Origin of the sequence: Streptomyces sp. 3211.6 (genome assembly GCF_003634815.1) — a bacterium.
Classification (GTDB): Bacteria; Actinomycetota; Actinomycetes; order Streptomycetales; family Streptomycetaceae; genus Streptomyces; species Streptomyces katrae_A.
On record NZ_RBXC01000001.1, the window covers coordinates 3,333,276 to 3,788,108 of the forward strand.

Below are 454,833 nucleotides of genomic sequence, written 5' to 3' on the forward strand. Positions count from 1 at the left end.
TCCGGCATCTGCTTCTACCTGATCCGCCGCGAGGGCGCCCGCGTCGGCGAGCCCTGGATCCTGCTGGCCCTGTCCTGGCTGCTGATGCAGCGCTACATGACCGACATCCACGGCTGGAACACCCGCGCCGGCGACAAGCTGTCCTGGGCCGTGTGCGTCGCCGTGGTCACCTTCTTCTACCTCGTGATGGCCGCGGTCGCGCTGGGCCTGCTGGACCGGATCAACTGGCGCTGGCTGTCGGTGGCGGGCGCGATGTCCTACCCCCTGTACCTGCTGCACCAGCAGGTGGGTGTGACGCTGATGGAGCACTGGGCGGGCGACGTCCACCCCTACGTGCTCATCCTGTCGATGACCGGCTCGATGCTGCTGGCGTCCTGGCTGGTCGTGCGGTTCGTGGAACGGCCCGGCTCGGCGGCGCTCAAGCGCATGCTGGAACGGCGCCCCGCCAGGGCCTGAGGGCCGCCGGGCACGCGGAAGGGGCACCCCCGAGGGGGTGCCCCTTCTGCATGTCCTCGTGGCGGATCAGCGCCCGGCGCGGGCGCGGAGCTTCCACGGCATCGCGATGGACTCCAGCTGCACGGCCAGGTTCATCTTCGACTCGCCGACGGTACGGTCCTCGAAGTGGATCGGGACCTCCATCACCTGGAAACCGCGGCGCAGCGCCTTGTACTTCATCTCCACCTGGAAGCTGTAGCCGGCGCTGCCGATCGACGCGAGGTCGATGGCCTTCAGCGCGCCCGCGCTCCACAGGTTGAACCCGCCCGTGATGTCACGGACACGGGTGCCCAGGATGGTGCTCGCGTACGCGTTGGCCCAGCGGGAGAGCAGCTTGCGGTGCGCGCCCCAGGCGTCGGACAGGGTGCCGCCCGGCACGTAGCGGGAGCCCACGACCAGGCCGGCGCCGGTGGAGCGGGCCACGCCCAGCATCTCGGCGATCTTGCCGGCCGGGTGGGAGCCGTCCGCGTCCATCTGGAGCACGTACTCGGCGCCCTCCTCGACGGCCTTGGCCATGCCGGCCGCGTAGGCGCGGCCGAGGCCGTCCTTCGCGGTGCGGTGCAGGACCGACATGCGCGGCTTGCCCTCCTCGGTGAGGTAGCCCTCCGCGAGCTCGTCGGCGATCTTGCCGGTGCCGTCGGGCGAGGAGTCGTCGACGATCAGCAGGCGCAGGCCCGGCTGGTCGAGACCCATCAGCAGTTCCACCATGCCCGGGAGGTTGCCCGCCTCGTTGTAGGTCGGCATGACCACGGTGAGGGGGGTGTGCGCCCAGGTGTCGGGGAGCTTGGTGGTGGCAACGTCGGTCTTGCGGGGAGTCTGCTGCTCGCCTATCACAGGGTTATGCCTCACTGAGTTGGTCACCGGTCGGAGGAGAAACGGACGGCTGCGTCGGGCAGTTCCGCCTCGCACCACACCCGCACCCCTGCGCGAAGTTCGTTGTCGGCCCCCACGACGGCACCGTCACCGATGACGGCACCGGTCACGACCGTGCGCGAACCCACCGAGGCGCCGGCGCCGATGAGGCTGGCGTTCACCACCGTGTCCGCGCCGAGGACCGCGCCGTCCAGCACGATGGAACCCTGGACGACAGCGCCCGATTCGATCCGGGCGCCGGCACCCACCACGGTACCGCCCGTCAGCTTCGCGCCTTCCGACACCTGGGCACCGGGCAGGACGAGGGCCTCGCCGCGGGGGCCGGGGACGGCCGGGGAGGAGACGACCCCGCGCACGAGGTCGGCGGAAGCCTGGACGAAGGACTCCGGCTTGCCGAGGTCCAGCCAGTAGGTGTCCTCGGTCACGCCGTGCAGCTTGGCACCGGAGGCGAGGAGGCCGGGGAAGGTCTCGCGCTCGACGGATACCGGCCGGCCGGCCGGAATGGAGTCGATCACGCTGCGGCGGAAGACGTAGCAGCCGGCGTTGATCTGGTCCGTGATGATCTCTTCGGGGGTCTCGGGCTTCTCGGTGAAGGCCAGCACCCGGCCGTCGGGGTCGGTCGGGACCAGGCCGAAGGCGCGGGGGTCCTCGACGCGCACGAGGTGGAGGGAGACGTCGGCGTCGGCCGCCCGGTGGGACTCGACCAGGCCGGCGATGTCGAGGCCGGTCAGGATGTCGCCGTTGAAGACGAGCACGGGCGAGTCCGGGCCACCGGTCAGGCGCTGGGCGGCGTTGCGGATGGCACCGCCGGTGCCGAGGGGCTCGTCCTCGACGACGTACTCGAGGCTGATGCCGAAGTCGGATCCGTCGCCGAAGTAGGGCTCGAAGACCTCGGCGAGGTAGCAGGTGGCCATCACGATGTGCGTGACACCGGCGGCAGCGGCCCTGGCGATCTGGTGGGCGAGGAACGGGACGCCCGCTGCCGGAACCATCGGCTTGGGGGTGTTCACCGTCACGGGGCGCAGACGCGTCCCCTGCCCGCCGACCAGCAGGATCGCTTCCGTCATTTTGTTCTCTCCCCAACCGGTTCAGGCGTACGAAGCTTCAAAGTTAGCCCATCCGGCACAGTGCGACGCCCGGCGGAGGCCCGCCCGGGCCGCCTCCGGCAACGTTCCGGTTACGGCCGGTTCCGCACGCTGCGGCCGCCGGCGCCCCGGCCTGTCCCCTCTATAGGGGCGGCCCGCGCCACCCCCGGGGGGAGACCCCCTGCTCAGCCCCGGAACCCCGCCCACCACATCCGTCCGCACCCCGCAACCCCGGCACCCGCCGGCCCGTGGCCCCCAGCACCGGCACCGCACCGCCCACCAGCACGGACACCTCGGCCGGACCGGCCCGCTGGATCGGAATCGTTACAAAGGAACCCTTCGCATCCACCGCCCCGACGCCGTCGGGCCCGCGGACGGCGCAAGCGCGACAAGGCCCTCGGCTGGGTGCCGGGGCCTTGTCGTGTGCGGGAGCGGGTCGGTCCGCGCGACGCCTTACGGCAGGTTGCGCGCCATGACGATGCGCTGGACCTGGTTCGTGCCCTCGTAGATCTGCGTGATCTTCGCGTCGCGCATCATGCGCTCGACCGGGTAGTCGCGGGTGTAGCCGTAGCCGCCGAGGAGCTGGACGGCGTCGGTGGTGACCTCCATCGCGACGTCCGAGGCGAAGCACTTGGCCGCGGCGCCGAAGAACGTCAGGTCGCTGTCGACGCGTTCGGACTTGGCCGCCGCGGCGTAGGTCAGCTGGCGGGCGGCCTCGATCTTCATGGCCATGTCCGCGAGCATGAACTGGACGCCCTGGAAGTCGCCGATCGGCTTGCCGAACTGCTTGCGCTCCTGGACGTAGCCCTTCGCGTAGTCCAGGGCGCCCTGGGCGATGCCGAGGGCCTGGGCGGCGATGGTGATGCGGGTGTGGTCGAGGGTCTTCATCGCCGTGGCGAAGCCGGTGCCCTCGGCGCCGATCATGCGGTCGGCGGGGATGCGCACGTTGTCGAGGTAGACCTCGCGCGTCGGGGAGCCCTTGATGCCGAGCTTCTTCTCCGGGGCGCCGAAGGAGACGCCCTCGTCCGACTTCTCGACGACGAAGGCCGAGATGCCCTTGGAGCGCTTCTCGGGGTCGGTGACGGCCATGACCGTGTAGTAGTCGGAGACGCCCGCGTTGGTGATCCAGCGCTTGACGCCGTTGAGCACCCAGAAGTCGCCGTCGCGGACCGCGCGGGTCTTCATGCCGGCCGCGTCGGAGCCCGCGTCGGGCTCGGAGAGGCAGTAGGAGAACATCGCGTCGCCCTTGGCCAGCGGGCCGAGGTACTTGGCCTTGAGCTCCTCGGAGCCGGAGAGGATCACCGGGAGGGAGCCGAGCTTGTTCACGGCCGGGATCAGGGAGGAGGAGGCGCAGACGCGGGCCACCTCCTCGATCACGATGACCGTGGCGAGGGCGTCGGCGCCGGCGCCGCCGTAGGTCTCGGGCACGTGGACGGCGTGCAGGTCGTTGGCGACGAGGGCGTCGAGGGCCTCCTGCGGGAAGCGGGCCTCCTCGTCGACCGCGGCCGCGAACGGGAGGATCTTCGCCTCGCAGAGCGCGCGGACGGACTCGCGGAGCATGTCGTGCTCCTCGGCCGGGCGGTACAGGTCGAAGTCGGCAGAACCCGCCAAGATCAGTCACTCCCCAGGATGACGCGCCGTAGGGCGCTGACAGCCGTGTGTCGCTGGCAGGCGCGCGGCGCGGGATGCTAACTACCGTTAAGTAACCCAAATTCTAGTTCCCGGCGCCCGTGCAGCGATATGCAGCGCGTACGTGAGCTGCGTGACAGCCGGGTACTCCTGGGAACGTCCCCCGGGACCGGCCCGACTATGCTCGGGGGCCGCAAACGGCCCCGCACCTCTGGAGCATCCATGGCCCCCCTCAAGATCACCGTGATCGGCACCGGCTACTTGGGCGCCACGCACGCCGCGGCCATGGCGGAGCTCGGCTTCGAGGTGCTGGGGCTGGACGTGGTGCCGGAGAAGATCGAGATGCTGGCCTCGGGCCGGGTCCCCATGTACGAGCCCGGGCTGGAGGAGCTGCTGGCCCGGCACGTGGCCGGGCTGCCGGGGGCCACCGGGCGGCTGCGCTTCACGCAGTCGTGGGAGGAGGTCGGGGAGTTCGGCGACGTGCACTTCGTGTGCGTGAACACCCCGCAGAAGCACGGCGAGTACGCGTGCGACATGTCGTACGTGGACTCGGCCGTGGAGTCGCTGGCCCCGCACCTGACGCGGTCCGCGCTGGTGGTGGGGAAGTCCACCGTGCCCGTGGGGTCGGCCGAGCGGCTCGCCGCGAAGCTCGCCGCGCTGGCCCCGGCGGGCGCGGACGTGGAGCTGGCGTGGAACCCGGAGTTCCTGCGCGAGGGCTTCGCCGTGCAGGACACCCTGCACCCCGACCGGATCGTGATCGGCGTGCGGGGGGAGCGCGGGGAGAAGCTGCTGCGGGAGGTGTACGCGACGCCCATGGCGGAGGGCACCCCGCTGGTGGTGACCGACTTCCCGACGGCCGAGCTGGTCAAGACCGCCGCCAACTCCTTCCTCGCCACGAAGATCTCCTTCATCAACGCCATGGCCGAGGTCTGCGAGGCCGCCGGCGGTGACGTCGTCAAGCTCGCCGAGGCCATCGGTTACGACGAGCGGATCGGCGCCAAGTTCCTGCGCGCCGGCATCGGCTTCGGCGGCGGCTGTCTGCCCAAGGACATCCGCGCCTTCATGGCCCGGGCCGGCGAGCTCGGCGCCGACCAGGCGCTGACCTTCCTCAGGGAGGTCGACTCCATCAACATGCGACGCCGCGGCCACATGGTCGAGCTGGCGCGCGAGGCGGTGGGCGGGTCCTTCCTGGGCAAGCGGGTGGCGGTGCTCGGCGCCACGTTCAAGCCGGACTCGGACGACGTGCGCGACTCCCCCGCGCTGAACGTCGCCGGGCAGATCCACCTCCAGGGCGGCCAGGTCACGGTCTACGACCCCAAGGGCATGGACAACGCCCGCCGGGTCTTCCCCACCCTCGGCTACGCGGACTCGGCGCTGGCCGCCGCCCGCGGCGCGGAGGTCGTGCTGCACCTGACCGAGTGGCGCGAGTTCCGCGAGCTCGACCCCGCCGAGCTGGGGTCCGTCGTCACGGACCGGCTGATCCTCGACGGGCGCAACGCCCTCGACCCGCTGCGCTGGCGGGGCGCCGGGTGGACCTACCGGGCCATGGGACGCCCGCAGGCATAAGGGGCTTCCGGGCCCCCCGCGGGCCGGCCGGGGCGTACTTCGGTACCCACTTTTGAAGGTTCTCAGTCAAAGAAGCGGAATGAACGACTGGGTAGACTCGGGGCCGATGACCACGACCAGCAGCCCCGCAGTCCAGCCCACGGCGCCCTCGAAGACGGCGCCCGCCACGCGTGACCGGCGGGGATCCTTCGAAGCGGCCATGCGAGGACGCGGCGCCCTGCTGGGCATCGCGGTCTTCTGGCTGGCCACCAGGGCGGCGATGCTCTGGACGCTCGTCCACGACGTCGGGCACTCCACCAACACCCGGGTGGAGGTCTCCGTGACCTACCACAACTGGTACAACGTCCTGGTCCACTGGACGATGCCGCACAACGACGTCATGTGGCAGTACCCGCCGGCGGCCGCGGCGGTCTTCCTCTCCCCGGACCTGCTGCCGTTCCTCACCTACTTCCAGGCCTTCGTCGCCCTGACGGTGCTCTGCGACGCCGTCATCCTGCTCGGCCTCCTGAGGGCGGCGCGGCGCGACGACGGCAGCATGGCCGGTGCGGTGATGTGGCTGGTGGCGCTGCCGCTGATGATGGCGACCCCGTTCGCCCGTTACGACATCCACGTCACCCTGTTCGCGGTCTTCGCGCTGCTCTGCATGCGCAACCGGCCGCGGCTCGGCGGGGTCGTCGCCGGTATCGGGGCGATGGTCAAGGTGTGGCCGCTGCTGACGCTGCTCGGCGTCCCCCGCGGCAAGTCCACGCGTGACGCGATCGTCGCGGCGGCGCTGTCCTGCGCGGCGCTGCTGGGCGTGTTCGCGCTGCTGTTCAAGGACACGCTCGGGTTCCTGGGCAACCAGGGCAACCGCGGTGTGCAGGTCGAGTCGCTGGGCGGTTCGGCGCTGATGGCGGCGAAGCTGGTGCACCTGTGGCCCGGCAAGACCAACTTCCAGTTCGGGGCGTTCGAGTACGTCGGCCCGTACGTGTCGAGCGTCGCGCGGGCCTCGGTGGGCCTGACGGTGATCGGATTCCTGCTGCTCCTGCTGTGGCGGGTGAAGGCCAACCGCTGGTCGAGCGCGACGCCCTTCGACGCCGCGCTCTGCGCGATCCTGGTCTTCACGGTCACCAGCCGCGTGATCAGCCCGCAGTACATGATCTGGCTGCTGGGTCTCGGGGCGGTCTGCCTGACCTCGAAGCACAGCACCCAGCGGCCGGTCGCCTGGCTGCTGGTCGCCACCACCGCGCTGACCACCCTGGTCTTCCCCGTCTTCTACGACGCGGAGGTCCTGACCACCAGCACGCTGGGCACGGTCCTGCTCTGCTCCCGCAATGCCCTGCTGCTGTTCGCGACGGTGTGGTCCGGCGTCCGGCTGTGGAAGGCGACCGTCCTGCCGAAGGCGGAGCTCTAGCCGGGGGTGCCCTTGTGCTGGGCGGCGCGGGCGGTGAACTCCGCCTCGCGCAGCACCCGCTGGGCGTTGCCCCAGGTGAGCAGGGCGAGGTCGGCTTCCGACCAGCCGCGTTCCAGTAGTTCCGCGATCAGCCGCGGGTAGCCCGAGGGGTCGGTGAGTCCGGCCGGCCTCGGGCTTCCCTGTTCGGAGCCGAAGGCGGCGCCGAGGCCGACGCCGTCGGGGCCCGCGAGGGCGCGTACGTGTTCGACGTGGTCGGCCACGGCGTGCAGGGAGTCGCCGGTGCGTTCGGAGTCGAAGGTGACCATGGCCAGGCCGCCGGCCGCGCGCAGGGCGAGGAGGACCTCGTCGGTGGCGTTGTCCGGGTGCGGGTTGAGGGAGGCGGCGCCGGTGTTCGAGATGATCGCGGGTGCCTTGGAGGCGGCCGCGAGCTGGCAGGCGGCGGCGGGCGGGCAGCCCGTCAGGTCGATCAGCATCGCGAGCCGGTTCGCCTCCTTGACCACCTCGTGGCCGAAGGCCGTCAGGCCCTCGTCGGCCCAGGGGGCCCCGGCGGGCGCGAGCAGGCGTACGCCGAGGGCGTGGAAGGCGCGCAGGGCGCCGAGGGAGCCGGTGAGGGTGCTGCCGGGGACGGGGCCGAGGAACGAGGCGATCTGGCCGCGGTTGCGGGCGTCGGCCATGTCGTCGGCGGTCAGGGCGAGGTACAGGGTGTCGGCGTAGCGGCGCATCAGGGCGCGTGCGGCGTCGATCTGTTCGAGGGTCTCGCACACGGCCTGGGCGCAGGAGTCCGCGCGGGGCGGGCCGGGGGGTACGAGGAGGGTCCAGAACTGGGCGCCCACGCCCCCGGCGCGCAGCCGGGGGATGTCGGTGTCGACCTCGGTGTCCGGGGTGTCGATGTCGTGGTACGGGCTCTGGCGCAGGGTCCAGACGAGGGTGTTGCAGCCGTCGGCCACGGGATGGACGGCGAGCAGCGCGGCCGCGCGGTCCAGTGATCCGCCCGCCGCCAGGGGGGCGGTGACGGGGACGTCTTCGGCTCCGACACCCACGGAGTGGGGTTCATCCTGCAGGTCGGCCATGGCATTCGCTCCGGTCTCGGCGGCAGCAGGGAGATATGGGGCCACCGTGACATGCGGGGTGAGGGTGGCGCCCGGCGAATGCGGCGTTCGGGTGTACGGCGGTACGGGACAGGGCCGGGGCCGGGGTGTACGGCGGTACGGGACAGGGGCGGGGCCGGGTGTTCCCGGTCCCGCCCCTGTGCGCGGTCTCCCCTGCGGGTGCGGCTAGAGCACCGCGTTGGAGGGGCCGCGGGTGGCCGAGAGGTCCCGGGCGACCGCTTCGGCGTCGCGCAGCGCCCGTACGGCGTTGGACCAGGTCAGCTTGGCCAGGTCGGCCCGGGACCAGCCGCGGTGCAGGAGCTCCGCGATCAGGTTCGGGTAGCCGGAGACGTCGTCGAGCCCGGCCGGGGTGAAGGCCGTGCCGTCGAAGTCGCCGCCGATGCCGATGTGGTCGACGCCGGCGACCTCGCGCATGTGGTCGAGGTGGTCGGCGACGGTGGCGGCGGTGGCCACGGGGCGGGGGCGGCCGGCTTCGAAGGCCCGGTGGAGGGCCATCGCCTCGGGGGTGGTGTCGAGGTGGTGGAAGCCGTGGGCGCGCAGGTTCTCGTCCGCGGCGAGGGTCCACTCGACGGCGGCCGGGAGGATGAACTTCGGCACGAAGGTGGCCATCGCGACGCCGCCGTTGGCGGGCAGCTGGGCCAGCACGTCGTCGGGGACGTTGCGCGGGTGGTCGCAGACCGCCCGGGCCGAGGAGTGCGAGAAGATCACCGGCGCGGCCGAGACGGCGAGCGCGTCGCGCATGGTGGTGTCGGCGACGTGCGAGAGGTCGACGAGCATGCCGATGCGGTTCATCTCGCGCACCACCTCGCGGCCGAAGTCCGCGAGGCCGCCGTGGCGGGGTGCGTCGGTCGCCGAGTCCGCCCAGTCGATGGTGTCGTTGTGGGTGAGCGTCATGTACCGCACGCCCAGCCGGTGCAGGGCGCGCAGGGTGGCGAGCGAGTTGTTGATGGAGTGGCCGCCCTCGGCACCCGTCAGCGAGGCGATCCGGCCGTCGGCGCGGGCCGCCTCCATGTCGTCCGCCGTCAGGGCCCGCACCAGGTCCCCGGGGTAACGGGCGATCAGCTGCCCGACGGCGTCGATCTGCTCCAGGGTGGCGCTGACGGCCTCGTCGCCCGCGAAGTCGGAGCGGACGTAGACCGACCAGAACTGCGCGCCGACCCCGCCGGCGCGCAGCCGGGGGATGTCGGTGTGCAGGTGGGCCGACTGGTCGCCGGCGATGTCGCGCCGGGCGAGGTCGTAGCGCACCTGCTCGCGCAGGGCCCAGGGCAGGTCGTTGTGGCCGTCGACGACCGGGTGCTCGGCGAGGAGCTCCCGGGCCCGCGCGAGCAGGTCCGCCGCGCTCACTTGCCGAACCCGAAGGATTCCGCGCCCGCCACCTTGGCGCGCAGCCGCTTGCCCTTCTCTGTGGCCTGGTCGTTGAGCTCCTGCTGGAACTCCCGCATCCGGCCGAGCAGCTCGGGGTCGTGCGCGGCGAGCATGCGCACGGCGAGCAGGCCGGCGTTGCGGGCGCCGGCGACGGAGACGGTGGCGACGGGAACCCCGGCGGGCATCTGGACGATCGACAGGAGCGAGTCCATGCCGTCGAGGTACTTCAGCGGGACCGGCACGCCGATGACGGGCAGCGGGGTGACGGAGGCGAGCATGCCGGGCAGGTGGGCTGCCCCGCCCGCACCGGCGATGATCGCCTTCAGGCCCCGCTCGGCGGCGTGCTCGCCGTAGGCGACCATCTCGCGCGGCATCCGGTGGGCGGAGACGACGTCGACCTCGTAGGGGATCTCGAACTCGTCCAGCGCCTGGGCGGCGGCCTCCATGACCGGCCAGTCGGAGTCCGAGCCCATGACGATGCCCACGACGGGGGAAGTGCTCATTCGGTGATCGTTCCTCTGAGGTAGCCGGCTGCGTGGCGTGCGCGTTCCAGCACATCGTCCAGGTCGTCGCCGTAGGTGTTGACGTGGCCGACCTTGCGGCCGTGTTTCACGTCCTTGCCGTACATGTGGATCTTCACCTGCGGGTCGTGGGCCATGCAGTGCAGGTACGCCGCGTACATGTCGGGGTAGTCCCCGCCGAGGACGTTCGCCATCACGGTCCAGCGGGCCCGGGGGCGCGGGTCGCCCAGGGGGAGGTCCAGGACCGCGCGGACGTGGTTGGCGAACTGGGAGGTGACCGCGCCGTCCTGGGTCCAGTGGCCGCTGTTGTGCGGGCGCATGGCCAGTTCGTTGACGAGGATGCGGCCGTCGGTGGTCTCGAACAGCTCCACGGCCAGGTGGCCGGTGACGTCGAGTTCCTTGGCGATGCGCAGGGCCAGGGCCTGGGCCTCGCCCGCGAGGGCTTCGGAGAGGTTGGGGGCGGGGGCGATCACCGTGTCGCACACGCCGTCGACCTGGATGGACTCGACGACGGGGTAGGCCACGGCCTGGCCGTGCGGGGAGCGGACGATGTTGGCCGCGAGTTCGCGGACGTAGTCCACCTTCTCCTCCGCGAGGACCGGGACGCCCGCCTTGAACGGGGCCTCCGCGTCCTCGGGCGTGCGGACGAACCACACGCCCTTGCCGTCGTACCCGCCGCGCACCGTCTTGAGGATGACGGGGAAGCCGCCGACCTCTTCCGCGAAGGCCGCCGCGTCCGCCGGATCGCTCACGATCCGGTGGCGGGGGCTGGGCGCGCCGATCTCGTCGAGCCTGGCGCGCATCACCCCCTTGTCCTGGGCGTGCACCAACGCGTCGGGCCCCGGCCGGACGGGGATGCCGTCCGACTCCAGGGCCCGGAGGTGCTCGGTGGGTACGTGCTCGTGATCGAAGGTGATCACGTCGCAGCCGCGCGCGAAGGCGCGCAACGTGTCCAGGTCGCGATAGTCGCCGATGACGACGTCGTTCACGACCAGGGCCGCCGAGTCCTGGGGGGTGTCACTGAGGATCTTGAATCTGATGCCGAGGGGGATGCCCGCCTCGTGGGTCATGCGGGCGAGCTGACCGCCGCCGACCATGCCGACTACCGGGAACGTCACGCCTCCAGGGTATCCGCCGGTATTCCGCCATACGGACGCAGGCCTGGCGCGGACTCGCCGGTGGGGCCCGGAGGCCTTGTGTGCGTTGCGTCGCACGGGGTGCCGAGGCGCGGCGGGCCCCCCGGGGCGACACTTAACATGGTGGGGTTGACGAGATCGGGTGACACGCCCGGCGGGCGCTGACGGCCCACCCCGCGGACCCTCCCGCGGCCCACCCGGGACTCACACGACGACTGACAGGGACTGAACCATCACATGAGCACCCCGAACGCAGTACCGCTGTCCGAGCGCTTCCGAGGCCTGGCCCGGGAGGTCGTCAAGTTCGGCGCGGTCGGCGGCGCGGGCGTCCTGGTGAACTTCGGCGTCTTCAACCTGCTGCGCGCCACCACGGACCTGCAGACGGTCCGCGCGAACGTGATAGCCATCGTGGTCGCCATCATCACGAACTACGTGGGGTTCCGCTACTTCACCTACCGTGACCGCGACCTGGGCAGCCGGCGCCGCGAGATGATCCTCTTCGTGCTGTTCAGCGTGATCGGCATGGTCATCGAGAGCGGCGTGCTCTACGTCGCCACGTACGGCTTCGGGCTGGACAGCTCGCTGCAGAACAACGTCTCCAAGTTCTTCGGCATGGCGGTGGCGACGGTCTTCCGGTTCTGGTCGTACCGGACGTGGGTCTTCAAGGCCCTGCCGACGGACGCTGCGCCCTCGCTGGTCGTCGAGCAGCGTGACGGGCAGGAGCCGGCGCCCGTGGCCCCCCGCACCCCGGAGCCGGCGGGCAACCAGGGCTGAGGCCTACCTGACCGTCCGCTCCGGCTCCGCGCGCGGGGGCGCGGTGCGGCTGAGGAAGAGCGCGAACACCGGCGGCTGACTCTGGAGGAGCTCCAGGCGGCCGCCGTCCGCTTCCGCGAGGTCCCGGGCGACGGCGAGGCCGATGCCGGTGGAGTTGCGGCCGCTGATGGCCCGCTCGAAGATCCGGTTGCCGAGGTCGGGCGGGACGCCGGGGCCCTCGTCGGTGACCTCGATGACGGCCTGGTTGCCGGTGACGCGGGTGCGCAGGGCGACGGTGCCGCCGCCGTGCATGAGTGCGTTCTCCACGAGGGTGGCCAGGACCTGGGAGACCGCGCCGGGGGTGCCGACGGCCCGCATGCCGGTCTTGCCGGAGCGGACGATGGCCCGGCCGGCGCTGCGGTAGGCCGGGCGCCACTCCTCCAGCTGCTGCTTGACGACCTCGTCGAGGTCGAAGGGGACGGCGGAGCCGGTGCGGGGGTCGCGCGAGTTCGTCAGCAGCCGCTCCACCACGTCCGTGAGCCGTTCCACCTGGGTGAGGGCGATGCTCGCCTCCTCGCGGACGGTCTCCAGGTCGTCCGTGACGGTGATCTCCTCCAGCCGCATCGACAGGGCCGTCAGCGGGGTGCGCAGCTGGTGGGAGGCGTCGGCGGCGAGGCGGCGTTCGGCGGTGAGCATCCGGCCGATGCGCTCCGCGCTGGCGTCGAGGACGTCGGCCACCCGGTCGAGCTCGGGGACCCCGTAGCGCTTGTGGCGGGGCCGGGGGTCGCCGGAGCCGAGGCGCTCGGCGGTCTCGGCGAGGTCGGTCAGCGGGGAGGCGAGCCGGTTGGCCTGGCGGACGGCGAGGAGCACGGCGGCGACGACGGCCAGCAGGGCGACGGCGCCGACCACGGCCAGGGTGCGCCCGACCTCGCGGGTGACGGTGGAGCGGGACTCCTCCACGACGACGACCTCGCCCTGTTCGCCGCGTGCGGTGCCCCGGATGACGTTGTCCTCGATGCGGTCGCCGACTTCGACCGTCGGCTGACCGGGGACGGAGATGCGGGCGTACGTGCCCATGTCCAGCTGTTCGGACAGCGAGCCGGGGTCCACCCGCCGGTGCTCCAGGGCGTCGGCCTCGACCACGCCCAGCAGGCGCAGCGCCTCGGAGCCGATGCGGTCCTGAGCGCTGCTGGTGATGGTCCGGGTCTCCACGATGACGAGGGAGACCCCGAACACGGCGATCACGACGAGGACCACGGCGAGGGTGGAGTTGATCAGACGGCGGCGCATGCCGTAGAGCATGCCCTAACGGACGAGCGCGCCCCGCCCCTCCGCGGGCCCCCCGGGTCAGCTCTTCTCGAAGCGGAAGCCGACTCCCCGGACGGTGGCGATGTAGCGGGGGTTGGCGGCGTCGTCGCCCAGCTTCTTGCGGAGCCAGGAGATGTGCATGTCGAGGGTCTTGGTGGAGGACCACCAGGTGGTGTCCCAGACCTCGCGCATCAGCTGGTCGCGGGTGACGACGCGGCCGGCGTCGCGGACCAGGACGCGCAGCAGGTCGAACTCCTTGGCGGTGAGCTGGAGCTCCTCCTCCCCCATCCAGGCGCGGTGGGACTCGACGTCGATGCGCACGCCGTGGGTGGCGGGGGCCTGGGCGGCGTCGTTGGCGCCGCGCCGCAGCAGGGCCCGTACGCGGGCCAGCAGCTCGGCGAGGCGGAAGGGCTTGGTCACGTAGTCGTCGGCGCCGGCGTCCAGGCCGACCACCGTGTCGACCTCGTCGGCCCGGGCGGTCAGGACCAGGATCGGGAAGCCGTGGCCCTCGGCCCGCAGCCGCCGGGCCACTTCCAGGCCGTCCATTCCGGGCAGTCCCAGGTCGAGGACGACGAGATCGACGCCGCCCTGCAGTCCGGCCTCCAGGGCGGTGGGGCCGTCCTCCCGGACCTCGACCTCGTAGCCCTCCCGGCGCAGGGCGCGGGCCAGGGGTTCCGAGATGGATGCGTCGTCCTCGGCGAGCAGTACACGCGTCATGTGGGTGATGGTAGTCCGCGGCGGGTCGAAGGAGGCGCCTGCCTGCGTACCCCTCTGGAACTGGGGTTATTGACTACTATCGGCCTTCGAACTTGACGTATCGGTTCCCGTCTTCCCTGTGATCCATATCTCAAGCCCTTCCATATGCATCGGCGCCCTGTCGTATGGTGGCGGAACGCCCGATGCACTATCGAGGGGACATCTGCGCTCAAATCCGAGCCAAGAACCTCAAATTCTGCTCTGGTCGGTCTCGTCCGGCCCAGATGACAGTGAATGACCTATGGGCCGGGCCCTGCGCGCGAGGATGCGCGGAGGGCGTGGATCCCGGTTACGGCTGCTCCGTCACCCCGTCACAGCGGGGAACGACACCCCAGGGCGTGGGGTAGGGGCATCCGTCGCCGGTGCCGGCCACCCCCCACCGGGCGCTGAACAGCTCACGAAGCCAAGCGTCCCGAGCAAGCAAGGATCGACCATGGCTTCCAGCCTGACGAAGGCCTCGCCGAGCGCAGCTCACGAGAAGACCTTCCTCGGCCACCCCGTTGGCCTGGCCACGCTGTTCATGACCGAGATGTGGGAGCGCTTCTCCTACTACGGCATGCGTGCGCTTCTCGTTCTGTACTTGGTCTCCGGCGGCGCTGACGCCGCGACCGGCAGCCAGGGCGGGGGTCTCGCCTTCACGGCCGCGACGGCCACGGCGATCTACTCGGTGTACGTCGCCATGGTCTACCTCATGGCCATGCCCGGCGGCTGGTTCGGTGACCGCGTCTGGGGCGCCCGCAAGACCGTCGCCATCGCCGGCGGCGTGATCATGGCGGGCCACGTCGCGCTGGCCGTCCCCGGCACGATCGCCTTCTTCGTGGGTCTGCTGCTGGTCGCGTTCGGCTCCGGTCTGCTGAAGGCCAACATCTCCACGATGGTGGGCCACCTCTACAAGGGCCTGGACGACTCGCGCCGCGACAGCGGTTTCACGATCTTCTACATCGGCATCAACGTGGGTGCCTTCGCGGCCCCGCTGGTGATCGGCACCATCGGCGAGACCGTCAGCTGGCACCTCGGCTTCCTGCTCGCCGCCATCGGCATGGGCGTGGGCCTGGCGGTCTACCTGCTCGCGGCCCGCACCCTGAACCCCGAGAGCAGCGTCGTCCCGAACCCGCTGACCCCGGCCGAGCGCAAGGCCGTGATCGTCAAGGTCCTCGCGGTCCTGGCCGTCGTCGCCGTCTTCTACACCGCGGTGGGCATGGCGGGCATGTTCACGATCAAGTGGGCGCTGTACCCGATCACCATCATCGGTCTGGTCATACCGGTCGCCGTCCTCGTGCGCATCAAGCGCGACAAGGACCTGTCGGCCGGCGAGCAGTCCAAGATGAGCGCCTACATCTGGTTCTTCGTGGCCGCCGCCGTGTTCTGGATGATCTACGACCAGGGCGGTTCGACCCTCTCGCTGTTCGGTGACAAGAACTCCCAGCGCAGCCTGCTCGGCTGGGAAGTCCCCACCGTCATCTTCCAGGCGCTGAACCCGCTCTTCGTGGTGGCGCTCGCCCCGGTCTTCGCCACCCTGTGGGTGGTCCTGGCCCGCCGGAACCGCGAGCCCAGCACCATCGTGAAGTTCTCGGGTGCCCTGGCCCTGGTCGGCGCCTCGTTCTTCATCTTCGCGCTGCCGCTGAACCAGACCGCGGGCAACGACACCAAGGTCACCATGTGGTGGCTGGTGCTGATCTTCCTGGTGCAGACCGTCGCCGAGCTCTGCCTGTCCCCGGTCGGCCTGTCGGTCACCACCAAGATGGCGCCGCAGAAGTACGCCTCCCAGATGATGGGCGTCTGGTTCCTCGCCGTCACCGCCGGTGACTGCGTGACCGGTCTGCTGGGTCTGGCCGACGTGAAGCTGAACGGCGTCGGTGTGATCCTCTTCCAGGCGGCCGCCGCCGTGGTCGCCGGTCTGGCGATCTACATGTACCGCAAGAAGGTCGACGCCCTGATGGGCGAGCTGAACTGACCCACCGCCCCGAGGGGTGACTGAAGGCCCGGCACACCGGATGGTGTGCCGGGCCTTCTTGTGTCCGCCGGGCGGGTTACCGCGTGCCGCGCAGGCGGCGCCAGGGGGTGAAGGTGAAGACCGCGCCGCCGAGGAGGATGACCGTGCCCGCGACCAGGGCCAGGGCCTTGATCCCGCCGTCGTCCTGGGCGCCGGTCTCGGCGAGGCCGCCGGAGGCGGCGGCCGAGGAGCCGCCGGCGGAGGGGCCTGCGGTGGTGGAGCCGGCGGTGGTGGAGCCGGAGCCTCCGGGCTGGGCCGTGGTGTCCAGCTCCAGGGAGACCCCGCTGGCGGTGGCCTTGCAGGGCACGTTGATCGGAGTGGAGCCCGGGGCCATCGTGACGTCGATGGTCAGCTGGTCGGGGGTGAGGGTCACCTTGCCTGACTTGCCGGGCTTGTAGGTGCCCGTCATGTCGGTCAGGCTCACGGGCGCCCCGTTGGGGATCGGCTCGGCGTTGGCCGGGCCGGTGACCTTGACGGTGCCGCTGTCGGCGCCGCCGAGCTTGATGTCCATCGAGGGCTTGAGGGCTCCGGCCGGGAGCTGCATGGGGCTGGCCATCGCTCCCTTGGCGGTCTTGACGGTGAGGGCGTAGTCGCCGCCGTTCTTCTTCGCGCTGATGGTCACGGGCGTTTTGATGCCGCCCGGCACCACGGCGCCGCAGTCGTAGGTGACGTCCACCGCCTTGCCCGGGAAGTCGGTCTGGCCGCCGGAGCCGCCGGTGGTGGAGCCGCCGGCCGTCGATCCGCCGGTGGTGGAGCCGCCGGTGGTGGAGCCCCCGGTGGTGGAACCTCCGCTGGTCGAGCCGCCCGTCGTCGAGCCGCCGGTGGTCGTCGAGCCGGTCGTGGAGCCGCCCGTGGTACTGCCGCCGGTCGTGCTTCCGCCCGTGGTGCCGCCGGTGGTCGTCGAGCCCGTCGTGCCGCCCGTGGTGCCTCCGGGGGCGGTCACATCCAGTTCCAGGGAGGGCTTGGGGTTGTTGCCGGGGGTGCAGGTGGTGGTGGTCCCCATGGCCTTGATGGTGAGGACCCCGGCGGTGAAGGTGACCTTGCCGCTCTTCTTCGGGGTGTACGTGCCCGACAGGTCACTGATCTTGATCGGGGTGTTGGCGGGGATGGGCTCGGCGTTGGCCGGGCCCGTGACCGGTACGGACGTCTTCTCCGCGCCGTCGACGACGATGACGGCGCTGGGCGTCATCGCCCCCGCGCCGAGCTGGATGGGGCTGGAGGAGACGCCCTTCTGGAAGGACATCGTCAGCTTGTAGCCGTCCCCCTCCTTCACCCCCTTGATGTCGATGGGCGACACCGCCGACTTGTCCCCGATCGGGGTCTTGCAGTCGTACTGGACGTCGATCACGGCTGCTTGGGCGGTGCTCGGCGCCAGCAGCACGCCCGCGCCGCCGAGCAGCAGTGCGGCCGCGGCCGCACCAGCCCTCCGTTGGGTCTTCACGAATGTCCCTTCGTCGTCGGACGGTTCTCAGACGGTGCGGATGTCTGTGGGGGCCCCGCCTCCCGCGGCTCCGGCGTGAACCACGGCAGGGGTGGCGGCGGGGGCCCGGCAACCCCCGCGGGCGGGACCTTCGGCAGGCGGGCAGTCACCGCCGCGGCGCCCTCCGGGGCCGGCCCCGAGCCACGGTGGCGGCCGGGCGCCCCGGGGCGGGGGCGGAAGCGGTCCACGACGGCCATGCCCAGCCGGAACAGCGCCGTCGGGATCACCACCAGCAGCAGGGCCCAGAACAGCAGCACCCCGTACGGCCGGTCCACGCCCCACGGCTGGGTGGCGAGGACGGTCTCCCCGTACTTGAGCGAGACGGTGTAGTCCCCGTGGGCGCCCGCCGGGAGCTCCACGTCCAGGCCCACCTCCGCCTTCCCGCCCGGCGGGATGGTGCCCTTCCAGCGGGCCTCCTCCCACTGCGGGGCGAACACCCCGTGCCCGGTGCCCAGCTGGAAGACCGGGTCCTTGACCGGCGCCGAGCCGAGGTTGCCGATCGTCGCGGTGAACCTCCGCGACGGCGGCGCCCCGAACCAGGTCAGCACCCCGTCCCCGCCCTTGAGGCGGGCGCCCGTGAGCATCGCGAGCCGGGCGGACCCCGACTCGGCGGGCAGGTCGGCCACCGGATGGCCGGTGATCTTCAGCGGGACGGCGACGGTCGACTGGTCGCCGTTGACCGAGGCCACGTTCACCACGCACGGGCAGGGCTTGGGCGGCTCCGCGACCGGCAGCCGGGCCGTGAAGCGGCCGTCGTCGGCGACCGAGACGGCCACCCCGTCGGCGTTGGCGCAGCTGTTGGTGCCGCCGATCATGTTCTGGCCGCAGACCAGCAGCATGACCAGGGTCCTGGCGGGCCAGCCGGTCCCGGTGGCGGTGAGCTCGGCGCCCTTGGCCGCCTCCTGCTGCGAGAGCGCCACCGCCGGCTTCCCCTCGGCGGCGGGGGTGGGGGCCGCGGGCAGGAGGGCCAGGGCGAGGGCGGCCAGTGCCGCCGCGGCGCGGGATACGGCGCTCGGGCCGGGCGTGCGGCTCACCTGGACGCTCCCGTCAGCTCGGGTTCGGATCGCGGTGCCGGGGCCCGCGGGCGCACGGGTTCCCGGGACGGCTCCCCGGCCGGCCCGCGCCGCCGGGCCCGTACGAGGAGCAGCGCGGCGCCGCCGAGCGCGACGAGACCGGCCCCGGCCCAGGCCGCGCTCCCCGGGGGCAGGAACCAGGCCGTGGCGGTGGCGGTGGCCGGGGCGGCGCCGGGGGCGGTGGCGGTGAGCCTCAGGGAGACCCGGTCGAGGGCGGGCGCGCCGGGCCAGGGCTCGGTCAGGGCGACGCGCTGCCCCGGCAGCAGCTCCACCGGCAGGGCGTGGCCGCTGCGGGGTCCGCCGCAGGCCCCGCCGAGGCCGCATGCGGCGTGCAGGGCGAGCGCGGGGGTGAGGGCGACGTTGCCCCGGTTGACCAGGGTGTAGGCGACGGTGGTGGCCGCGCCGTGGCCGCGTACGGAGACGTCCTCGACGGTGAGGGCGGCCAGGGCCGGGCCGCCGACGCGCAGGTCGACCCGTACGCCCGCCTCGTGGCCGCCCTCGGCGGCGACGACCGCGGCGGGGTGGTCGCCGGGCGGGGAGGCGGGCGGGACGGTGACGGTGAAGGGGACCAGCGCGCGGGTGTGCGGCGGGAGGGTGACGGTGGCGGCGGAGCCGAAGCTGATCCAGGACCCGGCTCCCCGGGAGGCGGCGGCCGGGCGGACGGCGAAGGCGCCGCCCGGGGTGTTGTAGGCGTCGGCCCCGCGCAGGGTGACGACCCGCTGCCGGTCGCCGGTGTTGGTGAGGGCGAGGCGGTCCTCCAGCACGGTGCCGGCGGGGCCCGCGAGGTAGAAGGAGGGGCGTCGGGCGGTGGCGGTGTCCCCGGAGGCCGGTTCGGCGGTCCAGCCGGGCTCGCCACCGTCGGCGGCCGCCGCTGGGGTCCCGTGGAGGGCGGCGGCGGCCAGCAGGAGCAGCGCGGCGAGGCGCCGCAGGGCGCGGGGCGTGAGGGTGCGGAGCACGGGCGGCCGCTCCGTTCAGGACGGGGTGCGCTGGGCCCGCGGGCCGCGCCGGGTCAGCCATAGCAGGCCGGCGGCGCCGGAGAGGGCCACGGTGGCGCCGAGGGTGCCGAACGCCAGGGCGGAGTCGGCGGGGCCGGTCTGCGGGAGGGTGCCTTCGGGGGCGGCGGCGCCCACGGCCGCCGTCACGTCCAGTTCCAGGGAGGGCTTGGGGCTGTTGCCGGGGGTGCAGGTGGTGGTGGTCCCCATGGCCTTGATGGTGAGGACCCCGGCGGTGAAGGTGACCTTGCCGCTCTTCTTCGGGGTGTACGTGCCCGACAGGTCACTGATCTTGATCGGGGTGTTGGCGGGCGCGGCCTCGGCGTTCGGGGCCCCGGAGACCGGTACCGAGGCCTGTTCGGCGCCGCCGGTCATGATGACGGCGCTGGGGTTCATGGCGCCCTTGCCGAGTTCGATGGGGCTGGAGGAGACGCCCTTCTGGAAGGACATCGTCAGCTTGTAGCCGTCCCCCTCCTTGACGGCCTTGATGTCGATGGGCGAGACCGCCGACTTGTCCCCGATCGGGGTCTTGCAGTCGTACTGGACGTCGACCACGTCGGCGTGGGCCGCGGGGGCGGCGAGCAGTACGGCGGATCCGGCCAGCGCGGAGGCCAGCGCGAGCGCGGTGGAACGTTTCCGGTCGGACACCTTGGTCTTCCCCTCGGGCCACGGGACGGGTTACTGACGCCATGTCAGATTGGTGGCTCAAGGTACGCCCGGGACCTTACGGAGGGAAGACAAAGGACGGCCCGGCGTGAACGGCCCGGTGGACCGCCCCGCCGGGCCGTGGCGTACGGGTCAGGCCGCGCGCACCCCGCGGTTCCAGACGGCCGAGACGAGCGGGACGCCCGGCCGGTAGGCGAGGTGGACGTGGCTGGGGGCGTCGAGGAGGGCCAGATCGGCGCGGGCGCCCGGGACCAGGCGGCCGATGTCCGTACGGCGCAGGGCGCGGGCCCCGCCGGCGGTGGCCGACCACAGGGCCTCGTCGGGGGTCATGCGCATGTCCCGGACGGCGAGGGCGATGCAGAACGGCATGGAACTCGTGTACGAGGAGCCGGGGTTGCAGTCCGTGGACAGGGCCACGGTGGCGCCCGCGTCGATCAGCCGGCGCGCGTCGGGCCACTGGGCGCGGGTGGAGAACTCGGCGCCGGGCAGGAGCGTGGCGACGGTGGTGGCGGACGCCTGGGCGAGGGCGTCCACGTCGGCGTCCGTGAGGTGCGTGCAGTGGTCGGCGGAGGCGGCCTCCAGCTCCACGGCGAGCTGCACGCCCGGGCCGTAGGTGAGCTGGTTGGCGTGGACGCGCGGGATCAGCCCGGCGGCGGCGCCGGCGGTGAGGATCGCGCGCGCCTGGTCGCCGTCGAAGGCGCCCTTCTCGCAGAAGACGTCCACCCAGCGGGCGTACGGGGCGCAGGCCGCGAGCATCTCGCCGGTGACGAGGTCGACGTAGCCGGCCGGGTCCTCGGCGTAGTCGGGGGAGACGATGTGCGCGCCGAGGTAGGTGACTTCGTCGGTGTGGGCGGAGGCGATGCGCAGGGCGCGGGCCTCGTCGGCGACGGTGAGGCCGTAGCCGGACTTGGTCTCGAAGGTGGTGGTGCCCTGGCGGAGGGCCTCGTCGAGGTGGCGGACGAGGTTGGCCTCCAGCTCGGCGTCGGTGGCGGCGCGGGTGGCGGCGACGGTGGTGCGGATGCCGCCGGCGGAGTAGGCGCGGCCGGACATACGGGCGTTGAACTCGGCGGTGCGGTCGCCGGCGAAGACGAGGTGGGAGTGGGAGTCGACGAAGCCGGGGATGACGGCGCGGCCCTTCGCGTCGAAGGACGCGTCGGCTGCGGGGGCCGCGGCGGCCTCGCCGACCCAGGCGATGGTGTCGCCGTCGATGACGAGGGCGGCGTTCTCGATCAGGCCGAGGGGGGTTCCGTCGCCGAGGGAGGAGTCGTTGGTGACGAGGCTGCCGATGTTGGTGATGGCGGTGGTGGTCATGGTTCCTCTCGGAAAGTTCGTTTCCCGGCGTCAGCCCCGGACGGCGGCGATCGCTTCGGACAGGGCCCCCGCCACGTCGCCGACCAGGGTGTGGACGCCGTCGCGGACCACGTGGCGGCCGCCCACCACCGTGTGGCGGACGTCGGCGGCCGAGGCCGCGAAGACCGCCGTCTCCGCACCGAGCCTCGGCAGCGGCCCGGCCGTGCGGACGGTGTCCAGCGCGAGGGTCGTGAAGTCCGCGAGGGCCCCGGCCTCCAGCCGGCCCGCGTCCGGGCGGCCCAGCGCGGCGTGGCCGTCGGCGGTGGCGGCCGCCAGCAGGGCGTTCGCCGTCCAGTGCCCGCGTGTGCGGCTGCGCAGGCGCTCGTTCAGCTCCATCGCCCGCGCCTCCTCCAGCAGGTCGATCACCGCGTGGCTGTCGCTGCCCAGGGACAGCGGGCTGCCCGCCCGCTGGAGCCGGCCGGCCGGGCCGATGCCGTCGGCGAGGTCGCGTTCGGTGGTCGGGCACATGCAGGTGCCGGTGGTGGTGCCGCCGAGCAGGGCGATGTCCTCGTCCGTCAGGTGCGTGTTGTGGACGCCGGTGGTGTGCGGGCCCAGCACGCCGTGGTCGGCGAGCAGCTGCGTCGGGGTGCGGCCGTGCGCCGCGAGGCAGGCGTCGTTCTCCGCCGTCTGCTCGGACAGGTGCACGTGCAGCGGGGCCCGGCGCTCCTGCGCCCACGCCGCGACGGTGGCCAGCTGGCCGGCCGGGACGGCCCGGACGGAGTGGACGGCCGCGCCGATCAGCGCGTGCTCGCGGGGCTTGAGGGCGGACACCCGTTCGGCCCAGGCCTCGGCGGTGCCGTCGGAGAAGCGCCGCTGGTGCGCGTTGGGGGCCTCGCCGAAGCCGGCGGCGAGGTAGGCGGTGTCGAGGAGGGTGATGCGGATGCCGGCCGCCGCGGCCGCCTCGATCAGGGCCTCCCCCATCGCGTTGGGGTCGGCGTACGGGGTGCCGCCGGGGGCGTGGTGGACGTAGTGGAACTCGCCGACGTTGGTGATGCCGGCCAGCGCCATCTCCGCGTACACGGCCCGGGCGAGGTCGAAGTAGCTCTCGGGGGTGAGGTTCTGGGCGACGCCGTACATGACCTCGCGCCAGGTCCAGAACGTCCCCGAGCCGACCTGGACGGTGGAGCGCAGCGCCCGGTGGAAGGCGTGGGAGTGCGCGTTGGCCAGGCCCGGGAGGGTGAGGCCGCGCAGCACCTCCGCCCCCGGGGGCGGGGCAGCCGCCCCGGTGCGCACCTCGGCGATGCGTCCGTCGGCCGTCACGCCGAGGGCAACGCCCGGCTCGACCAGGTCGCCGAGCCAGGCGTGCTCCAGCCAGTACGTCTTCTGCACGGTCGGCACGGGCCCCTTCAACTGCATGCGAGACCTTCCAGTACGTCGGCGAGGGCGAGGACTCCGGCCACGCAGTCGTCCTCGGCGGCGAACTCCCGCGGTGAGTGGGAGACACCGGTGGGGTTGCGCACGAACAGCATCGCGGTCGGGACGGCGGCGGAGAGGATTCCGGCGTCGTGTCCCGCCCCGGTGCCGAGGACGGGGACGGCCCCGCCCAGGATCCGGTTCAGCTCGTCGCGCAGGGCGTGCTCGAACTCGACCACCGGGGTGAAGGACTCCCGGACCACGGCGAGGTCGATGCCGTCGCGCTCGGCCTGCTCGCGGGCGGCCTTCTCGACGGCGGTGACGACCGTGTCGAGGGTGGCCTGGTCGGCGGCCCGGGAGTCGAGCCAGCCGCGCACGAGGGAGGGGATGGCGTTGACCCCGTTGGGTTCGACGGCGATCTTCCCGAAGGTGGCGACGGCCCCGGCGAGGGCGGCCTCCTGACGGGCGGCCAGGACGGTCGCCGCGTAGGTGAGCATCGGGTCGCGGCGGTCGGCCAGGCGGGTGGTGCCGGCGTGGTTGGCCTCGCCGTGGAAGTCGAAGCGCCAGCGGCCGTGCGGCCAGATCGCGGAGGCGATGCCGACCCGGTCGCCGGACAGGTCGAGGGCGCGGCCCTGTTCCACGTGCAGTTCGACGAAGGCGCCGATGCGGGCGAGGCGCTCGGGGTCGGCGCCGATGGCCTCGGGGTCGTGGCCGGCGCGCTCCATCGCCTGCGGGAGGGTGGTCCCGTCGGCGTCACGGAGCTCGTACGCCTTCTCCTTCGTCAGCTGCCCGGCGGAGAGCCGGGACCCGACGCAGGCGAGGCCGAAGCGGGCGCCCTCCTCGTCGCCGAAGTTGGTGATGGCGAGAGGGCGGGTGAAGGCCGCGCCACGGGCGCGGAGCTCGTCCAGGGCGGCGAAGGAGGACACCACGCCGAGGGGGCCGTCGAAGGCCCCGCCGTCGGGGACGGAGTCCAGGTGGGAGCCGGTGACCACGGCGTCGCCGGCCAGGGGGTCGCCGAGCCAGGCCCACTGGTTGCCGTTGCGGTCGACCTCGTAGGCGAGGCCGCGCGACTGGGCCTGGGCCCGGAACCAGTCCCGGCAGTCGGCGTCGGCCCCGGTCCAGGCGAAGCGGCGGTAGCCGCCGCTGTCGTCGTGGCGGCCGATGGGCGCCAGCTCGTCCCACATGGCGTGGAACGAAGAGGTGGTGGGCAGTCGTTCCGCTGGGGCGAGGGGGGCACCCCCTGCCCGAGCGGAGCCGAGAGCTTGGGGGAGGGTGGGCACCACCGGACCCGCACCCGGCGACGGCGCGTTCGCACCCACCGGGCCGGCCCCGCCTCCAGCGGAACGATTGCCCGCACTCATCAGGCGTCGCCCTCCCGCATCGGGACGCGGACGCCGCGCTCGTCGGCGACGGACTCGGCGATGTCGTAGCCGGCGTCGACGTGGCGGATCACGCCCATGCCCGGGTCGTTCGTGAGGACGCGGCGGATCTTCTCGCCGGCCAGCGGGGTGCCGTCGGCGACGGTGACCTGGCCCGCGTGGATGGAACGGCCCATGCCGACGCCGCCGCCGTGGTGCAGGGAGACCCAGGAGGCGCCGGAGGCCACGTTCACCATGGCGTTGAGCAGCGGCCAGTCGGCGATCGCGTCGGAGCCGTCGAGCATCGCCTCGGTCTCGCGGTACGGGGAGGCCACCGAGCCGCAGTCGAGGTGGTCGCGGCCGATGGCCAGCGGGGCGGCGAGCTCGCCGCTCGCGACCATGTCGTTGAAGCGCTCGCCGGCCTTGTCGCGCTCGCCGTAGCCGAGCCAGCAGATGCGGGCGGGCAGGCCCTGGAAGTGGACGCGCTCGCCGGCCATCTTGATCCAGCGGTGCAGGGACTCGTTCTCCGGGAAGAGTTCCAGGATCGCCTTGTCGGTCTTGGCGATGTCCGAGGCCTCGCCGGACAGGGCCGCCCAGCGGAAGGGGCCCTTGCCCTCGCAGAACAGCGGGCGGATGTAGGCGGGGACGAAGCCGGGGAAGGCGAAGGCGCGGTCGTAGCCGGCCAGCTGGGCCTCGCCGCGGATGGAGTTGCCGTAGTCGAAGACCTCGGCGCCGGCGTCCATGAAGCCGACCATGGCCTCGACGTGCTTGGCCATGGACTCGCGGGCGCGGGTGGTGAAGCCGGCCGGGTCCTTGGCGGCGGCGTCGGCCATGTCCTCGAAGGCGATGCCGACGGGCAGGTAGGCGAGCGGGTCGTGGGCGGAGGTCTGGTCCGTCACGATGTCGATCGGCGCGCCCTCGGCCAGCATCTGCGGGAGCAGCTCGGCGGCGTTGCCGAGGAGGCCGATGGAGAGCGGGCGGCGGGCGTCGCGGGCCTCGACGGCCAGCTGGAGGGCGTGGGCCAGGTTGTCGGCCTTCACGTCGAGGTAGCGGTGCTCGATGCGGCGCTCGATGGCGCGCGGGTCGACGTCGATGCAGATGGCGACGCCGTCGTTCATCGTCACGGCCAGCGGCTGGGCGCCGCCCATGCCGCCGAGGCCGGCGGTGAGGGTGATGGTGCCGGCCAGGGTGCCGCCGAACTTCTTCGCGGCCACGGCGGCGAAGGTCTCGTAGGTGCCCTGGAGGATGCCCTGGGTGCCGATGTAGATCCAGGAACCGGCGGTCATCTGGCCGTACATGGTCAGGCCGAGCTGCTCCAGGCGGCGGAACTCCTCCCAGTTGGCCCAGTCGCCGACCAGGTTGGAGTTGGCGAGCAGGACGCGCGGCGCCCACTCGTGGGTCTGCATCACGCCGACCGGGCGGCCGGACTGGACGAGCATGGTCTCGTCCTGCTTGAGGGTCTGCAGGGTGCGGACCATCGCGTCGAACGAGCGCCAGTCGCGCGCCGCCTTGCCGGTGCCGCCGTAGACGACGAGCTTGTCGGGGTGCTCCGCGACCTCGGGGTCGAGGTTGTTCTGCAGCATCCGGAGGGCGGCCTCCTGCTGCCATCCCAGGGTGCTGAGCTCGGTGCCTCGCGCGGCCCGTACGGGGCGGGGTCCTGACATGGCGGGTGCCTCCTCCGAATGTTGAGCAATCTATTCACATCCTGGCGCCTTGAATAGATCCAGTCAACAGCTGCGCACGGGTCCACGGGATGATGGGATGGCGAGCATGGACGCCTTAGGGGAAGCAGCGGGGCGGGGAGACGGCGCCGGGCGGGAGGGCGCCGGGCGGGACACCTCCGCCCGCGAGCACGCCGAGCGGGACAGCGCCGGACGGGAGGCCGCCGCCGCGCGGGGCGGCTCCGCGCGGGGCGGCTCCGCGCGGGCGGACGCCGGATCGCGGGAAGCGGCCCGGCACGGGAACGCCGCCGGAGACGGCGTCGCCGAGGGCCGCGCCGCCGCCGCGCGGGACACCGCCGCCCGGGACGCCGTCCGGCGGCGGGATCTGGCCGTGCGGGCCGCCGTGGAGCAGGGGCTGCTGGACTCCGGGCCACTCGTCTGCCTGCTCGACACCGCCGGGATCCGCGCCTCCGCCGCCGCCCTCGCCGAAGCCTTCGACGCCGTCACCGCCCCCGGGACACCCGTCCTGCACGCCTTCGCCGCCAAGGCCGCCCCGCTGGTCCCCGTCCTGCGGCTGCTCGCCGACTGCGGCCTGGGCTGCGAGGTGGCCAGCCCCGGCGAGCTGGCACTGGCCCGGGCCGCCGGGATCCCGGCCGGGCGGATCGTGCTGGACTCCCCCGCCAAGACCACCGGCGAGCTGCGCGAGGCCCTGGCCCTGGGGATCGCCGTCAACGCCGACAACCACCAGGAACTGGAACGGCTCGACGCCCTGATCGCGGCGGCCCCCACCCGTTCGCCCGTCGGCGTACGGGTCAACCCCCAGACCGGCGCCGGCGCCATCGACGCCCTCTCCACCGCCACCGCCACCTCGAAGTTCGGCATCGGCCTGCGCGACCCCGGCGCCCGCGAACGGCTCGTACGGGCCTGCCTGGACCGGCCCTGGATCACCCGTCTGCACGCCCACTCGGGCTCCCAGGGCCTGCCCCTGCCCCTGATCGCACGGGGCGTACGGGAGCTGCACGCGCTCGCGGAGGAGATCAACGAGGCCGCCGGAACCCGCCGGATCGACACCCTCGACATCGGCGGGGGCCTGCCGGTGAACTTCACCTCGGACGAGCAGACCCCCACCTACGCGGAGTACGCAGCCGCCCTGCGCGAAGCCGTCCCCGCCCTGTTCGACGGCTCGTACGGGCTGGTCACGGAGTTCGGCCGGTCGCTGCTGGCCAAGCACGGCACGGTGCTCGCCCGCGTCGAGTACACCAAGTCCACCGGGGGCCGCCCCATCGCCCTCACCCACGCCGGGGTGCAGGTGGCCACCCGCACGGTCTACGCCCCGGCGGCCTGGCCCCTGCGGATCCTCCCCTACGACGCCAAGGGCACCCCGAAGACCGGCCCCGCCGTCGCCCAGGACATCGCGGGCCCCGCCTGCTTCGCCGGGGACCTCCTGGCCACCGCCCGCGAACTGCCCGAGCTGGCCCCCGGCGACCTGATCGCCGTACCCGACACCGGGGCGTACGCCTTCACCGCCCACTACGGCTACAACAGCCTGCCCCGCCCGGCCGTCCACGGCTTCACCGCCGACCCCTCCGGCACCGTCCGCTTCACCCTGGTCCGCCCGGCGCAGACGCCGACGGAACTGGTGGCGGAGGCGGGAGGGGCATACGGGGACGCCCTGCTGTAAGAGCGGCGGCGGGGGCGAGGGCGGCAGGACCCTCCGGCCGGGCCCGCGGCCCGGGTCGTCAGTCCACGAACAGCCCGCGCGCCGCGGCCCGGGCGTCGAAGGCCTCCAGTCGCGCCTGGGCGTCCGGCAGGGCGTCCGCCATGGCCTCCAGCAGCACCCGGCCCAGCAGCATCGGCGCGCACGCCGTGTCGAAGGCCAGCCCGGTGCCGACCGGCGCCGGGATCAGCAGGTCCGAGTAGCGGGCGACGGGCGCGAACGCCGAATCGGCCACCGTCACGGTGGTCAGCCCGGCCCCGCGCGCGTGCTCCAGGGCCTCCACCACCTCACGCGGGTGGCGGGGCAGCGCGAAGCACAGCAGCGCCGAGGCCCCGGCGCCGGCCGCCGCATCGATCCTGTCGGCGAGCATCGAGCCGCCCTCGTCGAGGATCCGCACGTCCGGATGCACCTTGGCGGCGAAGTACGCGAACCCGCGCGCCTGCGAGGACGCCGCGCGCAGCCCGAGCACCGGCAGCGGGGACGACCCGGCCAGCAGCCGGCCCGCCTCCTCCACCGGCGCCGGGTCCGCGAGCATCGTCGCCAGCCGCCGCAGGTTCTCGATCTCGCCCTCGACGGCCTGCTGGTACTCGTTGTACGACTCCTCGCGCGCGGCCCGCGGCGGCTCCGCCGGGGCCACCTCGCGCAGGTGCCGCCGCAGGGCGGGGTACCCGTCGAAGCCGAGGGCCACGGCGAACCGGGTCACCGACGGCTGGCTCACCCCGGCCAGCTCGGCGAGCTCCACGCTCGACAGGAAGGGCACCTCGGCCGCGCCGCGCACCATGCAGTGCGCGATCCGCCGCTGGGTCGGGGTCAGCCGGTGCCCCTCGAAGAGCTTCTGCAGCCGCGCGGCCGGGTTGTCGCTCATCGCGGGGCCCTCCGTCCGTCCGAGAAAAATATTCAGTCAGGGTGCACTCTGCATGCACTTATGCAGGACGGCAACCCGATGCCCACGATCCGGGCGCCCCCTGCACGGCCCGGGCCGCAGGCGGACCCTCACGCCGCCCAGCGCACCGGGGCCGGAGGCCCGGGGGTCTGGGGCGCAGCCCCGAGCCTTGAGCCCGGCCGGCGCTTCAGGCCGGGGGGTCTGGGGCGGAGCCCCGACTCTTGAGCCCCGCCGGCGTTCGAGGCGCGGGGGGCTGGGGGCGGAGTCCCCGGGAGCGGGGTGGGGGCGGAGCCCCTGGGGGTACCTCCCAGCGGTGGCCGGGGGAGGAACGGAGGAAGGGCGGGGCGGGGAGACGGCTCCGCCCAGCGGGACCCGGAGGGAGGGGCCGCCGTACCCCCGGGCCAGGCCCGGAGGGCGGGACGACGGCGGCCCCGCCGGGGACACGGGCCGGGTCAGGGCTGGCCGCGTCCTGAGGCGCCCCGCCCCTCCGGGAGCCGCTCCGGAGGCACGCTGACACCGCACATGGCGCCGACCGGACCACCCGGACCCCCGGACGGCCCCGCCGACAACACCACTGTGCCGGTGCCGTGTTAAGCGGGTGCTGCCGTCACGTGTCGGGACCGTACCGTTTGCGCCAAGGGCCGGGAACAGCCCCCGGCCCGGCACCGACGGCCACCGGCCCCGGCGGCGACGGCCCCGGCCTCCCCTGAGGACTACTTCGAGGTCTTCGCCAGGAACGCCAGCAGGTCCTGCCGGCTCACCACACCGGTCGGCTTGCCCTCGACCAGCACGATCGCCGCGTCGGCCTCACCGAGCACGGACATCAGCTCGGACACCGGCTCACCGGAACCCACCTGCGGCAGCGGCGCGCTCATGTGCTTCTCCAGCGGGTCGCCCAGCGAGGCCCGCTGCGCGAACAGCGCCGCCAGCAGCTCCTTCTCCACGACCGAGCCGATGACCTCGGCCGCCATCACGTCCGGGTGGCCCGCGCCCGGCTTGACGATCGGCATCTGCGAGACGCCGTACTCCCGCAGCACCTCGATCGCCTGACCGACCGTCTCCTCCGGGTGCATGTGGACGAGCGACGGGATGCCGCCCTCCTTGTCCGCGAGGACGGCGCCGATGCGCGCGGCCGGACCGGCCTCCTCCAGGAAGCCGTGACCGGCCATCCACTCGTCCGAGAAGATCTTGCTGAGGTAGCCGCGCCCGCTGTCCGGCAGCAGGACGACGACCACGTCGTCCGGCCCCAGACCCTCGGCGGCGCGCAGCGCGGCGACGACCGCCATGCCGCAGGAGCCGCCGACCAGCAGCCCCTCTTCCTTGGCGAGCCGGCGGGTCATCTGGAAGGAGTCCTTGTCGGACACCGCGATGATCTCGTCGGTCACGTTCGGGTCGTAGGCGGTGGGCCAGAAGTCCTCGCCGACACCCTCGACGAGGTACGGGCGGCCACTGCCGCCGGAGTAGACGGAGCCCTCCGGGTCGGCGCCGATGACCTTGACCTTCCCACCGGACACCTCCTTGAGGTAGTTGCCCGTGCCGGAGATCGTGCCGCCGGTGCCGACGCCCGCGACGAAGTGGGTGATCTTCCCCTCCGTCTGCTCCCACAGCTCCGGACCGGTGGTCTCGTAGTGCGAACGGGGGTTGTTCGGGTTGCTGTACTGGTCCGGCTTCCAGGCGCCCGGGGTCTCCCGGACCAGGCGGTCGGAAACGTTGTAGTACGAGTCCGGGTGCTCGGGGTCGACGGCGGTCGGGCAGACCACGACCTCGGCGCCGTACGCGCGCAGCACGTTGATCTTGTCGAGGGAGACCTTGTCAGGGCAGACGAAGATGCACTTGTAGCCCTTCTGCTGGGCCACGATCGCGAGTCCGACGCCCGTGTTGCCGCTGGTCGGCTCCACGATGGTGCCGCCCGGCTTGAGGGCACCGCTCTGCTCGGCGGCCTCGATCATCCGGACGGCGATCCGGTCCTTCACGGAACCGCCGGGATTGAAGTACTCGACCTTGGCAAGCACGGTGGCCTGCAGGCCTTCGGTCACGTGGTTGAGCTTCACCAGCGGGGTGTTGCCGACGAGGCTGATCATCGAGTCGTGGAATTGCACCATGTTCTCCAAGAAGGGGACTCCACGGGTTCTCCGGGAGGTCCGGCCAGAGTATGCGGAAAGGGATTGGCCGACCGGCAGTACGGGGCAGGAAGGTCAACACGACCGAGGAGGTGGCCTGAGAGGTGTCCAGAGCGAGAACGGCCCGCCGGATCGCGGCGGGGGCAGCGTACGGCGGGGGCGGGCTCGGGCTGGTCGGGGTGGCCGCGGTGGGGCTGGTGCTGGCGGAGGTGCAGTTCGCCAAGCGGACGGTGGGCACGGGCCTGCCGGACCCGCCGCGCGCGGACGGCCTGTACGGGAGCGAGTTCGGCGGGCCGGAGCTGAGCCCGGGGCCACTGCGGATGGCGATGCTGGGCGACTCGACGGCGGCCGGCCTGGGCGTACGGCGCGCCCGCCAGACGCCGGGGGCGCTGCTCGCCTCGGGGCTGGCGGCGGTGGCGGAGCGGCCGGTGGAGCTGCGGAACGTGGCGCTGTCGGGGGCGATGTCGGACGACCTGGACCGCCAGGTGTCACTGCTGCTGGACGGGGACGGACCGGCGCCGGACGTGTCCGTGGTGATCATCGGGGCGAACGACGTGACCCGGCGCATGCCGCTGACGCAGTCGGTGCGGCTGCTGACGGCCGCCGTACGGCGGCTGCGGCTGGCGGGGTCGGAGGTGGTGGTCGGCACCTGTCCCGACCTGGGCACGATCGAGCCGGTGTACCAGCCGCTGCGGTGGATGGCCCGGCGGGTGTCCCGCCAGCTGGCGGCCGCGCAGACCATCGGGGTGGTCGCGCTGGGCGCGCGGACGGTCTCGATGGGGGACATGCTGGGCCCGGAGTTCGCGGCGAACCCCCGGGAGATGTTCGGCCCGGACTCGTACCACCCCTCGGCGGAGGGCTACGCGACGGCGGCGATGGCCGTCCTGCCGACCCTGTGCGCGGCGCTGGGCGTGTGGCCGGAGTCGGACCGCCTGGACGTCTCCCGCAACGAGGACATGCTGCCGGTGGCCCAGGCCGCCTCGGCGGCGGCGGGCGAACCGGGCACGGAGGTCACGGCGGCCCGCGGCCCCTGGGCCATCCTCAAACACCGCCGCCGCCGACGCCTCCCCACGGAACCGGTCCCCGAACCGGCAACACCATCGGCCTCGTGAGCCTCGCGGGGGGCGGCGCGGGGGGCGCCTGGTCGCTGATGCCGCCGGATGTCCCATGAACGTCCGTCCCGTTCCTTTGGGGGTTTCCCGGCAGTCTTCGGCATTTCGCGGCGGGACGGTCTGTCAAGGGTCGCCGTAGACGATCGCGAAGCGACGCGACGAAGTAGAGCGCCCTTGACAGGGTGGCCCGACGCGGAAGGACGATGAGACTGAAGGGAAAGCCCCAACCCCTCCCTGAGACCGCCCGGCCGGGACCCCGGCCACCCCCACCCCCGGCCCGCCGGCATGTCCCGCCCCGCCCCGGCACCGCCGCCCCCGGCCCCTTGAGGGGGGCCGATGGCGGGCCGGAGCGACGGGCATCACATCACCGCCCCGGTGACCTCGACCGTACGGGGCGGTAACTTCGCTTGCGGTCCCGCAACGACGCACGCACACCCCTTGGAGTCCCGATGCCCGAAGCCGTCATCGTTTCCACCGCCCGCTCCCCCATCGGGCGCGCCGGCAAGGGGTCGCTGAAGGACGTCCGGCCGGACGACCTGACCGCCACGATCATCCAGGCCGCCCTCGCCAAGGTCCCCGAGCTGGACCCGCGCCAGATCGACGACCTGATGCTGGGCTGCGGTCTGCCCGGCGGGGAGCAGGGCCACAACCTGGCCCGTATCGTCGCCGTGCAGATGGGCATGGACTACCTGCCCGGCACCACGATCACCCGTTACTGCTCCTCCTCCCTGCAGACCTCCCGCATGGCGCTGCACGCCATCAAGGCCGGCGAGGGCGACGTCTTCATCTCCGCCGGTGTCGAGACGGTGTCCCGGTTCGTCAACGGCTCCTCCGACGGCATGCCCGGGACGCACAACCCGCTGTTCGCCGATGCCGAGGCCCGCACGGTCGCCGTCGCGCAGAGCGAGGGCAGCGACTGGCACGACCCGCGCGAGGACGGCCTGGTCCCGGACGCCTACATCGCCATGGGCCAGACCGCCGAGAACCTGGCCCGCCTCAAGGGCGTGACCCGCCGGGACATGGACGAGTTCGGCGTGCGCTCGCAGAACCTCGCCGAGGAGGCCATCAAGAACGGCTTCTGGGCCCGCGAGATCATCCCGGTCACCACCCCCGACGGCACGGTCGTCAGCAAGGACGACGGCCCGCGCGCCGGGGTCACCCTGGAGGGCGTGGAGGGCCTCAAGCCCGTCTTCCGTCCCGACGGCCTGGTCACGGCCGGCAACTGCTGCCCGCTGAACGACGGCGCCGCCGCGCTCGTCATCATGAGCGACACCAAGGCGCGGGAGCTGGGCCTGACCCCGCTGGCCCGGATCGTGTCCACGGGCGTGACCGCCCTGTCGCCCGAGATCATGGGCCTGGGTCCGGTCGAGGCGTCGAAGCAGGCGCTGAAGCGGGCCGGGCTGACGGTCGGCGACATCGACCTGTTCGAGATCAACGAGGCCTTCGCCGCGCAGGTCATCCCGTCCTACCGGGACCTGGAGATCCCCCTGGAGAAGCTGAACGTCAACGGCGGGGCCATCGCCGTCGGCCACCCGTTCGGGATGACCGGTGCCCGGATCACCGGCACCCTGATCAACAGCCTCCAGTTCCACGACAAGCAGTTCGGTCTGGAGACCATGTGCGTCGGCGGCGGCCAGGGCATGGCGATGGTGATCGAGCGCCTCAGCTGAGACGCGGGCCACAGCGCACAGAGTGAGGGGTCCGGTACCGCTCCAGCCGGGCCCCCAGCTCCCGCAAGGGATCCTCTAGATCCATACGGTGTACTGACATCAGGTCTAATCCCGTCGCGGCCGACCTGTGACCGAATCTCCCCCAGGATGTGACCTTTGTCCTGGGGGATCGGTATTTGCCCAGGTCAGACGCCATCCCCCTAGGGCCTCCAGGACGAAAGACCTGTCCATTTCATGACGTAATGCACTGCACGCCATTCCCAGCACAGGACAAGCTGATGTAGGAAGTCGGGGGATCGAACCAACCAGGAGTTAGTCAGTGAGCGCCATGTCTCTTGCCCTGCTGCTGACCACGGCCGCTGCCACGGCCGTGGGCGCTGCTGCGCTGCACGCCGTACACGGACTGCGCAAGCAGGTGTCGGCCCTTCGCGATGAGCTCGCCCTGCCGGCCAACGCCCGGGGCGCGAGCGTCCCGCACGCCCGCAGCGCCGTCGAGTCCCCCGCCGCCGAGATACGAGCCGCCGTGGCCGCCGCCCTCGCCGAGGAGCGCGAGCGCGAGCTGGCCGAGGCGCGGGCCTTCTGGGCCGCGCAGGAGGCGCGTGACGCCGCCGACGCCCCGTCCCTGCTGGGCGGGCTGCCGGGCCTGGGCGAGGAAGGCCCCGTCTTCCTGCCCCGGCAGGCGGACCTGGTCGGCCTGGAGCCGGTCCTGGGCGACGACCTCGCCGACGAGTACCCGGAGGACTCGGCCGAGCTGGCCGCGGCCCGCCGGCGCCACCCCTCCCACCCGGACTTCGTCCCGGTCCAGCCGCACCCCGGCGCCGACCACGAGCGCACGGTCAGCCGCCTGGAGGAGCTCGCGGAGGCCCGTACGGCCCTCGCGGACGTCCGTCCCGGCCCGCTGGGCACCCTCGACGTGTACGTCTTCACGGACGGCACCACCCTGTGCATGACCCCGGGCCACCGGGAGACCGCGGAGCGCCTCGCCGAGGCCCTGCGTTCGGGTACGGCCCCGGTCCTGCTGGGCGGCTCGGGCATCTCCGGCGCCTACGCGCTGACCTTCTCCTGCGGTGACACCGAGGACCCGGACAGCAACGTCTACATCCTCGCCGACCGCGTCATCGCATCGCTCTGACTTCCGCCCGCTCCACCAGCGCCACGGCCTCGTCCAGCAGTTCGGACGGGGCCTTCGCGCTGCCGGGGCCCGCGGCGCGCAGCGCCTCGGCCAGGTCCAGCCCGGCCACCGCCAGCTGGTCCCCGACGACGAAGACCCCCTCGTCGGGCATCACGCGCGCCGGAGCCGCCCCCGAGGGGTCCTCCAGCCGCTGCGCCCGCACGGCCAGCTCACGGGCCAGCTCCAGGGCCTCCGCGGCGGCGCCGCGCTGGAGCCGGCTCTGCGGGGCGGCCCGCAGCCGGTCGGCGAAGCGTTCCACGGCGGCGGTCAGGGGCGAGGTATCGAGCACCCGGCCGACCTTACGCGCCGCCCGGGCGCCATTGCCAACGGGCGAACTCTCCGGCACGGTGCAGTGAAGAGAACAGCACGGCGATACCCCCGGAGGCGCCCATGTCCGTTGAGTTCTCCGAGCAGACCCACCGCAACATGATCGACAGAATCCCCCAGACCACCGGTCGTGAGATCTCCGACTGGCTCCGGACCGTCGACGAGGGCCCGTCCCTCCTCCGGTTCGAGGAGAAGGTCAACTGGCTGCTCGGCGCGCACGACCTGTCGCACGGCCAGGCGAAGGCGATCGTCCACGAGTACGGGCTGCGCAGAGCGGCCCGCCGGTTCGGCTGAACCCAGGCCCCCTTGCCCGTACGCCCCCGAGATGCGGGAAGGCCCCGCGAGCGTCGCTCGCGGGGCCTTCCCCGTACTGCCGGACTACCGGTACGACTAGTCGTCGCCGGAGAGGATCTGGAACAGGCGCAGCAGCTCCAGGTAGATCCACGCCAGGGTCACGGTGAGGCCGAAGGCGGCCAGCCAGGCCTCCTCGCGGGGGGCGCCGTAGGTGACGCCGTCCTCGACCTGCTTGAAGTCCATGGCGAGGAAGCAGGCGCCGAGGACCACGCCGACGATGCCGAACACGATGCCGAGCGGGCCGCTGCGGAAGCCGAGGCCGTCACCGCCGCCGAACAGCATGAACAGCGAGTTGGCGACCATCAGCAGGACGAAGCCGAGGGCCGCGGCCATCACGAAGCCGGTGAAGCGGCGCGTGACGCGGATCCAGCGCATCTTGTAGGCCACCAGGACGGCGGCGAAGACGCACATGGTGCCGAGCACGGCCTGGATGACCACGCCGGGGCTGAGGTAGTAGCTGGTCGCCGCGGAGATGACGCCGAGGAAGAAGCCCTCAAACGCCGCGTAGGCCAGGATGATGCCCGGGGAAGGCTTGCGCTTGAAGCTCTGGACCATCGCGAGGACGAAGGCGACGAGCGCCGCGCCCAGACCGATCATGTACGACTTGCCGAGGTTCGCCGGGTCCACCGGAAGGGCGAGCCAGGCGACCGCCGCCGTGATGATCAGGGTGCCGAGCGTCATGGCCGTACGGCTCACGACGTCGTCGATGGTCATGGCGGCGCCGCGGGCCGGCGCGGCCGGCATGCCCGTGGTGGGGTCGATGGCGTAAGGATTCGTCGCGTACGGGTTGGTCGCGGTCCCGGCCTGCGCGTACTGCGCGTCGAAGCCCGCGTAGCCGCCGTTGTCGCGGCTGAACCCCCGTCGCGAGAAGACCGGGTTACTGCTCCTCATCTCACTCCTCCGTGGCCACGGTGCGCGGCCTTGCGTCAAGGGTAATGCGTTAGCAAAGAAAGCACCCTACTGCTGGAGGAGGATCTTAGGGCGTGTCTTCAAAGGGGTCTGAGCCAGAGGAACAGGGACGCGATGGTGACGGCTGCGTGGTAGGACTCGCGGGTTTTGTCGTAGCGAGTGGCGATCGCGCGGTACTGCTTGAGGCGGTTGAAGCAGCGTTCGACGACGTTGCGTTTCTTGTAGAGCTGTGTGTCGAAGGCAGGTGGTCTGCCTCCGTTGCGGCCTCTGCGGTAGCGGTTGGCCCGCTGGTCACGGCGCTCGGGGATGGTGTGGCCGATCCCGCGTTTACGCAGGTAGGCACGTATCCTGCGGGAGCTGTAGCCCTTGTCGCCCAGGACGTGGTCCGGGCGGGTTCGGGGCCGCCCGGGCCCGGCCCGGCGGACCTTGATGGTGTCCATGACCTCCTCGAAGCGGGTGCAGTCGGCGGCGTTGCCGCCGGTGAGGACGAAGCCCAGCGGCCGGCCGCGGCCGTCGCAGGCCAGGTGGATTTTCGTGGTCAGTCCGCCCCGGGATCGCCCGAGGGCGTGATCACATACTTCGTCCCCCTGCCCTGCCCCTTTTTACGGGCGCCCGCAGCATGCTGATGGGCCCGCGCGACCGTGGAGTCGACCGACACCAGCCAGTCGATGTCACCGGTCGCGTCCTTCTCCGCCTGGACCGCGGCCAGCATCCGCGTGAACGTCCCGTCCAGCGCCCACCTGCGAAAACGCGTGTACAGAGTCCGCCAGGGCCCGTACCGTGCCGGCACATCACGCCATGCCGACCCCGTCCGCAGTTTCCACACGATCCCGTTCAGCACCCGCCGGTCGTCCAACCGCGGCCGCCCCGAGGACGACCGCGGCAACAGCCCGGACAGCACTTCCCACTCCACATCCGTCAGCTCATGACGACGCACCATGCCGACATGATCCCCCATCAGAACCATTTGAAGACACGGCCTAGGAGAAGGCGCGGCGGATCGCCGGAGATGACGGAAGGGCCCCGGGAACGGTGTGCGGGGCCGTGGCGGGAGCGCGGAAGTGCCCGGAGCCGGACTTGAACCGGCACGGCCCGAGGGCCAGCGAGGTTTAAGCTCGCCGTGTCTGCATTCCACCATCCGGGCAGGGCGCAGCGGGCCCCGTGGCAAAAGCCTTGAACGCTGCGGTGAGCCTATCCGGAACACCCCGCCCGTCAGCGGCGCCTCTATCCGATGTTGTCTGATTTTATTGGCGATTGAGTGGGCGTCAGGACCGATAAGTCACGGTCGGCAGTGCTGAGGGAGACGCTCCGCACCTCCTCGCAAATGACGTGATTTCGCCGCCCCGCGCCACCCCGGGCCACCCCTCCGTACGGGCCCTCCTCGGGGCTCCCGTCATACCAGAGGAGGAGACGACCGCGCCCCCGGTCAGACTCGAGTGGGCCGTCGAACGGGCACCGCGGCTGATCCCCCCGCGGTAAGGCCGCGGTGAGGATGGAAGGGTCCCGCCACCGCGCAGCAGACCCCGCTCGACAGGAGCCCCCGTGACCGCCATGAACTACGCCCCGCAGCACACCGCCCAGGCCGTGGCCGCCCGTGCCACGCAGCTCTCCAAGGTGTACGGCCAGGGCGAGACCCAGGTGGTCGCGCTGGACAACGTCTCCGTGGACTTCGGCCGGGGCCAGTTCACCGCGATCATGGGCCCCTCCGGCTCCGGCAAGTCGACGCTGATGCACTGCGTCGCCGGCCTGGACACCTTCTCCGGCGGCTCGGTCCGCATCGGCGACACCGAGCTCGGCACCCTGAAGGACAAGCAGCTGACCCAGCTGCGCCGGGACAAGATCGGCTTCATCTTCCAGGCGTTCAACCTGCTGCCGACCCTGACCGCCCTGGAGAACATCACGCTCCCCATGGACATCGCCGGCCGCAAGGCCGACAAGCAGTGGCTGGACACCGTGGTGGACATGGTCGGCCTCTCCGGCCGCCTCTCCCACCGCCCCACGCAGCTCTCCGGCGGCCAGCAGCAGCGCGTGGCCGTGGCCCGCGCCCTGGCCGCCCGCCCCGAGATCATCTTCGGCGACGAGCCCACCGGGAACCTCGACTCCCGCTCCGGCGCCGAGGTCCTCGGCTTCCTGCGCAACTCGGTGCGCGAGCTCGGCCAGACCGTCGTGATGGTCACCCACGACGCGGTCGCCGCCTCCTACGCGGACCGGGTCATCTTCCTCGCCGACGGCCGCATCGTCGACGAGATGTACGCGCCCACCGCGGACGGCGTGTTCGACCGGATGAAGGCCTTCGACGCCAAGGGCCGCACCAGCTGATCGGTCACTGATCACCGAAGCCACGAACAGACTTCCAGCCCAGGACTGATAACCCCATGTTCCGTACCGCCCTGCGCAACATCCTCGCGCACAAGGCCAGACTGCTGATGACGGTCCTCGCCGTCACCCTCGGCGTCGCCTTCGTCTCCGGCACCCTCGTCTTCACCGACACCCTGAGCAAGGCCCTCTCCGGCCAGTCCGCCAAGAGCTACGACGGCATAGCCGTCTCCGTCACCTCGTGGGGCCCGTCCCGCAACGAGGACGGCCAGAAGGAGGGCGAGCCCGGCATCAGCCAGCAGACCCTGGACAAGGTCAAGGCCGTGCGCGGCGTCGACTCCGTCTCCGGCCGGGTCTCCGGCTTCGCCGGCGTCGGTGACGAGAACGGCAAGCTGATCGGCTCCGGCTGGGCCAACAAGGGCTCCAACTACGCCCCCGTCAAGGACGGCAAGGACCCCCGCTACGCCTTCACCGACGGCACCGGCCCCGCCAAGGACGACCAGATCGCCCTCGACAAGGCGTCCGCGGCCAAGGGCGGCTACAAGGTCGGCGACAAGGTCCGCGTCGCCACCAACGGCCCGGTCAAGGAGTTCGCCCTCACCGGCGTCTTCACCACCGAGGACGGCGCCGTCAACGCCGGCGGCAGCCTGGTCCTCTTCGACACCAAGGTCGCGCAGGAGCTCTACCTCCAGCCCGGCTTCTACGACGAGCTCGCCGTCGCCGCCAAGGCCGGCACCTCCGCCGACCAGCTGCTCTCCGACATCAAGCCGCTGCTCGACACCAAGCACGCCAAGGCCCAGACCGGCAAGGAACTCGCCGCCCAGCAGGCCAAGGACATCGAGAAGCAGATGAGCAGCTTCAGCACCATGCTGCTCGCCTTCGCCGGCATCTCCCTGTTCGTCGGCGTCTTCCTGATCTACAACACCTTCACCATGCTGGTCGCCCAGCGCACCAGGGAACTGGCCCTGCTGCGCGCCGTCGGCGCCAAGCGCGGCCAGGTGATGCGCTCGGTGCTCGCCGAGGCCCTGGTCATCGGCGCCACCTCCGCCGCGATCGGCCTGGTCGCCGGCATCGGCCTGGCGGCCGGCATGCGCTCCGTGATGGACTCCATCGGCGCCAAGATCCCCGACGGCGACCTCGTCATCGCCCCGGGCACGGTCATCGCCGCCCTGGTCATCGGCGTCGTCGTCACCACCCTCGCCGCCCTGCTGCCGGCCTGGCGCACCGGACGGATCGCCCCGGTCGCCGCCATGGGCAGCGCCCACCTCCCGGCCACCGCGAAGTCCCTGGTCGTGCGGAACGTCCTCGGCTCGCTCATCAGCCTCGCCGGCATCGGCATCGTCTTCCTCGGCGTGTCCATGGGCGGCGACGGCCGCATGGTCATCGGCGGCGGCGCCGGCCTGATGCTCATCGGCATGATCGTCCTGCTGCCGCTGCTGTCCCGGCCGGTCATCGGCGCCGTCCGCCCGCTCCTGCAGAAGGTGTTCGGCGTCCCCGGCAAGCTGGCCGCGCAGAACGCCGTGCGCAACCCGCGCCGCACCGCCGTGACGGCCGCCTCCCTGGCCATCGGCCTGACCCTGGTCACCACGCTGTCGGTCCTCGGCATCACCCTGGGCACCGCCGTCGACCGGATGAGCACCGACAAGCTGAAGGCCGACTACAAGGTCTCCATGGCCGGCGGCATCGGCGGCCTGGACAAGTCCGTGGCCGACACCCTGGCCAAAGCCCCCGGCATCAAGGCCGTCTCCCCGCAGGCCGACGGCTACTTCAAGATCGGCGACAGCTTCCGCTCGGCGTCCGGCGTCAACCCGGCCACCATCGGCGAACTGCTCAACATCGACGTCACGTCCGGCTCCCTTGCCTCCCTCGGCAAGGGCGAGGTCGCCGTCGCCGAGAGCACCGCGAAGAAGCAGAACCTCACCGTCGGCTCCACCCTCCAGGTCCAGTTCGAGGACGGCCAGAAGACCGCCCTGAAGATCGGCGCCGTCTACAAGGACCTGGAAGGCCTGCTGTCCCCGTACGTCGTCGACAACAAGGTCCTCGGCGCGCACACCGACCAGCAGTACGTCCGCGAGGTCTACGTCAACGCCACCGCCGGCGACTCCAAGGCCGGCCAGCAGGCCGTCATCGACGCCCTCGGCAAGAACCCGGCGATGACCGTCGCCACCCGGCAGGACATGCGCAACGAGATGGGCGGCATCATCAACACGATGCTGAACATCATGTACGGCCTGCTCGGCATGGCGCTGATCATCTCGGTGCTCGGCGTGGTCAACACCCTGGCGATGTCCGTCTTCGAGCGGACCCAGGAGATCGGCATGCTGCGGGCGATCGGCCTCGACCGCGCCCGGGTCAAGAACATGATCCGCCTGGAGTCCGTGGTGATCTCGCTCTTCGGCGCGGTCCTCGGCATGGGCATCGGCCTCTTCCTGGCCTGGGCCGTGGGCAGCACCCTCACCAAATCGGTGCCGAACTACGAGCTGATCCTCCCCTACGGCCGGCTCGGCGTCTTCCTCCTGCTGGCCGCCGTCGTCGGTGTCCTGGCCGCCATGTGGCCGGCCCGCAGCGCCGCCCGGCTGAACATGCTGACCGCCATCAAGACGGAGTAGCCCGGGGCGGGAGCAGGGACACGGAGGGCCCCGGGGCGAGCTGCCCCGGGGCCCTTGCGCGTTGTGGGCGTACGGGGCTACGCGCCGCCCCAGACCCGGGAGCGCAGCGGCATCCCCGAGGTCCCGCCGCCGCCCGGCTTCACGGCCAGGATCTGGTTGACCCCGAGGCGCGCGTGCTCGAAGCCCAGCGCCGAAGCCGCCATGTAGAGCAGCCAGACCCGGGCGCGGCCGGGCGAGGTGAGCCGTACGGCCTCGTCCCAGTGCTCCTCCAGCCGGGCCACCCAGGCCCGCAGGGTCAGCGCGTAGTGCTCGCGCAGCGCCTCCACGTCGCGGACCTCGAAGCCGGCCTTCTCCAGCTCGCCGACGGTGGAGCCGACCGGGGAGAGCTCCCCGTCGGGGAAGACGTAGGCGTCTATGAACTCGTCGATCTCGTACGCCGCTTCGTCGGGCTCCGGGGGCCGGCCGATCTGGTGGTTGAGCAGGCGGCCGCCCGGGGCCAGCAGTGCGTGCAGGATCCCGGCGTACTCGCGGTAGCGCACGGAGCCGACGTGCTCGGCCATGCCGATCGAGGAAATCGCATCGTACGGGCCGTCCTTGACGTCCCGGTAGTCCTGGACGCGGATCTCGATCCGGTCGGTCAGGCCCTCGTCGGCGATCCGCTTGCGGGCGTAGGCGGCCTGCTCGGTGGAGAGGGTGACACCGGTGACCTGCACCCCGTACTCGCGGGCGGCGTGCAGGGCCATCGAACCCCAGCCGCAGCCGACGTCCAGCAGCCGCTGGCCGGGCTTCAGGGCCAGCTTGCGGCAGACCAGGTCCAGCTTGTCGCGCTGGGCCTCCTCCAGGGTGCCGCCCTCGGTCCAGTAGGCGCAGGAGTACACCATCGAGGGGCCGAGGACGTGCTCGTAGAACTCGTTGCCCACGTCGTAGTGGTGGCTGATGGCGTGCCGGTCGCGGCTCTTGGAGTGGATGATCCCGCCCTGGCGGACGGCCTCCTCCGGCGGCGGGGCGGGCCGCGTCCACGGGCGGGCCAGGGCCACGAGCTCCCGTACGGCGGCGCGGGTCGCCGGGTCGCGCAGCAGGGCGGCCGTTCCGGCGGCGCCCGAGGCGCGCGCGGGCAGGTGCGGGCGCAGCGCGGCGAGCTTGGCCAGGCCGCTGCGGGGGCGGCGGGCGGGGACGGGCGCGGCCGCGTGGTCGCGCTCCCAGACGAGTCCGGCCACCTTGTCCAGCATCTCGAACAGGTCGCCGTCGACGGTCAGGTCACCGGCCACCCAGGCGCGGGCCAGGCCCAGTTCGCCCGGCTTCCACAGCATGTGGCGCAGGGCGCGCCGGTGGTTGAGCACCAGGGCGGGGCCGGCGGCGGGGCCGGCCTCGCTGCCGTCCCAGGCACGTATGCGGACGGGCAGGGGGGCGCCCAGCAGGGTTTCGGCAAGGGCTGCCAGCCGCGGCGCGGCGTCGGTCATCGAGGCACCTCCAAGGTGTTCAGACCAACCGGCTACCCACTCGCGCCGAAGGGCATTCGCCACCGAATCACACCTGGACCGCACCTTGAGCGCACCTTGACCATGCCGTGCGCCCGGGAGTCGCCGCGCGCCGGGGCCCGTGCGCCGGGGCCCGGGGCACGGGCCCGGGTGCGCGGGTACGCCGAAGGGGCCGCCCGCACCACGGATGGCGGGCGGCCCCTTCGGGGTCGTGCTCAGGGACCCGGCGTCAGCGCCGGGGTCAGGCCTTGGCCTTCTCGGCCGGGGCAGCGGCGGCGGCGGGGGCCGGCGCCGGCTTGGCGGCCTCGTAGAACTCCTCGCGCGGGGTTTCGAGGGCGCCGAGGGCGACGACCTCACGCTTGAGGAACATGCCGAGGGTCCAGTCCGCGAAGACGCGGATCTTGCGGTTCCAGGTCGGCATGGCCATGCCGTGGTAGCCACGGTGCATGTACCAGGCGAGACGGCCCTTGAGCTTGATCTTCATCTTGCCCATGACGATCATCGCCACGCCCTTGTGGAGGCCGAGGCCCGCCACCGCACCCTTGTTGGAGTGCTGGTACTCCTTCTGCGGGAAGCCCCGCATGCCGGAGACCACGTTGTCGCCGAGGACCTTGGCCTGGCGCAGCGCGTGCTGGGCGTTCGGCGGGCACCAGGCGTTCTCGACGCCGGCCTTGCGGGAGGCGACGTCCGGGACCTGGGCGTTGTCGCCGGCGGCCCAGATGTAGTCGGTGCCCTGGACCTGGAGGGTCGGGGCGGTGTCCACGTGGCCGCGCGGGCCGAGCGGCAGGCCGTAGCGGGCCAGCGCCGGGTTCGGCTTGACGCCCGCGGTCCACACGATGGTGTTGGAGTCGACCTCGAGGCCGTTCTTCAGCACCACGTGGCCGTCCACGCAGGAGTCCATGGAGGTGTTGAGGTAGATCTCGATGCCGCGGGACTCGAGGTGCTCCTTGCCCCAGGTGCCGAGCTTGGGCCCGACCTCGGGGAGGATCTTGTCGGCCGCGTCGACCAGGATGAAGCGCATGTCCTCGCGCTTGATCGTGGTGTAGTACTTCGCGGCGTCGCGGGCCATGTCCTCGACCTCGCCGATCGTCTCGGCGCCGGCGAAGCCGCCGCCGACGAAGACGAAGGTGAGCGCCTTGCGGCGGACGTTCTCGTCCGTCGTGGACTCGGCCTTGTCGAGCTGTTCGAGGACGTGGTTGCGCAGGCCGATGCCCTCTTCGACGCCCTTCATACCGATGCCCTGTTCGGCCAGGCCGGGGATCGGGAAGGTGCGTGAGACGGCGCCGAGCGCGATCACCAGGTAGTCGAAGGGCAGCTCGTACGCCTCGCCGACCAGCGGCGTGACGACGGCGACCTTGCGGTCCTGGTCGATGGTGGTGACCCGGCCGGTGAGAACCTCAGCCTTGGGCAGCACGCGTCGCAGCGGGACGACGACGTGCCGAGGCGAGATGCTGCCTGCGGCCACTTCGGGGAGGAAGGGCTGGTAGGTCATGTACGAGCGCGGGTCGACGACCGTGACGGTCGCCTCGCCGTAGCGCATCTTCTTCATGATGCGCTTGGCTGCGTACAGGCCTACGTACCCACCTCCTACAACGAGGATCCTGGGACGCTCCGTGGTGCTCATGAGATGAGTATCCAGCACCCCAAGGGGTGATGCTCGTGAGCCCCTTCACAAGGAGCGAGGAGAGCTCTGCTACACTGCGCGCCCCGCGTGACCCAGATCATGGCGCGCAACGGGAACCAGAGGGTATCGGGACTCGTTGTTCACCCGCCCTGAACTGGCCTCCAGGGCCTCGACCGGACTGGACCACCGGGTTTCGTCCTTACCTCCGATACGAAACCCGCAGCGCCCGCGCATCGCACAAACAGGTGCTGAAACGGCCCTGCGACCCTCAAGAACCCCTCGAACGACCCTCTTGTTGACCCGGGGGACGCTTTTTCCTTGTGAAGAACTTCACGAACTTGGTGCGCGGCAGCGCCTTTTCGGCCTCCCGGGAGCCCCGCACTGCCCCCGCACAGCCCTCGCACAGCCCCCGCCCCGGGCGTGCTCCCCCGCCCCACCAGCCACTCATCGGGTGGAACGCGATATTCGCGCCACAGCCCCGCACGACGGCCGCCGCAGGAACGTCCGCGAACGGCTCGAGGGGGCGCCCAGCGCGGAACGCCCCCTCGTCCACCCGCACGGGCGGACCGGTCAGGCCACGGACCAGGCGATGCCGTCCAGGATGTCGTGCTCGGAGACCACGACCTCGGCGGCGCCGGTGCGTTCCATGATCGCGAGCAGGACCAGGGCGCCGGTGCCGATCACGTCGACCCGCCCGGGATGCATCACCGGGATCGCCGAGCGCTCGGCGTGGGTGGCGGTCAGCATGCGCTCGCTGATCTCGCGGACCTGCTCGTAGGAGATGCGGGAGTGGTGGATGCGCTCGGAGCGGTACTCCGGCAGGTCCAGGGCGATCGCGGCGACCGTGGTCACCGAGCCGGCCAGGCCCACCAGGGTGCGGGCCTCCTCCAGCGGGACGGTCTCGGCGGCCAGGTCCAGGGCCGCCTCGATGTCGGCGCGCATGGCGGCGATCTGCGCCCCGGTCGGCGGGTCGGTGACCTCACCGTCCACCACCAGGTGGCGCTCGGTCATCCGGACGCAGCCCACGTCGACGGAGCGGGCCGCGCGCACGTGCTCTTCGCCGACGACGAACTCGGTCGAGCCTCCGCCGATGTCCACCACCAGGAAGGGCCGCTCCAGGGCCGTGTCACCGGTCAGCTCCCTGGTGGCGCCGGTGAAGGAGAACTCCGCCTCCTGGCCCCCGGAGATCACCTCGGGCTCCACGCCCAGGATGTCCAGGACGCCCCGGACGAAGTCCTCGCGGTTCTCGGCGTCGCGCGAGGCCGAGGTGGCCACGAAACGGATCCGCTCGGCGCCCAGCTCCTTGATCACCGCGGCGTACTCGCGGCAGGCCGCGAAGGTGCGCTGCAGCGCCTCCGGGGCCAGCCGGCCGGTCTTGTCCACGCCCTGGCCGAGCCGGACGATGGTCATCCGGCGGTCGAGCTCGACCAGCTCCCCGGTGGCCGGGTCGCAGTCGGCGACGAGGAGGCGGATGGAGTTGGTACCGCAGTCGATGCCGGCGACCCGGGTCATGCCGTCTCCCCTTCCTTCGCCTTCTCACCGCACGGGGTGACGCAGGCGCCCTTGGCCCACCACTCCGGCAGCATCGCCAGGGCCTCGTCGCCGAACGGGTTCACCCCGGGGCCGGCCGCCAGCGAGTGCCCGACCAGCACGTGCAGGCACTTCACCCGGTCCGGCATGCCGCCGGCGCTCGGGAAGCCCTGGAGCACTTCGATGGCGTCGCGCCGCTGGATGTAGTCCTCGTGCGCCTTGCGGTAGGCGGCGGCGAGCTCCGGGTCCTCGGCGAGGCGGGCCTGCATCTCCTTCATCACGCCGTTGGCCTCCAGCGTGCCGATCGCGGAGGCCGCGCGCGGACAGGTGAGGTAGTACAGCGTCGGGAAGGGGGTGCCGTCGGGGAGGCGCGGGGCGGTCTCGACGACGTCCGGCTGGCCGCAGGGGCAGCGGTGCGCGATGGCGCGCAGCCCGCGCGGGGGGCGGCCGAGCTGCTGCTCGAACGCCTCGATGTCGGCGGCGGTCGGCTCGGTCCGGTCGGTCTGGGGCGGGGGCGTCTGCATGCCTGGAGGAAGTCTCTTCGTTCGGTCGTACGGGGCGGCCGCCTGCGGTCGCCCGTACGTGACGGTCGTGATGGGTGGGTCAGTCGCCGGGGCGGTCGGCCTTGTCGACGCCGTCCCAGACGTTGGAGTACCAGGGGCGGTCGGATCCGCTCTGGCCGCCGCGGCGGTGCTCCGCGGCCGCGGCCCCGGGGTCGGTCATGATGTAGCCGATCTCCCCCGGGCGCAGGAAGTGCAGGTGCCTGCGCGCCTGCTGCTCCGCGTAGGCGGGGTCCTGCCAGCGCGCCTTCTCGTCGCGAAGCTGCTCCAGGCGCTTGCGCGCGGTGGCGGCGGCCCGCTGCTGGTCGGCGATCTCCGAGCGCTGGGACACGTACTGGCGCATCGGGTACGCCAGGGCGACGACCAGCGTACAGAGGACGAGCACCAGCAGGGCCGCCCGGCCGGTGAGCCGGCTGCGGCGCACGACCCGGCGGGACTGCGAGCGGTAGACGTGGGCCGCGGTCCGCTCGCCGAGCTGCCGGAGCCTGGTCGCCGTGGAGAAGGTGGAGAACCGATCCCGGTTCCCGGCCATGATCCGCCTCCCCTTGTGCGCGCGCTACGCAATACGTCCCCGCACACGGTACGGGACCGAGTGCGGGGACGTAGGGAGGCTAGGCGAGGACTCAGCCCTTGAAGCGCGGGAAGGCGCTGCGCCCGGCGTACACCGCGGCGTCGTCGAGGATCTCCTCGATGCGCAGCAGCTGGTTGTACTTGGCGACGCGGTCCGAGCGGGCCGGGGCGCCGGTCTTGATCTGGCCGCAGTTCACCGCGACGGCGAGGTCGGCGATGGTGACGTCCTCGGTCTCGCCGGAGCGGTGGGACATCATGCACTTGAAGCCGTTGCGCTGGGCCATCTCGACGGCGTCGAGGGTCTCGGTCAGCGAACCGATCTGGTTGACCTTGACGAGCAGGGCGTTCGCGGAGCCCTCCTCGATGCCGCGGGCGAGGCGCTCGGGGTTGGTGACGAAGAGGTCGTCGCCGACGATCTGGACCTTGGAGCCCAGGCGCTCGGTGACGGTCTTCCAGCCGGCCCAGTCGTCCTCGAACAGCGGGTCCTCGATGGAGACCAGCGGGTACGCGGAGACGAGCTCCTCGTAGTACTCGGTCATCTCGGCGGCCGAGCGGGACTGGCCCTCGAACTGGTACTTGCCGTCCTTGTAGAACTCGGACGCGGCGACGTCGAGCGCGAGCGCGATGTCCTTGCCCGGGACGTAGCCGGCCTGCTTGATGGCCTCGATGATGAGGTCGAGCGCGGCGCGGTTGGACTCCAGGTTCGGGGCGAAGCCGCCCTCGTCGCCCAGGCCGGTGGAGAGGCCCTTGGTGTGCAGGACCTTCTTGAGGGTGTGGTAGACCTCGGCACCCCAGCGAAGGGCCTCGGAGAAGGACTCCGCGCCGATCGGCGCGATCATGAACTCCTGGATGTCGACGTTGGAGTCCGCGTGCGACCCGCCGTTGAGGATGTTCATCATCGGAACGGGCAGCAGGTGCGCGTTCGGGCCGCCGAGGTAGCGGAAGAGCGGGAGGTCGGAGGCCTCGGACGCGGCGTGCGCGACGGCGAGGGAGACGCCGAGGATGGCGTTGGCGCCGAGGGAGCCCTTGTTCTCGGTGGCGTCCAGGTCGATCATCGCCTGGTCGATCAGGCGCTGCTCGGTGGCGTCGTAGCCGACCAGCTCCGGGCCGAGCTGCTCGATGACGGCGAGGACGGCCTTCTCGACGCCCTTGCCCAGGTAGCGGTTGGGGTCACCGTCGCGGAGCTCTACGGCTTCGAACGCTCCGGTGGAGGCACCGGACGGAACTGCAGCACGGCCGGTGCTGCCGTCGTCGAGGCCCACCTCGACCTCGACCGTGGGGTTGCCTCGGGAGTCCAGGATTTCCCGGGCTACGACGACGTCGATGGACGGCACGAGCATCTCCTTCTGGGATGTGACGCTGGGTGTGCGGTGGCGTGTGGCCTGGGACGGCCTCGCCGACTAGAGCCTAACCGGCTCCGGGCGGTCGGCCAGCCGACCGCCCGGGTCCTGGGACGAAAAAGGGTCCGAATACCCGCCTTCCGGGACATAGAGCCCCGGAAAACGGGCCGGACATGCGGCGGCGCGGCGCGGACGCGACGACGCCCGGCGCGCGAAGGATGCGCGCCGGGCGTCGATGCCGCGGTCCGTGCCGGGGTGCTGCTCGGGTGTTACGCGGGAATTCAGCCGAGGTTCAGCTTCTGACCCGGGAAGATCAGGTCGGCGTCCTGGACGGTGTCCTTGTTCAGGTCGAACAGCTTCTCCCAGCCGCCCTTGACGCCGTTGGCCTCGGCGATGGTGCCGAGGGTGTCGCCCTCCTGGACCGTGTACGAGCCGTTGCCGGTCGCCGGGGTCCCGGTCTTCGGGGCCGACGGCTTGGCCGGGGCGGGCTTGGACGGGGTCCAGTCGCCGGAGCCGGAGCCGGTGGACTTGGTCTCGGTGTCGGCCTTCGGGGTGGAGGGCTTCGCCGGGGCGGGCTTGGCCGGGGCCGGCTTGGTCTCCGGCTTCGGCTTGGCCGGGGTGGTGGTCGAGCCGCCGCCGTTGTAGGCGGAGTTGGACAGGCCGACGCCGCAGGACGGCCAGGCGCCCTTGCCCTGGCCCTTGAGGACCTTCTCGGCGATGGCTATCTGCTGCGACTTGGTGGCCTGGTTGGCCTGCGCGGCGTACGCCTTGCCGCCGTACGCGGCCCACGTGGAGGCGGAGAACTGGAGGCCGCCGTAGTAGCCGTTGCCGGTGTTGATGGACCAGTTGCCGCCGGACTCGCACGCGGCGACCTTGTCCCACTCCGAGACGGTGGCGGCGCTGGCGGAGCCGGCGGCCATCAGCGGCGCGGCGACGGCCACACCGGCGACACCGGCGAGCGTGACGATGCGGACGGCCTTGGAGCCGCGGCGGTGCTTGCCCTTGCCGGAAAGCAGCATGGAGTTTCTCCTCACCGACGCCTTCGAGGTGAGCTGTCGGGTTCGGGCGGATGAGTTGCCCGGTCGCGCAGTTGCGCGTCTTCACCCCAAGCCGGTACGCGGGCCGTCTCTCAACGGCCTTTCCCGGCACCTACCTTGGTTCCCCCGCTCCTGCCAACGGCGCTTGCGCGACGACTGTTCCCTCCGGCCGCCGGCAGGATTCGGCGATGCGGTCGAAGGAGCCCGCGGTGGCGGGCGACTCAGAAGGTAGACAGGTCTCTCCCCGATGTTCAACGTGTGATTTTGGGGAGAAACCGGCCTACTTGCGTTCCGGGAGAGCACGTTTGCGCAGGTCGGAGCCGGGTTTGCGGAAGTTCCGGAATGAGACACGCCAGTTGTCCGGAAGAGATGCATGTCTCACTTGCCGATAACGGACATTCAGCCCGTAATGGCTGCCCGAACTACCCCCTATTTCTTGGTTAGATCCAGGTTCTGGCCGGGCTTGATGAGGTCCGCGTCCTTGCCGATGACCTGCTCGTTGGCCTGGTAGAGGGCGGTCCAGCCGCCCTTGAGGCCGTTGGCGTCCGCGATGGCCGCCAGGCTGTCGCCCGGCTTCACCGTGTACACGGGCTCCGCGGCGGAGGCTGACGCCGCGCCAGGGGCCGCGGGCACCTCGACCGCGGCCGGGCCGCGGTGCTTGCCGCTGCCGTCGGAGGCGCCGGCGGAGGCCGAGGGAGAGGGCGTGGCGCCCGGGGTGGCCGGGGCCGTCGGGTCGACCGGGGCGGTCGGGGTGCCGGGGGCGGTCGGATTGGCTGGGTTGCCCTGGTTGTTGGAGTTGCCCTGGTTGCCCTGGCCGTTCTGATTGCCCGGGTTGCCCGGGTTCGCCGGGGTGGTGGGCGGGACGGTGGGGCCCGTGGTCGGGGTGGGCGGCAGGGAGTAGTCCGGCTCCGGCATGACGGGCAGTCCGCTGGTGGCGCCCAGCGGGTAGTCCGGGAGTACGCCCGGGCCCGGGGTGCCGGGAGCCGGGGTGGGCGCCCCGAAGTCCGTGGAGGGCTTGTCCCGGCCGGTGGAGGGCACCGAGAAGTCGGGCCGGACCGGGGTGGGGCCGACCGGGCCGGGGATCTTGGAGGTGCCGGTGTCCACGTCGGGCTTCGGCCCGTTCTTGGACAGCCCGGCCGAGGCGGAGCACAGCGGCCACGCCTCGGGGCCCTGGGATTCCAGCACCCGCTCAGCCACCGCTATCTGCTGCGACCGGCTCGCGAGGTCGGGGCGCTCCGCGTACTCGAGTCCGCCCGCGTTCTTCCACTGCTCCAGAGTGAACTGGAGGCCGCCGTAGGCCCCGCTGCCGAAGTTGGCGCTCCACGTGCCGCCGCTCTCGCAGTCGGCGACCTTGTCCCACGTCGCGGTGTCGGCCGCGTTCGCGCCCGTGGCGGCGAGCAGCGGCAGTGCCAGCGCTGAGCCGGTGACTCCGGCGGTGACGACGATGGCGGGGACCTGACGGGGTCGTCTGTGGCGGCCGTTCCCGGGAAGCATGAGCCTGCACCTTTCGTATAACGGCGGGGTAACGGCAGAACCTAGCCGCCTTCGAACGGATGTCACAAGTTCGGCCGAAGACTGAATTCCGGTCAGTTCCGCCGCCCCGGGGGCCGTTGCGGGCGCCCGGGTGCGCGCCTCAGACGTTCGGGACTGTGAAGCGGACGGGCAGGGTGCGCAGGCCCCGCATGATGAGTCCGCCGCGCCAGCGCAGGTCCGCAGGGGGAACGGCAAGTTCCAGATCCGGCAGACGCTTCAGCAAAGTCGCGAGCGCCGTCTGGCCCTCCAGGCGGGCGAGCGGGGCGCCGAGGCAGTAGTGGATCCCGTGGCCGTATCCGAGGTGCTGATTGTCACTCCGGGAGAGGTCGAGCGTGTCCGGATCGGCGAAGCGCGCGGGGTCGCGGTCGGCCGCCGCGAGGACCACCAGCACGGGGTCGCCGGCGGCGACGTCCTGGCCGCCGAGGGTCAGCGGGCGGGTGGCGAACCGCCAGGTGGCCAGCTCCACCGGGCCGTCGTAGCGCAGCAGCTCCTCGATCCCGGTCTCCAGCAGGGCGGTCTCGCCCGCGGCGAGGGAGTCCTGGAGGAGGGCGCGCTGGCCGGGGTTCATGAAGAGGGAGTGGACGCCGTTGCCGATGAGGTTCACGGTCGTCTCGAAGCCGGCGAACAGCAGGATGAAGGCCATGGCGGTGGCCTCGGCCTCCGTCAGGTGGTCGCCGTGGTCGCTCGCCCGGATCAGGTCGGAGATGAGGTCGTTGCCCAGATCGTCCCGCTTGCGGTGGATCAGTTCCCCGAGATAGGTGCGCATCCGCTTCACCGAGCGGGCCACCCCGCCGCGCGGACCGCCGCCGTGGCGGATCATCATCCCGGCCCAGTCGCGGAAGTCGTCCTGGTCCTCGCGCGGTACGCCGAGCATCTCGCAGATGGCGTAGATGGGGAGCGGGAAGGCGAACTCGTGGATGAGGTCCGCCTCCCCCTTCTGCTCGAACCCGTCGATGAGGCGGTCGGTCAGCTCCTGCACCCGGGGGGTGAACTCCGCGACGCGGCGCGGGGTGAACGCCTTCGACACCAGCCGGCGCAGCCGGGTGTGGTCCGGCGGGTCGATGTTGAGCAGGTGGGTCATCAGCTCCGCCTTGCGCTCCCCGGGGATCCCCGTCTTGCCCTTGGCGTGGGCGGGCTCCGCGTGGTGCGCCGGGTTCTTGCTCAGCCGCTGGTCGGCGAGGGCCTGGCGGGCGTCCGCGTACCGGGTCACCAGCCAGGCCTCGACCCCGCTGGGGAGCGTGGCCCGGTGCACGGGCGCGTGCTCGCGCAGCCAGGCGTAGGCGGGGTAGGGGTCGGTGGCGAACTCCCAGTCGAAGAGGGTCGGCGCCGCCGGGACGGCGGGGGCGGGCGGGGTGTCGGGGGTCTGCTCGTGCACCCGTCGACGGTATCCCGGCCCGCTACCGGTCATCCTTTATGGGCGGTTCGCCGCGGCTGTCCGTGGATCGCCCCTCACTTGACGGCGGCTTGTCGGACATTCCTACTTCGGTCCTGTGGACGTGAGGATCTTGAAGAGCAGTTTCGCGGTGGTGGAGAGACGGGCCGAGCACACGGTCAAGTTCTTCTACTCCCACCTGTTCTGGCACAACCCCGGGATCCGTCGGCTGTTCCCGGACTCCGCCGAGGACATGGAGCGCCAGCGCGACCGGCTCTTCGCCGCCCTCACCCATGTCGTCTCCCGCCTGGAGGACGACAGCCTCCTCCCCTATCTCCACGACCTCGGCCGCGACCACCGCAAGTTCCTGGTCGGACCCGAGCACTACGCCGCCGTCGGCGCCAGCCTGCTCGCCGCCCTCGCCGCGACCTCGGGCGCGGCCTGGACCCCGGACGCCGAGAAGGCCTGGGGCGAGGCCTACCAGCTGATGGCCGACGCGATGACGGCCGGCGCCGCCGCGAGCGAGGACCCGCCCTGGTGGGACGCCGAGGTCGTGCGCCACCTGCGCTACGGGCAGGACATCGCGGTCCTGACCCTGGCACCGCACGCCCCGCTGCCCTACCGGCCCGGCCAGTACGTCAGCGTGAGCAGCGGGCGGGTCCCGTCCGTCTGGCGCACGTACTCCCTCGCCAACGCACCCCGCGCCGACCACACCGTCGACCTGCACGTCAGCCGGATCGAGGGCGGCCGCCTCAGCACCGCCCTGGTCCGCGAGATCCGGCCCGGCGAGCCGCTGCGGCTCAGCGCCCCGGGCGGGAGGCTGACCCTGCGCCGCGCGGACCGGCCCGTCACCTTCATCGCCGCGGGCACCGGGTGGGCGCCCGTGCGGGCCATGCTGGAGGAGCTCGCGGACCACCCTCCCGATCGGGACGTACGGCTCTTCCTGGCCGCCCGGGACGCCGCGCACCTCTACGACCGGCCCTGGATCGACGCCTACGCCGCCGCCTTCCGCCGGCTCGGCGTCACCTACATCACCCCCGCCCCCGGGCAGCACCGCGACCAGGCCACCGCCCGGCTGGCGACCGCCCTCGGCCACCGCGCCCTGTGGCCCGAGCAGGACGTCTACCTGAGCGGGCCGCCCGTGTTCATGGAGGAGACCGCCCTCCTCCTGGAGGAGCTCGGCGCCCGCCCCGACCGCCTCTTCCACGACGCCGTCCCCGTCCCCGGCTCCGCCCGCGGCGGGCGCCCCCTGGGCTTCGGGGAGTGGTTCCTGCACCGCCCGGCCCCGCACTGGCACGACCCGTCGGCCCGCGCCCCGGGCGACTGACGCCCCCTGAGGGCTGAACTGCCCGGGCTAGCCGGCGACGCCCTCCGCCGCGCGGATGGCGTCGCGGTAGGCGCGGGCCGCCGCGCGCAGTGCCGTTTCGGGGTCGGTGCCCGCCGCCTCGGCGCGGGCCGCCAGTTCCAGCAGTTCGTAGCCGATGCCCTCGCCCCGGGGCAGCTCTACCGGGACCCCGCCCGCGCGGGCCCGGCCGGCCAGCTTCGCCGCGAGCGCGAGCCCGGGCTGGGCCAGGGGGATCCCGTCGGTGACCGACTCCCGCTGCTTCTCGACCGCCTTGGTGGCCTGCCAGTGGGCGCTGACGTCCTCCGGGGACTCGGCCGTGGCGTCCCCGAAGACATGGGGGTGGCGCCGGATCAGCTTGTCGACCAGGTCGCCGGCGACGTCGTCGATGGAGAACGCCTCCGCCTCCCCGGCGTCCTGCGCGCCCTCCTCGGCGATGCGCGCGTGGAAGACCACCTGGAGCAGGACGTCGCCGAGCTCCTCGCGCAGCGCGTCCCGGTCGCCGTCCTCGATCGCCTCGACCAGCTCGTACGCCTCCTCGATGGCGTACTTCACCAGCCCCTCGTGGGTCTGCCGCGACGTCCACGGGCACGCCCGGCGCACCCGGTCCATCACCTGCACCAGGTCGAGCAGCCGCGCGCCCGGCAGGTCGTACGACCCCGGCAGCAGCTCCAGGTCCGGCATGGCCACCCGGCCCGAGCCGGCCAGCCGCGCCAGTCCGTCCGTCAGCCGCTGGTCGCCCTCACCGGCCGGGATCACCACGATGGTGCGGCCCCCGGCGCAGGCATCGACGAGAGCGTGTGCGTCGGGGGCCTCGTGCGCCACGACCACCCCCGCTTCCCGCAGGTACGGGAGCTGCGGGTGGCCCGGGTCCGCGCACAGCACCCGGTCCGCGGCGTGCAGGACCTGCCAGGCCGGCCAGGACAGCAGCCCGGGGGCCACCCGGTGGCTGGCGGTCAGCAGGACGATCCGCCCGGCGTCCGCAGGGGAGGCGGGGGCGACGGCGGGAGCGGGGGCGACGGCGGAGGCGGGTTCGGCGGTGTGGTCGGTCACCCTCCGAACCTACCTCCGTCCCCGGGTGTCAGGCTCCGGCGGGGGCCGCCTGCTCGGGCATCGTCTTCTGCGTGATCCACGGGGTCTGCTGGTCACCGAGGAGGATCTGCTTCTCGTCCCAGCGCCCGTAGCGCGGGTTGACCTCGATGTGCAGCTCCTTCGCCGCCTCCCCGAGCTTCACGAGCGCCTTGTCCTGGCTGCCGTAGTGCGCGAACAGCTTGTCGCGCAGCAGCTTGAACCGGGTGTCGGCGTCGATCTGGTCCGGGGCCAGCTGCGCCTGCTCCAGAGCGGCCGCGGCCAGCGCCTTCTCCCCGCCGACCTGCTGGAGCTGCGCCTTGCGGACGTCCTCGATCTCCTTGGGGCTCACGCTCAGCCCGGCGTCGTCCGCCGCCCGCTCCAGGACGGCGGTCTGGATCATCTTGTTGAGCTTGAGCCGCTCGAGTCCGGCGGTGGCCCCGATCAGCCGCGCCCCCTGCTCGGACCGGTTCTGCGCGGTGCGCACGTCGTTGACCTGTGCCTGGAGCGCGGACGTGGTGATGCGCTCGCCGCCGACGACGGCCGCGGTACCGGGACGGGTCCCGCCCGAGCAGGCGGCCAGCAAGGGGGCCGCCGCGAGCAGGGCGACGGATACGGAGAGCGCTGTGCGACGGTGCAAAGGAGCCTCCAGGGCCGGGAGATTGTGCGTCGGTGCACAAGGCCGTGCGGTGATCGATGGTATGCAGTCGAAGTGGCCCGAGCCACCTGTTCGACCAACGATTCCCGGGGTGTCGAAGGTGCGAATTAACCCCCCGGCTACCGCGGAGCCGGACGTCCCTGCGAAGGTCGGCTCACCATGTCGACTTCGCAGCTCGCTCCGCACCACACCCCGGAGCGCCCCGCTCCGGCCCCCGTACACCGCTTCGGCCGCCGGCCCGCCCTGTCCGGCTCGGCGTTCGCCGCCCTGGTCACGGCCGTGGCCGTGTGCTCCGGGGACGCCGTCGCGCGGGTCTTCCCGTACGGGCCCCGGCACCGCAGTGTCAACGACCTCGGCAACCAGTTCGTGCCCTTCCACGCCCACCTGTGGGACCTGCTGCACGGCCGGGCGCACGGCGGACTGCTGTTCAACTGGCAGTCCGGGTACGGCACCAGCTTCCTGCCCGACCTCGGCACGTACCTGACGAGCCCCTTCGCCCTGCTGGTCGGGCTCTTCCCGCGGCACGACATCGACCTCGCCGTGTACGTGGTCACCGTCGTGAAGATGACCGCCGCGGCCGCCGCGATGGCCTGGCTGCTGCGCACCCAGCGGCCCGGGCCGTGGTGGGCGGCGGGGCTGCTGGGGGCCTCGTACGCGCTGTGCGGCTGGTCGGTGATCGAGGCCTCGTACAACCCGATGTGGCTGGACGGGCTGATCGCCTTCCCCCTGCTGTGCCTGACCGGCGAGTGGGCGCTGCGCGGGCGGCGGCCGCTGCTGGGGGTGCTGGTGGTGGCCGTCTCGTGGACGGCGAACTTCTACACCGCCTACATGGCCACGCTCGGCGCGGCGCTGGTGCTGGTGGTGCGGGTGGTGCTGACGCATGACGGGATGCGCGAGCGGGCCCGGGTGGTCGGGCGGGCGGCGGTGACGACCGTGCTGGGGATGGCCCTGACGGCGCCGCTGCTGGTGCCGCTGTTCCTGAGTTCGCAGCAGGCCTACCCGGGCTGGTCCAAGGAGTTCGCCCCGGTGCCCTGGCCGGACCTGCTCGCCCGGCTGATGCCGGCCACCTACTCCTTCGGCTCCCCCGCCCTGTTCGTCGGCACCGGGACCCTGCTGCTGGTGACGGCCCTGCCCTTCCACCGGGCGCTGCCCCTGCGCACCCGCCTGTGGTGGGCGGGGCTGGTGGCGGCGGTGCTGCTGTCCCTGCAGTGGGCGCCGACCCACCTGGCCTGGCACGTCTTCGCCACCCCGAACGGCAGCCCGTACCGGCAGACCTTCGTGCTGGCCGGGATCGTGGTCATCGCCGCCTGGACCGGGCTCGCGGCCGGGCTGCCCGGCGTACGGGCGCTGGCGGCCGGGGCCGGCGTCCTGGCGGCGGCCGCCGCGTGGGCGGCGGGCAGCGCGCTGGCCACGGGCTGGGGGTACGCCCTGTTCTGCGGCGGGCTGGCACTGACGGCGGGGGCCTGGTGGGGCCTGCGCCACCGGCGGCTGCTGCTGCCGGCGGCCGCCGTGCTGGCGGCGGCCCTGGTGGCGCAGGCCGCAGCGACGACGGCGTACGGGCACAAGGGCAAGCTGGGCGGGCTGGACGACTACCCCTCCTGGGGGCGGACCCACACCGTCCGCGAACGGGCCCTGGCGCAGGCCGACGGCTGGCCGGCGTACCGCACCGACGCGGGCCGGCCCGCGCTCTCGAACAACGACCCGCTGCTGCTGGGCGGCGAGGGCGGCTCGTACTACAGCAGCCACACCCCGGACGTCTTCACCCGCACGATGGCGGCGCTCGGGGCGGGCTGGACCTCGCGCGGGCGCAGCGTGCAGAGCCTGGACAACCCGGTGACGGACGCCCTGTTCTCGGTCGGCGCACGCCTCAAGACCGACGGGCGGGCCGTCCGGGCGGAGGCGCTGCCGCTGGTCACCGTCCGGCCCGCCGGTCCATCCCCGGAGTTCGGCGGGTCGCCGTTCGCCAACCAGGAGCTGCTGCTGGGGGCGAAGGTGTACGAGGACCCGGTCGCGCCCGGAACCTGCCGGGCGGGCACCGACGCCTTCCTGTGGGCCCCGCAGTACAGCGGAACGGCCCGCCTCGCGGACGGGCGCCCGGCCAGGCTCAACGGCACCCCGCCGAAGAACCGGGCGGCGCTCCAGCCCCTGGGGCGCTCGCACGGGGTCTCCTCGGCGCTGGTCTTCGACCGCCCGGCACCGGACCAGTGGGCGCTGTCCTGCCTGGACCGGTCGAAGCTCACCGCCGCGGTGGCGGCGCTGCGCGGCGCGGCCGCCACGGCGGTGCGGGCCGGCGACTCGGACCTGACCGCCACCCTGCCGCCCGGCAGCACGGGCACGGCGGTCGTCGCGGTGCCGGCCATCGCGGGCTGGAGCTGCGAGGGCCGCCCGGCCGGGTCCCGGCTGGGGCTGCTGGCGGTGCCCCTGGACGGCCGCACCAGCACCCTGCACTGCGCCTTCACCCCGCCCGGGCTGCTCCCCGGCGCGGGACTGGCGGGGGCGTCGGCGCTGGCCGTGGCCGCGCTGGCGGTGCTCAGGCGGCGCCCGGGGCTCCTGGCGGGGCCGCGGGTCCGGCGCGGGGGCGCGTGAGGACTGCGCCGCGCCCCCGGGCACGGCCCTGCGTCAGCGCACCTGGCCCAGCCACTGCAGGGTCCGGCGGATCTCCACCGGGAGGGGGTGCGCCGGGCCGTGCACCCGGTCCGCGTCGTACAGGAGCCGGACCAGGGTGTCGTGGGCGGCGGCGCGGTCGCCGAGGGAGAGCAGCAGGTGCGCTATCCGGCGGCGGACCTCCAGCGGCAGGCCCGGGTCCGGGTTGGCGTAGTGGTTCTCGAACAGCGGGAGCAGCGACCGGTACTCGGCCAGGGCCGCGGCCGGCTCGCCCAGCTGCTCCAGGCACTGCGCGGCGTCGTAGCGCAGCCGCAGGGCCTGCGGATCGCCGGCCGGGAACTCTTCCGCGAGGCGGCGCAGTTCGGGCAGGGCGCGGCGGTACTGGCCGTCGTCCATCAGCGTGGCGGCGTACTGCTTGCGCAGGCTGCGCACCACCGGCGACCGCTCCCCGTGCTCGGCGGCCGCGGCCGGGAGGATCCCGCCGAGGATGTCCACGGCCTGGGTGAGCCGCCCCTGGTCCAGCAGCCTGCGGGCCTCGTCCACCGCGCCGGGGATGTCCGGGCGGGGCGGGGCCGGGGCCGGGGCCACGGTGGGCATCGGCGGGACGCCGCCGGGCGCGTGGTCGGCCCGGTCCACGTGGTCCGGCCGGTCCGGCCAGGGTGCCTGCGGGCGCCGGAAGGGCCGGGTCGGGTCGAGGGCGCCGGCCACGGGGCGGCTGCCGGGGGCCGGGAGCAGCGGCGCGAGGGCCTCGTAGACCTCCTGCGCCGAACCGGGCCGGTCCTGCGGGTCCTTGGCGAGGAGGCGCATCAGCAGCGCCTCCAGCTCCTGCGGGATCTCGGGGCGCCGGGCGCGTACGGGGGCGGGGGGCTCGTAAAGGTGCCGGTGCAGCACGCCGAGGGCGGTGGACCCGGCGAAGGGGACGTTGCCGCTGAGGAGTTCGTACAGCAGCACACCGAGGGCGTACAGGTCGGTGTAGGGGCCCACCGCGCCGCTCATGGCCTGCTCGGGCGCCATGTAGGCGGGGCTGCCGATCGGGGTGCCGGTGCTGGTGAGGCGGGTGGTGTCGGTGTCCATCACGGAGGCGACGCCGAGGTCCAGGACGAGGACCGTTCCGTCCGGGCGGATCATCACATTGCGGGGCTTGAGGTCCCGGTGGACGATCGGCACGGCGTGCACGGCGGACAGCACCGCGCACAGCTGGGCGGCCACCGCGACCGCCCACGGCCAGGGGTAGGGGTCGTGTGCGGCGAGGTGGTCGGCCAGGTCGGAGCCCTCGACGTACCCCATGACGAGGTACAGCTCGTCGCCGTCGCTGCCCGCGTCGTGCACCGTGACCAGGCCCGGGTGGTCGACCTGCGCCGTGACCCGGCACTCGCGCACGAAGCGGCGGCGCAGTTCCTCGGCGACGGTGCCGGGGCCGGCCACCTTGTCGGGGCGCAGCAGTTTGACGGCGACGCGGCGGTCCAGCCGCTTGTCGTAGGCCGTCCACACCTGGCCCATGCCGCCCTGGCCGAGGATGGTGGCGAGCTCGTAGCGCTCGCCGACGAGCCGTTCGCCGCCGGTCACTGCTGCGGGTCCTGGACCGCCGTGCTGTTCGGGTCCTGGTAGGGGCCGCCGGGCTGCGGGGGACGGGGCGGGGTGTGCGGGGTCTGCTTGCGCAGGAGCTCGCTCAGCTCGTCGAGTTCGGCGCGGACCTGGCCGATGCGCGGGGGCTGGACCGGGGCGGGGGCCTGCTGCGGCGGGACGGGCGGGTAGCCGTAGGAGGGGCGGGTCTGGTGCGGGGGCTGCGGCTGAAGGTGCTGCGGCTGGTGCTGCTGCGGCTGGGCGTACGGGGACTGCTGCGCCGGGTACCAGGGCGCGGCCCCCACCGCGGGAGCGGCGGCGGCCTTCGCCTCGTGGTGCCTGATGTCGGCGACGAGGTAGTACACGCAGACGGCGAAACCGGTGAAGATCGAGCCACCGGCGCCGAGGTTGCCCTGCCAGCCGTTGGTCTCCTCCGTCGGGTCGAGCTCGATGAAGGTGATCCAGACGACCGAGAGCACCCCGCCCAGCACCAGCAGCACCCAGTCGCGGGTCTTACGGGTGAGCAGAGCGATCCGCAGCAGCGCACCCCAGGCGAAGAAACCACAGCTCAGGAGGGGCAGGGCGGTGAACAGCACGCGCAGCGTCATCGCCGCCCCGGACAAGGGCCGGTGGCCGTGGGGGCCTTGCTGCGGCGGGATGCCGGGGCCGTGCATCGCTGCTCCTGACGGGCCGTGCGGAAAGGGTGACGGCTGGAAGCGTATACAGCGTTTCCGGCCGCCGGTGAGGGGATGGGCGCAACCGTTGCAGGGTCGCAGCACGCCCGCCCGGGCCCCGGTCCCCATACGCCTCCAGCGGCCCTCCTGCCCCGTCGGCTAACCTCGCCGCTCCTGATCGATCCCGGGGGGGGAACCGTCATGCGCACCCGCACGCCCAGAACCACGACCGTGGCCGCGCTCACCTGCGCGGCCCTGCTGACCGCCGCCACCGCCTGCGGCCCGGCAGCCGGCGGCGCGGCGCCGTCGGCCCCGGCCTCCACGGCCCGGGACCCGCTCGCGGGCCGGGAACCGGCGGCGGTCCTGCGCGCCGCGTACGAGGAGACGGAGCGGGCCGCGTCGAAGACCGCGGTCATCTCGCGCCGCACGGGGACGCGGGAGATCACCGCGAAGCTGAGCTTCGAGGGCGACAGTTGCTGGGGCGAGGTGAAGGTCGGCAGGGCCGGGACGGGGGAGATCCTGGTGGACGACTCCAAGGTCTCCCTGAGGGGCGACGACGGCTTCCTGCGGGACCAGTTCGGGAGCGGTCCCGCCAAGTCCCCGGACACGGCGGACGGCTGGATCGACGTGAAGCCCGGCGACCCGGCGGTCGCCCACCTCGTCGCCCTGTGCCGGGACGGCTCCCCCGCACGCGCCTTCCCGGCGGACCGCACCGCCCTGCGCCGGGGCCCGGACGCCCGGCTGAACGGCAGGCCGGTCGCGGTGCTGGTGTCGAAGGGCCCCGGCGGCACCGACATCACCGACCACGTGGCCCTGGAGGGCACGCCGTACCTCCTCGGGCACGCGGAGACCGGGCCGGAGGGCGGGAGCGTCGAGTACCGGGACCTGACGGGCCCGGCCGCGTAACCGCCCCGCCCCGGCCGGCCTGTCAGAGGTGCCCCCTACCCTCGACGAGGAAGCCGCGAGCTCGGCATCACGTCGTCACCACGGGGGTCACCGCACATGCGCAGCCGTACGAAGTCCAGGGCGGCGTCGGCCGTCGCAGCCGCCGCGGCCCTGCTGGGCGCCCTGACGGCCTGCGGCCCGTCCGTCCACCGCCCCGCCGCCGCACAGCCCGCCACCCCAGCCCCCTCCACCCCCTCCCCCTCCCCGGCCTCGTCCCGCTCCGGTCAGGAGATCCTCACCGAGGCCTACGAGACCACCCGCAAGGCCGATTCGATGCGGGTGGCGGCCACGATCCAGCAGGACGGCAAGCCGATGAAGGTGGACCTCTCCCTCGACCGCAAGGGCAACTGCAGGGGCGAGATCCGGGTGGCGGGCCTGGGCCGGCTCGACGTCGTCAAGTCCTCGGAGTTCGTCCACTTCCGGGGTGACCGCGCCTACTGGCGGGGCACCGCGGAGCTGCAGCACACCCCGCAGAAGCGGACGGACCAGCTGGTGGCCATGCTCGCCGACCGCTGGGTCCGCATACCCGCCTCCGACCCCCGCGCCGCCCCGATGACGGGCAGCTGCGACCTGACCAAGCTGACCAGCGACCTCGACCGCCCCAGCCCCCTCGCCCGCAAGGGCGAGACGGCGACGGTCGACGGCAAGCCGGCCCTGGCGGTGACCTCCCCGGCGAAGCAGGGCACCCAGACCGACTACGTGGCCACGCAGGGCAAGCCGTACATCCTCAAGTCGACGGTCATGGGCGACACCACGGGCGAGGCCCTCTTCTCGGCCTTCGACGTCCCGGTGGACACGACCTCCCCGAAGGACCCCGACATCCTCGACCTCTCGAAACTGGACACCCCGCCGGGCGAATCGATCTGACGCTGCCGGCCTTCGGACTCAGCCGAGGAACGTCTTGCGCCACTCCAGCGGCGACATCGTCAGCGCCGCCTCGGCGAGGGCATGGGCGGATGCCGTCTTCAGACTGCCCAGAGAGGTGTCGATCCAGTCCTGGACGAGGGTGTTGCCCTGCGCCCGGTACTCGACGGCCTGGACGAGGCACTCCAGCTTGTCGGCGTCCTTGGCGACGACCGCCTCGGGGGTGTCGTTGGCCTCGTACTCCTCCACCACGCGCTGCACACCGGCCCTCACGGCCGGGTGCGCGGCCGAGACCTGGTCGGCGGTGACGGCCTGGTTGGGGGCGGCGTCGATGTAGCGGCGGCCGAAGATGAATCCGGCCGTCCCCTGCGCGTTCACCGTCTCGTCTGCCATCTGCTGACCTCCGGTCTCAAGTCCGATCAAGAAGAACGTAGTTCGTCAATCGCCGACCCGCACTCCAGGACGTGCTGCGCGTGGCACTCCTCTCCGGCCCTGCCGGCCACGCGGGGCTGCCGCTCGGTCGGGGGTCAGGGGTGGGTGAGGTGGTGGGTGTGGAGGTGGCCCGGGAGGGGGTGGGTCGGTGGGGTGGCGGGGAGGGTGGTGTGGGTGGGGTAGCCGGCCTTCCGGGCCACGCGGCAGGAGGCTTCGTTGTCCAGCTGGTGGAAGAGGTCGAGGCGTCGCAGGCCCGTGGGGGCGAAGGTCTTGGCGGCCCAGGCCGTGAGGGTGTCCAGGGCGCGGGTGGCGGTGCCCCGGCCGCGGGCGTGGGCGGCGGTCCAGTAGCCGACCTCGGCCGCGGGGGCGCCCGGCTTCGGCAGTTTGAGGACGGCGTTGCCCAGGAGGCGGCGCGGGGCGGGGGCGTCCTCCTCCAGGACCGCGAAGGCGAAGCGCACGCCCGAGGCCCAGCCCCGCCGCTGCTCCGCGAGCCAGCGCAGGCCCTCTGCCTCGTCGTCGGCGCGGTGGTGGATCCACTGCCGCATGGCGGGATCCGCGCACGCCTCCACCAGCGCGGGGACGTCCTCCTCCCGCCAGGGCCGCAGGAGCAGGGCGGGCCGGCCCGCCGCCGGGGCGGCGCGGAGGGTGACGGGAGGGGTCATCGGGCGATGGTACGGCCGCGCCCGGCCGCCGCCCGCGGGTGGGTGCGGGCGGCGGGGGCGCGGGGCGGGGGTCAGGATCCGAGGATGGTGGTCAGGAACTCGCCCGTCCAGGCCAGGAGTTCGCGGCCGACCAGCGGCTTGCCGCCGACGCGGGACGTCTTCGGCCGGGGGACCAGGACCTGGGAGGTGGCCGGCTTGAGGACCGTGCCGGGGTAGAGGCGCTTGAGGCGCAGTTCCTGCGACTCGCGCAGCTCTACCGGGCCGAAGCGGATGTTGGGGCCCTGGAGGGTGATGTCCCCGACCCCGCAGGCCCGGGCCAGCATCCGCAGGCCCGCCACCAGCAGCAGGTTCTCCACCGGCTCCGGCAGCTTGCCGTAGCGGTCGGTGAGTTCCTCCCGGACCGCCTTGATGTCGGCCTCCGAAGCCGCCGAGGCGATCGCCCGGTAGGCCTGCAGGCGCAGCCGCTCGCCGGGCGCGTAGTCGTGCGGGACGTGCGCGTCGACCGGCAGTTCGATCTTCACCTCCAGCGGCGGCTCCTCCTGCGCCCCGCCCTCCACGGCGGCCCGGTAGTCGGCGACGGCCTCGCCGACCATGCGGATGTAGAGGTCGAAGCCGACGCCCGCGATGTGGCCGGACTGCTCGCCGCCGAGCAGGTTGCCCGCGCCGCGGATCTCCAGGTCCTTCATCGCCACGTACATGCCGGCGCCCATCTCGGTGTGCTGGGCGATGGTGGCCAGCCGCTCGTGCGCAGTCTCCGTCAGCGGCTTCTCCGGCGGGTACAGGAAGTACGCGTAGCCGCGCTCGCGGCCCCGGCCGACACGGCCGCGCAGCTGGTGCAGCTGGGAGAGGCCGAAGTTGTCGCCGCGCTCCACGATCAGGGTGTTGGCGTTGGAGATGTCGATACCGGACTCGACGATCGTCGTGGAGACCAGGACGTCGAACTTCTTCTCCCAGAAGTCGACCACGACCTGTTCCAGGGCCTGTTCGGACATCTGGCCGTGGGCCGTGGCGATCCGCGCCTCGGGGACGATCTCCCGGAGCTTGGCGGCCGCCCGGTCGATGGACTCGACCCGGTTGTGGATGTAGAAGCACTGGCCCTCGCGCAGCAGCTCGCGCCGGATGGCCGCGCCGATCTGCTTCTCCTCGTAGGGGCCGACGAAGGTGAGGACCGGGTGGCGCTCCTCCGGCGGGGTGGTGATCGTCGACATCTCGCGGATGCCGGTGACCGCCATCTCCAGGGTGCGGGGGATGGGCGTGGCGGACATGGTGAGCACGTCGACGTTGGCGCGGAGCTTCTTCAGCTGCTCCTTGTGCTCGACGCCGAACCGCTGCTCCTCGTCGACGATGACCAGGCCCAGGTCCTTGAACTTCGTCTCCTGCGAGAACAGGCGGTGGGTGCCGATGACCACGTCGACCGAGCCCTCCTTGAGGCCCTCCAGGGTGGCCTTGGACTCGGTGTCGGACTGGAAGCGCGAGAGCGCCTTCACGTTGACGGGGAACTGGCTGTAGCGCTCGGAGAAGGTCCCGAAGTGCTGCTGCACCAGCAGGGTCGTCGGGACGAGGACCGCGACCTGCTTGCCGTCCTGGACCGCCTTGAACGCGGCCCGCACCGCGATCTCGGTCTTGCCGTAGCCGACGTCGCCGCAGACCAGGCGGTCCATGGGGACGGACTTCTCCATGTCCTCCTTGACCTCGGCGATGGTGGTGAGCTGGTCGGGGGTCTCCGCGTACGGGAAGGCGTCCTCCAGCTCGCGCTGCCAGGGGGTGTCGGGGCCGAAGGTGTGGCCGGGCGCCGCCATGCGGGCGCTGTACAGCTTGATCAGGTCGGCGGCGATCTCCTTGACGGCCTTCTTGGCCCGCGCCTTGGTCTTCGTCCAGTCGGCGCCGCCGAGCCGGTGCAGGGTCGGGGCCTCGCCGCCGACGTACTTGGTGACCTGCTCCAGCTGGTCGGTGGGGATGTACAGGCGGTCGCCGGGCTGGCCGCGCTTGGCCGGCGCGTACTCGACGAGGAGGTACTCGCGGGTGGCGCCCTGGACGGTGCGCTGCACCATCTCGACGTAGCGGCCCACGCCGTGCTGCTCGTGCACGATGTAGTCGCCGGCCTCCAGGGTGAGGGGGTCGATGGACTTGCGGCGGCGGGTGGGCATCCGGCCGAGGTCCTTGGTGGCGGTGCGCTGGCCCGTCAGGTCGGTCTCGGTGAGGACGGCCAGCTTGAGGGCCGGGTCGATGAAGCCGTTGTCGAGCGAGGCGCAGGAGACGTGGACGATCGAGGGCTCCAGGGCCCCGAGGTCGGCCTCCAGGCGGGCCGGGATGCCCTCGCCGCCGAGGACCTCGACGGTACGGGCGGCCGGGCCGTGGCCCTCGGTGAGGTAGACGGTGTGCCAGCCGTCGGCGATCCAGCCCTTGGTGTCGGCGAGGGCGCGGGCGGTGTCGCCCCGGTAGGCCTCGGGGGCGTGCATGCCGAGCTTGAGGGTGTCGGATCCCAGGCCGGGGTCGTCGGCCGCGAAGGGGGAGACCGACCACCACATCATGCCGAGCTCGCGGGCGTGCTCGCGGACGTCGGCGATCCCGCGCAGCGAGGCCGCGCCGACGTCGATGGGGGCCTGGCCGCCGCCGGCGGTGGCCGCCCAGGAGGCCATCAGGAACTCCTGGCTGGTCGCCACCAGGTCGGCGGCCCGGGTGCGGACCCGCTCGGGGTCGCAGACCACGGCCATGGAACCGGCCGGCAGGACGTCGAGGAGCAGTTCCATGTCGTCCACGAGGACCGGGGCGAGGGATTCCATGCCCTCCACGGCGATCCCCTCGGCGATCTTGCCCAGCAGTTCGCCGAGTTCCGGGTGCTGCTCGGCGAGGGCCGCCGCCCGCTCGCGCACCTCGCCGGTCAGCAGCAGCTCCCGGCAGGGCGGGGCCCACAGGCCGTGCTCGGCGATCTCCAGGGAGCGCTGGTCGGCGACCTTGAAGTAACGGATCTCCTCGACCTCGTCACCCCAGAACTCCACGCGCAGCGGGTGCTCCTCGGTGGGCGGGAACACGTCGAGGATGCCGCCGCGCACGGCGAACTCCCCGCGCTTCTCCACGAGCTCGACGCGCGCGTACGCGGCGGCCGCCAGGGCTTCGGTGACCGCGCCGAGGTCGGCGCTCTCGCCGTGGCGCAGGCTCACCGGCACCAGGTCGCCCAGCCCCTTGACCTGCGGCTGGAGCACGGAGCGGATGGGGGCGACGACCACCGAGACGGGGCCGGCGGCCGGGTCGTCCGCACGGGGGTGGGCAAGGCGGCGCAGGACGGCGATGCGCCGGCCGACGGTGTCGCTGCGCGGGCTGAGGCGCTCGTGCGGCAGGGTCTCCCAGGACGGGTAGTCCACGACCTCGTCGGGCGGCAGCAGCGAACGCAGCGCGGCGGCCAGGTCCTCCGCCTCCCGGCCGGTGGCGGTGACGGCGAGCACGGTCCGCCCGGTGCGGCGGGCCAGCGCGGCGATCGCGAAGGGCCGGGCGGCGGGCGGGCCGACGAGGTCCACGTGCATGCGGTTGCCGTCCCCGGCCGCGGTGACCGCCTCGGCCAGGGCGGGGTCCCGGGTGACGGCGTCGAGCAGTCCGTGCAGGCTCATGAAAGCGGCTTTCCATCCGGTGGAGGGGCGGGCGGGGGCAACGCGAAGCACCCGACACGTGAACGGGCCGGGGGTTCCCACCCTATGCCGCGGGTGTGCCGGCCGCGCGCGGGATTCGGGGCGCGTACGGGTTCGGGTGGATGCGGTACGGGTCCGGTACGGCTGCGTACGGCTCCGGTACGGCTCCGGGGGCGGAGGCAGTGCTTCCGCACCGGGATGACAATCTGTCCGGATGTCCCCCTCCGCACGCCCGCCCGACGGCACGACCGCGCCCCGCACGGCGCCGGCCGCATCCGCCGCGCCCGCCACCGCGCCCCCGGCGGAGCCGGCCGCGCCCACCGCCGGCGTGGCGCGCCCCGCCCGGAGTGCCCGGGCCGCCGCGTGGGCCCGGGCCGCCGCGTGGGCCCGGGCCCGGGCGCCGTACGTGCTGACCGCCGCGCTGTTCGCCGCGTACGCCACGCTCTCCGTGACCCGCCACCGGCGAATGGAGGACTCCTCCTACGACCTGGGCATCTTCGAGCAGGCCGTCCGGGCCTACGCCCACCTCCAGGCGCCCGTCGTGGACCTGAAGGGCCCGGGCACCCTCGTCCTCGGCGACCACTTCAGCCCCGTCATCGCCCTGATCGCCCCGCTCTACCGGGTCTTCCCCGGCCCGGTCACCCTCCTGGTGGTGCAGGCGGCGCTGTTCGCGCTGTCGGCCCTGCCCGTGACCCGGGCCTCGGCGCGGCTGCTGGGGCAGGCGCGGGGGCTCGCGCTCGGGGCGGCGTACGGGCTGTCCTGGGGGATCCAGCGGGCCGTCGAGTTCGACTTCCACGAGATCTGCTTCGCCGTACCGCTGATCGCCTTCGCCCTGGAGGCACTGCTGGCGGGCCGCTGGCGGGCGGCGGTGGCCTGGGGGCTGCCTCTGCTGCTGGTCAAGGAGGACCAGGGGCTCACCCTGGCGGCGCTGGCGCTCGTCGTCGCCTGGCGGGCCCGGCGCACCGACCGGAGGGCGGCCCGGCTGGCCCTCGGGGTGGCCGTGGCCGGGGCGGCGGCGGCCGCACTCGTGTTCACGGTGGTGATCCCCGCCTTCGCCGCCGACGGCTACACCTACTGGCAGAAGGCCGGCGGCCCCGGCGACGCTCTGCACGGCCTCGGCACGAAGCTCACCACCCTGGCCTGGGTGCTCGTCCCCACCAGCGGCCTGCTGGCCCTGCGCTCCCCGCTGCTGTGGGTGGCCCTGCCGACGCTGGGCTGGCGGTTCACCGCCGCCGACCCGAACTACTGGTCCACCGACTTCCATTACAGCGCCGTGCTGATGCCGGTGGTGACGCTGGCGCTGGCCGACTCCCTCGACACCGTCCGGCGCAGCCCCCGGCCGTGGCTGCGCTCGTACGCCCACCAGCTGCCCGGCGCCGTGCTGGCCGCCGCGCTCGCGCTGAGCGCGACCAGCCTGCCGCTGGCCCGGCTCGGGGAGCGGGCCGCGTACGAGAAGCCGAAGCGGGCCGTCGCGGTCGAGCGGCTGCTGGCGCGGATCCCGGACGGGGTGTCGGTGGAGGCCGACTACCCGGCGCTGACCCGGCTGACCTCGCGCTGCCGGGTCTTCTGGCTCGGCGGCACGCGCGGGGTGCGCCCGGCCTACCTGGTCTTCGACAACGCCTCCGGCTGGGCCGGGGACCCACTGGCGTACGCGGGGCGGCTGCACCCGGGGTCGCGGTTCGCCCTGGTGGGCGAGGCGGGCGGGATGGTCCTGCTGGAACGGCAGCTGTAGGGGCGAAACCCGGCCCCGACGCCGCCCGGAGGAGCCGCCGGGGAATGACCGTGACGTGGCGCGCGGACCCCGGCCCGGCCGGCCTGGCCGCGCACGGCGCCGGCCCCGGGCCGCCCTCGCGGACGCCCCGGGGCCGGCGTGTTCCCCCGTACTCCCCCGTGGGGCCCCGGTTTCCCCGTGGGCTCCCGTACCTCCCCCGAAGGGAGCCCGGGACCCCGTGGGGTCCCGGTGCCTCCCCCGTACGACCGCCGGCGGCTACTCGCTGGCGATCGCGTTCAGGACGTTCATCCGCCCCGCCCGGAACGCCGGGACCAGTGCGGCGAACAGGCCCACCAGCGCCGAGCCCGCGAAGACCGCGATGATCGTCGCCCACGGGATCTCCAGCACCTTCAGGCCCTGGAGGGCGAGGAGCTGCTGCGCGGTGGCGCCCCAGCCCATGCCCAGCCCCAGGCCCAGCAGGGCGCCGAAGAGCGCGATGACCACCGACTCCAGGCGGATCATCCGGCGCAGCTGGCGGCGCGAGAGGCCGATGGCGCGCATCAGGCCGATCTCCCGGGTCCGCTCGACCACCGAGAGGGCCAGCGTGTTCACGACGCCGAGCACCGCGACGACGATCGCCAGGGCGAGGAGGCCGTAGACCATGTTGAGCAGCTGCCCGACCTGGTCCTTGAGGTCCTTCTTGTAGTCGGTCTGGTTGAGCACCTTGTACTGCGGGTACTCGGCCATGGCCGCCTTGAGCGCCGTGTACGCGCTGTCGGCCTGCCCCTTGTGCGCCGTGGCCAGCAGCATGAACGGGCGCGGCAGCTGGTCGGCCGGCAGGTTGGCCTCGGCGGTGGCGGTGCTGATGTACTTCACGCCCTTGTCGAGGTTGCCCTCGTCCAGGGTGATCGCCGCGACCTTCAGCCTGACGGTCTTGCCGCCGTTGAAGGCCACGCCCAGTTCGTCGCCGACCTTCACGTGGTGCTTGACGGCGTACTCCGAGCCGACGGCCATCGAGCCGGGCGCGTACGCGTCCTGGTGCTGCCCGGCGCTCGTCTTGCGGCGGACGTCCTGGGCGTAGGAGGGGTCGGTGGCGCTGAGCCGGTCCTGGGCGGAGGTGCCGTCCGGGGCGGTGATCTTCGCCTCGACCTCGCGGTAGGCGGTGACGTGGTCCAGGCCCTTGACCCCGCGCATGGCCTGTTCGGCCTGCGGCATCAGCGGCTGGCCGCCCTGGGAGGCGACGATGTAGTCCGCGCCGACCGTGCGGTCGAGCTCGTCGGTGGCGGAGGCCACCATCGAGGAGCCGACGACCGACAGGCAGGCGACCAGCGCCAGTCCGATCATCAGCGCGGCGGCCGTGGCCCCCGTACGGCGCGGGTTGCGCAGGGCGTTGCGTTCGGCGAGCCGGCCGACGGAGCCGAAGGGCCGCAGGACGGGCGCGGCCAGCAGCCGGACCACGACGCCCGCCAGCAGCGGGCCGATCACGATGAAGCCGATCAGGCTGAACAGGACACCGACGGCCAGCCACAGCGAACCGGCGGAGGCCTTGTCGGCGGCCGCGGCGAGGAACAGGGCCGCGGCGCCGAGGCCGGTGAGGACCAGGCCGAGGACGGCGCGGACCGCGCCGGCCTTGCGGTCGCCGGGGGTGCCAGCGTCGCGCAGGGCGGCCATCGGGGAGACCTTGCCGGCCCGGCGGGCCGGGACGTAGGCGGCGACGACGGTGACGACGGTGCCCAGGACCAGGCCGGTGACCGGGGTGGTCCAGCGGACCGTCAGGTCGCCGGTGGACAGGTGCATGCCCATCTGGCCCATGAGCTTCATCAGGCCGACGGCCAGGCCGACGCCCGCCGCGACACCGGCGGCGGAGCCGACGACGCCCAGCAGCAGGGCCTCCAGCAGCACCGAGCGGTTGATCTGGCCCCGGTCGGAGCCGATGGCGCGCATCAGGCCGATCTCGCGGGTGCGCTGGGCGACCAGCATCGAGAAGGTGTTGAAGATCAGGAAGATGCCGACGAGGAAGGCGATGCCGGCGAACCCGAGCATCACGTACTTCATGACGTCGAGGAAGCCCATGTCCTTCTTGTTGGCGGCCGTGGCCTCCTTGGCCGTCTGCAGCTTGTAGGTGTCGGCGCCGAGGACCGAGGCCACGTTCTTCTTCAGCTGCTCGTCGCTGACGCCGTCCTTCGCGGTGACGTTGACGTGGGTGAAGGTGCCGGGCGCGCCGAGGAGCTTGTCCTGGGCGGTGGCGGTGTCGAAGTAGACGACGGCCGCGCCCGGGTTGGTGACCGTGAAGGAGGCGATGCCGCTGATCTTCGCGCGGACGTCACCGGTGATGGCGATGGTGCGCAGCTCGTCGCCGAGCTTCAGGTGGTGCTTGTCGGCGGTGTCGGCGTCGATCATCATCTCGGTCGGTCCGCGCGGGGCCCGGCCGGAGGTGATCTTCATGGACTTGAGCTCGCCATCGGTCCAGTTGCCGGCGATGGTCGGGGCGCCGGTGGTGGAGCCCATGTTCTCGTTCTTGGCGTTGACGACCGTGACGGCCGTCGAGACGACGCCGCCCTCGGCGGACTTCACGCCCTCGGCCCCGCGCACCTTCTCCACGGCCGACCCGGGCAGCACCTGCGGGCGGCCGCGGTTCGGGTTCTCCTCGCCCTCCGCGAGCTCCTTCGGGCTGACGGTGACGTCGGAGCTGGTGACGGCGAACAGCTTGTCGAAGGTGGTGTTCATGGTGTCGGTGAACACCAGGGTCCCGCAGACGAAGGCGACCGAGAGGAGCACGGCGACGGCGGACAGCGCCATGCGGCCCTTGTGCGCGAAGAAGTTGCGCCGCGCGGTCTTCATGACGGTCACGAGGTCCGCCCGCGCGCGTCGAAGTCCTTCATCCGGTCCAGGACCTGGTCGGCGGTGGGCCCGTACATCTCGTCGACGATGCGGCCGTCGGCGAGGAAGACGACGCGGTCGGCATAGGAGGCGGCGACCGGGTCGTGGGTGACCATCACGATGGTCTGGGCGAGCTCGTCCACCGACTGGCGCAGGAAGCCGAGGACTTCGGCCCCGGCCCGCGAGTCCAGGTTTCCGGTGGGCTCGTCCCCGAAGATGATCGCCGGGCGGGCGGCGAGGGCGCGGGCGACCGCCACGCGCTGCTGCTGGCCGCCGGACAGCTCGGTCGGACGGTGCTTGAGGCGCCCGGCGAGGCCGACGGTCTGCACCACGCGCTCCAGCCACTGCGGATCGGCCTTGCGGCCCGCGATGTCCATGGGGAGGGTGATGTTCTCCAGGGCGTTCAGCGTCGGCAGCAGGTTGAACGCCTGGAAGATGAAGCCGATCTTGTCGCGGCGCAGCTGGGTGAGCTTCTTGTCCTTGAGGCCGGTGATCTCGGTGTCCTCAAGGTGGATCTGCCCGCTGGTCACCGTGTCCAGGCCGGCCAGGCAGTGCATGAGGGTGGACTTGCCGGAGCCGGAGGGGCCCATGATCGCGGTGAACCGGCCGCGGTGGATGTCCACGTCCACGTGGTCGAGGGCGACGACGCGGGTCTCGCCGGAGCCGTACGCCTTGACGACCTGGCGCGCCCGTGCGGCCACGGAGCCGTGTCCCCCGCCGCTTCCGTGCCTGGTCTCGGTCATCGCCGTTGTCACTGCTTCTCCCCTGTTGGTGTGGTGCGTGCGTCCGTGCGTACCGCCGCGTGCGTAACTGCGTGCATGCGTCCGCGCGTCGCCTTCGTGAAGTCTGCTGAACGGGGGTGCCCGGCGCCCTGGTGCCCGTCGCCGTATCCGCCGGGGGTTAACCCCACCTCGCCCCCGCGGCCCCGCCCATGTGAACCAGTTAAAGACGTGCCGGGCCCTTCGGCCTCCTCCGCCGGGACGAAAGTCCCATGGGCCCAATTGCTGAGGGACCCCTAGGGGTCGTCCCCCCTGCGGTGGACGGGACGTAGGGGGCACCGCCCGGGTCACCCCGCGTGAGATGGGGATTCCGCCCGGCCCACCCCGGTGAGAGGGTGTGCACGCGCGGACGAAGGGAGAGGCCGGTGGGGACGGACGAGGGCGGGGACGGATCCCCTCGCGGAGGGGCGGCCGGCGCCGCCGGGGGAAAGGTTTCCGCCGGGGAGGCGGAGGCCGGCATACCCGTCCAGGGCCGGCCCCCGGCGAAGGTCGTCGCCTCGCTGATGCTGTGCATGGCCCTGGTCGCCCTCGACCTCACGATCGTCTCGACCGCCGTCCCCCAGATCGTCGGGGACATCGGCGGTTTCTCCGTCTTCTCCTGGCTGTTCTCCGGCTACCTCCTCGCCGTGACCGTCACCCTCCCCGTCTACGGCAAACTCAGCGACACCTTCGGCCGCAAACCGGTCCTGGTCTTCGGCACCGCCCTGTTCCTCGTCGGCTCGCTGCTGTGCGCGTCCGCCTGGAACATGGCCGCGCTGATCGCCTTCCGGATCGTCCAGGGGCTGGGCGGCGGCGCCCTGCAGAGCACCGTGCAAACCCTGGCCGCCGACCTCTACCCGCTGCGCGAGCGCCCGCGCATCCAGGCCCGGATGACCACCGTGTGGGCGAGCTCCGCGCTCATCGGCCCGGCCCTCGGCGGAGTGATCGCGGGGTACGCGGGGTGGCGCTGGACCTTCCTGATCAACGTGCCGATGGCCGGGCTGGCCCTGTGGCTGACCGTCCGCCACCTGACCGAACCCCGGCGCTCCCCGGGCCGGCGCGGGCCCGTCGACTGGGCGGGGGCGCTCGGGATCTTCGCGTGCGGCGGGCTGCTGCTGTTCGCGCTGGTCCAGGGCGGGGTGGCCTGGCCCTGGCTGTCCCCGCCGTCGCTGGGGCTGCTGGGCGCGAGCGCGGTGCTGGCGGCGGTCGTGGTGCGGGTGGAGCGCAGGGCCGCGGACCCGATCCTGCCCGGGTGGGTGTGGCGCCGGCGGACCATCGCCGCCGTCAACCTGGCCATGGGGGCGCTGGGGCTGCTGATGGTCGCCCCGATGGTGTTCATGCCGACCTACGCCCAGTCCGTGCTGGGGCTCGGGCCGGTCGGGGCGGGGCTGGTGACGGGCCTGATGACCCTGAGCTGGCCGCTGTCGGCCGCCGTCTGCCAGCACGTGTACCGGCGCATCGGCTTCCGTGACACCGCTGCCCTGGGGATGGGGCTGGCCGCGGCGGTGCTGTTCTCCTTCACCCTGCTTCCCTCCCCGGCGCGGCCCTGGCAGCCCGCGGTGATCATGCTGCTGCTGGGGGCGGCGCTGGGCCTGTTCCAGCTGCCGCTGATGGCCGGGGTGCAGTCCACCGTGGGCTGGGCCGAGCGCGGCACGACCACCGCCTCGGTGCTCTTCTGCCGCACCGTCGGGCAGGCCGTGGGGGCCGCGCTGATGGGGGCGGTGGCCAACGCGACCGTCGCCGCCCGGCTGGCACGGGAGCGCGAGCCGGGGCTGCCGCACCGGCTGGAGGACGTGTCACGCGCCCTGGCCGAGCCGGGCAGCCTCTCACGGGCCGCGTCGGAGCACCTGCGGGAGGCGGTGGCGGCCGCGGTGCACCACATCTTCCTCGGCGCGGCGTTCGCCGGGGTCGCGGCGGTGCTGGTGCTGCTGCTCGTGGCGCCCAGACGGTTCCCCGTCCTGCCGGAACACGAATGACAGCCGCTTGACAACTTGTCATGCCCGCCCTGCTCGGGTGACGCTCTCCCCACGACCACACCCCGGGGGGACGACATGGCATCCGCACTCTTCGCACTGGCGTTACTGGCCGCCCTGGCCGGACCCGTCACCCTGCGCCTGTACCGCAGGCCCGGCTTCGTCACCGGACGCGACGGCCGGCTCTCCACCTCGACCACCCTGGCCCTGGCCTGGACGGTGATCCTGGTCTGGCTGCTGCTCACGATCCTCGGCTACGGGCTGACGGCCGGCGGCGGAACCGGCTACTTCCGCGGCGAACACGGCCCGCTGTCCGCCCTGACCACCGTCTACCTCCCGCTGCTCGGCGGCCCGTACGTCGCCCTGATCGCGGCGAAGACGGTCGTCGGCATCCGGGTGGAGCACGGCACCCTGGCCAAGCCGGCCCCGAAGCCCACCGCCACCGGCCGCCGGCCGCTGCGGGAGCTCATCGCCAACGACAGCGGCCGCACCGACCTCGTGGACCTCCAGTACGTGGCCCTGAGCGCGGTGACGATGCTGTACGTCGTCCTGTTCTTCCTCTCCGACGTGGGCGGCGGCCTGCCGGAACTCCCGGCCGAGATCTGGGCCCTGACCGGCGCTCCGGCGGGGGCGTACCTGGTCAACAAGATGGCCACCCGCGGCAACCCCGTCATCACCCACGCCGCCGTCAGCCCCGACGGCGTCCTCACGGTCGAGGGCGGCGGCTTCACCGACCCCCGCCTCACGGTGGACGACACCCCCCTCCCGGCGGTCCAGGACCCGGCGACCGGCTCCCTCACGGCCACCCTCCCGCCCGACACCACACCCCCCTTCACGGTGGTGGTCACCTCCCGCGGCCTGCGCAGCGACCCCTACCGCCACACCCCCGCCCAGACCACCCCCGCCCGGCCGCCCGCCGGTTAGCGCGTGCCCGGGGTCCGGTCGGCAACGCGGCACACCGCGACCGGGCCCCGGGCAGCTACGTCCCGTCCCGCGTCCAGACCAGTACCGCCTGATCCCCTTCCGGCACCCCTCCGGCGCGACGGTACGTCGCCAGTGCCGCCGCGTTGTCCTCGTCCGTGACCGTCCACATGCCGTAGCAGTCGCGTTCGCGCGCCAGACCGGCGAGCGCGGCCACCAGGGCCCGGCCGACACCACGCCCGCGGAACGAGTCGTCCACTCCCAGCTCGTACAGGAACATCTCGGTCCCCTTGTCCGGATGCGTCATCTCGACACCGGTGACCATCCCTGCCGGGACGCCGTCCACGTAGGCGATCAGAAGGTGGTGACGCTCGTCGGCCAGGAACCGTGCGGTCGCCCCCGGTTGAGGGAACGCATCGAAAAGGTGCCCGGCGGCCCTGACGTCCTCGGCCTCAGTGACGCGACGGATCTCCATGCGGGGATCCTGACAGGTCCCGGCACACAGGGCACCGGCTTTCCCCCGGGCTGGGGCTACCCCTCCGCCGGCGCCCGTCCCGTCAGGGCCGCCAGGCTCGAGCGGACGTGGTTCATGTGCGCCCGCATCTCCTCCTGCGCCTCCGCGTGCTCCCGCAGGATCCGGTCCGTCTCCCGCACCACCCGCTCGGCCCGCACCCGCGCCTGCGCCACCAGCTCCGCCGCCCGCGCCTCCGCGTCCTCCTGCCCGTGCCGCGCCGACTCCTCCGCCTCCGCGAACCCCCGCCGCGCCTCCGCCAACCGCCCCTGCGCGTACCGCTCCATCTCCGCCAGCCGCGCCTCCAGCTCCGCCTCCCGCGCCGCCGCCTCCCGCCCCGCGGCGTCCCACCGCTCCACCTGCTCCTGCTCCCGCTCCGCGAGCAACGCCTGCGACCGCCGCCGCGCCTCCGCCAGCCCGGCCTGCGCCTCGGCCCGCCACCCCGCGGCGTCCTCGCGCGCCTTCGCCCGCGCCTCGTCCGCCTCCCGCTGCGCCCGCAACAGCCCCTGCCGCGCCCGCACCTCGGTCTGCTCCCGCACCGCCTCCGCGTCGTGCCGCGCCAGCTCCGCCACCCGCTCCGCGTGCGCCTCGGCCGCCCCCGCCGCCTCCGTCGCGTCCGCCCGCGCGTCCGCCCGCAGGACCTCCGCCTCCTCCTGGGCCAGCGACAGGATCCGCCGGGCGCGCTCGCTCAGCTCGTCGTACGTCTGCGGAGCCAGCGCCGCCACCGCCGCACGCAGCCGCTCCGCCTCCTCCTCCATCTGCCGCGCCAGGACGGTCAGCCGTGCCACCCGTTCCCAGGCCTCGTCCCGGCTGCCGGCCAGCCGGGCGACGTACCGGTCGACGTCCTCCGGCCGGTAGCCGCGGCCGCCGCGCACGGTCGAGAAACCCTGGGGTCCGTGAGGTGACATGGGTGCACTCATCCTGGAAGCGCCTCTCTCGCGGGGATTCCCGTCAAGGATGCGTCATTTGAGGCCAGAAGCCTGAATGGCCGGGCCGGGACCCCCGTCGAGGGTCCCGGCCCGGCCATCCGTCCGATCAACGGACCCGCCCGATCAGAGCAGTCCGTCCCACATCTGCTCCAGCAGCACCGACCACCAGCTCTCCGGCGACGCCAGCGCCGCACTGTCGAGCCCCGCCAGATTCGCCTGGAAATCGACCGTCCAGCGCCCGGCCTGTTCCGGCGTCAGATGCTGCCGCAGCCGCCACATCTGACCCAGCATCGCCAGCGACCGCGCGAACTGCGGCAGGCTCGAATTGACGAACTGCGGCGGCACGGGCGCCCCACCCGGACCACCCTCCACCGGCACCGCCACGATGTGGGCCGTCCCGTACTGCACGCACAGCGCCTTGCCGAAGTCACTGCCGATCACCAGGTACGAACCCGCGTCCGACGCCGGCTGCACCTGCCGCTGCGCCGCCAGCTCGGCCAGCGTCGGCACCGGCTGCCCCGGCACGGCCTGCGCCCAGAAGAACGGCCCGAAATCGACCGGCAGACCCGCCCACATCAGGGTCTGCGCCACGATCTCCGGCACACCCTGGCGCGACACCGCCCGCTGGTCGAACCGGAACACGCCCTGCGGCCCGAACGCCCCCGCGAGCTCCTGCGCGATGGCGTCCATCGGGATCGCCGGCTGGAGCGGCACCTGCGGCAGCGGCGCCCGCACCGGCGCCGGACGCGCCGGACCGTCCGCCACCTGGTGCAGCTCGCCCTGATGGGTGAGCAGGTGCCGCATGCCCTGCTGGCGTCCCGCGTGGTCGGTCCCGTACGGGGCCACGCTCGTGATCCGCACCTGCGGCCAGGTCTCCCGGATCATCCGCGCGCAGTAGCCGCCGGGCAGCTCACAGGAGGCCAGCTCGGTGTGCAGCTCCAGCACCTGCTGCGGCGGCACGTTCATCGCACGGAGCTCGTAGAGGATCTGCCACTCGGGGTGCGGGGTACCGGGCGCCGAGCGGCGGATGAGCTGCTGCTCGGAGCCGTCGGGCGCACGGTAGCGGAGCACGGCCTGGTAGCCCGGGCCGACCGTGGGCACGCCGGACGGGGCGGCCGGCGGCTGCCCCGCAGGCCCGCCGGGCGGCGCGGAGGGCGGCCCGGGCGGCGCAACGGTGCCGGGCCCGGCCAGCATCGTCGCGGCGTGCTGCATCCCACCCCCGGGCGCGCCGGGAGCCCCGGGCGCGCCGGGAGCCCCGGGCGCACCAGGAGCACCGGGCGGCCCCGGCGGGGCGGGCGGCTGCACGACGGCCGGACCGGCCAGCATCGTGGCGGCGTGGTCGAGCCCACCCCCGAGCGAACCACCGGCCCCGCCGGGCGCACCCGGAGCACCGGGAGGCGCGGGCGGAGCCACCGGCGCACCCGGAGGCCCGGGCGGCTGGGGCGGCTGCACGACGGCCGGACCCGCGAGCATCGTCGCGGCATGCTGAAGCCCGCCCCCGGGCGCACCCGGAGGCGCGGGCGCGGCGGGAGCACCGGGAGGCGCGGGCGGCGCACCGGGGGGCCCGGGCGGCTGCGGCGGCTGCACGACCGCGGGGCCGGCCAGCATCGTGGCGGCGTGGTCGAGCCCGCCCCCGAGCGAACCGGAACCAGGAGCAGCCGGAGCCCCCGGCGGCGCGGGAGGCGGCACCGGTGCACCGGGCGGCGCGGGAGGCCCGGGAGGCGGAACGGTCCCCGGCCCGGCCAGCATCGTCGCGGCGTACGCCCCACCCCCGGACGCACCGGGCGCGGAAGGCGCACCGGGCGCGGAAGGCGCACCAACGGGCGCAGGCGGAACGGACGGCCCGGACGGCGCCGAACCCCCAGCCGCACCAGGCCCACCCGGAGCATCCGGCACACCCGGAGCAGCCGGAGCACCCGGCACACCCGGAGCAGCCGGCACACCCGGAGCGCCCGGAGCGCCCGGAGCAGCCGGCACACCCGGCACACCCGGAGCACCAGCCGGAACCGGCGGGACCGCCGGAACCGGGCCGCCACCGCCCTGCGGCACCCCGCCCGCCGGGGCGTCGGCGATGTCCGCAACAGCCGCACCCGCGGCGGCCGCACCCAGCCCCAGCGCCGGAGCGATCGCGGTCTTCGGCAGCTGGCTCCCACCCGGCATCAGCGTGGTCCTGGCCTCCGCAGACGCCCCGGCGGACCCCGGGGCGTCATCCAGGTCGGAACCCGACAGCGCCGGCGCGAACACCGTCGCGGGCAGCGGTACGGAGCCGTCGTCGGCGCCCGGGTTCACATCGGTCCCGGCCCACGGCGTGGCCCCGGCCGGCACCCCGTCGTTCGCGGTCGGCTCGTGCGCAACCTCGCCCTCACGCCGCAACGGCACCACATCCGGCGCACCGGAACCGGCACCGAAGCCAGCGCCCTCCGAACCGGCACCGGCCCCGGAGGCACCCGAACCAGCCCCCGCAACCACCCCGGCCCCGGCCCCAGACCGAGACCCGGAACCGGCCCCCGCCCCGGCCCCCGCCGGCGGAATCCCCGCCCGGTCCGCGGCCTCCTGCAGCCACTCCGGCGGGCTCAGCATGAACGACGTCTGCTCCGAATCGATCCGCGGCGGCGGAACCGAAGCCTCCGCAGCCGCCGCGGCAGCCGCCCCGTACTCCTCCTCGTACCGCCGGATCACCTCACCCACCGGCAGCCCCGGCCACAGCGTCACCTCACCGCTGTCCCGCGCGATGACCAGCCGCTGCCGGCCACCACCCGACACCGGACCCCCGGCCCGGTCCTCCGCCCACACCACGAAGCCCAGCCCGAACTCCCGCACCCGCACCTCACGGTGCTGGTACCCGGGCACGTCCCCGTTGATCCACTCCTCGGCGCGCTCCTGCGCCTGCGCGAACGTCACCACGACGCGCTCACCCCTCACCCATGCCGGTGCCAGCCACCGGAACCGACCCCGACACTGCAACCGAGCGCGCGAATCCGCCGTCCACCATCAGACCGGCCACCGTCTCCAGCTCCGGCGGGTTCCCCGCCAACCGCTCCAGGAAGGCATCGAAATCGGCACCGCACGGCAGCAACAGCCGCTCCACGCGCTCCTGCACCGACCAGCCGTCCCGGTCGCGCGCGTCGTCGTACGGGGAGAACCAGACGGAACCGACCTGATCCCCCCGCACCTTCACCGCGAGCAGCCCGCCCTGCACGAAGGCCACGCACAGGTAGTCCTTCGTCAGGTGGTCCCGCAGACACTTGTTGATGTAGACGAGGTCGTTGACCGCCGCCTCCTCACGCACCGTGAAGAACGGCTGGTCCACCAGCATCCCCAGCTCCACGAACAGCCCCGCGCCCACCGGCGCGCACCCGCCCGCCGCCTTCAGGAACGAGCGGTACGCCTCCGGAAGCCGGTACCCCAGATCCTCCTCGACGCCCTGGACCTGCGACTCCGACACCGACACCAGGGTCTTCGGCAGCCCCAGGTGCACCGGCCGCACCTCCTGCAACGGCCGCCCGCCACGCTTCTCGTGGTCCACCGGAGCCGTCGCCAGACCCGCGTGATGCCGCAGCAGCGCCTTCACCTCGACCGGGACCAGCTCCATCCGCCGCGAACCCGCCACGTGGTGCCACGTCCAGCCGTGCGGCGTCGCCACCGGCCCGACCGTGTCCCACAGCGGATGGGCCGCCGCCCGCATCGCCGCGTTCGCGGACACGCAGTCCGTCAGCCGCAGCTCGTCCGCGCCGAACCCCTCCGGCGGCTCGGCGATCTCCACCGCCGCACGCGCGTACCGCGAGAAGTCGGGATGGCCGTCCCCGTCCATCCGCACGCCGTGGGGATGCCGAGCGGCCCGGACCGGGTCCGGGAAATGCACGACCTGCCCCGAGTACGCGGCGTTGGGTGGCACGGCCTGCTGCCCGAGCCGACCTGTCGTCATGGTGGTGGCCCCCTGCTGGATCTGGCTGGTTCACCACAGCCTATGTGCTCCGGCAAGACCCCTGGCCGCCCCCGACCCCAGCAGGGGCGCACGGGGCAGGAACATCCGAATTGATACGAATATTCGACCCCGCTTCCACGCGACAGCGGACATTTGACAGGCTGTCCCCGCAGCACGGGGGCGTGAGCGACAGCGGCCACCACCGCCGCCACGGGAGGGAAGAGGGACCATGCAGACAGCGACCACGCACACGGCGGGCACGGCGAGCACGCAGCACGCGGCACCCCGCACGGACCGCGGGCAGCACACCGACACCGGCCCCGCCGGCGACCCCCGCCTGCGCTGGAGCACCGCCGCGGGCCCCCACACCCCGCCCGTACTGCGCTTCCGCCGCGACGGCATCCTGCCCACCGTCGCCGCCGCCCTCTCCGTACGCGGCGAAACCCTCACCGGCACCGCCGGCAAGGGCGACCAGCCACCCGTACTGCACCCCCTCGTCCAGGACTTCCTCGACACCCTCACCAGCGGCCAGCGGGAACGCTTCACCGGCCGCTGTCCCGAGGCGATACTCCTCTCCCGCCACCTCACCACCGTCGAAGGCGCCCGCAGCAGACGCGCCTCCCGCAAACCCCTCACCGCGAGCGAAGCCCGCCGCGCCCTGAAACACTCCAAGATCACCGCCCGCCGCATCCGCGAGGACGGCGACCCCCTCCACGGCAGCTACGCACCCCCCTGCCGCTCCTGCGACGCGCTCCTCAACCACTTCGGCGTCCGACCCGTCGACCTCACCCAGCCCGAGTAGCCACCATGACCGCCTCCTCAGCCTCCTCAGCCACCTCGGCCGCACCGGCCGCACCGGCCTCCTCGCCCGCACCGGCCTCCTACGGCCGCTCCTCCGCCAACCGCTTCCCTGTCGGCGTCGACGCGGCCCTGCGCACCGCCGGCTGGGAACCCGGCCGCTGGGACATCAAGCAAGCCGAATACTGGGCCGACGCCCTCCGCGACCACACCACCCCCGCCGGCCACCGCCACACCGTCTTCCCCGCGGCCGTCGAAGCCTGGGCCGAGTTCGGCGGCCTCACCATCGCCGCCCCCGGACCCGGCCGCCAGATAGCCCCCACCCCGGTCCGCCTCGACCCCCTGACCGGCCTCCACCTCGCCCGCACCTTCGCCGACCTCGGACGGGCCCTGTCCACCGAGCTCTGCCCCCTCGGCTCCGACACCACCGGCGGCGCCCACCTCGCCATCGACCGCGAAGGCCGCACCTACCTCGTCGACCACACCGGCGACTGGTACCTCGGCGCCACCCTCGACGAGGCCCTCACCCTCCTCCTCACCGGCCTCCAGCCCGCCCGCCTCACCACCGAAGCCTGACCACACCCGGGGGCGGGACTACCGGAACGGCAACACCGCCGACACCTTGAACCCGCCCCCGTCCGTCGGCCCCGACACGAACACCCCGCCCAGCCCCAGCACCCGCTCCCGCATCCCCACCAGACCGTTCCCCCCACTGGGCAGATCGGCCCCCCGCGCCTCCCCCTCACACGGCCCGTTCTCCACCTGCATCGCCACCTCCCCCTCCCGGTGCGCCAGCCGGACGACGACCCGCGCACCCGGAGCGTGCTTGTGGCAGTTCGTCAACGCCTCCTGCACCACCCGGAACGCCGTCTGCTCCACCTCCGCCGGATACACCCCCCGCTCCCCCTGCACCACCACCTCCACGCTCATCCCCGCCGCCCGCGACTGCCCCACGAGCACCTCCAGCTCCGCCAGCGAAGGCCCCTCCTCGGCCACCGCCACCGACGCCGCCACGGCAGCCACCGCCCGCACCGGCTTCTCCGACGCCCGCAGCACCCCCAGCATCTCCCGCAGCTCCGTCAACGCCTGGCGCCCCATGTCACCCACCAGCGCCGCGTTCCGCACCGCCTTCTCCGGGTCCTTCCCCGCCACCGCCTGCAACGCCGCCGCATGCACCACCATCAGCGACACCCGGTGCGCCACCACGTCGTGCATCTCCCGCGCGATCCGCGTCCGCTCCTCCTGACGCGCCCACTCCGCCCGCTCCTCCGCCCGGTCCGCCAGCAGCGACAGCTCCCGCTCCAGCGAATCCGCCCGCTCCTGCAGGCTCTCCATCAACCGCCGCCGCGCCCCCACGTACAGCCCGAGCAGCACCGGCGGCACGGTCAGCGCCACCGCCATGAACGCGGACAGCACGAAGACCAGCGCGCCCTCCCCGTCCACGTCCCCCCGGGTCCGCACGTACGTGACGACGAACGTCCCCGCCAGGGCCATCGACGCCAGCGTGGCCGTGATCCGCCGCGGCACCTCACAGGCGGCCAGCGTGTACAGCCCCAGCACCCCGAGCAGGAACCCCATCGCCGCCGGCGTCACGGCGATCCCCACCAGCACCACGGCGACCGGCCACCGCCGCCGCAGCACCAGCACGGACCCCACGACCACCCCGAACACCACCCCGAGCAGCACCGGCACCCCGGCCTCGCGCGCGAACGGAACCCCCTCCACCGCACACTCCGCGGCCGAAACCACCCCCAGCCCCACATCGAGCACGGCCCCCCGCCGCCGCTCCCACCACCACGGCCCGTCCCGCCCGGCCCCGTCGCGCTCTTCCCCCGTACTGGTCATGCCGCCAGCGTACGCAGCGCCCCCAGCACGGGCGCGAACGGAATTCCGGCGAACGCGGGGTAATCGCACGCACGAATGAATCGCCCGCGATCCGAGACCTGAATCCCACATTCCGGACCAACCTGACCCCATGAGCAAATACGCCGACTTCGAGGGCCTCCGCACCCAGGCCGTGACCCTCCGCCGCGAAGGCCTCAGCCGCCGCCAGATCCGCGACCGGCTGCACGTCGACAACAACGACATCCTCAACCGCCTCCTGGAGGGCGAGCCGCCCCCGGAATGGACGAAGCGCCCCAACGCGAAGGACGACCTCCGCGACCGCGCCAGAGAACTCCGCCTCCAGGGCCTGACCTACGATCAGATCCAGCTCGAGCTGGGCTGCTCGAAGAGCTCGATTTCCCTCTGGGTCCGCGACCTGCCGAAGCCGGAGCGCCGGCGCTCCCCGGAGGAGGCATCCGCGATCGCCAGGCGCGGATGGGAGCGCACCCTCTCCCTGCGCGACGAAGAACGGCGCCGGGCAAAGCAGGAGGCCGCCGCCGAGATCGGCGCACTGTCGGACCGCGAGCTGTTCCTGCTGGGAGTGGGCCTGTACTGGTCGGAGGGCAGCAAGGACAAGCCCTACGAACGCCGGGAGCGGGCGACGTTCGTCAACAGCGACCCCGGCATGATCCGCGTGTACCTCTCGTGGCTGCGCCTCCTGGGCATCAAGGAAGAGCGGCTCCGGTTCACCCTCATGATCCACGAGACGGCCGACGTCGCCGGCGCGGAGCGCTTCTGGCTCGACTTCACAGGAGCGGACGCGTCGCACTTCCTCAAGACGGTCCTGAAGCGCCACAACCCCAAAACCACGCGGAAGAATTCGGGCGAGAACTACTACGGCTGCCTCGCGGTGCGCGTACTGCAAAGCGCGGGTCTGTACCGTCGCATCGAAGGCTGGTGGTACGGCATAGTAGGGGCTGCAACCGAATCCGATCAACAAAATCGGACATAGAGGGCGAACCATCCCGGATCGTCTAAGGGCAGGACAAATGGTTTTGGTCCATTGAATGAGGGTTCGAATCCTTCTCCGGGAGCTCACAGAGCACAACCACTCAGTTTCGGGTCCTGACCTCAAGGTCGGGACCCGGCCTCGTTTCCGACCCGTGACCCCCCGCTATCCTTCACGGGTCCACCCCCGAAGCCGAAGGGCACACCCGTGAGCGCAACCCGCCCGGCAGCCGTCGTCGTACTCGCAGCGGGTGAGGGCACCCGCATGAAGTCGGCCACTCCCAAGGTCCTGCACGAGATCTGCGGGCGCTCGCTCGTCGGTCACGTGGTCGCCGCCTCCCGCGAGCTCGACCCGGCCCACCTCGTCGTCGTCGTGGGCCACGCCCGCGAGCAGGTGACCGCGCACCTCGCCGGCATCGACGCCGGCGTCCGCACCGCCGTCCAGTACGAGCAGAACGGCACCGGCCACGCCGTCCGGATGGCCCTCGAAGAGCTCGGCGGCACGCTCACCGGCACCGTCATCGTCGTCTGCGGCGACACCCCGCTGCTCACCGGCGAGACCCTGCGCGCCCTCGCGGCCACCCACGAGGCCGACGGCAACGCCGTCACCGTCCTGACCGCCGAGGTCCCCGACTCCACCGGCTACGGCCGCATCGTCCGCGACGAGGCCACCGGCGCCGTCACGGCCATCGTCGAGCACAAGGACGCCACCGACGCCCAGCGCGCGATCCGCGAGATCAACTCCGGGGTCTTCGCCTTCGACGGCGCCCTCCTCGCCGACGCGCTCGGCAAGGTCCGCACCGACAACAGCCAGGGCGAGGAGTACCTCACCGACGTGCTCGGGATCCTGCGCGAGGCGGGTCACCGCGTCGGCGCGGCGGTCGGCAGCGACCACCGGGAGATCCTCGGGATCAACAACCGCGTGCAGCTCGCCGAGGCCCGCGCGCTGCTGAACGCGCGTCTGCTGGAGCGGGCCATGCTCGCGGGCGTGACCGTCGTGGACCCGGGCAGCGTGTTCGTCGACGTGACGGTCACCTTCGGGCAGGACGCCCTGATCCACCCCGGCACCCAGCTGCTGGGCGCCACGCACATCGGCGAGGGGGCCGAGGTCGGCCCGAACACCCGGCTGAAGGACACCCGCGTGGGCGCGGGCGCCCGGGTGGACAACACGGTGGCGGACGGGGCGGTCGTCGGCGACCAGGCCACGGTCGGCCCGTTCGCGTACCTGCGTCCGGGGACGAACCTGGGCCTGAAGGCGAAGGCCGGTACGTACGTCGAGATGAAGAACGCGACGATCGGCGAGGGCACGAAGGTCCCGCACCTGTCCTACGTCGGTGACGCGACGATCGGCGAGTACACGAACATCGGTGCGGCGAGCGTCTTCGTGAACTACGACGGCGAGCACAAGCACCACACGACCGTCGGCTCACATTGCAAGACGGGTTCGGACAACATGTTTGTGGCTCCGGTCACCATCGGGGACGGCGCCTACACGGCGGCCGGTTCGGTGATCACGAAGGACGTCCCGGCGGGTGCGCTGGCCGTGGCACGCGGTCAGCAGCGGAATATCGAGGGTTGGGTGGCCCGCAAGCGGCCCGGCAGCGCGGCCGCGACGGCCGCGCAGTCCTCGTCCGAGAAGGACTCCGGCCACCCCTGAGGTGAACTGACCGGAAACGAGTGCGCCCGGGACGGCGTACCGTGATAGGTGCACGCAATTCGGCTGGCTCACCGTGTGCGGGACGGACGTACACGGGGGCGAGCAGCTTTTCACACGTCTGAGGAGACAGTGCTGTGACCGGGATCAAGACGACCGGCGAGAAGAAGCTGATGCTCTTCTCCGGCCGCGCCCACCCCGAGCTGGCCGAGGAGGTCGCGCACCAGCTGGGGGTCAGCCTGGTGCCGACCAAGGCTTTCGACTTCGCGAACGGCGAGATCTACGTCCGCTTCCAGGAGTCGGCGCGTGGCGCGGACTGCTTCCTGATCCAGAGCCACACGGCTCCGATCAACAAGTGGATCATGGAGCAGCTGATCATGATCGACGCGCTGAAGCGCGCGTCGGCTCGTTCCATCACGGTGATCATCCCGTCGTACGGGTACGCCCGTCAGGACAAGAAGCACAAGGGCCGCGAGCCGATCTCGGCGCGTCTGGTGGCGGACCTGCTGAAGACGTCGGGTGCGGACCGGATCCTGACGGTGGACCTGCACACGGACCAGATCCAGGGCTTCTTCGACGGTCCGGTGGACCACCTGTCGGCCCTGAACGTCCTGGCGGACTACGTGGGCGCCAAGGTGGACCGCACGAAGCTGACGGTGGTGTCCCCGGACGCCGGCCGTGTGCGTGTGGCGGACCGCTGGTGCGACCGTCTGGACGCGCCGCTGGCGATCGTGCACAAGCGCCGCGACAAGGACGTCGCCAACCAGGTGACGGTCCACGAGGTGGTCGGTGAGGTCAAGGGCCGTGTCTGCGTCCTGGTCGACGACATGATCGACACGGGTGGCACGATCTGCGCCGCGGCCGACGCGCTGTTCGCGCACGGTGCGGAGGACGTGATCGTGACCGCGACGCACGGCATCCTGTCGGGTCCGGCTGCCGACCGTCTGAAGAACTCGAAGGTCAGCGAGTTCGTCTTCACGAACACGCTGCCGGACCCCTCGGACCTGGAGCTCGACAAGATCACGGTCCTGTCGATCGCCCCGATGATCGCCCGTGCGGTGCGCGAGGTGTTCGAGGACGGTTCGGTGACGAGCCTGTTCGAGGAGCAGCAGTAGGACCTGGGCCTGACGGCCTGCGCTAGATCCTTTTGGGGGCGGCCTCCCCGCCGGGTACACTCGATGAGTTGCTCGGCGAGGGAGGCCGTACCTGTTTTCGGGTGCGGGTGCTCCGTTATCGACGCGCTCTTCGTAGCAGGCCGTTCCGGCCGGGTGACTTCTGTCCGTTTCGTCACCCCACGAGGAGTGAACATGTCCGAGATCAAGCTTTCCGCGAAGCTCCGCGACACCTTCGGCAAGGGCTCTGCCCGCCAGTCCCGTCGTGACGCCCTGACCCCGGGTGTCATCTACGGTCACGGTGCCGACCCGAAGCACGTCGGCGTCGAGGCCCACGCGCTGATGATGGCCCTGAAGACCCCGAACGTGCTGCTGTCCCTGGACATCGAGGGCGACGGCACCGAGCTGGTCATCCCGAAGGCCGTTCAGCGTCACCCGCTGAAGCGCAACATCCTGCACGTCGACTTCCTGATCGTCCAGAAGGGCGAGAAGGTCACGGTCGAGGTTCCGGTCGTGACCGAGGGCGACCTGGCTGCGGGCGGCAACCTGCTGGAGACCCTGCTGACGACGATCACCGTCGAGGCCGAGGCCACCCACATCCCGACCGAGGTCACCGTTTCCATCGCGGGCCTGGAGGCCGGTGCCACGGTGCACGCCTCCGACCTGGTCCTGCCGGCCGGCACCACGCTGGCCGTCGACGGTGAGACCGCCGTTCTGCAGGTCGTCGCCCCGCAGGCCGAGGAGCCGGCCGCCGAGGCGGCCGAGGGCGACGAGGCCTGAGCCTCGCCCCTCCCCCTCAGCAGTTGCTGACCGACCGCCGTCCGGCTCCACTGGAGCGGGACGGCGGTCGTTCTCGTTCACGGGATTGAGGAGTTTGTGATGTCGGACGATACGGCGCCGTGGCTGATCGTCGGTCTCGGTAACCCGGGGGCGGAGTACGCCGGCAACCGCCACAACATCGGGTTCATGGTGGCCGACCTGCTGGCGGAGCGGATCGGCGGGAAGTTCAAGGCGCACAAGGCGCGGGCGCAGGTTCTCGAGGGGCGGATGGGTCCGCCCGGGCCGCTGAACCGGCGTGTGGTGATCGCGAAGCCGATGTCGTTCATGAACCTGTCGGGTGGTCCGGTGACGGCGCTGCGGGATTTCTACAAGGTGCCGGTGGAGCGGATCGTGGCGGTCCATGACGAGCTGGACATCGATTACGCGACGTTGCGGCTGAAGCTGGGTGGCGGGGACAACGGCCACAACGGGCTGAAGTCGATGACGAAGGCGATGGGTGCGGACTACCACCGGGTGCGGTGCGGGATCGGGCGGCCGCCGGGGCGGATGCAGGTGGCGGATTTCGTGCTGAAGGACTTCTCGTCGACGGAGCGCAAGGAGCTGGACTGGTTCGTGGACCGGTCGGCGGACGCGGTGGAGTGTCTGGTCCAGGAGGGTCTGGAGCGGGCGCAGTCCGCGTACAACGCGTAGGGCGGCCGGGATACGACGGAGCCCCCCGTACCGGATGGTGCGGGGGGCTCCGTCGTGTCCTGGTGGGGTCAGCCGGTGTTGCGGAGGCCGGCGGCGACGCCGTTGACGGTGAGGAGGAGGGCCCGGGCGAGGAGCGGGTCGGGGGTTTCGCCGCGGGCGGCGGCGGCGCGCTGGCGGGCGAGGAGGGAGACCTGGAGGTAGGAGATGGGGTCCAGGTAGGCGTCGCGGACGGCGAAGGTCTGCTGGAGGACGGGCTGGGAGTCGAGGAGCTTCTCGCCGCCGGTGATGCGCAGGACCTCGCGGACGGTGAGTTCGTGTTCGGCCTCGATGCGGGTGAAGACGTGCTTGAGGTCCTCGGGGACGAGGGTGTCGACGTAGTGGCGGGCGATGCGCAGGTCGGTCTTGGCGAGGGTCATCTCGACGTTGGACAGGAAGTTGCGGAAGAAGTGCCACTTCTGGCCCATCTCGCCGAGGGCGTCGTCCTGGCCGGATTCGCGCAGGGCCTTGAGGCCGGAGCCGACGCCGTACCAGCCGGGGACGATCTGGCGGGACTGGGTCCAGCCGAAGACCCAGGGGATGGCGCGCAGGCCGTCGAGGCCGGCGCCGGAGTCGGGGCGGCGGGAGGGCCGGGAGCCGAGGTGGAGGTCGGCGAGCTGGTCGACGGGGGTGGCGGCGAAGAAGTAGGCGGGCAGGTCGGGGTCTTCGACGAGTTCGCGGTAGGCGGCGTGGGCGGCGTCGGAGACGATGTCCATGGCCGCGTCCCAGCGGGTGAGGGCGTCGGGGGACTGGCGGGGTGCGGTGTGCAGGGCGGAGGCCTGGAGGGTGGCCGCGACGGTCAGTTCCAGGTTCTCGCGGGCCAGGGAGGGGACGAGGTACTTGTCGGAGATGACCTCGCCCTGTTCGGTGACCTTGATCTCGCCTTCGAGGGTGCCCCAGGGCTGGGCGAGGATGGCGTCGTGGGAGGGGCCGCCGCCGCGGCCGACGGTGCCGCCGCGGCCGTGGAAGAGGCGCAGGCGTACGCCGTGGCGGTGGGCGACGTCGCGCAGGCGGCGCTGGGCGCGGTGGATCTCCCACTGGCTGGTGGTGATGCCGCCGAACTTGCTGGAGTCGGAGTAGCCGAGCATGACCTCCTGGACGTCGCCGCGCAGGGAGACGAGGCGCCGGTAGGAGGGGTCGGCGAGCATGTCGTCGAGGATGACGTCGGCGGCGCGGAGCTCGTCGGTGGTTTCCAGGAGGGGGACGATGCCGATCTTGGCCCAGCCGGCGTGGAGGTCGAGGAGGCCGGCTTCGCGGGCGAGGACGGCGGCGGCGAAGACGTCGTCGGCGCCCTGGCACATCGAGATGATGTAGGACTCGATGACTTCGGGGCCGAACTTCTCGAAGGCGTCCTTGATGGCGGAGAAGACGCCGAGGGTCTTCTGGCCGGCCGGGTCGAGGGGTGCGGGGGTGGGGGCGAGGGGGCGGCGGGAGCGGAGTTCCTTGGCGAGGAGCTTCTGCCGGTAGTCGCGGGGCATGTCGGCGTAGCGCCAGGATTCCTCGCCGAGGCGGTCGAAGAGCTGGCCGAGGGCGTGGTGGTGGGCGTCGGCGTGTTCGCGGACGTCCATGGTGGCGAGCTGGAGGCCGAAGGCGGCCAGCGTGCGGATGGTGCGGTCCATGCGGCCGTCGGCGAAGAGGGCGCCGCGGTGTTCGCGCAGGGAGGTCTGGATGAGGGTGAGGTCGGTGAGGAGCTCGGCGGTGCCGAGGTAGTCGCGGCCTTCCTCGTGGGGGGTGTCCTTGGCGAGGCGTTCGCGGGTGTTGAGGAGCTTCTGGCGGATGCAGGTGGCCTTGAGGCGGTAGGGCTCTTCGGCGTTGAGGCGCTTGTAGCGGGGGCTGATCTCGGGGAGGCGTTCGAGGTCGGCCTGGAGGGAGGTGAGGAGTTCCTCGGTGGCGCCGGTGTAGCGGATGGAGTTGGAGAGCAGTCCGCGCAGGAAGTCGATGAGTTCGAGGGCGTCGGTGATGCCGTGTTCGTGCTGGAGGATCAGGACGTCCCGGGTGACTTCCGGGGTGACGTTGGGGTTGCCGTCGCGGTCGCCGCCGATCCAGGTGCCGAAGGTGAGGGGGCGGGTGCCGGCGGGGAGTTCGACGCCGACGCGCTGGAGTTCGGCGGCGAGGTCCTCGAGGACGTCGCCGACGGCGTCGGCGTGGAGTTCGTCGAGGTAGTAGATGGCGTTGCGGGCCTCGTCGGTGGGTTCGGGGCGCACGACGCGCAGTTCGTCGGTCTGCCAGACGAGGTCGATGTTCTCGGCGAGGCGCAGGTCGTGGCGGCGGCGGTCGCCGGCTCCGGTGACGGGCTCTTCGAGGAGGGCGGCGATGCGGCGGAGCTTGTTGAGGACGCTGCGGCGGGCGGCTTCGGTGGGGTGTGCGGTGAAGACGGGGCGGACGTTGAGGTTCTTGACCGTCTCGCGCAGGTGTTCGGGGTCGGCGTCCTTGAGCATGTCGGCGGTGCGGGCGAGGAGCCCGCCTTCGGCGGCGCGGTGGGCGCGCAGTTCCTTGCCGCGGTGGACCTGCTCGGTGATGTTCGCGAGGTGGAAGTAGGTGGAGAAGGCGCGCACGAGCTTGGCGGCGGTCTCCAGGTCGGTGTCGCCGAGCAGGGCGGCCGCGGCCTCGCCGTCGGTGCGGGTCAGTGCGCGGACGCGTTCGACGAGGTCGAGGAGGTCCTGGCCCTCCTGGCGGACGAGGGTCTCGCCGAGGAGGTCGCCGAGGCGGCGGATGTCGGCGCGCAGCTCCGCGTTGGCCGTCTGCGCGGCGTGCGTGCGGTCGGTCGGGGCGGCGGGCTGGGTGACGGGGGCCTGGGCGGCCTGGTCAGCACTGCTCACAGGTGCGGCTCCTTGCAGTGTTCGAGCGCTACTGGGCTGTGGGCTCCCGGGGTGCGCGTGCGGCGGTGCCGATGGGGTGCGCAGCCCGGGCTGCCCGTGCGGACCGCGCTGTCCGACGACACCAGGATAGGCGGCGCGCCCCTGTGCCCTGGCAGAGCGTGCCGGTGTGCTGGCGGAGCGGCGTGGTGCGGGGGGCCGTGGGGGGCTCGGGCGGGTGGTGAGGGCGGTGGTGAGGGCGTGCTCCTCTTGCCGGACGGGAGGGTTTTGCCATACTTACGTTGCCGTAGGTTACGGATCCGTAGGTCTGGGTCGTGACCGGGGCACCTGCCGGCTTCTCACCCCCCTAGGGGATCCTTGATGACCCTCAGTACCGATCTGATGGAGGGCGCTTCGGCGTCTTCCGGTAGTCCAGTGCCGTCCGCGACGCGCGGCGGCGAGCAGAAGCGTTCCGTGGAGCAGGTGGCGCTGCTCCTGTTCATCACCGTGCCGTTCCTGGCGTTGCTGGCGGCGGTGCCGCTGGCCTGGGGCTGGGGGGTGAGCTGGCTGGACCTCGGTCTGATGGTGTTCATGTACTTCCTGGCGTGCCATGGGATCACCATCGGTTTCCACCGCTATTTCACGCACGGTTCCTTCAAGGCGAAGCGGCCGCTGAGGGTCGCGCTGGCGGTGATGGGGTCGCTCGCGGTGGAGGGGCCGGTGGTGCGCTGGGTGGCGGACCACCGCAAGCACCACAAGTTCTCCGATCACGAGGGTGACCCGCATTCGCCGTGGCGGTTCGGGGAGAGCGTGCCGGCGCTGATGAAGGGCCTGTGGTGGGCGCATATCGGCTGGCTGTTCGACGAGGAGCAGACGGACCAGCAGAAGTACGCGCCGGATCTGATCCGGGATCCGGTGATCCGGCGGATCAGCCGTGACTTCATCCTCTGGACGGCGGTGTCGCTGGCGGTCCCGCCGCTGGTGGGGGGCCTGGTGACGATGTCGTGGTGGGGGGCGTTCACGGCGTTCTTCTGGGGTTCGCTGGTGCGGGTGGCGCTGCTGCACCATGTGACGTGGTCGATCAATTCGATCTGTCATGCGGTGGGCAAGCGGCCGTTCCGTTCGCGGGACCGCAGCGGCAACGTGTGGTGGCTGGCGGTGCTGTCGTGCGGGGAGTCCTGGCACAACCTGCACCACGCGGATCCGACGTCGGCGCGGCACGGTGTGCTGCGCGGGCAGGTGGACTCGAGTGCGCGGCTGATCAGGTGGTTCGAGCTGGCGGGCTGGGCCTCGGACGTGCGCTGGCCGTCGGGGGCGAGGATCGACGCCCGGCGCAGGGGCAAGAGCTCGAACGCGGCATGATGGGGGACGTGGCGATCGACGGCAGCAGTACCAGCAGCGACAAGCCCAGGCGGGGACGCCGGGTCCGGATGACGGGCGCCGAGCGGCGCCAGCAACTGCTGGACATCGGCCGCACCCTGTTCGCCGAGAAGGGGTTCGAGGGCACCTCGGTGGAGGAGATCGCGGCCAAGGCCGGGGTGTCCAAGCCGGTGGTGTACGAGCACTTCGGCGGCAAGGAGGGCCTGTACGCGGTCGTCGTGGACCGTGAGATGCGCCAGCTGCTGGACGGGGTGACGGGCGCGCTGACGGCCGGGCATCCGCGGGAGCTGCTGGAGCAGGCGGCGTTCGCGCTGCTGGACTACATCGAGAACTACACGGACGGGTTCCGGATCCTGGTGCGGGACTCTCCCGTGGCGCAGTCGACGGGCACGTTCGCTTCGCTGATCAGTGACATCGCCACGCAGGTGGAGGACATCCTGGGCCTGGAGTTCAAGGCGCGGGGTTTTGATCCGAAGCTGGCGCCGCTGTACGCGCAGGCGCTGGTGGGGATGGTGGCGCTGACGGGCCAGTGGTGGGTGGAGACGCGGCGGCCGAAGAAGGCGGAGGTGGCGGCGCACCTGGTGAACCTGGCCTGGCACGGGCTGGAGAACCTGGAGGCCCGGCCGCGGCTGGTGGGCCACCGCAAGAGCTGATCCCCGCGTGGTGCGGGCGGGGCGGCGCCCCGCCACCGGGTTTCCGGTGGCGGGGCGCCGTCGTGTGCGGGCCGCCCGGCTGGGGCGGGTGGTGCTCAGTGGCCGGGGAGGGGTTCGAGGAACTCCAGCCGGTTGCCGACGGGGTCGTGCGAGTAGAAGCGCCGGTGGCCCGGCAGGTTGTCGTCCCAGACGACGTCCGCTCCGCGTGCGCGGAGTCTGCCGGCGTACTCCTCGATGCCGGTGACGCGCAGTCCGGGGTGTGCCTTGCGGGCGGGCCGGAAGTCCTCTTCCACCCCCAGGTGCAGCTGTACCGCGCCCGCGGCGAACCAGCAGCCCCCGCGCGCGGCGAGGACGGGGGGTTTGGAGATCTCGGTCATGCCCAGGACGCCTTGGTAGTAGGCGCGGAGCCGGTCCTCCGATCCGGGGGGTGCGGCGAGCTGGGGTGGTCGACTGCGCTCAGCACGGTCATGCCTCCCTGCGTGCGATGGCGAAGATGCGGCGGAAGGGGAAGACGGTGCCCCTGGGGCCGCTGGGGTAGGCGAGGCGCAGGGCTTCGCGGTATTCGGCGAGGAACCGCTCGGCGGAGTCGCGGTCGTCGCCGAGGGCGGTGAGCACGGGGCGCAGGGCGGTTCCCTTGACCCAGTCCAGGACGGGGTCGGGGCCTTGCAACATCTGGTAGTAGGTGGTCTCCCAGACCTCGACCTCGCAGCCGAGTTCGGTGAACCGGGCGAGGTATTCGGCGGGTTCGAGGATGTGGATGTAGCGGGCTCCGTGGCCGGCGAGGCGTTCGCGCCAGCGGGGGGTGTCGCAGAGTTCGGCGAGGAGCCGGTGGCTGGGAGCGGTGAAGTTGGCAGGGATCTGGAAGGCGAAGGTTCCGCCGGGGCGCAGGCCGTTGATCCAGGCGGCGAAGGAGCCGGGGTGGCTGGGGACCCACTGGAGGGCGGCGTTGGAGACGATCAGGTCGTAGGTCTCCTCGGGCATCCAGGTGGTGATGTCGCCGGGGCGGAAGTCGAGGCGGCCGCCGCCGGGGGTGGGTCCGGCGTGTTCGGCCTCGGCGAGGCGGAGCATGTCGGGCGAGAGGTCGAAGCCGGTGATGTGGGCCCCGGGCCAGCGGTCGGCGAGGAGTGCGGTGACGTTGCCGGGGCCGCAGCCCAGGTCGGCGATGCGGGCGGCCGGGTCGGTGGGGAGCTCTGGTATGCGGGTCAGCAGGTCGAGGAAGGGGCGGGTTCGGTGGCCGGCGTGCCGGAGGTACTGGTGGGGGTCCCAGACGGGTGCCGAGGGGCTGGAGCCGTCCATGGCGTGGGGGCGCACGGCCGACGCGGTATCGGAATGCATGTTCGAGCCTCCCTACTGGTGGGGCGGATGGAAGCGGAAGCCGTTCCGGCCCCCTCCATGCCCATGCTCGGCGAAAATATATCTCGATGTCAAGATTCTCGATTTGAAGAGACTTCATGTCGACAGACCCCGTACACTGATCGGCATGGAGGACGAGGTCGACCGACTGGTCGCGGCATGGCGGCGAGAGCGCCCTGACCTCGACGTGGAACCGCTCGAAGTGCTCAGCCGCGTCAGCCGGCTCGCACGCCACCTCGACCGCGCCCGCAGGCTGGCCTTCTCCGAGCACGGCCTCGAACCGTGGGAGTTCGACGTCCTGACCTCGCTGCGGCGCGCCGGGGCCCCGTACCAGCTCTCCCCCGGGCAACTGCTCACCCAGACACTCGTCACCTCCGGCACCATGACCAACCGCATCGACCGGCTGGCCAAGAAGGGCCTCGTCGAGCGGCTGCCGGACCCCAGCGACCGCCGCGGGGTGCTGGTGCGGCTGACCCCCGAGGGGCGCGACCGCGCCGACCAGTCCCTGGCGGGGCTGCTGGCCCAGGAACGGGCGATCCTGGCCCAGCTCTCCACGGCCGAGCGCGTCGACCTCGCGGGCCTGCTACGCCAGTTGACCGCTCCGTTCGACAACATCCCCGGATAGCTCCGCGGGCCGCACGCCGGCCCGCCGGGCCAGGGCCACGGCCGCCAGGGTGGAGTGCACCCCGAGCTTGCCCAGCACGTTCTGCATGTGGGTGCGGACCGTGTGCGGGGACAGGAACAGCCGCGCCGCCACGTCCTTGCGGCCCAGCCCCGCCACCATGCAGCGCAGCACCTCGTGCTCGCGCGGGGTGAGGGACTCCACGAGCCGTTCGCTGTCGGTGCGGTGCTTGCGGGCGGCCGTCAGCTCCCGCAGCACCCCGGTGAGCAGTGCGGGCGCCAGGTGGGTCTCCTCGCGCAGCACCCCCCGGATCACGGCGAGCAGCCGCGACAGCGAGCAGTCCTTCGCCACCCACCCGGAGGCCCCGGCCTGCAGGGCGAGGGCGGCCCGGCGCGCGTCGTCCCGCTCGGCCAGGACCACCGTGCGGACGCCGGGATGGGCGGTGCGCACCCCGGCGACCAGCGCGATCCCGTCCGCCGGCGGCGGGGACGGGGCACCGGGCGCCCGCTGGCCGGGGACGGGCAGCACCGCGCCCGTACCGGCCCCGGCGGCCGTACCGGGCGGGCCGGGCGTCCCCGGCGGGCCCGGGACCGCCGGTGTGCCCGGGGCGGTGGGCGCGGCGGCCGCTCCGAGGTCGGCGTCGACCAGCAGCACGTCGAAGCGGCGGCCTTCGGCGGCCGCGCGCTCCAGGCAGCGCTGGGCCGCGGGGCCGCTGCCGGCCGCGGACACGTCCACGTCCGGTTCGGCCGCGAGCGCGGCCGCGAGAGATTCGGCGAAGATGCGGTGGTCGTCGACCACCAGGACCCGGATACGAACCACAAAACCCCCAAGGGTCGGGGAACGGACGACTACGGGTACGACGCCCGGCCGGGTGGCCCACGGGCCGCCGCGGCCGCCGCCGCGACTTCTGGTGCACCTACCCGGGACCGACGCCGTACCCGGCGTGTCTCGACCCCTGAATCAACACCGGCCCCCACCGGCGTCCTTCATCAGCGTAGGACGGGGGGCGTCCCGTGGTTGGCCGAATAGCAGAAGTTTTCCGAGCGATTTTCGGGTCGCGGGCTCCGCAACGGCTTCCGCGGTGGCCGGATTTCGACTGTCCGGAAGCCCGGGAACGGGATTCCCTCCAGATTCCCTCCAGATTGCCTACCCGGCGCGTGCCCCAGGCAGTTGCACGGCGTCCACTTCACCCGGCGTACGCACGCCGGGCGCCCGCGCAGGGCGCCCGTCCACCGCGCTCGCCGGATGTGCGTGCGCCCCCCGCACCGGACGGTGCGGGGGGCGCGGCGGGACGCCGGAGGACCGGCGCACGGGGGGCTCAGGGGGCGCGCGCCCCCCGGGCGGCCGGAGCGTCAGGAACGCTGTCTGCGGGCGAAGGCCCAGGCGTCCGCCACGATGTTCGTGAGGTCCGAGCGGGTCGGGGTCCAGCCGAGGCGTTCGTGCGCCGTGCGCGCGGAGGCGACCAGGACCGCGGGGTCGCCGACCCGGCGGGGGGCGACCACCTCGGGGATGTCGCGGCCGGTGACCTTGCGGACCGTCTCGATGACCTCGCGCACCGAGAAGCCGCTGCCGTTTCCGAGGTTGCAGATCAGGTGCTCGCCCCCGGCCGCGACCCGCAGCGCCGCGAGGTGGGCCTCGGCGAGGTCGGCGACGTGGATGTAGTCGCGCACGCAGGTGCCGTCGGGGGTCGGGTAGTCCTCCCCGAACACCGAGATGGCCTCGCGCTCCCCGAGGGCGACCTGGAGGACGAGCGGGATCAGGTGGGTCTCGGGGTCGTGGCGCTCGCCGAACTCCTTGTAGGCGCCTGCCACGTTGAAGTAGCGCAGGGAGACCGCCGCGAGGCCGTGCGCCGCGCACTCCCCCGCGATCATGTGGTCGACGGCCAGCTTGGAGGCGCCGTACGGGTTGGTGGGGGCGGTCGCGGAGCTCTCCGTGAGCGCGCCCTCGGTGGGCTCCCCGTAGGTGGCGGCGGTGGAGGAGAAGACGAGGGTGCGCACCCCGGCCTCGCGCATGGCGGTGAGCAGGGCGAGGGTGCCGCCGACGTTGTTGTCCCAGTACTTGCCGGGGTTCACGACGGACTCCCCGACCTGCGAGGAGGCCGCGAAGTGCAGCACGGCGTCGTAGGAGGGGTCCAGGTGGCGGGCGGCGTCCTGGATGCGGCCGTTGACGAGGGTGGCGCCGGCGGGGACGCCCTCGGCGAAGCCGGTGGAGAGGTCGTCGAGGACGGTGACCTCGTGTCCGGCCTCCAGGAGATGGGCGGTCACGACACTGCCGACGTATCCCGCACCACCGGTGACCAGGTACTTGCTCACTCGCACTCCTAACCTCTCGCGGAAGCACGCGACTGCGCGTGCCGGTGTCTGGCTTACCGGATTCCGAGCTTCCGGGGAAATCGCGGGCCCGGGCGGCTCAGCCCGCGGCGGGCTGCGGCCGGTCCTGCGGGCCCTGGAGCTCCCGTGGCAGCTCCCGGGGCGCGGGCAGCGGGGCCCGGTCGAGCAGTCCGGTACGGGCGGCCAGCGCGGCCGCCTCCAGCCGGGAGCCCACGCCCAGCTTCATCAGGACCCGCTGGACGTGGGTGCGTGCCGTGCTCGGTGCGATGTCCATGCCGGCGGCGATCAGCCGGGTGTCCTCGCCCTCGGCGACCCGCACCAGCACCTCCACCTCGCGCGGGGTCAGCAGCCGCAGCAGCCGGGTGCCCTCGTCGTCGGGCTGCGCGGCGGGGTTGAGGAGCTCGGCGAAGGCGCTCTGGAGCAGCTGCGGGGAGATGACGACCTCCCCGGCCCGGGCCTTGGCCAGGGCCCGCTCGACGCCTTCGATGCGCTCGTCCTGGCGCACGTAGCCCGAGGCGCCGGCGGCGAAGGCGGCGGCGATCCCGCGCGGGCTCGGCACCGGGCCGAGGACGACGACGGCGATCTGCGGGCGCTCGCGCTTGATCCGCACGACCGGCTCGAAGACCCCGGGCTCCGCGGGGGTGGCGGTGCCGAGCAGGCACACCTCCGGGGCGCGGCTGATGACCAGTTCCGCGGCTCCGGCCGCCGGCGCGGCCGCCGCGAGCACCCGGTGCCCGCGCAGTTTCAGGGCCGAGGCGAGCGCCTCGGCCAGCAGACGGTGCTCGTCGACCACCATGACGCGTACGCCCATCAAGGCTCCCACCCCAGATCCTTCTGACCCGGCAAGCTACACGCTTGTTCGACGGGGCGCGGTGGTTACCGCGCGAAAGCCCCCGATCGGCGGGCACCGGCCGGGGGCTTTCGCGGGCGTCCGCGCGCTCTTGGCGCGGCGCGGGTGTCAGTTCGCGGCGAAGGAGATGAACAGGTAGTCCTTCTCCTTGTCGGAGTACGGCTTGCTGGCCAGGCTCTCGGACATGAACAGGCGGCCGTTGTGGTAGCGCAGTTCGGAGCGGTCCGGGGAGAAGCCGGCCTCCTGGCTCCGGCTGGCGGCCGGGTTCTGCATCAGGACGGTCTCCTTCATCGTCTTGCCGTCGAGGCTGACGACCTGCCCGCCGTTGTCGTACGGGGGCACCTTGTAGGCGATGATGTTCGACCCGTCCATGCGCAGCGGGTACATGACGTACTTCTCGCCCGCGTCGGCGCGGTCGCTGGTGGCCTTGCCGGTGTCGAGGTCGAAGGAGACGATCTCGTTGGTGCGGCCGGTGGGCGAGGAGCCCTGGTGCTCGTACGTGGGCAGGTAGACCTTGCCGTTGCCGACGACCATGTTGGTGCACTGCTCGACCTCGGTGGCCGGGCAGCGGGGCGCGTAGCTGCCGGAGGAGAGGCCGATGCGGGCCTTGAGCTGGCCGGCGTCGTCGAGGACGAAGAGGTCGCTGACGTTGGTGGCGTTCTTCGCGGTGTTGCCGACGTTGGCGGCGATGACGAGGGGCTTGGTGGAGATGATGCCGGCCCACTCGATGCCCGCGGACAGCTTGTACGAGTACTTGGGCGCGCCGGTGGCCGGGTCGAGGGCCTGCGCGAAGAGGGTCTCGTCGGAGTTGCCGCCGCACTTGCGCAGGACGGCGAGGGCTTCGCCGCCCGCGTAGCCGAGGTCGTAGCAGCCCTGGGCGTCGGTCTTGGGGGTCCACAGGGGCTTGCCGTCGGCGAGGTTCCAGGCGGCGCCGCCGTACAGGCCGCCGGCGGCTACGGTCTGGCCGCTGATGGTGATCTCGCTGAAGGCCACCGGCTTGTCGCCGCCGGTGGCGGACTTGGCGGTGGCGGACCACACCAGCTTGCCGGTGTTCAGGTCGACGACGCCGGCCTGGGTGCACTGCGGGTACTTCTTGTCGGCGGTGGCCGGGCCCTCCTCGAAGAGGATGGCGGTCTTGTTGTCGCTGATGTGCTTGGTGGCTCCGCAGACGTTGGCGCCGAGCGGGAGTTCCCACTTCTTGCCGCCGTCGACGAGGTTGTAGCCGACGACCTTGCCCAGGTCGGACTTGACGTAGGTGGTGTCGGTCAGCCAGGAGCCGTCGACGCCGATCACGCTGTCGCCGGACACCTGGGTGGTCGCGCTGGCCAGCGGCTTCGACTTGGGGTTGGCCGGGGCCTTCTCGCTGCCGGCCAGGGCCGGGCCCTTGGGGTCGGGCGAGCCGCTCGCGGAGGCGGCGGGCGGCTTGTCGCCGCCCGCGTCGCCGGAGGTGTACCAGAAGCCGCCGCCGATGATGAGGGCCATCGCCAGGACGGCCGCGCCGACGATCAGCAGCTGGTTGCGCAGGTCGTTGGAGCCGCCTGCGGCGGGCTGCGCCGGGGCGGGGGCCTGGAGGGTGCCCGGCTGCGGGTAGCCGTAGCCGGGCTGCTGCTGCGGGTAGCCGTAGCCGGGCTGGCCGGCCGTCGGGGGCATGGCCGGCTGGGCGGGCTGGGTGGCGGACTGCGGAGGCTGCGCGGGCTGCGGGGGCTGCTGCGGCGGGGTGCCGGGGGCCTGCGGGGCGGCCGGGGGCTGCCCCGGCGGCGGGCCGGGCGGCGGCGGGGGACCGCCGAAACCGCCGGACGGCGGCTGGCTGGGGGGCGGCGGGGTGCTCATCTGCTGCTACTGCCTCTCGGTGGGCGGCTCGGTGGACTCGTTCACTTGCCGAATGCCATCAGGAACTTCTCGTCCGTGCTGTTGGCCATCAGGGTGGTCACGGACAGGAAGAAACGGCCGTCCTGGAAGGCCCTCTGGGAGAACATGAAGGAGCCTTCGATCTTCGCGGCCGGTCCCGAGGGCAGGCGCAGCAGCGTCGTGGGCGTGCCGCCGGCCACCGGGATCGAGATGATCTCGCCGGGCTGGTCGAGGGCGCCGGTGTGGTAGGCGATCAGCTGTCCGCCCGCGGCCTTGAGGGGGCTCAGGCTCCGCTTGTCGCCGGCGGCCCGGCGCCACTTGGGCTTTCCGGTGGCGAGGTCGAAGGCGACGATCTCGTTGTTGTCGCCGCCCTTGGTGTCGGTCATCAGGTAGAGGGTGTCGCCGTCGACGGCGGCGTCGCCGCAGCCCTGGAGGTCGTCGAGGGTGCTGCTGCCGCAGTTGACGGCGAAGGAGCCTTCGGCGGCCATGGCGGAGCGCTTCTTGCCGTCGGCGGTCAGGGCGATGACGGCGCGTTCCTTGGTGTCGCGGTTGCCGATGTCGAGGACGGCCGGGAAGACGGAGTAGACGCCGTTGACCTGCCAGCCCTTGGGGAGCCGGTAGGCCCAGCTCTTCTTGCCGGTGACCGGGTCGGCGTCCTGGACCTCGACGGTGCGGTCGGCGTCCATGCACAGGGCGATGCCGAGCACCTTGTCGCGGCCGGCGGCGTACTGGGTGGGCTGGCAGCCTTCGGGGACGTTGCCGGAGAAGAGCTTGTCGCCGGTGCTGACGCGGTAGGCGCTGGTGCCGCCGAGCCGGTTGACGACGACGGTGTCGCCGGTGAGGCTCAGGGTCGCGCTGGCGCCGCCGCCGAACAGGCTCTCCTTGACGACCTCCTTGGTCCACCCCTCCTTGCCGGCCTTGAGGTCGATCTGCTTCAGCTGGTTGCACTCGGCATTGGAGCCGGCGCCGTCCTTGACGATGACGACGGTCTTGCCGTCGGCGGTGGCCTGGGCGGCGATCCCGCAGATCTCCGCTCGGACGTCGATCTTCCACTTCTCTTTGCCGTCGGCCGTGCCGTAGCCGACGACGGTGTTGCCGATGGTCTTGGCGATGGTGTCGCCGACCACCCACTGGCCGCGGGTGGAGATGCCGCCCGAGCCGGAGCTCTGGAGTTTGACGGTCTTGAGCCAGAGCGCCTTGTCCTCGCCGGGCTTGCGGCCCGCGTTGAGGTCGGTCTGCTCGCCACTGCCGTTGCCGCTGCCGTCGCCCTTGTCCACGGACGCGGAGGGCTTGGGGTCGGCGGGGGTGGAGCCCTGTGCGACGGGCTGCTTGGGGCGCTCGTCGTCGCCGCCGAAGACGAACCAGGCGCCGGCGCCCAGGACGAGGACGCCCACGGCGGCCGCCGCGACGAGGACCGCGCCCTTGCGGCGGCCGCCGGGCGGCGGGCCGGCGGGCGCGCCGGGTCCGCCGGGCGGCGGCGGGAAGCCGTAGCCGCCGGGCTGGACCGGCGGCTGGGGAACGGTCGGCGGCTGCTGGGCGTACGGGTTGCCGCCGGGCGGCGGGTATCCGTATCCCGGCTGGGGCGGCCCGGGGAGGTGGCCGTAACCGGAAGGGGGCGGCGGCTGGTTCGGCGGCGGCTGGGGCGGCTCGGTCATCAGCGCATACCTTCGGCTTCAGGCGGTCGGTGAACCGGGCGGGACCCGGCGGAGATCGAAAAGAACCGACCCTTTCTATCACCCGTGGCCGGTACGCAACGGGCCGGTCGCACCCCTGTTCCCAAGGGCGGACCGGCCCGTGACGCGGCCGTTATCGGGCCTCCCGGGGTCCCGGGGCTCAGGCCTCCTCGGCCAGTTCCAGCCAGCGCATCTCCAATTCGTCCCGCTCGGAGATGAGTTCGCGCAGCTCCGCGTCGAGCTTGGCGACCTTGTCGTAGTCGGTGGAGTGCTCGGCGATCTGGGCGTGCAGGTTCGACTCGCGGTCGGACATCTTGTTGAGCTGCCGCTCGATCTTCTGGAGTTCCTTCTTCGCGGCGCGGGAGTCGCCGGAGGACGTCGACTTGGCCGCGGCCGCCGGGGCGGGCGCGGGGGCGGCCGCCTCGATCATCCGCCGGCGGCGCTCCAGGTACTCGTCCAGGCCGCGCGGCAGCATCCGCAGGCTCGCGTCGCCGAGCAGGGCCATCACCGTGTCGGTGGTGCGCTCGATGAAGAACCGGTCGTGCGAGATCACGATCATCGAGCCGGGCCAGCCGTCGAGGAGGTCCTCCAGCTGGGTGAGGGTCTCGATGTCGAGGTCGTTGGTGGGCTCGTCGAGGAAGAGGACGTTGGGCTCGTCCATCAGCAGGCGCAGGATCTGCAGCCGGCGGCGCTCACCGCCGGACAGGTCGCCGACGGGCGTCCACTGCTTCTCCTTGGTGAACCCGAACTGCTCGCACAGCTGACCGGCCGTCATCTCCCGGCCCTTGCCGAGGTCGACGCGGTCGCGGACGCGCTGGACGGCCTCCAGGACGCGCAGCGACGGGTCGAGCTCGCCGACCTCCTGGGAGAGGTAGGCCAGGCGGACGGTCTTGCCGACGGTGATCTCGCCGGACGCCGGCTGGACCTCGCCCTGGGTGCGGGCGGCCTCGGCGAGGGCCCGCAGCAGGGAGGTCTTGCCCGCGCCGTTGACGCCGACGAGGCCGACGCGGTCGCCGGGGCCCAGGTGCCAGGTGAGGTGCTTGAGGAGGGTCTTGGGTCCGGCCTGGACGGTGACGTTCTCCAGGTCGAAGACGGTCTTGCCGAGGCGGGCGTTGGCGAAGCGCATCAGCTCCGACTTGTCGCGCGGCTCCGGCACGTCGGCGATCAGCTCGTTGGCGGCCTCGATGCGGTAGCGGGGCTTGGAGGTCCGGGCGGGGGCGCCGCGGCGCAGCCAGGCCAGCTCCTTGCGCATCAGGTTCTGCCGCTTGGTCTCCTCGGTGGCGGCGATCCGCTCGCGTTCGGCGCGGGCGAAGACGTAGTCGCTGTAGCCGCCCTCGTACTCGTAGACGGAGCCGCGCTGGACGTCCCACATGCGGGTGCAGACCTGGTCGAGGAACCAGCGGTCGTGGGTGACGCAGACGAGGGCGCTGCGGCGGGTCTGGAGGTGGCCGGCCAGCCAGGAGATGCCCTCGACGTCGAGGTGGTTGGTGGGCTCGTCGAGGACGAGGAGGTCCTGCTCGGCGATGAGCAGCTTGGCGAGGGCGATGCGGCGGCGCTCGCCGCCGGAGAGCGGGCCGATGACGGTGTCCAGGCCCTGGCCGAAGCCGGGCAGGTCCAGGCCGCCGAAGAGGCCCGTGAGCACGTCGCGGACCTTGGCGTTGCCGGCCCACTCGTGGTCGGCCATGTCGCCGATGATCTCGTGGCGGATGGTGGCCGAGGGGTCGAGGGAGTCGTGCTGGGTGAGGACGCCCATCCGCGTGCCGCCGCTCTGGGTGACCCGGCCGCTGTCGGGCTCCTCCAGTTTGGCGAGCATCCGGATGAGGGTGGTCTTGCCGTCACCGTTGCGGCCGACCACGCCGATCCGGTCGCCCTCGGATACGCCGAGGGAGATGCCGTCGAGCAGGGTACGGGTGCCGTACACCTTGCTGACTGCCTCGACATTGACCAGGTTGACGGCCATCAGACGCGCTCCAGGGAAAGGGTGTGGATCAGCCCCTCAGCCTAACCCTCCGCGCCGACGCCGACCGTTCCACCAGCCAGGCGCCCGCCAGGGCCATGCCGATGGCGGCGGGCGCGGTGACCGGGAGGGCGATGAGGACGGCGGTGTGCCCCTCCAGGAGCCCGCCGAGGCCGGTCGTGGACAGGCCGAGGATCCCCAGCAGGCACAGGGTGGTGCCGAGGGCGGCGGCGGGGCCGGCAGCGGGGGCGGCGGGGCCGGCCGCGGCGGCGGGGGTGCGGGAGGGTGCCTCGAAGCGGCGGAAGCAGGCCACGAGGAGGGCGGTGAGCCCGGCGGCGAGGAGGATCCTGACCGGGACCTGCGCCCACCAGGCGGCGGTGGCCGGCTCGGGCAGGGCGAGGCCGAGGGCGAGCTGGGCGGCGTACACCCCGAGCATGGCGGTGAGGTGCCACAGGAACGCGGTCATGGCGACCCCGTTGGCGGCGACCACCCCGCGCCAGACGCGGGGCCGGGCGAGCAGGGCGGCGGCGGGGCGCGCGAGCAGCTGGACGGCGCCGACCAGCCACATGCCGTGGCAGAGCAGGGCGAGGGTGGGCGGGGCCATGTTGGACACCTTCTCGCCGGGCATCCCCACCATCGACAGCGGGTACGGCCCGGCGGCGACGAGGAGCACCGCCCCGGCGAGGCCGGCGCCGCCGAGGAGGGCGGGGCGGCGGATGCGGCCGTCGGCGCGCAGGAAGCCGAGCTGGTGGACGGCGAGCCAGACGAAGGCGAAGTTCAGGAACTCGGCGTACGGGACGTGCAGGGCGAAGCGCAGGACGTCGACCAGCGCGGCGGCGCCCGCCAGGGCGGCGAATGCGCCCCATCCCCAGCGGGCGTGGGCGCGCAGCAGGGGCGGGGTGAGGGCCACCATGGCGAGGTAGATCCCGATGAACCACAGCGGCTGGGTGACCATCCGCAGCGCGGCTGCGGCCAGCGGGCCGCGGTCGGCGCCGGCGAGCTGCACGGCCAGGGCGAGGACGGCCCACACCAGGACGAACACCAGGGTGGGCCGCAGCAGGCGGCGCAGCCGGGCGCGCAGGAAGACGGCGTACACGGGCCGGCCGGCGGCGCGGCGCTCCAGGGAGCGGTAGGAGAGGGCGTGGCTGAACCCGCCGACGAAGAAGAAGACGGGCATCACCTGGAGCCCCCAGGTGAGCAGCTGGAGCCGGGGCAGCAGGGCGAGCAGGTTCCCGATGCCGGCGGAGCTCACGGCGGCCATCAGCCAGTGGCCGAGGACGACGGTCCCGAGGGAGGCGACGCGGAGGAGGTCCACGTACCGGTCCCGCGAGGCGGGGGTGGCGTCGGCGAGTTCGCGTGCGCTGGCTGTCATGTCCCCTACGCTCGCGGCGCGGGGCGGGCGGGAACAGGGCGCGGCTACTCATCCGCGGCCTAGGTACCGGGGACTGGGCAGGGGTGCCGCTGCGCGGGGCGAGGTCCCCCACCCGCCCTTCGCCCGTTCCCCGGGGCAAGCCCCGGACCCCGTACGTGCGCTGCGCGCCCGTACGCTCAAACGCCGCGCGGGCTGGATTGCCCGCAGGGCAATTCCAGCCCCGCCGGCGTTTGAGGCGCTGGGAGCACCTCCCAGCGGGTAGCTGGGGGAGGGTCCGGGGGCGGAGCCCCCGGGAGACGGAGAAAGGGCGGGGCGGGGAGACGGCTCCGCGCAGCGGCACCACGCGCACCCCCCGGCGGGCCCGGCTACGCCAGGACCGTGGCCCCCGCCGCCGGCGAGGCGGTGACGCGGGTGGCCCGGCACGTGCCGGAGGCCTCCAGCTCCGCCGCCACCTTCACCGCCGCCTCGGCGTCCCGCACCAGGAACGCCGTCGTCGGCCCCGACCCCGACACCAGCCCGGCCAGGGCCCCGGCCCCCACCCCCGCCGCCAGCGTCTGCGCCAGCTCCGGCCGCAGCGACAGCGCCGCCGGCTGGAGCCCGTTGGACCGCGGCAGCACCGCCGCCAGCGCGTCCGGGTCACCCGACGCGAGGGCGGCCAGCAGTTCCGCCGAGGCCTGCGGCACGGGTACGGCCGTGCCCTCCGTGAGCCGGTCGAACTCGCGGAACACCGCCGGCGTCGACAGCCCGCCGTGCGCCACCGCGAACACCCAGTGGAACGTCCCCGCCGGCACGGGGGTCAGCAGCTCCCCGCGCCCGGTGCCCAGTGCCGCGCCGCCCACCAGGCTGAAGGGGACGTCGCTGCCGAGCTCCGCGCAGATGGCGAGGAGTTCCTCGCGCGGGGTTCCGAGCCCCCACAGCGCGTCGCACGCCAGCAGCGCCGCCGCGCCGTCCGCGCTGCCGCCGGCCATGCCGCCCGCGACGGGGATGTCCTTGGCGATGTGCAGGTGGACGGCGGGGGTGAGCCCGGCCCTCGCGGCGAGGATCTCGGCGGCCCGCGCCGCGAGGTTCGTCCGGTCCAGCGGCACCTGGTCGCTGTCGGGGCCCTCGCAGCTGACGGTGGGCCCGTCGCCGGTGGTGGCGGTCGCGGTCACCTCGTCGTAGAGGGAGACGGCGAGGAAGACGTTGGCCAGGTCGTGGAAGCCGTCGGGGCGGGCCGCGCCCACCGCCAGCTGCACGTTGACCTTCGCGGGAACCCGTACGGTGACCGGCCCGGCCACCGGCCCGCGGGGCGCGGCGCTCACAGCGCGGGCTTCTGTGCGTGGGCGGGCTTGTGCTCGGCGATCGCCGCGAACTCCTCGACGGTCAGGGACTCGCCGCGGGCCAGCGGGTTGATCCCGGCGGCGGTCAGCGCGGCCTCGGCGGCGGCCGCCGAGCCGGCCCAGCCGGCCAGGGCCGAGCGCAGGCCCTTGCGCCGCTGGGCGAACGCCGCGTCGACCACCGCGAAGACCTCGGCCTTGGAGGCGCTGGTCGCGATCGGCTCGGAGCGGCGGACGAGGGAGACGAGTCCGGAGTCCACGTTCGGGGCGGGCCAGAAGACGTTGCGGCCGATGGCCCCGGCGCGCTTGACGTCCGCGTACCAGTTCGCCTTGACGGAGGGGACCCCGTACACCTTGTTGCCGGGGCGGGCGGCGAGCCGGTCGGCGACCTCCGCCTGGACCATGACGAGGGTCCGCTCGATGCTGGGGAAGCGGTCGAGCATGGTCAGCAGCACCGGCACGGCCACGTTGTAGGGGAGGTTCGCGACGAGGGCGGTCGGCGCGGGGCCGGGCAGCTCGGTGACCAGCATCGCGTCGGAGTGGACGAGCGCGAACCGGTCCTTCTTGTGCGGCATCCGGGCGGCGATGGTGGCGGGCAGCGCGGCGGCCAGGATGTCGTCGATCTCGACGGCGACGACCCGGTCGGCGGCCTCCAGCAGGGCGAGCGTCAGCGAGCCGAGGCCCGGGCCGACCTCGACGACCACGTCGTCGGGGCGGACCCCGGCGGTGCGCACGATCCGGCGGACCGTGTTGGCGTCGATGACGAAGTTCTGGCCCTTCTGCTTCGTCGGGCGCACGCCGAGGGCGGCGGCCAGCTCTCGGATGTCGGCCGGGCCGAGGAGGGCGTCGGAAGGGGCCTCGGTGTTCCCGGGGGTCCCGTGGGGCTGCTGCTGCTCTGCGGTGCTCACCGGTAAAGCCTACGGCCGCAGTGCGGCCACGGACTCGCCCCCCGCTGCACGTAGAGCTTCTTCGCCCGGAACGTCTGCTCCCCGGCGGGGGCGTCCTGCGGGCGGCCGCTGCCGCCGAGGGCCTGCCAGGTGGCCACGTCGAACTGGTAGAGGCCTCCGTAGGTGCCGGAGGCGTCGGTGGCGGAGGGCCGGCCGCCGGACTCGCACTGGGCCAGCGCCCCCCAGTCGAGGTGGTCGGCGCCGGCGACGGAGGCCGGCAGCGGCTTCGTGCCGACCTTGACCAGCTGGCTGACGGGCTCGCGGACGACCTCCTCGGCGATCTTGCGGGGGGGCTGGCGGACCCCGTTGACGGTGCGCAGCCCGTACGTGACCCGGCGCGCGCCGGGGCGTCCGGCGCGCTCGACGACCTCGCTGCCGGCGAACAGGGTGTCGTCCTCGACGCGTTCGGTCTCGTACGGGATGCGCTCCTCACGGACCTCGCGGGTGCCGGTGATGCGCAGGACGGTGACGGTCTGGCCGTCGCGCGGGAAGGAGTCCGGGGGGACGGAGGTGGTGTCCTCGCCGCGCAGGGTGATGCCGGCCTGGTCGAGGGCCTCCTTGACGGTGGCGGCGTTGGTGCGGATGGTGCGTTCGCGGCCGTCGGCCATGAAGGTGACGCCGCGTTCGGTGCGCACGCTGAGGGTGAGTCCGGTGCGGGGGACGGGGGCGGTGCGGGGGGCGGAGAGGTAGGCGCCCTCGACGCGGACGCCGAGCTGGCGCAGGGCGGCGTCGACGGTGCGGGCGGTGGTCCACACGCGGCGGCTGGTGCCGTCGAGGGTGAGGCTCAGGGGGCGGCCGTAGCGGACGACGACCTCTTCGCCGTCCTCGAGGGAGGAGTCGCGGGCGGGGGCGACGAGGTCGTGGGGGCCGACGCCGAGGCCTTCGGCGGCCAGGAGGTCCTCGACGTTCCCGGCGAAGGTGTGGAGGGTGCGGGGTTCGCCGTCGACGGTGAGGTGGACGGACTTGTCGGCGGCGACGAAGGCGGTGGTGCCCCCGGCGAGGAAGGCCACGACGAGGGCCTGGGGGACGATGCGCCGCCAGCCGTCACGGACGGCGGCACCCTGCACGGCGCCGGTACGGGCACGGCGCCGCCGGCCGGGGGCGGCGGCGTCGGGTTCGGCTGCGTCCAGGGGGTGGGGGGCGGCACGGCGCCGGCCGGTGGGGGCGGCCAGGTCGGGTCCCGCGGGGGCGGGAACGCCGTCGAACGCCCTGCGGCGGCCGGCGGCTGCGCCCGCATCACCCCCGGCTTCGGCCGGGGCACCGGGGGCACGGCGGCGTCCGGTGGCCGGGGTGCGCCCGGGGCCGGCGTCCGGGGCGGGGGCGTCACCGTACGGGGAACCTGGCGCCCGGCGACGGCCGGGGCCGGCGTCCGGGGCGGGGGCGTCGCCGTACGGGGAGCCTGGCGCCCGGCGGCGGCCGGGGCCGGTGTCCGAAGCGGGGTCGTCACCGTAGGGGGAACCTGGCGCCCGGCGACGGCTGGAGCCGGTGTCCGAAGCGGGGCCGTCACCGTACGGGGAACCTGGGGCGCGGCGACGGCCGGGGCCGGCGTCCGAAGCGGGGCCGTCACCGTAGGGGGAACCTGGCGCCCGGCGACGGCTGGAGCCGGTGTCCGAAGCGGGGCCGTCACCGTACGGGGAACCTGGGGCGCGGCGACGGCCGGGGCCGGTGTCCGGGGCCGGGCCGTCACCGTAGGGGGAGCCTGGCACCCGGCGACGGCCGGGGCTGGCGTCCGGGGCGGGGTCGCCGCCATAGGGGGAGCCTGGGGCGCGGCGGCGACCGGTGGCCGTGGGGGCGTCAGGGGCGGCTCCGAGGCCGGGGGCCGCGCCGGGGCCGGGGGCCGCGCCGGCGCGGCGCCTGCCGGTGGGGCGGCGGCCTTCGGCGGGGGCCGCGCCCGGGATTCCGTCGGCCGGGGGTGGTGGTCCGGCCGGGGCGGCGGCCCTGCGGCGGCCACCCCCTCCGGCCCGGCGGGAGGGGGCCGGGGCGGGGTCGCCGGCGGCGGGCGGGGGCGGGCTGGGTGTGGGGCCGGGGGCGGGGCCTGCTCCGGCGCGGCGCCTGCCGGTGCCCTGGCCGGTCCGGCCGGCGGGCTGACCGGCGCCGCCCGGGCCCGCGCTCTGGGGGCCGCCGCCTGGGCCCGCTTCGGTCCGTTCCGCACCGGACGCCCTGCGCCGGGCTCCGCGCCGCCCTTCGGCCCGGGGGGCGGGGACCCCGGGCTCGGGGCCGGGGCCCTGGCGCTGGCCCAGGCCCGGGTCCAGATCCAGGGCCAGGTCCAGGTCCAGGTCCGGATCCGGAGCCGGGCCGGCGTCCGGCTCGGCCTCCGGCCAGGAGACACGGCGGTGACTGCCCTGCGTATCGCTCACGTCGCTCGCTCCACTGGTCCGGCCCCGGCTGGTTCGGGCACGGCACCCTAGCGGGAGCGACCGTCACGCACCAAAGCCGTTCGACTACCCAGCGTGTCGAACGAACGGGTGTACCGAAGGTGTTGCCACGGCCGTACCGAAATGTCGGCACATCACCATGTCGGCACACCCATATATCCCCATGTCGCCAATGCCACCTGCACGGCACACGACCCACACCGCACGCGACCCGCGTACGCGACCCGCGCACGCGTCAACCGCACGACACGCAACTCACACCAGCCGCGCACCACACACACCCGCAAGCACCCCGCGCGCACACCCCCCGCAGGCACCCGCAGCCGGGCGGCAACGCACGCGCCACCCGCCCGCGCCCCAGGGCCGCGCCCCACCGGCGCGGCGGCCGGTCAGTAGTCGAAGGCGCGGGCCGTGTTCGCCGCGAGGGCCGTGGCCATGGCGTCCTCGTCGATGCCGCGCACCGCCGCCATCGCCCGCACCGTCAGCGGGATCAGGTACGGCGCGTTGGGCCGCCCGCGGTAGGGCGCCGGCGTGAGGTACGGGGCGTCCGTCTCCACCAGCACCAGCTCCAGCGGGGCCACCGCCAGCGCCTCGCGCAGCGGCGCCGCGTTCTTGAAGGTGACCGTGCCGGCGAAGGACATGTAGTACCCGGCGGCAGCGCACTCCCGGGCCATCTCGGCGTCCCCCGAGTAGCAGTGGAAGACGGTCCGCTCGGGCGCGCCCTCCTCGCGGAGCACGCGCAGCACGTCGGCGTGGGCGTCGCGGTCGTGGATGACCAGCGCCTTCCCCTGCCGTTTGGCGATCTCGATGTGGGCCCGGAAGGAACGCTCCTGCGCGGCCATGCCCTCCGGTCCGGTGCGGAAGTAGTCCAGCCCGGTCTCGCCGACCGCCTTGACGTGGCCGAGGGCGGCCAGTGCCTCGATCTCGGCGAGTGCGTCGTCCAGCGCGCCCTCACCGCCGCCGGCCCGGGCGCCCTGCCGCGACCAGCCGTCGGGGTCCCCGAGGACGATGCGGGGGGCTTCGTTCGGGTGCAGTGCCACCGCCGCGTGGACGTTGGGGTGGGCCGCCGCGGTCTCGGCGGCCCACCGCGAGCCCTTCACGTCGCAGCCCACCTGCACGACCGTGGTCACCCCCACCGAGGCGGCCTTCGCCAGCCCCTCCTCGACCGTGCCGGACTGCATGTCGAGGTGGGTGTGGGAGTCGGCCACCGCCACCCGCAGCGGTTCGGGCAGCGGGGGCGGGGCGTCCTTGGCGGCGGAGGAGGAGGCGGAAGGGCTAGGGCTCATGGGCCGATCTTATGACCGGCGCAGCAGCCCCAGCAGGCGGGAGAGCAGGCCCCGGCGCCGGCCGCCGGGCTCGTTGACGGCCACCGGCCCCGGGGAGTCGTGCGAGGGCCTGCGCTGCCTGGGGGGCCGCGGCGGGTTCTCGCCGGCCGGCACCGGTCCGGCGATCCCGGGGGCGATGCGGTGGTGGTAGAGCCGGTCGATGGTGGCGTTCACCTGGGAGACGGTGCCGGCCCGCATGATCCGTACGACGTGCCCGCCGCAGTTCAGGCAGGTCGGGTTCGACAGCGGGGAGGGCACCCGCTCGGCGTTCACCTTGTACATGATGAACGGCTGGCCCTTGCCGTCGGTGTGGTGCTCAATCGCGTAGGACTGCTCCCAGCCGTACCCGCACTTCATGCACGCGAAGGAGTAGGCCTCGTGCACGGTCTGCACGTCGGGTGTGGAAACGGCGGCAGGACCTGCGGCGGGGACGGGTACCGGGGTGTCAGCGATCTCACTCATGCCAGCTCCTCTTGTTCCACTGGTGCCATTGCCAGTGGACGCCTCTTCGGGCGGGAGCGCATCAGGCCCTGTCCAGTGTTGGACTCTCTTTGGGCCAGTCATGTCTCAAAGCGGCCGGTGCGCGGTCTGAGCTTTGCTTTTCAGGTTAGCTCTTTACCGATCTACGGCATCTTTTGTGCCGCATTCTTTGCCGCGACCACCGCGTCGAAGACCTCGCGCTTGGGTACTCCGACCTCGGCGGCGACCGCCGCGATGGCCTCCTTGCGCCGCTCCCCCGCCTCCTCGCGCACCCGCACCCTGCGCACCAGCTCCTCGTCGTCCAGGTCGGCGGGCCCGGCGGCCGGCGCGCCCTCGACGACGATGGTGATCTCACCGCGCACCCCCTCGGCGGCCCACTCGGCCAGAGCGCCGAGCCCGCCGCGCTTGACCTCCTCGTAGGTCTTGGTGAGCTCCCGGCACACGGCGGCCCGCCGGTCGGCGCCGAAGACCTCGGCCATGGCCGCCAGGGTGTCGTCGAGCCGGTGCGGGGCCTCGAAGTAGACGAGGGTGCGCCGCTCGCCCTCGACCTCGCGGAGCCGGCCGAGGCGCTCGCCCGCCTTGCGCGGCAGGAACCCCTCGAAGCAGAAGCGGTCCACCGGGAGCCCGGACAGCGCGAGCGCGGTGAGGACGGCGGAGGGCCCGGGCACGGCCGTGACCTTGATGTCCTTCTCCACCGCGGCGGCGACCAGCCGGTAGCCGGGGTCGGAGACCGAGGGCATTCCGGCGTCGGTCACCAGCAGCACCCGACGGCCCTGTTCCAGGGCCTCGACCAGCTCGGGGGTGCGGGCGGACTCGTTGCCCTCGAAGTACGACAGGACGCGTCCGGTGGTGTGCACACCGAGCCCCTGGGTGAGGCGGCGCAGCCGCCGGGTGTCCTCGGCGGCGATCACGTCGGCCCGTTCCAGCTCGGCGGCGAGCCGGGGCGGGGCGTCGGCCAGGTCGCCGATCGGAGTCCCGGCGAGGACGAGTACACCGTCGGAGGAGGGGGCTTGGGCGCCGCGCGGCTGGTCTGCTGTCACCGCCACATCCTCTCATTGGGGCTCGTGGGGACTGGGGCTCGCACAGGGGCGTTCCCTACGATGACCCGGTGACCAGTACCGCGACGCCGCCGCCCAGCCCCGCGGGGGCCCCGCCCGTCCCGCCGGGCGGACGCGGCTCCGAGCACGAGCCGCCCGTGTGGCTGCGCCGCCTGCGGGGGTTCGGCTACCTGCCGGCCGCACCGGCGGCCGATGTCCGTACCCGCCTCGTGCCCCCGTACGCCAGGCCGTCCGCCCAGCTGTGGGCGGCGCTCGGGATCCCGGAGACGGCGCGGCACGTCTGGCAGCGGGTCATGGCGTGGGCGGGCCCGCTGCTGGTCACGCTCGTGGCGGGGGTGCTGCGGTTCACGCACCTGGGCAGCCCGAAGGCGGTGATATTCGACGAGACGTACTACGCCAAGGACGCGTGGGCCACCATCCGGCAGGGCTACGAAGCCAGCTGGCCCAAGGATGTCGACAAGTCGATCCTGCTGAATCCCGACGCGGTGCCGCTGCCGACCGACCCCGGCTACGTCGTGCACCCGCCGGTCGGCAAATGGGTGATCGGGCTCGGCGAGTGGATGTTCGGCTTCAACCCGTTCGGCTGGCGGTTCATGACCGCACTGCTCGGCACCCTGTCCGTCCTGATGCTCTGCCGCATCGGCCGGCGCCTCTTCCGCTCCACCTTCCTCGGCTGTCTCGCGGGCGCGCTGCTCGCGGTCGACGGCCTGCACCTGGTGATGAGCCGCACCGCCCTGCTCGACCTGGTGCTGATGTTCTTCATCCTGGCCGCCTTCGGAGCGCTGCTCATCGACCGCGACCGGGCACGGGCCCGCCTCGCGGCGGCGCTCCCGGTCGACGAGGAGGGCCGCACCCGCCCGGACGCGGCCGTCGCGGAGACCCTGCGGCTGGGCTGGCGTCCGTACCGGCTGCTGGCCGGGGTCTGCCTGGGCCTGGCGTTCGGCACCAAGTGGAACGGCCTGGTGGTGCTGGCCTTCTTCGGGGTCCTGACCGTGCTGTGGGACGCGGCCGCGCGCCGCACCGCCGGCGCGGGCGCCCCGTACGCGGCCATGCTGCGCCGCGACGCGCTGCCAGGCTTCCTGTCGACGGTGCCGGTGGCGATCGCCGTGTACCTGACCTCCTGGCTCGGCTGGATCCTGAGCCCGGACGACGGCAAGGGCGGCTATTTCCGCGACTGGGCGGCCAAGTACGACCAGAACAGCTCGCTGGCCTTCCTGCCGGAGTGGCTGCGCAGCCTGTGGCACTACGAGACGGAGGTCTACAAGTTCCACGTGGGCCTGACCTCGGGCCACACCTACCAGTCCAACCCGTGGAGCTGGCTGGTCCTGGGCCGGCCGGTGTCCTACTTCTACGAGTCCCCCTCGCCCGGCACCGACGGCTGCCCGGCGACCGAGGCGGGCAAGTGCGCCCGCGAGGCGCTGGCCCTGGGCACGCCGCTGCTGTGGTGGGCGGGCTGCGTCGCGCTGCTGTACGTGCTGTGGCGGTGGTTCTTCCGGCGCGACTGGCGGGCGGGTGCGATCGTGTGCGCGCTGGGCGCCGGCCTGCTGCCCTGGTTCAACTACCAGGAGCGGACCATCTTCTACTTCTACGCGGTGGTCTTCGTCCCCTACCTGTGCCTGGCGGTGGCGATGATGATCGGGGCCGTGCTGGGGCCGGCGGGCTCCTCTGAACGGCGGCGGGCGATCGGGGCGATCGGGGCCGGCGTGCTTGTGCTGCTGATCGTCTGGAACTTCATCTATTTCTGGCCGATCTACACCGGCCAGCCCCTGCCCATGGACTCGTGGCGTGGCCGGATGTGGCTGGATACGTGGATCTGACCCGTTAACCCCGCGTAAGGTGTCCGACACGGATCCTTTGAACACGTTCAGAGGGCTGGGGCTCCTGGGGAGGGGACGCAAGTGAACGGGGCGGCCAAGGGTGCCATCGTCGGCGGGGTGTTCCTCGCGATGGCCGGCGGTGCGGCGTACGGGGTGGTCACCCTCGTGGGTGACAGCGGCGACCACGGCGGTGACGGCAAGAACGGGTCGGGGGGCAACGGCGCGGTGACCGCGCAGAGGGCGAGCGGGCCCGTCACCGACCAGGAGACGGGCCAGATCGCCAAGGCGTTTCTGGCCGCGTGGGCGTCGGGCGACGCCCGGACGGCCGCGGACCTGACGAACAACGCGCAGGCGGCGCAGCCGGCGGTGGCCGATTTCACGTCCAAGGCGCTCGTCTCCAAGGCGGTCATCACGCCCGGCACCGCGAACGGCACCACCGTGCCCTTCAAGGTCGAGGCCGAGATCACCCACGAGGGGACGACCAAGCCCTTCGTCTACGACTCGCAGCTGACCGTCGTCCGCGGCGCCGGCAGCGGCAAACCGCTCGTCGACTGGCAGCCCTCGGTGATCCACCCGCAGCTGCAGAAAGACGAGCGGCTGCGCGCGGGCACCCCGGCCAGCCCGCCGGTCAAGGCCGTCGACCGCCACGGCAAGGAGCTGACGCCCGAACAGTTCCCGTCTCTGCGGCCGATTCTGGACGCGCTGCGCAAGGCGTACGGGGAGAAGGCCGGCGGCACCCCCGGCGTCGAGGTGTGGATCGAACCGGCCGGCGCCGACGCCCCCAAGCGGACCCTGACGACGCTGGTCGAGGGCAAGCCGGGGCAGTTGCAGACCGTCCTCGACGCCGACGTGCAGGCGGCGGCGGAGAAGGCGGTGGCGCAGTACGCCGAGGCCTCGGTCGTCGCGGTCCAGCCGAGCACGGGCGACGTCCTGGCGGTGGCCAACCACCGCCAGGACGGCTTCAACGCGGCGATGCTGGGCCGGCGCGCACCCGGTTCGACGATGAAGATCGTGACGGCGGCGATGCTGCTGGAGAAGGGCCTGGTGGCGGCCGACCGGCCGGCGGCGTGCCCGCCGAGCGCCACGTGGGACGGCAAGGTCTTCCGCAACCAGGACGGCTTCTCGCTCCAGGGCCAGCCCTTCTCGACCAGCTTCGCCCGGTCCTGCAACACCGCCTTCATCAGCCTGATCGACGACGTGAAGGACAACGGCGCGCTGCCGAGGGTGGCCAAGGAGGCCTTCGGCATCGGGCTGGACTGGAAGACGGGCATCCCCTCGCAGGACGGCAGCGTCCCGGTGACCTCGGGTTCGGCGGCCGCCGCCGAGTACATCGGCCAGGGCGCGATCCAGATGAACCCGCTGAACATGGCCTCCATCACGGCGACGGCCCGCACCGGGGTGTTCCGCCAGCCGGTGCTGGTCAAGGCCTCCCTGGACGGCCGCACCCTGGCGACGGCCCCGCGGTCGCTGGCGCCGGGGGTGTCGGCGCAGCTGGTGCGGATGATGCGGCAGACGGCGACGAGCGGCACGGCGGCGAAGGCGATGGCCGCGGTCGGCGGCTCCGACAAGGGCGCGAAGACCGGATCGGCGGAGGTCGACGGCGCGACGGCCCCGGACAGCTGGTTCACGGGCTTCAGCGGCGACGTGGCGGCGGCGGCCATGGTCGAGGGCGGCGGCCACGGCGCGGACGCGGCGGGCCCGATCGTGGCCCGGGTCCTCAACGCCTCCTGACACCGTTCCCCAGCACGCGGACCACTGGGCCGGGGCAGGCGCAAAACGCCTCGCCCCCGGCCCCGCACAGCGCTAGCGTCCCGGCATGACGACGAGCACCCCGCACCCCCTCTTCGCCCAGGCCCTCGCCGGACTCGGCCTCGACCTCGCCATCCGGACCTTCCCCGAAGGCACCCGCACGGCCGCCGACGCAGCCGCCGCGATCGGCTGCGAGCTCAGCCAGATCGTGAAGTCACTGATCTTCACGGCGGACGGCGTCCCGGTCCTGGTCCTCATGGACGGCGCCTCGCGCGTCGACGTAGAGGCGGTGCGGCGTCAACTGGACGCCGCGAAAGTCACCCGCGCCGACGCGGCACTCGTCCGCGAGACCACCGGCTACGCCATCGGCGGCGTCCCGCCCTTCGGCCACCGCACCCGCACCCGCGTCCTCGCGGACCGGTCCCTCCTGCGGCACGACGTCGTCTGGGCGGCGGCCGGCACCCCGCACGCCGTGTTCCCGATGCCCCCGCGCGAACTCGTCACCCACGCCGCCGCCGAGCTGGCCGACGTACGCGAGAGGAAGTGACCGCCGGCGCCGGCAAAACCGACGAAGCGACAAAGCGACAAATCGCTACAGGCAGCCGCGCAGCGCGCGCACCAGCGCCTGCGCGCGCGGATCGGCGGTCACCGACTTGGCGTGCGCGTTGGTGACGTAACCGAACCCGATGCCCGCCTCCGGGTCCGCGAAGGCCAGCGACCCGCCGCGGCCCGGATGGCCGAAGGAGGCCGGGGACAGGAGCGGGGACGCCGGCCCGTGCAGCATGTAGCCCGGCCCGAACCGGGTGCCGACGACCAGCACCCGGTCGGGGCCCGCGGCGAACTCCGTGCCGGCCAGCGCGGTGGTCGCGGGGGTGAAGATACGGGCCCCGTCCTCCACCACGCCGATCGTCGCGGCGTAGAAGCGGGCCAGAGCACGCGCCGTGCCGATTCCGGCCGAGCCCGGGAGCTCCGCGGCCTGGTAGACCGGGTCGTTCTCGTCGGGCTGCGGATCGATGGCGGCGAAAGCGCGGCGGGTCAGGGAATCCGGGTCGGCGTACGCCTCCGAAACGTTTCTCCTCGGCCGCGTCTTCAGCAGCCCCGCACTCGACGGAGGCTCGACCGGCGCCACCCGGCCCACCCGGTGCGCCTCGCCCTCCGGCAGGCCGATCCAGAAGTCCAGCCCCAGCGGCTCGGCCATCTCCTCGGCCAGGATCCCGCCGACGCTGCGCCCCGTGACCCGCAGCACCAGCTCGGACACCAGCCAGCTGAAGGTCTGCGCGTGGTAGCCGTGCGCGCTGCCGGGCTCCCAGAACGCCCGCTGCGCGGCGACGGCCCGCGCCCCGGACACCCCGTCCGCGGCCTCCGCCACCGTCAGCCCCCGGTCCAGCGCGGGCACGCCGGCCTGGTGCGCGAGCAGATGGCGGACCAGGGTCCGCTCTTTGCCGCCCGCCTTGAACTCCGGCCAGTACGAGCTCACGGGCGCGTCCAGGTCCAGCAGTCCGCGCTGGTGCAGCAGCAGGGGTACCGCCGCGGCCACCCCCTTGGTCGCCGACCGCACGATCGTCGCGGTGTCCTCGGCCCACGGCTCGGTGCCGTTCGCGTCCTTCGTGCCGCCCCACAGATCGACGATCTTGCGGCCGTCGCGGTACACGGTCACGGCCGCGCCCCGGTCGCCGAGGGCCTCGAAATTGCGCGCGAAGGCCTCGCGTACGGGCTCGAAGCCCTCGGTCACCACACCCTGGATGTTCACGAGCACACCAACAACAACGGCCCCGCCCTTATGCCGCGGCCACCGAACGCGGGTCGAACCCGAACGGCAGCTCCAGCCGGTGCGCCCCCATCAGCTCCTCGTCGCACAGCAGGTCCCGGGTGCGTCCGTCGGCCGCGATGACCCCCTCGCTGAGGATCACCGAGCGCGGGCAGAGCTCCAGGGCGTACGGCAGGTCGTGCGTCACCATCAGCACGGTGACGTCCAGCGAGCGCAGGATGTCGGCCAGCTCGCGCCGCGAGGCGGGGTCGAGGTTGGAGGAGGGCTCGTCCAGGACGAGGATCTCGGGCCGCATGGCCAGTACGGTCGCCACCGCCACCCGGCGGCGCTGTCCGAAGGACAGGTGGTGCGGCGGGCGGTCGGCGAAGCCGGCCATGCCGACCTGTTCGAGGGCCTCGCGGACCCGCGTCTCCAGTTCGGCGCCGCGCAGGCCCGCGGCCGCGGGGCCGAAGGCCACGTCCTCGCGCACGGTCGGCATGAACAGCTGGTCGTCGGGGTCCTGGAAGACGATCCCGACCCGCCGCCGGATCTCGGCGAGGTTGCGCTTCTCCACTGGCAGCCCTGCGACGGTGACGGAGCCGACGCCGCCGCCCAGGATGCCGTTGAGGTGCAGGACCAGGGTGGTCTTCCCGGCGCCGTTGGGTCCGAGCAGGGCGACGCGCTCGCCGCGCCCGACCGTGAGGTCGACACCGAAGAGCGCCTGGTGCCCGTCCGGGTAGGCGTATGCGACCCCGGACACCTCCAGCGAAGGCGCGTGAGCGATGTCAGCGGGCGCGGAAGAGGCAGGAGAGGCGGAGGGAGCGTTCACAGCGTCCATCCCATCAGACAGACGGCGAGCGCCGTCACCGGGAGCACGGCCGAGTACGCCCACTGGGCGCGGGTGGCCGTCACGTCGTCGATCACCGGCATGGAGCCGGCGTAGCCGCGGCTGACCATCGCGAGGTAGACCCGCTCGCCGCGCTCGTAGGAGCGGATGAAGAGGGCGCCCGCGGTCTTGGCGAGCACCCCCCAGTGCTGGATCCCGCGCGCCTCGAAGCCGCGCGAGCGCCGGGCGATGGACATCCGGCGCAGCTCGTCGGTGATGACGTCCCCGTACCGGATCATGAAGGAGGCGATCTGCACGAGCAGCGGCGGGAGCTTCAGCCGCTGCAGGCCCAGCAGCAGCGCGCGCAGTTCGGTGGTCGAGGCCAGCAGCACGGAGGCGGCGACGCCGAGAGTGCCCTTGGCGAGCACGTTCCAGGCGCCCCACAGCCCGGAGACGCTCAGCGACATGCCGAGCACCTCCACCCGCTCGCCCTGCGACACGAAGGGCATGAGCACGGCGAACAGCACGAACGGCACCTCGATCAGCAGCCGCCGCAGCAGGAACCCCGCGGGGATCCGGGCCGCGGCCGCGACCGCCGCGACGAGGACGGCGTACAGGGCGAAGGCCCACATCGCCTCGCGCGGTGTCGACACGACGACAATCACGAACGCGGCGGTAGCAGCGATCTTGCAGTGCGGCGGCAGCTCGTGCACGGGCGAGTGCCCGTGCCGGTAGAGCTTGTGTGCGTGACCGGCGCCCATGTCAGCTCGCCGACGGGGCGGCCGTCGAGGCCGCGGTCAGGTCCTGGGCGCGGCGCCGGCGTACGGCCCAGAAGATCCCGCTGCCCACGGCGACGGTCGCGCCGACGCCGATGACGCCGGCGAGGCCTCCGGACAGGCGGGCGTCGTCGACGTCCTTGACGCTGTAGTCGGCGAGCGGGGAGTCGGCGGCGGCGTGTGCGCGGGCCTTGGCGTCGATGCCCTTGTCGGCGGCGACCTTCTCGAGGCCGTCCGGGCTGCTGGAGGCGTAGAAGGAGACGAATCCGGCGAGCACGAGGGCGGTGGCCAGTCCGGTCAGCCAGAGCTTTCGGGTGGAGCGGGCGGCGGCCGGGACGGCGGCCGGGGCCGCGGCGGGCGCGTCGACGAGCTCGCCGCCGACGCGCAGCTTCAGCGGGGTGGCCAGTCCGCGCGCGCCGTGCACCAGGTCGGGCCGTACGGCGATCACGGCGCCGACGGTGGCGGCGGTGATCAGCGCTTCTCCGATGCCGATGAGGACGTGGACGCCGGCCATGGCGGTGAAGACCTTGCCGATCGGGACGTCCGTGGTGCCGCCGAGCGCGTAGAGGAGGGTGAACATGACGGCCGCGCCCGGGACCGAGAGCAGCGCTCCGGCGAAGGCGGCGACGGTGACCGAGCGCCGGCCGGACGGCAGGACCTTGAGCAGGAGGCGGAAGGCGGCGTAGGAGACGAGGACGGTCACCACGGCCATGTTCAGGATGTTGACGCCGAGCGCGGTCAGGCCGCCGTCGGCGAAGAGGATGCCCTGCATCAGCAGGACGACGGACACGCAGAGCACGCCGGTGCAGGGGCCGACGAGTATCGCCGCGAGCGCGCCGCCGAGGAGGTGGCCGCTGGTGCCGGCGGCGACGGGGAAGTTCAGCATCTGCACGGCGAAGATGAAGGCGGCGACGAGGCCGGCCAGCGGGGCGGTGCGTTCGTCGAGCTCGCGGCGGGCGCCGCGCAGGCTGACCGCGACAGCGGCGGTGGCCGCCACTCCTGCGGCCACCGAGACGGGTGCGTCGATGAATCCGTCGGGCACGTGCATGGAGCGGCTCCGCTTCCTCTTCCTCACATGAGTGTTGAACCGTTCAAGAGTAGTGCCCACTTGCAAATCGTTGGCAAGAGCTGGCGCCACACAAATACATACGTGCGGTTTCGTGGGAATGTGCGAGGCTGGACGGACAAACGGACGTGAATGTTCCGATTCGAGGAGTCCGGTCGATGTCAGCCACCGCCGAGAATCCACCAGCCACCGCCGCTGCCGTCGAGGAGCGCGTGAGCGCCCGCGTGATCAGCGACGACCCCCTCTACCGCGCGATCCCGGTCGCCTTGCGGTTCACCCCCGCCGAACCCCTGGCCGTCCGGATCGTCTTCCCCGCCGAGCTGTCCCCCGAGGGCACCGACAACGAGTGGGCCTTCCCCCGCGCCCTGCTGGAGGCCGGGCTGCACGCGCCGACCGGGACCGGGGACGTACGCGTATGGCCCTGCGGCCGGGTCCAGGCGGTGGTCGAGTTCCACTCCCCCGAGGGTGTCGCCGTCATCCAGTTCGACAGCGCCGTGCTGCGCCGCTTCCTGCGCCGCACGTACTCCGCCTCCACCGCCGGCGGCGCGAGACCCGGCGACGCCGGTGCGCGCACCGCGGCCACCCGTTCGGCGTAGCGCACGCGGCCGGCCCCGCACCCGGGGTTCCGGATGCGGGGCCGGCACTCGCCCGCCGCGCGCTCACCACCAGGCATCAGGCGGCGGACCGGCGGCCTGACGGGTCAGGCGTTGACCAGCTCGCGCTGCTTGTCGGGGTCCTCCGGGGACCCGGCGTGCGGCGCGCTCTCCCCGAGGTGCTTGCGCAGGCTCTCGCCCTCCACGTCCACGTTGGGCAGGATCCGGTCCAGCCAGCGCGGCAGCCACCAGGCCCTGTGGCCGAGCAGCGCCAGCACCGCCGGCACGATCGCCATGCGCACCACGAAGGCGTCGAACAGCACGGCGACGGCCAGGCCGAAGCCGATCATCTTGACCATCGCGTCGCTGGCGCCCAGGAAGCCGGAGAAGACGGCGATCATGATGACGGCGGCGGCGACGACCACGCGGGCGCTGAACTGGAAGCCCGTCACGACGGCCTGCCCCGGACGCTCGCCGTGGACGTACGCCTCCCTCATCCGGGTGACGAGGAAGACCTCGTAGTCCATCGCCAGGCCGAACACGACACCCACCATGAAGATCGGCATCATCGACATGATCGGACCGGTCTGCTCCACCCCGAAGAGGGATCCGAGCCAGCCCCACTGGAAGACCGCGACGACCGCGCCGAGGGCCGCGACGACCGACAGCAGGAAGCCGAGGGCCGCCTTGAGCGGCACCAGGACCGAGCGGAACACCAGCATCAGCAGCAGGAACGCCAGGCCGACCACCAGCGCCAGGTAGGGCAGGAGCGCGTCGTTCATCTTCTGCGAGAAGTCGATGTTCATCGCGGTCGCACCGGTGACGAACACGTCGTTCCCGTTGCCCTCACGGATCTTGTGGACCAGGTCCTCGGTCTGGGTCGAGGACGGACGCTCCTTCGGGATCACGCTGATGACCGCGGCGTCCTTGGCCTCGTTCTGGTGCGGCGGGGTCACCGCGACCACGCCCTCCAGCCCCTTGATCCGGTCGACGGTCTTGTCGGCGAGCGCCTTGTCACCGTCCACGACCACCATCAGCGGACCGTTGAAGCCCGGGCCGAAGCCCTCGGACAGCATGTCGTACGCCTTGCGCTGGCTGGTGGAGACCGGCTTGGAGCCGTCGTCCGGCAGGCCCATCTCCAGCTTGCTCGCCGGCACCGCGATGGCGCCGAGGCCGATCACACCGGCCAGCAGCACCACGACCGGGCGGCGCAGCACGAAGCGGGCCCAGCGGGTGCCGCCGTTCGGCTTGGCCTCCGCGCCGGCCGGGCGGCCCTTGCCGAAGAGCTTGCTCTTCTTGCCGGCGGGCAGCACCCTCTTGCCCGCGAAGCCGAGGATCGCCGGGACCAGCGTCAGGGCGACGAGCACCGCGATGACCACCGTGCCGGCGGCCGCGACACCCATCTTGGTCAGCATCGGGATGTTGACGACGGCCAGGCCCACCAGGGCGATGACCACGGTCAGACCGGCGAAGACCACCGCGGAACCAGCGGTTCCGGCAGCGCGGCCCGCCGCCTCGTCGCGCTCGCGGCCCTCGGCGAGCTCCACGCGGTAGCGGGAGACGATGAACAGCGCGTAGTCGATGCCGACCGCCAGGCCGATCATCATCGCCAGGGTGGAGGTGGTGGAGCCGAGGTCCAGCACGTTGGCGAGTGCGGTGATCGAGGACACGCCGATCCCGACGCCGATCAGCGCGGTCAGCAGCGGCAGCCCGGCCGCGACCAGCGAGCCGAAGGTGATGACCAGGACGATGCCGGCGATCAGGATGCCGACGGCCTCGCCGGAGCCCGTCTCGGGGGCCTCCATCAGCGCGTCGCCGCCGATCTCCACCTGGAGGCCGGCCTTCTGCGCGTCGTGCCCGGAGTCCTTCAGGGCGTCACGCGTGACGTCCTTCAGCTCCATACCGCTGACCTTGTACTTCACCGTGATGTAGGTGGTGGAGCCGTCCTGGCTCACCGCCTGCATCCGGTACGGGTCGTCGACGGTGGCGACCTGGGCTGCGCCCTCGCCCTGCTTGAGGCCGGAGATCAGCTTCTCGACCTCGGCCTTGGGGCCCTGGTCGGTGACCTTGGCACCGGTCGGCGCCTTGACGACGATCCGGGCGGTCGCGCCGTCGGCGGACATGCCCGGGAACTTCTTGTCCAGCAGGTCGAATGCCTTCTGGGCCTCGGTGCCGGGGATCGAGAACGAGCCGGAGGTCGGCGCTGCGGCCGTCGCCGCGCCGAAGCCGGCGGCGACCAGCAGCGCCACCCATATGAGGGCGACGAGGCCGCGGCGCCTGAAGGCACCGCGCCCGAGCCGGTAGAGGAAGGTGGCCACGTCGTGGTTCTCCCGTTTCAGGTCGTGGGATGGATCCTGCGCCCATACGGCCGTCGGCCATGGGCGGATCAGGGCGTGGAAAGCCGGCCCGACGACGAGAGCGGCGTGTCAGGAGCAGCAGACGGTTCTTGTGGGGATCAGACGCCGAGGGCGGGGAAGACCACGGCGTCGATGAACTCGGTGAGGAACGCCCGGTCGACGGACCGGTCCTCGATCAGCGGCAGTGCGATGAACGCCCCGATCAGCATGTGCGGCACGAAGTCCAGCGCCGGACAGTCCGGGCTGACCTCGCCCCGCTCCACCGCGCGCCGGAGCATGGCCTGGAGACCGTTGATCTCCGGGTCGACCAGCAGGTCGCGCAGCGCCCGGTGCAGCTCCGGGCTCTCGTGGACGGCGTGGGCCAGACCCCGCATCAGGGCGGTGTCCTTGGCCATCTGCGCGTCGTCGGAGTGCGCGACCATGAGGGCGAAGTCCCCGCGCAGGGTGCCCGTGTCGATCTCCCGCAGGGAGACCGGCTGGGCACACCGAAGGGCCTTCGCGACCAGTTCCGGCTTGCTCCCCCACTGGCGGTAGAGGGTGGCCTTGCTGGACTTCGTACGGGCGGCGACCGCGTCCATGGTCAGCGCCTCGTAGCCGACCTCGCGCAGGAGGTCGAGGACCGCCTCGTGGAGTTCGGCCTCCCGCTCGGGGGTGATCCGGCTGCGCCGCGCCGACATCGCGTCGGTGACCCGGCAGCTTCCCTTCATCACGACCACCCATCCGAACGAAACGGTTTCGTACACATGGAAGCCTACCGGGGCGCTTAACGAAACGAAACCGTTCCGTTTCGCTGCGGCCGTGGCGTCGGTCACACGGCGGTCACACGGCGGGCAACCCGGCGGAGCACCCATGGAGCACCTGTACGAGTTGCCGGGGTCCCCTGGCGCGGAAAGCATTGTGGGGTGAGTCACGACGTCGCGTACCTCCGCTTCCCGCACCTGCACGACGAACTGCTGTGCTTCGCCACCGAGGACGATCTGTGGGTCGCCCCCCTGGTCCCGGAGGGCCACACCCCGGGCCGGGCCTGGCGGATCACCGTCGACCGCACCCGGGTCGGCCACCCCCGCTTCTCCCCCGACGGACGGCACATCGCCTTCACCACCTGGCGCAGCCTCGACCCCGAGATCCACCTCGCTCCCGTGGACGGCGGCCCGGCCCGCCGGCTCAGCTACTGGGGGTCCACCGACACCCGCGTCTGCGGCTGGGACCCCGACGGCAACGTCCTCGCTGTCTCCTCCCACGGGCAGCCGTTCTCGTACTACTCCTGGGCCTACAAGCTGCCCACCGACGGCAGCCCCGGCGGCCGCCTGCCCTGGGGCCCGGTCTCCGACATCCAGGTCACCGACGTCGACGGCGAGCACCGCACCCTGCTGCTGACCGGCAAACCCCCGCACGAACCCGCCGCCTGGAAGCGCTACCGCGGCGGCGCCACCGGCCGGCTCTGGCTGCACGGCGTGCGCCTGCTGGAGGACATCGAGGGCCACATCGACGCACCCATGTTCGTCGGCGGCCGCATCGCCTTCCTCTCCGACCACGAGGGCATCGGCAACCTCTACTCCTGCCTGCCCGACGGCACCGGCCTGCGCCGCCACACCGACCACGACGAGTTCTACGCCCGCCACGCCTCCAGCGACGGGTCCCGCGTCGTCTACCAGTGCGCAGGCGACCTGTGGCTGGTCGACTCCCTCGACGAGGCCGCCTCCCCGCGCAAGCTCGACGTCCGGCTCGGCGGCCCGCGCGCGGGACGGCGTACGTACCAGGTGCCGGCCGCCAGCAACGTCGACTCGCTGTCGGTGGACACCACCGGCCGGGCCAGCGCCGTCGTCATCCGCGGCAGCCTGTACTGGCTCACCCACCGCGACGGGCCCGCCCGCACCATCGCCGACACCCCGGGCGTACGCGTCCGCCTCCCGGAGATGCTCGGCGGCGGCGGCCAGGTCGCGTACGTCACCGACGCCGAGGGCGAGGACGCCATCGAGATCGCCTACCTCCCCCGCGCCACCGGGGAGCGCGAGCCGCGCCGGCTCGCCTCGGGCGAGCTGGGCCGCGTCACCGAACTGCTGTCCGACCCGGCGGGCGAGCGGCTCGCCATCGCCTCCAACGACGGACGGCTGCTGCTCCTCGACGCGACGGAGGAGTCCAACGGGGAGGTCACCGAGCTGATCCGGTCCATCAACGGGCCCGTCACCGACCTCGCCTTCTCCCCCGACGGCTGCTGGCTGACCTGGTCGCACCCCGGCATCGGGCGCTCGCTGCGGCAGATCAAGATGGCGAAGATCTCCGGGCCGGGCGCGCGCGTCGTCGTCGACGTCACCAACGGCCGCTTCGAGGACGAGAACCCGGTCTTCACCCGGGACGGCCGCTACCTCGCGTTCCTGTCCTGGCGCGGCTTCGACCCGGTGTACGACGTCCACACCGGCGACCTGTCGTTCCCGCTGGGCTGCCGCCCGTACCTGGTGCCGCTGTCCTCCGCCACCCCCTCGCCGTTCGCCTTCTCCCCCGACGGCCGCCCGGCGGCGGGCGGGCTCGACCCCGTCGAGGGGGAGCCCGGCGAGGGCGACGGGACGGTGACCGTGGAGGTGGAGGGACTGGAGAGCCGGGTCACGCCGTTCCCCGTGGCCGCCTCGAAGTACTCGGCCCTGCATCCCGTGCACGGCGGCGGGCTGGTGTGGCTGCGCTGGCCCATCTCGGGCGCGCTCGGCGAGACCTTCGCCAACCCGGCCGACACCAGCGGCAAGCCGACGCTGGAGCACTTCGACATGACCAAGGCCCGCAAGACCGAACTGGCCTCCGGTCTGGACTGGTTCGCGGTCAGCGGCGACGGCACCCGGCTGGTCGTCAACGACGACGGTGACCTTCGCGCCGTGCCGGCCACCGAATCGGGTGACGGCGACTCCACCGTCTACCTCGACCTGCGGCGCATCCTGCACGAGGTGGACCCGGCCGCCGAGTGGCGCCAGGCGTACGAGGAGGCCGGCCGGCTCATCCGCGCGTACTTCTGGGAACCGAACATGTGCGGCATCGACTGGGACGCGGTGCTGCGCCAGTACCGGCCCCTGGTCGAACGGGTCGCCTCCCCCGACGAGTTCGCCGACCTGCTGCGCGAGGTGCTCGGCGAACTCGGCACCTCGCACGCGTACGTCTCACCCGCCCGCCGCAACGAGGGCCCGCCGCACTACCAGCGGGCCATCGGCCTGCTCGGCGCCAACCTGGTACGCCGGGAGGAGGGCTGGGTGGTCGCGCGGATCCTGCCCGGCGAGTCCTCCGACTCCAAGGCCCGCTCCCCGCTCGCCGGCACGGGGATCCGCGACGGCGCGGTGCTCACCCACGTCGACGGCCGGCCCGTGGACCCGGTCGCGGGCCCCTACCCGCTGCTCGCGGCGGCCGGGGGCACGACGGTGGAGCTGACGTTCACCCCGGCGGAGGGCGAGGGCCGCTCACGGCGCGTGGCGGTCGTGCCGCTCGTCGACGAACGGCCGCTGCGCTACCAGGACTGGGTGTCCAAGCGCCGCGCCGTGGTCCGCGAGGTCAGCGGCGGCCGCTGCGGCTACCTGCACATCCCCGACATGGGCGGCTCGGGCTGGGCGCAGTTCAACCGCGACCTGCGCATGGAGATGTCCCGGCCCGCCCTGATCGTCGACGTGCGCGGCAACGCCGGCGGGCACATCAGTGAACTCGTCGTCGAAAAACTCACCCGATCGATTCTGGGCTGGGACCTGACGCGCGACGCCCAACCGGTGAGTTACGCCTCCAACGCGCCGCGCGGACCGATCGTGGCGCTGGCCGACGAGGCGACCTCCTCCGACGGGGACATGATCACCGCCGCGTTCAAACTGCTCGGCCTGGGCCCGGTCGTCGGCCAGCGCACCTGGGGCGGTGTGGTCGGCATGACCGGCCGTCACACCCTCGGCGACGGCACGGTCATCACCGTGCCGATGAACGCCGCATGGTTCCCGGAGTACGGGTGGTCGGTGGAGAACCACGGCGTGGAGCCGGACCTGGAGATCATGCGCACCCCCCTCGACTGGGCGGAGGGCCGGCACGCTCAGCTGGACGACGCGGTCTACCTGGCACTGGAGTTGCTGGAGCAGGACCCGGCCGCGATCCCGCCCGGCTACACCGACGTCCCGGACGGACGCAGGCCGAAGCTGCCGCCGCGGCCGTAGTCCCGCGCCGCATTCCTGTACGACACGAGGGGCGCGACCCGTAGGAAGTACGGGTCGCGCCCCTCGGCGCTATGTGCGACGGGCCTGGTAGCAGTCAGACCCGGGAAGTTCCCACCAGGGCGGGATCAGTCCCAGCTGTCGTCAGCCTCGTCACGGATGTCGTCCATCTGCTGCTGCGTCTGCGACTTCTTCGCCTTGGCCTGCTGGGAACGCGAGGAGGCCTGCTCCTTCGCGCCCTGCTGGGTCTTCTGCGCCTTGTCCTTGAGTTCCTGCGCCTTGTCCTGGAACTGGTCCTTGATACCCATGCTTGCACTCCCTGGGGGGTGTTGGTGGTTGGGCCTCGACCAGACTGACACGCAGGAACAAAAGCCGCATTTTGATCACCAGGGCATCAGGGCACCGGGACACCGGAACCGGATCACCGGATCACCGGGAAACCCGACCGGGCCCCGCGTTCGTACCGTTCAGCGGCGGCGGCCCTGGGCGCGCTCCTGCTCGTCGGCGGCTCCACCCGCGCCCACCAGCCCCTTGGGGACTCCGGCCAGGCGGGGTTCGAACCGCTTCATCTCACGCTGCCCGCCGGCCGCGATGACCGCCGGCAGGTAGCCCCGAACGCCCTGCATCCCGCGCAGCCACCACTGCGCGTACACGTGCGCCGAGCGCCGTTCGATGCCCGCGACGATCCGGTCCACGGCCGGGCCCAGCGGGTAGGTCCGGTTCGCCGGCCAGGGCAGGCGCCCGCGCAGCTCGCGCATGACGTCGTGCTGGTCGGCGCCCCGGACCATGTCGGTGTCGGTCCAGGAGAGGTAACCGACGCCGACCTTGACCCCCTTGTAGCCGACCTCGGCGCGCAGGCAGTGCGCGAAGGCCTCGACCCCGGACTTGGAGGCACAGTACGCCGTCATCATCGGCGCGGGGGTGATCGCGGCGAGGGAGGCGATCTGGAGGAAGTAGCCGCGGCTCTCCATGAGGACGGGCAGGAAGGCGCGGGCGGTGACGGCGCCGCCGATCAGGTTGACCTCGATCACCCGCCGCCACGCGTCCGGGTCGGAGTCGGCGAACGGGCCGCCGGAGGCGACGCCCGCGTTGGCGACGACGATGTCCACCTTGCCGAAGCGCTGCTTGACCTCCTGCGCGACCCGGGCCATCGCCTCGTGGTCAGTGACGTCGGCGTACCAGTGGTCGCTGTCGGTGTGCAGCCGCTCGGAGACCTCCTTGAGCGCCTCCGGCTCCAGGCCGACCAGTGCGACCTTCGCGCCGCGTGCCGACAGCTTGCGGGCGAGCAGCTCGCCGACCCCACGGGCGGCGCCGGTGACGACGGCGACCTGGCCTTCCAGACTCCTGCGAGCACTCACGGCGTCTTCTCCTTCTCGGTCGTGGTCGTGGGGGTCGCCGCCGACGCGCTCAGGTACCGGGACGTCAACTCGCGCAGGGCGGAACTCACCGCTTCGGGTGCCTCAATGGGGGTCATATGCCCCATTCCGGTGAGCTCGGTCAGTCCCACGCAGTGCGGAAGCGCGGCCGCGAGCCCGCGGGCGTGCACGACGGGGGTCAGCCGGTCGTCGCGGCCCACGACGACGGCGGTGGGCACGGTCAGCCGCGCCACCCCGTCGTCCAGGTCGAGCCCGGCCAGTACCCGCGACCAGCCGCGGCGCACTCCGGCGGGGCAGGCGTGCACGATCCGGGCGCAGGCTTCCACCCGTTCGGGTGCGGAGCCGGGGCCCATGGTCGCGTACTTGAGCACCGCCCGGGTGGCGGGGGTGACGGGCCCGAGCGGGGCGGGCGAGCCCAGCAGCGCCCGCGTGATGCGGGTCCGCGCACGCCCGGGCCCGAGCGGCAGCACGGTCGCCTCCGCGATCAGCCGCGAGCTGCCGGTGCTGCACAGCAGGACGGCCGCGGCGTGCTCGGCGAACCGTGGCCGGCCGGCGGCGGCCATCACGGTCATGCCGCCCATGGAGTGCCCGGCGACGACGGCTCGCTCGCCCGGGACGAGGGTGGCCTCGAATACGGCGATCAGGTCGTCGGCCAGGGCGGTGGTGCTGTACGCGGCTGCGGCCGGGCTGCGGCCGTGGCCGCGCTGGTCGTAAGCGATGACCCGGTGGTCGCGGGCCAGCTCCCGTATCTGCGCCGCCCAGAAGGCCGTGGAGCAGGTCCAGCCGTGGGAGAGGACGACGGCCGGCGCGCCGTCGGGTCCGTGCACCTCGACGTGCAGCCGGGACCCGTCGGCCGAGACGGCGGTCAGTTCACGGCCGGCGACGGGCGGCGCGTACCGCCCGCCGGTCACGTACGGCGGCCGGCTCACGCCGCACCCTCCCCGGCGGGGGCCGGCTCGGCGGCAGCGGCGGGGGCGGAGGCGGCAGCAGCAGCGGCCGAGGCGGTGGCGGTGGCGGTGGCCGGGACCCGCTGGGCCGCCCCCTCGCGCCCCGGTACCCGTACGACCTCGTACTCGGCCAGGTCGACCGTCAACGTCGCGCGCCGGAACTCACCCGTCGTGCCCGGCCAGACGGTCGTGTTGCGGCCCTGCGCGTCCAGGTACCAGCTGGTGCAGCCGCCGGTGTTCCACACCGTCCGCTCCATCCGCGCCTGCACATGCCGGTTCCACTGGTTGACGGCGGAGGGGCGCACGGCGAGCGCGGTGCGCCCGCCGCGGCTGCCTCCGCCGAGGAGGGACAGCTGGCGCAGGTAGTCCGCCATGTAGTTCAGCTGTGACTCGATCATCAGGATCATCGAGCTGTTGCCGAGGCCGGTGTTCGGCCCGATGATCGTCATCCAGTTGGGGAAGCCGGCAGCCGTCGCCCCGCGCAGCGCCTGCATCCCGTCCTTCCACGCGTCCGCGAGCGTCTGCCCTTCCGCGCCGACCACCCGGTCGGCGATCGGCATGTCGGTGACGTGGAACCCGGTGCCGAAGATGATCGCGTCGACCTCGGTCTCGGTCCCGTCCGCGGCGACCAGCACCGAGCCCCTGACCTCCTTCAGCCCGGAGGCGACGAGGTCCACGTCGGGCCGGGCGAGCGCCGGGTAGTACTCGCTGGACAGCAGGATCCGCTTGCAGCCGATCCGGTACGAGGGCGTCAGCCTGGCCCGCAGCACCGGGTCCTTGATGGAGCGCGCCATATTGGCCTTGGCCAGCGATTCGATGAGCCCGAGCTGGTTCGGCCGCTTGGTGAAGGCGCTGACCTGCAGCTCCCGGATCCCCCACAGCAGTCCGCGCCGGGCGGCCTGGGTGAAGGGCAGCTGGCGGTGCAGCCGGCGCTCGAGGGAACTGATCGCCCGGTCGGTGCGCGGCATGACCCACGGCGGGGTGCGCTGGAAGAGGGTCAGGCGGGCCGTCTGCGGGGCGATGGCCGGCACGATCTGGATCGCGGAGGCGCCCGTGCCGATCACGGCGACGCGCTTGCCGCTCAGGTCGTAGTCGTGGTCCCAGCGTGCGGAGTGGAACACCTTGCCGGGGAACTCGTCGAGCCCCGGGATCTCCGGCATCTTCGGGTCGGACAGCGGGCCGGTAGCCGACACCACGACATCGGCGGTGAAGTCGCCCGCCGAGGTGTCGATCTCCCACCGCAGTTCCTCGGTGTCCCAGCGCATCATCAGGACCTCGTGGCCGAAGCGGATGTGCGGCCGCAGGCCGAAGGTGTCGGTGACGTGTTCCAGGTAGGCGCGTATGGCCGGCTGCCCGGAGAAGGTGCGGGGCCAGTCGGGGTTGGGGGCGAAGGAGAACGAGTACAGGTGCGAGGGGACGTCGCAGGCGCACCCGGGATAGCTGTTGTCGCGCCAGGTGCCGCCGACGGAGCCGGCCCGCTCCAGGACGACGAAGTCCGTGATCCCCTCGCGCCGCAGCCGCACGGCCGCGCCGAGCCCGCCGAACCCGGACCCGATCACCGCCACCCGTACGTGCTCGCGCCCGTGCCCGCCCCTGCCGTCTATGCCGCTCATTCCCGCCGCCTCCCGCTTCCGCAGTCCGTCCCAGCCACGTCAAGCCACGCCATCACACACTCGCACCGCAACACTGCCAGCAATCACTGGCACAATCGGGAGGGTAGAGCAGCTCCGTACCCATGGGTAGGGGTCGCGCCCGGAAAGTTACTGCGGGTACGCCCTAGGCTGCGCATGTGGAGACGCGGGGGACGTGGGAGGCGGAGGCGGCTGTGACGCGCGAGTACCGGACGCAGGAGCTGGCGGAGGCCGCCGGCATCCCGCTGCGCACCCTGCGCTTCTACCGCGAGCGCAAGCTGCTCCCGCCACCGCGCCGCGAGGGCCGGATCGCCTGGTACGACGACCAGCACCTGGCCCGGCTGCGCACGATCGCCGCCCTGCTGGAACGCGGCCACACCCTCGGCGGCATCGCGGAACTCACCGCCGCCTTCGAGAAGGGCCGCGACGTCGGCCAGCTCGGCGAGCTGCTCGGCATGGGGTGGACGGACGAGACCCCCGTCCGGCTGTCGCCGGAGGCACTGGCCGACTACTTCGAGGGCGAGGTCACCCCGGAGAACCTGGCGGCCGCCCTCGACCTCGGCTACCTCGCCCCTGACGGCGAGGAGATCGTGCACGTCAGCCGGCGCCTGCTCGACGTCTCCTCCGCCCTGGTCCGCGAGGGCGTGCCGCTGGCCGCGGTACTGGAGACGGGCCGCCGGGTGCGCGAGCACGCGGACGCGCTGGCGGCCCTGTTCACCGAGCTGATCTCCGCCCACATCGGGGAGGAGGCCGTCGGCAGGCTGCGCCCGCTGGCCAAGAGCGTGGTCGAGGCGGAACTCACGATGGCAATGGACCGCCTCCACCAGCACCGCGCCCCCGTAGCACCCCGGACCCCTCAGACTCCGAGCTGATAGACGACGGTCACCGGCGCATGGTCGGACCACCGCTCCGGATGCGTCTCGGCCCGCTCGACGAACGCCTTGACGGCCCTGGCCGCCAGCCCCGGCGTCGCGACCTGGAGGTCGATGCGCCAGCCGGCGTCGTTGTCGAAGGCCCGCCCGCGGTAGGACCACCAGGAGTACGGGCCCTCCGCGTCGGGGTGCAGCGCACGCACGACGTCCACGTACCCGGCCTCCGAGTACACCTTCCCGAGCCACTCGCGCTCCTCGGGCAGGAACCCGGCGTTCTTGCGGTTGGTCTTCCAGTTCTTGAGGTCGACCTCCTGGTGGCAGATGTTCCAGTCACCGCACACCACCACCTCCCGGCCGTCGGCGGCGGCCCGCACCCTCAGCGCCTCGAGGTAGGAGTGGAACTCCGCCATGAAGCGGTACTTCTCCTCCTGCTTCTCCGTTCCGGCCTCGCCGGAGGGCAGGTACAGGCTGGCCACGGTGACCCCGGGCAGATCGATCTCGATGTACCGCCCGCTCGCGTCGAACTCGTCGCTGCCGAAGCCCACCTGCACCCGTTCAGGTGAGTTCCGCGTATACAGGGCGACGCCGGCCCGGCCCTTCGCGGCGGCCGGCGCGAACACGGTGTGCCAGCCCTCGGGCTCCCGGGCCTCCACCGGAATCTGCGCGGCCTCCGCCCGGACCTCCTGCAGACACACGACATCGGCATCGGATCCGGCGAGCCACTCCACGAAGCCTTTCTTCGCGGCGGCGCGGATCCCATTCACATTCACGGAGGTCACGGTGAGCATCCCAGCACCATAACCGCAGCCTTCCGTACGATGTTCTGATGTCTCACGGGATACACCTGCGCGCCGTACCGTACGACCACCCGGACGCGCTGAAACTCGACGCCCAGGTCCAGCTCGAATACCAGGAGCGCTACGACGGCGAGGGCGACGCCACCTACCTCGACCCGGCGATGTTCCTCCCGCCGACCGGGCTCTACCTGCTCGCGTACGACGCCTCGGACGCCCCGGTGGCGAGCGGCGCCTGGCGTGCGCAGGATCACAACGACGAGGGCTACTCGGACGGCGACGCCGAGGTCAAGCGCATGTACGTCATCCCCGAGGCCCGCGGCAAGGGACTGGCTCGCCGCATCCTGGCCGAACTGGAGGCCGACGCGACGGCGGCCGGACGCCGGCGGATGGTCCTGGAGACGGGCGACCGGCAGCCGGAGGCGATAGCGCTGTACCTGTCGTCGGGGTACACGCTGTCGGAGAAGTTCGGCTACTACCGCGACTACGAGTCGAGCCGCTGCATGGCAAAGCTCCTCCCGTCACCGCACACACCCGCCTGAACCAGCGAGTCGAACCCCCGCGCCGACCGGCCCACGGCCCCCGCCACCCCCACATGCACAGCTCGGCCACCACGAACACCGCTGAACGGCATCTCAGCCACTGTCAGTGGGCGCGGTTACGGTCCGGTCATGCCGAACTCGTACACGACCCTGTGGACCAACCATCTGTGCCGCGAGCTTGAGCGGTCCGGTTACGCCGGCCGGCGGCTGACGATGCTGTTCGGCGGACCGCACCAGTCGCTCCCGAGCTTCCGCCGGGCGGGCGTACAGCCCGGCGACCGGATCTACCCCGTGCGGGTCCTGGGCGCCCAGCTGTACGTACTGGGCGCCCTGGAGGTGTCCCGGATCATCCCCCACGAGGACGCGGGCGCCGTGCTCCACGACGACGACTACGCGGAACTCCTGGACTGGCGTCCGCTGAAGGCCGGCTGTGTCACGGAGGTGGTGACCGGTCCGCCGGGCTCCGCGCTCTCGTTCGGCACGACCGTTCCGCCGGACCTGCTGGAACGGCTGACCTACACCTCGCGCCGCGGCGAACGGTCGCTGAAGCACGTCCAGGAGGGCAGGCTGATCCACTCAATCAGCGTCCAGGGCATCTACCGACTCGCGCCCGCCTCCGCGACGGAACTGCACCGGCTGGTCGGCAACGCGGATGCCCCCGCACGCACCCCGCAAACGCCGAGATCCCGCCCCGCCTTTCGGCGGAAACGGGATCTCGTGACGATTCCTGAGAGCTACTCAAGAACTGTCGTCTGTGGACCTGTGGGGATTTGAACCCCAGACCCCCTCGATGCGAACGAGGTGCGCTACCAGACTGCGCCACAGGCCCTTGCGACGTGTGAAACATTAGCATCCCCGCGCCGCTGCTCCAAAACGCGTTCCGGGCCCGCGGCCCGCCGGCCCCGCACCGCATCTCCGGCGGGGTCCGTGCAGGTCACCCGCCGGGGCGCGGGGCCGTCACTCGTTCGCGGCGCGCGGCCGCTCGTCGCTCTCGTACTGGTCGAAGAGCGGCGTGCGTCCGGCGTCGCGGCCGCGCGGGCGCGGGGTGGCCGGGTGGGGCTGCGGGTCCGCGTGCGCCGGCGCGGGGCCAGGCTGGGCGCGCAGGCGCGGGTTCGTGGGCTCGGCGGTGCTGGAACGGGTGGCGCTCCACCCGTCAGGGTTGACGGGGCCGGTGGCGCGCGGGGCGACCGGGGCGGTCACGTACGTGGGCAGCGGGACCGGTACGGGTTCCCAGCTGTCGCCGCGTGCCGGGCCGCGCTCGCGCTCGCGCTGCTGGTCGACCCACTCGGCGTGGTCGGTCTGCTCGACGAGCGCGCGGCGCCCGGCCTCCTGCGGGGACACCGGCGGCGCGGGGTCCGGTTCGGCGATGCCGGCGGGCTCGGGGCCCTGGTCGCGGCGGCGGGAGCGGCTTTCGCGCAGGGCGCGGGCGGCCGCCTCGGCGCGGCGCCGGTCCATGGTGAACTCGTAGCGCCTGCGTTCCTGGACGCGCAGGTGCACGATGTAGGCGCTCAGCAGCAGCGCCGGCACAGCGGGCGCCCACAGGTAGCGCAGCCCGCCGACGGCCGCGGCGATCGCGCCGCCGCTGAAGGCGAGGAAGAGCAGGGCCGTGGTGCGCCGGCGGCGCGCGAGGACCTGGAGGCGCTGCTGGCGCCGGACCCGTTCGACCCGTTCGACCTCGACCGATCTCGGCTCGGCCCTGGTCGGGGACACGCCGAAGGCCCGGGCGTCGGCGTCCACGGAATTCACCGTTTCCGTCGCCGCTTCCGGGTCCGCGTGGGGCTGGGCCTCCGCCTGGACTTCGCCGCGCTCACGCAGCCCCTTGGCGTAACGCCGCTCCATTCCCGCCCGGCCGGAAAGCAGCCGGATGGCAGTGGAGAAGCGTTCCGTCGGACGCGCTTCGTTCAGCTCGTCCTGCCTCCGGAGCCACATGGGCACCAAGTAGGCGGCCCAGGCCCCGACGATGACTGCGTAGATGAGGCCGCTGCTGCTCACACCCCACACCGTAGAGGGGTGCGGCCGAAGGGATCAGCCAATTGGGCCGGTGTGTCGCACGATCCGGCTGATATCACCGACTTTTTTTGTGATTCTTCGGATCGGCTTATGGGCGAATCGGGAAGCAATTCGAACGCTTTTGCGATTACCTGCTTTACGGTGCGTTCGCCGGTGGCGGGCTTTCCTTCTTCCGCACCCGGTTCCACCGCCGCAGCAGCCCCTCCGGAACCTCCTCCGCGGTGAGCGCGAAGACCAGGTGGTCGCGCCACGCTCCGTCGATATGCAGATAACGCGGCCGCAGCCCCTCCTCACGGAAGCCCAGCTTCTCCACCACCCGGCGGCTGGGGCCGTTCTCCGGCCGGATGCACACCTCGATGCGGTGCAGCCCGACCCTCAGGAAGCAGTGGTCCACCGCGAGCGCGACGGCCGTCGGCATCACCCCACGGCCCGCCACGTCCCGGTCCACCCAGTAGCCCACATGGGCGGCGCACATCGACCCCCAGGTGATCCCGGCGACCGTCAGCTGGCCGACCAGCCGCCCCTGGTACTCGATGACGAAGGGCAGCATCCGGCCCGCGTTCGCCTCCGCCCGCAGGTGGCGGACCATCTGCCGGTACGTCGGCCGGTGGATCGCCGGCCCCCACGGCGCCGGCGGCGGGATCGTGGCCTCCCACGGCCGCAGCCACTCGCGGTTGCGGCGGTTGACCTCGCGCCAGGCGCGCTGGTCGCGCAGTTTTATCGGCCGCAGCGTGACGTCGCCGTCCGCCAGCACCACCGGCCAGGACGGGCCGTTCAGCTCTGGCTCCCGGCTGCCGCGTCCGGTCTGGGGTGGTCTCCGCCGCGGATCTGGTCGACGGCGTGCGGCAGGACCCGCGCCAGCACCGCGAGGCCGTCCTTCACTCCGCCCGTGGAACCGGGCAGGTTCACGATCAGCGTGCGGCCCGCCACGCCCGCCATGCCCCGCGACAGCGCGGCGGTCGGCACCTTGGCGAGGCCCTCGGCGCGGATGGCCTGCGGGATGCCCGGGATCTCGTACTCGAGCACGCGAGCGGTCGCGTCGGGGGTCCGGTCGGTCGGCGAGATGCCGGTGCCGCCGGTGGTCAGGATGACGTCGTACCCGGCGGCCACGCCCTGGCGCAGCGCCTCCTCGACGGGGTCCCCGTCCGGGACGACGCGCGGGCCGTCCACCGTGAAGCCCAGCTTCTCCAGCGCCTCGGCCAGCAGCGGGCCGCCCTTGTCCGCGTACACGCCCTGCGAGGCGCGGTTGGAGGCGGTGACCACCAGGCCGCGGAGCTCCGGCGCCCCGGCAGCGGGCGGTGCGGCCTGCCCGGCCGCGGCGGCCACGGGCGGCACGTGGCTGTGGACCTCGCCGCCGCGCGGGGGCGTCACGAGCGGCTCCAGTCGCCGGACTTGCCGCCCGTCTTCTCCTCCACCCGGACGTCGGTGATGACCGCGCCCTTGTCGACGGCCTTCACCATGTCGATCACGGTGAGTCCGGCGACGGCGACCGCGGTCAGCGCCTCCATCTCGACGCCCGTGCGGTCGGTGGTCTTGACGGTGGCGAGGATCTCGACGGCGTCGTCGGCGACCTTCAGGTCCACCTTCACCCCGGAGACCGCCAGCGGGTGGCAGAGCGGGATCAGGTCGGGGGTCTTCTTGGCCCCCATGATTCCGGCGATCCGCGCGGTGGCGAGGGCGTCGCCCTTCGGCACTCCCTCGCCGCGCAGCAGCTCGATCACCCGGGACGAGACCAGGACGCGGCCGCTGGCGCGCGCCGTGCGGGTGGTGACGTCCTTTGTCGATACATCGACCATCCGGGCCGCGCCGGCCTCGTCGATGTGCGTCAGCCTGCTCTGCGTACTCATGTCTACGTGCCGCTCCCGCTCCGGGCCCCGAAACGCTGGGGCCTGTGTGGTGCAACACGCTACCCGCACCGGGCGGTACCCAGCCGGGCAGGACCACTGGCCGAACGGCGCCCCGGGCGAACTGCGCCACCGGACGAACGGCGCCACCGCGGCCGCCTGCGACGACCCGCCCGGACGGGACCGCCGGGCGGGCGGGGCGGAGACCCCCTGGCCGCCCCCTAGCCGAGCAGGACGACTTCCAGTTCGGTGCCCGGCTCCACCGAGGTGACGTCTTCCGGTACGACGATCAGAGAATCGGCGTGCGCCAGCGCGGCGATCAGGTGCGAGCCCGATCCGCCGACCGGGCTGACGGTGCCCGCGTCAGGGTCGTACTTCCCGCGCAGGAACTGCCGGCGGGCGGCCGGGGAGCCCAGCGGCTCGTCGGCCTTCAGCACGGCCCGCACGCTCGGCCGGCTGACCTGCGACGGAGGCAGCCCCATGAGCGCCCGGATGGCCGGGCGCACGAACAGCTCGAAGGACACATACGAGGACACCGGGTTGCCGGGCAGTGCCAGCAGCGGCGTGTGATCGGGCCCGACCGTGCCGAAGCCCTGCGGCTTGCCGGGCTGCATCGCGAGCTTGCGGAAGTCCACGCCGCCGGCCTGCGGCTCCTCGCCGTCGCCGGTGCCGGCCGCGGTCAGGGCCTCCTTGACCACGTCGTACGCACCGACGCTGACCCCGCCCGTGGTGACCAGCAGGTCGGCGCGGACCAGCTGGTCCTCGATGGCGGCGCGCAGCGTTTCGGCGTCGTCGGCGACCGCGCCGACGCGGTAGGCGATGGCGCCGGCGTCCCGGGCGGCGGCGGCCAGCGCGAAGCTGTTGGAGTCGTAGATCGTCCCGGCGGCCAGTGCCTCACCCGGCTGGACCAGCTCGCTGCCGGTGGACAGGACGACCACGCGCGGGCGCGGCCGGACCCGTACTGTGCCGCGGCCGATCGCCGCCAGCAGCGCGATCTGCGGCGGGCCGAGGACGGTGCCCGCGGCCAGCGCGAGGTCCCCGGCCTGCACGTCGCTGCCGCGGGCGCGGACGTGTGCCCGGGCCTCGGCCGCGCGGTGGACCCGTACCTCGCCGGCGCCGCCCTCGGGCGCGGCGCTGGCCGGGGTCATGCCGGAGGCGGCGCCGCCGCCCGTACCGCCGTCGGTCCACTCCACCGGTACGACGGCTTCCGCGCCGGGCGGCACAGGGGCGCCGGTCATGATGCGGGCGGCCTGGCCGGGGCCGACGGTGGGCAGCTCGCCGCTGCCGGCCGCCACGTCGCCGACGACCGTGAGCACCGCGGGGAACTCCTCGCTCGCGCCCTGGACGTCGGCCGTGCGGACGGCGTACCCGTCCATGGAGCTGTTGTCGAAGGGCGGGAGGGCGACGGGCACGGTGACGTCTTCGACCAGGACGCAGCCCTGGGCGTCGAGCAGCTGGAGCTCGATGGGCTCCAGCGGCCGGACGGCTGCGAGGACGTCCGCGAGGTGCTCGTCCACCGACCACAGGCGGTGGTGGCCGGTGTCCTGCGGTGCTCTGCTGCTCAAGGTGCTACATCTCCTCCGTGACGTAACGGTGAAGCCAGGTGCGGAACTCGGGGCCCAGGTCCTCACGCTCGCACGCGAGTCGGACGATGGCCCGCAGGTAGTCCCCCCGGTCCCCGGTGTCGTAGCGGCGGCCGCGGAAGACCACCCCGTGCACCGGGCCGCCCACGGTCTCGTCGGCGGCCAGCTTCTGCAGGGCGTCGGTGAGCTGGATCTCCCCACCGCGGCCCGGCTCGGTCTCCCGCAGTATGCCGAAGATCGCGGGGTCCAGGACGTAGCGTCCGATGACTGCGTAGTTGCTGGGCGCCTCGGCGGGCTCGGGCTTCTCGACGAGGCCGGTGATGCGGACGACGTCGTCCTCACCGGTCGCCTCGACGGCGGCGCAGCCGTAGAGGTGGACGTGCGCGGGGTCGACCTCCATCAGGGCGATGACGGTGCCGCCGGTCTTCTGGTGGACCTCGACCATGCGGCGCAGCAGGGGGTCGCGCGGGTCGATGAGGTCGTCGCCGAGGAGGACCGCGAAGGGCTCGTCGCCGACGTGCGGCTCGGCGCACAAGACGGCGTGGCCGAGGCCGCGCGGGTCGCCCTGGCGGACGTAGTGCATGGTGGCCAGGTCGCTGGACTCCTGGACCTTCTTCAGCCGGTCGTCGTCGCCCTTCGCGATCAGGGCCGACTCCAGCTCGTAGTTGCGGTCGAAGTGGTCCTCGAGAGCGCGCTTGTTACGTCCTGTGATCATGAGGACGTCGTCGAGGCCGGCCGAGACGGCCTCCTCGACCACGTACTGGATGGCCGGCTTGTCCACGACCGGGAGCATTTCCTTGGGGGTCGCCTTGGTGGCGGGGAGGAACCGGGTACCGAGGCCCGCAGCCGGAATGACGGCCTTCTTGATCACAGGGTGCGACTGAGTCATGGGCAGAACGATAGTGGGTCGTACCGAACACCCGGCCAGATTCCGGTAAATAGATCCAACTCTGTCCCGATAGAAAAGGAATTGTGACGCAACTGTGGTAGAGAGCCTGTCCGGAAACCTCCCCTTCCCTCCCGAGAAGGCCGCCCTCCGCCGGGAACTCCTCGCCGCCCGCCGGGCTTTGCCCCCCGAGGCCCGCCGCACGGCCGCCCGGGCGCTCGCGCGCTCCGCGCTGGCGCTGCCGGAGCTGGCCGGCGCGCACACGGTGGCCGCGTACGTCTCCGTCGGCGCGGAACCGGGCACCCGCGAGCTGATCGACGCGCTGCGGGACACCGGGAAGCGGGTGCTCCTGCCCCTGCTGCTGCCCGACAACGACCTCGACTGGGCGGCGTACGAGGGTCCGGGCAGCCTCGCCGAGGCGGTGCACCCGGGGAGGATGCGGCTGCTGGAGCCCTCCGGTCCGCCGCTGGGTCCGCAGGCCGTCACCGGGGCGGACGCGGTGCTGCTGCCCGGGCTGGCGGTGGACCGGCGCGGGATGCGGCTCGGGCGCGGCGGGGGGTCGTACGACCGGGTGCTGGCGCGGCTGGAACGGGCCGGCGCGCATCCGGCGCTGGTGGTGCTCCTCTACGACGAGGAGGTGGTCGCGCGGGTCCCGGAGGAACCGCACGACCACCCCGTCCAGGCGGTCGCCACCCCGTCGGGGGTGGTGCGCTTCACGGCCTGATCCTGCCGATCGCCGGTGAGTGCGGTCTGCTGATCACACCGGCCGGATCAGGGCGTGCGCGCCGGTCACGGCTTGAGCGTCAGCGTGTCCACTGTCGACTTGTCGACGGCGGCCTTCCCGAACGGCCAGTCCAGCAGTTCGCCCTTGGCCCACAGCGTCGTCTGGTCCGTGTAGTTGCTGTCGTACGCGTGACCCGAGGCGCCGGTCAGGTTGATCCAGCGGGACTTGTCGAGGTCGTTCAGGTTGACGACCATGCGCATCGACGGCACCCAGGTGACGTCGTAACCGCTGGAGGCGTTCCAGCCGGTGGCATTGACGGTGGCCTCGCCGCCGCCCAGGTTCCACGGGCCGCGGTTGAGGAGCCACTGCATGAAGCCCGGCCCCTCCTTGCCGATCGTCTGGTTCTTCAGCGTCAGCTGGTGCAGCCGGCCCCAGCTCCAGGTCGACTGGTCCTTGCCGAGCTTGGCGGTCAGCTCCCAGCGCGCGTCCTCCATCGCCCGGGCGAAGAGCTCGTCGCGGGTCTTGATGGGCTTGTCGTGGACGGTCTTCGGGGTGGCCGTCCACCACGGCGACTTCTCGTCCTTGACCAGGCGGCGGACGACCTCGAACCAGCGGTCGCCGCCGTCCGGCTGCGCGGAGTCGGCGCCGCGGGTGCCGCACTCGCGGACGGTCTTGGCGAGGTCGTCGTTCGGGCCGGTGCCCTCCTCGATGACGTTCATGCAGCTGTCCGTGACGCGCAGCTCCTTCGGCATCTTGTCGCCGAACGCCAGTTTGAGGATGTTGCGCCAGACCGCGTTGAAGTACGCGGCCGCCGCCGAGTCGTTCTCCTGGGTGTAGTTCCAGCCTTCCAGCAGCTTCTGCGCCGAACGCACGTCCGGGTCGGAGACCGGGATCTTGGCCAGCATCGGGGTCAGCAGCGCGGCGATCTCGCTGCTGTTGTCCATCTGCATGGTGCGCATGTCGTCGGTGGAGATCTTGCCGCTGTCCTTGATCTTCGCCTCGATGAGGTCGTTGATCCGCTGACTGCGGGCGCCGTAGCCCCAGTCGGTGGTCAGCACGTACGGGTACTTGCCCGCGCCGGTGCCGGACTCGGTGACGGCCTGGTTGGCGGTGACGATGTAGCCGCGCTGCGGGTTGAGCTCCCACGGCAGTTCGTTCTGCGGGATGTAGCCGGCGTTGCCGTCCCGGCCGCCCTTCCAGGCGTACTTGGGGTCCCAGCCCGGGGCCGGCATGCGGCCGTCGCCCTGGCCGCGGAGCGGGATGCGGCCCGGGGCCTGGTAGCCGATGTTGCCGTTGGGGCCCTTGTTGTCCGCGTAGATCAGGTTCTGGGACGGGGCCTCGAAGTCCGCGGCCGCCGCCCGGAAGCTCGCGAAGTCCTTGGCGCGGTCGAGCTTGAGGACGGCGTCCATCGACTTGCCCGGGTCCAGTGCGGTCCAGCGCAGGGCGACGGCGTAGCCGGTGCCGCGGTCGGGGGCCGAGCTCGGGACGGGGGCGCGGGAGCCGATGGTCTCGAGCTCGTCGCTGCGGTCGGAGATCAGCGGTCCGTTGTTGGTCGTGCGGACGGTGATCTTCTTGCTCTTGCCGCCCGCGACCTTGATCTCCTCTTCACGGATGGTGAAGGGGACGACCTTGTTGTCGTAGACGTAGCCCTCGGGACGGACCTGCTCCAGGTAGAGGTCGGTGACGTCGGCACCGAGGTTGGTCATGCCCCACGCGATGTCGGCGTTGTGGCCGATGACCACGCCCGGCATGCCGGAGAAGGTGAAGCCGGCGACGTCGTACTGGCACTTCGACGAGACGGCGCGGCAGTGCAGGCCCATCTGGTACCAGACCGAGGGCAGCTGCGGGGACAGGTGCGGGTCGTTCGCGAGGAGCGGCTTGCCGGTGGTCGTGTACTTGCCGGAGACGACCCAGGAGTTGGAGCCGATGCCGCTGCCGTTGGGGCCGAGGATGGCCGGGATGTCGTCCAGCGTCTTGGAGAGGGCGGTCAGCTGCGTGCGCAGGCCGACGGTCGCGCCCTGGGCGCTCGCGTTGTCGGCGAGGCCGGTGGCGGGGTTGGTTCCGCCGTTCGGGGTGGCCTGCGAGCCGGTGCCGGTGCCCGCGGTGGAACCCGTGCCCGCCCCGGCGGTGGAGCCGGTGCCGCTCGCGCCCGTGCCGGAGGTGCCCGTCGAGGAGGAGCCGGCGCCCGTCGCGGAGGAGCCCGCCGTGCCCTGGGGCGCGTACTTGCCGCCCGCGACGGCGCCGCCCTCGACGATCGGCTTGTTCCGGTCGAAGGGGTACGCCGGGTAGAGCTCGTCGATCTGCGCCTGCGTGAGCTTGTTCGACATCAGCGAGCGGTCGATCTCGTCCTGCATGTTGCCGCGCAGGTCCCAGGCCATCGCCTTGAGCCAGGCCACCGAGTCGACCGGGGTCCACTGCTCGGGCTTGTAGTCGCCGGTGAGCTTGAGGGCGGCGTGCTCGACGGAGAGGTCCTTGCCGGACTTGCCCTTCAGCCACGCGTTGACCCCGTCGGCGTAGGCCTGGAGGTTCTTCTTCGTCTCGGGCGAGAGCTTCTTGTCGTACTCCTCCTGCGCGACCTGGCGCCAGCCGAGGGTGCGCAGGAAGGCGTCGGTCTCGACCTGGCCGGAGCCGAACATCTCCGACAGGCGGCCGGAGGTCATGTGCCGGCGGACGTCCATCTCCCAGAACCGGTCCTGCGCCTGGACGAAGCCCTGCGCGCGGAAGAGGTCCTCGTCGCTGTCGGCGTAGAGCTGCGGGATCCCGTGCTCGTCGCGCTTGACTTCGACGGTCCCGGTCAGGCCGGGGACCTTGAGGGAGCCGGTGGTCTGCGGGAACGAAGCGCGCACGGTGTCCACGCTCCAGTACGCGCCGTAGCCGAGGCCCGCCAAGAGCGCCAGGACCAAGACGAGCACGAGCAGGCGTGCGCGTCGTCCCTTCTTCTTGACGGAAGGTCCGGATTCTTTGGCGGGCATCGCTGTCCTTCGAGGGGCAGGGTGGTCCTGGGAGTGCTGGGAGCAACCATAGGCGCAGGACCGCCTCCGTTGATCCGCCAGGGGTCAAGGTCCGTAGGACAGGGGCGAACTGCCGTTTCACAATGTGGGTATCACGTAAAGAGTCCGTCAAAGATTAGGTAAGGTAACGAAGCACTTGCCGAATACGCCGCCTGGTGGAACGTTCCGCCTGGCGCGCTTTGAGGAAAGGGCTGCCCACTGACTGTCCACACGCTCAATGAGCTTCTGCTGGTCTGCTCGCTCGTGCTGCTCGTCGCGGTAGCGGCGGTACGCATCTCTTCACGCAGCGGCCTGCCCAGCCTGCTCATCTACCTCGGCATAGGCATCGCGATAGGCCAGGACGGCATCGGCCACGTCGTATTCGACAACGCCGAGCTGACGCAGGTCATCGGTTACGCCGCGCTCGTCGTCATCCTCGCCGAGGGCGGTCTGGGCACGAAGTGGAAAGAGATCAAACCGGCCCTGCCGCAGGCGGTCGTCCTGTCGCTGGTCGGCGTCGCGGTCAGCGTCGGCGTCACCGCGGCCGGTGCGCACTACCTGGTCGGACTCGAATGGCGGCAGTCGCTGCTGATCGGTGCGGTCGTCTCCTCGACCGACGCGGCGGCGGTCTTCTCGGTACTGCGCAAGGTCCCGCTCCCCTCGCGCGTGACGGGCGTGCTGGAAGCCGAGTCGGGCTTCAACGACGCCCCCGTCGTCATCCTGGTGGTGGCCTTCGCGACGGTCGGGCCGGTGGACAGCTGGTACGTACTGGTCGGCAAGATCGCGCTGGAGCTGGCGATCGGCGCGGCGATAGGTCTGGCGGTGGGGTTCCTGGGGGCGTACGGGCTGCGGCACGTGGCCCTGCCGGCCTCCGGCCTGTACCCGATCGCGGTGATGGCGATCGCGGTGTCCGCGTACGCGGCCGGCGCGATGGCGCACGGCTCCGGCTTCCTCGCGGTGTACCTGGCGGCGATGGTGCTCGGCAACGCGAAGCTGCCGCACTGGCCGGCCACGCGGGGGTTCGCGGACGGGCTGGGCTGGATCGCGCAGATCGGCATGTTCGTGCTGCTCGGTCTGCTGGTGACGCCGCACGAGCTGGCCGGGGACTTCTGGCCCGCGGTGATCATCGGACTGGTGCTGACGATGGTGGCGCGGCCGCTGGAGGTGTTCGTCAGCCTGCTGCCGTTCCGGGTCGCGTGGCAGGAGCAGGTGCTGATGTCGTGGGCCGGGCTGCGCGGCGCCGTGCCGATCATCCTGGCGACGATCCCGATGGTGACCGGGATCGAGGGCAGCGACCGGGTCTTCAACATCGTCTTCGTGCTGGTCGTCGTCTACACGCTGGTGCAGGGGCCGACCCTGCCGTGGCTGGCGCGCAAGCTGAACCTGCGCGAGACCGGCGAGGCCGCCGCCGACCTGGGGATCGAGTCGGCGCCGCTGGAGAAGCTGCGTGGACACCTGTTGTCCTTCGCGATACCCGAGGCGTCGCGGATGCACGGCGTCGAGGTCGGCGAGCTGCGGCTGCCGGCCGGGGCGTCGGTGACGCTGGTGGTCCGGGACGCGAAGAGCTTCGTGCCGGCGCCGTCGACGGTGTTGCGCCGGGGGGACGAGCTGCTGGTGGTGGCCACGGATCCGGTGCGGGACGCGGCGGAGGCCCGGCTGCGGGCGGTGGCCCGCGGGGGCAAGCTCGCGGGGTGGCTGGGCACCGGTGGCGGACCGTCACTCTAGGTACCGGAGGGTGGCCGCAAAGGCCGTCCGAGCAGCGACTTTCCGTTAGAGCGCCATTCTAATTAGCCCATTTTCAGTGGCTTGCGACTGACCTTGCCCCCATTTCAGAGGGCCAGGAATGCGAAGTTCCAGTTAATCGCAGGTGAAGACATGGCTTGTCACCGTAATCACAGGGCGTGGTAGGCGATTCCCCTGTACGATGAAGGCACACCAGATCGAACCAACTCTGCCTGACGCAGAGCTGGCGCGACCGCAAAGCGGCCGTGGCACCCTCCCGCAGTGGGCGCCCAGGTATCACTCGGTTCTGCGCAAGAGGACAGCTCTCGGGGCTCCCACATGTACGGGTGCGGCCGCTCACAAAGCGGCCGGCCGTCCGCAGACGGGGACGCTCTACCAGGCAGCGGAAAGGCCAGGCCGTGACATCCGCGGTCACGACCGACAAGTCCGTCCGACCCGGCTACGGGCAGCTCCTGCGCACGCCCGGCGCCCTCTCCTTCGTCCTCCCCGGCTTCGCCGCCCGTCTGCCGTTCGGCATGCTGACCATCAGCATCCTGCTGCTCGTCCAGCACGCCACCGGCTCCTACGGCGACGCGGGCATCGTCTCCGCCGTCACCGGCGTCTCCATGGCCCTGTTCGCCCCGGTCATGGGCAAGCTCACCGACCGCCGCGGCCAGAGCGCCGTCCTCGTGCCGGTCGTCCTCACCCACGCCACCGCGGTCTCCGCTCTGACCTCGCTGGCCCTCCTCGGCGCCCCGCTGTGGGCGCTGGCGCTGGCCGCCGTCCCGGCCGGCGCCTCCGTCCCGCAGGTCGGGCCCATGGTCCGGACCCGCTGGGCGGCCAAGCTGGAGGGCTCCCCGCTGCTGCCGACGGCGGCCGCGTTCGAGTCCGTCACCGACGAGTTCACCTTCGTCGTCGGCCCGGTGCTGGCCACCGCGCTGTGCACCGGCGTCCACCCGGCGGCCGGCCTGGCCACCGAGGCGGCCCTGACCCTGCTCGGCGGCCTGTTCTTCGCCGCGCAGCGCTCCACCGAGCCGGAGACCACCGCGAACGCGACCCAGGGCGAGAAGCACGCCTCGGCCCTGTCCTTCGCCGGTCTGCGCGTCCTGATCGTCGCCTTCCTCGGCATCGGCGCCGTCTTCGGCGGCATGCAGGTGTCCCTCACCGCCTTCGCCGGCGAGATCGGCAACCCGGGCGCCAACGGTCTGCTGTACGGCGTCTTCGCGGCCGGCAACATGATCGCCGGCATCACCATGGGCGCCGTCGCCTGGAAGATCGGACCGCGCCGGCGCCTGATCCTGGGCTACATCGGCCTGACCGCCGCCGCCTCGGTCCTGTGGACCGTGAACTCGGTCGTGCTGATGGGCGCGGTCGGCCTGGTCGTCGGTCTGTGCATCGCCCCGGCGCTGATCACCGGCTACACGATGATCGAGCAGCTGGTCCCGGCCGCCTCGCGCACCGAGGCGTTCACCTGGCTGACCGGCGCGGTCGCCTTCGGGCAGGCCGTCGCGGTGATCGTGGCCGGCCGCCTGACGGACGCGCACGGGTCCTCGTACGGCTTCCTGGTGCCGCTGGCCGCCACCGCGCTGGCGCTGGCCACGCTGCTGGCCCTGCGCGCGAAGCTCGCGCCGAAGGCCCCGAGCCGCATCGTGAACTCCTCCGCTCCGGCCGCCGCCGCGGCGGACGCGGCCGGCCGGAAGCGCACGAACGGGCGTGGGATCGGTCACCGCACGCCCGTGACGGTGGACTGATCCGCCGGAATACGTCACCATGGAGCGTCGTTAGCACTCATTGAGTCAGAGTGCCAGGAGGAAATTCGTGCCGACCTACCAGTACCAGTGCACCGAGTGCGGTGAGGGCCTTGAGGCCGTGCAGAAGTTCACCGACGAAGCGCTGACCGTGTGCCCGAGCTGCGACGGACGCCTGAAGAAGGTGTTCTCCGCGGTCGGCATCGTGTTCAAGGGCTCCGGTTTCTACCGGAACGACAGCCGTGGCGCCTCGTCGAGCAGCACGCCCGCCTCGAAGTCTTCGTCCTCGTCGTCCACCACAACGTCGACGTCGACCGCTTCGGCCCCGGCGGCCGCGTCCTCCTCGGCCTCCTCGAGCACGGGCGGCAGCTCCAGCTCGGCCGCCTGACCTCTCTCACCTCTTGCGCAAGGCCCCGTTCGCCCTCCTGGGCGGCGGGGCCTTGTGCGTCCCCCGTTAGGGTGGCCGCATGGTGAACGCAGAGATCGGTGTAATCGGCGGCTCGGGCTTCTACTCCTTCCTGGAGGACGTCTCCGAGGTCCAGGTCGAGACCCCCTACGGGCCCCCGAGCGACTCCCTGTACCTGGGCGAGCTGGCCGGTCGGCAGGTGGCGTTCCTTCCGCGGCACGGACGCAGCCACACCGTGCCGCCACACAAGATCAACTACCGGGCCAACCTGTGGGCGCTGCGCTCGGTCGGCGTCCGGCAGGTGCTGGGACCGTGCGCGGTGGGCGGCCTGCGGGCGGAGTACGGGCCGGGCACGCTGCTGGTCCCGGACCAGCTGGTCGACCGGACGAAGTCCCGCGTGCAGACCTTCTTCGACGGCGAGCCGCTGCCCGACGGGAGCGTTCCGAACGTCGTGCACACCACCTTCGCCGACCCGTACTGCCCGGTGGGGCGCTCGGTGGCGCTGTCGGCGGCGCGCGGGCGGGAGTGGGAGCCGGTGGACGGCGGCACCATGGTCGTCGTCGAGGGCCCGCGGTTCTCGACGCGCGCGGAGTCGCAGTGGCACGCGGCGGCCGGCTGGTCGGTGGTCGGCATGACCGGCCACCCGGAGGCCGTGCTCGCCCGTGAGCTGGGGCTCTGCTACACGTCGATGGCGCTGGTGACAGACCTGGACGCGGGCGCCGAGACGGGTGAGGGGGTCTCGCACGCCGAGGTCCTGAAGGTGTTCGGCGAGAACGTCAGCCGGCTGCGCGAGGTCCTCTTCGACACCGTGGCGGCCCTGCCCGCGACCGCTGAGCGCGACTGCCTGTGCACCCACGCCCACGACGGCTGGGACCTGGGCATCGAACTGCCGTAGGCGCGCTACAGGCGGGCCGGAGCTGGGGTGGAGCCCTGGGGTCCGCGGCCCGGCTCCAGGCCCTCCGTGGGGCTCCGCGCGGGCGTCCTGGCCACCGGGTGAATCGATTCCTCGGACGGTGTCACGTTCCGCGGGGCTGTTCTGTCTCGCTGGTGACGGGGCCGAAAGGGCCCCCTCCCGGAAGAGGCCAGCCATGCCGCGCATCTCGCTCACCCCGCCCCGCACCCTCCTGATGCGCCTCGGCGCCTGGTACTCGCGCCGCACCTACGGCAAGGTGCTCGACCCCGGCCAGGCGTACGGGCACAACTCGCGCGTGCTGTTCACGTACGCCCGGATGGAGCAGCGGGCGGCCAAGTGGAACGAGCTCGACGCCGGGCTGAAGCACCTGGCCGTGATGGCCTGCGCCGCCCGGATCAACTGCTCGTGGTGCATGGACTTCGGCTACTGGGAGGGCCACGAGCTGGGCCTGTCGCCGGAGAAGATCGAGCGGGTGCCTCGGTGGCGCGAGGAACGGGAGGTGTTCACCGCGCTGGAGCTGCTGGTCATGGAGTACGCGGAGGCGATGACCGAGACCGTGCCTGCGGTCACCGACGAGATGGCGGCAGAGCTCATCTCGCGGCTGGGCGAGGCGGCGTTCGTCGAGCTCACCGCCGTGGTCGCGCTCGAGAACTGGCGCTCGCGGGTGAACAGCGCTTTCGGTCTGACCAGCCAGGGATTCTCCGAGACCTGCCGGGTGCCGGGCCGGTCCTGAGCGGCCGAGCGGCGGGGGCCTGCCCCTGCGGGTGAACGGGTTGTCCACAACCTGGGGATCGTCCACAGGCCGGGGCGGGGAGGGGCGGAGAGGCGGATCGTGGGAGGGTCCGGGCGCAGGGCCCGGGCACCGGATCTCGAACCCTTCGGCGGTGATCAGCATGTCCACGTCCTCTCCCGGCCGCCCGGAATCCCCGGCTTCCCCGGAATCCCCGGCTTCTGCCGCGTCCTCTTCCTCTGCCTCCTCCCCGTGTTCCTCCGCCTCCTCCACGTGCCGCCCGGCGCGCCCCGTACCCCCGTTCCCGCCGTTGCGCGTGGGCCGGGCCCGGGGGCGGCTGGGTCGTGCCGTACGCCGCAAGCGGCGGGCGGCCTCGGCCGGGCTGGCCGTGGTGGCGGCCGCCCTGGCCGTGGGCGGGACGGACGCGCAGGCCTCCCGGGGTGCGGCCCCGCCCGAGGTGAAGCCGTCGCCCGCGGCGGTGCGGATGGTGTCGGCTCCCGTGCGCATCGCGGACGCGGCCACGGTACGGCTGCTGCGGCCCGGGGACCGGGTCGACGTGGTGGCAGCGGAGCGCACCGGGCCGCCGAGGGTGGTGGCGTCGGGGGCCCGCGTGGCCGAAGTCCCGGCTCCGGACCAGGGGGTGGGGGACGGTGGGGCGCTGGTGGTGCTGTCGGTGCCCCGGGACACCGCGCGGGCCCTGGTGGGGGCCGGAGCGGTGGCACGGCTGGCGGTGGCGTTGTGCTGATTCGCACTGGCGCACAGTCAAGTCGCTCTGGGGTGGGCACCGATTGGACATGGCGTGCCATCACTGTCGTAGTTTTCGGAACCGTTGGCTCCGTGTACAGCAGTGACGAAGAGAGGCTCAGTCGTGAGCGAGAAGAAGAAGGAGAGCGTCCTGGCGGGCTTCAAGGCCTTCCTGATGCGCGGCAACGTGGTGGACCTGGCGGTGGCCGTGGTCATCGGCGCCGCGTTCACGAACATCGTGAACTCGATCGTGAAGGGCATCATCAGCCCGCTTGTGGGCGCCATCGGCACCAAAAGCCTGGATGTCTACACCTCGTGCCTGAAGGCACCTTGTGGGGTGGACGCCAAGGGCGAGCCGACCGGCGTCAACATCATGTGGGGCTCGGTCCTGAACGCAACGCTCAGCTTCCTGATCACCGCCGCGGTCGTCTACTTCCTGATGGTCCTGCCGATGGCGAAGTACCTGTCCAGGCAGGAAGCGCGCCGCAAGGCCAGGGAGGGCGTCAAGGAGACCATCGAGATCACCGAGCTGGAAGTCCTCAAGGAGATCCGGGACACCCTGGTCTCGCAGCGCAGCGGGAACGGCGAGAGCGCCAGGACACCGGGGGCGCGCGACGCGGTCTGACCGCCGCGGCGGATCAGATGTGGTGCGGGGGCTTCTCGTCGAGGAAGCGGGCGAGGTCGGCCGTGCTTCCGCCGGCGGGCGGCCGTTCGCCCCAGCCCCGGTCGGTGTCGTCCGAGGACTGCTGGTCCAGCGGGTCGTCGAAGACCAGCTTCGGCCTGGGCCTCGGGGTCGGGGTGGGCTCGGGCCTCGCCCCGGCTGCGGGCTCGGGGGACTGCGGGTCGGAGGTGGGGGCGGTGCTCATGCCTCAAGGGTACGGCCGCCCCGGCCTCGGGCCCCGGCCCGGAGCGGGGTCCCGGCTCGGGCCCCGGCCCCGGCCCGGGTCAGCTGGGGGCCTCCGCGCCCTTGCGGGCGTAGAACCACCAGCAGACCGCGAGGCAGGTCGCGTAGAAGCCGATGAACATCCACAGCGCGTTGGTGACGGCGGTGGCCTCGAACATGGCGGGGATGAAGAAGAAGCCGTAGGCGGCGATGGCGGACGAGAAGCCGGTGACGGCGCCCGCCTCCATCTCCGACTGCTTCAGCGCGGCCGCCTGCGCCTCGGGACCCTGGCCCTCGGGCCAGAAGGACGGATCCTCCGGCGTCCATTGCGTGATGGTGTGGCCCGGCCGGTACTGTGCCGGGTCGGCCAGTACCTCCGGCGCTTGCTGGGTTGCCGTGCTCGTGGCGTCGTCCTGACGGTCGAGAAGGGTCGTGACCCTTCCGGGCTCTGCTCGCGGGGGTGGCGTGCGGCAGGGGCGAACGTCGTGCGGACGGCGGGACAAGGTCCCGGCACGGGAGGTGCGTTGGTCTGTCCGCCGGTGCCCGCGTCCGCCCGGGGTACCCGCGGGACGCGGGCCGCGCGCCTCGGCTGCCGGGCGGGTGGGCCCTGGTGTGCTGGGCGGTATGACGTACGTGCCGATGACCGCCCGCAGCCGCGTCGAGGGCCACCGGACGGCGACCTCCCTGGAGCTGTTCTTCGACCTGTGCTTCGTCGTCGCGGTCGCACAGGCGGGCCAGCGGCTGGTGCACGCGCTGGCGGAGGGGCATCCGGGCAGCGGGCTGGTCGGCTACTTCTTCGTCTTCTTCGGCGTGTGGTGGGCGTGGATGAACTTCACGTGGTTCGCCTCCGCTTACGACTGCGACGACGTGCCGTACCGGATCGCCACGCTCGTGCAGATCGCGGGGGTCCTCGTCTACGCGGCGGGGGTGAGCCGGGCCTTCGACAGCAATGACTGGACGGTGGCCGTCGTCGGCTACCTGATCATGCGGGTGGCGCTGACGGCGCAGTGGCTGCGGGCCGCGGCCGGGGAGAGCGGGCCTGGCCGGTCCGCAGCGCTGAAGTACGCCGCCGGGCTGCTGCTGTGCCAGGCGGGTTGGGTGGGGCTGCTGTTTGCGCCGGACGACTGGAAGCGCCGGCTGTTCCTGGTGCTGCTGGTGGCCGAGCTGATGGTCCCGTTGGTGGCGGAGCGCGGGCACCAGACGCCGTGGCACGCCCACCACATCGTGGAGCGGTACGGCCTGTTCACCATCATCGTGCTGGGCGAGACGATCGCCGCGAGCACGGTGGCGGTGAAGTCGGCCCTCGACGAGCACGAGGCGCTGGGCGAGCTGCTGCCCATCGCGGCGGGTGGGCTGCTGATCGTCTTCGCCGCGTGGTGGATCTATTTCGCGGTCCCGATGCACGAGCGGCTGAACTCCAACCGGGAGGCGATCCCGTGGGGCTACGGCCACTTGGTGGTCTTCGGTTCGGGTGCGGCGATCGGCGCGGGCATCGAGGTGGCGGTGGAGCACGCGGTCGGCAAGGCGCACATCTCGCAGGTGGCGGCGAACGCGGCCGTGACCGTCCCTGCGTCGGTGTTCCTGCTGATGGTGTGGCTGCTGCACTCGCGGCACTTCAAGCGGGGGCTCGCCCAGCAGCTGGTGCTGCCGGTGGCCGCGGTCGCGATCCTCGCCTGTACCTGGGCGGGTTCCTACGCCGTGCTGTACGCGGGCCTGGTCTCGGCGGCCACGGTGGCGGCGGGAACGACCCTCTCGGTCCGCCCCGTACCGGCCACCGTCTGAGGCGGTGGCGCCCGGGACCGTCACCCCCATGGCGCCGCCGCCGTTCTCCATCGCAGGACGCCACGGCGACGGGCGACAGCAGAGAGGCACCTCGGATGACACTCCCCTCACAGAGACTCGCAACCGGCCCCGGCGGGGAACTGGCCGAGCCAGGCTTCTGGCAGCGGCCGCCCGCCGACCGCCTCGCGGCCTTCGCCCGCCTGCGCGCGCTGGACTCCCCCGTGTTCGTCCCGGAGGGCGGCGGCCGGGGCGGCCACTGGGCCCTCGTACGGCACGCGGACGTGCAGGAGGCCAGCCGGCTGCCCAAGGTGTTCGCGAGCGCCCCCGGGGTGACGACGCCGGAGCCGGCGCGGTGGGTGCGGGCCCTGTTCGGGGACTCCATGGTCAACCTGGACGGCCCGGACCACGCACAGCTGCGGAAGATCGTGCAGCGGGCGTTCACGCCCCGGCTGCTGGCGGCGGCGGAGGCGGACATCCACGCGGTCGCGGCCCGGATCGTGGACGACGTGCTGGAGCGGCGGCCCGAGGAGTTCGTCTCGGCGGTGTCCTCACGGCTGCCCCTGGAGGTCATCTGCAACATGATGGGGATCCCGGAGCGCTACCGGGCGGAGATCGCCGACCGGGTCAACCACGCCTCGGAGAACATCGGGGTGGAGCGGGGGCTGGCGTCGCGGCTGCGGATGCCGGGGCGGGGGCTGCGGGCGCTGGCGCGGATGCAGCGGATGGTGGCGGGCATCGGCCGGGAGCGGCGTCGCAACCCCTGCGACGACCTGATCTCGGCGCTGGTCTGCGCGAACGTGGACGGGCAGGCGCTCGGTGCCCGGCAGTTGGGGGCGTTCTTCAGCCTGCTGATGGTGGCGGGGGTGGAGACCACCCGCAACGCCATCACGCACGGGCTGACCCTGCTGACCGACTTCCCCGCCCAACGGGACCTGCTGCTGTCGGACTTCGAGAAGTACGCGGACGGGGCGGTGGACGAGATGATCCGGCACTCCACGCCGATCATCCAGTTCCGCCGGACGGTCACGGCGCAACACACGCTGGGCGGGCGCGCGTTCGAGCCCGGGGACAAGGTGGTGCTGTACTACGCCTCCGCCAACCGGGACGAGGCCGTCTTCCCCGACCCGGACGCCTTCGACATCACCCGCTCGCCCAACCCCCATCTGGGCTTCGGCGGCGGGGGCCCGCACTTCTGCCTGGGCGCGCATCTGGCCCGGGTGGAGATGAAGGCCCTCTTCCGTGAGCTGCTGACCCGGCCGGTGGGTCTGCGGGCGGTGGGTCTGCCCGATCTGGCGGGGTCCAACTTCGACAACCGCGTCCGTTCGCTGCGGTTCGCCTTCGACACCCCCTGATCCGGAGGGGGCCGCCGGAGACGGGGGCCGGCCACCGGAGAAAGGGGCCGGCCGCCGGGCAGGCTGGGAGCCCGGCGGCCGGAGCGCGGCGTCCGCCGCCGCGGCTACTTCTGCAGGGTCTGCACCGTGAGGACGCAGTGGGCGCTGCTGGTCAGCACCGCCTCGTCCCCGGCGAAGCCCTGGAGCAGCTCCGGCGACACCACCTGGCCGGGAACGGCCTCGGGCCAGGCGCGGGTGGCGAACAGGAAGTAGGCCTGCCCGCTCTCGTTGGCCGCGGCGACCCACTCGGGCGGCGCGGTGCAGGTGGCGTTGAGCCCGGGCATGGTCAGGGCGATCTGGTCGTCGGCCAGCAGGATCTGTACGGGGAAGGTGCGCGGGTTGCGCGTTCCGTCGATGACCACGTCGCCGATCTGCAGGCCGATCTCCTCCAGCAGCCCGCGGGCGGCCGCCTCGCCGCCCTCCCGGCCCTGCGGGCCGTCGCCGAGGGTGTAGGCGATGAGGTACGGGACGTCGTGGCCCTCCGAGGGGTCACCGATCCAGGCGAGGACGGAAAGGGTGCCGAGCAGGGAGCGGTCGGTTTCGGCTTGCGTTGAAGTCATGCGCCGCACCTTAGTGCTCTCCCGCCCGGGCCTTTCACGGCCTTTCACCCGGGCGGGTTACACGGCCCAGAATCCCCCTCCGGAATTCGGCCGCATGTTCGCGTCCTGGTACTGGAGCCGCACAATGCGCTGGTTTTCCGGAATTTCGAACACCACCCATCCTTCGGCCCGCTCGCCGACCGCCAGGGAATCGAAGACGAGCGGTTTGCCGGTGGTGAGTTCACCGGTGCGCACGACCGGGTAGCGCTTGCCCGCGCCGTCGTACGCCCACATGCGCCCGAGTGCCCCGTACGAGGCCCCGCCGACGTTGACGAAGGACATCGAGGCGGCCACCCAGCGCTTCCCGGCGGGCGGCGCGTAGTTCGGTTCGACGCTGACGGCGGGGTCCACGAACGCGCCGAGCACCGCCTGGAGGTGTCGACCCACCTCCCGCCCTTGCACCCGTACGGAGTCACCCACATGGGCATCCTTCGCGGCGCCCGCCGCGTCTGCCCGGTCCGGGGCGACGGGCTCCTCGTCGGTGCCGGGCGCCCCGTCGTCCACCGGGACGGCGGGCGCCGCGGCCGGGGCCGTGGCCGACCCCTCGGAGGCGCTCTGGCAGGCGGTGGCGGTCAGCAGCAGGGCGGGCAGGAGCGCGGTGGCGGCGAGTACGGAGGCGGTCTGACGCATACGGGGACCCCTTCGGGGTTCTGCGGATCCGGGGATCGGCGGAAGGGAAGGCGGCGGCGTTTGCCGACGATATCTTCCGGCCAGTCTCACGCGCCCGAGCGGGGAATTGCACACACCGACACGAGCGCACGGACCGGGTTGGCCGCCGACTGCCAGCACAATGCGTTGCGGCGGAATCCCGCCGCCCCACCCACCCGGAGGAAAAATGCGCATCCCCGCCCGCCGAATGACCCTGACCGCCTTCTCCGCCCTGGCCGCCACCGCCCTCTTCGCCACTCCCGCCCTGGCCACCGTTTTCCACCAGGGAATTTCCCTGCGGCCGGAAGCCCGCATCACCGCGGAGGGCTCGGTCGTCCTTTCCGGCACCTACCAGTGCGAACTCTCGCCGGCTTCGGCCGCGATCCAGATCAAGGCCACCGTCGTCCAGGACGCCACTCGCCTGAGCATCGGCGCCGGGGAGGTCTTCTGCGACGGCCGGGAGCACAGCTGGGAGGCGGTGAGCCCGATGACGGGCGGCCTGCACCCGGGTGCCGCGCGCGCCGTCGCGGAGCTCCAGGAGATCCACATGACCGGGCTGATGCCGCGTGCGCTCAGCACGGTCGCCGAGGACCGGCAGGACATCGAGGTGACCGTCGACCACCGGTAGCGGGACGACGGTCCGCGGGCGGGTTCCGGTAGCCGCCGCTACCGGCACTCCGGCGCGACGCCCGTCATCGACATGAACGCGACCGTCTGGCATCCGGGCTCGCTGTGCGGCCGCCCGGTCGTCCAGTCCACGACCGCATGCCCCCCGGCCGCCAGGAGCAGCACCAGGAGCGTTATCACGATGCCCGTGACCGTGCCCCTGCTCAGGCGGCGCACGGCTCGTTCCGACGGCCGCGCGGAAGACCACGCTTCGGTTTCATGGCCGAATCATGACTCCGCTCCCCGCACCTCACAACCCGGCGTGACCGTTCGGTCACGGAGCCTCACGGTCACGCCGTGCCGCGCGCGGCCGCGCCCGCGTCGAACTCGCACCACACCGCCTTGCCGTCGCCCCGGGACTCCACGCCCCAGTGCGTGGCCAGCGCGTCCACCAGCAGCAGCCCGCGCCCCGTGGTCGCCGCCTCGCCGGGGGTGCGCCGGCGCGGCCACACGCTGGAGCGGTCCTTGACCCACAGCCGGATCCGCCGCACCGGCTCCGGCAGCACCTCCATGGTCAGCACCGCCCCGCCGTCGGTGTGCAGCAGGGCGTTGACCAGCAGCTCCCCCGCCGCCAGCTCGACGTCGTCGGCCAGCTCGCCCATCCCCCAGTCCCGCAGGGCCTGCCGCAGGGCGTAGCGGGCCTCGGAGAGGCCCTCGGGGTCGGCCTGGTGGACGTACTGGTGGATGCGGGGGGCGCGGTGCGTGCCCGGGTCGGGGGCGCGCCGCAGGACGAGCAGGGCGACGTCGTCGCCGGAGCCCCAGCGCTCCCAGAGCCGGTCGGAGAGGTGGTCGGCGAGCTCCCCGGGGCCCTGGGGCCCGCTGCGCACGGCGTGGGCCAGCGCGTCCATGCCGGCGGTGATGGTGGAGCCGGGCTCCTCGACGAGGCCGTCGGTGCACAGGACGAGCGTCTCGCCGGGCACCAGGTCCAGCCGGGTCTCGGGGTAGTCCTCCTCCCCGAAGGCCGAGGCCAGCCCCAGGGGCAGGCCGCCGCGGACGTTGGGCCAGCCGGTGCGCCCGTCCGTGTGCCGGATCAGCGGGCCGAGGTGGCCCGCGCGGACCGCCCGGACGCCTCCGGTCTCCAGGTCCACCTGTGCGTACATGCAGGTGGCGAAGCGTTCGGTGTCGAGTTCGGCGAGGAAGCGGGAGGCCCGGGCCAGGACGGTGGACGGCGGGTGCCCCTCGCCCGCGTAGGCGCGCAGGGCGATGCGCAGCTGGCCCATGATGGCGGCGGCGTGCGTGTCGTGGCCCTGTACGTCGCCGACCACGATCCCGACGCGGTCGCGGGGCAGGGAGATGACGTCGTACCAGTCTCCGCCGACCTCCCGTCCGCTCCACGCGGAGTGGTAGCGGACGGCGATCTCCCCGCCGGTGATCTCGGGGATGCGGCGGGGGAGCATCGAGGCCTGCAGGCCGGTGGCGAACTCACGCTCCTGGTCGAAGAGCAGGGCCCGCTGGAGGGACTGGGCGACGATGCCCGCCAGGCCCAGGCACAGGTTCTGCTCCTCCGGGCTGAACTCGGTGCGCCGCCGGTAGAAGAGCACGAGCCCGCCGATGGCCCGGGCCTGGGCGATCAGCGGCAGGTAGGCGGCGGCGTCGAAGCGGATGCGGCGCAGGTAGTCGGCCAGCAGGGGGAACTCGTCGGCGAGGGCGGTGAGCGAGGTGACGAAGCGGGCCTTGCGGGTGACCACGGCCTGCGACAGGGGCAGGGAGCCGTCCAGCCGGGTGAACTTCCGTTCGTCGAGGATCTCCAGGGATTCCCCGCTCAACGCGATGATCTTGATGGCGCCGTTCTCCACGAGCCCCAGGGCCAGCCCGTCCGCGCCGAGCCGTTCGAGAGCGCCCGCGCCGGTGAGGGCGGCCGTCACGTCGTCGACGGTCACGGCCCGTGACAGGGCCTCGGTGGTGCGCTGGACGATGGCCGCCTGCTGGATGCGGGCGTTCTCCAGTTTCCGCAGCACCGTCGCGTGGGCCAGCTCGGCGGTGGCGTCGCGGACGATGCCGACGATCCGCAGGGCCCTGCCGTCGGCGTCGCGCAGCACCCGGCCCTGGGTGTGCGTCCACTGGTCGCGGCCGTCGCGCCGGCGGACGGTGAAGTACGAGCCGTACGTCTCCCCGCCGCCGCCGAGCACCCCGTCCACGGTGTCCTGGAGGCGGGCCGAGTCGTCGGCCGGGATGCGCAGGCCGAGGCCCCGGGGGGTGTGGTCGAACTCCTCGGGTTCCAGGTCGAACACGGACAGCCCGGCCTCGTCCAGGACGAGGGTGCCGCTGTCCAGGTCCCATTCGAAGCTGCCCATGCCGTTGAGCGCGAGCCGCTCCCCGGGGCCCGTCAGGGGCTGGGGCGCGCCCTGCCCCGCGCCGTCCCGCTCCGCCGCTGCCACCAGAGTCACACCACCTAACGGCCGGGCCAGCACGGCTGCGAGATCAGCCGCTCCCACTCCTCGTCAGGATGCCCCGGAAGGGTGCGCCCGGCCTCCCGCCAGCGTTGGACGAGGGAGAGGTAGATCTGCGCCGGGTCCCCGGCCCCCGCCCCGGCCGGCCCGTACGGGCCGGTCCCGCGGAAGGGGGTCGCGGCGTACGGGCCGGAGCCGTGCCGGCCTGGGCCGTACGTCCCGTGCTGCCCTCCCCCGTACGCTCCGTGCTGCCCCTGCCCGTACGGCTTGCCCGTGGCCGCCGGCGGGGGCTGTTCGCCCCGGCTGGCGGGAATGCGCACCCAGCCACGGCCGCCCTGTGCTCGCTCCGCGCTCATCGCGGACCCCTCTCAGGTGGATCTCAGCGTAGATACGTCTCCGGACGTCCGGCGGACGCCCGGACCGGCCGGACCCCGCCGGCCCGGCCCGGCAGGGGACCCCGCGCGCCGAGGCGTTTGCGGACTCCCTTCACCAGTCTCCCCGCCGTGAAGCCCGCGCCGTGCACGAATCGCATGGAAGGTCCGAATGAGGGAGCCGTCAGCAGCCCCGCGAAGAACAGTCCCGGCCAGGACGACTCGAAACCGGGGCTCAGCTCGGGGGTGTCCCCCTCGCCCACGGTCGCCAGCGCGGCCCGCAGGCCCGCGTCGAGGAGGTGCAGCCGGCCCAGCCGCGGGGTGAAGCCGGTGGCGGCGATGACGTGCGCGGTGTCCAGGACGACGGACTCCCCCGCGGCCGTGGTCAGCCCGAGCCGGGTCCGGCCGCCCACCGCCACCGCCCGGTGCAGCCGGTGCCCCATGAGCGCGGGCACCCTCCCCTCGAAGCGGTCCCGCAGCCACCACGCCCCGGCCGGCCCCAGGGCCGTGGCGGCGATCCGCTCCCGCGTCGGCGCGGGCAGCCCCCGCACGGCCCAGGGCAGCTCCGACCACACCCAGCTCCGCCAGCCGGTGCCGAGCCCGCTGTGCGGGTCGCGCAGGGCCCGCAGCACGGGCCGCCGGAGGGGCTGCGGGACGGGGTTCCAGTTCAGCCGGGACCGGCGGGCCACCAGGCAGGGCCGGGCCCCCGACTCGGCCAGCAGGGCGGCGGTCTCCAGCGCGGCCTGCCCGGCGCCGAGGACGGCGACCTCCTGCCCGGCGAACCGGGACAGGTCGCGGTGGCCGCTGCTGTGCGAGTAGTGGGCCGGGGGCAGGTCGCGCAGCGCCCGGGGGTAGTGGGTGAACGGCATCACCCCGACGGCCAGGGCCACCGTGCGGGCGAGCAGCGGCGGGCCCTCGGCGGTGCTGACGCGGAAGCCGTCGCCCTCGGGGGCGACCTCGGTGACGGTGACCTCCTCCACCTCGGGCAGGCCGGCGTGGCGGGCGAACCAGAGCCCGTAGGCGCTGAAGGTGCCGATCGGCAGCGGGCTGCCGTGCTCCGCGACGAGGCTCCGGGTGGCGCAGTACTCGGCGAGGGTGTAGCGGCCGCCGGGGGCGGAGAGGCTGGAGGACCAGGGCTCGGACTTGAGGTACATGCCCTCGGGCATGTGGTCCCGCCAGGAGGCCATGGGCCGGCCCAGCACCCGTACGCCGAGCCCGGCCGCCGCCGCGTGCGCGGCGATCGACAGCCCGTACGGGCCCGCGCCGACCACCACGAGATCGTCCATCCGCCTCACGGCCGCTCCTCTTCCTCCAGCACGACCACCGCCACGCCACCGCGTGACGGCCCGTCACCAGGTCACCGGGGCACCGTCACCCCGGCGTCACCACGCCACCCCGGAGCCCGCGCGGCCGGTCACCGGTCACCTGCCGCCCGGTCACCCGTCACCCGGTCACCCGGTCACCTGCCGCCCGGCCCGGTCACCAGTCACCAGTCACCAGTCGCCCCGGCCACCCGTCACCTGCCGCCCGTCGCCGGGCCACCCGTGGCCCGGTCACCGCGACACCAGCTCGTCCGGTTCCGCCGACGCCTCCGGGGAGCCCGGGGGTGCGGGCACCCCCGGCGCGCCCTGGCAGGTCACCGCCGGGCCGGCCTCCGCGAGGCCGTCCCCGCCCGCCCGCTCGCCGCCGCGCTGGCGCGGGGCCCGCACCGCCCGGACGGTGCGCCGCCCCTGCGCCGGGACCCCGCGCAGGAGGCGCGCCCCCTTGCCCAGGCCGCGCCCCAGGAAGGCGCAGAGCATCGCCAGGAACGGCCCGGGGTCGTCGGCGGCGAACCAGGCCGCCTCCACCCGCCCCCGCTCCCCGTCCTCCGCCACCCGTAGGGCCCCGGGCCCCGCGGAACCGGACGCCATACCGGCACCACCAGCACCAGCACCAGCAGCACCACCGGCACCACCGGCACCATCAGCACCCCAAGGACCCGAAGGTCCCGAGAGACCCGGACTCGAAGGACCCGACGGACCCGAAGGCCCCGGATCCGAAACACCGGAAAGCCCCGAAACACCCGGCCCCGGAACGACACCCGCCCCCGGGACACCCGAGCCGTCCGCACCGGAACCCCGAGCCCCGGCAGCCCCGGCAGCCCCCGCAGCCCCCGGACCACCACCCACCCCGCCGGCAGCGGCCCCGGACGCGCCCCCGGCACCACCGCCGCCCCGCAGCCGCAGCCGCGGCAGGGAGCGCCCGCGCACCGCCGCCAGCAGGGCGTAGTTCTCCGCCACGAAGACCCGCCCCGGACCACCCGCGGGCTCCGGCACCCGTTGCCCCGTCAGGTCCAGGTACATCGCCTGGACCACGTCCAGCCCCGCGTCGTCCGCGAACAGCCTGAACTGCGCCCCCGGCCTCGGGTTGAAGTCCACCAGCCGCACCGCACCCCGCTCGTCGCGGCGGAAGTCGAGGTCCAGGATCCCCTGGTAGCCGAGCCGTTCGGCGAGCCGCAGCCCCGACTCCTCCACCGCCGGGTCGGCCAGCCACCGCCCCACCGCCGTCAGCCCCGCCCGGACCGGCCACGCCAGTTCCTTGCGGCCCGACCCGGCCAGCAGCGGCCGCCCGCCCCGGCCGAAGGCCCCGTGGAAGAACCAGTCGGTGTCGGGCCCCGCGGGCAGGAAGCGCTGGAGCAGCAGCGGGCTCCCGGCCTCGGCGGAGCGCTCGTACAGCTCCCGCGCCCCGGCGGCGCTGTCCACCAGCGTGGTGCTGCGCAGCCCGCTCCCGGCGGGCAGCAGCCAGGGCCGGCTCCACTTGGCCACCACCGGCAGCCCCAGTGCCCACGCGGCCCCGGCCGCCTCGCCCCCGCTCTGCGGGATCACGGTCTCCGGGTGCGGGACGTCCCAGCGGGCGCACAGCCGCGACAGCTCCGCCTTGTCCGCCACCCGGGCGGGCAGGTCGTCCGGCTGATGGGGGATCCGGAAACGGCCCGTCAGCATCGGGGCCACGCGCGAGACCGCGATGGCGCTCAGGTCGTCCATGGCGACGAGCACGGCGGGCCGGCCGATCCGCTCCGAGACCCCGACGAGGCATTCCAGGAGCGCTTCGGGCGCCTCCGGGTCCACTCCGCCGGCCGGTCCGGGATGCGTGGCGCGCAGGTACCGCGAGCGGCTCACGGGACCTCCTCCGGCTTCGACGACGGCATGGACCTCCACGCCCTGGCGGCCGAGGGATCTGACGGCGCCGAGGGTTCCGTGGTGGAACGGATTGCGATCGAGTCTGAGCAGAACTGCGGGCACATGGCCGTCGAACGCGTACATACAAACGGACTTTCACCTAGTCGGACCAAGCGGGAGGGATGCGCAGCTGCGAATGGCCTAGGAAGCGGCCACCGGACAGGCCGTTCGTCAGATGTGATGTCTAACGTCTTGGGCAAGCACACCGGTTCGGCAGAGCTCGGGAGACGACATGGCCAGACCACACCACCGCCTGGTGAGCACCTGCGTCGGTACGGTCACGGCCGGGCTGCTCGCCACCGGCGCCGCGCTCGCGGCGCCGGACGACGATCCTGCCCAGGGTTCCGACACCGCCTTCGGCGCCTATCTCGACTACGGGCGAGCCGGCATCGCCCGCATCCCCTACCTGTCGCGCTGGCTGGGCGGCCGCGAGATCCGGGTCGGGCACACCTATCTGCCCGGCGACTCCTGGGCCGGCATCGAGGGCCGCGTCCCGTTCCTGGAGGACTGGGCGCAGTGGCGCCGGGCCGAGGACGACCGGATGTTCGTCCTCAACGTGCCCATGCAGGCGCGCAACGAGGGCCGGGTGCCCGACTGGCAGGTGACCCAGCTGATCCGGGCGGGCGCGCAGGGCGAGTACGACCGGCACTTCCGGAAGCTGGCCGAGCGGCTGGTGGAGCTGGGCGTCCCGGACACGGTGATCGTGCTCGGCTGGGAGATGAACGGCACCACGTACACCCACCGCTGCGGTCCCGACCCGGAACACTGGAAGGCGTACTGGAACCGCGTCGTCAACACGATGCGCTCCGTCCCCGGACAGCGGTTCAAGTTCGATTTCACCCCCAACCGGGGAACCGACGCGATCCCGTGGACCGCGTGCTACCCGGGCGACGACGTGGTCGACGTCATCGGCATGGATTCGTACGACCAGGGGCCCGGCCGGACCTTCGACGACCACGTCAAGCAGCCGTACGGGCTCCAGCAGCACGTCGACTTCGCGAAAGCACACGGCAAGCGGATCTCGTACCCGGAGTGGGGGCTGTTCCGCAACGGGGACAACCCGGAATACGTACGGCGCATGCTCCAGTGGATCGACCAGCACCACCCGCTCTACCACACCATCACCGACTACTGCCCGCACGGCGTCTGGCAGTGCAAGCAGAACCCGCAGTCCTCCAAGGTCTTCCGGGACGCCCTGACCGACCAGGGACCGGTGGTGGTCCCGACCCCGGTGGTCCCCACGCCCGTCGTCCCCACCCCGGTGATCCCGACCCCCGTCGTCCCCACCCCCGTCGTACCCACGCCGGTCGTCCCCACGCCGGTCGTCCCCACCCCGCAGATCCCCACCCCGCAGATCCCCACGCCCCAGATCCCGACCCCGCAGGTCCCGACCCCGCAGGTCCCCACTCCCCAGGTCCCCACGCCGCCCGCGCCCACACCGGACGCATCCGCTCCGGCCCCCGAGCCCACCCCCACTCCCACACCCACCCCGACCCCCGTACGCCCGGAACCCGAGGTCTCCGTCCCGCCCGTGGTCCCGCCGGTGCCCACCCCCGAGGCGTCCCCGACCCCGACCCCGACCCCCACCCCCACACCGACGCCGACCCCGGTCGCACCCGAGCCCCAGCCCCTGCCCACCCGGCCGGCTCCGTCCGCGTCCCAGCCCCCGAAGCCACTGCCCAAGCCGCAGCCCAAGCCCGAACCGAAGCCGCAGCCCCAGCAGCCCGTCAACAGCAAGCAGTGGTGCCTGCCGCTCGACTTCGGCGACTGGTTCTCGAAGCTGATGGGCAAGCGGTCGCTCTGCATCACCTTCGGCGGCTGGGGTGGGGACTCCGGGTTCTGGCCCTTCTAGCCGGGTCATCGCACCCGCAGTTCGTTCAGCCGCGCCCGCCAGTCCCGGGCGGCCGGCAGCGCCTCGCGCAGCGCCCCCACCGCCCGCTCGCGCCCCGTGACCTGCGACTCGTGCAGTCGCAGCAGGGGCGCGAGCGCGTGCGTGGCCATCAGCAGGCGCTGGTTGACGACCGTCTCCGGACGCCAGTGGTTCTTGTACGGCTCGTTGCCGCGCAGGAAGCTCACCACCGCCCGGCCCTCCTCCAGCGCCCGCCCGGCCTCGTAGCGCAGCAGCAGCGTCGCCACGTCCACCTTCCGCTCGCGCAGCCCCGGGTCCGCCCCGTACAGGTAGCCGCCGCTCAGCGCGGCGGACAGCAGGGTGACGTTGGCCGCCACCACGTTCCCGTCCAGCCGGAACTCCGTCAGCCGGCCCTCCCCCGCCCGCACCATCCGCCGGGTGGCCCGGGTCAGGTGCTCGGCGAAGCGGGGCCTGAGGTGCTCCGGGGTCACCCCGCGGCCGCGCCACTGCTTCTCGTGCAGCCGCAGCAGGGTCCGTACGGCCTGCGGCACCTCCTGCTCGGTGACCTCGTGTTCCTCGATCCCGGCGGCGTCGGTCTTGCGCAGCTTGGCCCGCACCCGCTGGGCGCCGGAGGCCGGCATCCGCTTGACGAGCTGGTCGAAGGGGAGGGCGGGCAGCTCCATGCAGGTGGAGTCGGTCAGCCTGCTGGACACCCCCGGCCAGACCTCGAACACGGCTTCGGCGGCGGCCCCGGGCCGTACCTCGCGCAGGTCGACCACGGCCCTGCGGGCGGCCCGGTGCAGCCCCTGCGCCAGGGCGGGCACGACCTGCCCGGCGTGCTCCCGCGACACGAGCACGTCGAAGTAGTCGGTGATCGGCCCGCCCAGCGGCACCAGCCGCGGCAGCGGCCGGTGTACGAGCATCAGCGCGGCCGCCCCGACCAGTTCCTCGCCCCGCCGCACGAGCAGGATCCGCAGCCGCCCGTCCTTGCCGTACGACAGCCACCACGAGTGCAGCCAGGCGTGGCTCTGGAAGGGGGTGGCGGTGGGACACGCCCGGACGAGCCGGTTCCAGGCCTCCTCCAGCGCCGCGAACTGCCGGGAGTCCCGGCACAGCGTCACCGTCAGAGCCCCGGTGGAGCCCTGCGTCATCGCACGGACTCCTTCTCCTTGGTCTCGGAGTGCCCGGAGTGCTCGCCCTGGGCGGGCAGGGAGGCGTACTCCTCCACCACCGGGTGCTCCGCCCCCTCCCGCTCCTCGGGCCGGCGGCGGGCGGGCCGGGCCAGCAGCCACAGCCCGCCGAGCAGCCCGCCCGCGCACAGTCCGACGGCGGCGCTGATCGCGGCGGACGGGGAGGAGGGCTCGGTCGGCGCGACGGCCTGGCTGAACAGCAGCAGTTGCACACCCGTGTTCTTGGCGGCCTGGTTGCTGCTCAGCGTGAGGGCGTCCGCGACGGCGTTGGCGATGTCGGCGGCCTCGGAAGCGCTCCTGGAGGTGCCGGTGATCGCGATCATCGGGGAGTCGGGGGAGGTCTCGGCCCGGACCTGCGTCCGCAGCTGCTGGGCGCCGATGCCCGCGCGGGGCTGGGCGTAGGCGAGGGTGGAGCTGCTGGTGGCGATGCGGCCGTAGGCCTGGGCGAAGCCCTGGGCGGTGGCCGGCTGGGTGGTCTCGTTCGGCACGGCGACGACGTAGCTGGTGGCCGCGTAGTCGGGTGCCTTGAGCACCCCGTACGCCCCGCCGGCGGCCAGTCCGAGCAGGGCGCAGGCGGGCAGCGGCCACCAGGCGGGCGGGGGCAGGAACCTGCGCTTCTTGCCGGAACGGTGGTCGGACTTCTTCTGGTCGGCGGTGTCGGTCATGAGGACGCTCGCTTCCTGGGTGGAGGGGTGGGAGGTGAAGAGACGAAGGGGTGATGAGGTGATCGGGTACGTACGCGGAAAGGAGGCGGGTCAGCCCTCCCCCGAGCCGTCCCGGACCGGCCCCGGCCCGGCAGGCCCGGGCGGCTCCGGCTCCGCCCCGCCCCGAGCCGAAGGCACGGGCATGGGCACGGGCACGGGCGCCGCGAGCGCGAGCCCGTAGACGTCCAGCAGCCGTTCCGCGCTCCGCGCGATGTCGTACCGCCGCACCACCGGCGGCGCCGGCAGCCGGCGCGCCCCCGCCTCCATGTGCCCGCGCAGCGCGGCGACCAGCTCCGCGGTGCCGGTGCCGATCCGTCGCGCGCCCGGCGCCTGCGCGGCGGGGAGGTCGTCGATGGCGGGGCAGGTGACGTGCAGCACGGGCAGCCCCGCGGCCAGCGCCTCGACCACGGCCAGCCCGAACGCCTCCTCCCGCGACGGGGACACGAACACGTCCATGGCGGCCAGCAGCGCGGGGATGCCGGGGGTGCGCCCGTCGGGGCTGTCGCCCAGCGGGTCCCGCTCCCCCAGCAGGTGGATCCGCGACTGCGCGCCCAGTTCGGCGGCCAGGCTGCGCAGCGCGGCCCGCTCGGGCCCGTCCCCGGCCAGCAGCAGGTGCGCCCCCGGGAGCGCGGCGACGGCCCGTACCAGGACGTCGAACCGCTTGCCCGGGACCAGCCGCCCGACCCCGCCGATCACGAAGGCCCGTTCGGGCAGCCCGGTGCGGGCGCGGGTGGCGCGGCGTACGCCCTCGTCGAAGCGGAAGCGGGCGGCCTCGATCCCGTTCGGGACCACGTGGACGCGGGCGGCCGGCACCCCCCAGTCCTCCAGCCGGGCGGCGACGGTGTCCGACACGGCGACGGTCGCCGCGCCGAGGCGTTCGCTGGCCAGGTAGAGGGAGCGGACCCCGCGGGACAGCGGGCGGCCCTCGATCTCGGCCTCGCCCAGGGAGTGTTCGGTGGCGACCGTCGCGCCGACGCCCGCGAGCCGGGCGGCGATGCGGCCGTAGACGCAGGCCCGGTACAGGTGGGTGTGGACGAGGTCGTAGCGGCCGCGGCGGATGAACCGGACGAGCTTGGGCAGCGCGCCCAGGTCGCGGTTGCCGCGCATGCCGAGGTGGACGACGCGGACCCCGTCGGCGCGCAGCCCTTCGGCGACCGGGCCGGGGTTGGTGAGGGTCAGGACGTCGCACTGCATCGGCATGTGGCGCAGCAGCAGGCGCAGTTGCTGTTCGGCGCCGCCGACGCCGAGCCCGGTGATGACGTGGAGGGCCTTCACCGCAGCACCGGCACCTTCCGCCGCAGCTCGCGCGCCCCGTGCCGCAGCTCCTTGATCCGCATCCGGGCGGCTCCGTCGGCCTGGCTGACGTGCGTACGGGGCAGGGCGTGGCGGCCGGCGAGGCGGCCGGGGGAGATCGCGCAGGCGTACCCGTACCCGGCGGCGCGGGTGGCGTCGACGACACGGGCGTCGAGGTGCCCGTAGGGGTAGCAGAAGCCCTCGGGGAGGGTGCCGGTGATTTCGCGCAGGAGCTCGCGGCTGCCGCGCAGTTCCTGCTGGAGGACGTCGTCGGGAGCGGCGGTGAGGTCCTGGTGGAGCAGCCCGTGGGAGCCGATCTCCTGGCCGGCGGCGGCGACCTCGCGGATCTGCTCGGCGGTGAGGAGGGACTTGCGGGGGCCGAGCGGGTCCCACACGTTGTCGACGCCGAGCCGGCCGGGCAGTACGAAGAGGGTGGCGGTGAACCCGTGGCGGCGCAGCAGGGGCAGGGCGCGGGTGAGGAAGTCGGTGTAGCCGTCGTCGAAGGTGAGGCCGACGAGGCCCTGGGCGCGGCCGGCCGCGCGGGCGCGCAGGAGTTCGCCGACGGACACCCCGCGCAGCCCGCGGGAGCGCAGCCACAGCAGCTGGGCCTCCAGGGCGCCGGGGGTGACGGTGATCCCGTACGGGTCTTCGGCCGGGTCGGTGAACTCGGCGACGGAGTGGTACATCAGGACCCACGGCGATGCGGTCCGGCGGGCGGCGGCCGTCACGGCGGCGGGTGCCGTGTCGGTGTCAGCGGGCATTGCGGAACCTCTGGGTGAGCTGGGTGATCTGGACGGCGGTCTGGGCGGCGAGCTGGGCGATCTGGCCGGGCAGGGCGGTGATCTCGATGGCTCTCATGGCCATGCCGGTGGCCCCGAACATGGCGGGGACGAGCAGGCAGCCGAGGGCGGCGCTGAGCAGCGGGTCGGGGATCATCGGGCCGGCGAGCCAGCCGGTGGCGCAGGCGGAGGCGGCCGCGACGGCGAGGCGGCCGATGCTGACGGCCACGCGGCGGGCCTGGATGGGGATGATGCGGGAGCCGATGCCGGTGAGGAGCAGGGCGGCGGCGGCGGTGATGCCGGCGGCGTTGGCGGCGGCGATGCCGTAGGTGCCCCACCAGCCGACGAAGAGGGCTCCGGCGGCGATGTTGACGAACAGCCCGGCACCCATCGCGAGCGCCGGGAACCAGGTGGGCCGGGCGGTCGAGAAGAAGGGCCGGGACAGGGCGCCGACGAGGCAGTGGCCGAGGAGGCCGAGGCCGTAGACGCGCATGACGGAGGCGGTGGTGAGGGTGTCCTGGTGGGTGAAGGCGCCGCGTTCGAAGAGGACTTCGATGATCTGCGGTGCGTAGCCGATGACCAGGGCCGTGCCGAGGAGGACGGCGAGGGAGGCGAGGGCGAGGTCCTGTTCGACGCGCCGGCGGGCCTTCTCGCGTTCGCCGCCGGCCATGGCCTGGGCGACGACGGGGAAGGTGACGGTGCAGATCATCAGGGAGAGCACCATCGGCATCTGCGCGACCTTCTGCGCGTAGTTGAGGTGCGAGATGGCGCCGGGGGGCAGGGAGGCGGCGAGGAAGCGTTCGACGAGGACCTGGGACTGGCGGAAGACGGCGAAGGAGATGACGGGGGCGATCATCCCGAAGGCGACGAGGGTGGGCCGGTCGCGGTCGCGCTGGCTGCGCGGGGTCCTCCTGGCACGGGGAGGGCCGAAGCCGACGTTGCGGATGAACGCGGGCAGCTGGACGAGCACCATCAGCAGTCCGCCGACGGCGACCCCGGCGGCGGCGGCACGGACGCCCCACAGGGTGTGGAGGGCGACCATGGTGCCGATGATGCCGACGTTGTACGAGACGTAGATCGCGGCGGGCGGCAGGAAGGACCGGTGGGCGCGCAGGCCGGCGCTGAAGTATCCGGCGATGCCGAAGGTCAGGACGGTCAGGGCGGTCATCCGGGTGCACTGGACGGCCAGTTCCGGGTCGGGCAGGCCGGGCGCCAGGATGTCGACGACCAGGGGTGCGGCGAGGACGAGCACGGAGGCGACGGCGGCGAGGAAGACCATCAGGCGCGGCAGGGTGGCCCCGACGAGCAGGCGTACGGGGTCGGCGGCGCGGGCTTCCCGGCGGGTGAGCCCGGCCCGGCTGGCGGCGCGCCGGGCGAGGGCGTGGCTGAAGGCGGGCACCATCAGCAGGGCCATGGCGTCCTCGATCAGCAGGGTCGAGGCCATCTCGGGGACGGTCCAGGAGATGAGGAAGGCGTCGCTGTCGTGTCCGGCGCCGAAGAGGTGCGCGATGGTCTGGTCGCGGACGAGGCCGAACAGGGCTCCGGCGGCGGTCAGTCCGGCGGTGACGGCGGCGGCCTTGGCGAGGAACCGCCCGAGCGGAGCCGCCTTCACTGCCCCGGCCCCCGCCCCGGCCCCCGCCCCGGCCCCGGCCGCAGCCCGGGCGCGGCCCGTGCCCCGCCCGGGCCGGGCGGCCCGTCCGGCGGGAACAGCGGCGGGGCCCGCGGCCGCGGCGACGTCGGTCGCCGGGGCCGCGGGCCTCCGCCAGGGTGTCGTGTCGGTCACCGGGCGGCCGGCCCGTCGGCGGGCCGGCCGCCCGCGAGGCCGGTGGAGGGCAGGGCCCACCAGGCCGCGAGCCCGATGATCACACCGGTCAGCACGGTGGAGGGGCCGCCGATGTCCGCGTACAGGAAGTCGGTCAGCTGCCAGACGAACAGGCCGGTGGCGATCAGCCCGCAGTCCCGCAGCGCCCGGTCCCGGGCGGCCGCGTACCGGCGCAGGCCCGCGACCAGGAGGGCGGCCCAGCCGCCCGCGAGCGCGAGCAGTCCGACGAGCCCCTGCTCGCCGAGGACCAGCAGGTACATGTTGTGCGGGGAGAGCAGGGGCTGCTTCACGAAGGCCTGGCCCGCCCCGGCGGTGTCGCTGCCGGAGGACAGCCCGAGCGAGGAGTGCCCGTCGCGCTGGGCGGGGAAGCCCTTGAGGCCCACCCCGACGGCGGGCCGCTCGCGCCACATCGACTCGGCGGCGGCCCACATCGTGTAGCGGTCGGTCACCGACTGGTCGGGGGCGCTGGAGACCTGGGTGATGGAGTTCAGCCGTTCGGCGACCATCTCGGAGCCCAGCCCGAGCCCGCCGACGAGGACCACCCCGAGGGCGGTCAGCGCCAGCAGCACCGCCAGCGCGCGGCGGATCCCGGCCAGGCACATCACCAGCAGCGCGGCCGCGGCGGTGGCGATCCACGCGCCCCGGCTGAAGGAGAGCACCAGCGGCACCACCAGGACCAGCGCGCAGCCCCCGGCGGTCCGCCGGACCTTCGCGGACAGTCCCGGGGCGAGGGCGGCGGCGGTGGCGACGATCAGCCCGTACGCGACGACGGTGGCCATGCCCATGACGTCGCCGGGGCCGAAGGTGCCCACGGCGCGGATGTCCTCGCCCTGGTAGGAGGCTCCGGTGTGGGTCGCGTACTGCACGACGCCCACGGCGCCCTGCACCAGCCCGAGCACGACGAAGCACCCGGCGGCCAGCCGGAACTCCAGGGCGTCGCGCACCAGCAGCACCACGGCCGCCGGGACCAGTACGAACACCTGGAGGTAGCGCACGAACCCGGGCAGGGCGGCGTACGGGTCCCCGGCGGTCATCGTGGCGACGGCGAGCCCGATCCCCGGCGCCCCGAGCACGAGCACGCCCAGCGGGTCGAGCCTGCGCACCCTCCCGCGCAGGGCCTGGACGGCGCAGACGAGGGCGAGCAGCAGCGAGGCGGCGTCGGCGGGGCCGACCTTCCCGGAGGCGGTGGCGTCACCGGCCGGGAGCGGGGCGAGGAGGAACAGGACGGTCGCGGCGAGCGGCAGCAGCGGCCAGTGCCGGCGCAGCGCGGCGGCCGCGCCGGGCGGGCGCACGGGTCCGGGGACGGCGAGGGTCATGGTTCAGCTCCCGCCCAGCCGGAACCGGAAGAAGGAGGCGGCGGTGCGGGCCAGGATCCACAGGTCCTGCCAGAGCGACCAGGTGTCGATGTAGTGGTTGTCGAAGCGGGCCCGGTCCTCGATGGACGTGTCCCCGCGCAGCCCGTTGATCTGGGCCAGGCCGGTGATGCCGGCCGGCATCCGGTGGCGGGCCTCGTAGCCGGGGTGGATGCTGCTGAACTTGGCGACGAAGAAGGGGCGTTCGGGGCGCGGGCCAACCAGGCTCATGTCGCCGCGGACCACGTTCCACAGCTGCGGCAGCTCGTCCAGCGAGGACTTGCGCAGGAAGGAGCCGACGAGGCTCATCCGGCAGTCGCCGGCCACGGTCCAGCGGGTGGCGGACTCGTGCGCGTCGGCGCGCAGGGTGCGGAACTTCAGCAGGGTGAAGGGGCGTCCGTAGAGGCCGACGCGTTCCTGACGGAAGATCACCCCGGGTCCGTCGGACAGCCGTACGGCCAGGGCGCAGGCCCCCATGACGGGGGCGGCGGCGAGCAGGGCGAGCGCGGCGAGCAGGGAGTCGATGACCCGCTTGGCGGACCGCTCCAGGGGCCGGGCGGGGCGGGGCAGCAGGGGCTGGACGGCGTGGCCCCACAGCTGGTCGGCGGGGTGGGCGAGCCGCATGCCGGTGACCTTGGCGGTGCCGGCGGGGTCGGCGAGCCAGAGCCGGCAGCCGTGGTCGTGGAAGAGGCGGACCAGTGCGGCGGTGCGCTCGTCGGCCTCGGGCGGGCGGGTGAAGACGGCGCAGCGCACGGAGTTCTGGATGACGGCGCGCCGGACGTCCTCGTGGGTGGCGAGTACGGGCAGCGGGCCGCCCTCCCCGTCGGCGGCCTCGGCGGGGTCGGCGATCCCGACGGGCCGCAGCCCGTACTCGGGGCGTCCGTGCAGCGCGGCGGCGACCGCGCCGGCGCCGTCCCCGGGGCCGACGACGAGCGTGGAGACGGGGCGGCGCACGGCCGATCGGCGCCACATCCGGTGGACGAGCCCGCGTCCCGCGCAGGCCAGGACGACGTGCAGGCAGACGGCGGTGAGCAGGGTGTTCCAGCCGAGGGCCCGCCCGGGTGCGGCGGCGGCGAGGACGGCGGCGGCCCCGCACCACAGCGCGGCGGCCCGCCCGGCCAGGGCGGGCAGTTCGAGCAGGGCGGAGGGCGCGAGGCGGGGCCGGTAGAGGCCGCCCTGCGCCTGGAGGGCGGCGTTGGCGGCGGCGAGCAGGACGGCGGCCGGTACCGCGGCCTGGGGCGGGAGCGGCGAGCCGGGCAGGGCGGTCGCGGTGACGGCGGCGGCCAGCGCGTCGGCGGCCAGGAGCGCGGCGGGACCCCGGCCGCGGCGGACCCGGTCCGGGCGGACGGCGGGGCGGGCCCGATCGGCGCGGGGGCCGCGCGGCGGGTGGATGGCGGTCACGGCACGGCGGGGCTTGGCGGGTGACACGGCGGGTGGGGCGGCCCGCGACACGGAGGCGAAGGCGCTGCCGCCGGCGTGCCCCGTGCCGCTCTGCCCTCCGGTGTGCCGGGCGGCTGCGCTGTCCATCGTCATCGGCTGATGCGCTCCTGGTTCAAGGGCTGGGGGTCCCCCCGGTGGAGCAAGGGGGCGGGCCTGCCCAGCAGTTCGTGGTACAGGCCGGTGACCGCGTCCGTGGTCCGCCGCACGTCGAACTCGCTCCGGGCGTGCTGCTGGGCCTGCTCCCCGAGTTCGGTGAGCAGCCGCGGTTCGGCGAGCAGCCGTCCCAGCGCCTTGGCCAGCGCCGTCGGGTCCTCCGGAGGTACCAGGCAGAGCCGTCCGTGGCCGGACGGCAGGCTCTCCCGCGCACCGCTGACGTCGGAGACCAGGACCGGTCGGCCGCAGGCCATGGCTTCGAGGGGGGCGAGCGCCATGCCTTCCCACCGCGACGGCAATACAACGAGATCGGCGGCCCGAAGCCACGGTCGGATGTCGGCGGCGGCTCCGGCGAAGTGGACTCCGGGGGGTGCGGCGCGGCGCAGCCGTTCGGCGTCGGGGCCGTCGCCGACCAGGGCGAGGCGGGCGCCGGGGACGGTGGCCGCCACCTCGGGCCAGGCGCGCAGCAGGACGTCCTGGCCCTTCTGGGGGCAGAGCCGGCCGACGCAGACGGCGAGGGGTCCGTCCTGGAGGGCGGCGGGCAGCGGGAGTCCGGCGCGGGCCTCGGCGCGGTCGCGGCCGGGGTCGGGGTGGCCGGGGCGGAAGTGGGTGAGGTCGACGCCGTTGCGGATCACCGTCCAGCGGGCGTCGATCCCCTCGGACTCGCCGGCCCGGCGCTCGGCCTCGCTGACGCAGAGCACCCGGTCGGCCCAGCGGGCGCCGGCCCGTTCCCAGCGCAGCGCGAGGGCGGCGGTGGTGCCGCCGACGGCGTCGAAGGACCAGGCGTGGGGCTGGAACACCGTGGGCAGGGAGCCCCGTACGGCGATCCGCCCGGCCAGGCCGGCCTTTGCGCTGTGGGCGTGCAGCAGGTCGGGGCGGACGCGGCGGACCAGTCGGGCGGCGGCGAGCACCTCGGCCGGCAGTCCCGGTCCGGGGGAGCGTCCGGCGCGCCAGGTCAGCACCTCGGCCCCGGCCGCGCGGGCGTCGCCGGCGAGGACGCCGCCGTCGGGGCAGCCGACGACGACGCGCAGCCCGGCGGCCGACTGGGCCCGTACGAGGTCGGTGACGACCCGTGCGACGCCGCCCTCGACGGGCTGGACGAGGTGCAGGACGGTAACGGACTGCGCGGCCGGGGAGCCGGCCGGCGAGGGGTGTTTCGGCACGTGGAGCGGTCTCCTGCGCTCAGCGGCGCGCGTCTGTCTGAACGAAGAGCACACCGAGGAATTGACCCTGGCTTTCGCCCGTGAACCTGAAGTCCAGGCTGTGGGCGCCACCGGACAGAGCGGGACTCAGATCAAACACGTCCGCGTCATATCCGAGATTATTAATATTTTCAGGCTGTCGTACGGATGCAGAACGCCCGAATTCCGTGATGGTGGAATTCATGACGTCGTTGAAGGGGTTCTCCGCGTCGCTGACGTTGATCCGGCGCCCGCTGTCCGCCGTCACCGTGAGTGAGTCCCCCAGGGCTCCGCGGTCCCCGTCGTACGCGACCACGCCGGCCTTGCCCGCGGCCCCCGGGGGCGCGTCCAGCCCGGCCACCTGCACCGTCTCCGCGGCGGCCTCGCCGGCCCCGGCGGCAAGGGACTCGAAGCCGTCCCACAGCGAGATCCGGCGCACCGGCTCCTGCGGGTGCTCGTAGGCGACCACCAGCGTCCAGCCGCCCCAGGCGCCCACCTCCGAGTGCCCCATGGCCACGTTGAGCTGGGCCACGGTCCACATCCCCGCACCGCCCTTGCGCACCAGCGGGGTGACGTCGGCCGAGGCCTGGTAGGCGTCGCTGCCCGCGTCGGTGCGGTGCCCGATCACCGTGTCGGCGATCACCGCCTTGTACGCGCCCCCGGGCTCGGCGACCAGCACGCGGCCGTTGTCCTCCGGCGGCTTCTGCTCCCCGACCCGCAGGTTCCCGCCCCAGTACAGCCGGGCGTACGAGACCTTCGCGCCCTGCGGGACCTTGAGCTCGGCCCGGGTGGAGTTGTAGGTGTCGGGGTCCTTGTCGACCTCGTCGTAGAACATCTCGAAGTCGCCGTTGGTCCCGGCCGCGCCCTTCTTGACCTCCGGGCACGGCTCGGCCTGCGGGGACTCCTCGCGGCGGCAGCTGATCGCCGAGTTCGAGGCGCGGACCAGTCCGCCGTGCTGCACCGACTGGTAACGCTGAGTGAAGGGGATCCGGGGCATTTCACGTGCCGCGGCGGGAACGGCGGCACCCGCCGAAGGGGCGTGCGCGGAAAGCACGAGGCCGGACAGCAGACCGAGTGCGCCGAGGATTCTGCGGGAGGAACCCATGACCCCGTCTCCATTTTCGATCAAGGGGACAAAACAGGAGTGAACTTTGTCAGAAATCGGGCTGGAAATCACGTCGGACTCGCTCGTACGGCCTTTCGGGCGATAGCGCGCACCCCGGCGGTGGGCGGGTCGTTATGCCGGTGCATCGTCGTTCGAGGTCCGAACCGAAAGGAATAGGGCGTCGCCGCGCAGTCCCCGGCGTGCCGAGCGGCAACCTCGTCAGGTCCCCGTCGGCGTGCCGGTGAACGTCTGCGGCGTCACCGCCCAGCTCATCGGGCTGCCGAACCCGGCCTTCGGCAACCACTGCGTGAACGCCTGAACGTCAACCGCGCCGCCCGAAACGGCGGCATCCGGGTGAAGGGACGCAACCCGAGCCCCAGCCGGGCCGTTGATCCGGGTGCTCCAGTACCGGGCAATCCTGCAAAAAAGGGATGGTAATGATCAAGAAGCTTGTCGCCGGCGCAGCGGTTGCCGCTTCCACCGTCGGCCTCGGCGCCGCCATGGCCCCGCAGGCGATGGCCATCGGCAACGACAACGGCATCAACACCGTCAACGGCAACAACTCCGCGCAGATCTACGGCAACCAGGCCACCTACGGCAACATGAGCCCGCAGATGGCGCTGATCCAGGGCTCCTTCAACAAGCCCTGCATCGCCCTGCCCGCCAAGGTCAACGCCCAGTCGATCCTGTCCGCGGTCAACGTCGGCGTCCAGGACATCCCGATCCTGTCCAGCCCGCAGAACCAGCAGTGCACCGAGAACTCCACCCAGGCCAAGGGCGACGAGGCCCTCTCGCACATCCTGGACAACATCCCGATCCTGTCCGGCAACGCCTCCGTCGGCAGCTGACCGAGGCCGCACCGCGAGGCCGCCGCACCCCCGGGGTCGCGGCGGCCTCGCCGCGTATCGGGCCCCCCAATTCCCCGCCCGATAAATGCGGACCAAAATTCCCCGAACGCACCGCCGGAGCATCGGAGTGAATTGACCGGCACCCCCCGGAAATACCGTGATTCTGCGGTTTCTTTTCTCCGGCCCACTCGTTGTTGTCTATGCAGCGGACAGACCTCTGCGGGAAGGATCGAATTCAGATGAAGTACAAGAAGGCAGTGGTGATGGCCGCCGGCGTTCTCGTCGCCGCCGGTGCCGCCTCCCCCGCCATCGCCGACTCGGTCGCCGACGGCAAGGCCGTCGGCTCCCCCGGCGTGGGCTCCGGGAACCTCGTGCAGGTCCCCGTCCACATCCCCGTGAACGTCTGCGGCAACACCGTCAACGTGATCGCGCTGCTGAACCCCGCGTTCGGCAACACCTGCGTCAACAACTGACGAAGCGCCTGCGCCCGCAAGGGCGAACCTCCTCGGGTGGCCTCGGAGTGCACGGCGGTGCACTCCGAGGCCACCTTCGATTCAGGACCGGCCCCCGCGCCGGTAGACAGGGAAGGACCCATGCGACAGGTACTGAGCCGACAGGTACTGGGCAAGGGGGTGCTCACGGCTGCGGCCGCCTCGAGTCTGCTGTCGATCGCGACCGGCGCGGCCTACGCGCATCCCGGGGCGATGGCGGAGGCCTCGCATTCACCGGGCGTGCTGTCCGGCAACAGCGTCTCGGTACCCATCACCTTGTCGCCGAACGTGTGCGGCAACAGCGTGGACGGGGGTGCCGCGCTCAACCCCGCGATGGGCAACAACTGCGCGACCTCGACCGGCTCCGAGGGCGGCCACCACGACTACGAGCGCTACCTGAGTCCCGAGAACGCCGAGGCCTTCCGGCACTACCTGGAGGAGCGCGAGAGCGGCCGGCCCGCGCTGCCCGCGCAGCGCGGCGAGGACGAGGGCGGCTACGGGGAGCGCGGCGACGAGGCACCCCGCGCCCACACCCCCCGGCACGCGGCCCCCCGGCACGAGGAGGCCAGCCCCGGGGCTCCCCGGCACGAGGCGCCCAAGCACGCGGCGCCCCGCCCCGAGGCACCCCGGCACGAGGCCCCGCGCCATGCGGCGCCCCGCCACGACGACAGCCGCCACAAGGACGCCTACGGCGGCTCCGGCGAGGAGGACCGCGGTCCGCGGGGCGGGCAGGAGGAGTGCGACGACCACCCGCCCGCCCCCCACGCGCAGCCCCCGGCCCCGCACCCGGCTCCCCCCGCGCCCGCGCCGCACCACCCGAAGCCCAAGCCCCGGCCGAAGCCCGCCCCCAAGCCCCGGCCCGCGCCCGCCCCGGCACCGCCCGCGGCCCCGCTCCCGGCCCCCGCACCGGCTCCGGCGCCCGCCCAGGCCCCCGTTCCCGCGCCGCCGGCCCCGCCCGCCGAGGCCCCCGTTCCGCAGGAGCACACCCAGACGCTCCCGGCCCCGGTCGAGGAGCAGCCGCACACCCTCCCCGCCCCGGTCGAGGAGCAGCCGCACACCCTCCCGGCGCCCGTGCCCGCCCCGGCCCCCGAGGCACAGCCGGTCCCCGCGCCGCCCGCGCAGGAGGTCCCGGCGCCCCGGCCCCCGCACGGCAGCCAGCCCCAGTGGCCGGCCCCGGCCCCCGCCCCGGTGGTCGCCCCGCCGGCCGACCAGCCCCCGGCCGCCCCGGCCGGCGACCTCCCGGTGCACCTGCCCCCGGCGCCCGCGCCCGCTCCGGCGCCCGCGCCCGTCACCGCCCCGCCGGTGACCCTGCCCGCGCCGGCCCCGGCGCCGGCGCCCGCCCACGCGGGGCCGCAGCTGGCGGCCACCGGCGCGGGTGAGCTGGGCGCCATGGCGGCCCTCGCCTCGGCGCTCGTCCTCGGCGGCGCGATTCTCTACCGGAGGTCCGCGGCCGCCTGACCGGGAATACCGGTAATCGGAAGAAATATCGGCCGGAGAATCCACCTCGGATTCTCCGGCCGCTGCCGCGCGTCCGCCGGCCGGCGTTTCCGGAACGGCCGGGAATCGTTACGCAGGGCGAAAGCGGCGAGCCGGTCGCCGCTGACGCCTCGGTCCACGAAAAGAAGAGGATTTCGACAATGAAGCTCTCACAGGTCGCCGCCGTCGTCGTCGGGTCCGTCGCCGCTCTCGGCGCCACGGCCCCCGCCTTCGCGGCCGACGCCCCCGCGATGCCCCCCATGAGCGCGACGGGCGGAGTGACCGAGGTGCTGAACGCCGTGAACCCCGTCTCCGAGGCCCTCCCCCAGACGGCGGGCAACGCGCTGGCCGAGCAGGGCGACACCGTCGGCAAGGTGGTCGGCACCGCGCAGAGCGTCAACAAGATCCGCAACGACGTTCCCGGCACGGCCCTGGGCCTGGCGAACGGTGCGACCAAGGTCTCCCCGCTGCTCGGCGGAGTGGAGCTCAACGGCGGCAAGTGACGCCGGGGGGCCTGCCGTCAAGGCTCCCGACACGACCGTGGGCGCCACCGGCGAGGCCGGTGGCGCCCACGGTCACGGGGTGCCGACTGCGACGTACGTCAGTCGTTGACGCAGATGTTGCCGAACGCCGGGTTCAGCGCGCCGATGACGTTCACGGAGTTGCCGCAGATGTTGACCGGGATGTGAACCGGCACCTGGACCAGGTTGCCCGAGAGGACACCCGGGGAGCCCACGGCCGCGCCCTCGGCCTGGGCGTCGGCGGAAGCGGCACCGGCGGCACCGGCCACGGCGAGACCAGCGGAGGCCAGGGCCACGGCGGCCTTCTTGGCAGCAGAGTTCATGGGAAGTGCACCTTCTCGTTCGAATGTCCTGCCCCGGTACCGGGGCTCACACCGAGCGAAACGGTCCACCTTCCCCAACGACACGGCCGAGGGCCAGATCTGACCTGTTCAGCCCAATAGTCGTAACCATCCTGCCCGCCCGGGTCCGCCGCGGCCGGCCGCTAGTTGCTGATCGGGATGTCGGGGATCTGGACGTCGGGGACGCTCGGAACGGCCGGGACGGCCGGTACCGCTCCGGGCACCGCCGGGACCGCCGGGACCGAGGGCACGGTCACCGGGAGGTCGGGCAGCTTGGGGACGGTGACCGGGAGGTCCGGCAGCTTGACGTCGGGGATCTTGATCTCGGGGAGCTTCGGCAGCTCGATCGGTGGGAGCTTGATCCCCCCGACCAGGCCCGTGAGCGAGGCCAGCAGGTCCGAGAGGGTCTTCGAGAGGCCGGCCAGGAGGTCGTCGATCGGGCCGGCCGCGACCCGCTCCCGGGATTCCGCCGCCTCCTCCAGCCGTTCGATCTGCTGCTGCACGGCCGCCGCCTTCCTCTCAACGGCGGCGGGGCCCTGGCCGTCCGCGGCGCCTGCGGGGGCGGCCGCGCCGGACAGTATGACGACGGCGAGGGCCGACGGGACGAGGACGCGGAGACGGGACGCCTTGGTGGAGTGCATGAGGAATCCTTACGGGGTGGTCGCGCAAGCGGACCGGAGTAGTCCACTTACTCACCCACCGTGCGAACACCCTCCACGGGGCGCAACCGGAACCCCGGGCGCCCCCGCGCGCATGGGGCTGCGTACGGGCTTCGCGCAGGTGTCCGCAGCGGCCTCACCCGCCCCGGGGAAAACCCGGGCCCGCACGAGCCGTTCGAGTGAAGCAGCGCAACCATGCCCCGCGGCGGCCGGTTGATCAGGGCGCTCCACTAGCGGGCACTCGTGCGACAAAAGGATCAATGATGCTCAAGAAGATCATGACCGCCGCCGCGGTCTCCGCCGTTGCCGTCGGCGCCGGCGCCGCGGTTGCCTCCCCCGCCATGGCCATCGGCAACGACAACGGGGTCAACACCGTCAACGGCAACGGTTCCCAGCAGATCTACGGCAACCAGAAGACCGCCGGCGACATGAGCCCCCAGCTCTCCGTGGTCCAGGGCACCCTCAACAAGCCCTGCATCGCCCTGCCGGCGAAGGTCAACGCCCAGTCCGTGGTCGCCCTCGTGGCCAACATCGGTGTCCAGGACATCAACATCCTGTCCAACCCGCAGAACCAGCAGTGCACCGAGAACTCCACCCAGGCCAAGGGCGACGAGCCGCTCTCGCACATCCTGGACAACATCCCGGTCCTGTCCGGCAACGTCTCCTCGGGCAGCTGACCCCAGCCCCACCCTTCCTGGTCCAGGGCCGCAGCCCGCGGAGCGAAGTGACGAGGGCCCCGGCGGCGTCCAGCCGCCGGGGCCCTCGTACGCGTGGGGCCACCCGGGCTACCCCGTCCAGAAGTCCCACCACCGGGTCAGGACCAGCATCCCGATCACCCCGAGGTGCAGGGCGGGCGGCGCCCAGGCGAAGTCGGTGAAGAACCCCCGCAGCGGGGTGGGCGCGGGCAGCCGGCCGGTGCGGACGTTGTGGGCCGTGACCGCCCAGAACATCAGCAGGGTCGCCGTCCAGGCCAGGCAGCACCACAGGCACAGGGCGTTGATCTCGTAGAGCGACTGAACCATCAGCCAGGCGCAGAAGCCGGTGCCGAAGGCCGTGCCGGCGTTCAGTCCCAGCCAGAACCAGCGCCGGTGGCGGGCCCCGGCGAGCAGTCCGGCGCCGACGCAGACCACGACCCCGTAGGCGGCCAGCCCGAGCATCGGGTTGGGGAAGCCGAAGACGGCCGCCTGGGCGCTCTTCATGACGCTGCCGCAGGAGACGACGGGGTTGAGGCTGCACGCGGGCTTGAAGTCCGGGTCCTCCAGCAGGAGGAACTTGTCGAGGGTGATCACCCACGAGGCCAGCAGTCCGGCGGCCCCGGTGACCACCAGCAGCCAGGCCAGGGACCTGGGGGCGTCCGGTTCGTCCTCGGAGCGGGTACGGGGGCGCCGCCGCTGGCGGGGGACGTCCACTGTGTTCGTTGCCATGCCGGCCATAGTCCCGCGCACCACCGCAAACCCTGACGAACGCGGGCCATTCCCGGGCAAGTTGACCTGAAGGTGTGGCGGGAACCCCTGATGCTTCCCGGACGTTTTACCGAATCCCGGACGTGATGTCAGAGCCAGGGGCTACGTTGTGCTTCCGCGAAGTGACAAGCTGCGATGGCCTGGAGCCCACCTTGAGCGATCCGTACGAGACAACCGAGGCGCACCTCGAGCGACTCCTCGGCCGCGCCCTCAACTCCTTCGACCTTCCCGACGCGTTGGTCGAGCGCCTCGGTACCGCGCTCGCCCACAGCTCCTCCCTCTACACGACGCACCACAGCCCGTCGGCGGGACTGTGGCGGGAGACCCACCGGCACACCTACCTGCTCTCCGATGGCGAGACGGCCTCCTTGTGGGAGCTGGCGTACCGGATGAGGGGTGACCGCAGCAGCCGGCACGAGGTGTTCGCCGGCCGGGACGAACTCGCCCTGGCGGGGGCCCGGCTGTTCGGCGAGGCCGCGGCGGAGCCGGTCCTGTCGCCCGCTCCCGGGCCGGACGGGGCCGAGGAGGAGGCGCAGGGCTGGGGCGCGGAGGTGGCGGAGGAGGATCTGGCGCTGCTGAGCGCCCTGTTCGCCGCCCCGGATCCGCGGGAGCGGCACCGCGAGTACACGGTGGAGGACTCCGCCGACCACGCCCGCCGGGTGCTGCGGCGCGCGGAGAACACCGACCGCCCCGGGCAGGAGCTGGCGGAGCTGCTGCAGTCGGCTTACGCGCACCAGATCACCCAGGCCTTCGGCGGCCGCCACTGCCTGGCCGACGGGCGGGACGCGGGCTTCAGTCTGTACGAGCACGCGTTCGTCCTGCTGGACGGGACCGAAGTCAGCCTGTGGGAGGTCGAGCACACGGCCACGCCGGACGGCCGGCACATGTGCGAGGTCTACGGGACCGAGGCCGCCGCGCGCGGGGCGATGGAACTGCGCACGCGGGTGCGGTAGCGCCGGCCGCGCGGGGTCAGGGGGACCAAGAAGAACGGACATGCCCGCCCACAGGGCGGACATGTCCGTGAGGGTACGGCCCGGGGGCTCAGGCCTGGGCGGCCTGTTCCACGGCGCCCTCGCGCTCTGCGAGGGGGACCTGCTTGCGCGGCAGGACGAACATCACCGCGAAGATCACGACGAGCACCGCCACGACCCACCACAGCGCGCCGCGGAAGGCCTCGACGTAGGGCGCGCCGAGGATCCGGTCGTCGTCGATCGACCCGAAGAAGACCACGGAGGTCAGGGCGAGGCCGAGGGCATTGCCCATCTGGCCGGTGGTGTTGATCAGGCCGGAGGCCGACCCGGCGTGCTCGCGCGGCACCTGGGACAGGATGGTGTCGTTCAGCGGGGCGACGATCAGGCCCATGCCGATGCCCATGACGACCAGCGGGGCGGCCATCTGCCAGGAGGCGATCTCCATGCCGTAGCGCTGGGACTCCCAGATGTAGAGGAGCAGGCCCGCGGCCATGACCAGCGCACCGGCCTGGAGCACCTTGCGGCCGAAGCGGGGGACGAGCTTCTCGACGGAGAGGCCGGCGGCGACGGAGACGGCGATGGAGAAGGGGATGCCGGTGCAGCCGGCGCGCAGCGGGGTCCAGCCGAGGCCCATCTGCATGTAGAGCGTCCAGACCAGGAAGAAGATGCCGGTCGCCAGGCCGAAGGCCAGCTGGACGGTGATGCCGCCGGCGAAGCTCTTGACCTGGAAGAGGGAGAGCTCGACGAGCGGGGAGCCATCCTTCTTGATCTTGTACTTCTCGTACGCGATGAAGACGGCGAAGACGACCGGCGACGCGATCATGCAGGCGAAGCCCCACAGCGGCCAGTCGTTCTCCCGGCCCTGGGTGAGCGGGTAGATCAGCAGGACCAGGGCGAGGGTCGCGAGGACGACGCCGATCAGGTCGAGGCGCAGGGCCTTGGGGGCCTTGGACTCGGAGATGAACTTGCGGCCGAGGATCACGGCGGCGATGCCGACGGGCAGGTTGATCAGGAAGATCGTGCGCCATTCGAGGCCGAAGAGGTTCCACTCGGTGAGCAGCGCGCCGAGCAGCGGGCCGGAGACCGCGCCGAGGCCGACGATCGCGCCGAACATGCCGAAGACCTTGCCGCGCTCGTGCGGCGGGAAGGTGACGTGGATGATCGCCAGGACCTGCGGGACCATCATCGCGGCCATGCCGCCCTGGAGGAGGCGGGAGGCGACGAGCATGCCCGGGTCGGGTGCGATGCCGCAGAGCAGCGAGGCGGCGGTGAAGCCGGCGACGCCGACGAGGAAGAGGCGCTTGCGGCCGTAGATGTCACCGAGACGGCCGCCGGTGATCAGGCCGGCGGCGAAGGCGAGCGCGTAGCCCGCCGTGATCCACTGGATCGCACTGGTCGTGGCGCCGAAGTCCTGGCGCATGCTGGGTATCGCGATGTTGACGATCGTGACGTCGACCAGGTCCATGAAGGACGCGGTCATCACGATGGCCAGCGCCAGCCAGCGCAGACGGTCGGCCGGTGCGTCGGGGGTGGCGGGTTCGGCGATGGTGTCGGGTGCCGCCGCGGCGGCCGCGTTCCCCTCTTCTCGTACGGGCCCGTTCTCTCTTTCGGGCGATGCTGTGGGCGTCTCGGTGCTCATGGGGAGAAACGTAGACCGCATCTAGGCCAGGCTGTGTCCTATTTACCTGGCAATCTTGAAACATGAACGACACCCCCGCCCGGCTGCTCACCCTGCTGTCCCTGCTCCAGACCCCGCGCGAGTGGCCGGGCAGCGAGCTGGCGGAGCGGCTGGGCGTGAGCGCGCGGACGATCCGGCGGGACATCGAGCGGCTGCGGGACCTGGGGTACCCGGTGGAGGCCACGCTGGGGGCGGTCGGCGGGTACCGCCTGGTGGCGGGCGCGGCCATGCCGCCGCTGCTGCTGGACGACGAGGAGGCCGTGGCCATCGCGGTGGGGCTGCGGGCGGGGGCCGGGCACGCGATCGAGGGGGTCGAGGAGGCCTCCGTGCGGGCGCTGGCGAAGCTGGAGCAGGTGCTGCCGGCCAGGCTGCGCCGCCGGGTGGGGGCGCTGCAGTCCGCCACGGTGGCAGTGACCCGGGGCGACGGGCCGAGCGTGGATCCGCGGACGCTGACGGCGATGGCCGCGGCGGTGGCGGGGCCGGAGCGGCTGCGGTTCGCGTACCGGGCGCGGGACGGGGTGGACTCGCGGCGGCTGGTGGAGCCGTACCGGCTGGTCAGCACGGGCAGCCGGTGGTACCTGGTGGCCTTCGACCTGGAGCGGGAGGACTGGCGCACGTTCCGGGTGGACCGGGTGAGCGAGCCGTTCCCGACGGGGGCGCGCTTCAGCCCGCGGCCGCTGCCGATGGAGGCGGCCGAGTTCGTGCGGCGCGGGCTGCGGGGCGCGGAGACCTACCCGGCGGACGTGTCCTTCGCGGCGCCGCCGCAGGAGCTGCCGGGGTGGCTGCGGGAGTGGGCGGTGGCCGAGGGGCCGGGGTCGCGGGTGCGCTTCGAGAGCGGCGACGGGCCGGAGTGGCTGGCGGCGCGGATGGCGCTGACGGGGCTGGAGTTCACGGTGAGGGGGCCGGAGTTCCTGGTCCGTGCGGCCGCGGCCCTGGCGACCCGGCTGGCCGGGGCGGCATCGGCGCCGTCCGGCGGTACGGGGCCGGCCGGGCCGGCGTAAGGGGGCGCGGGAGGTGCCGTGCGCGGCGCGGCGGCAGGGGGCCGGCGGCCGGGCCGGGGCAGGGGGGAGCCCCGGCACCCGGGGGGGGATGGGTGCCGGGGCTCGTCTCGGGGGCTTCGGCCGGGCGTCAGGCCGCGGGCCTCACGCGCCTCAGGCCACGGCGTCGAAACCGGTGTCGCGGGCCATCCGCTTCAGCTCCAGCAGGGCGTGCTTCTCGATCTGGCGGATCCGCTCGCGGGTCAGCCCGTGCTGCTTGCCGACCTCCGTCAGGGTCCGCTCGCGGCCGTCCTCGATGCCGTAACGCATCTTGATGATCGACGCGGTGCGCTGGTCGAGCTTGCCGAGCAGGTCCTCCAGTTCCTCGCTGCGCAGCAGCGCGAGCACGGACTGCTCGGGGGAGATCGCGCCGGTGTCCTCCAGCAGGTCGCCGAACTGGGTGTCGCCCTCGTCGTCCACGGACATGTTGAGGCTGACCGGGTCGCGCGCCCAGTCCAGCACGTCGCCGACGCGCTTCTCGGTGGAGTCGAGCTCGGCGGCGATCTCGGCGTGCTCCGGGTCGCGGCCGTTCTCGCGGTTGAACTCGCGCTGGATGCGGCGGATCCGGCCGAGCTCCTCCACCAGGTGGACGGGGAGGCGGATGGTGCGGGACTGGTCGGCGATGGAGCGGGTGATGGCCTGGCGGATCCACCACGTGGCGTACGTGGAGAACTTGAAGCCCTTGGTGTAGTCGAACTTCTCCACCGCGCGGACCAGGCCCGCGTTGCCCTCCTGGATCAGGTCGAGGAGGGGCAGTCCGCTGCGTGGGTAGCGCCGGGCGACGGCGACGACGAGGCGGAGGTTGGACCGGATGAAGACCTCCTTGGCGCGCTCCCCCTCGGCGGCCAGGACCTCCAGCTCCTCGCGCGCGGGGGTCTCCCCGTCGCGCTCGACCTCTCCGTCGAGGATCTGCCGGGCGTAGACGCCCGCCTCGATGATCTGCGAGAGCTCCACTTCCCGGGCGGCGTCGAGCAGCGGGGTGCGCGCGATCTCGTCCAGGTACATGCCGACCAGGTCGCGGTCGACGATTTCCCCGCCCGCGGCGCGGGCGCTGCTCGTGGACTGACGACGGGCGACGGCGCGGGTTGCCATGCGGTGCTCCCTTGCGATGCGATGAACGGTCGCGGTGCGTCTTCGGACACTCTCCCGAGTGCCCGCTTCCGAGGGAAACAACGACTGGAATCGGGACAGAATTCCCACACGCCTCCCTCTTTTCCGGGATCTTGCAGTATCCTGCCCCGCCGCCGCCCTGGCCGGGCGGTTCGGGCGGGCTGCCAGAACCAGAAGAGGTGCAGGTCAGACCCGCTCCGGGCACACCCGGGCGGTCCGCGCGGTCCCGGCACCGATGAGACGGCCGTCACACGCGGCACATCGGCCCCGGCACCGCTCACGGGCTGCACTCCCACCCCCCAAGACGGCCCGCGCGGGCTTCTGGTTGCCTGCCGGTCACCCGTTCGGGCGAGGCCTGGGCATATCCCTCCGGCACACCCCGGACCCGCCCTAGCGTCGTGGAGTCGCTTGTACCGCCCGGCCGACGACGCCCACACTGGAGGAGGAGGTGCTGCACCATGACCGCTCTGGCCCACGAGCCCACCGAGGCCGCCATGCCCCACTCAGAGCTGGACGAGGCCCTGTGGTCCGCATGGCGAGCCACGGTCGAGACACTCCCCGAGGGCTTCCACGCCGAGATCATCGAGGGGTCCATCGAGGTGTCGCCCACCGGTCGCTACTCACACGCCCGGGTGGCCAACCGCCTACGCCGCGCCCTGGACACATTCCTGGACGCCGGCGAACTCGCGGCCTACCAGGACATCAACGTCGTCCATGGGCGCAAGGTCTGGATCCCCGACGTCGTCGTAGCCCCCGAGGAGGCCGAGGAGCACGTCACCGAGGACGGCATCGGCCTCAAGGCCTCGGCCGTGGAAGTCGTCGTCGAGGTCGTCTCCCCGGGATACGACGGCACCGCACGCGACCGGGTGCGCAAGCGCCGGTCGTACGCCCGCGCCGGGATCCCCGTGTACGTCATCGTCGACGACTACGACGACGGGGGAAAGATCACCGTACTCACCTCACCCAACCCCCAGCGGGCCGACTACGCCGCAATGATCCGCGTCCCCTACGGCCGGGAGGCCACCATCCCGGACGGGCCGGCCAAGGGGTTCGTCATCGGAGAGGCGATCACCGGACCCGCCCGCGACGCCTCCTAGCCGAACTGCACCGACCGCTTCGACAGCCCCATCCAGAACCCGTCCACCGGGGTGGACTGGGCCGTGAGGTCGGAGCCGGCGGCGCCGAGGGTGACGAACAGCGGGGCGAAGTGTTCCGTGCGGGGGTGGGCCAGGCGGCCCGCCGGGGACTTGGCCTCGAAGTCGAGCAGGGCGTCCACGTCGTGGGCGGCCAGGGCCTCGCGGCCCCAGGCGTCGAACTCCGCCGACCAGCCGGGCACGCCGGGGCCGGTGTGCCGCAGGGCGGCCAGGTTGTGGGTGAAGAAGCCGCTGCCGACGATCAGCACGCCTTCGTCGCGCAGCGGTGCGAGCTTGCGGCCGATGTCCATCAGGCGGGCGGGGTCCAGGGTGGGCAGGGAGATCTGGAGGACCGGTATGTCGGCCTCGGGGTACATCTCGACGAGGGGGACGTACGCGCCGTGGTCGAGGCCGCGGTCCGGGACGTCCTGGACCGGGGTGCCGGGGGCCTTCAGCAGGGCGCGGACCGAGGCGGCGAGCTCCGGGGCGCCGGGGGCGCCGTAGCGGACGCGGTAGTAGTGCTCGGGAAAGCCCCAGAAGTCGTACACGAGGGGGGCCGGCTCGGTGGCGGCGAGGGCCAGGGGGGCCTCCTCCCAGTGGGCGGAGACCATCAGGATCGCGCGCGGCCGGGGCAGGCCCGCCGACCAGGCGGCGAGCTCGGAGGGCCACAGCGGGTCGTCGGCGAGCGGGGGCGCGCCGTGGCTGAGGTAGAGCGCCGGCATGCGGGCGGGGGCGGGGGCTGTGGTCATCGGGCGCTCCTCGGGCCGTCGGGCCGGTCGTACGGCGTACGTCGTCCGCGGGGAGGGCGTACTCGGTTCACCCGAAAAGACTAACCCCGCTTCGTTCAAATTTGAACGAAGCGGGGTTCTCAGTCATTCCCGCGCACGCGCCCCCGTCAGTGGGCGATCACCGGGACGAGGAGCTCGGCGTCCTCGGAGGCCGCGCCGGAGCCGGCGGCCACCGGGCCGCCCTGGCCCGGACGGCCGGTGTTGATCAGGGTGAACGCGATGGCCGCGCTGACCGCGAGGATGCCGACGGCCCACCAGATCGCCGAGGAGTAGCCCTCGACCATGGCCTGCGCCTGGACCAGCTGCCCCACGGCACCGCCCGCCGCGGCCTGGGCGGCGTGGTCGGTCAGGTAGGCGGTGGTCGCCGAGGCGGCGATGGTGTTCAGCAGGGCGGTGCCGATCGCGCCGCCGACCTGCTGGGAGGTGTTGACCATGGCCGAGGCCACACCGGCGTCGGCCGGGTTCACCCCGTACGTGGCCAGGGACATGGCCGGCATGAACGCGGTGCCCATGCCCAGACCCAGCAGCAGCTGCGCCGGCAGGATCAGCGCCGGGTAGGAGGATCCGACCTCCAGCTGGGTCAGCAGCAGCATGCCGGTGGCGGCGAGCAGGAAGCCCGGGCCCATCAGCAGCCGCGGCGCGACCCGGGTCATGAGGCGGGCGCCGATCTGGGTGGAGCCCGTGATCATGCCCGCGATCATCGGCAGGAAGGCGAAGCCGGTCTTGACGGGCGAGAAGCCCTTCACGACCTGGAGGTAGTAGGTCAGGAAGAGGAACAGGCCGAACATCGCAATGACGGCGAGGCCGAGCGAGAGGTAGACACCGCCGCGGTTGCGCTCCAGCAGGACGCGCAGCGGCAGCAGCGGGGACTTGACCTTGGACTCGACGCCCACGAAGGCCGCGAGCAGCACGACGGAGGCGATGAACAGGCCCACGGTGACCGGGTCCGTCCAGCCGGCGGACTCGGCGCGGGTGAACCCGTAGACGAGCGAGACCAGACCGAGGGTCGAGAGGACCACGCCGGGGATGTCGAGGCGGGCGCTGTTGCGGGAGCCGGCCGGCTCGCGGATGACCATCCACGCACCCGCGGCCGCGACGACCGCGAAGGGGATGTTGACGAAGAACGTCCAGCGCCAGTTGAGGTACTCGGTCAGGAAGCCGCCGAGGATCAGGCCGACGGCGCCGCCGCCGCCCGCGATCGCGCCGTAGATGCCGAAGGCCTTGGCGCGCTCCCTGGCGTCGGTGAAGGTGACCGCCAGCAGCGACAGCGCGGCCGGGGCGAGCAGCGCGCCGAAGGCGCCCTGGAGGGCGCGGGCCCCCAGCATCATCGCCTCGCCGTTCGCGGCGCCGCCGAGGGCGGAGGCCAGGGCGAAACCGGCGAGACCGGTGATGAAGGCGTTCTTGCGGCCCCACTTGTCGGCGATGCGGCCGCCGAAGAGGAGCAGACCGCCGAAGGCCAGCGCGTAGGCGGTGATGACCCACTGGCGGTTGCCGTCGGAGATGCCGAGGTCGGTCTGCGCGGAGGGCAGGGCGATGTTCACGATGGTCGCGTCGAGCACGACCATCAGCTGCGCCAGCGCGATGAAGACCAGGGCCTTCCAGCGACTGGGATCGGCGGCGGCAGCGGCAGCCGGCGAGGCGGACGCGGCTGTTTTGGACATGGGGGTACCCACTTCACTGTGCGTTCACTGTGCGGAACGAACGAACGGAATGACTGGAAAAGAAAGGAATGAAACGAAAAGAGGCAGTTTTCGAGACTACGGAAGGAGGAGGCTCCGCGTCACATGGTTTTCCGGCTGAGGTCCTGCAACGTGAGGGCCGTACCGGGGAGTTGGGAGCGGGCCGGGGGCCGCAGCCCGTCGAGGAAGAGCTGGAGGTGGCGGTGGACGAAGCCGCCCACCATCGTGCAGTCGGTCCCGGGGAGGGGACGGGCGAGCTGGGACAGGGCGAGCATCAGATCACCGGTGCCGATGTCGGCGCGGAGCAGGCCCGCGCTCTGGCCGGCGGCGACCAGGGCGTCCACGGCGGCCCCCAACGCCTCGCGCGCGGCGAGGAGTTCGGGGTGGTCGTGGTCGAAGCCGGACGTGAGCATCGTGCACAGGGCGCCGATCCGCTCGTCGGCCGCGGCGTGCGCGAAGCGGCAGAGCGCGGCGAAGGCGTCGGGCTCCTCCGCGAGGGCGTCCTCGGCCTGGGCGGTGACCCGGTCCATCACGTAGAGCACCACGTGGTGGACGAGGTCGGCCCGGTCGGGGAAGTGCCGGTACAGGGTGGCGTTGCCGATCCCGGCCCGGCGGGCGATCTCGTCGAGGGGGGCGTCCGCGCCGAACTCCACGAACATCTCGCGGGCCGCACCGAGGATCCGCTCCCGGTTGCGCACCGCGTCGGCGCGCGGCTTGGGCACCCGGGTGGCGGCGGCCGGAGCGGTGGCGGCGGCCGGAGCGGTGACGGTGGCCGGGGCGGTGGCGGTGGCGCTCTGCATTCCGGGCCTCCCTGGGCTGGAACTCGTACGGACGGACACTCCCCGAACCGGGGACTCGCTCCCCGCTTGCGGGAGCTCTCTTGCAAACGGGGAACCAGTCCCCGGTTATTTCACTCCTCCGTGTGACCCGCATCACGCCCGAATCCTGGGCTTCCGTCCCGTTTGGCCGCTTTCGACGCGCGGGCGTGTCGCAGCGGACGGAGGGTGAGCGCACAGAGAGCAGTCCGGACCCGGCCGGCTGCCGCGCACCCGAAGGCGATCTCCATGCCGCAGACCCGCCCCCGGATACGCAGACCCTGCCGCACCGGCGCGTTCATCGGCCTCACCGCCCTGGCCCTGGGCGTCACCGCCACCGCCAGCGGGGGCATCCACGGCCGCGGGCACGCCACCTCGGGCCCCAAGGCCGCCAGTGCCGAATCCGCCCTGGCGCCCTGCCGGATCTCCGCGACCATGGGCGTCCAGATGTCGGAGGGCCTGCCGACCGCGCCCGGGTACGCCCGCTCGACGGGCGAGGTACGCGCCCTCAACCTGATGATCGATTTCCCCGACGCCAAGGGAGAGGGCTCGGCGATGGACCGGCTGGCGGAGTTCTTCCCCCAGACCTCCGACTGGTTCCGCACCAGTTCCTACGGCCGGCTGACCTACCGGGCCGAGGCCCCGATACGGAACTGGCTGCGGATGCCGATGCCCTTCGCGGCGTACGGGATCGAGCGCGGCTCCCCCTACGAGCCGGGCTACCGCCAGCTGGTCGAGCACATCGCGCGGGCCGCCGACGCCGAGGTGGACTTCAGCCGCTACGACCTGATCAACATCCTGGTCACCCCGAACGCCGGACCGTCCGCGCTGGACACCGTCCTGTCGGTCACCTTCTCCGGCAACGGGGAGGCGCCCATGGCCGACGGGGTGCCGCTCGCGAACACGTCCTTCGTCTACAGCCGGCAGGACGACGGCTCCGGCTCCTACCGGGAGACCGGCTACCGGGTGCTGCCGCACGAGAACGGGCACGTCTTCGGACTGCCCGACCTCTACACCACCGACGGCGGCGGCACGGTCGGGCACTGGGACATCATGAGCGAGGACTGGGGCGCCAACAACGACCTCCTCGGCTGGCACAAGTGGAAGCTGGGCTGGCTCGACGCGTCCCAGATCAGCTGCGCCTCCAAGCCGGGCGCCAGCGAGCACCTGCTGACCCCGCTGGCCGCGGCGGGCGGCACGAAGCTGGCCTTCGTCCCCCTCTCGGAGAGCGCCGGCTACGCCATCGAGGTGCGCACCCGGGCCGGGAACGACGAGGCCGTCTGCAAACCCGGGGTGCTGATCTACAAGGTGGACTCGGAGGTGGACACCGGGCGCGGGCCGGTGACGGTCTCGGACAGCGCGAACGGCAGCGGCGGGTGCACGCGCCGCCCCAACGTGCACGCCGAGCTGTCGGACGCGCCGTTCCGGCCGGGCGAGACCTTCACCGACGACAAGGCGCACATCAGCATCGCGGTGCTGGCGGCCCTCCCGGACGGCGGCTTCCGGGTCCGCGTCACCCGCCCCTGACCCCTTCCACACGAGGAGCGCTCCCCATGAACACCACCCCCGAAGAACGCCTGGCGGCCGCCGGGCTGAAACTCCCGCCGGTCGCCCCGCCCGTCGCCGTGTACGTGCCGGCGGTGGTGAGCGGCCACTACGTGTACACCTCCGGCCAGCTGCCCATGGTGGACGGGGCACTGCAGCGCACCGGGAAGGTGGGCGGCGAGGTCACCCCGGAGGAGGGCGCCGAACTGGCCCGGCAGTGCGCGCTGAACGCCCTCGCCGCCGTGGCCTCGGTGGCCGGGGACCTGTCCGCCGTGAAACGGGTGGTGAAGGTCGTCGGCTTCGTGGCCTCCACCCCCGACTTCACCGGCCAGCCGGGCGTGGTCAACGGCGCGAGCGAACTGCTGGGCACCGCCTTCGGCGACGCGGGCATCCACGCACGCAGCGCGGTCGGGGTGGCCGTACTGCCGCTGGACGCGCCGGTGGAGGTCGAACTCACCGTGGAACTCCACACCCCGATGGGGGTCTGAACAGACCGTCCAGGGCGTTCAGGCGGTGACGGGCAGCGCGCGCAGCGCACGGAACCTGAACGTGGTGCTCCACTCCAGCTCCCGTACGGGCACCGCCGGCCGCAGCCCCGGCAGCCGCCGCAGCAGGGTCCCGAGGGCGAGCGTGACCTGCGTACGGGCCAGCGGTGCGCCGAGGCAGTAGTGCACCCCGTGCCCGAGGGCCAGGTGGGCCTTGTCGGCCCGGCCGGGATCGAAGCGGTCCGGGTCGGGGTAGCGGGCCGGGTCCCGGTGGGCGGAGGCGATCGAGAACAGCACCGTGTCGCCCGCGGGGATCCGTACGCCGCCGATCTCGACCGGCTCGGTCGGGAAGCGGCGGATGGCGGTGTGGTTGGGGACCGCGTACCGGAAGAGCTCCTCGACGGCCTCCGGCAGCAGCTCCGGGCGCTCCAGCCCGTGCGTCAGGAGGGTGAGCAGACCGCCGCTGATCAGGTGCTGGACGTTCTCGCTTCCCGCCATGAGGATCAGGAAGGCGAGGGAGACCAGCTCGTCCTCGCCGAGCCGGTCGCCGGAGTCCCGGGCGGCGATCAGCCCCGACAGGATGTCGTCGCCGGGGGCGGCGCGCCGCGCGGCGACGAGCTCCACCAGGTACCCGTGGACGCTGCGCACCGCCCCGGCGAGCTCCTCGCCGCTGCCGGGCAGGAGCATCGACCCGATCCACCCGGCGAACCGCCCGTACTCCTCCTCCGGCACGGCCAGCAGGTCCCCGATGACCTTCAGCGGCAGCGGCCTGGCGAACTCGGCGACCACGTCGGCGGTCCCCTCGGCCTCCAGCCGCGCGACGAGCCGGTCCCCGAACGCGTCGACCGCCGCCTGGATCGCCGTGCGCATCCCCTCGACGTGCCGGGGCGTGAACCCCTGCGCCACCAGGCGGCGCAGCCTCAGGTGGTCCTCGGGGCCGATGTTCAGCAGGTTCGCGTCCAGCGCGGGAGGCAGCGAGAAGCCCTTGAACCCGCCCCGGGAGTGCCGCTTGTCCACCGAGAACCTGCCGTCGGCCAGCCCCGCGCGCACATCGGCCTCGTGCGTCACGAGCCACACCGGCGCCCCGTCGGGCAGCGCGACCCGGTGCACGGACCCCTCGGCGCGCAGCCGCGCGTACACGGCATAGGGGTCCACCGCGAACCCCTCCCCGAACGGCTGCGGCAACACGGCGGTCTCGGCGCTCGCGACGGCTTCGGTCATGTTTCTCCCCCTCGGTACGGAACGGCCCCCGCGACGATTATGCGGGCGCGGACCCCCGGCGTGATCTTGTCCGGCGAAGGCCTCCGGGCGGGCGACGGCGAGGAGTTCACGGCTGCGTACCAGGCCGCCGCGCAGGACCGGGCGGTGGAACCCTGGACGAGGAGGCCGGCCGCGGTGTCCGGGCGCGCGGCCCCGTAGGCGAGGGCGACGTACCCGCCCAGCGAGACCGCCGCCACCAGCGGACGGCGCCCGGTGGCCCGGGTGGCCTCCTCGACGGCCGCCCCGACCCCCGCGTCCGCCCCGGCGGGAAACCGGCCCACGGAGCCGCTACCTGATCCGCTACGCTGTGCCTGGACCGCCTCACGGCGGCCCGGGCCTCCACGAGGCCCCGCCTTCGTAGCTCAGGGGATAGAGCACCGCTCTCCTAAAGCGGGTGTCGCAGGTTCGAATCCTGCCGGGGGCACCAGGGAAAAGACCACCTACCGATTTTGGTAGGTGGTCTTTGACATCCACGGCTGACATCAACAGCAACGGTCAGGAACGGCCCGGGCGCCTCCTGAGCAGGCGGTCCATGTGGCTGATCGCCTCACGCTGCGTGTCCTGGACGACGTGCGTGTACACGTCCATCGCGATGCTGATCTGGCTGTGGCCGAGGATCTCCATCACCACGCGGGGAGGCACCCCCAGCAGCAGTGAGCAGTGTGGCGCATCCGTGCCGGGCGTCATGGAGACGGATGACCCGCAGGCCGTCGGCGACGGCTACACGCGTGAAGGACCGGTACACGTTGTGCGGCTCGATCGGCCGGCCGTTGCGGGTGGCGAAGACGTACCCGCCTGCGTCCCACGACTCCCCCACCGTCCGTGAGGCGGCGATCTGGCGTATGCGGTGCCAGCGGAGCAGGGCGATGCACATCGCTGGGAGCGGTACGGTCCGGCGACGACGGCCCTTGGGGTCGTCGTCGTACAGCACGCCCCTCCGGCGCTGGGTCTGCTGGCGAACGTGGAGCACGCACCCGCTTGTCGAGGAGGCATGTCGGTAAGGGAGGGATCCTGCGGGCGCTCCACATGCGTGTGGGTCGACGGCAGACGGGATGGGAGTTGGGGAGAGTGGTGGCTGAGGGAGCAGCTACAGCCAGAGGGACCAAACGCTTGCCACAGTGCCGCAGGCAATACCCGCCCCAGCAAGCCACGCAGGCCCTCGGAGTTCCGACATCGCTTGCTGAAGGATCAGCCGCTGCATCCACTCATAGGTGTACGTGGTACGCCCGACATTGAATTTAGGCGCCCGAATTGCATACATTGCTTCAGACCGGTCCGTCATACTTGGATATGCACCCTCAGGAGCTTCTATCACGACGTCGATGGCGTCGAGATCAGATACCAACCGCGCGTACTCCCTGCGAGTTGCTCGCCAACCCCAGAGCAATGCGGTGACAGGAAGAACGCCCCCAAGGACGGCAAAGATCGCCGCAACCGATTTCATGGACGCACCCTAGGCGACCGATCCAGCTAGAGCCACGGATCAGAAGACGGGCCGTGCCCTGCCCGCGCCCGTTCCGTGGGGAAGCAGCGGGGAATGACGGTCGTCAGCAGACAACGCCCACACAAACAGCCCCTGACCGTCTTGCCTGGCCAGGGGCCGTTCGCCTGCGGTGGGGTGTGGGATTTGAACCCACGGCGACTCGCGCCACGACGGTTTCCAAGACCGCCGGCGCCGCACCCTCCGCGTCGTCGCGTACGCCGAGCCTGGGGTGGCCTCTTAGGGGAAGGTGCAGTCAACTCCAAGGCTGAACAGGCGGATTACCGGCCGGTCGAAGGCAGGTCGGCGGTATCGTGCCGTCGACTGTCCACCACCACCCTTGACCGGGAGCGACTCCGCGATGTCTGGCCTGACCGACGTGCCGCGCGAACATGAACCCGAGACCCCTCACAGGTACGAATCGTGAGTGGGTGATGTCTTGCGTCACCTCGCATACGAAGACCAGCGGCTGTCCGAGGCGGACACACTCACCCATCTCCCCGAGGACTTCGTACTGACCTGGGAGGGCGTAGACGCGATCCTCTCCGCCGCCTGGAAGACCGACAGGGAAGAACTCAAATGGACCATGCATGTCCAAATAGCCAGGCAAGTCAGATACGCCAGTGGCGGTGCATACGTCTTCCACCTCAGGTACGGGTCACCTGACCGATACAAACGGTACGTACGACTTGAGAATTTTTTCACAGCGGACTCGAATTCCACCTGGGGTGACCTCGTTGAAGAGGTCATTGAATCCCTCAATGACCCAAAACAAGAGTACGGATGGACCCTGGAGCCCGCTCAACAACACGAGTACGCGAACAGCGTTATCACCTACCGGCGAAACGTCGCGACGGCGGAGCGCCGTATACGCAGGGCTCTTCTGTCGCGGTGGCTCCGGCTGGTGCCGCTTGTGATGATGCCGCTGGTTCTGGCAGTGGCCGGGTGGGGAAACCTGTGGCCGGAGGACGTGCCGGCGCTGCGCACGTTCAACATCGTGACCATCGCGGTGATGCTGGTCCTGGTGGTGGTGTTCCTAGTCGGCTTCTTCCTGCGGGTGAAGGACGAGAAACACGGTGTCAGGTCGGTGTTCCAGCTCCGCAGAGATCTGGAGATCATCCATGACCGGTGGACTCTCAACGCCGCAAAGACCCGCCCGACGACGGAGCGGCGGGACAGCTACCGGGAGCACGTACCGCGGGTGATAGATCGCTTGCGGCGGGATACACGGCTCTACCGGCGTATTCACAACTGGTTTCAGTGGGGGGTGTTCTTCGCGTCGGTGGGGACCACGGCGACTACGGCCTTCTGGGAGACCCCGCAGCCGGGTAAGACGATCCTGATCGTTTTGGGGTCGTTTCTGGCGTTCGCTACCGCCGTGACGGGCTACTTCAAATTCCGTGAGCGGGCGTACAACCTTCAGCAGACCGCAGATCAGGTAGAGCAGCATGCCACAGCCTTTGATCTGGGGATTGCGCCATACGCAGATGAGGACGCGGCGGTAAACCTGGAGAGGTTCGCGGAGAACGTAGAGATGCTTCGGATGGAGCAGCGCAAGCGGGAACAACAGTTGGAACAGCCGCATCAGGGCCAGGCCGACGTCATCTGACCGTTGCGAGAACTCTTGTGGCGCACGGGGCCTCCGGAGCCGTGTGCCCTGCTGTGCTCCCGTGTGCGCCTTCCCAGCCTGGGTGCGCGGCGAGACGCTGCGAGCGTCCGTGTGGTGAAGGGGGAAGGAGACACGAGCAAGTGACCCAGCCGAGGTGTGGGGCTCCGAAGAAGGACGGTGGTCGGTGCACAAGGCTGGCCATCGTAGGTAGCGGCCAATGCCACCTGCATCAGGGTGAGTGGACAGCGCGAGGCAAAGCAGACCGCGAGGAGGCCGAAGCCAAGGCGAAGAAGCGGGCGCTTCGGAAGAAGAAGTGGTCTTGGTGGTGATCGACCTCTGACATCCGCGGCTGACAACAACGTGAGTGGACCGTGGCGCCCGCGAGCAGCCGAGGAGAGACGATGCGTCCTGGGGTCGACCCGCATCGGGTTGCCCCCAGGCGAACTCCTAAAGCGGGTGTCGCAGGTTCGAATCCTGCCGGGGGCACAGTGACGGGAGGCCCTCAGCCGGGATCGGCTGGGGGCCTTCGTCGTGGCCGGGGGGCGGGCGGCGTCAGGCGACCAGGTCCGCGTAGAGGATCACGTTGTTGGTGCGGTGGCCGTTCTCGATGTCGCCGCCGCAGGTCAGGAGGCGGAGCTCCGGGCGGGCGGTGTCCGCGTAGACCTTCTGGGTGGGGAAGTCCTTCTTGTTGACGTCCTCGATCTCGCGGATCTTGAACCTCGCCGTGCTGCCGTCCTCGCGCGGGACCTCCACCAGGTCGCCGAGTCCGATCTTCGCGACGTCCTTCATCAGGGCCGGGCCGTGCTTCGTGTCGAAGTGGGCCACGAGGACCGAGACGCCCTTTTCGCCCGGGGTCGCGCCCTGGGTCCACCAGCCGGGGGTGTCCGCCTCCGTGTCGGGGTCGGGGACGTTCAGCTCGCCGGTGGCGGGGTCGGTCTTGAGGGCGAGCATCCGGTGGGCGTCCACCCCCGCCGCCTCGATCCTCAGGCCCGTGGGCCGGGAGCGCTCCAGGGCGGGGGCCGGGGACGGGGCCGGGGCGGCGCCGGTGGGGGTGATCTTCGGGGCCGGCGGGAGCCTCGTCGCCGAGGCGGTGCCGCAGGCCGTGAGGGCGAGGGCGGCGGCCGTGAGGGTCAGGGCGGTGGCGGCCAGGGTGCGCGGGATCGGGGCGGGGGTGCGGTTGGGGGTGCGGGTGGGCGTGGGGGGCGTGGGCGTGGGGGGCATGGGGGGACGCTATGCGGGGCGTGTACGGGGGGTGCGTCGGTGAGGTAACAGCTGCCCGGAGGGTCGGGCGCGGAGTCGTAAAGAGCCCTCCCGGGGAGGGGAGGGCTGACGTCAGCTGAGGCCCCTGCTGCGTTCGCCGATGCGGTCGCCCTGGGGGGTGCCGGACCGCTTGAGGGCGGCCTTGGTGTGTGCCCCGCCCTTCACCTTGGTGCGGAGGGGGCCTTCGAAACCGTGCTCGGGGCCGTGGCCCTGCGCGCGCCGCGTCTGGAGCTGGAGCTGCTCGACCGCCTTGGCGACCGCGGCCTGCACTTCCTGCTTCTGCTCTTTGCTCATCCCGTCGTCAACTCCTTCGGGAAGCGAAGCGACCAATCGGATTAATGGGATGGTATGCGGATGTGTGGCGTCGTGCACCCGGGCCGTTCGTCACGGGCGGCCCGCCGTCCCCCGGACGGTGCGCAGCAGCTCCTCCGGGCAGGGCGTCCCCCGCGGGAGCTGGTACTTCGCCGCGATCCGGTACTCCCCGGGCGCCGGGGCCAGCAGCTCCGTCCACGCGTCGCCCATGCCGTCGGGGGCGGCCTTGAACAGGCACCCGGCGGTGTTGGCGTACTCCTTCGGTGCCCCTGCCCCCGCCGCGCCCCGCGCCTTCGACGCCGGGGTCTCCTGCGGCGGCTCCACGGCCTTGCCCGCGGCGTCCACCAGGCCCAGCCACGGCGAGTGCGGGATCCGCACCAGCACCCGGCCCGGCGCCGAGACGTCCACGACCAGCTGGTCCGCTCCCGCCCGGACCACCCGTGCCGGCCCGCTCACCAGGCTCGTCGGATCCTCCACCTGGAACAGCCGCCAGTTCTCGTCGCCCCAGATCTGCCGCAGGTACGGCAGCCCCCCGCGCAGCAGCTCCGCCTCCGCCTCCCCGCCCGAGTCGGGCTTGTCGGCGGGCAGCACCACGTAGTGCACGGCCCAGCGCTCCAGCCAGCCCCGGTAGCTCTCGGCGGTGAGGGTGTCGTCGTAGAAGAGCGGGTTGCGCTCCAGGTCGGCCTGGCGGTTCCAGCCGCGCGCGAGGTTCACGTACGCCGGGAAGGCCGAGGACTCGCGGTGGCTGCTGGCCGGGACCACCTCCACCCGGCCCCGGTCGGCGCCGGCCTTCTGCAGCTGGTCGACCAGCGGGGCCAGCTCGCGGTTCCAGGCGGCCACCGGGGTGGTGCGGACGATGTCGGTGATGCTGTTGGTGGTGATCCAGGCGTTGAGGCCGACGAACGCCAGCAGTACGGCGTACCGGCGCCGGGTGCGGGGGGCCTCGTAGGGCAGGGCCGCGAGCAGGACCGCCCCGCCGAAGAGCATGACCAGGCGGGTGGCGTTCGAGCCGATCTGGGAGTCGATCACCCAGGTCAGGAACACCCCGAGGGCGTACACCGCCGCGGCGATCCGTACCGTCTTCCACCGCTTGGGCACGAGGAAGGCGATGGCCAGCCCGAAGACGAACGGCAGCCAGGCCGAGCCGATCTTCATCGGCTGGGTCCCGGAGAACGGGAACAGCCAGGCCGACAGCCCGACCACCGCCGCCGGGGCCAGCCCCAGGGCGTACGCGCCCGGGCGCCGCCGGCTCAGGAACAGCGCGGCCGCGACCACCCCGAGGAACAGCCCCGCGACCGGACTCGCGGCGGTCGCCAGCCCGGCCAGCGGCGCGGCGACGGCGGCCTTGGCCCAGCGCCGCCGGGCCCACTTGCGGGGCCAGCAGAAGACGGCGGCGACGGCCCCCAGCGCGAACAGGGTCCCGAGCCCGAAGGTGACGCGGCCCGAGAGGGCGTTGCAGAACAGTCCGTAGACCCCGGCCAGGGCCGGCCACAGCGGGCGCCGGACGGCACCCCGGCAGCGGGTCAGGACCAGGGCGAGCAGGGCCGCCGAGCAGGTCCCGGCGATCATCATCGTGGTGCGGACCCCGAGCACGTGCATGACGTACGGGGACACCACGCTGTACGAGACCGGGTGCATACCGCCGTACCAGGCGAGGTTGTACGCCGTGTCCGGGTGCCGGCCGACGAACTCCGCCCACGCGTCCTGCGCGGCCAGGTCCCCGCCGCTGTTGGCGAAGCAGAAGAACCAGACGACGTGCAGGACGGCCGCCACGGCGGCGGCCACCGGCACCGGGTGGCGGTGCGCCCAGCCCAGGACGCCGCCCGCCGGATCCGCGGCGGGCGGTTGCCGTCTCTGGCCGGGTACCCGGCCTCCGGGCTTGTGCTGCTCAGCTGTGGTCACGACCGATGCTCTCTTCCCGACACCGGCACGGCACGTTCGTTCGTCCCGTCCCGGCTCCCTGGACGCGCCACGGCGCCCCGGGGTTGCCCGGGGCGCCGTGCCGCGCCCGCCGACCCGTATCAGCCGATACGGGTCAGCTTGCTGGCGATGCCCGGCGAGGTCAGCTCCGACTGGAGCGCCACCGGCACCTTCACCTGACTGGCCCCGTCGCCGACGGTCAGCACGCCGACCGCCGTGCCGGCCTTCGCCGTCTCGGGGATCTTGGTACCGCCGTCGCCGAGCTTGATGTCGACGGTCAGCGAGGACCAGCCGACCGCCTGCACGTCGGCGGTGGCGACGACCTTGGTCCGGCCGCCCACGCCGTCGTCCACGTACCCGACGACATCGCCCTTCTTCACGACGGGCGCGCCCTCCAGGGACTTCTGGGTGGCGACGAGGAGGTTCTTGCTCGCCGCGATGACCGTGTCGATGATCGGCGGCTTGTGCTGCCCGAGGACCGCGCCGACGATCAGCTGGTTGGTCTCGCCGACCTTCTTGTAGGCGGCGAAGAGGAGGTTTCCGCCGGCCTTGGTGGTCGTACCGGTCTTGATGCCGAGGGAGTCGTTGTACGGCACCAGGCGGTTCCAGTTCGGCCAGTTCTTGCCGGTCTGGTCGGTCCAGGAGGGCTTGCGGGTGATGTCCACCAGCGCGTCCAGCTCGACGATCTTCAGCCCGAGCTTGACCTGGTCCTCGGCGGTGCTGACGGTGGTCGCGTCCAGGCCCGAGGGGTCGGTGTAGGTCGTGTTCGTCATGCCGAGCTGCTTGGCGGTGTCGTTCATCTTCTTGACGAACGCCTCCTGGGAGCCGGAGTCCCAGCGGGCCAGCAGCCGCGCGATGTTGTTGGCCGACGGGATCATGAGGGCGGCGATCGCGTCGTACTCGGAGATCTTGTCGCCCTCCTTGACCGTGTTGAGGGTGGACTCGTTGTCCGACTTGTCCTTCTGGCCCTCGGTCTCGGCGGTCTTGTCGACGTCGATCATCGCGCCCTTCTCACCCTTCTTGAAGGGGTGGTCGCGCATGATGATGTATGCCGTCATCGACTTGGTGACACTGGCGATCGGCACGGGCTTCTGCTCGCCGGACGAGCCGATCGTGCCGAGGCCGGCGGCGGCCATGGAGGCCTGGCCCTCGGTGGGCCAGGGCAGGTCGGGCGCCCCGCCGGGGAAGGTGTACTGGGACTTCGCCGTCAGGACGAGCTTCGGCGCGGGCAGCGGGCGCACCAGCTGCACGACGGCCAGGATGACGGCCAGCAGCACCACGATCGGCGCGTAGATCTTGACCCTCCGCACCACCGTCCGCATCGGGCTGGGCGGCGGGGGCGGGTTGTTGGTGAGGTCCGCCAGCATGTCGAGCGGCGGCCTGGGCGGCAGCGGCTGCTGCGTGGTGCGCTCGCTGGGGTCCAGCCGCCGCGCCGTGGGGGCGGGGGCGGGCTTCGGGGCGGCGGGCTTCGGCCCTTCGTCGCCCAGCGGCACGAACGTGCTGACCCGCGCCTCGGGTGCGGGGGCCGGGCCGGCCTTCGGCGCGGGCGCGCCGGGCTTCCCGGGCGCGTCCTTGCCGGCGCCGGCCGGGGCGGAACCCGGCTTGACGGCACGGAAGACGGCGGTCCGCTCGGAGTCCTCGGCGGGCTTCCCCGACCCGGACGAAGCCGCGTCGGCGGAGCCGTCGGCCGGGGCGGAGCCGGGCTTGACCTTGCCGAAGACGGCCGTGCGCTCGTCGGACGCGGCCGGCCCGCCGGACTTTCCGGACTCGCCGGGCTTTCCGGCCCCGGCAGCCCCACCGGGCGCTGCCGCGGCCGCCTTGCCGGCGTCGTCCGCCGGGGCGGAACCCGGCTTGGCCTTGCCGAAGACGGCCGTGCGCTCGTCGGACGCGGAGGGCCCGGCCGCACGCGGGTCCTGCCCTGCGGGCTTGCCGGGCCCGGCCGGAGCCGCCTTGCGGGCGGGGTCCGCCGGGCGGGTGCCCGGCTTGACCGTACGGAAGACGGCCGTGCGCTCCGACGGCTCGGCCGGGGCCTTCTTCTCCGCAGGCGCCGAAGCCGCGGCGTCCGCCACGTCCTCCCGGTCCGTCGCGTCCTTCGGGCCGGCGGCGTCCGAACCCGGCTTCACGGCACGGAAGACGGCCGTCCGCTCGGAGTCCTCGGACGGCGCGGCGGCACGCGGGTCCCGCGCGGCGGACTTGGCGGGCTTGACGGCGCGGAAGACGGCCGTGCGCTCGTCGGACGGGGCCGCGGACCCGGCGGAACCCCGCCCGGAAGCGGCCTCAGAGCCCTTGGAGGAGTCCGCCGCGGCCGAACCCGGCTTCACGGCGCGGAAGACGGCCGTGCGCTCGTCGGACGGGGCCGCGGACCCGGCGGAACCCCGCTCGGAACCGGCCTCAGACTCCTTGGAGGAGTCCGCCGGGGCCGAACCCGGCTTGACCGTACGGAAGACGGCCGTGCGCTCGGAGGGTTCGGCGGCACGCGGGTCCCGCGCGGCGGCGCCGGCCGCCGCGGAACCCGGCTTCGCGGTACGCGGGTCGGCGGAGCCGGAGCGGGCGTCCGCGTCCTGGGGGGCGGGGTCCGAGGTCACCACGCCGAAGGCGGTGGTCCGCAGAGCGCCGGAACCGGAACCCGGCTTGGCGGACGCCGCACGGTCCGCGTCCTCGTCCTTCGCGGAGTCGGCCGCAGCAGACGCCGACTTGCCGGCGCGGAAGGCGGCCGTGCGCCCGGAGTCGGCCGGCGCCCCGTCGGAATCCGGCTCGGCGGAGGGCTTCGCGGCGTCGGCGGAAGCGGGCCGGTCCGCCGCCGGGGCCTTGTCGGCGCGGCCGGAAGCGGAGTCGCGGCCGGGGGCCTGCTCGGGCCGGGTGTCCTCAGGGGCGGGGTCCGAGGCCGCCACCCCGAACGCGGTGGTGCGCGAGCCCGCGCCGGACTTCCCGGCACCGGCCGAACCGGAACCGGAATCCGACGTGCCGGACGCCGGACGGTCCGCGTCTTCGTCCCGCCCTGAGTCCGCCGGAGCGGAACCGGGCCTGACGGTGCGGAAGACGGCGGTCCGCTCGGAGGCGGGCGCGGCGGTCCCGGTCGGCTTCCCTCCGTCACCCTCAGAGGCGGATGCGCCGTCCGCCGGGCCGGCGGTGGCTGCGGCGTCCTTGCCGGAGTCCCCGGAAGCGGAACCCTGCCGGGGCTCCCCGGACTTCGCCGGGGACTCCTCACGTTCCACCCGTCCGGGGGACCTCTCGGCACCCTCCGCGCCATCAAGGTCGCGAGCGCCCGCGCCGGTGCCGGCGCCCGGACCGCCGTAGGAGTCCAGGCCGTCGTCGGTAGCCGGGCCGTCGTCGGTAGCCGGGCCGTCGTCGGAAGCCGGGCCGTCGTCGGTAGCCGGGCCGTCGTCGGTAGCCGGGCCGTCGTCGGAGTCCGGGTCCGCGCCCGGCGCCTGCTCGGAGGCCGCGTCCGGGCCCCGGCCCGCCGCCCGGTCCGCAACCGCCCGGGCCGCCACGGCGTCCTTCACCGGAACGCGGGGCTGGAACACCGAGACCCTCGGGTCCTGCTCCCCGGCCCCGGAGGACTTCGCCGCCCCCGACGCTCCTTCACTTACCGACTTGTCGGGGGACTCGCCCGCCACCGTTCCTCCTCGATCGCCGTCCGGTCACTGTCCGAACCGTCTAACAGTGTCCCGTCTCGGGGGCCTCGCCCACGTGCTAGACGAGAACGACATAGCTACTGGTTCCCCCACAAAGCGATCAGGCGCTCTCGACAGATGAATGTGAGAGGCGTCACCCTGTCACTCATCCACGCGGGGAGGCATGGATGGGCAGGAGCCGCAGAACAATTCCAGAGGAGCTTCTGCTGCTCGCCCTGGACCCGGCCACGGGTACCACGGCGCAGCCGCAGTCGCTCGACCTCGGCCTGGCCGGGGCACAGCTAGTGGAGCTGGCTCTGGCAGGACGGATAGCCCCTGACGGGGATCGTATCGCCGTGGTGATGCCACGGCCGACAGGAGATCCGACTCTGGACTCCGCACTGGAACTGCTGCGCAGGCGCGGCAGCCCGGTACGGGCCGTCCACTGGATCGGCGGACCCCGGCTGGGGCTCCGCCAGATTTACCTCGCCCACCTGGAGCGCTGCGGCATGGTGCATGCCGTCGCGGGACAGATGTGCGGGGTGCTGCCGACGACTCGCTACCAGGCGACGGACACGGCCATCAGCCGGGAGATCCGTGCCCGGCTCGACAGTGCGATCCGCACCGGCGTACCGCCGGACCCGCGGACCGCGGCGCTCGCCGCACTGGCCCACGCGGTCGGACTCGGCAAGCACCTGTACCCCGGCAACGAGGGTCGGTCGTCCAGGTCCCGGCTGCGGGACCTGATCCGGCACGACCCGATGGGCGGTCTCGTGGCGCACGCCGTCATGGACGTCCAGAACGGCGTGGCCGCACAGCCGCGCCGCGACCGCGCCCCGGCACCGCAGCCGGCCGCCCGGGCCACGGCGGGCGGCGTGCCGCTCCAGCCGCGCCGGACGGGTGCGATGGCCCGCGCGGCCGCGCACTGAGCGCACGGCAGGCACGGCAGGCACGGCAGGCACGGCAGGCACGGCACAGCAAGTACCGCACGCACGTCCGGTACCACCGCACGACCCGCGACACCCCTAGCTCCACCAGCGGGAAAACGATCCAACTCCGCAACCGGTCATCCCCCAGAGGCCCGGTACGGGAGCCCCCGGCACGCGGGGTGGCGGGACCGACGCATCGGCCCCCGCCACCCCGCGCGTCTGTTTTTCCGCGCCGTTCCCCAGCGGCGCCGCACCCTTCGGTGGCAGTCTGCTGAACATCAGACACGTAGAGAGACAGCTACCGAAGAAGGCGGAGGTGCCGATCCCGTGGCGTCCAATGTCAATCCCACCGTCCGACGCCGCCGACTGGGCATGGAGTTGCGCAAGCTCCGCGAGGACAAGGGCATGACGGCCGAACAGGTCGCCGAACGCCTCCTCGTCTCCCAGTCGAAGATCAGCCGGCTGGAGAACGGCCGCCGTTCCATCAGCCAGCGCGACGTCCGCGACCTGTGCGAGGTGTACGAGGTGGAGGACCCCCGGCTGGTGGACTCGCTCATGCAGATGGCCAAGGACTCCCGCCAGCAGGGCTGGTGGCACGCCTTCGGCGACATCCCGTACAGCGTCTACATCGGCCTGGAGACCGACGCGGCCAGCCTGCGCACGTACGAGCCCCAGATGGTCCCGGGCCTGCTCCAGACCCCCGAGTACGCCCAGGCCCTGATCCGCGGCGCGCTGCCGGAGACGGCGCCCGCCGACGTGGAGAAGCGCGTCCAGGTCCGGATGCACCGCCAGAAGCGGCTGTCCGAGACGGACAACAACAACGCGGAAGTCGGGCCGCTGCGGCTGTGGGCGGTGATCGACGAGGCGGTGCTGCGCCGGCACGTGGGCGATCCCCAGTTGATGATCCGGCAGCTGCAGTTCCTGATAGAGCAGTCGCACCAGCCGTACATCACCGTGCAGGTGATGCCGTTCACGATGGGCGCCCATCCCGGGGTGAACGGCCAGTACGCGATTCTGGAATTCCCGGACGCCTCGGACTCGACGGTGGTCTACATCGAGGGCGTCACGAGCGATTTGTACCTGGAGAAGGCGAACGACGTCCAGAAATACAGCGTGATGTACGAACACCTGAGGGCCCAGGCCCTCAATGTGGAACAGACCCGGCAGTTCATCTCCGAGGTGATCGACCACTACGCGGCCCTGGACAAGTAGGGAGGTGGCAGGGGGTCCGGCACGGTACACCGTCGGTCCCCGGCCGGAAAAGGCCTGACTGGAATATGCCACCCGGTCGAGTGAATGCCTGCTTCGCCCATCGGGAAGTGCCGGTAGCGTCGATCACGTCGGCCCGGGGAATGGAGCCGGCGCACAGCCGGGAACTCCCGGAACCACTCTCTGAACCGGAGAAGAACCATGGGCATTCGTCAGGGCGGCACCGAAAACTGGACCAAGTCTTCCTACTCCGGCGGAAACGGCGCCTGCGTCGAGGTCAAGTCCCCCGTCACCGAGGCGATCGCGGTCCGCGACTCCAAGGTGCAGGACGGCCCGTCGATCACCTTCGCCCCCGGCTCCTGGACCTCCTTCGTGACCGGCGTCGTCGAGGACCGGCTCGTCTGAGCACCTCGGCCCGCACCCCTGACTGGAGCCCTCTCGACCGGTCCGCCGTCCTGGCCGAGGGGGCTCGGCCATGTCCGCGCACGGACGTGCGGCCGGCCCCCTCCCCGACCGGCGGTCAGCGCAGCTGGTCCACGTACCGGTCGGTCCCCGGCACCGTCGGGACGAACGGCGCCACCAGCTCCACCCGCCCCAGCCCCGACTCCGCGACCTCCGCGTCCAGCCCCTGGAAGCGGTCCCAGCAGCCGCGCGGGTCGGCCTCCAGGAACCACAGCAGGGTGAGGCGGCTGTCGACCCCCTCGACCTGCTTGACGTAGGTCATCCGGTCCCCCGGCAGCGGCGTCGGCCGGAAGACGGTGACCATCGCCGCCGGTGAGCCGTGCAGCCGGCGCGGCAGCGCCCGGGAGCGCAGCCACTCCAGCAGCTCGGCGCGCCGCCCGGGGCCCTCGGCGTCGACGACCTGGAGGACCAGCCCGGAGTACGGGTGGTCCAGGGCGTGGTAGTCGCGGGGGCCGGCGGCCCCGTCGCGGTAGACGGTGGCCTCGTGGTCCTGGAAGGCCGTGAAGACGTGCGTACGGTCCTGGTAGACGCGGCCGTCGCGGTTGAGGCGCTTGTTGATGCCGACGGTCCACTTCATGTGCTCGTCGTAGCGGCCCTCGGTCACCCAGTACGTCGACAGGTAGCAGCCGGCCGTCACCGGCTGGGCCACCGCCGACTTCTCCGGGTAGCGCAGCTCCTGGAGTTCGCGGGTGGCCACCCAGCGGCGGCCCGCGTACATCCAGGGCATGGCCATCGCGCCCGCGTAGTAGTGGTCGTCCTCGTACCAGCGGTTGTACGCGTACTCGTGGCCCGGGTGGGGTTCGACCATGGTGATCAGCGCGTGGCCGGGGCGGACCCCGTACGGGCCGACGGCCGCGAGTCGGGCGTAGTCCTCGGCCCGGGTGTCCTGCGGCCCCCGCTCCTGCTCTTGTCTGCTCGTCATGGCACCGGTGTAGCTGATGTCCCGTCAGTTCGCGAGAGGGCGGGTGCCGTTCAGCCCTCGAAATGGTAGGTGCCGTCTGCATCTTTCCTGGCTAGGCTCACGATCACCCGCCACCCGAAGGAGCCCCCATGCCCCCCGCCGGTCCCGCTCCCCTGCCCGCCTTCGCCTCCCGTGCCCGCGCCGTGGGCGGCTCCCCCGTACGGGAGATCCTGGCGCTCACCGAACGCCCCGGGGTGATCTCCTTCGCCGGCGGGCTGCCCGCCCCCGAGCTCTTCGACACGGCCGGGCTCCGCGCCGCCTACGACAGTGCCCTCGCCGGGGCCGCCTCCGCCTCCCGCGCCCTGCAGTACTCCACCACCGAGGGCGCCCCCGAACTGCGCGCGGCCGTCGCCGCCCGGGCGGGCGCGCGCGGGCTGCCGACGACGGCGGACGACATCCTGATCACCACCGGCTCCCAGCAGGCCCTGACCCTGATCACCGCCACCCTCGTGGAACCCGGCGACACCGTCCTCGTGGAGAACCCCACCTACCTCGCGGCCCTCCAGTGCTTCGGGATGGCCGGGGCCCGTGTCATACCCGTGCCCTGCGACGAGGAGGGCCTGCTCCCCGACGCCCTCGCCGAGATCACCGCCCACGAGCGCCCCAAGCTGCTCTACTCCGTCCCCACCTTCCAGAACCCCACCGGGCGCACCCTGCCCGGGGAGCGCCGCGCGGAGGTGGCGCGGACCGCGGCCCGCGCCGGGCTGTGGCTGGTGGAGGACGACCCGTACGGGGACCTGCGCTACGAGGGCGCCCACGAGCCCTGGCTCGCCGCCCACCCGGGCGCCGAGGACCGCACCGCCCTGATCGGCAGCTTCTCCAAGGTCATGGCCCCCGGGATGCGCCTGGGCTGGCTGCGCGCCCCGGCCGGCCTGCGGCGGGCGGCGGTGGTCGCGAAGCAGGCGGCCGACCTGCACACCTCGACGGTGGACCAGCTGGCGGCCGCCCACTACCTGGCCGCGCACGACCTCGACGCCCACGTCGCCCGCGTCCGCCGGGCCTACCGCACCCGCCGCGACGCCCTCCTGGCGGGCCTCGGCGCGGCCCTCCCCCCGGGCTCGGAGTGGAACCGCCCCCGGGGCGGCATGTTCGTCTGGGCCCGCCTCCCCGAGGGCCACGACGCGACGGCCCTCCTGAAGTCGGCCGTCGCCCACGACGTGGCGTACGTCCCCGGCGCCCCCTTCTTCACCGGCACCCCGGACCCGCGCACGCTGCGGCTGTCCTTCACGACGCACACCCCGGAGGAGATCGCGGTCGGCCTGGACCGCCTGGGCTCGGCGGTGGACTCCTACTCCCCGGCGTCCTCGTAGCGGGGCAGCCCGTCCGTGGAGATCGTCCACTGGGCGATGGTCACGTCCTCGCCGTAGAGGAAGTCCCGGCGGGTCGCGTAGCGGGGCCCGCCGGGGGTCCGGTGGATGTCGGACATGACGGCCCCCGTGCCGGTGCGGGGGTCGAACACGGCATAGACGGGGATGCCGAGGAGCGGGTAGTCCCGCATCTTGCCGACCCAGTCGTTGTCGGGGTTGGACCGGGAGACGACCTCGATGACGGCGAGGAGGGTGCGGGGGTCGAAGGGGCCCTCACCCTCCATGTCCGCGAGCGCCACGACCACGACGTCCGGATGCCGCATGACGCCCTCGGGCGCGTCCTCGACGTCCGGGGTGCCCGTGTGCGCCAGGAGGTCATCGGGCATGACCTTCTCCATACGGCGGCTGATGAGGGCGGCCGTCAGCTCGTGGGGACGGCCCGGGGACATCATGTCGTGGACGATTCCTTCCCGCGTGATCTCGAATTTGCCGGGAGCGGTGTCGTCCAGGGACTCCAGGGCCTCGCGCATGGCCTTGTACTGCGCCGGTTCCCGGCGGGCTGTGTCCGGGGCGATGGTCATGGCGGTGGCTCCTCGTCTGTGCCCAGGGGGCCGAGTCATCACCTTCATGCTAGGCAGCCTTGCCGCTGTGGGAGCGGCAGTCGCCGCAGGGGCCGGGTGCCGGGGCGCGGAAGGCGCGCTCGCAGCCGTCGCAGGTCTGCCAGGGGTGGATGGCGCGGTCCCCGGGCAGCGGGACGGTGGACAGGGGCGGGTGCCGGGGCGCGGGCAGCGGGACGGGGTAGGCGGCCTTCAGGCGGTAGGCGAGGAGGCCCGCCGGGTTGCGGAGGTCGTCCGGGACGTCGGCCGTCAGGGTGCGGCGCACGGCCTCGGGCGGGGCCGTCTCCAGCCAGCGCACCACGTCGGGGACGAGGCGTTCGACGTCCTTCTCGGAGAGGAGGAGACGGGGGTCACGGGCCCGCAGGCCTGCCAGGAGGTGGGCGGCTTCGCGGTGCAGGAGGCTCGGGAAACCCGCCGGGTGCGGGCGCTCGGGCGGGGACTGGTCGCCCTGTTCCCCGGCCGGAGCGGAACCGGTGGCGGGGTCCCGGCGCTGCCGGGGCTGCTCCGCGCCCGGGGCGGGCGCGGGCGGCTCGGGCTCCGGGGCGGGTGTGGGGTCCGGGGCGGGTGTGGGGTCCGGGCCGGGTGTGGGGTCCGAGCCGGGGCCGGGGTCTGGGCCGGGGCCGGGGTCCGAGCCGGGGCCGGGGTCCGAGCCGGGGCCGGGGTCCGGGCCGGGGTCGGGGGCCGGGTCCGGGCCGGGGTCGGGGGCCGGGTCCGGGTCGGGGGCGGGGGCTGCGGGGCGGCCCGGTGGGTGTGGTGGCTGCGGGGGGACGGGGAACGGCGGGACGTTGTAGGCGACCGTGCGGGTGACGACCTGGCCGGCGGGGAGGCGGATGCGGCTGCGGCACAGGTAGCCGGCCTGTTCCAGTTCCCTCAGGGCGCGCCCGAGGCGGTACTCGCTCTCGGGGTAGCGGTCGGCGAGGGCGCGGATGCCGACCGGGGTGCCCTCGGGGAGCGACTGGATGTGCACCGCCACGCCGATCGCGAGCAGCGACAGGGTCGCGTGCTGGGCGAGCTCGTTGGCAACGACCGTGAAGTCGCGCGTAAGGGCGACTTTCGCGTGCGTGACGCCGGAGAAGCCACCGGATCGGGCGGTTCGGGCCGGAACACGGCGCGGCGCGGGCAGGCCCGCGTTAGGCTGCTGGAAGACCATTGGGAAGGCGCTTACTTCCTCGTGGATCAGGCCCTCGGCCGGGATTCGCAGTCCCGCCGGGGGCCGTCTCATGTCTGGGGTTGTCGGCGCGAGCATATGCCCGGCAACCACCTCCAAATCCAGCCGAGTTGGCATAGTTCACCCGTCCGAGCGACCAGGTCCGCGCGGGGAGGCTGGTGGGGTTGGTCTGGTTCTTTCCCCCGGTTCTTTGGTCTTTTGACGTGCGGGGCGACCGTCCGGCGGGCCGCCGTGGCGTAGGTTTTCGCGACCCGGTTCGAACGCATGGGCTAGGCGTAGAGGGCCTCTATTTCGGCCGCGTAGCGGTCCGCCACGGCCGCGCGGCGGAGTTTGAGGGTGGGGGTCAAGGTGCCCGCCTCGACCGAGAGTTCCTCGGTCAGGACGTGGAAGGCGCGGATGCGGGCCGGGCGGGAGACGGTGGCGTTGGCGGCGGTCACGGCCCGTTCGAGGTGGGCGCGCAGCGCCGGGTGGGCGGTCGGGGCGGGGCCGAGGTCCAGGGATTCGCGGGCCGCCCAGGCGGCGAGCTCCCCGGAGTCCAGGGCCAGCAGGGCCACCGGGTGCGGGCGCCGGTCGCCGATCAGCACCGCCCGGGCGACGAGCGGGGAGGCCTGCTGGACGGCGAACTCCACCTCCGTCGGGGTGATGTTCTTGCCGGCCGAGGTGATGATCAGCTCCTTCTTGCGGCCGGTGATGGTGAGGAAGCCGTCGGCGTCGAGGGCGCCCAGGTCCCCGGTGTGCAGCCAGCCGTCCGCGTCCAGGGCCTGCGCCGTCGCGGCGGGGTTCGCGTGGTAGCCGGGGAAGACCATCGGGCCCCGGGCCAGCACCTCCCCGTCCCCGGCGATGCGCACCTCGCAGCCCGCCAGGGGCCGCCCCACCGTGCCGGGGCGGGCGGCGCCGGGGTGGTTGAGGCTGATCGCCCCGCCGGACTCGGTCATCCCGTAGCCCTCGAACACCCGGATCCCGCAGGCCCGCAGGAAGTCCAGGGTGGCCGGGGCGATCGGGGCCCCGCCGGTCAGGGCCCAGCGGAGACGACCGCCGAAGGCCTGCCTGACCGGGGCGTAGAGGGAACGTTCCGCCTCCTCGTACGCCGGGCCGTCCCCGGGAGGGAGGCGGTCCTCGGCCGCGAGCAACCCCAGCCGTACGGCCTCCTCGAACCGCTCCCGGCCGCCCTCGCTCCCCTCGGCCAGCGCCAGCACCACCGCGTGGACCTTCTCGAACAGCCGCGGCACCGACGGCAGGTGCGTGGGCCGGGCCTGCGCCAGTTCGGCGAGCACGTCCTCCACCCGGCCCCCGAAGTAGCACAGCTCCCCGCCCTGCAGCAGGGTGGTGAACTGGATGAGCTGCGCCAGCAGATGGGCCAGCGGCAGGTACAGGTACGTGGAGTCGCCGGGGCCGCCCTCGACCAGCGGGAGGGTGGCGTCCTGGACGGCCCCGAGGTTGCCGTGGGTGAGCCGGCAGCCCTTCGGCAGGCCGGTGGTGCCCGAGGTGTAGACGATGGCGGCGTCGTCCCCGGGGGCCACGGAGGCGGCCCGCGCGGCGAGTTCGGCCTCCGGCGCCAGGGGCAGGGCTGCGGTCCCGTCCATCGTCACGACCGCCCGCAGCGCGGGCAGCTCCGGCCGCAGCGCCTCCACCCGGGCCGCCTGCGCGGCGTCTCGCAGACGGCCGCCACCGCCGCGGAGTCGGCCAGCACCCAGGCCAGCTCCTCCTCCCCCGCCGTCGGGTACACCGGCACCAGCACGGCGCCCGCCGCCAGCACCCCGAAGTGCGCGTACGTCCACTCCGGCCGGGTCTCCGCGAGCACCGCCACCCGCTCCCCGGGCCCGACACCCAGCCCCATCAGTCCGCGCCCCGCCTCCCGTACCGACGCGGCGAGTTCGGCGTACGTCCGGGTCCGCCAGCCGCCGTCCGGGCCGTCTGCGTCTTCCGGGCCGTCCGGGCCGTCGGCGCCGTCCGGGCCATCCGGTGCGCGGAACCTGAGGGCCGTCAGCGGCCCGTACCGCTCCTCGGTCCACTGGGTGAACACCGCCAGTGTGTCCGGCCGACCGTCCATCGCACGCCCTCCCCGGATAGGTGACCCCCCGATGGTGGGCGCGCGCGGCGCCCCGGCGGCATGACCGGAAGCGTCAGCCCCGCTGACCCCAGCGCTCACGGGGGCTACCGTCGGAGCCATGGGGAGGCGGACGGTCAGCGTGCACCACGTGCGCGCCGTGCTCGCGGGTGCGCGGGGCGACGGCGTGGACCTCGTACCGCTGCTCCAGGAGGCGCAGATCCCGCCGCTGCTGCTGGGCGACGACCGGGCACGGGTCACGCCCGCGCAGTTCGCGCGGCTGTTCCGGGCGCTGTACCGGACCACGCGGGACGAGTTCCTGGGCCTGGCGGCGGTGCCGAGCAGGCCGGGGACCTTCGCGATGATGTGCTACGCCTGCGCGGGCTGCCCGGACCTGGGCGCGGCCGTGGAGCGGGCCGCCGCCTTCTACGGGCTGTTCCCGGGCGGCCCGGAGCTGGCGCTCGAAGTGGAGGGCGGCCAGGCCCTGTTCACGGTGCGCGGGGAGCTCGGGCGGGACGGGGAGAGGTTCCTGTCGGAGTGCGTGCTGGCGATCTGGCACCGGCTCAGCAGTTGGATGGTAGGCCGGCGCATCCCCCTGACCGGCGCCTCGTTCGCCTATCCCGCGCCGCCGCACCGGGAGGAGTACGCGGTGCTGTTCGACTGCCCGGTGCGGTTCGGGGCCGAGCGTACGGCCGCCGCGTTCGACGCGCACTGGCTGACCGCCCCGCTGGTGCGCGACGAGCCCGCGCTGGACGCGATGCTGCGCCGGGCCCCGTTCGACCTGCTCTCGCGCCCCGAGTACGGGACCACGGTCGCCGAACAGGTACGCCGCTCCCTGGCCCGGGGGCTGCGCGGGGCGCCGGGGCTGCCGGAGCTCGGGGAGGTCGCGTCCCGCCTGGCGGTCTCCCCGGCGACCCTGCGGCGCCGGCTCCAGCAGGAGGGCACCTCCTTCCAGCGGCTGAAGGACCAGGTCAGACGGGACGCGGCGATCGCGGGCCTGGCCGAGAGCGGGGAGCCGATCGCGGAACTCGCGGCCCGCCTGGGCTTCTCGGAGGACACCGCCTTCCACCGCGCCTTCCGCCGCTGGACGGGCACGACGCCGGGCGCGTACCGGATCGCCTCCGGCGGCTAGGAGGTGCCGGGGGTCGCGCGGGCGGGGCGGGCGTCACTCGGGCGGGGGTGTGAGGGGCGGTCAGGAAAGGTGAGCTGCGCGGTCAGCGACATGCCGAGCGGTCGGTCACTACCGTCGCCTCACCTACCCCCACACGGACGTTGGGAGATCCGCCCATGCGTTTGCGAACCTCCGCCCTGGTCGCCGCCGTCACCGCCCTGGTCCTGTCGGCCTGGGTGCCGGCCACCGCCGCACAGGGCGCCGAGGAGGGCTCCGCCGCCCGGCCCGGTGACATCGTCGACAGCGCCCCGTCCGCCTTCCACCCGCTGCCCGGCCAGCCGACCGGTACCCGGGCCTGGAAGGTCCACTACCGCTCGACCACCGCCGACGGCGCCCCGAACGTGGTCTCGGGGACCGTCATCGTCCCGCAGGACGGTCGCACCGGGCCGCGCCCGCTCATCACGTACGCCGTCGGGACGGTCGGCCTGGGCGACTCCTGCGCGCCGAGCAACAACCTCCCGTACGGCACCGCCATGGAGGCCAACCTCATCCAGCAGCTGACCCTGCGCGGCTGGGCGGTGGTGGTCACGGACTACGAGGGCCTCGGCACCCCGGGCCTGCACACCTACACCGTCGGCCCGTCGGCCGGGCACGCCGTCCTGGACGCCGCCCGGGCCGCGATCCGGCTGCCGGAGGCGGGGCTGGGCGCGGACACCCCGGTCGGGATCATGGGGTACTCCCAGGGCGGGCAGGCCAGCAGCTGGGCCGCCGAGCTACAGGGGTCGTACGCGCCGGAGCTGAAGGTCAAGGGCACGGCCACGGGCGGGGTCCCGGCGGACCTGATGAAGGTGGCCGCGTTCAACAACGGCTCCTACGGCTCCGGCCTGATCTTCATGGCGGCGGCCGGGCAGGACGCGGCCTTCCCCGAGCTGAAGCTGGACTCCTACCTCAACCCGGCGGGCCGGGCCCTGGTCGAGGGGATGAAGGAGAACTGCGTGGCCATCGACTCGATCGCCGGCTCCTTCAAGCGGATCTCCGACCTGACCACCCGCGACCCGCTCGCCCAGCCCGACTGGCAGGCCCGGCTGGACCAGAGCCGGCTCGGCCGGACGGCCCCGGCGGCGCCGGTGCTCCAGTACCACGCGCTGGGCGACGAGCTGATCCCGTACGCGGTGGGGCGGCAGCTGCGGGCGGACTGGTGCGCGCGGGGCGCCGACCTCCAGTTCGACACCGTCCTGCTCGGCGAGCACGTCAGCGGGGTGATCACCCACTCCCCGGCGGCCGCGAACTGGCTGGCGGACCGCTTCGCGGGCCGCGCCACGCACCCCGACTGCTGACCGGACCCGGACCCGGTCCGTCCGCGCCTGCCCCGCCGGTTCACTCGCCGGCGGGGCAGGCGCGCGTCCCGGCGGGAAGGCGGCCGTCGATCAGGAAGCCGTCCACGTAGCCGCGCACGCAGGCGGAGGAGGGGTAGCCGGTGTGCCCCTCGCCCTTGTGGTCGACGACCACCGCCGATCCGAGGCGCCGGGCGGTCTCCTCCGTCCACTCGTACGGGGTCGCCGGGTCGCCCCGGGTGCCGACGAGGAGCATGCGCGGGGCGCCGGGGTGGTCGATGCGGCGGATGAAGTCGGTGCCGGCGGGGCGTCCGTAGCAGGCCAGCACGGTCATCAGCTGGCGCGGGCCGAAGATCTCGGAGACCTCGCGGAACCGTGGGCCGAGGTCCCCGACCTCCTTCGCGATCACCGACGGGTCGGCCTTGTCATTGCTCCGGTCCGGGTCGTCGGCGCAGTTCACGGCGGTGATGGCGGCCGAGGCGTTGTCGGCGGGCACCTGGGAGGGGGTGCCGGTGGCGGCCGGCTCGGCGGGGGCCGGCTCGGCGGGGGCCAGGAGCCCTTCGAGGCCGGCAGGGTCGCCCTCGCGCTCGGCCCGGCCCAGGGCGGCGGCCAGGTCCGGCCAAGAGGCCTTGTCGTAGAGGGCGCTGCCGATGGCGAGGACCGCGTCGTCGCCGGTGAACGGGGTTCCTCCGGTACCGGTCATCGGGTGCTCGTCGAGACGGGCGACGAGGGCGTTGACCCTCTCCTTGGCGGTACGGGTGTTCGTGCCGTAGACGCAGTCCTGCTGGTGGGCGCACCAGGTCAGGAAGTGGTCGAGGGCGCGCTGCTGGCCGCGTGCGGAGGCGAGGGCCTGCTCGGTGAGGGAGTCGGCGAGGCTGTCGACGCCGTCGAGGACCATCCGGCCGGTGTTCTCCGGGTACAGGGCGGCGTACACGGCGCCGAGCCGGGTGCCGTAGGAGAAGCCGAGGTAGTCCAGCTTCTCCTCGCCGAGGGCCCGGCGGATGTCGTCCAGGTCGTGGGCGACGTGGACGGTGCCGATGTACTGGAGGACGCGTCCGGAGTGCCGCTCGCACTGGCGGACCTCGGCGCGCAGGGCGGCCAGCTGGGTGGCGGGGTCGCCGGGATCGCCGGTGCCGGCCCCGGAGTCGGCGGCCTGGACGCCGCCGCAGGAGACGGGGTCGCTGAGGCCGACGCCGCGCGGGTCGAAGGCGATCAGGTCGTAGCGCTCGTTGAGCTTGGCGAAGAGGGCGGGGTCGGCGGCGAGGTAGGCGATCCCGGGGGCGCCGGGGCCGCCGTAGTTCAGCAGGAGGGACCCGGCGCGGCGGCCGCGCGCGGGGGCGGTGGCGGGCAGTTTGGCCAGGGCCACGCGGGTGGTGCCCTTGGCGGGGTGGTCGTGGTCGAGGGGGACGGTCAGCGTGGCACACCGCATCCCGTCGGGCACGGGCTTCTCGGCGCAGTCACCCCACCGCAGGCCCTGGCGAGCGGGGCCGGGTCCGGTGCGTATGCCCTGGGCGGGCGCGGGGCCGGTGCGTATGCCCTGGGCCGGAGCGGGGCCGGTGCGTATGCCCTGGGCCGGAGCGGGGCCGGTGCGTATGCCCTGGGCCGGAGCGGGGCCGGTGCGTATGCCCTGGGCCGGAGCGGGGCCGGTGCGTATGCCCTGGGCCGGAGCGGGGCCGGTGCGTATGCCCTGGGCCGGAGCGGGGGCCAGGCCGGTACGCATGCCCTCCCCGGGCGCAGCGACCGTGCGCACGCCCTCCCCGGGCGCGGGGGTCGTGGGGGCGGTGGCGGCTGCGGGGGCGGTGGAGAGGGCGGCGGCCAGGGCTGCGGCGCAGGTGGCGGCACGTATGCGGGCGCGGGTACGGGCACGGGCAGGGCGCACGGCACGCTCCTCGGCTGGCCCCCCGGAACCGGTCAGCCCACGATAAGCGGCCCGCGCCGCCCCCGCCCGCCGGGCGGCGGGTCGCCGCCGCGCGGGGCCGCCCTCCTCCCCCACCCCCTCTGGGGCTCCGATACCGTGCCGCGCCCCGCACGCCGGCGGGGGACGGCTCCGCGCAGCGGCCCCTCAGGAGCCGCGGGGTGCCCGGTACAGGGCCTCGATGTCGGCCTCGTAGTCCCGGGCGACCGCACCCCGCTTCAGCTTCATCGACGGGGTGAGGTGCCCCCGTTCCTCCGTGAACTCCCCCGCCAGCACCGCGAACCGCCGTATCGACTCGGCCCGCGACACCAGCTTGTTCGCCTCGTCCACCGCCCGCTGAAGCTCCTCCAGCAGCTCCGGGTCCGTGACCAGTTCGCGCACCGGCACGTCCTGCTTCTTGTGCATCTGCCGCCAGTGCGCCAGCCCCTCCGGCTCCAGGGTGATCAGGGCCGCGATGTAGGGCCGGTTGTCGCCGATGACCATGCACTGGCCGACCAGCGGGTGCGCCCGCAGCCAGTCCTCCAGCGGGGCGGGGGCGACGTTCTTGCCGCCGGAGGTGATGATCAGGTCCTTCTTGCGGCCGGTGATGGTGAGGTAGCCGTCGGCGTCGAGCTCGCCGATGTCGCCCGTGGCCAGCCACTCCCCCGCCGGCTGCGCGGACACGTTCCAGTACCCGGCGAACACGTGCCCGCCGCGCAACAGCACCTCCCCGTCGTCGGCGATGCGCACCGCCGTGCCGGGCAGCGGCCAGCCGACCGTGCCCAGGCGGGGCCGCAGCGGCGGGGTGACGGTCGCGGCGGCCGTCGTCTCGGTGAGCCCGTACCCCTCGAAGACCTCGATGCCCGCGCCCGTGTAGAAGGCGGCGAGCCGCCGGCCGAGGGGGGAGCCTCCGCTGAGGATGTAGCGGACGCGGCCGCCGAGCGCGGCCCGGATGCGCCGGTAGACCAGCGGGTCGTACAGGGCGCGGGCGGCCCGCAGCGCCAGCCCCGGCGGGGCGCCCGCGGCCGTCGCCTCCCCGAAGCGCTGGGCGATGCGGGCGGCGCGGTCGAAGGAGGCGGCGCGGCCCATGCGTTCGGCGGTGGCACGGGCGGTGTTGTGGACCTTCTCCAGGACGTAGGGGATGGCGAGCAGGAAGGTCGGGCGGAAGCCCGCGAGGTCGGCGAGGAGGTCTTCGGTCTTGATGCTGGGGGCGTGGGCGAGCTTGACGCGGGCGCGCAGGCAGCCGACGGCGACCATCCGGCCGAAGACGTGCGACAACGGCAGGAAGAGCAGCGTGGAGGCGGGGTCCTTGCTGACGGAATCGAAGACGGGGTGGAGCAGCGCCACCGCGTTGTCGACCTCGGCGAAGAAGTTGCCGTGGGTCAGCGTGCAGCCCTTGGGCTGTCCGGTGGTGCCGGAGGTGTAGACGAGGGTGGCGTAGGACTCGGGCGTACGGGCGGCCCGGCGCGCCTGCACGATCGCGTCGGGGAGGTGTTCGCCGGCCTTGACCAGGCGGGCGATGGCGCCCGTGTCGAACTCCCACAGGTGGGCGAGGCCGGGCAGGTGGGCGCGTTCGGCGCTGATGAGCCGGGCCTGGACGGTGTCCTCGACGGCGCAGGCCACGGCCCCGGAGTCGTGGATGATCCAGCGGGCCTGGAGCGCGGAGGAGGTCGGGTAGATGGGGACGGTGACCAGCCCCGCCGCCCATCCCGCGAAGTCCAGCAGGGTCCACTCGTAGGTGGTCCGGGCCATGATGGCGAGCCGGTCGCCCTCCGCGAGGCCTTCGGCGATCAGGCCCTTGGCGACGGCTAGCACCTCGGCGGCGAACTCCGCGGCGGTGACGTCCCGCCAGGTGCCGTCGCGCTCCTTGCGGGCGAGTACGGGCTCGCCCGGGGCCTCCAGGGCGTTGAGGAAGGGCAGGTCCCCGAGCGATCCGCCGGCCGGCGCCACGGCGAGGGCGGGCACCGCCACCTCGCGCACCACTCCGGCGACGATCGTCTTGACGGGCTCGACCAGCTCCGGCTCGGCAGCGTCCACGGCTCGTTCTCCTCGGTCGATCGGAGTTACCGCCGGTAATCTACGCACGCGCGCACCCCGGGGAACACCCCTCGAACGAGCCCTCCCCCACAGCTCCACACCCCGCGAACGATCTCCACCCCTGGTCCGCACAACCTCACGGACCGGTCCCGACGAGCCGGAACGGCTGCGTCAGCCAGGGCGGAGGGGGAAGAATTCCGGACGTCCGCCAGGCGCCGCCACCTTGAGGAGCAGCCGGTGTCGTCAGAGGAAGTCCAGTTAACGCTCACCCCCGCGCAGGCCGCCGCCGGAGCGACCGTCGACGCCCCCCTCCCCTCCGGGACCGTGCGGCTCCGGATACCGCCGGCCCGGGACGGCGACCTCGTCCGGGCCCGAATCGGCGACGAGGAGGTACTGCTGCGCATACGGGTGCCGGGCCCGGCCGCGACCCAGCCCGTACCGCCGCCACCACCCCCGCCCACGCCGGGGCCCGCTACCGCCACCACCCCCACCCCCACCCCCACCCCCGCTCCCGCTCCCACCGGCAAGTCCGGCGCCCTCGGCTGCCTGCTGGCCCTCGGCGTCGTCGCCGCGCTGGTCATCGGCATCGTGGTGGCGAGCGGCAGCGACGACGACTCCCGCCCCACCGCCACCGCCTCCGCCACGCCCTCCTCGGCCTACAGCCCGTACAGCCCGTACACCCCGCCCACGCCGACGCCGACGTACACCGACACCGGCACCCCGGCCACCGACCCGGCGGCCGCCCCGACGTTCTCGCTCCCCCTGCCCGGGCAGACCTCCGAGGCCCCCCGCCCCTTCGACGAAGGGACCTGCCTCAACGGCCAGTTGCCGGACTCCACGACGGCGACGCGCGTCACCGGCGTCCACGAGGTCTCCTGCGGGGCCGACGACGCGCACTACCGGGTGATCCAGCGCTTCCCCGGAACCTCGGACATGAGCCGCTGCGACGAGAACTCCGATACGGAGTACGGGTTCTCGTACCGCTACACGATCAACGGCAGCGTCATCAACGAGTACGTGTACTGCCTGGTCGGCCTGGGCTCCTACGCCCGGGGCTAACCCTTGCCCACGCGAAGGGAGTTGAGCAGGGCGGCGCCGCGCGCGGCGTCGTCCACGCTCACCGCGAAGTCGCGCCCCTTCGCCCGTACGACCAGGCATTCGCCGCCGCGCAGCATCACCGTCGTGCCCAGCCCGTTGATCCGGTAGCCCCAGCCGCCGGCCCGGGCGGCCGTACGCACCTCCATGCGGGCCGACTCGATGTCCTCGGCGGCCCAGCGCCGCACCGGGTACCCGAGCGGGCCGAAGGCCACCTCCAGCCCCCGCCGCGTCACCCTCGCCCGGACCGAGGAGCAGGCCAGCACCGCGAGGGCGGCGAGCGCGAGGGTCCCGGCCGTCAGCCACGGGTCCGCGGCCAGGCCCGCCAGCCCGGCGAGCAGGGCGCCCAGCGCGGCGAGCGCGAACAGGCCGGCCAGCAGTTGCAGCCAGGGGTTGGCGGCGCTCGACAGCCAGACGAGCCGTTCCCCGTCCGGGATCTCCATCCGGGGCCCTTCCGCAGCCGGCGGCTCCGCCGCCCCTGCCCGTCGCCCGGGCAGCGCCGCCCCGGCCCCGGCCAGCAGGGCCACCCCGGCCATCACCGCCACGCCCCACCCCGTCACGTCCCCGGCCTGACGCCAGTCGGCGACGTCCAGGTTGGCCCGTACGACCGAGGCCTGCGCCCCCGCGAGCATCACCCCGCCGAAGGCCAGCGCCGCCCGGCCCCAGGCGCGCCGGGGCCCGCGCCGGGCCCCGAACACCACCGCGGCCACCACGACCACCCACACCAGCGCCGGGAACACCACGGCCGCCCACAGCGGCATCGACCCGTCGGGCCCGTCGGAGCCCGCGCCCCAGTGGGTGGCCACCGGGTCCGGCAGCCGCCCGGCCGCCGCGAGCGGCAGCCCCACCAGCAGGGCCAGCACCCCGGCCCCCCAGCCGACCGCTCCCCACATCCCACGGCCCTTCACGGCATCCCCCTGATCATCTCGATGAGCTCGGCCCTGCCGTACCCCAGCCGCGCCCCGTCGGCGACCAGGGCGCGCACCCGCTCCAGCAGCTGCGAACGCCCGTCGGCGCCACCGGCGACGGTCACCCCGCGGCCGCGCCGGAACTCCAGCAACCCCTCGTCGCGCAGGGCGCGCAGGGCGCGCAGCACGGTGTTGGCGTTGACCCCCAGCACCTGCCCGAGCTCGCGCGCGGGCGGGATCCGGTCCCCGGGCGCGCACTCGCCGTCGGCGATGGCGCGCCGGATCGCACCGGCCACCTGCTCGTGCAGGGGGCGGGTGTCGGCGGTGTTCAGCCTCAGCAACATGGTGCTAATGACGCTAGCACCATCGGACGGAGGGGGCCACCGTCGGCGGGGAGCCGCCCGGCGGCCACGGAAGCGTGAAGCGGCCCGCGTCCACAGCCCGCCGTCAGCGGGGTGTTGCACAATGACCCCTGCCCCGGCGGCGGTTGACCGGGATCCGGCGGCGGCGGGCAGGGGGAGCGATGCGGGCGGGAGAGGAGCTGGCCGGGCGGTACCGGCTCGACGTGCGGCTCGGGCAGGGCGGCGTCGGCGAGGTGTGGCGGGCCCAGGACCTGGAGCTCGGGCGGGCCGTGGCCGTGAAGGTGCTGCTGGAGTTCGACGCCTCCGAGGAACAGCTGGGCCGGTTCCGGCGGGAGGCGGAGATCGGGGCGCGGCTACGGCACCCGGGGATCACGGTCGTCCACGACACCGGGCGGCACGGGAAGCGGCTGTTCATCGTGATGGAGCTGCTGGAGGGCATGGACCTCGCCCAGCGCCTCGCCGCGCACCCCGGGGGCGGGCTGCCGCTGCCCGAGGTGCTGGACCTGGGCCTGCAGGCGGCGGAGGCCCTCGCGGCGGCGCACGCGCAACAGGTGGTGCACCGGGACCTGAAGCCCGCGAACCTGTTCCTGCTCACCGAAGGCCGCCTGAAGATCTGCGACTTCGGCATCGCCCGCACCGCCCATGCCACGGCCTCCCTGACCGCCACCGGCCATGTCTTCGGCACCCCCGCCTATATGGCGCCCGAGCAGTGGCGCGGCGAACGGGTCGGCGCGAGCTGCGACATGTACGCACTGGGGGGCGTGCTGCACGCGCTGTCGACGGGTGCGCCGCCGTTCCCGGTCACCGAGACCCCATGGGTGCTGATGCGCCGCCACCTGGACGAGACCGCGCCCGCCCTGGACACCGTACGGGCGGACGTGCCGGCTCCGCTGGCGGAGCTGGTCGCCGGCCTGCTGGCCAAGGACCCGCGGGCCCGCCCCGACGCCCCGTCCGCCGCAGGGCGGCTGCGCGCCCTGCTGGCGACGACGGACGCACGGGTGCCGACCCGGGACACGGCGGCACCGCCCCCGGACGCACGGCCGCTGACCCGCGACACGCAGGCACCGCCCCCGGACGCGCAGGTGCCGCCGCCCGGGCCCGGCGCCGCGGCCCCGGACGGCCCGGCACTGCCGCCCGGCCCCCCGGGCGCGGACACCGCCGGGCCCACGCACCACGCCGGCCCCCCGGACCGGCCCGGCCCCCGCCCCGAACGCCGGGGCGGCGGTGGGCCGACGCGGCGCACGGTGCTGCTCGGGGGCCTGGGCGCCGCCGGGGCCGCGGGCGGGGCCTACGCGGCGCTGCGGCTGACCCGCTGGAGCGGCGGCGGCGCGGGCGCTGGGGGCGGGACGGCCGGCCCCCGGGCGGGGGTGGTCATCACCCATCACACCGACTCCGTCGGGTCGGTGGCGTTCAGCCCGGACGGCCGGTTCCTCGCGAGCGGGAGCAGCGACCGCACGGTCCGGCTGTGGAACATGGCGGCCGCCTCCGGCTCCTCCCCCTTCCGGGCCCGGTCCGCGACGGTGACGTGCGTGGCGTTCAGCCCCGACGGGAAGGTCCTCGCGAGCGCCGGGCTGGACCGGGCCATCGCCCTGTCGGACGTCGAACGCCGCAGTGACAAGGCCGAGCTGAAGGCGTCGGCCGGTGTGCTGGCGGCCGTCTTCAGCCCGGACGGCACGCTGCTCGCCGACGCCGACGACCGCACCGTCCGCCTCTGGGACCTCGCCGCCGGCACGGTGACCGCCACCCTCGACGCCCACGGCGGCACCGTCCGCTCGGTCGCGTTCAGCCCCGACGGCCGCACCCTGGCCAGCGGCGGTGAGGACGGCGCCGTCCGACTGTGGGACGTCACGGCCCGCTCCAACACCGCGACCCTCACCGGCCACACCGCGCACGTGGCCTCGGTGGCGTTCAGCCCGGACGGCCGCACCCTGGCCAGCGGCGGCGGCGACACCACCATCCGCCTCTGGGACCCGGCCACCGCCGCCGCAACCGCCACCCTCACCGGCAGCAACAGCACCGTCCGGTCGGTGGCCTTCAGCCCCGACGGCCGCACCCTCGCGGGCGGCGGCGGGCGGACGGTCCGGCTGTGGGACGTGGCCACGCGCACCGCCGCCACCAAGCTCAACGGGCACACCGGCGCCGTCACCGCCGTGGCCTTCAGCCCGGACGGCGTGCACCTGGCGAGCGGCAGCGAGGATTCCACCGTCCGCATCTGGCGGATCTCCTGAAAACCGCCGAGACCCCCGGGAATGTGCGCATGACCTACCGCCGCCACCCCCACGACAGCATCGACCTGCCCCAGGACCGGGGCTGCCTGCGGTGGGTGCTGGGCGCCCCCCTGGCCGTCCTCGTCTACCTGCCGGCCGCCTGTCTCTGCTACGTCTCCCTGGCCCTGCACCCGGACGGCCCGTACGACCGGATCCGCGACGACGCCCTGTTCACGGCCCACGCCTGCGTCGCCCTGTGCTTCGCCGGGCTGCTGCTGACCGCCGTGCCCGTCTTCCACCGCACCCTGGGCCGCTGGTGGTACGCGGCGCCCTTCGCCCTGGCCTCGATCGCCTTCCTGCGCGGCCAGACCCTCTGACGCCCGGCCGCCCGTCAGGAACCGGTGACGGCCCGCTCCAGCAGGTCGCGCAGCACCTGCTGCTCCTCCGGCGCGAGGCCCGCCACCGGCGAATCGACGTGGAGGAGGTCGAGCAGCCGGATCCGCAGCCCCGCGCCCTCGTCCGTCAGGACGAGGAGCTTGGCGCGCCGGTCCGTGGGGTGGCAACGACGCTCGACCAGGCCCTGCCTCTCCAGCCGGTCCACGACGAAGGTGGCGTTGGAGGGCTCGCAGTTCATCCGCTCGGCGAGCTCCCGCATGGTCATCGGCCCGGTCAGCTCCCGCAGGGCGGTCGCCTGCGCGGCGGTCAGGCCCAGGGCGGTGGCCCGCTTCCGCACGTGTTCGGCGATCCGCTGGGCGAGCCCGTCGACCAGGCCGCACAGCTGCCGTTCGGCGACGGCCTGCGACTGCGGCTCCGGGGACTTCGTCATGCCGCCCACCCTAACAACCCCATCAAGCCAATATATTTACAGCTTGAATGATTCAAGCTTGATGTTTATAGTGATCACCGTCGCGCACCGGCACCTCACCAGGGAGAAGAAATGCCCGACTTGACCGCATCCACCCACCGAGACGACGCCCGCCTCCGCCGCCCCTCGGGCGTCCGCTCCCTCCAGCTGGGCGAGACGAAGGTGTCCTACGTCCCGGACGGCGCCGTACGCCTGCGCCCCCTGAGCCTGCTCCCCGGCACCACCGACGCGACCTGGGCCGCGCACCCGGAGTACCTGGACGAGACGGGCCACCTGGCCGGCAGCGTCGGCGCCCTCCTCGTGGAGCACGGCGGCCGCGCCCTGCTCATCGACGCCGGTATCGGCCCGCACGCCTTCGAGAGCCCGGACGGCCCCCTGCACTCGGCCCACGGCGGCGCCCTCCCCGACAGCCTGGCCGCCCTCGGCCGCCGGCCCGAGGACATCGAGGCGGTGGCCTTCACCCACCTCCACCCCGACCACCTCGGCTGGGCCTGCGAACCCCTCCTCGGACACGCCGAGTTCCTGATCTCCGAGCCGGAGTGGGAAGGCCGCGACGCCCTGGAGGCCCATGTGGCAGCGGCCCTCTCGAAGAACGTCCGCACGATCACCCACGACGAGGAGGTCTTCCCCGGCGTCCGCGTCCGCATCACCCCGGGCCACACGGTCGGGCACGCCGAGTACGTCATCACCGGCGGCGGCCGCCGCCTGATCGCCTTCGGCGACGCGATGCACTCGCCGATCCAGGCCTCCCACCCCTCCTGGTCCGCGGGCTTCGACCACGACCTCCCCGCCACGGCCGTCCACCGCCACCGCCTGGCGGCGGAGCTCGCCGAGCCGGACACGATCGGCTTCGGCGTCCACTTCGCGGACGTCGTCTTCGGCCGGATCGACCAGGACCCCGCCGGCCCGGCCTGGCACCCGGTGGACGCCTAGCCGCCGCCTAGCCGCCGCCTAGCCGGTGAGCTGTCCAGCGGCCTTCCGGGTGCGGGGCGGTGGGGCCTTGGCCAGACTGGCGGGGAGATGACCGAATCCACCCTGGCCGGCCGGACGGACGGCCGGCTCCGCGGGCGGCTGCTGCTGCTGCCGCCGGTCGTCGCCTGGCTGGTCTCCAACCTGGTCACCTGGGCGGTGGCGCGCGCCTCCGTCGCCGCGGACGGATCACGGGTGGCCTACTGGTCCACCGACAGCCGCCGCCGCTGGGACTCCGAGCACTACCTCTCCATCGCCCGCGGCGGCTACGAGATGTTCCGCTGCCGGGACCGGTACGCGAACTTCCCCGACGTCATGTGCGGGAACGTGGCCTGGTTCCCCGGGTACCCCATGGCGGTGCGGGCGGTGTCCGGGACCGGGCTCTCCTACGAGCTCTCCGCCGTCGTCGTCACCGAGGCGGCGCTGCTGGGGATGTTCGCGGTGCTGTGGTGGCTGCTCGGCGCCCGGCTCACCCGGGCCACCGCGCTGACCCTCGCCGTCGGCACCGTCTTCCCGGGCGGCGTCTACTTCCACGCCGTGTTCCCGATCGCCCTCGCGACACTGGCCCTGCTCGTCTGCGTCGCCGGCGTGGGGCGCGGGTCCTGGTGGGCCGCCACGGCGGGCGGCTTCGTGGCGGTCGCCTGTCACCCGGTCGGCGCCGTCGCCGTCGTGATGCTGCTGTCGAGCGCCCTGTTCGCGTGGCGCGGGGACACCCGGCCGCGCCGGTGGGCCAAGGCCGGGCTGTCGGCGGCGGCCGCCGGGTGCGGGGCGCTGTGGGCCGCCTGGCAGATGTGGCAGGCGACGGGCCGCTGGGACGCGTACCGGACCATCCAGCGGATCAGCTACGGGCAGGGGGACCTCCGCGAGCCCTTCGCCGAGATGGTCCGGGCCTACCGGGTCCCGTTCCGCGACTGGTACACCCCCAAGGGCGACCTGCCCTGGCTGCTGGAGCACGCCCTCGCCGCGCACCGTCCACAGCTGTGGGTGAACGCCGCCTTCGTGCTGCTGGTGGTGGCGACGGCGGCCGTCCTGCTGCTGCGGCGCCGGCGGCTCGCGGCCGAGGAGTGGGCCGCGCTGGTCCTGACGGTGGCGGTGTTCCTGGTGCCGTTCGTCGCGGGAGCGCAGATGTCCTGGTACCGGGTCCACGCGCAGATGTTCGTCGGGCTGCTCCTGGTCCGGCGGACGCCCGTGTGGGTACAGGTCCCGCTCCTGGCGGCCTGCGCGGCCCAGTACGCCCTTCTGGCGGCCATGTTCTTCGCCGGGGTGCTGGTCTGAGGGGCCTACCGCCCCTCTTCCCCGGTGTCGCGGGCCACGACGTACGTCGGCCGGGCCTGGACCGCCGTGTGGATGCGGGCCACGTACTCGCCGAGCATGCCCAGGCAGAACAGCTGGACGGCGCCGAAGAACAGCATGGTGATGATCAGGGAGGTCCAGCCGGGCAGCGTGTCGCCCGTGGCGTGGACGACGAGGGCCCACACCAGGAACCCCAGGCAGACCAGGGAGCTCAGCGCGCCGATCGCGGTGGCCAGCCGCAGCGGGACGGCGGAGAAGCTGGTGATGCTGTCGAAGGCCAGCAGGACCATCTTGTGCAGGGGGTACTTGGAGGTGCCCGCCGCCCGCTCCGCGCGCCGGTAGGCGATCTGCCCGCTGGGGAAGCCCAGCCAGGGGATGAGCAGGCGGTAGATCTGCTGCTGGTCGGGGAGGGTCTTGAGGGTGTCCACGACGGCACGGGACAGCAGCCGGAAGTCCCCGGCCTGGTCGGGTACGAAGGAGCCGGCGAGGCGGCGCATGAGCCGGTAGTAGACGCCGGCCGTGCGGCGTTTGAAGCCGCTGTCCGTGGAGCGGTCGGTGCGGACGCCGTAGACGATGTCGAGGCGTTCGGCCCGGGCGAGGGCGAGCATGTCGGGGATGACCTCCGGCGGGTCCTGGAGGTCCGCGTCGATGCTGACCACGTACGCGCCGCGGGCGCGGCGCAGTCCGGCGGTGAGGGCGGCCTGGTGGCCGCTGTTGCGCCTGAGGGTCACCACGCGCAGCTGCGGCCAGCCCGCGCGCAGGTCCTCCAGCAGGAGGGGGGTCCGGTCGGTGGAGCCGTCGTCGACGGCGATGACCTCGTACGGTTCGCCGCACCCGTCCAGGACCGGCCTGAGCCGTGCCGCCAGGACGGGCAGCACTTCCTCCTCGTTGAAGACGGGGACCGCGACCGACACGGCCGGCGCGTCCCCGCGCTCGTCGTCCACAGCCCTCATCATGCGCGAAGCCCCCGCCACCGGCACGCGGAGGAGGAAACGCCGCGGCCCCCGCCCGGACGGGGGCGGGGGCCGCGGCGTGCGGGTGCCGGCGCGTCAGGCGGCGACGGCGACCGGGGCCGGGGCCGGGGCGGCGGCGGGCTCGTCCAGCGGGGAGGACGAGGCGGCGGCGTAGGCCTCCTTGTCGAGGATCCCCTCACGTGCGGAGACGAGGACCGGGACGACGGCCTGGCCGGCGACGTTGGTGGCCGTGCGCATCATGTCGAGGATCGGGTCGATCGCCATCAGCAGGCCGACGCCGGCGAGCGGCAGGCCCAGGGTGGAGAGGGTCAGGGTGAGCATGACCGTCGCACCGGTGAGACCGGCCGTGGCGGCGGAGCCGACGACCGAGACGAACGCGATGAGCAGGTACTCCTTGATGCCCAGCTGCACGTCGAAGATGTTGGCGATGAAGATCGCGGCGAGGGCCGGGTAGATCGCGGCGCAGCCGTCCATCTTGGTGGTGGCGCCGAACGGGACGGAGAAGGAGGCGTACTCCTTCGGGACGCCCAGGCGCTCGGTGACCTTCTGGGTGACCGGCATGGTGCCGACCGAGGAGCGGGAGACGAAGGCCAGCTGGATGGCGGGCCAGGCGCCCTTGAAGAACTGGACCGGGTTGACCTTGGCGACCGTGGCGAGGAGCAGCGGGTAGACGCCGAACATGACCAGGGCGCAGCCGATGTAGATGTCGGCGGTGAAGGTGGCGTACTTGCCGATCAGGTCCCAGCCGTAGCTGGCGATGGCGGTGCCGATGAGGCCGACGGTACCGATCGGTGCGAGCCGGATGACCCACCACAGGGCCTTCTGGAGGAGCTCCAGGACGGACTCGGCGAGGTTCAGGACGGGCTGGGCCTTGGCGCCGAGCTGGAGGGCGGCGATGCCGGCGACGGCGGCGAGGAAGACGATCTGCAGGACGTTCAGCTCGGTGAACGGGGTGACGATGTCCTTCGGCACGATGCCGGTCAGGAAGTCGATCCAGGAGCCGTGCCGCTTGGGCTCCTTGCCGTCGGCCGGGGTGAGGCCGGTGCCGGCGCCCGGGTCGGTCAGCAGGCCGATCGCGAGGCCGATGCCCACCGCGATCAGCGAGGTGATCATGAACCAGAGCAGGGTGCGGGAGGCGAGGCGGGCGGCGTTGTTCACCTTCCGCAGGTTGGTGATCGACACCAGGATCGCGAAGAAGACGAGCGGGGCGACGGCCAGCTTGAGCAGCTGGATGAAGATGTCACCGACCTGCTCCAGGGTGGTCTTCAGCCAGCTGACGTCCTGGCTGCGGGCTATCCAGCCGAAGAGGACGCCGAGCGCGAGACCGGCGACGATCTGGGCCCAGAAGGGGAACGTGAAGGAGGCCTTGGCGGGAGCCTGGGCCTGGGGGGACGTGGACACGGCAATCTCCGGGGGACGCACGGACGTACGGCGGAAGGTTTCTGCGGGGGGTGCGGTACGGCGGCAGCCGGAAAGGGGCCGGGCCGGCCGGCGACCGCTGCTGCGGGCGCTTCAGCGGCAACAGCAACAGGCCGCTGACACGCGGCGGCAGAGGTCGACGTGCAGGCGCGCCACGAGCGGGAGGCTCGGGCTCATCGGGTGCGCTGCGACGGTCAACATGCCGCACACGCTAACACTTCTGCTTTGAGAAACCCAAAGGGTTGCTTTGAGAACTGATCACGGACGCCTCGGTCCATGGCGCCCACACACCCCCGGAAACGCCGAAGCCCCAGCGCGGCGGGGGGTGTTCCCGGCGCTGGGGCTCGTCGGTGGAGCGTTCGTATCAGCAGCTCACGCGCGGGCGGCGTCGTCGGCCGCGTCCTCCTGGCTGCGGTTCGCGGCGAGCTTCTGCTTCGCATCCGCGACGCGTCCGGAAATCTGCTGGGACATCTCCTCGCGCTGCTTGCGCAGCAGGACGAAGGAGAGCGGCGCGGAGAGCACCAGCGCGAGCAGCACGACCCAGGCGGGGTTGGCGGCGCCCAGCCCCTTGGGCACGACGCCGAAGTGGACGAGGAGGGCGACGAAGACCAGGCATCCGACGAAGATGCCCAGGCGCATCGCGGTGTAGCGGATCGTCGCACTCGGCTTGAGGGACACGATGACCCCTTCTTTCTCATCGGAAACGTCGGACGCGTCGGCACGTACCCGTCCAGTGAAGCACGCCGGGCCTGGGCACACGGCCGTCGGGGGCCTCAGTGCAGGGGGAGCAGCATCGTGATGCCGTCGCGGTCGTCGCCGGGGGCGACGCGGATGGCGCCGGGGATCCGGCCGACCTCCTTGTAGCCGCAGGCCGCGTAGAAGTGCTCCAGGCCCATGCCGCCCCGGCACTCCAGGACGACGGCCTCGATGCCGTCCAGCGTGCGCGCGGCGTCGGCGAGGGCGGCCATCAGCGCGCGGCCGGCGCCGCGGCCCTGGAGGGAGGGGCGGACCATGACGGTGTACGCGTACACCCAGTGCGTCATCAGGCGGTGCGGGTTGAAGGCGAGGAAGGCCACGGCGGCCACGGTCCCGTCCGCGTCGCGCCCGATCAGCAGCCGGTGGCGGCCCTCGGCCATCGCGACGAGGTGCTTGACCAGGGCGGGCCGGATGTCCTCGAGGGTGACGGGCGGGACGAACCCGACGGCGCCCCCGGCATTGGAGACCTCGGTCCACAGCTCCGCGATGCCGTCGCGGAGGGCGGGGTCGACGACGGGATCGAAGGTGAAGGCAAGGGTCGTAAGGGTCACAGTGGAAAGGTATCTATTACCTGCCCGCCCCGGCAACGGGTTTCCGGCATGCGGCAGGCCCCGGTCCGCCGGGGACCGGGGCCTGCGCACGGGCCGGACGGGGCGTCAGACGCGCATCGCCTGCGGGGTCTCGCGCAGCGAGGCGTCCGGGCCGGGGTACTCGCGGATGATCTCGTAGCGCGTGTTGCGCTCGACGGGGCGGAAACCCGCCTCGCGGATCAGCTCGAGGAGGTCGTCGCGGGTCAGCTTGTTCGGGGTGCCGTAGTTGTCCGCGTCGTGCGTGATCTTGTACTCGACCACCGAGCCGTCCATGTCGTCCGCCCCGTGCTGGAGCGCGAGCTGGGCGGTCTGCACGCCGTGCATCACCCAGAACACCTTGACGTGCGGCACGTTGTCGAACAGCAGGCGCGAGACCGCGAAGGTCTTGAGCGCCTCGGCGCCCGTCGCCATCGTCGTGCGCGCCTGGAGCTTGTTGCGGACCTTGCCGTCCTTCATGTCCACGAAGTCGTGCTGGTAGCGCAGCGGGATGAAGACCTGGAAGCCGCCGGTCTCGTCCTGGAGCTCGCGCAGGCGGAGCACGTGGTCCACGCGGTGGCGCGGCTCCTCGATGTGCCCGTAGAGCATGGTGCTCGGGGTCTTGAGCCCCTTCTCGTGCGCGAGGCGGTGGATGCGCGACCAGTCCTCCCAGTGGGTGCGGTGGTCGACGATGTGCTGACGCACCTCCCAGTCGAAGATCTCCGCGCCGCCGCCGGTCAGGGACTCCAGCCCCGCCTCGATCAGCTCGTCGAGGATCTCGGAGGCCGACAGGCCCGAGATGGTCTCGAAGTGGTGGATCTCCGTCGCCGTGAACGCCTTCAGCGAGACGTTCGGCAGCGCCTCCTTGAGGGCGGAGAGCGAGCGCGGGTAGTAGCGCCACGGGAGGGAGGGGTGCAGGCCGTTGACGATGTGCAGCTCGGTGAGGTTCTCGTTCTCCATGGCCTTGGCCAGGCGGACGGCCTCCTCGATGCGCATCGTGTACGCGTCCTTCTCGCCCGGCTTGCGCTGGAACGAGCAGTACGCGCAGGAGGCGGTGCACACGTTCGTCATGTTGAGGTGGCGGTTGACGTTGAAGTGGACCACGTCGCCGTTCTTGCGGGTGCGCACCTCGTGGGCGAGACCGCCCAGCCACGCCAGGTCGTCCGACTCGTAGAGGGCGATGCCGTCCTCACGCGTCAGCCGCTCGCCGGAGCGGACCTTCTCCTCCAGCTCGCGCTTGAGCCCAGCGTCCATGCCGGTGTCTCCCTGTCTTTTCCTGTCCCAGCCTGTGTGCAACCGCCACCCACCGTACTCTCAGGCGTCCTCGGGCAGCTCGCCGACCCGGTTCTCCCACTTGGTGGAGAGGACGATCGTGGTGCGGGTGCGGGAGACGCCCTTGGTGCCGGAGAGCTTGCGGATGATCTTCTCCAGGCCGTCGACGTCGCTGGCGCGGACCTTGAGCATGAAGGAGTCGTCGCCGGCGATGAACCAGCAGTCCTCGATCTCGGCGAGGTCGCGCAGCCGGCGGGCCACGTCCTCGTGGTCGGCGGCGTCGGAGAGGGAGATGCCGATCAGCGCGGTGACGCCGAGGCCGAGCTCGGCGGCGGCGACGGTCGCGCGGTAACCGGTGATGACGCCGGCCGTCTCCAGACGGTTGATCCGGTCGGTGACGCTGGGGCCGGAGAGGCCCACGAGACGGCCCAGCTCCGCGTACGAGGCACGACCGTTCTCCCGGAGTGCCTGGATGAGCTGCCTGTCCACCGTGTCCATTACGTGGAGCCTTCCATTATTCGGCGATCCTGCAAGTTTAGGTATAGAATCAAAGGCACACAGGGTCAACACCCTGTGAATCTTTCAACAGATCAATGACGATCTTCAGGAGTGGTTCACCGTGTACACGATCGAGATGGCCTACGCGCACATGCGACAGCTCCAGGAGCTGGCCAACCGATCCCGCACCGACCAGCCCGCAGCCGCCTACCGCAACGACAGGACCCGCAGGCCGCTCCGCGCCAAGAAGCGCTAGTCACGGGGGCGGGCGCTGCCAAGCTCCCCCTCCCAACGGCGGTACAGACCGTGCGGCACTCCCGCCGCGTCGAGCACCCGCCCGGCGACGAAGTCCACGAGGTCCTGGATGTGCGTCGCACCCGCATAGAACGCCGGAGAGGCGGGCAGCACGATCGCGCCCGCCTCGTCCAGCGCCACCAGATGCCTGAGCGTCTGCCCGTTCAGCGGGGTCTCCCGCACCGCGACCACCAGCCTGCGCCGCTCCTTCAGCGTCACGCTCGCGACCCGCTGGAGCAGGTCCTTCGACAGTCCGAGCGCCACGCCGGCCACACAGGCCGTGGACGCCGGGACGATCAGCATCCCCTTGACCGGGTACGAACCCGAGCTCGGCCCGGCCGCCAGGTCCCCGGCCGCCCAGTACCGCACGTCGTCGAGCGCCGGCACCGCGAAGGTCCCCGGCTTGCCGTCGGCGCCCCGCGCCAGCCACTCGGCCAGGTCGTCGCGCCAGTGCGCGTCCCGGAAGGCGATCCCGGTCTCGTCCAGCAGGGTCAGCCGCGAGGCCCGGCTGACCACCAGGTCCACCGCCTCGCCCGCCGCGAGCAGCCCTCGGACCACCGAGGCCGCGTACGGCGTCCCGGACGCCCCGGAAACCCCCACCACCCAGGGGGTGCGCTTGCGCTCAGTCATACCTCCGAGACTATCCGGCCACACCGGGAGGACACTCGTTAAGGTGTGCCGGGCGCTCCCCGGACCGGACCGGCAGCGCGCACGACACGCCTCGGGGGGCACGGCACATGAGTACGAACACGACGGGCACGGTCGTTCCGGACTGGTCGCAGAAGGACCGCGCGCTCGCGGCCGCCAAGCTGATGCTGGGCTGGGTGGCCCTGCTGTGGCTGATCGAGGCGGTCGACTACGCCACCGGCCACGCCCTCGACCCGTACGGCATAAAGCCGCGCGAGACCGACGGCCTCACCGGCATACCCCTGGCGCCCTTCCTCCACTTCGGCTTCGGCCACGTCGCGGGCAACAGCCTTCCGCTGCTGGTCCTCGGCTTCGTCACCGCCCTCAGCGGCATCCGCCGCTTCCTGGCCGTCTGCCTGCTGGTCATCGCCGCCGACGGGCTCGGCGTCTGGCTGATCTCCCCCGCCCACAGCCTCACCGTGGGCGCCTCCGGCCTGATCTACGGCCTCTTCGGCTACCTGCTGGTGCGGGGCTTCGTCGAACGCAAGGTCCTGGGCGTCGTGGTGGGGGTGGTGGTCGCCGCGTACTACGGCGGCACGATGTTCCTGGGGCTCCTGCCCCTCGACCCGTTCATCAGCTGGCAGGCCCACCTCTGCGGGCTGGCCGGGGGCGTGGCGACGGCCCTCTGCTACCGCCGCCCGTGACCTACGCCCCGGCGCCGGGGTCCACCGGCAGCCCGGACGTGTCGACCGTGAGCTTGCCGACACCGCTCTCCACGACGACCGTCCCGCCGTACGGGATCACGTCCCGGCCCCGGTAGCCGTCGGGGCCCGGGTTCCAGAGGGTCGTGCAGACGTCCCCGCGGTCGCGGGAGCAGTGCCTCAAGCCAAGCCGGACAAGGACGATCCGCGGCGTGTCCGGGCGTCCTCCACCCCTTCGGGCTACAGCGTGAAGCCTCGGGTGAGGAGGTCGGCGAGGGCCGCCACGAACAGGCAGATCCCGATCAGGCCGTTGACCGTGAAGAACGCCCGGTTCAGCCGGGACAAGTCGTGCGGCTTGACGATCGTGTGCTCGTACAGGAACGCCGCCGCGACGATCAGCAGGCCCAGCCACAGGAACGCGCCGCCGTCCGTGAGGAGCGCGTACCAGGCCAGCAGGGCCGTGGTGAGGGCGTGGCAGGCGCGGGCGCCCCACAGGGCGCCCGGGACGCCGAAGCGGGCCGGGACCGACTTGACGCCCTCGGCGCGGTCGGACTCCACGTCCTGGCAGGCGTAGATCAGGTCGAAGCCGCCGATCCACACGCCGATCGCCAGACCGAGGACGACGGCCTCCCACGACCACTCCCCCGTGACCGCCAGCCAGGCGCCCACCGGGCCCATCGCCTGGGCCAGGCCCAGGATGGCCTGCGGGAAGTTCGTGAACCGCTTGCCGTACGGGTAGACCACCATCGGGACCACCGCGACCGGCGCCAGCGCCAGGCACAGCGGGTTGAGGAGGGCGGCGGCCCCCAGGAAGACCACGAGGGCTATCCCCGCGCCCGTCCAGGCCGACCGCACCGACACCGCGCCGGTGACCAGCTCGCGCCCGGCCGTGCGCGGGTTGCGGGCGTCGAGCTCGCGGTCGATGATCCGGTTCGCGGCCATCGCGAAGGTCCGCAGGCCCACCATGCACACGGTGACCAGCAGCAGCTCCCGCCAGTGCATTCGCCCGTCCAGGCGGAACATGGCGGTGAGCGCGGCGATGTACGCGAACGGCAGCGCGAAGACCGAGTGCTCGATCATCACCAGCCGCAGGAACGCCTTGACCTTGCCGGCCGGCTGCGGCGCCTGTCCGGGGCCGAGCACGCCTTCGGCGGTGGCCATCACGCGAGGCTCCCGCGGAAGTCGGCGAGGTCGGCGCGGAGCGCGTCGGCGTCCACTTCCGGGATCTCCAGGGTGACCGGGCCGGGCTCCTCGCCCTCCGGCGGGGTGACGACGGCCGTGAACCGGCAGCCCTCGCCCTCCGGGTAGGCCTGGATGCGCAGCACCTCGCCCGCGCCGACGGTGAACGGCCCCGTCTCGAAGGACAGTTCCGCCAGCAGCCGGTCGGCGAAGTCCTCCGCCTCCGCGTCCCGCAGACCCGGCAGCTCGAAGCCGCCGCCGTCCACCCCGTCCTGCTCCCACATCAGCGCCCACACCGTGCCGGGCCCCGCGAACTCCTCCGGGCTCACGCCCGCCTGCTCCGCGGCCTGCCGGACCTCCGGGTCGGCCGGGTCCAGGCGCGGGCGCACGAGGGCCACGTAGGTCGTGTCGGTGCCGATGAAGAGGGCGGGGCCGCCCATCGCCGTGCTCACAGGCCGTACTCCTTCCAGCGGCGGTCCACCAGGGCCGCCGTCGCCGGGTCGGACTCGACCATGTCGGGCCAGCCGCCGTCGCGGGTGTAGCCCTCCTCCGGCAGCTTCTTGGTCGCGTCGATGCCCGCCTTGCCGCCCCAGAACTGCTGGTACGAGGCGTGGTCCAGGTGGTCCACCGGCCCCTCGACCACGGTGAGGTCGCGGGAGTAGTCGGTGTTGCCGAGGGCCCGCCAGGACACCTCGTGCAGGTCGTGGACGTCGCAGTCCTTGTCCACCACGATGATCAGCTTGGTCAGCGACATCATGTGCGCGCCCCAGATGGCGTGCATGACCTTCTGGGCGTGCTTGGGGTACTTCTTGTCGATCGAGACGATCGCGCAGTTGTGGAAGCCGCCGGACTCGGGCAGGTGGTAGTCCACGATGTCCGGGACGATGATCTTCAGCAGCGGCAGGAAGAAGCGTTCCGTCGCGCGGCCCAGCGGGCCGTCCTCCGTCGGCGGGCGGCCCACCACGATCGACTGGAGCAGCGGACGCTTGCGCATCGTCACGCAGTCGATCTTCAGCGCGGGGAACGGCTCCTGCGGGGTGTAGAAACCGGTGTGGTCGCCGAAGGGGCCTTCGGGGAGCATCTCCCCGGGCTCCAGCCAGCCCTCGATCACGACCTCGGCGTTGGCCGGCACCTGGAGCGGGACGGTCTTGCAGTCGACCATCTCGATCCGCTTGCCCGCCACGAACCCGGCGAACAGGTACTCGTCGATGTCGCCCGGCAGCGGCGCGGTCGAGGCGTAGGTGACGGCCGGCGGGCAGCCGAAGGCGATCGCGACCGGCAGCCGCTCGCCGCGCGCGGCGGCCACGGCGTAGTGGTTGCGGCTGTCCTTGTGGATCTGCCAGTGCATGCCGATGGTGCGCTTGTCGTGCCGCTGGAGCCGGTAGAGGCCGAGGTTGCGCACGCCCGTCTCGGGGTGCTTGGTGTGGGTCAGGCCCAGGTTGAAGAAGGAGCCGCCGTCCTTGGGCCAGGTGAACAGGGCCGGGAGGGCGTCCAGGTCCACGTCGTCGCCGGTGAGGACGACCTCCTGGACGGGCGCGGACTCGCCCTTCACCTTCTTCGGCGGCACGTGCACCATCGAGCCGAGCTTGCCGAAGGCCTCGCGGACCCCGATGAAGCCCTGCGGCAGCTCGGGCTTGAGCAGGCCGCCGATCTTCTCGCTGATCTCGCCGTACGACTTCAGGCCCAGGGCCTTCAGCAGCCGGCGGTCCGTGCCGAAGACGTTCATGGCCAGCGGCATCGCCGAGCCCTTGACGTTCTCGAAGAGCAGCGCCGGGCCGCCCGCCTTGTTCACTCTGTCGACGATCTCCCCGACCTCCAGGTACGGGTCGACTTCGGCCTTGATGCGCTTGAGGTCGCCCTCCCGCTCCAGGGCCCGGAGCAGCGAGCGGAGATCGTCGTAAGCCATGGGCCCCAGTATCCGTCACCGAATACCCTGGGGACGTCACCGGGGCCCCGTGCGGGCCCGCCGCCACTGCCCGGGAGTCGGTCCCACACCGTGCTGCGCTATCTGCCGTTCCTGCTGATCATCGCGCTGACCATCTACGCCTTCATCGACTGCCTGAACACCCCGGAGGAGGAGGTCAAGAGCCTCCCCAAGGGGGTGTGGGTGCTGATCATCCTGCTGTTCTCGATCGTCGGCCCGGTGGTGTGGCTGCTCGCCGGCAAGAAGCGCGCGGCGGCCGGCGGCGCGGGCGCCTTCGGCGGCGGCTTCGGCGGGAGCGGCCGGGGGCGCCGTACGCAGTGGGTGGCGCCCGACGACAACCCGGAGTTCCTGCGCTCGCTGCGCAAGGACGAGCAGAAGGACACGGACAAGGACAAGGACGACCAGGGCTAGGAGGCGTACGAGGCCCGTAGCTCGGCCCAGCGGGCGTCGGTCCACGACGGCCAGTCCGCCGGGTGCCCGGCGAGGGCGGCCTCCAGCATCTCGAAGTGGTCGTGCCAGCCGGCCAGGCAGTCCAGGCGGTCCGCGTCGCTGCCCTCGCGCTCGTTCAGGAAGCGGATCACCGTCGAGTCGGTGCCGACGGGCTCCAGGTGGAAGCGGATCCGGCCGTGCTCGGAGACCGTGTACTCCACGACCCGCTCGGTGTCCCAGGCCGTGACCTCCCCCGACACCGTGGTGCCGGTGTTCAGCCAGCGCAGGGTGACGGCACCGCCGAGACGGCGTTCCAGCACGTCGGCGGCCGCCAGCCAGGTGCGCAGCCCGTCACCCGTGGTCAGTACGGGCCACAGGGCCTCGTAGGCGTACGGGACGTGCAGCTCGAAGCGCAGCAGCCAGCGGTCGGGGCCGCGCGGCTCGCTGGTGGCATGGCTCACAGGAGACATACCACCAGCGTCCCACCGACCGGGGTCAGACGCCCGCGTAGGAGTGCTTGCCGCTGAGCAGGATGTTCACGCCGTAGTAGTTCCAGATCCAGCAGGCGAAGGCGAAGAGCGCGAGGTACGCGGCCTTGCGGCCCTTCCAGCCGGCGGTGGCCCGTGCGTGCAGGTAGCAGGCGTACGCCACCCAGGTCACGAACGACCAGACCTCCTTGGGGTCCCAGCCCCAGTAGCGGCCCCAGGCGTCGCCGGCCCAGATCGCGCCCGCGACGATGGTGAAGGTCCACAGGGGGAAGACGGCCGCGTTGATCCGGTACGAGAACTTGTCGAGGGAGGCCGCCGACGGCATCCGCTCCAGCACCGAGGTGCGGAAGCGGCCCGGGGTCCGCCCGGCCTCCAGGTGGCTCTCGTAGCCGTCGCGGAACAGGTAGAGGACCGCGCCGGCCGCACCGATGTAGAAGACGGCGCCGCAGAAGATGGCGGTGGAGACGTGGATCCACAGCCAGTACGAGTGCAGGGCCGGGACCAGCTGGTCGCTGGCGGTGTACAGCCAGGTGGTGGCGATGCCCAGGTCCAGCAGGACCGAGGTGACCAGGATCAGGCCGAGCCAGCGGACGTTCTTCTTCAGCGCCAGCAGCGCCAGGTAGGCGCCCACCGCGACCGTGGAGAAGGTCAGGTTGAACTCGTACATGTTGCCCCAGGGGGCACGCTCCACCGACAGTGCCCGCGAGACCACGCCCGAGGCCTCGATGAGGAAGCCGAGGACGGTCAGGGAGACCGCGATGCGCCCGTACAGGTCGCCCTTCTCGGTGCCGCCGGCCGCGCCGGGGCCGTCCGGGACGTCACGGACGCCGGTGGCGGCGCGGGTGACGACCTTCGGCTTGTCCAGGACGGCCGTGCCACCGCCCTTGGTCCGCACCTGCACGGCGGGCGCCCCTGCGGCCGCGGCGGCGGCCGGGGTCAGCGCGGCGGCCGTACGGCCGACCTTGCTGCGGCTGCCGAACACCCACTCCGTGATGTGCGCGAAGAAGGCGAGCGTGTAGACCGCCATCGACGCGTAGACCAGCTTGTTGCTGAGATCGGCGAGGCTCTCGTTCGTCGCCGCAGCGAGCAGCGTCATGCGCGCTCCCCTTCTTCTTCTGTTGTGGTGTCGGCTTCCGCCGGCGCGGCTTCCACCGGGCTCGGCGCCGTCTCGTAGAGGGCGGCGGAGAGCACGGAAAGCTCCTCGGGGAGCTTCGCGGACTCGCTGCGGCCCAGGCCCGCCATCTCGACGACGGTCACGCCGTCCGCCCCGCGCACCGCGCGGACCCAGATCCGGCGGCGCTGGACGAACAGGGACGCGGCCAGACCGCCGATGGCGATCACGGCTCCCCCGAGCGCCAGCCCGGAGGCGGGCTGGTGGGTGACCGAGAAGGTGGCCCAGCGCTCGATGCCCTCGAACTTCACCGTGCCGGCGCCGTCGGGGAGGGTCATCGTCTCGCCGGGGAGCAGCCGCTGCTTGAACAGCTGTCCCTCGGGGTCCTTGAACTCCTGCATCTTGGAGGTGTTCAGCTGGTACACGTTCTGCGGCAGGCCCGAGTCCATGCCCAGGCTGCCGTGGTAGGCGCTGAGGGCGAGGACGGGGAAGTTCAGGTCCGGGAACTGGGAGAGCATCGTGCCCTTGCCGGCGCCCGCGAAGGTCGGCACGAACATGGCGTTGAAGCCGAGCTGTTCCTTGTCGCCGTTCTTGTTGTGGTAGCCGTCCGGGACCTTCACGGCGCCGGAGGAGCTGAGGTTGCCGTCGAAGGGCAGCATCGGGACGGCGTCGCGGTAGACCACCTTGCCGGTGGGGTCGGTGACCGAGATGACCGGGGCGTAGCCGTGGCCGAGGAGGTAGACCTTCGAGCCGTCGACCTCCAGCGGCTTGTTGACCTCGATCTCCGCCTTCTTCGGCGTGCCCTCGGCGCCGTCGCGGTAGGTGACGTACGCCTTGAAGTCGCGGGCGGTGCCCTTCTGCGGGCCGCTCTTCTCGTAGCTGGCGTCGAACTTGTCCAGGGTGAACGAGAACGGCACGAGGTCGTCGGCGGAGAAGAGGCTGCCGGACTTGAAGTCGTCGTACTGGGTCAGCGTGTTCGAGAAGCCCTTGCCGCGCAGGACGAGCTTGCCGCCCTCGGACTTGAACAGCTGCCCGCAGGCGAAGGCCACGAGCATCACGATCAGGGCGATGTGGAAGGCCAGGTTCCCGGCCTCGCGCAGATAGCCCTTCTCGGCGGCGACGGCGCCACCGGAGACCTCGGTACGGAAGCGGCGCCCGCCGAGCAGCCCCTTCGCGGACGCGAGGACCTCCTCCGGGTCCTTGTCCGTGCGCCAGGTCGCGTACGCCGGCAGCCGGTCCAGACGGCGCGGCGCAGCCGGCGGGCGGCCGGTGAGCTGGCCGGTGAACTGCCAGGTGCGCGGGACGATGCAGCCGATCAGCGACACGAACAGCAGGATGTAGATCGCGGAGAACCACACCGAGCTGTAGACGTCGAAGAGCTGGAGCTTCTCGGCGACCGGGACCCAGAACTCGTGGGTCTTCTTCCACTCCGCGACCTTCATCGCGTCGACCTGGGTCTGCGGGATGAGGGAGCCGGGGATGGACCCGAGGGACAGCAGGAACAGCAGGATCAGCGCCACCCGCATGGAGGTCAGCTGCCGCCAGAACCAGCGGGCCCAGCCGATGACCCCGATGCCGACGGGGCCGGCGGGGCCGTCCTCGACGGGGGCCGTGGACAGCTGCGCGCGGGCGGCCTCGTCCTCGTTCGGCGCCTCGGCGGGCGCCTTGTCGGTCGTACTCATGTGCGTGTAGTCCCTCAGATCCCCACCGTGAAGCCGTTGGTCCAGCTCTGCATCTCGTTGACGATGCTGAACCACATTCCTGTGACGAGCAGCAGACCGGTCACGATCAGCATGCCGCCACCGACGCGCATCACCCACGCGTAGTGCTTCTTGACCCACCCGAACGCACCCAGCGCCTTGCGGAAGGCGACCGCGGCGAGGATGAACGGCACCCCGAGGCCGAAGCAGTAGACGGCGGTCAGCAGGGCGCCCCGCCCGGCGGTCGCCTCGTTGATGGACAGGGTTCCCACGGCGGCGAGGGTCGGCCCCATGCAGGGCGTCCAGCCGATCCCGAAGAGGACACCGAGCACCGGGGCGCCGAGCAGACCGGCCGTCGGCTTCTTGTGGAAGCGGAACTCGCGCATCGTCAGGCCCGGGATCCAGCCCATGAAGAACAGGCCGAGCAGGATCACCAGGACGCCCATGACCCGGGTGATGGTCTCCTTGTTCTCGCCCTGCAGGACGTTCCCGACCTGCCCGAACAGCATGCCGGTGGAGACGAACACCGCGGTGAACCCGAGGATGAACAGGCTCGCGCCGGCCACCATCCGGCCGCGGCGCGCCTCGGCGAGGTCGGCGCCGCTGACGCCCGTCACGTAGGACAGGTAGCCGGGGACCAGCGGCAGGACGCAGGGGGAGAAGAAGGAGACCAGCCCCGCGAGCAGGGCGATCGGCAGCGCGATCAGCAGCCCGCCGGACAGGACGGTCGTGTTCACGCCGGTCGCGTCGGCGGCGAGGAGGTGCTCGACCACGAGGTCACTGCTCCGCGAGGAGCGGGTCGATCATCGAACGCAGCTGCTCCTCGTTGACCGCGACCAGCGTCCGGGCCGCGATCCTGCCCTGCTTGTCGAGGACGATCGTGGACGGGATCGACTGCGCGTTCAGGGTGCCCTTGGGGAAGCGCAGCATCAGCTTGCCGTCCGGGTCGTACAGGCTCGGGTAGGTGATCCCGAAGTTCTGCTCGAAGGCGGCCGCGTTCTGCGTGCTGTTGTCGCGGGTGTTGATCCCGACGAACGCCACGTCCTTGCCGGCGTCGCCCAGCTCCTTGGACACCTTCGCGAAGTACGGGGCCTCCGCCCGGCAGGGCGGGCACCAGGAGCCCCAGACGTTGAGGACGACGACCTTGCCCTTGAGGGTGGTGGTGTCCAGGGTCTTGCCGTCGACGGTCGGACCGTCCAGCTTCGGTGCCTCGGCCCGCTCGCCCTTGGCGACGGTGGAGATACCGCTGGGACCTGTCACGTAGTTGCCGCCGGCGGACCCGGCCGACGGGCTGCCGCCGTCGCTGCACGCCGTCAGGGTCAGGGCGCTCGCCAGGGCCACCGCGGTCAGCAGGATGGCGCGGCCGCTGGTCGAGCGGCGGCGGCGGGGGGCGCGGCTAAGGCTCATGTGAAAAGTTTCGCATGAGCGATTTGCGGATCTTCCGCACCCCCCGACGCGGCGTCGAGGCCCAGGTCAGGCCGCCCGGCTACGCGCCGAACGCCTTGGACTTCCCCTTCACCGGCTTGGCGCCGGCCAGCAGGTGCGCCGGAACCAGGTCCCGCGCCGGCTCGCTGTAGCCCACCGACACCAGCTTGTCGTCCTGGTACGTGAACGACGTCAGCGAGGCGAGGGTGCACTGCCGGCGCCGCGGGTCGTGCCACAGCCGCCGCTTCTCCGCGAAGCTGCGCACGATCCAGATCGGCAGCTGGTGGCTGACCGCCACCGCCTCGTGCCCGCGCGCCGCGTCCCGGGCCGCCTCGATCGCGCTCATCATCCGCACGACCTGCTCGACGTACGGCTCGCCCCACGACGGCTTGAACGGGTTCGTCAGGTGCTTCCAGTTGCCCGGCTTGCGCAGCGCCCCGTCACCGACGCCGAAGGTCTTGCCCTCGAAGACGTTGCCCGCCTCGATCAGCCGGCCGTCGGTGGCCAGCTCCAGGCCGTGCGTCTTCGCGATCGGCGCGGCCGTCTCCTGCGCCCGCTCCAGCGGGGAGGCCACGACGTAGGTGACGTCCCGGTCCTGGAGGTGCTCGGCGACCCGGTCGGCCATCTGCCGGCCCAGCTCCGACAGGTGGTAGCCGGCCCGGCGGCCGTACAGCACCCCGTCGGGGTTGTGGACCTCGCCGTGCCGCATCACGTGGACGACGGTGATGTCGCTCATGCGGTCGCCTCCGCGGCGGCTCGGGCGGCGGCGGGCAGCGCGGCCGCGACGCGCTCGATGGCGCGCTCGTCGTGGGCGGTGGACACGAACCAGGACTCGAACGCCGACGGCGGCAGGTAGACGCCCTGCGACAGCATCGAGTGGAAGAACGCGTTGAAGCGGAAGCCCTCCTGCTTCTTCGCGTCGTCGTAGTTGCGGACCTCGTCCGGGGTGAAGAAGACGGAGAACATGTTGGAGGCCGTCTGCAGCCGGTGCGCCACGCCCTCCTTGGCCAGCGCGGCCGTCACCAGGCCCTGGATCTCCCGGGACACCGCGTCGACCTTCTCGTACGCCGCCGCGTCCAGCAGCCGCAGCTGCGCGAGACCGGCGGCGGTGGCGACCGGGTTACCGGAGAGCGTGCCCGCCTGGTACACCGGGCCGGCCGGGGCCAGGTGGCCCATCACGTCGGCGCGGCCGCCGAACGCCGCCGCCGGGAAGCCGCCGCCCATGACCTTGCCGAAGGTCATCAGGTCGGGCCTGACCCCGTCGACCCCGTACCAGCCGGCCCGCGAGGTGCGGAATCCGGTCATCACCTCGTCGGAGATGTACAGCGCGCCGTTCTCGCGGCAGAGGTCGGCGAGACCCTGGTTGAAGCCGTCCAGGGGGGTGACCACGCCCATGTTGCCGGGGGCCGCCTCGGTGATCACGCAGGCGATCTCACCGGGGTGCGCGGCGAACGCCGCCCGCACCGCGTCGAGGTCGTTGTAGGGGAGCACGATCGTGTCCCCGGCCTGCGCACCGGTCACACCGGGGGTGTCGGGAAGGGCGAAGGTGGCCAGGCCGGAACCGGCGGCGGCCAGCAGCGCGTCGACGTGGCCGTGGTAGCAGCCGGCGAACTTGACGACCTTGGCGCGGCCGGTGAAGCCACGGGCCAGCCGGATCGCCGACATGGTCGCCTCGGTGCCGGAGGACACCAGGCGCACCTGCTCGACGGGCTCGATCCGGGCGACGATCTCCTCGGCGAGGGCGACCTCGCCCTCGCCGGGCGTGCCGAAGGAGGTGCCGCGGGCGACGGCGGCCTGGACGGCCTCGATCACCTCGGGGTGGGAGTGGCCGAGGATCATCGGCCCCCACGAGCAGACCAGGTCGACGTACTCACGCCCGTCGGCATCGGTCAGGTAGGGACCGGTACCGGACACCATGAACCGGGGCGTACCGCCCACGGCACGGAAGGCGCGGACGGGAGAGTTCACGCCGCCGGGGGTCACGAGGGACGCGCGCTCGAAGAGCGTCTGCGAAACTGGGGCTTCATACGGGTACGGGTAGCTCACACCAGCCATGGTCTCAGAGGCCGCGACAGACTTGCGGAGGGGCGTTTCACCGCGCCGCCTCGGGGGAGGTCACTGCCATGATGATCAGGCTGCGTGGCGGGGGCCGCGAAGCCGGTGCAGGAAATACCAGTCGGGTGGAGATATGCAACGCGGTGGTGGACCGGGCGAGGGTACGGACGGCCTGGACCCGCAGCGCGCCCGCGAGGCCCGCCGCCGAGGCAAGCACCGCCGGGCCGCGGAGGCGGCGGAGACGGCCGCCGGCCCGGCCCCGCACGCCGGCCGCACCCCCGACACCCCGGACGCTCCGGAGGACCCCGCCCGCCGCGACTTGCCCGCCGGCCCGGACGACGCGGGACGCCGGGACGGGACCGCGCGCCGGAACGGCTCGGCCGAGCGGGCCGACCGCGCCGGCCGCCGGGACGGCGACAGCGCCGCGGGCGCCGGCGACACGGACGACCTGCCCAAGGGCCGCGGCATGGGCGTGACGTACAAGTACTTCGGCGCCCCGGACGGCGCGACCGCCGCGCGGGTGCCGGTGACGATGCGGCCGGAGGAGCTCGGCGGCGACGAGCTCGGCATGGGCGGCATGTTCACCAAGATCAAGCCGGAGACGATGGCCGCGATGGTCCTCACCGGCATCGAGGGCATACCGCTGCACAAGGTGCCGCCGCTGGAGCTGGTCGTCCTGCACCCGGACTACGCGGTGGTCAAGCTGCCGATGACGGTGGTCGACCCGCTGCGCGACGTGGGCGAGGAGTCGGTCGGCGCGGCGGCCTTCATCTGGTCGACGGTCCCCGACCGGGGCGGCCCGCGGGACGCGTTCAACGTCTACCAGCTGCTGCACGAATGGCAGGACTTCTCCCACCGCCTGCACGAGAACGGCCACCAGGCGTACTGCCTCGTCTGGCCGTGACGGCGCCGCCGCCGCGCGACAGCCGGCCTCGCGTCAGGCGACCGTGAGGACCACGCGGCCCCGGGTGCCCGGAGTGGACAGGGCCGCGTGGGCCTTCGCCGCCTCCGTGAGGGGCAACGTCTCCGCGACGCGGAGCGTCAGCGCCCCCGAGTCCACCAGCGCGGCCAGCCGCGCCAACTCGGCCCCGTCGGCCGCGACCTCCTGCACCGCCACCCGCACCCCCCGCTCCTGCGCGGGCTCCGCCCCCGGAATCAGCCCGACGTAGGCGCCTCCGTCACGGACGAACGCCAGGGCGGGCGCGCCCAGGACGGCCGTGTCCAGCACCCCGTCCACCGGCCCGGCGGGAGCCGCCCCCCGCGGGACGAACCCCGTCGCACCCAGAGACCGTACGAACTCCTCGTCACCCTCCCCCGCCAGGCCCGTCACCACCAGCCCGGCCCGCACCGCCAGCTGGACGGCGATGGCGCCCACCGACCCGGCCGCCCCGGTGACCAGCACCGACTCCCCCGCGGCCAGCCCCAGCAGGTCCAGCGCACGCGCGGCCGTCAGCCCGCTCAGCGGCAGCGCCGCCGCCACGGCCGCATCCACCGACTCCGGCGCCGCGGCCACCGCCGACGCGTCGAGCACCACGTACTCCGCGTGCGTACCGAGCGGCTTGACCTTGCCGTAGTGCAGCCCGACCACCCGGCGGCCCGCCGTCCAGCCCTCCACCCCGGGGCCGACCTCGTCGATCTCCCCCGCCACGTCCCAGCCGAGCCCGATCCGCTGCCCGGCCCCGCCGAAGACGCCCGCGCGCACTGCCCCGTCCACCGGGTTCACCCCGGCGGCCCGGACCCGCACCCGGACCTGCCCGGCCGCCGGCCGCGGCAGCTCCACCTCGGCCACCCGCACCTGCTCCGGCCCGCCGAAGGCGTCCACCACCACGGCCCGCATGGTCTCGTTCCGCTCGCTCATGATCTCTCCCCGTTCGTTGCGTCGTTCGTCGTTTCCGTCGTTCCCAACGATCACTAACCTAAGGAGAGGTACTCTCTTTCCGTAAGTACGCACTTCGAAGTGCGTACCCGACCCGGAAGTGGGGCACCCATGGCCACCCAGACCGCCGCCGCCCGCCGCGAGGACGTCCGCGCCGCCTACGACGCCTTCGTCAAGGAATGCCCCACCACCCAGCTCCTGGCCCGCATCAGCGACAAGTGGGTCGGTCTGATCCTCAGCGCCCTCGGCGAAGCCGAGAACGGCTCCATGCGCTACAGCGAGATCGGCCGCAAGATCCCCGGCGTCAGCCAGAAGATGCTCACCCAGACCCTCCGCTCCCTCGAACGCGACGGCATCGTCACCCGCTCCGTCACCGCCTCCGTCCCCGTCCGCGTCGACTACCGCCTGACCGAACTCGGCGGCAGCCTCGGCTGCCTCCTCTCCTCCGTCAAGCGCTGGGCCGAGAACCACTTCGACGAGGTCAGCGCCCACCGCACGGCCTACGACGAAGCCGCGTCCGCCACCTGACCGGCCTCGCAAATTCGGCCGCGCCGCCCCCACCCCCGATGGCATGCTGGGACCGTGAACGGTCCCGGTATTGAGCTCACCCTCGCCCCCGAACTACGCCTCTTCGCGCCGCCCAGCCGGCGCGTGGACCGCGTACCGACCGCCACCGACGGCGCCTCCAGCCTCGGACACGTCGTCGAATCCGCCGGAGTCCCGCTCACCGAAGTCGGCCGCCTCCTCGTCGACGGCCGCCAGGTGCCCGTCTCGTACGTGCCCCGGGCAGGCCAGTCCGTCGAGGTGTTCGGCGTCGACCGCCCCCAGCAGGTCCCCGGCGCCCCGCTGCGCTTCCTCCTCGACGTCCACCTCGGCACCCTCGCCCGCCGGCTGCGCCTGCTCGGCGTCGACGCCGCCTACGACAACGAGGACCCCGGCGACCCCGCCCTCGCCGCCCGCTCCGCCGCCGAGAGCCGCGTCCTGCTCTCCCGCGACCGCGGGCTGCTGCGCCGCCGCGAGATCTTCGCCGGCGCCTACGTCTACAGCGACAACCCGGACGACCAACTCCGCGACGTCCTGGGCCGGTTCGCCCCCGACCTCTCCCCCTGGACCCGCTGCACCGCCTGCAACGGGCCCCTCCATGAGGCCGACAAGGACAGCGTGGGCGACCGGCTGGAGCACGGCACGCAGCGCTCGTACGACGTCTTCGCCCAGTGCACCGACTGCGAACGCGTCTACTGGCGCGGCGCCCACCACTCCCGCCTGGAGCGGATCGTGCACGAGGCCCTGGCCGAGTTCGGCGACGGCGCGGCCGTCTGACACCCGCCGGAGGACGCGCCGCCGCCCCTCAGAACGCGTAGGCGTCCCCGGTGTCCAGCGCCAGCACCACGTGCTCGTTGTTGCCGCTGTTGCGGTCCGTCGCCCCGCCGTTCCACCAGGTGTCGATCCGCACCGCCACCTCCGCCGGCCGCTCCCGCAGCCCCAGCACCAGCCCGATGTGCCGCCCCCGCCCGTGCTCGGGCAGCGGCCCCGTCTCGCACACCACCTCCCGCTCCCCCGCCCGCGCACACCCCGCGGACAGCTCCTGCGCGTCCGCCAGGTCCGCCGACAGCCGCACCCGCACCGTCGCGTCCGCCAGCCCCGACGGCCCCTCGTTCTGCGGCACCATCCACACCCGCAGCTGCCCCCGCACCAGGGACACCCGCCCGTGGTAGGCCACGTCCGCCTCCGGCCCGGCCCACGCACCCGCCGGCCCGGCCCCCGCCAGCACCAGCGAGCCCGCCACCACCACACTCCGTACGGCACCACGGCGCACCGCCACCACCTCCTCGCGCGGACGGTAACCACCCCGACGAACCGCCGATCGGACCATCACACGAACGAGGGCGAGCCCACCCCCATTCGCCACCGCTCCCGCACGCGCCCCGTCAGCCCCCCGGCCTATGCTGGCGAACGTTCGCGCGCATCCGTACGCACGAACGAACGAGCACGCACCACGCCACGAGCGACCGAACGAGGAGCCCCGCCCATGAGCACGCGCACGGCCACCCGAACCGCCGTCATCACCGGCGCGAGCAGCGGAATCGGCGCGGCCACCGCCCGTCAGCTCGCCGCCGCGGGCTACCACGTCGTCCTCACGGCCCGCCGCAAGGACCGCATCGAGGCCCTCGCCGCCGAGCTCACCGCGGCCGGTCACGAGGCCACCGCCCACGCCCTCGACGTCACCGACCGCCCCGCCGTCGACGCCTTCGCCGCCTCCCTCTCCCGCTGCGACGTACTCGTCAACAACGCCGGCGGCGCCATCGGCGCCGAGCCCGTGGCCACCGGCGACCCGGCCGACTGGCGCACGATGTACGAGGTCAACGTCATCGGCACCCTCCACGTCACCCAGGCGCTCCTGCCCGCCCTCACCGCCAGCGGCGACGGCACGGTCGTCGTCCTCTCCTCCACCGCCGGCCACGCCACCTACGAGGGCGGCGCGGGCTACGTCGCCGCGAAGAACGGCGCCCGCGTCCTCGCCGAGACCCTCCGCCTGGAGATCGTCGGCCAGCCCGTCCGCGTCATCGAGATCGCCCCCGGCATGGTCAAGACCGAGGAGTTCGCCACCACCCGCTTCCGCGGCGACAAGGAGAAGGCGGAGAAGGTGTACGCGGGCGTCGCGCACCCCCTCTCCGCCGACGACGTGGCCGACACCATCACCTGGGCGGTGACCCGCCCCAGCCACGTCAACATCGACCTCCTCGTGGTCCGCCCCCGCGCCCAGGCCTCGAACACGAAGGTCCACCGCGAGCTCTAGACCAGTCCGGCACTCCTGAGGTACGGCATCAGGGGCGCGGGCCTCAGCCCCGCGGCCCTGGCCGCACCCAGCGCGCGGTCCAGGTCCGCCGCCAGCATCGGCGTGAAGTGCAGCAGCACGATGTCCCCGCCCTTCAGCTGCGGGGCCGGCGGGGTCTGGCTCCAGGTGGTGAAGTCGTAGGTCCAGGTGACCAGCGCCTTCACCCCGCACGCCTTGGCCGCCAGCCGCACGTCGTCGTTGACGGCCCCGTACGGCGGCCGCAGCAGCCTGGGCGCCTTCCCGAACGTCTCCTCCAGCCGCTCCCCGGCCCCGCACACCTCGGCGTCCTTCCCGGCGGCGTCGAGGGTGGTCAGATCGGGATGGTTCACGGTGTGGTTCTCCACCGAGACCCGCCCGCCGTCGACCAGATCGGTGAAGTACTGCGTGTCATAGGCGGTGGCCCCCGGCAGCAAGAACAACGAAGCGGGCACCCGCCGCTCCCTCAGCATCCGCGCGGCCTCGGCGTCATGCGTCCACCCGTCGTCGATCGTGATGAACACGACCTTCTCGGACGTCGGCACATGCGCCACGACGGGCGGCAGCCCCACGGCGGCCTGAGCCGACCCGCCAACCCCGACCCCCAGCGACAACGCCGCGAGAGCGGCGAGGAACACACGAGTTCTCCACATGACGCCCACCCTGGTCTAGACCAACCGACACGGTCAACCCCCGCACCACAAGTGGAAGTTGGCCCTCAGGGGACCCTCGGAGCCCATACGGGTGAATCCACGCGAATCGGCAGCGGACAGCGCTACGCTCCGAAAACGTGAGCCGCGAAAGGGAGGAAGCTATGGCCGTGATGCAGCACGAGACCACGATCGCGGAAGCCGCCGATCGACTCTCCAGGGAGCTTCCCAGGCACCGAGTGGAGATTCTCCAGGGGAGGCTCACCGTGACACCACCTGCCGACGGGGAGCATGCGCTCACTTTGAGCTGGTTGACCGAGGCGTTCTTCGAAGCCGGAGCCAAGAAGGCCGGCCTGCGGTACCTCCAGGGCATCGGCATCTGGCTGCCCACCGGGCCCGACGACTACGCCATCCCGGACTTCGCGCTCGTCACCGAGGACTTCCTGGACTTCAAGGGCCGGAGCAACTGCTACTCGCCAGAGGTCTTCCGCCTCATCGTCGAGGTGACCTCCTCGAACTGGTCGGATGACCTCGGCTCCAAGGTGGACTCCTACGCGAAGGCCGACGTCCCCTTCTACGTCATCGCCGACCGCCGCCACGACGAGGTCGTCGTCTGCCGCGACCCGCGCAACGGCACCTACCGCCTCCGCACGTCCCACAAGCGCGGCACCTCCATCACCGTCCCCGAGTACGTCGGCGTGACCCTCGAACTCCCGGTGGACCTCCTCCTCGACGGCGAGTGAGAACCGGGCACACGCGAAGGGGCCCGGACCGCAGTCGGTCCGAGCCCCCTGCACACCCCCGTCAGCCCTTGACGCAGATGACCTGCTTCAGCTTCGCCACGACCTGCACCAGGTCGGTCTGCTGGTCGATGACCTGCTCGATCGACTTGTAGGCCCCCGGGATCTCGTCCACGACGCCCGAGTCCTTGCGGCACTCCACGCCCCGCGTCTGCTCCGCCAGGTCCCGCGCCGAGAACCGCTTCTTCGCCGCCGTGCGGCTCATCTTGCGGCCCGCGCCGTGCGAGGCGGAGTTGAAGGACTTCTCGTTGCCGAGCCCCTTCACGATGTAGGAGCCCGTGCCCATCGAGCCGGGGATGATCCCGTACTCCCCGCTGCCGGCGCGGATCGCGCCCTTGCGGGTGACCAGCAGGTCCATGCCGTCGTACCGCTCCTCCGCCACGTAGTTGTGGTGGCAGCTGATCTCCTGCCCGAAGGAGACCTTCGCCTTGCGGAACTCCCGCCGGATGACCTCCTTGAACAGGCTCATCATCGCCGCCCGGTTGTACTTGGCGTACTCCTGCGCCCAGAAGAGGTCGTTGCGGTACGCCTCCATCTCCGGGGTCGCGGCGAGGAAGACGGCCAGGTCCCGGTCGACCAGGTTCTGGTTGTGCGCCAGGCCCCGGGCCACGCCGATGTGGTGCGCGGCGAGCTCGTTGCCGATGCCGCGCGAGCCGGAGTGCAGCATCAGCCAGACCGAACCTGACTCATCGAGACAGAATTCGATGAAATGATTGCCGGAGCCGAGCGTTCCGATCTGTTTCACGGCACGTTCCTGACGGAACTTGACCGCATCGGCGATGTAGTCGAAGCGCTTCCAGAGGTCCGCGTACCCGGTCTCGGAGAACCCGTACAGCCTCCCCGGATCCACCGCCTCCCGGTGCATCCCCGCCCCCACGGGAATCGCCTGCTCGATCCGCGACCGCAGCTTCGACAGGTCCCCCGGGAGGTCGTTCGCCGTGAGGGAGGTCTTGACCGCCGACATGCCGCAGCCGATGTCCACGCCCACCGCCGCCGGGCACACCGCGTCCTTCATCGCGATCACCGAGCCGACCGTCGCGCCCTTGCCGTAGTGGACGTCCGGCATGACGGCCAGGCCCTTGATCCACGGGAGCCCGGCGGTGTTCTGCAGCTGCCGCATGGCGCTGTCCTCGACCGACGCCGGGTCCGTCCACATCCTGATCGGGACCTTCGCCCCGGGTACCTCTACATACGACATAACAGAACAATCCCCCGGAAATCAGCAGAAAGGTAGGAGTACGCGAAAAGCCGCGCTCATACCCCCAAACCAGACAGGGAACCGGCGCCGGCACCAGCGTGTGCGATAGACATTGTGTCCATCCGTGTCCGAGTCGCGGCAACGGATTTTCCCGAGGACGCCAAGGAAGCCAGGGGAGCGAGTGAAGCCGATGGACGTGGAACGCACGCGGGTGCGCCGTCGATTCCTGCCGGGCATCGCGGTGCTCACCGCGCTCGCCGCCGGCGCGACCGCGTGCACCGGCGGCGACGGCATCGGCGGGATCGGCGACCAGAAGAACGGCAGCAGCACCGCCGCGCCCGCGCAGCCCGGCAAGTACCGCAGCCTCCCCCAGCCCTGCAAGGCCGTCGACGGCAAGCGGCTGCGGGCCATGCTCCCGGCCTCGGACTCCCTCACCACCGAGCAGCGCGAGCAGCTCTACGCCGGGACGGCCGAGTCCTCGTACGACGCCGACCGGCACGTCGGCTGCCGCTGGAACGCCCAGACGCCCGAGGCTGCCCTGCTGCTGTCGGTCACCTTCGAGCGGGTGGTCTCGTACGACCGCGCCGCCGCGAGCGACGACGACAAGGCTCACCAGGTGTACGTGCGCCGGCTGACGGACGCGCACCTGCCCTTCCCCGGCCCGGCCGCCGGCTCCAGCGCGAGCCCTGGACCGAGCCCGAGCACGAGCCCCGGCACGGGGGCCCCCGCCGGTACCGCCCCCGGCGGGCCCGAGGCCCCGCAGTCGCCGCCCGCCACCGCCCCCACCCCTTCCGCCTCCGCCACCGGCTCCCCCGAGCTCGGTTCGCGGGTGCTGGACGGGCTCGGGAGCGAGGGGTTCCTCGACGACAAGCTCGGCGCGGCCGGGGCCACCGCCGCGCAGAACCGCACCGTGCGGATCGTCTTCCGCACCTCCAACGTGATCGTCACCGTCGAGTACAGCGTCCAGCCCTCCGCTCCGGGCAAGGTCCCGCCGGCCGCGGAAACGCAGGACAAGACCCGTCAGCTGGCCGAGGCCCTGGCGGAGCGCTTCAGCGAGTGAGCGCGCTGCTCCCGGGGGGCGTGCACGGCCCGCGTGACGGCGCGCACAGCAGTCCCGCTCCGGATCGGGCTACCGTTGCGGGGGTCCCACACCCCTGAAGCACGACCCCGAAGCACCGAGATGTCCCCAACGTCTGAAGGAACCATGCACCGATCAGCCTCGCGCCTCACCCGCGTCCTCGCCTGCGCAGCCGTCCCGGTGATCCTCACCGTCGCCGGCTGCTCCTCCGACTCGGGGAAGTCCTCCTCGGGCTCGGACTCCGGCAAGAAGTCCTCGTCGTCCTCCTCGTCCAAGCCGGGCACGAAGGGCTCCACCGCGCTGGAGAAGGTGGCGTACGAGAAGCTGCCGGACCCCTGCAAGGCGGTCTCCGCCAAGACGATCGAGTCCCTCGTCCACGACGCGAAGGACAAGAACGGCACGGCCGCCAAGTCCAACGACCTCGCCAACCGCGCCAGCTGCTCCTGGAACGGTCTGGAGACGGACGGCACGAAGGGCTCGCAGTACCGCTGGCTGTCCGTGTCCCTGGTGCGCTACGACTCGCACGCCTCCCTGGGCAGCGGCAACAAGCGCGCGGAGGAGCAGTACAACAAGCAGATCGAGCTGGCGAAGACCACCAAGGACGCGCACGACGTCAAGGTCGAGCAGGCCGACGGGGTCGGTGACCAGGGGACGTCCGTGATCTACGGGATCAAGAAGGACGTCGACTTCTTCAACACCACCGTCGTGGCCCGCACCCAGAACGTCGTGGTCACCCTCGACTTCAACGGTGCCGCCTACGAGGGCGCGGGCGCGCCGGACCAGGGCAAGCTCCTCCAGGATGCGATCGCCGCGGCCAAGGAGGTCGTGACCTCGGTGGCCAACGGCGCCAACGAGCAGGCGCCTTCCGGTGCGGAGTCGCCGTCGGCTTCCGCTTCGTCTTCCGCTTCCCCGTCGGCCTCGGCCTCGCCGAAGCAGTAGGGGTCTGCGGCGCGGGTGACGCAGGGTCACCCGTACGCTGTGCCTGCCTGTAGCTTCGCAAGGGGAGGGGATCTCGAGTGGCCGCGATGCAGCTGACTCGTACGCACCGGATTCTGGTCGGTGTCGTGGTCGCCGGAGCGCTCGTCATCGCGGGTATCGGCTTCGCGGGTTCGTACGCCGCGGTTCGTGCCCTGGCGCTGAAGAAAGGCTTCGGCAGCTTCTCGCTGGTGTTCCCGATCGGCATCGACGCGGGCATCTGCGTGCTGCTGGCGCTGGACCTGCTGCTGACCTGGATCCGGATCCCGTTCCCCCTGCTGCGGCAGACGGCCTGGCTGCTGACCGCGGCGACGATCGCGTTCAACGGCGCGGCGGCCTGGCCGGATCCGCTGGGCGTGGGCATGCACGCGGTGATCCCGGTGCTGTTCGTGGTGACGGTGGAGGCGGCGCGGCACGCCGTGGGCCGGATCGCGGACATCACCGCGGACCGGCACATGGAGGGGGTGCGGATCACCCGCTGGCTGCTGTCCCCGGTGCCGACGTTCAGGCTGTGGCGCCGGATGAAGCTGTGGGAGCTGCGCTCGTACGAGCAGGCGGTCGGGATGGAGCAGGACCGGCTGATCTACCAGGCGCGGCTCCAGGCCCGGTTCGGGCGGGCGTGGCGGCGGAAGGCGCCGGTGGAGGCGCTGATGCCGCTGCGGCTGGCGCGGATCGGTGTGCCGCTGGCGCAGACGGCGCCGGAGGGGCTGGCCGCGGCGGGCATCGACCCGGTGCTGCTGCCTCCGGCGGTGGTGCAGGCCCCGGCGGTGGCGATGGGTCCCGCGGTGGGCGGTCCGGCCGTCGCGATGGGTACTGCGGTGGCCGGTCCGGCCGTGGCGGGTCCGGAGGCGGGTGCCGCACCGGCCCTGCCCGTGGCGCCCGGGGCCGGCCAGGGCGCTGCCGCGGCGGGGCCGGCTCCGGCCCTGGCGGTGGCTCCGCAGGCCGCCGGGGGCGCGGGGCCGACGGGGCCTGAGGGTCACGTGGAGCCCGTGGAGCAGGTCGCGCACGTCGCGCACCTGGGGCCCGTGGAGCCCGAGGGGCCGGCCGTTCCCGAGCAGTGGGAGGGGCTGGACCGGGCCGCGGCGCGGCTGGGGCAGGCGAAGCTCGCTCAGGCGCCGGCGCCGTTCGCGGTGGCCCCGGAGGCCATGCCGGCCCCGCACGACAGTGCCTGGTTCGCCGGGCCGAAGGCTCCGCAGGCGGCGTACGAGGGCGGCTACAACCCGCAGTACGTGGAGGGCCTGGAGCCGACCCCGGTGATGCCCCCGGCGGGCCCGGAGGAGCAGCAGGACCCCCGCACCCCGGCCTACGACGAGGCCGACGAGGCGCACGACGCCCTCGACCAGGAGAAATTCGAGGAAGCGGCGTACGAGGCGTACCAGGCCTACGTGGAGGCGAAGAACAGCCACCCCACCGCCCACCAGCTGGACCAGGCCCTCGCCGCCGCTTACGGGCCGCTCCAACCGGACAGCGTCTCGGTCATCGAGGCCATGATGCCGACGCTGAAGCAGCGCTACCAGCGCGACCTGGAGAGCAGGTTCATGCAGTAGGCCGCCCGCGCACGCGGAAAGGGCCCGCACCCCCGGTGATCCGGCGGTGCGGGCCCTTCGGCCATGAGGTCAGACCCTATGAGGTCAGACCGCGAGGAGCGCGCGCACCCGGTCCGCGCCGACCGCGAGGAGCAGCGTGGGCAGGCGGGGGCCGGTCTCGCGGGTGACGAGCAGGCGGTAGAGCAGGGCGAAGAACTCGCGCTGGGCGACCTTGAGCTCGGGGGTGGGCTTGGCGTCGGGCTCCAGGCCCGCCATGACCTTCGGCACGCCGTAGACGAGGGTGGTGAGCCCGTCGAGCGACCAGTGGGTGTCGAGGCCCTCCAGCAGCATGGCCAGGGAGCGGCGGCCCTCCTCGTCGAGGGAGGCGAGCAGTTCGGCGTCGGGCTCCTCGCGCACGAGGGTGCGCTGGTCGGCCGGGACCTGGGTGGTGATCCAGTTCTCGGCGCGGTCCAGGCGCGGGCGGACCTCGTCGAGGGAGGTCAGCGGCTTCTCCGGGTCCAGCTCGGAGAGGATGCGCAGGGTCTGCTCGTCGTGTCCGGCGGTGATGTCGACGACCGACGCGAGGGTGCGGTACGGCATCGGGCGCGGGGTGCGCGGCAGCTCGTGGGAGGCGACGCGGACGGCGCGGGAGTGGGCGGCGGCGTCGGCCGGCAGCACGGAGCCGTCGGCGACCTTGCCCTCCAGCTTGTCCCACTCGTCGTAGAGCCGCTGGATCTCCTGGTCGAAGGCGATCTTGAAGGACTGGTTGGGGCGGCGGCGGGCGTACAGCCAGCGCAGCAGCTGCGGCTCCATGATCTTCAGCGCGTCGGCCGGGGTGGGGACCCCGCCCTTGCTGGAGGACATCTTGGCCATGCCGCTGATGCCGACGAAGGCGTACATCGGGCCGATGGGCTGCTCGCCGCCGAAGAGGCCGACGATCTGGCCGCCGACCTGGAAGGACGAGCCCGGCGAGGAGTGGTCCACGCCCGACGGCTCGAAGACGACGCCCTCGTAGGCCCAGCGCATGGGCCAGTCGACCTTCCAGACCAGCTTGCCGCGGTTGAACTCCGACAGCTTGACGGTCTCGGTGAACTGGTCCTCGGTGCAGACGTAGGTCAGCTCGGTGGTCTCGTCGTCGTAGGCGGTGACCTTGGTGAAGTCCTTGTCGCACTGGCCGCAGTAGGGCTTGTACGGGAAGTACTCGGCGCCCTCGGCGCTGCCGTCGTCCTCGCCGGCGGCGCCGGAGCCCTCGGCGGCCTCGATCTCGGCCTCGTCGAGGGGCTTCTGCTGGGGCTTCTTGGCGCCCGGCTTCTGCTTGGTGCGGTACTGGGCGAGCACTGCGTCGATGTCGCCGCGGTGCTTCATCGCGAACAGGACCTGGTCGCGGTAGGCGCCGGAGGTGTACTGCTCGGTCTGGCTGATGGGGTCGTACTCGACGCCCAGCTCGGCCAGGGAGGCGACCATGGCGGCCTTGAAGTGCTCGGCCCAGTTCGGGTACGGGGAGCCCTCGGGGGCGGGCACGGAGGTCAGCGGGCGGCCGATGTGCTGGGCGTGCGACTCCTCGGTGACACCGGGGATGCCCTTGGGGACCTTGCGGTAGCGGTCGTAGTCGTCCCAGGAGATGAGGTGGCGGACCTCGTGGCCCCGGCGGCGGATCTCGTCCGCGACCAGGTGGGGGGTCATGACCTCGCGCAGGTTGCCCAGGTGGATCGGGCCCGACGGGGAGAGGCCGGACGCGACGACGATCGTTTTGCCCGGGGCTCGGCGCTCCGCCTCGGCGATGACCTCGTCCGCGAAACGGGAGACCCAGTCGGTCTCTGTGTTGCTCTGCGCGCTCTGAGCCACGACACGTCCTTCTATCTCGAATGCTGGCTTCGGCCATTCTCCCAGACGGAAGGGGCCGCTCCGGGGTTGCTTCCGTCTGGTGATACGGCGGGTGGTGCGGCGGGTGATATGCCGAGGACCCGGCAGCCTCCGCGTGGGATACTCGGCACTTGTCGGAACGCCCAAGACCCACTCGGGCACAACCTCACAGGAACGGCAGCTCATGGCCTCGGTCCCTTCCCTCGCTTCCTCCGTCGAACAGCGCCTCTCGGACGCCCTCGTCTCCGCCCTGCCGGAGGCCGGTGCGGCCGACCCGCTGCTGCGACGAAGCGACCGGGCCGACTTCCAGGCCAACGGCATCCTGGCGCTCGCGAAGAAGGCCAAGGCCAACCCGCGGGAGCTGGCGACGACCGTGGTCGAGGCCATCCCCACGGGTGACCTGATCAAGGAGATCGAGGTCTCGGGCCCCGGCTTCCTCAACATCACCGTCTCGGACGAGGCGATCATCCGCACCCTCGCGGCGCGCGCCGCCGACGACCGCCTCGGCGTGCCGCTGTCCCCGACCGCCGGCACCACGGTGATCGACTACGCGCAGCCGAACGTGGCCAAGGAGATGCACGTCGGCCACCTGCGGTCGGCCGTGATCGGCGCGGCGATGGTGGAGATCCTGGAGTTCACGGGCGAGAAGGTGGTCCGCCGCCACCACATCGGCGACTGGGGCACCCAGTTCGGCATGCTCATCCAGTACCTGCTGGAGCACCCGCACGAGCTGGACCACAAGGGCGGGGAGGGCGAGGCGTCCGGCGAGGAGGCCATGTCCAACCTGAACCGCCTGTACAAGGCCTCGCGCGCGCTGTTCGACTCCGACGAGGAGTTCAAGACGCGGGCGCGGGCGCGGGTGGTGGACCTCCAGGCGGGCGACCCGCAGACCCTGGCCCTGTGGCAGCGGTTCGTGGACGAGTCGAAGATCTACTTCTACTCGGTCTTCAACAAGCTGGACATGGACATCCAGGACCCGGACGTGGTCGGCGAGTCCGGCTACAACGACATGCTGGTGGAGACCTGCAAGCTGCTGGAGGAGTCGGGCGTGGCCGTCCGCTCCAACGGTGCGCTGTGCGTGTTCTTCGACGAGTACAAGGGCCCGGACGGCAACCCGACGCCGCTGATCGTCCAGAAGTCGGACGGCGGCTTCGGCTACGCCGCGACCGACCTGTCGGCGATCCGCGACCGCGTGGGGAACCTGAACGCGGACACGCTGATCTACGTGGTGGACGCGCGGCAGTCGCTGCACTTCAAGATGGTCTTCGAGACGGCCCGCCGGGCGGGCTGGCTGAACGACGAGGTCAAGGCCGTCCAGCTGGCCTTCGGCACGGTCCTGGGCAAGGACGGCAAGCCGTTCAAGACCCGTGAGGGCGAGACGGTCCGGCTGGTGGACCTGCTGGACGAGGCGGTGGAGCGGGCCGCCTCCGTGGTCCGGGAGAAGGCCCAGGACCTCACGGAGGAGGAGATCGCCGAGCGCGGCGCCCAGGTGGGCATCGGCGCGGTGAAGTACGCGGACCTCTCCACCTCCGCCTCGCGCGACTACAAGTTCGACCTGGACCAGATGGTCTCGCTGACCGGTGACACGTCCGTGTACCTCCAGTACGCGTACGCCCGTATCCAGTCGATCCTGCGCAAGGCGGGCGAGGCCCGGCCGGCCGCCCACCCGGAGCTGGAGCTCGCGGCCTCGGAGCGGGCGCTGGGCCTGCACCTGGACGGCTTCGGCGAGCTGGTGGCGGAGGCCGCGTCCGAGTACGCCCCGCACAAGCTGGCCGCGTACCTGTACCAGCTGGCCTCGCTCTACACGACCTTCTACGCGGAGTGCCCGGTCCTCAAGGCCGACACCCCGCAGCAGGTCGAGAACCGCCTGTTCCTGTGCGACCTGACGGCCCGCACCCTGAACAAGGGCATGTCCCTCCTGGGCATCCGCACCCCCGAGAAGCTCTGACGCACCACCCCACGACGGCCCCCGGCGCAACCACCCCGCGCCGGGGGCCGAGTGTTTGTTCGGCCGGGGAACATCGGGTGGTAGCCGACCGTTCACGCGGCCCTCCTACGTTCGGCGCGAACCGTGCCGAACACCCGAGGGGGATCTCCCGCACATGCGCCGCAGACCGTTGAAGACGCTCACCGTCCTGGCCATCGCCAGCGCCGTGGCCGCCGGCACCGCCGTCACCGCGAACTCCGCGCCCCAGCAGAGCGACTCGCACCAGGACATCCGGAACGTCATCTACCTCCTCGGTGACGGAATGGGCCGCACCCACGTGACCGCCGCCCGTGACCGGTTCATGGGTGCCGGCGGCAAGCTCACCATGGAGACCCTCCCCAACACGGGCGCGGTCGCCACCTACGCCGTCGAGAAGAACAGCGCGAAGCCCGCCCTGGTCACCGACTCGGCCAGTTCCGCCACCGCCTGGTCCTCCGGCGTGAAGACCTACAACGCGGCCATCAGCGTGGACGCGTACGAGAAGAAGGTCACCACGCTGATGGAGCAGGCCCACGCGGCCGGCTTCGCCACGGGCAACGTCTCCACCGCCGAGGTCACCGACGCCACCCCGGCCGCCGAGTTCAGCCACGCGCTGCTGCGCGGCTGCCAGGGCCCGGTGTACTCCGACGCCGCGTGCCTGCCGAAGAAGGACGACGGCAGCTACGAGGCGGCCCCGGCCGACAAGACGCTGATCACCCCGATCGCCGAGCAGATCGCCCGCAACGGCACCGCCGACGTCATCCTCGGCGGCGGCCTGGCCCGCTTCGAGCCGGACGACCAGAAGGCCCTCCAGGCGCAGGGCTACCAGGTCCTCGGCAGCTTCGGCGACCCGAAGCTGCCCGCACAGACGGCCGCCAGCCAGCAGGTCGCCACCAAGGCGGACCTGGACAAGGCCAACGGCAAGAAGGTCATCGGCCTGTTCAACCGCGGCAACCTGACCGTGGAGCACAACAAGGCGGCCCTGCCGGCCGACGCCCCGCAGAAGCAGGAGCCGTCGCTCGCGGACATGACCCGCAAGTCGATCCAGCTGCTGACCGACCGCAAGGGCGGCTCGTACGACCGCCACAAGTCGAAGAAGGGCTTCTTCCTCCAGGTCGAGGGCGCCCAGATCGACAAGCGTTCGCACGCCAACGACGCCGCGCAGACCCTCGACGAGATCAAGGCGTTCGACGACGCGGTCAAGGCCGCGTACGAGTTCGCGAAGAAGGACGGCCACACCCTCGTGATCGTCACGGCGGACCACGAGTGCGCCGGCTTCAACATCATCGAGAAGGGCACGTACACCAACGCCGAGGCCGTGGCGCCCCCGGCGAACACGGACGCCGGCAACCCCGCCAACAACAGCGTCCCCTCGCGCACCGCCTCCGGCGCCAAGGACCCGGCCCGCTCCAGCGGCATCGTCAACGGCGCGGGCGCCGGTGACACGAAGAACTTCGCCCCGGCGACCTTCCGCACCCCGGACGACCCGAAGGACGTCAAGGACGGCAGCCCCGAGGCCAGCCTGTGGCTGACCTACCTGTCGGGCAACCACACCGGCGCGGACGTGCCGATCTACGCCTACGGCCCGGGCAGCAACGTCTTCGCCGCGAGCCAGATCAACACCGAGCTGTACGGCAAGATGTACCGCTCGCTGTTCGGCCGCTCTCCGCAGCAGCACTGATCCCCGGGCGGCCGGGGCCGGGGGCGCACTCCCCCGGCCCCGGCCGCCGTCTTTCCCCAGGAGCACTCCCGATGTCGCTGACCCACCTCCCCCGCGCGGCCGCCGCCGCCACCGCCGTGGCCGCCCTCCTCGCGCTGGCCACCGGCTGCTCGGGCGCCGCAGCCCCCGCCGCCGCCAAGGACCCGGCCCCGGCCGCCGCCCCGGTGTCCCTGCCCGCCCCGCGCAGCGCCCCGGCCCCGGCCGCCGTCCTCACCCCGGCGCCGGCCGCGGGCGAGGTCCGCACCGGGCAGGGCCCGTTCACGGACCGCGTGAAGCTGACGGACACCCACCTCACCGCGGCCCCGTCTGTCACCGGCCACATCGCCATCAGCTCCGACGTCAGCGACACCCTGGCCCTGGAGATCACCGCCGCCTACTACGACGCCCAGGGCCACCTCCTGGGCACGGGCACCTTCCACTACGAGGAGGAGGGCGAGGAGGGCCACGCCGGACAGCCCCACACGGGCCCCCGCGCCACCGGCGACGGCATCGACTTCACCGTCCCCGCCGACCACCTCACCGGCACCCCGACCGCGGCGGTCCTGTCGATCCCCGTCCTGGTCAACGAGTAGCCGCTGGAGCGCGGTGACCGGCCGGCGGGGCTCCTGCACCGGGTCCTCACCGAGCGGGGCCATCCCCCGGTCGTTGCCGGCAAGCGCGTCCTGCACTGACCCCCTCCTGACGTGACGCGAGTCACAGGGAACGTTCCCGCGGCCGGCCGCCTCCTCGATGTACCGGCACCAACGGACACTCCGAGGGGGACACGACATGGACGACGACACCGCACGCCGCCGCACGGGAGCCGCGCTGGCCGCGCTCCTGGCCGCCGACGGACTGGCGCACCTGTACTGGGCCACCGGCGCCACCTGGCCCGCCCCGAGCGAACGCGCCCTCTCCCTGGCGGTCCTGGGCACGGAGGTGTCCTTCGCCCCGCCCGTCGTCCTGCCCCTGGCCGCGCTCACCCTCACCGCCGCAGCCGCCGTCCTCGCCCACTCCCGCCGCCGCGGCGGCCGGGCCGCCCGCGCGGTCACCGGCGCGGTCGCGGCGGGCCTGGCCACACGGGGCCTCGCGGGCCTGGCCTGGGCCGCGGGGCTCCTGCCCAGCCCGCCCGGCAGCCCCTTCCACACCCTCAACCTCGCCGTCTACACCCCCGCCTGCCTCGGCTTCGGCTGGGCGGCCGCACGGCTGGCGCGCGCCAGATGACCCCGGCCGACCGCGCACGCGGCATCGCCCTCGCCCGCGCGGCCCGCGCCGGGAACACCCTCGCGCTGCACGAACTGCTCGACCACCTCACCCCCTACGTCGCCCGGATCTGCACGCCCATCGCCCTCGCGGACGGCCCGGACGCCGCCCAGGAGGCACTGCTGGCCGTCTTCACCGCCCTGCGCTCGCTGCGCGATCCCGAGGCGCTGTACGGGTGGGTGCGGGCCATCGCGGTCCGCGAGTCCGTCCGCACGGCCCAGCGCGCCTCCCGCACCCGGCCGGCTGCGGACCTGACCGAGATCCCCGCCAAGGGCGACCCCCACCTGGCCTCCGACATCGAGGACGTCCTGGCCCGCCTGTCCCCCGCCCACCGGGCGGTGCTCGTCCTGCGGGACGTGGAGGGCCTGGACGAGGAGGCCGCGGCGGCCGTCCTGGACATCCCGCCCGGCACCGCCAAGTCCCGCCTGCACCGGGCCCGTTCCAGCTTCCGAAAGGCATGGTCCGCATGACGCCGCACGAGATCGACGACGTCCACCGCCTCCGCGTCATGGCGGCGGGCGTACGAGGCGCCCAGCTGGTGGAGCGGACCCTCGCGGCCCCCTTCGAGGAGGTCTGGCCGGTCATGTCCGCCCTGGACTTCCTCCCCGACCTCCAGCACACCCGACTCCTGCACTGCGACGGCGACCGGATCGAACTGCTGGCCCGCAGCAAGTACGGCTTCCGCGCCCACCTGCGGGGGTTCCGCCGCCCGGGCTGGTGCTGGCTCCAGAGCCGCTTCCTCCTGGTCGGCCTGGCCGCCGCCCCGGACGGATCCGGCACCCGGATCGCCCTGACGGGCGGCGTCCGCGTCCCCACCCGCGCGGCGGTCCTCCCCTTCGGCACGAAGCCGGAACTCACGAAGGCCGCCCACCGCCTCGCATCCCGCGTGGCGCTCTAGCGGGCCAGCCCCCGGGAGGCGGCGGTTCACCCGGACGGCCCGGTTCCGCCCCGCAGGGACGGGTAGGGGACGGCCCGTCCACCCCCGTCCCAGACCCCGGAGGCCCCCGTGCCCGACATGAACGGCCCCTACAAGCCCGGCACCCCCTGCTGGATCGACCTGATGGTCCCCGACCAGCAGGCGGCCCTCGACTTCTACGGCGACCTCTTCGGCTGGCAGGGAGAGGTGGGCCCGCCCGAGACGGGCGGCTACGCCGTCTGCACCCTCAAGGGCAAGCCGGTGGCCGGGATCATGAAGGCGATGAACCCGGACGGCACGGTCCCCGACCCCATGCCACCCACCGTGTGGACCACGTACCTCTCCACCGACGGCCTCGACTCCACCCTCAAGTCCGTCACCGACGCCGGCGGCACGGTCATGATGGGCCCGATGGACGTCATGGACCTGGGACGGATGGCCGTGATCTCCGACCCGGCGGGCGCGGTCGTCGGCCTGTGGCAGCCCGGCACCTTCGACGGCGCGGGCATCGTCAACGAGCACGGCGCCCTGATCTGGAACGAACTGACCACGCCCGACCTGGCGGGGGCGTCGGCCTTCTACTCCTCGATCCTGCCCGTCACCACGGCACGGTCCGAGATGCCCGGCGCCGAGGAGTACATCGAGTTCCAGGTCGCCGGCCGCGCGGTGGGCGGAATGATGGACCTGAGCAAGCTCCCGCCGGGCGTGCCGCCGCACTGGCAGCCGTACTTCCACGTGGACAGCGTGGACGAGATCCAGGCGGCCGCCGTCCGCGCCGGCGGCACGGTCCTGGCCCCGGCCTTCGACATGGCGGCGGGCCGCATGGCCGTCCTGGCCGACCCCCAGGGCGGCGCGTTCTCCGTCATCACGGCCTCGATGCAGGAACAGCCGGCCTGACGACCGCCGCCCCGGCCCCGCTCGGCGACGAGCGGGGCCGCCGGTTCCCGGCGGCGTCAGCGGGCGTATCACTCGCCCCCTTCACGGGCGCGGCCAACAGCCGTCGGAGCGGAACTCGGCCCAGACGACCTTCCCCGGCGAGCGGGGCAGCACCCCCCACAGGTCGGAAACGGCCTCCACGATCCGCAGCCCGCTCCCCGGGGCCCGCCCCAGCATCCGCGACCGCCCGGGCCCGCTGTCGTGCACCTCGACGCGCAGGCAGCACCCGAAGTTCAGCAGCCGCACCCGGTACGACCGCCCCAGCGGAACCCCGTACCGCAGGGCGTTGGTCGCCAGCTCGCTGACACAGAGCACGACGTCGTCCCGCCGGTCCGGGAGCCCCCACGCGTCGAGCGTCTCGCGCGCGAAGTCCCGTGCGGAGGAGACCGTCTGGTAGGCCCGGGGGAACAACCGCTCCCGCATCAGCCCGGGTTGAGTATTTAGATCCACCGGACGATGGTCGCGCGGCGTGACTAGGCTGCTACAGAGCGCCGACCCGTACTCTGCCATGAGTACGGGTCGGCCGGGGATAATCCACGTCCGAAGGCGGGGAGTTCATCGGCATGCCACCCAAGAAGCGCCCGCGGCCCAATGCGACGACCATGAAGATGGTCGGCAAGCAGGTAGCCACCGCCCGGTTCGCCAAGAACCTGACCCAGAAGCAGCTCGCCGACCTGATCAAGGTGGACGAGGAGACGATCGGCTCCATCGAACAAGGTCGGCGCACCCTCATGCCGAACGTCGCCGAGCTGCTGGACTTCCACCTGGCTCTGCCGGGCCTGCTGACCGTGGCAGCACTCGAACTCCCCGCCGTCGACACGACACCTCCGTGGGCCGAGGAATATCTGGCCCTGGAGCGGGCGGCCATCGCCCTCTCCTGGTACGAAGGCCAGCGCGTGCCGGGGCTGCTTCAAACGGAGGGCTACGCCCGGGCCCTCTTCACATGCCGAGTCCCGGCGCACCCCCCGAAGACGGTCGAGGATCTCACCGCCCGCCGCATGGCACGCCAGGAGATCCTGCACCGCAAGACACCGCCGACCCTCAGCTTCGTCATCTGGGAACCCGCCGTCCGCCACCGCATCGGCGGACTTGAGGTGCACCGGGAACAGCTGCGCCACTTGCTCGCATGCTCGCAACTCCCTGACGTCTCCATCCAGGTGATGCCACTGGGCCAGCCCGCCCACGCGGCGCTCGACGGCCCCTTCATCCTCGTGGAGACCCCCTCACACCAGCACTTCGGGTACTCGGAGAGTCAGCGTGGCAGCAGGCTCATCTCGGACCCCGCCGAGGTCAGCATCATGGCTCGGCGATATGCGATGCTGCGGACTCAGGCCCTCAACACCGTCGAGACACAGGGCCTGTTGGACCGCCTGCTAGGAGACCTATGAGCAACTTGAAGTGGATCAAATCCAGCTACAGCGGGGGTGACGGCGACGCGTGCGTCGAGGTCGCCACCACCCCCACCACCATCCACGTCCGGGACAGCAAGGTCGAGGACGGTCCCGTCCTCGACCTTGCCCCCGCCAGCTGGGCGGCGCTCACCGGCTGGGTCAGCGGGTGATCGGGTACGACGTGCGTCCCGACGCCTCGTCGATCTCCCCGTGCGCCTTGGTGAGCAACTGTTCCTTCAGATCGTTCAGCGCGCGGGCCGCCGCGATCTCCTCGCCGACCCGGGCCTGATTACCGTCACTGGGGTGACGGCTGGCGTACCCGTGCCCGCGGACCTCGTTCCCGTCCGGGAGCCGGACGAGGGCCGCCGCCCGTGTGCGCTTGTTGTCCTCCTGGAACTCCATTTCCACATGCCATCCGACGGCATCCTTCATGGCGATCACCTCCGTGGCCGCTGAATTCCAGGGTGCACCCGGCGGCGCCCCCGCGCATCAGGTCCACTGCTCGGAGGGGGCCTGGCCCGGCAGCGGCTTGCCGATCAGGGCGAGCGGGATGAAGAAGTTGACCTGGCTGATCGCGAGGACGAGCGTCGTCAGGGCCTTCTCGTCGTAGTGCTCCGCCGCCTCCGCGAACACCTCGTCCGAGACCCGCTCGGTGCCGGCGGCCGGGGCCGTCAGGACGGCCTCGACCAGGGCGAGGGCCGCCCGCTCGGCCGGGGTGAAGCACAGGGCGTCCACCCAGGAGGAGACGGCGGTGATGCGCTGCTCGGTCTCGCCGGCGGCGCGCAGGGCGTCGGTGTGCATCGTCGTCAGGTAGGTGTTGGCGACGATCTGGCCCGCCCGCAGGTGCACCAGGGAGATCGTGGACTGCGGGACCGTGCCGTTGCCGATCACCTTGAACATCATCCCGGTCAGCGCGCCGAGGTCGGGCAGCGTCTTCACGGGGTTGGACAGGCGGGAGCGGTGGGTCTCGGTCATGGCCGGCCTCTTCTTTCGTCAGTGTCAGCGTGTCGTTCTCACTGCACTGACCCGTCCCGCGAGGCGAATGTGACAGCCCGGGCGGAAAAAATCCGGGCGGGGGGCCGTCGCACCGACCGCCCCCCACCGCCGGAGGTCAGCGCTCGTTGCGCAGCCGGCCCGCGACCTCGGTCGCCCAGTACGTCAGGATCGTGTCGGCACCCGCCCGCTTGATGCCCAGCAGGGTCTCCATGATCGCCCGGTCGCGCTCGATCCAGCCCTTCTCCGCGGCCGCCTCGATCATCGCGTACTCGCCGCTGATCTGGTACGCCGCCACCGGCACGTCCACGGCCTCCGCGACCCGGTGCAGGATGTCCAGGTAGGGGCCGGCCGGCTTGACCATCACCATGTCGGCGCCCTCCTCCAGGTCCAGGGCCAGCTCCCGCAGGGACTCGCGGGCGTTCGCCGGGTCCTGCTGGTAGGTCTTGCGGTCGCCCTGGAGGGAGGAGGCGACGGCCTCGCGGAAGGGACCGTAGAAGGCGGAGGAGTACTTGGCGGTGTAGGCGAGGATCGACACGTCCTCGTGGCCCGTCTCGTCCAGCGCGTCGCGGATCACGCCGACCTGGCCGTCCATCATGCCGCTCGGGCCCACGACGTGGACGCCCGCGTCGGCCTGGACCTGGGCCATCTCCGCGTACCGCTCCAGCGTCGCGTCGTTGTCGACGCGGCCGTTCTCGTCCAGGACCCCGCAGTGGCCGTGGTCGGTGTACTCGTCCAGACACAGGTCCGACATGATCACCAGGTCGTCGCCGACCTCGGACCGCACGTCGCGGATCGCCAGCTGGAGGATGCCGTCCGGCTCGGTGCCCGCCGTGCCCAGCGCGTCCTTGTTCTCGTCCGCCGGGACGCCGAAGAGCATGATCCCCGCCACGCCCGCTTCGACGGCCTCCACCGCGGCCTTCCGCAGCGTGTCCCGGGTGTGCTGCACCACGCCCGGCATCGCCGAGATCGGCAGGGGCTCGCTGATGCCCTCCCGGACGAACGCCGGCAGGATCAGGTCCGAGGGGTGCAGCCGGTACTCGGCCACCATCCGCCGCATCGCCGGGGTGGTGCGCAGCCGCCGGGGCCGCGAGCCGGGGAAGGATCCGTACGCGCTCATCTTCTAGTCGCCTCTTCGAGCATCGACAGCAGTCGCCCCCAGCCTATTGGCTGTCCCCTACGGCCAGTCGACCAGCGCCGAGAAGACGACCGTGTCCAGCACGACCAGACCCGGCGCGGCGAACGCCAGCCCCACCCGCCGGGCCGTGTTGCGCACCCGCCACGGCAGCGCCCAGCACCACACCAGCAGCACCAGGACTCCCACGAGCCCGGCCATGAACACCGGCCAGGCGATCCGGAAGCTCGCGTCGAAGGCGTGCGCGGCCTGCGTGTCACAGGAGTCGCAGGCCATCGGCGACATCCCCGCGAAGAACAGCGCCAGCAGGGCCGCCGGCAGCGTCACCAGCGTGGAGACCAGCGGTGCCACGAAGGCCCAGCGGGCCGGGGCGTCCGTGGTGAGGGGGTTCTCGGTCATGCCCCCACCCCACCGCACCCGCGCCCCGACCGGATCCGCACGGCTACTCAACCCGCTACTCAGCCCCGCCTGGGTACCCGGTACGCCGAAGGGGCCCGGGCGCTCTACGCACCCGGGCCCCTCCCGCCACCGCTGCGGCTAACGCCGCTAAGGCGCTCACGTCGTACGGCGGCGACGCGCGCCCGGACGGCGCTCGCTCGGCCGGGCCACGGTCTCGCCGGCCTCCTTGGCCGCCTCCCGGCGGGCCTCCCCGTACGCGGCCAGCGCCTCCGCCAGCTTGCCCACGCTCGGCTCCGGCGACAGCACGTCCACGCGCAGGCCGTGTTCCTCCGCCGTCTTGGCCGTCGCCGGCCCGATACAGGCGATGACCGTCACGTTGTGCGGCTTGCCCGCGATGCCGACCAGGTTGCGGACGGTCGAGGACGACGTGAAGAGAACGGCGTCGAAGCCGCCGCCCTTGATCGCCTCACGGGTGTCCGCCGGCGGCGGCGAGGCGCGCACGGTCCGGTAGGCGGTGACGTCGTCCACCTCCCAGCCCAGCTCTATCAGGCCGGCCACCAGCGTCTCGGTGGCGATGTCGGCGCGCGGCAGGAACACGCGGTCGATCGGGTCGAAGACCGGGTCGTACGGCGGCCAGTCCTCCAGCAGACCGGCGGCCGACTGCTCACCGCTGGGCACCAGGTCCGGCTTCACACCGAACTCCACCAGCGCGGCCGCGGTCTGCTCGCCGACGGCGGCGACCTTGATGCCCGCGAAGGCACGCGCGTCGAGCCCGTACTCCTCGAACTTCTCCCGCACCGCCTTGACGGCGTTCACCGAGGTGAAGGCGATCCACTCGTAGCGGCCGGTGACCAGGCCCTTGACCGCCCGCTCCATCTGCTGCGGGGTACGCGGCGGCTCCACGGCGATGGTCGGCACCTCGTGCGGCACGGCGCCGTACGAACGCAGCTGGTCGGAGAGCGAAGCGGCCTGCTCCTTGGTGCGCGGCACGAGCACCCGCCAGCCGAACAGCGGCTTCGACTCGAACCAGGCCAGCTCCTCGCGGCGCGCGGCGGCGCCCTGCTCGCCGACCACGGCTATGACCGGGCGGGAGCCCTCGGGGGAGGGGAGCACCTTGCCCTGCTTGAACACCTGGGCGATGGTGCCCAGGGTCGCGGTCCAGGTCCGCTGCCGGGTCGTCGTACCGCCCACGGTCACCGTCAGCGGGGTCTCGGGCTTGCGCCCGGCCGACACCAGCTCGGCGGCCGCCGCGGCGACCGTCTCCAGCGTGGCGGAGACGACCACGACGCCGCCCTCGCCGGCGCCCACCTCGGCCCAGCAGCGCGGCGAGGCGTGCTTGGCGTCCACGAAGCGCACGTCGGCGCCCTTGTCGCCGCGCAGCGGCACACCCGCGTACGCGGGCACGCCGACGGCGGTCGCGACACCGGGGACGACCTCGAAGGGGATGCCCTCGTTCGCGCAGGCCAGCATCTCGGCGGCGGCGTTCCCGTCGAGCCCCGGGTCGCCGGTGACGGCACGGACGACCCGCCTGCCGGACCGCGCGGCCTCCATGACAAGATTGGCGGCGTCGCGGATCACCGGGACCCCGGCGGCGGCTGACTTCTCGTCAGCCACCGTCAGCTGCGGCGTGTCGACGCCCGCACGCGCGTGGGTCCGTACGACGTCGAGCACCTCGGGCTCGGCGATCAGCACGTCCGCGGCGCCGAGCGCCTCCACGGCGCGCAGCGTCAGCAGACCCGGGTCGCCGGGGCCGGCACCCAGGAAGGTGACGAGCCCTTGGACCGCGACGGCCGGGAATGCGGAGGTGGTGGGGCTTGAGGGGTTCAAAGGGATCGCTCCCCCATCAGACCGGCCGCGCCCTTGGCCAGCATCTCGTCCGCGAGTTCGCGGCCGAGCGCCATGGCCTCGTCGTACGACTGGGGCACGGGACCGGTGGTGGACAGCTGCACCAGCGTGGAACCGTCGAGGGTCCCGACGACACCACGCAGGCGCATTTCATTGACAGTCTGGCCGTCGGCGAGGGCGCCCACGGGCGCGCTGCAGCCGGCCTCCAGGGCCGCGAGCAGGGCTCGCTCCGCGGTCACCGCGGCCCGGGTGTACGGGTCGTCCAGCTGAGCGAGCGCGGCGATCAGCTCCGTGTCGGACGCCAGGCACTCCACGGCCAGGGCTCCCTGGCCGGGCGCGGGCAGCACGTTGTCGACCGACAGCAGGTCGGTCGCCTCGTCACCGCGGCCGATGCGGTTCAGGCCGGCGGCGGCGAGCACGACCGCGTCGAGCTCCCCGTCGCGCACGAACTGGATCCGGGTGTCGACGTTCCCCCGGATGGCCACGCACTCGACGGACTTGCCCAGGTTCCTCGCGTACGCGTTCAGCTGCGCCATCCGGCGCGGCGAGCCGGTACCGACCCGGGCCCCGTCCGGCAGCTGCTCGAAGGTCAGCCCGTCGCGCGCCACGAGGGCGTCGCGCGGGTCCTCCCGCTGCGGCATGGCCGCGATGACCAGCTCGTCGGGCTGCGTGGTCGGCAGGTCCTTCAGCGAGTGCACGGCGAAGTCGACCTCACCGCGCACCAGGGCGTCGCGCAGCGCGGTGACGAACACGCCGGTTCCGCCGATCTGCGCGAGGTTCTCACGGGACACGTCGCCGTACGTCGTGATCTCCACGAGCTCCACGGGCCGGCCGGTGACCGCCCGGACCGCCTCGGCGACGTGCCCGGACTGGGACATGGCCAGCTTGCTGCGCCGCGTGCCAAGCCGGAGGGGCTGGTCGGGACGTGAGTTCATGATGCCCGTCCTGGGTCGTCGTTCTTCGGATCGGCCGCGTCCGCCCGGCTGACGGATGCCACCGTCTGAGGGTCGAGGTCGAAGAGTTCACGCAGCGCCTCGGCGTACCCGGCGCCGCCGGGCTCGCTCGCGAGCTGCTTCACGCGCACGGTCGGCGCGTGCAGGAGCTTGTCGACGACGCGGCGCACGGTCTGGGTGACCTCCGCGCGCTGGCGTTCGTCGAGGTCGGGTACCCGCCCGTCGAGACGTGCCACCTCCATGGCGACGACCTCGGCGGCCATCGCCCGCAGGGCGACGACGGTGGGGGTGATGTGCGCGGCCCGCTGCGCCGCCCCGAAGGCCGCGACCTCTTCGGCCACGATCGCCTTCACGGCGTCGACGTCGGCGGCCATGGGCGCGTCCGCGCTCGCTTCGGCCAGGCTCTCGATGTCCACGAGCCGCACGCCCGGGATCCGGTGCACGGCGGCGTCGATGTCCCGCGGCATGGCCAGGTCTAGCAGGGCGAGCCGCACGGGGACGGCCCCGTCGGCGTGGCTGCGGGTCCCCCGCCGGGGCTGCCGCTGCGCGGCGGCCTCGCCCTGATCGGCCCAGGCCCCGTGCAGCTCCAGCGAACTGGCGTCCACCCCGGCGAGCGCGGACCGCCCGTCCCCGACGGGACACACGTCCTCAGCGGGCGCGGCAGGCACGATGGTCCGAGCGGCCCCGGCATCGGCGAGCCGCCGCTGCCCGCCTTCAGCAGCGGCGACGAGCCGCGCCAGAACATCGGCATCGGCCAGATCAAGCCCCGCCGGCGATTGAGGCGCTGGGGTCTGGGGGCGGAGCCCCCAGGAGGCCTGGGGCGCAGCCCCGGCCACGGGGTCCGGGGCGGAGCCCTGGGAGGGGGTCCGGGGCGCAGCCCCGGTTTCTGGGGGTCCCCCCAGCGGTAGCTGGGGGAGAAGGGGCGGGGTGGGGGAATGCCCCCCAGGGCCACCCGAGACCGCGGCCGCGACATCGTCACCGGTCAGCACCAGCCCCGTGGCCCCGGTACAGGACACCACCACGTCCGCGAGCGCCAGCTCATCCGCGACGGCGGACATCGGAACGGCCCGCGCCCCCACACCGGTGCCCGAGGCAACCAGGATCTCCGCGAGACGTTCCGCCCGCTCCGCGGTCCGGTTCGCGACGGCGATCTCCGCGACCCCGACCCGCGCCAGCGTCGCGGCGGCCAGCGAGGACATCGACCCGGCGCCGATCACCAGCGCCCGCTTGCCCGCGGCCCAGTCCGCGACCGGCTCGCGCACGGCCAGCTGCTCCAGGCCGAAGGTCACCAGCGACTGCCCGGCCCGGTCGATCCCGGTCTCGGAGTGCGCCCGCTTGCCGACCCGCAGCGCCTGCTGGAAGAGGTCGTTGATCAGCCGCCCGGCGGTGTGGAGCTCCTGCCCCAGCGCCAGGGCGTCCTTGATCTGCCCGAGGATCTGTCCCTCGCCGACCACCATCGAGTCCAGCCCGCACGCCACCGAGAACAGGTGGTGCACCGCCCGGTCCTCGTAGTGGACGTACAGGTAGGGGGTGAGCTCCTCCAGCGCGACCCCGCTGTGCTGGGCCAGCAGCGTGGACAGCTCGGCGACACCGGCGTGGAACTTGTCCACGTCGGCGTACAGCTCGATCCGGTTGCACGTGGCCAGCACGGTCGCCTCGGCCGCCGGCTCGGCGGCCAGGGTGTCGTGCAGCAGCTTGACCTTGGCGTCGGCGGACAGCGAGGCCCGCTCCAGCACGCTCACCGGCGCGCTGCGGTGGCTCAGGCCAACGACGAGCAGACTCATGCCGGCATCACCGCCGGGACGTCGCCCTCGGGGCCGCCCTTGCGCGCGGAGGCCGCGCCCCGCCCGGCCGGCGGCTCGACGGCCGCGGCCGGAGCGGCGCCGGTCCCGCCGGCACCGCCCTCGGCGGGCGCGCCGACGCCCTCGGCGGCACCGCCGCCGGTCTCCTCGCCGGCCTTGCGCTGCTCGTGGAACGCGAGGATCTGCAGCTCGATCGACAGGTCGACCTTCCGCACGTCCACCCCGTCCGGCACGGACAGCACGGTGGGCGCGAAGTTCAGGATGGAGGTGACCCCCGCCGCGATCAGCCGCTCGCTGACCTGCTGCGCGGCGCCCGCCGGGGTCGCGATGACCCCGATGGAGACGCCGTTCTCCTCGATGATCTTCTCCAGGTCGTCGGTGTGCTGCACGGGCATGCCCGCCACCGGCTTCCCGGCCATCGCCGGATCGGCGTCGATCAGCGCGGCCACGCGGAACCCGCGGGAGGCGAAACCGCCGTAGTTGGCCAGGGCGGCGCCGAGGTTGCCGATGCCGACGATGACGACGGGCCAGTCCTGGGTCAGCCCGAGCTCGCGGGAGATCTGGTAGACGAGGTACTCGACGTCGTAGCCCACGCCCCGCGTCCCGTAGGAGCCGAGGTAGGAGAAGTCCTTGCGCAGCTTCGCGGAGTTGACTCCGGCGGCGGCCGCGAGCTCCTCGGAGGACACCGTGGGCACCGATCGCTCGGAGAGCGCGGTGAGCGCGCGCAGGTACAGCGGAAGCCGGGCGACAGTGGCCTCGGGAATACCTCGGCTGCGGGTCGCCGGTCGGTGAGTTCGGCCAGTTGCCACGATGCTCCTGCGGGATGAGCGGGGCTGCAGGCGGCCTCGTGTCCCAGGACCGCCCCGTCGGAAGCAGGCTATGTCTTTGTGAACGCGTGCACAAAGATTGTGTCCGCTTTGTCCGAGCAAAGTGACCGGGGTCACGCAGGCTGGGCGTACGGGGCCTGACCCGGGAACGGGCCGAACCCGTTCAAATCCCGAGGGGGGCAAAACGGTACACACTCCTCATCGATACGCCCCCGAGTCCCCATAAATCGCCCATGATGGTAACGGCCCGGAGGGTCAGACTCCCAACGCCCGCCGAAGACGGTCCGGGTTCACCCTCCAGAAGGTGTGCTGCTCGCCGTCCACCAGCACGACCGGAATCTGCTCCCAGTGCCGGCGGTAGAGCTCTTCGTCCTGCGAAATGTCCTTCTTCTCCCATTGCGCACCCGTCTCGGCGCACACCTTCTCGATCACTTCCTGGGCGTCGTCGCACAGATGGCACCCCGGCTTCCCGATAAGCGTCACCATCCGCTCCTCGGGACGCTTCTTTTCCTTACGTCGCAGCAAAGGGCTCATGCCGCCATTGTCCCGCGCCGGGCCCACGTGCCCGAAGAGTTAACCGCCCCGTTTCCCGACGGTTCGGGAACTCCCGAACACAGTGGCTATGCTCGCGTCATGGCCGCTCTGGGATGGCTCACCCCCCGTAGACGCTCCGCGACAGCGCGGAGCGTGCTGGCAGGCGAGGCCTCGGCCGAGGCCGCACGCAAGACCGCGCGGCCCGACACCCCACCGCACGCCGAACCGGCGGCGCCGGAGGCCCCCGGGACCGCAAGCGGAACCGGAACCGACACCACGACGGCAGCCGGGACGACCGGCGGAACGGCTGACGGGACGGCCGGCGGGGAAGCGGCGGCCGAGCCCGCGTTCCCCGTCCCCGGCGACGACCTCGCCGCCGCCTTCTTCGACCTCGACAACACCGTCATGCAGGGCGCCGCGATCTTCCACTTCGGCCGCGGCCTCTACAAGCGCGAGTTCTTCCGCCGCCGCGAACTGGCCCGCTTCGCCTGGCAGCAGGCCTGGTTCCGGCTCGCCGGGGTCGAGGACCCCGACCACATGCAGGACGCCCGCGACAGCGCCCTGTCCATCGTCAAGGGCCACAAGGTCTCCGAACTCATGGCGATCGGCGAGGAGATCTACGACGAGTACATGGCCGAGCGGATCTGGCCGGGCACCCGCGCCCTGGCCCAGGCCCACCTCGACGCCGGCCAGAAGGTCTGGCTGGTGACCGCCGCCCCCGTCGAGACCGCCACGATCATCGCCCGCCGCCTCGGCCTGACCGGCGCCCTGGGCACCGTCGCCGAGTCCGTCGACGGCGTCTACACCGGCCGCCTGGTCGGCGAGCCGCTGCACGGCCCCGCCAAGGCGGAGGCGGTGCGCGCCCTGGCCGCCGCCGAGGACCTGGACCTCACGCACTGCGCGGCGTACAGCGATTCGCACAACGACATCCCGATGCTGTCGCTGGTCGGGCATCCGTACGCGATCAATCCCGACACAAAACTGCGCAAGCATGCCCGTGCACACGACTGGCGGCTGCGCGACTATCGGACCGGACGCAAGGCCGTGAAGGTCGGCGTCCCGGCCGCCGCCGGCGTCGGCGCGATCGCGGGCGGCGCGGCCGCCGCGATCGCCCTGCACCGCCGCCGCAAGTAGCAACGCCGGGCCCCGCCCGTTGCCCGGGCGGCCCGGCGGCCATTCGCTCCCCTCTACCCGCGCCGTCGGCGCGGCACTCCGGCCTGCCCGACTCGGTCGCCGGACACCCTGGAAGCGTCCATTCCGCGCACCCAAGTGATCAATAACCGATCACCAACCAGGACTGAATATGCCCTCGACACGCAACGGAAGTGTCGGAACCGGTGATTTCAGCAACTGGGTGTAGCGCTGCCTGTACGAAGCGTTATTCTCCTCAAACGCATGCCGCCGCCCGCCTGTCGCCACGACGGGTGAACGGTCCCGCACTGCACGTGATGGAAGCTCTGCCTCTGGGAGTCCCGTGTACCCACCTGTCGGGGTTGACGCCTCGGGCCTGGCTACGCTGCGCGCAACGGTCCTCGACCACCTGCGCGGCTTCGTCCCCACCGCGTACGCCGTCCCCGCCCTCGCCGCCGCGGTCCCCGCCGGACTCGGCCCGGCCGGTCCCTGCTACGCCCTGACCGACGGCGGAGCGACGGTGGGCAGACGCGGTCGCAGCGCGGCGCCCGCCGCCGGCGGCGGCACGAGCGCACCCGCCGCCCGCCGCCCCACGGCGGACAGCGACCAGGCCCGCATGATGGACCTGGTCGAACGCGCCCAGGCGGGCGAGGCCGAGGCCTTCGGCCGCCTCTACGACCAGTACAGCGACACGGTGTACCGCTACATCTACTACCGCGTCGGCGGCAAGGCGACCGCGGAGGATCTCACCAGCGAGACCTTCCTGCGCGCGCTGCGCCGCATCTCCACCTTCACCTGGCAGGGGCGCGACTTCGGCGCCTGGCTGGTGACCATCGCGCGGAACCTGGTGGCGGACCACTTCAAGTCCAGCCGCTTCCGCCTGGAGGTCACCACCGGCGAGATGCTCGACGCCAACGAGGTGGAGCGCAGCCCCGAGGACTCGGTCCTGGAGTCCCTGTCCAACGCGGCCCTGCTCGAAGCCGTGCGCAAGCTCAACCCGCAGCAGCAGGAGTGCGTGACCCTGCGCTTCCTCCAGGGCCTCTCGGTCGCCGAGACCGCCCGGGTCATGGGGAAGAACGAGGGCGCGATCAAAACGCTCCAGTACCGCGCGGTCCGCACCCTGGCCCGCCTGCTCCCCGACGACGCCCGCTGACACGGGCGATCACGCCCGCGTCCCACACGACGACCTCACACCCGGTGACCCCTCGATGACGCTGTGGTCCGATCATCCTTCGTCCGTAACCCAAGTGCCGCGACGCTCGTTGTGCGGAATGCAGGCTCCCTGTGGACACGCCCTGCCCGAAGCCGCTCACTCGAAAGTGTGGATGTGCTCAAGGAAGGCAACCTTCCGGACACCTGGGGGAGTCGATCGTCATGACGAGAGGAGGTGCCGCCAGTGATCGCGAACGTGACCCCGCACCGGCGGGCGAACGCCTTCGCCCAGGCCCTGGAAGATCGGACCCCTTCCGACCTTTCGGAACCGGAACCGGCGGCCGAGCAGTCCGAGGCACCTGCCGAACCTGCCGACCACGACCGGCTGTTGGCCCTGGCGAGCGTGCTCGGCGAAAGAATGCCGCGCCCGGTGCTGGACCCCGAGGTCAAAGTGGTGCAACGAGCCCAGCTCGTAGCCGCCATGGAGGCCATGGTGATGGAGGAGAGGGCCGGGGGCGGTGCCGCCGCGGACCCTCAGGTGCCCGAGCAGCGGACCGGCCGCGGCGCCCACCGGGCGACCTCGCTCCGGAAATTGCGGCCCCGCTCCCGCTGGTCCAAGGGCATCGCAGCGGGCGGCCTCACCGTGGGTGTGGCCGCAGGGGCCTTCAGCGGAGTGGCCGCTGCCAGCACCGACGCCCTGCCGGGTGACTCCCTCTACCCGGTCAAGCTGGGCATGGAAGACCTCAAGCTGGGCCTGGCCGACGAGGACGCGGACCGGGGCGAGCTCTACCTCGACCAGGCCTCCAACCGCCTGTCGGAAGCGCGCAGGCTGATGGAGCGCGGCCGCTCCGGCCCTCTGGACCACGAGGTCCTGGGCGAGATCCGGCGTGCCCTCGCGGGCATGCAGCACGACGCGGCGGAGGGACACCGGCTCCTCCAGGCGGCCTACGAACGGGACGGCTCGCTCGGCCCGATCCAGACGCTGTCCTCGTTCTCCCGCTCCCACCGCGACGCCTGGGGCCGGCTCCGCTCCAACCTCCCGCCCCAGCTCCACGACGTCGGCGACCAGGTGACCTCGGTCTTCCAGGCCATAGACGAAGACGTGGAGCCGCTCCAGGGCCTGCTGCCGAAGCCCCCGGAGCAGAACCGCGGCGGACCGGGCTCCGGCGCGGCCACGGCGGACACCCCCGCGACCCCGGGCAAGCACCAGCAGCCCGCCCCCGCGTCGGGCGCCCCCGCACAGCCGTCCGCCCCGGCCGCACCCAGCTCCCAGGGCAGCCAGGCCCCCGCGGCGCCCGGCACCGGCCTCCTGGGCGGCACGGGCGACCTGCTCCACCCGCCGGCACAGGGCGGCCAGTCCACCCCGGCCGCCCCGGTGGCCCCCGGCCTCCCCCGGCCGGACATCACCATCCCGCCCCTCCTCCCCAACCTGCTCCCGGGTCTGGGCATCAAGGCGGAAGACGCCGAATAGGACAGACGCCGGCGGGGCTGTTCACAGCCCCGCCGGCGTCTGAGGCGCGGGGGTCTGGGGGCGGAGCCCCCCGGCACCACCCCCGGTCAGAAGAACACGGACCTCCGCTGCACCAGCAACTTGTACAGCGTGTGCTGGATCCGCTCCCGCACCTCGTCCGTCAGGTTGAACATCAGCATCGGATCCTCGGCCGCCTCCGCCGCGTACCCGTCCGTCGCGATCGGCTCCCCGAACTGGATCGTCCACTTCGTCGGCAGCGGCACCGCCCCCAGCGGCCCCAGCCACGGGAACGTCGGCGTGATCGGGAAGTACGGCAGCCCCAGCAGCCGCGCCAGCGTCTTCGCGTTGCCGATCATGGGGTAGATCTCCTCCGCCCCCACGATCGAACACGGCACGATCGGAGTTCCCGCCCGCAGCGCCGTCGAGACGAACCCGCCCCGCCCGAACCGCTGCAGCTTGTACCGCTCACCGAACGGCTTCCCTATCCCCTTGAAGCCCTCCGGCATCACCCCGACGAGCTCCCCGGCCTCCAGCAGCCGCTGCGCGTCCTCCGCGCACGCCAGCGTGTGACCGGCCTTGCGCGCCAGCTCGTTGACCCCCGGCAGCATGAACACCAGGTCCGCCGCCAGCAGCCGCAGGTGCCGCTCCGCCGGATGGTGGTCGTGCACCGCGACCTGGAGCATCAGCCCGTCCAGCGGCAGCGTCCCCGAGTGGTTCGCCACGATCAGCGCCCCACCCTCCTTGGGGATGTTCTCCACGCCCTTGACCTCGACCCGGAAGTACTTGTCGAACAGGGGCCGCATCAGGGACATCAGGACCTGGTCCGTCAGCTCCTTGTCGTAGCCGAACTCGTCGACCTCGTACTCGCCCGTGATCCGCCGCCGCAGGAACGCCAGCCCGCCGGCGATCCGCCGGTCCCACTCCCCCGCACCGCCCGCCCGGCCCGCCGGCGCCTCCACGGGCGCGAGCAGCTCCACGGGCCCGGACTCCTGCGCCGGACCCGGCGGCTGCGCGGGCGCCGCCACCGCGTCCACCGCCCGCGCCCCGCGCGCACCGCCACCGCGCCGCCGCGGCCGGTCCTCGCCGAACGGAATGACCTTGGCGTCCGCCACTACCGCTCCACTCTCTCGTCCACCTTCAACAGCCCGGCCACCCGGTCCACGGCCCGCCCCACACGCTCCGGCGGCAGCAGCCCGCTCCCCCGGCTCCGCGCGAAGTCCGCGAAGGTCTCCGCCGTCGTGTACCGCGGCCGGAACCCCAGGACCTCCCGCATCTGCGCCGTCTCCACGACCCGCCCGTGCGTCAGCAGCCTGATCTGCTCCGGCGAGAAATCCGTCGCCCCCACCGCCCGCAGCGCCTGCCCCACCCACGTCACCGCCGGCAGCAGCAGCGGCACCGCCGGACGGCCCAGCCGCCGCGCGCACTGCGACAGCAGCAGCACCCCGTCCCCCGCGATGTTGAACGTCCCGCTGTTGAGCGTCCCCCGCCGCGGCTCCCCGGCCGCCAGCCGCAGCACCTCCACCACGTCGTCCTCGTGGACGAACTGGAGCCGCGGGTCGTAGCCGAGGACCGTCGGCACCACCGGCATCGAGAAGTACTCCGCCAACGCCGAGTCCGCGAACGGCCCCAGGATGTTCGCGAAACGCAGCACGCACACCGCCACGTCCGGACGCCGGCGCGCGAAGCCCCGTACGTACCCCTCGACCTCCGCGGCCTCCTTCGCGAAGCCGGCCGACGGCAGCGACTTCGGCTGCGTGGTCTCGGTGAAGACGGCCGGATCCCGCGCCGTGCCCCCGTACACGCTGGTGCTCGACTTCACCACGAGCCGCCGCACCGTCGGCGACTTCTGGCACGCGCCCAGGAGCTGCATCGTCCCGATGACGTTGGTCTCCTTGACGGCGCTGCGGCCGCCCGGCGTCCCCGGCGCGCCTCCGGTGACCGCCAGGTGGATCACCGTGTCCACCGCGTGCTCGGCGAGCACCCGGGCGATCGCCGACTGTCTGATGTCCGCGTGCACGAACTCGGCCGAGCCGAGCCGGTGCGGCGGGGTCACCGCGTCCACCGCGATGACCCGCTCCACCTCCGGGTCCCGCTGGATACGGCGCACGAAGCGGCCCCCCAGCTGCCGGGCAGCCCCGGTGACGAGCACGACCTTCCCCACGAGCTCAGCGCCTCCCTCGAAGAAGTACCCCGGCTGCACCGCAGCCCCCCCACCAGGATGGTGGAGGGGCTGCGGAAAACACGTACAGCTGCCGTTTACTTCTTGTTACGACGCTGAACGCGGGTGCGCTTGAGCAGCTTGCGGTGCTTCTTCTTGGCCATCCGCTTGCGCCGCTTCTTGATAACAGAGCCCACGACTACCCTCGCTCACTTCTCGGAACATCCCCGCGCCAGCGGGGATCGGTGCGGGGCGTCTGGGCCCACACGACCTACGTCGGCCTAGCCTACCCGCCCAAGCTCCGAGCTTGTAATCCGAGGCTTCCGCGGCGTTGCCCGAGCCTCATTCTCAGGCCGACTCCACCCCCACGTAGGACTCCCGAAGGTACTCGTGGACCGCGTTCTCGGGGACCCGGAAGGACCGGCCCACCCGGATCGCGGGCAGATGACCGTTGTGCACCAGGCGGTACACGGTCATCTTCGACACTCGCATCACCGAGGCGACCTCCGCCACGGTCAGGAACTGAACCTCACTGAGAGGCCTCTCGCCAGCAGCCATGACACCCACCTTGACCTTCCGCGCATGACGGGCACCGGCTTCCCCTCCGGTTACTCCTCGTCGTCGCACGCTCACTCCCCAGAGTAGGGGCGCGTGATACGGCTGGGGAAGAGGAGCTACGGCCACTCCTGACGCACCGGCAGCCCCGCCCGCTGCAACACGAAGCGCGCGAGCGGCCCATAGGCCGCCGAAGGCACCGCGTCATCAAGCGGAACCACCGCCGCCACCCGCCCCTCGGCCTCACCCACGAACAGCGCGGGATCGTCCGTATCAGCCAGCCCGATCGCCTCCACACCCAGCTGACCTGCACCGCAGACCCACCCGTGATCACCCACGACCAGCTCCGGCAGCGGCCCCCCGGACTCCGCCAGCGCCCCGAGCGCGACCCGAACCGGGAGTGGCGAATGGGTGTGTGCGCCGGTGACACTCGCCGCCCCGCGCGCGCCGGGTTCCCGCACCAGTGCGACTCCCCCTACGTAATCGATCCGGTGCCCACGTACGCCGAACCGGGTCGCCATGTCGACATGCACCCCCTGCGCCGGGGTGAGGACAACACATCCCGCCGCCGACAACGCCCCCGCCAAACCGGCGTAGAACCCCAGCAGCCGATGCGGGTGCCCCGTACCCAGCAACACCGGCGACCGCGCCCCGGCCGCCTCCCGCAGCCGCTCCGCGAACACTCCCAGCGCCGCCACCGTCCGCTCCGGATCGATCACGTCACACCCGCCGACCTGCGCCGGATCCGCGGAGACCCCGCACCGGTCCGCCATCAGCCCCAGCAGCGCACCCTCGTCCCAGCGGCCCTCCGGGTCCAGCCCCAGCAGCACCCGCGGATCCCGCGCCGCGAACAGCCGGTAGCTGCGCAGGCTCTCCTCCCGCGTGGTGGCGACGGGCCCGGCCAGCCGGGCCGCCAGCAGATGCGCGCGCAACGCGCCCTCGCTCAACACCCTCCGATGCTGCCGCACGGAACCTGCCGCATCATCAGTTATCCGTGAGCGCCGCACAGTTGGCCTAACCATGCCATGGCATGACCACCCGTCACATCAGCATCCCCCGCAACGGGAACACCGCCCGACGCGTCGCGAGAACGGCCTGATCCGTACGGTCCGCCGGATCGTAACCCGCGGCCCAGTCCCGCCACACGACCTCGCGCCCGTCCGTCATCCGGGCCGGCCCGTGCTGCCGCGTCCGCGCGTACGCCTCGTCCCGCCACTCCTGCGGCACCAGCGCCGCCGGGTCCACCGGCCGGTGCGCCGCGATCCCCACCAGATGCGTCCACGACCGCGGCACGACGTCCACCACCGCGTACCCGCCACCGCCCAACGCCAGCCACCGCCCGCCCGCGTACTCGTGCGCCAGAGCGTGACAGGCCTCCTGCACCGCCCGCTGCGCGTCCAGCGACACCGCCAAGTGCGCGAGCGGGTCCTCGAAGTGCGTGTCCGCCCCGTGCTGCGTCACCAGCACCTGCGGCCGGAAATCGGCCAGCAGCTCCGGCACCGTCGCGTGGAAGGCCCGCAGCCACCCCTCGTCCCCGGTCCCGGCCGGCAGCGCCACGTTCACCGCGCTCCCCTCGGCATCCGGCCCGCCCGTCTCCTGCGGCCAGCCCGTCTGCGGGAACAGCGTCCGAGGATGCTCGTGCAACGACACCGTCAGCACCCGGGGGTCGTCCCAGAACGCCGTCTGCACCCCGTCCCCGTGGTGCACGTCCACATCCACGTACGCGACCCGCTCGGCCCCCAGCTCCAGCAGCCGGGCGATCGCCAGCGCCGCGTCGTTGTACACGCAGAACCCGGCCGCCCCGCCCGGCATGGCGTGGTGCAGCCCGCCCGCGAAGTTCACCGCATGCCCGGCCTCACCCCGCCACACGGCCTCCGCCCCCGCCACCGACTGCCCGGCGATCAGCGCGGACGCCTCGTGGATCCCGTGGAACGCCGGATCGTCCACCGTCCCCAGCCCGTACGAACCGTCGGCCACCCCGGGATCCGCCGACACCTCCCGCACCGCCGCCACGTAGTCCTCGCGGTGCACCAGCCTCAGCGTCGAGTCCCCGGCCGCCGGCGCCGCCCGCACCTCCATCTCCCGGTCCAGCCCGAAGGCACGCACCAGGCCCATGGTCAGCGCCAGGCGCACCGGGTCCATCGGATGGCCCGGCCCGAAGTCATACCTCGTTACCGCCTCGTCCCACATCAACAGCCCGGTCACCGGCTCGCCGCTCATGCCGCACACCGTATCGGGCCCGGTCCACAGCGCCGAACGAGCGGGCATGGACCAGCGTGACGAGGACCAGCACCATCGGCACCACCATGGCACCCCGGTAGTTCCAGGCGTCCCCGATCCCCCCGACCAGCGGCGAACCGACCAGGAACCCCACGTAGTTGAAGATGTTCAGCCGCGCCACCGCCGTGTCCGAGGCGTTCGGGAACAGCCTCCCCGCCGCGGCGAAGGTCTGCGGCACGATCACGCACAGCCCGATCCCCAGCAAGGTGAACCCCAGCATCCCGGTCCACGCCCCGGGCGCCGCCGCCACCACCCCGAACCCGGCCGCGGCCACCACCGCACCACAGCGCACCACGGCCACCGCCCCGAACCGCCGCACCCCGAGGTCCCCCACGGCCCGCCCGACGAGCGTGGTCACCATGTACACGTTGTACGGCACGGTCGACAGCTGCTCGGAGCTCCCCAGCACGTCCTGGAGGTACTTGGCACTCCAGTTCGCCACCGTCGAGTCCCCGATGTACGCGCACGCCATCACCAGGCACAGCGGCAGCAGCAGCCGCCCGCCCCGGGCCGGCCACCCCTCGGCGGCCTCCTGCCCCGCACCGCCGCCCTTCGCGTCCACGTAGTACCGGCTCCCCACCAGGGCAGCCGGCAGCAGGACGACCACCGCCGGCAGGTACCCGGTGAACAGCGCCAGGTGCCAGTGCGCCCCCGCCCAGGCCGCCGACGCCCCGACGATCCCGCCCAGGCTGTACGCGGCGTGGAACCCCAGCATGATGGAACGCCCGTACGCCCGCTGGAGGCTGACCCCGAGCATGTTCATCGAGGCGTCCAGCGCCCCGACCGCCAGCCCGAACACCCCGAGGGCCACGGCCACGTGCCACATCCGGCTGCCCGCCCCGACGCCGAGCAGCGCCAGCAGCACGACGGGCTGCGCCCACCGCAGCACCGTGCCGGGCGCGACCCGCTTCACCAGGTGCTCGGTGGCGACGCTGGACACCCCGGCGAGGACGGGCACGGCGGCGAGGAAGGCGGGCAGCAGCGCGTCGGATATCCCGTACTGGTCCTGGATGGCCGGGATGCGGGTCACGAGCAGGGCGAAGGTGACCCCTTGAGTCAGGAAACTGAACCCGAGGGCACCGCGGCCCCGCCGCAGCCGCACGTCATCTGTCATGGCGGCACAGCGTAGGCCCCGCGGCTACCCGTGGGTAGAGAGATCACACGGCGAATCCGAGGAGGGCGGACAGCTCCTTCATCTCCCCGAAGCAGGCGGTGGCGCCGGTGAGCTTCGACGCGGGGACCATGGAGGTGAAGCCGAAGGCGTCCATGCCTGCGGCCCGGGCGGCCTCGATCCCGAGCGGGCTGTCCTCCACGACCACGCACTGCGAGGGGTTGACGCCCATCATGTCGGCTGCGTGCAGGAACAGGTCCGGCGCCGGCTTGCCCCGGCCGACCTCCTCGGCACTGAAGATCCACTCTTCTTCGAACCACTCGTCCAGACCGGCACTGCGGTGGGCGGCGCGGATCCGCTCGTGGCTGCTGGAGGAGGCGACGCAGTACGGCATGCCGTGCGCGGACAGCTCCCCGAGCACGTCGGTCACCCCGGGTACGGGCTGGAGCTCGCGCGCGAACGCGGCGAAGATCCGCTCGTGGAGCACCCGGTCGAAGTCCTCCGGCAGCCGCTGCCCGGTGCGCTCGAGGACGAGGTCGTGCACCCGGTGCACGGCGCCGCCCATGTAGTCGCGCAGGGAGTCCTCGTACGTGGTGGGGTGCCCCACCTCCGTCAGGTACTCGGCGAGGATGGTGTTCGAGAGCGGCTCGCTGTCCACGAGGACGCCGTCGTTGTCGAAGATGACCAGCTGGTAGACCATCAGCCCACCATACGAGTGTCCGCCGCACGTTCCCCGCAGGGCGGTGCGGGTAAACGGCTGAAAACGCAGAAAAGCCCCGCACCATGACTGGTGCGGGGCTTTCCCACAATGATTGTTCGGCGGCGTCCTACTCTCCCACAGGGTCCCCCCTGCAGTACCATCGGCGCTGAAAGGCTTAGCTTCCGGGTTCGGAATGTAACCGGGCGTTTCCCTAACGCTATGACCACCGAAACACTATGAAGTTGAACTCAAGCCGGCAAGGCGAGTTCGTTACTTCAGAACTAACACAGTGGACGCGAGCAACTGAGGACAAGCCCTCGGCCTATTAGTACCAGTCAGCTCCACCCGTTACCGGGCTTCCACATCTGGCCTATCAACCCAGTCGTCTACTGGGAGCCTTACCCTCTCAAGGAGGTGGGAATACTCATCTTGAAGCAGGCTTCCCGCTTAGATGCTTTCAGCGGTTATCCCTCCCGAACGTAGCCAACCAGCCATGCCCTTGGCAGGACAACTGGCACACCAGAGGTTCGTCCGTCCCGGTCCTCTCGTACTAGGGACAGCCCTTCTCAATATTCCTACGCGCACAGCGGATAGGGACCGAACTGTCTCACGACGTTCTAAACCCAGCTCGCGTACCGCTTTAATGGGCGAACAGCCCAACCCTTGGGACCGACTCCAGCCCCAGGATGCGACGAGCCGACATCGAGGTGCCAAACCATCCCGTCGATATGGACTCTTGGGGAAGATCAGCCTGTTATCCCCGGGGTACCTTTTATCCGTTGAGCGACGGCGCTTCCACAAGCCACCGCCGGATCACTAGTCCCGACTTTCGTCCCTGCTCGACCCGTCGGTCTCACAGTCAAGCTCCCTTGTGCACTTACACTCAACACCTGATTGCCAACCAGGCTGAGGGAACCTTTGGGCGCCTCCGTTACCCTTTGGGAGGCAACCGCCCCAGTTAAACTACCCATCAGACACTGTCCCTGATCCGGATCACGGACCGAGGTTAGACATCCAGCACGACCAGAGTGGTATTTCAACGGCGACTCCACAACCACTGGCGTGGCTGCTTCAAAGTCTCCCACCTATCCTACACAAGCCGAACCGAACACCAATATCAAACTGTAGTAAAGGTCCCGGGGTCTTTCCGTCCTGCTGCGCGAAACGAGCATCTTTACTCGTAGTGCAATTTCACCGGGCCTATGGTTGAGACAGTCGAGAAGTCGTTACGCCATTCGTGCAGGTCGGAACTTACCCGACAAGGAATTTCGCTACCTTAGGATGGTTATAGTTACCACCGCCGTTTACTGGCGCTTAAGTTCTCAGCTTCGCAACCCCGAAAGGTCACTAACCGGTCCCCTTAACGTTCCAGCACCGGGCAGGCGTCAGTCCGTATACATCGCCTTACGGCTTCGCACGGACCTGTGTTTTTAGTAAACAGTCGCTTCTCGCTGGTCTCTGCGGCCACCCCCAGCTCAGAGAGCAAGTCTCATCACCAGGAATGGCCCCCCTTCTCCCGAAGTTACGGGGGCATTTTGCCGAGTTCCTTAACCATAGTTCACCCGAACGCCTCGGTATTCTCTACCTGACCACCTGAGTCGGTTTAGGGTACGGGCCGCCATGAAACTCGCTAGAGGCTTTTCTCGACAGCATAGGATCATCCACTTCACCACAATCGGCTCGGCATCAGGTCTCAGCCTTATATGAGGGACGGATTTGCCTACCCCTCGGCCTACACCCTTACCCCGGGACAACCACCGCCCGGGCTGGACTACCTTCCTGCGTCACCCCATCGCTTACCTACTACCACCTTGGGCCGGCGGCTCCACCACTTTCCTTTCCCCGAAGGGTCCGGAACGGCTTCACGGCCTTAGCATCAGAGGATTCGATATTGGGCGTTTCAAAGCGGGTACCGGAATATCAACCGGTTGTCCATCGACTACGCCTGTCGGCCTCGCCTTAGGTCCCGACTTACCCTGGGCAGATCAGCTTGACCCAGGAACCCTTAGTCAATCGGCGCACACGTTTCTCACGTGTGTATCGCTACTCATGCCTGCATTCTCACTCGTGAACCGTCCACAACTAGCTTCCGCTGCTGCTTCACCCGGCACACGACGCTCCCCTACCCATCACAACACCCGTTGGGGCTTATTGCTGCAATGACACGACTTCGGCGGTACGCTTGAGCCCCGCTACATTGTCGGCGCGGAATCACTTGACCAGTGAGCTATTACGCACTCTTTCAAGGGTGGCTGCTTCTAAGCCAACCTCCTGGTTGTCTCTGCGACTCCACATCCTTTCCCACTTAGCGTACGCTTAGGGGCCTTAGTCGATGCTCTGGGCTGTTTCCCTCTCGACCATGGAGCTTATCCCCCACAGTCTCACTGCCGTGCTCTCACTTACCGGCATTCGGAGTTTGGCTAAGGTCAGTAACCCGGTAGGGCCCATCGCCTATCCAGTGCTCTACCTCCGGCAAGAAACACACGACGCTGCACCTAAATGCATTTCGGGGAGAACCAGCTATCACGGAGTTTGATTGGCCTTTCACCCCTAACCACAGGTCATCCCCCAGGTTTTCAACCCTGGTGGGTTCGGTCCTCCACGAAGTCTTACCTCCGCTTCAACCTGCCCATGGCTAGATCACTCCGCTTCGGGTCTAGAGCGTGCAACTCAATCGCCCTATTCGGACTCGCTTTCGCTACGGCTTCCCCACACGGGTTAACCTCGCTACACACCGCTAACTCGCAGGCTCATTCTTCAAAAGGCACGCAGTCACGAGACGTACAAGTACGTCCGACGCTCCCACGGCTTGTAGGCACACGGTTTCAGGTACTATTTCACTCCGCTCCCGCGGTACTTTTCACCATTCCCTCACGGTACTATCCGCTATCGGTCACCAGGGAATATTTAGGCTTAGCGGGTGGTCCCGCCAGATTCACACGGGATTTCTCGGGCCCCGTGCTACTTGGGAGATGAGCAAGCAAGCCGCTGATGTTTCGTCTACGGGGGTCTTACCCTCTACGCCGGACCTTTCGCATGTCCTTCGACTACATCAACGGTTTCTGACTCGCCCAGCCGCCGGCAGACGACTGAAGCTCATTCCCACAACCCCGCATGCGCAACCCCTGCCGGGTATCACACGCATACGGTTTGGCCTCATCCGGTTTCGCTCGCCACTACTCCCGGAATCACGGTTGTTTTCTCTTCCTGAGGGTACTGAGATGTTTCACTTCCCCTCGTTCCCTCCACATGCCCTATGTGTTCAGGCATGGGTGACAGCCCATGACGACTGCCGGGTTTCCCCATTCGGACACCCCCGGATCAAAGCTCAGTTGGCAGCTCCCCGGGGCCTATCGCGGCCTCTCACGTCCTTCATCGGTTCCTGGTGCCAAGGCATCCACCGTGCGCCCTTAAAAACTTGGCCACAGATGCTCGCGTCCACTGTGTAGTTCTCAAATAACGACCAGCCACCCGTCACACCCTGCCGAAACAGAGCTTTACCGGGGCCGGCACTGAAGACTGACCAGACGGCCGTGCCTTCAGGACCCAACAACGTGCCAAGCACGATCTCTTTCAGTGACTCACTTTCCACGCCGAAGCAGTACTCGTGATCCATCCAGAAGACCGTGCCAACTAATCAACGTTCCACCCATGAGCTGACCGTGCAGAACATTTGCCTGCAATCGGTACTGTGCTCCTTAGAAAGGAGGTGATCCAGCCGCACCTTCCGGTACGGCTACCTTGTTACGACTTCGTCCCAATCGCCAGTCCCACCTTCGACAGCTCCCTCCACAAGGGTTGGGCCACCGGCTTCGGGTGTTACCGACTTTCGTGACGTGACGGGCGGTGTGTACAAGGCCCGGGAACGTATTCACCGCAGCAATGCTGATCTGCGATTACTAGCGACTCCGACTTCATGGGGTCGAGTTGCAGACCCCAATCCGAACTGAGACCGGCTTTTTGAGATTCGCTCCACCTCACGGTATCGCAGCTCATTGTACCGGCCATTGTAGCACGTGTGCAGCCCAAGACATAAGGGGCATGATGACTTGACGTCGTCCCCACCTTCCTCCGAGTTGACCCCGGCGGTCTCCTGTGAGTCCCCATCACCCCGAAGGGCATGCTGGCAACACAGGACAAGGGTTGCGCTCGTTGCGGGACTTAACCCAACATCTCACGACACGAGCTGACGACAGCCATGCACCACCTGTATACCGACCACAAGGGGGGCACTATCTCTAATGCTTTCCGGTATATGTCAAGCCTTGGTAAGGTTCTTCGCGTTGCGTCGAATTAAGCCACATGCTCCGCCGCTTGTGCGGGCCCCCGTCAATTCCTTTGAGTTTTAGCCTTGCGGCCGTACTCCCCAGGCGGGGAACTTAATGCGTTAGCTGCGGCACCGACGACGTGGAATGTCGCCAACACCTAGTTCCCAACGTTTACGGCGTGGACTACCAGGGTATCTAATCCTGTTCGCTCCCCACGCTTTCGCTCCTCAGCGTCAGTAATGGCCCAGAGATCCGCCTTCGCCACCGGTGTTCCTCCTGATATCTGCGCATTTCACCGCTACACCAGGAATTCCGATCTCCCCTACCACACTCTAGCTAGCCCGTATCGAATGCAGACCCGAGGTTAAGCCTCGGGCTTTCACATCCGACGTGACAAGCCGCCTACGAGCTCTTTACGCCCAATAATTCCGGACAACGCTTGCGCCCTACGTATTACCGCGGCTGCTGGCACGTAGTTAGCCGGCGCTTCTTCTGCAGGTACCGTCACTTTCGCTTCTTCCCTGCTGAAAGAGGTTTACAACCCGAAGGCCGTCATCCCTCACGCGGCGTCGCTGCATCAGGCTTTCGCCCATTGTGCAATATTCCCCACTGCTGCCTCCCGTAGGAGTCTGGGCCGTGTCTCAGTCCCAGTGTGGCCGGTCGCCCTCTCAGGCCGGCTACCCGTCGTCGCCTTGGTGGGCCGTTACCCCACCAACAAGCTGATAGGCCGCGGGCTCATCCTTCACCGCCGGAGCTTTCCACCGCAGGAGATGCCTCCCGCAGTCGTATCCGGTATTAGACCCCGTTTCCAGGGCTTGTCCCAGAGTGAAGGGCAGATTGCCCACGTGTTACTCACCCGTTCGCCACTAATCCCCTCCCGAAGGAGGTTCATCGTTCGACTTGCATGTGTTAAGCACGCCGCCAGCGTTCGTCCTGAGCCAGGATCAAACTCTCCATGAATGTTTACCGGTAATCCGGTGCACACGCACGAAAGAGCGGGCCAGTCACGGTCGGAATAAGACCGACTGACCACAACGTCCTCGCTGTGTTTGTCGCCTGCCAGTGCCCGAAGGCCCGACAGGTCTTTTTCAAAGGAACCTCATCCACCGGAGTGGACGGGGTATCAACTTCTGGCGTTGATTTTTGGCACGCTGTTGAGTTCTCAAGGAACGGACGCTTCCTTTGTACTCACCCTCAGTAACACTTACTGGGGCTTTCCTCCGGGCTTTCGTTCTTACGATTCAGACTCTATCAGAGTCTTTCTCGCTTGCTTTCCAGGTCCTGCGCTTTCGCGCTTTCCCTTTCCGGCGGTTCCGACTCTATCAGATCCTTTCGGGCCTGACTGCCAGTCAGCGGCCTCCCGCGAAGCGGAAGTTGTGGCTTTGCGTTCCGGGCCCTTGGGCCCTTCCGGCGAGTGAGACAGTAGCGGATTCCTTGCCCCCGAAGCCAATCGGCGGCTGCGTTCTGGAACGCGGATTCCTCATTCGCAAATACGCATGAAAACGAGACGACAGGATGCGTCGTTCGTTCGAATGAGTAGTGCGGGATGGCTGTCCGGGGACCGACCGGGGTCGGCGCTCACGTCGGACAACTCGAAGAACCTTACGGACCTGGAACGGACGTGTCAACCCTCGGCCGGCCGTCGGGACCGCTCTGGTGGAACTCACCCCGTCCTCATCCCCCCTGGGGCTACGCTGCTTCCCATGACCACGCATGCACCCAAGCTCAGCCTTCGTTGGTGGCCCGCCTGACGGCGGCCGACCATCACACGAGCACGCATGCGCTCACGGCCGCCGCTACGGCGGCCGTTTCTGTTTTCTCCCCTCCCGGGAGTGGCGGGCCGCCCCGCGCGGCGGTCCCGACACCACACCGCAGGACACGAGGGAGAGACAGGACATGACGAGGATCTTCAGCGGGATCACCCCGTCCGGGCACCTGACGCTGGGCAACTACCTGGGGGCCCTGCGGCAGTGGGTCGCGGCCGAGCAGTCGCCGACGGACGCCCTGTTCTGCGTCGTCGACCTGCACGCCCTGACCGTGGAGCACGATCCCGCGCGGTTGCGCCGGCTCAGCCGGCAGAACGCCACGCTCTTCCTCGCCGCCGGGCTGGATCCACGGCGGTGCACCCTCTTCGTCCAGAGCCATGTCGGCGAGCACACCCGGCTGTCCTACCTGCTGGAGTGCACCGCCACCGACGGGGAGCTCCGGCGGATGATCCAGTACCGGGAGAAGGCGGCGAAGGCGGAGGCGGCCGGTCAGGGCGTGCGGCTCTCCCTGCTGACGTATCCCGTGCTGATGGCCGCCGACATCCTGGCCTACGCGGCGGACGAGGTGCCGGTCGGCGAGGACCAGCGGCAGCACGTCGAGCTGGCCCGGGACCTGGCGGTGCGGTTCAACCAGCGGTACGGGCACACCTTCACCGTGCCGAGGGCGACGCTGCCGGCCGTGGGTGCGCGGGTCATGGACCTCCAGGACCCGACGTCGAAGATGGGCAAGTCCAGTGCGAACACCGCCGGCATCGTCTATCTGCTGGACGAGCCCGCCGTGATCACCAAGAAGGTGATGCGGGCCGTGACGGACAGCGGCGAGGGCGGGGTGCTCTACGACCGGGCCACGCGGCCCGGGGTGGCGAACCTGCTCAACATCCTGGCCGCCTGTACCGGGGGTGAACCGGAGAAGCTGGCCGGGGACTACGACCGGTACGGGCCGCTGAAGCGGGACGTGGCCGAGGCCGTGGTGGAGCTGCTGCGGCCGCTGCGGGAGCGGCACGCCGGGCTGGCGGCCGATCCGGGCGAGGTGGAGCGGGTGCTGCGCGAGGGCGCCGAGCGGGCGCGGGGCATCGCGCGGCCGGTGGTGGACCGGGCGTACGAGGCCATCGGGCTGCTGGCCCCGTGAATGCGGAGGGAGGGGCCCCTGGTCAGGGGCCCCTCCCCTGTTTCAGCTGTTGCCGGAGGCGAGTTCGCGGCTGCGGTCGCGGGCCGCTTCGAGGGCGGCGATGAGGGCCGCCCGTACGCCGTGCTTCTCCAGCTCGACGATGGCGTTGATCGTCGTACCGGCCGGGGAGGTGACGGCCTCGCGGAGCTTGACCGGGTGTTCGCCGCTGTCGCGGAGCATGACGGCGGCGCCGATGGCGGCCTGGACGATGAGGTCGTGGGCCTGGGCGCGGGGCAGGCCGAGCAGGATGCCCGCGTCGGTCATGGCCTCCACGAGGAAGTAGAAGTAGGCCGGGCCGGAGCCGGAGAGGGCGGTGGCCGCGTCCTGCTGGGACTCCGGGACGCGCAGGGTCTTGCCGACGCCGCCGAAGATCTCCTCGGCGTGGGCGAGGTGCTCGGCGGTGGCGTGGCTGCCGGCCGAGATGACGGACATGGCCTCGTCCACGAGGGCGGGGGTGTTCGTCATGACGCGGACCACGGGGGTGCCGGGGGCCAGCCGCTCCTCGAAGAAGGCGGTGGGGATGCCGGCGGCGCCGCTGATGACGAGGCGGTCGGCGGGGACGTGCGGGGCGAGCTCTTCGAGGAGCTTGCCCATGTCCTGCGGCTTGACGGTGAGGATGAGGGTGTCGGCGCGCTTGGCGGCTTCGGCGTTGCTGACGGCCTCGACGCCGTAGCGGGTGTGGAGCTCGGCGGCGCGCTCGGGACGGCGGGCGGTGACGAGCAGCTTGGCCGCGGGCCAGCCGCCGCGGATCATCCCGCTGAGCAGGGCCTCGCCGATCTTGCCGGTACCGAGGACTGCGACTGTCTGGGTCATGCCCGATTCACCTCGCCGAACGAACCTTGAGGACGTGCGCCCCCGTCACTTACGCCCTCATCCTTGCACCCGTGCGCCCGCGGGAGAGGGGGTGTCCGCTCCGTGGTCAGGGCGTGCGGCGGCGGAGGGTGGCGGCGCCGAGGGCGAGGACGAGCAGGGCGCAGGCGGCCACGATGGCGGTGTCGCGCACGAAGTCGGCGGTCATGTCGGTGTGGGTGAGGACCTGGGTCATGCCGTCGACGGCGTAGGACATGGGCAGGACGTCGGAGAGGGCTTCGAGGACGGGCTGCATGGTGGCCCGCGGGGCGAAGAGTCCGCACAGGAGCAGCTGCGGGAAGATCACGGCCGGCATGAACTGGACGGCCTGGAACTCGGACGCGGCGAAGGCGGAGACGAACAGGCCGAGGGCGGTGCCGAGGAGGGCGTCGAGCAGGGCGACCAGGAGCAGCAGCCAGGCGGAGCCGGTGATGTCGAGGCCGAGGGCCCAGAGGGCGGGGCCGGTGGCGAGGAGGGACTGGACGACGGCGACGGCGCCGAAGGCGAGGGCGTAGCCGGCGATGAGGTCACCCTTGCCGAGCGGCATGGCGAGGAGGCGTTCGAGGGTGCCGGAGGTGCGTTCGCGGAGGGTGGCGATCGAGGTCACGAGGAACATCGTGATGAGGGGGAAGATGCCGAGGAGGGACGCGCCGATGCTGTCGAAGGTGCGCGGGCTGCCGTCGAAGACGTAGCGGAGCAGGGTCAGCATCAGGACGGGGACCAGCAGCATCAGGGCGATGGAGCGCGGGTCGTGGCGCAGCTGGCGCAGGACGCGGGCGGCGGTGGCGAGGGTGCGGGCGCCGTTCATCGCTGGGTCTCCCGGGTGGGTTCGTTCGGTTCGTGGGCGTGCGCGTTCGCGTTCGCCTCGTCGACGAGGCGCAGGAAGCCTTCTTCGACGGTGGCGCTCTGGGTGCGGGTGCGGAGGGCCTGGGGGGTGTCCTGGGCGAGGATGCGGCCCTCGCGCATGAGGAGCAGGTCGTGGCAGCGCTCGGCCTCGTCCATGACGTGGGAGGAGACGAGGATCGTGACGCCGCGGGTGTCGGTGATCTCGTGGAAGAGGTTCCACAGGTCGCGGCGCAGGACGGGGTCGAGGCCGACGGTGGGTTCGTCGAGGACGAGCAGTTCGGGGCGGCCAAGGAGGGCGACGGCGAGGGAGACGCGGCTGCGCTGGCCGCCGGAGAGGTCGCCGGCGAGGGCGGTGGTGCAGCTGGTGAGGTCGACGTCGGCGATGGCCCGTTCGACGGCGGCCCGGCGGCGGTCCGCGGCGGCGCGGCCGGGGTCGAGGACGGCGGCGAAGTAGTCGAGGTTCTGCCGGACGGTGAGGTCGTCGTAGACGGAGGGGGCCTGGGTGACGTAGCCGACGCGGGAGCGGAGCTCGGGGTGGCCGGCGGGGCGGCCGAGGACGTCGAGGGTGCCGGTGACGTGGGCCTGGGTGCCGACGACGGTCCGCATGAGGGTGGACTTGCCGCAGCCGGAGGGGCCGAGGAGGCCGGTGATGCGGCCGCGGGGGACGTCGAAGGCGATGGCGTCGAGGACGGTGCGGGGGGTGCGGCCGGTGCCGCGGCGGACGGTGAGGCCGCGGGCGTGGATGGCGGGAGGGTGAGGGGGGTCCTCCGGCTTGTTATTCATCATGCGATGAATAATGCTCCTGGGGGTGCCGGGCGTCAATCGGCCGAAGCCGATCGTCAAGGGGGCCGCTTCGGCTACTGCGCCTGCTTCGGCTACTTCTTGCGCTTGGGGCGGCGGCGGCCCGCCGGGTTGCCCGTGCGGGAGCTGCGGCGGCGCTCGTACTCGGCGGCGGCGCGCTCGTACTCGGCACGATGGAGCTTCTCGCCAGGGGCCTCGGTGAGGCAGCGCAGGAAGTACGCCAGGAGGGAGCCGATGAAACCGATCGCCTTCAGGCCCTTGAGGGCGGCCTCGTCGGAGGACGGCGCGGGGCGGCGGCCGAAGGACTCCCAGGTCTTGGCGAAGGCGATTGCGGTGGCGATCGCGAAGAGCACGATCACGGAGATGCTGAGGAAGAGGCCGACGTTGCCGATCTCCAGGCCCTCGTAGGCGAGGCGCAGGAGGTAGGCGCCGGCAGCGGCGGCGACGAGCGAGCCGGCGGCGAGGGCGGCCCGGCGCAGGGCGTAGCCGTTGCCGTGGTCCACCCAGCTGGTGCCGAAGAACCGGATCGGCTCGGGCTGCGGCCCGGCGGGCGGCCCGGCCGGGGATGCGGGGCCCTGACCCTGGCTCTGGCTCTGGCTCTGGTCCTGGCTCTGGCTCTGGCCCTGGTCTCGCTGCTGCTCTTCGCTCACGTCCGCGATTATCTCCCCCAGCTACCGCTGGGGGGGCCCCCACCGGCGGCGCGGCCCGCCGGGGGGTGTCTCACCTGGCAGAACGGTGAACGGCTCAGCCGCAGCGGCCCGCCACGTAACCGTCGGAGCCGGTGTGGACGTAGGCGTCGGAGACGAAGCGGCCGTTGCCTATGCAGTCCCACACGTCCGTGGTCCCGTACGGGCCCGAGACGGTCGTGCCGGGGCACTGGCAGCGGATGGTGACGGAACCGCCGATGGGCACGGCGTCGATGATCGCGTAGCCCGTGCCGGGGCCGCTGCGGATGTTGACCCGGTACCCCGGGGCCGTCGGGTAGGACTGGAAGCCCGCGTCGGCGGCCGCGAGGCTCTCGACCTGGCTGGAATCGTTCTCTACGGACATATGGAATCTCCCCCCATGGGTGTTGCTCCCTGCAACGCGCGCAGGGTAGCAAGCCCTTGGATGTTGCCACGGGCCATCGACTAGGCTCCGTCGGGGGTGGTGAGCGGTGCCGTCGATGCGCGCGGACTACGCCGGGTTTCCGGAGTACGCCGGGCAGTACCGGCTCGAATCCGTGCTCGGTTCCGGCGGCATGGGCGTCGTCCACCTGGCCACCTCCAGTTCGGGGCTGAAACTCGCCGTCAAGGTCGTGCACGCGCAGCACGCGGTGGACCCGGAGTTCCGGGCGCGGTTCCGGCAGGAGGTCGCGGCTGCGCGGAGGGTGAGCGGTGCTTTCACCGCCCCCGTCGTGGACGCCGATCCGGATGCCGAGCGGCCCTGGATGGCCACCCTGTTCATCGACGCCCCGACCCTGTCCGAGCGGGTACGGGAGCGGGTGCTCGACGCCGGGGAGCTGACCCGGCTCGCGGCCGGGCTGGCGGAGGCGCTGCGGGACATCCACCGGGCCGGGGTGGTGCACCGGGACCTGAAGCCGAGCAACGTGCTGATGGCGCCGGACGGGGTGAGGGTCATCGACTTCGGCATCTCGCGCCCGGCGGACAGTGATCTGCGGACCGAGACCGGGAAGCTGATCGGCACGCCGCCGTTCATGGCGCCCGAGCAGTTCCAGCGGCCGCGGGAGGTGGGGACGGCGGCGGACGTGTTCGCGCTGGGTGCGGTGCTGGTGCACGCGGCGACCGGACGCGGGCCGTTCGACTCGGACAGCCATTACCTCGTGGCGTACCAGGTCGTGCACAGCGAGCCCGACCTGACGGGGCTCCCGGCCCGGCTGGTGCCCGTGGTGGCGCGGTGCCTGGCCAAGGATCCGGCCGAGCGGCCGACCGCCGAGGCGCTGATCGCGGAGATGCGGGCCCTGGCGTACCCGACCGGTGAGGACACCCAGGCGTTCATACCGCAGCCCCGGCGTCCGGTGGCGGACGAGGAGCCCACCCACCAGCGGCGGCTGGACGCACCTGCGGACGCACCCCCCGGCGCGCCCCCCGCGCAGCGCCCGCGCCGTCGCGGGCGGCTGTTGCTGGCGGCGGCGGGGCTCGCCCTGTTGCTGTCGGCGGGGGCAGTCGGCGGCTACCTCCTGCTGGGATCCGGTGCCGAGCCCGCGGGGCGGCCCGCCGCCGGCACCGCCGGGACGCCGGGCAAGGGCCTAGGCCGTGTTTTAGAAATGGGCTTGTCGCTCGCCCTGCGCCGTGATGATCGTGGTGTGGGGCGAGGGGATCTTTCTGATGGTCAGTGGGCCGTGCTGGAACCACTGCTGCCGGTCGCGGTGTTGGGGCGGCCGCCGTTGGGCCGGCGGAGGCTGATCGACGGGATTCGGTGGCGGGTGCGGACTGGTGCTCCGTGGAGGGATCTCCCGTCGGAGTACGGGCCGTGGCAGACGGTCTATGGGCTCTTCCGCCGCTGGCAGCGTGACGGCACCTGGCCTGCACTGCTGACCAGGCTGCAAGCCCGCGCGGATGAGGCAGGGCTGATCACGTGGGAGGTCAACGTCGACTCCACGATCTGCCGGGCCCATCAGCACGCCGCGGGTGCCCGCCGCGACGGACAGGCCCAGAAGGAACCGCCCGGCGGGACCCGCGCCGAGCCGGAAGACCACGGACTGGGTCGGTCCCGGGGCGGTTTCACCACGAAGATCCATCTAGCCTGCGAGCAAGGTCAACGGCCGCTGTCGTTGCTGGTCACCGCAGGTCAGCGTGGTGACAGCCCTCAGTTCGCCGCCGTGCTGGAAGGCATCCGGGTTCCCCGCACCGGACCGGGCCGTCCTCGTGTCCGCCCGCTGCGGGTGCGGGGCGACAAGGCGTATTCCTCCCGCGCCAACCGGGCCTACCTGCGAAAACGGGGAATCCGCTGTACCATCCCAGAGCCCGCCGACCAGGTCGCGAACCGCAAGCGGCGGGGGAAGGCCGGCGGGCGGCCTCCGGCCTTCGACCGTGAGGACTACAAGGCTCGGCACGCGGTCGAGTGTGGGATCAATCGGCTCAAGCGCAACCGGGCGGTGGCCACCCGGTTCGACAAGCTCGCGGTCCGCTTCGAGGCAACCGTCCTGATCGCCGCCATCGGTGAATGGCTGTGACTGGCCTGGGCCGTCGGTCCGCATGCCATGCTGACCGCGGCCAGGGCGAACAACGCGAGGGAGAAGCAGCGATGGGGGCCCAGTACTACGGCGCCGACAGCGAGAACGGCGACCGCATCGACGACCCCTCTGAGGACGCGCTGTTCATGATGGTCAGCGACCTCAACGACTCCGACAACACCTTCGTGGTCGTCCAGCCCGACGAGGACGACCCCGTCTGGTTCGCCTCCGTGGCCGTCCTGGACGAAGGCGGCTACGAGTTCGTCCGCCGCGATACCACCCGCAACGAGCACGAGGTCACCACAGCGACCAGCATCAACGACATCGCCCGCGACCTCACCGTCTGAATGGCCGCCCGCGACTTCCCCGGACGGCCAACCAGGCAGGTCGGCGAGTTCTAAAACACGGCCTAGCACCGTGGACGGTCTCCCCCGGTGGCGCGCCGGTCTCCTGCACCCTCGGGGCCGCCGGAGCCGGCGGCTCGGGCGGAGCCGGCGCCTTGTACTGCTCGGGGCGGGGCCTGGCGGCCGCCCGTCTCGCCCTGGGCGACGGCTCGGTGGGCTGGTCGGTGCCCGCGAAGACCCCGGGACAGGGCGTCACGGCCGTCGGCGCCCCGCTGTACGCGGGCGGATCGGTCCTCGTGGCGGTGCCCGGCACCGAACTGCTCCAGGCCCTCGACCCCGCCACGGGCCGGGAACGCTGGCAGCACACGCTGCCCGGCGGCGCGCAGGCCGTGGCCGCGGGCCCGTACGTGATCACGGTCGCCGCCGACGGGAGCGTCACCGGTCTCGACGGGGCGAGCGGTGCCCCGCGCTGGACCCGGCGGATCGGCGGCGCGGGCTCGATGTGGTGGGGCGGACCGGGGGCCTCGGGCTCGCCCGTGTTCTACGTGTCGTCGGCGGCCGCCGACGGCGGGTCGACGCAGCTCGCGGAAGTCGACCCGGCGACCGGAGCCGTGCGCTGGCAGACCCGGGCCACGGGCCGGCTGCGGCCGGTCGGTACCGCCCGCGGCGCCGTGCACCTGCTGGACAGCGACGCGGCGGGCAAGGCCGGCGGCGTCGTCCGCGTGGACGCGGCGACCCGTACCGTGCGCCGGGTACAGCTGCCGACGCCGCTCTTCGACGCGGAGGCCACCGTCGGCCCCGACGGCACGGTCTACGCCTTCGGCACCGGGGGCGGGCTCGTCGCCGTCGGGCCCGAACGCGAGCTGTGGCGGCTGGAGACCGGGGCGGCCAGCGGCTCCCGGCCCGTGGCAGCGGACGGCCGGGTCTACCTGATGGCCGGGGACGGCCGCCTCCTGGCCGTCGACGCCTCCGCCGGGAGGCTCGTCGGCCAGACCAAGCCGCGCATGCCCGCCGCGCAGGGCACCTTCAGCGCCACCCTCCCCGCGCCCGTCGTGGCGGACGGCCGCATCTACGCCTCCGCCCCCGACGGGACGGTCTTCGCCCTGGACGCGGGCAGCCCCGCCGGGTGGTGACGGGCGGCGGGGCCTTCCCCGGCGCCCCGGGTGCCGGAAACGCGGAACCCCGGCTGCGGGCGGGGGCGTGAGCCGCCCGCCCGCAGCCGGGGTCCGCGACGGTCAGCCCAGCTTCGAGACGTCCCGGACCGCGCCCTTGTCGGCGCTGGTGGCCATCGCCGCGTACGCGCGCAGGGCCGCCGAGACCGTGCGCTCGCGGGTCTTCGGGGCGTAGACGCCGCCGAGGGCCGCGTGGCGGGCGGCCAGCGTGGCCCCGTCCACCAGGAGCTCGATCGAACGGTTCGGGATGTCGATGCGGATCCGGTCGCCGTCCTCGACGACCGCGATGTCGCCGCCCGAGGCCGCCTCCGGGGAGGCGTGGCCGATGGACAGGCCCGAGGTGCCGCCGGAGAAGCGCCCGTCCGTCACCAGCGCGCAGACCTTGCCCAGGCCGCGGCCCTTGAGGAAGGAGGTCGGGTAGAGCATCTCCTGCATGCCGGGGCCGCCGCGCGGGCCCTCGTAACGGATGACGACGACGTCACCGGGCTGGATCTGCTTGGTGAGGATCTTCTCCACGGCCTCGTCCTGGGACTCGCAGACCACGGCCGGGCCCTCGAAGGTCCAGATGGACTCGTCGACGCCGGCCGTCTTGACCACGCAGCCGTCGGCGGCGATGTTGCCGCGCAGGACGGCGAGGCCGCCGTCCTTGGAGTAGGCGTGCTGCACGGAGCGGATGCAGCCGCCCTCGGCGTCGAGGTCGAGGGTCTCCCAGCGCTCGGACTGGGAGAAGGCGGTCGCGGAGCGCTTGCAGCCGGGGGCCGCGTGCCACAGCTCCATGGCCTCCTCGGACGCCGTGCCGGAGCGGGCGTCCCACTTCGCGAGCCAGTCCTCCAGGCCCTTCGAGTGGACGGTGGTGACGTCCTTGTTGAGGAGCCCGCCGCGGTGCAGCTCGCCGAGGATGGCGGGGATGCCGCCGGCGCGGTGCACGTCCTCCATGTAGTACGTGCCGCCGGGGGCGACGTTCGGGGCGACCTTGGCCAGGCAGGGGACGCGGCGCGAGACGGCGTCGATGTCCTTGAGGTCGTAGTCCAGGCCCGCCTCCTGCGCGGCGGCCAGCAGGTGCAGGATCGTGTTGGTCGAGCCGCCCATGGCGATGTCCAGGGCCATCGCGTTCTCGAAGGCCTCGCGGGTGGCGATGTTGCGCGGCAGGACCGACTCGTCGCCGTCCTCGTAGTAGCGCTTGGTGATCTCCACGACCGTGCGGCCGGCGTCCTCGTACAGGGCGCGGCGGGCGGTGTGCGTGGCGAGGACGGAGCCGTTGCCGGGGAGGGCGAGGCCGATGGCCTCGGCGAGGCAGTTCATCGAGTTGGCGGTGAACATGCCGGAACAGGAGCCGCAGGTCGGGCAGGCGTTCTCCTCGATGCGCAGGATGTCCGCGTCCGAGACGTTCTCGTTGGAGGCGTCGACCATGGCGTCGATCAGGTCGAGCTTGCGGACGGTGCCGTCGACGAGGGTGGCCTGGCCGGCCTCCATCGGGCCGCCGGAGACGAACACGACGGGGATGTTGAGGCGCATCGCGGCCATCAGCATGCCCGGGGTGATCTTGTCGCAGTTGGAGATGCAGATCAGCGCGTCCGCGCAGTGCGCCTCGACCATGTACTCCACGCTGTCCGCGATCAGGTCGCGGGAGGGCAGGGAGTACAGCATGCCGGCGTGGCCCATGGCGATGCCGTCGTCGACGGCGATCGTGTTGAACTCGCGCGGGATGGCGCCGGCGGCGCGGATGGCGTCGGAGACGATGCGTCCGACGGGGGCCAGGTGGGTGTGGCCGGGGACGAACTCGGTGAAGGAGTTGGCGACCGCGATGATCGGCTTGCCGATGTCCTCGCTCGCTACGCCCGACGCGCGCATCAGCGCACGAGCGCCTGCCATGTTGCGGCCGTGGGTGACGGTGCGGGACCTCAGCTCGGGCATGCGGTTTCACTCCCCATGAGTGCGGCTGCGCGTACGGTCAGCCGCGACTGCGGATATGGCTCGGTTACGAGGCTACGCCCAACGCCCGCGATCCGGACACCTGGTCCGGATGCCGGGACGGCGGGGTCGCTCCTCGGTCACCGTCCCGCTCAGGCCTCGGTGAGGTAGCGCTGGAGGGTCGGGGCCACCAGGGCCACGATCTCCTCCGAGTCCGCCGACGCGAGGGGCTCGATCTGCACCACGTACCGCACGAAGGCGATCCCGATCAGGTGCGAGGCCGCCAGCTCGGCGCGGAAGGTCGGCTCCGGGACGTCGAGGTCGGCGGCGACCCGCTCCAGGACCCGCCGCAGGATCAGCCCCCGCAGCACCTTCGCGGCCGCCTCGTGGGTGAGCGCGGAGCGGATCACGGCGAGGAGGGGGGCGCGCGTGGCCGGGTTCTCCCACACCCCGAGGAAGTAGCGGGCCAGCCGCTCCCCGATGCCGTCCGGGCCCTCGCCGACGACGGCCGGGACCACGAGGGCGGGCTCCATGGTGACCTCGATGGCGGCGGCGAACAGGTCGTCCTTGCTGCCGAAGTAGTGGTGCACCAGCGCCGGGTCCACCCCGGCCACCTTCGCGATGCCGCGCACGGAGGTCTTGTCGTACCCGCGCTCCGCGAACACCTCGCGGGCGGCGAGCCGGATCCGCTCCTGCGTGCCCGGCCCCTCCTCCGCCTCGTCCTGCCGGGGCCGCCCGGGCCCGCGCCGCCGCCGGACCGGCTCGGCGCCGCTCATCGGGGCCCGACCGCCAGGTGCCGGCGCGTGAAGGCCAGGGCCTCGGCGAGATCGGCCTCGCGCTCGGCGGCGGACATGGCGCGCCGCGTGTTGACCTCGATGACGATGTGCCCGTCGAAGGTACTGCGGGCCAGGCCGGCCAGCAGCTCGGCGCAGGGCTGTGTACCGCGCCCGGGGACGAGGTGCTCGTCCTTGGCGGAGCCGTTGCCGTCGGCGAGGTGGATGTGGGCGAGGCGGTCGCCCATGCGGTCGATCATGGCGGTGGCGTCGGTGCGGGCGGTGGCGGTGTGCGACAGGTCGACGGTGAAGTGCCGGTAGTCGTCCTTGGTCACGTCCCACTCGGGCGCGTAGGCGAGCATCTCGCGGTCGCGGTAGCGCCAGGGGTACATGTTCTCGACGGCGAACCGGACGTCGGTCTCGTCCGCCATCCGCCAGATCCCGGTCACGAAGTCCCGCGCGTACTGGCGCTGCCACCGGAACGGCGGGTGCACGACGACGGTGGACGCCCCCAGCTTCTCGGCGGCGGCCTGGGCGCGCTGGAGCTTGGTCCAGGGGTCGGTGGACCACACCCGCTGGGTGATCAGCAGGCAGGGCGCGTGCACGGCGAGGATCGGCACCTGGTGGTGGTCCGACAGCCGGCGCAGGGCTTCGATGTCCTGACTGACCGGGTCCGTCCAGACCATGACCTCGACGCCGTCGTAGCCGAGGCGGGCGGCGATCTCGAAGGCCGTCGCCGTGGACTCCGGGTAGACGGAGGCGGTGGACAGGGCGACTTTCGGGGCACTGCTGCTCGGATTACGGACCACGGAGCCAGATTACGGTCCTGCCGCCCGCGCCCCGGCACACAAACCCACTCTCGTCATACTTTTCACATCGACCCGTACCGCGGCTCCCCGCCTGCTCCGGCCGACACGCCGACGGCGCCCCGCCGCCCGCCAGCCGATGCCCCCGCCGGCGCGCGCTGCCATGCGCTCTACCGCGCCCGCTTCCCCGCCGCTACGGTGCGTCACACCAAACCACCGGCGAACGAGGGGGCCTCATGAACCGACGACTCCTGAAGGTCGGCACAAACAGCGGCAACAACGGCTGCCCCACGCTGTACGTGCACCCGGAGACCGGGAACTACGTGGTCCAGGGCAAGCGAGTGGAGGACCCCGCCGAGCTCGGCCAGCTCGACAACCTGACACCCGACGAGGGAGCGGTGACCGTCCCTCGGGAACTCCTCGCCAACTTCGGCCCGAAGGACCCCGTACACGTGCCGCAGTTCATCACCTTCGACGAATTCGACGGCATGTTCTCCACCGTCGCCCACTCTGCCTGGCGCCTGGAAAGTCGACGCCGATACGCATCCGACGAGGCCACCGACACCGTACTGAGGTACTGCCAGGTCCGGGAAACCGCCTGGCACCACGCCACGACCCCGTAGCAAGCCCCAGGAGCCGGTACCGTCCGAAAAGTGAGCACCGACTTCCAGCAGGCACGGGTGGCCCTCGGCGCGCGGCTGCGAGAGTTGCGGGCCGAGACCACCGGCCGAGACCTCGCCGCACGGCTCGGCTGGCCTCAGTCCAAGGTGTCCAAGTTGGAGACCGGGCGCCAAACAGCCACCCCCGCAGACCTCGACGCCTGGGCTGCCGCCACCGGAAACCCCGAAGCGGCCAACGAGCTGCGCGCACGCCTCCAGGGACTGGAATCCCACACCCGATCCTGGCGCCGGCAGCTACGGGCCGGGCACCGTCCTGTCCAGGACGCGCTCACGGTCGAATACGAGCGGTCGGCGCATCTGCGCGCCTGGGAAGGAGCCATGGTCGTCGGCATGCTCCAGACCGCCGACTACGCTCGCAACGTCTTCGCCCGGTACGCCGAACTGCACCAGTCCGTCCGTGACATAGAGGACGCTGTCCGCGCCCGAATGCGGCGGCAGGAGTTACTCCACCAGCCAGGCAGACAGTTCGACATCCTGATGTGGGAGGCGGCCCTCCATGCAGCTGTGTGCCCGCCACCGGTTCTCGCGGCCCAGTTGGACCGACTAGCCATGGTCGTCGGCCTCGACACGGTGCGACTCGGCATCGTGCCGCTCGGCGCTGCCGTGGGTATCCCACCCGCCAACGGATTCTGGATCTACGACAAGCGCCTCGTGATCGCCGAGGACTGGCACGCCGAGCTGTGGCTCGATGACGCGGACAGCATCGCCGTGTACAGCAGGGTGTGGGAAACGCTGCGGAGGTCGGCAGCATACGGACCCGCCGCACACCGTCTGATCGTCCGCGCGCACGCGCACGTCAACCTCACGTGAGAAGACACGAGAATCCCGGATGCGCTGACGAGAATCATCGAGAATCACACCTGCTCGAAACCCTCCACGCCTCTAGCGTGCAGATCATGCCGACACAACCGAGCACCGCAGGGGGCTCAAATCCGTTCAGCGCCGGCCAGCTGGAGACACTGCGGCAGGTAGCCCTCACGCTCTCCCTCCAAGGACTGCAGGCCACACCCGCAGTCGTCCACCGCGACCGGTCGGCCACCACCTATGCGGAGTGTCCCGGCTGCTGGCTGCCCTCCCCGATCAGGTTCAAGTACGGAGGTCCCATGGCCGACTGCCGACTCTGCGGATACGGCTGGGCCGTCGAGGACCACTACCCGACGCACAAGGACGGCCGGTGACGACACCGTCGCCAACCCCCGACCTCGCCAAGCCCCGTACCTGAACAGGGGCATTCCGCACCACAACCCGATGGGAGAACGTCATGGGCAAGCACTCCGGCCCCCCGCAGGACAAGCCGTGGACGCCGCCGCCGACCGGGGGCAGCCCGGACGGAAGCCGTCCGTCCCCCCAGCCGTCTTCCCCTCCGCCACCGCCGCCGGGGAAGAAGTGAACCGGGACATCTGCCGTGAGGCCCTGCTCACCTCGGGATTACTACGTGCACCGTGGCTGCTGCGGGCCTTTGACGCGGTGGAGCGGGAGGCATTCGTCCCTCAGACCTTCTGGCTCCCGGTCCAGGACGAGGACGGCCTGTGGACCTTCGTCGATCGAAGCACCCATCCGACGGCCTGGCAGCAGGCCGTCTGGAACCCCCACCAATCCGTGGTCACCCAGCTCGACGACGGCGGCACGCCCCCGGGTCCGAGCGCAGGCACCTTCACTTCGTCCGTGTCAGCACTCGACATCGTCATGCGCAAACTCGCCGCGCTGGACCTGGAGTCCGGACACACCGTCCTGGAGATCGGCACCGGCTCGGGGTATCACACCGCCCTGCTGAGCGAGCGGGTCGGAGGGCAGCGAGTAACCACGGTCGAGATCGACGCGTATCTCGCGGCCACAGCAGCCACCACCCTGAAGTCGCAGGGCTACGAACCGGTGGTGATCGCGGGGGACGGCCTCCTCGGCGCCCCTGGCCAAGCTCCCTTCGACCGGGTGATCAGCACCGCCGCAGTACGCCGGATCCCACGCGCCTGGGTGGAACAAACTCATGACGGCGGGAAGATCCTCACCCCCTTCGGCACGGCCTACAGCAACGCCGGGCTCCTGGACCTCACGCTCCACGACAACCTGGCCCAGGGCCGGTTCATCGGCTCCGCCGCCTACATGTGGGTACGCGCCGACCGACCGTCCGTCGATCTCCACGTCCCACAGGAGTCGAGGACCCGCAGATCACCGGTCGATCCGAACCAGGTCCTCTCCGCCGGACACCTCCAGGACTTCGCCATCGGCCTCCAAGTCCCGGACGTTTCCTACTCATATCGCGGCGAAGGCGCCGACCGGAGAGTCCAGTTCGTCGACGAGGCGGGCACATCCGCCACGATCGTCCGTTACGCCGACTGGTGGGAGGGGGACGCAGTCACCTCCTGGGGACCACGCGATCTGTGGGCAGAGGTAACAGCCGCGTTCAGCTGGTACGAACATCACGACAGCCCACACATCACCCGCTTCGGCGTCACCAGCGATTCCCACCATGAGTACGCGTGGCTGGACGACCCGAGCAGGACCGTGGGTGATGGGTAGGGGGCGGGGCCACCTGCACCACAAGCCGACCGGCAGGACATCCCAGCCCAAGACGGCGGTCGGACGCCGGAATGCGAGGAGCGCGTAGCGATCGGATGCGCCTGAGGTCGCCCGATGGTCCTGCTGTCGGCATCTGGCTACAGCAGCGACCCCAGACGGGCGGCGGACGCCGAAACGGGAGGAGCGCGTAGCGATCTGTGGCGGGACGGCCGGGCCCCCGGCCCTGGGGCCGGGGGCGAGGGGCCGGATGCCCGGCGAGGCGGCCCCCGACCTCCCCGCCTGGGCGCTGATCCCGCCGAATGTCCGACTCTGGACCGGACCGTTCCTCTGGGGGCTTCCCGGCAGTCCTTGTCTTTTCGGTCCGGGACGCCCTGTCAAGGGTCGCCGCAGGCGATCGCGCAGCGACGCGACCGAAGGGAGCGCCCTTGACAGGGCGGCCCGGACCGGAAGGACAGTGGGACTGACGGGAAGCCCCCAGCCCCTCTCTGAGACCGCCCGGCCGGGACCCCGCCCACCCCAGGTCCCGCCCGGCCCTCCGCTGCCGTCCGGCGGGGTCGGCGCCCCGCGCCGCCCCGCACCCGGGGAGGCGGGTGGGCAGCCACCGCCCGGCCCCCGGCCCGTCGAGGGGGAGATGGCGGGCCCGCGCCGCGAGCTCCGTATCGGCGGCGGGCCCGCGCCGCGAGCTCCGTATCGGCGGCGGGCCCACGCCGCGAGGGCCCGGGCCGCCGGCCCGGCCCTACGGCAGGTGGTCCAGGCGGCGGAGGATGACGCCCTCGCGGAGGGCCCAGGGGCAGATCTCCAGGGTGTCCACGCCGAAGAGGTCCATCGCCGCCTCCGCGACCAGGGCGCCCGCCAGGAGCTGGGAGGCGCGGCCGTCCGAGACGCCCGGCAGGGTGGAACGTTCCGCCGTCGTCATCGCCGTCAGGCGGGGGACCCACTCCTCCAGGGACTTCCGCGTCAGGTCGCGCTGGACGTACAGGCCGTCGGCCTCGCGGGCCGCGCCGGCGATGCGGGCCAGCTGCTTGAAGGTCTTCGACGTGGCCACCACGTGGTCCGGCACCCCGAAGCGGCTGAACTCGCCGACCGTCCGGGCGATCTGGGCCCGCACGTGCCGCCGCAGCGCCTTCACGTCCGCCGGGTCCGGCGGGTCGGCCGGGAGCCAGGCGGAGGTGAGGCGGCCCGCGCCGAGGGGGAGGGAGACGGCGGCGTCGGGGTCCTCGTCGATGCCGAACGCGATCTCCAGCGAGCCCCCGCCGATGTCGAGGACCAGCAGCTTGCCCGCCGACCAGCCGAACCACCGCCGGACGGCGAGGAAGGTCAGCCGGGCCTCGTCCTCCCCGCTGAGCACCGGCAGCTCGACGCCGGTCTCGGCCTTGACGCGGGCCAGGACCTCGTCGGCGTTGGGAGCCTCGCGGACGGCACTGGTCGCGAAGGGGAGGACGTCCTCGCAGCCCTTGTCCTCGGCCGCCTGCACGGCCTCACCGATGACGGAGACCAGGCGCTCGACGCCCTCCGGGGTGATCGCTCCGCGCTCGTCGAGCAGCTCCGCGAGCCGCAGCTGCTCCTTGTGGGAGTGCGCGGGCAGCGGGCGCGCGCCGGGGTGCGCGTCCACCACCAGCAGGTGGACCGTGTTCGAACCCACATCCAGGACACCGAGTCTCATACGGGAAACGCTACTGGGCCGGACGCGGGGCAGTGGAGTAAGGGGCGCTTAGGCTGGTGTTTGTGCCAAATACGAAGAAGGCCAGCAAGAACCAGTCGAAGAAGAACAAGGACAAAGTGGCGGACGAGAAGGGGCTCGACTTCCCCCGGGCCTGGGTGGAGTTCCCCGATCCCGCCGACGAGGAGCAGGTCTTCCGCTGTGACCTGACCTGGCTGACCTCCCGCTGGACGTGCATTTTCGGCAGCGGCTGCCAGGGCATCCAGGCGGGCCGGGCCTCGGACGGCTGCTGCACGCTGGGCGCGCACTTCTCCGACGAGGACGACGAGCAGCGGGTCGCCGAGCACGTGGCGCGGCTCACACCGGAGCTGTGGCAGTTCCACGACGTCGGCAGCGAGAGCGGCTGGACGCAGCTCGACGACGACGGGGAGAAGCAGACCCGCCGCTGGGACGGGGCGTGCATCTTCCTGAACCGGCCCGGCTTCCCGGCCGGGGCGGGCTGCTCGCTGCACATCCTGGCGCTCAAGAGCGGGCAGGAGCCGCTGGAGACCAAGCCGGACGTGTGCTGGCAGCTGCCGATCCGGCGTACGTACGACTGGATCGACCGGCCGGACGACACGCGGGTGCTCCAGGTGTCGATCGGGGAGTACGACCGGCGCGGCTGGGGGCCGGGCGGGCACGACCTGCACTGGTGGTGCACGTCGGCGACGTCCGCGCACGGGGCCGGTGAGCCGGTGTACGTGTCGTACCGGGCGGAGCTGACGGAGCTGATGGGGCCGCAGGCGTACGCGGAGCTGGTGAAGCTGTGCGAGGCGCGGCTGGCGTCGCTGCTGCCGATGGCCCCGCACCCCGCCGATCCGGCGTAGCTCCACGGCCCCCGCTCCCCCTGCGCCGGGGGCCCGGCGCCCTCGCCCCGCCCTACGGCGTGGGGGGTGCCGGGTCAGAGGGAACCGTTCCTCCTGGGCCCGCCGACCCTCCCGGGTCCGTGGGCTGGGTCGGGGTCGGGGTCGGTGTGGGCGTCGGGGTCGGAGTGGGGTCCGTCGGGGGCGTCGGTGTGGGGGTCGGTGTGGGCGTGGGGGTCGGCGTCGGGGTGGGGTCCGGGGCCGGCGGGGTCGGTTCGGGGGCGGGGCGGCCCCGGCCGGAGAGGGAGACGACGGCCCCGGTCGGGTCGATGCCCACGCGGGCGCTCCAGGCTCCGACGGGCTGGGCTTCGGCGTCGACGGTGATCCGCAGGGTGACCGATTCTCCGGGGGCGAGGATGCCCGCCCTCTGGCTCGCGCGCAGCCAGGGCGCGTCGGACCAGAGCCGCCAGGCGACGGGGCTGCCGCCGGAGGCGCTGAGGGTGAGCAGGGTGGTGCCGCCGCGGGTGGCGGCGGAGACCGTGAGCCGGCCGGGGGCGCCGGGGCCGGCGGCGTCGGGGGTGGCGGGGGCGCCGCTGCTGATGACCTCGACGGAGACGTCGGGGGCGGCGCTGGCGGAGGCGAAGCCGGGTTCGCCGGTGGTGCGGGCGGTGTTGCCGGTGTTCTCGTACGCGGTGAGCGGGCGGCCCTCGGCGAGCGGGGGCGGGATCCGCGATTCGCCGGCGGAGATGCGGGTGCCGTCGCCGACGGGTTCGCCGACGGTGGGGGCGCCCCGGTAGGCGGCCCACAGGGCGATGACGGGGGCGGCGACGACGGTGGCGACGACCGTGGTGGTCACGGCCCGGGCCCGGAACCGGTCGCGGCGGGCGGCCCGGTCCTTGGGGTCCATGGGGAAGCCGGTGCGGTCGAAGCGCGGGCCGGGGCGGCCGCCGCGGCGCCGGCCGGAGCGCAGCATGGCCGCGCGGACGGCGCCGCGGGGGGCGGCGACCAGGGGGAGCGCGGCGTGCAGGCCGCCGGAGCCGGGCCAGGGTGCGCCGGCGCCGACGCGTTCGGCGACGCGGCGGCAGCGCGGGCAGTCGTCGACGTGGCGCACGAGCTCGGCGCGCAGGGTGCTGGACAGCAGGACGTCGCGGTCGCCGCCCTCGCCGGTGAGGCGGGAGACGGCGGGGCAGTGGCCGGTCTCGACGACGGCGAGGGCCGCGCGGGTGCGTTCCACCTCGCAGGCGGCGGCGGACAGCAGCTCGCGGGCGGTGTCGGGGGCGGTGCCGAGGACGGCGGCGAGTTCGGTGACGCCGAGGCGGTGGCGGACGGCGAGTTCGAGGGCCTCGCGCTGCTCGGGGGTGGTGCCGGCGGCCTCGGGCCAGGCGAGGCGGGCGAGTTCGGTGCGGCGGTAGGCGTTCACGTCGAGGGAGCCGTGCGGGCGGTGCGCCTGGGGCGCACGCTCGGCTTCTGTGTGCTCCGGCGTGCGCCGGGCGGAATGCGCCCCCTGCCGGGCGCGCCGCTGCTCGGCGAGCCGGCGCAGGCAGGCCCAGCGGGCGAGGGCGTACAGCCAGGCCCGGCGGTCGCCCTCGCCGGGACATCGGCCGGGGTGCCGGTCGGCGACGGCGAGGACGTCGCCGAGCACGTCGGTGGCGGCGTCGTGGTCGCACAGGACGGAGAGGCAGTAGGTGAACAGGCCGTCGAGGTAGGGCTCGTACCGGGAGGGCGGCGCCTCGGGGCCGGCGGCCCGGTCGCGGCGGCTCTCCGGGCCCCCTGCCCCCGGGTGCGCGGCGGCCGCGTCACCGGCCCGCGGGCCCTGCGCCCTGGGCTCCCCCGGCTCTCCCGGCTCCCCCGGCGGTGGGGGCCAGGGAGCCCCCGTGCCCGTACGGCCCGCGGGGGGATGCGGCCGTGCCGGTCCTGCCGCCGAGGGCATGCGGACGGTCGTGCTCTCCTGCGGCGTCTCGTCGCCCCCGGCGGCCCCGGTGTCCCACGGCGCCCCGAACGCACCCGAGGTCCCGGGCGCACCCGATGTCCCGGGCGCACCTGACGTCCCGGGCGCACCCGGCGTCACCGCCCTGTCCTCCGGCGCCCCTGCACGGGGCGTGCGCCTGTGCGCCGGGTGTGCGCCGGTGCGTGATGCGGGGTCTCCCTGGTCGCTGCTGTCCACCTGGCGAAGGTAGGCGGCAGGCCCGTGGCCCTCCGGAAGCCTTCACCGGTTTTAGCCCTTACGGGTGAACAGATCGCCATCGCGCTGACCGCGGCCCTGACGCCGACGGATGCCTGGGTATGCCCCGGGATGCCCCGGGATGCCTGCGGACACCCGGGGACGGCCGCGGGCACCCGGCCCGCACCGCGTTGTCAGTGGCGCCGGATACCGTGGCGGCATGGCTGCCCGTACCTCTCGCTCATCCGCCAAGGACCGTCCGTCCTTCCGCTGCTCCGAGTGCGGCTGGACGACGGTGAAGTGGCTCGGCCGCTGCCCGGAGTGCCAGGCGTGGGGAACCGTCGAGGAGATGGGCGCCCCCGCCGTGCGCACCACGGCGGCCGGCCGCGTCACCGCCGCCGCCCTGCCCATCGCACAGGTCGACGGCAAGACGGCGACGGCCCGCAGCACCGGCGTGGACGAGCTGGACCGCGTCCTGGGCGGCGGCCTCGTCCCCGGCGCGGTGGTGCTCCTCGCGGGCGAGCCGGGCGTCGGCAAGTCGACGCTGCTGCTCGACGTCGCGGCGAAGGCGGCCTCCGGCGACCACCGCACCCTGTACGTCACCGGCGAGGAGTCGGCGAGCCAGGTGCGGCTGCGGGCCGACCGGATCAACGCCCTGGACGACCACCTCTACCTCGCCGCCGAGACCGACCTGTCCGCCGTCCTCGGCCACCTCGACGCGGTGCGGCCCTCGCTGCTGGTGCTGGACTCCGTACAGACCATCGCCTCCCCCGAGATCGACGGCGCGCCCGGCGGCATGGCCCAGGTCCGGGAGGTGGCGGGCGCGCTGATCCGCGCCTCGAAGGAGCGGGGCATGGCCACCCTCCTCGTCGGCCACGTCACCAAGGACGGGGCCATCGCCGGCCCCCGCCTGCTGGAGCACCTGGTGGACGTGGTGCTGAGCTTCGAGGGCGACCGGCACGCACGGCTGCGCCTGGTGCGCGGCGTGAAGAACCGGTACGGCGCGACCGACGAGGTCGGCTGCTTCGAGCTGCACGACGAGGGCATCACCGGGCTCGCCGATCCCAGCGGCCTGTTCCTGACCCGGCGCGCCGAGGCGGTGCCGGGGACGTGTCTGACCGTGGCCCTGGAGGGCAAGCGTCCGCTGGTCGCGGAGGTGCAGGCGCTGACCGTGGACTCCCAGATCCCCTCCCCGCGGCGCACCACCTCCGGCCTGGAGACCTCGCGCGTCTCGATGATGCTGGCGGTGCTGGAGCAGCGCGGCCGGATCACGGCGCTGGGCAAGCGGGACATCTACAGCGCGACGGTGGGCGGGGTGAAGCTGACGGAGCCGGCCGCCGACCTGGCGATCGCGCTGGCGCTGGCCTCCGCCGCGAGTGACGTGCCGCTGCCGAAGAACCTGGTCGCCATCGGGGAGGTCGGACTGGCCGGCGAGGTGCGGCGGGTGACGGGGGTGCAGCGGCGCCTCGCGGAGGCGCACCGGCTCGGGTTCACGCACGCGCTGGTGCCGGCGGACCCGGGGAAGGTCCCGCCGGGGATGAAGGTCACCGAGGTCGCGGACATGGGGGACGCGCTGCGGGTCCTGCCGCGCGGCCGGTCCCGTACCCCGGCCAGGGAGCGGGCCGCGGCCGCCCCGGCGGAGTGAGCCGGAGCCGCCCCGGCGGAATGAGAGGCTCCGGTGCGCGGGGCGGGTAGGCAGGTCAGCGGGGCCGTACGGGCTGCCGCCGCGGCGCTGCAGGTCGACGCCCGGCGGGCGCACAGGCGGCGCCGGTAGACTTTGTGCTGGTCCGCCCGGCCTAGGCAGGCGGCGCAACCCGCGACCGGAGGAGTGCAGTGGCAGCCAAGGACGGGGCAGCAGCATCCGGGAAGTCGGGCGCGAGCTCCAAGCACGAGGCGTTGATGCGCGCCTCCCTCACCGCGGTCGCACCTGGTCAGCCGCTGCGTGACGGTCTGGAGCGGATCGTCCGCGGCAACACGGGCGGGCTCATCGTCCTCGGCATGGACAAGACGGTCGAGGCCATGTGCACCGGCGGCTTCGTCCTGGACGTGGAGTTCACCGCGACCCGGCTGCGGGAGCTGTGCAAGCTCGACGGCGCGCTGATCCTGGACAAGGACCTGACGAAGATCCTGCGGGCCGGCGTGCAGCTGGTGCCGGACGCGTCGATCCCCACGGAGGAGACGGGCACCCGGCACCGCACGGCGGACCGGGTGTCGAAGCAGTGCGGGTTCCCGGTGGTGTCGGTGTCCCAGTCGATGCGGCTGATCGCGCTGTACGTGGACGGGGAGCGGCGGGTCCTGGAGGAGTCCGGGGCGATCCTCTCCCGTGCGAACCAGGCGCTGGCCACGCTGGAGCGGTACAAGCTGCGGCTGGACGAGGTCGCGGGCACGCTGTCGGCGCTGGAGATCGAGGACCTGGTCACGGTGCGCGACGTGACGGCGGTCGCGCAGCGGCTGGAAATGGTCCGCCGGATCGCGACCGAGATCGCCGAGTACGTGGTCGAACTGGGCACGGACGGGCGACTGCTGTCGCTCCAGCTGGACGAGCTGACGGTGGGCATCGAGCAGGAGCGGGAGCTGGTGATCCGGGACTACGTTCCGGAACCGACGGCGAAGCGTTCCCGCACGGTGGAGGAGGCGCTGCCGGCGCTGGACGCGCTGACGCATCCGGAACTGCTGGAGCTGGCGATCGTGGCGAAGGCGCTGGGGTACACCGGCTCGCCGGAGACCCTGGACTCGGCGGTCTCGCCCCGCGGTTACCGGCTGCTGGCGAAGGTGCCGCGGCTGCCGGGGGCGATCATCGAGCGGCTGGTGGAGCACTTCGGGGGGCTGCAGAAGCTGTTGGCCGCCAGCGTGGACGATCTCCAGACCGTGGACGGTGTCGGCGAGGCCCGCGCCCGGAGCGTCCGCGAGGGCCTGTCCCGCCTGGCGGAGTCCTCGATCCTCGAACGCTACGTGTGACCGCCGCGCGGGGCCGCCTCCCGGCCCCCGCAGCGGCCCCCCGCAGCGGCCCCTAGTCCTGCTTCAGGACGAAGGACGTGCGGGCCACCGGGAGGCCCGGGGTGCGGGCTTCCACCACGTAGGTGTCCGGGGCCGGGGTGCCCGCCGGAGGCGACTGGCACTGGTCGGCCGCGCTCGGCTTGCGGTCCCATTCCAGCGACTGCTTCGCCTCGCCCTGGGCGGGCAGGCGGAAGTACGCGTTGGCCGGGCCCGTCGGGCAGTCGGCCGAGGACCAGACCTGCTTGGCGCCGGTCGTCTGGAAGATCGTCACGACCGCCTGCCTCGGGCCGAGCCCGAACTTGCAGGTGCTGCCCGAGATGTTGCGGACGATCAGTTCGAGGCGCGGCTTCTCGTTCGTCTCGTACTCGTTCTTCACGCTCTTGACCTCCCACTGCACCGCGCTCGGCGCGCAGGTCGGGAGGGGGGAGTCCGCCGGGAGGGCCGCCGGGGCGCCCGCGGGGCCGCCGGAGGAGCCGGAGGCCGCACCGCCGCCCTGGCCGGGGTCCTTCGGCGTGCCGCCGTCCGAGCCGGAGGCCGAGCCGGCGCCGGCGCCCGACTCCGCGCGTCCGCCCGGGGCCTGACTGATCGCCGGGCCGGAGCCGGAGGGACCGGGGGTGATCGTGCGGACCGGGCCGGAGCCGTCGCCGCCGCCCTTGCCGTTCGTACTCGTGCCGCCCCCGCCGGAACTGACGAACCATACGGCGAGCAGCGCCGCGAGCGCGGCGACGGACGCCAGAACAGCCCTCCGCCGCCAGTAAATGGAGGAGGGAAGCGGCCCGACCGGATTGCGCAGAGATCCCACGTACCGAACCTTACGAGAACTCGCGCCGCGATCCGTGCCCCACATGCCGCGCATACGGCGGGTTTTGCCGATGATCATCTTGGGGCCCGGGGCGGGAGCGGCGAGATCAGGCCAGGGGCTGACACGGCCTCGACCTGGGGTTGAGTACGGTCAGTCACCATGGACACCTCCGACCTCTACCGCCACATCACCGACTTCGCCCACGACACGCCCCCCTGGGTGCAGTCGGCCTTCGAGGTCTGGACCGAATACGGGCTCCTCGTATTCGGGTTGCTCTACATAGCCGCCTGGTGGCGTGCGCGCGGCCGGCGCGATCCGCGGGACGTGGCGCGCGCCGTGCTCGCACCGCTGGCCACCGCGCTGGTGTACGTCGCCTCCGAGCTGGTGAAGTCGACCATCGACGAGGAGCGGCCCTGCCGGGCGGTGGCCCGGGCGGCCGCGTCACTGGTCCCGTGTCCGCCCTACGGGGACTGGTCCTTCCCCAGCAACCACTCCGCCATCGCGGGCGCCGCGGCCGTCGCACTGGCACTGGCCGTGCCGCGCCTGGCGGTGCTGACCCTGCCGATGGCCGTGCTCATGGCCTTCTCCCGGGTGTTCGTGGGCGTGCACTACCCGCACGACGTGGGGATGGGCCTGCTGCTCGGCGCCTCGCTGGGCGCGCTGGCCGTGGCCCTGCTGACCGGGCCGATGAGCCGGGTGATCGCCGCCGTGCAGGGGAGCGGGATCAGAGCGGCCGTCTGGTTCACCGGTCCGGGCCCGGCGCGCCACCCGTAGAACGTGCCAGGATGCCTCTGACATGACTGCATCCGCCGAATCCGCCGCTTTCTCCGCTTCCGCGGCCCCCGCACCCCCGTCGCCCGCTTCCGCCCGCGCCCTGCACGAGCCGGTCATCGCGTGGTTCGACGAGCACGCCCGCGACCTGCCCTGGCGCCGCCCCGAGGCCGGCCCCTGGGGGGTCATGGTCAGCGAGTTCATGCTCCAGCAGACCCCCGTCAGCCGGGTCCTGCCGGTGTACGAGCAGTGGCTCGCCCGCTGGCCCCGGCCCGCCGACCTGGCAGCCGAGGCGCCGGGCGAGGCGGTACGGGCCTGGGGGCGCCTGGGCTACCCGCGCCGGGCGCTGCGCCTGCACGGCGCGGCCGCGGCGATAACGGAACGCCACGGCGGTGACGTGCCGCGCGACCACGCGCAGCTGCTCGCGCTGCCGGGGATCGGCGAGTACACGGCCGCGGCTGTGGCCTCCTTCGCGTACGGGCAGCGGCACGCGGTGCTCGACACCAACGTGCGCCGGGTCTTCGCCCGCACCTCCACCGGCGTGGAGTACCCGCCGAACGCCACCACCGCCGCCGAGCGGCGCCTGGCCCGGGCCCTGCTGCCCGAGGACGAGGCCACGGCGGCCCGCTGGGCGGCGGCCTCGATGGAGCTGGGCGCGCTGGTCTGCACGGCCAAGAGCCCGGACTGCGTCCGTTGCCCGGTGGCGGGGCTGTGCGCCTGGCGGCTGGCCGGGAAGCCGGCGCACGACGGGCCGCCGCGGCGCGGGCAGACGTACGCGGGCACCGACCGCCAGGTGCGCGGCCGGCTGCTGGCCGTCCTGCGCGAGACGACGGGGCCGGTGGCGCAGGCGCAGCTCGACGCGGTGTGGGACGAGCCGGTGCAACGGGCCAGGGCGCTGGACGGACTGGTGTCGGACGGGCTGGTGGAGCCGCTCGCCCGCGGGATGTACCGCCTCCCGCAGGGCTAGGGCCTGTCGTCAAAGTCCCGCACACCGGAATCCGCAGGCCCGCACGCCGGAATCCGCAGGCCGGACGGGCCCTCCCCGGAGCCCCGCGAAGTTGACCGGGACATTCCGTTTCGTGCCGGGAAACCGCAGTTCACGGGCACTGTTACACAACCTACGGGTGTCCGTGCGCCCACCGCAGGCTGACCCGCACAGTGCCGTGACAACCCGTCCGTACCTTCGGATCCGTAAGGCGGCGGTGACGCAGCGGGTGACGGGGACGGCAGCGGAGGCGGTCTGGATGGCGCACGGAGATGTACTCGAGTTCGAGGAGTACGTACGCACCCGGCAGGACGCCCTGCTGCGCAGCGCCCGGCGCCTGGTCCCGGACCCCACCGACGCGCAGGACCTCCTCCAGACCGCCCTCGTGCGCACCTACGGCCGCTGGGAGGGCATCGCCGACAAGTCCCTGGCCGACGCCTACCTGCGGCGCGTCATGATCAACACGCGGACCGAGTGGTGGCGGGCCCGCAAGCTCGACGAGGTCCCCACCGAGCAGCTCCCGGACGCCTCCGTCGAGGACGGCTCCGACCAGCGCGCCGACCGGGCCCTGCTCATGGACATCCTCAAGGTCCTCGCGCCCAAGCAGCGCAGTGTCGTGGTGCTGCGACACTGGGAGCAGATGAGCACCGAGGAGACGGCCGCGGCGCTCGGAATGTCGGCGGGAACCGTGAAGAGCACCCTGCACCGCGCGCTGGCCCGGCTCCGCCAGGAGCTGGAGAGCCGGGACCTGGACATGCGTGCGCTCGAACGCGGTGACCACACCACGCGGTACGAGAGGCGGGAGCGGTGCGCGGCCTGAACGGCCCGAGCCTGAGCGGCAGAAACTCGCTGGTACTGACGTCGGCGGGGACGGTCGTCCTCGTCGGCACAGTGCTGTTCGCGGCCGGCTGTTCCGCCGGCGGCACCGGCCTGCGCGACGGCGGCCCCGCCCGTACGGACTCGGTGTCCCGCAACAACCAGCCCACCGCCGCGCCGAGCGGCCCGGTGGCCCTGGGCCACACCCCCGCCGCGGGGACGGGCAACCCCCTCAAGAAGGTTGACCCGGTGGCCCTGCTGAAGGCGGACCCCAAGGTCAGCGCCGAGATCAAGCGGGACCTCAAGCCCTGCACGGGCAAGGAGTACCCGGTCGACGTCAGCTACGGGAAGGTGACCGGGAACAGCGTGGCCGACATCGTCGTCAACGTCCTGTCCTGCGCCGACGCCCTGGGCCGGGGCTCCTACGTGTACCGGTCGGACGGCGGGAAGTACGAGAATGTCTTCGCCGACGAGCAGCCGCCCGTCTACGCCGAGATCGACCGGGGCGACCTGGTGGTCAGCAAGCCGGTCTACGGCAAGAGCGACGCCCTCTCCTACCCCTCCGGCGAGGACGTGATCACGTACCGCTGGAACGGGGAGAATTTCGCCGAGCAGGACCGCGTCCACTCGGAGTTCAGCAACGTCGGTGACGGCGGGGCCCAGCCGGCCCCCGCCGTCACCCCCCCGAAGAACTGACCGCACAAGCACACGCACAAGACCGGAGTGAGGCTGGGCATGGCCGAGACCCACGTGCTGTTCGTGGAGGACGACGACGTCATCCGCGAGGCCACGACCCTGGCGCTGGAGCGCGACGGGTTCATGGTCACCGCCATGCCCGACGGCCTGTCCGGACTGGAGTCCTTCCGGGCGAACCGGCCCGACATCGCCCTGCTGGACGTCATGGTGCCCGGCATGGACGGCGTGAGCCTGTGCCGGCGCATCCGTGACGAGTCCACCGTCCCGGTGATCATGCTGTCGGCGCGCGCCGACTCCATCGACGTGGTCCTGGGCCTGGAGGCGGGCGCGGACGACTACGTCACCAAGCCCTTCGACGGCTCGGTCCTCGTCGCCCGGATCCGCGCGGTCCTGCGCCGCTTCGGACACGCGGGCGGCGCGCAGAACGGCGGCAACGGGCCGGGGGACGACGACGGCGCCGACGAGCGCGGGGTGCTGTCCTTCGGCGACCTGGAGGTCGACACCGAGGGCATGGAGGTCCGCCGGGCGGGCGCCCCCGTCGCCCTGACCCCCACCGAGATGCGGCTGCTGCTGGAGTTCTCCTCCGCTCCCGGCACCGTCCTGTCCCGCGACCGGCTCCTGGAGCGGGTCTGGGACTACGACTGGGGCGGCGACACCCGCGTCGTGGACGTCCACGTCCAGCGGCTGCGCACCAAGATCGGGCAGGACCGGATCGAGACGGTCCGCGGCTTCGGATACAAGCTCAAGGCATGAGAACCACAGCATGAGGCGTTTCACCCTGCGCACGGGGATCCGCTGGAAGATCACGCTCGCCATCGCCGCCGTCGGCGCCCTCACCGCGCTCGCCCTGAGCCTGGTGGTGCACAGCGCCGCCCGCGTGTCGATGCTGGAGAGCGCCCGCGACTCCGAGCTGGAACGGGTGCAGTACATCGCCCGCACCCCGGACGCCGGCCGCAAGCCCATCTGGGGCGCCAAGCTCAACGACCCCGACCTCCCCGCCCAACTGCGCGAGAAGGCCCGCTCGGGGCGGCGCGGCACCTACATCCAGGAGGCCCCCAAGCGGGCCCCCGAGGTGTGGGCGGCCGTACCGCTCGGCAACGGGCAGGTGCTCTCCATGCACCACGAGTTCCGCGAGAGCGCCAACATGGTGCGCGACCTGGACCGGGCCCTCGTCATCGGCTCCCTCGCCGTCGTGATCGGCGGCTCGGCCCTCGGCGTGCTCATCGGCGGGCAGATCTCCAGCCGGCTGCGCAAGGCCGCGGCCGCCGCCCAGCGGGTGGCGCACGGCGACCCCGAGGTCCGCGTGCGGGACGCGGTGGGCGGCGTCGTGCGCGACGAGACGGACGACCTCGCCCGGGCGGTGGACGCCATGGCCGACGCCCTCCAGCAGCGGCTGGAGGCCGAGCGGCGGGTCACCGCCGACATCGCGCACGAACTGCGCACCCCGGTGACGGGGCTGCTCACCGCCGCGGAGCTGCTGCCGCCGGGGAGGCCGACGGAGCTGGTGCGCGACCGGGCGCAGGCGATGCGGGCCCTGGTCGAGGACGTCCTGGAGGTGGCCCGGCTGGACGGCGCGTCCGAGCGTGCCGAGCTGCAGGAGGTGGCGCTGGGCGAGTTCGTCAACCGCCGGGTGACGGCGCTGATGCCGGAGGCCTCGGTACGGGTGGTCGCGGACGAGATCGTCAGCACCGACCCGCGCCGCCTGGAGCGGATCCTCGGCAACCTGCTGGCCAACGCCGCGCGGTACGGGCAAGCCCCGATCCAGGTCGACGTCGAGGGCCGCGTCGTCCGCGTCCGGGACCACGGGCCAGGCTTCCCCGAGGCCCTGCTGCGGGAGGGCCCGAGCCGGTTCCGCACCGGTTCGACGGACCGGGCGGGGGTCGGGCACGGGCTCGGCCTGACCATCGCCGAGGGGCAGGCCCGCGTCCTGGGCGCCCGCCTCACCTTCCGCAACGTCGCGGCGCCGGGCGGCGCGGACACCGAGGGGGCGGCGGCCGGGGCGGTGGCGGTCCTGTGGCTCCCGGAACACGCCCCGACGACGACGGGCAGCTTCCCGATCGTCCAGCTCCCGGGCTGACCCCCCGGCAGTGTCGGTCCGGGGGCTTCCGGGTTCGCGGTGATGTTCTAGCATCCGTGCCATGACTGACGGTACGGATCGCCCTGACAGCCCCCAGCCCGGCCCCGCCTCCGGCGGGTACGGCTATCCCCAGCCCGGGCCGTCCAACCCCTACCAGCCGGAGCCCGTTCCGGGGCAGCCGGGGCTGGGCTTCGGGCCGCCGCCCACCGCCGGGGAAACGTTCCCGCCCCCGATACCGGAGACCTTCGCCGCCGGCCCCACACCGGACTGGCAGGCGATGGCCGACGCCTCCGAGTCGCAGCGCAAGAAGCGCCGGATGCTCACCATCGGCGGCGGGGTGCTCGCCGTGCTGCTGGTGGCGGGGGGCGCGACGTTCTTCGTACTGCAGGGCGGTGACAAGCCGGACAAGCCGGCGGCCTCCTCCTCGGGCTCCCCCACCCCCTCGGGCGGGGCGAAGTCCCCGACCCACAACCCCGACGACGACTACCCGACCCTCCCCGGCGAGCCGAACGTCCTGCGCGACTACAACGGCAAGACGGGCATCGCCCTGGGCCCGGGCGCCTCGCTGGGCGAACTGTCCATGCGCACCGAGGTCCGCTTCAAGGGCGCGCCGGACTCGTACGCGCAGGGCGCCGAGGCGGCCGTGGACGTCACGAAGAGCTTCAGCGTCTCCACCCGCGTCTACAACACCACCGAGGGCGGCTCGCACATGGCGATCAGCCAGGGCGACGGGGACTCGTACTCGTTCGAGCTGGGCTTCGAGGTGGTGAACGGCAAGAAGGCCTGGGTGTTCCGGGTGCAGACCGGCGACAAGGGCCAGGCGGCCACGGCCCAGCAGGTCGTCGTGGACAACGTGGACACCACGAAGAAGTGGGCGCTGCTGACGGGGACCTACGACGCGGAGAAGAAGACCATCGCGCTGTGGGTGGACGACAAGCAGGCCGGCCAGGCGCAGGTCTCCGGCATCTGGGCCGGCCCCGGCCCGCTCCAGCTGGGCCGGGCCCGCCACCACGGGATCTGGAGCGCGTCATGGGAGGGGGCCCTCGACCACATCCGGGTCTTCGACCAGGTCCTGAACCAGGAGCAGCTCACGGTCGTGAAGACCAACAAGCTCGGCAAGATCAAGCCGACCCACGCCTGGCTCGTCTGAGCCAGGGGGGATCAGACGGTGACGCCGACGGTCCGCAGGAAGGCCACGGGGTTGATCGCGGAGCCGTAGTCCGGCGTCGTGCGGATCTCGAAGTGCAGGTGCGGACCGCTGGAGTTGCCGGTGTTGCCGGACAGGGCGATCTTCTGGTCGACGGAGACCTTCTGGCCGATCGTGACCAGGATCTTCGACAGGTGCGCGTACTGGGAGTACGTGTTGTCCGCGTGCTTGATCACGATGGCGTTGCCGTAGGCCGGACCGTCGCCGCCGCCGTTGGGGCCGGCCTTGACGACGGTGCCGGCGGAGGCGGCGTGCACGGGGGTGCCGACGGGGACGGCGAAGTCCTGGCCGGAGTGCTTGTGGGCCCACATGCTGCCGCCCTTGCCGAAGGTCGCGGAGAGCGTGTAGCTCTCGACGGGCTTGTCCCAGAGCCCGGCCTTCCCGGCGGCGGCCTGGGCGGCCTGGGCCTGGGCCTGGGCCTGGGCCTGCGCCTGGACGGCGGTCAGCTCGGCGGTGGCGGACAGGGCGGTGGGGGCCTCGTCGGCGAAGGCGGCGGTCGTCCCGGCCCCGAGGGCCAGCGCCGCACCGAGGGCGGTGGCGGCGAGGGCGGTACGGGTACGACGGGTGCTGACGCGCTTCGCGGACATGCGGGACCTCCGGGGCCGGGGACAGGATGCGGGCAAGAAAGATCCCGGCACTGCGGCCTGCGCCGCGACTGCCGGGCTTGCCCCACCTTGGTAACCCGCGCCCCCAGCCTTCCCCAAACGTCCGATTTACTACGCCCCCTCGTAGCCGCATGAGCCTTCCGGCCCCCGTTGACGGCCCCCATCCAGGCCCAATGCGGGGACAAAAGGGGCACCAACCCCTACGGCGGCGGATAGTAGGTCCGTTTTGTTCTGTGCGGCTTGTCACGACGCCAAAGGGGCGGCCCCGGAACCGAATGGTCCCGGGGCCGCCCCTTCGCGTGCAGCTACGGCTTCCGCTGACGCGTTACGCGCCCTTCGACAGGTCCGGGCCCGAGCCCGTGGCCTCGATCGGGGGGAGGTCGGGCAGGGCCGACTTCTCCTCGCCGCGGAAGGTGAACTTGGCTTCCTCACCCTCACCCTCGACACCGACCACCACGATGTGACCGGGGCGCAGCTCGCCGAAGAGGATCTTCTCCGACAGCAGGTCCTCGATCTCGCGCTGGATGGTCCGGCGCAGCGGGCGGGCACCCATGATCGGGTCGTAGCCGCGCTTGGCCAGGAGCAGCTTCGCCTCACCGCTGAGCTCGATGCCCATGTCGCGGTCCTTGAGGCGCTCGTCCACCTTGGCGATCATCAGGTCGACGATCTGGATGATGTCTTCCTGGCTGAGCTGGTGGAAGACGACCGTGTCGTCGACGCGGTTGAGGAACTCGGGCCGGAAGTGCTGCTTGAGCTCTTCGTTGACCTTCGCCTTCATCCGGTCGTAACCGGTCTTGACGTCGCCCTGGGCGGCGAAGCCCAGGTTGAAGCCCTTGGAGATGTCCCGCGTACCCAGGTTGGTCGTCATGATGATGACCGTGTTCTTGAAGTCGACCACCCGTCCCTGGGAGTCGGTCAGGCGACCGTCCTCCAGGATCTGCAGCAGCGAATTGAAGATATCCGGGTGCGCCTTCTCGACCTCGTCGAAGAGGACGACGGAGAACGGCTTCCGGCGGACCTTCTCGGTCAGCTGGCCGCCCTCTTCGTAGCCCACGTAGCCGGGGGGCGAACCGAAGAGACGCGAAACCGTGTGCTTCTCGCTGAACTCCGACATGTCGAGGGAGATCAGCGCGTCCTCGTCACCGAAGAGGAATTCGGCGAGGGTCTTCGACAGCTCGGTCTTACCGACACCGGACGGGCCGGCGAAGATGAACGAGCCGCCGGGGCGCTTCGGGTCCTTCAGGCCGGCCCGCGTACGGCGGATCGCCTGCGAAAGGGCCTTGATGGCGTCCTTCTGCCCGATGACGCGCTTGTGGAGCTCGTCTTCCATGCGGAGCAGTCGCGAGGACTCCTCCTCGGTCAGCTTGAAGACGGGAATGCCGGTCGCGGTCGCCAGGACCTCGGCGATGAGCTCGCCGTCGACCTCGGCGACGACGTCCATGTCGCCGGCCTTCCACTCCTTCTCGCGCTTGGACTTCGCGGCGAGCAGCTGCTTCTCCGAATCACGGAGCGAAGCCGCCTTCTCGAAGTCCTGGGAGTCGATGGCCGACTCCTTGTCGCGGCGCACGGCCGCGATCTTCTCGTCGAACTCACGCAGGTCCGGCGGCGCGGTCATCCGGCGGATGCGCATCCGGGAGCCGGCCTCGTCGATCAGGTCGATCGCCTTGTCCGGCAGGAAGCGGTCCGAGATGTACCGGTCGGCCAGCGTGGCGGCCTGCACCAGGGCCTCGTCCGTGATCGACACGCGGTGGTGGGCCTCGTACCGGTCACGGAGACCCTTGAGGATCTCGATGGTGTGCGGCAGCGACGGCTCCGCGACCTGGATCGGCTGGAAGCGGCGCTCCAGCGCGGCGTCCTTCTCCAGGTGCTTGCGGTACTCGTCGAGCGTCGTGGCACCGATGGTCTGGAGCTCACCACGGGCCAGCATGGGCTTCAGGATCGAAGCCGCGTCGATCGCGCCCTCGGCGGCGCCCGCACCGACCAGCGTGTGGAGCTCGTCGATGAACAGGATGATGTCGCCGCGGGTGCGGATCTCCTTGAGGACCTTCTTCAGGCGCTCCTCGAAGTCACCGCGGTAGCGGGAACCGGCGACCAGTGCACCCAGGTCGAGGGTGTACAGGTGCTTGTCCTTGAGGGTCTCGGGCACCTCGCCCTTGACGATGGCCTGGGCCAGCCCCTCGACGACGGCGGTCTTGCCGACGCCGGGCTCGCCGATGAGGACCGGGTTGTTCTTGGTCCGGCGGGACAGCACCTGCATGACCCGCTCGATCTCCTTCTCGCGCCCGATGACCGGGTCGAGCTTGGATTCGCGGGCAGCCTGGGTGAGGTTGCGGCCGAACTGGTCGAGGACCAGCGAGGTCGAGGGGGTGCCCTCGGCCGGGCCGCCTGCGGTGGCCGACTCCTTGCCGCCCCCGGTGTAGCCGGAGAGCAGCTGGATGACCTGCTGCCGGACCCTGTTCAGATCGGCGCCCAGCTTCACGAGGACCTGGGCGGCGACGCCCTCGCCCTCGCGGATCAGGCCGAGCAGGATGTGCTCGGTGCCGATGTAGTTGTGGCCGAGCTGGAGGGCCTCTCGGAGCGAAAGCTCCAGGACCTTCTTCGCCCGCGGCGTGAAGGGGATGTGGCCGGACGGGGCCTGCTGGCCCTGGCCGATGATCTCCTCAACCTGCTGGCGAACAGCCTCGAGCGAAATCCCGAGGCTCTCCAGGGCCTTAGCGGCGACACCCTCACCCTCGTGGATCAAGCCCAGGAGGATGTGCTCGGTGCCGATGTAGTTGTGGTTGAGCATCCGGGCTTCTTCCTGAGCCAGGACGACAACCCGCCGCGCGCGGTCGGTGAACCTCTCGAACATCGTTTATCGCTCCTCAGAGCGGTCGGGCAGTTCGGGGTCGGTCCCCGCCCTGTCCTTCCGCATGCTAGTCCCGCGGGACGGGACAGCTCATTCCAACTGCCGACATCCGTCCACGGCTCACCCCCACGTCGGTGAGGAAAACCGGCTGTAAGAGCCGACTACTGCTCCAACCTGATGGTGCGAGACGATGTTCCCGCAGGCCAGGCAGATACCCGTCACACGTGTACGCCGATGGCGAACGGAAGCCGCTCAAATCAGCGTGTCGCCCCGATCCACTAGGAATGTCTTACCCGTAAGGACTGACACTCCATGCCGGTCAGCACGGTTCCCTCCGCTACGGGCGAACACGCTTGTGTCCCGAATGTGGGACTCCGCTCCACGGATGTTTACGTTCCGCATTGATTCGGGTGCACTCCGTAACCCGGTGGCGGTGCCCGGAGTTCATCCGTTCATGGCCGTCGTCAACACCGTGAACGCCGTTCCCCCGCCCCGCGCTCCTTCCGGGACGGACGCCCGGGCTTTACGCGCGGACACCCGTACCTGGTACGAGCGGGTGCTCGGCTGGGCCACGGTGGCCGGGCCGCCCGTGCGGCTGGTCACCGGGGTCCGGTTCGACGTGCTGGAGCTTCCGGCGGAGGCCGGGGCCGGGCTGCTGCGCCGCCCCGGCCTGGCCACCGGTCCGGTGGCGCTGGAGGGGCGCAGGATGCGCTTCCTGGTCGCCCCGGGGGCCGCCGACGAGCTGGAGGGGCTGCTCGACTGGCTGGAGTGGGGCGGGGTGGCGCTGGAGCTCACCGCCCTGGGTGCGGGGGGCGGGATCACCGCCCCCGTGCCGCCCGGGCGCGAGCCGGGAGGGGATCCCGGGAGGGCCGCCGTGTGGCTGCGGCCCCCCGAGCTGGGGTGCGAGGCCTCGCTGCCGGCCCTGCCGGGTCCGGGGCGGGGCGCCGGGGCCGGACCCGGGGGGTCCGGCGGGCCCGACCTCGTACGCCTGGTGGCCGCGGCGGCGACGGAATGCCACCGCGCCCGCCTGTGGCGGCGTACGCGTCAGCCCTTGGCCTTCTCGTAGGCCTCGCGGATGTCCGCGGGGACGCGGCCGCGGTCGTTCACGTTGTAGCCGTTCTCCTTGGCCCACGCGCGGATCTCGGCGGTGTCGGGGTTGCCGGCCGAAGCCGCGGCGCGGCCCTTGACGCGGCCGGCGGAGGCGCGTCCACCGGTGCGGCGGCCGCCCTTGGTGTACGGGTCGAGCAGCCCGCGGAGCTTTTCGGCGTTCGCGGTGGTGAGGTCGATCTCGTAGGTCTTGCCATCCAGAGCGAACGTCACGGTCTCGTCCGCCTCGCCACCGTCGAGGTCGTCGACAAGAAGGACCTGAACCTTCTGTGCCACCGGATTTCCTTTCATCGAAAATGCAGTACGCGGAAAGGAAACCGCTTTTGCGTGGAAAACACAAACCCCCGGGAGAGGTTCAGGAGCTCAACAAGGCGGGAAACGTACGCGATTCGGACATAGGCCACGGGCGGCTGCGGCCTGGAATAGCCCTCGCGACCGATCAGAGGTGCAGCAGCATCCGGCTGTTGCCCAAGGTGTTCGGCTTCACTCGTTCGAGACCGAGGAACTCGGCGACTCCCTCGTCATAGGAACGCAGGAGCTCCATGTAGACATCGGTCTCCACGGCGGTCTCGCCGATCTCGACGAACCCGTGCTTCGCGAAGAAGTCGACTTCGAAGGTCAGGCAGAATACCCGGCTCACCCCGACCCGGCGGGCGGTCTCCAACAACTTGGCGAGCAGCTGGTGCCCGACTCCGGCGCCCTTCAGGTCGAGGTCGACCGCGAGCGTGCGCACTTCGGCGAGGTCTTCCCACATGACGTGGAGAGCTCCGCAGCCCACCACCTGGCCGTCGGAGAGGCGTTCCGCGACCCAGAACTCCTGGATGTCCTCGTAAAGGACGACCGGGGCTTTGTCGAGGAGGATCCGCTGCTGCACGTACTGGTCCAGCAGGCGGCGCAGGGCCGGAACATCTCCCGTGCGCGCGCGGCGGATGGTCACTGTTTTCGCGTCTGTGGTGGAAAGCTCTCCCATAGGCCGGACGCTATCGCCCCGGCTCGCTCCGGCGCGCGCCGGAACCCCCTTCTTCCCCGGGAGCGGAGGGGGCCGCGCCCGGGCCGGCGGCGGGGGGCGCGGGGGCGTCGGCGGCGGCCGGGGGCTCGGGCTCGTCGTGCTGGACGATGCGTACGGCGTCGCGGAGGGCCTCGCGCTGTTCCGGGGACATCATGCCGAAGAAGGCGACGAGGGCGGCCGCGGGGTTGTCGCTCGTCGACCAGGCTTCGTTCATCAGTGCGGCCGAGTAGGCGGCGCGGGTGGAGACCGCCGTATATCGATAGGCGCGGCCTTCCGCTTCCCGGCGGACCCAGCCCTTCTGATGGAGATTGTCCATAACGGTCATGACCGTGGTGTACGCGATGGACCGTTCCTGCTGGAGGTCTTCCAGGACTTCCCGAACGGTGACCGGGCGGTTCCACTGCCACACCCGCGTCATGACTGCGTCTTCGAGTTCTCCCAAGGGGCGAGGCACAGCAGCACGATAGTGCGGAATGGGCGGAATTGCCCGACTATTCGTGGTGCAACGCGCGGCCAATACCCGGGCGGCGGTCCTACTTCTGCGGCTGTCCCGCTTCGGCGCGGGCGAGCACGGCATCCACGGCCGCGTCTTCCTTGGCCTTGTTGGCGCCGCCCTGGCTCTTCACGATCGTCCTCACGAGGAAGATGAAGAACGTGGCCATCACGATGGGGGGCACGAGCGCGGAAACGTAGTCCATGCCCCCCAGCGTAGCTACACCGCCTCGCGGCCGGCCGCCGGGGGCGCGGCGGGCCCCCGGCGGGGCGGGAAGACCTCCCCCGGGGTGGGCACGGGCCGTCCGGGCCGCGGGGGCTCCTTCGGCGAGGGGGCCTTCGGGTCGGGGGTCCTCGGCGCGGGCTCCTTCGGTGAGGGGCCCTTCGGCGACGGCTCTCTCGGTGCGGGCTCCTTCGGCGACGCGTCCTTCCGGGACGGCTCCGTCGGCGCGGGCTCGGGGCCGGGCCGCTCGGGGCGCGGTGCGGCGGCGGCCGGCTCCCCGCGGCCGCCGGCCAGGGCGAGCAGGCGGGTGCGGGGCGCCGGGGCCGCAGCCGCGAGCCGGCGCCGTACGGAGCGCCCCGCGACGCCCTGGGCCCGTTCCAGCACGGCGGCGGCGACCGGGTTGGCCCGCAGGGCGCGCAGGGCGGAGAGGTCGTCGGGGTCCGGCTCGTACCCGGCGGCGAGGGCGTCCTGGAGCAGTTCCAGGTAGCCCGACAGGCTCCCGGGCAGGGCTCTGCGGTAGCGGGCGAGGTCGTCGAGCAGGAAGGCTCTGAGCCGTCCCGCCTCCCGGACCGCTTCGTCCACCGACGCCGCGAGGCGCAGGCAGTCCTGGACCTCGGCGGCCGTCAGCGGGGCCGTGGAGGACTGGAGGGCGTGGGCGAGGCTCCGCCTGAGCACGAGCAGCTCGGCGGCGCTGAAGGCCATGCCGCCGCGGGATCCGTAGGGCGTGGGCATGCGCCGAAGATACGCGCTAATCGGACAAAATCCCCTGATGGCGGGAAGGTGCGGCGCGGCGTGCGCGCGCCGCGGGCCCCGCCGGGATCAGCCCGTCTCCTTCACGGCCTCGACGAAATCGGCCCAGGCGGCGTGGGTGGTGGCCATCACGAAGTGCGCGGGGTCGGCCCGGTCGGCCACCCGTACGAGGGTGCCGGGGGCCGCCGCCACGTAGACGCAGGCCTCCCCCTCGCCGCAGTACGACGATTTGCGCCACTCGGTCGGGGCGTTCGTCATGGTGTCTCCTCCGTTGTGGACGAGGTCACGTTGCCTCTCCAGCGGGACGCTACCTTCGTCTGAGTCACACTCCGGCCACTTCCCGTAAAAAAACACGGCTGATAAATATCACTCCGCCGTCACGGGCCGTCACTCGACCGGGAAGGCGTAGGCGATCTCGTAGCGGGAGTCGGGGATCACGAGGTCGGCGGTCTCCACCGGCCGGCCGTCGGAATCGATGTAGGTCCGCTCGATCCGGGTGATCATCGAGCCGAGGCTGATCCCGAGCAGGTTGGCCTGGTCCTGGTTGGCGCGGGCGGGGCGCGGCACCTCCACGACGGAGGTGACCGTGATGCCGATGGAACGCATCCGCGCCACGACCCCGGCGCCGCGCATCTCGCCGACCTCGGGCAGCACGACCGGCGTCCCGGAGGTGATCGCGAGGGGCTCCCAGGACTCGGAGAGCTCGGCGGGACTGCCGTCGGCCATGAACTCGTAGCGGGTCATCACGCAGGGCGCGCCGGGTTCGATGGCCAGGCGGGCGGCGATCCGCTCGGGCGCGGGGACCTGGGGGTGGGTCCGGGAGTCCCAGGAGGCGGCGATGCCGTGCGCGGCGGCCTCGGAGCGGAAGGTGTTGCCGGAGCCGGGGACCCGGCGGCGGGTGCGGAGCATCCGCATGCGGCGGCGCGGGGTGCGCACGTAGGTGCCGGAGCCGGCGCGGCCCTCCAGGAACCCCTCGATGATCAGCTGCTCCATCGCCCGCTGGGTGACGCCCTGGCCGACCCCGTACTCCTCGGCGAAGCGGGCGCGGGAGGGGAGCCGGTCTCCGATTTTCCACTCGCCCGCCTCGATGCGGGCCCGAAGGGCTTCGACCACCTGCAAGTACGGTGATTCACGGGGCATCCGGGCCGTCCTCTGCCGTCTCGACCGTGCCGCTCGGGAGCGTGTGCGTCCGACGCCGACAAGCTAACCGATCAGCTCGGAGCTGAGGATTCGGAATGACGGTGGGTACGGACGACTCCCGTACGCGGAGGGGCGGTTGGGCCTGAACAGCACTCCGCCAGCCGCACCCCGGCGGGGCACGGCGGGCGGAGTCCCGTGCGCTCAGTCGAAGTTGGGCGCGTTGCGCTCGTACACCAGCCGCAGGCCGATCAGGGTCAGCCAGGGCTCGTGCTCGTCGATCACCGTGGTCTCGCCGAGGACGATCGGGGCCAGCCCGCCGGTGGCGATCACCCGGACGTCGTCCGGGTCGCCGTCCGGGCCCACCAGGTCCCGGGCCATGCGGTGCACGATCCCGTCGACCTGGCCCGCGAACCCGTAGACCACGCCCGACTGCATCGCCTCGACCGTGGACTTGCCGATCACGTTGCGCGGCCGGGCCAGCTCGATCTTGCGCAGCTGCGCGCCGCGCATCCCGAGCGCCTCCATCGAGATCTCGATGCCCGGGGAGATCACCCCGCCCACGTACTCGCCGCGCACCGAGATCGCGTCGAAGGTGGTCGCCGTCCCCATGTCGACGACGATCGCCGGCCCCCCGTACAGCTCGACGGCCGCGACCGCGTTGACGATGCGGTCCGCGCCGACCTCCTTGGGGTTGTCCATCAGAATGGGCACGCCCGTCTTGACGCCGGGCTCCACCAGCACCGACGGCACGTCGCCGTAGTAGCGGCGGGTGACCTCGCGCAGCTCGTGCAGGACGGAGGGGACCGTCGCGCAGATGGCGATGCCGTGGATCCCGTCGCCCAGCTCGCTGCCGAGCATCGGGTGCATGCCCATCAGGCCCTGGAGCAGGACGGCCATCTCGTCGGCCGTGCGGCGCGGGTCGGTCGAGACCCGCCAGTGCTCGACGATCTCCTCGCCGTCGAACAGACCCATGACGGTGTGGGTGTTGCCCACGTCGATGGTGAGCAGCACCGGCTACACCGCCTCGCGCAGGTCGAGGCCGATGTCCAGGATCGGAGAGGAGTGCGTGAGCGCGCCCACCGCCAGGTAGTCCACGCCGGTCTCGGCGTAGGCGCGGGCGGTCTCCAGGGTGAGGCGGCCCGAGGACTCCAGGGCGGCGCGGCCGGCCACGAGGGTGACGGCCTCCTCGGTCTCCGGGACGGTGAAGTTGTCCAGGAGGATCAGGTCGGCGCCCGCGTCGACGACCTCGCGGACCTGGTGCATGGTGTCGACCTCGACCTCGACCGGCAGGTCCGGGAAGGCCTCGCGGACGGCCTTGAAGGCCTGGGCGACGCCGCCGGCGGCGATCACGTGGTTGTCCTTGACCAGCGCCGCGTCCGACAGGGACATGCGGTGGTTGACGCCGCCGCCGCAGCGGACCGCGTACTTCTCCAGCGAGCGCAGGCCGGGGGTGGTCTTGCGGGTGTCGCGGACCTTGGCCTTCGTGCCCTCCAGCACGTCCGCCCAGCGGCGGGTCGCCGTCGCGATGCCGGACAGGCGGCACAGGAGGTTCAGGGCGCTGCGCTCGGCCGTCAGCAGGTCGCGGGTGCGGGCGCGGACCGACAGCAGCAGCTGCCCGGCCTCCACGCGGTCGCCGTCCTCGGCGTGCCGCTCCACCTCGAACGCCTCCGTACAGACCACGGAGAACACGGCCTCGGCGATCCGCAGCCCGGCCACGACCCCGGCCTCGCGGGCCACGAAGTCGGCGACGGCCTCGGCCTCTTCGGGGACGGTGGCGGCGGTGGTGACGTCGACACCGCCGTCCAGGTCCTCGGACAGCGCCATGTGCGCGATGTCCTCGACCTCGATCGGGTCGAGGCCCGCGTCCGCGAGCAGCTGGGCGAGCGCCGGGTCGAGGCCGCTCTCCTCTCCCTCGCCGCAGCCGCAGTCGTCGCCGCAGCCGCCTTCGTTCTGCTCGATCAGGGGGAGTTCGGGGAGTTCGGGGGTGCTCACGGTCGGTGCTCCTGGCTTGAGGGGTGGGCGTGGGGAACGTCTACGGGCGCCGGGCGCCGGAGGGGGCGTCCGCGTCCACGGGCGGGAAGTCCGCCGAGTCGGTAGGGGTGACGACCAGCGCGCGGCGCTCCGTCGCCGAGAGCCGCACCACCAGGTGGCGGCGCCAGGCGTCGTCGCGGTCGGGGTGGTCCTCGCGCCAGTGGCAGCCGCGGGTCTCGGCACGCCGCTGGGCGGCGGCGACCAGGACGCGGGCCACGCAGAGCAGGTTGGTCGCCTCCCAGGTGTCCACGCCCGGTTCGGCGGTCTTGCCGTGGGTCTCCAGCTCGCCGAGGGCCGTCGTGTACAGGGTCTCCAGGGCCTCGGAGGCCTCGCTCAGGGACTCCGCGGAACGCAGCACGCCCGCGCCCTGGGACATGATCCGCTGGATCTCGTAGCGGGCCGTCGCGGGCTGGAGCGGGCCGGTCGCGGGCACGGGTATGCCCGGGCCGCTGCCCTCGGGGGCGCGGGAGACGATGTCCTCGGCGATCCGCTCGGCGAAGACCAGGCCCTCCAGGAGGGAGTTGGAGGCCAGGCGGTTGGCTCCGTGCACGCCGGTGCAGGCGACCTCGCCGCAGGCGTACAGGCCCGGGACGGTGGTGCGGCCGTGCAGGTCGGTGCGGACGCCGCCGGAGGCGTAGTGCGCGGCGGGCGCGACCGGGATGGGCTCGTTCACCGGGTCGATGCCGTGGGAACGGCAGGCGGCGAGGATGGTGGGGAAGCGGTTCTCCCACATCTCGGCGCCGAAGTGCCGGGCGTCGAGGTACATGTGCCGGGCGTCCTGCTCCTGCATGCGGCGCATGATGCCCTTGGCCACGATGTCGCGCGGGGCGAGCTCGGCGAGCTCGTGCTGGCCCACCATGAAGCGGACCCCGTCGGCGTCGACGAGGTGGGCGCCCTCGCCCCGTACGGCCTCCGAGACCAGGGGCTGCTGGCCCTCCGCGTCCGGGCCCAGGAACAGGACGGTCGGGTGGAACTGGACGAACTCCAGGTCGGAGACCTCGGCGCCGGCGCGCAGCGCGAGGGCGACGCCGTCGCCGGTGGAGACGGACGGGTTGGTGGTCGCGGAGAAGACCTGGCCCATGCCGCCGGTCGCGAGGATCACGGCGGGCGCGTGGACGGCGCCGACGCCGTCGTGCTGGCCCTCGCCCATCACGTGCAGGGTGACGCCGGCCGTGCGGCCCTCGGCGTCCTGGAGCAGGTCCAGGACCAGCGCGTTCTCGACCGTCTCTATGCCGGCGGCGTGGACGGCCTCCACGAGGGCGCGGGAGATCTCGGCGCCGGTGGCGTCGCCGCCCGCGTGCGCGATCCGGCGGCGGTGGTGGCCGCCCTCGCGGGTCAGCTCGATCTCGCCGGTCTCGGCGGAGGTGTCGAAGACGGCCCCCGCCGCGATGAGCCGGCGCACCGCGCCCGGGCCCTCGGTGACCAGGAGCCGTACGGCGTTCTCGTCGCACAGTCCCGCACCGGCCACCAGGGTGTCGTCCAGGTGCTGCTCGGGGGTGTCGCCCTCACCGAGCGCGGCGGCGATGCCGCCCTGGGCCCAACGGGTCGATCCGTCGTCGAGGCGGGCCTTGGTGACCACGACCGTACGGCGGCCCGCGGCGGCGCAGCGCAGCGCGGCGGTCAGGCCCGCGACGCCGGATCCGACGACCACGACGTCCGCGTCGACGGCCCAGCCGGGGGCGGGGGCGTCCAGCCGTATGCCGGTGCCGGGGCCGGCGGCGTCCGGGGTGCCTGCGTTGCCCGGGGTGCCTGGGTTGCCGGGGGTGCCTGGGTTGCCGGGAGTGCCTGTGGTGCTCACGCGTGTGCTCCGAACTCCAATGGGATGTTGTCGATCAGCCGGGTCGTGCCGACCTTCGCCGCGACGGCCAGCACGGCCTGTCCGGTGAACTCGGGGCCGACGTCGGTGAAGTCCTGCGGGTCCACCAGCGCCAGGTAGTCCAGGACCAGCGGCGGATCGTGGCGGGCCGCCTCCTCCAGGACGTGCCGGGCCGCGGCCCGTACGGCGTCCGGCAGGCCGCTGCCGGCGGTGACGGCCGCCGACACGGCGTGGGCGTCGGCGGAGGCGCGGATCTCGCCCAGCCGGGCCAGGGCGGTGGCCCGCTCGTCGCTGGCGGGCGCGGCCTCGGCGCGGGCGCGCAGCGCGGCCTGCGCCGCGAGCCGGTCGCGGCCGGCGAACAGGGCGCGGGAGAGGGCGAGGGCAGCGGGGCGCTCGGCCGGGGTGAGGTAACGGTTGCGGGAGGACAGGGCGAGCCCGTCGTCCTCGCGGACGGTGGGGACGCCGACCACCTCGACGGGGAAGTTGAGGTCGGTCACCATGCGCCGGATCAGCGCCAGCTGCTGGGCGTCCTTCTGCCCGAAGAGGGCCAGGTCGGGGCGGGTGAGGTGGAGCAGCTTGGCGACGACGGTGAGCATGCCGTCGAAGTGGCCGGGGCGGGTGGCGCCCTCCAGGCGTTCGCCCATCGGCCCGGCGGTGATCCGCACCTGCGGGTCGCCGCCCGGGTAGACCTCCTCCACGGAGGGCGCGAACACGGCGTCGGCGCCCGCGGCTTCGGCGATCACCAGGTCGGCGTCGAGGGTGCGCGGGTAGCGGTCGAGGTCCTCGTTCGCCCCGAACTGGAGCGGGTTGACGAAGACCGTCACCACGACCTGCCCGTCGGGGCCGGCCTGCTCGCGCGCGGCGCGCACCAGGGTGGCGTGGCCCTCGTGCAGGGCGCCCATGGTCATCACGACGGCACGGCGGCCGGTGCGCGGCAGCTTGTGGAGCTCTTCGGCGGTGTTCAGCAGCTGGAGCGGGCCGGTCATCGCTCCCCACCCTTCGGATCGGCGGTGTCGGTGGTGCCGTCGTCGGCGAGGACGCCGAGCAGGTCCTCGGCGAGCTCGGGCTTGAGCAGTCCGTGCGCGAGGGCCCGGTCGGCGGTGGTGCGGGCCATGGCGAGGTAACCGGCGACGGTGCCGGGGGCGTGCTTGCGCAGCTCGGAGACGTGCGCGGCGACGGTGCCGGCGTCACCGCGGGCCACGGGGCCGGTCAGGGCGGCGTCGCCGGAGCGCAGGGCGTTGTCCAGGGCGGCGCCGAGGAGCGGGCCGAGCATCCGGTCGGGGTGCTCGACCCCGGCGGTGCTCAGCAGCTCCATCGCCTGGGCGACCAGGGTGACCAGGTGGTTCGCACCCAGGGCGAGGGCCGCGTGGTAGAGCGGACGGCTCTCCTCCGCGATCCACTCGGGCTCCCCGCCCATCTCGATGACCAGCGCTTCGGCGGCGAGCCGCAGCTCGTCGGGGGCGGTCACGCCGAAGGAGCAGCCGGCCAGCCGCTGCACGTCCACCTCGGTACCGGTGAAGGTCATCGCGGGGTGCAGGGCCAGCGGCAGGGCGCCCGCACGGCGCGCCGGGTCGAGCACGGCGGTCCCGTACCGGCCGGAGGTGTGCACGAGGAGCTGCCCGGGACGCACGGCCCCGGTCGCGACGAGGCCCTCGACCAGCCCGGGCAGGGCGTCGTCGGGGACGGTGAGGAGCACCAGCTCGGCCCGCTCCAGCACCTGCGCGGGGGTGAGGAGGGGGACGCCGGGCAGCATCCGGTCGGCCCGGCGCCGGGAGGCGTCGGACACGCCGGAGACGGCGACGGGGTGGTGCCCGGCCTGCTGCAGGGCGCGGGCCAGCGCGGGCCCGACGCGGCCGGCGCCGACGACTCCGACGGAGAGCCGGGCGGGGCGCTCTTGCTGCGATGAGTTCACGCGGGGAATGCCTTCCGTTCCAGTCCGCGGGGGGTACCGGACGATACGTCGCCATGCTAGGCCCTCGGGGCGGGAGGGCGCCGGTCAGGCCTGGGGGGTGCGGGGTGCGGGGTGCGGGGTGCGGGGTGCGGGGTGCGGGGTGGGTGGTAAATGGTTCGGGGTGGCCGGGGGGTGGGGGGCATGATCGTGGGATGGATGGTGTGACGGACGAAGACGTGAAGGAAGACGGGGGCGTCGGGGACATGGCGGACACGGCGGACACGGCCGACGAGGCGGCGGAACGGACGAAGCGGGCCGTGGAGGCCTGGCGGGCGGCCACGCGGGTGCTGACGCGCAGCCCCCGGGCCGAGACCGTCGGGGAACTGCTCGCGGAGCTGGCGGACGCCCCGTACGACATGGACGCGTCCGCCGACCTCTACGGGGACGGGGTCGTCGCCGAGCTGGAGCGGCGGGTCGCCGACCTGCTGGGCACCGAGGACGCCGCCTTCTTCCCCACGGGGACGATGGCCCAGCAGATCGCCCTGCGCTGCTGGGCGGGCCGCACCGGGAACCCCGTGGTCGCGATGCACCCGATGGGCCACCCCGAGCGGTGGGAGGGCGGCGCGCTGTCGACGGTGTCGGGGCTGCGCACGGTCCACCCGGTGGAGGAGCTGCGCCAGCCGACGCCGGAGGAGGTCCGGGACCACCCCGAGCCCTTCGGCACGCTGATGCTGGAGCTGCCGCTGCGCGACGCCGGGTTCCTGCTGCCCTCGTGGGAGGAGCTGACGGGGCTCGTGGACGCCGCCCGGGAGCGGGACGCGGTGGTCCACTTCGACGGGGCCCGGCTGTGGGAGTGCACCGTCCACTTCGGCCGCCCCCTGGCGGAGATCGCCGGGCTGGCCGACTCGGTCTACGTGTCCTTCTACAAGTCCCTGGGCGGCCTGAGCGGGGCCTGCCTGGCGGGGGCCCGCGGCTTCGTGGAGGAGACCCGCGTCTGGCGCCACCGGTACGGGGGCCAGATCTTCCGCCAGTTCCCCCAGGCCCTGTCGGCCCTGGCCGGCCTCGACCGGGAGCTGCCCCGGCTCCCGGCGTACGTCGAGCAGGCCCGGATGGTCGCGGGAGCGCTGCGCGAGGGCTTCGAGGCGGCCGGGGTGCCGTGGTTCCGGATCAACCCCGGGGTACCGCACACGCACCAGTTCCAGGTGTGGCTCCCGCACGAGCCGGACCGCCTGACCGAAGCGGGCACACGGCTGGCGGAGGAGGAGGGCACGGTCCTGTTCGGGCGGTGGAGCGCGGAGGGGGTCGCGCCGGGCCTGTCGATGACGGAGGTCACGGTGACGCAGCCGGGGCTGGCGTGGACGCCGCAGGACGTCCGGGAGGCAGTGGCGGGGTTCTTGGCGCGGGTGTAGGGGGTGGGGCGCGGGCCCGCTTTTGCCCCCGCGAGGGGCCGGGGCGGGTCGGCGGCTGCCCACCCGCCTCGGGCGGGGTCCGCGCGGACCGGAAACGGCCGGCGGACCGGGGGCGGGGAGGGCGGGACCACACTCGGCGGTCTCAGGGATGGGTTGGGGCTTTCCCGTCAGTCTCATCGTCCTTCCGCGTCGGGCCACCCTGTCAAGGGCGCTCCTTCGTCGCGTCGCTTCGCGATCGCCTGCGGCGACCCTTGACAGGCCGTCCCGCCACGGAAAAACGAAGACTGCCGGGAAACCCCCAAAGGAACGGGACGGACGTTCATTGGACATGCGGCCGTATCAGCGACCCTTCGGGGTCGTCGGGGGCCGCCTCGCCAAGCATCCGGGCCGACAGGATTGCCATCCGGGGCCGCGATCCGCGACAGATCGCTACGCGCTCCTCCCGTCTCAGCGTCTACCAGCCGCCTGGGGCCGCTGCCCGCACCAAAGGCCGACAGGATCGTCATCCGGGGCCGGGGGGCGCCACAAATCGCTACGCGCTCCTCCCGTCCCGGCGTCTGACGGCCGTCTTGGGCTGATACCTGCACCAAATGACGAACAGGTCGGCATCCGGGCTTGCGGGCGCGCCAGATCGCTACGCGCTGCCGAGATTCCGGCGGCTGCCGGTCGTCCGGGGCTGTTGCCTGCACCAGAAGACGAACAGAGCAGTGTCCGGTGCACCCGGGCGCAACAGATCGCTACGCGCTCCTCTCGTCTCGGCGTCCGGCCGCCGTCTGGGGCTGATATCCGCACCCAATGACGAACAGGGGGGCCTGACGAGGAGGTTGACCAGGCAAGTTGTTGCGCACACCCCCGGTCGACATGTCTCGACGGGCAGGAGAGCATGAGGGTAGGGACTCCTGGGCTGGTCGTCATGGGCGTGGTCCGAGTCCCTCTCGATCCCTCCCCCTCAGGTGAGGAATTCTGATGAACCAGCGAACCCGTAGAACCCTGTGCACCACCCTCATGGCCTGTTCACTCGCCGTCGGGCCGGTCACCGCCGCACGGGCCGTCAACGCCCCGGCGGCGGGTCCGTCCGGTTCGGAGTGCTTCGTCGAAGCCAAGGCGGGCGATGCGACGAAAGCGACGGTCACGGGCGGGGGCTTCGCAAAGGCCAAGGGAAAGGTCTTCCTCGACCAGACCGACGGCGACGGCGGCGGCACCGCCACAGTGGGCGACGACGGTACGTTCACCTCCGGCGAGGTACCGGCCGGTAAATACGTCGCCTTCCAGCAAGGTGGTCCGCGCGTGAACTGCGTGGGTGGACAGGAAGCCCAGGACATCGTCAACCAGAAGCTGATCCTCTCCGAGCAGACCCGCGGCACCAACGAGGGCTGGGCCCAGGGGAGGAAGCTGGCCAAGTCCGGTGCCTGTGACGCGAAAGCCGAACCGCGGACGCCGAACCTTCATGGGCTTGCCGCCGATTCAGAGGCCCAGAAGAAGGCCGAAGAGGCCTACAAGAACGCGTACTCCGCCTCCTTCGGCAAAGCCATCGACTTCTACTGCCACCACTAGCCGGTCGGGTGCGGATATCCGCCCCAGACGGCGGCCGGACGCCGAGACGAGAGGAGCGCGTAGCGATCTGGCGCGCCCGCAAGCCCGGATGCCGACCTGTTCGTCATTTGGTGCAGGTATCAGCCCAAGACGGCCGTCAGACGCCGGGACGGGAGGAGCGCGTAGCGATTTGTGGCGCCCCCCGGCCCCGGATGACGATCCTGTCGGCCTTTGGTGCGGGCAGCGGCCCCAGGCGGCTGGTAGACGCTGAGACGGGAGGAGCGCGTAGCGATCTGGCGCGGATCGCGGCCCCGGATGGCAATCCTGTCGGCCCGGATGCTTGGCGAGGCGGCCCCCGACGACCCCGAAGGGTCGCTGATACGGCCGCATGTCCAATGAACATCCGTCCCGTTCCTTTGGGGGTTTCCCGGCAGTCTTCGTTTTTCCGTGGCGGGACGGCCTGTCAAGGGTCGCCGCAGGCGATCGCGCAGCGACGCGACGAAGGAGCGCCCTTGACAGGGTGGCCCGACGCGGAAGGACGATGAGACTGACGGGAAACCCCCAACCCCTCCCTGAGACCGCCCCGCCGGGACCCCGCCCTCCCCACCCCCGCTCCGCCGCCCCGCTCCCGCCCCACGGGGACCCCGCGCCTCGGCCCGCCCCCCCCACCCCCACCCCCCCCTCAGCACGTCCGCGTCCCGTGGACGAACAGCCGGGTCAGGGCGTGGCGCCAGGGGTGGGTGGTGGGGGCGCCCTCGACGGCGGCTTCGAACTGGGCCGCCGTGCGCAGGGAGCGCAGGACGGCCAGGTCGTCGCGGCCCGGGGGCGGGGGCATGGGGGTGCCGTGCTGGGAGGCGCGGTAGGTGTCGATGAGGTACTGCTCTATCGCGGTCATGACTCCACCCTCACCCCGTCGGCCGCGGTCCGCGCGTCGATTGACGCGAGGCGTCAATCGACGCCTCCCACCTGCGGCGGAGCCCCCGCCCGGCCACCCGGACGGCCCCGGGGTCGGGCGTGTCGGCGGGGCCACCCCGGGGGTCCGGGCGGGGGTGGCGGCCGACAGAATGGGGCGATGAGCGTGACCATCGACATCGCCGGGCTCCCCGTGGAGCGGATCGCCTTCGCGCCCTCCCCGCTCGCCGAGCTCTGCATGACCCTGCACGCGCTCTCGCAGCCCGCCCACCATCCGGCGCTGCATTCCTGGACGAGGACGACCAGGGCCTCGCTCGACCCCTGCTTGGCCGAGCGGCTCCTTGAGGCCGATTTCATGTGGCGCAGTTCCTTCTCCGACGTCTTCATGGCCTTCGCCGGTGTCCCGGGCGGCAGCGGCCGCCCCGGGGCGACCCTGGCCGAGGAGCTGGACGTCCTCGACCGGTTGGACGACGAGCGGTTCGTGCTGGCCGCGCTGGAGCACTGCTGGCTGGCGCTCTACAACGAGGGCGGCGCCCCGTCCCCGCTCACGGACGCCGGCGCCCGGGCCAAGGCGCTGGAGACGGCGGCCGCGCGCGGTCCGGGGCGGCTGGAGTTCACCCGGCGGCTGCTGGACGACCCCGTGTCCGTGCGGGTCTGGCTGAGGCGGCTGCTGGAGGACTGTGACGAGGCCTTCTTCGCCGAGACCTGGCGGCGGATCGAGCCGCGGCAGACGGCGGACGCCCGGCACAAGACGGAGGTGCTGCGCCACCGGGGGCTGTCGGCCGTGCTGAAGGAGGTGTCCTCGGCGCTGAGCGTGGACGAGGCGCACACGGTGATCACCGCCGACAAGATGGTCAACGGCCAGGCCACCGCCACCGATCCGGAGGTGGGCCACGGTCTGCTGTTCGTCCCGACCAACTTCGGCTGGCCGCACCTGCTCGTGCTGCACGCACCGGGCTGGATGCCGGTGGTCCACTACCCCCTGGAGTCGCCGGAGCTGCCCTCGGAGCCGCCGTCGGTGGAGCTGGTGCAGCGCCGGATGGAGGCGCTGGCGCACCCCATGCGGATGCTGCTGTGCCGCAGCCTGGCGCGGGCCCCGTACACGACCAGCGAGCTGGCCCGGGTGTACGGGATATCCGCGCCGGAGGTCTCCCGGCACCTGGCCGTCCTGAAGAGGGCGGGGCTGATGCAGACCCGGCGTCAGGGGCGCTACGTCCAGCACCAGTTGGACCTGTCCGTGGTCGCGCGGATAGGCCCCGACCTCATCGAGGGCATCCTCCGCTGACCTCCCGCCGCCGACCTCCCGGCGCCCCCGGTCCGGGGTCCGGACGGTGGCCGGATTTCGCCGTTACCCGTCGGCGCGGACCGACCGATATCCGGATTTCACAAACCGGAAGCAGTGAAAAGTCTGGCGACGGCGGCGGATTGCTGCCTAACGTGCCCCCACCGCTCACCCCGCAGGCCGCTCCACCCCGCAGTCGCTCCCGTGCCGTGAAAGGACTTTCATGCCTTCTCGCCGTATAGCCGCAGCAACCGCCGCCCTGGCGGCCGCGGCCCTCGTCTCCCCGCTGCTCCTCGCCGGCCCGGCCGGCGCGTCGAGCCCGCAGAGCGACGCCGCCCGGGGCGACGCCCTGGCCAGGAAACTGGTCAAGGAGGCGACCGGCAAGGGCGCCAACAACCACCTGAAGGTCTTCCAGTCGATCGCCGACTACAACAACGGCACCCGCGTCGCCGGGTCGAAGGGGCACGAGCAGTCCGCCAAGTACGTCGAGGGCGTGCTGAAGGCCGCCGGGTACGAGGTCTCGCGGCACGAGTTCGACTTCGTGTACGTCGAGACGATCGCGGAGACCCTGAAGGTCAACGGCGCGAACGGGCGCGACGTCCCGCTCAAGCTGATGACGTACACCGCGAGCGGCCCGGAGGGCGGGGTCACCGCCCCGGTCGCGGTCGTACCGGTCGACGCGGACGGCTCCAACGGCTGCGATGCCGCCGACTTCGCCCCCGGCGCGTTCACCGGCAAGATCGCCCTGGTCAAGCGCGGCGGCTGCACCTTCGCCGTGAAGCAGGCGAACGCGGCGGCGGCCGGCGCGGTCGGCGCGGTCATCTACAACAACACCGCGGGCGCCCTGAACGGCACCCTCGGCGACCCGAACGCGGGCAAGGTCCCCACCGGCGGCATCAGCCAGGCCGACGGCGAGAAGCTGGCCGCCGAGGCCGCCGCCGGGCCGGTGGAGGTGACCCTCGACGTCCGCCAGTTCCGCGAGAACCGCAAGACCTGGAACGTCATCGCGGAGACGAAGGGCGGCGACGCGGACAACACGGTCTTCCTCGGCGCCCACCTGGACTCGGTCGCCGCGGGTCCCGGCATCAACGACAACGGCTCCGGCTCGGCCGGCATCCTCCAGGTCGCGCAGCGCCTCGCGAGCGAGCAGAAGAAGATCAAGAACAAGGTCAAGTTCGCCTGGTGGTCGGCGGAGGAGTTCGGCCTGCTCGGCTCGGAGGCGTACGTGGCCTCGCTGACCCCGGAGCAGAAGAAGCAGATCAAGCTCTACCTGAACTTCGACATGATCGCCTCGCCCAACGCCGCCTACTTCGTCTACGACGGCGACGACTCCGACAAGGTCGGTTCGGGCCCGGGCCCGGAGGGTTCGGCGCAGCTGGAGAAGCAGATCACCGACTTCCTCGACGCGCAGAAGATCCCGCACGAGGGCAGTGACTTCACCGGCCGCTCGGACTACGGCCCGTTCATCGAGGCGGGCATCCCGTCCGGTGGCACGGACACCGGCGCCGAGGGCATCAAGACCCCGGCGCAGGCCGCGAAGTTCGGCGGTCAGGCGGGTGTCGCCTACGACGTCAACTACCACGGCAAGGGCGACGACATCGGCAACATCGACCAGAAGGCCCTCGACATCAACGTCGACGTGATCGCGAACGCGGTGGGCCACTACGCCTACGACCTGGCGCCGCTGTCGCAGCCGGTCGTCTCGAAGCCGACCACCGGCTCGGGCAACGGCGGCGGTCTGCGCCCGGGCCACGACCACGAGGCCGCCGAGTAGGCGGAACAGGCGTCGTAGGCAGAGCGAGCGGCAGCACGGAGGGGCCGGCATCCCGCGGGGGTGTCCGGCCCCTTCGCCGCACCCCGCCCCGCGGGGCTACGCCCCCGCCCACCCCGCCGTGACGTACGCGATCGCGCGTGCCACCTCGTCGCGCCGGCCGGGGTCCGCCCGGACGGAGCGGGCGAGTTCCAGGTGGAGGAAGCGCGTTGCGAGCTCGGCGGCCAGCCGGCCCTGGGCGTTGCCGCGGCCCGACATCCGGCAGCCGGTGCTCCATGCCCGGCAGGGGCGGACGCCCCGGGAGGCCAGCTCGTCGGCGAGCCGTGCGGCGTCGGCGGCCGCCGCGTCGCCCGCCCCGGTGGAGACGACGGCTCCGGCGCCGGGGACGGTGGAGTCGGCGAAGCCGTGCAGCTGGATGCCGGGCAGGCCCCGCCGGGTCAGCTCGGCGATGACGGCGTGGAAGACCGAGTCGGTGCGGTGCGCCATGTCGGCCTCCCCGGTGCCACCGCCGCCTCCACCGCCGCTCCCCGCTCCGGCCCCGGCCGCGTTCGCGTCCCCGGCCCCGTCGCCCTCCTCCCCCTCACCGTCGCCCCCGCCCGGGCCGCCGGCCGCTTTGCGGTGGGCGCCCGCCAGGACCATGACCCCGCCCGGGGTCCCGCGCAGTACGGCGACCCCGAGCCGTTCGGTGTCCTGGTCGGCGATCGGGTGCGGGACCTGTACCGACCAGCGCACCGGGGCACCGAGGTCGACGTAGACCCGGCCCCAGCCCCGGTTGGCGGAGCCGGAGCGGGCAGCGGCGTCCGCGACCTCCGCGTAGCGGCGGCCGCCCGGGCCGTCGGTGAAGGTGTCGAGGCGGTAGTCCACCCCGGCGAGGCGGGTCCGTCCCTTTTCGACATCCCCGTCCAAAAGGGATGAAATACCCGCAAGCACGGCGGACCTCTCCGCCTCGGTGGGGGTGCGATAACCGCCCCGCACCCCGAATTCGGAGGTGAATCGGGTCACCCGGTCGAGCAGATCGGTGGCCTGCGCCACAGGCGCCGGAACGGATGCCTCCGCCTTTTTAGCCGAATTGGTCGGGCGAAAAGCGGCATAACCGACGATCGTCATGATCATTAGGCAAATGATCACCGGGATCGTTATGTTTTTCGTCAATTTCACCGTCATCACTGGCTGAAAATAACCGAATGAACCCCCGCCCCACCCGACTGGTCTCTCCCAGGGCCCTCACCGCGCTCCTGTGCGCGTCGCTGAGCCTCGCCCTCGCGGGATGCGGCCTCCTCGGCAGTGCCACCGGCGGCGGTGCAGGCGGTGACGGCGGCGACGGCGTCAAGGGCGGCGGCCGGTCCTTCTCGGTCGCCGCGGCCGGCGACATCCTCATCCACCCCCAGCTCACCGACCAGGCGGCCCGGGACGCGCGGGCGGCCGGGCGCACGGGGTACGACTTCGACCGGATCATGGCGGGGGTCAAGCCGGTCATCAGCAAGGCCGACCTCGGCATCTGCCACATGGAGCCGGTCCTGGGCGAGCCGAACGGCCCCTTCCAGACCTATCCCGATTTCCTCGTCCCGCCCCAGATCGCGAAGACGGTCAAGAGCATCGGCTACGACACCTGCTCCACGGCCTCCAACCACACCCTCGACCACGGCCCCGAAGGCGTGTACCGCACCCTCGACACCCTGGACCGCGAGGGCCTCCGGCACACCGGCTCCGCCCGCAGCCAGCAGGAGGCGGACAAGCCGAACATCCTGGACGTCAAGGGCGTCAAGGTCGCCCAGATCTCCTTCGCCTCCGGCTTCAACGGCCGCCAGGTCCCCCAGGACAAGCCCTGGCTGGCCAACCTGGTCAGCGTCAAGGCCGTGGCCGCGGCCGAGAAGCGGGCCCGCGCGGCCGGCGCCGAGGTGGTGATCCTCTCCGTCCACTGGGGCCGCGAGCACCAGCCCGACCCCAGCGGCCCCCAGCTGGAACTGGCCCGCCAGATCGCCAGGGAGACCGGGGTCGACCTGGTCATCGGCCACCACGCCCACGTCGTCCAGCCGATGGAGAAGATCGACGGCACCTGGGTCGCGTACGGGCTCGGCAACCAGCTCGCCCGCCACGACGTGCCCAGCGGCCTCACCGAAGAGGGCGCCATCGGCTGGTTCGACTTCACCGAGAAGAGCGGCAAGTGGGAGGTGCGGGCCCGCTACGTGCCGACCTACACCGACATCCCGCCGGACCCCGAGAGCGCCCCCGGCACCGCCCTGCCCGGAGCCGGGACCGCCCCCGTCCGCGACCACCGGCTGGTCGACGTCGCCGCCGCCCTCGCCTCCGGCACCACCCCCGACGGGAAGGAGCTGCTGCCCGAGCAGCGCGCCCGCTACCGCCTGGCCTTCGAACGCACCCGGGGCACGCTGCTCAACCGCGGCGCCGCCAAGGACGGACTGCGCCCGCTTCGGGAGCTGCCCGACTGAACCCGCACGGCACCCGCCCGTAAGCCCGCAAGCCCGTACGACCTGAGCCCGCCGGAGACCCCCACCCGCCCCGGGCCCAAGACCTCCCCCACCAGGAAGGACCCCCGCTGTGGCCGCTTCGCCTGCCAAGCGACGGCGCAAGGCCCGCCGCAGGGCCGACATGTCCCTGCTCGGCGGCATCAGGCCCCCGATCACCGTCCTGTCGGTCCTGCTGCTCGCCCTGGCGGGGTTCACCGCGATGAGCCTCGGCAGTGTCCGCGAGGACCGGCTGCCCCAGGCCGTGCTCACCTCCCAGCAGCACTTCGCCGAGGACGGCGCGATCGCGCTGCGCGCCTCCCTGGACGAGAGCGTCACCGACCTGAACCGGGCCGCGGCCCTCTTCTCCGCCGGCAAGCCCGTCGCCCCCGACGCCGTGCTCGACCGGATCGGCAGCGTCTACCAGAAGTGGCGCGGCACCGCCGTCGTCGAGATCGGCTCGGGCCGGCTGCTCGCCGCGCGCGGCGAGAACCTCCCGCTGACGGCCGTCGACCGCACCAAGCTCTCCGGCGAGGGCGGCCTGGCCCCCCGCATGGTCACCCTCGCCAACGGCGAGACCCGCCTGCTCACCCTCTCCCTCCTGACCTGGAAGGACCAGCCCCAGCAACTGCTGGTCGCCTCCAGCAGCCTGCGCTTCCCCGGCATCAGCCTCGGCAACCTCCGCAGCATCGCCGTCGTCGGGGCCGACGGCACCGTCCTGAGCACCGACGGCATACCCGAGCCCGAGATGCTCCTCAGCGACAACCGGCGCGCCGACGTCAAACGGGACACGAAGCAGCTGGCCTCCTTCGCCAGGACCGCCGCCAAGAAGGCCGCGGCGAACCCGCTGACCGTCAAGGAGCCCGGCTCCGGCGGCTTCCCCGGCGTCAGCGGCAGCCTGATGGGCGGCGAGACGAGCGGCGAGCGCGCCGCCGCCGGGTACGCCCGCCTCTCCGGACCGGAAGCGGGTGTCGGCACCAGCGCCACCAGCCTGGAACTGACCGTCGTCGCGATGATCGACATCGCCCAGAACCCCTCCCGCGCCACCGACGCCTTCGCCGGACTGGTCCTCGCCGGCGCCCTGCTCCTGGTCGGCGCGCTCGTCATCGCCCTGCTGGTCGCCACCGTGCAGCGGCCACTGATCACCCTGTTCCTGGAGAGCCGCCGGCTGACCCGCGGCGACCTCACCCGCCCCGTGGCCATCCCCCGCGGCGGCGAGGCCGCGCGGATCGCCCTCGCGCTGGACCGGCTGCGCGGCCAGCTCCGCGACCGCGACCGCGACGGCGGCAGCGCCCCCGCCGCGCCCGGCGCCCGCGGCAGGGACAAGCGGCGTACGGGCGCCCGTACGCTCGTCGCGGTCTGCGCGGTGCTGCTCCTCGCCTGGTGCCTGCCGCTGGGGCTGCTCGTCAACCGGGCCGGGGACTCCGTCGTCGTACCGCAGCAGCTGGTCAACGACCAGCGCGAGCGCACCGACACCCTCAACGACCGGGTCCGGCGCGCCCTCAACGAGGGCCAGGCCGACCTGCTGTCCGTGGCCGCGCTGATGGGCGCCGACGCCGGGCCCGACCGCATGTCCGACGTCCTGGAACACACGGTGCGGGAGCACGCCCGCTACGCCTCCCTGTACGTGCTCGACGACTCCGGCAAGGCCCTCGCCCAGGCGGGCGGCCACCCCCGGGCGCCCTTCGGCAAGGGCCCCCGCAAGGAGCCCGTCGCCCTCTACGACGGCGCCAAGGAGCCCGTCATCATCGCCACGGCCGAGATCCCCGGCCGGGCCGGCACGGCCGTCGTCGGCGAGTTCCGCATCGACTTCCTCAACGCCCTCCTCAAGCGGCCGGGTCTCGGCGAGATCCGGGTCGTGGACTCCAAGCACCGGGTCATCGGCTCCAACAACGGCTACCGCGCCTTCCAGGACCTCGGCGACGGACGCCTCGACGCCCTCGTGCAGGGCTCCTCCCTCAAGGTCGGCATGGCCCCCCGGCCCGGCGGCGTCCTCTACCGCAGCGGCGGCGACCACGTCATCGCGGCGGCCGCGCCCTTCTCGGGCGGCGGGGCGGCCGGGGACCTGAAGTGGACCGTGGTCAGCTGGCAGCCCGCCAAGGGCCTGGCCATCCGCGAGTACAGCCTCCAGAACCGCACCGTCCTCGCCGGGCTCCTCGGCTTCGCGGTCGGCGCGGCCTGCCTGGGCTGGCTCCAGATCATCGTGGTCGCCCCGCTGCGCGAGCTCGCCCGCCGCGCCGAGGCCCTCGCCGACGGCGACCGCCGCACCGTCCTCTACCCGCGCCACCACGACGAGGTCGGCGCCGTGACCCGCAGCCTGGAGATCATCCGCCAGCAGCTCCAGCAGGGCGGCCGACGGCGCGGGCCGCAGCGGACGACGACCGACACCGGGGGAGCGGGAGCCCCCTCCGCCACCACGGCCGGAAGGAACTGATCCCCCGTGCTCTTCCTCTACTGCGTGCTGCTCGTCAGCTGCCTGATCATGCTGGTCGCGGGCATCGTGGAGCAGCGTCGGCACTTCGCCAACCTGGACCGGATACCGAACCGGGTGCTGGTCAACGGCATCCGCGGCAAGAGCTCCATCACCCGGCTGTGCGCGGGCGCGCTGCGCGGCGGCGGTCTGACGACGGTCGCCAAGACCACCGGCACCGCGGCCCGGTTCATCCACCCGGACGCCACCGAGGAGCCGGTCTACCGCAAGTTCGGCATCGCGAACGTGGTCGAGCAGATCGGCATCGTGCGGCGCGCGGCCGCCTACCGGCCGGACGCGCTGGTCATGGAGTGCATGGCGGTCATGCCGGCGCTCCAGGAGATCAACCAGTCCAAGCTGATCCAGTCGACCATCGGCGTCCTGTGCAACGTCCGCGAGGACCACGTCGCCGAGATGGGCCCGACCCTGGACGACATCGCGCGCTCGCTGTCGCGGTCGATGCCGTACGGGGGGATCTGCGTGACCGCCGAAAAGGAGCGCTTCGACGTGCTCCAGGAGGAGGCGGACGCACGGGACTGCGAGCTCGTCTACGCGGACCCGGAGACGGTCTCGGACGAGGAGCTGCGCGGGTTCAGCTGGTTCACGTTCAAGGAGAACGTGGCGATCGCGCTCACCGTCGCCGAGCTCCTGGGCGTGGACCGGGCCACGGCCCTGAAGGGCATGTACGAGGCCCCGCCGGACCCGGGCGTGCTGTCGGTGGAGCGGTACCTGGCCCCGGGCGGCAAGCGGCTGCGGTTCGCGAACGTCTTCGCGGCGAACGACCCCGAGTCCACGCTGATGAACATCAACCAGCTGCTGGACCTGGGCGCGGTGGACCGCCCCCTGAACGTGGTGATCAACTGTCGGCCCGACCGGGTCGAGCGCAACGGGCAGATGGGCGCGATCGTTCCCGATCTGCGGCCGGACCGGGTGTTCGTGATCGGGCACCCGGCGAAGAGCGCCATCGACGCGATCCCGGCCGAGTGGCGCGACCGCGCGGTGGACCTCGGCGGCGAGCAGCGCGACGGCGAGGAGTTCATGCACGAGCTGCTCGGCCACCTCGGCGAGAGCTCCTCGCTCGTGGCCATCGGCAACATCCACGGCCAGGGCGAGGTGCTGCTGGAGCACCTCGCGGAGCTGCCGCCGGACGAGGCGGAGGACGCCCCCGCGTCGGCGCCGGCCGGGGAGGAGCCCCCGGCCCCGGTCTTCGGCCGGCCCTTCGACCCGTACGCGGACGACCCGCACGGCCCGGACCCGTACGCGGGGTTCCCGGGCGGGGAACAGCCGTATGCGGGCGCGGCGTACGGCCAGGTCCCGCACGGCCAGGGCCCGCACGCCCAGGGCCCGCACGGCCAAGGCCCGCACGCGCAGACCGCGTACGGGCAGGCCCCTCACGCACAGGCCCCGTACGGGCAGGCCCCTCACGCACAGGCCCCGTACGGGCAGCAGGTCTACGGGCAGCGGCCCGCGCAGGACCCGTACGCGTACGGGCAGCCGCCGCAGCCCCGCCCGCAGGCAGCCCACCCGTACCCGCAGCAGTCTCAGCCGCCCTCCGGCCCCCGCCCCGGGGAGCCGTACGGCGGTGGCGGGCCGCCGCAGCGGCCCGCCGACCCGTACGGGATCGCCGCCGCCACCCCCGTACCGGCCTGGCCGCAGCAGGCACCGCAGCCGCAGCCGCAGCCGCAGCCGCAGCCGCAGCCGCACCCGTACACCCCAGGAGAGCCCCGTTGATCCCCGCCGTCCTCACCCCCGAGATCGCCGCGATCGGCATCGCGCTGGGCCTGCTGTTCTCCCTGCTCTGCTACCTCACCACCAACCTCTCCCCCGGCGGCATGATCACCCCGGGGTGGCTGGCGCTCACCCTCGTCGAGGACCTCCAGCGCGCGGCCCTGGTCGTCGGCATCACCGTCATGACGTACGTGCTGACCCTCCTCACGCAGCGGTTCGTGATCCTCTACGGCAAGCGCCTGTTCGCCGCCGTCGTCCTGATCGGCGTGCTGCTCCAGGCCACCGTGGTGATCGTGCTCCAGCTGGAGTTCCCGCTCCTCTACGCGAACCAGACCCTCGGTTTCATCGTCCCCGGCCTGATCGCGTACCAGCTGGTCCGCCAGCCGAAGGGCGCCACCCTGCTCGCCACCGGCAGCGCCACGCTCATGACGTACGTCGTCCTGACCGCCGGGATCCTGCTCGGCGTCATGCCCACCGCCTGACCCCGCACCGCCCCACCCCCGGAGCCCCCGTATGACCGCCAAGCCGAAGAGCCGCCGCCGCACCCGCCCGGTACTGCACACGGTCACCGTGCTCGCGCTGCTGGCCGGCAGCGCCTACTTCACCTACGCGCTGCGCGCGCAGGAGCAGGCCAAGGCGCCCTCCGTGCAGATGGTGCAGGACAAGAACATCACCGCGGCCCTCAAGGGGGGCGACGCCGGCGGCCAGAAGTGGGAGCGCGTGCAGAGCCCGAACCGGTCGGTGCTGCGCGACGCCACCGGTCAGGTCCTGGCCACCTTCACCGACGGCGCCCGCACGGCCACCCTCACCGGCCCGAGCCGTACCTTCACCGAGCCCGCCAACACCACCACCCGGGTCGTCACCGAGAACTGGGTGCGGCTGATGCCCGAGCCGTGGAAGCAGGGCGCGGAGAGCGCGCCGTGGTTCAAGGAGTGGTTCAAGAAGTACTTCGGGAGCCAGGAGGACGACATCTTCGCGATCGCCTTCCAGTACGGCGACCAGGCCCCGGTGAAGAAGGACGCGCAGGGCGTCTCGTACGCGGGCGACGCCTCCTTCGGCCCGCTCAACCCCAACGGCTCCGAGGGCAACGACCTGCGGCTGGAGCAGTCGGACTTCTTCGACTACCTCGGCGCCCCGTACACCTTCCGCAACGGGGTGAAGAAGCAGCCGCAGAGCGCCCGTTACCGGTCGATGGACTGCTCGGGCTTCGTCCGCACGGTCTTCGGCTACCGGGCCCGCTACCCGCTGATGCCCGACGACGTCCCCGGTCCCGGCCTGCCGCGCACCGCGAACGGCATCGCCCGCTCCGCGCTGGGCGCGGACGTCATCCCGCTCAAGGGGGTGGGGGCGGAGTTCCGGCCCGCGTCCGTCGACGTGATCCAGCCGGGCGACCTGCTGTTCTTCAAGCTCGACGCCCGGACCAAGGACCGCCTGGACCACACGGGCATCTACCTCGGCACCGACACCGACGGCCACCAGATCTTCATCTCCAGCCGGGAGGAGGCCAACGGCCCCACCATCGGCGACAAGGGCGGCACCTCGCGCCTCGACGGCAACGGCTACTACGCGACGACCCTGCGCAGCGTGAAGCGGCTCTAGCCCAGGATCCCGCCGGTGATCGCGACCGGCTGGAGCAGCCAGCCGAAGTCGCCGAGACCCCCGCGCGCGGTGAGCTCGGCCGCCTCGCCCGCCGAGGCCAGGGCCCGGACGTAGCCGGCCGGGTCGGTGGAGGCCAGGGCCAGCGGCGGCCGGCCGCCCGAGACGCCGAGGGCGGTCAGGGCCTCGCGCTGGGTGAGCAGACGGGCGCCCGGGCCGGCGCAGGAGTCGAGGGCGACGTGCGCGGTGACGTCGCAGCGGCCGTCCGGGACGGGCGCGACCTCGCGGCCCTCGCGGAAACCGGTGAGGGTGCCGTACGGAGGGCGGGCGTCGCGGGTGTGGGCGTAGTCCACGGCCACCGCCAGGCCCCGCTCCAGGGTGGCGACGGCCCCGGCCCAGGCCTCGTCGCGGGCCCGGCCGATCTCCGCCCGTCCCTCCCGCTCCCCGCCGGGCCACCACCGCTCCAGCCAGGCCCGGTCGGCGGCCTCCAGCGGGGCGCCCGGGGTCTCCGTCCCGTCGGGGGCGACCAGGACGTACCGTCCGTCCTCGGCGATCTCCAGCGGTACGTTGTCCAGCCACTCGTTCGCGAAGAGCAGGCCCGTCGCCCCCGCGGGCGGCGCGTCCACCCAGCGGATGCGCGGGTCCAGCCCCCCGGGGGCGGCCGCGCGCTCGACGGCGTACGGAACGACCCGCGCGGCCGTCGCCTCCGGCAGGGCGGCGAGCACCCCCGCGAGCAGCTCGCCCCGTCCGGCGCCCACGTCCACCAGGTCCAGCCGCTCCGGATGCCCGAGCTCCGCGTCCACCGCGACGAGCAGCCGGGCCACGGCCCCCGCGTACAGCGGCGAGGCGTGCACGGAGGTCCGGAAGTGCCCGGCGGGCCCGGCGCCGCCGGGGCGCACGTAGAAGCCCCCCGGCCCGTACAGCGCGGCCTCCATGGCCGCCCGCCACCGGACCGGCCGCGCGACCCCGACGGGGCCCCCGGCCCGTTCCCCGACACCACCCTGAGCGTTCATCCCGCCCAGGTTAAGGTCACCCTCCACCTTGGGGAGTACTCCCCCGTCACAGGGATCGCACCTGTGGTTGACTCCAGCACCTATCCCCTTTCCCTACTCTGGGTTACGTGCAGCGCCTCTACGACTTCATCCGCAGACACCCGACGGGCGTCGACAGCTTCTGGGCTGTCCTCTTCTTCGGGATCTCGATGCTGAACGTCGCCGACCTGGGCGACGGGGCGAGCACCGCACTGCGGCTGGCCACCGTGCCCGTCGTGGCCGCCCTGACCGCCGTCATCGCGCTGCGCCGCAAATGGACCGGGCAGATGTACTGGCTGACGGTGGGCGCGGGCCTCTACCAGCTGGCCATCGGATCGCCGACGCAGTTCTGCGACCTCGCGATGCTGGTCATCCTGTTCACGGTCGCCGCCTCCGGCGACATCCCGCGCTGGGTCTCGCGCACCGCCCTGGTCTCCGGGCTGCTGGCTCCCCCGCTCTACTTCCTGCGGCTCGGCGTCGACAAGAACGCGAGCACCGTGCAGGAGACCCTGTTCGTCGTCTTCACGATCGTGCCCTTCGCCCTGGCCTGGGTCATGGGCGACTCGCTGCGCACCCGCCGCGCCTATTACGCCCAGCTCGTGGAGCGCAACCAGCGGCTGGAGAAGGAGCGCGAGGCGCAGGCGAAGGTGGCGGTGGCCGCCGAGCGGGCCCGCATCGCCCGCGAGCTGCACGACGTCGTCGCGCACAACGTGTCGGTGATGGTGGTCCAGGCCGACGGGGCGGCCTACGTCATGGACGTGGCGCCCGAGCAGGCCAAGGAGGCCCTGCAGACCATCTCCGGGACGGGCCGGCAGGCCCTCGCGGAGATGCGCCGGCTGCTGGGCGTGCTGCGCACGGGCGAGCCGCAGGAGTCCGAGGACTACGTGCCCCAGCCGGACGTGGAGCAGATCGAGGTCCTGGTGGAGCAGGTCCGGGCGGCCGGGCTGACGGTGGACTTCGAGGTGGAGGGCGCCCCGCGCAAGCTGCCCAGCGGGGTGGAGCTGACCGCGTACCGGATCGTGCAGGAGGCGCTGACGAACACGCGCAAGCACGGCGGCCCGGACGCGAAGGCGAGCGTACGGCTGGTCTACTTCGACGACGGGCTGGGCCTGCTGGTCGAGGACGACGGCCGGGGCGCCGCACACGAGTTGTACGAGGACGGCGGCGCGGACGGCGCCGGGCACGGACTGATCGGCATGCGGGAACGCGTCGGTATGGTCGGAGGCACCCTGGACGCGGGCCCCCGGCCCGGCGGCGGCTTCCGGATCAGCGCGCTGCTCCCGCTCAAGAAAAGTTGAAACCTCCCCCGTACGGGGGATTCCTGGCTCAGGCAGCCCGGCGGACCGGCGGTCCGTCAGGTCTTCCGCGATCAACGCCAGCCGGGTCGAGACCGGCCCGGACGAGCATCACGCGTGCAGAGTTCTTGTCTCGGGGGGAGACGGCTCCGCACTCGGTGCAGGTGTAGGTACGTTCCGACAGCGGCAGTGCGTGCTTGGCTCTCGCTCCGCACCGGCCGCAGTCCGTGGTGGTATGTGCCGGGTTCACCAGGTAGAGGGCCCGACCGTGCTTGCGCGCCATGTTGATCAGCTCGCGCTTGGTAGCGGAGAGGCTGCCTGACCGCGTCCGGGCTTCCGCCGGGACATCATCCGCTGGTAGCGGGCGAGCGCCCCGGCGGCCTTCCTCCCGTGCTCGGGGTGCGGAAGATGTGAACCGGGCGTACCCGGCGTCCCCGACTTCGCTTGATGCCGTCACAGCGCCAACGTAAGGCCAGGTGCCGACCGTCTCCCGATAGTCGCCGCACCGCACACGAACGAGTGACCGAGCCCTCGCACGCGCGACAGCCCGCACCGTCATCGGCTGCGTACCCTGGCTGCATGACTGCCTCTCATGCAACCGCTTCGGGAAACTCCATCCGAGTGATGCTGGTCGACGATCAGGTGCTGCTGCGCACGGGCTTCCGTATGGTGCTCGCCGCCCAGCCGGACATGGAGGTCGTCGCGGAGGCCGGGGACGGCCTGGAGGCACTGGAGGTGCTGCGGGCCACGAAGGTGGACGTGGTGCTGATGGACGTGCGCATGCCCCGGCTGGACGGGGTGGAGGCGACGCGGCGGATCTGTGCGCCGGACGAGCACCCGAAGGTGATCATCCTGACCACCTTCGACCTGGACGAGTACGCCTTCTCCGGGCTGAAGGCGGGGGCGAGCGGCTTCATGCTGAAGGACGTCCCGCCCGCGGAGCTGCTGGCGGCGATCCGGTCGGTGCACAGCGGGGACGCGGTGGTGGCCCCGTCGACGACGCGGCGGCTGCTGGACCGGTTCGCGCCGATGCTGCCGACGACCGCGCAGGAGCCGGAGAACAAGGAGATCGAGCGGCTGACCGAGCGGGAGCGGGAGGTCATGCTGCTGGTGGCGCAGGGCCTGTCGAACGGGGAGATCGCGGGGCGGCTGGTGCTGTCGGAGGCGACGGTCAAGACGCACGTGGGCCGGATCCTGACGAAGCTGGGGCTGCGCGACCGGGTGCAGGTGGTGGTGCTGGCCTACGAGACGGGCCTGGTGCGGGCCGGGGGCGGCCCGCAGCTGTAGCCCGGCGGGCGCGGTGGGCGGGGCGGCGCGTGGCGGGCGCGGTGGGGCGGGCTAGCCGCGCCGGACGTACTCGCAGGTGTTCGGGACGAGGTGGTCCAAGGTGGCCTCGTCGGCCAGGAGGATGTCGAGGTCGGCGAGGCTCTCGCCGCAGTCGATCTTGTCGTAGCCGCCGTTGCGGCTGACGATCGTGTCGTTGCCGCCGCGCCCGTCGAAGGTGTTGGAGCCGGGTGCGGCGTTCCAGCCGTCGGAGTCGATGAGCCGGTCGGGGCCGCTGCCGCCGATGAGCACGTCGTCGCCCGGCCCGCCGGTCAGGTCAGCCGGGATGGACGTCTCGTTCCTGACCACGTCGTCCCGGTCGCCCAGCGAGGCCTGGAGGCGGGTGACGGCCGCCGAGTGTCCGCAGCGGATGATGTGCGGGTCGTTGTTGAACCGGGAGCAGCCGGAGCCCGGGACCATCCTGCTGGTCTTGTCCTCCACTTGGAGCCAGCCGCCGGGGGTGCTGAAGGTGACGGTGTTCGTCTCCCCGGGCTGCGCGGTGAAGACCACCTGGTTGTTGTCGCGGGACACGACCGCGGGGGCGGCGGAGGCCGGGCCGGCGAGGACCGTGGTGAGGGCGAGCGCGGCCACGGCGGGGGCGGCGAGGCGGGCCGGGCGGGAGAGGTGCATCGGCGCTGTCCTTCGGTTGCGGGGCGCGGACCGGATCGAGGGTCCGTCCCGTCCGGCCCTACCCCGAACAGCCGTCGGATTCATGTGTTCATAAGCGAGTTACCCCGGCCGGCCTACGGCAGCGGGGGGACCGCCGTGCGCAGGTGGGTCAGCAAGGTGGAAAGGGCCTCCCACGCCTCGGGGCCGGTGCCGTCGCCCAGCGGGTAGTGCAGGCCGGGCCTGCGCTCCGGGCCCACCTGTACGGGCTTGAGCGCGAGCGGGGGCCGCCGGGCCTGCGTGAGGGTGACCTCGGTGACGCCCCGGGCCCCCAGGGTGTAGGACACCGGTACGGCGGGGGCGGTGAAGCGGGGGGTCAGGCTCAGGTCGCGCCGGCCGGGACCCACCGAGACCAGCATGCTGACCAGGCCGTGCCCGCCGACCAGGGCCTCGGCCAGCTCCTCGACCGCGCCGAGCGGCACTTCCTCGGCCGGCCCGTACCCGAGGGACAGGGTGACGTCCTCCTCGACCCCGGTCGCGGTGCGGGTGACGCGGACGGTGGCCAGCGCGGGCCGCTCCGGCCGCCCGACGGCGGTGACGAGGGTGGGCTCGGGCATCCGGCTGCGGGCGAGGCCGGTGAACTGGCGCGGGGACCAGGGCAGGTTGACGGGTTCGGCGGTGCCCCAGCCGGCCGGGCCGGCGCCGGTGAGGGTCTGCCAGGCGGTCTCCAGCGCGCCGCCGAGCAGGGTGTCCGCCTCGGCGGGGTGCTCCGTGCGCAGGTGGACGGTCAGCCGCCGCTCCCCGGCCGCGGCGGCGGGCCGCTGGAAGGCTCCGGCGAGCCGGGCCTGGCCCTGTTCGTCGCGGGCGGGTGCGAAGGTGCCGTCCTGCCAGGCCAGTACGGCTCCGGAGAGGCCGTCGTAGTAGCCGCAGTCGGGGTCCTGGACCACCCACCGGTTCGGCGCGCCGGTCAGCACGGTGCGCAGCGGCAGGCTGAGCCGGCAGTGGGCGGGGGTGACGATGTGCAGGGCCGCGCCGAAGGCGGCCGTGGTGCGCAGGACGTCCGACAGCCAGGCGGTCAGCGGGACGACGGGCCGGTCGGCGAGGACGACGGCGGTGGATTCGGTGACCACGTCGACGGTGGGCAAGGCTCCGGCCGGTGCGGGCGCCGCCGAGGCCTCGGAGGTGACGGGCACGGTCGTGACCCGGCCGGCCCCCTCGGGCCAGACGGACCCGCCCAGGACCTCGGCGAGCCGTCCGGCGACGGCCCCGGCGAGCTCCGCCGCCTCGGGCACGGCCGTGGAGGCGCGGGTCTCGGTCCACCAGACGGGGGTTTCGGCCGGGGTGCCGAGGAGCCGCTGGGCCTCCCCGGGTACCTGGACGAGCACCGGCGCCTCGACCGAGACCAGGGGCCGGCCGCCCGCGCCGAGCAGCTGGACGACGGCCCCCTCGCCGGTGCTCGCCGCGTCCAGGTCGGCGCCGCCGGCCGCGAGGGCCACCAGCAGGGCGGCGGCGTCGGGCATCTTCGGGGTGAGGGCGATGACGTCCTTGGTCACGGTGTCGGGGCGCTTCCTGGTCGGCGGGGCTGGGGGGGCTGCCGGGTCTCCGTGGCGTCGTGGGGATCCGTGATCCGTCGGGCGTCGTGGGGATCCGTCAGGTATCGCGGGGATCCGTCAGGGGCTCCCCAGGGCGGTCTGGACGACCTGGTGGGGGCGGCCGCGCCGCACCAGCGTGCCCCGGCCGGGCGGCTGGGCGCTCGCGTACAGCTGCGGGAACAGCTGGCCCTCCGAGCGTTCGCCGTTCATGACGAGCGCGGCGGTGCCCGATTCGCGCAGGGTGGTCAGCAGCGGTTCGTACAGGGCCCGGGAGGAGCCGGCGACGCGGCGGGCGATGACGAAGTGCAGTCCGATGTCCTGGGCGGAGGGCAGGTACGGCACGAACGCCTGGAGCGGCTGCTGTCCGGCGGTGGTGAGGATGTCGTAGTCGTCGACGAGGACCACGATGCGCGGTCCGGCGAAGCCGGGGCCCTCGCCCGGATCGGCGTCGGGGTCGAGGCCGTCCTCGGGGAGCCGCTTGTCGAGTTCCTTGGCGATCCCGGCCGACAGCGCGGCGGCGATCTTCGCGTTGTGCGCGTAGCCGCCCCGGTAGGGCTCGGGAACCACGCCGCGCAGCCCGCGCCGGGGGTCGTAGACGGCGAAGACCAGTTCGTCCTCGCCGTAGCGGGCGATGAGCTGGCGGGCGACGAGGGCGAGGAGGTTGGTCTTGCCGCACTCGTTGTCGCCGAGGATCAGCAGGTGCTGGTCCTGGCCGAACAGGTCGAGGAGGACGGGCGCGAGGACGTCCTGGTCGACGCCGACGGGAATGCGGTGCGGTTCCTCGTCGGCGGAGGGCAGCCGGTCGGCGGGGAGCCGGGAGGGCAGGACGCGTACGGGGGAGGCGAGTTCGCCGTGCCAGGTGGCGCTGACGGTGCCGGCGGCCTCCTCCAGGGCGGCGGCCAGGTCGGTGGTGCCGTCGCGGGAGTCGATGCGCGGCAGCGCGGTCTGGGCGAAGAGCTTGCCGTCGGTGAGGACCCGGCCGGGGGTGTCCGCGGAGATGGTCGCGGACAGTTTGCGGTCGATGGCCGAGTCGGAGGGGTCGCCCAGGCGCAGTTCGACGCGGCCGCCGAAGAGCGACTGGTTGGCGATGCGGACGTCGTTCCAGCGCAGCATGCCGGCGACGACGTGGATGCCGTAGCCGCCGCCGCGCTTGAGCAGGTCGGTGACGGCGTCGTCGAGGGAGTCGAACTCCTCGCGCAGGGCCCCGTATCCGTCGACGAGCAGGACGATGTCGGTGGAGCGGAGCTCGGGCAGCAGGCCCTTGGCGCGCATCGCCCGGAGCTGGTCGACGGAGTCGATGGAGTGCTCGCGGAACAGCTGCTCGCGGACGGCGAGCATGGCCCGTACCTCGGCGACCGTGCGGGCGGCCCGCTCGCGGTCGGCGCGGCCGGCGATGCCGCCGACGTGCGGGAGTCCGGCGAGGGCGGCGAGGCCGCCGCCGGCCAGGTCGAGGCCGTATATCGCGACGTCCTGCGGGGTGTGGGTCAGGGCCAGGGAGAGGGCGAGGGTGCGCAGCAGGGTGGTCTTGCCGGACTGGGGACCGCCGGTGACGGCGGTGTGCCCGCCGGCGACGGTCAGGTCGAGTTCCCAGGGGCCGCGCCACTGCCGGGCCGGGTCGTCGAGCACGCCGAGCGGTACCCGCAGCGGGGCGCGGCGCGGCTTGTCGAGGGGGCCGGTGCCGCCGGGGCCGAGCCGGAGCCCGTGCTCGGTGACGGACAGGGGGCCGGCGGCGACGTCGAGGGGGATGGCGTCGGGCAGCGGGGGCAGCCAGATGCGGCGGACGGGCGGGGCGGCGTCGGCGAGCTGGTCGACGATGACGGAGAGCACGCTGGGCCCGGTCTCGCGGGCGGTGGCGGTGGGCTTCTCCTCGGCGGGCCCGGCGGGGCCGGTCTCGTCCTGGAGGGTGTTGAAGGTCGGGTAGGCCAGGGCGAGGGGGCCCTCTTCGGCGGCGCCGGGCCCGGCGGCCGGGCCCCGGTAGCGGCCGGAGACGTAGCCGGCCTTGAAGCGGGTGTAGGTGGAGGTGTCCACCTTGAGGTAGCCGAAGCCGGGCAGCGGCGGCAGCAGGAAGGCGTCGGTGGTGTCGAGGACGGTGCGGGACTCGTCGGCGGAGAAGGTGCGCAGGCCGAGCCGGTAGGAGAGGTAGGTGTCCAGGCCCTTGAGCTTGCCGCCCTCGATGCGCTGGCTGGAGAGCAGCAGGTGCACGCCGATGGAGCGGCCGATGCGGCCGATGGACAGGAACAGGTCGATGAAGTCGGGCTTGGCGGTGAGGAGTTCGCCGAACTCGTCGATGACGACGAACAGGTGCGGCAGCGCCTCCAGTTCGGGCTTCTCGGCGCGCAGGACCGCGTAGTGGCCGATGTCGGCTACGTTCCCGGCGTCCTTGAGGACCTGCTGGCGGCGCTTGACCTCGCCGGCGAGGCTGGTGTGGACCCGTTCGACCAGCCCGGCCTGGTTCTCCAGGTTGGTGATGACGCCGGCGACGTGCGGGAGCTTTTCGAAGGGGGCGAAGGTGGCGCCGCCCTTGTAGTCGACGAGGACCATGGCGAGGTCCTCGGGCGCGTGGGTGGCGACCAGGGCGAGGACGAGCGTGCGCAGCAGCTCGCTCTTGCCGGAGCCGGTCGCGCCGACGCACAGGCCGTGGGGGCCCATGCCGAGCTGGGAGGACTCCTTCAGGTCGAGGAGTACGGGGCCGTGGCGGTCGTCGATGCCGACGGGGACGCGCAGGAAGTCCCGCTCGCTGCGGGGCGCCCACAGCCGGTCCACGTCGAGCCGGGCCGGGTCGGTGATGCCGAGCAGGCCCATGAAGTCGACCGTGCCGGAGACGGGGGTGCCCTCGGCGACGGACTCGGCGGACAGCCGCAGCGGGGCGAGCATCCGGGCAAGGCCCTCGGCGGTGGCCGGGCCGAGGGCGTCGGTCAGGCCCTCGGCGGCGGGGGCCTGCGGGGTGCGCAGGTCGCGGACGGTGACGTGGCAGCCGTCGGGGCCGCCGGAGCCGGTGACGGTGATCCGTATCGCCACCTCGTCGGGTTCGTGGACCTGTTCGGCGAGGAGGTGGATGACGGTGGTGTTCATGTCGGCCAGGCCCACCGCGGTGTCGGGGCGGGGCAGTTCGACGGCGTTGCCCCCGTACTCGTCGCTGACGACGAGCAGCCGGCCGGCGAGCCGCAGGGCGCCCCGGTCGGACAGGCCGCGGCGCACCTCGGCGGCGTACGAGGCGCGGCGGCGCAGGTCGGGGGCGAGGACCCCGGCGGCGAGCTGGGGCAGGCTGGGGGCGATCCGTCGGGCGGCGACGGGCCCGTCCTGTTCCTGCTGGTCGAGGACGTGCGGCAGCCACTTGGCCCACTCCCAGTCGTCCAGCCGCTCCCCGGGCACGCCGAGGGCGATGGCCACGTCGTCGGGGGCGTGCAGGACGGCGGTGTGCGCGAGGAGGGCGCGGGCGACGCTCAGGACGCCTTCGCGGTCGCCGATGATGCTGACGTTCCCGGCCCGGTCGAGGGGGACGGTCAGCGGGAAGTCGCTGGCGCGGGCGAAGCGGGCCATGAGGGCGCCGGCCTCGTTGAGCATGAACCGGTCGGGCGGGGTGAGGACGTTCCCGGCGCCCGACGCGAGGGCGATCTCCTGGACGGCGACGGCCCCGGTGCCCAGGCGGGGGCACAGGAAGTCGGCGTCGGTGCGGCGGCGTTCCCACAGCCGCGCGGGGCTGCGTACGAGGTCGTAAAGGGCCTCCGGCGGCGGGTTGAGGCGGCGGGCCTCCTCGCGCAGCGCCTTCTCGCGGGCGCCCAGTTCCTCGCGCTGCTCCTCCAGGTACTCCAGGTAGCGCTCGCGCTGGGCGCGGCGGGTGCGCTGGGCCTTGCCGCGCTGGGACCAGAACAGGGCGATGGCGCCGATCAGCGCGAAGACCAGGACGATCGCGCCGACGGCGGCGAACTGGCTGTTGCGGACGACGGTCATCATCACGACCGAGCCCATGACGCCGGCCATCGGCAGCAGGGCGGTGGCCGGGCTGCCGATCTTCCCCTCGGGGAGGTTCGGCGGGGCTTCGACCAGGCGGGGTTCGCCGGGGGCGAGGGGCAGGGTGCCGCGGGCCGGGCGGTGGACGAGCTGCTGGGTCACCGGGCGCCGCCGGCCGCCGGGAGGGCCACGGCCCGCTGCAGGACCTCGGCGGCCAGCCGGACGGCGGCCTGCCGGGTGCCTTCGCCGAGGAGGTCGGTACGGACGGCGCCGCCGGAGGCGAGGTGGCGGTCGTAGGGCAGGACGACGACGCCGGCGCCGGTGGCGGCGAGCCTCTCGGTGGCCTTGGCGAGGTCGACGGCCGGGTGCGGGGACTGCACGGTGAGCACGACGACCGTGCGGGGCAGGACGGGCACGGGCAGGGAGGCGAGCCAGTCGAGGACGGCGTGGGTGGAGACGAGGCCCTCGGCGGTGGCGGGGGTGGTGAGGACGCGGGCGTGCGCGGTGTCGAGGGCGGTCCGGGCGACCTCGCCGGGAAGGGTCTCGCAGTCGACGACGGTGACGCCGAAGTAGCGGCGCAGGGCGACCATGACGGTCCGGTAGGTGGCGACGTCGACCTGGGCGCCGATGCGGCCCTGGCTGCCGGGCAGCAGCCAGCCGCCGTCGGGGAGCGGGACGAGGTAGCCGGTGATGTCGGTGAGCTGCATGGAGGGGCGGACGATCTGGGCGAGGTCGCCGCAGGTCCAGCGCAGGGACTCGACACCGAGCCGGACGGGCAGGGTGCCGAGGGCGGCGTCGGCCTCCAGGGTGAGCACCGGGTCGTGGCGGAAGTGGTTGTAGGTGCGGCTGAGGAGGGCGGTGACGGTGGTCTTGCCGGAGCCGCCGCGGATGCTGGTGACGACGATGTGCCGCCCGGTGGTGACGGGCTGCTGCACCTGAGCGGCGAGCCCGGTCTCGGCGGCGACGGCCTTGGCGGCGGAGGACCCGAGGGCCCCGCGCAGGGTCCGCAGGGTGCGCCGCATCAGGGGGTCCCCGTGCCGGGGCCGCCCGAGGGGCGCGCCGGCCCCGAGGACGGGCACGGTCTCGGGTGCGGCCCGGCGGCTGGGGCGGGGCTGCGGCTGGGGCTGCTGGTGACGCGGCCCGGGGACGGGCGCTGCGGCCTCCTCCCACGGCCCGGCACCGGCGGCGGACGGCGCGTACGCCTGGCCGGGGGCCGGGTACGCCTCGCCCGGCCGGGGGCCCTGGCCGGGACCCGCCTGCGGGACGGGCCCGCCAGGCGCCGGATACGGCCGGCCGGCGGATGCCGGGAAGGCCTCGCCCGGGCGGGGGCCCTGGCCGGGGGCCGGGTACGCCTCGCCCGGCCGGGGGCCCTGGCCGGGACCCGCCTGCGGGACGGGCCCGCCGGGCGCCGGATACGGCCGGCCGGCGGACGCCGGGAAGGCCTCGCCCGGGCGGGGGCCCTGGCCGGGGGCCGGGGCGCCCGGGCGGGGGCCCTGGCCGGGACCCCGGTCCGCGACCGCCCCGCCGGGGGCCTCGTACGCCTGGCCGGGGGCGGGGCCGCCCGAGGCCGGGAAGGCATCGGCCTGAGCCGGGTGGCCGGTCTGCGGCGGTACGGGGGCGGCGGGCGGGGCGGTCTCCGTCCAGCGGCCGTCACCGGTCGGCGGGGTCGCGGCGGAGGGGCCCGTGCCCGTCAGTTCGCCAAGAACGCCGGCCTGCCAGTCGTCCTGGCGGTTCGTGTCTGACATGTCTGAGTCGCAACCCCTACGCGAAGGTGCCGAGCAGCCGCCCGTACACGCCGAACACCCCGATGAGCAGCGGGAACAGCACGATGACCCCGAAGGACTCCGCGGCGTCCCCGAACCGGCGCAGCCGGACCCGTACGTGCTCGGGCGGCTGGACGGCCAGCACCCCGAGCGCCGCCAGGGCCAGCGCCAGCAGCACGGCCAGCGGCCCGGCCGCACCGGCCCGCCCGGCCCACACCAGCAGGGCGGCCACGGTGACGGCGGCCCCCGCCAGCAGCAGCGCGACCACCTCCACGACCAGCGGGAACGCCCGCGCGCGCAGCCACAGCACGGCGGCGACCGCCGAGGCGAGGGAGACCGTCCAGACGTCGGGTTCCGTCAGCGCGAGGACCCCGGCCGCTCCCGCCGAGACGGCGGTGGCGAGGGTGGCCAGGGCCATGCCCCGGTGGGTGGCGCCGAGGGCGGTGGCGACCTTGTACCGGCTGACGGAGGCCCCGCGGGCCCGCTGGTCGTCGAGCCCGGTGAGCCCGGCCGCGGCCAGCGCGAGCCTCGGCAGCAGTCCGAGCAGGACGACGCAGACCACGGCGAGCACGGCTCCGGTACGGGCGCCCGCGTGCCCCTGGACCAGGGCCACGCCCTCCCAGATCACGGTCAGCCCGGCCACCGCGGCGGCCCCGACGAACCCGCCCCGCCCCAGCCGCGTGAACCACCCCAGCAGCACGAGCCCCACGGCCAGCGCGAGCGCCACGGCACCCAGCCGGCCCATGGCCCCCCAGTGCTGCGCGTCGCCCAGGGTCCACGCCCCGAGCACCCCGACGGTGCCGGCGGTCGCGAGCAGCGCGGCGGCGAGCCCGGAGCCCTTCATCCGGCCCGCGACGGCCCCGGCGATCCCGCACCCGGCGGCGGTCGCCAGCAGCACCCCGGCGACGGTGCCCGGCGCGAACGCGGCCCGGGCGAACCAGCCGGCGACCAGGGCCCACAGCACCATCCCGGCCCCGGCGGTGACCCGCCGCGCGGACGGCCGCCAGCGCCAGGCCCGTACGTCCAGGTCCTCGGCGGCCTCGTCGGTGACGTCGTGCACCACGGGCGCGGACGGCACGTCCTGCACCCGCACGAGCCGCAGGACGGCCCCGTCGGCGACGCCCGCGTCCTCCAGCGAGACCCCGTGCTCCAGTACGGACCCGTCGGCCGTGACCAGATGACGCAGCATCGGCTGCGCGGCCACCCGGTCGTCCAGCATCCGTATGACGTCGGGCAACAGCCGCCCGACAGGCTCCTGGGAGGGCAGGACGAGATCCATCCGCCGCCGCTCACCGACCAGGGTGATCCGGCTGAGTGCTGTACCGCTTCCCGCCCCCATGCTCACCACGCGCTCGAACCTATCACCGAGTACGGACCTGCCCCGGCGTTCCGACCTTGCCGATCAGCCGGTGCGAGACGAACGACCAGCCGACGCAGCCGGCGCACAGCACGGCCGCGATCACCAGCCCGGCGACGGCCTTGCCGATCCGCTCGTCGGCCACCCGCCGGCCCCGCTGGGCCCCGAACAGCACGGCGTCCCGCAGCCTGCGCCGCCGCACCGCGACGGACTCCAGCAACTGGCTGTCGTAATCCTCAGCCGCCACCCCGGCCTCCCTTCTCCCTGTCGGCCCCGAACGCTAGTAGGCCCCTGGCGACGGCGAAACCCGCTCCTCCGGCTACGCCGCACGGCCGGCTACAGCAAGTCGGTGAGATCGGGGCCCCGGCCGTCGACGAGTTCCGCGTCCTCAAGCCCGAGCCTTGGCCATGCCGAAATAGCCGGGTTCCCCCGGCTCGGCCTCGACCCCCAGCAACGCGTCGAGCTCCCGCAGCGCCGCGGCGAGGCGGGGAGCGTTGCGCGCGTGCACGGCGGGATGCGGATTGCCGCGGAAGTCGCAGGTGGCCCACACGTCATGGTGCACGGACACCTCCGCCGACGGTCCGATGGCGTCCGGCGACACCAGGAGCTCGACCAGGCGCTCCTCCCGGCGGGCGGTCCCCTCGGCGTCGAACCACACGCCCGTTCCGACCACGACGAACCCCGTCATCTCCGCGCGGGGGTGCCCGACCGGCCGACAGCCGCGGATCTCGTCCGCGAGCTTCTCATCACCCAGGGACCTGCTGACGAGGCTCAGCCCGCTGTCGATGCCGAGACCGCCCTTGCCGACCTCGAACCAGCTCCACTCCAGGGCGTGTGGATCGAGCAGACCGTGTGCGGACAGGACGGCGGACATCCGTGCGGCCGTCGCGAGCGCCGGCTCCAGTCCGGGCTCGATCACGTCGGGCCTCCGTGACGTCGGCTTCGCGTTCGGGCGCCATCTTGCCCAAGGGCCGCTGCGCGATCTTGTCGCCGTCCAAGTGGACAGGCGGGTTGTCGGGGTCGGCACCCTCAGTACCTCCCGGAGAGGTCCTCGAGCGCGTCCAGCGAGGCCGCCTCGTGCACGACCGCCCCGACGGACGCGCCGTCCCCGGTCCTGCCGAGGCAGCCCTCCAGCGCCTCCAACGCCCCGCAGGGCCGCCCGGAACCACAACAGCCACGGCACGCCCGCCCCGAAGGCGGCGCGGCGTCGAGCACGGGGGAGGGCTCCCAGAACCACTCCCCCACCGGCTCGGTCGTGATCACGGACCCTCCCCATCGGCGTGGCCGGTCTGAACGGCGCTCCCTGCCCGGCCACGCACGTCACACCTCAAGCGCCTCGGCTCAGCTCCACGGCAGGGTCGCCGGGCGGCGATGCCAGTACCACGCCGCCGAGGCGAAGTCCCCGGCGTCCTTTTCGAGAGCGCCGGCGAGCGCGCGGCCCCCGTCCTCTGCCGTGTGCTCCCGGAACGCCGCGTCCAGGGACTCCACCGCGACGACCACGGACGCCCGCTCGTCGGCGACGAGCCCCTCGATCACCGCGCTCAGCCGATCGCGGTTCTCCAGGTCCTCCCGGTACATGTCGGCCCCGTACCAGCCCGCAGGCGGCCAGCCGGTGGCCATCCGCGAGATGAGCGCCTCCCACAGCCACACGAGCGTCCGCGCCTCACCAGCCGGGCTGTGCCGGTCCGCATCGGGCAGAAGAGCGTCCGCCACCGGCGTGGAAACCGGAAGCTCCCGCGCGACCTCGGGGAGTCCCGCAACCACCGCGTGGGGGAACCCGGCCACGGCCACCTGGGTGGTCGAGACCGTGCAGCCGGCCTCCTCACCCTCCAGCTCCTCGACGCGGGCGAACGTGGTGAGACCCTCGGGCGTCACGACCCGGTGGATCGACGGAGCTCTGCCCCAGGACACCAGCACCGGCGTGGCCAACGCGCGCGCCAGCGCGGCGGCGAGATCCTCCTCCGCGGGCTGGTCGGGCACCTCCTCCGCCCCGTACACGCTCAGCTGACCCGGCAGGTCACCCGGCAGGAGCTCGTAGTCACAGGTGACGGTCGCGTCCCAGTTCCGGTCGTCCATCTCACTGGCCGGGGAGACGTCCACCGACTGCAGGGGCACCCGGAAGGTCTCCGCGAGCACACGGGCGACCACTTCCGGCTCCGGTGCCGCTGCGGTCAAGAATCCGTACATCACCCGTAGTACTCCCTGTAGAGGTCGATCATCCGCTGAACCTTCTCCGGATTCTCCTTGAACTTCGGCGCGTTCTTGAACATCTTGTCGACCTTGCTCAGGTCTCCGTCCGCCCTCATGATCGCCTTCATCGCCTCGAACTCCACGCGGTCGAGGTTGATGAGTCCGGGACCCGACACGGGGAAGGTACGCCCGGTCTGTTCCACACCGTAGCTGCGCCCGTTGACCGTGTAGGTCTGCTTCACCGGGTCGAAGTCGGCGCGTCCGGCCGCGATCTCCGCGATGTCCTGCCTGACCAGTTCCTTGGTCTCCGGCAGGATGATGGTGTTCTTCGTGTCCACCTGACCGCCCCTGATGCCGCTCAGGTTGTGGCGGGAGTTGGGGTACATCAGGTTCTTGCCCTTGGCCGTACCGACGATGTCGTCGCCGGCCGGCCAGGACTCCTCCGGCTTCCTCACCTTGGCGGGGGGCTCGGCCTCGCCGCCGGGGCTTCCGCCGCCGGGGCTCCCGCCGCCGGGCGTGCCCGTCCCACCGTGATCGCCCTGGTGCGGGACGGTCGGACCGTCACCGTGACCGCCACCGGTGGAGTGGGTGTCGCCGTGACCGTCGCCGGTGGTGGGGGTGTTGTCGGTGGTGTGGTGGCCCCCCGTGGTGCCGCCGGGTTCGGTGTGGCTGTTGTGCGGGGTGTGGTCGACGGTGCCGCCCGGGGTGTGGTCGACGGTGCCGCCGGGGGTGTGGGTGGTGGCCTCGGCGGTGTGGGACGGGCCGCCGACGGTGACTTCCTGGTGCTTGGGTGCGCCGACCGTGACTTCCTGGTGCTTGGGGATTTCGGCCAGGGGGTGGTCGGGGCCCTTGGGAACCGAGGTGAGGTCCTGCTTCGGGAGGCCCTGGTGGTCCAGGAGCTGGTGGGTGGTCTTGTCGTAGAACTGGGGGCGGCCGAGCGCGTCGTCCGGGAGGCGGACGGTGTCTTCGGGGTGGGGGAACGTGATCCCGGGCATGTCGGCCTTGGGCAGGTCCTTCCACACCACGTCGGTGATCTTCGGGAACGCCCCGTCGACCTTGCCGAAGTTCGCGAACAGGTCCCCGACCTTGACCTTGGCCAGGGAGCCGGCCTTGCCGATGTAGGTCATCGGGTCGATCAGCCGCCCGGCCTTCCCGGCCACGCTGATGACCTTCGCGACCGTGCCCGCCTTCGCGGCGGTACCGGCGCCGCCGGTGAAGACGGTGGTCAGGACGTTGAAGGTGACCGCGCCGGCCGCGCGGGCGGGGTTCTTGCCCCACTCGTCCCAGGCGACCAGGGCCTTGCCGGTTTCCTTCACCGCCGTGCGCGAGTCACGGATCCAGCCGGGGAGGTCCTTGTCGTCGGCGAGCCAGAACGCCGTGCCGACGCCGGGGATGGAGGCGATCGCCAGACCGGTGGCCAGCTTGGCCAGACCCGTCCAGGCCTGCCCGGCCTTGTCCCAGCCGTCCACACCCACCAGCGTGCCCAGGCCCCGGATGGTGCCCCAGATCCCGTCGACGATCAGACCGTCCCACACGAACGACTTGACCCAGTAGCCGATCTCCCACGCCCGGTGGGTCTCCTCCAGCTGCGAACCCCACGGCAGGTCCTGGGCCTTGTTGAGGTCCTCGCCCTTGTAGCCGTACATGTTGGCCCCGTGCGACCCGTCGTCCGCGACCAGCGGCGCGGCGCAGTACAGGGCGCGGATCTTGTTCGCGCAGGTGCGTTCGGCCGCCCAGAACGCGGAGACCGCGGCGTTGACGTCGTGGATCAGATCGTTGTTCTCATCGATCTTGTCCCCGTCGTCCTTCCAGTGCGCATCCCCGCTGATCTTGCTGCTGAACGTGGTCGCCTTCGCCTGGAGTTCCTTCAGCCGCGCCACGATCGGCCGGGCCTCGGTGATGTACTCGCCCAGCGCTTTGGCGGCCGATTCCAGCTGGTCGGCGAAGAAGTCACTGTCGGTCTTGACCGGCTTGGTCGTCGCGAACAGCTTCTCCGCCTCCGGGGCGGAGTAGAACGCGGACAGGCCCTGGAACTCGGAGTCCACGTTCGACCCGGCGTCACGGAACGTCCCGGCCGCCGTGGCGATCGCCGTCTTGTTCTTCTCCAGCTCGTCCAGGTCACCCGTGAACAGCGGAATCGTGCACGGATTGATCGGTACGTGGTCGGTCACTTCTTCTCCGCCCCCGGAAGGTCGACCTTCGGCTCCTTCAGCGCCTCGCGCTGGGCGTTCTCCGCCTGCTCGATGTTGCCGTGGACGTACGCCGTCGTGGCCTTGATGGCCCCGTTGAGGGAGGCCTCCGTGCGGGCCGAGATGAAGCCCAGCCGCTGTTGGTGGGAGGCCATGAGCTCGCCCAGCGCGCCGGCGATGGGGCCCATGCCGCCGCTCTCGCCGGCGCCTCCGCCGGGGGTGACGGTACCGGCGTGCTTGGCCGCCTCCGGCAGCTCCTTCTGGAGCGACGTGCCCGCCTTCTGGAAGCCCTCGGCGGCGGTGATCGTCTTGTTGACGACGCCCTGCACGCCGGACGGTTTGATGTCCCAGTCCATGACCTACCCCCGTGTCCCGTGTCCCTGCTTCCGTTCCGGGCGGCGTCAGCCGATGTTGTCGACCGCCGCCTTGGCCTTCGCGAGCGTCGCCTGCGCGGTGGCGTCGTTCTGCTCCAGCGTGGTGCGCACGAGGCGGATGATGTCGCGCACCTCGTTGGCAGCCTTGTGCCAGCGGAGTTCCTTGCCGTGGTACTCGTCCGAGACGCCGTCGGCCTTGAACTCGGCCATCGCCGCCTTCACCGCCGTCTCACGCTCGCCGAGCACCCGCTCCAGCTGGCCGATGATCGCGCCGAGGCCACCCTGGACCTCCACGGAGGCGCCGACGTCGTACGAGGTGCGGTCCTGGTTCTGTCCCATGTCTCCTCGATCCCCCGGGTTTCAGCGGGCGCCGAAACGGGCTGCGTCGAAGTTGGCGGAGCCCATGTTCTGGTGGGCGTTGTCACCCTGCTCCTGGTCACCGGCGGTGAAGGAGGTGTCCATGCCGCGCTGGCCGCCGAGGATGGCGCGCAGCGAGCCGTTCAGCTCCGCGGTGATGGCGTCCGAGCGCCGCTTGAACGAGTCGAACGCGGTCCGGCCGACCCCGTTGAACTTGCCCTCCAGCGGGTCGGCGGCCGCGATCAGCAGCTTGATCAGAGTGCCGAGGTCGTCGCTGGAGCCGCTCGTGGCCTTGCCCAGCTCGGACAGCGTCGTGCTGCCCATGTCGAACTTCATTCGCCCACCCCTGACGTGTTGAGCCGTCACTTGCGTGCATCCCTGTCTACCGAAGGGACGTTGCGAACACAAACACGGTTTCAGCTGGCCGGAACCTCTGGCCGAAAATCGACTCGGCGGCGTTTCACGCCATCCAGCGGTCGGGTCTCGCCGTCGCACGGGAGGTGCGGGAACGGTTCGCCTGGGCGTACAGCAGTGCCCCGGCCTCGTCCGCCGCGCGCAGCCGGGCGGTGACGGTGTTGCCGGCGCCGGTGTCCACGTGCACGTCAGCCACCCCGCGCATCCGCTCCCAGGGACCCTGCGTACGGCGCACGCTCTGCACTTTCGCATGCGGAACGATCTCCGTACGCCGGCAAAGCCGCCCGCGCCGGGCCGCGAAGAGCTCCTGCGAGACGGCCAGCCCGTACCCCTTCCACCACACCGGAACCACCCACCGCGCCCCGCGGCGCGGGGACGGCGCGAAGGCCAGGGCCGCCGGGTCCGCATCCGGCAGCACGCGGGCGATCAGGGCGTGGGCGGCCTCCCGGCCGGCGACCGGGACCAGGATCCCGTTCTTGGAGCCCGCCACGTTCAGCTCCACCCGCACCCAGCCGCGCCGCCGCCACAGCAGCGGCTCCACGATCCGCACGGTCTGCACGCGTCCCGGCGGGACGGTCTCGTGGGCCCGGTCGAGCAGCCCGTGGTCCAGGCGCAGCCCGTCAGGGGACTCGGCGACCCGCCAGTCGTACCCGGCGAGGAAGCGGGCCGCGCTGCCCTTCCAGCCGGCGCCCAGCAGCGGCAGCAGGGCGACCAGGGTCGCCCAGGGGTTGGAGCTGAGGGTCCACACGAGCACCGGGCCGCCGAGCCCGGCGGCGATGGCGGCCCACGCGTCGAGGCTGAGCAGCAGGGAGACCACCAGGTCCCGGACCGGGACCCGCAGCAGTTCCCGCTCGGGGGCCTCGCCGAGGGCGGTGGCCTCGGCGGGGGCGAAGCCGGCGGCCCGGGCCAGCAGCTCGGCGCGCAGGGCGACGGCGTCGCGCTCGGCGAGGAAGGCCAGCTCGTCCTTGTCCTCGGTGCCGATGACGTCGATGCGCAGCGCGGCGACCCCGGCCACCCGGGCCAGCAGCGGCCGGGTGACGTCGATGGCCTGGACGCGGTCGAGGCGGATGTGGGCGGTGCGCCGGAAGAGCAGGCCGGTGCGGATGCGCAGCTCGGTGTCGGTGACGGCGTAGTGGGTGAACCACCAGCTGAGGAAGCCGTACGTGCCGAAGACGAGGACCAGCCCGGCCAGGACCGCCAGGCGCAGCCACACGGGCAGGGCCAGCGCCCACTCCTGGGCCCGTTCGCCCTGCTGGGCGACGAGGCCGGCGGTGGCGCCGACCGGCACCCAGGCCCGCCGCAGCGGGGTCAGGACGTGCAGCCGCCGTTCGGTGCCCGGCGGGGGCGGGGTGGGGCCGGTCACAGGCCGGCCGATCGGGCCTCACCGAGCTCCGCCAGCCGGTCCCGGAGGCGCTGCGCCTCGTCCGGGGCCAGGCCCGGGATCTTGGCGTCGGTGGCCGCGGCGGCCGTGTGCAGCTGGACGGAGGCCAGCCCGAAGCGGCGCTCCAGCGGGCCCGAGGTCACCTCGACCAGCTGCATCCGTCCGTACGGGACGACCGTCTCCTCCCGCCAGAGCACCCCCCGGCTGATCAGCAGGTCGTCGGCGCGTTCGGCGTAGCGCCAGGAGCGCCAGTTCCGCCCGAGCAGCACCCAGCCCCAGACCAGCGGCAGCAGCCATATCGCGCCGAAGGCCGCCCATCCCGCTCCGGCGAACAGCCCCAGCGGGAGGGCGGTCGCCGACGCGAGCACGGCCGTCCACACCACCAGCAGCAGCCTCCGGAGGGACAGGAGCCCACCCGGCAGTGCGGCCCATGCGGGCCGGTCCGTCTCACCCGTCGTCCCCGTTTCCATGGCCCCAGCGTAGGGCTGCGACAATGCGCCCATGACGGAGACCACGGTCGGCATCGGCGGCGCGGCGGAGAGCACCGACATGGTGCTCAACATCGGGCCTCAGCACCCTTCCACCCACGGCGTGCTGCGGCTGCGGCTCGTCCTGGACGGCGAGCGCATCGCCAGTGCGGAGCCCGTGGTCGGCTACATGCACCGTGGCGCGGAGAAGCTGTTCGAGGCCCGTGACTACCGCCAGATCGTCATGCTCGCCAACCGCCACGACTGGCTGTCCGCGTTCTCCAACGAACTCGGCGTGGTCATGGCCGTCGAGCGGATGCTGGGCATGGAGGTCCCCGAGCGGGCGGTGTGGATGCGCACGCTCCTCGCCGAGCTGAACCGGGTCCTGAACCATCTGATGTTCCTCGGGTCCTACCCCCTGGAGCTGGGCGGCATCACCCCGATCTTCCATGCGTTCCGGGAGCGCGAGGAGCTCCAGGCCGTCATGGAGGAGATCTCCGGCGGCCGCATGCACTACATGTTCAACCGGGTCGGCGGCCTGAAGGAGGACCTGCCGGCCGGCTGGCTCGGCCGGGCCCGGGCGGCGATCGCCGACGTCCGCACCCGGATGGACGTCTACGACAAGCTGGTCCACGGCAACGAGATCTTCCGCGGCCGCACCCGCGGCATCGGCGTCCTGTCGGCGGAGGCGGTGCACGCGTACGGGGTCTCCGGCCCGATCGCGCGCGCCTCCGGCGTGGACTTCGACCTGCGCCGCGACGAGCCGTACCTGGCGTACGGGGAGCTCCAGGACGTCCTGAAGGTGGTCACCCGGACCGAGGGCGACTGCCTGGCCCGCTTCGAGGTGCTCCTCGACCAGACCCACAACGCCCTGGACCTGGCGGTGGCCTGCCTGGACCGGATGGCGCAGCTGCCGCCGGGGCCGGTCAACCAGCGGCTGCCGAAGGTGCTGAAGGCACCCGAGGGCAGCACGTACGCCTGGACGGAGAACCCGCTCGGCATCAACGGCTACTACCTCGTCTCCAAGGGCGAGAAGACCCCGTACCGGCTGAAGCTGCGCAGCGCCTCCTTCAACAACATCCAGGCCCTGGCGGTGCTGCTGCCGGGCCAGCTGGTCGCGGACATGGTGTCGATCCTGGGCTCGCTGTTCTTCGTGGTCGGCGACATCGACAAGTAGGCCGGCGGCCCGGACCTGACGGTCGGCGGCCGATCGCCGCCGGGCCGGGGCACGGGCGCCCTACCGTCGCCCGTATGACCACAGTCACCCGAGACGACCTCACCGGCTACCTCCGCAGGATCGGCGTCGCCGATCCCGGCTCCCCCTCCGTGGAGGGGCTGTACGCCCTCGCGCGCGCCCACGTCGAGCGCGTGCCGTTCGAGAACCTCGACATCCAGCTGGGCCGGCCGCCGGGCATCGACCCGGCGTTGTCCGTGCGCCGGATCGCCGCCGGGCACGGCGGGTACTGCTTCCACCTCAACGGGGCCTTCGCCGCGCTGCTGGAGGGGCTCGGGTACGACGTGACCCGCCACCTCGGCGGCATGCACGCCGACCCGGAGGCCCGGGACGCGGGCGGCGACCACCTCGCCCTGACCGTACGGGTCGGGGGGCGGGAGCACTTCGTGGACGTCGGCATGGGCGACGGCCCGCTCGAGCCGCTGCCGCTGCGCGCGGGCGCGTACGAGCAGGGCTTCGCATACCGGCTGGAGCCGCTGGCCGTGACCTGGGACGAGGGCGCGAGCGAGGGCGACGGCTGGAGCCTGCGCCGGGACGGGGTGCCGACGCCGCGCATGAACTTCCGCTCGGCGCCCGCCTCCATGGCCGGTTTCGAGCCCGCGCACCGGTGGCTGTCCACCGCCGAGGAGTCTCCGTTCCGGCAGTCTTTCGTGATGCTCCGGCGCAGCGGGCGGGGCATCGACAGGCTGCACGGCCGGATGCTGATCCACACCGCGGTGGACGGTGCGCGCACCGTCCGGGAGCTCACCGGCGCCGACGAGTTCTACGGGGCCGTCGAGGAGGTCTTCGGCCGGGCCCTGGACGACGTCACCCCGGAGGACCGCGCCGCCCTGTGGGACCGGGTGACCCGGGCGCACGAGGCGTGGCGGGCGGGCCAGGCCGCGCCCGCGGCCGCGGCCGCCGGCTGAGGCGACGGGCCGGCGGCTGAGGCGACGGGCCGGCGGGGTGGATGCCGGTGGGGCAGGGCAGACTTGGGGCATGTCCGCTTCCCCCCGACGGGCCTGCCCCGCCTGCGGCCGCGACTGCGCGGTGACGGCCGGCCGGATCGCCCGCCACGACCCTCCGGCGGGGCGCCGGGCCGGCCTGGTCTCCTGCCCCGGCTCCCGGGCGCGCGTGGTGCTGGGCGCCTGCGCCCCGACCCTGGACGGCTTCGCCCTGGGCCCGCACCCGGGCCAGCTCCCGCTGTTCTGAGCGCCCGGGTCTAGGCCCCTGCCGCCACCGCCTTCGGCGCGCCCAGCAGGCCGAGCAGGCGGGCGGTGCCGTCGGCGCCGAAGCCCGCCTCGACCCCGCGCCGGTACAGCTCGGCGTGGGCGGCGAGGATCCCGGTGTCCACGCCGGAGGCGGCGGCCGTGTGCAGGACGTGCTCCAGGCTCGCCGCGCACATCGCGAGGCGGGCGTGGGTGCCGTCGTGGTCGTCCGCGTCGGCGAGCGGCGCGGAGCCCTCGTAGAAGCCGCGCATGCTGTCGGCCGTGTAGCCGGCGTAGGGGAGGATGTCGGCGGCCGTCAGGCCGTTGGCGCGGGCGACGGCCACGGCCTGGTACCAGCCCGTGTACGCGGTCCAGAACATGATCATGTTGAGCTGGTAGTACAGCTGCGCGTGGCCGGGGTCGGCGCCGCGGTAGTCGGTGGCGGCGAGGACGTCGAGAGCGGCGCGGTGCTCCGCGTAGACCTCCTCGGGGCCGCTGATGAAGATCGAGGCGCCCTCCTGGCCGATGCCGGCCGGCGGGACGTTGACCCCGCCGGTGAGGTAGGAGGCCCCGCGCTCCCGGGCCCACTCTGCGGCGGCCCGCGCCTTCTGCGGGACGTCGGAGGACAGGTTGGCCAGCACCCGGCCGTCGAGGTCGGCGTCGTCGAGCGCGGTGTACACGGCGTCCACGTCGATGAGGCTGACGATGCTCAGCGGGGCGGCCGCGACGGCCTCGGCGGCGGTGGCGGCCCGCCGTGCGCCACGGGCCAGCAGGGCGGAGTCCTTGCCGGGGCTGCGGTTCCAGGCGGTGACGGCGTAGCCGGCGTCGAGGTAGGCGGAGGCCATGGCCTGGCCCATGGGGCCGAGGCCGATGATCGAAACCTGGTTCATGACGGAGTTCTCCCCACGCAGTAGGACTAGAACGAACGCTCTATCCAGCGCTCGGGACGAACGTAGCACGGGACTAGAACGAGCGCTCTATCCAATTCCGGGGGTAGACTCCCCCGCATGGCAGCGACAGCGGCGGGCACGACGAAGCGGCAGCAGCACAAGCAGCAGGCGGAGGCGGGGACGCGCGACCGCCTGGTCCGCACCGCCTCCCGCCTGATGCAGCACGGCGGTTACGAGAGCACCCCCGTCAAGCAGCTCGTCCGCGAGGCGGAAGCCACGCTGGGCTCGCTCTACCACTTCTTCCCGGGCGGCAAGCAGGAGCTCGCGGTCGCCGCGATCGGCTACGGCGACGGGGAGTTCGCGCAGATGCTGCGCGCGGCGCTGGACTGCGACCCGGACGCGGCGCGGGCGCTCGAGGCGACGGCCGGGGTGCTGGCGGACGCCCTCGCGGCATCGGACTGGCGCGACGGCTGTCCGGTCACGGCCACCGCCCTGGAGTCGGTCGGGCGGCTGCCCGAACTCCAGGAGGCGTGCGCGGCTTCCTTCGGGCGCTGGCAGGAACTGGTGGCGGCGAAGCTGCGGGCCTCCGGCATCCCGGAAGAGGACTCCCGCGACCTGGCGGTCACGGTGATCGCCACCCTGGAGGGCGCGGAAATGACCTCCCAGGTCACCCGCTCCCGCACCCCCCTCCTCCTGGCGGGCCGCCACCTCGCCCGCCTGGTGGAGTCGTACACGAACGGCCCCGCCGGCGTCTGAGAGCGCCGGGGGTCCGGGGGCGGAGCCCCGGAGAGCGGGTGGGGGGCGGGGCGGGGAGACTGCTCCGCGCGGCGGTATCCCGCAGGGGGCCCGGCTAGGAGATGGCGGTCCTCAGCCGGACCACGTCGATCGGCTCGGTCTCGTCGTGGGCCGTCAGGTCGATCACCTGGCCGGCCGCCTCCTGCTGCTCCGGCGTCACCGGCTTGAACTCCGGTCCGGCCCCGGCGTCCGCGGACTCCGCCTTGTGCGCGGCCAGCGCCTCCGCGCCGACCACGTCCGCCAGGTCCTCGTTCTGCACGGACTCGATCGCGGCCCGCGCCTGCGCGGTGTTCTTCGTGCCGAAGAAGTCGAAGCCCCCCTCGACCCGCGAGGCCGTACGCCGCTGGGCCGCGTACGGGGCCACCGGCGCGGCCGGGCGCCGCGCCGGCACAGGGGCGGCGGCCGCGGGGGCCTCGGTACGGGCGTGCGCGGAACCGCCCGCCGGGGCCAGCGCCTTCGGGGCCGCGGCGGCGGCCTCGGCGGCCGCCCGGGCCTCGGACTTGCGCAGCAGCGCGGTCATCGCCGCGTTGGCGCGGGCGTAGCCCACCGCGGTCGGCGCCCCGCTGCCGGTCCGCTCCTGCGACACCGCCGGGAGCTCCTTCGGGGTCCCCGCGTTCTCCAGCGCCAGCAGCCGCCGCTTCTCCAGCGCGCTGGCCCGCTCGGTCTCGGCGGTGGCGTACCGGCGCAGCAGCGCCGCGTGCTCCCCGCGCAGGCCCGCGAGTTCGACCCGCTTGGCCCGCAGCTTCGCGTCCAGCTTGGCGCGCAGCACGCGCGCTTCCTCCAGGTCGGACTCGAGCTCGGCTATCCGCTCGTCCGTCTTCCACTCGTCCTTGACCCGCTCGCGGGCCAGCTCCGCGACCCGGCGGCCGGCCGCCCGGTCCCAGGAGCGCATCAGGACGGCGCCGCCGGCGCCCGCGGCCGCCGTGAGGGCCACGAGCAGGCGCAGCGCGAGGGGTTCCGCGAGGAGCCAGGCCGCGCCGGCGCTGGCGACGGAAACCCCGCCGACGGCCGTCGGCGTGAGAAGTCGGTGCAGGGGCTCGGGATTGCGGTGACGTCCACGGGGCATGGCCTGAAATTTACAGGGCGTGGGCCTCGTGTGGGGTACCCGCCCGGCAATCTCTGCCGGACGGTTACCGCACAATTCGCCATCGATCCCGTAACTGCTACTTCGTCAGGAGCCCCTTGGACTCCAGATAGGCCTTCGCGACGTCCGCCGGCTTCGCCCGCTCGGCGTCCACCTTGCGGTTCAGTTCGACGAGGTCGGCGGTGGTGAGCACCTTGGTGAGGTCGGCCAGGGCCATCGCGACCTCCGGGGAGCCGGCGCGCTTGACGTTGACCACCGGCAGGACGTTGTCGGCGTTCTGGAGCTTCTTGTCGTCCTCCAGCAGGACCAGACCGTAGCCGTCCAGCGTGGCGTCGGTGGTCGTGGTCAGCACGAGCTGGTCGGCCCCGTCCTTGACCGCCTGCTTGGCCTGCGGGGTGCCGACACCCTTGGGGTCGATACCGGAAACCTGGATTCCGTACGTCTTCTCCAACCCGGGTGCGCAGAAGGGGCGTACGGAGCATTCGTCCCCGGCGGCGATCTTCACCTTCAGCCCCGACTTGCCGAGATCGGAAAGCGTCTTGAGATTGTTCTTCTGGGCGAATTCCCTGCTCACGGCGAAGGCGTTCTGATCGACGGCCTCGCCGGCCTCCAGGGGCTTGATGCCGAGCGGGCCCGCGAGCTTGTCCAGCGCCGCCACGGTGGCCTTCGCGTCGCTGGAGGCCACCGGCTTGTCCTTGGGCGCGTCCTTGCCGTTGACCTTGGCGTTCAGGAACTCGGCGAGCGTGGCCGCGTACTCCGGGACCACGTCGATCTCCCCCTTCTCCAGGGAGGGTTCGTACAGCTCGCGGTTGCTGACCGTGGTGATGGAGGTGCTGAAGCCGGCCCGCCTGAGCAGCTGCCCGTAGAGCTCGGCCAGGACGTTTGACTCGGTGAACCCGGCCGCGCCGATCACCAGCTTCCCCTTGCCGCCCCCGGCGGCCGACGCGGGGGCGGAGGAACCGCCGTCCTTGCTCTTCTCCAGGCTGTCGCCCCCGCACGCGGTGAGCGAAACGGTCAGGGCCACCGCGCCCAGGGTCGCGCCGAGGATGCGCGTGGACTTGCTCATCATGCTCCTTGGAGATCAGGGGGAAGCTACGGAAGAAGGGGCGGGAGCTCAGCGCGGCGCCGGGCGGCCGCGCCGCAGCAGCAGCCGGTCCGCCGCCACCAGAAGGCCCTCCACCAGCAGGGCCAGCAGCGCGACCAGCAGGGCGCCCGCCACCACCTGCGGGGTGTCGTACGTGTTGAAGCCGGCGGTGATGATCCGGCCCAGGCCGCCCTGGCCGACCATCGCGGCGATCGTGGCGGTGGCGATGACCTGCACGGCGCCCGAGCGCAGCCCGGTCATCACCAGCCCCCGGGCCAGCGGCAGTTCCACCCGCCAGAACAGCTGCCGGCCGGACATGCCCATGCCCCGGGCCGCCTCGACCACCGAGCGGTCCACCTCGCGCATGCCCACGTACGCGTTGGTCAGCAGCGGCGGCACGGCGAACAGCACCAGGGCGACGACGGTCGGCAGGTAGCCGGCGCTGCGCAGCGGCGAGACCATGAACAGGGCCAGCACGGCGAACACGGGCACGGCCCGTCCCGCGTTGGAGAGGTTCACGGCGAGCGCCCCGCCCCGGCCGACGTGCCCGAGCCACAGTCCCACGGGCAGGGCCACGGCGCAGGCGACGCCCAGGGCGATCCCGCTGACCAGGAGGTGTTCGGCGAGCCGGTGCCAGACACCGTTCTCCCCCGACCAGTTGGCGCCGTCGCCCAGCCAGTCGAAGGTCCTGCCCAGGACTCCTCCCACGGCTCAGACCCCCTTCGCCCGGGCCGGGCGGCCGGCGCGGGTCCAGGGCGTGAGCAGCCGCTGGAGCCCGAGCAGCAGGAGGTCGGCGACCAGGGCGAGCAGGACGCACAGCACGGAGGCGGTGAGCACCTGCGCCTTGAAGGAGCTGTTCACGCCGGGGGCGATCAGGTTGCCCAGGCCGCCCTTGCCGACGATGGAGCCGACGGTGGTCAGCGCCACGGTGGAGACGGTCGCGATCCGCACCCCGGCGAGCAGCGCGGGCAGCGCCAGGGGGAGTTCGACCTGCCACAGCAGCCGGAGGGGGCCGTAGCCCATGCCGCGCGCGGCCTCCCGCACCTCCTCGGGGACGGCTTCCAGGCCGGCCAGGAGGTTGCGGACCAGGATGGTCAGCGAGTACAGGACCAGGCCGGTCACCACGAGCGCCGCCGAGAGCCCGAAGAAGGGCAGCAGCAGGGAGAACATGGCGAGGGAGGGGATCGTGTAGAGCAGGGTGGTCAGGCCGAGGACGGGGGCCGCCCAGCGGCGGCCGCGGCGGGCCAGCAGCGCCAGCGGGACGGCCACGGCGACACCGATGAGCACCGAAACCGCCGTGATCCAGACGTGTTCGAGGGTGGCGTCGGCGAGTTCCGGGGCGCGGGAGGTGACGTAGTCCCAGCAGATCCAGTCGTTCGCCACCACGCAGTTCCGTGCCGCCACACCGCTCACCCCCTTCCCTGCTCGCACACGCGTACCCGAAGACCCGGCCAGTGTGACCATAACCCCCAGCACCCGCTCTGGCCGGAATCATTCGCACACGTGCAACACTCCCCTCACAAAGCCTTCGCCCATGCGTGCGCACCGGTGGGGGAGGATGGCGGGGTGATCCGATTCGAGCATGTGACCAAGCGGTACCCCGACGGGACGACGGCCGTGGAGGACCTGTCGTTCGAGGTCGCGGAGGGCGAGCTGGTCACCCTGGTGGGCCCGTCGGGCTGCGGCAAGACGACCACGATGAAGATGGTCAACCGGCTCATCGAGCCCACCTCGGGCCGGATCCTGCTGAACGGCGAGGACATCTCCGCCGCCGACCCGGTCGAGCTGCGGCGCCGCATCGGGTACGTCATCCAGCAGGTCGGGCTCTTCCCGCACAAGACGGTGCTGGAGAACACGGCGACCGTGCCGCAGCTGACCGGCACCCCGAAGGCCAAGGCCCGCGCCCGGGCGGCCGAGCTCCTCGAACTCGTCGGACTGGATCCGGCCGTCTTCGGCGGCCGCTACCCCGAGCAGCTCTCGGGCGGGCAGCGCCAGCGCGTCGGGGTCGCCCGGGCCCTCGCGGCGGACCCGCCGGTGCTGCTGATGGACGAGCCGTTCGGCGCGGTGGACCCGGTGGTGCGCGAGCGGCTCCAGAACGAGTTCCTCGCCCTGCAGAACACCGTCCGCAAGACGATCCTGCTGGTCACCCACGACCTGGAGGAGGCCGTCCGGCTCGGCGACCGGATCGCGGTCTACGGGGAGGGCACCATCGAGCAGTTCGCCCGCCCGGCGGCCGTCCTCGGCGCGCCGGCGACCGACTACGTGGCCTCCTTCGTCGGCGCCGACCGGGGCCTCAAGCGGCTCGCGGTCACCCCCGTCGGGGAGGCCGACCTCACGGCGGCGCGGGACGGCGAGGCGCCGGCCGCGTCCGTGGCACTGGGGGCCTCGTTGCGGGAGGCCCTGGCGGCCCTGCTCCAGGAGGACGCGGGCCGCATCGGGGTCACGGACCCGCAGTCCGGGGCACTGGTCGGCGTACTGACCCCGGAAGGCGTCCACCGGGCGCTGCGCCGGGCCGAGCCGCCCGCCGCATGACGGCATGACGAAGGGCCCGACGGACGTCGGGCCCCGGTGGTGCGCGGGCGGGAACCGCCCGGTACTGCTTCCCGGCCTCAGGCCTGCATGCGGCTGCTCATCCACACCAGCATCGGCGGGATCTCGCGGCGCCAGGTGTTGAAGTTGTGGCCGCCGCTGTCGAGGATGATCGAGGAGACCCGGTCCGGACCCTTGACCAGCTTGATGAACTTCTTGGTGTCGTGCAGGTTGTCCTCGCCCTTCTCGCTCGTGGTCACGAGGAAGGAGGTGCCGGTGGGCTTCTTGTTCTCCACGCTCCACAGCACGTCCGCGGCCTTCTTCAGCTTCTCGTCGCCGCGGAAGAGGTCACCGGTCGTCGGGTCGTCCGCCGCCTTGTAGTACGCGGACAGGCCCGCGGCGGCGCCGAAGACCTGCGGGTGGTGCGCGGCGATCTTCAGGGCGCAGTAGCCGCCCGTGGAGTTGCCGATGAAGCCCATGTTCTGCGGCTTCTTGCCGACCCGGAAGGTACCCTGGATGGCCTGCGGCAGGTCCTGCGCGAAGAAGGTCTCCGTCTGCGGGCCGCCCGGTATGTCCACGCACTCGGTGTCACGCGGCGGCGCGATGGTCGGGCGCAGCATCACCAGGATCATCGGCTTCATCTTGCCCTGCTTGGCCTGCTTGAAGGCCGTCATGGGGTAGTTCAGCCCTTTGATCAGGTTTTCGGCCGTACCGGGGTAACCCGTCAGAACGATGGAGGCGGGAAAGTTCTTGTCCTTGTGCTGCGGCTGGAAGTACTCCGGCGGCAGCCAGACGTAGCCGGGACTCGTTATCTTCGACTTCTGCCCGGTGATGGCGACCTTCAGGATCTGACCACCGACCTGGGGCTGGCCGCCCCCGGGGACGTCCAGCTTCTGCTTGTCGAGGACCTTGATGTCCTTGCTGCTCATCGAGTGGTCGACGACCTTGCCGATGGCCGTCTGCTGGCCGAACAGGTCGGCCCAGGAACCGTAGAAGAGGAACGACTTGTTGGCGGCGAGACCGACGGCCGAGAACAGCGCCAGCTGGGTCGCGAGCAGGAGGCCGATCCGGCCGAGGACCGACCGCCAGGTGCGGCCCGAGAGCTTCGGCCAGAGCCAGACCGTCACCGCGAACAGCGCTACACCGGCGATGATGGCCAGGACCAGAACGGCATTACTGGTGAGACCCATGAGCAGTCAGTCGACTTTCTGATGGCAGGACTGGATTTTTCCGACGGAAGAGTGAACCCGCTCCTCCTCGATGTCGTCCTAGTGGACGCACCACACCCCGGAGGCTGTCGCGGCCTTCGGCCACATGATCTCTCGCGGAGCAACGGGAAGCGATGTCTAGCAGGATAGATGGCGATAAGTCGGGACAGGTTCCGAGTAAGGTCCGGCGAATCTTCCGCGGACCCAGGCCGGAGTCGGTGCCCGGCCTCGTAGGTACGGCCGTCATGATCGTCGGCCTTCTGGACATCGCGGCGGGCGTCTTCCCGCGATTCCGCCACAGCCGGTTCCACGCGGTCACCGAGGTGCTGCCCGGCTCCCTGGGCCCCTTCGCCGCGGCCCTCTCCATCAGCGCGGGCGTCCTGATCCTGCTGCTCGCGCACGGACTCAAGCGGAACAAGCGGCGCGCCTGGCGCGCCGCCGTCATCCTGCTGCCGGCCGGTGCCGTCGCGCAGTTCGCCTACCGCCACTCGTTCGTCAGCGTGGTCATCTCGGCGGTGCTGCTCGCACTCCTCGTACGCCACCAGGGTGAATTCAAGGCCCTGCCGGACCCGCGCAGCCGCTGGAAGGCACTCGCGAACTTCGTGCTGATGAGCGCCGGTTCCATCGGCCTGGGCCTGGTCATCGTCAACGTCCACCCGAACAAGGTCGTCGGCCACCCCAGCCTCTACGAGCAGATCACCCACGTGGTCTACGGCCTCTTCGGCTTCGAAGGCCCGGTCGACTACGCGGGACGGGTGAGCTGGACCGTCGGCTACTCCCTCGGCGCCCTCGGCATGCTGACCGCCGTCACCACGATCTACCTCGCCTTCCGCCCCGAGCACCCGGCCGCGCAGCTCACCGCGGACGACGAGGCCAAACTGCGCGAGCTCCTGGCCAAGCACGGCGGCCGCGACTCCCTCGGCCACTTCGCGCTGCGCCGCGACAAGGCCGTCGTCTTCTCCCCCAGCGGCAAGGCCGCCGTCACCTACCGCGTCGTCTCCGGCGTGATGCTCGCCTCCGGCGACCCCGTCGGCGACGTCGAGGCCTGGCCCGGCGCCATCGAGCGGTTCATGGAGGAGGCCAAGGCCCACTCCTGGACCCCGGCCGTCGTGGGCTGCAGCGAGACCGGCGGCGAGGTCTGGACCCGCGAGACGGGCCTGGACGCCCTGGAGCTCGGCGACGAAGCCATCGTCGACGTCAAAGACTTCTCCCTCGCCGGACGCCCCATGCGCAACGTCCGCCAGATGGTGAAGCGCATCGAGCGCAACGGCTACACCACCAAGGTCCGCCGGGTCAGCGAGCTCAACGAGTTCGAGCTGTCCCAGGTGCGCGGCGCCGCCGAGGCCTGGCGCGGCACGGACACCGAGCGCGGCTTCTCCATGGCCCTGGGCCGGATCGGCGACCCGGACGACGGCGACTGCATCATCGCCACCGCGCACCGCGTGGAGGAGGGCGACAGCAGCCCCTTCGGCGACCTCAAGGCCATCCAGCACTTCGTGCCGTGGGGCAAGGACGGCATGTCGCTGGAGATGATGCGCCGTGACCGCGGCGCCGACCCGGGCATGAACGAGCTGCTGATCGTCGCCGCCCTCCAGCAGGCCCCCGAACTGAAGATCGAGAAGGTCTCGCTGAACTTCGCGATGTTCCGCGCGGCCCTGGCCCGCGGCGAGAAGATCGGCGCCGGCCCGGTCCTGCGCGCCTGGCGCAGCCTGCTCGTCTTCCTCTCGCGCTGGTTCCAGATCGAGTCGCTGTACAAGTTCAACGAGAAGTTCCGCCCCCGCTGGGAGCCGCGTTTCATGGTCTACCGGCACCACCGCGACCTGCCGCGCATCGGCTTCGCCGTGATGCAGGCCGAGGGCTTCGTCACCCTGGCCATCCCCCGCCTCTTCGAGAGCCGCCGCCGCCCGAAGAAGCCCCGCCCCTGCGCCCATGCGCACGCCGAGATCCCCGCCCAGCCGGACCGCGAGGTCCAGGCGGCCTGACCGCCGGCAGCCCGAACGCCCCCGCGCCCACCAGGGCCCGGGGGCGTTCCGCCGTCCGGGATCTACCCTGGACCCCATGAACACGAACCGCGGACCCGCCCCCAGGGGCCTGGTGGCCGGGCTCCCCGACTGGGACCGCTGCGCGGTCATGGGCGTCGTCAACGTCACCCCCGACTCCTTCTCCGACGGCGGCCGCTGGTTCGACACCACCGCCGCCGTCAAGCGCGGCCTCGACCTCGTCGCCCAGGGCGCCGACCTCGTGGACGTCGGCGGCGAGTCCACCCGCCCCGGCGCCACCCGCGTCGACGCCGAAGAAGAACTCCGCCGGGTCGTCCCCGTCGTCCGCGGCCTCGCCTCCGAAGGCGTCGCCGTCTCCGTCGACACCATGCGCGCCACCGTCGCCGAACAGGCCGTCGCGGCCGGCGCCCGCCTCGTCAACGACGTCAGCGGCGGCCTCGCCGACCCCCGCATGATCCCCGCCGTCGCCGCCACCGACGTCCCCTTCGTCGTCATGCACTGGCGCGGGTTCAGCGACAACATGAACAGCCTCGCCGTCTACGACGACGTCCTCGGCGAGGTCACCGCCGAGCTCCGCGCCCGCATCGACGCCGTCGTCTCCGGCGGCATCGCCCCCGAGCGGATCGTCGTCGACCCGGGCCTGGGCTTCGCCAAGAACGCCGAACACGACCTGGCCCTCGTCGCCCGCCTCCCCGAGCTGCGCGCCCTCGGCTTCCCCCTCCTCGTCGCCGCCTCGCGCAAGCGCTTCCTCGGCCGCGTCCTGGCCGGCGCCGCCGACGCCGCCCCGCCGCCCGCCCGCGAACGGGACGCCGCCACGGCCGCCGTCTCGGCCATCGCCGCCCACCAGGGTGCGTGGGCCGTACGGGTGCACGAGGTACGGGCGACCGCCGACGCGGTTCGGGTGGCCCGCGCCGTGGAAGGGGCTCTGTGACCCGCCGGGCCGACCGGACCGCGCCGACCGAGCGGACGGAGCGGACCGGCGACCGGACGCACAGGGAAGGGGAACGGTGAGCCTTACCGACATCGAAGCCGTCGAAGAGGTCAACGCGGCCTTCTACGAGGCCATGGAGCGGGGGGACTTCGACGCACTGTCGGCGCTCTGGCTCGAGGACGAGATCTCCTGCGTCCACCCCGGCTGGCCCGTGCTCTCCGGCCGGGGCGAGGTGCTGCGCTCGTACGCGCTGATCATGTCGCACACCGAGTACATCCAGTTCTTCCTCACCGACACCAAGGTGACCCTCATAGGCGACACCGCCCTGGTCACCTGCACCGAGAACATCCTCAGCGGGGGCCCCGCCGAGGAGGCCGGGGAACTCGGTCCGCTCGTCGGCCAGCTGGTGGTCGCCACGAATGTGTTCCGACGCACACCCGAGGGCTGGCGCCTCTGGTCCCACCACGGTTCTCCGGTGCTCACGGACTCCGATGACGAGGAGGAAGAGGCCTCCGACTGACCCCAAGGGCGGGGGCGGACGTCTGTCGCAGGTAAATTCGAAGGTGGACGACGCCGACCGCACTCGGCGTAGGCCCAAGGGCCCGGGGAGTCCCGGGACCGGAAGCACCTACGAAAGCAGGAGTGATTCGCGTGGATCGTGTCGCGCTGCGCGGCCTCAAGGCTCGCGGGCACCACGGCGTCTTCCCCCGGGAACGCGAAGAAGGCCAGACCTTCATCGTCGACCTCGTGCTGCACCTGGACACCCGCCCGGCGGCCGCCGGGGACGACCTGGCCAAGACCGTGCACTACGGGGTCGTGGCCGAGGAGGTCGTCGACGTCGTCCAGGGCGAGCCCGTGGACCTGATCGAGACCCTGGCCGAGCGGATCGCCCAGCAGTGCCTCAAGCACGAAGCCGTGGCCCAGGTGGAGGTCGTCGTCCACAAGCCGGACGCGCCGATCACCGTGCCCTTCGACGACGTGACCATCACGATCACCCGGAGCCGCGTGTGAACAACGGACAGAACGCCCAGAGCGACCCCACGGTCCAGCCCGTCCCCGCGTCCGTCGTCGAGGCGGTCGACGCGGCCGACGTCACCCTCTCCAACCCCAAATGGGCCGTGATCGCGCTCGGCGCGAACCTGGGCAACCGGCTGGAGACCCTCCAGGGCGCCATCGACGCCCTCGGCGACACCCCCGGCCTGCGGGTCAAGGCCGTCTCCCCGGTCTACGAGACCGAGCCCTGGGGCGTCGAGCCGGGCTCGCAGCCCTCGTACCTCAACGCGGTCATCGCCCTGAAGACCACCCTCCCGCCGTCCTCGCTCCTGGAGCGGGCGCACGCCGTCGAGGAGGCCTTCGACCGGGTCCGCGAGGAGCGCTGGGGGCCGCGCACCATCGACGTGGACATCGTCGCCTACGCGGACGTGGTCTCCGACGACCCCGTCCTCACCCTCCCGCACCCGCGGGCGCACCTGCGGGCCTTCGTCCTGGCCCCCTGGAACGACATCGCCCCCGAGGCCCGGCTCCCCGGCCGCGGCCCCGTCGCCGGCCTGCTGGCCGCGATCGGCATGAGCGGGGTCACGCCGCGGAGCGACCTGGAACTCCGTCTCCCGGAATAGCCGTTAGCGTGTTCAGGTAGCCGACACCGCACGGAACAGGGGACGGGCAACGTGAAGCAACTGAGGCCGGCGGTCCTGGCGGGCATCTTCGTGATCGCCGGGGTGCTGTCCTGGGCGGGCGCCCGCCTGTGGAACGCCTACGGCACCCTGCCGGGCGTCCCGCTGGCCGCGCCGATCGTGCTGGCGGTCATCGCGGTGGTGCTGTTCGCCACGGCCCTGTCCCTGCGCGCCCGCCTGAAGGCCCAGCGCGAGCGCCGCCCGGGGGCCAAGGGCGTGGAGCCGCTGATGGCGGCCCGCGCGGTGGTCTTCGGCCAGGCCAGCGCCCTGGTGGCCGCCCTGGTCGCCGGCATGTACGGCGGCGTCGGCGTCTTCCTCCTGACGGACTCCCTGGACGTCCCGGCCCGCCGCGACCAGACCTGGTACGCGGGCGGCTCGGTCCTGGCGGGCGCCGCGGTCGTCGCGGCGGCCCTCTTTTTGGAACACGTCCTGAAACTCCCGGAAGACGAAGACCCCGGCAAGGCCCACGCGACGGCCTGATGCGCCTCGCCCCAGGGCTACCGCGGCCAGGGCGTCCGCACGAGGTGACCGTTCACGAGGAACGTCGGGTGGGGGTCGAGGCGGAAGCGGTAGACCACGGACGGCTTCCTGCTCGGCACCCGCTCCGTGACCGCGTCGACCCCCACCCATGTGGACTCTTCGAGGTCAACCGGATGCGCCTCCGGCCGGAACGTACCCCTCGTCGGCCAGCTGTCGGCGACCACGAGATGTGACGCCGCTCCGTTGGTGCACGGCGTGAAGCGCGCGCCGATGACCTCGGAGAGCTCCACGAGGAACGGCACGTTCGAGCTGACCAGCAACCTCGCCGGCCATCTCTTGATCCGGAACCCGTCCCCGTCCTCGTAGCCGTCCAGGAATCCGTCGAAGGTCTCGCGGTCCCGAAGCACCACCCGCGGAAACCTCTGCCTCATGTGGTGCGCGTCCCCGCCCACGTACTGCCGCATGAGATCGGCAAGGTACGAGGAGACCACACGGACCCGGAACCCCGGGACGTCCCTCCCGAGGTAGCCGGAGGGCCGGGTCACTGCTTCGAGCCGTGCGGGAAGGCCGGTGGCAGCGGTGAGCGAGTGTGCGTACTTCGCCGCGAACGCCCTGTCGTTCACCACCAGGGACACGTAGTTCTTGCCCACCGTGCCGTCGGAACACGTCGCCCCGATCAGGTAGCCGAGCTGGTATCCCGGCACGATGGAAAGCCGTTCCCGACAGAGCTTCCGTGCGTGCGCCCAGGCGACCACCGTGCCAGTGGCATCGCGCGCATGGGTCCAGCCGTCGGGAGTGCTCAGGAGCTGGTCCGGGCCCGCCGCGAAGGTGGCGTGGTCCGTGGTCACATCGACTACGGAGCGGGTCTTGGCCGCCTCCACGGCAGTGACCACCGTCTGGCTCGTGCGGCCGTCGCGCAGCGTCCACAACCGGTGGCCCGGCCGCACGTCGCACGCCCGCAATCGCCCTCCCACGGCATTGACGGTCTGCTTGCTCGGTAACCCCCAAAGCATCGGTCCCCCTCCATCGGTTCGCGGAGGGGGACCGTAGCGGGCAGCACTGACAATCCGGCTAGCGCGCCATGATCAGACTCATGGCCTCGCCCCGCGTCGCGGGGTCGCGGAGCTGACCGCGGACCGCGGAGGTGGTCGTCTTGGCACCGGGCTTGCGTATGCCCCGGACCGACATGCACATGTGCTCGGCCTCGATGACCACGATCGCGCCGCGCGCCTCCAAGATCTCCATCAGGGAGTCGGCGACCTGCGTGGTGAGACGCTCCTGCACCTGCGGGCGGCGCGCGAAGACGTCCACGAGACGGGCCAGCTTGGACAGCCCGGTGATCTTCCCGCTCTCGGCCGGGATGTAGCCGACATGGGCCACGCCGTGGAACGGCAACAGGTGATGTTCGCACAGAGATACGATTTCAATGTCCTTCACGAGGACCAGCTCGTCGTGTCCCAGGTCGAAGACCGTCGTGAGGACGTCCTCGGGCTTCTGCCGCAGGCCGGCCAGGATCTCCCTGTACGCCCGCGCCACGCGCGCCGGGGTCTCCATGAGGCCCTCGCGGTCCGGGTCCTCGCCGACCGCGATCAGGAGCTCGCGGACCGCCGCCTCGGCGCGCTTCTCGTCGAACTCGCCGATCGTGCCCTCGTCACCGGTCAGGGTCACTGGGTCGGTCATCTCATCCTCGTTCCTGTGTGCGCGGGCGGCGTACAAAAGTGCCGCGCCCCCCAGGCTAGAACCTGGGGGGCGCGGCATCCATTCCGGACCTGATCAGACCTCCGGGCGGTCCTCCGGGGAGGGCTCGGGGGACTTCTCCACCGACACGGCGGTCTGGGCCGAGGCCGAGGTGCCGTTGGCGGCGTTCGTCAGCTGGAGCTCCTTGGGAGAGAGCACCGGCGGACGGGTGGAGGGGGTGCGGCGGGCCGAGCCGGTCCACGCCGGGCGGGCCGGGCGCTTGACGATCGTGGAGAAGATCTCGGCGATCTCCTCCTTGCCCAGCGTCTCCTTCTCCAGGAGGGCGAGGACGAGGTTGTCCAGGACGTCCCGGTTCTCGACCAGGATCTCCCAGGCCTCGTTGTGCGCGGTCTCGATGAGCTTCTTGACCTCTTCGTCGACCAGCGCCGCGACCTCTTCCGAGTAGTCCCGCGGGTGCGACATCTCGCGGCCCAGGAACGGCTCGGTGTTGTCGCCGCCGAACTTGATCGCGCCGAGGCGCTCGGTCATGCCGTACTGGGTGACCATCGCGCGGGCCGTCGCCGTGGCCTTCTCGATGTCGTTCGCGGCGCCCGTGGTCGGGTCGTGGAAGACCAGTTCCTCGGCCGCGCGGCCGCCCAGCATGTACGCGAGCTGGTCGAGCATCTCGTTGCGGGTGGTCGAGTACTTGTCCTCGTCGGGCAGGACCATGGTGTAGCCCAGGGCCCGGCCGCGGGACAGGATCGTGATCTTGTGCACCGGGTCGGAGTTCGGGGAGGCCGCCGCGACCAGGGCGTGTCCGCCCTCGTGGTACGCGGTGATCTTCTTCTCCTTGTCGGACATGATCCGGGTCCGCTTCTGCGGGCCCGCCACGACGCGGTCGATCGCCTCGTCCAGCATGTGGTTGTCGATCAGCTTCCGGTCCGAGCGGGCCGTCAGGAGCGCGGCCTCGTTCAGGACGTTGGACAGATCGGCACCCGTGAAGCCGGGGGTGCGGCGGGCGACGGCCGAGAGGTCGACGTCCGGTGCGACCGGCTTGCCCTTCTGGTGGACCTTGAGGATCTCCAGACGGCCCTGCATGTCCGGGCGGTCGACCGCGATCTGCCGGTCGAAGCGGCCCGGGCGCAGCAGCGCCGGGTCGAGGATGTCGGGGCGGTTCGTGGCGGCGATCAGGATGACGCCGCCCTTCACGTCGAAGCCGTCCATCTCGACGAGCAGCTGGTTGAGGGTCTGCTCGCGCTCGTCGTGGCCGCCGCCGAGGCCCGCGCCGCGGTGCCGGCCGACGGCGTCGATCTCGTCGACGAAGACGATGGCCGGGGCGTTCGCCTTGGCCTGCTCGAACAGGTCGCGCACGCGCGAGGCGCCGACGCCGACGAACATCTCGACGAAGTCGGAACCGGAGATCGAGTAGAACGGCACGCCGGCCTCGCCCGCGACGGCACGCGCGAGCAGGGTCTTGCCGGTTCCGGGCGGGCCGTAGAGCAGCACGCCCTTGGGGATCTTGGCGCCGACGGCCTGGAACTTCGCCGGCTCCTGCAGGAACTCCTTGATCTCGTGGAGTTCCTCGACGGCCTCGTCCGCGCCCGCGACGTCGGCGAACGTCGTCTTCGGGGTGTCCTTGGTGATGAGCTTCGCCTTGGACTTGCCGAAGTTCATGACCCGGGAGCCGCCGCCCTGCATCTGGTTCATCAGGAACAGGAAGACGACGACGATGAGGACGAAGGGCAGGAGCGAGAGCAGCACGCTCAGGAACGGGCTGGTCTTGTCCGGCGTGACGGAGTAGCCGTCCGGGATCTGACCGGCTTCGTACTTGGTCTGGAGGTTCTGGGCGAGCTGGACGCCCTGGTCCCCGATGTAGTTGGCCTGGAACTTGGTGCCGCTGTTGTTGTCGAGCTTCTGGCCCTTCTTCAGCTCGATCTTGATCATCTGGCTGTCGCCGGTGGTCAGCTTGGCGCTGTCGACCTGGCCACTGTTGATCGCCTTGATGACCTCGCTGGTCTCCACCGACTTGTAGCCGCCGCCGGAGCCGACGACGTTCATCAACACGACCACGGCGAGGACGGCCAGCACGATCCACATGACCGGCCCACGGAAGTATCGCTTCACGTCCATCCATACGGGGTGCCGGGCACCCCGTCCCTCCTGCCCGTAGGTAAATGCTGCTGTGAGTAAAGACTGTTCTTCGGAATGTACCCCTGTATTGTCACCCGCCGCCCCGTGGGACGGCCGACAGGTCCGCCTTCTCCTCCAACGGCGGGAATCGCCCCCGGGTTCCCCCCGGGGGCGATTGCGGTGACGAAGGGGGTTCAGCCGCCGTAGACGTGCGGGGCGAGCGTCCCGACGAACGGCAGGTTGCGGTACTTCTCCGCGTAGTCGAGGCCGTAGCCGACGACGAACTCGTTGGGGATGTCGAAGCCGACCCACTCGACGTCGATAGCGACCTTGGCGGCCTCGGGCTTGCGCAGCAGCGTGACGACCTTGAGGGAGGCCGGCTGGCGGGAGCCCAGGTTCGACAGCAGCCAGGACAGGGTCAGGCCGGAGTCGATGATGTCCTCGACGATCAGGACGTGCTTGTCCTTGATGTCGGTGTCCAGGTCCTTGAGGATCCGCACCACGCCCGAGGACTGGGTTCCGGCGCCGTACGAGGACACCGCCATCCAGTCCATGGTGAGCGGGGTGGACAAGGCGCGCGCCAGGTCCGCCATCACCATCACGGCGCCCTTGAGCACACCGACGATGAGCAGGTCCTTGCCCGCGTACTCCGCGTCGATCTTCGCGGCCAGCTCGGCCAGCTTCGCGTCGATCTCTTCCTTGGTGATGAGCACCGACTGGAGGTCGTTGCCCATGTCCTTCTCGTCCACCCGCATCACTTTCGTTGTCGGCCGGGGCTCCGGAGGTCGTCCCCGGAGGACTCAGCCGTGTCTCAGCACCAATCAGCCCTGCCGGATGACAAGTCTGCCACCCTGCCGCTGGGCCTCGACGCGGCCGGGCAGGTTGATGGCCCCCTGACCGCGCCATCCGGTGATGAGCCGGTCGACTTCCTCGATGTGGCGGGCGAAGAGGGAGCCGGCCGGGGAGCCCGCCGCGACCACGGCGCGGCGCAGCACGCGGCGGCGCACGGCGGGCGGCAGGGCGTACAGCTTGGCGCACTCCAGGCGGCCGTCGGCGTCGGTCACGCCGGCCTCGGCGTCGGCCGCCCAGGCGTCGAGGGCGTCGGCGTCGTCGCGGGAGAGCTGGGCGGTGCGGGCGAGCGCTTCCACGACCCCTTTGCCGAGCGCCTTCTCCAGGGCGGGCAGTCCCTCGTGGCGCAGCCGGGAGCGGGTGTAGGCGGGGTCGATGTTGTGCGGGTCGTCCCAGACGGGGAGGGACTGGACCATGCAGGCCTTGCGGGCGGTCTGCCGGTCGATGTGGAGGAAGGGGCGGCGGTAGCGCCTGGTGCGGCCGGGGCCTCCGGAGACTTCGGCCATGCCGGACAGGGAGCGGATGCCGGAGCCGCGGGCGAGGCCCAGCAGGACGGTTTCCGCCTGGTCGTCGCGGGTGTGGCCGAGCAGCACGGCGGCGGCGCCGAGCCGGTCGGCGGCCTCGTCGAGGGCGGCGTAGCGGGCGTCGCGGGCGGCGGCCTCGGGTCCGCCGTCGCGGCCGACGCGCACGGCGACGGACTCCACCGGGTCGAGGCGGAGCGCGGTCATGCGGCTGACGACCTCCGCGGCGCGCAGGTCGGAGCCGGGCTGGAGGCCGTGGTCGATGGTGATTCCGCCGGCCCGGATGCCGAGCTTGGGGGCTTCGAAGGCGAGGGCGGAGGCGAGCGCCATGGAGTCGGCGCCGCCGGAGCAGGCGACGAGGACGAGCGGCGGGGTCGCGGCCGCACGGCCCGTGGGGTCGGTCAGGTCGGTGAGGACGTCGTGGAGTACGCGGCGGACCGCCAGGCGTATCGCCGCGACCGCAGGATGGGGACCCATGTCCGGTGCCCTTCGTGGAGTTCGGATGCTCGGAGGCTTCGGGGTGTAGCTCGCGCGGAGTGGTCACTCAGAGTGCGTCGATGGTGACAGAAGCGAGCCGTTCCCCGAGCATCGCACGCCCTGCAACGGCTCACGGTCCCTCGGAAGGGTGATGCTGCTTCCCCCAGTGGGACATGTTTACGCCTCCCGAGTCACCCCTCTTCGCGCCCCGCGCTCCCCTTGCGGTGCACGCGCGCCACCCAGTCCGAGGGCTTGGCGATCTCCGACTTGGTCGGCAGCGTGTTGGGGGAGGTCCACACGCGGTTGAAGCCGTCCATCCCGACCTCGCCGACGACGGCGCGCACGAACCGCTCGCCGTCGCGGTACTGGCGGAGCTTGGCGTCGAGGCCGAGGAGCTTGCGCAGGGCGGCGTCCAGGCGGCCGGCGCCGGTGGCGCGGCGCTGCTGGAACTTCTCGCGGATCTCGGCGACGGAGGGGACCACGTCGGGGCCGACGCCGTCCATGACGAAGTCGGCGTGGCCTTCCAGCAGGGACATGACGGCGGTGAGCCGGCCGAGCACCTCGCGCTGCAGGGGGCTCTGGACGAGTTCGACGAAGGAGTGGGCCTCGTCGCCGCGCTCGCCGTCGGGGCGGGCTCCCGCGAAGGACTGGACGGCTTCGCGCAGCCGTTCCAGGAGGGCTCCGGGGTCCATCTCGGTGGCGCCGAGGAAGGCCTGGATCTCTGCCTCCAGGTGGGCGCGCAGCCACGGGACGGCGGTGAACTGGGTGCGGTGCGTCTCCTCGTGCAGGCAGACCCAGAGCCGGAAGTCGTGCGGGCTGACCTCCAGCTCGCGCTCCACGTGGACGATGTTGGGGGCGACGAGCAGCAGCCGGCCGCCGGTGGCGGGGTCGCCGGGCAGGTCGGTGGCGGCCGGCGCGAAGGTCTCGTACTGGCCGAGGACGCGGGAGGCCAGGAAGCTGAGCAGCATGCCGAGCTCGACGCCGGTGACCTTGCCGCCGACGGCTCCGAGGACGGCGCCTCCCGGGGCGGTGCCGCGGCGGTCCTGCATCTTGGCCAGGAGCGGGCCGAGCAGTTCGCGGAAGCCCGCGACGTTGGCCCGGACCCAGCCGGCCCGGTCGACGACGAGGACGGGGGTGTCGGGCCGGGGGGCGCCCTCGGGCATCATCCGGGTGAACGCGCGCACGTGCTCCTCGGAGGTCCTCGCGTGCCGGCGGAGTTCCGCCACCACGGCCCGGGCCTCGTCGCGGCTGACCTCCGGACCCGGCCGTACGAGCCGGGTCGCGGTCGCCACCGCGAGGTTCCAGTCGACCATCTCCGCACCACCGATGCTCGTCATGCGTCAACGGTACGTGGACCGGCGCCCCGGCGGATCCCCCCGGCGCCCGTCGTCGGGTGTCGTGGGGCGGGCGGGGCTGCGGTGGCGGGCCCTGGGGTCAGGGGGTGGAGGCGACGGCGGCGGCCAGCTTGTCGAGGCCCTTTTCGGCGGCGGAGCCGTCGGTGGCGTTCGCGGTGAGGAAGGCGAAGGCCAGGAGGCGGCCGGACGGGGCGACGACGGTGCCGGCGAGGGAGTTCACGCCGGTCAGGGTGCCGGTCTTGGCCCGGAGCAGGCCCGCGGCCGGGGAGGTGCCGGCGTTGCGGGTGCGCAGGGTGCCGGTGAAGCCGGCGACGGGCAGTCCGGTGAGGACGGGCCGCAGCTCCGGGTGCTGGGGGTCGGCGGCCTTGGCGAGGAGGCCCGCCAGGAGGCGGGCGCTGACCTTGTCGGCCCGGTTGAGGCCGCTGCCGTCGGCGAAGCGGGTGCCGGTGAGATCGACGCCGAGGGAGCCGAGCCGCTGGGAGACGGCCTGCTCGGCGCCCTCGAAGCTGGCGGGCTTGCCGGTGGCGAGGGCGGTCTGGCGGGCGAGGGCCTCGGCGATGTCGTTGTCGCTGTTGGTCAGCATCCGTTCGACGAGCCCGGCGAGGGGGGTGGAGAGGGTGGTGGCCAGTGGGCGGGCGTCGGCGGCGGGCTTGGCGGGGGCCGCTTCGCCGGTCACCTTGATGCCCCGGTCGCGCAGCAGGGCGGCGAAGGCGCGGGCGGTGTCCTTGGAGGGGTCCTCGCTGCGTTCGACGGGTCCGGCGGTGGAGTCGTCGGGGCGGCCCTCGTCGGCGGTGAGGGCGGTGACGGGCGCGAGGTTGTCGTTGCGGCCGATGGGGTGGCGGACGGGGCCCGAGTAGAGGGTGTCGTCGTAGCCGAGGGTGACGGTGTCGGTGCCGGCGGCCTTGAGCGCCCGGGCGGTGTCGGCGGCGAGGGCGACGAGGCTGCCGCCGGAGCCGGCCGGGCTCTTCTTCTTGGCCGTGAGGGACGGGTCGCCGCCGCCGACGAGGACGATCTGGCCGGCGCCGGGGCCGGGGACCACGGTGGTGCGGATGCGGTGTTCGGGTCCGAGGGCGGCCAGCGCGGCGCCGGCGGTGGCGATCTTGACGGTGGAGGCGGGGGTCATGGGTTCGGCCGCCCCGGATTCGTACAGCACGGCGCCCGTGGCGGCGTCGACCACGGCGGCGCCGCGCACGGTCCCGAGCGCGGGGTCGGCCAGGAGCGGCCCGAGGGCGCCGGCGAGGGCGGAGGAGGACGCGTCGGCGGTGCGCGGGGCGATGCCCTGGAGCACGCCGGGGGCGCTCGGTGCGGCCTGCGGGAGGGGTCCGGCCGCGTGATCTGCGCCACCCGTCGCGCTCCAGGAGGCGGCCCTGTCCCGCTCGGCCTTACGCTGGCCGGAGTCCCAAGGACCGGCGGCGGCCACGGCCACCGCCGACAGGGCGAGGCCGGCGACGGCCGACCCCGCGATGAGCTGCCACGTCTTGACCAATGGCACCTCGGACCAGCCCCTTTCGCGATCACACATATGCGTGAGGGACACTTAACCACTGCGTCTTGCCGCGAGCATGGCACCCCACCCCAGGGATGGGCCGGACGCGCACGCAGTTGAATCAAATGCCGTCTCGAAGCAGTCAAGCTTCGGCACCGGGCCGGAGCTGATCATGGAGGAGCAGGACGTGGAGTTCGACGTCACCATCGAGATCCCCAAGGGTTCGCGGAACAAGTACGAGGTGGACCACGAGACCGGCCGGATCCGTCTGGACCGTCGCCTCTTCACCTCGACCAGCTACCCGACGGACTACGGCTTCGTCGAGAACACCCTCGGCGAGGACGGCGACCCGCTGGACGCGCTGGTCATCCTGGACGAGCCCACCTTCCCGGGCTGCCTGATCAAGTGCCGCGCGATCGGCATGTTCCGCATGACGGACGAGGCGGGCGGCGACGACAAGCTGCTGTGCGTGCCGGCCTCCGACCCGCGCGTCGAGCACCTGCGCGACATCCACCACATCTCGGAGTTCGACCGCCTGGAGATCCAGCACTTCTTCGAGGTCTACAAGGACCTGGAGCCGGGCAAGTCGGTCGAGGGCGCCAACTGGGTGGGCCGCGCCGAGGCCGAGGCCGAGATCGAGGCCTCGTACAAGCGCCTCGAGGCCCAGGGCGGCCACCACTGAGCTCCGCTCGGTGAACGCTGGAGCCTGACAGCGGGCGGCATCCTCCACGGGTGCCGTCCGCTTCCGCGTTTCCGGGTCCTCGCGGCGGCCTGTCTCGCCACGGAGGAAACGATTCCGCATACTGATACCGCCAGGTGATCAAGGGTGGGAGGATGCGTGGCGGAGGCCGAAGGGCCCGGTCCCGAAGACCGGAAGCCGAAGTCCGACGAGGCGCACAGCGCCTTCACCCCGCCGCCCGGGATGGAACCGGAGCTCCCCGACGAGGACCAGGCCACGTCGGAGTTCGCCCTCCCCGAGGGCCTGGCGCCGCCGTCCGCCGGGCCGGAGGGCTCCGGCTTCGGCGCTCCGGCCACCTACAGCGCCCAGCACGCCCCGCCCGCGCACACCCCGGCCCCCCTGCCGTCCTTCCCCGCCTCCTCGCCCTGGCAGGACCGCATGCGCACGATGCTGCGCATGCCGGTGGACGTCCGCCCGGTCCCGGAGGCGGCGCAGCGGCAGAGCGAGTCCGGCCCCGCCGTGGGCCGCGTCCTCGACCTCACCCTGCGCATCGGGGAGCTGCTCCTGGCCGGCGGCGAGGGCGCCGAGGACGTGGAGGCCGCGATGTTCGCCGTGGCCCGCTCCTACGGCCTCGACCGCGCCGAGCCGACCGTCACGTTCACCATGCTGTCGATCACCCACCAGCCCTCCCTGGTCGGCAACCCGGTCTCCGCGAGCCGCACCGTGCGGCGCCGCGGCACCGACTACACCCGGCTCTCCGCCGTCTTCCGGCTGGTCGACGACATCAGCGCGCCCGACGTGGAGATCTCCCTGGAGGAGGCCTACCGCCGCCTGGCCGTGATCCGCCGCAACCGCCACCCCTACCCCACCTGGGTGCTCACCGCCGCCGCCGGGCTGCTCGCGGGGGCCGCGTCCATCCTGGTCGGCGGCGGGGTGACGGTGTTCTTCTGCGCCGCCCTCGGTGCCGTCCTCGGCGACCGGCTGGCCTGGTACTTCGCCGATCGCGGGCTGCCGGAGTTCTACCAGTTCGTGGTGGCGGCGATGCCGCCGGCCGCGATCGGGGTGGCCCTGAAGCTCGCCGAGATCGACGTGCGCGCCTCCGCCGTGATCACCGGCGGGCTGTTCGCCCTGCTGCCCGGACGGGCCCTGGTGGCGGCCGTGCAGGACGGCCTGACCGGCTTCTACATCACCGCGTCCGCCCGGCTGCTGGAAGTGATGTACCTCTTCATCGGGATCATCATCGGCGTCCTCGTGGTGATCTACGTGGGCCTCCAGTTCGGCGCCTCCCCGAACCCGGACGAGGTGCTCCAGATCCCCCACCGGCCGCTGCTGCAGACCCTCGCCTCGATGGTGCTGGTGTTCACGTTCGCGATCCTGCTCCAGCAGGAACGTTCCACGGTGTGGATCGTGACCCTGAACGGCGGGGTCGCCTGGGTCACCTTCGGCGCGCTGCGGGCCGCCGACCTGCCGCCGGTCCCGTCCACGGCGATCGCCGCCGGGCTGGTCGGCCTGTTCGGGCAGCTCTTCTCCCGGTACCGCTACGCGTCCGCGCTCCCGTACGTGACGGCCGCCATCGGCCCGCTGCTGCCGGGCTCGGCGACGTACTTCGGGCTGCTGTCGATCGCCGAGAACCGGCTGGACAAGGGGCTGGGCTCGCTCACCAACGCCGCCGCGATCGCACTCGCGATCGCGATCGGGGTGAACCTGGGCTCCGAGGGCTCGCGGCTGTTCATGCGGATCCCGGGGGCGCGCAGCGCCGCCAAGCGCCGGGCGGCGGCCAAGCGGACCCGCGGCTTCTGAGGCTCCCCCTGGGCCGACGGGTATCCCCCGGACGCGTCCGGACACGCCTGTGCCCCGGAGACGGGGCGTCTCCGGGGCACACAGGACCTCGCAGGGGGGCGCGGCGCGCGGGCGCAGGTCAGCGCTTGGCGTGCCGGCCGCGCTGGCCGGGGGCCGGCGGTGGCTCCTCCATCGGGTAGCCGGGCTGCGCCGGGGCGGCCGCGGCGGCCTTCTTGCCCTTGCGGGCCTTCAGCACCTCGAAGATCACCGGGATCACGGAGATCAGCACGATGACGATGAAGATCGCCTCGATGTTGTTCTTGATGACATCGAAGCGGCCGAGCTGGTAGCCGAGGACGGTGACGCCCGCGCCCCAGGCGATGCCGCCGATGACGTTGTACGTGAGGAAGACCCGGTACTTCATCGCGCCGGCGCCCGCGACCATCGGGGCGAAGGTGCGGATGATGGGCACGAAGCGGGCGAGCACGATGGCCTTGGGGCCGTGCTTCGCCATGAAGTCGTGCGCCGCGTCCAGGTTCTCCCGCTTGAACACCTTGCTGTTCGGGCGGTTGAACAGCTTCGGGCCGAAGAACTTGCCGATCAGGTAGCCCACCTGGTCACCGATGATCGCGGAGGCCGCGATCATCGTGCACACGAGCCACAGCGGCTCCTTGATGCTGCCGCTGGCCGTGAAGAGGCCCGCCGTGAACAGCAGGGAGTCACCAGGCAGGAAGGCGAAGAGGCCCGATTCCGCGAAGACGACGATCAGGATGCCGATCAGGCCGTACTCCCCGATCAGGTAGTCCGGGGACAGCCACGCGGGGCCGAGGGCAAGCGTGTAGAGGGGTTCCACGTTTCCGGGCTCTCCTGGATCAGCAGGGGGACGTCTGCGGTGGGGGACGCGACGATGCAGGCGGTCTCAATTATGAACGCACACCGCCCCCACCGGGTTCCAGGGACCGGAGGGGGCGGTACCGGTGAGGTTCCGGCTACGCCTTGCGCACGGCGTTGGCGGTGATCGAGTCCCGCAGGTGCTCGGCCACCCCCTCGCCCATACCGTCGTAGAACGCCTTGAACCGCTCGTCGGCGACGTACATCTCGCCCAGGCAGACGTGCATCTCGTATCCGCACTCGTAGTACCGGTCGCAGATGTGCCGCCGGTGCTCCTCGGCCATGTCCATGGCCGCCTCGCCGTCGGCGGGCTCGCCCGCCGCCACCAGGGCCGCGTACCGGGCACCCCAGTCGGCGACCTCGTCCTGGATCCGCTGCCAGTCGGCCTTGGTGTACGCGGCCGCCCGGCGCTGCGACTCGGCGTAGGCCTCGGTGCCGCCCCAGCGGCGCTCGGCCTCCTCCGCGTACTGCTCCGGGTCCTTGTCCCCGAACACCTCGAACCTCTCCTCGGGCGTGAGGTTGATGCCCATCTTCTTCGCCTCCATGGCGTGCTCCACGGCCTTGGCCATCTGCTGGAGCCGGGCGATCCGGTCGGTCAGGAGGGCGTGCTGCCGGCGCAGGTGCTCCCTCGGGTCCGAACTCGGGTCGTCCAGCAGGACCGCGACCTCGTCGAGCGGGAAGCCGAGCTCCCGGTAGAACAGGATCCGCTGCAGCCGGTCCAGGTCGGCGTCGTCGTAACGCCGGTGGCCCGCGCCGCTGCGGCCGCTCGGGGAGAGCAGGCCGATCTCGTCGTAGTGGTGCAGGGTGCGCACCGTCACTCCGGCGAAACCGGCGACCTGGCCCACGGAGTAGCCCATCGCTTCCGCTCCTTCGGTTGGGTACGCCCTCGACTGTGCTTCCTCACGCCGCGTGAGGTGCAAGCCCGGTTTTCGGGGAGGCGGGCTCAGCCCATGGCCTTCGTGCCGTCCAGGGTCTCGCGGATGATGTCCGCGTGGCCCGCGTGCCGGGCGAACTCGCGGACCAGGTGCAGCAGCATCCAGCGCATCGAGACCGTGGCGTTCTCGGGGAACCAAGGGGCCGGCGGCAGCGGGAAGTCGTCGTCCAGGCTCGGGACCGACTCGATGAAGCCGTTCGTCTGCTCCTTGACCGTGTCCCAGAACGCGAGGGCGGACTCCAGGGTCTCCCCCTCGGTCAGCCGGAAGCCCTCGTGCCAGTCCTCGGGCGCCCGCCGGTGTTCGTTCGGCTTCTGCTGGGCCATGCGGAGCCAGTTGAGCTCGACCTCGGCCACGTGCTTGATCAGCCCGGCCAGGGACAGCTCGCTCGCGGTGGGCCGGCTCGCGGTCTGCTCGGGCGTGAGCCCGGCCGCGGCCCGGCGCAGCGCCTCGCGCTGGTCCTCGACGAAGAGGAGCAGGGTGGCGCGCTCGTCTCCCGCGACTTCCTGGGTGGGGTGTGCCATGACCGACCGCCTTTTCCGTAGTGGTGCGGGGTCTCCCCCGCTGACACCCACCACGCTACGAGCCCTTGCGGTCAGGTTCTGTCCTTGATCGGGGACCTAGAACGGGAAAGTCGTCCGGCCGTGCTGGACGGAGATCCACTTCTGGGTGGTGAAGGCCTCCACGGTGGCCTCTCCGCCCAGCCGGCCCAGTCCCGAGGCCTTCTCGCCGCCGAAGGCGGTCAGCGGCTCGTCGCCGATGGTGGAGTCGTTGACGTGGATCATCCCGGTCTCGATCCGCTGCGCGAAGCGGACCCCGCGCTCGACGTCACGGGTGTGCACCGCGCCGCTGAGCCCGTACGGGGTGGCGTTGGCCAGGCGCACGGCCTCTTCCTCCCCGTCGAAGACCACCAGCAGGGCGACGGGGCCGAAGATCTCCTGCCCCAGCAGCGGGGAGTCCTCGGGGAGGCCGGCCAGGACGGTCGGCTCGACCAGGTTGCCGCGCGTAGAGCCCCGTACGAGGGCCGTGGCCCCGGACTCGACGGCGCGGTCCACGAGGGCGGTCAGGGCGTCGGCCTGGAAGGAGTTGATCAGGGGGCCGATGTGGGTGTCGGCCTCGCGCGGGTCGCCGGTCTTCAGGGCCCGGACCCGGGCGGTGAACTTCTCGGTGAACTCCCCGGCCACGGCGGCGTCGACGAGGATCCGGTTGGCGGCCATGCAGACCTGGCCCTGGAAGACGAAACGGCTGAAGACGGCCGCGTCGACCGCGTAGTCGACGTCGGCGTCGTCGAGGACGACCAGGGCGCTGTTTCCGCTGAGCTCCAGGACGGTCCGCTTGAAGTGGCGGGCGGCGACCGCGCCGACGTGCCGGCCGGTGCGGTCGGAGCCGGCGAAGGAGATGACCTTCGGGACGGGGTGGGTGAGGATCGCGTCGCCGATCTCGGCGATGTCCGTGACCAGGACGTTCAGCAGGCCGGCGGGCAGGCCCGCGTCCTCGAAGATCTTGGCGATGATCCCGCCGCCGGAGACCGGGGCGTTCTGGTTGGGCTTGATGACCACGGCGTTGCCGAGGGCCAGCGCCGGGGCGACCGACTTCAGGGTCACCAGGAGCGGGAAGTTGAAGGGGCTGATCACGGCGACGACGCCGACGGGCAGGCGCTGGACGCGGTTCTCCTTGCCCGTGACCGTCGAGGGCAGGATGCGGCCCTCGGGGCGGACGGCCAGCCGGATCGCCTCGCGCAGGAACTCCATCGCGAGGTGGACCTCGTACTCGGCCTTGGGACGGGTCCCGCCGAGCTCGTCGATCATCGCCTCGACGATCTCCTTCTGGCGCTCCTCGGTGATCCGGAGGGCGCGCTCCAGGACGGTGCGTCTCGCGTAGGGGCTGGTGGCGGCCCAGTCCCGCTGGGCCCGCTCGGCCGCCCGGTAGGCCCGGTCGACCTGCTCGACGGTGGCCACGGTGACGGCCGCCAGCTTCTCCCCGTTGTAGGGGTTGACGTCGATGATGTCCCACGAACCGGTGCCGGCCAGCCATTCGCCGTCTATGTACTGGTGAGCCAGGTCGGTGAATATGGACATGCCATCCCTTACTGCGAGCGCGCACCCCTGCGCTGCACCGGAGACCGATCTACTTCGTCTCGTTCTTCGTCGAGCACTGATCAGACGTCATAGTACGTGCGGTTCAAGACAGTTGGAGCAGTCCGCGCAGGAGATCCCGCGTCTGTCCGGGGTCGGGGCAGTCGGCCTGGAGCCGCTCCATCGCCCGTGCGTACTGCGCCACTTCCTCCTCCTTGTCCAGGTAGAGCGCGCTGGTGAGCTGTTCCAGATAGACGATGTCCTGGAGGTCCGACTCGGGGAAGCGCAGCAGGGTGAAGGCGCCGCTCTCGCCGGCGTGGCCGCCGAAGGAGAAGGGCATCACCTGCAGCTGCACGTTGGGCCGCTGGCTGATGTCGATCAGGTGTTCCAGCTGACCGCGCATCACGTCGCGGTCGCCGTACGGGCGGCGCAGCGCGGCCTCGTCGAGGACGGCGTGGAAGACGGGCGCGTTCTCGGAGACGAGGACCTTCTGGCGCTCCAGGCGCAGCGCGACCCGGCGGTCGATCTCCGCGGCGGAGGCGTTCGGCATGCCGCGCTTGACGACGGCCTGGGCGTAGGCCTCGGTCTGGAGGAGGCCGTGGATGAACTGGACCTCGTAGATGCGGATGAGGGAGGCCGCGCCCTCCAGCCCGATGTAGGTCTGGAACCACCCGGGGAGCACGTCGCCGTAACTGTGCCACCAGCCCGCGGCGTTGGCCTCGCGGACCAGCCCCAGCAGGGACTCCCGCTCCGCGCCGTCGGTGACCCCGTAGAGGGTCAGCAGGTCTTCGACGTCCCTGGCCTTGAAGCTCACCCTTCCCAACTCCAAGCGGCTGATCTTCGATTCGGATGCGCGGATCGAGTAGCCGGCCGCCTCACGGGTGATGCCGCGGGATTCTCGGAGTCGCCTGAGCTGTGAGCCCAGGAGGATGCGGCGCACCACAGAACCGCTGGCTTCTGCGGTCACTAGTACTGCCCTCCCCATCGCAATGGTGTGCGCGTGGTGTGCGCGTGCCTCGTCGGGGCCCCCGTATCCCCGGTGCCGCAGTCTGCCACCAAAACGCAGCGGCCCGTACTCGTTCTGTAACGGAATCCGGCGACCCGGAAAAGAAGTCCGTAAGTATGCGTAGGAAGAAATGAGCAAGAACCGTCACGGGAGTGGACAGGTCCGGCGCGTGCACGTGCATCTGCCCTTGCATCCGGCTTCGCCATTCGGAACGATGGTGCCGCGCACCTGCGTGCTCTTCGCGCCGGCGCCGGACCCACCCCGCAGTTCTCTTTGGCCGAAGCCGACCGCTTCGTCCGCGAATCCCGGGAGTGCCTCGCATGGGGACGATTGGATCGGTCATGCTCGAGCCGTTACGGCAGGGGCTGCCCCCGGTCGATCCCACGGCCGTCTCCGGGTCCGCCTCCTGCGCTCTGCCGGCCCGCTTCGAAGCGGTGCGGGGCGCCCGCTCCTTCACCAGATCGACCTTGTCCCAGTGGGACCTGGACGACCGCTTCGACGACGTCGCGCTGGTGGTCTCCGAACTCGTCACCAACGCGCTGCGGCACGCCCTGCCCGACGACGCGCGGCCCCGCGGCGGCGAACAGCCGGAGTCGGCGGCGGTGCGGCTGCACCTGATGCGGTGGAGCACCCGGCTGGTGTGCGCGGTGCGGGATCCGAGCGAGGACCGGCCGGGGGGCTCGTTCGCGCCCGAGCGCACGGACGAGAACTGCGACCTGGAGTCGGGGCGGGGACTGTTCCTGGTGGACTCCTACAGCGACAGCTGGGGCTGGCACCCGCTCGCGGGACGGCTCACCGGCAAGGTGGTCTGGGCGCTGTTCCTGCTCCGGGACTGACCGCCCCCGCCCCGCCGGGGGCCGGTACGCGCACACACGACTGGCCGGGCCCGATCCTTTCGATCGGTCCCGGCCAGTGCACGTGCATGGCCTGATCTCCCGCGCCGTACCTTCAGCCGATCAGATGATCGAACTCGCCGTCCTTGACGCCCAGCAGCAGCGCCTCTATCTCGGCCGGCGTGTAGACGAGCGCCGGACCGTCGGGGAAGCGCGAGTTACGCATGGCGACGTCGCCGCCGGGCAGTTTGGCGAACTCCACGCAGGAACCCTGCGAGTTGCTGTGTCTGCTCTTCTGCCAGGTCAGCTCATACAGGGAAGTGAGTTCTGCAGCTGCCGTCCCGTTGTACGCGTGGTCCACAGGAAGCCCCCGATAGTGCAGATGTCAACTCCACCGGATCATAGCTGTGTTCACCATCGCATGCATGGGCAGATGCACGTGCACGCGCCGTGCCGCAGCGGTCACCGTCAGGGGCGGAGGGCCTGCACGACCTCGTCCAGCGAGTCCGGCAACCACTCCGCCGCCTGGCGTACGACGCCCGTTTCCGGCGGTCGGTTCCCCCGTTCCCCCGCGGTTTTCAGGACTTCTTCAGATTTGTGCGCACCCCTTGCGGCCCTGTTCGATGACCAAGACCATCGTTCCTGCCCCAGCCTCCCCGGCGCCCTCGACCCAAGAAGTAGGTACCCATGCTCCGCAACGGCCTGGAGCCCTGGCACCTGATCATCGTCCTGGTGGTCTGCCTGATGCTGTTCGGTTCGAAGAAGCTGCCCGACATGGCCCGCTCCCTGGGCAAGTCGGCCCGCATCCTGAAGTCGGAAGCCCGCGCGATGCGCTCGGAGAACACCACCCAGGACCCAGCCTAGCTACGGCAGCGAGGGCCGCTTGCCTCCCATGTGCGCGGCGTCGGCGGCCGCGGTCCCGTCCTCCCAGCCCGCGTGGTCGCTGGCCCCGCGCAGCCGGGTGGTGGTGGTCCGCGGGAACATCTCGTCGGCCCGCGAGGTGACCGCCACGTCCCTGGCCAGCAGGGCGGGGAGGTAGTCGGGCGCCTCCCCGGCCGTGTGCTCGGCGGTCTCGGCGAGGCGCCGGCCGAGCCGGCTGGCGTACGCGAGCAGGAACGACTGCCGGAAGGTCTTGGTCCGCTTGCGCCCGCCGGCCCGCTGGGCGGCCTCGGCCCGCGTCATGGCGGCCGTGCCCTGCACGAGCAGCGAGGTGTACAGCAGCTCGACGGCCTCCAGGTCGCTCTCGAACCCGACGACGGTCGAGAACCCGAAGGCGCTGTTCCACACCGCCCGGCAGCGGTTGGCGGTGGCCACCGCGTCCAGCAGGACCGCCTTCGCCTCCTCGTACGGGGGCTCCACCCCGATCCGGCAGGCCCCGGGCACCTGCACCGGCCCGCCGCCGCGCACCGCGAGCAGTGCCTCGTCCACGGTGTGCCGCGCCATCAGCTCCTGGGCCTTGGCGCTGAGGGCCTCGGCCTCCTCCGGATAGGTGGTCGCCTCGGCCTTGGCGAGCAGCGCCCGGATCCGCCCGAGCATCCGCGGCTCGATGTGCGCGTGCTCCGCGAGGTCCCCCGCCGGATCCCCCGGGACGGGCCCCACCGGCTCGACGGACGGCAGCCGGACCAGCAGCCGGTACAGCTCCAGGACGGCGGTGGCCAGGGTGAACCGGTCGGCCCGCTCACGCCGCGCGAGCCCGTCGGCGTACGCCTCGTCCCCGGACCACCACACCTCCCCGGCGCCCCACCCGTCGGGCAGCCGCCCGTACCGCCGCGCCTCGGCGGCGACCAGGTCCCCGAGGACCCGCTGGTGCACCTCCCCGAGGTCCCGCCGCACGAGCCGCTCCACGTCCGCGGGCCGCCACCCCCGCTCCCAGGCCCGCCGCAGAAACCCTTCCCCCCGCCGGACCAGCTCCCGCCCGACGTCCCCCCACACCCCGGCGGCCAGCACGGAGGCCCCGCTGTCGAGCCCGGCATCGTCCTGGGCGTACAAGGCGGCGGCGAATGCCCGGTCAACCAGGCCGACGATCTCACTCACCCCTTCAGGGTGCCACGCCCCCTGAACGGCCCCGCCGGCGATCGAGGCGCGGGGTCAGGGGCGGAGCCCCTGGAAACGGAGAAAGGGCGGGGCGGGGAGCCGGCCCCGCGCAGCGGCCCCCTGTCAGCCCCCGGTGGGACACTCGCACTCGTGAGCGACCACCCCACCCCCTGGGCCCTGACCGAAGCCCCCGACGGCCGATGGCACGCCACCCCGGTCCCCCCGCCCCCCACGGGCCCCCTCACCTTCGCCACCCCCGCGGAAGCGATCCGCACCGCACCCCCCGCCACCCGCTGGATCTGGCGCTCCACCCCCGCCGTCTACCCCCGCCTCCTCGCCGCCGGCCTCCGCGTGGACCGCTGCTACGACATCGAGGACGCCGAGCACCTCCTCCTCGGCCACGAGGGCCGCTCCGGCGAACCCCGCTCGGCCGCCGCCGCCTGGGCCCGCCTCACCGGCGCCCCCGTCCCCCCGGACCCCCCGCAGCGCGCCGCCGCCACCGCCCGCACGCAGGACTCCCTCTTCGACGCCGCCGGCCTCGCCGACCCGCACCACCACGGCGCCGGCGCCCTCCCCCTCGACGCCCTCCTCGCCGTCCACGCCGACCAGGCCCGCCGGCACGCCGCCACCGCCCACCCCGACCGGCTCCGCCTCCTCACCGCCGCCGAGTCGGCGGCCTTCCTCATCGCCGCCGAGATGCACCACACCGGCCTGCCCTGGCGGGCCGACGTCCACCGCGCCCTGCTCACCGAGCTGCTCGGCGAGCGCTACGCCGGCGGCGGCGAACCCCGCCGCCTGGCCCAGCTGGCCGACGAGGTCTCCGCCGCGTTCGGCCGGCGGGTGCGCCCCGACCTGCCCGCCGACGTGGTCAAGGCGTTCGCCGAGGCCGGGATCAAACTCCGCTCGACCCGCCGCTGGGAGCTCCAGGAGGTCGACCACCCGGCGGTCGCGCCGCTCCTCCTCTACAAGAAGCTGTACCGGATCTACACCGCCCACGGCTGGTCCTGGCTCACCGACTGGGTCCACGACGGCCGCTTCCGCCCCGAGTTCGTCCCCGCCGGCACCCTCACCGGCCGCTGGGTCACCCACGGCGGCGGGGCCCTGCAGATCCCCAAGGTGATCCGCCGGGCCGTCGTCGCCGATCCGGGCTGGCGGCTCGTCGTCGCCGACGCCGACCAGATGGAGCCGCGCGTCCTCGCCGCGATCTCCCGCGACCCCGCCTTCATGGAGGTGGCCGGCCGCCCGGAGGACCTCTACACGGCCGTCTCCCGCCAGACCTTCTCCGGCGACCGGGAGAAGGCCAAGATCGCCGTGCTGGGCGCGGTCTACGGCCAGACCTCCGGCGACGGCCTCAAGAACCTCGCCGCCCTCCGCCGCCGCTTCCCCCGCGCGGTGGCCTACGTGGACGACGCGGCCCGCGCCGGCGAGGAGGGCCGCCTGGTACGCACCTGGCTGGGCCGCACCTGCCCGCCCCCGGCCGACGCCGACGGGGACGGCGAGGCCGGCATCCCCCAGGACCGCGACGACGAGGCCGCCACCGCCTGGACCCCGTCCTACGCCTCGACCGACACCCGCGCCCGGGGCCGCTTCACCCGCAACTTCGTCGTCCAGGGCAGCGCCGCCGACTGGGCCCTGCTGATGCTCGCGGCACTGCGCCAGGCCACCGCCGGCATGCGTGCGGAGCTGGTGTTCTTCCAGCACGACGAGGTGATCGTGCACTGCCCGGCCGAGGAGGCCGAGGCCGTCGCCGAGGCGATCCGCGCGGCGGGCGACCGCGCGGGCCGCATCGCCTTCGGCGACACCCCCGTCCGCTTCCCGTTCACGACGGCGGTCGTGGAGTGCTACGCGGAGGCGAAGTAGCCGTCGTCTCCTCGTGTTTCACGTGAAACAACGCCGAGGCGAAGGGTGGTCAGCCGAGCTCGCGGAAGTAGATGTGGTAGCCCTCGCGCACGAATCCCTCCGACTCGTACAGTCCCTGCGCGAGGTGGTTCTCGTAGCCGGTCTCCAGCTGAACCCCGCCCATCCCGGCCTCCTTCCCCCGGACCAGCACCTCGCGCAGCAGGGCCCGGCCGACGCCGGTGCCGCGACCGGAGGGGGCCACGAAGAGGTCCCCGAGGATCCACACGGGCCGCATGGAGAGGGAGGAGAAGGTCGGGTAGACCTGTGCGAAGCCGACCGTGCCCGCGTCCGGGACATCGGCGAGCAGGACGATCGACTCCTCCTTGGCGATCCGCTCCGCGAGGAACTCCCGGGGTCGCCCGGCGTCCTCGACCGTCACCTCGTAGAAGTCCAGGTACCCCCGGAACAGCTCGGTGGCCACATCGAGATCCGCCTCCCCGGCGACCCGTACCGCGACCCCACCCTGCTCAGCCATCCGACGCTCCTTGATCATTCACGCTTGGCCGTCCATTGTGCGCGCGGCCGAAGGCCCTGACCAGACGCGGAGGCAGACCAAGCCGTCAGGGCCCGGTGACCGGCTGAGCGGGCAGCTCGTAGACGTGCCCCGGAGTGACGATCTTCGTGATCGCCTCACCGAAGGCCGCACTGGGCTCGGAGCCCCGGTACGCGATGTCGGTGTTGAGCAGCACCACCAGCGTGGCCTTCGGCTGCGGCAGGTAGACGACCAGCGACTCGTAGCCCGGCAGCGAGCCGTTGTGCCCGAGCCAGCCGGCGACGTCGAAGACGCCGAGCCCGTAGCCCCCGTCGGGCACGGCCGGGACCACCTTCAGCCGCTGCGCCTGGGTGGCGGGCTTCAGCAGGGTTCCCGTCGCCAGGGTCCCGGCCCAGCTCCGCAGATCGTCCAGGTCGGAGACCATCGCCCCGGCGGCCCACCCCCAGGAGGGAGCCCAGTCTGCGGAATCCTCGACCTTCCCGGTGGCCGTCTGGTCGGTGTAGCCCCGCGCGTGCGGCTCCGGGAACTGCGCCCCGGCCGGGAACAGCGTGTGCTCCAGTCCGGCCGGCTTGATCACCTGATCGGCGAGGTAACGGTTGAGCGGCTGCCCGCTCACCTTCTCCACCACCAGCCCCAGCAGGATCAGATTGGTGTTGCAGTAGGAGAACTTCGCGCCCGGAGCGAACAGCACCGGATGCCTGAAGGAGTACGAGAGCAGCTCCCGCGGGGTGAACGGCGGCCGCGGATCGCTCGTCAGGGCCTTGAAGAACCCTTCGTCCTCGGAGTAGTTGAACAACCCGCTCCGCATCTCGGCCAGCTGACGCAAGGTGATCCGGTCCCCGTTGGGGACCCCGGCCACGTACTTCCCCACGGGGTCGTCCAGCCCGGCCTTCCCGGCATCGACCAGCCGCAGCAGCGCGGTCACGGTGAACGTCTTGGTGACGCTGCCGATCCGCATGTTCATATCGGTCCTCATCGGCGCGCCCGTCGCCTTGTCGGCGACGCCGAAGGCCCGTACGTACTCCCCCTTGCCCGGCGCCGAGAGCGCGACGATCACCCCGGGCACCCGGGCCTCGTCCAGCACCTTCCGCACGGCCTGGTCCAGCCGCTCCGCCACGGCGGGTGTGAGCTGCGGGAACTCATCGCCGGCCGGCGTGGCCGCGACGCCCCTCGGCCCACCGGCCTCCCACGCGTGCCCGGCCCCGGCCCCCACGGGAGCCACCACCAGCCCCACCGCGGCCGCCCCGACCACCACACCGCGCCACCGCGCCACCATGCCCGGCCTCCTCCACCGCCGCCCGGGCTCCGAGCCCCTGCCAACGTATCCCTCCGGGCGACCGGAGCCCGCCCCGGCGGCGCCGCTCACCGGGCGGACACGGAAAGGCGCAGGTCACATACATCGTGACCTGCGCCTTCGGCTGCTCATCTCACGGCCCGGCGGCTGGCTCGGGCAGCGGCTCCGCCCTGCCGTCGGGGTGGATGAGCAGGCGCACCGCGCCGCCGTAGCGGTCGTCGGTGATGACGGCCTGGGTGGGGCCGCCGAGCTGCTGGGCGCGCTGCTGGAGGATGCCGATGACGACGTCCTGGATGTTCCCGAACGGCGGGGCCGTCACGGGGACACCGTCGATGAGGCCGGCGTGGTGGGAGAAGACGCGGACTTCCGCGGCCGGTGAGGTGGGCTGCACGGCGACTGCCTTTCAGAGGTTCGGGACGGCTTCGCCGCCGGACTGCGGGCCGGCGGTGTAGGTGCCGCGCGAGACCCGCAGCAGCCGGCCCGACTTGACCATGGCGGAGAGGGCGTTGCTGACCGACTTCCCCGCGTCCTGGTAGACCCCGGGGGGCAGCGCCCGCACCACGTCCCGGCCGGTGAAGTGGCCGGGGAAGGAGGCCACGGCCGTCTCCACGGCCCGGCGCAGGCTGGTGGCGCCGGCGCCGCCCGCCCCGGTGAAGGCCCTCGGGTGGGCGTCGTGCGGGACCTCGTGGCCGGCGCCGTGGTCCTGGGGCCGCGGGACGACCGTCTCGTACCGCTCCAGCTGCGCGGCGAGCTCGCGTACCGCTTCGCGTACGGCCGCCAGCTCCCGGCCGTACGGGACGGGGGCCGGGCCGTCGGCCGCGGCGTCGGCGGCGGCATCGGCGGCGGGGACGAGCAGCCCGGTGATGGCGTCGACCCGGTGCAGGCAGTCGGCCAGGCGCCGCAGCAGGGGTTCGAAGATGTCCTGCCGCAGCGCGGCGACGGGGTCGCAGGTCGCGAGCTCGATGCTCACGGACCCGGTCAGTTCGCCACCGCCGGCCGCGTACGGGGTCCGGTCGCCGGCGGCCTCGCGCCAGGACTCCAGGCTCAGACGGGCCCGGCTGACGGCGCCGAGGAGCTCGGGGGCCGGGGCGGCGGACGGGGTGAGCGCGAGCATGCCGGCGAGCTGCTCGGTGACCTTGAGGATGTGCAGCGTGGCGCCCGCCAGCGGACCGAGCACGGTCTTCTGTATGGCCAGGGCCGGGTCGTCGAGCGAGTAGGCGATGCGTTCTCCCGACAGGGCCGCAGCGGCCATCTTCGGTTCCTCGTCTGTCCGGGCGCGCTGTCGGCGGTCTGCTGGTACGTGCGGTGCGGCCTGCTGCCGCTGGGCGGGCACCGCCCCGAGGCCGGACCCGTAGGACCGGCGGGTGCGGTGCTCCTGGAGGGCGCTGAAGGCGTCGAGCACGGCGGCGGCCTCGACCGCCTCACCGCGCCCGCCGGCGGACGCGGAGGCGGTCAGCCGCCCCCGGCTGTCGCCGATGTGCAGGCGCCTGCGGATCCAGCGGCGGTCCTGCTCGGTGGTGGCGGCGGCGTAACCGCCCGGATCGGACCGGATGACGGAGTCCTGGAGGCATTCCGCCCAGACGGGGCAGGAGAAGCAGAGCTGGCGGGCGGCATGGGTGAGGGCCTGGCTCCTGCGCGTCCGGAAGGGGAGCTGCGGGGCGCCGGCGGGCGGGTGCTCCAGGAGCGGTTCGCCGAATATGTCAGGCCGCCGCTGGCAGGGCAAAGGCGTGGTGGTGGCCGGCAGTACGGGCGCCGGCCGGGATCTCAGTGCTGTCTTCACCATGGAAGAAGTCCCCCGATGTTTTCTGTATTCAACGGGGACTCTAGAACAGGCGAATTGGCAGCGGCAAAGCCGTTCCACAGGCTGTGCAGCATTTATTACACAACGAAACTGACGTGACATCACTTCACCGCGCATCCGTGTCAGCGGCTGCCACGACCTGGCGCAGGCCCCGCCGCTTCCCGCCGCGTCCGCCCTCGCCCCCACCGGCAATGCGACGGCTGCGGGCGGCCAGAACCCCTACGGTGCAAAGGAATCCGAGGGGGACACCGAAGAGCGGGGCGAACATTCCCACCGCGGACGCACCGATCAGCAGCACGTCGGCCAGCACCACGGTGACACCCCGACGCCCTCGCGGCCGCTTGATCATCCAGGCACCCAGCAGCGCCATCCCGCCGAGCGCCCAGTATCCGAACACGGCCTGCCCGCTGAGCAGTCCGCCGGCCGACCCGCGCGCGATGTCGCCCGCGGCGGCCAGGTATCCGGTCATGGCGGCGGTGACGACGGTGGACCCGAGCGCGATCAGCAGCTGGCCGCGCCGGCGCAGCAGCCACAGGATCCCGGCGAGGGTGAGCAGCACGCACACGGTGATGAACGAGGCCATCCCGGAGGAAGCCAGCACGAACAGCGTGTAGACCCCGGCCAGTCCGAGGACGACACGGGGCAGCAGCCTCACGGCCCACGCGTCATCGCGCTCCTGCCGGAGCAGCCGGCGGACGGGGTCGAGGGAGGGGCGAGGGGTCATGCCGGACCGTCCATACCTGTAGCAGTGGAGCGCGGAGTGAGCGCCGGAGGAGCCCCCGCGACTCCGGCGGCCGGGACCGGCCCGGAGGGCGCGGGCCTGGTGACGGTGGCCGGCACCTGGAAGCCCATCTGCCACAGCGGGCTGGGCAGACTCTTCGGCGTGGCCTGCCGCGCGGGCGCCTCGACGGCCGGGGCCTGCGCCTGCGCGGGGGCGACGGCCTCCAGGATGCTGTCGATCTTCGCCTTGCGGACCTCGGGAGCGTCGGCGGCGAAGGCGTGCGGGTCGATGTAGCGGGGGAGGTCCTTGTTGTCGAACTGCGCCACCGCCCGCACGGCATTGGTACCGGCCTCGGCCCGGGTGGTCTCGGGCCAGGACTGGGGGGCCTCGTAGGCGAAGTGGATGTTGTGCAGCCCGACGTCCGGGTTCTTGCAGAGCGCGCCGAGTTCCTTCTGCTGAAGGACCGCCCGGGTGTTGCCGATGTCGGCGAAGACCAGCACCCGGCCTTCGGCCACGCTGCCGTAGGTCTCGGAGATCTGGTCCCAGGCAGCCTTGGCGTAGCCCGGGCCGAAACCGGCGTCCGCGCCACCAAGGGCGTTGATGACTTTCGGTTCCCAGAGGAACATCCTGTCGAGCTCCCGGCCGCCCGGGGTCGTCTCCAGGGTCTGGGCGGTGCCGGGCTGGGCTGTGTTCTGCTGGGCGGCCCACTCCTCCGCGATGAAGCGCTGGGACAGGAACGGGGTGCCCCGGTCGTTCTTCGGCGCATCCGGGTGTTCGAGGCCGTACGACCAGAAGGCGCTGATCGGCTTCGTCCCTTCGGGCGGAGTGAGCTTCGCCCTGTCCCGGGTCAGGGCTTCGATGTACTGCTTCTCCTTCGACGCCAGAAGCTTTCCCGTCTCCGTCCTCTGGTCCGTCAGCCCCGCCGCTTCGGCCGCGGCCGCGATGCGCCGCGCTACGGACTTCGGATCGCGCTTGGCCTCCAGGGCCGCCAGGTGCCAGGCTTCCGCCCGCGCGAGGGCGCCCGCCGCTATGTCCTCCGGTATCGGTTCCGGGCTCACCGTCGGCCGGCCTCCAGCGGACGGGGATACACGAGGAGGCTCATGTTGAGCACCCCGTGACGAGACCCGTCCGCAGTACCCAGAGCCGGCGCGATGGACAGGCTCACGAGCGGGCCTCCCGGAGCGGCGAACTCCCAGTAGGCCATGTGGTACGGGTCCTTCTCCTCGATGCGGTCGGCCTCTTGGGGGATCGCGAACTCGCCCAGCTCCCGCGGGAAGGAGTCGGAGTCCCAGGCGCCTTCCCAGGCGGGAGCGCCGAGTACCGAGGAGACGGCATCGCGGTAGAGGGGCCAGACCCTGTCCCCCTGCGCCAGCAGTTCCGGGTTGCCCTCCGGGCCGCCCGTCGCCGAATCACCCCACACCCAGTGCGAGAGGCTCTCCACCGGGGCCCAACTTCCACCGATCGCGTTCAGCGTCATCTCGCCCCCGGTCCGCGTGCGCACATTGAGCACGTACTCGAACTGGGTCGGCGTCCACCCGAACTGCGCACACCACTCGTCCAGCCCCTGGCTGGGCAGCGGCGGGCCGTTCCAGACGGTCTCCCAGTGGACGTCCGCCAGCCCCCGCAGCTCGGTGGCGAGTTCCTGCGGGGTGCGGTCCACCGGCGGTTCGAAGGGCGTGCCCATGTCGTGCTCTCTCTTTCTCAGGTCTCGTACGTCACAGCAGCCAGCCAGGACCGTCCAGCGCCTTCGGGTCGGCCGGTCCGTGGAAGGTGAGAGAGATCGTCCCACCCCCCGCGTAGCCGCCCTCCTGGTGCTCCAGCGCGAGCACGATCACCGGGGCCAGCGGGTTGGCGTAGCTCCACTGGGCCAGCCGGTACGGGGACCGCAGCTCCCGGACGTCGCCCCACCGGCCCGGAGCAGGCGGCTCCGGGAAGTCCGGACGGTCCCAGGCCCCCTCCCAGCCCGGTGCGCCCAGCGCGGCGCTCACCCCGGCGAGGTGGGCCGCGTAGCGCTCGAGGGCGACCGCCAGCACGGCCTCCCCGTCGGACGCCGCACCGGCCGCGGCCTTCCAGACGTCGTACGACGCCCGGGTCACAGGCCGGCCGGGGCCGGGCGAGGCGGCCAGGTGCAGCCGGCCGCCCTGCGCGGTACGCACCCACAGCCCCGACTGCGACCACAGCGGCCGCCACCCGAACCCCGCGCACCACTCGGCGCGCCCAGCCTCGTCGTCCGGCACCCCGGGCCACACGGCCCGCCAGTCCACCCGCAGGAGCCCGGCCAGCTCGGCGGCGAGCTCCTGCGGAGGATGGTCGGCGATCACGCTTGCCATGGCTCAGGCCCTCCTACTCGGACACCCGGCCGTTGCCGCCCTCCCGCGGCGAACGCGGGGTGGCCTGCGTCGGCGGGGTCCGCGGGTCGGGCGCGGGCGCCGGCGACGGCTGCCGCACCGGCCCGGGATCGGGCGCCGGCACACGCGGCTGCTGGCGCGCGGGGCCGTTGTCCGGCACGTTGACCCGGACCCGGGAGGTCTGGGGGTCCTGCTGCGCGGGAACGGCGGGCGCGGAGGGCTGTGGCGGAAGGGGCGGTGCCGGCTGCGGCCGCTGCACGTAGGCCGACGGCGTACCACCGCCCACGAGACGGCCGCTGCTCTGGGCCTGCTCAGCTTCTGCGGCTTGCCGCTCCCGCTTGGCCTCGAGTGCCGCGTACTGCTCCTCGAGCTGGTCCTTCTGGACGGCTGCGGTCTGGTAATCGGTCTTGCGCTGTTCACGCTTGGAGGGTGCGGAGGTGGAAAGCTTGCCTTCCTTCTGCCACCGGCCGTCGTTCTTCCTGTTGTCGTAGGTCCGCAGAGCGGCCAGCGTCCCCTTCTTGCCCACCTTCGCCGTGCCGCCGACGACACGGCCCGTCGTCTTCGCGACGCCGGCCGCGGCACCAGGGGCGTACTGGCCCAGCTTGCCGCCCACGGTGTTCGCCATGTCCCCGACGCCCAGGGCGTCCTCCGCCCCGGCGATCTGCGGGCTGTAGGAGCCCGACAGCAGCTTCTTCAGCATCATCACGACGGCGACGCTGACCAGCACGAGCATCAGCAGCTGCATACCGAGGGAGATCTTGGCGGGGAGGATCATCTGGTACAGCACGAGCAGCACGGTCAGGATGACACCGAAGCCGGCCCGGAGCACGAAACTGTGGATGAACGTCTGCAGCCAGCCCTTCAGCAGCTTCTGCTGCGACGGGTGGATACCCAGTGTGGCGATCAACGGCAGCATGATGATCATGATGAGCGTCACCGCGTGCCACAGCAGGGTGAGCACACTGAGCACGATCACCATGACGGCGACGATCAGAGCGGCGATGAGCGAGTAGATCGCAACTCCGACCCGGTCCCCGGCGTTGTGTCCGGCCCATTGCTCGAAGGGGACGGGGTAGACACGCTCATTCGTTCCGTCCTCGTCGCCCTTGTCCTTTCCGCCGGCCAGGTCGTAGCGGATGGGCACCCAGTCGTCGTTCTCCTTGTCGAGGTCTTTTCCGATCTCCTTGTTGGTGCGCGCCTGGGCTACCAGTTGGCGGATCCTGAGGTCCTCGCAGCGCGCGCTTCCCTTGATGCCCCAATAACAGTCGTCGTCATGGCCCGAAGGAGTGCAACCACCACTTTTGGCCTTTCCTCCGCTCTTCCGGAAGATGCAGTCCGATCCGGCTTCGCCGAACTGGCCGAGGGCCCAGGGCCTGAACACCAGCGTGTCGTACATGGCACAGCTGTTGATGCGTATACCCCGGTTGGGGACATTCTTGCCGACAGGCAGGTCGCAAGGGGGCTGCGCCTCGCCGGAGAGCCCGCTGAGTACCGCCTCGCTGAGCGCCGCGTTGGCCTGCGCAATGGCGGAGTCCGCTGTGTCGATGAACTTCTGGTAGTTCCCGGCGGTGAGCATCACCACAACTGCCACGGTGGTCAATGACGCCCAACCGATACCCGACCAGGCTTCTCGCATCTGGTTCTTGCGCCACTTGCCGAAAACCCAGAATCCAGTGAACGAAATCATGACGGGGACAGCCGGAATGAAGAGTTTGTTCTTCAGCTTGTCCACGGCATTGTCACGGCCCGAGTAGAGACCGGCCAGCGGGCTCGGGTTGGAGGCGTACTCCTTGATGGAGATACCGGCACGGGTGAGCAGCTTGGTGATGTCGAACACCGTGTCCGCTATGCCGTTATTGACGAAGTCCATGACGGAGCAGTCGTCCGCGCCGTTGAAGTTCAGGGTCGAGCTGTCCTGTGATGCGTCTTCGCGGTCCCGCATGGTCATGGACCAGTTCAGCCCGCGTACACCTGCGAGCTCGTACATCGTGTAGTCCTCAGGCGCCCCGGACAACTCAACAGCGCCGCCGAACAGACCGGTCGTGTCGTTGAGCGTCTTGGGTCGCGACTCCTCCCATTGCTTGACAGCCGGAAATACCGATTCGATGTGTCCGGGGTTGTCCATCTGGTAGATGTCGTTCCCGGTGAAGGAGCAGGCGAAGTCGACGGCCCGTGCCGGACCGGGCACGGCCATCGACAGCGCGAACAGCGCGAGCATCAGGAAAGCGCCTACCCGCACTGCACGTCCGACCGCCTTCGCCCGCTCGCGGGGCGAGGGACGGGCAGAGACGTGTCCACGTGACTTGGCGCTACGGCGCACGGACATCAGCTTCCTTCGAGGGGTTCCACGAGGGACGGACGAGGCGGCGGGGTGGGTCACGCGGGCAGGTAATCCGTCAGGAGACATCCCTCGACGGCGCCTTCGCGCTTGAGGTAGCCACTCGGAATCTTGCTGTTGTACTTGGCGTCGCACGACGCTATGAGCAGTCCCGAGGACTTCAGTGCACGCGTGCTGTCGTCATCAGTCGGTACGACGGCGAAGTCCGCTCCCACCAAGGCTGCCGCGGCCTCACTCTTTTCAGCATCCGCATTCGCCTTGAGCGCCTGCTGGAACTTCTTCATGTCGGAGATCCCCAGGAGGGCGATCGGCTGTCCACGTTCGGCCTCGCAGTACGCCTGCTCCCTCACACCGGCTCCGGGCTCCTTGGGATAGTTCGCGAATTCCCTACGGGTGTCGCTGTGCTTGGCCAACGGCGCCTCCGGCTGGAGGTCCTTGCACGTCGTGTACTGGCTCACGAAGCGTTCCATCGCGGCGATGTCCTTCGCCTTCGGCAGGCTCTTGCCGCCGCTTCCGGCTTCGGCCTCGCCACCGCCGCCGCACCCCGTCAGGGAGGCGAGCGCCACGACGGCGGCTCCGGCGGTGAGGGTCCTGGACAAGCGCATGGTGTCTCCTTGGGTGGTGCGTCGGGGCGGGCTCGGTACGCGGAGCCCTTATCGCTCGGCTGCGGCCTCGGCCTCGGCCGCCCGCTCCTCGCGGGCGGCCTCCTGCATGAAGGTCCAGTCCCACACGCTGAGCGGCGGGTCGACGGACTGGCGGCCCGGGCGGGTGGTGCCGTTGGTGTCCGTGGCGGCGAGGATCTCCTGGAAGACCAGGTCAACCGCCACCGTGCCGACCCGCTTGTCCACGTCCCGCTGGAGGCAGACACCCGTCCGCAGCTCCTGGAGGGAGTTGGACACCTTCGTGTCGCTCTCGGGCCGGCCCAGCAGCGGCGCCACCAGCGATGCCTCCTGGGCGGACTTCTGCTTGAAGGCGAAGACCGTGTGGATCTGGTTGGCGCCACCGCTGCGGGCCTCGGAGTCCTCGATCTGCACGAGGTCGATGGCCTGCTGCGTGATCAGGACGATCACCGCCAGGTACGAACGGCCCTGCTTGAGCGCGCGCCGCATCAGGTCGCGGCCGCTCTCGGTCGCGGTGACCACGTACGCCTCGTCGACGAACAGCGCCTTGGGCCGCAGACCGACCTCGCCCGTCACCGGGTTCTTCTCGTAGCCGACGTCGAGCATCTGGCTGCCCAGCTCCACGACCGCCATCAGCGCGGTGGCCGCCAGCCGCTCGGCCGGGTTCCAGCTGCGCGGGTCGGAGGAGGCCGGGGTCTGGAAACCGCGCAGGGTGATGACCGTACGGCGCTTGCGCATCGCGGACAGGGTCTGCGGGTTCTCGGCGAAGGCGAGTCGCGCGTACGGCAGGGTCCGCAGCTCGGTCAGCAGCATCTGGGCGAGCTTGAGGTCCTTGACGGCCTCGCGGTCGCCGCTCGCCACCGCCTCGTCGTACGCCCGGATGACCTCGTCGACCACCTGCCACAGCGTCGGCCTGGGCACCTGCCGCTCGGCGTCGCGAGCGCTCAGCCCCTGCTCGGTGGCCTGGCGGATGGCGGAGTTGTACCAGCCGACCACCGTGGCCATCGCCTCGATGACGGGCAGGCGCACCCGCTGGTAGTCCTCGTCGCCGAGGAAGCCGCGCAGCATGGTCTCCGCCAGCAGTCGCCCGGAGGGCACGTCACGCGCCACCACCCACGGGTCGAGCACGCCGGCCTGGCCCTTGAGGAGGTCGACGACCTCGGTCTCGGCCCAGAACTCCGGGTTGACCGGCTGGAAGCGGCTCTGCGGGGTCCCGAGCAGGCCCGCCTCGGCGTCGAGGGGGAACTCGGGGTCGTTCACCTGGGACCCGAAGGCCAGGTAGTAGCAGAGCTGTGCGAAGTCGGTCTTGGGGTCGATGACCAGGCAGCGCACGCCCGACTCCGACTCCTCGTAGAACTTCTGCAGCGCCAGCGAGGACTTGCCGCCGCCGGAGGCGCCGACGATGGCCACGCCACCGCCGTCGTTGCGCGCCGGGCCGACGTGCAGGGAGTAGTGGACGGGGGTCTTGCCGGCCCAGCCGACGAGGTTGCCCACCCAGCCGAGCTGCTTGCCCGAGCGGTGCTCGGGGTTGTCCCCGAGCTCCGTGCCGGCCGTCGGCAGACCGGCGCCGAGCTGCTCGACCTCCTGGAGCCGCAGGTACGGCGCGATGGGCAGCTTGGGCGCGTCGCCCGGCAGCTGCGACTGCAGCAGGCGCCACTGCTGGCGGCTCGGGCGCAGCAGGGTGACCTTCAGGTCCTGCTTGAACTGCATCTCCAGGATGCGGCGGCGGCGCTCCAGCTCGGCGAGGTCGGGGGCGGAGATCGTGAAGCGGATCTGCGCCTCCATGCCCGGCATCTTGTGCTCCTCCACGTCGTCGAGGAGGTTCTGGGCACGGGTGACCTGGGCGGCGAGCTGGGTACCGGGGACACGGCCGGAGTTGGCCATGTCGTTCATCTCGTCGACGAGGTTGCCGCTGATCTTCTTCGCCCGGTCCTGGAACTTCAGGTACGGGATGAGGGTGAACCGCATGTCGATCTCGACGGGGAAGTCGACGTGCTGCGCCGCGTAGCGGGCCCACGCGGTCGACTGCCGGAAGCGGGTCTCGGTGGGCCAGCTCGCCGCGACGAGGGTCGTCGTGTAGCTGGTGTGGCGCTCACCGGTCATCTCGTCGTACTGGTGCAGGACGATGTGCGTCTTGCGGTTCTCGCCGGAGAAGTCGATGACGAGGTCGAACTGGTCGGGACCCCAGGCGCGGCTGCCGAGCACCGGCTCGGCGGGGATCGGCAGGTCGCCGTGGAGCGGCTTGCGGATCAGCCAGACCAGTTCCTCACGGCTGAGCGGGGTGCCGCCGAGGCCATCGAGGCTCTCGTGGACCTCACGGGCGACCTGGGCCCACTGGGCCAGCAGCTCCGGCGACAGGTACTCGTCGTGCACGCCCGTGGCACCGGCCGCCGCCGCGTCGGCGGCGTCCCGTACGGACCGCGTCAGACCGGCCTCCTCGACCGGGTCGTCGCCGCCGGGCAGCACGCCGCTGTCGCCGCCGGACTTCCGCTTCATCGAACCCAGCTTGACCAGCAGGACGTTGCGCTCGCGCAGCGCGCCGATGCGCTCCTGGTACTCGGCCTTGCGGAAGTTGTACGCCTTGTAGTTCTCCGTCGGGTCCCAGGCCACGGCGTTGAGCTGCTCGGCCCAGTCCTGGGCGGTGATCGGCCGGTACACCTTGCGGTAGTGGCACTCGACGTTGCGGTCACCGCGGGCGAGGTTGAGCAGCGCGCGGGCCGGGGCCTCGGCCATGGCCTGGAGCTCGACCGCGTTGAGGTACTCGTCGATGGCCGTGGGCAGGGCGATGCCCGTCCAGACGGAGTCGCCGTGGACGAAGATCATGTCGTCGGCGTACCGGTAGGGCAGCCGCATCTCCTCGCGCCGCTTGGCCTGGGACCGGTCGCGGGAGGAGCCGCTGTCCGACGTGCGCGAACCGCCGGAGGCGCCCTTCCCGGAACCGGCGTTCTTCTTGGAGGAAGTGGACGCGAGCAGCATGGCGATCAGGAAGAACGCGACCGCTCCGCCAAAAATGATCAGCATGAACATGGAGGAGTCATCCTGCGGTCTCGGAGGGTGCGGTCTCGGCGGGTGCGTTCGTCGATGAGGTGGCGGGGGACGCCGCGGACGCGGCGTACGAGGAGCCGTGCCGGGCCGCCGTGGCCAGCGCCGCCTCGTACCGCTGGTGCCAGCGGCGTGCCTGCGGCTGCCAGAGGATGACCTGCCAGCGCAGCTCCTCCGGCTCGCGGTCCGCGGCCAGGCCCTGCAGGCGCTTGGGCTGGACCCAGTAGTCCGCCCAGACCACCACCTGCTGGCTGAGCGTGAGGGCGGAGGGCAGCGGCCGGCCCCAGACGAAGTAGACGGCGACCGGCGGTCCCAGGTAGAGGACCGACGTGATGAGGGACAGGCCCAGGAAGGGCAGGAGGGTGGAGAGCGAGAGCAGCACCACGAGCCACAGCACGCCGAAGCCGAAGGCCGCGCCCAGGGCGGGCAGGAGCAGACCGGGAAGCGGGATGTTGCCCCAGTTCCAGATGCGCTTGGGCCGGTTCAGCAGGTCCGTGTGGTCGTAGGCGACCATGGGCGCCGGCGCGTCCGGCGTGTCCTGCGTCATCGGTCGGTCCCCCTCTCTGGCGTGGTCGCGTGCCGTGCGCCGCGGTCGCGGGCGGCACGTCTACGGTCGCGGGCGGCGTACCTTTCGCCGCGGCCCGTCCCGTCGGTCAGCCCTTGCCGCCGATCTGCTCGCCGAGGCCGATGAGCATGCCGGCGAGGCCGGCGGCGCCGCCGATGATGAAGGCGGCCAGCGCGATCATGCCGAAGCCCTGGAACGCCTCGCGCATGCCGTCGCCGCGCTTCATCGACAGCAGCATCCGGATGCCGAGGATGAGCAGGGCGCACGAGGCGACGGTGAGGCCCAGGCCGGCCAGGATGGTCTGGATCGACTTGAACATGCCGTCGAGGGTCGTCGCTGCCAGGATCATGAGGTGTCTGTCCTTCGGTGTGAGGGGCGTACGGATGGGTGGCGCGTCGGGCGGGGCGGTCGGTACGCCGCCTCGCGGATGACGCGTCAGTGGGACTTGGAGGCTTCCGGCTTGGGCGAGGGGGAGGGGCCGGCGGAGGCCGGACCGGACGGCGAGGGCGAACCGGACGGGGCCGGTGAGCCGCTCGCTCCGGTGGCCGGGGCGGCGCTCGGCGAGGCCGTGGCCGTGCCCGGTGTGTCCGCGCGGCCGCCCGTCGGGTCCATGACACCGCCGCGGATGTCCTTGATGAACCAGCCCTGCGCCGTGTTCACCACGGTCACCCGGTACGAGCGCTTCAGCGTCACTTCCGCCTTGGCGTCATCGGCCCCTCCGCCGCCCCAGGCGACGGTCACCCGTGCCGGGACCGCCTGGCCCTGGTTGTACGTGATCTTCTTGCCCGTCTCGGTGCCCTCGGGGGCCAGCGCCTGGACCTCCTGGACGACCGGTGTGGTCAGCGCGCCGGCCAGGCCCGAGACCGCCGCCGGGGTGGCGTCGGGGGTGGTGAAACGGGCGAGGGCGGTGGTGTCGGAGGCGGCCCACGCCTTGAAGTAGCCCGCGAAGACCTGGTCCCTGAGCTGGTTGGAGAGTTCCTGGTCGACGACCTCTCCCCCCTTCTCCAGCGCGGGCGCGGTGTCACGGACCGGCAGCGGCATCTCGCCGACGTTGCCGACGACCCGCAGCCCCGAAGCTCCGGCGAGGTCCTTGACGTACACCGGTACGGAGAGGGTGGTGGTGCGGCCGCCCGCGTAGGTGACCTGGATGTTGAGGTACCGGCCGTTCTTCCCGTACTCGGGGAGCTCTTCGACGGTCCCGTCCCAGCTCGCCTGCTTGACCTGCTGCTTGCCCCTCCCGTTCCACCCGCAGTCCCGGTCGACGCCGGACGAGATGTAGTGGGAGAGGGATTCACGGCGCTTGTCGGCGTTCTCCGGCGAGTACGTCATGCACAGGGACGCGTACTCCTCGGCGAAGACCGCCGCCGACTGGACCGGGAAGTCGGTGAGCCGGTAGCGGGTCAGGTCCTGCCCGTCGAGGGCGGCGGGCTTCACGGAGACGGACGACCTGCCGATGACCAGGCCGGTGACACCGCAGGACCCGAGCGCGAAGGCGCAGGCGGTGATCATCAGGGTCGCGCGCAGGGCGACGTGCGTGCTCCTGCCGTTCGAGGGCAGTCGGCCGCCGGGGCGCGGCACCTCGAACCGGGCTTCCGGCCCCTTGGCGCCGCTGCGCTCCGGCGCCGGTACAGCGGCGGCGGACGGGTCCGCGGCAGTGGCGGGCGCGGCGGCGGCAGCGGGTGCGGCGGATACGGGTGCGGCGGATACGGCCGGTATCCCGGCGACGGAAGCCTTCCCGCCCCCCTTGCGGCTCTCGCGCGCGGCCTTCTTGCTCTCGTACTCGGCCTTGCGGGCCGCCTTCTTGCGTTCGTACTCGGCCTTGCGCGCGGCCTTCGCCTGCTCCCGCTTGTCCTTCTTCGACTCGGCGGCGGGCCCTTCCGCGCGCGGCGGAAGGCTCGGTACGGCGGCCTGGCCAGGCGGGACGTTGGACTGCGGGGCCACGCGCACCCACGCGGCAGCCACCTGGCTGCGGGCCGCCTCGGCCGAGAGCTGGGGCACGGGCGGGGCGTCGTACGGACCCGGCGCCTGCTGCGCGGGGTGCCCGGCGGACCGGCCCTCGCCGACCCCGTCCGCAGAACTGCTGTGGTCCGTCATCGAGTCGGCTCTCTCCCCGCGTGTGATCCCCGTCCGCCGGTCGGGCGTGCGGCGGGCCCTGGTGAGACCAGGTGCGGACCGCAGTGTGGCAAATCGAGCTGACATTCCCCTCCCGCTTTTCCCCGCGAGAGGGGGTGAGGAAAAAATAAGGAATCCCTGCGAGGAAAACCGAGGGGCCGTCGGCGCGGTGCCCCGCCCACGGCTCCGTCACAATGCCGGGTTGTGCCCCAGTCGCGGGCGCGGAGCCGTCCCCGACCTCCCGAAGGACGAGAGTTGAGCGAGCAGAAGCTTCACCCGTGGCAGGACGCGGGCACCGCCCCCGAGGCCCCCGAACCGCCGCTGGTGGAGGCCGAGCACGCCTGGATCGCCGGCTACGAGCCGGGAAACCCCTGGCAGTCGAAGCTCTGCCTGCGCACCCCGCACGGCACGGTCACGTACCCCCTGACCCCGCACACCATGCCGGACCTGCTGGAGGGCCTGGTGGTGGTCGCGCAGGCGCAGCAGGGGGTGACGGGCGCGGACGCCCTGTACGACTCCGAGGCCGACGAGCCCGAGGACGACGCGGAGCCCCATGAGCCGACGGAGACCCCGAGCATCCACAACGGCCGCGCGGCACGCCTGACCGGCTGGGCCGTGGTCCACGAACTGTGGGAGCGCGAGGACCCGAAGGTCCGCCTCATCATGGGCGCGATCGTGGTGGCCGTGTTCGCGTTGGGGATCTTGCTTTCCTGACGAGATACGGTCAACTGCACGCCACGCACGAAGGAGCGCACATGCTGACGGAGACCACCGGCCGCACGCCCCAGGACCTCGCCGCCGAACTGACCGGCCTGCGCACGGTCGACGACTGGCCGTCGGTCTGGTCCGGTCCGCCGCAAGGCGGTTCGGCCGAGTTCGACGCGTGGTGCGGCCGGTACGGCTGGGAACCGCTGACCTTCGACCGGCAGCTGCGCGTACGGACCCGCAGCGGCGGACGATGGACGTTCTACGACCGCATCGGCGGCGAGTGGAGCCCGCTGGTGAACCTGACGCACTATCCGTGGCAGGTGAGGGCCGGCTCGGCAGCCGAGAACAGCGAGGTCCTCACGACCGCCGCCGCGGTCTGGCCGGCGCACCTGGAGGCAGCCGTGGGCGTGTTGGGCGCGCCCACATGGACCGGCCCCTGGGACGCCCCGGACTTCCCGGAGCCGCCCCACCCGTCGTACTGGCACAGCCGTGACGCGCGCATGCGGTCGCGCCGCCCCTACCAGTTCGCGTACTGGGCACCGGGCGCGGACGTGTCGGGACAGCCGTTCATCGTGCTGAGCCAGTCGGTGGCGTTCCCGACCTGGACTGCCGACATGCCCGGCGGATCGGCGATCTCCCTCGACGTGTACGCGCCCGAAGAGCTCCAGGGCTCCGGCCGATGACGGATGCGACGCACCCCACTCCCGCCGAGCTCGCACGCGCCATCGCGCTGGAGACCGCGTACGAGGCGTCCAAGCCGCGCACCCCGGACCGGGTGGAGGAGGTGACGTCCCGTATATGGGGCGACTGGGCAGCGGCATACCCGGAGGCCGGGACCCGGCCACCCCTGCTGGACTTCATCCGTGAGGTCGCCGGCACCCGTTCGGTCACCATCGAGGGCCGTGGCGACACCCGCGCCTTCTGGTCCTACAGGTCCCAGCCGGAAGGCGCCCCGCAGGACGTGGGACACCGGTTCCTCGCGCAGGCGTGCGGTGAGAGCCGCGGGTACCAGGTGCTGGAGGACACCGAAGCGGGCCGGACGCTGGACTCCTACCACCTGTGGCAGCCCGAGGTGCAGAAAGCACTGGCCCAGGACCTCGGTCTGCCCGAGCAGGAGTTGCAGTCACTGGCTCCGGAGGTCTGGAAGGCCGCCTCGTTCCGCTATGCCCAGGCGGCCCAGGGGCCGGTCGTGGCCTTCGCCGCCGATATCGGCGCCCGTTCCGTCCTCGGTGAGATCGAGATGCCGCAACTCCTCGATCACCCGAACGTCGGGAAGGAAGGCGTCAGGTTTCCCCTCCCGCTCCCCCGCCACGAACATCTGCCCGCGGAGCTGGACGAGCTGATGTCGGACGAGGCCGTACGGTGCCAGCTGCGGATGGAGGACTACGACGCGAAAAGCACCACCCCCGCGACGTTCGCTGCCAAGCTCGCTGCCATCGACGCCCCCGAGCGGCAGAGAACGGCACTCGCGGCGGCCGTCACGAGCCTGCGGGCGGCCGAGAGTTACACGGATCTGGCGGGACCGGCTGCAGGACACCAACAGCCCGAGCCCAAGAAGCCCGTACTGGGTCAGTCCTTCATCCACGGGGCGGCCATCCCCACCACCCTCACCGTGCCACCCCGCCCCGCGATCGCCGTAGCCAGCACCCATGGCGTGATCAACCCCGGGATTGAGGCCGCACCCGAGTCGGCGGGAATCGGACGGTGACCGGCTCCGTGGACACGACCGCTCCCGGCGAGCAGGTCGAGCTGTACTTCTCCGATGTCTTCGCCTTCGTCAAGGATTTCCTCGCCCCGACCGTCCGCCGCCGCCTCAACGGCTCCTCCGCCACCTGGTGCCCCCGCTGGTGGGAGCACCCCGAGGCCGGCGCGCGGCTCTCCGCGCTCTGGCTGGCCTGGGAGCAGCTGCGCCTGGAACCGACGCTCGGCCTGTCGACCTGGTGGCTGCACCACGCCGACCCGCACCTGCGGGTGCTGATGGACACCGACCTCGGCCCGTTCGCGGCCTGCTCCCCCAAGCCGGGCGGGCACACGGCGTACCCCTTCGACCCGCTCCCACTGGAGGAGTACGACCCGGAGGCACAGCCCTTGTAAGGAACCGGTGAGGAGGCACGGCGCGATCCTCACCGTTTCCCCACATCCGTCAACAACCCTCTGCCCGGCCCGCTTTCCTCACGGCGAACCCTTCGCTTTCCTCGGCTTTCCCCGCGAGGAAAACCCGCGCTCCCCTGGCCGTCCCGCCACCTACCGTGTCTCGGCGACCTGACTGAGGGAGGGCCGGGACGGTGGACTCACCCGCCGAGAACAAGCGAAGTGCGGTACTGGCGCTGGCACTACTGGGTGCGCTGCTGGTCGGCAGCCTCGTCGTGCTCACCGTCTTCAACGGCGAGGACGAACCCGCGGACGACGCCAAGCCCAAGGCATCCGCCACACGAGGCGCGGGCACGGGCGCGGCCACCAGCACGGGCGCCGGTCCCGCCGCCGGAGCGGCCACGCCGCAGTCCGGGTCGGCCGCCGGCGTACCCCTCATCGTCCAGCCCGCCGACCTCGCCAACGCCCACCGCGCGATGGCCGACTACATGGCGGGCATCAACACCTTCAAGTACACCGACAACACCGCCTCCTGGGCGCCTCGTCTGCTGGCCCTCACCGACGGGGGCGAGACGATGAAGAAGCTGACCGTGCTGCCGACCGACAAGGCATGGGCCACCTGTCAGCAGGCCAAGTGCTCTTCCGCGGGGCGGGCCACCGTACGCCGGGACGCACTGATCGCCGACGAACTCACGCGCGGCAGCGGCCAGGCGATCTCAAGCGTGGTGGAAGTGACCGCGACCCGCTCCAGCGACGGCCGCAAGACCGAGACCGAGACCAACACCTGGCTGGTGAGCGCCCGCAAGAGCGGCGGCACGTGGCAGGTGAACGGCTTCGACATCTACGGCCTGGGCAACGTGGGCGCGCCCGAGCCCAAGGGGGGGTGAGGCAGCCGTGGTGGCTCCTGCCGTACTGGCGGCCGCGTCGAAGGCCGCCAAGGTGGCGAAGGCCGCCAAGAGCGCGGCCCAGGTCGCTTCGGGACAGGGCGGCAAAGGCGGCGGGAAGAAGAAGAACAACCTCAAGTGGGCGTTGATCATCGCAGGCGTCGGCTCGATGCCGACCCTCGGCATCGTCCTCGTCGTCATGCTCCTGATCATGGCCCTCGTGGGGGGCCTCGGCGGCGGCGCCGCCCAGGCGGCCTGCGGCAACTACGCGGAGAACGCGGGCGCCGGCAATACCGGCGACAAGGCGGGCACGAACCCGATCATGCCCGCCGGCAAGATGTACATGCCGAGCGACACCGCCCGTGACGAGATACCTCCGAAGATGATCCTCGCCTCGATGCGCGCGGCCGCGCGCTACGACGGCCTGGACTGGACGATCATCGCCGGGCAGATGTACCAGGAGACGAGGTACGGCCAGGACAAGTCCGCGGCCCCGGGCGGAGACAACGGCCTCGGCTACAAGGGCCTGCTGCAGTTCGGTGACTGGGCCTGGGGCCAGTATGGCGAGGACGGCAACGGCGACGGCCAGAAGGACCGTTACGGCATCGACGATCTGGCCTTCGCCGCGGCCAACTACATGCACGCCCTGAAGGCGGAGACCAACGCCTGGGACGCGCTGCTCGGCTACTCCGGCTCCACCAAGACCAACACGGTCTATCCCCGCGTGGTCCTCACCCAGGCCGCCCGCTACCGAGGCACCCTCACCAGCGACAAGGACCTGATCAACCGCTGGTACGCGCACCTGAAGGCCACCGTCGAGAAGAATCCTTCCTTCCCGGTCCTGGGCCAGAGCCAGGGCATTCCCGAGCCCGTCAGCAGCGACGCCCAGCCGAGCGAGGCGCTGAGCATCCGTTCCAAGGGCCCCCACAGCTGGTCCACCCCGCCCCTCGGCGGAGGCGGGCAGGGCGGCACGACCACGGCCATGGCACCGATGGGCTTCTCCCGCCCGCTCACGGCCCCGTTCCGCCCGGACGACCCGCCCGCGACGGCCAGCGGCAAGAACTGGCAGTGGCCGCTCAAGGAGGGCTCGTACAAGCTCGGTACCAAGTACCACCAGGAAGGCCCGCACTGGAGCCTCGGCTACCACACCGGGCTCGACCTGGAAGCGTCCACCGGCACCCCGATCTACGCCCCGGCCGACGGCAAGGTCGTGAAGGTCGGCAGCGGTGGCGCGTACGGCAACGAGACCCGCATCGAGCACGCGGGCGGCGTCATCACCCTGTACGGACACCAGAGCAGCGTCGCCGTGAAGGTGGGCGACACCGTCAAGCGCGGCGACCAGATCGGCGCGGTCGGTGAAACGGGCAACGCCTTCGGCCCCCACCTCCACTGGGAGGTGCTGATGCCGGGCGTCGACGACCCCTTCCGCAGCGGCCAGGACAACGGCCCCGGCGAGATCGACCCGGAGGGATGGCTGGCCGGGAAGATCACGGCCAGCCCCGACTACGGCAGCGTGCCCGGGGGCACGGGCAAGGGCAAGGACGCGGACTACCGCGACTGCGCCAAGAACGGCAAGGGCACCGCCGTCCCGCCGGACGGCGCCGGCTCGACCGGGCCCATCCCGGACGTCGACGACACGGTGGTGCGGGCGGCGCTCGGCTGGGCGCAGCGCGGTATCGGCAAGCCCTACGTCTGGGCGGCGGCCCGTCTGCAGGGCGACCACCCCACGTCCTTCGACTGCTCCAGCTTCACCCAGTGGATCTACTACCAAGCCAGCGGCGGCAAGATCAACATCGGGTACTCCACCTACGACCAGCAGCCGAACCTCTCCAAGTACAAGGTCGACCTGAGCCAGGCCAGGCCGGGCGACGTGATCTTCTTCAACCCCAGCTCGGCCGGTTCGGAGCACGTCGGCATCGTCTGGGATCCGGCCAAGCACACGATCCTCCACGCTCCGCGACCCGGCAAGAACGTCGAGTTCAGCAACTGGGAGTGGCAGGGGCAGATCACGGGCGTCTACCGGGTGCCGACCGGCGGATCGTTCCCCTGATCCGGCGGCCACCACCAGCCCCCGCCCCCTGAAACCAGCAGAAGACAAGATGCCGATGCCCCCCACAGGCCCGGCGGAAGGAACGCCCTGACCATGGCCCCCGAACCACAGAAGAAGCCGCGCGCCGAGGACGACTGGACGATCGAGATCGTCCTCCTCGTGGTCGGCGTCCTGGCCCTCCTGTCCGCCGCCTGGCTCGCGGCCCGCCTCGGCGCCGCGTTCGCCGACCAGCCGGAGCCCCCGGGCAACCCCTTCTCCTTCGGCATCGCCCTGGCCAAGGGCGACTACTCCTGGCCCGGCGGCGCGGCCAGCGCCATCGCCGCCGCCGAGGCGCTGCTGCTCGCCGGTCTGATCACCGCCGGGTACCGGATACGCCAGCGGCTGCGCGACAAGCCGGACGTGGACCGCGCGGCCAAGCACATGGCGGACGGGACGGGCCTCGGCAAGCTCACCATGAAGGGCGCGGCCGCGACCGCCGAGCGGCTCGGCGTGAAGGCGCAGGTGCCGGGCGTGTTCATCGGCCGCTCCGTGAAGGGCCGCCAGCCCCTGTTCGGCTCCTTCGAGGACATGCACGTCGACATCTGGGGACCGCGCACTGGCAAGACGACCCGACGCGCCATGCCGGCGATCCTCGCCGCCCCGGGCGCGGTGCTCGTGACCTCCAACAAGCGCGACATCGTCGACGGCACGCGCGGCCCACGCCAGGCCCGGGGGCAGGTGTGGGTGTTCGACCCGCAGCAGGTGGCCCAGGAGCCGCCGCTGTGGTGGTGGAACCCCCTGTCCTACGTCACCGACGTGGCCAAGGCCCGCAAACTGGCCGACCACTTCGCCTCGGGCTCGCGCGACGCCGACGCCTCCACCGACGCGTTCTTCGACCCGGCGGGCCAGGACCTCCTCGCCAACCTCCTGCTCGCGGCGGCCACCGCCAAGCTGGCGATCACCCAGATCTACACCTGGCTGTCGAACCCGAAGGACGACACCCCGGAGCGCATCCTGCGCGGCGCCGGACACCACATGCCGGCCGACGCCCTGGGCGGCGTCATCACCGCCCCCGACAAGCAGCGCAGCGGTATCTACGGCGTCGCCCAGCAGATGGCGTCCTGCCTGATCAACCCCGAGGTCAACAAGTGGGTGTCCCCGCTCGGCCCGGACGACGGCCGCCCGGAGTTCGACCCGCACGAGTTCGTCCGCTCCTCCTCGACCCTCTACTCGCTCTCCCGCGAGGGCAGCGATTCGGCCGGTCCGCTGGTGACGGCCCTGACCGTGGCCGTCGTCGAGGCGGCCGAGGAGTACGCCACCACCCAGCGGGGCGGCCGCCTGTCGCTCCCGATGGTCGGCGTCCTGGACGAGGCGGCGAACGTCTGCCGCTGGCGCGCCCTGCCCGACCTCTACTCGCACTACGGCTCGCGCGGCATCGTCCTGATGACGATCCTCCAGTCCTGGGCCCAGGGCGTCGAGGTGTGGGGCGACCGCGGCATGGAGAAGCTCTGGTCCGCCGCGAACGTCCGGGTCTACGGCGGCGGCGTCTCCGACACCCGCTTCCTCGGCGACCTCTCGGAACTGGCCGGCGAGTACGAGCTCCGCGAGTACTCCGCGACCCAGGAGGCGGAGTTCGGCGGCTGGTCCGGCAACCGCACGGTGAACGAGTCACGGCGCCGCGAGCGCCTCCTCCAGGTCTCCGACCTGGGCGCGATGCCCCCGGGCCGCGCCCTGGTCCTGGCTTCGGGCACGAAGCCGGTCCTGGTGGAGACCATCCCCTGGTGGGAGGGCCCGTACGCCACCGAGGTCAAGGCATCCCTCGCGAAGTACGACCCGGGCGCCCGCTGAGCCCACGAAACCGTGGCCGGCCCCCGGGGCCGGCCACGGCTCCGCTCACGCATCACAGCCGGACGGAAGTCCCGGCTGCTCCCGGGCCCAGCCCTGGGCGCCGGCGCTGCCGCTCCGGCCGCCGCGATCGTGCCGAAGCCCTGGAATACCTCGCGCATGCCGTCGCCGCGCTTCGCCGGAACCGGCCGCTCCACGACGGCCGCGCCGCCGGCTCACGGGCTGCTGTCCTTCTGCCTGCTGATACGAGCGGCCGCCCGTCACTGACGGCATGTCATGATGCCCGACGACCAACAGGATGAGGAGCTTGGGACGATGCTGACGGAGACATCGGGCCGCACGGCCCGTGACCTGGCCGCCGAGCTGGAGGGCCTGCGGGGGGTGGATTGGGCATCTGTCTGGGCGGGTCCGCCGCAGGGCGGTTCTCCCGAATGCCGCACCTGGTGCGAGCGCTACGGCTGGGAACCGCAGACGGCCGACCGCAATCTTGTGGTGCTCAGCCGGGCCGGCGGCAGGTGGACCTTCGAAGCGGGTGGCAACTGGCATCCCGTACGACGCCTGACCCACTGGGCGTGGCACCTCAAGGCAGACGAGGCGTCCGAGAACCCCGGTCTCTTGACCCGCGCGGCCGACGAATGGCCCGACTTCGTCAAAGCGGCCGAAAGCGTGCTGGGGCCCGCGGTATGGGCCGGCCCCTGGGATGCACCAGACTTCCCGGAGCCGATGGAACCGGCGTTCTGGGAGAGCCGTGAATACCGCCTCGAGACCCGCACCCCCTACCGGATGGCGTACTGGAAGCCGGTGGGTGACCATCCCGGGCAGGCACTCATCGTGCTTGCGCAGTCGGTGTCGTTCACAGCGTGGACCACTGACACGCCGGGCGGTTCGCGGATCCAGCTGACCGTGAATGCCCCTGAAGGTTCACGGAGGAACCCGTGACCCCCGACGCCCCTCCGACCCCGGAGGAGATAGCCCGGGCCTTTGCCCTCCAGCAGGAACATGCCGCGGCGGAACCACGCGACAGGCAGTCCGGGGCCGCGATAGCCCGCAGGCTGTACGGCGACTACCTGTCGACGCTCGATCCGGAGGCGGAGGGTCCCAAGCCCGGTCTTGTGGACTTCATAGAGAAGCTTGCGGCGAAGGAGTCGGTCACCAACGCGGACCGCGGCCCCCACCGCGCGTTCTGGTCCTACGAGTCCAAGCTCGAGGGCGTGGAGAAACCCGTGCCCAATCGCTTCCTGGCCAAGGCGTGTGGCCAGACGCGCGGTCTGCAGGTGCTGGAGGACACCCCCGCCGGGCACCGGCTCAACGGCTACTTCCTCGGCAACGAATTCGTGGTGGACGCGCTCGCCCGGCACTTCGACTTCGATCCGGAGGAACTGGACGCCGCTCACGGTGCCGCCTGGGACACCCTCTCGGACCGGTACGCCCTCGCAACCGAGGGACTCGTGATCGGCTTCGCCGCCGACATCACCGCGGACTCGGTCCTCGGCAAGACCGAGATACCGGCGCTCCTCAAGAACGCCGACGTCGGCAAGGAGGGCATCAAGTTCGCCACGCCGTTGCCTCAGCACGCTCACCTTCCGCCCGACGTCAACGCGTTCATGGCCCATCCCCCCATCCGCTGCCAACTGCGGATGGGAGACGACGACCCCGGGAAATCCCCCGAGGAATTCGCCATGAAGCTTCACGCCATCGATGTCCCCGAGGACCAGAAGCAGGCCCACGCGGCGATCGTCGACCGGCTGTCAACGGCCAACTCCTACGAGGCACTGGACCCGACGACCGCCGAGGCGAAGCGGAGGGAGCACATGAGCACCTTCATACCCGGTGTGAACCTAGGCCACGGACTCATCCGCACGCCTCGCAGCGTCCTCACCGGCCACGGCGTGAGCGAGCCCACACCCCCGCAGATCACACCGAAGTCCTCCGGTATCGAGCACTGACCGGCAGGTCTGCCACGATGCGTTCGCGCGCACCCCTCCCTGTACCGAGCAGCGAGCATGCGGGGGCGCTGACCAAGACCACGGGCGGAACCGCCCAGCACCTGGTTCCGGCGTACCTGGCGGCCACCGCACCCCGGGGGGCGCCCGCGTGGGCCGGTTCCCGCCCCATGCCCTCACACCAAGCAAAAAAGCAAAAGCCCCAGGTCACGGCGAGTGAGTCCTGGGGCTTCTACAGAGCCGCCTTCGGGATTCGAACCCGAGACCTACGCATTACGAGTGCGTTGCTCTGGCCAACTGAGCTAAGGCGGCACCGCTGGGAAGACAAGATTTTCCCCGCAGGGAGCCTCTCATCAGCAGCGTCGCCAAGTCTACAGGGTGGGAAGCGATGCCCCGAACCGGGTTCCGGCTGTGGGGTCAGCAGCGTTTGCCCGGGGTGGGGGGACTGCCCTCCAGGAGGTAGCGGTTGATCGCGGTGTCGATGCAGTCGCTGCCGCGGCCGTACGCGGTGTGGCCGTCGCCGTCGTAGGTCAGGAGGGTGCCCGAGTCCAGCTGGTCCGCCAGGGCCTGGGCCCACTTGTACGGGGTCGCCGGGTCGCGGGTGGTGCCGACCACCACGATCGGGGCCGCGCCCTGGGCCTTCAGGGGCTTCGCCGTGCCCGTGGCCCTCACCGGCCAGTAGGCGCAGTTCAGCGAGGCCCAGGCCAGCCCCGCGCCGAAGACCGGCGACGCCTTCTCGAAGGACGGCAGGGCGGCGTCCACCGCCTCCGGGCCGCTGAAGGCGGCGGGCTGGTCGAGGCAGTTCACGGCGGCGTTGGCGAACATCAGGTTGGCGTACTTGCCGTCCGCGTCGCGCTCGTAGTAACTGTCGGCCAGCGCCAGCAGGGCGGCCCCGTCGCCGTTCATCGCGTCGCCCAGGGCCTGGCGCAGCTGCGGCCAGGCGCTCTCGTCGTACAGGGCCGCGATCACGCCCGTCGTCGCGAGGGACTCGCCCAGCGGGCGGCCCTGGTCGCCGGAGGGGACCGGCTGGGCGTCCAGCTTGCGGAAGAACTCCTTCAGGCGCTGGCCCTGGGCCTGCGGGGTGCCCTGGCCCAGCGGGCAGTCGGCCTGCTTCGCGCAGTCCCGGGCGAAGGAGCGGAAGGCCGTGTCGAAGCCGGCCGTCTGGTCGCGGTTGAGTTCGAGGGCGGGCCGTGAGGGGTCCATCGCCCCGTCCAGGACCAGCCGGCCCACCCGGGCCGGGAAGAGGTCCGCGTACGTCGCGCCGAGGAAGGTGCCGTAGGAGGCACCGACGTAGTTCAGCTTCTGGTCGCCGAGGACCGCCCGGAGCAGGTCCATGTCGCGGGCGGCGTCCACCGTGGAGACGTGCGGCAGGACCCGCGCCGAGCGCTGCTCGCAGCCCGCCGCGAACTCCTTGAACGCCGCCACCAGCCGGGCCCGTTCCGCCTGGTCGTCCGGGGTCTGGTCCACCTGGGTGAAGCGGTCCATGGCCGGCCCGGCCAGGCATTCCACGGGGCTGCTGCGGGACACCCCGCGCGGGTCGAAGGAGACCATGTCGTAGCGGGCGCGCACCGGCGCCGGGTAGCCGATGCCCGCGTACGCCTGGAGGTAGCCGATGCCCGATCCGCCGGGGCCGCCCGGGTTGACCACCAGGGAGCCGAGCTTCTTGCCCGGGCCGGTGGCCGTGCGGCGGGCCACCGCGATGTCCACGTCCTGGCCGGAGCCCGGGTGGGCGTAGTCCAGCGGCGCCTTCATCGTGGCGCACTGGAAGCCCTGGACACCGCAGTCGCGCCAGCTCAGCTTCTGCTCGTAGTACCGGCGCAGCGCGGAGGGGACCGCGGACGGTTCGGCCGAGGCGGAGGCCACGCCCGGGCTGCCGGAGGTACAGCCGGAGAGCAGCAGCCCGGCCGCTGCGATCACGGTCCCGGTGGTACGCAGCAGTCGCCTGGTGTCCATGCGGCGAGCGTACGGCCTGCCGGGACGCCTGTCCGTCGGCCGCCGCTCGTACGGGTGAACCCGTCAGCCGGCCCGCAGGGCCATGGTCATGGCCTCCACCGCCAGGAGCGGGGCCACGTTCCGGTCGAGGGCCTCGCGGCAGGCGATGATCGCCTCGATGCGCCGCAGCGTGCGCTCCGGACCGGAGGCGCGGGCGATCCGGTCGAGGTCCGGGCGTATGTCCTCGTTGGCGATGGCCAGGGCCGAGCCGAGCTGGAGGGCCAGGACGTCCCGGTAGAAGCCGGTCAGGTCGGTGAGGGCGAGGTCGAGGCTGTCGCGCTGGGTGCGGGTGCGGCGGCGTTTCTGGCGGTCCTCCAGTTCCTTCATCACCCCGGCCGTGCCGCGCGGCAGCCGGCCGCCGGCCCCCGCTCCAGCGCCGAGCGCGGCCCTCAGCTCCTCGGTCTCCCGCGTGTCGACCTCCTCGGCGACCTGCTTGGCGTCCTCCGCGGCGGCGTCGACGAGCTCCTGCGCCGCCTTGAGGCAGCCGCCGACGTCGTCCACCCGCAGCGGGAGCTTCAGCACGGAGGCGCGCCGGGTGCGGGCGGCCTCGTCGGTGGCGAGCCGGCGGGCCCGGTCGATGTGCCCCTGGGTGGCGCGGGCGGCGGCCGCGGCGGCGGCGGGCTCCACGCCGTCGCGCCGCACCAGGACCTCGGCCACCGCCGCCACGGACGGGGTGGTCAGGCTCAGGTGCCGGCAGCGGGAGCGGATGGTGGGCAGCACATCCTCCAGGGAGGGCGCGCACAGCAGCCAGACCGTACGGGGCGCGGGCTCCTCCACGGCCTTCAGCAGGACGTTGCCCGCGCCCTCGGTGAGCCGGTCGGCGTCCTCCAGGACGATCACCTGCCAGCGGCCGACGGCCGGCGACAGCTGGGCTCGGCGGACCAGCTCGCGGGTCTCCTTCACGCCGATCGACAGCAGATCGGTGCGGACGATCTCCACATCGGCGTGCGTCCCGGCCAGGGTGGTGTGGCAGCCGTCGCAGAATCCGCAGCCCGGTTCACCGCCGAGGGCGCGGTCCGGGCTGACGCACTGGAGGGCCGCCGCGAAGGCGCGGGCGGCGGTGGCCCGTCCGGAGCCGGGCGGGCCGGTGAACAGCCAGGCGTGGGTCATCTTGGAGCCGGGCGGCAGCGGCTGTCCCTCGGCGACGGCCGAGACCAGGGCGTCGGCGTCGCGGGCGGCCGAGGCCAGCTGCGCCTGCACGCGCGCCTGTCCCACCAGGTCGTCCCACACGGGCATCCCGCCCACCGCCTTTCACCGTCCGCCGGTGCTCCGCACCCGCCTGCCCTGCCTGCCCTGCCTGCCCTGCTCACATTGTGGCGCGTGCCACTGACAATCCGTCCCCGCCCTGGGAGGACCGGCCGCCGGGTCAGCGGCGGCGCCGCCGGCCGCCCCGGCCGTCCGCGTCACCCTGGTCGTCCCGGGCATCCCGGCCGTCCGGGCGCGGGCCGAGCAGTTCGTCCACCAGGCTCGGCAGGTCGTCCATCGGAGTCGCCTCGGCCCAGTCGGAGGGGGCCCGGCGCGGCCGGCCGTCCTCGTCGAAGGCGGGGAGCTCGCGCGTCACGTCGTTCGCGGAGTCCCGGAAGATCCCCGGCGGCACCCGGTCGGCCGGCGGCTCCTGCGTGTGCGGGGCGGTCGGACGCTCCGCCGGACGGGTCCGCCCGTCCGGGGCGGCGGGAGCCTGGCCCTCGGGCCGTACGGCGGGCATGACCGCCGTCTCGTCGGACGGGCGCCGGGCGGACGGGTCGACCTTGGGCACGGGGACGGTCTGGGTGACGTCGTCGGGCTGGACGACCCGTCGCACCGCCGGCGTCTCGACCGTGAGCTCCTCGTCCGCCAGCAGCGGGTCCTTGCGCATCACGACCTTGGGCGCCGACGTCTCAGCCGGGGGCTCAGCCGCCGTCTCAGCGGGCGCGGCGGCGGGCGCGGCGGCCGGCCTCTCGGCAGCCTTCGCCGCCGCGGCGGCCGCAGCGGCCGAGGCCGCGGCGAGCTTGCGCGCCTCCTCCGCCCGCAGCAGGGCCTCCTCGGCCCGCCGCTGCTTCTCCCGCCGGAGCTCCTCCGCCTCGGCGCGCAGCCGGGCCTCCTCCGCCTCCTGGAGCCGGATCCGCTCGAGCTCGGCGGCGCGGGCCCGCTCCTCGGCCTCGGCGCGCAGCCGCTCGGCCTCGGCCCGCACCCGGGCCTCCTCCTCAACCCTGCGCCGCTCCTCCTCGGCCCTCACCCGGGCCTCCTCCGCCTTCCGCGCGGCCTCCACCTCGGCGAGCCGGCGGGCCTCCTCGGCCTCCCGCTCGGCCCTGATCCGCGCCTCCTCGGCCTCCCGGGCCAGACGGGCTTCCTCCTCGGCCCTCAGCCGGGCCTCCTCCGCCTTGCGCGCGGCCTCCTCCTCGGCCTTGCGCCGGGCTTCCTCCTCGGCGAGCCGGCGCGCTTCGAGCTGCGCGGCCACCTCCGCCTCGGACAGCGGGAGCATCCGGTCCAGGCGGTGGCGCACGACGGTGGTCACGGAGCCGGGGTCCTGGCCCGCGTCGACCACGAGGTAGCGGCCCGGGTCGGCGGCGGCCAGCGTCAGGAAACCGGCCCTCACCCGCTGGTGGAACTCGGTGGGCTCGGACTCCAGCCGGTCGGGGGCCTCGGTGAAGCGCTCCCGCGCGGTCTCCGGGGAGACGTCGAGCAGCACGGTCAGGTTCGGGACCAGGCCGTCCGTGGCCCAGCGGGAGATCCGGGCGATCTCCGTCGGGGACAGGTCGCGCCCGGCGCCCTGATAGGCGACCGAGGAGTCGATGTAGCGGTCGGAGATGACGACCGCGCCCCGCTCCAGGGCGGGCCGGACCACCGTGTCCACGTGCTCCGCGCGGTCGGCGGCGTACAGCAGCGCCTCGGCGCGGTTGGACAGCCCGGCGGAGGAGATGTCCAGCAGGATCGAACGGAGCCGCTTGCCGACCGGGGTGGCGCCCGGCTCCCGGGTCACGACGACCTCGTGGCCCTTGCCCCGTATCCAGTCGGCCAGCGCCTCGACCTGGGTGGACTTCCCGGCGCCGTCGCCGCCCTCCAGGGCGATGAAGAACCCGGTCGCGGACGGGGCCTGGACGGGCTCCCCACCGCGCAGCGCCTCGCGCAGGTCGCGGCGCAGCGGCACGCCGCCGCGGTCGTCGGCCCGGGTGAGGACCACGACGGCGGCGGGCAGCAGCAGCGCGCCGACCAGCATCAGGGTGTAGGCGGCGCCGCCGTGCGCGAGGACGATCCGGCCGGCCTCCAGCCGGTGCGGGCCGATCGCGGCGGCCAGCAGCGGGGCGGCCACCGCGCCGAGGGCCACGGCCACGCGGACCACGGCCTGCAGGTGCGCGGTGACCCGGGCGCGGCGGAACTCCTCGGTCTCCTGGTCGAGCAGGGTGTGGCCGGTGTTGGCGGCGACGCCGGCGGCGGTGCCCGCGAGCAGGGCCAGGAACAGCACGGTCGCCGTGTCCCGGACCAGTCCGGTCAGCAGCAGCGCCAGTCCGGCGACGGCCATGGCCAGGGCCAGCAGCCGGCGCCGGGACAGCCCGGGCAGCACCTTGCCGGCCTGGGTGGCGCGGATGCCGGCGGCGGTGCCGCCGACGAGGGCGAGCACCATCAGGGCGTACGAGGAGGGCCCGCCGCCCAGGTCGAAGGCGTGCAGCACGGCGACGGAGGCGGCGCAGGCGACGGCTCCGGCGACGGCGGCGCAGGCCAGCACGAGCAGCCGGATCGAGCCCGTACGGCCCTTCTCGGCACGGTCGCCCGCGCGGGGGGCGCGCAGCCCCTCCAGCGGCGAACGCGGCCTCGGGGTCTTCACGGCGGGCAGGGCCAGCGGCAGCAGCAGCGAGACGGAAGCGGCGAACAGGCCGGCGGCGACGTACGAGCCCAGCGCCGACTGGTTCACGGCGAACCAGTCCACGCCCAGGCCCAGCGCCCGCCCGACCAGCGTCGCGACGAGCAGGGCGGCGGCCGCGACGGGCATCGCCGCAAAGGCGGTGCGCAGGCTGAGGCGGCGCAGGGCGTCGAGGTGGTCCGGGAGCGGGCGTACCGTCGCCCCCTCCGGCGGCGGCGCGGGCAGCAGCGCGGGCGCGGCGCTCTCCTTGGCCAGGGTCCACACCCGCTCGGCGGAGCCGGAGACGAAGACGGTGGCCAGCAGGGCGACCGTGGCGTGCGCCGGGATCCAGTCGAGCCAGAGCGGGGCGACGACGAACAGCACGATCCGCAGCCCGTCGGCGCCGGCCATCGTCCAGCGGCGGTCCAGCTTGCCGCCGGGGGCGGTGAGCTGGGCCAGCGGTCCGAGCAGGACCGCGCCGAACAGGACGGTGGCGAGGACGCGCACCGCGAAGACGGCCGCGACGGCGAAGGCGGCGCCGCGGTAGCCGGTGCCGAAGAGGCCGCCGGTGGTGGTCGTGACGGTCGCCTGGAGGGTCAGCAGGACGAGGACCAGCAGGGCGAGGGCGTCACCGATGCCGCTCACCAGCTGGGCGCTCCACAGACGGCGCAGCCCGGGGGTGCGCAGCAGCGCGCGCACCGCTCGCTCGCGGGAGTCCGCGGCTAGGGCTTCGTCGTAGGCGGGGTTCTCGGAGGCGGTCACGACCGGTGGCTGCTCGGCTCGCGTCATCCGCCCAGCCTATCCGCTGCACTGGGCCGTTGCGGTGGCCTGTGGACGGGGCCCCGTGTGACCCCGCCCGCACCCCCGCCCGCACCCCGTCCGCAACCCGCTGTGCGGGGACGGGGCCCCGCCCCGGAGCCCTACTCGTCCGCCGGAGCGGCTGCCGTCGTCTTCTTCGCGGCCGCCGTCGCCTTCTTCGCCACCGTCTTCTTCGCGGCGGCCGTCTTGGCGGCCGTCGTCTTCGCGGCCGTCGTCTTAGCGGCCGTCGTCTTGGCGGCCGTCGTCTTCTTCGCGGTGGTCGTCTTCTTCGCCGCCGTGGCCTTCTTCGCCGGAGCCTTCTTCGCCGGAGCCTTCTTCGCGGTCTTCTTCGCCGGCCCCTTGGCCCGCTTCTCCGCGAGCAGCTCGTAGCCCCGCTCCGGCGTGATCGTCTCGACGTCGTCGTCCCGCCGCAGCGTCGCGTTCGTCTCGCCGTCCGTCACGTACGGGCCGAAGCGGCCGTCCTTGACGACCACCGGCTTCTCGCTGACCGGGTCCGTGCCCAGCTCCTTCAGCGGCGGCTTGGCCGCGGCCCGGCCCCGCTGCTTGGGCTGCGCGTAGATCGCCAGGGCCTCGTCCAGGGTGATCGAGAAGAGCTGGTCCTCGGTCTCCAGGGACCGCGAGTCCGTGCCCTTCTTCAGGTACGGGCCGTAGCGGCCGTTCTGGGCCGTGATCTCCACGCCCTCCGCGTCCGTGCCGACGACGCGCGGCAGCGACATCAGCCGCAGGGCGTCCTCGAGGGTGACCGTGTCCAGGGACATGCTCTTGAACAGGGAGGCCGTCCGCGGCTTGACCGCGTTCTTGCCCGTCTTCGGCGTGCCCTCGGGCAGGATCTCCGTCACGTACGGCCCGTAACGACCGTCCTTCGCGACGATTTCGTTCCCGCTCACCGGGTCCTTGCCCAGCTCGAACTCGCCGCTCGGCTTCGCGAACAGCTCCTCCGCGTACTCGACCGTCAGCTCGTCCGGAGCCAGGTCGTCCGGCACGTCGGCCCGCTGGTGGCCCTCCGCGTCCTTCTCGCCGCGCTCCACGTACGGGCCGTAGCGGCCGACGCGCAGCACGATGCCGTCGCCGACAGGGAAGGAGGAGATCTCCCGGGCGTCGATCGCGCCCAGGTCCGTGACCAGCTCCTTCAGACCGCCGAGCGCGTCGCCGTCGGCCGGTACGACCTCGGTGGCGTGCTCGGAGCCGAAGTAGAACCGCTTCAGCCACGGCACGGACTGGGCCTCGCCGCGCGCGATGCGGTCGAGGTCGTCCTCCATCTTGGCGGTGAAGTCGTAGTCGACGAGCCGGCCGAAGTGGGTCTCCAGCAGGTTCACGACGGCGAAGGAGAGGAAGGACGGGACGAGCGCCGTGCCCTTCTTGAAGACGTAGCCGCGGTCGAGGATCGTGCCGATGATCGACGCGTACGTCGACGGGCGGCCGATCTCCCGCTCCTCCAGCTCCTTGACCAGCGAGGCCTCGGTGTAGCGGGCCGGGGGCTTGGTCGCGTGGCCGTCGGCGGTGATCTCCTCGGCGGTCAGCGCGTCGCCCTCGGCGACCTGCGGCAGCCGGCGCTCACGGTCGTCCAGCTCGGCGTTCGGGTCGTCGGCGCCCTCGACGTAGGCCTTCATGAAGCCGTGGAAGGTGATCGTCTTGCCGGAGGCGCTGAACTCGGCGTCCCGGCCGTCGCTCGCCCGCCCGCCGATCTTCACGGTCACGGAGTTACCGGTCGCGTCCTTCATCTGGGAGGCGACGGTCCGCTTCCAGATCAGCTCGTACAGCCGGAACTGGTCGCCGGTCAGGCCCGTCTCGGCGGGGGTGCGGAAACGATCACCCGAAGGCCGGATCGCCTCGTGCGCCTCCTGCGCGTTCTTGACCTTGCCCGCGTAGACGCGCGGCTTCTCGGGCAGGTAGTCGGCCCCGTAGAGCTGCGTGACCTGCGCCCGCGCCGCCGCCACGGCGGTGTCGGAGAGCGTCGTGGAGTCCGTACGCATGTAGGTGATGAAGCCGTTCTCGTACAGCTTCTGCGCCACCTGCATCGTCGCCTTCGCGCCGAAGCCCAGCTTGCGCGAGGCCTCCTGCTGGAGGGTCGTCGTGCGGAACGGGGCGTACGGGGAGCGGCGGTACGGCTTGGACTCGACCGAGCGGACGGAGAAGTCGGCGCCCTGGAGCGCGGCGGCGAGCGCCCGCGCGTTCGCCTCGTCGAGGTGCAGCACCTCGCCCTTGAGCTGCCCGTTCGGGCCGAAGTCGCGGCCCTGGGCGACGCGCTTGCCGTCCACCGTGTTCAGGCGGGCGACCAGCGTCGAGGGGTCGGAGGCGTCACCGGCGCGGCCGGTGCCGAAGGTGCCGGTCAGGTCCCAGTACTCGGCGGAGCGGAAGGCGATGCGCTCGCGCTCCCGCTCGACGACGAGGCGGGTGGCCACGGACTGGACGCGGCCGGCCGACAGCCGCGGCATGACCTTCTTCCACAGGACCGGCGAGACCTCGTAGCCGTAGAGGCGGTCGAGGATGCGGCGGGTTTCCTGGGCGTCGACCATGCGCTGGTTGAGCTCGCGCGGGTTGGCGACGGCGTCGCGGATGGCGTCCTTGGTGATCTCGTGGAAGACCATCCGGTGGACGGGGACCTTGGGCTTGAGGACTTCCTGGAGGTGCCATGCGATGGCTTCGCCCTCGCGGTCCTCATCGGTGGCGAGGAAGAGTTCGTCGGACTCGGCCAGCAGGTCCTTGAGCTTCCTGACCTGGGCCTTCTTGTCCGCGTTGACGACGTAGATCGGCGCGAAGTCGTGCTCGACGTCCACGCCGAGGCGGCGGACCTCGCCGGTGTACTTGTCGGGGACCTCGGCGGCGCCGTTCGGGAGGTCGCGGATGTGCCCGACGCTCGCCTCGACGACGTACCCAGGGCCCAGGTAGCCCTTGATCGTCTTCGCCTTGGCAGGGGACTCGACAATGACGAGTCGGCGGCCGCCCTGTGCGGTCTCGCTAGTCGGGGACAACTTGGCTCTTCTCTCCGGTCGGCACTCGGTCGCAGTACGGCGACGCTGCGGAGTGTGACGGTACAACCCGCCCCCGTGTCAAACGGCACAAGCCCGCAACGGCCACTCGAACGGTAACCCGACAAGTGCCATTTCTGCCGCCCGGATGCCGCGCCGGGCCCCTCCCGGTCACCGGGCCGAGTGGCCTGGGGGCCGTCTGGCCCCGCCCGCGCACCCGCCCCGACGTCGTATTTCACACCCCGCTGGAGATCATCGCCCTTCCGCGCCTCAGAACCGCTGGAGGCACCAGACTCCCAGGGCCAGCGAGCCCGCGCCGGCGAGCAGCGCCAGCGGTACGGCCACCGCGGGGCGCACGCCCTCGGCGACCGGCGCCCGACGGCCGGCCCGCGCCCCCGTCCACACCAGCAGAGCCGCCCCGAACAGCAGGAACACGCCCGCCGCGAAGACCGCCGGACCGCGTTCCATGCCGTTCCCCCTCCACCCGGGCCGCCCGGGGGATCCCCCCGAATCCCCCGCTGCCCGGGAGCCTGCCACCCGTGGGGATACGGCGGGCGAACCCCGGGTTACATCACGGGTTCGCCCGGCGCCGCGAACCCGGGCCGGCTACCGGAGCAGGCACCGGCGGGCCGCGGAACGGCTACCGGGCCGGCTACCGGGCCGGCTACCGGTGCGGCTCCTGCACGGGCTCCAGGAACCCCTGCTCGACCAGCATCCGGATCGCCTCCGGGGTGCGGTCCCGCAGCAGGACCGGGTCCTCCTCGACCAGCTGGGCGATCGCGTCGAGGATCCGGCCGGCGCTGAGCGAACCGTCGCACACCCCGGCGAAACCCGCCCCGACCGTGTCCACCTTGGTGGCCCGGCGCATCCCGCGGTTCTGCCGGAGCACCACGTGCTCGGGGTCCTCCGCGCCGGGCGCGCCGACCTGCTCCTGGACGACCTCCTCGGTCAGCCGGAAGTACCCGGCCAGCAGCGCGGCGTCGTCGTGTTCGCGCAGGTAGTCCTGGCGGGCGAAGTGCGCCAGGACGGTCTCGCCGAGCGGCTGCTCCACCGTGTGCGGCCACTCCTCGACCACGATCGAGGGCTCGGCCGCGTCGGTGCGGCGCAGCGTGATCCAGCCGAAGCCGACGGCCTTGGTCTTGCGGGACTCGAACTCGTCCAGCCAGTCCTCGTAACGAGCCGCGTACTCGGCCGGGTCGCTGCGGTGGTCGCCGGCGTCGCGCAGCCACAGCTCGGCGTACTGCGTCACGTCCTGTACGTCACGCTGCACGATCCACGCGTCACAGCCGCGCGGCACCCAGGAGCGGACCCGGTCGTGCCAGTCCTCGCCCTCGACGTGCTGCCAGTTGCCGAGGAACTGGGCGAAGCCACCGGGGTTGAGGTGGTCCCCCGCCTGCTGGACCAGGGTCCGGCACAGGTCGTCCCCGCCCATCCCGCCGTCGCGGTAGGTGAGCCGGGCGGCGGGGGAGATGACGAAGGGCGGGTTCGACACGATCAGGTCGTACGTGGCGTCGCCGACGGGCTCGAACAGGGAGCCGGTGAGCAGCTCGGCCTCCGGCGCCCCGGAGAGCGCCAGCGTCAGCCGGGTGAATTCCAGGGCGCGCGGGTTGACGTCGGTGGCGGTGACGCGGGTGGCGTGCTGGGCGGCGTGCAGGGCCTGGATCCCGGATCCGGCGCCCAGGTCGAGGGCCGAGCCGACGGGGATGCGGACGGTGATCCCGGCCAGGGTGGTGGAGGCCCCGCCGACGCCGAGGACGACGCCCTCCTCGCGGCTGCCGATGCCGCCGGCCCCGCCGACGGCGCAGCCGAGGTCGGAGACGATGAACCAGTCCTCGCCGTCGGGACCGCCGTACGGGCGCACGTCGACGGTGGCGTGCACCTCGTCGCCCTCCCGCCGCAGCCACCCGTCGGCGAGCGCCGCCTCGACGGGCAGCGCCTGGGCGGCGTGCACGTGGGGCACGGGGCACTGCAGGAGGAACAGCCGCACCAGGGTGGCGAGGGGGCCGTCGCCGTGGCTGCGCGTGGCGCGCAGGGCGGGGACCGTCTCGCTGCGGGCGAGCGCGGCGTAGGCGGGGGCGCCGAGCAGGTCGAGCAGCCCGTCGGCGGTGAAACCGGCGGCGAGGAAGGCTTCTCGGAGCTCGGCGGCGCGGGCGGGCTGGGGGAGGCTGGTGGTACTCACCCGTCCATTGTGGCCGCTGGGGCCGGTGATCCGCGCGATCCCCGGGGCACGGCGGCCGGGTCCGCCCTGGACCTCGGCCGGCCGGACCGCGTACGCCCGCCCGCGCCCCGTGCGGCGGCGGCTACGTGAGCACCTGCTTGAGCACCCTCTTGGGCGAATACTCGGGTACCTACTTGGGCGCCGAGACCTGGCAGCCCTTCTGGGTGTAGATCACCTTGAGACCGGTCGAGTTGAGCTTCTCCTTGCTCGCGGTCTCGTTGGCCGCGACCTCCGTGAGACCGCCGGCGACCTGCTGGAGACCGTCCGCGAACTTGCTCTGGTCCTTGGGGTCGAGGGCGTCGATCTTCGTCTTGAGGTCGGTGTAGCCCTTGGAGATCTCGCCGTAGCTCTTGACCACCGAGTCCTGTGCGGCCTTGCCGTCCTTGACCGGGGCCTCACCGGCCGCCGTCAGGGAGGCGGCCATGCTCTTGTAGGAGTCGGAAAGGGTCTGGAACGCGGACGAGTCGGTCTTCTGGACCTCCTCCGGCTTGCTGCTCTGCGAGGCGACCCGCTTCAGCTCGTCGTTGGTGTCCTTGATCTTGGTGAGCTGGGGCTCCCACTTGTCGCAGACCTTCTTGGCCCAGGCGTCAGCCTTCTTGTCCCCGCCGTCGTCACCGCCGCAGCCGGACAGCGCGAGCATCAGTACCGCACCGCAGGACACCGCGGCCGCAAGCTTCTTGTTCACCGGATTGGTCCCTTCGAAGGCTCTCGGCCGGAAGATACACGCCCGCCATCCGAGTACACACAAAGGCGGACGGACGGCGCGTCAGTACGCGCCGCCCGTCCGCCGTTCGGGCGCATCCCCGACCGGTCGGCCCACCGGTCGCGGGCCGTTCCCGGCCGCCCGGGCCGCCTCAGGCGCTCCGCGGGGTCAGGAGACCGTCGCCGGGTCCGCCGGCTGGGCCACGCGCTCCGCGGCGGCCCCCTCCCCCTCGTCGTCGCCGACGGCGATGCCGCGGCGCTTGGAGGCGTACACCGCGCCGATGATGACCAGCAGCGCGAGCGCCGCGACCACGGCCCGGACGGTCACGCTCGTGTCCGCGCCGTAGCTGAACTGCACGACGGCCGGGGCGATCAGCAGGGCCACCAGGTTCATGACCTTCAACAGCGGGTTGATGGCCGGACCGGCGGTGTCCTTGAAGGGGTCGCCGACCGTGTCGCCGATGACGACCGCGGCGTGGGCCTCGCTGCCCTTGCCACCGTGGTGGCCGTCCTCGACGAGCTTCTTCGCGTTGTCCCACGCGCCACCGGAGTTGGCGAGGAAGACCGCCATCAGGGTGCCGCAGCCGATGGCGCCCGCGAGGAAGGAGCCGAGCGCACCGACGCCGAGGGTGAAGCCGACCGCGATCGGGGTGAGCACGGCGAGCAGACCCGGCGTGGCCAGTTCGCGCAGGGCGTCCTTGGTGCAGATGTCCACGACGCGCCCGTACTCGGGCTTCTCGGAGTAGTCCATGATCCCGGGGTGCTCGCGGAACTGGCGGCGCACCTCGTAGACGACGGCGCCCGCGGAGCGGGACACGGCGTTGATGGCCAGGCCCGAGAACAGGAACACGACGGCCGCGCCGAGGATCAGGCCGACCAGGTTGTTGGGCTGGGCGATGGAGAGGCTGAGGTTCATCTCCCCGGCCTTGGCGCCGACCGACTTGACCGCGTTGGTGATGGCGTCGTTGTACGAGCCGAAGAGCGCGGCCGCGGCCAGGACGGCGGTGGCGATGGCGATGCCCTTGGTGATGGCCTTGGTGGTGTTGCCGACGGCGTCGAGGTCGGTGAGGACCTGGGCGCCGGCGCCCTCGACGTCGCCGGACATCTCCGCGATGCCCTGGGCGTTGTCGGAAACCGGGCCGAAGGTGTCCATGGCGACGATGACGCCGACCGTGGTGAGCAGGCCGGTGCCGGCCAGGGCCACCGCGAAGAGCGCGAGCATGATCGACGTGCCGCCGAGCAGGAAGGCCCCGTAGACGCCGAGGCCGATGAGCAGCGCCGTGTAGACGGCGGACTCCAGGCCGACGGAGATGCCGGCGAGGACCACGGTGGCGGGGCCGGTCAGCGAGGTCTTGCCGATGTCCCGGACGGGGCGGCGGTTGGTCTCGGTGAAGTAGCCGGTCAGCTGCTGGATCAGGGCCGCGAGCACGATGCCGATGGCGACGGCGACGACGGCCAGGACGCGCGGGTCGCCGGAGTGGCCGAGGATCGCGGCGTCCTCGACCCCGGTGAGCTCCTTGTAGGTGGCCGGGAGGTAGGCGTAGACGGCGGCCCCGACGAGCACCAGGGAGATCACCGCGGAGATGAAGAAGCCGCGGTTGATCGCCGTCATCCCGCTGCGGTCGGCGCGGCGCGGGGCCACGGCGAAGATGCCGATCATGGCGGTGATGACGCCGATGGCGGGCACGATCAGCGGGAAGGCGAGGCCGAGGTCGCCGAAGGCGGCCTTGCCGAGGATGAGGGCGGCCACGAGGGTGACGGCGTAGGACTCGAAGAGGTCGGCCGCCATCCCCGCGCAGTCGCCGACGTTGTCGCCCACATTGTCGGCGATGGTCGCGGCATTGCGCGGATCGTCCTCCGGAATGCCCTGCTCGACCTTGCCGACCAGGTCGGCGCCCACGTCGGCGGCCTTGGTGAAGATGCCGCCGCCCACGCGCATGAACATCGCGATGAGCGCGGCGCCGAGGCCGAAGCCCTCCAGCACCTTGGGGGCGTCGGCGGCGTAGACGAGCACGACGCAGGAGGCGCCGAGCAGGCCGAGGCCGACGGTGAACATGCCGACCACGCCGCCCGTGCGGAAGGCGATCTTCATGGCCTTGTGGGCGACTTCGGTCAGGTCCTTGGCGGGCTCGCCCTCGGCGGGGGTGGCCTCGCGGGCGGCCGCTGCGACGCGGACGTTGGCGCGCACGGCGAGGCGCATGCCGATGTAGCCGGTGGTGGCCGAGAAGAGGGCGCCGACGAGGAAGAAGGCGGAGCGCCCGGAGCGCTGCGTCCAGTCGTCGGCGGGGAGCAGGAAGAGCAGGAAGAAGACCACGACGGCGAAGATGCCGAGGGTGCGCAACTGGCGGCCCAGGTAGGCGTTCGCGCCCTCCTGCACCGCCGCCGCGATTTTCTTCATGTTGGTAGTGCCCTCGTCGGCCGCGAGGACCTGGCGGACCAGGATCTGCGCGACCACGAGGGCGGCCAGTGCGATGCCCGCGATGACGAACACGATGAGCCGGTTGTCATCCGTGAGTACTGCGGCCGCCAGATCGCCGGTGTGATCCACGGCTTGGGGGGTGAAGAGCCCCGTCATTCGTCCTCCTTGACGTGATGAGCTCAAGATGTGGACGGATTGTAGGGAGCGCGCCCTGATCAAAACAGTGGGCGTGAAACGGAATTGGCGTGCTCTTGCTCCTCAGCAATAGATCGCGTCACTCCTTTACCCCCGAAAGAGGTAATGGGGCAAAGCCATTGACGGCCGATCAACGATCTAGAGGATTTCCTGGGGAATGAAAAAGGCCCTGCTCAGCAGGGCCTTGATAAAGATCGGAAGATAGGACGGGCACGGCCTTACGGAAGATCGGAAACCCTGGCGACGGGCCAGCGCATCCGGATCGTTCCGCCCGATTCACCACTGGTCACGGAGACGTCGTCGACGAGCCCGCTGATCACGGCGAGCCCCATCTCGTCCTCACCGTCGGCATCCGGATCCAGGGCCGCGTCCATACCGGGCACCGGCTCGGAGGAACCGCCGGCCGGCCCGGGCACCTCGTCGCCGACCTCGATGGAGAACAGCTTCTCCTCCTCGGTCAGCACCACCCGGACGGGCGCGGTCAGCCCGTTGCTGCGGTGCAGTCCGACGGCACGGGAACAGGCCTCGCCCACGGCGAGGCGGACCTCGTCGAGGACGGCTTCCTCCACCCCCGCCCGGCGCGCCACGGCGGCCGCGACCAGGCGGGCCGTGCGGACGTGTTCGGGCTGGGCGCTGAAACGCAGTTCAACGGTGGCCATGTGCGTCCCCCTCGGACTACAGGCGTGCCTTGACAGGGGCCCGGACCACCCATGGTCCGGGTACCCCCGCTCCTCGACGGCTCCTCGTACCCGGAGCCGTATGTCAGTCGGTGGCCTGGACGGCGTCTTCCACCGAGGTGTGGATCGGGAACACCTTCGTCAGACCGGTGATCCGGAAGATCTTCAGGATGCGCTCCTGGTTGCAGACCAGACGCAGCGAGCCCTCGTGCGCACGGACGCGCTTGAGGCCTCCCACGAGCACACCGAGGCCGGTGGAGTCGAGGAAGTCCACTCGCTCCATGTCGACAACCAGGTGGTAGCTGCCGTCGTTCACCAACTCCACCAACTGCTCGCGCAGCTTGGGCGCGGTATACACATCAATCTCGCCACCGACCTCTACGACCGTGCGGTCGCCGACAGTGCGAGTCGACAGGGACAGGTCCACGGATCCTCCAGCACCTTGCTATCGAGCGGCGCCCCCCAGGGGCCTCCCACCCGAAGGTAGGGGAGGGATCGGCTGCCGCGATGGCATTCAATCACTTACCGGCAGGCGCGCACGACGCCTTGAGACCATTGTCCCGCACGTCGGTGACACACTCGGTTCCAATGGCCAACACTCACCGCCCCGGTCCGGCCACGGCACCGGCGGACCCACGACCCACCCCCGGCACCATTCTGAACCGCCTGTCACGGGGGCCTTCCCGGGCTGCGCGCATCACCCATACGGAGCACTTGCCCCCTCGGGAGGGCCGTCATGCGGTCTGGCCGCACCTGGTCCGAACGGATGTAGTGGCCGCCATCCAGGCGGCGGGCATCGAACACCCGTGGGAACACCAGGCCGCGGCCGCCGAGCTCGCCCTGCACGGCGAGTCGGTGGTCATCGCCACCGGAACCGCCTCGGGCAAGTCCCTGGCCTATCTGGCCCCCGTGCTGACGGCCCTCGCCGACGGAGCCGAGGCGCCGAACGGGCGCGGTGCGACCGCCCTCTACCTGGCTCCGACCAAGGCTCTGGCCGCCGACCAGCGGCGCGCCGTCCGGGAACTCTCCGCACCCCTCGGGAACGCCGTGCGACCGGCCGTGTACGACGGGGACACACCCGTCGAGGAACGCGAGTGGGTGCGCCAGTACGCCAACTACGTGCTGACCAACCCCGACATGCTGCACCGCGGCATACTGCCCTCCCATCCCCGCTGGTCCTCCTTCCTCAAGGCCCTGCGCTACGTCGTCATCGACGAGTGCCACACCTACCGCGGCGTGTTCGGCTCGCACGTCGCCCAGGTGCTCCGACGGCTGCGCCGGCTGTGCGCCCGCTACGGCTCCGAACCGGTGTTCCTGCTGGCCTCCGCCACGGCGAGCGACCCGGCGGCCGCCGCCTCCCGGCTGACCGGAGTCCCGGTCACCGGGATCACCGACGACGCCTCCCCGCGCGGCGAGGTGGTCTTCGCCCTGTGGGAGCCGCCTCTGACCGAGCTGAAGGGCGAGCGGGGCGCCCCGGTGCGCCGCACCGCGACGGCGGAGACCGCCGACCTGCTGACCGACCTGGTGGTCCAGGGGGTCCGGACGGTGGCCTTCGTCCGTTCCCGGCGCGGCGCCGAGCTGATCTCCGTGATCGCCAAGGAGCGGCTGGCCGAGGTGGACCGGTCCCTGCCCCGGCGGGTCGCCGCCTACCGGGGCGGCTACCTGCCCGAGGAGCGCCGCGCCCTGGAGCGGGCCCTGCACTCCGGGGAACTGCTGGGGCTGGCCGCCACCACGGCCCTGGAGCTCGGCGTGGACGTGTCCGGCCTGGACGCCGTGCTGATCGCCGGCTATCCGGGCACGCGGGCCTCGCTGTGGCAGCAGGCGGGGCGCGCCGGGCGCTCGGGGCAGGGCGCCCTGGCGGTGCTGATCGCCCGCGACGACCCGCTGGACACGTATCTGGTCCACCACCCCGAGGCCCTCTTCCGGCAGCCTGTGGAGGCCACCGTGCTGGACCCCGACAACCCCTACGTGCTGGCCCCGCACCTGTGCGCGGCCGCCGCCGAGCTGCCCCTGACCGAGGCCGACCTGGACCTCTTCGGCCCGGCCACGGCCGGGCTGCTGCCCCAGCTGGAGGCGGCGAAGCTGCTGCGGCGGCGAACCGCGGCCTGGCACTGGACCCGCCGGGAGCGCGCCTCGGACCTGACCGACATCCGCGGCGGCGGGGGCCGCCCGGTCCAGATCGTCGAGGCCGGGACCGGACGGCTGCTGGGCACGGTGGACGAGTCCGCCTCCCACACCGCGGTCCACGACGGCGCCGTCCACCTCCACCAGGGCCGCACGTACCTGGTGCGGCGGCTGGACCTGGAGGAGTCCGTCGCCCTGGTCGAGGAGGCGGACCCGCCCTTCTCCACCACGGCCCGCGACACCACCTCGATCTCCATCCTGGAGACCGAGACCGAGGTCCCCTGGGGCGCGGCCCGGCTCTGCTACGGCTCGGTCGAGGTCACCAACCAGGTGGTGTCCTACCTGCGCCGCAAGCTGATCACCGGCGAGGTGCTCGGGGAGGCCAAGCTGGACCTGCCGCCGCGCACCCTGCGCACCCGGGCCGTGTGGTGGACGGTCACCGAGGACCAGCTCGACGAGGCCCGGATCAACCCGGAGATCCTCGGCGGCGCCCTGCACGCCGCCGAGCACGCCTCCATCGGTCTGCTCCCGCTGTTCGCCACCTGCGACCGCTGGGACATCGGCGGGGTCTCCGTCCCGCTGCACCCGGACACCCTGCTGCCCACGGTGTTCGTCTACGACGGCCACCCGGGCGGCGCCGGCTTCGCGGAGCGGGCCTTCCACACGGCCCGGGAATGGCTGACGGCCACCCGGGACGCCATCGCCGCCTGCGAGTGCGAGGCGGGCTGCCCCTCCTGCATCCAGTCCCCCAAGTGCGGCAACGGCAACGACCCCCTCCACAAACGCGGCGCCATCCGCCTCCTCGGCCGCCTCCTGGCCCCCTGACCCCCGGGGCAGGGGCGGGCCCGCGCGGGCGGCGGCCGCCGGGGCGAAGGGGCCGGCCCGGACCACGGCGGTGACCTCGGCCACCTCGCCCCCGACCCGGCACCGGGCCACCACTGCCCCCTGGGCCCCGGCCACCCGCCCGGCCGCCGCACAGGCGGCGAGCGGGCCGTGCGCCCAGGTGGCCGCCGCCGCGAGGGCCGCCAGATCCGCCGCGGCCCCCGCCCGGTGCCGGGCCACCACCGCCTGGCCCAGCAGCAGCACGCCCCCGAACACCGCCACCAGCGCGGTGGCCACCACGGTGGCCCACACCGTCGCGGAGCCCCGGTCCCGGCTCATGGCGGCGGCCCCACGCTGTCCTCGGCCAGGGCCACCGCCCGCGCCCCGATCCGTACCGGCAGCCCGGCCGGCCCCGGGGCGGGCGCCTCCACCCGCACCCGCCACAGGTCCCCGGACCGCTCCAGCTGCACCTCGGCCCCCGGCGGGGCGGCCTGTCTGGCCGCAGCCAGCGCCGCCCCGGCCGGTTCGGACCGGGCCGCCGCCCGGGCGCCCGCCCGGGCGGCGTCCACACACCGGATCTGCGCGGCCGCGGCCATCAGCGCCCACACCAGCAGGGCCGCCAGCAGCACCAGGGCCGGAATGACGAGTGCCGCCTCCGCCGTCACATAACCCCGGTCCAGGGCGACCGGCGGCTTTCGCTCAGAAGGGCGCATCGAGCGCCTTCCCGATGGTCGACTGAAGGGCCGTCGCGACCACGTCACTCGTCACCACCTTGTACAGAACCGCGGCGAACGCACAGGCCGCGATCGTGCCCATGGCGTATTCCGAAGTCGACATTCCGGCGTCGCTCCCGCGACCGCTCAGTGCCGCCCGCAGACGAAACCAGATGATCCTCATGACAACCTCCTGTGGAATTACGTTCTTGATGTGATTTCAGGTTTTGATTGCGAAACTCCCGGCGAGAGCGCCCCGGCCTCCGGAGGGCTCCGGGATTTCAGCCGGCCGACAGCAGACCGGAGGCCATTCCGATCACCACCGGCGCCACCCCGACCGCCAGGAAGGCGGGGAGGAAGCACAGCCCGACCGGCGCGGTGACGAGCACCGCGGCCCGCTGGGCCCGGGCGCCCGCCCGCCGGGAGCGGTCGGCCCGCAGGGCCGCCGCCAGCCGGGAGACCGGCTCCGCGGCGGGCGCCCCCGTCCGCGCCGCGCGCTCCAGGCACTCCGCCAGCCCCCGGGCCCCGGGTATGCCCGCCAACCTCCCCCACGCCGCTCCCGGTTCACCGCCCAGCCGCAGCTCCGCCCCCGCGAGCGCCAGCCGCTCGCCCACCGCACCGCCCAGCGACTCCCCCACCACCTCGGCCGCCTCCACCGGCCCCGCACCCGCCGCCAGACAGGCGGCCAGCAGATCCGCCGCGAACGGCAACTCCCGCTCCGCCTCCTGCGGGTCGACCCCGGCGGGAGGCCGCGGCCGGGCCGACCACCACCGCACCCCGGTGGCGGCGCCGCACCCGGCGAGCAGCCCCCACGCCCCGCCGACCAGCACCCAGCCGGCCAGCAGCGCCCCGGCCGGCGCCGCCCACGCCACCACCACCGCCCGCACCCGGCGGCCCCGCGGCGGCCCGCGCCGCACGGGCCGGGCGGCCCGGAAGACCGCCGCGAGCCTGCGCCGTACCGCCCGCCGCCCCAGCCGCGCCGACACCGCCGAGGCCAGGCACCACACCACCGCAGCCAGGCACAGGACCGTCCCCAGCCTGTGGACCACCGGTCCGCCCATCACCGCTCCCCCGTCCGTACGATCCGCCCGCACCACAGCAGCCCCAGCGCTTCCAGGACCCCGCCCGCCATCAGGCAGCCCCACCCCACCGGGGAGTGCAGCAGCACCTCCAGCGGATCCGCCCCGAGGGCGGTCCCCATCAGCAGCCCCACCAGCGGCAGCAGGGCGAGCACCACCGTCGTGGACCTGGCCCCCGCCAGCTGGGCCCGCAGGGACTCCTTGCGGTCCCGCTCGGCCCGCAGGGCGCCCTCCAGCCGGTCCAGGCCTGCCGCCAGGCCCGCGCCGCCGTCCACCGAGACCCGCCAGCAAGCCGCCATCGCGGCCAGCCCCTCCGCGCCCGGCTCCCCCGCCGCCTCATGGAGGGCGCAGGCCACGTCCCCGCCGAAGGCCGCGGCGGCCAGCACGGCCGCCTCCGCCGGGCCCGGACCGCCGGGACCGGCCGACGTACGCCGTATCGCCGCCGTCAGGGCCTGCCCGGGCTGGGCACCCGCCCTCAGCTCCCCGACCACGGCCCCGCACAGCTCCACCACCCCGGCGGCCCGGGCGTCCCGCGCCCGCTCCCGCTCCCGGGCCCGCAGCCACCTGCGCAGCAGCGGCACCGAGGCCGCCCCCAGCACCAGCGGGATCACCGAGCCGCCCAGCACGGCCACCAGCAGCCCGGCCGCGAGCACCACCCCCTCCCGCCACCAGGCGGCCCGCCCCCGCACGGCCGCCACCAGCCGCCACCCGGGCGAGGGCCCGCGCGGCACGGCCGGCCCTCCTCCCGCCAGCACCAGCCGGGTCCGGCGGGACACCCCGTCGCCCCCGGCCAGCCCCCAGGCCGCCGCCCCCGCGCACAGCACCCCGGCGAACACCGGCACCGACCCGAGCGCCCCGGCGTTCACCGCGCACCCCGCAGCAGCGGACCGAGCCGCTCCCAGCCCCGCTCCCGCAGGAACCCGCGGGCACCCCAGCGCAGCGCGGGTACGGTCACCACGAGCCCGTCCGGATCCCGCTCCAGCACATGGACCTCCGCCACCCGGCGCCGCCCCGCCCGGTCGCGGGCCAGATGGACCACGAGGGTCAGCGCGGCCGCCAGCTGGCTGTGCAGGGCGGCCCGGTCGAGTCCGGCGGCGGTACCGAGCGCCTCCAGCCGGGCGGGGACGTGCTCGGCGGCATTGGCGTGGACCGTGCCGCAGCCCCCCTCGTGCCCGGTGTTCAGCGCGGCCAGCAGATCGGCCACCTCGGCGCCGCGCACCTCGCCGACCACCAGCCGGTCGGGGCGCATCCGCAGGGCCTGGCGGACCAGGTCGGCGAGGGTGACCAGGCCCGCACCCTCCTGGTTCGCGGGCCGGGTCTCCAGCCGCACCACATGGGGGTGGTCCGGCCGCAGTTCGGCGGAGTCCTCGGCCAGCACGATCCGTTCGGCCGGCCCGACCAGTCCGAGCAGGGCGCTGAGGAGGGTGGTCTTGCCCGTGCCCGTCCCGCCGGAGACGAGGAAGGACAGCCGGGCCTCGACCATCGCCCGCAGCAGCCGCTGCCCGCCCGGCGGGAGGGTCCCCGCGGCGACCAGCTCCTCCAGCGTGAACGCCTTGGGCCGCACCACCCGCAGGGACAGGCACGCCGACCCGACGGCCACCGGCGGGAGGACGGCATGCAGCCGGGTGCCGTCCGGCATCCGGGCGTCCACCCAGGGCCGGGCGTCGTCCAGCCGCCTCCCCGCGACGGCGGCCAGCCGCTGGGCCAGCCTGCGCACGGCCTCGGCGTCGGCGAAGGTCACCTCCGTCAGCTCCAGGCCGCCGCCCCGGTCCACCCACACCCGGTCGGGGGCGGCCACCAGCACATCGGTGACCCCGGGGTCGCCGAGCAGCCGCTCCAGCGGGCCCGCGCCGACCAGCTCGGACCGCAACTCGGCCGCCGCACCCAGCACTTCCGCGTCCCCGAGCAGCCGGCCCTGCGCCCGCAGGGCCGCCGCGACCCGGGCCGGCGTGGGCTCCGCACCGCTCTCGGCGAGGCGCCGGCGTACCGCGTCCAGCAGGACCGCGCTCATGCCGGCACCCCCTGCGCCGGGCCGAGGGCCCGCTGCCAGAAGCCGTCGCAGAAGCGGGCCAGCGCACCCCGCGCGCCGGGCGGTTCCCCCTCGGCCACCCGCCCCGGGAGCCCCACCTCCACCGGAACCTCCCCGGCCAGCGGCGCTCCCAGCAGCCCCGCGACCGCTTCGGCGTCGAGCCCCTGCCGGCAGCGGCCCCGTACGACCACGCGGACGTCCCCGGCCACCATCCGCACCCCGGCGGCGACGCGCCCCGCCGCGGCCACCGACCGCAGCTCGCCGGGGACCACCAGCAGGACGAGGTCCAGCTGGGCCAGTACCTCCGCCACGGCCTCGTCCACCCGCCGGGGCAGGTCGACCACGACCACCCCGCCGCGCCGCCGGGCGGCGGCCACCACCGACCGCATGGCGGCGGGCGGCACCACCACCCGGTCCCCGCGGTCCCAGCTCAGCACCCGCAGCGCGTGCAGTTCGGGAAGGGACTCCTCCAGCGCCCCGGCTCCGACCCGGCCCCGCGAGGCGGCGAAGTCCGGCCAGCGCAGCCCCTCGGCGCCCTCACCGCCGAGCAGGACGTCCATGCCGCCGCCGAGGGGGTCACCGTCGATGAGGATGGTGCGCTCCCCGGACCGGGCGGCCCGCAGCGCCAGGGCGCAGGCGAGGGTGGACGCCCCGGCCCCGCCGCTGCCGCCGATGACGCCGACCGTGAGGGCGGGCCGTCCGGCCCCTTCGACCACGTCGGCGAGACGGTCGACGAGCCGGTTCTCGGCGTCGGGCAGCCGCAGCACCTCCTCGGCGCCGATCTCCACGGCCCGCTGCCACACGAAGGGGTCGTCGAGGTCCCGGCCGACGAGGAACACCCCTTCCCGGCGCGGCGCCCCGCGCACCCGGCGGGCGGCGTCGTCCCCGACCAGGACCAGCGGGGCCGTCTCCCACCCGGCGCCTCCGCCCGGAGCCGCGGCGTCCACGTCACCGCCGCCGGGGTCCCCTGCGGCTCCGCTTTGCTCCGGCACCGCATGGTGCACATGCGGCTCGGCGCCCGCGGCGGCGCACAGCCGCAGCAGATCGTCGAGGAGCAGCGGGTCCTCGGTGATGATCAGCGGCCGCCCACCGCCGGGCCCGGACCCGCCGGCGCGGGCGCCCGGCCCGCTCCCGCCCGCCGCACCGGTCTCCAGCGCTTCACACGACTTCGATCCAGCCACGATCTCCGCCCCCTTCTCACTGCAAATCCACACGCCGCGGACTTCGCGGCTGGAATCACGGTGCAGGGGTCCGGAAAAAGAAGTGGATCTTGCCGGAAAACTGTGGACAAGAAGGGGCTTGTGAATATCTTCTCCACCCCCGCGAGTGAGTTCCGGAGCGCGCCGGAACAACTACGCAGAGTTACGCGTCGGAGGGGGTGAGGGCCCGCGCCGTGCGGGCCCGCCGAAGAGGAAGGGCCGGGACGATGTCCGTCGGAACCCGAAGGAGTGGGACGCGAACCGCGTCCGGACATGCGACGACCCCCGCCGGGGGGGAGAGCGGGGGTCGTCCCCACGGTCCGACTCGGGGGGGGAGGAGTCAGACCGGGTTAGCACGGTCGCGAACGATCCGTGACTTCCATGGTGTACCCGAGAGCCTTCTCAGGCAAACCCACGCGCCACACCTTACGCCGAATGGTGGGCGCATATGCTCGGTGCGTGGAAAATCAGCCCTTGCCGCACTCCTCGCCTCGGACCGCCGCCTTCTTCGACCTGGACAAGACGGTCATTGCGAAGTCGAGCGCCCTGACGTTCAGCAAGTCCTTCTACCAGGGTGGCCTGATCAACCGGCGGGCCGTGCTGCGGACCGCGTACACCCAGTTCATCTTCCTGGCCGGCGGCGCCGACCACGACCAGATGGAACGGATGCGCGAGTACCTGTCCGCCCTCTGCAAGGGGTGGAACGTCCGCCAGGTGCGCGAGATCGTCGCCGAAGCGCTGCACGACCTGATCGACCCGATCATCTACGACGAGGCCGCGTCCCTCATCGAGGCCCACCACACGGCGGGCCGTGACGTGGTGATCGTGTCCAGCTCGGGCGCCGAAGTCGTCGAGCCCATCGGCGAGATGCTCGGCGCGGACCGCGTCGTGGCCACCCGCATGGTGGTCGGCGAGGACGGCTGCTTCACCGGGGAGATCGAGTATTACGCCTACGGCCCCACGAAGGCGGAGGCCGTGCGGGAGCTCGCCGAATCCGAGGGCTACGACCTCGCGCGGTGCTACGCGTACAGCGACTCCATCACCGATGTACCGATGCTGGAGGCCGTCGGGCACCCGCACGCAGTCAATCCCGACCGGGCCTTGAGGCGCGAGGCGGTCGCGCGGGAGTGGCCGGTGCTGGTGTTCAGCAAGCCGGTGCGGCTCAAGCAGCGGCTGCCCGGGCTGTCGGTGCCCGCCCGGCCCGCGCTCGTCGCCGCCGCGGCTGTCGGAGCGGCGGCGGCCACCGCCGGGCTCGTCTGGTACGCGAGCCGCCGCCGCGCGGCCGCGGCCCTCGCGTCCGCCTGACCCGAGGCCCCGCAGGCCCTCCCGGACCCGGAGTCTTGCCCCGACCCGGGCGATATGGGGCGTCCGAATCACCCAGAATCGTCCCGGAAAGTAAAGAACTCCGGCCAGGGGTTTCACTCGGCTCCGAAGCGAGGTACAAAGGAGTCACGGCCCGCGAGACCAAAGAACATCCGAGAGGATCATCTTTAAAACGCAGTAAGGCCCACGGACCGAAGCAGGAACGCCGAGCACCCACGCGACGTCGACCCGTCGATTACGGGCCA

405 protein-coding genes, 6 tRNA genes, 3 rRNA genes, 6 pseudogenes and 1 riboswitch (1 of these 421 cut by a window edge) are annotated in these 454,833 nt (G+C 72.5%); of the genes and pseudogenes, 155 read left to right on the top strand and 265 right to left on the bottom strand.

From position 1 onward, the window contains the following. A protein-coding gene (locus BX286_RS15215; RefSeq protein ID WP_121015185.1) for an acyltransferase crosses the window boundary here: on the top strand, positions 1–456 show its 3' end. The gene continues 690 nt to the left of window position 1, outside the view; the window shows 456 of its 1,146 coding nt (coding positions 691–1,146); its start codon lies off the left edge, out of view; the stop codon is at positions 454–456. 66 nt (positions 457–522) lie between these two features. Here BX286_RS15215 and BX286_RS15220 read toward each other — a convergent pair whose 3' ends face one another. From BX286_RS15220 to BX286_RS15230, 3 genes are all read right to left on the bottom strand, one after another. Further along, positions 523–1,329, bottom strand: a complete 807-nt coding sequence (locus BX286_RS15220; protein ID WP_079427530.1) for a polyprenol monophosphomannose synthase — start codon at positions 1,327–1,329, stop codon at positions 523–525. A 23-nt stretch (positions 1,330–1,352) separates the two neighbouring features. Next, a complete protein-coding gene (locus BX286_RS15225; RefSeq protein ID WP_079427532.1) occupies positions 1,353–2,435 on the bottom strand; it encodes an NDP-sugar synthase in 1,083 nt (360 codons plus the stop codon). Between the two features lie 471 nt (positions 2,436–2,906). Continuing rightward, entirely contained in the window at positions 2,907–4,064 is a 1,158-nt protein-coding gene (locus BX286_RS15230; RefSeq protein ID WP_042812866.1) for an acyl-CoA dehydrogenase family protein, read from the bottom strand. Between the two features lie 240 nt (positions 4,065–4,304). Here BX286_RS15230 and BX286_RS15235 point away from each other — a divergent pair, with 240 nt between their 5' ends. Continuing rightward, positions 4,305–5,648: a UDP-glucose/GDP-mannose dehydrogenase family protein gene (locus BX286_RS15235; protein ID WP_079427534.1), complete on the top strand. Its 1,344-nt coding sequence runs from the start codon at positions 4,305–4,307 to the stop codon at positions 5,646–5,648. A gap of 106 nt (positions 5,649–5,754) precedes the next feature. Next, positions 5,755–7,041 carry a glycosyltransferase family 87 protein gene (locus tag BX286_RS15240; RefSeq protein ID WP_079427536.1) on the top strand — a complete coding sequence of 429 codons (1,287 nt, stop codon included), beginning with the start codon at positions 5,755–5,757 and terminating at the stop codon, positions 7,039–7,041. Here BX286_RS15240 and BX286_RS15245 read toward each other — a convergent pair. The 4 genes from BX286_RS15245 to BX286_RS15260 form a co-directional block, all read right to left on the bottom strand. Next, on the bottom strand, positions 7,038–8,111 hold the full coding sequence (locus tag BX286_RS15245; protein WP_100863537.1) for a membrane dipeptidase: 1,074 nt from the start codon (positions 8,109–8,111) through the stop codon (positions 7,038–7,040). The genes BX286_RS15240 and BX286_RS15245 overlap by 4 nt on opposite strands. Positions 8,112–8,315: 204 nt before the next feature. Beyond that, positions 8,316–9,494 carry a dipeptidase gene (locus tag BX286_RS15250; protein ID WP_079427540.1) on the bottom strand — a complete coding sequence of 393 codons (1,179 nt, stop codon included), beginning with the start codon at positions 9,492–9,494 and terminating at the stop codon, positions 8,316–8,318. Further along, positions 9,491–10,018, bottom strand: coding sequence for a 5-(carboxyamino)imidazole ribonucleotide mutase (gene purE, locus BX286_RS15255; RefSeq protein WP_079427542.1), 528 nt, complete (start codon positions 10,016–10,018; stop codon positions 9,491–9,493). The genes BX286_RS15250 and purE overlap by 4 nt, the downstream gene beginning before the upstream one ends. Beyond that, positions 10,015–11,154, bottom strand: coding sequence for a 5-(carboxyamino)imidazole ribonucleotide synthase (locus tag BX286_RS15260; protein WP_079427544.1), 1,140 nt, complete (start codon positions 11,152–11,154; stop codon positions 10,015–10,017). The genes purE and BX286_RS15260 overlap by 4 nt, the downstream gene beginning before the upstream one ends. A 255-nt stretch (positions 11,155–11,409) precedes the next feature. Between BX286_RS15260 and BX286_RS15265 the strand changes: the two genes are divergently transcribed. Continuing rightward, entirely contained in the window at positions 11,410–11,946 is a 537-nt protein-coding gene (locus BX286_RS15265; protein ID WP_079427546.1) for a GtrA family protein, read from the top strand. Between the two features lie 3 nt (positions 11,947–11,949). Here BX286_RS15265 and BX286_RS15270 read toward each other — a convergent pair whose 3' ends face one another. Both BX286_RS15270 and BX286_RS15275 read right to left on the bottom strand, forming a co-directional pair. Beyond that, positions 11,950–13,215, bottom strand: coding sequence for an ATP-binding protein (locus tag BX286_RS15270; protein ID WP_079431754.1), 1,266 nt, complete (start codon positions 13,213–13,215; stop codon positions 11,950–11,952). Between the two features lie 57 nt (positions 13,216–13,272). After that, positions 13,273–13,950: a response regulator transcription factor gene (locus BX286_RS15275; protein ID WP_042812873.1), complete on the bottom strand. Its 678-nt coding sequence runs from the start codon at positions 13,948–13,950 to the stop codon at positions 13,273–13,275. 472 nt (positions 13,951–14,422) lie between these two features. On the opposite strand from BX286_RS15275, the gene BX286_RS15280 reads away from it, so the two are divergent. Further along, the gene (locus BX286_RS15280; protein ID WP_079427548.1) at positions 14,423–15,943 is read left to right on the top strand and encodes a peptide MFS transporter; all 1,521 of its coding nucleotides are present in this window, start codon (positions 14,423–14,425) and stop codon (positions 15,941–15,943) included. 76 nt (positions 15,944–16,019) lie between these two features. On the opposite strand, the gene BX286_RS36565 is transcribed toward BX286_RS15280, so the two are convergent. The 8 genes from BX286_RS36565 to hutU form a co-directional block, all read right to left on the bottom strand. Then, positions 16,020–17,423, bottom strand: coding sequence for a hypothetical protein (locus BX286_RS36565; protein ID WP_159036776.1), 1,404 nt, complete (start codon positions 17,421–17,423; stop codon positions 16,020–16,022). Beyond that, on the bottom strand, positions 17,420–18,496 hold the full coding sequence (locus tag BX286_RS15295; protein WP_100863533.1) for a hypothetical protein: 1,077 nt from the start codon (positions 18,494–18,496) through the stop codon (positions 17,420–17,422). The genes BX286_RS36565 and BX286_RS15295 overlap by 4 nt, the downstream gene beginning before the upstream one ends. Further along, positions 18,493–19,491, bottom strand: a complete 999-nt coding sequence (locus BX286_RS15300; RefSeq protein ID WP_121015187.1) for a hypothetical protein — start codon at positions 19,489–19,491, stop codon at positions 18,493–18,495. The genes BX286_RS15295 and BX286_RS15300 overlap by 4 nt, the downstream gene beginning before the upstream one ends. A gap of 15 nt (positions 19,492–19,506) precedes the next feature. Further along, positions 19,507–20,175 carry an LPXTG cell wall anchor domain-containing protein gene (locus BX286_RS15305; RefSeq protein WP_121015189.1) on the bottom strand — a complete coding sequence of 223 codons (669 nt, stop codon included), beginning with the start codon at positions 20,173–20,175 and terminating at the stop codon, positions 19,507–19,509. 150 nt (positions 20,176–20,325) lie between these two features. Next, complete coding sequence (gene hutI, locus BX286_RS15310) at positions 20,326–21,504, bottom strand: imidazolonepropionase (protein WP_079427558.1); 1,179 nt, start codon at positions 21,502–21,504, stop codon at positions 20,326–20,328. A gap of 30 nt (positions 21,505–21,534) precedes the next feature. Continuing rightward, a complete protein-coding gene (locus tag BX286_RS15315; protein ID WP_079427560.1) occupies positions 21,535–22,899 on the bottom strand; it encodes a formimidoylglutamate deiminase in 1,365 nt (454 codons plus the stop codon). Then, positions 22,890–24,080, bottom strand: coding sequence for an allantoate amidohydrolase (locus tag BX286_RS15320; RefSeq protein WP_121015191.1), 1,191 nt, complete (start codon positions 24,078–24,080; stop codon positions 22,890–22,892). Before BX286_RS15320 ends, BX286_RS15315 begins: the two co-directional genes overlap by 10 nt. A 176-nt stretch (positions 24,081–24,256) precedes the next feature. Continuing rightward, positions 24,257–25,918 carry a urocanate hydratase gene (hutU, locus tag BX286_RS15330; RefSeq protein ID WP_079427564.1) on the bottom strand — a complete coding sequence of 554 codons (1,662 nt, stop codon included), beginning with the start codon at positions 25,916–25,918 and terminating at the stop codon, positions 24,257–24,259. A gap of 97 nt (positions 25,919–26,015) precedes the next feature. On the opposite strand from hutU, the gene BX286_RS15335 reads away from it, so the two are divergent. Further along, positions 26,016–27,596: a diaminopimelate decarboxylase gene (locus BX286_RS15335; RefSeq protein WP_261993431.1), complete on the top strand. Its 1,581-nt coding sequence runs from the start codon at positions 26,016–26,018 to the stop codon at positions 27,594–27,596. A gap of 58 nt (positions 27,597–27,654) precedes the next feature. On the opposite strand, the gene BX286_RS15340 is transcribed toward BX286_RS15335, so the two are convergent. Together BX286_RS15340 and BX286_RS15345 are read right to left on the bottom strand one after the other, a co-directional pair. Next, positions 27,655–28,497 (bottom strand): MurR/RpiR family transcriptional regulator, encoded by an 843-nt coding sequence (locus tag BX286_RS15340; protein ID WP_121015195.1) that lies wholly within the window; start codon positions 28,495–28,497, stop codon positions 27,655–27,657. A 731-nt stretch (positions 28,498–29,228) separates the two neighbouring features. Continuing rightward, on the bottom strand, positions 29,229–30,614 hold the full coding sequence (locus tag BX286_RS15345) for a cystathionine beta-synthase (RefSeq protein WP_079431755.1): 1,386 nt from the start codon (positions 30,612–30,614) through the stop codon (positions 29,229–29,231). 125 nt (positions 30,615–30,739) lie between these two features. Between BX286_RS15345 and BX286_RS15350 the strand changes: the two genes are divergently transcribed. From BX286_RS15350 to BX286_RS15365, 3 genes are all read left to right on the top strand, one after another. Next, positions 30,740–31,747 carry an SGNH/GDSL hydrolase family protein gene (locus BX286_RS15350; RefSeq protein WP_079427570.1) on the top strand — a complete coding sequence of 336 codons (1,008 nt, stop codon included), beginning with the start codon at positions 30,740–30,742 and terminating at the stop codon, positions 31,745–31,747. A 449-nt stretch (positions 31,748–32,196) separates the two neighbouring features. Continuing rightward, positions 32,197–33,417: an acetyl-CoA C-acetyltransferase gene (locus tag BX286_RS15360; RefSeq protein ID WP_121015197.1), complete on the top strand. Its 1,221-nt coding sequence runs from the start codon at positions 32,197–32,199 to the stop codon at positions 33,415–33,417. A 328-nt stretch (positions 33,418–33,745) separates the two neighbouring features. Continuing rightward, complete coding sequence (locus tag BX286_RS15365) at positions 33,746–34,549, top strand: hypothetical protein (protein ID WP_079427574.1); 804 nt, start codon at positions 33,746–33,748, stop codon at positions 34,547–34,549. Here the strand turns inward: BX286_RS15365 and BX286_RS15370 are convergent. Continuing rightward, entirely contained in the window at positions 34,533–34,877 is a 345-nt protein-coding gene (locus BX286_RS15370) for a hypothetical protein (RefSeq protein WP_079427576.1), read from the bottom strand. The genes BX286_RS15365 and BX286_RS15370 overlap by 17 nt on opposite strands. A gap of 101 nt (positions 34,878–34,978) precedes the next feature. Between BX286_RS15370 and BX286_RS15375 the strand changes: the two genes are divergently transcribed. After that, a complete protein-coding gene (locus BX286_RS15375; protein ID WP_079427578.1) occupies positions 34,979–35,209 on the top strand; it encodes a DUF4287 domain-containing protein in 231 nt (76 codons plus the stop codon). A gap of 96 nt (positions 35,210–35,305) precedes the next feature. Here the strand turns inward: BX286_RS15375 and BX286_RS15380 are convergent, their stop codons facing one another. The 3 genes from BX286_RS15380 to BX286_RS15390 all read right to left on the bottom strand — a co-directional run bounded on the left by BX286_RS15380 (position 35,306) and on the right by BX286_RS15390 (position 37,322). Beyond that, positions 35,306–36,160: a Bax inhibitor-1/YccA family protein gene (locus tag BX286_RS15380; RefSeq protein WP_100863528.1), complete on the bottom strand. Its 855-nt coding sequence runs from the start codon at positions 36,158–36,160 to the stop codon at positions 35,306–35,308. Positions 36,161–36,258: 98 nt separating this feature from the next. Further along, positions 36,259–37,118 (bottom strand): IS5 family transposase gene (locus BX286_RS15385; RefSeq protein ID WP_199848270.1). Its coding sequence is split into 2 segments (ribosomal slippage): positions 36,259–36,770 and positions 36,770–37,118, totalling 861 coding nucleotides; the frame shifts between segments, so codons are not numbered across the junction. A 122-nt stretch (positions 37,119–37,240) separates the two neighbouring features. Then, a tRNA-Leu gene (locus BX286_RS15390) sits at positions 37,241–37,322 on the bottom strand. Positions 37,323–37,729: 407 nt separating this feature from the next. Here BX286_RS15390 and BX286_RS15395 point away from each other — a divergent pair. Next, complete coding sequence (locus BX286_RS15395) at positions 37,730–38,497, top strand: ABC transporter ATP-binding protein (protein WP_079431756.1); 768 nt, start codon at positions 37,730–37,732, stop codon at positions 38,495–38,497. A gap of 56 nt (positions 38,498–38,553) precedes the next feature. Then, positions 38,554–41,103, top strand: coding sequence for an ABC transporter permease (locus BX286_RS15400; RefSeq protein ID WP_121015199.1), 2,550 nt, complete (start codon positions 38,554–38,556; stop codon positions 41,101–41,103). A gap of 77 nt (positions 41,104–41,180) precedes the next feature. Here BX286_RS15400 and BX286_RS15405 read toward each other — a convergent pair whose 3' ends face one another. The 9 genes from BX286_RS15405 to BX286_RS15445 form a co-directional block, all read right to left on the bottom strand. Further along, positions 41,181–42,563, bottom strand: a complete 1,383-nt coding sequence (locus tag BX286_RS15405) for a cyclopropane-fatty-acyl-phospholipid synthase family protein (protein WP_079427583.1) — start codon at positions 42,561–42,563, stop codon at positions 41,181–41,183. A 259-nt stretch (positions 42,564–42,822) separates the two neighbouring features. Further along, on the bottom strand, positions 42,823–44,205 hold the full coding sequence (locus tag BX286_RS15410; RefSeq protein ID WP_079427585.1) for an NAD(P)/FAD-dependent oxidoreductase: 1,383 nt from the start codon (positions 44,203–44,205) through the stop codon (positions 42,823–42,825). Positions 44,206–44,775: 570 nt separating this feature from the next. After that, the gene (locus BX286_RS15415; RefSeq protein ID WP_121015201.1) at positions 44,776–45,717 is read right to left on the bottom strand and encodes a Ppx/GppA phosphatase family protein; all 942 of its coding nucleotides are present in this window, start codon (positions 45,715–45,717) and stop codon (positions 44,776–44,778) included. Further along, entirely contained in the window at positions 45,714–46,259 is a 546-nt protein-coding gene (locus BX286_RS15420) for a DUF501 domain-containing protein (protein ID WP_079427589.1), read from the bottom strand. Before BX286_RS15420 ends, BX286_RS15415 begins: the two co-directional genes overlap by 4 nt. A gap of 79 nt (positions 46,260–46,338) precedes the next feature. Further along, on the bottom strand, positions 46,339–46,827 hold the full coding sequence (locus BX286_RS15425; RefSeq protein WP_079427591.1) for a septum formation initiator family protein: 489 nt from the start codon (positions 46,825–46,827) through the stop codon (positions 46,339–46,341). A 91-nt stretch (positions 46,828–46,918) separates the two neighbouring features. Next, positions 46,919–48,205, bottom strand: a complete 1,287-nt coding sequence (gene eno / locus BX286_RS15430; protein WP_079427593.1) for a phosphopyruvate hydratase — start codon at positions 48,203–48,205, stop codon at positions 46,919–46,921. A 281-nt stretch (positions 48,206–48,486) separates the two neighbouring features. After that, positions 48,487–49,224, bottom strand: coding sequence for a transglycosylase family protein (locus BX286_RS15435; protein WP_159036775.1), 738 nt, complete (start codon positions 49,222–49,224; stop codon positions 48,487–48,489). A 3-nt stretch (positions 49,225–49,227) separates the two neighbouring features. After that, a riboswitch (cyclic di-AMP (ydaO/yuaA leader) is annotated at positions 49,228–49,396 on the bottom strand. Positions 49,397–49,671: 275 nt separating this feature from the next. After that, the gene (locus BX286_RS15440; RefSeq protein ID WP_121015203.1) at positions 49,672–50,736 is read right to left on the bottom strand and encodes a transglycosylase family protein; all 1,065 of its coding nucleotides are present in this window, start codon (positions 50,734–50,736) and stop codon (positions 49,672–49,674) included. A gap of 139 nt (positions 50,737–50,875) precedes the next feature. Then, on the bottom strand, positions 50,876–52,150 hold the full coding sequence (locus BX286_RS15445) for a cytochrome P450 (protein WP_121015205.1): 1,275 nt from the start codon (positions 52,148–52,150) through the stop codon (positions 50,876–50,878). Between the two features lie 121 nt (positions 52,151–52,271). On the opposite strand from BX286_RS15445, the gene BX286_RS15450 reads away from it, so the two are divergent. Beyond that, a complete protein-coding gene (locus BX286_RS15450; protein ID WP_237292859.1) occupies positions 52,272–53,474 on the top strand; it encodes a globin domain-containing protein in 1,203 nt (400 codons plus the stop codon). Positions 53,475–53,501: 27 nt separating this feature from the next. Here the strand turns inward: BX286_RS15450 and BX286_RS15455 are convergent, their stop codons facing one another. Both BX286_RS15455 and BX286_RS15460 read right to left on the bottom strand, forming a co-directional pair. Further along, positions 53,502–54,542, bottom strand: a complete 1,041-nt coding sequence (locus BX286_RS15455; RefSeq protein ID WP_121015207.1) for a nucleoside triphosphate pyrophosphohydrolase — start codon at positions 54,540–54,542, stop codon at positions 53,502–53,504. 28 nt (positions 54,543–54,570) lie between these two features. Beyond that, entirely contained in the window at positions 54,571–55,197 is a 627-nt protein-coding gene (locus BX286_RS15460; RefSeq protein WP_079427607.1) for a SurA N-terminal domain-containing protein, read from the bottom strand. 177 nt (positions 55,198–55,374) lie between these two features. On the opposite strand from BX286_RS15460, the gene BX286_RS15465 reads away from it, so the two are divergent. Continuing rightward, the gene (locus tag BX286_RS15465) at positions 55,375–57,801 is read left to right on the top strand and encodes a YfhO family protein (RefSeq protein WP_121015209.1); all 2,427 of its coding nucleotides are present in this window, start codon (positions 55,375–55,377) and stop codon (positions 57,799–57,801) included. Between the two features lie 33 nt (positions 57,802–57,834). Here BX286_RS15465 and BX286_RS15470 read toward each other — a convergent pair whose 3' ends face one another. After that, complete coding sequence (locus tag BX286_RS15470; protein WP_121015212.1) at positions 57,835–59,385, bottom strand: serine/threonine-protein kinase; 1,551 nt, start codon at positions 59,383–59,385, stop codon at positions 57,835–57,837. Further along, complete coding sequence (locus tag BX286_RS15475) at positions 59,382–60,056, bottom strand: hypothetical protein (RefSeq protein WP_079427613.1); 675 nt, start codon at positions 60,054–60,056, stop codon at positions 59,382–59,384. Before BX286_RS15475 ends, BX286_RS15470 begins: the two co-directional genes overlap by 4 nt. A gap of 201 nt (positions 60,057–60,257) precedes the next feature. Here BX286_RS15475 and BX286_RS15480 point away from each other — a divergent pair, with 201 nt between their 5' ends. Both BX286_RS15480 and BX286_RS36570 read left to right on the top strand, forming a co-directional pair. Beyond that, entirely contained in the window at positions 60,258–60,962 is a 705-nt protein-coding gene (locus tag BX286_RS15480; RefSeq protein ID WP_121015214.1) for a hypothetical protein, read from the top strand. A 96-nt stretch (positions 60,963–61,058) separates the two neighbouring features. Beyond that, the gene (locus BX286_RS36570; RefSeq protein WP_100863522.1) at positions 61,059–61,868 is read left to right on the top strand and encodes a hypothetical protein; all 810 of its coding nucleotides are present in this window, start codon (positions 61,059–61,061) and stop codon (positions 61,866–61,868) included. Between the two features lie 18 nt (positions 61,869–61,886). Here BX286_RS36570 and BX286_RS15490 read toward each other — a convergent pair whose 3' ends face one another. The 3 genes from BX286_RS15490 to mfd all read right to left on the bottom strand — a co-directional run bounded on the left by BX286_RS15490 (position 61,887) and on the right by mfd (position 66,564). Then, positions 61,887–62,258 (bottom strand): HD domain-containing protein, encoded by a 372-nt coding sequence (locus BX286_RS15490; protein ID WP_121015216.1) that lies wholly within the window; start codon positions 62,256–62,258, stop codon positions 61,887–61,889. Positions 62,259–62,392: 134 nt separating this feature from the next. After that, positions 62,393–62,959, bottom strand: a complete 567-nt coding sequence (locus BX286_RS15495; RefSeq protein WP_121015218.1) for a GNAT family N-acetyltransferase — start codon at positions 62,957–62,959, stop codon at positions 62,393–62,395. Between the two features lie 71 nt (positions 62,960–63,030). Next, positions 63,031–66,564 (bottom strand): transcription-repair coupling factor, encoded by a 3,534-nt coding sequence (mfd, locus tag BX286_RS15500; protein ID WP_100863519.1) that lies wholly within the window; start codon positions 66,562–66,564, stop codon positions 63,031–63,033. Between the two features lie 232 nt (positions 66,565–66,796). Here mfd and BX286_RS15505 point away from each other — a divergent pair, with 232 nt between their 5' ends. Beyond that, positions 66,797–68,314, top strand: a complete 1,518-nt coding sequence (locus BX286_RS15505) for a DUF2079 domain-containing protein (RefSeq protein ID WP_121015220.1) — start codon at positions 66,797–66,799, stop codon at positions 68,312–68,314. 255 nt (positions 68,315–68,569) lie between these two features. Here BX286_RS15505 and BX286_RS15510 read toward each other — a convergent pair whose 3' ends face one another. Next, positions 68,570–71,143 (bottom strand): ABC transporter permease, encoded by a 2,574-nt coding sequence (locus BX286_RS15510; RefSeq protein ID WP_121015222.1) that lies wholly within the window; start codon positions 71,141–71,143, stop codon positions 68,570–68,572. Next, the gene (locus BX286_RS15515) at positions 71,140–71,916 is read right to left on the bottom strand and encodes an ABC transporter ATP-binding protein (RefSeq protein ID WP_398898564.1); all 777 of its coding nucleotides are present in this window, start codon (positions 71,914–71,916) and stop codon (positions 71,140–71,142) included. The genes BX286_RS15510 and BX286_RS15515 overlap by 4 nt, the downstream gene beginning before the upstream one ends. Before the next feature lie 401 nt (positions 71,917–72,317). On the opposite strand from BX286_RS15515, the gene BX286_RS15520 reads away from it, so the two are divergent. Both BX286_RS15520 and BX286_RS15525 read left to right on the top strand, forming a co-directional pair. Then, positions 72,318–73,907, top strand: coding sequence for an MFS transporter (locus BX286_RS15520; protein WP_261993432.1), 1,590 nt, complete (start codon positions 72,318–72,320; stop codon positions 73,905–73,907). A gap of 75 nt (positions 73,908–73,982) precedes the next feature. Next, positions 73,983–74,828, top strand: coding sequence for a hypothetical protein (locus BX286_RS15525; RefSeq protein WP_237292862.1), 846 nt, complete (start codon positions 73,983–73,985; stop codon positions 74,826–74,828). A gap of 55 nt (positions 74,829–74,883) precedes the next feature. Here BX286_RS15525 and BX286_RS15530 read toward each other — a convergent pair whose 3' ends face one another. The 4 genes from BX286_RS15530 to BX286_RS15545 form a co-directional block, all read right to left on the bottom strand. Then, the gene (locus BX286_RS15530) at positions 74,884–75,300 is read right to left on the bottom strand and encodes a GNAT family N-acetyltransferase (protein WP_079427631.1); all 417 of its coding nucleotides are present in this window, start codon (positions 75,298–75,300) and stop codon (positions 74,884–74,886) included. A gap of 56 nt (positions 75,301–75,356) precedes the next feature. Further along, positions 75,357–76,244: a cellulose-binding protein gene (locus BX286_RS15535; RefSeq protein WP_222842054.1), complete on the bottom strand. Its 888-nt coding sequence runs from the start codon at positions 76,242–76,244 to the stop codon at positions 75,357–75,359. A 144-nt stretch (positions 76,245–76,388) separates the two neighbouring features. Then, on the bottom strand, positions 76,389–79,169 hold the full coding sequence (locus BX286_RS15540; RefSeq protein ID WP_121015226.1) for an SUKH-4 family immunity protein: 2,781 nt from the start codon (positions 79,167–79,169) through the stop codon (positions 76,389–76,391). A gap of 7 nt (positions 79,170–79,176) precedes the next feature. After that, positions 79,177–80,190, bottom strand: coding sequence for an SMI1/KNR4 family protein (locus tag BX286_RS15545; RefSeq protein ID WP_100863513.1), 1,014 nt, complete (start codon positions 80,188–80,190; stop codon positions 79,177–79,179). A gap of 229 nt (positions 80,191–80,419) precedes the next feature. Here BX286_RS15545 and BX286_RS15550 point away from each other — a divergent pair, with 229 nt between their 5' ends. Continuing rightward, positions 80,420–80,992: a YwqJ-related putative deaminase gene (locus tag BX286_RS15550; protein WP_079427639.1), complete on the top strand. Its 573-nt coding sequence runs from the start codon at positions 80,420–80,422 to the stop codon at positions 80,990–80,992. A 5-nt stretch (positions 80,993–80,997) separates the two neighbouring features. Next, positions 80,998–81,564 (top strand): SUKH-3 domain-containing protein, encoded by a 567-nt coding sequence (locus BX286_RS15555; protein WP_079427641.1) that lies wholly within the window; start codon positions 80,998–81,000, stop codon positions 81,562–81,564. A gap of 18 nt (positions 81,565–81,582) precedes the next feature. On the opposite strand, the gene BX286_RS15560 is transcribed toward BX286_RS15555, so the two are convergent. Beyond that, positions 81,583–82,833, bottom strand: coding sequence for a sensor histidine kinase (locus BX286_RS15560; RefSeq protein ID WP_121015228.1), 1,251 nt, complete (start codon positions 82,831–82,833; stop codon positions 81,583–81,585). A 130-nt stretch (positions 82,834–82,963) separates the two neighbouring features. On the opposite strand from BX286_RS15560, the gene BX286_RS15565 reads away from it, so the two are divergent. The 6 genes from BX286_RS15565 (at position 82,964) to pth (ending at position 88,056) form a co-directional block, all read left to right on the top strand. Then, positions 82,964–83,824: a hypothetical protein gene (locus tag BX286_RS15565; RefSeq protein WP_121015230.1), complete on the top strand. Its 861-nt coding sequence runs from the start codon at positions 82,964–82,966 to the stop codon at positions 83,822–83,824. An 11-nt stretch (positions 83,825–83,835) separates the two neighbouring features. Beyond that, a tRNA-Gln gene (locus BX286_RS15570) sits at positions 83,836–83,906 on the top strand. A 122-nt stretch (positions 83,907–84,028) separates the two neighbouring features. Beyond that, positions 84,029–85,477, top strand: coding sequence for a bifunctional UDP-N-acetylglucosamine diphosphorylase/glucosamine-1-phosphate N-acetyltransferase GlmU (gene glmU / locus BX286_RS15575; RefSeq protein ID WP_079427647.1), 1,449 nt, complete (start codon positions 84,029–84,031; stop codon positions 85,475–85,477). 134 nt (positions 85,478–85,611) lie between these two features. Further along, positions 85,612–86,589 (top strand): ribose-phosphate diphosphokinase, encoded by a 978-nt coding sequence (locus tag BX286_RS15580; RefSeq protein WP_042815924.1) that lies wholly within the window; start codon positions 85,612–85,614, stop codon positions 86,587–86,589. Between the two features lie 192 nt (positions 86,590–86,781). After that, positions 86,782–87,366: a 50S ribosomal protein L25/general stress protein Ctc gene (locus BX286_RS15585; protein ID WP_079427649.1), complete on the top strand. Its 585-nt coding sequence runs from the start codon at positions 86,782–86,784 to the stop codon at positions 87,364–87,366. Between the two features lie 99 nt (positions 87,367–87,465). After that, positions 87,466–88,056 carry an aminoacyl-tRNA hydrolase gene (gene pth, locus BX286_RS15590; protein ID WP_079427651.1) on the top strand — a complete coding sequence of 197 codons (591 nt, stop codon included), beginning with the start codon at positions 87,466–87,468 and terminating at the stop codon, positions 88,054–88,056. Positions 88,057–88,124: 68 nt separating this feature from the next. Here the strand turns inward: pth and ppc are convergent, their stop codons facing one another. Then, entirely contained in the window at positions 88,125–90,818 is a 2,694-nt protein-coding gene (ppc, locus tag BX286_RS15595; protein WP_107502387.1) for a phosphoenolpyruvate carboxylase, read from the bottom strand. Positions 90,819–91,268: 450 nt separating this feature from the next. Between ppc and BX286_RS15600 the strand changes: the two genes are divergently transcribed. Continuing rightward, positions 91,269–92,249: a fatty acid desaturase gene (locus BX286_RS15600; protein ID WP_121015232.1), complete on the top strand. Its 981-nt coding sequence runs from the start codon at positions 91,269–91,271 to the stop codon at positions 92,247–92,249. Next, a complete protein-coding gene (locus tag BX286_RS15605) occupies positions 92,246–92,920 on the top strand; it encodes a TetR/AcrR family transcriptional regulator (protein ID WP_079427657.1) in 675 nt (224 codons plus the stop codon). The genes BX286_RS15600 and BX286_RS15605 overlap by 4 nt, the downstream gene beginning before the upstream one ends. 95 nt (positions 92,921–93,015) lie before the next feature. Here BX286_RS15605 and BX286_RS15610 read toward each other — a convergent pair. Both BX286_RS15610 and BX286_RS15615 read right to left on the bottom strand, forming a co-directional pair. Then, positions 93,016–93,383: pseudogene (locus BX286_RS15610) on the bottom strand (VOC family protein). A gap of 2 nt (positions 93,384–93,385) precedes the next feature. After that, positions 93,386–94,255 (bottom strand): trans-aconitate 2-methyltransferase, encoded by an 870-nt coding sequence (locus tag BX286_RS15615; protein WP_079427659.1) that lies wholly within the window; start codon positions 94,253–94,255, stop codon positions 93,386–93,388. A gap of 145 nt (positions 94,256–94,400) precedes the next feature. Here BX286_RS15615 and BX286_RS15620 point away from each other — a divergent pair, with 145 nt between their 5' ends. Then, positions 94,401–94,898 carry a MarR family winged helix-turn-helix transcriptional regulator gene (locus BX286_RS15620; protein WP_079427661.1) on the top strand — a complete coding sequence of 166 codons (498 nt, stop codon included), beginning with the start codon at positions 94,401–94,403 and terminating at the stop codon, positions 94,896–94,898. Here the strand turns inward: BX286_RS15620 and BX286_RS15625 are convergent. From BX286_RS15625 to rsmI, 13 genes are all read right to left on the bottom strand, one after another. Then, a complete protein-coding gene (locus BX286_RS15625; RefSeq protein ID WP_079427663.1) occupies positions 94,857–95,714 on the bottom strand; it encodes a response regulator transcription factor in 858 nt (285 codons plus the stop codon). The two genes, BX286_RS15620 and BX286_RS15625, sit on opposite strands and share 42 nt — an antisense overlap. Positions 95,715–96,247: 533 nt before the next feature. After that, positions 96,248–97,207 (bottom strand): UDP-glucose 4-epimerase GalE, encoded by a 960-nt coding sequence (gene galE / locus BX286_RS15630; RefSeq protein WP_121015234.1) that lies wholly within the window; start codon positions 97,205–97,207, stop codon positions 96,248–96,250. 97 nt (positions 97,208–97,304) lie between these two features. Next, positions 97,305–98,036 carry a response regulator transcription factor gene (locus BX286_RS15635; protein WP_079427667.1) on the bottom strand — a complete coding sequence of 244 codons (732 nt, stop codon included), beginning with the start codon at positions 98,034–98,036 and terminating at the stop codon, positions 97,305–97,307. Positions 98,037–98,183: 147 nt separating this feature from the next. Then, a complete protein-coding gene (locus tag BX286_RS15640; protein WP_079427669.1) occupies positions 98,184–99,905 on the bottom strand; it encodes a PQQ-binding-like beta-propeller repeat protein in 1,722 nt (573 codons plus the stop codon). Between the two features lie 41 nt (positions 99,906–99,946). Then, positions 99,947–101,578 (bottom strand): PQQ-binding-like beta-propeller repeat protein, encoded by a 1,632-nt coding sequence (locus BX286_RS15645; protein WP_100863509.1) that lies wholly within the window; start codon positions 101,576–101,578, stop codon positions 99,947–99,949. A 178-nt stretch (positions 101,579–101,756) separates the two neighbouring features. Then, entirely contained in the window at positions 101,757–103,556 is a 1,800-nt protein-coding gene (locus BX286_RS15650; protein ID WP_079427673.1) for an ABC-F family ATP-binding cassette domain-containing protein, read from the bottom strand. Between the two features lie 28 nt (positions 103,557–103,584). After that, a complete protein-coding gene (locus BX286_RS15655) occupies positions 103,585–104,925 on the bottom strand; it encodes an acyltransferase family protein (protein WP_100863508.1) in 1,341 nt (446 codons plus the stop codon). Between the two features lie 365 nt (positions 104,926–105,290). After that, positions 105,291–106,226, bottom strand: coding sequence for a 4-(cytidine 5'-diphospho)-2-C-methyl-D-erythritol kinase (locus tag BX286_RS15660; RefSeq protein WP_260338069.1), 936 nt, complete (start codon positions 106,224–106,226; stop codon positions 105,291–105,293). Beyond that, complete coding sequence (rsmA, locus tag BX286_RS15665) at positions 106,223–107,149, bottom strand: 16S rRNA (adenine(1518)-N(6)/adenine(1519)-N(6))-dimethyltransferase RsmA (RefSeq protein WP_079427677.1); 927 nt, start codon at positions 107,147–107,149, stop codon at positions 106,223–106,225. The genes BX286_RS15660 and rsmA overlap by 4 nt, the downstream gene beginning before the upstream one ends. Next, positions 107,146–108,360 (bottom strand): resuscitation-promoting factor, encoded by a 1,215-nt coding sequence (locus BX286_RS15670; protein WP_121017655.1) that lies wholly within the window; start codon positions 108,358–108,360, stop codon positions 107,146–107,148. The genes rsmA and BX286_RS15670 overlap by 4 nt, the downstream gene beginning before the upstream one ends. 1,592 nt (positions 108,361–109,952) lie before the next feature. Beyond that, complete coding sequence (locus BX286_RS15675; protein ID WP_079427681.1) at positions 109,953–110,849, bottom strand: TatD family hydrolase; 897 nt, start codon at positions 110,847–110,849, stop codon at positions 109,953–109,955. Positions 110,850–110,858: 9 nt separating this feature from the next. After that, a complete protein-coding gene (locus BX286_RS15680; protein ID WP_398898574.1) occupies positions 110,859–111,350 on the bottom strand; it encodes a hypothetical protein in 492 nt (163 codons plus the stop codon). A 161-nt stretch (positions 111,351–111,511) separates the two neighbouring features. Next, complete coding sequence (gene rsmI / locus BX286_RS15685) at positions 111,512–112,408, bottom strand: 16S rRNA (cytidine(1402)-2'-O)-methyltransferase (RefSeq protein ID WP_079431763.1); 897 nt, start codon at positions 112,406–112,408, stop codon at positions 111,512–111,514. A gap of 68 nt (positions 112,409–112,476) precedes the next feature. Here rsmI and BX286_RS15690 point away from each other — a divergent pair, with 68 nt between their 5' ends. The 3 genes from BX286_RS15690 to BX286_RS15700 all read left to right on the top strand — a co-directional run bounded on the left by BX286_RS15690 (position 112,477) and on the right by BX286_RS15700 (position 116,539). Beyond that, positions 112,477–114,243 carry a phospholipid carrier-dependent glycosyltransferase gene (locus tag BX286_RS15690; RefSeq protein ID WP_079427683.1) on the top strand — a complete coding sequence of 589 codons (1,767 nt, stop codon included), beginning with the start codon at positions 112,477–112,479 and terminating at the stop codon, positions 114,241–114,243. A gap of 81 nt (positions 114,244–114,324) precedes the next feature. Next, positions 114,325–115,974 (top strand): penicillin-binding transpeptidase domain-containing protein, encoded by a 1,650-nt coding sequence (locus BX286_RS15695; protein WP_121015236.1) that lies wholly within the window; start codon positions 114,325–114,327, stop codon positions 115,972–115,974. A gap of 85 nt (positions 115,975–116,059) precedes the next feature. Next, positions 116,060–116,539: a YbaK/EbsC family protein gene (locus BX286_RS15700; protein ID WP_079427684.1), complete on the top strand. Its 480-nt coding sequence runs from the start codon at positions 116,060–116,062 to the stop codon at positions 116,537–116,539. 45 nt (positions 116,540–116,584) lie between these two features. On the opposite strand, the gene BX286_RS15705 is transcribed toward BX286_RS15700, so the two are convergent. From BX286_RS15705 to BX286_RS15720, 4 genes are read right to left on the bottom strand one after another with little or no spacing between them, the layout of a single operon-like run. Beyond that, positions 116,585–117,742 (bottom strand): serine hydrolase domain-containing protein, encoded by a 1,158-nt coding sequence (locus BX286_RS15705; RefSeq protein ID WP_167747586.1) that lies wholly within the window; start codon positions 117,740–117,742, stop codon positions 116,585–116,587. A gap of 28 nt (positions 117,743–117,770) precedes the next feature. Then, positions 117,771–118,577, bottom strand: coding sequence for an energy-coupling factor ABC transporter ATP-binding protein (locus tag BX286_RS15710; RefSeq protein WP_079427688.1), 807 nt, complete (start codon positions 118,575–118,577; stop codon positions 117,771–117,773). Continuing rightward, complete coding sequence (gene cbiQ, locus BX286_RS15715) at positions 118,565–119,326, bottom strand: cobalt ECF transporter T component CbiQ (RefSeq protein WP_079427690.1); 762 nt, start codon at positions 119,324–119,326, stop codon at positions 118,565–118,567. Before cbiQ ends, BX286_RS15710 begins: the two co-directional genes overlap by 13 nt. A gap of 1 nt (position 119,327) precedes the next feature. Further along, positions 119,328–120,389: an energy-coupling factor ABC transporter permease gene (locus tag BX286_RS15720; RefSeq protein ID WP_121015238.1), complete on the bottom strand. Its 1,062-nt coding sequence runs from the start codon at positions 120,387–120,389 to the stop codon at positions 119,328–119,330. Between the two features lie 176 nt (positions 120,390–120,565). On the opposite strand from BX286_RS15720, the gene BX286_RS15725 reads away from it, so the two are divergent. Further along, positions 120,566–121,003, top strand: a complete 438-nt coding sequence (locus tag BX286_RS15725; RefSeq protein ID WP_100863503.1) for an SsgA family sporulation/cell division regulator — start codon at positions 120,566–120,568, stop codon at positions 121,001–121,003. Between the two features lie 104 nt (positions 121,004–121,107). On the opposite strand, the gene BX286_RS15730 is transcribed toward BX286_RS15725, so the two are convergent. Next, positions 121,108–123,318, bottom strand: coding sequence for an MMPL family transporter (locus BX286_RS15730; RefSeq protein WP_079427696.1), 2,211 nt, complete (start codon positions 123,316–123,318; stop codon positions 121,108–121,110). A 137-nt stretch (positions 123,319–123,455) separates the two neighbouring features. Beyond that, positions 123,456–124,064: a TetR/AcrR family transcriptional regulator gene (locus tag BX286_RS15735; protein ID WP_261993433.1), complete on the bottom strand. Its 609-nt coding sequence runs from the start codon at positions 124,062–124,064 to the stop codon at positions 123,456–123,458. Between the two features lie 195 nt (positions 124,065–124,259). On the opposite strand from BX286_RS15735, the gene BX286_RS15740 reads away from it, so the two are divergent. Then, a complete protein-coding gene (locus tag BX286_RS15740; protein ID WP_079427698.1) occupies positions 124,260–127,523 on the top strand; it encodes a S41 family peptidase in 3,264 nt (1,087 codons plus the stop codon). Positions 127,524–127,648: 125 nt separating this feature from the next. Here the strand turns inward: BX286_RS15740 and BX286_RS15745 are convergent, their stop codons facing one another. The 4 genes from BX286_RS15745 to BX286_RS15760 form a co-directional block, all read right to left on the bottom strand. Then, a complete protein-coding gene (locus BX286_RS15745; protein WP_079427700.1) occupies positions 127,649–127,828 on the bottom strand; it encodes a hypothetical protein in 180 nt (59 codons plus the stop codon). A gap of 159 nt (positions 127,829–127,987) precedes the next feature. Next, entirely contained in the window at positions 127,988–128,878 is an 891-nt protein-coding gene (locus BX286_RS15750; protein ID WP_121015240.1) for an SDR family oxidoreductase, read from the bottom strand. After that, complete coding sequence (locus tag BX286_RS15755; protein ID WP_121015242.1) at positions 128,875–129,825, bottom strand: alpha/beta fold hydrolase; 951 nt, start codon at positions 129,823–129,825, stop codon at positions 128,875–128,877. Before BX286_RS15755 ends, BX286_RS15750 begins: the two co-directional genes overlap by 4 nt. After that, on the bottom strand, positions 129,822–131,456 hold the full coding sequence (locus BX286_RS15760; protein WP_121015245.1) for an NAD(P)/FAD-dependent oxidoreductase: 1,635 nt from the start codon (positions 131,454–131,456) through the stop codon (positions 129,822–129,824). The genes BX286_RS15755 and BX286_RS15760 overlap by 4 nt, the downstream gene beginning before the upstream one ends. Positions 131,457–131,668: 212 nt before the next feature. Between BX286_RS15760 and BX286_RS15765 the strand changes: the two genes are divergently transcribed. Continuing rightward, positions 131,669–132,346, top strand: coding sequence for a MerR family transcriptional regulator (locus BX286_RS15765; protein ID WP_121015247.1), 678 nt, complete (start codon positions 131,669–131,671; stop codon positions 132,344–132,346). Here BX286_RS15765 and BX286_RS15770 read toward each other — a convergent pair. Continuing rightward, complete coding sequence (locus BX286_RS15770) at positions 132,331–133,134, bottom strand: exodeoxyribonuclease III (RefSeq protein WP_121015249.1); 804 nt, start codon at positions 133,132–133,134, stop codon at positions 132,331–132,333. The two genes, BX286_RS15765 and BX286_RS15770, sit on opposite strands and share 16 nt — an antisense overlap. A gap of 38 nt (positions 133,135–133,172) precedes the next feature. Here BX286_RS15770 and BX286_RS15775 point away from each other — a divergent pair, with 38 nt between their 5' ends. Together BX286_RS15775 and BX286_RS15780 are read left to right on the top strand one after the other, a co-directional pair. After that, a complete protein-coding gene (locus tag BX286_RS15775) occupies positions 133,173–133,682 on the top strand; it encodes a GNAT family N-acetyltransferase (RefSeq protein WP_079427707.1) in 510 nt (169 codons plus the stop codon). Between the two features lie 129 nt (positions 133,683–133,811). Further along, entirely contained in the window at positions 133,812–134,456 is a 645-nt protein-coding gene (locus BX286_RS15780; protein ID WP_187344146.1) for a hypothetical protein, read from the top strand. Here BX286_RS15780 and BX286_RS15785 read toward each other — a convergent pair. The 7 genes from BX286_RS15785 to galU all read right to left on the bottom strand — a co-directional run bounded on the left by BX286_RS15785 (position 134,438) and on the right by galU (position 140,008). Then, a tRNA-Ala gene (locus BX286_RS15785) sits at positions 134,438–134,511 on the bottom strand. The two genes, BX286_RS15780 and BX286_RS15785, sit on opposite strands and share 19 nt — an antisense overlap. 128 nt (positions 134,512–134,639) lie before the next feature. After that, a complete protein-coding gene (locus BX286_RS15790) occupies positions 134,640–135,674 on the bottom strand; it encodes a hypothetical protein (RefSeq protein WP_079427708.1) in 1,035 nt (344 codons plus the stop codon). A 154-nt stretch (positions 135,675–135,828) separates the two neighbouring features. Beyond that, a complete protein-coding gene (locus BX286_RS15795) occupies positions 135,829–136,449 on the bottom strand; it encodes a GNAT family N-acetyltransferase (protein ID WP_121015251.1) in 621 nt (206 codons plus the stop codon). A gap of 17 nt (positions 136,450–136,466) precedes the next feature. Next, positions 136,467–137,018, bottom strand: a complete 552-nt coding sequence (locus BX286_RS15800; RefSeq protein ID WP_187344280.1) for a molybdenum cofactor biosynthesis protein B — start codon at positions 137,016–137,018, stop codon at positions 136,467–136,469. Positions 137,019–137,059: 41 nt separating this feature from the next. After that, the gene (moaC, locus tag BX286_RS15805; RefSeq protein ID WP_079427710.1) at positions 137,060–137,539 is read right to left on the bottom strand and encodes a cyclic pyranopterin monophosphate synthase MoaC; all 480 of its coding nucleotides are present in this window, start codon (positions 137,537–137,539) and stop codon (positions 137,060–137,062) included. 218 nt (positions 137,540–137,757) lie between these two features. After that, on the bottom strand, positions 137,758–139,101 hold the full coding sequence (gene glp, locus BX286_RS15810) for a gephyrin-like molybdotransferase Glp (RefSeq protein WP_187344147.1): 1,344 nt from the start codon (positions 139,099–139,101) through the stop codon (positions 137,758–137,760). A gap of 4 nt (positions 139,102–139,105) precedes the next feature. Next, entirely contained in the window at positions 139,106–140,008 is a 903-nt protein-coding gene (gene galU / locus BX286_RS15815; protein WP_079427712.1) for a UTP--glucose-1-phosphate uridylyltransferase GalU, read from the bottom strand. A 94-nt stretch (positions 140,009–140,102) separates the two neighbouring features. Between galU and BX286_RS15820 the strand changes: the two genes are divergently transcribed. Further along, positions 140,103–140,729: a 5-formyltetrahydrofolate cyclo-ligase gene (locus tag BX286_RS15820; protein ID WP_100863498.1), complete on the top strand. Its 627-nt coding sequence runs from the start codon at positions 140,103–140,105 to the stop codon at positions 140,727–140,729. 65 nt (positions 140,730–140,794) lie between these two features. On the opposite strand, the gene BX286_RS15825 is transcribed toward BX286_RS15820, so the two are convergent. After that, a complete protein-coding gene (locus BX286_RS15825) occupies positions 140,795–143,701 on the bottom strand; it encodes a penicillin acylase family protein (RefSeq protein ID WP_167747587.1) in 2,907 nt (968 codons plus the stop codon). Between the two features lie 237 nt (positions 143,702–143,938). On the opposite strand from BX286_RS15825, the gene BX286_RS15830 reads away from it, so the two are divergent. From BX286_RS15830 to mscL, 7 genes are all read left to right on the top strand, one after another. Then, positions 143,939–145,444, top strand: a complete 1,506-nt coding sequence (locus BX286_RS15830; protein WP_079427713.1) for a potassium/proton antiporter — start codon at positions 143,939–143,941, stop codon at positions 145,442–145,444. 416 nt (positions 145,445–145,860) lie between these two features. Next, positions 145,861–147,192, top strand: a complete 1,332-nt coding sequence (locus BX286_RS15835; RefSeq protein WP_121015253.1) for an MFS transporter — start codon at positions 145,861–145,863, stop codon at positions 147,190–147,192. Between the two features lie 67 nt (positions 147,193–147,259). After that, entirely contained in the window at positions 147,260–147,577 is a 318-nt protein-coding gene (locus BX286_RS15840; protein WP_079427717.1) for an FmdB family zinc ribbon protein, read from the top strand. A gap of 79 nt (positions 147,578–147,656) precedes the next feature. Further along, positions 147,657–148,490: an S-methyl-5'-thioadenosine phosphorylase gene (locus tag BX286_RS15845; protein WP_121015255.1), complete on the top strand. Its 834-nt coding sequence runs from the start codon at positions 147,657–147,659 to the stop codon at positions 148,488–148,490. 193 nt (positions 148,491–148,683) lie between these two features. Further along, positions 148,684–149,241 (top strand): carboxymuconolactone decarboxylase family protein, encoded by a 558-nt coding sequence (locus BX286_RS15850; protein ID WP_079427721.1) that lies wholly within the window; start codon positions 148,684–148,686, stop codon positions 149,239–149,241. Between the two features lie 313 nt (positions 149,242–149,554). Beyond that, positions 149,555–149,983, top strand: coding sequence for a hypothetical protein (locus BX286_RS15855; protein WP_398898891.1), 429 nt, complete (start codon positions 149,555–149,557; stop codon positions 149,981–149,983). A 123-nt stretch (positions 149,984–150,106) separates the two neighbouring features. Next, on the top strand, positions 150,107–150,607 hold the full coding sequence (gene mscL, locus BX286_RS15860) for a large conductance mechanosensitive channel protein MscL (protein ID WP_100863497.1): 501 nt from the start codon (positions 150,107–150,109) through the stop codon (positions 150,605–150,607). Positions 150,608–150,620: 13 nt separating this feature from the next. Here the strand turns inward: mscL and BX286_RS15865 are convergent, their stop codons facing one another. Together BX286_RS15865 and BX286_RS15870 are read right to left on the bottom strand one after the other, a co-directional pair. After that, positions 150,621–150,848 carry a hypothetical protein gene (locus BX286_RS15865; protein WP_121015257.1) on the bottom strand — a complete coding sequence of 76 codons (228 nt, stop codon included), beginning with the start codon at positions 150,846–150,848 and terminating at the stop codon, positions 150,621–150,623. A 79-nt stretch (positions 150,849–150,927) separates the two neighbouring features. Then, entirely contained in the window at positions 150,928–151,113 is a 186-nt protein-coding gene (locus tag BX286_RS15870; protein ID WP_261993434.1) for a hypothetical protein, read from the bottom strand. Positions 151,114–151,489: 376 nt separating this feature from the next. Between BX286_RS15870 and BX286_RS15875 the strand changes: the two genes are divergently transcribed. Beyond that, on the top strand, positions 151,490–152,647 hold the full coding sequence (locus BX286_RS15875; protein ID WP_237292872.1) for a low temperature requirement protein A: 1,158 nt from the start codon (positions 151,490–151,492) through the stop codon (positions 152,645–152,647). Positions 152,648–152,742: 95 nt separating this feature from the next. Further along, entirely contained in the window at positions 152,743–153,999 is a 1,257-nt protein-coding gene (locus tag BX286_RS15880) for a cytochrome P450 (protein ID WP_079427729.1), read from the top strand. A 104-nt stretch (positions 154,000–154,103) separates the two neighbouring features. Here the strand turns inward: BX286_RS15880 and BX286_RS15885 are convergent, their stop codons facing one another. Further along, a complete protein-coding gene (locus tag BX286_RS15885; protein WP_079427731.1) occupies positions 154,104–154,598 on the bottom strand; it encodes a DUF5949 family protein in 495 nt (164 codons plus the stop codon). A 57-nt stretch (positions 154,599–154,655) separates the two neighbouring features. Continuing rightward, positions 154,656–155,267: a DUF4352 domain-containing protein gene (locus BX286_RS15890; RefSeq protein ID WP_079427733.1), complete on the bottom strand. Its 612-nt coding sequence runs from the start codon at positions 155,265–155,267 to the stop codon at positions 154,656–154,658. Between the two features lie 205 nt (positions 155,268–155,472). Between BX286_RS15890 and BX286_RS15895 the strand changes: the two genes are divergently transcribed. Beyond that, on the top strand, positions 155,473–155,913 hold the full coding sequence (locus tag BX286_RS15895) for a DUF6299 family protein (protein ID WP_148710275.1): 441 nt from the start codon (positions 155,473–155,475) through the stop codon (positions 155,911–155,913). 38 nt (positions 155,914–155,951) lie between these two features. Here the strand turns inward: BX286_RS15895 and BX286_RS36575 are convergent, their stop codons facing one another. The 5 genes from BX286_RS36575 to BX286_RS37880 all read right to left on the bottom strand — a co-directional run bounded on the left by BX286_RS36575 (position 155,952) and on the right by BX286_RS37880 (position 161,870). Continuing rightward, positions 155,952–156,128 (bottom strand): hypothetical protein, encoded by a 177-nt coding sequence (locus BX286_RS36575; protein WP_187344148.1) that lies wholly within the window; start codon positions 156,126–156,128, stop codon positions 155,952–155,954. Between the two features lie 113 nt (positions 156,129–156,241). Further along, positions 156,242–158,329, bottom strand: a complete 2,088-nt coding sequence (locus BX286_RS15900; protein ID WP_237293326.1) for a SpoIIE family protein phosphatase — start codon at positions 158,327–158,329, stop codon at positions 156,242–156,244. 14 nt (positions 158,330–158,343) lie between these two features. Continuing rightward, on the bottom strand, positions 158,344–158,697 hold the full coding sequence (locus BX286_RS15905; RefSeq protein WP_100863494.1) for a hypothetical protein: 354 nt from the start codon (positions 158,695–158,697) through the stop codon (positions 158,344–158,346). A 23-nt stretch (positions 158,698–158,720) separates the two neighbouring features. Then, positions 158,721–159,998, bottom strand: coding sequence for an NAD(P)-binding domain-containing protein (locus BX286_RS15910; RefSeq protein ID WP_100863493.1), 1,278 nt, complete (start codon positions 159,996–159,998; stop codon positions 158,721–158,723). A 267-nt stretch (positions 159,999–160,265) separates the two neighbouring features. Then, complete coding sequence (locus tag BX286_RS37880; RefSeq protein WP_315974732.1) at positions 160,266–161,870, bottom strand: ATP-grasp domain-containing protein; 1,605 nt, start codon at positions 161,868–161,870, stop codon at positions 160,266–160,268. A gap of 292 nt (positions 161,871–162,162) precedes the next feature. Between BX286_RS37880 and BX286_RS15920 the strand changes: the two genes are divergently transcribed. Next, entirely contained in the window at positions 162,163–163,782 is a 1,620-nt protein-coding gene (locus BX286_RS15920; RefSeq protein ID WP_121015263.1) for a glycoside hydrolase family 26 protein, read from the top strand. Positions 163,783–163,787: 5 nt separating this feature from the next. Here BX286_RS15920 and BX286_RS15925 read toward each other — a convergent pair whose 3' ends face one another. The 9 genes from BX286_RS15925 to BX286_RS15965 form a co-directional block, all read right to left on the bottom strand. Next, positions 163,788–164,930, bottom strand: coding sequence for a GNAT family N-acetyltransferase (locus BX286_RS15925; protein WP_121015265.1), 1,143 nt, complete (start codon positions 164,928–164,930; stop codon positions 163,788–163,790). Beyond that, entirely contained in the window at positions 164,927–165,634 is a 708-nt protein-coding gene (locus tag BX286_RS15930) for a lipopolysaccharide biosynthesis protein (protein ID WP_079427743.1), read from the bottom strand. Before BX286_RS15930 ends, BX286_RS15925 begins: the two co-directional genes overlap by 4 nt. A gap of 90 nt (positions 165,635–165,724) precedes the next feature. Beyond that, positions 165,725–166,948, bottom strand: coding sequence for a glycosyltransferase (locus tag BX286_RS15935; RefSeq protein ID WP_261993435.1), 1,224 nt, complete (start codon positions 166,946–166,948; stop codon positions 165,725–165,727). Continuing rightward, positions 166,945–167,727 carry a polysaccharide deacetylase family protein gene (locus tag BX286_RS15940; RefSeq protein ID WP_079427746.1) on the bottom strand — a complete coding sequence of 261 codons (783 nt, stop codon included), beginning with the start codon at positions 167,725–167,727 and terminating at the stop codon, positions 166,945–166,947. The genes BX286_RS15935 and BX286_RS15940 overlap by 4 nt, the downstream gene beginning before the upstream one ends. Further along, entirely contained in the window at positions 167,717–169,528 is a 1,812-nt protein-coding gene (murJ, locus tag BX286_RS15945) for a murein biosynthesis integral membrane protein MurJ (protein ID WP_261993436.1), read from the bottom strand. The genes BX286_RS15940 and murJ overlap by 11 nt, the downstream gene beginning before the upstream one ends. Next, entirely contained in the window at positions 169,525–170,883 is a 1,359-nt protein-coding gene (locus BX286_RS15950) for an O-antigen ligase (RefSeq protein WP_121015267.1), read from the bottom strand. The genes murJ and BX286_RS15950 overlap by 4 nt, the downstream gene beginning before the upstream one ends. 3 nt (positions 170,884–170,886) lie before the next feature. Then, entirely contained in the window at positions 170,887–172,446 is a 1,560-nt protein-coding gene (locus BX286_RS15955; RefSeq protein WP_079427750.1) for an exopolysaccharide biosynthesis polyprenyl glycosylphosphotransferase, read from the bottom strand. Between the two features lie 2 nt (positions 172,447–172,448). After that, positions 172,449–173,675, bottom strand: coding sequence for a glycosyltransferase (locus BX286_RS15960; RefSeq protein WP_079427752.1), 1,227 nt, complete (start codon positions 173,673–173,675; stop codon positions 172,449–172,451). Between the two features lie 19 nt (positions 173,676–173,694). Next, positions 173,695–174,870: a DUF3344 domain-containing protein gene (locus tag BX286_RS15965; RefSeq protein ID WP_079427754.1), complete on the bottom strand. Its 1,176-nt coding sequence runs from the start codon at positions 174,868–174,870 to the stop codon at positions 173,695–173,697. A 122-nt stretch (positions 174,871–174,992) separates the two neighbouring features. On the opposite strand from BX286_RS15965, the pseudogene BX286_RS15970 reads away from it, so the two are divergent. From BX286_RS15970 to BX286_RS15990, 5 genes and pseudogenes are all read left to right on the top strand, one after another. Continuing rightward, positions 174,993–175,117: pseudogene (locus BX286_RS15970) on the top strand (chaplin); the annotation flags it as partial. A gap of 118 nt (positions 175,118–175,235) precedes the next feature. Then, positions 175,236–175,646, top strand: coding sequence for a rodlin (locus BX286_RS15975; RefSeq protein ID WP_079427756.1), 411 nt, complete (start codon positions 175,236–175,238; stop codon positions 175,644–175,646). Between the two features lie 239 nt (positions 175,647–175,885). Further along, complete coding sequence (locus BX286_RS15980) at positions 175,886–176,119, top strand: chaplin (protein ID WP_079427759.1); 234 nt, start codon at positions 175,886–175,888, stop codon at positions 176,117–176,119. Between the two features lie 120 nt (positions 176,120–176,239). Continuing rightward, positions 176,240–177,595: a chaplin gene (locus tag BX286_RS15985; protein ID WP_121015269.1), complete on the top strand. Its 1,356-nt coding sequence runs from the start codon at positions 176,240–176,242 to the stop codon at positions 177,593–177,595. Between the two features lie 179 nt (positions 177,596–177,774). After that, positions 177,775–178,116 (top strand): hypothetical protein, encoded by a 342-nt coding sequence (locus tag BX286_RS15990; protein WP_079427763.1) that lies wholly within the window; start codon positions 177,775–177,777, stop codon positions 178,114–178,116. A 98-nt stretch (positions 178,117–178,214) separates the two neighbouring features. Here the strand turns inward: BX286_RS15990 and BX286_RS15995 are convergent, their stop codons facing one another. Beyond that, positions 178,215–178,457, bottom strand: coding sequence for a chaplin (locus tag BX286_RS15995; protein ID WP_079427765.1), 243 nt, complete (start codon positions 178,455–178,457; stop codon positions 178,215–178,217). 161 nt (positions 178,458–178,618) lie between these two features. Beyond that, positions 178,619–179,116 carry a hypothetical protein gene (locus tag BX286_RS16000; protein WP_121015271.1) on the bottom strand — a complete coding sequence of 166 codons (498 nt, stop codon included), beginning with the start codon at positions 179,114–179,116 and terminating at the stop codon, positions 178,619–178,621. A 281-nt stretch (positions 179,117–179,397) separates the two neighbouring features. Here BX286_RS16000 and BX286_RS16005 point away from each other — a divergent pair, with 281 nt between their 5' ends. Next, positions 179,398–179,811 (top strand): rodlin, encoded by a 414-nt coding sequence (locus BX286_RS16005; RefSeq protein ID WP_079427769.1) that lies wholly within the window; start codon positions 179,398–179,400, stop codon positions 179,809–179,811. Positions 179,812–179,919: 108 nt separating this feature from the next. Here BX286_RS16005 and BX286_RS16010 read toward each other — a convergent pair whose 3' ends face one another. Beyond that, positions 179,920–180,558: a vitamin K epoxide reductase family protein gene (locus BX286_RS16010; protein ID WP_398898580.1), complete on the bottom strand. Its 639-nt coding sequence runs from the start codon at positions 180,556–180,558 to the stop codon at positions 179,920–179,922. Positions 180,559–180,749: 191 nt separating this feature from the next. Here BX286_RS16010 and BX286_RS16015 point away from each other — a divergent pair, with 191 nt between their 5' ends. Then, positions 180,750–181,550, top strand: a complete 801-nt coding sequence (locus BX286_RS16015; protein WP_121015275.1) for a DUF6227 family protein — start codon at positions 180,750–180,752, stop codon at positions 181,548–181,550. Between the two features lie 88 nt (positions 181,551–181,638). Here the strand turns inward: BX286_RS16015 and BX286_RS16020 are convergent, their stop codons facing one another. Next, positions 181,639–183,207 (bottom strand): MFS transporter, encoded by a 1,569-nt coding sequence (locus tag BX286_RS16020; RefSeq protein WP_100863487.1) that lies wholly within the window; start codon positions 183,205–183,207, stop codon positions 181,639–181,641. 62 nt (positions 183,208–183,269) lie between these two features. Between BX286_RS16020 and BX286_RS16025 the strand changes: the two genes are divergently transcribed. Then, positions 183,270–184,247, top strand: a complete 978-nt coding sequence (locus tag BX286_RS16025) for a YafY family protein (protein ID WP_079427775.1) — start codon at positions 183,270–183,272, stop codon at positions 184,245–184,247. A gap of 150 nt (positions 184,248–184,397) precedes the next feature. Here the strand turns inward: BX286_RS16025 and BX286_RS16030 are convergent, their stop codons facing one another. Continuing rightward, positions 184,398–185,375 carry an RNA polymerase sigma factor RpoD/SigA gene (locus BX286_RS16030; protein ID WP_079427777.1) on the bottom strand — a complete coding sequence of 326 codons (978 nt, stop codon included), beginning with the start codon at positions 185,373–185,375 and terminating at the stop codon, positions 184,398–184,400. A 476-nt stretch (positions 185,376–185,851) separates the two neighbouring features. Here BX286_RS16030 and BX286_RS16035 point away from each other — a divergent pair, with 476 nt between their 5' ends. Further along, positions 185,852–186,490 (top strand): Uma2 family endonuclease, encoded by a 639-nt coding sequence (locus BX286_RS16035; protein WP_121015277.1) that lies wholly within the window; start codon positions 185,852–185,854, stop codon positions 186,488–186,490. On the opposite strand, the gene BX286_RS16040 is transcribed toward BX286_RS16035, so the two are convergent. The 3 genes from BX286_RS16040 to BX286_RS16050 form a co-directional block, all read right to left on the bottom strand. Further along, positions 186,487–187,275, bottom strand: a complete 789-nt coding sequence (locus BX286_RS16040; protein ID WP_261993437.1) for a dioxygenase — start codon at positions 187,273–187,275, stop codon at positions 186,487–186,489. The two genes, BX286_RS16035 and BX286_RS16040, sit on opposite strands and share 4 nt — an antisense overlap. Positions 187,276–187,421: 146 nt before the next feature. Next, positions 187,422–188,975, bottom strand: a complete 1,554-nt coding sequence (locus BX286_RS16045) for an MFS transporter (protein ID WP_079427783.1) — start codon at positions 188,973–188,975, stop codon at positions 187,422–187,424. Between the two features lie 119 nt (positions 188,976–189,094). Beyond that, a complete protein-coding gene (locus BX286_RS16050; RefSeq protein ID WP_121015279.1) occupies positions 189,095–189,793 on the bottom strand; it encodes a TetR/AcrR family transcriptional regulator in 699 nt (232 codons plus the stop codon). A 264-nt stretch (positions 189,794–190,057) separates the two neighbouring features. Between BX286_RS16050 and BX286_RS16055 the strand changes: the two genes are divergently transcribed. Both BX286_RS16055 and BX286_RS16060 read left to right on the top strand, forming a co-directional pair. After that, a complete protein-coding gene (locus BX286_RS16055; RefSeq protein ID WP_079427787.1) occupies positions 190,058–191,335 on the top strand; it encodes a M6 family metalloprotease domain-containing protein in 1,278 nt (425 codons plus the stop codon). 26 nt (positions 191,336–191,361) lie between these two features. Then, positions 191,362–191,841 carry a RidA family protein gene (locus tag BX286_RS16060; protein WP_079427789.1) on the top strand — a complete coding sequence of 160 codons (480 nt, stop codon included), beginning with the start codon at positions 191,362–191,364 and terminating at the stop codon, positions 191,839–191,841. An 18-nt stretch (positions 191,842–191,859) separates the two neighbouring features. Here BX286_RS16060 and BX286_RS16065 read toward each other — a convergent pair whose 3' ends face one another. After that, the gene (locus BX286_RS16065) at positions 191,860–193,059 is read right to left on the bottom strand and encodes a cytochrome P450 (RefSeq protein WP_121015281.1); all 1,200 of its coding nucleotides are present in this window, start codon (positions 193,057–193,059) and stop codon (positions 191,860–191,862) included. Further along, a complete protein-coding gene (locus BX286_RS16070; RefSeq protein ID WP_121015283.1) occupies positions 193,056–193,379 on the bottom strand; it encodes a hypothetical protein in 324 nt (107 codons plus the stop codon). The genes BX286_RS16065 and BX286_RS16070 overlap by 4 nt, the downstream gene beginning before the upstream one ends. A 70-nt stretch (positions 193,380–193,449) precedes the next feature. Between BX286_RS16070 and BX286_RS16075 the strand changes: the two genes are divergently transcribed. Beyond that, positions 193,450–193,525, top strand: a tRNA-Arg gene (locus BX286_RS16075). 68 nt (positions 193,526–193,593) lie between these two features. Here BX286_RS16075 and BX286_RS16080 read toward each other — a convergent pair. Next, positions 193,594–194,068, bottom strand: a pseudogene (locus BX286_RS16080) (tyrosine-type recombinase/integrase); the annotation flags it as partial. A 639-nt stretch (positions 194,069–194,707) separates the two neighbouring features. Then, a tRNA-OTHER gene (locus BX286_RS36085) sits at positions 194,708–194,786 on the bottom strand. Between the two features lie 219 nt (positions 194,787–195,005). Here BX286_RS36085 and BX286_RS37005 point away from each other — a divergent pair. Then, positions 195,006–196,187 (top strand): DUF4231 domain-containing protein, encoded by a 1,182-nt coding sequence (locus BX286_RS37005; RefSeq protein WP_121015285.1) that lies wholly within the window; start codon positions 195,006–195,008, stop codon positions 196,185–196,187. Between the two features lie 552 nt (positions 196,188–196,739). Here the strand turns inward: BX286_RS37005 and BX286_RS16095 are convergent. The 4 genes from BX286_RS16095 to BX286_RS37440 all read right to left on the bottom strand — a co-directional run bounded on the left by BX286_RS16095 (position 196,740) and on the right by BX286_RS37440 (position 203,203). After that, on the bottom strand, positions 196,740–197,408 hold the full coding sequence (locus tag BX286_RS16095; RefSeq protein WP_121015287.1) for a sortase domain-bontaining protein: 669 nt from the start codon (positions 197,406–197,408) through the stop codon (positions 196,740–196,742). Between the two features lie 111 nt (positions 197,409–197,519). After that, positions 197,520–197,741 carry a hypothetical protein gene (locus BX286_RS16100; RefSeq protein WP_121015289.1) on the bottom strand — a complete coding sequence of 74 codons (222 nt, stop codon included), beginning with the start codon at positions 197,739–197,741 and terminating at the stop codon, positions 197,520–197,522. A 90-nt stretch (positions 197,742–197,831) separates the two neighbouring features. Next, positions 197,832–199,661 carry an MFS transporter gene (locus tag BX286_RS16105; protein WP_398898585.1) on the bottom strand — a complete coding sequence of 610 codons (1,830 nt, stop codon included), beginning with the start codon at positions 199,659–199,661 and terminating at the stop codon, positions 197,832–197,834. A 119-nt stretch (positions 199,662–199,780) separates the two neighbouring features. Then, positions 199,781–203,203 (bottom strand): D-alanyl-D-alanine carboxypeptidase, encoded by a 3,423-nt coding sequence (locus tag BX286_RS37440; protein WP_261993438.1) that lies wholly within the window; start codon positions 203,201–203,203, stop codon positions 199,781–199,783. Between the two features lie 278 nt (positions 203,204–203,481). On the opposite strand from BX286_RS37440, the gene BX286_RS16120 reads away from it, so the two are divergent. The 3 genes from BX286_RS16120 (at position 203,482) to BX286_RS16130 (ending at position 205,836) form a co-directional block, all read left to right on the top strand. After that, entirely contained in the window at positions 203,482–204,222 is a 741-nt protein-coding gene (locus BX286_RS16120) for a GPP34 family phosphoprotein (RefSeq protein WP_079427798.1), read from the top strand. A 327-nt stretch (positions 204,223–204,549) separates the two neighbouring features. After that, entirely contained in the window at positions 204,550–205,434 is an 885-nt protein-coding gene (locus BX286_RS16125) for a helix-turn-helix transcriptional regulator (RefSeq protein ID WP_079427800.1), read from the top strand. 198 nt (positions 205,435–205,632) lie between these two features. After that, positions 205,633–205,836 (top strand): DUF397 domain-containing protein, encoded by a 204-nt coding sequence (locus BX286_RS16130; RefSeq protein ID WP_079427802.1) that lies wholly within the window; start codon positions 205,633–205,635, stop codon positions 205,834–205,836. Between the two features lie 115 nt (positions 205,837–205,951). On the opposite strand, the gene BX286_RS16135 is transcribed toward BX286_RS16130, so the two are convergent. Then, complete coding sequence (locus tag BX286_RS16135; RefSeq protein ID WP_079427804.1) at positions 205,952–206,815, bottom strand: hypothetical protein; 864 nt, start codon at positions 206,813–206,815, stop codon at positions 205,952–205,954. A gap of 128 nt (positions 206,816–206,943) precedes the next feature. Between BX286_RS16135 and BX286_RS16140 the strand changes: the two genes are divergently transcribed. After that, positions 206,944–208,164, top strand: a complete 1,221-nt coding sequence (locus BX286_RS16140; RefSeq protein WP_121015291.1) for a PLP-dependent aminotransferase family protein — start codon at positions 206,944–206,946, stop codon at positions 208,162–208,164. On the opposite strand, the gene BX286_RS16145 is transcribed toward BX286_RS16140, so the two are convergent. From BX286_RS16145 to BX286_RS37445, 4 genes are all read right to left on the bottom strand, one after another. Next, positions 208,143–208,742 (bottom strand): Uma2 family endonuclease, encoded by a 600-nt coding sequence (locus BX286_RS16145; RefSeq protein ID WP_121015293.1) that lies wholly within the window; start codon positions 208,740–208,742, stop codon positions 208,143–208,145. The genes BX286_RS16140 and BX286_RS16145 overlap by 22 nt on opposite strands. 49 nt (positions 208,743–208,791) lie before the next feature. Next, positions 208,792–209,928, bottom strand: coding sequence for a helix-turn-helix domain-containing protein (locus tag BX286_RS16150; RefSeq protein ID WP_187344149.1), 1,137 nt, complete (start codon positions 209,926–209,928; stop codon positions 208,792–208,794). 287 nt (positions 209,929–210,215) lie between these two features. Next, complete coding sequence (locus tag BX286_RS16155; RefSeq protein WP_260338070.1) at positions 210,216–211,577, bottom strand: long-chain fatty acid--CoA ligase; 1,362 nt, start codon at positions 211,575–211,577, stop codon at positions 210,216–210,218. Then, a complete protein-coding gene (locus BX286_RS37445) occupies positions 211,532–211,996 on the bottom strand; it encodes an AMP-binding protein (protein ID WP_260338071.1) in 465 nt (154 codons plus the stop codon). The genes BX286_RS16155 and BX286_RS37445 overlap by 46 nt, the downstream gene beginning before the upstream one ends. A 118-nt stretch (positions 211,997–212,114) precedes the next feature. Here BX286_RS37445 and BX286_RS16160 point away from each other — a divergent pair, with 118 nt between their 5' ends. Both BX286_RS16160 and BX286_RS16165 read left to right on the top strand, forming a co-directional pair. Next, entirely contained in the window at positions 212,115–213,125 is a 1,011-nt protein-coding gene (locus BX286_RS16160) for an AraC family transcriptional regulator (RefSeq protein WP_079427813.1), read from the top strand. 155 nt (positions 213,126–213,280) lie between these two features. Beyond that, positions 213,281–214,441 carry a lipase family protein gene (locus BX286_RS16165; RefSeq protein ID WP_079427815.1) on the top strand — a complete coding sequence of 387 codons (1,161 nt, stop codon included), beginning with the start codon at positions 213,281–213,283 and terminating at the stop codon, positions 214,439–214,441. A gap of 40 nt (positions 214,442–214,481) precedes the next feature. Here BX286_RS16165 and BX286_RS16170 read toward each other — a convergent pair whose 3' ends face one another. Beyond that, positions 214,482–216,317, bottom strand: coding sequence for an alpha/beta hydrolase (locus BX286_RS16170; protein ID WP_261993439.1), 1,836 nt, complete (start codon positions 216,315–216,317; stop codon positions 214,482–214,484). Between the two features lie 183 nt (positions 216,318–216,500). Next, on the bottom strand, positions 216,501–218,369 hold the full coding sequence (locus BX286_RS16180; RefSeq protein WP_237292882.1) for a long-chain fatty acid--CoA ligase: 1,869 nt from the start codon (positions 218,367–218,369) through the stop codon (positions 216,501–216,503). Between the two features lie 237 nt (positions 218,370–218,606). Here BX286_RS16180 and BX286_RS16185 point away from each other — a divergent pair, with 237 nt between their 5' ends. Further along, the gene (locus BX286_RS16185; protein WP_121015297.1) at positions 218,607–219,428 is read left to right on the top strand and encodes a hypothetical protein; all 822 of its coding nucleotides are present in this window, start codon (positions 218,607–218,609) and stop codon (positions 219,426–219,428) included. Here the strand turns inward: BX286_RS16185 and BX286_RS16190 are convergent. Both BX286_RS16190 and BX286_RS16195 read right to left on the bottom strand, forming a co-directional pair. Then, a complete protein-coding gene (locus BX286_RS16190; protein ID WP_315974733.1) occupies positions 219,425–220,372 on the bottom strand; it encodes a DUF1648 domain-containing protein in 948 nt (315 codons plus the stop codon). The genes BX286_RS16185 and BX286_RS16190 overlap by 4 nt on opposite strands. After that, positions 220,369–220,716: a GntR family transcriptional regulator gene (locus BX286_RS16195; protein WP_079427819.1), complete on the bottom strand. Its 348-nt coding sequence runs from the start codon at positions 220,714–220,716 to the stop codon at positions 220,369–220,371. Before BX286_RS16195 ends, BX286_RS16190 begins: the two co-directional genes overlap by 4 nt. A gap of 179 nt (positions 220,717–220,895) precedes the next feature. On the opposite strand from BX286_RS16195, the gene BX286_RS16200 reads away from it, so the two are divergent. Continuing rightward, positions 220,896–222,962: a WD40 repeat domain-containing serine/threonine protein kinase gene (locus BX286_RS16200; protein WP_121015299.1), complete on the top strand. Its 2,067-nt coding sequence runs from the start codon at positions 220,896–220,898 to the stop codon at positions 222,960–222,962. Between the two features lie 29 nt (positions 222,963–222,991). Beyond that, complete coding sequence (locus BX286_RS16205; protein WP_079427823.1) at positions 222,992–223,318, top strand: hypothetical protein; 327 nt, start codon at positions 222,992–222,994, stop codon at positions 223,316–223,318. 14 nt (positions 223,319–223,332) lie between these two features. On the opposite strand, the gene BX286_RS16210 is transcribed toward BX286_RS16205, so the two are convergent. After that, complete coding sequence (locus tag BX286_RS16210) at positions 223,333–223,767, bottom strand: MarR family winged helix-turn-helix transcriptional regulator (RefSeq protein ID WP_100863473.1); 435 nt, start codon at positions 223,765–223,767, stop codon at positions 223,333–223,335. A 111-nt stretch (positions 223,768–223,878) separates the two neighbouring features. Between BX286_RS16210 and BX286_RS16215 the strand changes: the two genes are divergently transcribed. Next, the gene (locus tag BX286_RS16215) at positions 223,879–224,739 is read left to right on the top strand and encodes an MBL fold metallo-hydrolase (protein WP_079427827.1); all 861 of its coding nucleotides are present in this window, start codon (positions 223,879–223,881) and stop codon (positions 224,737–224,739) included. Between the two features lie 87 nt (positions 224,740–224,826). Beyond that, on the top strand, positions 224,827–226,050 hold the full coding sequence (locus tag BX286_RS16220) for a hypothetical protein (protein ID WP_121015301.1): 1,224 nt from the start codon (positions 224,827–224,829) through the stop codon (positions 226,048–226,050). Positions 226,051–226,055: 5 nt separating this feature from the next. Here BX286_RS16220 and BX286_RS16225 read toward each other — a convergent pair whose 3' ends face one another. From BX286_RS16225 to BX286_RS16250, 6 genes are all read right to left on the bottom strand, one after another. Next, positions 226,056–227,021, bottom strand: coding sequence for a glycosyltransferase family 2 protein (locus BX286_RS16225; RefSeq protein WP_100864206.1), 966 nt, complete (start codon positions 227,019–227,021; stop codon positions 226,056–226,058). A 96-nt stretch (positions 227,022–227,117) separates the two neighbouring features. Further along, a complete protein-coding gene (locus tag BX286_RS16230; protein WP_121015303.1) occupies positions 227,118–228,443 on the bottom strand; it encodes a dicarboxylate/amino acid:cation symporter in 1,326 nt (441 codons plus the stop codon). A gap of 390 nt (positions 228,444–228,833) precedes the next feature. Then, complete coding sequence (locus BX286_RS16235; protein WP_398898892.1) at positions 228,834–229,142, bottom strand: DUF4229 domain-containing protein; 309 nt, start codon at positions 229,140–229,142, stop codon at positions 228,834–228,836. 92 nt (positions 229,143–229,234) lie between these two features. Further along, complete coding sequence (locus BX286_RS16240) at positions 229,235–229,768, bottom strand: GNAT family N-acetyltransferase (protein ID WP_079427833.1); 534 nt, start codon at positions 229,766–229,768, stop codon at positions 229,235–229,237. 105 nt (positions 229,769–229,873) lie between these two features. Then, positions 229,874–231,037 (bottom strand): aminofutalosine synthase MqnE, encoded by a 1,164-nt coding sequence (gene mqnE / locus BX286_RS16245; RefSeq protein WP_079427835.1) that lies wholly within the window; start codon positions 231,035–231,037, stop codon positions 229,874–229,876. A 60-nt stretch (positions 231,038–231,097) separates the two neighbouring features. After that, positions 231,098–231,553 carry an Lrp/AsnC family transcriptional regulator gene (locus BX286_RS16250; RefSeq protein WP_042811055.1) on the bottom strand — a complete coding sequence of 152 codons (456 nt, stop codon included), beginning with the start codon at positions 231,551–231,553 and terminating at the stop codon, positions 231,098–231,100. 121 nt (positions 231,554–231,674) lie between these two features. Between BX286_RS16250 and BX286_RS37450 the strand changes: the two genes are divergently transcribed. Continuing rightward, the gene (locus tag BX286_RS37450) at positions 231,675–231,809 is read left to right on the top strand and encodes a hypothetical protein (protein ID WP_257790361.1); all 135 of its coding nucleotides are present in this window, start codon (positions 231,675–231,677) and stop codon (positions 231,807–231,809) included. Here BX286_RS37450 and BX286_RS16255 read toward each other — a convergent pair. Beyond that, on the bottom strand, positions 231,806–232,477 hold the full coding sequence (locus BX286_RS16255) for a UbiX family flavin prenyltransferase (protein WP_079427837.1): 672 nt from the start codon (positions 232,475–232,477) through the stop codon (positions 231,806–231,808). The two genes, BX286_RS37450 and BX286_RS16255, sit on opposite strands and share 4 nt — an antisense overlap. A 107-nt stretch (positions 232,478–232,584) precedes the next feature. On the opposite strand from BX286_RS16255, the gene BX286_RS16260 reads away from it, so the two are divergent. Next, positions 232,585–233,178 (top strand): rhomboid family intramembrane serine protease, encoded by a 594-nt coding sequence (locus BX286_RS16260; protein WP_079427838.1) that lies wholly within the window; start codon positions 232,585–232,587, stop codon positions 233,176–233,178. Between the two features lies 1 nt (position 233,179). On the opposite strand, the gene BX286_RS16265 is transcribed toward BX286_RS16260, so the two are convergent. From BX286_RS16265 to BX286_RS16280, 4 genes are read right to left on the bottom strand one after another with little or no spacing between them, the layout of a single operon-like run. Further along, positions 233,180–233,359, bottom strand: coding sequence for a hypothetical protein (locus BX286_RS16265; RefSeq protein ID WP_100863470.1), 180 nt, complete (start codon positions 233,357–233,359; stop codon positions 233,180–233,182). A 56-nt stretch (positions 233,360–233,415) separates the two neighbouring features. Then, positions 233,416–234,336, bottom strand: coding sequence for a menaquinone biosynthesis prenyltransferase MqnP (mqnP, locus tag BX286_RS16270; RefSeq protein ID WP_079427840.1), 921 nt, complete (start codon positions 234,334–234,336; stop codon positions 233,416–233,418). After that, positions 234,336–234,806: a hypothetical protein gene (locus BX286_RS16275; RefSeq protein ID WP_311736934.1), complete on the bottom strand. Its 471-nt coding sequence runs from the start codon at positions 234,804–234,806 to the stop codon at positions 234,336–234,338. The genes mqnP and BX286_RS16275 overlap by 1 nt, the downstream gene beginning before the upstream one ends. Next, complete coding sequence (locus BX286_RS16280) at positions 234,803–236,260, bottom strand: menaquinone biosynthesis decarboxylase (protein ID WP_079427842.1); 1,458 nt, start codon at positions 236,258–236,260, stop codon at positions 234,803–234,805. Before BX286_RS16280 ends, BX286_RS16275 begins: the two co-directional genes overlap by 4 nt. Before the next feature lie 90 nt (positions 236,261–236,350). On the opposite strand from BX286_RS16280, the gene BX286_RS16285 reads away from it, so the two are divergent. Next, entirely contained in the window at positions 236,351–236,689 is a 339-nt protein-coding gene (locus tag BX286_RS16285) for a PLDc N-terminal domain-containing protein (protein ID WP_079427844.1), read from the top strand. Here the strand turns inward: BX286_RS16285 and BX286_RS16290 are convergent. The 7 genes from BX286_RS16290 to hemL form a co-directional block, all read right to left on the bottom strand. Beyond that, the gene (locus tag BX286_RS16290; protein WP_121015305.1) at positions 236,686–237,177 is read right to left on the bottom strand and encodes an SRPBCC domain-containing protein; all 492 of its coding nucleotides are present in this window, start codon (positions 237,175–237,177) and stop codon (positions 236,686–236,688) included. The genes BX286_RS16285 and BX286_RS16290 overlap by 4 nt on opposite strands. Positions 237,178–237,202: 25 nt before the next feature. Next, on the bottom strand, positions 237,203–238,291 hold the full coding sequence (ccsB, locus tag BX286_RS16295; RefSeq protein WP_079427848.1) for a c-type cytochrome biogenesis protein CcsB: 1,089 nt from the start codon (positions 238,289–238,291) through the stop codon (positions 237,203–237,205). Beyond that, the gene (locus BX286_RS16300) at positions 238,288–239,988 is read right to left on the bottom strand and encodes a cytochrome c biogenesis protein ResB (protein WP_079427850.1); all 1,701 of its coding nucleotides are present in this window, start codon (positions 239,986–239,988) and stop codon (positions 238,288–238,290) included. The genes ccsB and BX286_RS16300 overlap by 4 nt, the downstream gene beginning before the upstream one ends. Positions 239,989–240,002: 14 nt before the next feature. Further along, positions 240,003–240,779 (bottom strand): cytochrome c biogenesis CcdA family protein, encoded by a 777-nt coding sequence (locus tag BX286_RS16305; protein ID WP_079427852.1) that lies wholly within the window; start codon positions 240,777–240,779, stop codon positions 240,003–240,005. A gap of 4 nt (positions 240,780–240,783) precedes the next feature. Continuing rightward, on the bottom strand, positions 240,784–241,413 hold the full coding sequence (locus BX286_RS16310) for a TlpA disulfide reductase family protein (protein ID WP_079427854.1): 630 nt from the start codon (positions 241,411–241,413) through the stop codon (positions 240,784–240,786). A gap of 79 nt (positions 241,414–241,492) precedes the next feature. Next, positions 241,493–242,167 (bottom strand): histidine phosphatase family protein, encoded by a 675-nt coding sequence (locus tag BX286_RS16315; protein WP_045949386.1) that lies wholly within the window; start codon positions 242,165–242,167, stop codon positions 241,493–241,495. Continuing rightward, the gene (gene hemL / locus BX286_RS16320) at positions 242,164–243,486 is read right to left on the bottom strand and encodes a glutamate-1-semialdehyde 2,1-aminomutase (protein ID WP_079427856.1); all 1,323 of its coding nucleotides are present in this window, start codon (positions 243,484–243,486) and stop codon (positions 242,164–242,166) included. The genes BX286_RS16315 and hemL overlap by 4 nt, the downstream gene beginning before the upstream one ends. Before the next feature lie 466 nt (positions 243,487–243,952). On the opposite strand from hemL, the gene BX286_RS16325 reads away from it, so the two are divergent. Beyond that, complete coding sequence (locus BX286_RS16325) at positions 243,953–244,390, top strand: hypothetical protein (RefSeq protein WP_045949392.1); 438 nt, start codon at positions 243,953–243,955, stop codon at positions 244,388–244,390. Between the two features lie 33 nt (positions 244,391–244,423). Here BX286_RS16325 and BX286_RS16330 read toward each other — a convergent pair whose 3' ends face one another. Next, positions 244,424–245,323 carry an NADP-dependent oxidoreductase gene (locus tag BX286_RS16330; RefSeq protein WP_121017661.1) on the bottom strand — a complete coding sequence of 300 codons (900 nt, stop codon included), beginning with the start codon at positions 245,321–245,323 and terminating at the stop codon, positions 244,424–244,426. A gap of 150 nt (positions 245,324–245,473) precedes the next feature. Between BX286_RS16330 and BX286_RS16335 the strand changes: the two genes are divergently transcribed. Both BX286_RS16335 and BX286_RS16340 read left to right on the top strand, forming a co-directional pair. Further along, complete coding sequence (locus BX286_RS16335) at positions 245,474–245,890, top strand: helix-turn-helix domain-containing protein (RefSeq protein ID WP_121015307.1); 417 nt, start codon at positions 245,474–245,476, stop codon at positions 245,888–245,890. Between the two features lie 54 nt (positions 245,891–245,944). Beyond that, on the top strand, positions 245,945–246,682 hold the full coding sequence (locus BX286_RS16340) for a Mut7-C RNAse domain-containing protein (RefSeq protein WP_121015309.1): 738 nt from the start codon (positions 245,945–245,947) through the stop codon (positions 246,680–246,682). A gap of 28 nt (positions 246,683–246,710) precedes the next feature. Here BX286_RS16340 and BX286_RS16345 read toward each other — a convergent pair whose 3' ends face one another. After that, positions 246,711–247,178 carry a hypothetical protein gene (locus tag BX286_RS16345; RefSeq protein WP_311736935.1) on the bottom strand — a complete coding sequence of 156 codons (468 nt, stop codon included), beginning with the start codon at positions 247,176–247,178 and terminating at the stop codon, positions 246,711–246,713. A gap of 213 nt (positions 247,179–247,391) precedes the next feature. Between BX286_RS16345 and BX286_RS16350 the strand changes: the two genes are divergently transcribed. Continuing rightward, a complete protein-coding gene (locus BX286_RS16350) occupies positions 247,392–248,159 on the top strand; it encodes an SDR family NAD(P)-dependent oxidoreductase (RefSeq protein ID WP_079427864.1) in 768 nt (255 codons plus the stop codon). Here the strand turns inward: BX286_RS16350 and BX286_RS16355 are convergent. After that, positions 248,156–248,827 carry a polysaccharide deacetylase family protein gene (locus tag BX286_RS16355; protein ID WP_100863466.1) on the bottom strand — a complete coding sequence of 224 codons (672 nt, stop codon included), beginning with the start codon at positions 248,825–248,827 and terminating at the stop codon, positions 248,156–248,158. The two genes, BX286_RS16350 and BX286_RS16355, sit on opposite strands and share 4 nt — an antisense overlap. Positions 248,828–249,090: 263 nt before the next feature. Here BX286_RS16355 and BX286_RS16360 point away from each other — a divergent pair, with 263 nt between their 5' ends. Next, entirely contained in the window at positions 249,091–249,567 is a 477-nt protein-coding gene (locus tag BX286_RS16360; protein ID WP_261993440.1) for a Uma2 family endonuclease, read from the top strand. 61 nt (positions 249,568–249,628) lie between these two features. Here the strand turns inward: BX286_RS16360 and BX286_RS16365 are convergent, their stop codons facing one another. Further along, positions 249,629–250,822, bottom strand: a complete 1,194-nt coding sequence (locus BX286_RS16365; RefSeq protein ID WP_079427868.1) for an RtcB family protein — start codon at positions 250,820–250,822, stop codon at positions 249,629–249,631. A gap of 190 nt (positions 250,823–251,012) precedes the next feature. Here BX286_RS16365 and BX286_RS16370 point away from each other — a divergent pair, with 190 nt between their 5' ends. From BX286_RS16370 to BX286_RS16380, 3 genes are all read left to right on the top strand, one after another. Then, positions 251,013–251,882: a DUF3558 domain-containing protein gene (locus BX286_RS16370; protein WP_121017662.1), complete on the top strand. Its 870-nt coding sequence runs from the start codon at positions 251,013–251,015 to the stop codon at positions 251,880–251,882. A gap of 144 nt (positions 251,883–252,026) precedes the next feature. Beyond that, on the top strand, positions 252,027–252,839 hold the full coding sequence (locus BX286_RS16375; protein ID WP_079427872.1) for a DUF3558 family protein: 813 nt from the start codon (positions 252,027–252,029) through the stop codon (positions 252,837–252,839). A gap of 77 nt (positions 252,840–252,916) precedes the next feature. Then, on the top strand, positions 252,917–254,422 hold the full coding sequence (locus BX286_RS16380; RefSeq protein WP_100863463.1) for a DUF2637 domain-containing protein: 1,506 nt from the start codon (positions 252,917–252,919) through the stop codon (positions 254,420–254,422). An 84-nt stretch (positions 254,423–254,506) separates the two neighbouring features. Here BX286_RS16380 and lysS read toward each other — a convergent pair whose 3' ends face one another. Further along, complete coding sequence (gene lysS / locus BX286_RS16385) at positions 254,507–256,246, bottom strand: lysine--tRNA ligase (protein ID WP_100863462.1); 1,740 nt, start codon at positions 256,244–256,246, stop codon at positions 254,507–254,509. A 202-nt stretch (positions 256,247–256,448) separates the two neighbouring features. Between lysS and argS the strand changes: the two genes are divergently transcribed. From argS to BX286_RS16420, 7 genes are all read left to right on the top strand, one after another. Continuing rightward, positions 256,449–258,212: an arginine--tRNA ligase gene (argS, locus tag BX286_RS16390; RefSeq protein WP_100863461.1), complete on the top strand. Its 1,764-nt coding sequence runs from the start codon at positions 256,449–256,451 to the stop codon at positions 258,210–258,212. A 154-nt stretch (positions 258,213–258,366) separates the two neighbouring features. Further along, entirely contained in the window at positions 258,367–259,911 is a 1,545-nt protein-coding gene (locus tag BX286_RS16395; protein WP_079427880.1) for an alkaline phosphatase, read from the top strand. A 71-nt stretch (positions 259,912–259,982) separates the two neighbouring features. Then, a complete protein-coding gene (locus BX286_RS16400) occupies positions 259,983–260,522 on the top strand; it encodes a hypothetical protein (protein WP_187344150.1) in 540 nt (179 codons plus the stop codon). Positions 260,523–260,718: 196 nt separating this feature from the next. Further along, positions 260,719–261,153 (top strand): DUF3995 domain-containing protein, encoded by a 435-nt coding sequence (locus BX286_RS16405; protein ID WP_121015313.1) that lies wholly within the window; start codon positions 260,719–260,721, stop codon positions 261,151–261,153. Further along, the gene (locus BX286_RS16410) at positions 261,150–261,662 is read left to right on the top strand and encodes an RNA polymerase sigma factor (protein WP_121015315.1); all 513 of its coding nucleotides are present in this window, start codon (positions 261,150–261,152) and stop codon (positions 261,660–261,662) included. The genes BX286_RS16405 and BX286_RS16410 overlap by 4 nt, the downstream gene beginning before the upstream one ends. Then, entirely contained in the window at positions 261,659–262,090 is a 432-nt protein-coding gene (locus BX286_RS16415) for a hypothetical protein (protein ID WP_261993441.1), read from the top strand. The genes BX286_RS16410 and BX286_RS16415 overlap by 4 nt, the downstream gene beginning before the upstream one ends. A 117-nt stretch (positions 262,091–262,207) precedes the next feature. Further along, positions 262,208–263,005 carry a VOC family protein gene (locus BX286_RS16420; protein WP_079431783.1) on the top strand — a complete coding sequence of 266 codons (798 nt, stop codon included), beginning with the start codon at positions 262,208–262,210 and terminating at the stop codon, positions 263,003–263,005. Between the two features lie 81 nt (positions 263,006–263,086). Here BX286_RS16420 and BX286_RS16425 read toward each other — a convergent pair whose 3' ends face one another. Next, on the bottom strand, positions 263,087–263,467 hold the full coding sequence (locus BX286_RS16425) for an ATP-binding protein (protein WP_079427889.1): 381 nt from the start codon (positions 263,465–263,467) through the stop codon (positions 263,087–263,089). 140 nt (positions 263,468–263,607) lie between these two features. Between BX286_RS16425 and BX286_RS16430 the strand changes: the two genes are divergently transcribed. Then, positions 263,608–264,432, top strand: a complete 825-nt coding sequence (locus BX286_RS16430) for a Scr1 family TA system antitoxin-like transcriptional regulator (RefSeq protein ID WP_079427891.1) — start codon at positions 263,608–263,610, stop codon at positions 264,430–264,432. After that, positions 264,429–264,605 carry a DUF397 domain-containing protein gene (locus tag BX286_RS16435; protein ID WP_079427892.1) on the top strand — a complete coding sequence of 59 codons (177 nt, stop codon included), beginning with the start codon at positions 264,429–264,431 and terminating at the stop codon, positions 264,603–264,605. Before BX286_RS16430 ends, BX286_RS16435 begins: the two co-directional genes overlap by 4 nt. Here BX286_RS16435 and BX286_RS16440 read toward each other — a convergent pair. From BX286_RS16440 to BX286_RS16480, 9 genes are all read right to left on the bottom strand, one after another. After that, positions 264,595–264,867, bottom strand: coding sequence for a DUF1876 domain-containing protein (locus BX286_RS16440; RefSeq protein ID WP_079427894.1), 273 nt, complete (start codon positions 264,865–264,867; stop codon positions 264,595–264,597). The two genes, BX286_RS16435 and BX286_RS16440, sit on opposite strands and share 11 nt — an antisense overlap. Before the next feature lie 57 nt (positions 264,868–264,924). After that, positions 264,925–265,410 carry a carboxymuconolactone decarboxylase family protein gene (locus tag BX286_RS16445; RefSeq protein WP_079427896.1) on the bottom strand — a complete coding sequence of 162 codons (486 nt, stop codon included), beginning with the start codon at positions 265,408–265,410 and terminating at the stop codon, positions 264,925–264,927. 136 nt (positions 265,411–265,546) lie between these two features. Further along, positions 265,547–266,548, bottom strand: a complete 1,002-nt coding sequence (gene hemB, locus BX286_RS16450) for a porphobilinogen synthase (RefSeq protein ID WP_079427898.1) — start codon at positions 266,546–266,548, stop codon at positions 265,547–265,549. A 57-nt stretch (positions 266,549–266,605) separates the two neighbouring features. Beyond that, on the bottom strand, positions 266,606–266,962 hold the full coding sequence (locus BX286_RS16455) for a hypothetical protein (protein WP_079427900.1): 357 nt from the start codon (positions 266,960–266,962) through the stop codon (positions 266,606–266,608). Between the two features lie 156 nt (positions 266,963–267,118). Then, entirely contained in the window at positions 267,119–268,789 is a 1,671-nt protein-coding gene (locus tag BX286_RS16460; protein ID WP_079427902.1) for a uroporphyrinogen-III synthase, read from the bottom strand. Continuing rightward, the gene (gene hemC / locus BX286_RS16465; protein WP_079427904.1) at positions 268,786–269,742 is read right to left on the bottom strand and encodes a hydroxymethylbilane synthase; all 957 of its coding nucleotides are present in this window, start codon (positions 269,740–269,742) and stop codon (positions 268,786–268,788) included. Before hemC ends, BX286_RS16460 begins: the two co-directional genes overlap by 4 nt. Continuing rightward, complete coding sequence (locus BX286_RS16470) at positions 269,739–271,544, bottom strand: glutamyl-tRNA reductase (RefSeq protein ID WP_121015319.1); 1,806 nt, start codon at positions 271,542–271,544, stop codon at positions 269,739–269,741. The genes hemC and BX286_RS16470 overlap by 4 nt, the downstream gene beginning before the upstream one ends. Then, complete coding sequence (locus BX286_RS16475) at positions 271,541–272,371, bottom strand: redox-sensing transcriptional repressor Rex (protein ID WP_079427908.1); 831 nt, start codon at positions 272,369–272,371, stop codon at positions 271,541–271,543. Before BX286_RS16475 ends, BX286_RS16470 begins: the two co-directional genes overlap by 4 nt. A gap of 273 nt (positions 272,372–272,644) precedes the next feature. Next, positions 272,645–272,923 (bottom strand): glutaredoxin family protein, encoded by a 279-nt coding sequence (locus BX286_RS16480; RefSeq protein ID WP_079427910.1) that lies wholly within the window; start codon positions 272,921–272,923, stop codon positions 272,645–272,647. A 99-nt stretch (positions 272,924–273,022) separates the two neighbouring features. Here BX286_RS16480 and BX286_RS16485 point away from each other — a divergent pair, with 99 nt between their 5' ends. From BX286_RS16485 to BX286_RS16495, 3 genes are all read left to right on the top strand, one after another. Then, positions 273,023–274,057: an HAD family phosphatase gene (locus BX286_RS16485; RefSeq protein ID WP_079427912.1), complete on the top strand. Its 1,035-nt coding sequence runs from the start codon at positions 273,023–273,025 to the stop codon at positions 274,055–274,057. 340 nt (positions 274,058–274,397) lie between these two features. Further along, a complete protein-coding gene (locus BX286_RS16490) occupies positions 274,398–275,207 on the top strand; it encodes an ECF subfamily RNA polymerase sigma factor, BldN family (protein ID WP_079427914.1) in 810 nt (269 codons plus the stop codon). Between the two features lie 243 nt (positions 275,208–275,450). Beyond that, the gene (locus tag BX286_RS16495) at positions 275,451–276,677 is read left to right on the top strand and encodes a DUF5667 domain-containing protein (protein ID WP_079427916.1); all 1,227 of its coding nucleotides are present in this window, start codon (positions 275,451–275,453) and stop codon (positions 276,675–276,677) included. 86 nt (positions 276,678–276,763) lie between these two features. Here the strand turns inward: BX286_RS16495 and BX286_RS16500 are convergent, their stop codons facing one another. The 11 genes from BX286_RS16500 to BX286_RS16550 form a co-directional block, all read right to left on the bottom strand. Continuing rightward, positions 276,764–277,789, bottom strand: a complete 1,026-nt coding sequence (locus BX286_RS16500; protein WP_079427918.1) for a lysophospholipid acyltransferase family protein — start codon at positions 277,787–277,789, stop codon at positions 276,764–276,766. Further along, the gene (locus BX286_RS16505; RefSeq protein WP_079427920.1) at positions 277,789–278,838 is read right to left on the bottom strand and encodes an NAD-dependent epimerase/dehydratase family protein; all 1,050 of its coding nucleotides are present in this window, start codon (positions 278,836–278,838) and stop codon (positions 277,789–277,791) included. Before BX286_RS16505 ends, BX286_RS16500 begins: the two co-directional genes overlap by 1 nt. A 95-nt stretch (positions 278,839–278,933) precedes the next feature. Continuing rightward, positions 278,934–279,032 (bottom strand): 30S ribosomal protein bS22, encoded by a 99-nt coding sequence (locus BX286_RS16510; RefSeq protein ID WP_003948845.1) that lies wholly within the window; start codon positions 279,030–279,032, stop codon positions 278,934–278,936. A 151-nt stretch (positions 279,033–279,183) separates the two neighbouring features. After that, positions 279,184–279,393, bottom strand: a complete 210-nt coding sequence (locus BX286_RS16515; protein WP_008738568.1) for a helix-turn-helix domain-containing protein — start codon at positions 279,391–279,393, stop codon at positions 279,184–279,186. A 116-nt stretch (positions 279,394–279,509) separates the two neighbouring features. After that, on the bottom strand, positions 279,510–280,340 hold the full coding sequence (locus BX286_RS16520) for a phosphatase (RefSeq protein WP_079431784.1): 831 nt from the start codon (positions 280,338–280,340) through the stop codon (positions 279,510–279,512). Between the two features lie 91 nt (positions 280,341–280,431). Then, positions 280,432–281,580 (bottom strand): acetoin utilization protein AcuC, encoded by a 1,149-nt coding sequence (locus BX286_RS16525; protein ID WP_121017663.1) that lies wholly within the window; start codon positions 281,578–281,580, stop codon positions 280,432–280,434. Then, on the bottom strand, positions 281,552–282,784 hold the full coding sequence (locus BX286_RS16530) for an MFS transporter (protein WP_187344151.1): 1,233 nt from the start codon (positions 282,782–282,784) through the stop codon (positions 281,552–281,554). Before BX286_RS16530 ends, BX286_RS16525 begins: the two co-directional genes overlap by 29 nt. 43 nt (positions 282,785–282,827) lie before the next feature. Further along, positions 282,828–283,481 (bottom strand): HAD family phosphatase, encoded by a 654-nt coding sequence (locus BX286_RS16535; RefSeq protein ID WP_079427926.1) that lies wholly within the window; start codon positions 283,479–283,481, stop codon positions 282,828–282,830. 114 nt (positions 283,482–283,595) lie between these two features. After that, positions 283,596–283,712, bottom strand: a 5S ribosomal RNA gene (rrf, locus tag BX286_RS16540). Positions 283,713–283,786: 74 nt separating this feature from the next. Then, a 23S ribosomal RNA gene (locus BX286_RS16545) occupies positions 283,787–286,905 on the bottom strand. A 278-nt stretch (positions 286,906–287,183) separates the two neighbouring features. After that, a 16S ribosomal RNA gene (locus BX286_RS16550) occupies positions 287,184–288,709 on the bottom strand. Together the 16S, 23S and 5S rRNA genes form the textbook arrangement of a ribosomal RNA operon. 936 nt (positions 288,710–289,645) lie before the next feature. On the opposite strand from BX286_RS16550, the gene trpS reads away from it, so the two are divergent. Beyond that, the gene (gene trpS / locus BX286_RS16560; protein WP_079427928.1) at positions 289,646–290,644 is read left to right on the top strand and encodes a tryptophan--tRNA ligase; all 999 of its coding nucleotides are present in this window, start codon (positions 289,646–289,648) and stop codon (positions 290,642–290,644) included. A gap of 42 nt (positions 290,645–290,686) precedes the next feature. On the opposite strand, the gene proC is transcribed toward trpS, so the two are convergent. The 5 genes from proC to BX286_RS16585 all read right to left on the bottom strand — a co-directional run bounded on the left by proC (position 290,687) and on the right by BX286_RS16585 (position 294,229). Further along, the gene (proC, locus tag BX286_RS16565; protein ID WP_079427930.1) at positions 290,687–291,496 is read right to left on the bottom strand and encodes a pyrroline-5-carboxylate reductase; all 810 of its coding nucleotides are present in this window, start codon (positions 291,494–291,496) and stop codon (positions 290,687–290,689) included. A 106-nt stretch (positions 291,497–291,602) separates the two neighbouring features. Beyond that, positions 291,603–292,340, bottom strand: coding sequence for an ABC transporter permease (locus BX286_RS16570; RefSeq protein WP_121015321.1), 738 nt, complete (start codon positions 292,338–292,340; stop codon positions 291,603–291,605). After that, complete coding sequence (locus tag BX286_RS16575) at positions 292,337–293,164, bottom strand: ABC transporter ATP-binding protein (RefSeq protein ID WP_121015324.1); 828 nt, start codon at positions 293,162–293,164, stop codon at positions 292,337–292,339. The genes BX286_RS16570 and BX286_RS16575 overlap by 4 nt, the downstream gene beginning before the upstream one ends. Positions 293,165–293,253: 89 nt before the next feature. Continuing rightward, positions 293,254–293,706 (bottom strand): hypothetical protein, encoded by a 453-nt coding sequence (locus tag BX286_RS16580; protein ID WP_100864203.1) that lies wholly within the window; start codon positions 293,704–293,706, stop codon positions 293,254–293,256. A gap of 217 nt (positions 293,707–293,923) precedes the next feature. Beyond that, positions 293,924–294,229 carry a peptidase gene (locus BX286_RS16585; protein WP_079427938.1) on the bottom strand — a complete coding sequence of 102 codons (306 nt, stop codon included), beginning with the start codon at positions 294,227–294,229 and terminating at the stop codon, positions 293,924–293,926. A 190-nt stretch (positions 294,230–294,419) separates the two neighbouring features. On the opposite strand from BX286_RS16585, the pseudogene BX286_RS16590 reads away from it, so the two are divergent. From BX286_RS16590 to BX286_RS16605, 4 genes and pseudogenes are all read left to right on the top strand, one after another. Further along, positions 294,420–295,070 (top strand): annotated as a pseudogene (locus BX286_RS16590) (serine/threonine-protein kinase); the annotation flags it as partial. Positions 295,071–295,445: 375 nt separating this feature from the next. Beyond that, positions 295,446–296,354 carry an IS5 family transposase gene (locus BX286_RS16595; protein ID WP_398897937.1) on the top strand — a complete coding sequence of 303 codons (909 nt, stop codon included), beginning with the start codon at positions 295,446–295,448 and terminating at the stop codon, positions 296,352–296,354. A gap of 71 nt (positions 296,355–296,425) precedes the next feature. Further along, positions 296,426–296,701: a hypothetical protein gene (locus BX286_RS16600; protein ID WP_121014619.1), complete on the top strand. Its 276-nt coding sequence runs from the start codon at positions 296,426–296,428 to the stop codon at positions 296,699–296,701. Between the two features lie 152 nt (positions 296,702–296,853). Then, positions 296,854–297,831, top strand: a complete 978-nt coding sequence (locus BX286_RS16605; RefSeq protein WP_187344152.1) for a PQQ-binding-like beta-propeller repeat protein — start codon at positions 296,854–296,856, stop codon at positions 297,829–297,831. 102 nt (positions 297,832–297,933) lie between these two features. Here BX286_RS16605 and ilvD read toward each other — a convergent pair whose 3' ends face one another. From ilvD to BX286_RS16620, 3 genes are all read right to left on the bottom strand, one after another. Then, positions 297,934–299,784: a dihydroxy-acid dehydratase gene (gene ilvD / locus BX286_RS16610; protein WP_100863449.1), complete on the bottom strand. Its 1,851-nt coding sequence runs from the start codon at positions 299,782–299,784 to the stop codon at positions 297,934–297,936. A 149-nt stretch (positions 299,785–299,933) separates the two neighbouring features. After that, the gene (locus BX286_RS16615; RefSeq protein ID WP_121015328.1) at positions 299,934–300,557 is read right to left on the bottom strand and encodes a TetR family transcriptional regulator; all 624 of its coding nucleotides are present in this window, start codon (positions 300,555–300,557) and stop codon (positions 299,934–299,936) included. Continuing rightward, the gene (locus tag BX286_RS16620; RefSeq protein ID WP_079427944.1) at positions 300,554–301,363 is read right to left on the bottom strand and encodes a sugar phosphate isomerase/epimerase; all 810 of its coding nucleotides are present in this window, start codon (positions 301,361–301,363) and stop codon (positions 300,554–300,556) included. Before BX286_RS16620 ends, BX286_RS16615 begins: the two co-directional genes overlap by 4 nt. Before the next feature lie 233 nt (positions 301,364–301,596). On the opposite strand from BX286_RS16620, the gene BX286_RS16625 reads away from it, so the two are divergent. From BX286_RS16625 to BX286_RS16635, 4 genes are all read left to right on the top strand, one after another. After that, positions 301,597–301,983, top strand: coding sequence for a hypothetical protein (locus BX286_RS16625; protein ID WP_261993442.1), 387 nt, complete (start codon positions 301,597–301,599; stop codon positions 301,981–301,983). A 30-nt stretch (positions 301,984–302,013) separates the two neighbouring features. After that, positions 302,014–302,850 carry a helix-turn-helix transcriptional regulator gene (locus BX286_RS16630; RefSeq protein ID WP_121015330.1) on the top strand — a complete coding sequence of 279 codons (837 nt, stop codon included), beginning with the start codon at positions 302,014–302,016 and terminating at the stop codon, positions 302,848–302,850. An 86-nt stretch (positions 302,851–302,936) separates the two neighbouring features. After that, positions 302,937–303,218, top strand: coding sequence for a hypothetical protein (locus BX286_RS36095; RefSeq protein ID WP_148710276.1), 282 nt, complete (start codon positions 302,937–302,939; stop codon positions 303,216–303,218). 118 nt (positions 303,219–303,336) lie between these two features. Continuing rightward, positions 303,337–304,557 (top strand): protein-L-isoaspartate O-methyltransferase, encoded by a 1,221-nt coding sequence (locus BX286_RS16635; protein ID WP_187344153.1) that lies wholly within the window; start codon positions 303,337–303,339, stop codon positions 304,555–304,557. 736 nt (positions 304,558–305,293) lie between these two features. On the opposite strand, the gene BX286_RS16640 is transcribed toward BX286_RS16635, so the two are convergent. Then, positions 305,294–306,220, bottom strand: a complete 927-nt coding sequence (locus BX286_RS16640) for a Ppx/GppA phosphatase family protein (protein ID WP_079427950.1) — start codon at positions 306,218–306,220, stop codon at positions 305,294–305,296. Between the two features lie 62 nt (positions 306,221–306,282). Between BX286_RS16640 and BX286_RS16645 the strand changes: the two genes are divergently transcribed. After that, positions 306,283–307,083: a hypothetical protein gene (locus BX286_RS16645; protein ID WP_079427952.1), complete on the top strand. Its 801-nt coding sequence runs from the start codon at positions 306,283–306,285 to the stop codon at positions 307,081–307,083. Positions 307,084–307,135: 52 nt separating this feature from the next. Here BX286_RS16645 and BX286_RS16650 read toward each other — a convergent pair whose 3' ends face one another. Then, the gene (locus BX286_RS16650) at positions 307,136–308,989 is read right to left on the bottom strand and encodes a BACON domain-containing protein (RefSeq protein WP_187344154.1); all 1,854 of its coding nucleotides are present in this window, start codon (positions 308,987–308,989) and stop codon (positions 307,136–307,138) included. 451 nt (positions 308,990–309,440) lie between these two features. Between BX286_RS16650 and radA the strand changes: the two genes are divergently transcribed. After that, positions 309,441–310,865: a DNA repair protein RadA gene (radA, locus tag BX286_RS16655; RefSeq protein ID WP_079427953.1), complete on the top strand. Its 1,425-nt coding sequence runs from the start codon at positions 309,441–309,443 to the stop codon at positions 310,863–310,865. A 188-nt stretch (positions 310,866–311,053) separates the two neighbouring features. Beyond that, the gene (gene disA, locus BX286_RS16660) at positions 311,054–312,178 is read left to right on the top strand and encodes a DNA integrity scanning diadenylate cyclase DisA (RefSeq protein WP_045949530.1); all 1,125 of its coding nucleotides are present in this window, start codon (positions 311,054–311,056) and stop codon (positions 312,176–312,178) included. A 52-nt stretch (positions 312,179–312,230) separates the two neighbouring features. Here disA and BX286_RS16665 read toward each other — a convergent pair whose 3' ends face one another. After that, positions 312,231–313,019, bottom strand: a complete 789-nt coding sequence (locus BX286_RS16665; protein ID WP_079427955.1) for a hypothetical protein — start codon at positions 313,017–313,019, stop codon at positions 312,231–312,233. A gap of 159 nt (positions 313,020–313,178) precedes the next feature. Here BX286_RS16665 and BX286_RS16670 point away from each other — a divergent pair, with 159 nt between their 5' ends. From BX286_RS16670 to BX286_RS16700, 7 genes are all read left to right on the top strand, one after another. Continuing rightward, the gene (locus BX286_RS16670) at positions 313,179–313,793 is read left to right on the top strand and encodes a phosphatase PAP2 family protein (RefSeq protein WP_079427957.1); all 615 of its coding nucleotides are present in this window, start codon (positions 313,179–313,181) and stop codon (positions 313,791–313,793) included. Between the two features lie 22 nt (positions 313,794–313,815). Next, positions 313,816–314,757 carry an A/G-specific adenine glycosylase gene (locus BX286_RS16675; protein WP_121015334.1) on the top strand — a complete coding sequence of 314 codons (942 nt, stop codon included), beginning with the start codon at positions 313,816–313,818 and terminating at the stop codon, positions 314,755–314,757. Positions 314,758–315,034: 277 nt separating this feature from the next. Then, positions 315,035–315,595 carry a SigE family RNA polymerase sigma factor gene (locus tag BX286_RS16680; protein ID WP_079427960.1) on the top strand — a complete coding sequence of 187 codons (561 nt, stop codon included), beginning with the start codon at positions 315,035–315,037 and terminating at the stop codon, positions 315,593–315,595. Beyond that, on the top strand, positions 315,583–316,287 hold the full coding sequence (locus tag BX286_RS16685) for a hypothetical protein (protein WP_079427962.1): 705 nt from the start codon (positions 315,583–315,585) through the stop codon (positions 316,285–316,287). The genes BX286_RS16680 and BX286_RS16685 overlap by 13 nt, the downstream gene beginning before the upstream one ends. A 39-nt stretch (positions 316,288–316,326) precedes the next feature. Then, positions 316,327–317,040: a two-component system response regulator CseB gene (gene cseB, locus BX286_RS16690; protein WP_079427964.1), complete on the top strand. Its 714-nt coding sequence runs from the start codon at positions 316,327–316,329 to the stop codon at positions 317,038–317,040. A gap of 10 nt (positions 317,041–317,050) precedes the next feature. Then, positions 317,051–318,364, top strand: a complete 1,314-nt coding sequence (gene cseC, locus BX286_RS16695; RefSeq protein WP_079427965.1) for a two-component system sensor histidine kinase CseC — start codon at positions 317,051–317,053, stop codon at positions 318,362–318,364. A gap of 61 nt (positions 318,365–318,425) precedes the next feature. Next, positions 318,426–319,514 carry a LamG-like jellyroll fold domain-containing protein gene (locus BX286_RS16700; protein ID WP_100863444.1) on the top strand — a complete coding sequence of 363 codons (1,089 nt, stop codon included), beginning with the start codon at positions 318,426–318,428 and terminating at the stop codon, positions 319,512–319,514. Positions 319,515–319,525: 11 nt separating this feature from the next. Here BX286_RS16700 and BX286_RS16705 read toward each other — a convergent pair whose 3' ends face one another. Continuing rightward, entirely contained in the window at positions 319,526–320,158 is a 633-nt protein-coding gene (locus BX286_RS16705; RefSeq protein ID WP_121015336.1) for a M23 family metallopeptidase, read from the bottom strand. Between the two features lie 343 nt (positions 320,159–320,501). Continuing rightward, positions 320,502–323,027 carry an ATP-dependent Clp protease ATP-binding subunit gene (locus tag BX286_RS16710; RefSeq protein WP_079427971.1) on the bottom strand — a complete coding sequence of 842 codons (2,526 nt, stop codon included), beginning with the start codon at positions 323,025–323,027 and terminating at the stop codon, positions 320,502–320,504. Between the two features lie 451 nt (positions 323,028–323,478). On the opposite strand from BX286_RS16710, the gene BX286_RS16720 reads away from it, so the two are divergent. Next, positions 323,479–324,090: an SCO3374 family protein gene (locus BX286_RS16720; RefSeq protein WP_079427973.1), complete on the top strand. Its 612-nt coding sequence runs from the start codon at positions 323,479–323,481 to the stop codon at positions 324,088–324,090. On the opposite strand, the gene BX286_RS16725 is transcribed toward BX286_RS16720, so the two are convergent. From BX286_RS16725 to BX286_RS16775, 12 genes are all read right to left on the bottom strand, one after another. Further along, positions 324,069–324,407 (bottom strand): Lsr2 family protein, encoded by a 339-nt coding sequence (locus BX286_RS16725; RefSeq protein ID WP_079427975.1) that lies wholly within the window; start codon positions 324,405–324,407, stop codon positions 324,069–324,071. The two genes, BX286_RS16720 and BX286_RS16725, sit on opposite strands and share 22 nt — an antisense overlap. Before the next feature lie 163 nt (positions 324,408–324,570). Then, positions 324,571–325,101: an amino-acid N-acetyltransferase gene (locus tag BX286_RS16730; RefSeq protein ID WP_079427977.1), complete on the bottom strand. Its 531-nt coding sequence runs from the start codon at positions 325,099–325,101 to the stop codon at positions 324,571–324,573. 10 nt (positions 325,102–325,111) lie between these two features. Continuing rightward, positions 325,112–325,594, bottom strand: coding sequence for a BlaI/MecI/CopY family transcriptional regulator (locus BX286_RS16735; RefSeq protein WP_261993443.1), 483 nt, complete (start codon positions 325,592–325,594; stop codon positions 325,112–325,114). A gap of 79 nt (positions 325,595–325,673) precedes the next feature. Next, entirely contained in the window at positions 325,674–325,838 is a 165-nt protein-coding gene (locus tag BX286_RS36595) for a hypothetical protein (RefSeq protein ID WP_167747589.1), read from the bottom strand. A gap of 14 nt (positions 325,839–325,852) precedes the next feature. Further along, positions 325,853–326,587, bottom strand: a complete 735-nt coding sequence (locus tag BX286_RS16740; RefSeq protein WP_121015339.1) for a hypothetical protein — start codon at positions 326,585–326,587, stop codon at positions 325,853–325,855. An 87-nt stretch (positions 326,588–326,674) separates the two neighbouring features. Continuing rightward, positions 326,675–326,863: a DUF397 domain-containing protein gene (locus tag BX286_RS16745; RefSeq protein WP_079427983.1), complete on the bottom strand. Its 189-nt coding sequence runs from the start codon at positions 326,861–326,863 to the stop codon at positions 326,675–326,677. A 129-nt stretch (positions 326,864–326,992) separates the two neighbouring features. Next, positions 326,993–327,745, bottom strand: a complete 753-nt coding sequence (locus tag BX286_RS16750) for a GntR family transcriptional regulator (RefSeq protein ID WP_079427985.1) — start codon at positions 327,743–327,745, stop codon at positions 326,993–326,995. A 201-nt stretch (positions 327,746–327,946) separates the two neighbouring features. Continuing rightward, positions 327,947–328,756: a type III pantothenate kinase gene (locus BX286_RS16755; protein WP_079427987.1), complete on the bottom strand. Its 810-nt coding sequence runs from the start codon at positions 328,754–328,756 to the stop codon at positions 327,947–327,949. A 3-nt stretch (positions 328,757–328,759) separates the two neighbouring features. Next, positions 328,760–329,737: a carboxylating nicotinate-nucleotide diphosphorylase gene (gene nadC, locus BX286_RS16760; RefSeq protein ID WP_079427989.1), complete on the bottom strand. Its 978-nt coding sequence runs from the start codon at positions 329,735–329,737 to the stop codon at positions 328,760–328,762. A gap of 40 nt (positions 329,738–329,777) precedes the next feature. Continuing rightward, positions 329,778–331,475, bottom strand: coding sequence for an L-aspartate oxidase (locus BX286_RS16765; RefSeq protein ID WP_121017665.1), 1,698 nt, complete (start codon positions 331,473–331,475; stop codon positions 329,778–329,780). Positions 331,476–331,570: 95 nt separating this feature from the next. Further along, positions 331,571–332,578, bottom strand: a complete 1,008-nt coding sequence (gene panC, locus BX286_RS16770; protein ID WP_079427991.1) for a pantoate--beta-alanine ligase — start codon at positions 332,576–332,578, stop codon at positions 331,571–331,573. Beyond that, positions 332,575–333,504: a Rossmann-like and DUF2520 domain-containing protein gene (locus BX286_RS16775; protein ID WP_100863441.1), complete on the bottom strand. Its 930-nt coding sequence runs from the start codon at positions 333,502–333,504 to the stop codon at positions 332,575–332,577. Before BX286_RS16775 ends, panC begins: the two co-directional genes overlap by 4 nt. Before the next feature lie 242 nt (positions 333,505–333,746). Between BX286_RS16775 and BX286_RS16780 the strand changes: the two genes are divergently transcribed. Further along, complete coding sequence (locus tag BX286_RS16780) at positions 333,747–334,892, top strand: low specificity L-threonine aldolase (protein WP_079431787.1); 1,146 nt, start codon at positions 333,747–333,749, stop codon at positions 334,890–334,892. Between the two features lie 966 nt (positions 334,893–335,858). Then, complete coding sequence (locus tag BX286_RS16790) at positions 335,859–336,446, top strand: hypothetical protein (protein WP_123995743.1); 588 nt, start codon at positions 335,859–335,861, stop codon at positions 336,444–336,446. 661 nt (positions 336,447–337,107) lie between these two features. Here the strand turns inward: BX286_RS16790 and BX286_RS16800 are convergent. Then, a complete protein-coding gene (locus BX286_RS16800) occupies positions 337,108–337,320 on the bottom strand; it encodes a hypothetical protein (protein ID WP_121015341.1) in 213 nt (70 codons plus the stop codon). Between the two features lie 177 nt (positions 337,321–337,497). Between BX286_RS16800 and BX286_RS16805 the strand changes: the two genes are divergently transcribed. Then, on the top strand, positions 337,498–338,622 hold the full coding sequence (locus BX286_RS16805) for a DUF5937 family protein (protein ID WP_185117292.1): 1,125 nt from the start codon (positions 337,498–337,500) through the stop codon (positions 338,620–338,622). Between the two features lie 220 nt (positions 338,623–338,842). Beyond that, positions 338,843–340,393, top strand: a complete 1,551-nt coding sequence (locus tag BX286_RS16810; RefSeq protein WP_079427999.1) for a M28 family metallopeptidase — start codon at positions 338,843–338,845, stop codon at positions 340,391–340,393. A 96-nt stretch (positions 340,394–340,489) separates the two neighbouring features. Here BX286_RS16810 and BX286_RS16815 read toward each other — a convergent pair whose 3' ends face one another. Then, the gene (locus tag BX286_RS16815; RefSeq protein ID WP_100863440.1) at positions 340,490–341,254 is read right to left on the bottom strand and encodes a hypothetical protein; all 765 of its coding nucleotides are present in this window, start codon (positions 341,252–341,254) and stop codon (positions 340,490–340,492) included. 320 nt (positions 341,255–341,574) lie between these two features. On the opposite strand from BX286_RS16815, the gene BX286_RS16820 reads away from it, so the two are divergent. The 5 genes from BX286_RS16820 to BX286_RS16840 all read left to right on the top strand — a co-directional run bounded on the left by BX286_RS16820 (position 341,575) and on the right by BX286_RS16840 (position 348,652). After that, on the top strand, positions 341,575–342,840 hold the full coding sequence (locus tag BX286_RS16820) for a CapA family protein (protein ID WP_121015343.1): 1,266 nt from the start codon (positions 341,575–341,577) through the stop codon (positions 342,838–342,840). Between the two features lie 160 nt (positions 342,841–343,000). Further along, on the top strand, positions 343,001–345,289 hold the full coding sequence (locus BX286_RS16825; RefSeq protein WP_121017666.1) for a HAMP domain-containing protein: 2,289 nt from the start codon (positions 343,001–343,003) through the stop codon (positions 345,287–345,289). 6 nt (positions 345,290–345,295) lie between these two features. Next, positions 345,296–347,056, top strand: a complete 1,761-nt coding sequence (gene pgsB / locus BX286_RS16830; RefSeq protein WP_261993444.1) for a poly-gamma-glutamate synthase PgsB — start codon at positions 345,296–345,298, stop codon at positions 347,054–347,056. Then, entirely contained in the window at positions 347,053–347,535 is a 483-nt protein-coding gene (locus BX286_RS16835) for a poly-gamma-glutamate biosynthesis protein PgsC/CapC (protein WP_079428007.1), read from the top strand. Before pgsB ends, BX286_RS16835 begins: the two co-directional genes overlap by 4 nt. A gap of 31 nt (positions 347,536–347,566) precedes the next feature. Beyond that, positions 347,567–348,652 carry an NlpC/P60 family protein gene (locus tag BX286_RS16840; RefSeq protein WP_079428009.1) on the top strand — a complete coding sequence of 362 codons (1,086 nt, stop codon included), beginning with the start codon at positions 347,567–347,569 and terminating at the stop codon, positions 348,650–348,652. On the opposite strand, the gene BX286_RS16845 is transcribed toward BX286_RS16840, so the two are convergent. Next, complete coding sequence (locus BX286_RS16845) at positions 348,649–349,662, bottom strand: SAM-dependent methyltransferase (protein WP_079428011.1); 1,014 nt, start codon at positions 349,660–349,662, stop codon at positions 348,649–348,651. The two genes, BX286_RS16840 and BX286_RS16845, sit on opposite strands and share 4 nt — an antisense overlap. Before the next feature lie 107 nt (positions 349,663–349,769). Here BX286_RS16845 and BX286_RS16850 point away from each other — a divergent pair, with 107 nt between their 5' ends. Then, positions 349,770–350,978, top strand: coding sequence for a sensor histidine kinase (locus BX286_RS16850; RefSeq protein ID WP_079428013.1), 1,209 nt, complete (start codon positions 349,770–349,772; stop codon positions 350,976–350,978). Positions 350,979–351,006: 28 nt separating this feature from the next. On the opposite strand, the pseudogene BX286_RS16855 reads toward BX286_RS16850, so the two are convergent. Further along, a pseudogene (locus tag BX286_RS16855) lies at positions 351,007–351,416 on the bottom strand (zinc ribbon domain-containing protein); the annotation flags it as partial. A gap of 138 nt (positions 351,417–351,554) precedes the next feature. Between BX286_RS16855 and BX286_RS16860 the strand changes: the two are divergent. Then, positions 351,555–352,262 (top strand): response regulator transcription factor, encoded by a 708-nt coding sequence (locus tag BX286_RS16860; protein WP_079428015.1) that lies wholly within the window; start codon positions 351,555–351,557, stop codon positions 352,260–352,262. A 51-nt stretch (positions 352,263–352,313) separates the two neighbouring features. Here BX286_RS16860 and BX286_RS16865 read toward each other — a convergent pair whose 3' ends face one another. From BX286_RS16865 to BX286_RS16935, 15 genes are all read right to left on the bottom strand, one after another. Next, positions 352,314–352,928, bottom strand: a complete 615-nt coding sequence (locus BX286_RS16865) for a hypothetical protein (RefSeq protein WP_079428017.1) — start codon at positions 352,926–352,928, stop codon at positions 352,314–352,316. Between the two features lie 113 nt (positions 352,929–353,041). Beyond that, positions 353,042–354,457 carry a DUF6177 family protein gene (locus BX286_RS16870; RefSeq protein WP_079428019.1) on the bottom strand — a complete coding sequence of 472 codons (1,416 nt, stop codon included), beginning with the start codon at positions 354,455–354,457 and terminating at the stop codon, positions 353,042–353,044. 117 nt (positions 354,458–354,574) lie between these two features. Beyond that, positions 354,575–358,609 carry a type VII secretion protein EccCb gene (gene eccCb, locus BX286_RS16875; RefSeq protein ID WP_121015345.1) on the bottom strand — a complete coding sequence of 1,345 codons (4,035 nt, stop codon included), beginning with the start codon at positions 358,607–358,609 and terminating at the stop codon, positions 354,575–354,577. Then, the gene (locus BX286_RS16880) at positions 358,606–360,192 is read right to left on the bottom strand and encodes a hypothetical protein (protein WP_121015347.1); all 1,587 of its coding nucleotides are present in this window, start codon (positions 360,190–360,192) and stop codon (positions 358,606–358,608) included. Before BX286_RS16880 ends, eccCb begins: the two co-directional genes overlap by 4 nt. Positions 360,193–360,208: 16 nt before the next feature. Continuing rightward, positions 360,209–361,549 (bottom strand): type VII secretion integral membrane protein EccD, encoded by a 1,341-nt coding sequence (gene eccD / locus BX286_RS16885; RefSeq protein WP_187344283.1) that lies wholly within the window; start codon positions 361,547–361,549, stop codon positions 360,209–360,211. Positions 361,550–361,571: 22 nt separating this feature from the next. Next, positions 361,572–361,814 (bottom strand): hypothetical protein, encoded by a 243-nt coding sequence (locus tag BX286_RS16890; protein ID WP_079428026.1) that lies wholly within the window; start codon positions 361,812–361,814, stop codon positions 361,572–361,574. Positions 361,815–361,955: 141 nt separating this feature from the next. Then, on the bottom strand, positions 361,956–362,486 hold the full coding sequence (locus BX286_RS16895) for a hypothetical protein (RefSeq protein WP_261993445.1): 531 nt from the start codon (positions 362,484–362,486) through the stop codon (positions 361,956–361,958). Positions 362,487–362,596: 110 nt separating this feature from the next. Continuing rightward, positions 362,597–362,830: a hypothetical protein gene (locus tag BX286_RS36600; protein WP_100863438.1), complete on the bottom strand. Its 234-nt coding sequence runs from the start codon at positions 362,828–362,830 to the stop codon at positions 362,597–362,599. 78 nt (positions 362,831–362,908) lie between these two features. Then, the gene (locus BX286_RS16905) at positions 362,909–363,754 is read right to left on the bottom strand and encodes a hypothetical protein (protein WP_123995746.1); all 846 of its coding nucleotides are present in this window, start codon (positions 363,752–363,754) and stop codon (positions 362,909–362,911) included. Then, the gene (locus BX286_RS16910; RefSeq protein WP_100863437.1) at positions 363,754–365,928 is read right to left on the bottom strand and encodes a hypothetical protein; all 2,175 of its coding nucleotides are present in this window, start codon (positions 365,926–365,928) and stop codon (positions 363,754–363,756) included. The genes BX286_RS16905 and BX286_RS16910 overlap by 1 nt, the downstream gene beginning before the upstream one ends. Continuing rightward, positions 365,925–366,302 (bottom strand): DUF6507 family protein, encoded by a 378-nt coding sequence (locus BX286_RS16915; RefSeq protein ID WP_079428036.1) that lies wholly within the window; start codon positions 366,300–366,302, stop codon positions 365,925–365,927. Before BX286_RS16915 ends, BX286_RS16910 begins: the two co-directional genes overlap by 4 nt. Before the next feature lie 45 nt (positions 366,303–366,347). Continuing rightward, positions 366,348–366,659: a pore-forming ESAT-6 family protein gene (locus BX286_RS16920; protein ID WP_079428038.1), complete on the bottom strand. Its 312-nt coding sequence runs from the start codon at positions 366,657–366,659 to the stop codon at positions 366,348–366,350. A 21-nt stretch (positions 366,660–366,680) separates the two neighbouring features. Next, complete coding sequence (locus BX286_RS16925) at positions 366,681–367,013, bottom strand: hypothetical protein (protein WP_079428041.1); 333 nt, start codon at positions 367,011–367,013, stop codon at positions 366,681–366,683. Positions 367,014–367,137: 124 nt separating this feature from the next. Next, entirely contained in the window at positions 367,138–368,466 is a 1,329-nt protein-coding gene (locus BX286_RS16930) for a PH domain-containing protein (protein WP_121015351.1), read from the bottom strand. Then, positions 368,451–368,942, bottom strand: a complete 492-nt coding sequence (locus tag BX286_RS16935; RefSeq protein ID WP_079428046.1) for a PH domain-containing protein — start codon at positions 368,940–368,942, stop codon at positions 368,451–368,453. Before BX286_RS16935 ends, BX286_RS16930 begins: the two co-directional genes overlap by 16 nt. Positions 368,943–368,973: 31 nt before the next feature. Here BX286_RS16935 and BX286_RS16940 point away from each other — a divergent pair, with 31 nt between their 5' ends. From BX286_RS16940 to BX286_RS16950, 3 genes are all read left to right on the top strand, one after another. Continuing rightward, positions 368,974–370,116: an NADH-quinone oxidoreductase subunit D gene (locus tag BX286_RS16940; protein ID WP_100863435.1), complete on the top strand. Its 1,143-nt coding sequence runs from the start codon at positions 368,974–368,976 to the stop codon at positions 370,114–370,116. Positions 370,117–370,190: 74 nt separating this feature from the next. Further along, the gene (locus tag BX286_RS16945; protein WP_121015353.1) at positions 370,191–371,081 is read left to right on the top strand and encodes an arylamine N-acetyltransferase; all 891 of its coding nucleotides are present in this window, start codon (positions 370,191–370,193) and stop codon (positions 371,079–371,081) included. Between the two features lie 70 nt (positions 371,082–371,151). Continuing rightward, complete coding sequence (locus BX286_RS16950; RefSeq protein WP_079428052.1) at positions 371,152–371,364, top strand: hypothetical protein; 213 nt, start codon at positions 371,152–371,154, stop codon at positions 371,362–371,364. Between the two features lie 10 nt (positions 371,365–371,374). Here the strand turns inward: BX286_RS16950 and BX286_RS16955 are convergent, their stop codons facing one another. Further along, a complete protein-coding gene (locus BX286_RS16955) occupies positions 371,375–372,250 on the bottom strand; it encodes an NAD(P)-binding domain-containing protein (protein ID WP_100863433.1) in 876 nt (291 codons plus the stop codon). Positions 372,251–372,367: 117 nt separating this feature from the next. On the opposite strand from BX286_RS16955, the gene BX286_RS16960 reads away from it, so the two are divergent. Next, entirely contained in the window at positions 372,368–373,006 is a 639-nt protein-coding gene (locus BX286_RS16960; RefSeq protein ID WP_079428056.1) for a TetR/AcrR family transcriptional regulator, read from the top strand. A gap of 94 nt (positions 373,007–373,100) precedes the next feature. Here BX286_RS16960 and BX286_RS16965 read toward each other — a convergent pair whose 3' ends face one another. The 4 genes from BX286_RS16965 to BX286_RS16980 form a co-directional block, all read right to left on the bottom strand. Continuing rightward, positions 373,101–374,111 (bottom strand): hypothetical protein, encoded by a 1,011-nt coding sequence (locus BX286_RS16965; protein WP_079428064.1) that lies wholly within the window; start codon positions 374,109–374,111, stop codon positions 373,101–373,103. Positions 374,112–374,208: 97 nt separating this feature from the next. Continuing rightward, positions 374,209–375,195: an ABC transporter substrate-binding protein gene (locus tag BX286_RS16970; RefSeq protein ID WP_100863431.1), complete on the bottom strand. Its 987-nt coding sequence runs from the start codon at positions 375,193–375,195 to the stop codon at positions 374,209–374,211. A gap of 48 nt (positions 375,196–375,243) precedes the next feature. Further along, positions 375,244–375,921 (bottom strand): ABC transporter permease, encoded by a 678-nt coding sequence (locus BX286_RS16975; protein ID WP_079428068.1) that lies wholly within the window; start codon positions 375,919–375,921, stop codon positions 375,244–375,246. A 3-nt stretch (positions 375,922–375,924) separates the two neighbouring features. Next, positions 375,925–376,617: an ABC transporter permease gene (locus tag BX286_RS16980; RefSeq protein ID WP_121015356.1), complete on the bottom strand. Its 693-nt coding sequence runs from the start codon at positions 376,615–376,617 to the stop codon at positions 375,925–375,927. Positions 376,618–376,779: 162 nt separating this feature from the next. On the opposite strand from BX286_RS16980, the gene BX286_RS16985 reads away from it, so the two are divergent. Then, on the top strand, positions 376,780–377,745 hold the full coding sequence (locus BX286_RS16985; protein WP_100863430.1) for an ABC transporter ATP-binding protein: 966 nt from the start codon (positions 376,780–376,782) through the stop codon (positions 377,743–377,745). 77 nt (positions 377,746–377,822) lie between these two features. On the opposite strand, the gene BX286_RS16990 is transcribed toward BX286_RS16985, so the two are convergent. Then, positions 377,823–378,932, bottom strand: a complete 1,110-nt coding sequence (locus BX286_RS16990) for an esterase family protein (protein ID WP_079428073.1) — start codon at positions 378,930–378,932, stop codon at positions 377,823–377,825. Between the two features lie 152 nt (positions 378,933–379,084). Here BX286_RS16990 and BX286_RS16995 point away from each other — a divergent pair, with 152 nt between their 5' ends. The 6 genes from BX286_RS16995 (at position 379,085) to BX286_RS17020 (ending at position 384,034) form a co-directional block, all read left to right on the top strand. Further along, the gene (locus BX286_RS16995) at positions 379,085–380,932 is read left to right on the top strand and encodes a phosphatidylglycerol lysyltransferase domain-containing protein (protein WP_079428075.1); all 1,848 of its coding nucleotides are present in this window, start codon (positions 379,085–379,087) and stop codon (positions 380,930–380,932) included. A 76-nt stretch (positions 380,933–381,008) separates the two neighbouring features. Further along, positions 381,009–381,881, top strand: coding sequence for a dihydropteroate synthase (gene folP, locus BX286_RS17000; protein WP_121015358.1), 873 nt, complete (start codon positions 381,009–381,011; stop codon positions 381,879–381,881). 133 nt (positions 381,882–382,014) lie between these two features. Further along, positions 382,015–382,401: a nuclear transport factor 2 family protein gene (locus tag BX286_RS17005; protein ID WP_237293330.1), complete on the top strand. Its 387-nt coding sequence runs from the start codon at positions 382,015–382,017 to the stop codon at positions 382,399–382,401. Positions 382,402–382,532: 131 nt separating this feature from the next. Further along, positions 382,533–382,892 carry a dihydroneopterin aldolase gene (gene folB, locus BX286_RS17010; protein ID WP_042809414.1) on the top strand — a complete coding sequence of 120 codons (360 nt, stop codon included), beginning with the start codon at positions 382,533–382,535 and terminating at the stop codon, positions 382,890–382,892. Further along, complete coding sequence (folK, locus tag BX286_RS17015) at positions 382,889–383,497, top strand: 2-amino-4-hydroxy-6-hydroxymethyldihydropteridine diphosphokinase (RefSeq protein ID WP_079428081.1); 609 nt, start codon at positions 382,889–382,891, stop codon at positions 383,495–383,497. The genes folB and folK overlap by 4 nt, the downstream gene beginning before the upstream one ends. A 51-nt stretch (positions 383,498–383,548) precedes the next feature. After that, positions 383,549–384,034 (top strand): DUF3180 domain-containing protein, encoded by a 486-nt coding sequence (locus BX286_RS17020; protein ID WP_079428083.1) that lies wholly within the window; start codon positions 383,549–383,551, stop codon positions 384,032–384,034. Between the two features lie 17 nt (positions 384,035–384,051). On the opposite strand, the gene BX286_RS17025 is transcribed toward BX286_RS17020, so the two are convergent. The 7 genes from BX286_RS17025 to dacB all read right to left on the bottom strand — a co-directional run bounded on the left by BX286_RS17025 (position 384,052) and on the right by dacB (position 392,565). Continuing rightward, positions 384,052–384,927: a hypothetical protein gene (locus BX286_RS17025; RefSeq protein WP_261993447.1), complete on the bottom strand. Its 876-nt coding sequence runs from the start codon at positions 384,925–384,927 to the stop codon at positions 384,052–384,054. 178 nt (positions 384,928–385,105) lie between these two features. After that, positions 385,106–385,714, bottom strand: a complete 609-nt coding sequence (folE, locus tag BX286_RS17030) for a GTP cyclohydrolase I FolE (protein ID WP_079428085.1) — start codon at positions 385,712–385,714, stop codon at positions 385,106–385,108. Positions 385,715–385,807: 93 nt separating this feature from the next. Further along, positions 385,808–387,841, bottom strand: coding sequence for an ATP-dependent zinc metalloprotease FtsH (ftsH, locus tag BX286_RS17035; protein WP_079428087.1), 2,034 nt, complete (start codon positions 387,839–387,841; stop codon positions 385,808–385,810). Positions 387,842–388,035: 194 nt separating this feature from the next. Next, positions 388,036–388,596, bottom strand: a complete 561-nt coding sequence (hpt, locus tag BX286_RS17040) for a hypoxanthine phosphoribosyltransferase (RefSeq protein ID WP_007264874.1) — start codon at positions 388,594–388,596, stop codon at positions 388,036–388,038. Positions 388,597–388,662: 66 nt separating this feature from the next. Next, positions 388,663–389,688 (bottom strand): tRNA lysidine(34) synthetase TilS, encoded by a 1,026-nt coding sequence (gene tilS, locus BX286_RS17045; protein ID WP_079428089.1) that lies wholly within the window; start codon positions 389,686–389,688, stop codon positions 388,663–388,665. Positions 389,689–389,879: 191 nt separating this feature from the next. Continuing rightward, complete coding sequence (locus BX286_RS17050; protein WP_079428091.1) at positions 389,880–391,025, bottom strand: zinc-dependent metalloprotease; 1,146 nt, start codon at positions 391,023–391,025, stop codon at positions 389,880–389,882. A 97-nt stretch (positions 391,026–391,122) separates the two neighbouring features. Continuing rightward, positions 391,123–392,565 carry a D-alanyl-D-alanine carboxypeptidase/D-alanyl-D-alanine-endopeptidase gene (dacB, locus tag BX286_RS17055; RefSeq protein WP_121015360.1) on the bottom strand — a complete coding sequence of 481 codons (1,443 nt, stop codon included), beginning with the start codon at positions 392,563–392,565 and terminating at the stop codon, positions 391,123–391,125. A gap of 151 nt (positions 392,566–392,716) precedes the next feature. Between dacB and BX286_RS17060 the strand changes: the two genes are divergently transcribed. Both BX286_RS17060 and BX286_RS17065 read left to right on the top strand, forming a co-directional pair. Beyond that, the gene (locus BX286_RS17060) at positions 392,717–393,211 is read left to right on the top strand and encodes an inorganic diphosphatase (RefSeq protein WP_079431792.1); all 495 of its coding nucleotides are present in this window, start codon (positions 392,717–392,719) and stop codon (positions 393,209–393,211) included. A gap of 156 nt (positions 393,212–393,367) precedes the next feature. Continuing rightward, positions 393,368–395,008: a threonine/serine exporter ThrE family protein gene (locus BX286_RS17065; protein ID WP_185117293.1), complete on the top strand. Its 1,641-nt coding sequence runs from the start codon at positions 393,368–393,370 to the stop codon at positions 395,006–395,008. 118 nt (positions 395,009–395,126) lie between these two features. Here BX286_RS17065 and BX286_RS17070 read toward each other — a convergent pair whose 3' ends face one another. The 5 genes from BX286_RS17070 to BX286_RS17090 form a co-directional block, all read right to left on the bottom strand. Beyond that, positions 395,127–395,840 (bottom strand): VTT domain-containing protein, encoded by a 714-nt coding sequence (locus BX286_RS17070; protein WP_079428094.1) that lies wholly within the window; start codon positions 395,838–395,840, stop codon positions 395,127–395,129. 136 nt (positions 395,841–395,976) lie between these two features. Then, on the bottom strand, positions 395,977–396,735 hold the full coding sequence (locus tag BX286_RS17075; protein WP_100863423.1) for a MerR family transcriptional regulator: 759 nt from the start codon (positions 396,733–396,735) through the stop codon (positions 395,977–395,979). A gap of 86 nt (positions 396,736–396,821) precedes the next feature. Continuing rightward, a complete protein-coding gene (locus tag BX286_RS17080; protein ID WP_079428098.1) occupies positions 396,822–397,334 on the bottom strand; it encodes a DinB family protein in 513 nt (170 codons plus the stop codon). A 96-nt stretch (positions 397,335–397,430) separates the two neighbouring features. Continuing rightward, positions 397,431–398,888 carry an aldehyde dehydrogenase family protein gene (locus tag BX286_RS17085; RefSeq protein ID WP_079428100.1) on the bottom strand — a complete coding sequence of 486 codons (1,458 nt, stop codon included), beginning with the start codon at positions 398,886–398,888 and terminating at the stop codon, positions 397,431–397,433. A gap of 103 nt (positions 398,889–398,991) precedes the next feature. Beyond that, positions 398,992–399,870: a helix-turn-helix transcriptional regulator gene (locus BX286_RS17090; RefSeq protein ID WP_079428102.1), complete on the bottom strand. Its 879-nt coding sequence runs from the start codon at positions 399,868–399,870 to the stop codon at positions 398,992–398,994. 362 nt (positions 399,871–400,232) lie between these two features. Between BX286_RS17090 and BX286_RS17095 the strand changes: the two genes are divergently transcribed. After that, entirely contained in the window at positions 400,233–400,727 is a 495-nt protein-coding gene (locus tag BX286_RS17095) for an ATP-binding protein (protein WP_079428104.1), read from the top strand. A 112-nt stretch (positions 400,728–400,839) separates the two neighbouring features. Here the strand turns inward: BX286_RS17095 and BX286_RS17100 are convergent, their stop codons facing one another. Then, on the bottom strand, positions 400,840–401,085 hold the full coding sequence (locus BX286_RS17100; RefSeq protein ID WP_045946130.1) for a DUF397 domain-containing protein: 246 nt from the start codon (positions 401,083–401,085) through the stop codon (positions 400,840–400,842). A 326-nt stretch (positions 401,086–401,411) separates the two neighbouring features. Between BX286_RS17100 and tatA the strand changes: the two genes are divergently transcribed. Further along, a complete protein-coding gene (gene tatA, locus BX286_RS17105; RefSeq protein WP_079428106.1) occupies positions 401,412–401,588 on the top strand; it encodes a Sec-independent protein translocase subunit TatA in 177 nt (58 codons plus the stop codon). Here the strand turns inward: tatA and BX286_RS17110 are convergent, their stop codons facing one another. Then, the gene (locus tag BX286_RS17110; RefSeq protein WP_107438434.1) at positions 401,589–402,749 is read right to left on the bottom strand and encodes a DUF2786 domain-containing protein; all 1,161 of its coding nucleotides are present in this window, start codon (positions 402,747–402,749) and stop codon (positions 401,589–401,591) included. It lies immediately after the preceding gene. A 159-nt stretch (positions 402,750–402,908) separates the two neighbouring features. Here BX286_RS17110 and BX286_RS17115 point away from each other — a divergent pair, with 159 nt between their 5' ends. Next, positions 402,909–404,618, top strand: coding sequence for a bifunctional 3'-5' exonuclease/DNA polymerase (locus BX286_RS17115; RefSeq protein WP_398898623.1), 1,710 nt, complete (start codon positions 402,909–402,911; stop codon positions 404,616–404,618). Positions 404,619–404,667: 49 nt separating this feature from the next. Here BX286_RS17115 and BX286_RS17120 read toward each other — a convergent pair whose 3' ends face one another. The 14 genes from BX286_RS17120 to BX286_RS37010 all read right to left on the bottom strand — a co-directional run bounded on the left by BX286_RS17120 (position 404,668) and on the right by BX286_RS37010 (position 419,973). Then, positions 404,668–405,132 carry a GNAT family N-acetyltransferase gene (locus tag BX286_RS17120; protein ID WP_121015364.1) on the bottom strand — a complete coding sequence of 155 codons (465 nt, stop codon included), beginning with the start codon at positions 405,130–405,132 and terminating at the stop codon, positions 404,668–404,670. Positions 405,133–405,217: 85 nt separating this feature from the next. Continuing rightward, a complete protein-coding gene (locus tag BX286_RS17125; RefSeq protein ID WP_121015366.1) occupies positions 405,218–406,426 on the bottom strand; it encodes a serine hydrolase in 1,209 nt (402 codons plus the stop codon). Positions 406,427–406,577: 151 nt separating this feature from the next. After that, positions 406,578–406,835: a hypothetical protein gene (locus tag BX286_RS17130; protein WP_121015368.1), complete on the bottom strand. Its 258-nt coding sequence runs from the start codon at positions 406,833–406,835 to the stop codon at positions 406,578–406,580. A gap of 12 nt (positions 406,836–406,847) precedes the next feature. Then, positions 406,848–408,227, bottom strand: a complete 1,380-nt coding sequence (locus BX286_RS17135; RefSeq protein ID WP_187344155.1) for a WhiB family transcriptional regulator — start codon at positions 408,225–408,227, stop codon at positions 406,848–406,850. 124 nt (positions 408,228–408,351) lie between these two features. Continuing rightward, a complete protein-coding gene (locus BX286_RS17140; RefSeq protein ID WP_121015372.1) occupies positions 408,352–408,969 on the bottom strand; it encodes a hypothetical protein in 618 nt (205 codons plus the stop codon). Beyond that, positions 408,966–410,024, bottom strand: a complete 1,059-nt coding sequence (locus BX286_RS17145; RefSeq protein WP_121015374.1) for a hypothetical protein — start codon at positions 410,022–410,024, stop codon at positions 408,966–408,968. The genes BX286_RS17140 and BX286_RS17145 overlap by 4 nt, the downstream gene beginning before the upstream one ends. After that, on the bottom strand, positions 410,021–410,650 hold the full coding sequence (locus BX286_RS17150) for a hypothetical protein (RefSeq protein WP_121015376.1): 630 nt from the start codon (positions 410,648–410,650) through the stop codon (positions 410,021–410,023). Before BX286_RS17150 ends, BX286_RS17145 begins: the two co-directional genes overlap by 4 nt. A 31-nt stretch (positions 410,651–410,681) precedes the next feature. Further along, entirely contained in the window at positions 410,682–411,296 is a 615-nt protein-coding gene (locus BX286_RS17155; protein ID WP_121015378.1) for a hypothetical protein, read from the bottom strand. Positions 411,297–411,309: 13 nt separating this feature from the next. Further along, entirely contained in the window at positions 411,310–413,532 is a 2,223-nt protein-coding gene (locus BX286_RS17160; RefSeq protein WP_261993448.1) for a hypothetical protein, read from the bottom strand. A 158-nt stretch (positions 413,533–413,690) separates the two neighbouring features. Then, the gene (locus BX286_RS17165) at positions 413,691–414,257 is read right to left on the bottom strand and encodes a hypothetical protein (RefSeq protein ID WP_121015382.1); all 567 of its coding nucleotides are present in this window, start codon (positions 414,255–414,257) and stop codon (positions 413,691–413,693) included. Between the two features lie 48 nt (positions 414,258–414,305). Then, positions 414,306–417,299: an ATP-binding protein gene (locus tag BX286_RS17170; protein WP_121015384.1), complete on the bottom strand. Its 2,994-nt coding sequence runs from the start codon at positions 417,297–417,299 to the stop codon at positions 414,306–414,308. Between the two features lie 7 nt (positions 417,300–417,306). Then, entirely contained in the window at positions 417,307–417,861 is a 555-nt protein-coding gene (locus BX286_RS17175; protein WP_121015386.1) for a hypothetical protein, read from the bottom strand. A gap of 106 nt (positions 417,862–417,967) precedes the next feature. Beyond that, on the bottom strand, positions 417,968–418,228 hold the full coding sequence (locus BX286_RS17180; RefSeq protein ID WP_121015388.1) for a hypothetical protein: 261 nt from the start codon (positions 418,226–418,228) through the stop codon (positions 417,968–417,970). Positions 418,229–418,314: 86 nt separating this feature from the next. Next, entirely contained in the window at positions 418,315–419,973 is a 1,659-nt protein-coding gene (locus BX286_RS37010) for a conjugal transfer protein (RefSeq protein WP_222842055.1), read from the bottom strand. Positions 419,974–420,246: 273 nt separating this feature from the next. Here BX286_RS37010 and BX286_RS17190 point away from each other — a divergent pair, with 273 nt between their 5' ends. The 9 genes from BX286_RS17190 (at position 420,247) to BX286_RS17230 (ending at position 429,494) form a co-directional block, all read left to right on the top strand. Continuing rightward, positions 420,247–420,705, top strand: coding sequence for a hypothetical protein (locus BX286_RS17190; protein WP_121015390.1), 459 nt, complete (start codon positions 420,247–420,249; stop codon positions 420,703–420,705). Between the two features lie 41 nt (positions 420,706–420,746). Then, entirely contained in the window at positions 420,747–421,382 is a 636-nt protein-coding gene (locus BX286_RS17195) for a hypothetical protein (RefSeq protein WP_121015392.1), read from the top strand. Beyond that, a complete protein-coding gene (locus BX286_RS17200) occupies positions 421,379–422,407 on the top strand; it encodes a hypothetical protein (RefSeq protein WP_121015394.1) in 1,029 nt (342 codons plus the stop codon). Before BX286_RS17195 ends, BX286_RS17200 begins: the two co-directional genes overlap by 4 nt. 8 nt (positions 422,408–422,415) lie before the next feature. Then, positions 422,416–422,793 carry a DUF4913 domain-containing protein gene (locus BX286_RS17205; RefSeq protein WP_121017671.1) on the top strand — a complete coding sequence of 126 codons (378 nt, stop codon included), beginning with the start codon at positions 422,416–422,418 and terminating at the stop codon, positions 422,791–422,793. Between the two features lie 191 nt (positions 422,794–422,984). Further along, positions 422,985–423,677 carry a hypothetical protein gene (locus BX286_RS17210; RefSeq protein WP_121015396.1) on the top strand — a complete coding sequence of 231 codons (693 nt, stop codon included), beginning with the start codon at positions 422,985–422,987 and terminating at the stop codon, positions 423,675–423,677. A gap of 10 nt (positions 423,678–423,687) precedes the next feature. Beyond that, positions 423,688–425,724: a peptidoglycan DD-metalloendopeptidase family protein gene (locus BX286_RS17215; protein WP_261993449.1), complete on the top strand. Its 2,037-nt coding sequence runs from the start codon at positions 423,688–423,690 to the stop codon at positions 425,722–425,724. Between the two features lie 93 nt (positions 425,725–425,817). Then, entirely contained in the window at positions 425,818–427,551 is a 1,734-nt protein-coding gene (locus BX286_RS17220) for a type IV secretory system conjugative DNA transfer family protein (RefSeq protein WP_121015400.1), read from the top strand. 312 nt (positions 427,552–427,863) lie between these two features. Beyond that, positions 427,864–428,487, top strand: a complete 624-nt coding sequence (locus BX286_RS17225; RefSeq protein ID WP_148710277.1) for a hypothetical protein — start codon at positions 427,864–427,866, stop codon at positions 428,485–428,487. After that, positions 428,484–429,494 (top strand): hypothetical protein, encoded by a 1,011-nt coding sequence (locus tag BX286_RS17230; protein WP_121015404.1) that lies wholly within the window; start codon positions 428,484–428,486, stop codon positions 429,492–429,494. Before BX286_RS17225 ends, BX286_RS17230 begins: the two co-directional genes overlap by 4 nt. Before the next feature lie 235 nt (positions 429,495–429,729). On the opposite strand, the gene BX286_RS17235 is transcribed toward BX286_RS17230, so the two are convergent. The 11 genes from BX286_RS17235 to bldG all read right to left on the bottom strand — a co-directional run bounded on the left by BX286_RS17235 (position 429,730) and on the right by bldG (position 445,726). Continuing rightward, positions 429,730–429,803 (bottom strand) — tRNA-Thr (locus BX286_RS17235). Positions 429,804–429,908: 105 nt separating this feature from the next. Continuing rightward, positions 429,909–431,444, bottom strand: a complete 1,536-nt coding sequence (locus BX286_RS17240; RefSeq protein WP_121015406.1) for an alpha/beta hydrolase — start codon at positions 431,442–431,444, stop codon at positions 429,909–429,911. Positions 431,445–431,507: 63 nt separating this feature from the next. After that, entirely contained in the window at positions 431,508–432,719 is a 1,212-nt protein-coding gene (locus BX286_RS17245) for a DNA polymerase III subunit delta' (RefSeq protein WP_121015408.1), read from the bottom strand. A gap of 130 nt (positions 432,720–432,849) precedes the next feature. Then, positions 432,850–436,089 carry a dTMP kinase gene (tmk, locus tag BX286_RS17250; RefSeq protein WP_121015410.1) on the bottom strand — a complete coding sequence of 1,080 codons (3,240 nt, stop codon included), beginning with the start codon at positions 436,087–436,089 and terminating at the stop codon, positions 432,850–432,852. Between the two features lie 131 nt (positions 436,090–436,220). Beyond that, on the bottom strand, positions 436,221–439,091 hold the full coding sequence (topA, locus tag BX286_RS17255; protein WP_079428160.1) for a type I DNA topoisomerase: 2,871 nt from the start codon (positions 439,089–439,091) through the stop codon (positions 436,221–436,223). A 267-nt stretch (positions 439,092–439,358) separates the two neighbouring features. Continuing rightward, on the bottom strand, positions 439,359–439,556 hold the full coding sequence (locus BX286_RS17260) for a hypothetical protein (protein ID WP_042820710.1): 198 nt from the start codon (positions 439,554–439,556) through the stop codon (positions 439,359–439,361). Between the two features lie 196 nt (positions 439,557–439,752). After that, positions 439,753–441,267, bottom strand: coding sequence for a methyltransferase (locus BX286_RS17265; protein ID WP_121015412.1), 1,515 nt, complete (start codon positions 441,265–441,267; stop codon positions 439,753–439,755). A gap of 169 nt (positions 441,268–441,436) precedes the next feature. Further along, a complete protein-coding gene (locus BX286_RS17270; RefSeq protein ID WP_079428165.1) occupies positions 441,437–441,991 on the bottom strand; it encodes a small secreted protein in 555 nt (184 codons plus the stop codon). A 186-nt stretch (positions 441,992–442,177) separates the two neighbouring features. After that, positions 442,178–444,583, bottom strand: a complete 2,406-nt coding sequence (locus tag BX286_RS17275; protein ID WP_100863415.1) for a sodium-translocating pyrophosphatase — start codon at positions 444,581–444,583, stop codon at positions 442,178–442,180. Between the two features lie 257 nt (positions 444,584–444,840). Beyond that, positions 444,841–445,281 carry an ATP-binding protein gene (locus tag BX286_RS17280; RefSeq protein WP_079428170.1) on the bottom strand — a complete coding sequence of 147 codons (441 nt, stop codon included), beginning with the start codon at positions 445,279–445,281 and terminating at the stop codon, positions 444,841–444,843. A 103-nt stretch (positions 445,282–445,384) separates the two neighbouring features. Beyond that, positions 445,385–445,726, bottom strand: coding sequence for an anti-sigma factor antagonist BldG (gene bldG / locus BX286_RS17285; RefSeq protein ID WP_007264942.1), 342 nt, complete (start codon positions 445,724–445,726; stop codon positions 445,385–445,387). Between the two features lie 80 nt (positions 445,727–445,806). On the opposite strand from bldG, the gene BX286_RS17290 reads away from it, so the two are divergent. Then, on the top strand, positions 445,807–448,248 hold the full coding sequence (locus tag BX286_RS17290) for a DEAD/DEAH box helicase (RefSeq protein ID WP_121015414.1): 2,442 nt from the start codon (positions 445,807–445,809) through the stop codon (positions 448,246–448,248). Between the two features lie 75 nt (positions 448,249–448,323). Here the strand turns inward: BX286_RS17290 and BX286_RS17295 are convergent. The 7 genes and pseudogenes from BX286_RS17295 to ssd form a co-directional block, all read right to left on the bottom strand. Beyond that, positions 448,324–448,584 (bottom strand): annotated as a pseudogene (locus BX286_RS17295) (Rv3654c family TadE-like protein); the annotation flags it as partial. After that, positions 448,581–448,958: a TadE family type IV pilus minor pilin gene (locus BX286_RS17300; RefSeq protein WP_079428175.1), complete on the bottom strand. Its 378-nt coding sequence runs from the start codon at positions 448,956–448,958 to the stop codon at positions 448,581–448,583. The pseudogene BX286_RS17295 and the gene BX286_RS17300, both read right to left, overlap by 4 nt. After that, the gene (locus BX286_RS17305) at positions 448,945–449,142 is read right to left on the bottom strand and encodes a DUF4244 domain-containing protein (protein WP_079428178.1); all 198 of its coding nucleotides are present in this window, start codon (positions 449,140–449,142) and stop codon (positions 448,945–448,947) included. Before BX286_RS17305 ends, BX286_RS17300 begins: the two co-directional genes overlap by 14 nt. A 97-nt stretch (positions 449,143–449,239) precedes the next feature. Further along, a complete protein-coding gene (locus BX286_RS17310; protein WP_100863413.1) occupies positions 449,240–450,019 on the bottom strand; it encodes a type II secretion system F family protein in 780 nt (259 codons plus the stop codon). After that, positions 450,019–450,903 carry a type II secretion system F family protein gene (locus BX286_RS17315; protein ID WP_261993450.1) on the bottom strand — a complete coding sequence of 295 codons (885 nt, stop codon included), beginning with the start codon at positions 450,901–450,903 and terminating at the stop codon, positions 450,019–450,021. The genes BX286_RS17310 and BX286_RS17315 overlap by 1 nt, the downstream gene beginning before the upstream one ends. Beyond that, on the bottom strand, positions 450,900–452,048 hold the full coding sequence (locus BX286_RS17320) for a TadA family conjugal transfer-associated ATPase (protein ID WP_079428184.1): 1,149 nt from the start codon (positions 452,046–452,048) through the stop codon (positions 450,900–450,902). Before BX286_RS17320 ends, BX286_RS17315 begins: the two co-directional genes overlap by 4 nt. Continuing rightward, positions 452,045–453,220, bottom strand: a complete 1,176-nt coding sequence (gene ssd / locus BX286_RS17325) for a septum site-determining protein Ssd (protein WP_121017672.1) — start codon at positions 453,218–453,220, stop codon at positions 452,045–452,047. The genes BX286_RS17320 and ssd overlap by 4 nt, the downstream gene beginning before the upstream one ends. A 480-nt stretch (positions 453,221–453,700) precedes the next feature. On the opposite strand from ssd, the gene BX286_RS17330 reads away from it, so the two are divergent. After that, positions 453,701–454,570, top strand: a complete 870-nt coding sequence (locus BX286_RS17330; protein WP_079428186.1) for an HAD family phosphatase — start codon at positions 453,701–453,703, stop codon at positions 454,568–454,570. Positions 454,571–454,833: the final 263 nt, after the last annotated feature.

Bases quoted from the DNA above. Each gene is read 5' to 3' on its own strand.
- BX286_RS15225 (WP_079427532.1), bottom strand. From the start codon at position 2,435: ATGACGGAAGCGATCCTGCTGGTCGGCGGGCAGGGGACGCGTCTGCGC.
- BX286_RS15235 (WP_079427534.1), top strand. From the start codon at position 4,305: ATGGCCCCCCTCAAGATCACCGTGATCGGCACCGGCTACTTGGGCGCC.
- BX286_RS15240 (WP_079427536.1), top strand. From the start codon at position 5,755: ATGACCACGACCAGCAGCCCCGCAGTCCAGCCCACGGCGCCCTCGAAG.
- BX286_RS15245 (WP_100863537.1), bottom strand. From the start codon at position 8,111: ATGGCCGACCTGCAGGATGAACCCCACTCCGTGGGTGTCGGAGCCGAA.
- purE (WP_079427542.1), bottom strand. From the start codon at position 10,018: ATGAGCACTTCCCCCGTCGTGGGCATCGTCATGGGCTCGGACTCCGAC.
- BX286_RS15265 (WP_079427546.1), top strand. From the start codon at position 11,410: ATGAGCACCCCGAACGCAGTACCGCTGTCCGAGCGCTTCCGAGGCCTG.
- BX286_RS15270 (WP_079431754.1), bottom strand. From the start codon at position 13,215: ATGCGCCGCCGTCTGATCAACTCCACCCTCGCCGTGGTCCTCGTCGTG.
- BX286_RS15275 (WP_042812873.1), bottom strand. From the start codon at position 13,950: ATGACGCGTGTACTGCTCGCCGAGGACGACGCATCCATCTCGGAACCC.
- BX286_RS15280 (WP_079427548.1), top strand. From the start codon at position 14,423: ATGGCTTCCAGCCTGACGAAGGCCTCGCCGAGCGCAGCTCACGAGAAG.
- hutI (WP_079427558.1), bottom strand. From the start codon at position 21,504: ATGACCACCACCGCCATCACCAACATCGGCAGCCTCGTCACCAACGAC.
- BX286_RS15315 (WP_079427560.1), bottom strand. From the start codon at position 22,899: ATGCAGTTGAAGGGGCCCGTGCCGACCGTGCAGAAGACGTACTGGCTG.
- BX286_RS15320 (WP_121015191.1), bottom strand. From the start codon at position 24,080: ATGTGGGACGAGCTGGCGCCCATCGGCCGCCACGACGACAGCGGCGGC.
- hutU (WP_079427564.1), bottom strand. From the start codon at position 25,918: ATGTCAGGACCCCGCCCCGTACGGGCCGCGCGAGGCACCGAGCTCAGC.
- BX286_RS15335 (WP_261993431.1), top strand. From the start codon at position 26,016: ATGGCGAGCATGGACGCCTTAGGGGAAGCAGCGGGGCGGGGAGACGGC.
- BX286_RS15340 (WP_121015195.1), bottom strand. From the start codon at position 28,497: ATGAGCGACAACCCGGCCGCGCGGCTGCAGAAGCTCTTCGAGGGGCAC.
- BX286_RS15360 (WP_121015197.1), top strand. From the start codon at position 32,197: ATGCCCGAAGCCGTCATCGTTTCCACCGCCCGCTCCCCCATCGGGCGC.
- BX286_RS15365 (WP_079427574.1), top strand. From the start codon at position 33,746: ATGTCTCTTGCCCTGCTGCTGACCACGGCCGCTGCCACGGCCGTGGGC.
- BX286_RS15375 (WP_079427578.1), top strand. From the start codon at position 34,979: ATGTCCGTTGAGTTCTCCGAGCAGACCCACCGCAACATGATCGACAGA.
- BX286_RS15380 (WP_100863528.1), bottom strand. From the start codon at position 36,160: ATGAGGAGCAGTAACCCGGTCTTCTCGCGACGGGGGTTCAGCCGCGAC.
- BX286_RS15395 (WP_079431756.1), top strand. From the start codon at position 37,730: ATGAACTACGCCCCGCAGCACACCGCCCAGGCCGTGGCCGCCCGTGCC.
- BX286_RS15400 (WP_121015199.1), top strand. From the start codon at position 38,554: ATGTTCCGTACCGCCCTGCGCAACATCCTCGCGCACAAGGCCAGACTG.
- BX286_RS15405 (WP_079427583.1), bottom strand. From the start codon at position 42,563: ATGACCGACGCCGCGCCGCGGCTGGCAGCCCTTGCCGAAACCCTGCTG.
- BX286_RS15410 (WP_079427585.1), bottom strand. From the start codon at position 44,205: ATGAGCACCACGGAGCGTCCCAGGATCCTCGTTGTAGGAGGTGGGTAC.
- BX286_RS15415 (WP_121015201.1), bottom strand. From the start codon at position 45,717: ATGACCCGGGTCGCCGGCATCGACTGCGGTACCAACTCCATCCGCCTC.
- BX286_RS15420 (WP_079427589.1), bottom strand. From the start codon at position 46,259: ATGCAGACGCCCCCGCCCCAGACCGACCGGACCGAGCCGACCGCCGCC.
- BX286_RS15425 (WP_079427591.1), bottom strand. From the start codon at position 46,827: ATGGCCGGGAACCGGGATCGGTTCTCCACCTTCTCCACGGCGACCAGG.
- eno (WP_079427593.1), bottom strand. From the start codon at position 48,205: ATGCTCGTGCCGTCCATCGACGTCGTCGTAGCCCGGGAAATCCTGGAC.
- BX286_RS15435 (WP_159036775.1), bottom strand. From the start codon at position 49,224: ATGCTGCTTTCCGGCAAGGGCAAGCACCGCCGCGGCTCCAAGGCCGTC.
- BX286_RS15440 (WP_121015203.1), bottom strand. From the start codon at position 50,736: ATGCTTCCCGGGAACGGCCGCCACAGACGACCCCGTCAGGTCCCCGCC.
- BX286_RS15465 (WP_121015209.1), top strand. From the start codon at position 55,375: ATGTCGACTTCGCAGCTCGCTCCGCACCACACCCCGGAGCGCCCCGCT.
- BX286_RS15475 (WP_079427613.1), bottom strand. From the start codon at position 60,056: ATGCACGGCCCCGGCATCCCGCCGCAGCAAGGCCCCCACGGCCACCGG.
- BX286_RS15480 (WP_121015214.1), top strand. From the start codon at position 60,258: ATGCGCACCCGCACGCCCAGAACCACGACCGTGGCCGCGCTCACCTGC.
- BX286_RS36570 (WP_100863522.1), top strand. From the start codon at position 61,059: ATGCGCAGCCGTACGAAGTCCAGGGCGGCGTCGGCCGTCGCAGCCGCC.
- BX286_RS15490 (WP_121015216.1), bottom strand. From the start codon at position 62,258: ATGGCAGACGAGACGGTGAACGCGCAGGGGACGGCCGGATTCATCTTC.
- BX286_RS15495 (WP_121015218.1), bottom strand. From the start codon at position 62,959: ATGACCCCTCCCGTCACCCTCCGCGCCGCCCCGGCGGCGGGCCGGCCC.
- mfd (WP_100863519.1), bottom strand. From the start codon at position 66,564: ATGAGCCTGCACGGACTGCTCGACGCCGTCACCCGGGACCCCGCCCTG.
- BX286_RS15505 (WP_121015220.1), top strand. From the start codon at position 66,797: ATGTCCCCCTCCGCACGCCCGCCCGACGGCACGACCGCGCCCCGCACG.
- BX286_RS15515 (WP_398898564.1), bottom strand. From the start codon at position 71,916: ATGACCGAGACCAGGCACGGAAGCGGCGGGGGACACGGCTCCGTGGCC.
- BX286_RS15525 (WP_237292862.1), top strand. From the start codon at position 73,983: ATGGCATCCGCACTCTTCGCACTGGCGTTACTGGCCGCCCTGGCCGGA.
- BX286_RS15530 (WP_079427631.1), bottom strand. From the start codon at position 75,300: ATGGAGATCCGTCGCGTCACTGAGGCCGAGGACGTCAGGGCCGCCGGG.
- BX286_RS15535 (WP_222842054.1), bottom strand. From the start codon at position 76,244: ATGTCACCTCACGGACCCCAGGGTTTCTCGACCGTGCGCGGCGGCCGC.
- BX286_RS15545 (WP_100863513.1), bottom strand. From the start codon at position 80,190: ATGACGACAGGTCGGCTCGGGCAGCAGGCCGTGCCACCCAACGCCGCG.
- BX286_RS15550 (WP_079427639.1), top strand. From the start codon at position 80,420: ATGCAGACAGCGACCACGCACACGGCGGGCACGGCGAGCACGCAGCAC.
- BX286_RS15555 (WP_079427641.1), top strand. From the start codon at position 80,998: ATGACCGCCTCCTCAGCCTCCTCAGCCACCTCGGCCGCACCGGCCGCA.
- BX286_RS15560 (WP_121015228.1), bottom strand. From the start codon at position 82,833: ATGACCAGTACGGGGGAAGAGCGCGACGGGGCCGGGCGGGACGGGCCG.
- BX286_RS15565 (WP_121015230.1), top strand. From the start codon at position 82,964: ATGAGCAAATACGCCGACTTCGAGGGCCTCCGCACCCAGGCCGTGACC.
- BX286_RS15585 (WP_079427649.1), top strand. From the start codon at position 86,782: ATGTCCGAGATCAAGCTTTCCGCGAAGCTCCGCGACACCTTCGGCAAG.
- pth (WP_079427651.1), top strand. From the start codon at position 87,466: ATGTCGGACGATACGGCGCCGTGGCTGATCGTCGGTCTCGGTAACCCG.
- BX286_RS15600 (WP_121015232.1), top strand. From the start codon at position 91,269: ATGACCCTCAGTACCGATCTGATGGAGGGCGCTTCGGCGTCTTCCGGT.
- BX286_RS15605 (WP_079427657.1), top strand. From the start codon at position 92,246: ATGATGGGGGACGTGGCGATCGACGGCAGCAGTACCAGCAGCGACAAG.
- BX286_RS15615 (WP_079427659.1), bottom strand. From the start codon at position 94,255: ATGCATTCCGATACCGCGTCGGCCGTGCGCCCCCACGCCATGGACGGC.
- BX286_RS15620 (WP_079427661.1), top strand. From the start codon at position 94,401: ATGGAGGACGAGGTCGACCGACTGGTCGCGGCATGGCGGCGAGAGCGC.
- BX286_RS15635 (WP_079427667.1), bottom strand. From the start codon at position 98,036: ATGGGCGTACGCGTCATGGTGGTCGACGAGCACCGTCTGCTGGCCGAG.
- BX286_RS15640 (WP_079427669.1), bottom strand. From the start codon at position 99,905: ATGAGCACCCCGCCGCCCCCCAGCCAGCCGCCGTCCGGCGGTTTCGGC.
- BX286_RS15645 (WP_100863509.1), bottom strand. From the start codon at position 101,578: ATGACCGAGCCGCCCCAGCCGCCGCCGAACCAGCCGCCGCCCCCTTCC.
- BX286_RS15650 (WP_079427673.1), bottom strand. From the start codon at position 103,556: ATGGCCGTCAACCTGGTCAATGTCGAGGCAGTCAGCAAGGTGTACGGC.
- BX286_RS15655 (WP_100863508.1), bottom strand. From the start codon at position 104,925: ATGACAGCCAGCGCACGCGAACTCGCCGACGCCACCCCCGCCTCGCGG.
- BX286_RS15675 (WP_079427681.1), bottom strand. From the start codon at position 110,849: ATGAGCCCTAGCCCTTCCGCCTCCTCCTCCGCCGCCAAGGACGCCCCG.
- BX286_RS15680 (WP_398898574.1), bottom strand. From the start codon at position 111,350: ATGAGTGAGATCGCTGACACCCCGGTACCCGTCCCCGCCGCAGGTCCT.
- BX286_RS15700 (WP_079427684.1), top strand. From the start codon at position 116,060: ATGACGACGAGCACCCCGCACCCCCTCTTCGCCCAGGCCCTCGCCGGA.
- BX286_RS15710 (WP_079427688.1), bottom strand. From the start codon at position 118,577: ATGGACGCTGTGAACGCTCCCTCCGCCTCTCCTGCCTCTTCCGCGCCC.
- cbiQ (WP_079427690.1), bottom strand. From the start codon at position 119,326: ATGGGCGCCGGTCACGCACACAAGCTCTACCGGCACGGGCACTCGCCC.
- BX286_RS15720 (WP_121015238.1), bottom strand. From the start codon at position 120,389: ATGCACGTGCCCGACGGATTCATCGACGCACCCGTCTCGGTGGCCGCA.
- BX286_RS15725 (WP_100863503.1), top strand. From the start codon at position 120,566: ATGTCAGCCACCGCCGAGAATCCACCAGCCACCGCCGCTGCCGTCGAG.
- BX286_RS15735 (WP_261993433.1), bottom strand. From the start codon at position 124,064: ATGAAGGGAAGCTGCCGGGTCACCGACGCGATGTCGGCGCGGCGCAGC.
- BX286_RS15745 (WP_079427700.1), bottom strand. From the start codon at position 127,828: ATGGGTATCAAGGACCAGTTCCAGGACAAGGCGCAGGAACTCAAGGAC.
- BX286_RS15760 (WP_121015245.1), bottom strand. From the start codon at position 131,456: ATGAGCGGCATAGACGGCAGGGGCGGGCACGGGCGCGAGCACGTACGG.
- BX286_RS15770 (WP_121015249.1), bottom strand. From the start codon at position 133,134: ATGCTCACCGTGACCTCCGTGAATGTGAATGGGATCCGCGCCGCCGCG.
- BX286_RS15775 (WP_079427707.1), top strand. From the start codon at position 133,173: ATGTCTCACGGGATACACCTGCGCGCCGTACCGTACGACCACCCGGAC.
- BX286_RS15780 (WP_187344146.1), top strand. From the start codon at position 133,812: ATGCCGAACTCGTACACGACCCTGTGGACCAACCATCTGTGCCGCGAG.
- moaC (WP_079427710.1), bottom strand. From the start codon at position 137,539: ATGAGTACGCAGAGCAGGCTGACGCACATCGACGAGGCCGGCGCGGCC.
- galU (WP_079427712.1), bottom strand. From the start codon at position 140,008: ATGACTCAGTCGCACCCTGTGATCAAGAAGGCCGTCATTCCGGCTGCG.
- BX286_RS15825 (WP_167747587.1), bottom strand. From the start codon at position 143,701: ATGCCCGCCAAAGAATCCGGACCTTCCGTCAAGAAGAAGGGACGACGC.
- BX286_RS15845 (WP_121015255.1), top strand. From the start codon at position 147,657: ATGGTGAACGCAGAGATCGGTGTAATCGGCGGCTCGGGCTTCTACTCC.
- BX286_RS15850 (WP_079427721.1), top strand. From the start codon at position 148,684: ATGCCGCGCATCTCGCTCACCCCGCCCCGCACCCTCCTGATGCGCCTC.
- BX286_RS15865 (WP_121015257.1), bottom strand. From the start codon at position 150,848: ATGAGCACCGCCCCCACCTCCGACCCGCAGTCCCCCGAGCCCGCAGCC.
- BX286_RS15870 (WP_261993434.1), bottom strand. From the start codon at position 151,113: ATGGAGGCGGGCGCCGTCACCGGCTTCTCGTCCGCCATCGCCGCCTAC.
- BX286_RS15875 (WP_237292872.1), top strand. From the start codon at position 151,490: ATGACGTACGTGCCGATGACCGCCCGCAGCCGCGTCGAGGGCCACCGG.
- BX286_RS15880 (WP_079427729.1), top strand. From the start codon at position 152,743: ATGACACTCCCCTCACAGAGACTCGCAACCGGCCCCGGCGGGGAACTG.
- BX286_RS15885 (WP_079427731.1), bottom strand. From the start codon at position 154,598: ATGACTTCAACGCAAGCCGAAACCGACCGCTCCCTGCTCGGCACCCTT.
- BX286_RS15890 (WP_079427733.1), bottom strand. From the start codon at position 155,267: ATGCGTCAGACCGCCTCCGTACTCGCCGCCACCGCGCTCCTGCCCGCC.
- BX286_RS15895 (WP_148710275.1), top strand. From the start codon at position 155,473: ATGCGCATCCCCGCCCGCCGAATGACCCTGACCGCCTTCTCCGCCCTG.
- BX286_RS15905 (WP_100863494.1), bottom strand. From the start codon at position 158,697: ATGAGCGCGGAGCGAGCACAGGGCGGCCGTGGCTGGGTGCGCATTCCC.
- BX286_RS15910 (WP_100863493.1), bottom strand. From the start codon at position 159,998: ATGGACGATCTCGTGGTGGTCGGCGCGGGCCCGTACGGGCTGTCGATC.
- BX286_RS15920 (WP_121015263.1), top strand. From the start codon at position 162,163: ATGGCCAGACCACACCACCGCCTGGTGAGCACCTGCGTCGGTACGGTC.
- BX286_RS15925 (WP_121015265.1), bottom strand. From the start codon at position 164,930: ATGACGCAGGGCTCCACCGGGGCTCTGACGGTGACGCTGTGCCGGGAC.
- BX286_RS15930 (WP_079427743.1), bottom strand. From the start codon at position 165,634: ATGACCGACACCGCCGACCAGAAGAAGTCCGACCACCGTTCCGGCAAG.
- BX286_RS15940 (WP_079427746.1), bottom strand. From the start codon at position 167,727: ATGCCCGCTGACACCGACACGGCACCCGCCGCCGTGACGGCCGCCGCC.
- BX286_RS15950 (WP_121015267.1), bottom strand. From the start codon at position 170,883: ATGACCCTCGCCGTCCCCGGACCCGTGCGCCCGCCCGGCGCGGCCGCC.
- BX286_RS15955 (WP_079427750.1), bottom strand. From the start codon at position 172,446: ATGGACAGCGCAGCCGCCCGGCACACCGGAGGGCAGAGCGGCACGGGG.
- BX286_RS15975 (WP_079427756.1), top strand. From the start codon at position 175,236: ATGATCAAGAAGCTTGTCGCCGGCGCAGCGGTTGCCGCTTCCACCGTC.
- BX286_RS15980 (WP_079427759.1), top strand. From the start codon at position 175,886: ATGAAGTACAAGAAGGCAGTGGTGATGGCCGCCGGCGTTCTCGTCGCC.
- BX286_RS15985 (WP_121015269.1), top strand. From the start codon at position 176,240: ATGCGACAGGTACTGAGCCGACAGGTACTGGGCAAGGGGGTGCTCACG.
- BX286_RS15990 (WP_079427763.1), top strand. From the start codon at position 177,775: ATGAAGCTCTCACAGGTCGCCGCCGTCGTCGTCGGGTCCGTCGCCGCT.
- BX286_RS15995 (WP_079427765.1), bottom strand. From the start codon at position 178,457: ATGAACTCTGCTGCCAAGAAGGCCGCCGTGGCCCTGGCCTCCGCTGGT.
- BX286_RS16000 (WP_121015271.1), bottom strand. From the start codon at position 179,116: ATGCACTCCACCAAGGCGTCCCGTCTCCGCGTCCTCGTCCCGTCGGCC.
- BX286_RS16005 (WP_079427769.1), top strand. From the start codon at position 179,398: ATGCTCAAGAAGATCATGACCGCCGCCGCGGTCTCCGCCGTTGCCGTC.
- BX286_RS16010 (WP_398898580.1), bottom strand. From the start codon at position 180,558: ATGGCAACGAACACAGTGGACGTCCCCCGCCAGCGGCGGCGCCCCCGT.
- BX286_RS16020 (WP_100863487.1), bottom strand. From the start codon at position 183,207: ATGAGCACCGAGACGCCCACAGCATCGCCCGAAAGAGAGAACGGGCCC.
- BX286_RS16025 (WP_079427775.1), top strand. From the start codon at position 183,270: ATGAACGACACCCCCGCCCGGCTGCTCACCCTGCTGTCCCTGCTCCAG.
- BX286_RS16030 (WP_079427777.1), bottom strand. From the start codon at position 185,375: ATGGCAACCCGCGCCGTCGCCCGTCGTCAGTCCACGAGCAGCGCCCGC.
- BX286_RS16035 (WP_121015277.1), top strand. From the start codon at position 185,852: ATGACCGCTCTGGCCCACGAGCCCACCGAGGCCGCCATGCCCCACTCA.
- BX286_RS16040 (WP_261993437.1), bottom strand. From the start codon at position 187,275: ATGACCACAGCCCCCGCCCCCGCCCGCATGCCGGCGCTCTACCTCAGC.
- BX286_RS16045 (WP_079427783.1), bottom strand. From the start codon at position 188,975: ATGTCCAAAACAGCCGCGTCCGCCTCGCCGGCTGCCGCTGCCGCCGCC.
- BX286_RS16050 (WP_121015279.1), bottom strand. From the start codon at position 189,793: ATGCAGAGCGCCACCGCCACCGCCCCGGCCACCGTCACCGCTCCGGCC.
- BX286_RS16055 (WP_079427787.1), top strand. From the start codon at position 190,058: ATGCCGCAGACCCGCCCCCGGATACGCAGACCCTGCCGCACCGGCGCG.
- BX286_RS16060 (WP_079427789.1), top strand. From the start codon at position 191,362: ATGAACACCACCCCCGAAGAACGCCTGGCGGCCGCCGGGCTGAAACTC.
- BX286_RS16065 (WP_121015281.1), bottom strand. From the start codon at position 193,059: ATGACCGAAGCCGTCGCGAGCGCCGAGACCGCCGTGTTGCCGCAGCCG.
- BX286_RS16095 (WP_121015287.1), bottom strand. From the start codon at position 197,408: ATGCCCCCCACGCCCACGCCCCCCACGCCCACCCGCACCCCCAACCGC.
- BX286_RS16100 (WP_121015289.1), bottom strand. From the start codon at position 197,741: ATGAGCAAAGAGCAGAAGCAGGAAGTGCAGGCCGCGGTCGCCAAGGCG.
- BX286_RS16120 (WP_079427798.1), top strand. From the start codon at position 203,482: ATGGGCAGGAGCCGCAGAACAATTCCAGAGGAGCTTCTGCTGCTCGCC.
- BX286_RS16130 (WP_079427802.1), top strand. From the start codon at position 205,633: ATGGGCATTCGTCAGGGCGGCACCGAAAACTGGACCAAGTCTTCCTAC.
- BX286_RS16135 (WP_079427804.1), bottom strand. From the start codon at position 206,815: ATGACGAGCAGACAAGAGCAGGAGCGGGGGCCGCAGGACACCCGGGCC.
- BX286_RS16140 (WP_121015291.1), top strand. From the start codon at position 206,944: ATGCCCCCCGCCGGTCCCGCTCCCCTGCCCGCCTTCGCCTCCCGTGCC.
- BX286_RS16145 (WP_121015293.1), bottom strand. From the start codon at position 208,742: ATGACCATCGCCCCGGACACAGCCCGCCGGGAACCGGCGCAGTACAAG.
- BX286_RS16150 (WP_187344149.1), bottom strand. From the start codon at position 209,928: ATGGTCTTCCAGCAGCCTAACGCGGGCCTGCCCGCGCCGCGCCGTGTT.
- BX286_RS37445 (WP_260338071.1), bottom strand. From the start codon at position 211,996: ATGGACGGTCGGCCGGACACACTGGCGGTGTTCACCCAGTGGACCGAG.
- BX286_RS16160 (WP_079427813.1), top strand. From the start codon at position 212,115: ATGGGGAGGCGGACGGTCAGCGTGCACCACGTGCGCGCCGTGCTCGCG.
- BX286_RS16165 (WP_079427815.1), top strand. From the start codon at position 213,281: ATGCGTTTGCGAACCTCCGCCCTGGTCGCCGCCGTCACCGCCCTGGTC.
- BX286_RS16195 (WP_079427819.1), bottom strand. From the start codon at position 220,716: ATGTTGCTGAGGCTGAACACCGCCGACACCCGCCCCCTGCACGAGCAG.
- BX286_RS16200 (WP_121015299.1), top strand. From the start codon at position 220,896: ATGCGGGCGGGAGAGGAGCTGGCCGGGCGGTACCGGCTCGACGTGCGG.
- BX286_RS16205 (WP_079427823.1), top strand. From the start codon at position 222,992: ATGACCTACCGCCGCCACCCCCACGACAGCATCGACCTGCCCCAGGAC.
- BX286_RS16210 (WP_100863473.1), bottom strand. From the start codon at position 223,767: ATGACGAAGTCCCCGGAGCCGCAGTCGCAGGCCGTCGCCGAACGGCAG.
- BX286_RS16215 (WP_079427827.1), top strand. From the start codon at position 223,879: ATGCCCGACTTGACCGCATCCACCCACCGAGACGACGCCCGCCTCCGC.
- BX286_RS16220 (WP_121015301.1), top strand. From the start codon at position 224,827: ATGACCGAATCCACCCTGGCCGGCCGGACGGACGGCCGGCTCCGCGGG.
- BX286_RS16225 (WP_100864206.1), bottom strand. From the start codon at position 227,021: ATGAGGGCTGTGGACGACGAGCGCGGGGACGCGCCGGCCGTGTCGGTC.
- mqnE (WP_079427835.1), bottom strand. From the start codon at position 231,037: ATGGACGCTGGGCTCAAGCGCGAGCTGGAGGAGAAGGTCCGCTCCGGC.
- BX286_RS16250 (WP_042811055.1), bottom strand. From the start codon at position 231,553: ATGGACACGGTGGACAGGCAGCTCATCCAGGCACTCCGGGAGAACGGT.
- BX286_RS16255 (WP_079427837.1), bottom strand. From the start codon at position 232,477: ATGACTGAGCGCAAGCGCACCCCCTGGGTGGTGGGGGTTTCCGGGGCG.
- BX286_RS16260 (WP_079427838.1), top strand. From the start codon at position 232,585: ATGAGTACGAACACGACGGGCACGGTCGTTCCGGACTGGTCGCAGAAG.
- mqnP (WP_079427840.1), bottom strand. From the start codon at position 234,336: ATGGCCACCGCCGAAGGCGTGCTCGGCCCCGGACAGGCGCCGCAGCCG.
- BX286_RS16280 (WP_079427842.1), bottom strand. From the start codon at position 236,260: ATGGCTTACGACGATCTCCGCTCGCTGCTCCGGGCCCTGGAGCGGGAG.
- BX286_RS16290 (WP_121015305.1), bottom strand. From the start codon at position 237,177: ATGTCTCCTGTGAGCCATGCCACCAGCGAGCCGCGCGGCCCCGACCGC.
- ccsB (WP_079427848.1), bottom strand. From the start codon at position 238,291: ATGACGCTGCTCGCTGCGGCGACGAACGAGAGCCTCGCCGATCTCAGC.
- BX286_RS16300 (WP_079427850.1), bottom strand. From the start codon at position 239,988: ATGAGTACGACCGACAAGGCGCCCGCCGAGGCGCCGAACGAGGACGAG.
- BX286_RS16310 (WP_079427854.1), bottom strand. From the start codon at position 241,413: ATGAGCCTTAGCCGCGCCCCCCGCCGCCGCCGCTCGACCAGCGGCCGC.
- BX286_RS16315 (WP_045949386.1), bottom strand. From the start codon at position 242,167: ATGAGCGACATCACCGTCGTCCACGTGATGCGGCACGGCGAGGTCCAC.
- hemL (WP_079427856.1), bottom strand. From the start codon at position 243,486: ATGGCTGGTGTGAGCTACCCGTACCCGTATGAAGCCCCAGTTTCGCAG.
- BX286_RS16325 (WP_045949392.1), top strand. From the start codon at position 243,953: ATGGGCGTGACGTACAAGTACTTCGGCGCCCCGGACGGCGCGACCGCC.
- BX286_RS16330 (WP_121017661.1), bottom strand. From the start codon at position 245,323: ATGCGGGCCGTGGTGGTGGACGCCTTCGGCGGGCCGGAGCAGGTGCGG.
- BX286_RS16335 (WP_121015307.1), top strand. From the start codon at position 245,474: ATGGCCACCCAGACCGCCGCCGCCCGCCGCGAGGACGTCCGCGCCGCC.
- BX286_RS16350 (WP_079427864.1), top strand. From the start codon at position 247,392: ATGAGCACGCGCACGGCCACCCGAACCGCCGTCATCACCGGCGCGAGC.
- BX286_RS16355 (WP_100863466.1), bottom strand. From the start codon at position 248,827: ATGTGGAGAACTCGTGTGTTCCTCGCCGCTCTCGCGGCGTTGTCGCTG.
- BX286_RS16365 (WP_079427868.1), bottom strand. From the start codon at position 250,822: ATGTCGTATGTAGAGGTACCCGGGGCGAAGGTCCCGATCAGGATGTGG.
- BX286_RS16370 (WP_121017662.1), top strand. From the start codon at position 251,013: ATGGACGTGGAACGCACGCGGGTGCGCCGTCGATTCCTGCCGGGCATC.
- BX286_RS16375 (WP_079427872.1), top strand. From the start codon at position 252,027: ATGCACCGATCAGCCTCGCGCCTCACCCGCGTCCTCGCCTGCGCAGCC.
- argS (WP_100863461.1), top strand. From the start codon at position 256,449: ATGGCCTCGGTCCCTTCCCTCGCTTCCTCCGTCGAACAGCGCCTCTCG.
- BX286_RS16395 (WP_079427880.1), top strand. From the start codon at position 258,367: ATGCGCCGCAGACCGTTGAAGACGCTCACCGTCCTGGCCATCGCCAGC.
- BX286_RS16400 (WP_187344150.1), top strand. From the start codon at position 259,983: ATGTCGCTGACCCACCTCCCCCGCGCGGCCGCCGCCGCCACCGCCGTG.
- BX286_RS16405 (WP_121015313.1), top strand. From the start codon at position 260,719: ATGGACGACGACACCGCACGCCGCCGCACGGGAGCCGCGCTGGCCGCG.
- BX286_RS16410 (WP_121015315.1), top strand. From the start codon at position 261,150: ATGACCCCGGCCGACCGCGCACGCGGCATCGCCCTCGCCCGCGCGGCC.
- BX286_RS16415 (WP_261993441.1), top strand. From the start codon at position 261,659: ATGACGCCGCACGAGATCGACGACGTCCACCGCCTCCGCGTCATGGCG.
- BX286_RS16420 (WP_079431783.1), top strand. From the start codon at position 262,208: ATGAACGGCCCCTACAAGCCCGGCACCCCCTGCTGGATCGACCTGATG.
- BX286_RS16425 (WP_079427889.1), bottom strand. From the start codon at position 263,467: ATGCGGGAGCGGTTGTTCCCCCGGGCCTACCAGACGGTCTCCTCCGCA.
- BX286_RS16430 (WP_079427891.1), top strand. From the start codon at position 263,608: ATGCCACCCAAGAAGCGCCCGCGGCCCAATGCGACGACCATGAAGATG.
- BX286_RS16435 (WP_079427892.1), top strand. From the start codon at position 264,429: ATGAGCAACTTGAAGTGGATCAAATCCAGCTACAGCGGGGGTGACGGC.
- BX286_RS16440 (WP_079427894.1), bottom strand. From the start codon at position 264,867: ATGAAGGATGCCGTCGGATGGCATGTGGAAATGGAGTTCCAGGAGGAC.
- BX286_RS16445 (WP_079427896.1), bottom strand. From the start codon at position 265,410: ATGACCGAGACCCACCGCTCCCGCCTGTCCAACCCCGTGAAGACGCTG.
- hemB (WP_079427898.1), bottom strand. From the start codon at position 266,548: ATGAGCGCGTACGGATCCTTCCCCGGCTCGCGGCCCCGGCGGCTGCGC.
- BX286_RS16455 (WP_079427900.1), bottom strand. From the start codon at position 266,962: ATGACCGAGAACCCCCTCACCACGGACGCCCCGGCCCGCTGGGCCTTC.
- hemC (WP_079427904.1), bottom strand. From the start codon at position 269,742: ATGAACTCACGTCCCGACCAGCCCCTCCGGCTTGGCACGCGGCGCAGC.
- BX286_RS16470 (WP_121015319.1), bottom strand. From the start codon at position 271,544: ATGAGTCTGCTCGTCGTTGGCCTGAGCCACCGCAGCGCGCCGGTGAGC.
- BX286_RS16480 (WP_079427910.1), bottom strand. From the start codon at position 272,923: ATGAGCCCTTTGCTGCGACGTAAGGAAAAGAAGCGTCCCGAGGAGCGG.
- BX286_RS16485 (WP_079427912.1), top strand. From the start codon at position 273,023: ATGGCCGCTCTGGGATGGCTCACCCCCCGTAGACGCTCCGCGACAGCG.
- BX286_RS16515 (WP_008738568.1), bottom strand. From the start codon at position 279,393: ATGGCTGCTGGCGAGAGGCCTCTCAGTGAGGTTCAGTTCCTGACCGTG.
- BX286_RS16525 (WP_121017663.1), bottom strand. From the start codon at position 281,580: ATGTGGGACGAGGCGGTAACGAGGTATGACTTCGGGCCGGGCCATCCG.
- BX286_RS16530 (WP_187344151.1), bottom strand. From the start codon at position 282,784: ATGACAGATGACGTGCGGCTGCGGCGGGGCCGCGGTGCCCTCGGGTTC.
- BX286_RS16535 (WP_079427926.1), bottom strand. From the start codon at position 283,481: ATGGTCTACCAGCTGGTCATCTTCGACAACGACGGCGTCCTCGTGGAC.
- trpS (WP_079427928.1), top strand. From the start codon at position 289,646: ATGACGAGGATCTTCAGCGGGATCACCCCGTCCGGGCACCTGACGCTG.
- proC (WP_079427930.1), bottom strand. From the start codon at position 291,496: ATGACCCAGACAGTCGCAGTCCTCGGTACCGGCAAGATCGGCGAGGCC.
- BX286_RS16570 (WP_121015321.1), bottom strand. From the start codon at position 292,340: ATGAACGGCGCCCGCACCCTCGCCACCGCCGCCCGCGTCCTGCGCCAG.
- BX286_RS16575 (WP_121015324.1), bottom strand. From the start codon at position 293,164: ATGATGAATAACAAGCCGGAGGACCCCCCTCACCCTCCCGCCATCCAC.
- BX286_RS16585 (WP_079427938.1), bottom strand. From the start codon at position 294,229: ATGTCCGTAGAGAACGATTCCAGCCAGGTCGAGAGCCTCGCGGCCGCC.
- BX286_RS16595 (WP_398897937.1), top strand. From the start codon at position 295,446: ATGGGCTTGTCGCTCGCCCTGCGCCGTGATGATCGTGGTGTGGGGCGA.
- BX286_RS16600 (WP_121014619.1), top strand. From the start codon at position 296,426: ATGGGGGCCCAGTACTACGGCGCCGACAGCGAGAACGGCGACCGCATC.
- ilvD (WP_100863449.1), bottom strand. From the start codon at position 299,784: ATGCCCGAGCTGAGGTCCCGCACCGTCACCCACGGCCGCAACATGGCA.
- BX286_RS16615 (WP_121015328.1), bottom strand. From the start codon at position 300,557: ATGAGCGGCGCCGAGCCGGTCCGGCGGCGGCGCGGGCCCGGGCGGCCC.
- BX286_RS16625 (WP_261993442.1), top strand. From the start codon at position 301,597: ATGAACCGACGACTCCTGAAGGTCGGCACAAACAGCGGCAACAACGGC.
- BX286_RS36095 (WP_148710276.1), top strand. From the start codon at position 302,937: ATGCCGACACAACCGAGCACCGCAGGGGGCTCAAATCCGTTCAGCGCC.
- BX286_RS16640 (WP_079427950.1), bottom strand. From the start codon at position 306,220: ATGAGACTCGGTGTCCTGGATGTGGGTTCGAACACGGTCCACCTGCTG.
- BX286_RS16650 (WP_187344154.1), bottom strand. From the start codon at position 308,989: ATGCCCTCGGCGGCAGGACCGGCACGGCCGCATCCCCCCGCGGGCCGT.
- radA (WP_079427953.1), top strand. From the start codon at position 309,441: ATGGCTGCCCGTACCTCTCGCTCATCCGCCAAGGACCGTCCGTCCTTC.
- BX286_RS16670 (WP_079427957.1), top strand. From the start codon at position 313,179: ATGGACACCTCCGACCTCTACCGCCACATCACCGACTTCGCCCACGAC.
- BX286_RS16675 (WP_121015334.1), top strand. From the start codon at position 313,816: ATGACTGCATCCGCCGAATCCGCCGCTTTCTCCGCTTCCGCGGCCCCC.
- BX286_RS16680 (WP_079427960.1), top strand. From the start codon at position 315,035: ATGGCGCACGGAGATGTACTCGAGTTCGAGGAGTACGTACGCACCCGG.
- cseB (WP_079427964.1), top strand. From the start codon at position 316,327: ATGGCCGAGACCCACGTGCTGTTCGTGGAGGACGACGACGTCATCCGC.
- cseC (WP_079427965.1), top strand. From the start codon at position 317,051: ATGAGGCGTTTCACCCTGCGCACGGGGATCCGCTGGAAGATCACGCTC.
- BX286_RS16700 (WP_100863444.1), top strand. From the start codon at position 318,426: ATGACTGACGGTACGGATCGCCCTGACAGCCCCCAGCCCGGCCCCGCC.
- BX286_RS16705 (WP_121015336.1), bottom strand. From the start codon at position 320,158: ATGTCCGCGAAGCGCGTCAGCACCCGTCGTACCCGTACCGCCCTCGCC.
- BX286_RS16710 (WP_079427971.1), bottom strand. From the start codon at position 323,027: ATGTTCGAGAGGTTCACCGACCGCGCGCGGCGGGTTGTCGTCCTGGCT.
- BX286_RS16720 (WP_079427973.1), top strand. From the start codon at position 323,479: ATGGCCGTCGTCAACACCGTGAACGCCGTTCCCCCGCCCCGCGCTCCT.
- BX286_RS16730 (WP_079427977.1), bottom strand. From the start codon at position 325,101: ATGGGAGAGCTTTCCACCACAGACGCGAAAACAGTGACCATCCGCCGC.
- BX286_RS36595 (WP_167747589.1), bottom strand. From the start codon at position 325,838: ATGGACTACGTTTCCGCGCTCGTGCCCCCCATCGTGATGGCCACGTTC.
- BX286_RS16740 (WP_121015339.1), bottom strand. From the start codon at position 326,587: ATGCCCACGCCCTACGGATCCCGCGGCGGCATGGCCTTCAGCGCCGCC.
- BX286_RS16745 (WP_079427983.1), bottom strand. From the start codon at position 326,863: ATGACGAACGCCCCGACCGAGTGGCGCAAATCGTCGTACTGCGGCGAG.
- BX286_RS16750 (WP_079427985.1), bottom strand. From the start codon at position 327,745: ATGCCCCGTGAATCACCGTACTTGCAGGTGGTCGAAGCCCTTCGGGCC.
- panC (WP_079427991.1), bottom strand. From the start codon at position 332,578: ATGACCGGCCCGCTCCAGCTGCTGAACACCGCCGAAGAGCTCCACAAG.
- BX286_RS16780 (WP_079431787.1), top strand. From the start codon at position 333,747: ATGGCGGACACGGCGGACACGGCCGACGAGGCGGCGGAACGGACGAAG.
- BX286_RS16790 (WP_123995743.1), top strand. From the start codon at position 335,859: ATGAACCAGCGAACCCGTAGAACCCTGTGCACCACCCTCATGGCCTGT.
- BX286_RS16800 (WP_121015341.1), bottom strand. From the start codon at position 337,320: ATGACCGCGATAGAGCAGTACCTCATCGACACCTACCGCGCCTCCCAG.
- BX286_RS16805 (WP_185117292.1), top strand. From the start codon at position 337,498: ATGAGCGTGACCATCGACATCGCCGGGCTCCCCGTGGAGCGGATCGCC.
- BX286_RS16810 (WP_079427999.1), top strand. From the start codon at position 338,843: ATGCCTTCTCGCCGTATAGCCGCAGCAACCGCCGCCCTGGCGGCCGCG.
- BX286_RS16820 (WP_121015343.1), top strand. From the start codon at position 341,575: ATGAACCCCCGCCCCACCCGACTGGTCTCTCCCAGGGCCCTCACCGCG.
- BX286_RS16825 (WP_121017666.1), top strand. From the start codon at position 343,001: ATGTCCCTGCTCGGCGGCATCAGGCCCCCGATCACCGTCCTGTCGGTC.
- BX286_RS16840 (WP_079428009.1), top strand. From the start codon at position 347,567: ATGACCGCCAAGCCGAAGAGCCGCCGCCGCACCCGCCCGGTACTGCAC.
- BX286_RS16845 (WP_079428011.1), bottom strand. From the start codon at position 349,662: ATGAACGCTCAGGGTGGTGTCGGGGAACGGGCCGGGGGCCCCGTCGGG.
- BX286_RS16860 (WP_079428015.1), top strand. From the start codon at position 351,555: ATGACTGCCTCTCATGCAACCGCTTCGGGAAACTCCATCCGAGTGATG.
- BX286_RS16865 (WP_079428017.1), bottom strand. From the start codon at position 352,928: ATGCACCTCTCCCGCCCGGCCCGCCTCGCCGCCCCCGCCGTGGCCGCG.
- BX286_RS16880 (WP_121015347.1), bottom strand. From the start codon at position 360,192: ATGTCAGACACGAACCGCCAGGACGACTGGCAGGCCGGCGTTCTTGGC.
- eccD (WP_187344283.1), bottom strand. From the start codon at position 361,549: ATGGGGGCGGGAAGCGGTACAGCACTCAGCCGGATCACCCTGGTCGGT.
- BX286_RS16905 (WP_123995746.1), bottom strand. From the start codon at position 363,754: ATGTACGGATTCTTGACCGCAGCGGCACCGGAGCCGGAAGTGGTCGCC.
- BX286_RS16915 (WP_079428036.1), bottom strand. From the start codon at position 366,302: ATGGACTGGGACATCAAACCGTCCGGCGTGCAGGGCGTCGTCAACAAG.
- BX286_RS16920 (WP_079428038.1), bottom strand. From the start codon at position 366,659: ATGGGACAGAACCAGGACCGCACCTCGTACGACGTCGGCGCCTCCGTG.
- BX286_RS16925 (WP_079428041.1), bottom strand. From the start codon at position 367,013: ATGAAGTTCGACATGGGCAGCACGACGCTGTCCGAGCTGGGCAAGGCC.
- BX286_RS16935 (WP_079428046.1), bottom strand. From the start codon at position 368,942: ATGGAAACGGGGACGACGGGTGAGACGGACCGGCCCGCATGGGCCGCA.
- BX286_RS16940 (WP_100863435.1), top strand. From the start codon at position 368,974: ATGACGGAGACCACGGTCGGCATCGGCGGCGCGGCGGAGAGCACCGAC.
- BX286_RS16945 (WP_121015353.1), top strand. From the start codon at position 370,191: ATGACCACAGTCACCCGAGACGACCTCACCGGCTACCTCCGCAGGATC.
- BX286_RS16950 (WP_079428052.1), top strand. From the start codon at position 371,152: ATGTCCGCTTCCCCCCGACGGGCCTGCCCCGCCTGCGGCCGCGACTGC.
- BX286_RS16955 (WP_100863433.1), bottom strand. From the start codon at position 372,250: ATGAACCAGGTTTCGATCATCGGCCTCGGCCCCATGGGCCAGGCCATG.
- BX286_RS16960 (WP_079428056.1), top strand. From the start codon at position 372,368: ATGGCAGCGACAGCGGCGGGCACGACGAAGCGGCAGCAGCACAAGCAG.
- BX286_RS16965 (WP_079428064.1), bottom strand. From the start codon at position 374,111: ATGCCCCGTGGACGTCACCGCAATCCCGAGCCCCTGCACCGACTTCTC.
- BX286_RS16970 (WP_100863431.1), bottom strand. From the start codon at position 375,195: ATGAGCAAGTCCACGCGCATCCTCGGCGCGACCCTGGGCGCGGTGGCC.
- BX286_RS16990 (WP_079428073.1), bottom strand. From the start codon at position 378,932: ATGGGTCTCACCAGTAATGCCGTTCTGGTCCTGGCCATCATCGCCGGT.
- BX286_RS16995 (WP_079428075.1), top strand. From the start codon at position 379,085: ATGTCTAGCAGGATAGATGGCGATAAGTCGGGACAGGTTCCGAGTAAG.
- folP (WP_121015358.1), top strand. From the start codon at position 381,009: ATGAACACGAACCGCGGACCCGCCCCCAGGGGCCTGGTGGCCGGGCTC.
- BX286_RS17005 (WP_237293330.1), top strand. From the start codon at position 382,015: ATGGAGCGGGGGGACTTCGACGCACTGTCGGCGCTCTGGCTCGAGGAC.
- folE (WP_079428085.1), bottom strand. From the start codon at position 385,714: ATGACCGACCCAGTGACCCTGACCGGTGACGAGGGCACGATCGGCGAG.
- ftsH (WP_079428087.1), bottom strand. From the start codon at position 387,841: ATGGACGTGAAGCGATACTTCCGTGGGCCGGTCATGTGGATCGTGCTG.
- hpt (WP_007264874.1), bottom strand. From the start codon at position 388,596: ATGCGGGTGGACGAGAAGGACATGGGCAACGACCTCCAGTCGGTGCTC.
- tilS (WP_079428089.1), bottom strand. From the start codon at position 389,688: ATGGGTCCCCATCCTGCGGTCGCGGCGATACGCCTGGCGGTCCGCCGC.
- BX286_RS17050 (WP_079428091.1), bottom strand. From the start codon at position 391,025: ATGACGAGCATCGGTGGTGCGGAGATGGTCGACTGGAACCTCGCGGTG.
- dacB (WP_121015360.1), bottom strand. From the start codon at position 392,565: ATGTGTGATCGCGAAAGGGGCTGGTCCGAGGTGCCATTGGTCAAGACG.
- BX286_RS17075 (WP_100863423.1), bottom strand. From the start codon at position 396,735: ATGGGCTACTCCGTGGGCCAGGTCGCCGGTTTCGCCGGAGTGACGGTG.
- BX286_RS17080 (WP_079428098.1), bottom strand. From the start codon at position 397,334: ATGGCACACCCCACCCAGGAAGTCGCGGGAGACGAGCGCGCCACCCTG.
- BX286_RS17085 (WP_079428100.1), bottom strand. From the start codon at position 398,888: ATGTCCATATTCACCGACCTGGCTCACCAGTACATAGACGGCGAATGG.
- BX286_RS17090 (WP_079428102.1), bottom strand. From the start codon at position 399,870: ATGGGGAGGGCAGTACTAGTGACCGCAGAAGCCAGCGGTTCTGTGGTG.
- BX286_RS17095 (WP_079428104.1), top strand. From the start codon at position 400,233: ATGCTCGAGCCGTTACGGCAGGGGCTGCCCCCGGTCGATCCCACGGCC.
- tatA (WP_079428106.1), top strand. From the start codon at position 401,412: ATGCTCCGCAACGGCCTGGAGCCCTGGCACCTGATCATCGTCCTGGTG.
- BX286_RS17120 (WP_121015364.1), bottom strand. From the start codon at position 405,132: ATGGCTGAGCAGGGTGGGGTCGCGGTACGGGTCGCCGGGGAGGCGGAT.
- BX286_RS17125 (WP_121015366.1), bottom strand. From the start codon at position 406,426: ATGGTGGCGCGGTGGCGCGGTGTGGTGGTCGGGGCGGCCGCGGTGGGG.
- BX286_RS17135 (WP_187344155.1), bottom strand. From the start codon at position 408,227: ATGGTGAAGACAGCACTGAGATCCCGGCCGGCGCCCGTACTGCCGGCC.
- BX286_RS17140 (WP_121015372.1), bottom strand. From the start codon at position 408,969: ATGACCCCTCGCCCCTCCCTCGACCCCGTCCGCCGGCTGCTCCGGCAG.
- BX286_RS17150 (WP_121015376.1), bottom strand. From the start codon at position 410,650: ATGGGCACGCCCTTCGAACCGCCGGTGGACCGCACCCCGCAGGAACTC.
- BX286_RS17155 (WP_121015378.1), bottom strand. From the start codon at position 411,296: ATGGCAAGCGTGATCGCCGACCATCCTCCGCAGGAGCTCGCCGCCGAG.
- BX286_RS17160 (WP_261993448.1), bottom strand. From the start codon at position 413,532: ATGCTCGCGCTGTTCGCGCTGTCGATGGCCGTGCCCGGTCCGGCACGG.
- BX286_RS17165 (WP_121015382.1), bottom strand. From the start codon at position 414,257: ATGCGCTTGTCCAGGACCCTCACCGCCGGAGCCGCCGTCGTGGCGCTC.
- BX286_RS17170 (WP_121015384.1), bottom strand. From the start codon at position 417,299: ATGTTCATGCTGATCATTTTTGGCGGAGCGGTCGCGTTCTTCCTGATC.
- BX286_RS17175 (WP_121015386.1), bottom strand. From the start codon at position 417,861: ATGACGCAGGACACGCCGGACGCGCCGGCGCCCATGGTCGCCTACGAC.
- BX286_RS17180 (WP_121015388.1), bottom strand. From the start codon at position 418,228: ATGATCCTGGCAGCGACGACCCTCGACGGCATGTTCAAGTCGATCCAG.
- BX286_RS37010 (WP_222842055.1), bottom strand. From the start codon at position 419,973: ATGACGGACCACAGCAGTTCTGCGGACGGGGTCGGCGAGGGCCGGTCC.
- BX286_RS17195 (WP_121015392.1), top strand. From the start codon at position 420,747: ATGCTGACGGAGACCACCGGCCGCACGCCCCAGGACCTCGCCGCCGAA.
- BX286_RS17200 (WP_121015394.1), top strand. From the start codon at position 421,379: ATGACGGATGCGACGCACCCCACTCCCGCCGAGCTCGCACGCGCCATC.
- BX286_RS17220 (WP_121015400.1), top strand. From the start codon at position 425,818: ATGGCCCCCGAACCACAGAAGAAGCCGCGCGCCGAGGACGACTGGACG.
- BX286_RS17225 (WP_148710277.1), top strand. From the start codon at position 427,864: ATGCTGACGGAGACATCGGGCCGCACGGCCCGTGACCTGGCCGCCGAG.
- BX286_RS17240 (WP_121015406.1), bottom strand. From the start codon at position 431,444: ATGGACACCAGGCGACTGCTGCGTACCACCGGGACCGTGATCGCAGCG.
- BX286_RS17245 (WP_121015408.1), bottom strand. From the start codon at position 432,719: ATGCCCGTGTGGGACGACCTGGTGGGACAGGCGCGCGTGCAGGCGCAG.
- tmk (WP_121015410.1), bottom strand. From the start codon at position 436,089: ATGACGCGAGCCGAGCAGCCACCGGTCGTGACCGCCTCCGAGAACCCC.
- BX286_RS17260 (WP_042820710.1), bottom strand. From the start codon at position 439,556: ATGGAACGCGGTCCGGCGGTCTTCGCGGCGGGCGTGTTCCTGCTGTTC.
- BX286_RS17275 (WP_100863415.1), bottom strand. From the start codon at position 444,583: ATGACGGGGCTCTTCACCCCCCAAGCCGTGGATCACACCGGCGATCTG.
- BX286_RS17280 (WP_079428170.1), bottom strand. From the start codon at position 445,281: ATGGCCACCGTTGAACTGCGTTTCAGCGCCCAGCCCGAACACGTCCGC.
- BX286_RS17290 (WP_121015414.1), top strand. From the start codon at position 445,807: ATGGCATTCAATCACTTACCGGCAGGCGCGCACGACGCCTTGAGACCA.
- BX286_RS17300 (WP_079428175.1), bottom strand. From the start codon at position 448,958: ATGCGCCCTTCTGAGCGAAAGCCGCCGGTCGCCCTGGACCGGGGTTAT.
- BX286_RS17305 (WP_079428178.1), bottom strand. From the start codon at position 449,142: ATGAGGATCATCTGGTTTCGTCTGCGGGCGGCACTGAGCGGTCGCGGG.
- BX286_RS17310 (WP_100863413.1), bottom strand. From the start codon at position 450,019: ATGGGCGGACCGGTGGTCCACAGGCTGGGGACGGTCCTGTGCCTGGCT.
- BX286_RS17320 (WP_079428184.1), bottom strand. From the start codon at position 452,048: ATGAGCGCGGTCCTGCTGGACGCGGTACGCCGGCGCCTCGCCGAGAGC.
- BX286_RS17330 (WP_079428186.1), top strand. From the start codon at position 453,701: ATGGTGGGCGCATATGCTCGGTGCGTGGAAAATCAGCCCTTGCCGCAC.